This window comes from Psychrobacter sp. ANT_H56B, assembly GCF_008369245.1.
Lineage (GTDB): Bacteria > Pseudomonadota > Gammaproteobacteria > Pseudomonadales > Moraxellaceae > Psychrobacter > Psychrobacter cryohalolentis.
In genome coordinates this window covers 115,344-498,121 of sequence record NZ_VOBF01000002.1, presented here as the reverse complement: position 1 = coordinate 498,121, position 382,778 = coordinate 115,344, and the positions used below count along the sequence as shown (strand labels likewise).

At 42.2% G+C, this 382,778-nt stretch carries 330 protein-coding genes, 4 tRNA genes and 2 pseudogenes (1 of these 336 only partly in view); 136 read left to right on the top strand and 200 right to left on the bottom strand.

The features are described 5' to 3' along the window. A pseudogene (locus FQ082_RS04825) lies at positions 1 to 1,337 on the bottom strand (hypothetical protein); the annotation flags it as partial. A gap of 72 nt (positions 1,338 to 1,409) precedes the next feature. Continuing rightward, entirely contained in the window at positions 1,410 to 2,375 is a 966-nt protein-coding gene (locus FQ082_RS04820) for an OmpA family protein (RefSeq protein ID WP_149492243.1), read from the bottom strand. A gap of 449 nt (positions 2,376 to 2,824) precedes the next feature. On the opposite strand from FQ082_RS04820, the gene FQ082_RS04815 reads away from it, so the two are divergent. Continuing rightward, a complete protein-coding gene (locus tag FQ082_RS04815) occupies positions 2,825 to 3,526 on the top strand; it encodes a hypothetical protein (RefSeq protein ID WP_149492242.1) in 702 nt (233 codons plus the stop codon). Positions 3,527 to 4,099: 573 nt separating this feature from the next. On the opposite strand, the gene FQ082_RS04810 is transcribed toward FQ082_RS04815, so the two are convergent. Beyond that, entirely contained in the window at positions 4,100 to 4,432 is a 333-nt protein-coding gene (locus FQ082_RS04810; RefSeq protein ID WP_149492241.1) for a hypothetical protein, read from the bottom strand. A gap of 172 nt (positions 4,433 to 4,604) precedes the next feature. Between FQ082_RS04810 and FQ082_RS04805 the strand changes: the two genes are divergently transcribed. Then, the gene (locus tag FQ082_RS04805) at positions 4,605 to 4,784 is read left to right on the top strand and encodes a DDE-type integrase/transposase/recombinase (protein WP_149492240.1); all 180 of its coding nucleotides are present in this window, start codon (positions 4,605 to 4,607) and stop codon (positions 4,782 to 4,784) included. An 82-nt stretch (positions 4,785 to 4,866) separates the two neighbouring features. On the opposite strand, the gene FQ082_RS04800 is transcribed toward FQ082_RS04805, so the two are convergent. The 3 genes and pseudogenes from FQ082_RS04800 to FQ082_RS13195 all read right to left on the bottom strand — a co-directional run. After that, entirely contained in the window at positions 4,867 to 5,802 is a 936-nt protein-coding gene (locus FQ082_RS04800; protein ID WP_149492239.1) for a response regulator, read from the bottom strand. 33 nt (positions 5,803 to 5,835) lie between these two features. Continuing rightward, positions 5,836 to 8,193: an ATP-binding protein gene (locus FQ082_RS04795; RefSeq protein ID WP_149492238.1), complete on the bottom strand. Its 2,358-nt coding sequence runs from the start codon at positions 8,191 to 8,193 to the stop codon at positions 5,836 to 5,838. Between the two features lie 431 nt (positions 8,194 to 8,624). After that, positions 8,625 to 8,753: pseudogene (locus FQ082_RS13195) on the bottom strand (transposase); the annotation flags it as partial. Between the two features lie 440 nt (positions 8,754 to 9,193). On the opposite strand from FQ082_RS13195, the gene FQ082_RS04785 reads away from it, so the two are divergent. Further along, positions 9,194 to 10,075: a hypothetical protein gene (locus FQ082_RS04785; RefSeq protein ID WP_149492237.1), complete on the top strand. Its 882-nt coding sequence runs from the start codon at positions 9,194 to 9,196 to the stop codon at positions 10,073 to 10,075. Positions 10,076 to 10,159: 84 nt separating this feature from the next. On the opposite strand, the gene ampC is transcribed toward FQ082_RS04785, so the two are convergent. From ampC to FQ082_RS04735, 11 genes are all read right to left on the bottom strand, one after another. After that, on the bottom strand, positions 10,160 to 11,335 hold the full coding sequence (gene ampC / locus FQ082_RS04780; protein WP_149492236.1) for a class C beta-lactamase: 1,176 nt from the start codon (positions 11,333 to 11,335) through the stop codon (positions 10,160 to 10,162). Positions 11,336 to 11,580: 245 nt separating this feature from the next. Next, entirely contained in the window at positions 11,581 to 11,859 is a 279-nt protein-coding gene (locus tag FQ082_RS04775; RefSeq protein ID WP_262498158.1) for a twin-arginine translocase TatA/TatE family subunit, read from the bottom strand. A gap of 106 nt (positions 11,860 to 11,965) precedes the next feature. Continuing rightward, on the bottom strand, positions 11,966 to 14,410 hold the full coding sequence (locus FQ082_RS04770; RefSeq protein WP_149492235.1) for a copper-transporting P-type ATPase: 2,445 nt from the start codon (positions 14,408 to 14,410) through the stop codon (positions 11,966 to 11,968). 348 nt (positions 14,411 to 14,758) lie between these two features. Beyond that, positions 14,759 to 14,917: a hypothetical protein gene (locus tag FQ082_RS12990; RefSeq protein WP_181211022.1), complete on the bottom strand. Its 159-nt coding sequence runs from the start codon at positions 14,915 to 14,917 to the stop codon at positions 14,759 to 14,761. Positions 14,918 to 15,069: 152 nt separating this feature from the next. After that, entirely contained in the window at positions 15,070 to 15,819 is a 750-nt protein-coding gene (locus FQ082_RS04765; protein WP_020443919.1) for an MBL fold metallo-hydrolase, read from the bottom strand. Positions 15,820 to 16,256: 437 nt separating this feature from the next. Next, entirely contained in the window at positions 16,257 to 16,901 is a 645-nt protein-coding gene (locus FQ082_RS04760; protein WP_149492234.1) for a c-type cytochrome, read from the bottom strand. Between the two features lie 49 nt (positions 16,902 to 16,950). Then, positions 16,951 to 18,564: a flavin monoamine oxidase family protein gene (locus tag FQ082_RS04755; RefSeq protein WP_149492233.1), complete on the bottom strand. Its 1,614-nt coding sequence runs from the start codon at positions 18,562 to 18,564 to the stop codon at positions 16,951 to 16,953. Between the two features lie 89 nt (positions 18,565 to 18,653). Beyond that, on the bottom strand, positions 18,654 to 20,009 hold the full coding sequence (locus FQ082_RS04750) for a cytochrome c (protein WP_149492232.1): 1,356 nt from the start codon (positions 20,007 to 20,009) through the stop codon (positions 18,654 to 18,656). A gap of 89 nt (positions 20,010 to 20,098) precedes the next feature. Then, positions 20,099 to 20,713, bottom strand: coding sequence for a YceI family protein (locus tag FQ082_RS04745; protein WP_149492231.1), 615 nt, complete (start codon positions 20,711 to 20,713; stop codon positions 20,099 to 20,101). 248 nt (positions 20,714 to 20,961) lie between these two features. Further along, positions 20,962 to 22,158 carry a benzoate/H(+) symporter BenE gene (gene benE / locus FQ082_RS04740; protein ID WP_149492230.1) on the bottom strand — a complete coding sequence of 399 codons (1,197 nt, stop codon included), beginning with the start codon at positions 22,156 to 22,158 and terminating at the stop codon, positions 20,962 to 20,964. A gap of 177 nt (positions 22,159 to 22,335) precedes the next feature. Further along, on the bottom strand, positions 22,336 to 23,316 hold the full coding sequence (locus tag FQ082_RS04735; RefSeq protein ID WP_149492229.1) for a YhdH/YhfP family quinone oxidoreductase: 981 nt from the start codon (positions 23,314 to 23,316) through the stop codon (positions 22,336 to 22,338). A 227-nt stretch (positions 23,317 to 23,543) separates the two neighbouring features. Here FQ082_RS04735 and FQ082_RS04730 point away from each other — a divergent pair, with 227 nt between their 5' ends. The 4 genes from FQ082_RS04730 to FQ082_RS04715 all read left to right on the top strand — a co-directional run bounded on the left by FQ082_RS04730 (position 23,544) and on the right by FQ082_RS04715 (position 28,346). Beyond that, the gene (locus tag FQ082_RS04730) at positions 23,544 to 24,350 is read left to right on the top strand and encodes an IclR family transcriptional regulator (RefSeq protein ID WP_227500739.1); all 807 of its coding nucleotides are present in this window, start codon (positions 23,544 to 23,546) and stop codon (positions 24,348 to 24,350) included. A 305-nt stretch (positions 24,351 to 24,655) separates the two neighbouring features. Next, positions 24,656 to 26,008: an 8-oxoguanine deaminase gene (locus FQ082_RS04725; RefSeq protein WP_149492228.1), complete on the top strand. Its 1,353-nt coding sequence runs from the start codon at positions 24,656 to 24,658 to the stop codon at positions 26,006 to 26,008. A gap of 559 nt (positions 26,009 to 26,567) precedes the next feature. After that, positions 26,568 to 27,635 carry a DUF475 domain-containing protein gene (locus tag FQ082_RS04720; RefSeq protein ID WP_011513117.1) on the top strand — a complete coding sequence of 356 codons (1,068 nt, stop codon included), beginning with the start codon at positions 26,568 to 26,570 and terminating at the stop codon, positions 27,633 to 27,635. A gap of 186 nt (positions 27,636 to 27,821) precedes the next feature. After that, positions 27,822 to 28,346: a TIGR00645 family protein gene (locus FQ082_RS04715; protein WP_011514108.1), complete on the top strand. Its 525-nt coding sequence runs from the start codon at positions 27,822 to 27,824 to the stop codon at positions 28,344 to 28,346. Between the two features lie 362 nt (positions 28,347 to 28,708). Here the strand turns inward: FQ082_RS04715 and FQ082_RS04710 are convergent, their stop codons facing one another. From FQ082_RS04710 to FQ082_RS04680, 7 genes are all read right to left on the bottom strand, one after another. Next, entirely contained in the window at positions 28,709 to 29,056 is a 348-nt protein-coding gene (locus FQ082_RS04710; RefSeq protein ID WP_262498154.1) for a hypothetical protein, read from the bottom strand. Positions 29,057 to 29,310: 254 nt separating this feature from the next. After that, positions 29,311 to 29,766: a MerR family transcriptional regulator gene (locus tag FQ082_RS04705; RefSeq protein ID WP_149492226.1), complete on the bottom strand. Its 456-nt coding sequence runs from the start codon at positions 29,764 to 29,766 to the stop codon at positions 29,311 to 29,313. A gap of 150 nt (positions 29,767 to 29,916) precedes the next feature. Continuing rightward, on the bottom strand, positions 29,917 to 30,462 hold the full coding sequence (locus FQ082_RS04700) for a hypothetical protein (RefSeq protein WP_149492225.1): 546 nt from the start codon (positions 30,460 to 30,462) through the stop codon (positions 29,917 to 29,919). 18 nt (positions 30,463 to 30,480) lie between these two features. Further along, on the bottom strand, positions 30,481 to 30,732 hold the full coding sequence (locus tag FQ082_RS04695; RefSeq protein WP_149492224.1) for a hypothetical protein: 252 nt from the start codon (positions 30,730 to 30,732) through the stop codon (positions 30,481 to 30,483). A gap of 113 nt (positions 30,733 to 30,845) precedes the next feature. Continuing rightward, positions 30,846 to 32,249: a YjiH family protein gene (locus tag FQ082_RS04690; protein WP_149492223.1), complete on the bottom strand. Its 1,404-nt coding sequence runs from the start codon at positions 32,247 to 32,249 to the stop codon at positions 30,846 to 30,848. Positions 32,250 to 32,345: 96 nt separating this feature from the next. Next, on the bottom strand, positions 32,346 to 33,305 hold the full coding sequence (locus tag FQ082_RS04685) for an arginase (protein WP_149492222.1): 960 nt from the start codon (positions 33,303 to 33,305) through the stop codon (positions 32,346 to 32,348). A gap of 249 nt (positions 33,306 to 33,554) precedes the next feature. After that, positions 33,555 to 34,661, bottom strand: coding sequence for an ornithine cyclodeaminase (locus tag FQ082_RS04680; protein WP_149492221.1), 1,107 nt, complete (start codon positions 34,659 to 34,661; stop codon positions 33,555 to 33,557). Positions 34,662 to 34,829: 168 nt separating this feature from the next. Here FQ082_RS04680 and FQ082_RS04675 point away from each other — a divergent pair, with 168 nt between their 5' ends. Beyond that, complete coding sequence (locus FQ082_RS04675; RefSeq protein WP_149492220.1) at positions 34,830 to 35,261, top strand: Lrp/AsnC family transcriptional regulator; 432 nt, start codon at positions 34,830 to 34,832, stop codon at positions 35,259 to 35,261. Between the two features lie 166 nt (positions 35,262 to 35,427). Continuing rightward, the gene (locus FQ082_RS13130) at positions 35,428 to 35,562 is read left to right on the top strand and encodes a hypothetical protein (protein WP_262498153.1); all 135 of its coding nucleotides are present in this window, start codon (positions 35,428 to 35,430) and stop codon (positions 35,560 to 35,562) included. 44 nt (positions 35,563 to 35,606) lie between these two features. Here FQ082_RS13130 and FQ082_RS04670 read toward each other — a convergent pair whose 3' ends face one another. The 12 genes from FQ082_RS04670 to FQ082_RS04615 all read right to left on the bottom strand — a co-directional run bounded on the left by FQ082_RS04670 (position 35,607) and on the right by FQ082_RS04615 (position 48,718). Then, positions 35,607 to 36,281: a glycosyltransferase gene (locus tag FQ082_RS04670; protein WP_149492219.1), complete on the bottom strand. Its 675-nt coding sequence runs from the start codon at positions 36,279 to 36,281 to the stop codon at positions 35,607 to 35,609. A 44-nt stretch (positions 36,282 to 36,325) separates the two neighbouring features. Continuing rightward, positions 36,326 to 37,123: a class I SAM-dependent DNA methyltransferase gene (locus FQ082_RS04665; RefSeq protein WP_149492218.1), complete on the bottom strand. Its 798-nt coding sequence runs from the start codon at positions 37,121 to 37,123 to the stop codon at positions 36,326 to 36,328. Beyond that, entirely contained in the window at positions 37,107 to 37,967 is an 861-nt protein-coding gene (locus tag FQ082_RS04660; RefSeq protein ID WP_262498152.1) for a PIG-L deacetylase family protein, read from the bottom strand. The genes FQ082_RS04665 and FQ082_RS04660 overlap by 17 nt, the downstream gene beginning before the upstream one ends. After that, entirely contained in the window at positions 37,955 to 39,037 is a 1,083-nt protein-coding gene (locus FQ082_RS04655) for an acyl-CoA dehydrogenase (RefSeq protein WP_149492217.1), read from the bottom strand. The genes FQ082_RS04660 and FQ082_RS04655 overlap by 13 nt, the downstream gene beginning before the upstream one ends. 19 nt (positions 39,038 to 39,056) lie before the next feature. After that, positions 39,057 to 40,658 (bottom strand): trehalose-6-phosphate synthase, encoded by a 1,602-nt coding sequence (locus FQ082_RS04650; protein WP_149492216.1) that lies wholly within the window; start codon positions 40,656 to 40,658, stop codon positions 39,057 to 39,059. Further along, the gene (gene otsB, locus FQ082_RS04645; RefSeq protein ID WP_149492215.1) at positions 40,655 to 41,536 is read right to left on the bottom strand and encodes a trehalose-phosphatase; all 882 of its coding nucleotides are present in this window, start codon (positions 41,534 to 41,536) and stop codon (positions 40,655 to 40,657) included. Before otsB ends, FQ082_RS04650 begins: the two co-directional genes overlap by 4 nt. A 603-nt stretch (positions 41,537 to 42,139) precedes the next feature. After that, the gene (locus tag FQ082_RS04640; protein ID WP_149492214.1) at positions 42,140 to 42,871 is read right to left on the bottom strand and encodes a nucleotidyltransferase family protein; all 732 of its coding nucleotides are present in this window, start codon (positions 42,869 to 42,871) and stop codon (positions 42,140 to 42,142) included. Beyond that, entirely contained in the window at positions 42,864 to 44,213 is a 1,350-nt protein-coding gene (locus FQ082_RS04635) for an XdhC family protein (RefSeq protein WP_149492213.1), read from the bottom strand. The genes FQ082_RS04640 and FQ082_RS04635 overlap by 8 nt, the downstream gene beginning before the upstream one ends. A gap of 97 nt (positions 44,214 to 44,310) precedes the next feature. Then, on the bottom strand, positions 44,311 to 46,764 hold the full coding sequence (locus FQ082_RS04630) for a xanthine dehydrogenase family protein molybdopterin-binding subunit (RefSeq protein WP_149492212.1): 2,454 nt from the start codon (positions 46,762 to 46,764) through the stop codon (positions 44,311 to 44,313). Positions 46,765 to 46,766: 2 nt separating this feature from the next. Continuing rightward, positions 46,767 to 47,759: an FAD binding domain-containing protein gene (locus tag FQ082_RS04625; RefSeq protein WP_149492211.1), complete on the bottom strand. Its 993-nt coding sequence runs from the start codon at positions 47,757 to 47,759 to the stop codon at positions 46,767 to 46,769. After that, positions 47,756 to 48,436 (bottom strand): 2Fe-2S iron-sulfur cluster-binding protein, encoded by a 681-nt coding sequence (locus tag FQ082_RS04620; protein ID WP_149492210.1) that lies wholly within the window; start codon positions 48,434 to 48,436, stop codon positions 47,756 to 47,758. The genes FQ082_RS04625 and FQ082_RS04620 overlap by 4 nt, the downstream gene beginning before the upstream one ends. 138 nt (positions 48,437 to 48,574) lie before the next feature. Further along, a complete protein-coding gene (locus FQ082_RS04615) occupies positions 48,575 to 48,718 on the bottom strand; it encodes a hypothetical protein (RefSeq protein WP_262498151.1) in 144 nt (47 codons plus the stop codon). A gap of 294 nt (positions 48,719 to 49,012) precedes the next feature. Between FQ082_RS04615 and FQ082_RS04610 the strand changes: the two genes are divergently transcribed. Continuing rightward, complete coding sequence (locus tag FQ082_RS04610; protein ID WP_149492209.1) at positions 49,013 to 49,255, top strand: hypothetical protein; 243 nt, start codon at positions 49,013 to 49,015, stop codon at positions 49,253 to 49,255. A gap of 126 nt (positions 49,256 to 49,381) precedes the next feature. On the opposite strand, the gene FQ082_RS04605 is transcribed toward FQ082_RS04610, so the two are convergent. From FQ082_RS04605 to FQ082_RS04580, 6 genes are all read right to left on the bottom strand, one after another. Next, positions 49,382 to 50,107: a DUF3726 domain-containing protein gene (locus FQ082_RS04605; protein WP_149492208.1), complete on the bottom strand. Its 726-nt coding sequence runs from the start codon at positions 50,105 to 50,107 to the stop codon at positions 49,382 to 49,384. After that, on the bottom strand, positions 50,091 to 51,821 hold the full coding sequence (locus tag FQ082_RS04600; protein ID WP_149492207.1) for a hypothetical protein: 1,731 nt from the start codon (positions 51,819 to 51,821) through the stop codon (positions 50,091 to 50,093). Before FQ082_RS04600 ends, FQ082_RS04605 begins: the two co-directional genes overlap by 17 nt. Before the next feature lie 111 nt (positions 51,822 to 51,932). Then, positions 51,933 to 53,612 (bottom strand): BCCT family transporter, encoded by a 1,680-nt coding sequence (locus tag FQ082_RS04595; RefSeq protein WP_149492206.1) that lies wholly within the window; start codon positions 53,610 to 53,612, stop codon positions 51,933 to 51,935. Positions 53,613 to 53,902: 290 nt separating this feature from the next. After that, on the bottom strand, positions 53,903 to 54,892 hold the full coding sequence (locus FQ082_RS04590) for a membrane dipeptidase (RefSeq protein WP_149492205.1): 990 nt from the start codon (positions 54,890 to 54,892) through the stop codon (positions 53,903 to 53,905). Between the two features lie 92 nt (positions 54,893 to 54,984). After that, positions 54,985 to 56,460 (bottom strand): aldehyde dehydrogenase family protein, encoded by a 1,476-nt coding sequence (locus tag FQ082_RS04585; RefSeq protein WP_149492204.1) that lies wholly within the window; start codon positions 56,458 to 56,460, stop codon positions 54,985 to 54,987. 73 nt (positions 56,461 to 56,533) lie between these two features. Next, the gene (locus FQ082_RS04580) at positions 56,534 to 56,923 is read right to left on the bottom strand and encodes a RidA family protein (protein WP_011514136.1); all 390 of its coding nucleotides are present in this window, start codon (positions 56,921 to 56,923) and stop codon (positions 56,534 to 56,536) included. Positions 56,924 to 57,094: 171 nt separating this feature from the next. On the opposite strand from FQ082_RS04580, the gene FQ082_RS04575 reads away from it, so the two are divergent. Next, on the top strand, positions 57,095 to 57,985 hold the full coding sequence (locus FQ082_RS04575; protein WP_011514137.1) for a LysR family transcriptional regulator: 891 nt from the start codon (positions 57,095 to 57,097) through the stop codon (positions 57,983 to 57,985). 554 nt (positions 57,986 to 58,539) lie between these two features. On the opposite strand, the gene FQ082_RS04570 is transcribed toward FQ082_RS04575, so the two are convergent. Both FQ082_RS04570 and FQ082_RS04565 read right to left on the bottom strand, forming a co-directional pair. Then, on the bottom strand, positions 58,540 to 58,818 hold the full coding sequence (locus FQ082_RS04570) for a peptidylprolyl isomerase (protein WP_149492203.1): 279 nt from the start codon (positions 58,816 to 58,818) through the stop codon (positions 58,540 to 58,542). Positions 58,819 to 59,233: 415 nt separating this feature from the next. Continuing rightward, positions 59,234 to 59,647, bottom strand: a complete 414-nt coding sequence (locus FQ082_RS04565) for an organic hydroperoxide resistance protein (RefSeq protein WP_149492202.1) — start codon at positions 59,645 to 59,647, stop codon at positions 59,234 to 59,236. Positions 59,648 to 59,819: 172 nt separating this feature from the next. Between FQ082_RS04565 and FQ082_RS04560 the strand changes: the two genes are divergently transcribed. Next, the gene (locus tag FQ082_RS04560) at positions 59,820 to 60,674 is read left to right on the top strand and encodes an AraC family transcriptional regulator (protein ID WP_149492201.1); all 855 of its coding nucleotides are present in this window, start codon (positions 59,820 to 59,822) and stop codon (positions 60,672 to 60,674) included. Positions 60,675 to 60,939: 265 nt separating this feature from the next. Here the strand turns inward: FQ082_RS04560 and truC are convergent, their stop codons facing one another. Further along, positions 60,940 to 61,710 (bottom strand): tRNA pseudouridine(65) synthase TruC, encoded by a 771-nt coding sequence (truC, locus tag FQ082_RS04555; RefSeq protein ID WP_149492200.1) that lies wholly within the window; start codon positions 61,708 to 61,710, stop codon positions 60,940 to 60,942. A gap of 411 nt (positions 61,711 to 62,121) precedes the next feature. Between truC and ppc the strand changes: the two genes are divergently transcribed. Further along, positions 62,122 to 64,902 carry a phosphoenolpyruvate carboxylase gene (ppc, locus tag FQ082_RS04550; RefSeq protein WP_149492199.1) on the top strand — a complete coding sequence of 927 codons (2,781 nt, stop codon included), beginning with the start codon at positions 62,122 to 62,124 and terminating at the stop codon, positions 64,900 to 64,902. Positions 64,903 to 65,023: 121 nt separating this feature from the next. Here ppc and FQ082_RS04545 read toward each other — a convergent pair whose 3' ends face one another. Then, positions 65,024 to 65,749 (bottom strand): GntR family transcriptional regulator, encoded by a 726-nt coding sequence (locus FQ082_RS04545; RefSeq protein ID WP_149492198.1) that lies wholly within the window; start codon positions 65,747 to 65,749, stop codon positions 65,024 to 65,026. A gap of 341 nt (positions 65,750 to 66,090) precedes the next feature. Between FQ082_RS04545 and FQ082_RS04540 the strand changes: the two genes are divergently transcribed. The 5 genes from FQ082_RS04540 to FQ082_RS04520 all read left to right on the top strand — a co-directional run bounded on the left by FQ082_RS04540 (position 66,091) and on the right by FQ082_RS04520 (position 72,291). Then, positions 66,091 to 67,380, top strand: coding sequence for an SLC13 family permease (locus FQ082_RS04540; RefSeq protein ID WP_149492197.1), 1,290 nt, complete (start codon positions 66,091 to 66,093; stop codon positions 67,378 to 67,380). A gap of 503 nt (positions 67,381 to 67,883) precedes the next feature. After that, a complete protein-coding gene (locus FQ082_RS04535; protein WP_149492196.1) occupies positions 67,884 to 68,924 on the top strand; it encodes a Bug family tripartite tricarboxylate transporter substrate binding protein in 1,041 nt (346 codons plus the stop codon). A 119-nt stretch (positions 68,925 to 69,043) separates the two neighbouring features. Beyond that, positions 69,044 to 69,499: a tripartite tricarboxylate transporter TctB family protein gene (locus FQ082_RS04530; protein ID WP_133105027.1), complete on the top strand. Its 456-nt coding sequence runs from the start codon at positions 69,044 to 69,046 to the stop codon at positions 69,497 to 69,499. 5 nt (positions 69,500 to 69,504) lie between these two features. Continuing rightward, positions 69,505 to 71,007, top strand: coding sequence for a tripartite tricarboxylate transporter permease (locus tag FQ082_RS04525; protein WP_020443969.1), 1,503 nt, complete (start codon positions 69,505 to 69,507; stop codon positions 71,005 to 71,007). Between the two features lie 273 nt (positions 71,008 to 71,280). Then, positions 71,281 to 72,291, top strand: a complete 1,011-nt coding sequence (locus FQ082_RS04520; RefSeq protein ID WP_149492195.1) for a D-cysteine desulfhydrase family protein — start codon at positions 71,281 to 71,283, stop codon at positions 72,289 to 72,291. 207 nt (positions 72,292 to 72,498) lie between these two features. On the opposite strand, the gene FQ082_RS04515 is transcribed toward FQ082_RS04520, so the two are convergent. From FQ082_RS04515 to FQ082_RS04500, 4 genes are all read right to left on the bottom strand, one after another. Next, complete coding sequence (locus FQ082_RS04515; RefSeq protein ID WP_149492194.1) at positions 72,499 to 72,885, bottom strand: DUF6122 family protein; 387 nt, start codon at positions 72,883 to 72,885, stop codon at positions 72,499 to 72,501. A gap of 89 nt (positions 72,886 to 72,974) precedes the next feature. Then, complete coding sequence (locus tag FQ082_RS04510) at positions 72,975 to 73,520, bottom strand: DUF3124 domain-containing protein (protein ID WP_149409190.1); 546 nt, start codon at positions 73,518 to 73,520, stop codon at positions 72,975 to 72,977. 15 nt (positions 73,521 to 73,535) lie between these two features. After that, complete coding sequence (locus tag FQ082_RS04505; RefSeq protein ID WP_149492193.1) at positions 73,536 to 74,237, bottom strand: potassium channel family protein; 702 nt, start codon at positions 74,235 to 74,237, stop codon at positions 73,536 to 73,538. Positions 74,238 to 74,287: 50 nt separating this feature from the next. Continuing rightward, positions 74,288 to 76,048 (bottom strand): TrkH family potassium uptake protein, encoded by a 1,761-nt coding sequence (locus FQ082_RS04500; protein WP_149492192.1) that lies wholly within the window; start codon positions 76,046 to 76,048, stop codon positions 74,288 to 74,290. A gap of 291 nt (positions 76,049 to 76,339) precedes the next feature. Between FQ082_RS04500 and FQ082_RS12985 the strand changes: the two genes are divergently transcribed. Next, positions 76,340 to 76,507 carry a hypothetical protein gene (locus tag FQ082_RS12985; RefSeq protein WP_188018903.1) on the top strand — a complete coding sequence of 56 codons (168 nt, stop codon included), beginning with the start codon at positions 76,340 to 76,342 and terminating at the stop codon, positions 76,505 to 76,507. Positions 76,508 to 76,624: 117 nt separating this feature from the next. Here the strand turns inward: FQ082_RS12985 and FQ082_RS04495 are convergent, their stop codons facing one another. The 4 genes from FQ082_RS04495 to FQ082_RS04480 form a co-directional block, all read right to left on the bottom strand. After that, the gene (locus FQ082_RS04495; RefSeq protein ID WP_149492191.1) at positions 76,625 to 77,365 is read right to left on the bottom strand and encodes a DUF305 domain-containing protein; all 741 of its coding nucleotides are present in this window, start codon (positions 77,363 to 77,365) and stop codon (positions 76,625 to 76,627) included. Between the two features lie 59 nt (positions 77,366 to 77,424). Beyond that, positions 77,425 to 78,069, bottom strand: coding sequence for a DUF411 domain-containing protein (locus tag FQ082_RS04490; protein WP_149492190.1), 645 nt, complete (start codon positions 78,067 to 78,069; stop codon positions 77,425 to 77,427). A gap of 128 nt (positions 78,070 to 78,197) precedes the next feature. Further along, positions 78,198 to 79,148, bottom strand: a complete 951-nt coding sequence (locus tag FQ082_RS04485; RefSeq protein ID WP_149492189.1) for a DMT family transporter — start codon at positions 79,146 to 79,148, stop codon at positions 78,198 to 78,200. Between the two features lie 43 nt (positions 79,149 to 79,191). Next, a complete protein-coding gene (locus FQ082_RS04480; RefSeq protein ID WP_133105038.1) occupies positions 79,192 to 79,680 on the bottom strand; it encodes a M48 family metallopeptidase in 489 nt (162 codons plus the stop codon). 312 nt (positions 79,681 to 79,992) lie between these two features. On the opposite strand from FQ082_RS04480, the gene FQ082_RS04475 reads away from it, so the two are divergent. From FQ082_RS04475 to FQ082_RS04465, 3 genes are all read left to right on the top strand, one after another. Continuing rightward, positions 79,993 to 80,068 (top strand) — tRNA-Asn (locus FQ082_RS04475). A 193-nt stretch (positions 80,069 to 80,261) separates the two neighbouring features. Then, positions 80,262 to 80,591, top strand: a complete 330-nt coding sequence (locus FQ082_RS04470; RefSeq protein WP_011514160.1) for a hypothetical protein — start codon at positions 80,262 to 80,264, stop codon at positions 80,589 to 80,591. Positions 80,592 to 80,794: 203 nt separating this feature from the next. After that, positions 80,795 to 81,526 carry a hypothetical protein gene (locus tag FQ082_RS04465; protein WP_020443981.1) on the top strand — a complete coding sequence of 244 codons (732 nt, stop codon included), beginning with the start codon at positions 80,795 to 80,797 and terminating at the stop codon, positions 81,524 to 81,526. A gap of 69 nt (positions 81,527 to 81,595) precedes the next feature. Here the strand turns inward: FQ082_RS04465 and FQ082_RS04460 are convergent. The 3 genes from FQ082_RS04460 to FQ082_RS04450 all read right to left on the bottom strand — a co-directional run bounded on the left by FQ082_RS04460 (position 81,596) and on the right by FQ082_RS04450 (position 85,195). Then, positions 81,596 to 81,686: transfer RNA gene (locus tag FQ082_RS04460), tRNA-Ser, on the bottom strand. Positions 81,687 to 81,778: 92 nt separating this feature from the next. Then, positions 81,779 to 82,954: a type I glyceraldehyde-3-phosphate dehydrogenase gene (locus FQ082_RS04455; protein WP_149492188.1), complete on the bottom strand. Its 1,176-nt coding sequence runs from the start codon at positions 82,952 to 82,954 to the stop codon at positions 81,779 to 81,781. A gap of 300 nt (positions 82,955 to 83,254) precedes the next feature. Then, positions 83,255 to 85,195 (bottom strand): AAA family ATPase, encoded by a 1,941-nt coding sequence (locus FQ082_RS04450; protein WP_149492187.1) that lies wholly within the window; start codon positions 85,193 to 85,195, stop codon positions 83,255 to 83,257. A gap of 283 nt (positions 85,196 to 85,478) precedes the next feature. On the opposite strand from FQ082_RS04450, the gene FQ082_RS04445 reads away from it, so the two are divergent. The 3 genes from FQ082_RS04445 to FQ082_RS04435 all read left to right on the top strand — a co-directional run bounded on the left by FQ082_RS04445 (position 85,479) and on the right by FQ082_RS04435 (position 89,291). Next, positions 85,479 to 87,005 carry an aldehyde dehydrogenase family protein gene (locus FQ082_RS04445; RefSeq protein ID WP_149492186.1) on the top strand — a complete coding sequence of 509 codons (1,527 nt, stop codon included), beginning with the start codon at positions 85,479 to 85,481 and terminating at the stop codon, positions 87,003 to 87,005. A 109-nt stretch (positions 87,006 to 87,114) separates the two neighbouring features. Next, positions 87,115 to 87,441 (top strand): DUF779 domain-containing protein, encoded by a 327-nt coding sequence (locus tag FQ082_RS04440; protein WP_020444032.1) that lies wholly within the window; start codon positions 87,115 to 87,117, stop codon positions 87,439 to 87,441. A 206-nt stretch (positions 87,442 to 87,647) separates the two neighbouring features. Then, the gene (locus tag FQ082_RS04435; protein ID WP_149492185.1) at positions 87,648 to 89,291 is read left to right on the top strand and encodes a GMC family oxidoreductase; all 1,644 of its coding nucleotides are present in this window, start codon (positions 87,648 to 87,650) and stop codon (positions 89,289 to 89,291) included. A gap of 48 nt (positions 89,292 to 89,339) precedes the next feature. Here FQ082_RS04435 and FQ082_RS04430 read toward each other — a convergent pair whose 3' ends face one another. Further along, positions 89,340 to 90,350, bottom strand: coding sequence for an NERD domain-containing protein (locus FQ082_RS04430; RefSeq protein ID WP_262498150.1), 1,011 nt, complete (start codon positions 90,348 to 90,350; stop codon positions 89,340 to 89,342). A gap of 266 nt (positions 90,351 to 90,616) precedes the next feature. Here FQ082_RS04430 and FQ082_RS04425 point away from each other — a divergent pair, with 266 nt between their 5' ends. After that, positions 90,617 to 91,219, top strand: a complete 603-nt coding sequence (locus FQ082_RS04425) for a YceI family protein (RefSeq protein ID WP_133105044.1) — start codon at positions 90,617 to 90,619, stop codon at positions 91,217 to 91,219. 109 nt (positions 91,220 to 91,328) lie between these two features. Here FQ082_RS04425 and FQ082_RS04420 read toward each other — a convergent pair whose 3' ends face one another. From FQ082_RS04420 to serS, 4 genes are all read right to left on the bottom strand, one after another. Next, positions 91,329 to 91,667, bottom strand: a complete 339-nt coding sequence (locus FQ082_RS04420; protein ID WP_149492183.1) for a hypothetical protein — start codon at positions 91,665 to 91,667, stop codon at positions 91,329 to 91,331. Continuing rightward, the gene (locus tag FQ082_RS04415; RefSeq protein WP_149492182.1) at positions 91,664 to 92,215 is read right to left on the bottom strand and encodes a hypothetical protein; all 552 of its coding nucleotides are present in this window, start codon (positions 92,213 to 92,215) and stop codon (positions 91,664 to 91,666) included. Before FQ082_RS04415 ends, FQ082_RS04420 begins: the two co-directional genes overlap by 4 nt. Before the next feature lie 180 nt (positions 92,216 to 92,395). Continuing rightward, positions 92,396 to 94,393 carry a transketolase gene (gene tkt / locus FQ082_RS04410; RefSeq protein WP_149492181.1) on the bottom strand — a complete coding sequence of 666 codons (1,998 nt, stop codon included), beginning with the start codon at positions 94,391 to 94,393 and terminating at the stop codon, positions 92,396 to 92,398. 312 nt (positions 94,394 to 94,705) lie between these two features. Beyond that, positions 94,706 to 95,992 carry a serine--tRNA ligase gene (gene serS / locus FQ082_RS04405; protein WP_149492180.1) on the bottom strand — a complete coding sequence of 429 codons (1,287 nt, stop codon included), beginning with the start codon at positions 95,990 to 95,992 and terminating at the stop codon, positions 94,706 to 94,708. Between the two features lie 450 nt (positions 95,993 to 96,442). On the opposite strand from serS, the gene FQ082_RS04400 reads away from it, so the two are divergent. Together FQ082_RS04400 and FQ082_RS04395 are read left to right on the top strand one after the other, a co-directional pair. Beyond that, a complete protein-coding gene (locus FQ082_RS04400) occupies positions 96,443 to 97,105 on the top strand; it encodes a YcxB family protein (protein ID WP_011514171.1) in 663 nt (220 codons plus the stop codon). A gap of 241 nt (positions 97,106 to 97,346) precedes the next feature. Further along, positions 97,347 to 97,832, top strand: a complete 486-nt coding sequence (locus FQ082_RS04395; protein ID WP_011514172.1) for a Dps family protein — start codon at positions 97,347 to 97,349, stop codon at positions 97,830 to 97,832. A 93-nt stretch (positions 97,833 to 97,925) separates the two neighbouring features. Here the strand turns inward: FQ082_RS04395 and FQ082_RS04390 are convergent, their stop codons facing one another. From FQ082_RS04390 to FQ082_RS04380, 3 genes are all read right to left on the bottom strand, one after another. Next, complete coding sequence (locus FQ082_RS04390; RefSeq protein WP_149492179.1) at positions 97,926 to 98,627, bottom strand: DUF2057 family protein; 702 nt, start codon at positions 98,625 to 98,627, stop codon at positions 97,926 to 97,928. 55 nt (positions 98,628 to 98,682) lie between these two features. After that, positions 98,683 to 99,495, bottom strand: coding sequence for a DnaA regulatory inactivator Hda (gene hda, locus FQ082_RS04385; protein ID WP_011514174.1), 813 nt, complete (start codon positions 99,493 to 99,495; stop codon positions 98,683 to 98,685). Between the two features lie 272 nt (positions 99,496 to 99,767). Next, entirely contained in the window at positions 99,768 to 100,874 is a 1,107-nt protein-coding gene (locus FQ082_RS04380) for an AI-2E family transporter (protein ID WP_149492178.1), read from the bottom strand. 363 nt (positions 100,875 to 101,237) lie between these two features. On the opposite strand from FQ082_RS04380, the gene purM reads away from it, so the two are divergent. Both purM and purN read left to right on the top strand, forming a co-directional pair. Further along, positions 101,238 to 102,287 (top strand): phosphoribosylformylglycinamidine cyclo-ligase, encoded by a 1,050-nt coding sequence (gene purM / locus FQ082_RS04375; protein ID WP_149492177.1) that lies wholly within the window; start codon positions 101,238 to 101,240, stop codon positions 102,285 to 102,287. Beyond that, positions 102,287 to 102,979 (top strand): phosphoribosylglycinamide formyltransferase, encoded by a 693-nt coding sequence (gene purN, locus FQ082_RS04370; protein ID WP_149492176.1) that lies wholly within the window; start codon positions 102,287 to 102,289, stop codon positions 102,977 to 102,979. The genes purM and purN overlap by 1 nt, the downstream gene beginning before the upstream one ends. A 140-nt stretch (positions 102,980 to 103,119) precedes the next feature. On the opposite strand, the gene FQ082_RS04365 is transcribed toward purN, so the two are convergent. Beyond that, a complete protein-coding gene (locus tag FQ082_RS04365) occupies positions 103,120 to 104,499 on the bottom strand; it encodes an NAD-dependent succinate-semialdehyde dehydrogenase (protein ID WP_149492175.1) in 1,380 nt (459 codons plus the stop codon). Between the two features lie 476 nt (positions 104,500 to 104,975). Then, positions 104,976 to 105,965 carry a LysR family transcriptional regulator gene (locus FQ082_RS04360; RefSeq protein WP_011514179.1) on the bottom strand — a complete coding sequence of 330 codons (990 nt, stop codon included), beginning with the start codon at positions 105,963 to 105,965 and terminating at the stop codon, positions 104,976 to 104,978. 693 nt (positions 105,966 to 106,658) lie between these two features. Between FQ082_RS04360 and FQ082_RS04355 the strand changes: the two genes are divergently transcribed. Both FQ082_RS04355 and FQ082_RS04350 read left to right on the top strand, forming a co-directional pair. Continuing rightward, positions 106,659 to 108,245: an isocitrate lyase gene (locus tag FQ082_RS04355; RefSeq protein WP_149492174.1), complete on the top strand. Its 1,587-nt coding sequence runs from the start codon at positions 106,659 to 106,661 to the stop codon at positions 108,243 to 108,245. Between the two features lie 269 nt (positions 108,246 to 108,514). After that, on the top strand, positions 108,515 to 110,071 hold the full coding sequence (locus FQ082_RS04350; RefSeq protein WP_149492173.1) for a CYTH and CHAD domain-containing protein: 1,557 nt from the start codon (positions 108,515 to 108,517) through the stop codon (positions 110,069 to 110,071). 132 nt (positions 110,072 to 110,203) lie between these two features. Here FQ082_RS04350 and FQ082_RS04345 read toward each other — a convergent pair whose 3' ends face one another. After that, the gene (locus FQ082_RS04345) at positions 110,204 to 110,719 is read right to left on the bottom strand and encodes a L,D-transpeptidase (RefSeq protein WP_149492172.1); all 516 of its coding nucleotides are present in this window, start codon (positions 110,717 to 110,719) and stop codon (positions 110,204 to 110,206) included. A 279-nt stretch (positions 110,720 to 110,998) separates the two neighbouring features. Between FQ082_RS04345 and FQ082_RS04340 the strand changes: the two genes are divergently transcribed. After that, positions 110,999 to 112,258: a hypothetical protein gene (locus FQ082_RS04340; RefSeq protein ID WP_149492171.1), complete on the top strand. Its 1,260-nt coding sequence runs from the start codon at positions 110,999 to 111,001 to the stop codon at positions 112,256 to 112,258. 129 nt (positions 112,259 to 112,387) lie between these two features. On the opposite strand, the gene FQ082_RS04335 is transcribed toward FQ082_RS04340, so the two are convergent. Beyond that, a complete protein-coding gene (locus FQ082_RS04335) occupies positions 112,388 to 113,626 on the bottom strand; it encodes an argininosuccinate synthase (RefSeq protein WP_011514184.1) in 1,239 nt (412 codons plus the stop codon). Between the two features lie 353 nt (positions 113,627 to 113,979). Between FQ082_RS04335 and pyrC the strand changes: the two genes are divergently transcribed. The 3 genes from pyrC (at position 113,980) to FQ082_RS04320 (ending at position 116,491) form a co-directional block, all read left to right on the top strand. After that, positions 113,980 to 115,050: a dihydroorotase gene (gene pyrC / locus FQ082_RS04330; protein WP_149492170.1), complete on the top strand. Its 1,071-nt coding sequence runs from the start codon at positions 113,980 to 113,982 to the stop codon at positions 115,048 to 115,050. A gap of 166 nt (positions 115,051 to 115,216) precedes the next feature. Then, positions 115,217 to 115,957 carry a ribonuclease T gene (gene rnt, locus FQ082_RS04325; protein WP_149492169.1) on the top strand — a complete coding sequence of 247 codons (741 nt, stop codon included), beginning with the start codon at positions 115,217 to 115,219 and terminating at the stop codon, positions 115,955 to 115,957. Between the two features lie 458 nt (positions 115,958 to 116,415). Next, positions 116,416 to 116,491 (top strand) — tRNA-Glu (locus FQ082_RS04320). A gap of 245 nt (positions 116,492 to 116,736) precedes the next feature. On the opposite strand, the gene FQ082_RS04315 is transcribed toward FQ082_RS04320, so the two are convergent. The 11 genes from FQ082_RS04315 to FQ082_RS04265 all read right to left on the bottom strand — a co-directional run bounded on the left by FQ082_RS04315 (position 116,737) and on the right by FQ082_RS04265 (position 130,847). Continuing rightward, on the bottom strand, positions 116,737 to 117,360 hold the full coding sequence (locus FQ082_RS04315) for a BLUF domain-containing protein (RefSeq protein WP_041753194.1): 624 nt from the start codon (positions 117,358 to 117,360) through the stop codon (positions 116,737 to 116,739). A gap of 482 nt (positions 117,361 to 117,842) precedes the next feature. Beyond that, entirely contained in the window at positions 117,843 to 118,685 is an 843-nt protein-coding gene (locus FQ082_RS04310) for a 2-C-methyl-D-erythritol 4-phosphate cytidylyltransferase (RefSeq protein WP_149492168.1), read from the bottom strand. 116 nt (positions 118,686 to 118,801) lie between these two features. Next, positions 118,802 to 119,110 carry an FtsB family cell division protein gene (locus FQ082_RS04305; protein ID WP_020444053.1) on the bottom strand — a complete coding sequence of 103 codons (309 nt, stop codon included), beginning with the start codon at positions 119,108 to 119,110 and terminating at the stop codon, positions 118,802 to 118,804. A gap of 91 nt (positions 119,111 to 119,201) precedes the next feature. Further along, positions 119,202 to 120,518, bottom strand: coding sequence for a phosphopyruvate hydratase (gene eno / locus FQ082_RS04300; protein ID WP_011514190.1), 1,317 nt, complete (start codon positions 120,516 to 120,518; stop codon positions 119,202 to 119,204). A 319-nt stretch (positions 120,519 to 120,837) separates the two neighbouring features. Next, the gene (locus FQ082_RS04295) at positions 120,838 to 123,192 is read right to left on the bottom strand and encodes a heavy metal translocating P-type ATPase (RefSeq protein WP_149492167.1); all 2,355 of its coding nucleotides are present in this window, start codon (positions 123,190 to 123,192) and stop codon (positions 120,838 to 120,840) included. Between the two features lie 334 nt (positions 123,193 to 123,526). Further along, the gene (locus tag FQ082_RS04290; RefSeq protein ID WP_020444055.1) at positions 123,527 to 123,751 is read right to left on the bottom strand and encodes a heavy-metal-associated domain-containing protein; all 225 of its coding nucleotides are present in this window, start codon (positions 123,749 to 123,751) and stop codon (positions 123,527 to 123,529) included. A 135-nt stretch (positions 123,752 to 123,886) separates the two neighbouring features. Further along, entirely contained in the window at positions 123,887 to 124,141 is a 255-nt protein-coding gene (locus tag FQ082_RS04285) for a hypothetical protein (protein ID WP_011514193.1), read from the bottom strand. A gap of 27 nt (positions 124,142 to 124,168) precedes the next feature. After that, entirely contained in the window at positions 124,169 to 125,044 is an 876-nt protein-coding gene (kdsA, locus tag FQ082_RS04280) for a 3-deoxy-8-phosphooctulonate synthase (protein WP_149492166.1), read from the bottom strand. A 188-nt stretch (positions 125,045 to 125,232) separates the two neighbouring features. Then, positions 125,233 to 126,867 carry a CTP synthase gene (locus FQ082_RS04275; protein WP_020444056.1) on the bottom strand — a complete coding sequence of 545 codons (1,635 nt, stop codon included), beginning with the start codon at positions 126,865 to 126,867 and terminating at the stop codon, positions 125,233 to 125,235. Positions 126,868 to 127,061: 194 nt separating this feature from the next. Further along, complete coding sequence (locus FQ082_RS04270) at positions 127,062 to 128,093, bottom strand: porin (RefSeq protein WP_149492165.1); 1,032 nt, start codon at positions 128,091 to 128,093, stop codon at positions 127,062 to 127,064. A gap of 549 nt (positions 128,094 to 128,642) precedes the next feature. Further along, positions 128,643 to 130,847, bottom strand: coding sequence for a malate synthase G (locus FQ082_RS04265; protein WP_149492164.1), 2,205 nt, complete (start codon positions 130,845 to 130,847; stop codon positions 128,643 to 128,645). Positions 130,848 to 131,467: 620 nt separating this feature from the next. Between FQ082_RS04265 and FQ082_RS04260 the strand changes: the two genes are divergently transcribed. Beyond that, the gene (locus tag FQ082_RS04260) at positions 131,468 to 132,241 is read left to right on the top strand and encodes a tRNA-(ms[2]io[6]A)-hydroxylase (protein WP_149492163.1); all 774 of its coding nucleotides are present in this window, start codon (positions 131,468 to 131,470) and stop codon (positions 132,239 to 132,241) included. Between the two features lie 251 nt (positions 132,242 to 132,492). Here FQ082_RS04260 and FQ082_RS04255 read toward each other — a convergent pair whose 3' ends face one another. The 5 genes from FQ082_RS04255 to mtgA form a co-directional block, all read right to left on the bottom strand. Beyond that, a complete protein-coding gene (locus FQ082_RS04255) occupies positions 132,493 to 132,999 on the bottom strand; it encodes a hypothetical protein (protein WP_149492162.1) in 507 nt (168 codons plus the stop codon). Positions 133,000 to 133,104: 105 nt separating this feature from the next. Continuing rightward, positions 133,105 to 133,386 carry a hypothetical protein gene (locus FQ082_RS04250; protein WP_149492161.1) on the bottom strand — a complete coding sequence of 94 codons (282 nt, stop codon included), beginning with the start codon at positions 133,384 to 133,386 and terminating at the stop codon, positions 133,105 to 133,107. A gap of 48 nt (positions 133,387 to 133,434) precedes the next feature. Further along, a complete protein-coding gene (locus FQ082_RS04245) occupies positions 133,435 to 133,620 on the bottom strand; it encodes a hypothetical protein (protein ID WP_149492160.1) in 186 nt (61 codons plus the stop codon). 304 nt (positions 133,621 to 133,924) lie between these two features. Beyond that, positions 133,925 to 136,213: a polyphosphate kinase 1 gene (gene ppk1, locus FQ082_RS04240; protein WP_262498157.1), complete on the bottom strand. Its 2,289-nt coding sequence runs from the start codon at positions 136,211 to 136,213 to the stop codon at positions 133,925 to 133,927. A 129-nt stretch (positions 136,214 to 136,342) separates the two neighbouring features. Next, complete coding sequence (mtgA, locus tag FQ082_RS04235; protein WP_011514203.1) at positions 136,343 to 137,029, bottom strand: monofunctional biosynthetic peptidoglycan transglycosylase; 687 nt, start codon at positions 137,027 to 137,029, stop codon at positions 136,343 to 136,345. 227 nt (positions 137,030 to 137,256) lie between these two features. Between mtgA and FQ082_RS04230 the strand changes: the two genes are divergently transcribed. From FQ082_RS04230 to FQ082_RS04195, 8 genes are all read left to right on the top strand, one after another. Further along, on the top strand, positions 137,257 to 137,565 hold the full coding sequence (locus FQ082_RS04230; RefSeq protein ID WP_149492159.1) for a glutaredoxin family protein: 309 nt from the start codon (positions 137,257 to 137,259) through the stop codon (positions 137,563 to 137,565). A 198-nt stretch (positions 137,566 to 137,763) separates the two neighbouring features. Then, the gene (locus FQ082_RS04225) at positions 137,764 to 139,242 is read left to right on the top strand and encodes an FAD-linked oxidase C-terminal domain-containing protein (RefSeq protein WP_149492158.1); all 1,479 of its coding nucleotides are present in this window, start codon (positions 137,764 to 137,766) and stop codon (positions 139,240 to 139,242) included. Next, positions 139,239 to 140,297, top strand: a complete 1,059-nt coding sequence (gene glcE / locus FQ082_RS04220; protein ID WP_149492157.1) for a glycolate oxidase subunit GlcE — start codon at positions 139,239 to 139,241, stop codon at positions 140,295 to 140,297. Before FQ082_RS04225 ends, glcE begins: the two co-directional genes overlap by 4 nt. A gap of 26 nt (positions 140,298 to 140,323) precedes the next feature. Further along, on the top strand, positions 140,324 to 141,535 hold the full coding sequence (gene glcF / locus FQ082_RS04215; RefSeq protein WP_149492156.1) for a glycolate oxidase subunit GlcF: 1,212 nt from the start codon (positions 140,324 to 140,326) through the stop codon (positions 141,533 to 141,535). 243 nt (positions 141,536 to 141,778) lie between these two features. Then, entirely contained in the window at positions 141,779 to 143,536 is a 1,758-nt protein-coding gene (locus FQ082_RS04210) for an L-lactate permease (RefSeq protein WP_133105072.1), read from the top strand. Positions 143,537 to 143,728: 192 nt separating this feature from the next. Beyond that, positions 143,729 to 144,937, top strand: a complete 1,209-nt coding sequence (locus tag FQ082_RS04205; RefSeq protein WP_149492155.1) for an alpha-hydroxy acid oxidase — start codon at positions 143,729 to 143,731, stop codon at positions 144,935 to 144,937. Between the two features lie 99 nt (positions 144,938 to 145,036). Then, positions 145,037 to 146,083 (top strand): rhomboid family intramembrane serine protease, encoded by a 1,047-nt coding sequence (locus tag FQ082_RS04200; RefSeq protein WP_149492154.1) that lies wholly within the window; start codon positions 145,037 to 145,039, stop codon positions 146,081 to 146,083. Positions 146,084 to 146,328: 245 nt separating this feature from the next. Next, entirely contained in the window at positions 146,329 to 147,141 is an 813-nt protein-coding gene (locus FQ082_RS04195; protein ID WP_149492153.1) for a MipA/OmpV family protein, read from the top strand. Positions 147,142 to 147,245: 104 nt separating this feature from the next. Here the strand turns inward: FQ082_RS04195 and FQ082_RS04190 are convergent, their stop codons facing one another. The 3 genes from FQ082_RS04190 to fumC all read right to left on the bottom strand — a co-directional run bounded on the left by FQ082_RS04190 (position 147,246) and on the right by fumC (position 150,499). Then, a complete protein-coding gene (locus FQ082_RS04190; RefSeq protein WP_149492152.1) occupies positions 147,246 to 148,013 on the bottom strand; it encodes a hypothetical protein in 768 nt (255 codons plus the stop codon). Positions 148,014 to 148,271: 258 nt separating this feature from the next. Then, a complete protein-coding gene (locus FQ082_RS04185; protein WP_020444073.1) occupies positions 148,272 to 148,799 on the bottom strand; it encodes a peroxiredoxin in 528 nt (175 codons plus the stop codon). A 296-nt stretch (positions 148,800 to 149,095) separates the two neighbouring features. Then, positions 149,096 to 150,499, bottom strand: coding sequence for a class II fumarate hydratase (gene fumC, locus FQ082_RS04180; RefSeq protein WP_149492151.1), 1,404 nt, complete (start codon positions 150,497 to 150,499; stop codon positions 149,096 to 149,098). 143 nt (positions 150,500 to 150,642) lie between these two features. Here fumC and FQ082_RS04175 point away from each other — a divergent pair, with 143 nt between their 5' ends. Both FQ082_RS04175 and FQ082_RS04170 read left to right on the top strand, forming a co-directional pair. Beyond that, on the top strand, positions 150,643 to 151,353 hold the full coding sequence (locus tag FQ082_RS04175; RefSeq protein WP_149492150.1) for a 5-formyltetrahydrofolate cyclo-ligase: 711 nt from the start codon (positions 150,643 to 150,645) through the stop codon (positions 151,351 to 151,353). Beyond that, complete coding sequence (locus tag FQ082_RS04170; RefSeq protein ID WP_149492149.1) at positions 151,350 to 151,586, top strand: hypothetical protein; 237 nt, start codon at positions 151,350 to 151,352, stop codon at positions 151,584 to 151,586. Before FQ082_RS04175 ends, FQ082_RS04170 begins: the two co-directional genes overlap by 4 nt. 239 nt (positions 151,587 to 151,825) lie before the next feature. Here FQ082_RS04170 and FQ082_RS04165 read toward each other — a convergent pair whose 3' ends face one another. Beyond that, positions 151,826 to 153,187, bottom strand: a complete 1,362-nt coding sequence (locus tag FQ082_RS04165; protein WP_149492148.1) for a Na+/H+ antiporter family protein — start codon at positions 153,185 to 153,187, stop codon at positions 151,826 to 151,828. A gap of 309 nt (positions 153,188 to 153,496) precedes the next feature. Between FQ082_RS04165 and lon the strand changes: the two genes are divergently transcribed. From lon to FQ082_RS04145, 4 genes are all read left to right on the top strand, one after another. Beyond that, positions 153,497 to 156,121, top strand: coding sequence for an endopeptidase La (gene lon / locus FQ082_RS04160; protein ID WP_262498149.1), 2,625 nt, complete (start codon positions 153,497 to 153,499; stop codon positions 156,119 to 156,121). A gap of 145 nt (positions 156,122 to 156,266) precedes the next feature. Next, positions 156,267 to 157,361 (top strand): hypothetical protein, encoded by a 1,095-nt coding sequence (locus FQ082_RS04155; RefSeq protein WP_149492147.1) that lies wholly within the window; start codon positions 156,267 to 156,269, stop codon positions 157,359 to 157,361. A gap of 39 nt (positions 157,362 to 157,400) precedes the next feature. Next, positions 157,401 to 158,516, top strand: a complete 1,116-nt coding sequence (locus FQ082_RS04150) for an META domain-containing protein (protein ID WP_149492146.1) — start codon at positions 157,401 to 157,403, stop codon at positions 158,514 to 158,516. 141 nt (positions 158,517 to 158,657) lie between these two features. Next, on the top strand, positions 158,658 to 159,215 hold the full coding sequence (locus FQ082_RS04145) for a superoxide dismutase family protein (RefSeq protein WP_011514220.1): 558 nt from the start codon (positions 158,658 to 158,660) through the stop codon (positions 159,213 to 159,215). Between the two features lie 118 nt (positions 159,216 to 159,333). Here FQ082_RS04145 and topA read toward each other — a convergent pair whose 3' ends face one another. Continuing rightward, complete coding sequence (topA, locus tag FQ082_RS04140; RefSeq protein WP_149492145.1) at positions 159,334 to 162,024, bottom strand: type I DNA topoisomerase; 2,691 nt, start codon at positions 162,022 to 162,024, stop codon at positions 159,334 to 159,336. Between the two features lie 279 nt (positions 162,025 to 162,303). Continuing rightward, entirely contained in the window at positions 162,304 to 162,900 is a 597-nt protein-coding gene (locus FQ082_RS04135; RefSeq protein ID WP_011514222.1) for a hypothetical protein, read from the bottom strand. Positions 162,901 to 163,220: 320 nt separating this feature from the next. On the opposite strand from FQ082_RS04135, the gene FQ082_RS04130 reads away from it, so the two are divergent. Next, the gene (locus FQ082_RS04130) at positions 163,221 to 163,766 is read left to right on the top strand and encodes a DUF2799 domain-containing protein (protein ID WP_262498148.1); all 546 of its coding nucleotides are present in this window, start codon (positions 163,221 to 163,223) and stop codon (positions 163,764 to 163,766) included. Between the two features lie 175 nt (positions 163,767 to 163,941). Here FQ082_RS04130 and FQ082_RS04125 read toward each other — a convergent pair whose 3' ends face one another. From FQ082_RS04125 to FQ082_RS04115, 3 genes are all read right to left on the bottom strand, one after another. Then, positions 163,942 to 164,343, bottom strand: a complete 402-nt coding sequence (locus tag FQ082_RS04125) for an ExbD/TolR family protein (protein WP_149492144.1) — start codon at positions 164,341 to 164,343, stop codon at positions 163,942 to 163,944. Positions 164,344 to 164,443: 100 nt separating this feature from the next. Further along, positions 164,444 to 165,133 carry a MotA/TolQ/ExbB proton channel family protein gene (locus FQ082_RS04120; protein WP_149492143.1) on the bottom strand — a complete coding sequence of 230 codons (690 nt, stop codon included), beginning with the start codon at positions 165,131 to 165,133 and terminating at the stop codon, positions 164,444 to 164,446. A 106-nt stretch (positions 165,134 to 165,239) separates the two neighbouring features. Next, the gene (locus tag FQ082_RS04115) at positions 165,240 to 166,232 is read right to left on the bottom strand and encodes a TonB family protein (RefSeq protein ID WP_149492142.1); all 993 of its coding nucleotides are present in this window, start codon (positions 166,230 to 166,232) and stop codon (positions 165,240 to 165,242) included. 334 nt (positions 166,233 to 166,566) lie between these two features. Between FQ082_RS04115 and FQ082_RS04110 the strand changes: the two genes are divergently transcribed. From FQ082_RS04110 to FQ082_RS04095, 4 genes are all read left to right on the top strand, one after another. Next, positions 166,567 to 167,619 carry a siderophore ABC transporter substrate-binding protein gene (locus tag FQ082_RS04110; RefSeq protein ID WP_149492141.1) on the top strand — a complete coding sequence of 351 codons (1,053 nt, stop codon included), beginning with the start codon at positions 166,567 to 166,569 and terminating at the stop codon, positions 167,617 to 167,619. Between the two features lie 81 nt (positions 167,620 to 167,700). Continuing rightward, complete coding sequence (locus tag FQ082_RS04105) at positions 167,701 to 168,807, top strand: ABC transporter permease (protein WP_149492140.1); 1,107 nt, start codon at positions 167,701 to 167,703, stop codon at positions 168,805 to 168,807. Positions 168,808 to 168,869: 62 nt separating this feature from the next. Then, positions 168,870 to 169,940, top strand: coding sequence for an iron chelate uptake ABC transporter family permease subunit (locus tag FQ082_RS04100; RefSeq protein WP_149492139.1), 1,071 nt, complete (start codon positions 168,870 to 168,872; stop codon positions 169,938 to 169,940). 45 nt (positions 169,941 to 169,985) lie between these two features. Then, entirely contained in the window at positions 169,986 to 170,756 is a 771-nt protein-coding gene (locus FQ082_RS04095; RefSeq protein ID WP_149492138.1) for an ABC transporter ATP-binding protein, read from the top strand. Between the two features lie 40 nt (positions 170,757 to 170,796). Here the strand turns inward: FQ082_RS04095 and FQ082_RS04090 are convergent, their stop codons facing one another. Together FQ082_RS04090 and FQ082_RS04085 are read right to left on the bottom strand one after the other, a co-directional pair. Next, positions 170,797 to 172,095 carry a PepSY-associated TM helix domain-containing protein gene (locus FQ082_RS04090; RefSeq protein ID WP_149492137.1) on the bottom strand — a complete coding sequence of 433 codons (1,299 nt, stop codon included), beginning with the start codon at positions 172,093 to 172,095 and terminating at the stop codon, positions 170,797 to 170,799. 184 nt (positions 172,096 to 172,279) lie between these two features. Next, positions 172,280 to 174,373, bottom strand: a complete 2,094-nt coding sequence (locus FQ082_RS04085) for a TonB-dependent receptor domain-containing protein (protein ID WP_149492136.1) — start codon at positions 174,371 to 174,373, stop codon at positions 172,280 to 172,282. A gap of 649 nt (positions 174,374 to 175,022) precedes the next feature. Here FQ082_RS04085 and FQ082_RS04080 point away from each other — a divergent pair. Beyond that, a complete protein-coding gene (locus tag FQ082_RS04080) occupies positions 175,023 to 176,429 on the top strand; it encodes a uracil-xanthine permease family protein (protein WP_149492135.1) in 1,407 nt (468 codons plus the stop codon). A gap of 162 nt (positions 176,430 to 176,591) precedes the next feature. Here FQ082_RS04080 and FQ082_RS04075 read toward each other — a convergent pair whose 3' ends face one another. Next, positions 176,592 to 177,257, bottom strand: coding sequence for a TetR/AcrR family transcriptional regulator (locus FQ082_RS04075; protein ID WP_011514234.1), 666 nt, complete (start codon positions 177,255 to 177,257; stop codon positions 176,592 to 176,594). A gap of 336 nt (positions 177,258 to 177,593) precedes the next feature. On the opposite strand from FQ082_RS04075, the gene uraD reads away from it, so the two are divergent. The 11 genes from uraD (at position 177,594) to FQ082_RS04020 (ending at position 188,454) form a co-directional block, all read left to right on the top strand. Further along, entirely contained in the window at positions 177,594 to 178,115 is a 522-nt protein-coding gene (uraD, locus tag FQ082_RS04070; protein ID WP_262498147.1) for a 2-oxo-4-hydroxy-4-carboxy-5-ureidoimidazoline decarboxylase, read from the top strand. Positions 178,116 to 178,153: 38 nt separating this feature from the next. After that, entirely contained in the window at positions 178,154 to 178,522 is a 369-nt protein-coding gene (gene uraH / locus FQ082_RS04065; RefSeq protein WP_011514236.1) for a hydroxyisourate hydrolase, read from the top strand. A 208-nt stretch (positions 178,523 to 178,730) separates the two neighbouring features. Next, on the top strand, positions 178,731 to 180,080 hold the full coding sequence (locus tag FQ082_RS04060) for a urate hydroxylase PuuD (protein ID WP_149492134.1): 1,350 nt from the start codon (positions 178,731 to 178,733) through the stop codon (positions 180,078 to 180,080). Positions 180,081 to 180,226: 146 nt separating this feature from the next. After that, complete coding sequence (locus FQ082_RS04055) at positions 180,227 to 181,738, top strand: NCS1 family nucleobase:cation symporter-1 (RefSeq protein WP_149492133.1); 1,512 nt, start codon at positions 180,227 to 180,229, stop codon at positions 181,736 to 181,738. A gap of 100 nt (positions 181,739 to 181,838) precedes the next feature. After that, entirely contained in the window at positions 181,839 to 182,819 is a 981-nt protein-coding gene (puuE, locus tag FQ082_RS04050; RefSeq protein WP_011514239.1) for an allantoinase PuuE, read from the top strand. Positions 182,820 to 183,043: 224 nt separating this feature from the next. Beyond that, positions 183,044 to 183,586 carry an ureidoglycolate lyase gene (locus tag FQ082_RS04045; protein WP_149492132.1) on the top strand — a complete coding sequence of 181 codons (543 nt, stop codon included), beginning with the start codon at positions 183,044 to 183,046 and terminating at the stop codon, positions 183,584 to 183,586. A gap of 114 nt (positions 183,587 to 183,700) precedes the next feature. Further along, the gene (locus FQ082_RS04040; protein WP_149492131.1) at positions 183,701 to 184,537 is read left to right on the top strand and encodes a bifunctional allantoicase/(S)-ureidoglycine aminohydrolase; all 837 of its coding nucleotides are present in this window, start codon (positions 183,701 to 183,703) and stop codon (positions 184,535 to 184,537) included. Between the two features lie 256 nt (positions 184,538 to 184,793). Beyond that, positions 184,794 to 185,069: a Trp family transcriptional regulator gene (locus FQ082_RS04035; protein WP_011514242.1), complete on the top strand. Its 276-nt coding sequence runs from the start codon at positions 184,794 to 184,796 to the stop codon at positions 185,067 to 185,069. Between the two features lie 61 nt (positions 185,070 to 185,130). After that, the gene (locus FQ082_RS04030) at positions 185,131 to 186,549 is read left to right on the top strand and encodes an anthranilate synthase component I family protein (protein ID WP_149492130.1); all 1,419 of its coding nucleotides are present in this window, start codon (positions 185,131 to 185,133) and stop codon (positions 186,547 to 186,549) included. A 32-nt stretch (positions 186,550 to 186,581) separates the two neighbouring features. Next, positions 186,582 to 187,229, top strand: a complete 648-nt coding sequence (locus FQ082_RS04025) for an anthranilate synthase component II (protein WP_149492129.1) — start codon at positions 186,582 to 186,584, stop codon at positions 187,227 to 187,229. Between the two features lie 271 nt (positions 187,230 to 187,500). Continuing rightward, on the top strand, positions 187,501 to 188,454 hold the full coding sequence (locus FQ082_RS04020) for a DMT family transporter (RefSeq protein ID WP_149492128.1): 954 nt from the start codon (positions 187,501 to 187,503) through the stop codon (positions 188,452 to 188,454). Positions 188,455 to 188,557: 103 nt separating this feature from the next. On the opposite strand, the gene FQ082_RS04015 is transcribed toward FQ082_RS04020, so the two are convergent. From FQ082_RS04015 to FQ082_RS04000, 4 genes are all read right to left on the bottom strand, one after another. Continuing rightward, positions 188,558 to 189,301 (bottom strand): amino acid ABC transporter ATP-binding protein, encoded by a 744-nt coding sequence (locus FQ082_RS04015; RefSeq protein WP_011514246.1) that lies wholly within the window; start codon positions 189,299 to 189,301, stop codon positions 188,558 to 188,560. 73 nt (positions 189,302 to 189,374) lie between these two features. Then, positions 189,375 to 190,058, bottom strand: a complete 684-nt coding sequence (locus FQ082_RS04010; protein WP_181209871.1) for an amino acid ABC transporter permease — start codon at positions 190,056 to 190,058, stop codon at positions 189,375 to 189,377. Positions 190,059 to 190,111: 53 nt separating this feature from the next. Next, the gene (locus tag FQ082_RS04005; RefSeq protein WP_149492127.1) at positions 190,112 to 190,948 is read right to left on the bottom strand and encodes an amino acid ABC transporter substrate-binding protein; all 837 of its coding nucleotides are present in this window, start codon (positions 190,946 to 190,948) and stop codon (positions 190,112 to 190,114) included. Between the two features lie 314 nt (positions 190,949 to 191,262). Continuing rightward, complete coding sequence (locus FQ082_RS04000) at positions 191,263 to 192,045, bottom strand: UTRA domain-containing protein (protein ID WP_149492126.1); 783 nt, start codon at positions 192,043 to 192,045, stop codon at positions 191,263 to 191,265. 268 nt (positions 192,046 to 192,313) lie between these two features. Here FQ082_RS04000 and hutU point away from each other — a divergent pair, with 268 nt between their 5' ends. The 5 genes from hutU to hutI all read left to right on the top strand — a co-directional run bounded on the left by hutU (position 192,314) and on the right by hutI (position 199,666). Next, the gene (gene hutU, locus FQ082_RS03995) at positions 192,314 to 194,032 is read left to right on the top strand and encodes a urocanate hydratase (RefSeq protein ID WP_149492125.1); all 1,719 of its coding nucleotides are present in this window, start codon (positions 192,314 to 192,316) and stop codon (positions 194,030 to 194,032) included. A gap of 46 nt (positions 194,033 to 194,078) precedes the next feature. After that, positions 194,079 to 195,461 (top strand): YjiH family protein, encoded by a 1,383-nt coding sequence (locus FQ082_RS03990; protein ID WP_149492124.1) that lies wholly within the window; start codon positions 194,079 to 194,081, stop codon positions 195,459 to 195,461. 90 nt (positions 195,462 to 195,551) lie between these two features. Continuing rightward, positions 195,552 to 197,114 carry a histidine ammonia-lyase gene (gene hutH, locus FQ082_RS03985; protein ID WP_149492123.1) on the top strand — a complete coding sequence of 521 codons (1,563 nt, stop codon included), beginning with the start codon at positions 195,552 to 195,554 and terminating at the stop codon, positions 197,112 to 197,114. Between the two features lie 69 nt (positions 197,115 to 197,183). Beyond that, the gene (hutG, locus tag FQ082_RS03980) at positions 197,184 to 198,251 is read left to right on the top strand and encodes a formimidoylglutamase (protein ID WP_149492122.1); all 1,068 of its coding nucleotides are present in this window, start codon (positions 197,184 to 197,186) and stop codon (positions 198,249 to 198,251) included. A gap of 77 nt (positions 198,252 to 198,328) precedes the next feature. Beyond that, complete coding sequence (hutI, locus tag FQ082_RS03975) at positions 198,329 to 199,666, top strand: imidazolonepropionase (protein WP_149492121.1); 1,338 nt, start codon at positions 198,329 to 198,331, stop codon at positions 199,664 to 199,666. Positions 199,667 to 199,940: 274 nt separating this feature from the next. Here hutI and gdhA read toward each other — a convergent pair whose 3' ends face one another. Further along, on the bottom strand, positions 199,941 to 201,287 hold the full coding sequence (gene gdhA, locus FQ082_RS03970; RefSeq protein WP_149492120.1) for an NADP-specific glutamate dehydrogenase: 1,347 nt from the start codon (positions 201,285 to 201,287) through the stop codon (positions 199,941 to 199,943). 397 nt (positions 201,288 to 201,684) lie between these two features. Between gdhA and FQ082_RS03965 the strand changes: the two genes are divergently transcribed. Next, complete coding sequence (locus FQ082_RS03965) at positions 201,685 to 201,954, top strand: hypothetical protein (RefSeq protein WP_149492119.1); 270 nt, start codon at positions 201,685 to 201,687, stop codon at positions 201,952 to 201,954. Positions 201,955 to 202,192: 238 nt separating this feature from the next. Here FQ082_RS03965 and FQ082_RS03960 read toward each other — a convergent pair whose 3' ends face one another. Beyond that, positions 202,193 to 202,756, bottom strand: coding sequence for a GNAT family N-acetyltransferase (locus tag FQ082_RS03960; protein ID WP_149492118.1), 564 nt, complete (start codon positions 202,754 to 202,756; stop codon positions 202,193 to 202,195). Positions 202,757 to 203,043: 287 nt separating this feature from the next. Between FQ082_RS03960 and FQ082_RS03955 the strand changes: the two genes are divergently transcribed. Continuing rightward, positions 203,044 to 203,712: a DsbA family protein gene (locus FQ082_RS03955; protein ID WP_149492117.1), complete on the top strand. Its 669-nt coding sequence runs from the start codon at positions 203,044 to 203,046 to the stop codon at positions 203,710 to 203,712. A gap of 28 nt (positions 203,713 to 203,740) precedes the next feature. After that, the gene (locus tag FQ082_RS03950; RefSeq protein ID WP_149409261.1) at positions 203,741 to 203,989 is read left to right on the top strand and encodes a DUF2164 domain-containing protein; all 249 of its coding nucleotides are present in this window, start codon (positions 203,741 to 203,743) and stop codon (positions 203,987 to 203,989) included. An 89-nt stretch (positions 203,990 to 204,078) separates the two neighbouring features. Here FQ082_RS03950 and FQ082_RS03945 read toward each other — a convergent pair whose 3' ends face one another. Beyond that, the gene (locus tag FQ082_RS03945; protein WP_149492116.1) at positions 204,079 to 205,203 is read right to left on the bottom strand and encodes an S-(hydroxymethyl)glutathione dehydrogenase/class III alcohol dehydrogenase; all 1,125 of its coding nucleotides are present in this window, start codon (positions 205,201 to 205,203) and stop codon (positions 204,079 to 204,081) included. Positions 205,204 to 205,316: 113 nt separating this feature from the next. Here FQ082_RS03945 and FQ082_RS03940 point away from each other — a divergent pair, with 113 nt between their 5' ends. Together FQ082_RS03940 and FQ082_RS03935 are read left to right on the top strand one after the other, a co-directional pair. Then, positions 205,317 to 206,183: a LysR family transcriptional regulator gene (locus FQ082_RS03940; RefSeq protein ID WP_149492115.1), complete on the top strand. Its 867-nt coding sequence runs from the start codon at positions 205,317 to 205,319 to the stop codon at positions 206,181 to 206,183. A gap of 138 nt (positions 206,184 to 206,321) precedes the next feature. Further along, positions 206,322 to 206,840 (top strand): DUF302 domain-containing protein, encoded by a 519-nt coding sequence (locus tag FQ082_RS03935; protein WP_149492114.1) that lies wholly within the window; start codon positions 206,322 to 206,324, stop codon positions 206,838 to 206,840. Positions 206,841 to 206,928: 88 nt separating this feature from the next. On the opposite strand, the gene FQ082_RS03930 is transcribed toward FQ082_RS03935, so the two are convergent. The 8 genes from FQ082_RS03930 to epmB form a co-directional block, all read right to left on the bottom strand. Next, positions 206,929 to 207,216: a DUF4031 domain-containing protein gene (locus FQ082_RS03930; RefSeq protein WP_020444115.1), complete on the bottom strand. Its 288-nt coding sequence runs from the start codon at positions 207,214 to 207,216 to the stop codon at positions 206,929 to 206,931. 72 nt (positions 207,217 to 207,288) lie between these two features. Next, a complete protein-coding gene (locus FQ082_RS03925; protein WP_149492113.1) occupies positions 207,289 to 209,592 on the bottom strand; it encodes a transglutaminaseTgpA domain-containing protein in 2,304 nt (767 codons plus the stop codon). Further along, complete coding sequence (locus tag FQ082_RS03920) at positions 209,589 to 210,650, bottom strand: hypothetical protein (RefSeq protein WP_149492112.1); 1,062 nt, start codon at positions 210,648 to 210,650, stop codon at positions 209,589 to 209,591. The genes FQ082_RS03925 and FQ082_RS03920 overlap by 4 nt, the downstream gene beginning before the upstream one ends. Positions 210,651 to 210,792: 142 nt before the next feature. Then, positions 210,793 to 211,800 (bottom strand): AAA family ATPase, encoded by a 1,008-nt coding sequence (locus FQ082_RS03915; protein ID WP_149492111.1) that lies wholly within the window; start codon positions 211,798 to 211,800, stop codon positions 210,793 to 210,795. 67 nt (positions 211,801 to 211,867) lie between these two features. Beyond that, entirely contained in the window at positions 211,868 to 212,323 is a 456-nt protein-coding gene (locus FQ082_RS03910) for a c-type cytochrome (RefSeq protein WP_149492110.1), read from the bottom strand. Between the two features lie 143 nt (positions 212,324 to 212,466). After that, positions 212,467 to 214,560: an EAL domain-containing protein gene (locus FQ082_RS03905; protein ID WP_149492109.1), complete on the bottom strand. Its 2,094-nt coding sequence runs from the start codon at positions 214,558 to 214,560 to the stop codon at positions 212,467 to 212,469. Positions 214,561 to 214,798: 238 nt separating this feature from the next. Beyond that, positions 214,799 to 216,505: a hypothetical protein gene (locus FQ082_RS03900; RefSeq protein WP_149492108.1), complete on the bottom strand. Its 1,707-nt coding sequence runs from the start codon at positions 216,503 to 216,505 to the stop codon at positions 214,799 to 214,801. A 176-nt stretch (positions 216,506 to 216,681) separates the two neighbouring features. Beyond that, positions 216,682 to 217,689, bottom strand: coding sequence for an EF-P beta-lysylation protein EpmB (epmB, locus tag FQ082_RS03895; RefSeq protein ID WP_149492107.1), 1,008 nt, complete (start codon positions 217,687 to 217,689; stop codon positions 216,682 to 216,684). Between the two features lie 193 nt (positions 217,690 to 217,882). On the opposite strand from epmB, the gene efp reads away from it, so the two are divergent. Then, positions 217,883 to 218,455 carry an elongation factor P gene (gene efp, locus FQ082_RS03890; protein ID WP_149492106.1) on the top strand — a complete coding sequence of 191 codons (573 nt, stop codon included), beginning with the start codon at positions 217,883 to 217,885 and terminating at the stop codon, positions 218,453 to 218,455. 129 nt (positions 218,456 to 218,584) lie between these two features. On the opposite strand, the gene FQ082_RS03885 is transcribed toward efp, so the two are convergent. The 10 genes from FQ082_RS03885 to FQ082_RS03845 form a co-directional block, all read right to left on the bottom strand. Next, on the bottom strand, positions 218,585 to 220,384 hold the full coding sequence (locus FQ082_RS03885) for a GAF domain-containing hybrid sensor histidine kinase/response regulator (protein ID WP_262498146.1): 1,800 nt from the start codon (positions 220,382 to 220,384) through the stop codon (positions 218,585 to 218,587). Between the two features lie 21 nt (positions 220,385 to 220,405). Continuing rightward, positions 220,406 to 221,302: a ThiF family adenylyltransferase gene (locus FQ082_RS03880; protein ID WP_133105122.1), complete on the bottom strand. Its 897-nt coding sequence runs from the start codon at positions 221,300 to 221,302 to the stop codon at positions 220,406 to 220,408. Positions 221,303 to 221,374: 72 nt separating this feature from the next. Next, a complete protein-coding gene (locus FQ082_RS03875; protein WP_133105155.1) occupies positions 221,375 to 222,385 on the bottom strand; it encodes a TatD family hydrolase in 1,011 nt (336 codons plus the stop codon). Between the two features lie 71 nt (positions 222,386 to 222,456). After that, positions 222,457 to 222,612, bottom strand: a complete 156-nt coding sequence (locus tag FQ082_RS12980; protein ID WP_020444125.1) for a hypothetical protein — start codon at positions 222,610 to 222,612, stop codon at positions 222,457 to 222,459. Between the two features lie 319 nt (positions 222,613 to 222,931). Beyond that, positions 222,932 to 225,187, bottom strand: coding sequence for a type II secretion system secretin GspD (gene gspD, locus FQ082_RS03870; RefSeq protein ID WP_149492105.1), 2,256 nt, complete (start codon positions 225,185 to 225,187; stop codon positions 222,932 to 222,934). 212 nt (positions 225,188 to 225,399) lie between these two features. After that, the gene (locus FQ082_RS03865; protein WP_149492104.1) at positions 225,400 to 226,308 is read right to left on the bottom strand and encodes a type II secretion system protein N; all 909 of its coding nucleotides are present in this window, start codon (positions 226,306 to 226,308) and stop codon (positions 225,400 to 225,402) included. Next, entirely contained in the window at positions 226,309 to 227,139 is an 831-nt protein-coding gene (gspN, locus tag FQ082_RS03860) for a type II secretion system protein N (RefSeq protein WP_149492103.1), read from the bottom strand. It lies immediately after the preceding gene. Between the two features lie 216 nt (positions 227,140 to 227,355). Further along, the gene (locus FQ082_RS03855; protein WP_020444129.1) at positions 227,356 to 227,679 is read right to left on the bottom strand and encodes an H-NS family nucleoid-associated regulatory protein; all 324 of its coding nucleotides are present in this window, start codon (positions 227,677 to 227,679) and stop codon (positions 227,356 to 227,358) included. 499 nt (positions 227,680 to 228,178) lie between these two features. Continuing rightward, positions 228,179 to 228,838, bottom strand: a complete 660-nt coding sequence (ssb, locus tag FQ082_RS03850) for a single-stranded DNA-binding protein (RefSeq protein ID WP_149492102.1) — start codon at positions 228,836 to 228,838, stop codon at positions 228,179 to 228,181. A gap of 108 nt (positions 228,839 to 228,946) precedes the next feature. Next, positions 228,947 to 230,311: an MFS transporter gene (locus tag FQ082_RS03845; RefSeq protein ID WP_133105127.1), complete on the bottom strand. Its 1,365-nt coding sequence runs from the start codon at positions 230,309 to 230,311 to the stop codon at positions 228,947 to 228,949. Between the two features lie 585 nt (positions 230,312 to 230,896). Between FQ082_RS03845 and uvrA the strand changes: the two genes are divergently transcribed. Together uvrA and FQ082_RS03835 are read left to right on the top strand one after the other, a co-directional pair. After that, positions 230,897 to 233,803: an excinuclease ABC subunit UvrA gene (uvrA, locus tag FQ082_RS03840; protein ID WP_149492101.1), complete on the top strand. Its 2,907-nt coding sequence runs from the start codon at positions 230,897 to 230,899 to the stop codon at positions 233,801 to 233,803. Between the two features lie 123 nt (positions 233,804 to 233,926). Beyond that, positions 233,927 to 235,684 carry a P-loop NTPase fold protein gene (locus tag FQ082_RS03835; protein ID WP_149492100.1) on the top strand — a complete coding sequence of 586 codons (1,758 nt, stop codon included), beginning with the start codon at positions 233,927 to 233,929 and terminating at the stop codon, positions 235,682 to 235,684. Between the two features lie 120 nt (positions 235,685 to 235,804). Here FQ082_RS03835 and FQ082_RS03830 read toward each other — a convergent pair whose 3' ends face one another. Then, on the bottom strand, positions 235,805 to 236,086 hold the full coding sequence (locus FQ082_RS03830; RefSeq protein ID WP_149492099.1) for a DUF503 domain-containing protein: 282 nt from the start codon (positions 236,084 to 236,086) through the stop codon (positions 235,805 to 235,807). 163 nt (positions 236,087 to 236,249) lie between these two features. On the opposite strand from FQ082_RS03830, the gene FQ082_RS03825 reads away from it, so the two are divergent. The 3 genes from FQ082_RS03825 to gorA all read left to right on the top strand — a co-directional run bounded on the left by FQ082_RS03825 (position 236,250) and on the right by gorA (position 238,951). Continuing rightward, entirely contained in the window at positions 236,250 to 237,059 is an 810-nt protein-coding gene (locus FQ082_RS03825; protein WP_041772304.1) for a threonine/serine exporter ThrE family protein, read from the top strand. 1 nt (position 237,060) lies between these two features. After that, positions 237,061 to 237,513 carry a threonine/serine exporter family protein gene (locus FQ082_RS03820; RefSeq protein ID WP_149492098.1) on the top strand — a complete coding sequence of 151 codons (453 nt, stop codon included), beginning with the start codon at positions 237,061 to 237,063 and terminating at the stop codon, positions 237,511 to 237,513. Between the two features lie 82 nt (positions 237,514 to 237,595). After that, a complete protein-coding gene (gene gorA / locus FQ082_RS03815; RefSeq protein ID WP_149492097.1) occupies positions 237,596 to 238,951 on the top strand; it encodes a glutathione-disulfide reductase in 1,356 nt (451 codons plus the stop codon). Between the two features lie 150 nt (positions 238,952 to 239,101). Here gorA and FQ082_RS03810 read toward each other — a convergent pair whose 3' ends face one another. After that, a complete protein-coding gene (locus FQ082_RS03810; RefSeq protein WP_262498145.1) occupies positions 239,102 to 239,470 on the bottom strand; it encodes a hypothetical protein in 369 nt (122 codons plus the stop codon). A gap of 104 nt (positions 239,471 to 239,574) precedes the next feature. Here FQ082_RS03810 and FQ082_RS03805 point away from each other — a divergent pair, with 104 nt between their 5' ends. Beyond that, positions 239,575 to 239,784: a hypothetical protein gene (locus FQ082_RS03805; protein WP_149492096.1), complete on the top strand. Its 210-nt coding sequence runs from the start codon at positions 239,575 to 239,577 to the stop codon at positions 239,782 to 239,784. 20 nt (positions 239,785 to 239,804) lie between these two features. Here the strand turns inward: FQ082_RS03805 and FQ082_RS03800 are convergent, their stop codons facing one another. Both FQ082_RS03800 and FQ082_RS03795 read right to left on the bottom strand, forming a co-directional pair. Next, a complete protein-coding gene (locus FQ082_RS03800) occupies positions 239,805 to 240,443 on the bottom strand; it encodes a GNAT family N-acetyltransferase (protein WP_149492095.1) in 639 nt (212 codons plus the stop codon). Positions 240,444 to 240,676: 233 nt separating this feature from the next. Beyond that, positions 240,677 to 242,317, bottom strand: a complete 1,641-nt coding sequence (locus FQ082_RS03795) for an FAD-dependent oxidoreductase (protein ID WP_149492094.1) — start codon at positions 242,315 to 242,317, stop codon at positions 240,677 to 240,679. Between the two features lie 171 nt (positions 242,318 to 242,488). Here FQ082_RS03795 and truD point away from each other — a divergent pair, with 171 nt between their 5' ends. Then, positions 242,489 to 243,670, top strand: coding sequence for a tRNA pseudouridine(13) synthase TruD (truD, locus tag FQ082_RS03790; protein ID WP_149492093.1), 1,182 nt, complete (start codon positions 242,489 to 242,491; stop codon positions 243,668 to 243,670). A 51-nt stretch (positions 243,671 to 243,721) separates the two neighbouring features. Here truD and FQ082_RS03785 read toward each other — a convergent pair whose 3' ends face one another. Both FQ082_RS03785 and FQ082_RS03780 read right to left on the bottom strand, forming a co-directional pair. Continuing rightward, positions 243,722 to 245,242 (bottom strand): sensor domain-containing diguanylate cyclase, encoded by a 1,521-nt coding sequence (locus FQ082_RS03785; RefSeq protein ID WP_262498144.1) that lies wholly within the window; start codon positions 245,240 to 245,242, stop codon positions 243,722 to 243,724. Between the two features lie 166 nt (positions 245,243 to 245,408). Beyond that, positions 245,409 to 246,290 (bottom strand): PHP domain-containing protein, encoded by an 882-nt coding sequence (locus tag FQ082_RS03780; protein WP_049751816.1) that lies wholly within the window; start codon positions 246,288 to 246,290, stop codon positions 245,409 to 245,411. Positions 246,291 to 246,444: 154 nt separating this feature from the next. Between FQ082_RS03780 and ispZ the strand changes: the two genes are divergently transcribed. From ispZ to FQ082_RS03755, 5 genes are all read left to right on the top strand, one after another. Further along, positions 246,445 to 246,996 carry a septation protein IspZ gene (gene ispZ / locus FQ082_RS03775; protein WP_011514294.1) on the top strand — a complete coding sequence of 184 codons (552 nt, stop codon included), beginning with the start codon at positions 246,445 to 246,447 and terminating at the stop codon, positions 246,994 to 246,996. Between the two features lie 155 nt (positions 246,997 to 247,151). Next, positions 247,152 to 247,481: a YciI family protein gene (locus FQ082_RS03770; protein WP_149409285.1), complete on the top strand. Its 330-nt coding sequence runs from the start codon at positions 247,152 to 247,154 to the stop codon at positions 247,479 to 247,481. 86 nt (positions 247,482 to 247,567) lie between these two features. Further along, positions 247,568 to 247,972: a hypothetical protein gene (locus tag FQ082_RS03765; protein WP_262498143.1), complete on the top strand. Its 405-nt coding sequence runs from the start codon at positions 247,568 to 247,570 to the stop codon at positions 247,970 to 247,972. A 99-nt stretch (positions 247,973 to 248,071) separates the two neighbouring features. Further along, positions 248,072 to 250,165 (top strand): FAD-dependent 5-carboxymethylaminomethyl-2-thiouridine(34) oxidoreductase MnmC, encoded by a 2,094-nt coding sequence (mnmC, locus tag FQ082_RS03760; protein WP_149492091.1) that lies wholly within the window; start codon positions 248,072 to 248,074, stop codon positions 250,163 to 250,165. A gap of 59 nt (positions 250,166 to 250,224) precedes the next feature. Beyond that, entirely contained in the window at positions 250,225 to 250,833 is a 609-nt protein-coding gene (locus FQ082_RS03755; RefSeq protein ID WP_149492090.1) for a hypothetical protein, read from the top strand. 116 nt (positions 250,834 to 250,949) lie between these two features. Here the strand turns inward: FQ082_RS03755 and FQ082_RS03750 are convergent, their stop codons facing one another. From FQ082_RS03750 to ffh, 7 genes are all read right to left on the bottom strand, one after another. After that, entirely contained in the window at positions 250,950 to 251,567 is a 618-nt protein-coding gene (locus tag FQ082_RS03750) for a DUF4112 domain-containing protein (protein WP_188018910.1), read from the bottom strand. A gap of 49 nt (positions 251,568 to 251,616) precedes the next feature. Further along, positions 251,617 to 252,540: a 4-hydroxybenzoate octaprenyltransferase gene (ubiA, locus tag FQ082_RS03745; RefSeq protein WP_149492088.1), complete on the bottom strand. Its 924-nt coding sequence runs from the start codon at positions 252,538 to 252,540 to the stop codon at positions 251,617 to 251,619. Between the two features lie 253 nt (positions 252,541 to 252,793). Continuing rightward, on the bottom strand, positions 252,794 to 253,033 hold the full coding sequence (locus tag FQ082_RS03740) for a hypothetical protein (RefSeq protein WP_149492087.1): 240 nt from the start codon (positions 253,031 to 253,033) through the stop codon (positions 252,794 to 252,796). A gap of 40 nt (positions 253,034 to 253,073) precedes the next feature. Next, complete coding sequence (locus FQ082_RS03735; protein ID WP_149492086.1) at positions 253,074 to 253,964, bottom strand: class I SAM-dependent methyltransferase; 891 nt, start codon at positions 253,962 to 253,964, stop codon at positions 253,074 to 253,076. A 65-nt stretch (positions 253,965 to 254,029) separates the two neighbouring features. Beyond that, the gene (locus FQ082_RS03730) at positions 254,030 to 254,872 is read right to left on the bottom strand and encodes an undecaprenyl-diphosphate phosphatase (RefSeq protein WP_011514303.1); all 843 of its coding nucleotides are present in this window, start codon (positions 254,870 to 254,872) and stop codon (positions 254,030 to 254,032) included. Between the two features lie 126 nt (positions 254,873 to 254,998). Then, positions 254,999 to 255,682: a tRNA (adenosine(37)-N6)-threonylcarbamoyltransferase complex dimerization subunit type 1 TsaB gene (gene tsaB / locus FQ082_RS03725; protein WP_149492248.1), complete on the bottom strand. Its 684-nt coding sequence runs from the start codon at positions 255,680 to 255,682 to the stop codon at positions 254,999 to 255,001. 198 nt (positions 255,683 to 255,880) lie between these two features. After that, a complete protein-coding gene (gene ffh, locus FQ082_RS03720; protein ID WP_020444154.1) occupies positions 255,881 to 257,428 on the bottom strand; it encodes a signal recognition particle protein in 1,548 nt (515 codons plus the stop codon). Positions 257,429 to 257,661: 233 nt separating this feature from the next. Between ffh and FQ082_RS03715 the strand changes: the two genes are divergently transcribed. Continuing rightward, entirely contained in the window at positions 257,662 to 258,468 is an 807-nt protein-coding gene (locus FQ082_RS03715; protein ID WP_149492085.1) for an inner membrane protein YpjD, read from the top strand. 121 nt (positions 258,469 to 258,589) lie between these two features. Here the strand turns inward: FQ082_RS03715 and purU are convergent, their stop codons facing one another. Continuing rightward, positions 258,590 to 259,468 (bottom strand): formyltetrahydrofolate deformylase, encoded by an 879-nt coding sequence (gene purU, locus FQ082_RS03710; RefSeq protein ID WP_223145342.1) that lies wholly within the window; start codon positions 259,466 to 259,468, stop codon positions 258,590 to 258,592. Positions 259,469 to 259,710: 242 nt separating this feature from the next. Then, positions 259,711 to 265,425 (bottom strand): Ig-like domain-containing protein, encoded by a 5,715-nt coding sequence (locus tag FQ082_RS03705; RefSeq protein ID WP_149492083.1) that lies wholly within the window; start codon positions 265,423 to 265,425, stop codon positions 259,711 to 259,713. A 484-nt stretch (positions 265,426 to 265,909) separates the two neighbouring features. On the opposite strand from FQ082_RS03705, the gene rpmB reads away from it, so the two are divergent. Next, positions 265,910 to 266,146, top strand: a complete 237-nt coding sequence (gene rpmB, locus FQ082_RS03700; protein ID WP_011280972.1) for a 50S ribosomal protein L28 — start codon at positions 265,910 to 265,912, stop codon at positions 266,144 to 266,146. A gap of 165 nt (positions 266,147 to 266,311) precedes the next feature. Then, positions 266,312 to 266,467 carry a 50S ribosomal protein L33 gene (gene rpmG / locus FQ082_RS03695; protein ID WP_010201403.1) on the top strand — a complete coding sequence of 52 codons (156 nt, stop codon included), beginning with the start codon at positions 266,312 to 266,314 and terminating at the stop codon, positions 266,465 to 266,467. Between the two features lie 122 nt (positions 266,468 to 266,589). Here rpmG and FQ082_RS03690 read toward each other — a convergent pair whose 3' ends face one another. The 12 genes from FQ082_RS03690 to ispH all read right to left on the bottom strand — a co-directional run bounded on the left by FQ082_RS03690 (position 266,590) and on the right by ispH (position 278,416). Then, positions 266,590 to 266,901: a hypothetical protein gene (locus FQ082_RS03690; RefSeq protein ID WP_011514309.1), complete on the bottom strand. Its 312-nt coding sequence runs from the start codon at positions 266,899 to 266,901 to the stop codon at positions 266,590 to 266,592. A gap of 201 nt (positions 266,902 to 267,102) precedes the next feature. Beyond that, on the bottom strand, positions 267,103 to 267,414 hold the full coding sequence (locus tag FQ082_RS03685; RefSeq protein ID WP_011514310.1) for a hypothetical protein: 312 nt from the start codon (positions 267,412 to 267,414) through the stop codon (positions 267,103 to 267,105). A 121-nt stretch (positions 267,415 to 267,535) separates the two neighbouring features. Further along, positions 267,536 to 267,880: a hypothetical protein gene (locus FQ082_RS03680; protein ID WP_149492082.1), complete on the bottom strand. Its 345-nt coding sequence runs from the start codon at positions 267,878 to 267,880 to the stop codon at positions 267,536 to 267,538. A 105-nt stretch (positions 267,881 to 267,985) separates the two neighbouring features. After that, positions 267,986 to 268,675: a ribulose-phosphate 3-epimerase gene (gene rpe / locus FQ082_RS03675; protein WP_149492081.1), complete on the bottom strand. Its 690-nt coding sequence runs from the start codon at positions 268,673 to 268,675 to the stop codon at positions 267,986 to 267,988. Positions 268,676 to 268,827: 152 nt separating this feature from the next. Then, complete coding sequence (locus FQ082_RS13065; RefSeq protein WP_223145341.1) at positions 268,828 to 269,088, bottom strand: TIGR03643 family protein; 261 nt, start codon at positions 269,086 to 269,088, stop codon at positions 268,828 to 268,830. Positions 269,089 to 269,354: 266 nt separating this feature from the next. Then, positions 269,355 to 270,245: an S-formylglutathione hydrolase gene (fghA, locus tag FQ082_RS03665; protein WP_149492079.1), complete on the bottom strand. Its 891-nt coding sequence runs from the start codon at positions 270,243 to 270,245 to the stop codon at positions 269,355 to 269,357. Between the two features lie 84 nt (positions 270,246 to 270,329). Continuing rightward, positions 270,330 to 271,811 carry a C13 family peptidase gene (locus tag FQ082_RS03660; RefSeq protein ID WP_149492078.1) on the bottom strand — a complete coding sequence of 494 codons (1,482 nt, stop codon included), beginning with the start codon at positions 271,809 to 271,811 and terminating at the stop codon, positions 270,330 to 270,332. 335 nt (positions 271,812 to 272,146) lie between these two features. Further along, positions 272,147 to 274,189, bottom strand: a complete 2,043-nt coding sequence (gene htpG, locus FQ082_RS03655; RefSeq protein ID WP_149492077.1) for a molecular chaperone HtpG — start codon at positions 274,187 to 274,189, stop codon at positions 272,147 to 272,149. 245 nt (positions 274,190 to 274,434) lie between these two features. Further along, positions 274,435 to 275,979: a catalase gene (locus FQ082_RS03650; protein WP_149492076.1), complete on the bottom strand. Its 1,545-nt coding sequence runs from the start codon at positions 275,977 to 275,979 to the stop codon at positions 274,435 to 274,437. A gap of 311 nt (positions 275,980 to 276,290) precedes the next feature. Further along, positions 276,291 to 277,106, bottom strand: coding sequence for a thioesterase family protein (locus FQ082_RS03645; protein ID WP_149492075.1), 816 nt, complete (start codon positions 277,104 to 277,106; stop codon positions 276,291 to 276,293). Between the two features lie 65 nt (positions 277,107 to 277,171). Next, positions 277,172 to 277,417, bottom strand: a complete 246-nt coding sequence (locus FQ082_RS03640) for a hypothetical protein (RefSeq protein ID WP_149492074.1) — start codon at positions 277,415 to 277,417, stop codon at positions 277,172 to 277,174. Between the two features lie 42 nt (positions 277,418 to 277,459). Beyond that, positions 277,460 to 278,416 (bottom strand): 4-hydroxy-3-methylbut-2-enyl diphosphate reductase, encoded by a 957-nt coding sequence (gene ispH, locus FQ082_RS03635; RefSeq protein WP_149492073.1) that lies wholly within the window; start codon positions 278,414 to 278,416, stop codon positions 277,460 to 277,462. Between the two features lie 254 nt (positions 278,417 to 278,670). Here ispH and gmk point away from each other — a divergent pair, with 254 nt between their 5' ends. The 6 genes from gmk to FQ082_RS03605 all read left to right on the top strand — a co-directional run bounded on the left by gmk (position 278,671) and on the right by FQ082_RS03605 (position 286,657). Next, a complete protein-coding gene (gene gmk / locus FQ082_RS03630; protein ID WP_020444168.1) occupies positions 278,671 to 279,297 on the top strand; it encodes a guanylate kinase in 627 nt (208 codons plus the stop codon). Between the two features lie 187 nt (positions 279,298 to 279,484). Then, positions 279,485 to 279,745: a DNA-directed RNA polymerase subunit omega gene (rpoZ, locus tag FQ082_RS03625; protein WP_011280985.1), complete on the top strand. Its 261-nt coding sequence runs from the start codon at positions 279,485 to 279,487 to the stop codon at positions 279,743 to 279,745. 345 nt (positions 279,746 to 280,090) lie between these two features. Then, complete coding sequence (locus tag FQ082_RS03620) at positions 280,091 to 282,277, top strand: RelA/SpoT family protein (protein WP_020444169.1); 2,187 nt, start codon at positions 280,091 to 280,093, stop codon at positions 282,275 to 282,277. A 167-nt stretch (positions 282,278 to 282,444) separates the two neighbouring features. Beyond that, positions 282,445 to 282,825, top strand: a complete 381-nt coding sequence (locus FQ082_RS03615; RefSeq protein ID WP_011514323.1) for a RidA family protein — start codon at positions 282,445 to 282,447, stop codon at positions 282,823 to 282,825. 135 nt (positions 282,826 to 282,960) lie between these two features. Then, positions 282,961 to 285,270: a primosomal protein N' gene (locus FQ082_RS03610; RefSeq protein WP_410477376.1), complete on the top strand. Its 2,310-nt coding sequence runs from the start codon at positions 282,961 to 282,963 to the stop codon at positions 285,268 to 285,270. 196 nt (positions 285,271 to 285,466) lie between these two features. Further along, on the top strand, positions 285,467 to 286,657 hold the full coding sequence (locus FQ082_RS03605; RefSeq protein WP_149492071.1) for a cation diffusion facilitator family transporter: 1,191 nt from the start codon (positions 285,467 to 285,469) through the stop codon (positions 286,655 to 286,657). A gap of 83 nt (positions 286,658 to 286,740) precedes the next feature. Here FQ082_RS03605 and FQ082_RS03600 read toward each other — a convergent pair whose 3' ends face one another. Continuing rightward, positions 286,741 to 287,037, bottom strand: a complete 297-nt coding sequence (locus FQ082_RS03600) for a hypothetical protein (protein WP_149492070.1) — start codon at positions 287,035 to 287,037, stop codon at positions 286,741 to 286,743. A 245-nt stretch (positions 287,038 to 287,282) separates the two neighbouring features. On the opposite strand from FQ082_RS03600, the gene FQ082_RS03595 reads away from it, so the two are divergent. Then, positions 287,283 to 287,987, top strand: coding sequence for a hypothetical protein (locus FQ082_RS03595; RefSeq protein WP_149492069.1), 705 nt, complete (start codon positions 287,283 to 287,285; stop codon positions 287,985 to 287,987). Positions 287,988 to 288,207: 220 nt separating this feature from the next. Continuing rightward, on the top strand, positions 288,208 to 290,094 hold the full coding sequence (locus FQ082_RS03590; protein WP_020444174.1) for a monovalent cation:proton antiporter-2 (CPA2) family protein: 1,887 nt from the start codon (positions 288,208 to 288,210) through the stop codon (positions 290,092 to 290,094). A gap of 54 nt (positions 290,095 to 290,148) precedes the next feature. Here the strand turns inward: FQ082_RS03590 and FQ082_RS03585 are convergent, their stop codons facing one another. Further along, entirely contained in the window at positions 290,149 to 291,078 is a 930-nt protein-coding gene (locus FQ082_RS03585; protein ID WP_149492068.1) for a DUF2628 domain-containing protein, read from the bottom strand. Positions 291,079 to 291,297: 219 nt separating this feature from the next. Here FQ082_RS03585 and trmB point away from each other — a divergent pair, with 219 nt between their 5' ends. The 3 genes from trmB (at position 291,298) to FQ082_RS03570 (ending at position 295,360) form a co-directional block, all read left to right on the top strand. After that, complete coding sequence (trmB, locus tag FQ082_RS03580) at positions 291,298 to 292,119, top strand: tRNA (guanosine(46)-N7)-methyltransferase TrmB (protein ID WP_149492067.1); 822 nt, start codon at positions 291,298 to 291,300, stop codon at positions 292,117 to 292,119. A 1,020-nt stretch (positions 292,120 to 293,139) separates the two neighbouring features. Further along, positions 293,140 to 294,198: a recombinase RecA gene (recA, locus tag FQ082_RS03575; RefSeq protein ID WP_149492066.1), complete on the top strand. Its 1,059-nt coding sequence runs from the start codon at positions 293,140 to 293,142 to the stop codon at positions 294,196 to 294,198. A gap of 40 nt (positions 294,199 to 294,238) precedes the next feature. After that, positions 294,239 to 295,360: a regulatory protein RecX gene (locus FQ082_RS03570; RefSeq protein ID WP_149492065.1), complete on the top strand. Its 1,122-nt coding sequence runs from the start codon at positions 294,239 to 294,241 to the stop codon at positions 295,358 to 295,360. 118 nt (positions 295,361 to 295,478) lie between these two features. Here FQ082_RS03570 and FQ082_RS03565 read toward each other — a convergent pair whose 3' ends face one another. The 6 genes from FQ082_RS03565 to FQ082_RS03540 all read right to left on the bottom strand — a co-directional run bounded on the left by FQ082_RS03565 (position 295,479) and on the right by FQ082_RS03540 (position 301,363). Then, entirely contained in the window at positions 295,479 to 296,195 is a 717-nt protein-coding gene (locus FQ082_RS03565) for a YidB family protein (RefSeq protein ID WP_149492064.1), read from the bottom strand. A gap of 223 nt (positions 296,196 to 296,418) precedes the next feature. Next, positions 296,419 to 296,877 carry a hypothetical protein gene (locus FQ082_RS03560; protein WP_149492063.1) on the bottom strand — a complete coding sequence of 153 codons (459 nt, stop codon included), beginning with the start codon at positions 296,875 to 296,877 and terminating at the stop codon, positions 296,419 to 296,421. 87 nt (positions 296,878 to 296,964) lie between these two features. Then, positions 296,965 to 297,246: a succinate dehydrogenase assembly factor 2 gene (locus FQ082_RS03555; protein WP_011514335.1), complete on the bottom strand. Its 282-nt coding sequence runs from the start codon at positions 297,244 to 297,246 to the stop codon at positions 296,965 to 296,967. A gap of 135 nt (positions 297,247 to 297,381) precedes the next feature. Further along, positions 297,382 to 298,278 carry a dihydropteroate synthase gene (gene folP / locus FQ082_RS03550; RefSeq protein ID WP_149492062.1) on the bottom strand — a complete coding sequence of 299 codons (897 nt, stop codon included), beginning with the start codon at positions 298,276 to 298,278 and terminating at the stop codon, positions 297,382 to 297,384. A 154-nt stretch (positions 298,279 to 298,432) separates the two neighbouring features. Further along, entirely contained in the window at positions 298,433 to 300,328 is a 1,896-nt protein-coding gene (gene ftsH, locus FQ082_RS03545; RefSeq protein WP_149492061.1) for an ATP-dependent zinc metalloprotease FtsH, read from the bottom strand. 402 nt (positions 300,329 to 300,730) lie between these two features. Then, positions 300,731 to 301,363, bottom strand: coding sequence for an RlmE family RNA methyltransferase (locus FQ082_RS03540; RefSeq protein WP_020444183.1), 633 nt, complete (start codon positions 301,361 to 301,363; stop codon positions 300,731 to 300,733). 370 nt (positions 301,364 to 301,733) lie between these two features. On the opposite strand from FQ082_RS03540, the gene FQ082_RS03535 reads away from it, so the two are divergent. Together FQ082_RS03535 and FQ082_RS03530 are read left to right on the top strand one after the other, a co-directional pair. After that, entirely contained in the window at positions 301,734 to 302,042 is a 309-nt protein-coding gene (locus FQ082_RS03535; RefSeq protein WP_079692525.1) for a YhbY family RNA-binding protein, read from the top strand. A 353-nt stretch (positions 302,043 to 302,395) separates the two neighbouring features. Further along, the gene (locus tag FQ082_RS03530; protein ID WP_149492060.1) at positions 302,396 to 303,148 is read left to right on the top strand and encodes a DOMON-like domain-containing protein; all 753 of its coding nucleotides are present in this window, start codon (positions 302,396 to 302,398) and stop codon (positions 303,146 to 303,148) included. Between the two features lie 98 nt (positions 303,149 to 303,246). On the opposite strand, the gene FQ082_RS03525 is transcribed toward FQ082_RS03530, so the two are convergent. Continuing rightward, the gene (locus FQ082_RS03525; protein ID WP_011514341.1) at positions 303,247 to 303,975 is read right to left on the bottom strand and encodes a CHAP domain-containing protein; all 729 of its coding nucleotides are present in this window, start codon (positions 303,973 to 303,975) and stop codon (positions 303,247 to 303,249) included. 267 nt (positions 303,976 to 304,242) lie between these two features. Here FQ082_RS03525 and FQ082_RS03520 point away from each other — a divergent pair, with 267 nt between their 5' ends. After that, on the top strand, positions 304,243 to 304,758 hold the full coding sequence (locus tag FQ082_RS03520) for a DciA family protein (protein WP_149492059.1): 516 nt from the start codon (positions 304,243 to 304,245) through the stop codon (positions 304,756 to 304,758). A gap of 298 nt (positions 304,759 to 305,056) precedes the next feature. Here the strand turns inward: FQ082_RS03520 and lpxC are convergent, their stop codons facing one another. The 12 genes from lpxC to FQ082_RS03460 form a co-directional block, all read right to left on the bottom strand. Further along, positions 305,057 to 305,974, bottom strand: coding sequence for a UDP-3-O-acyl-N-acetylglucosamine deacetylase (gene lpxC, locus FQ082_RS03515; RefSeq protein WP_181209702.1), 918 nt, complete (start codon positions 305,972 to 305,974; stop codon positions 305,057 to 305,059). Positions 305,975 to 306,332: 358 nt separating this feature from the next. Next, the gene (gene ftsZ, locus FQ082_RS03510) at positions 306,333 to 307,529 is read right to left on the bottom strand and encodes a cell division protein FtsZ (RefSeq protein ID WP_011514344.1); all 1,197 of its coding nucleotides are present in this window, start codon (positions 307,527 to 307,529) and stop codon (positions 306,333 to 306,335) included. Between the two features lie 245 nt (positions 307,530 to 307,774). After that, entirely contained in the window at positions 307,775 to 309,067 is a 1,293-nt protein-coding gene (gene ftsA / locus FQ082_RS03505; RefSeq protein ID WP_223145340.1) for a cell division protein FtsA, read from the bottom strand. Between the two features lie 152 nt (positions 309,068 to 309,219). After that, on the bottom strand, positions 309,220 to 310,047 hold the full coding sequence (locus FQ082_RS03500; protein ID WP_149492057.1) for a cell division protein FtsQ/DivIB: 828 nt from the start codon (positions 310,045 to 310,047) through the stop codon (positions 309,220 to 309,222). Positions 310,048 to 310,555: 508 nt separating this feature from the next. After that, positions 310,556 to 311,701 (bottom strand): D-alanine--D-alanine ligase, encoded by a 1,146-nt coding sequence (locus tag FQ082_RS03495; RefSeq protein ID WP_262498142.1) that lies wholly within the window; start codon positions 311,699 to 311,701, stop codon positions 310,556 to 310,558. A gap of 50 nt (positions 311,702 to 311,751) precedes the next feature. Continuing rightward, the gene (murC, locus tag FQ082_RS03490) at positions 311,752 to 313,191 is read right to left on the bottom strand and encodes a UDP-N-acetylmuramate--L-alanine ligase (RefSeq protein WP_011514348.1); all 1,440 of its coding nucleotides are present in this window, start codon (positions 313,189 to 313,191) and stop codon (positions 311,752 to 311,754) included. 69 nt (positions 313,192 to 313,260) lie between these two features. Then, entirely contained in the window at positions 313,261 to 314,346 is a 1,086-nt protein-coding gene (gene murG / locus FQ082_RS03485) for an undecaprenyldiphospho-muramoylpentapeptide beta-N-acetylglucosaminyltransferase (RefSeq protein WP_149492056.1), read from the bottom strand. A 338-nt stretch (positions 314,347 to 314,684) separates the two neighbouring features. Beyond that, the gene (gene gshB / locus FQ082_RS03480) at positions 314,685 to 315,656 is read right to left on the bottom strand and encodes a glutathione synthase (RefSeq protein WP_149492055.1); all 972 of its coding nucleotides are present in this window, start codon (positions 315,654 to 315,656) and stop codon (positions 314,685 to 314,687) included. A gap of 102 nt (positions 315,657 to 315,758) precedes the next feature. Further along, the gene (gene pyrE / locus FQ082_RS03475) at positions 315,759 to 316,463 is read right to left on the bottom strand and encodes an orotate phosphoribosyltransferase (protein WP_149492054.1); all 705 of its coding nucleotides are present in this window, start codon (positions 316,461 to 316,463) and stop codon (positions 315,759 to 315,761) included. Positions 316,464 to 316,534: 71 nt separating this feature from the next. After that, positions 316,535 to 317,530: a hypothetical protein gene (locus tag FQ082_RS03470; RefSeq protein WP_149492053.1), complete on the bottom strand. Its 996-nt coding sequence runs from the start codon at positions 317,528 to 317,530 to the stop codon at positions 316,535 to 316,537. A gap of 85 nt (positions 317,531 to 317,615) precedes the next feature. Further along, positions 317,616 to 318,455, bottom strand: a complete 840-nt coding sequence (locus FQ082_RS03465; protein WP_149492052.1) for an SDR family oxidoreductase — start codon at positions 318,453 to 318,455, stop codon at positions 317,616 to 317,618. Between the two features lie 49 nt (positions 318,456 to 318,504). Then, positions 318,505 to 320,592, bottom strand: coding sequence for a DUF4105 domain-containing protein (locus FQ082_RS03460; protein WP_262498141.1), 2,088 nt, complete (start codon positions 320,590 to 320,592; stop codon positions 318,505 to 318,507). A gap of 217 nt (positions 320,593 to 320,809) precedes the next feature. Between FQ082_RS03460 and ampD the strand changes: the two genes are divergently transcribed. The 3 genes from ampD to FQ082_RS03445 all read left to right on the top strand — a co-directional run bounded on the left by ampD (position 320,810) and on the right by FQ082_RS03445 (position 323,855). Then, positions 320,810 to 321,400: a 1,6-anhydro-N-acetylmuramyl-L-alanine amidase AmpD gene (gene ampD, locus FQ082_RS03455; protein ID WP_149492050.1), complete on the top strand. Its 591-nt coding sequence runs from the start codon at positions 320,810 to 320,812 to the stop codon at positions 321,398 to 321,400. 161 nt (positions 321,401 to 321,561) lie between these two features. After that, positions 321,562 to 323,112, top strand: a complete 1,551-nt coding sequence (murJ, locus tag FQ082_RS03450) for a murein biosynthesis integral membrane protein MurJ (protein WP_011514356.1) — start codon at positions 321,562 to 321,564, stop codon at positions 323,110 to 323,112. Positions 323,113 to 323,234: 122 nt separating this feature from the next. Further along, positions 323,235 to 323,855, top strand: coding sequence for a hypothetical protein (locus tag FQ082_RS03445; protein ID WP_149492049.1), 621 nt, complete (start codon positions 323,235 to 323,237; stop codon positions 323,853 to 323,855). Positions 323,856 to 323,894: 39 nt separating this feature from the next. Here the strand turns inward: FQ082_RS03445 and FQ082_RS03440 are convergent, their stop codons facing one another. Further along, the gene (locus FQ082_RS03440; RefSeq protein ID WP_149492048.1) at positions 323,895 to 324,530 is read right to left on the bottom strand and encodes a GNAT family N-acetyltransferase; all 636 of its coding nucleotides are present in this window, start codon (positions 324,528 to 324,530) and stop codon (positions 323,895 to 323,897) included. Between the two features lie 255 nt (positions 324,531 to 324,785). On the opposite strand from FQ082_RS03440, the gene ribF reads away from it, so the two are divergent. Further along, positions 324,786 to 325,829 carry a bifunctional riboflavin kinase/FAD synthetase gene (gene ribF / locus FQ082_RS03435; RefSeq protein WP_149492047.1) on the top strand — a complete coding sequence of 348 codons (1,044 nt, stop codon included), beginning with the start codon at positions 324,786 to 324,788 and terminating at the stop codon, positions 325,827 to 325,829. A 114-nt stretch (positions 325,830 to 325,943) separates the two neighbouring features. On the opposite strand, the gene FQ082_RS03430 is transcribed toward ribF, so the two are convergent. From FQ082_RS03430 to FQ082_RS03415, 4 genes are all read right to left on the bottom strand, one after another. After that, on the bottom strand, positions 325,944 to 326,183 hold the full coding sequence (locus tag FQ082_RS03430) for a DUF2789 domain-containing protein (RefSeq protein ID WP_149492046.1): 240 nt from the start codon (positions 326,181 to 326,183) through the stop codon (positions 325,944 to 325,946). A gap of 293 nt (positions 326,184 to 326,476) precedes the next feature. Continuing rightward, positions 326,477 to 327,460 carry a malate dehydrogenase gene (locus tag FQ082_RS03425; RefSeq protein ID WP_041753599.1) on the bottom strand — a complete coding sequence of 328 codons (984 nt, stop codon included), beginning with the start codon at positions 327,458 to 327,460 and terminating at the stop codon, positions 326,477 to 326,479. Positions 327,461 to 327,757: 297 nt separating this feature from the next. Beyond that, positions 327,758 to 328,417 carry a ribonuclease T2 gene (locus tag FQ082_RS03420; protein ID WP_133104726.1) on the bottom strand — a complete coding sequence of 220 codons (660 nt, stop codon included), beginning with the start codon at positions 328,415 to 328,417 and terminating at the stop codon, positions 327,758 to 327,760. Between the two features lie 458 nt (positions 328,418 to 328,875). After that, positions 328,876 to 331,083, bottom strand: a complete 2,208-nt coding sequence (locus tag FQ082_RS03415; protein ID WP_149492045.1) for a lytic transglycosylase domain-containing protein — start codon at positions 331,081 to 331,083, stop codon at positions 328,876 to 328,878. Between the two features lie 463 nt (positions 331,084 to 331,546). Here FQ082_RS03415 and miaB point away from each other — a divergent pair, with 463 nt between their 5' ends. Next, entirely contained in the window at positions 331,547 to 333,037 is a 1,491-nt protein-coding gene (miaB, locus tag FQ082_RS03410; protein ID WP_149492044.1) for a tRNA (N6-isopentenyl adenosine(37)-C2)-methylthiotransferase MiaB, read from the top strand. 248 nt (positions 333,038 to 333,285) lie between these two features. Here the strand turns inward: miaB and FQ082_RS03405 are convergent, their stop codons facing one another. The 4 genes from FQ082_RS03405 to FQ082_RS03390 form a co-directional block, all read right to left on the bottom strand. After that, a complete protein-coding gene (locus FQ082_RS03405; RefSeq protein ID WP_149492043.1) occupies positions 333,286 to 334,035 on the bottom strand; it encodes a LysE family translocator in 750 nt (249 codons plus the stop codon). 102 nt (positions 334,036 to 334,137) lie between these two features. Continuing rightward, positions 334,138 to 335,388 (bottom strand): acetylornithine deacetylase, encoded by a 1,251-nt coding sequence (argE, locus tag FQ082_RS03400; protein ID WP_149492042.1) that lies wholly within the window; start codon positions 335,386 to 335,388, stop codon positions 334,138 to 334,140. A gap of 34 nt (positions 335,389 to 335,422) precedes the next feature. Beyond that, positions 335,423 to 335,920 (bottom strand): nucleoside deaminase, encoded by a 498-nt coding sequence (locus tag FQ082_RS03395; RefSeq protein ID WP_149492041.1) that lies wholly within the window; start codon positions 335,918 to 335,920, stop codon positions 335,423 to 335,425. Between the two features lie 96 nt (positions 335,921 to 336,016). Then, complete coding sequence (locus FQ082_RS03390; protein WP_011514368.1) at positions 336,017 to 336,670, bottom strand: UPF0149 family protein; 654 nt, start codon at positions 336,668 to 336,670, stop codon at positions 336,017 to 336,019. 214 nt (positions 336,671 to 336,884) lie between these two features. Between FQ082_RS03390 and FQ082_RS03385 the strand changes: the two genes are divergently transcribed. Continuing rightward, positions 336,885 to 337,328 carry a hypothetical protein gene (locus tag FQ082_RS03385; RefSeq protein WP_149492040.1) on the top strand — a complete coding sequence of 148 codons (444 nt, stop codon included), beginning with the start codon at positions 336,885 to 336,887 and terminating at the stop codon, positions 337,326 to 337,328. Between the two features lie 107 nt (positions 337,329 to 337,435). Beyond that, positions 337,436 to 337,894 (top strand): cell division protein ZapA, encoded by a 459-nt coding sequence (locus FQ082_RS03380; RefSeq protein WP_149492039.1) that lies wholly within the window; start codon positions 337,436 to 337,438, stop codon positions 337,892 to 337,894. Between the two features lie 94 nt (positions 337,895 to 337,988). Here FQ082_RS03380 and FQ082_RS03375 read toward each other — a convergent pair whose 3' ends face one another. The 4 genes from FQ082_RS03375 to FQ082_RS03360 form a co-directional block, all read right to left on the bottom strand. Further along, on the bottom strand, positions 337,989 to 338,315 hold the full coding sequence (locus FQ082_RS03375; RefSeq protein ID WP_410477375.1) for a hypothetical protein: 327 nt from the start codon (positions 338,313 to 338,315) through the stop codon (positions 337,989 to 337,991). Between the two features lie 146 nt (positions 338,316 to 338,461). Beyond that, the gene (gene glyS, locus FQ082_RS03370; RefSeq protein ID WP_149492038.1) at positions 338,462 to 340,555 is read right to left on the bottom strand and encodes a glycine--tRNA ligase subunit beta; all 2,094 of its coding nucleotides are present in this window, start codon (positions 340,553 to 340,555) and stop codon (positions 338,462 to 338,464) included. Between the two features lie 9 nt (positions 340,556 to 340,564). Beyond that, complete coding sequence (gene glyQ / locus FQ082_RS03365) at positions 340,565 to 341,539, bottom strand: glycine--tRNA ligase subunit alpha (protein ID WP_188018905.1); 975 nt, start codon at positions 341,537 to 341,539, stop codon at positions 340,565 to 340,567. Positions 341,540 to 341,992: 453 nt separating this feature from the next. Then, a complete protein-coding gene (locus FQ082_RS03360) occupies positions 341,993 to 342,205 on the bottom strand; it encodes a PspC domain-containing protein (protein WP_133104735.1) in 213 nt (70 codons plus the stop codon). 547 nt (positions 342,206 to 342,752) lie between these two features. Between FQ082_RS03360 and nadR the strand changes: the two genes are divergently transcribed. From nadR to FQ082_RS03345, 3 genes are all read left to right on the top strand, one after another. Continuing rightward, complete coding sequence (gene nadR, locus FQ082_RS03355; protein ID WP_149492037.1) at positions 342,753 to 343,799, top strand: multifunctional transcriptional regulator/nicotinamide-nucleotide adenylyltransferase/ribosylnicotinamide kinase NadR; 1,047 nt, start codon at positions 342,753 to 342,755, stop codon at positions 343,797 to 343,799. Positions 343,800 to 343,860: 61 nt separating this feature from the next. Beyond that, positions 343,861 to 344,622 (top strand): nicotinamide riboside transporter PnuC, encoded by a 762-nt coding sequence (gene pnuC, locus FQ082_RS03350; protein WP_149492036.1) that lies wholly within the window; start codon positions 343,861 to 343,863, stop codon positions 344,620 to 344,622. 203 nt (positions 344,623 to 344,825) lie between these two features. Beyond that, complete coding sequence (locus FQ082_RS03345; protein ID WP_020444220.1) at positions 344,826 to 345,281, top strand: DUF962 domain-containing protein; 456 nt, start codon at positions 344,826 to 344,828, stop codon at positions 345,279 to 345,281. Between the two features lie 254 nt (positions 345,282 to 345,535). On the opposite strand, the gene FQ082_RS03340 is transcribed toward FQ082_RS03345, so the two are convergent. Both FQ082_RS03340 and FQ082_RS03335 read right to left on the bottom strand, forming a co-directional pair. Then, entirely contained in the window at positions 345,536 to 346,327 is a 792-nt protein-coding gene (locus FQ082_RS03340) for an SDR family oxidoreductase (RefSeq protein ID WP_149492035.1), read from the bottom strand. Between the two features lie 359 nt (positions 346,328 to 346,686). Further along, positions 346,687 to 346,761: transfer RNA gene (locus FQ082_RS03335), tRNA-Gly, on the bottom strand. 508 nt (positions 346,762 to 347,269) lie between these two features. Here FQ082_RS03335 and FQ082_RS03330 point away from each other — a divergent pair. From FQ082_RS03330 to FQ082_RS03315, 4 genes are all read left to right on the top strand, one after another. Continuing rightward, positions 347,270 to 348,082 (top strand): M48 family metallopeptidase, encoded by an 813-nt coding sequence (locus FQ082_RS03330; protein ID WP_011514379.1) that lies wholly within the window; start codon positions 347,270 to 347,272, stop codon positions 348,080 to 348,082. 208 nt (positions 348,083 to 348,290) lie between these two features. Then, positions 348,291 to 348,635, top strand: a complete 345-nt coding sequence (locus FQ082_RS03325) for a BolA family protein (RefSeq protein WP_149492034.1) — start codon at positions 348,291 to 348,293, stop codon at positions 348,633 to 348,635. A 74-nt stretch (positions 348,636 to 348,709) separates the two neighbouring features. Further along, positions 348,710 to 349,069, top strand: a complete 360-nt coding sequence (locus FQ082_RS03320) for a SirB2 family protein (protein ID WP_149492033.1) — start codon at positions 348,710 to 348,712, stop codon at positions 349,067 to 349,069. Positions 349,070 to 349,202: 133 nt separating this feature from the next. Continuing rightward, positions 349,203 to 349,604, top strand: coding sequence for a hypothetical protein (locus FQ082_RS03315; protein ID WP_011514382.1), 402 nt, complete (start codon positions 349,203 to 349,205; stop codon positions 349,602 to 349,604). A gap of 118 nt (positions 349,605 to 349,722) precedes the next feature. Here the strand turns inward: FQ082_RS03315 and trxC are convergent, their stop codons facing one another. Next, on the bottom strand, positions 349,723 to 350,157 hold the full coding sequence (gene trxC, locus FQ082_RS03310; RefSeq protein WP_149492032.1) for a thioredoxin TrxC: 435 nt from the start codon (positions 350,155 to 350,157) through the stop codon (positions 349,723 to 349,725). An 80-nt stretch (positions 350,158 to 350,237) separates the two neighbouring features. Beyond that, positions 350,238 to 351,110 (bottom strand): MBL fold metallo-hydrolase, encoded by an 873-nt coding sequence (locus FQ082_RS03305; protein ID WP_149492031.1) that lies wholly within the window; start codon positions 351,108 to 351,110, stop codon positions 350,238 to 350,240. 351 nt (positions 351,111 to 351,461) lie between these two features. Here FQ082_RS03305 and FQ082_RS03300 point away from each other — a divergent pair, with 351 nt between their 5' ends. From FQ082_RS03300 to FQ082_RS03275, 6 genes are all read left to right on the top strand, one after another. Continuing rightward, positions 351,462 to 351,752 carry an ArsR/SmtB family transcription factor gene (locus tag FQ082_RS03300; RefSeq protein WP_041772646.1) on the top strand — a complete coding sequence of 97 codons (291 nt, stop codon included), beginning with the start codon at positions 351,462 to 351,464 and terminating at the stop codon, positions 351,750 to 351,752. Positions 351,753 to 351,822: 70 nt separating this feature from the next. Next, a complete protein-coding gene (locus FQ082_RS03295) occupies positions 351,823 to 353,535 on the top strand; it encodes a SulP family inorganic anion transporter (RefSeq protein WP_149492030.1) in 1,713 nt (570 codons plus the stop codon). A gap of 178 nt (positions 353,536 to 353,713) precedes the next feature. Then, positions 353,714 to 354,040: a beta-lactamase hydrolase domain-containing protein gene (locus FQ082_RS03290; protein ID WP_020444227.1), complete on the top strand. Its 327-nt coding sequence runs from the start codon at positions 353,714 to 353,716 to the stop codon at positions 354,038 to 354,040. 123 nt (positions 354,041 to 354,163) lie between these two features. Next, the gene (locus FQ082_RS03285; RefSeq protein WP_149492029.1) at positions 354,164 to 354,496 is read left to right on the top strand and encodes a TIGR01244 family sulfur transferase; all 333 of its coding nucleotides are present in this window, start codon (positions 354,164 to 354,166) and stop codon (positions 354,494 to 354,496) included. A gap of 169 nt (positions 354,497 to 354,665) precedes the next feature. Next, positions 354,666 to 355,523 carry a bile acid:sodium symporter family protein gene (locus FQ082_RS03280; protein WP_149492028.1) on the top strand — a complete coding sequence of 286 codons (858 nt, stop codon included), beginning with the start codon at positions 354,666 to 354,668 and terminating at the stop codon, positions 355,521 to 355,523. 144 nt (positions 355,524 to 355,667) lie between these two features. Further along, complete coding sequence (locus FQ082_RS03275; protein WP_262498140.1) at positions 355,668 to 356,408, top strand: glutathione S-transferase family protein; 741 nt, start codon at positions 355,668 to 355,670, stop codon at positions 356,406 to 356,408. An 86-nt stretch (positions 356,409 to 356,494) separates the two neighbouring features. Here the strand turns inward: FQ082_RS03275 and ahpF are convergent, their stop codons facing one another. Continuing rightward, complete coding sequence (ahpF, locus tag FQ082_RS03270) at positions 356,495 to 358,072, bottom strand: alkyl hydroperoxide reductase subunit F (RefSeq protein WP_149492026.1); 1,578 nt, start codon at positions 358,070 to 358,072, stop codon at positions 356,495 to 356,497. 524 nt (positions 358,073 to 358,596) lie between these two features. Between ahpF and FQ082_RS03265 the strand changes: the two genes are divergently transcribed. Further along, positions 358,597 to 358,848, top strand: coding sequence for a YdcH family protein (locus tag FQ082_RS03265; RefSeq protein ID WP_149492025.1), 252 nt, complete (start codon positions 358,597 to 358,599; stop codon positions 358,846 to 358,848). 194 nt (positions 358,849 to 359,042) lie between these two features. On the opposite strand, the gene ahpC is transcribed toward FQ082_RS03265, so the two are convergent. Next, on the bottom strand, positions 359,043 to 359,609 hold the full coding sequence (ahpC, locus tag FQ082_RS03260; protein ID WP_149492024.1) for an alkyl hydroperoxide reductase subunit C: 567 nt from the start codon (positions 359,607 to 359,609) through the stop codon (positions 359,043 to 359,045). 277 nt (positions 359,610 to 359,886) lie between these two features. Here ahpC and FQ082_RS03255 point away from each other — a divergent pair, with 277 nt between their 5' ends. Both FQ082_RS03255 and FQ082_RS03250 read left to right on the top strand, forming a co-directional pair. Next, positions 359,887 to 360,795 carry a hydrogen peroxide-inducible genes activator gene (locus FQ082_RS03255; protein WP_133104746.1) on the top strand — a complete coding sequence of 303 codons (909 nt, stop codon included), beginning with the start codon at positions 359,887 to 359,889 and terminating at the stop codon, positions 360,793 to 360,795. A gap of 45 nt (positions 360,796 to 360,840) precedes the next feature. Continuing rightward, complete coding sequence (locus tag FQ082_RS03250) at positions 360,841 to 361,512, top strand: hypothetical protein (RefSeq protein WP_149492023.1); 672 nt, start codon at positions 360,841 to 360,843, stop codon at positions 361,510 to 361,512. On the opposite strand, the gene FQ082_RS03245 is transcribed toward FQ082_RS03250, so the two are convergent. The 7 genes from FQ082_RS03245 to FQ082_RS13185 all read right to left on the bottom strand — a co-directional run bounded on the left by FQ082_RS03245 (position 361,490) and on the right by FQ082_RS13185 (position 370,134). Beyond that, positions 361,490 to 362,095, bottom strand: coding sequence for a methyltransferase domain-containing protein (locus FQ082_RS03245; protein ID WP_149492022.1), 606 nt, complete (start codon positions 362,093 to 362,095; stop codon positions 361,490 to 361,492). The genes FQ082_RS03250 and FQ082_RS03245 overlap by 23 nt on opposite strands. A 134-nt stretch (positions 362,096 to 362,229) precedes the next feature. After that, positions 362,230 to 362,898, bottom strand: a complete 669-nt coding sequence (locus FQ082_RS03240) for a M48 family metallopeptidase (RefSeq protein ID WP_149492021.1) — start codon at positions 362,896 to 362,898, stop codon at positions 362,230 to 362,232. A 1-nt stretch (position 362,899) separates the two neighbouring features. After that, on the bottom strand, positions 362,900 to 364,477 hold the full coding sequence (locus FQ082_RS03235) for a DUF1513 domain-containing protein (RefSeq protein WP_149492020.1): 1,578 nt from the start codon (positions 364,475 to 364,477) through the stop codon (positions 362,900 to 362,902). Between the two features lie 3 nt (positions 364,478 to 364,480). Further along, on the bottom strand, positions 364,481 to 365,644 hold the full coding sequence (locus FQ082_RS03230; RefSeq protein WP_149492019.1) for an imelysin family protein: 1,164 nt from the start codon (positions 365,642 to 365,644) through the stop codon (positions 364,481 to 364,483). A 121-nt stretch (positions 365,645 to 365,765) separates the two neighbouring features. Then, positions 365,766 to 367,454: a di-heme oxidoredictase family protein gene (locus FQ082_RS03225; protein ID WP_149492018.1), complete on the bottom strand. Its 1,689-nt coding sequence runs from the start codon at positions 367,452 to 367,454 to the stop codon at positions 365,766 to 365,768. Positions 367,455 to 367,718: 264 nt separating this feature from the next. Continuing rightward, positions 367,719 to 369,167, bottom strand: coding sequence for an imelysin family protein (locus FQ082_RS03220; RefSeq protein ID WP_149492017.1), 1,449 nt, complete (start codon positions 369,165 to 369,167; stop codon positions 367,719 to 367,721). 313 nt (positions 369,168 to 369,480) lie between these two features. Beyond that, positions 369,481 to 370,134 carry an OmpA family protein gene (locus tag FQ082_RS13185; RefSeq protein ID WP_020444242.1) on the bottom strand — a complete coding sequence of 218 codons (654 nt, stop codon included), beginning with the start codon at positions 370,132 to 370,134 and terminating at the stop codon, positions 369,481 to 369,483. A 602-nt stretch (positions 370,135 to 370,736) separates the two neighbouring features. On the opposite strand from FQ082_RS13185, the gene FQ082_RS03210 reads away from it, so the two are divergent. From FQ082_RS03210 to minE, 5 genes are all read left to right on the top strand, one after another. Further along, complete coding sequence (locus FQ082_RS03210; protein WP_149492016.1) at positions 370,737 to 371,705, top strand: acyltransferase; 969 nt, start codon at positions 370,737 to 370,739, stop codon at positions 371,703 to 371,705. A gap of 180 nt (positions 371,706 to 371,885) precedes the next feature. Next, a complete protein-coding gene (locus tag FQ082_RS03205) occupies positions 371,886 to 372,986 on the top strand; it encodes a hypothetical protein (RefSeq protein WP_149492015.1) in 1,101 nt (366 codons plus the stop codon). An 86-nt stretch (positions 372,987 to 373,072) separates the two neighbouring features. Continuing rightward, entirely contained in the window at positions 373,073 to 373,945 is an 873-nt protein-coding gene (gene minC / locus FQ082_RS03200; protein WP_149492014.1) for a septum site-determining protein MinC, read from the top strand. A gap of 359 nt (positions 373,946 to 374,304) precedes the next feature. Beyond that, positions 374,305 to 375,117: a septum site-determining protein MinD gene (gene minD, locus FQ082_RS03195; RefSeq protein ID WP_011514406.1), complete on the top strand. Its 813-nt coding sequence runs from the start codon at positions 374,305 to 374,307 to the stop codon at positions 375,115 to 375,117. A 2-nt stretch (positions 375,118 to 375,119) separates the two neighbouring features. Then, positions 375,120 to 375,407, top strand: a complete 288-nt coding sequence (minE, locus tag FQ082_RS03190) for a cell division topological specificity factor MinE (protein ID WP_011514407.1) — start codon at positions 375,120 to 375,122, stop codon at positions 375,405 to 375,407. Positions 375,408 to 375,581: 174 nt separating this feature from the next. Here minE and FQ082_RS03185 read toward each other — a convergent pair whose 3' ends face one another. The 4 genes from FQ082_RS03185 to FQ082_RS03170 form a co-directional block, all read right to left on the bottom strand. Beyond that, positions 375,582 to 376,109, bottom strand: a complete 528-nt coding sequence (locus FQ082_RS03185; RefSeq protein WP_149492013.1) for a cytochrome b — start codon at positions 376,107 to 376,109, stop codon at positions 375,582 to 375,584. Positions 376,110 to 376,194: 85 nt separating this feature from the next. Then, entirely contained in the window at positions 376,195 to 376,689 is a 495-nt protein-coding gene (locus FQ082_RS03180) for a hypothetical protein (protein ID WP_020444247.1), read from the bottom strand. A 5-nt stretch (positions 376,690 to 376,694) separates the two neighbouring features. Continuing rightward, on the bottom strand, positions 376,695 to 377,705 hold the full coding sequence (locus FQ082_RS03175) for a chemotaxis protein CheB (protein WP_011514410.1): 1,011 nt from the start codon (positions 377,703 to 377,705) through the stop codon (positions 376,695 to 376,697). Then, positions 377,698 to 382,778: the 3' portion of an Hpt domain-containing protein gene (locus tag FQ082_RS03170; protein WP_149492012.1), read on the bottom strand. The gene runs 1,816 nt beyond the window's last position; 5,081 of the gene's 6,897 nt are visible here — the last part of the coding sequence; the start codon falls outside the window, past its right edge; its stop codon occupies positions 377,698 to 377,700. The genes FQ082_RS03175 and FQ082_RS03170 overlap by 8 nt, the downstream gene beginning before the upstream one ends.

Genomic DNA, 382,778 nt, shown 5'->3' with positions numbered 1-382,778 from the left:
GTACCTGTCACAGCAAAGCCGTCAGTGGCTTCAGTGCCATTGACAATGTTGTCACCTGCGATTGGGCTATTGATGGTCGGCGCATCAGGCGCAATGGTGTCCACAGTGATGTCAGCGATGACGACACTTGTGTTACCCGCGCCATCAGTGGCGGTAGCTTTCAGGGATTCAGGCCCTTGACCCATTAGGTCAACGTCAGCCTTAGTGACGGGTATACTCCAGTTGCCATTGCTATCGACAAGCACGGGTTGACCAATTTGAATGCCCGCTGCATTGGTTAGGGTGATGGTGTCACCCGCGGTACCTGTACCTGTCACAGCAAAGCCGTCAGTGGCTTCAGTGCCATTGACAATGTTGTCACCTGCGATTGGGCTATTGATGGTCGGCGCATCAGCATCAGCATCAGCGTCAGCGTCAGCGTCAGCGTCAGCGTCAGCGTCAGCGTCAGCGTCAGCGTCAGCGTCAGCGTCAGCGTCAGCGTCAGCATCAGCGTCAGCATCAGCGTCAGCGTCAGCGTCAGCGTCAGCGTCAGCATCAGCATCAGCATCAGCATCAGCATCAGCATCAGCATCGGCATCGGCATCAGCATCAGCATCAGCATCAGCATCAGCATCGGCATCGGCATCGGCATCAGCATCGGCATCAGCATCAGCATCGGCATCGGCATCAGCATCGGCATCAGCATCGGCATCGGCATCGGCATCAGCATCAGCATCGGCATCAGCATCGGCATCAGCATCGGCATCGGCATCGGCATCGGCATCAGCGTCGGCATCAGCATCGGCATCAGCATCAGCATCGGCATCAGCATCGGCATCAGCATCGGCATCACTGTCGTCATTGTCGTTAGCACTAGAGAAAGCTGCTGCAAGCCCTACGCCTGCAAGACCCACCAACCATGGTAACGCATTAAAACCTTCAGTCTCTGTAGCACCTACCCACCAAGGCGCGACCTGTGGATTGCCGCCTAGCGCTTGACCCTGCATTTCACCTGCTTGTAGCTCAGTGACGTAGTCGCCAACTTCACCGGAATCAGGAATGTAATAATAATAACTGCCATCTTCAGCAACACCGATAAGAGCACTATCGATATCATCATAGAACCCTTCAATAATAAGATCAGGATTTTCATTATTGTCTTCAAAAGAGATATGCAGTGCTTTATCTATACGTTTGGTAACAATATGGTTCGGAGCGCGGCCCGTAGACTCATCAAGCAGCTCATAGTTCACTTTATCAACGGCTTTTATTATTGTAGGTTTACCATTTTGTGTCACAACCTTATGTTCAGTAATAGTTTCGGTTTGGGCGTTGACTTTGACAGTAATAGTGCTCATAAAATCATCCTTAATTAACTGGTTCTAAATGAGAGACCTATCCATATAGAAATATGAGTTCGTTTAGTTATTTCATTGACTAACGATAGCAACAACTCGGCGGTTGTTTTGACGACCCTTTTCAGTATCATTGGTATCCACTGGCATAGTTTCCCCATACCCTACTATGCTTAAACGCATAGCTTCAACATCGTACTGGTCTACTAAAATATCTTTAACCATATTTGCACGGGACTCCGAAAGCTTTAAGTTATAGCTTTCAGAACCTTTATTATCCGTATGACCTTCTAACGTAACTGACATCTGTGGATAAGCTTGAATAAAATTAGCCATGGTCCCTAACACTGCAGAGTGATTGCTTTTGATACCTGTACTATTGAAGTCAAACAGCAAATTAAACTGCGCGGGGTTTTTAATTTCCGTTTTATCTACCGCAGGGATCACTATTGGGTTTTGGGATGAAGCTAAAATTGGAGAGGATGTTGAAACATTGCAGCCCGATAAGACCCGACTGATCTGATGAGTTTGACGCGTCGTTTGATTTAATAACACCAATGCTTCATCCGCTGGTATCTGCTGAATAACAGGACTACCTGCTGCTGACAAGACAACTTGCAAATAAGTTGTTGTTTGAGGAATAAATTGATAATTTCCAGAATGAGAAATAACTTGACCACTTTCCTGATTTAATTTTCCTATAGTAATGATTTGATCGCCACTACAGATAACGGCATCTGAATAATGTCCGTTTTGAAGACTCACATGGAAGGTATTATCAGATCCCATTCCTATTTTGACATTATGTAACTGCTCGTTATCATTCGAGTCGCGGAAAAAGACAACCCTACTTTCATTAGCTGCTAAATTATTAGTATTGGGCATATAAAATATATCGTCAGTTTTTTCCCAAGTAACGGCTTTAACTTCATGGCTACTATTAGAGGTAGATAACATGGAATCGGTTTTTACAGTCTGACAACCTACTAAACCAATTGTTGAAAAAATCACGGTTGATAACAATACAGTTCTGCTGTCCATAGCATCTTATTCCCGTCAATGGAAAATCCAGCATATAAATATCAACAGCGTTACAAATATTTGATATTAGGGGTAAACTAGATTTTCCTAAAAAATTATGCCTCCAAAAAAAAGCAATAGCTAACTTTTACTGTGGCGTTCATTTTATTATATATACCTATATTTATAATGCAATCGAGTGATTTTAATCAAATACATACTTTGACTTTGAATACATAGTAGAACTTATTGTTATGTCATCTAAATTAAACTATGTAATGTTTTTCGAAATATTACATAAACGATCGTACAATATGGAGTCATTAATAACGGATAATTTCATATTGTATTTTATATATTTGATTAATAAAACTTTCAATAGAAAGTTTTATTTTTAGAAAATCTTATCAATATTTTGATAAACATATACATGGCTGCCACATTCTAAGATTAGAAAAAAAGGATTTTTTATGATGTCTCAATTCTTTAAAAAATGGTCAGCAGCGTTAGTATTTGCAATACTTCTACACCTAGGTATCTTCTTTCTCTTCTATATAAATTCGTATGAAAATCGTACAAACAATATGGTTAATAGTCAGGAATTTATTGAAGATACTACTATGCGTAATAATATAGAAAAGGATTATCTATCGACTATGACTCAAGCTCATATAACAACGCTTAATACTGCAGAAAAACACCATGACATTGACAAAATTCAAGAAAGAGATTTAGGTATACGCAAAGAACCAATCAGTAAAACTAAGGAGAAAATACCTAGTAAATCTTTAAAGGTTGTTAATCTTACCCCTACTTATCCCTCAAAAATGGAAACAATAAGCAATAAAAACTTACAAGAAAACAACGATATATTAGAGAATGAAAGAAGTATTGGTATAGAACCTAACAGTTTTCCTAATGAAGATTTAGCTGATATTAAAGATGATTTAGGTTTGCTTAATATAGATACGCCTATACGAAGTTTAAGATCTCAAACAGATAGTAAGTATCATCTCATAAAATCTGAAATAGAAGAAACTAACGACCAACTTAGCGATGCTATTAATGAAGTAAAAAAACGCAATCAACAAAAAATAGATCAAATACAACAACAGAATAAATATATTCATAATAGTGAAAGTAATGATTTAGCTATTGGTAATGCTGAATAAAAATTCATATTTTTATAAGAATTTTTTCACTAAAGATATATCGAAATTAATAATTTAAAATGTAGAAATTGAGCTATGCTCAGAAAAATGTAAAACCAAACTTGGTAAAATAAGCGTATTAACAGAAGCTTATCGTAACTAAGAAAGTTAGAAATTTATGACTGATTCAAGCTGCTAACCTTATAGGAACTAGGGTAGATCATCAATTAGCTCAGTTTGCTATACAGTCTAATTCACATAAAACCGATACATCATGTTTTGACGCGGCACTAGTATAAATTTTTCTAGCTTGCTGTGCCTGCGCAGACAGAGGCTGCAAAAAATTCATTCTAGTCTCGCTGTATCGTTTTTATACTGAGCTTACTATATCATTATCGCCTCAACATAAAAAAACGAAAGAACCAGAGAGGTATCTTTCGTTTAGGACTTGCTTAGCTATACTTAGTGAAACTCATACAGTATAGAAAATATAACACTACAGTGCGGCGTGGCTTAAGTCATATCATAACACCTAGACAAACACGCTCTTCCTTGCTTTATTTTTTATAGTTTATTAACTTGGTTAACATACCCCTACATCATCTCCTGATTAATACAATCATCCTTATGCAGTGCGTTGTAGAGCTTCGTCTCTGCAACTTTTATCAATGCCTCACGCTTAGCATAATCGTAACTTTGGGTAGCATTGGCATCAACTAATCGGTCTTGATTGTTCTCTTCTTGCCACCCAATGATACTCTGCAAAAGCTGGGCACAATAGGCTTCGTGCGCCTCATCAAACAAGGGCGTATCGGCGGTAGGTGCACTACCAATATCATCTGAGACCGTAGTGATTGCTAACATCATGATAGCGTCAAGACTTTGCTGACTAACTTGTATATCACTTTGCTTTTTTGTGGCGAACATTATCTTTCCCGCTGTTTTGTACTTAAGAATTTATAACTCGCTATACTAGATTTCTGATGTGACAAACTAATGACATCATCACAATTATTGTAATTAATTACAGCTTTCAACTGAACCGCCCGGGTATTGCTGGACACTCAACAGGAACGCGTATAAAGCCCATGAGAACCTATTGAACCGTAATTTTAGCCCAACTACGCTCAATCAAATTTGGACGGGCGACGTGACTTATATTCGTATCAAAAGCGGCTGGTGCTATCTAGCCGTTATTTTAGAATTATATGCCCGGCGTGTGGTGGGCTTTACCATCTCAGTCTCAGACTCCCCTGACAGACAGTGTGCTGACCGCTAAGGCGCTACAGATGGCATATCACACCAGTCAGACATTCGCTGAAGCTAATAGTGCCATTATTGATTATATCTGAGGCTATATTCTATCTAATAATGCGCCAACCTCTGAACTTGGCAAAGAAACCCTTAATTCTCTCAGAAAAATTCAAAGCCTCCAATTCTGTCACTTCTTCGACATGATGGCGAGCAGCCAGTATCGGCTGTTCTACCAATCTTTCGTGATGATCAAAAGCGCGATCCAGACTGATACTCATGATAGATAAGTTGGTCGGCCGTGGTAGGCAGCGATATACTTGACCTTTATTAATTAAATCAATGACCATATGGGCGTCTTTGAATTCAGTCAACATAAGAACCATCAAATCTGGCTGGATGTTTTTTAAGGCATAAACAATGGGGGTAATATTTTCTTTATTGAGTGTCGAATCCGTAATAGTGACGCCAAAGCGTTTTTTTTGTAATAACTTTGCTGCCTGTTCAAGGTTACTGGCCCAACTCACGGTATAAGCACTCTTAAAGTGACTTTTTATTTGCTGATAGACGCTCTCGTCGTCATCTAATACCAATATGTTACGATTGCTACCAGTGCCACCACTAACTTTTTGAGTATCATTACCTTGCATAGTGTTTTGGGTGATTTCCTGAGTTTGCTGAGCAATTTCTGTAGCTTTATTGACGATTTGCTTAAGCTCATCATTTTGCCATGGCTTAGTGATATACCGATAAATTTCGCCCTCGTTCACAGAGTCAATCACTGCATTTAGATCCGCATAACCAGTTAACAAGATACGAATAGTATTTGGCGAAGCCGCTTTGATATCACGCAACACTTCTGTACCTTGCTTATCTGGCATGCGTTGGTCGCTGATGACCACTTGCACATCATGCTCGCTAACATACTTCATCAATTCGCTAGCATCAGTGGTGATAAATACATCATGTGACTGGCGAAAATGCATTTTTAAACTGCGTAAAATGCGTGGCTCATCATCGATAAAAGCGATTTTTGGTTTTTGCATGACGCTCTCTTTAAATAAGTGATGGGAAGTCTCTTAACTTTCAAATAAGGCTTGTGAAGGTTTAGGTTCATGAGCGCTAGACTGTATCGGTAACTTAATAGTAAACGTCGTGCCCGCGCCAACGATTGAGCTAACCTCGATGTATCCACCATGTTGCTCGATGATTTGTGCCGTAATGGCCAACCCTAGCCCCGTGCCATCGCCTGCTTTTTTGGTAGTAAAAAACGGCTCAAAAATCTTCGCCAGCGTATTTTCTTGGATACCGACACCATTGTCTTTGACACTCACGATAATGTGCTGCTGCGCCTTATCGATAGACGAGCTGACTTGCAATGTCCCTTTATGATCAGCTGGCATGGCTTGGGCGGCATTATTAAATAGGTTCAATAATACTTGGTTGACCTGTGAAGGGTTGCATTGAATCGGTGGCAGCTCAGCTAAATTGGTTTTGACGTCTAGAGTTTTTAAATTATTGCGCGCCATAATCAATGAGGTATTGATACAATCATTGATATCAACATCTTTTACCTTAGATTCATCAATTCGAGAAAAGTCGCGTAAGCTGACGACCAGCTCGGCAATCTGATCGACGCCGTAAAGTCCATCTTTAATCAAATCGGCCAAATCTTCACTGACCTCATCTTCTTTAATTTCCTCACAGCATTGTAAGGTTTGCTCTATCAGTTGCTCGACTTGTTCTTGATTGATAGTTGGTGCTTTTAAGACCTGCAATAATTGATCAGTATGTTGTAGCAACTCATCAAAACGCATGAGATTATCGCCAACCAATTCCATGTTACTTCGCACGTAGCCGAGTGGCGTGTTGACCTCATGCGCCACACCTGCCACCATTTGGCCAAGCGTAGCCATTTTTTCGGAGCGCACCAGATGCACTTGTGAAGCTTTTAACTCATCCATGGCTTGCTGTAAGTCTTGCGTGCGGGCAGCGACTTGCTTTTCTAGATGCACATTGATTTCAGCAAGTGCGCCTTCATTTTCGACGACGCGGTCAATCAGTTGATTGGTCTGCTCACTGATGATTTGAATCTCGCTGACATTTGAATGAGGCAGTTTGTGCGCGCTTAATTGTTGATATTTTTTTTGTTCAATTAACACCCCCATGTCAGCCACTGACTGTGCCATGTGCTTTAGCGGCCGCGTAAAGTAGCGACGAAACACCCATGCGGTCAACAATAAAATAGGGATAAAACCCAGCAGCATGGCTTGAATCAGTTTATTGGACAGCGCATTTGCCACGATCATCATGTCATTATCAGGCTTGACGATGACCATCTTCCAATACGTAAAGGGCATGCGAAAAACGAAAGCGGTGGCAGGCTGCTGCAACACAAAATCATTGGGCACAGCGATGGTATCGACCAAATGACTGTCTACCAAATTGAACGTTTGGTCGATATTTAACAGCAATAATGCTGAGAGCAATTTGGACTCTTGCTCGCTGATTTTATTCAGATTGGTCGTACTTAGAATACTACGTGCAGCGAGCGTATAGCGGCTTTCATCTTTAGTTACTGCCTCATCTATCAGTGTCTGATTAATACTATCTAGACTGTCCGCAATAGGGGCAAAGCTAGGGTTGCTCTCAGCTAGCTGCCGTGCCGTTATGACCTCGCCTTGACTGCTATCTTTAGTTGCGTGCATGATCATCGACTGATCGGGAAAGGTCAAAAACCGATTGTCCAAGTCTACTAAAAAGACATAACCACCCAGCTTATCTTGCCACTTTTTCATCGCCTCGCCGAGGTTATCGAGTAACAGATTGAAACTCACCACTCCATCAAAAGCCTGATTGCGACTGTCGTATAAAGCCTTGGCACACGTCATCATCGGCTGATTACTCACCGGATCGACATAGGCACGACTCCAAACACAGTGGTCATGACGCGCGTACATTGCAGGAATGTACCACCAATCACGATAATAGGGATTCGGAGTTTGGCGCACTTGATTATAGCCCGCTAATGGCTGCATATTGCCTGAGCTATCGCGCGCCCACACAAATGACTGCCGTTCTCGACCCTCAGCGTACATATTTGGATCAAACCATACGCCACCGCCTACAATGCGTTGATCCATTTGTTGCATGAGATTACCAAAGGTTTCTTTATAAAGGATGTCTTGTTTTGGTAAGCCACCAGCCATCGTACTGGTGGCTTTGGCCAATCCGTCGACATGGTTGATACTCGCCATAATGCTATTGATGGCTTCATTACCTGTTTCAACCACTGTTTCTGAAGTCATCTCCAGTATGCGCGGCTTAGCTTGGGTTTCGATGACCCAGTACACCAGCAAAATAATAAGCAAAAAAGCCAATGTTAAGATAATCAATATACGGGTGGAAATACTACCAAACCGACCAACAACCTTCATAAACACACCTAATATCTATGCGCTAACTGTTATCAACAAATCAGTGAATGACTAAAGAGATGATTGATACGCAACCGCTATTTATAGTGAGCTCAAGAATACGATGCCGTTATGACAATACGATGACAAAAATCGTGTTTTACCGTATGGTAGCTATTGTCTGTCTATGCGCAGCAGCTATATGATCTCTTCATTATTTATTTTTGCGACTTTTTTAGCATAAACAACATTCCTCTTATTGCGAGCCTACGTCAGGCTTGGCAATGCCATTATTGCTTTAGATAAGGAAAAAATTACAGCTAAAGAGACAGTCCTTATTATGGGAAAGCCCACTCTAATTGGACCATGGAGAAGAGAAGTGACTATAGTCAGTTTAATATAAAATCGATACAGCCCATGTCATGAAATAGTTTAGGTAGATTCTTCTCCCTCTATCCTTGGCGTAGAAATTTAGCTTTTGCCCACTTCTTCTGGATAGGATTTAGATCAGGGCTATATAGTGGTAAAAATAACAGGCGATCGCCGTGCCTATTAATTAGCTTTTGCACGCGTTTATGAAAGCTTGCGTTATTGACCTATGCTGACAATACTGTAGAAACTAACTTAGGAAATTTTAATAAGAAAGCTTAATGATGATGACCCATGCTATCGACCTCATAGCCATTAAATTCATATCCAACACTAGAGGTTCGATTTCCATATAGGGAATTGAACCCAATTAAAGCACCTTAACAAGTATTATGTTATTCAGTGATTTCGGTACCCTATTAAAGACTCGAGTGTTTAGCTATAGGCTAATGGTATCAGTATTTTTATTCTCTGAAATAGCTACAGTGTATTTCTTGATATACATGCCATACATATACTATTCGTGATCGGTGCGCTGTGTACGTATCAATCAAACTTTAGCATCAATGAAATCGAGCATAAAAAAGACAGTTTATACAAGGTTCATTAAGGTATATATTAATATCAATGACTCGAATTCGGGAATCAAGCCATGTTAACTTTTCATTCAAAACCATCATTGCCGATAATTAAGACGGCAATGATTTCTACTTTATTAATTGGTACTGTCCAACTGATGATAGGTTGTGACTCACAGCCCTTATCTTCGAATAATGACGGCATTGCACAAACGAATACTGCACAAACGAATACTGTAGATAAAGACATGGCTAAGAATGATGAGGTGTCTGCTAACCTAGCGCCTACAGATTCTGGTGCTATGGATAAAACACAAGCTAACGACGCAGCATATCTATCCGATGAGCAAATCGTCAGCCCGTTAGGGTATCAAAATTTAAGCTTCGGTCAGGTTATTACCCCTGAATTACTAAGTAGCCTAGGAATGACCAAAGCCAAGGGCGATAACGAACAGTGCTACTACGTCAGTAATCCAGCACTGAGTTATGTCGATAAAGAGTACGGTGATCGTGCTTCTGTGCTATATCAAATCATAGACAACAAGGTTGCCCTGATCAGTATTCAGGATCCAAGCATCACGTTTTATAAAGACATCAACATTGGTGATTCAGCCACAGCGGTTATGAAAGCACATAATGATGAGCTTGACTACGAAGTCGATAAATATGCAGTTGATGGTGACTACTATAGCCTGATTGCTAATGTTAATTTCAAGGTAATAAAAGAAGGTCCACTCGGAGAATCATTGAAAGACGAAAATATTGAGGTTAATAATAAACAGGACAAGCTGCCTCTACAAATTGAATATCACATCAAGGGCGGTCAAAAGCTGAGTGATTCTACGATTAAGGCGACTGAGTGGATAGCAGACAATAAAAACCTATTAAAAGGTGAGGTAGAAAGCATCGATATTGGTATACCAGAAGCGGTTTATTTGGTGGAAGGCTGCTCTTAAAAGTTGAACACAAAAAAATTAGCATCTAGCTGGGTTATTAGTGAAAGGCCATTTTTATAAGGTTGCTTTGTGACTCATGCTCAATCAATGAGTTATTGCACTCTCTAAAATCGTATACGCTGCTTTGACCCTATCTGCATTGGGATAGTTTTTATTTGCCAGAATAACAATGCCTGATTTTTTACTAGGAATATAGGCGATATAGCCACCGAACCCATTAGTAGCGCCTGTTTTGTTGACCCAGACGTTGTTTAAAATAGGCGTTGGATGATTGTCTGCTTGAATGGTTTGAGGCTTTAGCACCACGTCCATTGAGTTACCTTCGAGTAAGGTATTTAGCTGAGTAGGATAAGGGTACATCTCCCATCCTAACCCTTGTGTAAAAGTGCTCGCCTGATAGTAACCCTTTCTATTATTGTCTAACGCTTGCTGAATATCTTTATCCAACGACACAAGACCCATATTAGCCGCCATAAACTGCATCATATCTCCAATGGTTGATTTAATGCCATAAGCTTCAGCGTCTAACATGCCAGGATTGACTCGGATAGCATCACCAGCAGCGTTATAACCAAATGCATAATCCGCCATTTTGTCATTAGGCACATTGATAAAGGTGTTGGGCATATTGAGTGACGGCAGTATTTTTTCTTCCATCAATTGTGTGTAATCAGCATCCATGCTTAATGCCGATATATAGCCAAACAACCCTATGCTGGCATTGGAATACAAACGCTTTGAGTTGACAGGAAAGACTGGCTGCCAAGATTTATAATAACGAAGCAACTCTTTATTGTTTTTGACGTCATCAGGTACTTGTAGCGGTAGACCACCAGCTGAATAGGTGGCTAGGTTTATAAGCTTGGTGTTGCCAATGGCGCTGTTTTTTAGGTAAGGAATATATTTATCAGCGGTATCTTCTAATGCAAGTGTGCCATTTAATTCTGAATAACTGGCTAAGGTAGCCGCAAACGTCTTACTGATTGAGCCTAGCTCAAAAATAGTGTTTTCTGAGACAGGTATTTTGGCTTTCTTATCAGCCAAACCATAATGATAGAAGTGTGATTTACCATCAATAATAATGCCAAAAGCCATCCCTGAAATATTATGCTCATTCATTAATAATCTGGCTTGCTGATCAACGGCATTTTTCAGAAGATCATCACTGTCAGCTGCCTGTACGGTTCCAGATAGTAATGCTGCTGTCACTAAAGCGGTGAGTCCTACTTGATTTAAAAGGGTTTGAACGGATTTTTTCATTATAGGGCTTCTTGTTTATTGTAATAGATGAACTAAGAATTTAATGCGTATGCAAATAGCTTTTTGCTTTCAGTTCGGGTATGCCGTTTTACATTATCTCAGAATGCTGAATCCCCGACAATCTTAGCGATTTAGTATCATAGAATGGATCTTTTAGGGTATACCTCAAAGGGATCATTGAAAACTGGCTTCTTCTATCTAAAGACATTTTTCATAATATTTCTTATTGGAACAAAAGGCACTCTTCATACTTTGTGTTGATCATCAGTGGTAATAGGGCTGACTTCCATATCATCAACCTGAGTATCTACCTGCGTATTTAAATCATTACTTGCAGCAGGCGTACTATTTTTATGGCTAAGCATACGATTCTTGCGAGCATGCTCGGCTTCTTCATCTTTGACCGCTTCTTTAAAACCCTTTACCGCACCGCCTAAATCCTTGCCAGCATTTTTAAGCTTAGCAGTGCCAAACACGACCACTACTACTACTACTACTACTACTACTACTACCAATAAAATCAGCTAATGTGTAATAGAAAAACTGCCCATAACGGTATCCTTATATCTTAGGCCTTGATAAGACCAGTATGTGTATGTGTGCTTTAAAACCCTCTTAACCGTACCAAAATTACAGCTTCAAACGTCGCAACCGCAGCGCGTTACCAACAACAGATACTGACGAGAGACTCATAGCCGCCGCCGCTATCATTGGACTTAGTAAAAGCCCGAAGAACGGATACAGAACACCCGCCGCAATCGGCACCCCAAGGGCATTGTAGATAAAAGCAAAGAACAGGTTTTGTCTGATATTGCGCATCGTAGAATGGCTCAGTTTATGGGCTCTTACGATTCCCATCAGATCACCTTTCACTAACGTGATCCCAGCACTCTCCATGGCCACATCTGTTCCTGTGCCCATGGCGATGCCGACATCTGCTTGGGCAAGAGCGGGAGCATCGTTAATACCGTCACCCGCCATAGCCACAACCTTGCCACTACTTTGCAACTCTTTGATGATACGGTTTTTGTCTTCTGGAGAGACGTCCGCATGTACTTCATCAATATTCAGTTTGCTAGCAACGGCTTTAGCCGTTATTTCATTGTCACCTGTCAGCATAACCACCCGCAGTCCAGCTTTGTGCAACAGCGATATTGCTTCGCTTGTACTTGGCTTGATCGGATCAGCCACTGAGATTAGACCAGCTGCTTGCCCATCTACGGCGACGAACATGACGGTTTCACCATCTTTTCTACGTATGTCGGCGCGTTCTGAAAGTGTGCTGTCAAAACTATTCAGGCGCTCCATGAATTTTGAATTGCCTACAGCGACCTGTTTACCATTAACCAGCGCCTGCGCGCCTTCACCCGTGGTTGAGCTAAAATCGCTGGCTTTGATCATATTGAGAGATTTTGCCTTTGCTGCTTTGACGATAGCTTCTGCCAGAGGATGTTCGCTGGCAGTCTCTACCGCTGCGACAAGTATAAGCAGCTCATCCTCGTCTAAGCCACCAAGCGCTTCGATAGCGGTGAGCTCTGGTTTACCTGCTGTCAGCGTTCCGGTTTTATCGACAACGATGGTGTCGACTTTTTCCATGCTCTCTAACGCTTCAGCATTCTTGATAAGTACGCCATTTTGCGCGCCCTTACCAGTGCCCACCATAATCGACATCGGTGTGGCGAGCCCTAATGCACAAGGGCAGGCGATGATTAATACAGCGATGGCATTGACCAGCGCAAAAGCCATTGCAGGCGCAGGCCCAAATATCGCCCAGACAATAAAGGTAATGACAGAGCAAATAAGTACGATGGGCACGAACCATCCAGCTACCTTATCAACCAGTTTCTGTATTGGTGCGCGACTGCGCTGGGCTTCAGCGACCATTTTGACGATCTTGGATAATACGGTGTCATCACCAACATCAACCGCTTTGATCAGTAGTGTCCCAGTACCGTTGACTGTGCCGCCGGTGACCGTATCCCCTTGTTCCTTTAACACTGGAATGGGTTCACCAGTTACCATCGATTCATCAATGCTACTACTACCATCAAGTACCGTGCCGTCTACAGGAAGCTTTTCTCCTGGCTTGACTCGCAATCTGTCGCCGCTGATCACTTCGTCAAGTGATACTTCGGTCTCGACATCGTTCTCATCCACACGTCTTGCCGTTGGTGGTGCCAGCTCGAGTAACGCACGGATTGCTCCTGAGGTTTGACTTCTGGCTTTGAGCTCTAACACTTGACCCAATAGCACCAAGGTCACAATGACCGCTGCCGCTTCGTAGTACACCCCTACTTGGCCAGTGGCGTCCCTAAAGCTGTCTGGAAAAATATCCGGAAGGAAGGTTGCTACCAGACTGAAACCAAAAGCTGCGCCTACACCAACTGCAATCAGAGTAAACATGTTTAGGTTTCGACTTTTTATTGATTGCCAGCCACGGACGAAGAACGGTGTGCCTCCCCATAACACGACAGGTGTTGCAAGCGCTAGCTGAATCCACTGAGCGATCTGTCCAGAGATATCACCTTGACCAAGGTTGTCTAAGCTTAGACCTACCATGTCACTCATAGCATACAGAAATAGCGGTATGGTCAACACCGTACAAATCCAGAAACGGCGTGTCATATCGTCGAGCTCTGAGGTGTCCTCCTCACCAATAGTAGCCGTCTCTGGTTCAAGTGCCATTCCACATATTGGACAGCCGCTATTCTTCACATCTCTGACTTCTGGATGCATGGGACAAATATAAACGGCACCATTATAATCAGCTGGGACTTTGTCGTATTTGCCGCCTTTGACAGATTTTACCTTAGTACGGTCAGTATCTTTGCCATGACAATGTGAATGACTGTCTTCATCAGTAACCTCGTCTTCAGGTTTAAGAGACATGTTGCATATTGGGCAGCCGCTATCTGTAACGTCTTTCACCTCTGGATGCATCGGACAAGTATAAACGGTGCCATTATAATCAGCTGGCACTTGGTTATACTCTTTGAAGGTAGTATGGGTTTGATTAGTATTCTTTGAATCTTGACCATTAAGGCCATTCTTTTTATCGCTATTAGTAGGATTCATCAGATAACTCCTTCACTTATATTGAGTAAAGATTGCGCTCTAACTCAATGGTTAAGAGATGCCCGTTATCATGATTACTATTTGATAAAATCTTAATTTTGATGTTAGAGACGGATGCTAGACAAAAGGTAATATGTACCAATAGCACTTAAAATTGGGCTACTGTTAGGCTACTGAAGAAAGGCGTATAGCGAAAGTCTCAGCCATCCAATAATATATTTGCACCTAACCTTAAAGAGCAATAACTCTCTATTGGATAGTTTTATCTAAAATATAGATTCAGACTCTACGAGATCGCTACTCAAAAGCCATTTTCCGACGACTACACGCATCTCTTTATTACAAGCTTTAATCTGGTTTACGGAGATATTTCAGAATTGCCATCAATATAAACACAAGTACAGCAAAAAGAAGTAGCGCAAACAGTAGGCAGAGAATCATCCAGCCCCAGCCCATCCCTTGCATCATCGTTCCCTGCATCATTTCTCCATTCATTATGCCGTTCATAATAGTATTTCTCCGTAGATTATAGTATTGGCATTAATAGTAGTGTGCGCGCTAAGCATGGGAATATCAAATGCTCATTAATTACATCTCTTCAAGGTCAGAGCCGATAAATTAATCATCGTTAAATGTCGACTCTCTTAAAATCCGTAACATTATCCTTGAGGGCTCTGCATCATCTGGCGACAGTAAGTGGCTAAATTTTCTGGTAAATCCTCTGGGCAGACGCCACACTGCTGGTTGCCAGGAACAGCATAATCAATAAATTTCGGATATGATAGATTTAGGTTGCTCATGATGACCTTGAATTCTTCGAGTGATATGTCCCCGCCAAGCCGTGGATTGCGCTTTTTTTCCTGAGCGATTGAAGAGACAAAGCGCTCCTTGTAGTCGTGCGCAGGATAGACCAGCGTGTCGTCTGGTAAAGAAAAAAGTTTCTGCCGCACAGATTTATACAGCGCATCGGCATCGCCATTCTGGAAGTCGGTCCGGCCACATCCATCGATAAGTAAAGCATCGCCAGTGAATACCCTCTCATTAAAGAGATACGCAAAATGACCATCGGTGTGTCCCGGCGTATGCAATGGGTGCAGGGTAATACCAGCAACCTGCAAAGGTGTTCCTTCTTCCAGCCCGACATCCACACATGGTAGACGGTCAAAGGCAGGCGCTGCGATCTTGCTACCGACGGCACGCTTCATCTCCAACGCTGCAGTAATGTGATCTGCGTGGATATGCGTGTCAACTGTGTAGACCAAATCCAGTCCCAATCTATGGATTTCAGCCAAGTCACGATCCATGGTCGCTATGACCGGATCAATCAGGATAGCCTGACCTGTATCCTCGTCCCCTAACAGATAGGTATAAGTGCTCGAAAGGGGTTCGTACAATTGACGAAATATCATGATTATTCCTTGTATAAGGTAAGGGCTGATGCCCAACACACTGGTTATTGCACTTATTTTTTATATATTATGTTCTAATATAGTGTATTCATAAAGCATTACTCTGTATGGTTTTTATGTGACATTAGCAGACCAAAGCTGTTGGACTCGTGGGTCCTCGATATTTGCTCTTGAGCTGGTCAATACGGCAAGCGAGTGATGCGGTATCATCAATGAATTGCTGTATTAAATAACCATAGTGTTAAGATTGGTTCTTAGGTTATTACACGCCCTTTCATAATCTTCTCTCTTTATATAATCTTCCGTAATACTAAACATCATATCTTCAGTATATGAATTTAATGACCATGACATCCACAGCACGGTTCATTACCATCAAGCTGACTGATTAAACTCTCCCAAGTTAGTGACTAAAGAGTTTATATCATAAAATAAAATTATTCACTCGGATCAGAAGCCGGTGGAAAGTCATGACGGAGCTGAGCAACGTTGGCAGCAGTGACTGTATCGGTAAATTTATTAAGGTCACTATGCACATATTGAGTGACCGCTGCTATTTGTTCATCATTCATCATACTTTGAAAGGATGGCATACCGCGCAGACCATTTATCACAACACTAATAATATAGTACTTTGATTGCATCTTACTGTTATCAGCAAGCGGCGGATAGTAACCTGCCCCCTTTGCACCCTTACCATCTTGCATATGACAGCCAGCACAAGAATCATTATAGAGCTTTTTACCATTGGTAGTAATAAACCCCTTTTTACCTTCAGAGCTACCTTCGAACTTTGCTAACCACTTTTGCAAGCTAGCATCTTCTACCATTTTCGGTAGTGAGCTGACATCGACGATATTGGCTGTTGGCGACCTAAGTGCTTCTTTATTCATATACACTGCACCCCATGCACCATTATTGCGACTGGCTTGATTATCAAAGACCATTTGCGTGGTTTGTTGCTGACTGGCGAGAGGGACAACGTTGGCTTTAGTGGATTGGCTACAGCTTGATAGCGCGACTGTGCTTCCGATACCTAGTATCATTACCACAGCAAGCAGGTTTGGTTTGATCATGTCCATGATTACCTCTGAATTTATTATGATTAATTTACTGTAATAATCACTTCTACTAACCAAGTTTTTTTGCCTTTTGATGTAGTCGCTGAGCGGCATCCATACCAGATAAAATTGCCCCTTCTTGCCATGCTGGGATATGTGAGCAGTGCTCACCTGCTAGTACGATACGGTGGTCAATCGCGCATAGCGTATCGTAGTACTGATCACGGCTTGACTCGCTCCAAATGCCATAGCAACCGAGCGACCATGGAATACGGTGCCAAGCGACGGACGTTCCAGAGCGGAACTCTTTGGTATATTGCGGATGAATATACTTACCATACTGTAGTGCCGCATCAATACGCTCTTTTGGATTCAGCGTATTAAATCGATAAGAGGCTTCTCCAAATCCATACGCGCCGAGTAGCACCCCTGAGCCTGTGGTAAACATATCGTGTGAAGGATAGGATATCTGTGAGATAGGCATATCGGTATAGGTGATACCGCCGTAAATCCATTCGTCTTCTTCCCAAAATCGGCGTTTGAACTCTAAACCTATTTTATAAGAGGTGTCATAAGGTACCGCTGCCATCGCTTGCTTCATCGGCGCTGAGACGTTAATATCAATTTGAGTCAATACGGATAGTGGAATGTTGCAAATACACCAGTCAGCACGCACGGTTTTAGTTTCGCCATCTAGATTGTTACTAATGCTATTACTATCGACATAATCGACAGTGACACCGCTCTCATCTTGATAAATCTTAGTGACTTTGGCGTTGAATGTAATCAACTCTCGGCATTCGCGAGTGAACGCATCACCGATTTTTCCCATACCACCGACAGGCTGAAACATCGCTGGTTGATGGTCATATGTCGTATAGTTGCTATAAATATCTGACCACATCCCTGAATTTAAGAGCTTGTCCATCGGTACCGGTGTTGAGGGTTTGGCATCAGGCATCAAACCGCCACCTGGATAAACACTATAGCCACGATGCTTGCTGGTTTCGTGGCTTTTAACATAGCGATAATTGTTATCAAGGACGCCCCAACCTTTTAATCCTTCTAATAACTTCTCTTTATCCTCTTTATTAACTGTCTTATCAAGGCTACCGGTATTGACTGCTTTAGATAATAGCTCTGAGACATAGCCACGTATGTCGCTTTGCACCTCGCCTAAGCGTTGCGGTGCGCCATTAAAATGGCTGGTACGGTGCAAATAGGCGCGGTCATTGGTTTGGATAAAAGGCTGCAGTGCCACACCGAATTTTTTACAATAATGGAATACCGCATAATGATGAACGGGCAATCGCCATGGTCCCCCATTAAAGTAATTGCCTTTTTTAAAATCGCAAGTCACCTCGCCGCCGCCAAGCTCAGTATATTTATCACCTGCGTTTAGTGTCCAACTGCGACCACCTCCGCGATTTTGAAACTCAAGAACAGTGACTTTATAGCCGGCTTTACGTAGCTCATAAGCAGCGGTGAGTCCGCCCAATCCTGCGCCAAGGATCACAATGCTAGCGCCAGCAGGCGCACCCTTTAAATTCATCTCTTGTTTAAAGCTAGATTCAGAAGCAAACCCTAACGTAGTCATCGCCTGATACATTGCTGTCGCCCCTGCGGTCTTACCGATCATTGATAGCAGTTGCCGGCGTGTGGGCGATTGAAGCATATCATTCATTTTATTATCCTTATTATAGAACCGTCATCCATGTCATCAGGTTGCATTAGGTATTTTTATAGCTGTATCGATAGTGGTGTTAATGGCACTTACTTTAAGATGCGTTTAACGTCAGCAACACTGACATCACTACTTTGTAGACCACCGAAAGTTACCCGCACATAATTGGTAATACTGGCAATCTGCGCATGACTCAACTCTTTAGAGAAGCCGGGCATTTTGGGTGCGGTGTTTAGTGCGCCTTTCGCACCATAAGCAATGACATTGATGAGCGCGTCTGGCTTAATGCGACGAATACTACTCAGTCCTACGATAGAGGCGTAACGAGCATCGGGCTGCGCGTAGCCATCTGCTCCGTGACAGCTAGCACAAGCAGCAAGATATAGCGCTTTTGGTGAGTTATTAGTATTAGAACCAGCATTAGTAGTGGATTTTGCCTGCGCCAGATAGTCTTTTTGCTCAATTAAATCATAGGTAATAGAGCGACTAACCGGATTAGGCAGCCGTGATGTATCTATAGGTATCACGTAATCGTCTGTCTTAATGATAGGGACGACTTTTAGATAAGCAGCCATTGCAATTAAGTCGCTATCGCTTAGATAGCGTGTACTGTGGGCGACGGCTTCAGCCATTGGTCCACCTGCATAAGCCCGTTTTTCGAGCATGCCGGTACGCAAATAAGTGACGATATCACTCTCACTCCAGCGCCCAATGCCGCTGTCATTATCTGGAGTGATATTAGGCGCATACCACTTACCAAGTGGTGCACCGGATAAATACTTGTCTTTATCAAGACCTTGCGTGAGATTGCGCGGTGTGTGACAAGTACCGCAATGTTCCAAATTATTAACCAGATATTCACCACGCTGCTGGGTTTGGGTGAGCCCTGCACGATTTTCGGTAGAAGGTACGTTAATCACATTCCAAGCCAACATTAATGTTCGGATATTCAACGGGAATGGTAGCTTAGTGGTATTTTCAGGTGGCTCCTCTACTGGAGGTACGGTTTGAAAGTAAGCAAATAATGCACTGATATCCGCCTCAGCCATACCATGATAAGACGGATATGGCATCGCAGGATAAAGCTGATGCGTAGGCGCACGACCTTTTTTCAAGGCATTTTTGAAATCAGTCTCAGTATAGTTACCGACACCATAACGTGTAGAGGGCGTGATATTGGTCGAGTAAATATTACCAATAGGGGTTTCAATCGCGACGCCGCCGCTATAGTCCTCGCGATGACACGCCATACAATCAGCAATACGGGCAATGTAGGCGCCGCGATTAACCAAATCACTATTGGCAGGACTGACATTGGGTAAGCTGGTAGCGGGACTGATATTGAATAGGCTCGTCCTATTAGGTAAGCCTGCACTATCAGCCATGACAGCGCTGGAAGCCATACTAAGTGCAAGTGCTGATAACAGCATATAACTTGGTTTCATACTATCCTCACTAGGCTGGCAAAAACTCATTTTTAATCATTTTAGCCATGACTTTATGACATGTTTATTATTTATCGACGCTAAAAAGATTATTGTTTAGCCGCTTCAACTTTTATATTTAAAGTCAGATTTTTAGTCATACCGAACAAGACATATTTTTTGATATTCCACTGAGTACGGTCAATAGTGGCGGTAAAATTGCCTCCGCAGATATTCTTCTTAGCTAGAGCGGTCAGATAGCAATTAAATTTGGTCGCCAATAAGCTAATAGGATGGGTCTGACCGTTTAAGGTTAGCTTGCCATCCACTTGTGTGACCTTTGGGTTTTCTGTGTCAGAGGTAAAATGCCATTTGGTAGATTCAAAATGAGCCAATGGAAACTGTTCCATATTAAAAAAATCAGAGCCCATCAGTTTGAGAGTGAAGCTTTTGTTGCCTGTGTTTAAGGATTTTATGGGGATAATGAGAGAGATGTCGCCAGTTTTTGCGCTCGGATCATACTGGAGTATTCCCGTCACATTATAGAAGCCGCCAGTGGTGGCAGAGGTTTTGAGGTGGTCAATAGCGAAACGTACGTTAGAGGTGTCAGGCTCAATTTTATAGGTGGCGGCAAAGCTACTAACCGTACAACCTACCAGCAATAATAGTGTCCCTAATGGCTTGTAGTAATGCAATAGTACTTTGTCAAATACAAGCTGGCTCATGACAACATTCCTTTGTTGTGTGATCTTACTTATGACACGATTTCTAAGCGTTTACTAGCATTGTTTTATTTGGATGAGTTTTTAAGATTAGTGCTGTGTTTGTTATTGAACTGCCTTACTATATTGATCGAAAACTATCAGAATATGATAACCAAGCGGTTAAATGAATTATAGCAGAGGGTTGGACTCATAATTCCCAACCATAATCACTAAGAATATCTTTCAATCAATCACCTTTTACCAACCAGTTATACCACAACCGGCTTGCTGCTTTTTTTAGTCAATACGTAGTGAGCAATCATACCGATACAAATACCCCAAAACACTGAACTTAATCCCAAAAACTGCATACCGGATGCCGTGGCTAAAAAAGTAATCAGTGCCGATTCTCTTTGACCATCATCTTTCATGGCAATAGTAATATTGGCTGATATAGCACCTATTAGCGCCAGACCAGCTAGAGCGGCGATCAGCTCTTTAGGTAATAAGCTAAATACCAGCACAATACTACTAGCAAACAATCCCCCCAATAAGTAAAAAATACCATTAGCGATACCGGCGACATAACGCTTTTCTTTGAGCTCGTGCGCATCTTTTCCCGTACATAGTGCAGCGGTGATTGCTGCTAATGTAATGGTGATACCTCCTACGCAAGCAACCGCTAGTGAGGCAATGCTAGTGGCCATGACAATAGGTTTCGCCGGCGTGTCATAGCCACTTAAGTTCAAGATAGCCATGCCGGGTAAAAACTGTCCGCTTAAGCTCACGAGAATAAGAGGGATTGCAAGGTTAAACGTTGAATGCCATGACCATTCTGGCCAGATGAGGACGGGGATGGTCATCGTGAAATTGATATCGACAGGGTTCATCTTGCCAAGTAGCAAACTTAAGGTGACGCCACATAATAATACCCAAATCATTGTATAGCGCGGTGACAAGCGCTTGGCCAATAAATAACAGCCCAACATACTAAAAATAATAAATGGCATGGTGTCAGTGGCGACGAATAACCCTAAGCCAAATTGAAATAGGATACCTGCCATCATACCGGCGGCGATACTGTTAGGAATCCACTGTAAAACCTTATCAAAATAGCCAGTCGCGCCGACCATAAAAATAACGATAGCTGAGATAATGTAAGCCGCAACGGCCTCATTAATACTCATCTGTGGAAACAATGTCACGAGCAGCACGGTTCCTGGAGCAGACCAAGCAGTTACTATCGGCGCTTTATATTTGATAGAAAGATAAATACCAGGTATCGCAGTGCCTATCGATATACCCCAAATCCAAGACGCCATCATCGCCTCTGCCACTTGTGCTGCTTGTGCCGCTTGAAAGAAAATAACCAGTGGCCCTGCATAAGCAATGAGTACCGCTAAAAAGCCAGCAACAGACGCTGAAAGTGACCAGTCTTGTTTTAAATCTTGTATTACAGTTACCATCTTACATTCCTAAAAACTCTATAATTTTATCAATTGATCATCTTTAGGATAAATATGACCTCTTATACGAGTCATTACTAGTCGATAAAACTTTATCTATAGAAACTAAGAAACTCTTAATTTTTAAAATTAAGAGTTTCTTACTACATATCATATCGACAAGAAAATAGATGTCCTTTATATTTTCACCACATACCTGCCCACTGACTTTCCCTCTAGCATCAATGTATAGGTGTCTTTGATATCTTCTAGGCCAATCTCGTTAGTGATACTATCTAAAGTAGCTATTTTAAACTCACCAGCCAGTTTGTCCCATGCCGCTTGCTTCTTCTCAAGCTTACATTCAACCGAGTCGATACCTATTAGTCTGACGCCTCTTAAAATAAATGGGAATACATTGGTATTGAGTTCATGTGACGCTGTTAACCCACAGCAAGTAGCAACCCCATCGTATTTTATATATTTTAGGGCATTGGCTAAAATATCACCGCCAACCGTATCGACGACCCCTGCATATCTTTCAACCATAATGGGTTTTTTAGCGTCCTCATTAAAAGTATCTCTAAGGATGACTTCTGACGCGCCAATTTGTTTGAGATAATCAATTTGTTCCTCTTTTCCTGATACGGCAACGACAGTAAAGCCAATTTTATTCAGGATAGAAACCGCTAAAGAACCCACGCCACCAGTAGCACCAGTGACTAAAACCTCACCATCTTCTGGCTTGACACCATTATCTAATAATTCATTAACACTCAAAGCTGCCGTTAATCCTGCCGTACCGAAAGTCATGATTTCTTTATCAGTTATTGTGTCAGGAATACGGGCGACCCATGACGCTGGCACTTTGACAAACTCTGCATGACCGCCATCAGTATTCATACCCAAGTCGTAGCCAGTCACCAATACTTTTTCTCCGACTGCAAAGGCATCAGATGTCGTTTCGTGTACCACTCCCGCCACATCGATACCGGTGATATGCGGGAACTTTCTAGTCACACCCGGATTGCCGACAGAGCTTAAAGCATCCTTATAATTTAATGATGAATAAGTTGTCTTTATGACCACTTCATCTTTATCACCTTCTGGTACAGGAACTTTTTGTATTGCGCAAGAAAACACTCTGTCCGCTACTTTCTCTACTACAAAGGCTTTCATATTTATTCCTTACATATTCTTAGGACTACAAAACCTCAATATTCGTAACGAGAGGATTGTTCGCCTTTAATCACTTAAATTAGAAGTTAGCATGTCACCAATATATTTTTTATGCTGTATTATTCTTCATATATCGATAGATAAATTATCGTTATGTAAAATAACATAATTGATTTATCATAACAAGATGTAAATGCTCAAGCCTTCTCGTTATAATTGACGTAGCTATGCGGCGTTGTGTCGCTAAGGATATGAATCAAACCATGAATAATGCTAAAAAAAAAGGCTCAAGCGTTGAGCGTGTTTTGAAGATAGTTGAAATGTTAGCCAAGTCTCAAAGACCTATGAGTGTCAGCGACCTAGCAGAAGCGTTAGACATACCGATACCAAGTATGTATCGGCTGCTAGAACAATTACAGAATCTCGGATTCGTCCAATTAGATCTGCCTGGAAAAGTAACCTGCGGAAAACGAACTTATCAGCTAGCCATAGATTTATGGCAAAACAATCATTTCAAAACTGAAAGGCTGGCAATCTTGCAACAGCTTTCGGCACAAATAGGAGAAACGGTAGGCATTGCGATTATGCAAGATTTAGACGTGGTTTACGTCGATCGCGTATTGTCTGATTGGCCCCTTCAAATATACTTACCTGCGGGTTCTCATATTCCAGTTTGGGCAAGTGCCAGTGGTAAGTTACTTCTAGCACAACTACCTACAGATAAGTGCGAACGTATTATTGATAAAATGTCGATACATGCCTTGACCACCAATACACAGACCGATAAAAATCAGCTACTGAAGACCATCGCTAAAACGCGTGATACTCAAATAGGGATAGATAACGAAGAGTTTATTCCAGGCATGGTCGCCTGTGCGGTACTCATTCCAAATGGTGAGCAACAAGCATTTGCCACCGTATTTACTCATGGTCCCACTGTCAAAAAGTCTTTGGAAGAATTATTAAGCCATGTACCTCTTTTGCAGGAAGCTGCAAATGAGCTGTCTGTTGTTTTTAATCAAGACTCTCTATAGTCATTTGTCCAATTAGGTCACTAGCAAAACACCATAGCCGTTTTTTTCTTCTTGATTAATAGGGTATAGATCATAAGTAACATAGCTCAAGCAGAACACAAGTTACTTAATAATTGACAACACGGTTGTTTTTTGCCAAGATATTTATGAACAATGATTTGGAGGCGATCATTAAATAGCCGTGATTTTAAATCAACTACTATTCACACCTTTCCGGTTTGTGTGTTAGTAGCTCCTACATCCGGGTTTAAGCGATTAAGATTTTTCTTAATCTTTTCTAAACCTGATGACTAATAGGAGTCACTATGCAGGTTAAATCTCAAAGAACTTGGATCAAAAACCCCCTCTACTGTTTAGACCCCGCTTATGCTGGCGGTATCGTTATTCAAAATGATCTTATTGTCGAATTAATAAGGGCTGGTGAACAACCCTTACAATCGGTTGATGAGGTAGTGGATGCTCATGAACACGTTCTTATACCCGGCTTAATCAATAGCCACCATCACTTTTATCAGACATTGACCCGTGCTTTTCCTGCCGCGTTAAACAAAAATCTCTTCCCTTGGTTACAAAGTCTTTATCCCGTTTGGGCCAGACTAACCCCTGAAATGATAGCAACATCTACCCAAATAGCGCTTTGCGAATTACTACTCTCTGGTTGTACTACAGCCAGTGATCATCATTATTTATTTCCTAATGGTTTAGAGCATGCTATTGATATTCAAGTAGAGCAGGCAACCAAACTAGGTATCCGCGTTCACCTTACCCGTGGCTCAATGAGCTTAGGTGAAGATCAGGGCGGCCTGCCTCCTCGAACCACGATTCAAACAGATCGCGAAATTTTAGATGATAGCCAGCGATTGATTAAAGCCTATCACCAATATAAAGATGGCGCGATGACCCGCATAGCACTAGCCCCCTGCTCCCCATTTTCTGTTAGTGAAAAACTCATGCGAGCAACGGCTGATTTAGCCCAAGAGCTTGATGTCAGATTACATACCCATTTGGCCGAAACCCATGATGAAACAGACTTTTGTATAAAAATGTTTGGCGTGCGTCCCGTTGATTACCTTGAGCGCGTTGGTTGGTTAAATAATCGTACGTGGCTTGCACACGGTATTCACTTTAACGATGAAGAAATAGCACGATTGGGTAAAGCGAATGTAGGTATTGCCCACTGCCCTTCATCAAATATGTTATTAGCATCAGGACAATGCCCTACTATTGCCCTACAAGAGGCGGGTTGCCCTGTCGGTCTTGGTGTTGATGGGTCCGCGTCAAATGACGGCTCGAACATGATTGGTGAAGTCCGCCAAGCATTATTGTTACAACGCTTGCGCTATGGTGCTAAGGAAATAACCCATCAAAAAGCGTTTGAATGGGCAACTATAGGCTCGGCAGGATGTTTAGGTCGTGATGATATTGGCAAAATAGCGGTCGGTAAACAAGCTGATATAGCCCTATTTAAACTTGATGAAATACGCTTTGCGGGCGCAGGCTCTCCTGTTGCAGCAATACTACTTTGTGGTGCAACCAAAGCCGATAAGGTAATGGTTGCCGGTAAATGGCGTGTATTAGAGGGTCAAATAGTCGGTGTCGATATGAATCAATTGATGGCGAAACAAATTACGCTAGCAGCGAATTTAGCCCGTGCTTAAAAATATGTGAATATAAACTATATTGATGGAAATAATAGTGGCTCCCTAATTATGATTCAAATATTCTGGTATGCGGTATAGATAGTAATATTAGATTCACTAAAATATAGAGAACCTGATATTACTATAGTCAATCCACTATAAATCAAACAAAGTGCTACTGGGATAAGTTTTGCGCCGCCTCTGTCTGCGCAGGCACAGTAAGCAAGAAAAATTTATACCAGTAGCGCGTTATAATATTTGTACTTATTTTATTTAGGACTGACTATAGAAGTATTTCAAGCCCTTGACTTAAGACAATCAAATTTTAGTGCTTTTCTAATGAAGTCATCTTTTATTGGCATAATAATTTTAGATAACGTACAAGATATTTTTTGACGCCAAACCATAAAATGTTATATATAACAAACACGTTCACAATTTTATATAGAAGATTCTTTAAGAATACTTTATATTTCATTAAAAATCACACATGGAAAAGTGGCTAGCGATAGCCACTTTTTTTATGCTGCGTCTATAATAGACAACCTTAGCTTTACGCAACCAGACAGGATGTGTCATGAGACATTTTTATTTAGACTTCATCTTCACAGCTATCGCATTGATGGTAGCTGCATGGTGGGGATATTCACATGGCGGTATGGGCGGTTTGATAACTACCCTTTCTATTACTGCTATTTTGGCCGTCATGGAGATTTCATTATCCTTTGATAATGCGGTGGTCAACGCCTCAGTCCTTAAAGGCTGGGACGAGTTTTGGAAAAAGATATTTTTAACCGTTGGTATTTTAATTGCTGTATTCGGTATGCGCTTGGTATTCCCAATTGTCATCGTTGCGGTTACCGCAGATCTTGGCATGATGCAAGTGATAGATTTGGCATTGAATGATCCTAAAGAATACTCGGCAAGACTGATGGCACACCATGCTGAAATCTCAGCCTTTGGTGGTATCTTCTTACTATTGGTGTTCTTAAACTTCATCTTTGATGATAAAGAAGTGCATTGGTTTAACTGGCTTGAGAGCCGTCTGGCGAAGCTTGGCAAAGTCGATGCCATGAGCGTGTTTGTCGCTCTAATTGTCCTGATGTTTGCTGTATCTTGGGCCAGTGCGGAGCAAGCTTCTGCCGTACTGATTGCGGGTGTTTGGGGTATCTTGGTTTATCTTGGTGTCCAAGTTATCTCTGGTATGCTCGAGGGTGACCTTGAGGAAGACTTAGAAAATGAAGAGAAGGGTTCAGGTGCCGCAGCGACCAGCGCGATTATGAAGGGCGGTATTATCGGTTTCTTATACTTAGAAGTTCTTGATGCTTCATTCAGTTTCGATGGTGTGATTGGCGCATTTGCAATCACCAATGACGTTATTGTAATTATGTTAGGTCTGGCGATTGGTGCCATGTTTGTGCGTTCAATGACTATTTTCTTGGTAGACAAAGGCACACTTGATGAGTTCATCTATCTAGAACATGGTGCGCATTATGCCATTGGTGCTTTGGCAATTATTATGCTGCTATCAGTGAAATTCCATGTACCAGAGATTATTACTGGTTTGATTGGTATTGCCTTTATCGGTTGGGCATTGCTTGCTTCACTTAAGCATCGCAAGCAACAAGCGAAGGCGATTACTTAGTGTTGATTTTAGCTTACGTTTAAACGCTACGTTCAAATTAAGAAAAAGCGCTTTGGTAGAAAATCGTAGTCATGACAGGTTATATCAAGCGATTGGTATGACCTGTCTTCTGTCACGAATCACTTTCTATTGCCTAAGACAAGCATCTTACTTTATAACGCATATTCCCAAAAACAAGAGATATACATGATAAAGAAAGCTGAACAAACATTAGAGAAAACCATATTTAATAGTCGTTGGCTACTAGCCCCATTTTATTTGGGGCTAGTGATCGGTATTATTTTACTATTTATCAAGTTTTTCCAAGAACTATGGCACATGATTACCCATGTGTTTACTGCTTCTGAAGCCGATGTCATCGTCGGAACGTTGGCTCTTATTGACATGTCACTGGTCGCAAGCTTATTACTCATCATCATATTTAGTGGCTATGAGATCTTTGTCTCAAAAATTGATACAGGTGATCATGAAGATCGTCCTGAATGGATGGGAAAAATCGATTTTTCTGGTCTGAAACTTAAAGTAATCGGTGCCATCGTTGCCATTTCTGCCATTGATCTTCTCAAATCATTTATGGATATACCCAAAGAGATGAGCGATGCTGATGCTGATGTATTGATGTGGAAAGTGATTATCCATATGACGTTTGTATTATCTGGCTTGTTGTTTGCTTTGATGGATAAGATTGTTGGTGATACTAAAAAGCACTAAAAAATCTTTCAGTACAAAGTGTAGTGACATAATATATGGCACAGTTTTCAGAAAATCCACCCGTACAAGCAATGAGTCTTGTTGTAACGGGTATGCCTGTCGGTAGCCCCAGTATGGAGTATAAAGATAAGTTTGAACCGTATTAGAGTATGCAGCTTACTAAGGATGGCACCACCTAAGTCTACGCAGATATCGACTCGGTTCAGGAGAAATTATAGTCGGGTAAATATTTTTCCTATTGTCTGAATCTAATCGCTATAAACCAAAAGTATCTATTCAATTAACTGGTTAATTGAATAGATACTGATCAGAGGTCTTACTCTTTTTATATATAGACTTTATAGCTGTGAATGCCATAATCTTCAACTGGTAATTTTACGAACCAATAAAGTAAGTTTGTCTTTACCATTGTTAACTGTAGCTTCCTTATCATAGGCGACGGTCGTTTCATGTTCCGCAACATCATCACCAACTTTAAGAGCCGTAACGACTTTAGCAGTATGTTCATTATATGGCTTTACTGTCAGGTTATACTGAAACTCAGTGTCAACAGCGATCGATGCCATCTCTTCAGCATTTACAAGCATCACAGGTGAAGCAATTAACTCACCGTCTTTAAATACAGAGGTAGAAACTTTATAAGCATCAGCAGCAAAGCATGATCCTGACGCCAACACGGTAGCTACTAACAAACCTAATTTTACTTGCATCTTAATTTCCTTATCTATAATCAATGTAACTATTCGACAATATTTATAGCCAACTAAAAATCTGATATTTCATGCATTCTATAACGGAAGCGCTATACGTTGAAAGTGACACATTACTTATGTAGCGCAGTCGCTGTCTCTTTTAGCTAAGCAACTGCTTCACTTAGTTAGTTTCTATAGGTTTGACATACATCTGCAGGTATTCACGAAAAAAACAGTCAGTCTTCAAGTTTGTGAAGTTCGGCAAACTTGAATTAAGACGGCGTATCATTTGGCAGTAGCTCCGCTATTCGTTTTTGCCATTCATCTTTAGAAAGAAGCGTATTATTATTTGATTTCATTTCTTCTAATACCCTATAACGAGTAGTAAGCTGATTAATGACGTTGGTAAGAGTCGCTTGTTCGCTTTTCGCTTGAGCAAGCTTTTCGGAAACGGCAAGCATTCGTTTATCAATACTGAAATTGCCATCGTAATAATCATTAAGACCATTCTTAATTTCATTGAGACTAAAACCGACAGCTTTTATGTTTTTAATTATTTCGATACGCTCAATACATTCAGGATGAAACTCTGTATATAATCGTGACCCTGCCTGACGCTTACGAGATCTCAGCAATCCCAATTCATCGTAATGGCGAATAGTATCTTTAGTCGTATTGGCTTGTTTTGCCAATGCCCCTATCAATAAAAAGGCTCGATCAGATTTCATATAATAATCTCGAAAAGGTACGTTTGTCTTATTTTAGACAAGTATACCTCAATGAAACCAGTGTAAACCGACTTCTTCTATTCAAAGTTATTTGCCATAACATTTCTCATGGAAAGAAGTGCGGTTCACGAACCACGTCATGGTATTCCTCTATGTAATTTCATAACCATTTTCAATTAATACTTTATAGATTTCTAGAACCTCATCTAGAATCTTTGTAGCCATAGTGTCATCTTTCATCATTTGCCACGGTTTACTAGAGCTTCTCCAATCGAAAGGCTCAAACTTGTCCTTAGCTGGCCACCAGCTAGAACTTTCAAACTGCTTATTTTTAATATTTTCGTTTAGTAATCTGTTTATTTTACTTTTATGTTTACTTGCAAATTCAGAATGTCTGAATTTCCCTAAAAATCTTACGCCTAAACTTGGTTTATTATAATAATCTTGAAATTCAAAACAAATAATTCCAATATTTTCTATATTTCCGAAGCTAAATTTTTCATACTTATTATCTACTTTCATATTTCTTAGAATAATTTTTTGAGGATAATTTTTAGCATTTAGGTATAAATCTAATTTAAGCTTTCCGACAAAATCTTTTTTCATTTTTTCAACATTATTATGGAAAGCCAGGCTAGCCTCTATAGTATTCTTATTTCGGCTCATAATTGCTAAAGCTGTTTTACACTCATTCATATCCCCAACCTCCGTAAACTATTTTTTCTTGATACTTGTCTGTGAGGTAATATTGATGTTCTTAGAGACCGCATCCTTGCGCATATGGTTACCCATTCTTTTTGGGCTGATAATGCTAAAGCTGTCCAAATTATTTTGCCATAGAGCGTTGTATACATTACAGACTGCTCTATTAAGCAAAACGATGTCTTGGCGCGGATAATAGCGACCAAACTTATGCAGTTGTAGTTGGTCAGATACCTGTTGCACGATGTATGATTGACTTTGCAAAACGACGATCTTGTGAGTAGCTTGATATTGATAGCAAAAGACCACCTTGATAAGTGATCTTTTGCTGCTGATTTTTTTCAGATATAGTGCATTCAGTTTTCATGAAACCCAATTTAAAAAATCATATGCGCACATAATGCAATAATTGGTAATGAAATAATGGTTCTTAATAGAAAAATTATTAATAACTGAAAAAAGCTTACTGGAATTTTGGTTCCTAAAATCAACCCACCTACTTCTGACATATAGATCAATTGAGAAACTGACAAACAAGCGATGACAAATCGAGTTAACTCTGATTCTATTGAAGAACCGATAATAGCCGGTAAAAACATATCTGCAAAACCTACCATAATGGTTTTTGACATTTCTACCGCAAAAGGTATATTCAATAACTCTAAGAATGGAATAAACGGCATACCTAGATAATCAAATATAGGGGTTTCTTCTGCAACGATTAAGCCCATAGTCCCGATTGCCATAACGACGGGTAATATTCCGATCCACATATCTAAAATATTCTTTAACCCATCCTTTAAGAAGGTAGAAAAACTTGGACTCTTCTCTGCTCTGTGAACGGCTTTATGCAAACTGTGCGTAAATAACGTTTTTCCTTCAGGAATAGTTTCATGATCTCTATCACTATTTTCTACTACATACGTATCTTCAATTCTAGATAAAGGCAATAACCTTGGTACTATCAAGGCACAAACGATCCCGCATAAAGCAACCACCCCAATCATATTGAGAAAGTAGCTTTCTAGCTTAACCTGAGAGATGACAACCAAACAGAATGTAATCGATACTGCTGAAAAGCTTGTCGCAATAACGGCTGCTTCTTTTTTAGTATAAAATCCGCCTTCCAATTGTTTATCGGTCAATAATACACCAATAGTGCCATCACCCAACCATGATGTTAGACAATCTACAGAGGACCTACCGGGCAAACCAAATAGAGGTCTCATTACTTTACTTAATAAAACACCAAAAAACTCTAATAAGCCAAAATCAAGTAGTAGTGGCAGCAATAATCCAGCTAAGAAAAATACAATAAAAAGTATTGGCATTAATTCATATAATATTAAGCCTCCAATATTATCTGAATATATTGCCTCAAACCCAAATTTAAAATAGGTAACGGCAACAAAGAACGCACCAAGCATTCTAATAATAAGCCAAGGTGTTGTAACGTTCAGTAAGTTATTCAAAAATGCATTATTTAAAATCACTGAAGGCTTCATGATTTTAGTATATAGCGTACAACACAGTGTAATCATAATAGAGATTACAACAAATAATGGCAAAAGGTCACCCATATACCCCTGTATATAATCCTTTAACACAGAGATAGGAATGGTAAACCCTTCTGCATATGATACAAATTTACCATCTACATAGGGAATTGGAAATACAAAGAGCATCAAACCTATTATAGAGGGTATAAAGAATTTTAAAAATTGTTTGATATTGATACTGCTAACATCTTGACTTGAAGAACTAGATTTAATAATGTCCATATTATTGTTACTCGCAGTCCATTTTTTAACTAGCCTAAAAATATTCGCAATCAATATATTTAGGCTAGATGCTTTAACTCATTTTAATATTTAATATTAGTAATTCTTTAAAAGGGACTGCGTCACTTTTTCTAAAATTTTAAATATTCTGGTCGAGTCATCTTTTGAATTATTATACAAAGGATTGATTTCTGCCATTTCCCAACAGCATACTTTCTTATTTTTGATTAGCTCTATATTAAGTTGCATTGCTTGTTCGTATGACAGGCCATTCATTGCAGGCGTACCGGTTCCTGGCACATACAAAGGGTCAACGCTATCAACATCAAATGAGACATAAATATGATCACAGTATTCTAATTTTTTGAAAATTTCCTCTACTGTGGAACTGATGCCTTTTTGAGTGATTTCAGCAACGCTATATAAAGGGATCTTGTGTCTTCTAATTAAATCCATCTCTTCTTCTTGATAATCTCTAACGGCACAAAAGACCACATTTTCTGGCTTGATTGAGGGTTCGCTTGATGCCATGAACTTTAATTTTTCCCAATACTCTTTTTCTTTTTCAGAAAGCTCATTGCGCTGGCATTCTAGATTGTCAATGGCACAAGCCATCGCCAAAGGCATACCATGCATATTTCCTGATCCACTGGTGTATGGTGAATGAAAATCAGCGTGTGCGTCTATATAGACCACACCAATTTCAGCATCAGGATGCGCCATTTTTAGGCCATGCATTGTTCCTGCGCAGCTAGAATGATCTCCAGCTAAGACAATTGGGAATTTATTCTCATTTCTTATATCTTTTATTTTATGTGCTAACTTAGAGATAATCGGTTCAATCACATCAGCATATTTTGCATGCGCAAATTGTGATTCCCCTTCACTGTTGCTATCATCCTCAATACTGTCGAATTGCAATTTTTCAAAATAATCTGCATTAAGCTCTTTTGATGACGCTTTTAATGCATCAATGCCTAGAGAGGCGCCTTTTTTATATCCTGCGATATCTGAATAAACTTCTACTATTCTTATATTTTTCATCATATCAGTCATGATTTTGTCTCTATTAAATAAAATAATTTTTACATCAGTTAGATTAAATTCGTTTTTATATATTAAAGCTCTTGAAAATTAGTAGATATATTTAAAACAATAAACATATCCATAACTATCCAAGAGCCTTGCTAAATATAGATAAAATTTAAAAAAATGATGCAGATTTTAAACGCTACACAAAATGAGAAGTGCTTATCATTTTTTTGTGCTAATTACTGTTGTATCAATAGCGATTGTATTAATCACTTACGACATAGCCGCAGCCACCGATTCAGCTTCATTCGTCACTATGCTGCGATCTTTGCTATGTTCTTTCACTACTGAATATAGGTTTTTAGGGTCAGCTTGCTGAGGGATCATATCTAAAATCTCATACCCTCCCTGCTTTTTGATTAAGTCACGCAAAAATACCAACGCTGTAAAGTCTTCTGAGGCAAACCCAACGCCATCGAACACGACTAGATCATCATCTGACGTTCGAGCTTGCACTTCACCTTTGAGGATGCGATGAAACTCAGTAACAGGGAAGTCGCTTGATAGATTTTGGATTTCCCCCTCAATGCGTGTCTGAGGCTCAAACTCCACAATCACATGATCTGCGCGCATTAATATATTTTTATCCAGCTCTGTCTTACCAGGACAATCACCGCCTATCGCATTGATATAAACACCTTTTTTGATTATATCGTCGCGTAAAATAGTGGCGTTGGTTTTGTCAGCCGTACAGGTAGTAATAATCTCTGCACCTAAAACAGCTTCTTCTAACGTGCGACAAACAATAATGTTCAAACCTGAGTCTGAAAGGTTATCAGCCGTTTTCTGCGAGGCCGCTGGATCAACATCATACAAACGAACTTCAGAAATACCCATGATGGCTTTCATACCCAATGCTTGAAATTCAGACTGAGCGCCGTTTCCTATTAACGCCAGTTTTGTAACGCCTTTTGGCGCACAATGTTTGGCCAACATAGCTGATGTGGCAGCCGTACGTAATGCCGTCAGGATACACATCTCTGTCAGCAAAATAGGATAGCCATTTTCGACGTCAGACAATATACCCATCGCCGCTACGGTCTGCAAGTTTCGTTTGGTATTGATTGGATGACCATTGACATATTTGCAAGCAAACATCTCTCCATCGCTTACTGGCATCAACTCAATGACACCGTCTTTGGAATGCGAAGCAAAGCGAGAAGATTTTTCAAACTGATCCCAACGAATAAAATCTTGCTCTAAAGCATCCACTAGATCTGTAATACATTGCTCAACGCCATAATCATGAATCATTTTAGCCATCGCTTGTACACTAACGAATGGCACGCCTTCCTTGGGTGATACGATAAATTTAGACATTAATGCTGTTCCTTTTCATGAATATTGTTTGTTGAACCGACAATTAATATCCTACCAACTATAATTGTCAGTTAAAATGTCAATAAGTTATTAAATATGGACGTATTTTTGACATATTGTTAAGTACTACTTAGCATAATGTCAAAATTCAATGAAGGAAGCGTTTTTATGGCGTATTACACTTATGATTCTTTAGATAGCGAACTGATATCTGAACTTCGACAAGATGGTCGAGCAACCATCTCAAACCTTGCTAAAAAACTCAAAGTCTCTCGTGCCACTATCCAAAACAGATTGGATAGACTGATGCATAACGGCGCTATTTTAGGATTTACGATTCGAGTGCATGAGGCACTAGACAAAGAAACCGTCAAAGCAATGATGATGATTGAAGTAACAGGAAAGTCTACGTCACAAGTGATTAGGAAACTGCGGGGTATCCCGCAACTGATTAAGCTACATACGACCAATGGGGCGTGGGACTTGGTAGGAGAGATACACACCACAAGCTTGAGAGAATTTGATGAAGTGCTACGTCAAGTCAGAGAAATTGACGGCATTCTGAATAGTGAAACCAGTGTTCTGCTTTCGAGTTTGTAATATAACTATACCCAGAAAAATATGTTCAGCGCAGCCTAATGTTCAATTCCCTAGTGAGGACTTGAATCTTAGGCTGTAGGCTAAGGGTATCAATGGTTTGATATAGTGGCATAATAAAACTGGACAGCTTCTAAGAGGTTAGATAAACCCAAAGAAGGAAAATAGTATGACCAACAAACGCGACCAATATATCCAAGAATTCAAACTTAAAGCTATCAGCTTAGTGGTTGATCACCAACGTAAAATACCCGATGTAGCAAACTCACTTGGTATTGGCAGATCAACTGTAGTGGTCAAATAATTTAGGACACCTAACCACTACAGTACAGTCTCATATTGCATATCTTAATGTAGATTGTTTTGTTCTAAATGGGTTAGAAATGCTGCAAAACCTTCGGTTGCTCGAGCCTGTAGTCGGCTACTGGTCATTACACGGACACGATTGCTCCAAGTGATGGCATAGCTTTGAACTTCAAATCTACTGACCAAGTCCACATCCTCATGACAAGGTATAGATGCAAAGCCGCCAACAGCCAGATAAGCCTCACTACTAAAACTTAAATTTGCTCCATGAATATGATGGTGTCCCATTTTATCTTGGTAATGAGCGATATAATCCTTTCGAGTTTGCGGTGTTAACCGTGACCAACTGTCAACTTGCACTACGCCGCAAATCATATCTGTCGGCTGGTGGCTAATATGTTCAATCTGCTGTGCCAACCAATCCACAGTTACCACGGAGTCAGCATCTGTACAGGCAATCCATGTGGCACCATTTGTGATTGTATGACGAATACCAATATCTCTCACCCTTCCCACACATTGATAGTCACAGCATAAGTAATCAATACCAGCGGCTTTGACGATGGACTGCGTATTATCAGTACAGCTATCCAACACCACTAGCGGATACGCTTTAATCGTTGAGGGCAATTGCTCGATAGCGGTCCGTACTGATGCCAAGCATTTAGCGATGGTCATTGCCTCATTATGAGCGGGAATCACAATGCCAATTTTCATAGCCTATTCACCTCTCTACTCAGTTTTTTAAAACTTACACTCTGTTATATCAAGTTTTCTTGCATGGCTACCGAGCTTGGAGAACGTTGCCAAACGTCTAATAAGAAATCATTGTCTATCACTTGGCTTTGATGATTGAATGCAACCTGATGCTTCTCATTATTTGCAAAGTTAAAGGCATGGTGCAGGCGCTGATGTACAGTTTCACCTGTCATAGCAAAGCCATCAATAGCATAGCGCCAATGACAGCATAGCAACGTACCACCTATAGCAAGGTTTTGCTGAGTCCAAGCGATCACTGTATCAATATCATTGGGTGATAAATAATATAAAATCTCACTAATGACAATTAAATCAAAGGCTGGCTCTATAGTAGGCGTATCGTTTGATAAAGGAGAAGCCTCTATGATTGCCTCCTTTAAATTTAATAATCTATTAGGAACCACACCTTGAATAACCTTAACATGAGACAATTCTGCCAAGCGCTCTTTCGCAAGTTGCACTGCCCGTTCATTACCATCGATACTCACTAATGCCCGACAACGTTGAGCTAATAACTCACTAAGTATGCCGTTTCCGCAGCCCAGTTCAATGGCATTGTCATATTGAGATTGGGGCAGTATTGCTAGACAAATATCACGTTTTCGTTTTTCATACCAGCGAGTTTGATACTGCCATGGATCCGTGTTGTCATTATATAATGCGTCAAAATACGATTCTGAATAAGCAGATGATTGGCGCTTAGTAGCAGGATTATCATCTAAGACAGTTTTATCATAATCTAAAATATCAACTAAATTATCGGCATTCATTAATGGCTTAGGTTCAGAGGTGTGATTCATATAAATAAACCTCCCAAGGTTGGCTGATTCTAGCGATCGTTTGCGCGGATAAAATTGGCGGATTGCCCGTGCTGTCATCAGCAGTGATTTGACTTTCAAAGCAGGCTATAGCCTTTATTTTACGCTGTAGCTGCTCAGTGGTTAAGTCGACTCTTTTGGCACAGTGCCAAGGGATACGGCTATCCGCAGGTTTTGCCCAATGCCATGCCCAAATCAACACTTGATAACAGGATAAATGATGCTGCTTGGCAAATGAGACAACCACTTGTCCAGTTGCTTCATGGTCAGGATGCCCGTCGTGCATAAAAGGCGTTATTAAAATATCGTTAGGTTGAATAATGGTGGATAGTTTCTGGTGAAACTGATCTTGTTGGGCAAAGACATTACCATCTGTTAAGTCTAAAGCAATAGTCATAACTTGATGGGCCACACTCAATACTTCTAGCGCTTTAATACTTTCTTGTGGACGGATGATATTAAGCTTTTCTTGAGAATAAACGTGCGAGTTTGGATGACTTTGCGTGCCATTAGTCACGTGAATAAGAACGATAGGATTGCCATTCGCCGCCAGTTGTTGCAACAGACCGCCACAGCCTAGCACTTCATCATCAGGATGCGGGGCGAAGATACAGACACGCTGATGCGGGGCAAAGCTTTTTGCAATATCAAATCGAGGCATGTCTTGCAGTCCTGACCAGTTTTTCCAAGCATCTTGACTGGTACCATCACCTTTAATAACACGGTCACCTACAATCGGATGGTTGCCTTCAGGAAAAGCAACATGGGTAGCAGCATTATCTTTGGTGGCAGGTTCTACAGCCTTATTAGATATTATAGTTGCCATATATTGTCCTGCCCATCAGTTAAGTCATTGGCTAAAATACCAGTTAATTCGCCGATTTTCTGTAAGTCAAAAGCGCCATGACTTTGGCGAATAAACACGGGCAAATCGGCTGACAATCTTGCAAAATGGGCATTGCGACAAAATGGTGCTGCTCCCAATGCCTGCCCGACAACCTCCATTACTTGGCGAGCAACTTTCTCAACTTGTAATCTTAGCTGGCGTATGGCAAGTTCATGACTCAGCTGTGGCTGGCTATCTATTAAACCAGCAACATAATGAAAATACTGCTGAGTGACTGCCAATGCCGTACTAATTTGACCCAAATACATGGCTTTATAATTGTTTGGTTTTTGCTGATAGGCGTTGATTAAGTAGCTTGATAGGTAAGCGGTTGCCCCGTACCAGCAAGCAGCAACACCTCCCGCTCCATGCCAAAATCCCACACGTTCTAGATAAGCATTGGCTGTCCCAACTTGGGTGGCCGATACTTCATGGAACTTTAATGTTGCTGTATCAGTGGCTTGCATCCCTACCGCCTGCCATTCCTCATTATCAATTTCAATGCCAGTTTGACTCATATCTACGACAAGCAATTGCGCGTGACCATTAGCATCACGATACGTTATGAGTCCATGATCTACCATATTGGCCCCTGAGCACCACGCTTTGGTACCACTGACTTTTCCTTGCTCATAACGTATAGGATTACCTTCTGCCGCCCAAACAGCCCATAACCCTTGATCTGCTTTACCATAGCCCACCTCGTATAAAATGCTCAGAGCATCCAAGTGCGACTCAAACCATTTTGCAATCGTTAAATCAACACCTGCTACATAAGCCAAAATTTGCCAACGGATCAATGTGCTTGATATTGCACCATTTACATTGGTAGCACCACTTGCCGGATGCGGGACTTTCTCGCTATAGGTGATTAAGGCTTTTAGAATGTCATGACGTAATGCATCAGTTAAGCCAAGCGTCCTAATGGTTTGATTATCAGTACGTATGATATTGTCTATACTGGCTTTAATCTCTGATAATAAAGGATTTTTTGCATCTAACGGTAGCATAAAGGTCTCCTAATCGTTCTTATGAGTCAGACATTTGGACTGTGACAGGTTTCAAAATATCTGTTTGTCGCCTTTTAACATCATACAGATCATCTAAAAAACTCTGCTGCCAAGCTTGCAAGTTATCTTTTTGCAATCCTTGCAGTAGCGATTGATAGCGCGACTGCCGCTCACCTAATGGCATCGTCAGAGCAATCCCTAAACTGTCTGTCATACTTTTTGGTTGATGTGGGTCGATAATGACTGCGGCTTGCATTTGCGCCGCTGCCCCAGCGTAACGTGAGAGCAATAGCACACCAGGATTATCAGGGTTTTGCGCTGCAATATACTCTTTGGCAACCAGATTCATACCATCTTTGAGCGAATTGACCCAGCCGATATCACTCTGCCAGAACATCGTCATTAGTGTCTCGTGGCTTATTACGCTTTCGTCATAGTTGATAGCTTGCCAAGTATCTGTAGAAGCATCTTTTGTATATTTACTAGGCAAAAACTGCTGATTAATATCATTAACAGCAGTTTTAACATCATGATGAAGTTGTTGATAAGCAGGCACATCTAAGCGACTAGGACAGGCGATTTGTAATAATTTCAGTTGATTCTGATAAGACGGATTTTGCTGTAAAAAATTGCGATATGCCGAAAAACGCTTTAACAAACCCTTTGAGTAATCAATTCTATCTACTGCAATAATCTGCTGGGTAGGAGACTTTATGCTTTTTTTGTTCTGATGGGCTTTGACGTATTGTACTGAGCACTGCGAAGACAAGTGACTGACTTGTTGTTGGATTCTCTCCACATTCACACCGATTGGATAAGCCTTAACCATTAAAGAATGCTGGGATTTTAAATCTAAATTGAGCAGTAACTGCACATCAGATGATTTATATAGACTAGCAGCATGTTTGTCGTGTAAAACATTTATTGGTGAGAGCTCTAAAGAACATACTGCTAAAATCTTATCTGTTAAATAATATCTGCAAACCGCAAGACAGTTGGCTCTACCTTGATGAGTTTGTGTACCAATTACGTCATAATGAGCAAGCTGCCTAATGAGCTCATCGCTTTTATCAAGCGATTGCCAAAATGGCAATGAGACAAATGGGATGTGTAAAAAAAATCCGATACGATTGTGAATACCCAACTGCCTACAATGATATGCCACACTTAAAAAGTGATAATCATGAACCCAAATCACATCATCAGGCTTAATAATCTTCTTTAATTGCTTCGCAAAAAGACGGTTTACCTCTTGATAGCCTGCGTAATCCTCTGGTGTTTCATGAATTAAATCAGGTCGCTCGTGCAATAATGGCCACAATACATTATTGGCAAATCCACAGTAAAACTGCTGATATTGCTCAGTCGTAAAAGCAGTGGTCATATAAGTAACAGATGTCTTGCCCTGTGATATATCTATGCCTGATAAGACGGCTTGTTTGGTAATACTAAATTCATTAGAGAAATCATCATCAAGTCTATCAACTATTTCACCATTCCAGCCCATCCAAATGACTGATTTTTCCATTAACACGTCTTGCAGTGCTATCGCCAGTCCGCCTGCCATTGGATTTTTATCAGGCATTTTAACCCGATTAGACAAGATGATTAAGCGGCTCATATCACGTGTCTCACTTTTTCTTTTGCTAGCATTGAATGCTCTTGGCAAAAGCTTAAAAAGCTATTCAGTAATATGGTGACATCATGAGTATTACATACATAATAATTGGCATGCGTAGCCTCACTACCAACCTTAATCCCCATTCCTTTTAATGGCTGTGGTTGACTGGCTATTATTTGATTTTCACCTTGTACAGCGATAAACCCTGCTTCATCAGTAGTATCATCACCGATAAAAATAGGGAAAATACTATTACTACTCTGCATTCTTTTTAATAAAGTCAGAACTGCGTTACCTTTATCCACTCCTTTTGGCACTACCTCCCAAACATACTTACCGGATTTTAATGTCCAGTTAGCATGAGTTTTTAAGGTTTCTACCATGATGGTATAAGCCGCATCAGCCAAAACAGGGTTCTTTCGGAAATGGAGGGCGACAGAATAGGGTTTATCTTCTACGGTAAAGTCATCAAAGGGAATGCAAGATTGGATAATAGACTTTCTTATTACAGCAAGTTCCATGATGTCAACAGATACAGCATGTGTCTCATTATGATCACTGATATCATCAAACGCTATTTCTAGTCCATGCGTTGCGGCAATCGGTAATGTTAAAGGAGACAGCATTTGCCTTGCTTCAGCCAAACTGCGTCCTGTTACGACAGCAAGTTTTACACCATGGCTTTGTATTTTTTGTAGAAGAGTTAAGTTTGATGTTGAGATAACGCTGTCTTTTGGATTCAGTGTGAAATCCGCTAACGTACCATCTATATCTAGAAACAAATAATAATTTTGCTGAGGGCATAAATAGTCAGCAAAGTTTTTTGGCAGAATATAGATAGGTCGCCTATTTATGCTGGGATTTCTTCCTGAAGTCACGTTTCTTCCCTTTTAATATGAGACCATTTTTCGCTCTAACACCACCTAAGTTTGAAAGAATTTAGCTGCTAAAAGTTACTGCCGTTTTTAATATGGATTTATAGGAAGGCCACTACTAAGCAACTAAATCTAATAAGAAGTGTGCCATAGCTCCAGTAAAAATCTAGTGACTAGAGTGTGCTGTTTGACGTGAGTTCTGTAACTCATTGAACACGGTTGCCATTTATAGCAGGCCGCTATACATTGTGTGGAATTCAATGGCGCTTAGCTTTTCGCGTAGTGCGCTCATTTGTAACTTGCAGCTCTTGTAATACGCTACTTTGTCTTTCTCTTTTTCCTCTAAGCTTTTTTGATAAGTAAAATCGTCCAATAGCATTAAACAATTTGTAATTAACTTGAGATTATTTAATGATAGATCCTCATACTTACCCAAAGTATGAGACTTGATTTTTGAGCGCAATTAAAATAATCCCAAATTACTGTCTTGATAATATTTTTTAATCCGTTCGTCCCTTGATTCTACGCTACTCTTATCATTTTCTTTCATCGCAATCCTTAAACTATATACTCCTGTGCTTATAATTACCCATTTTTTATAAATGACTAAGCATCAAGCCAATGCTGTTGTCTGGCATAAAAAAGCTGTTTGGGCGTATCGATATCATAGCTAAGTTGATGGTTTATGACCGTACTTAACTGATTGAGCGGTAAGGCTCTAATCAAATAGCGCAGACCTTTATCCCCTCTCAGTGCTGGTTTCCATTGTTTGAGACGCTCAACATTAATAACTATCGGAAGACCGATGATATTATTCTTACCTGTATCAGTAGAATACGCTTTATCTAGATATTGATAACTACTAGCGACCACTGTGCTTTTGAACGCTAATAATTCTTTCAAATGCTCACTATCTAACAATACTTGATCGACCCCCATGATTAACACCCGATTAATCAATGAGACTTTCAAGTTAGTCAGAGCTTCAGTACCAAGAGACAAGCTATGCGCCATACCCGTTTTAGGTATTAAATTAATCACGGTATAGATTATTGGATTTTGACGGACCAACCCATTAATCGCATCAGTGATTGCTGGTTGATCTTTAGGAAGGACAACAATAACGGCAAGAGGCTTTGTGGCTAATGCTATTTTAGTCATATAACAGATGAGAGGTTCGCCATGCTTGCTGAGCAGTTGCTTAGATTGACCAAGACGCTCGCTCAGACCGCTTGCTAAAATAATAACAGCGTGGTTTTGTTCATCATTTTCTGTACTATTGGGCAATGGATTTTTGGTTGGTAAAGTAGAATGATTAGTATCAACATCGCTAGTCATGGGCGTAATCATTTTTGTAATTATTGAAGACTGATTGCTCTGAGGTTTGAATAGTATATTGACTATTTGGCAGTGATGTTTGCGGCGCGTGCCCATGAATCACCGCGCTCATTTGTGCCATGATACTGAGTGCCAATGCTTCAGGTCCATCCCTACCCAACTTATAACCGATAGGATAATGCAGTTTACGAATACCATCAGCTAAAATATGTGGGTTAGCACTTGTCTCACTAATTTCTTTGATTAAACGCTCAGTACGATAGCGAGGTCCCAGTTGTCCAAGATAACGATATTGAGCAGAATGCTCTAGTAGTACGGCTAGTCGGGCGCGGTCTTGGGCCAGACTATGAGACATCACAGCAACGGCGGCGCCAGCACTGAGATTGAGCAATGTTTCGCTATCATCCAAATCCACGCACAGTACTGAATCTGCTTGGCTAAAGCGCAAACGTGTTGCATATTGGGGTCGACTGTCTATGACGGTGACATGCCAATCCTGTAACTTTGCCATTGTCACCAGCGGTATAACATCATTACCTGCCCCGCAAATCAGTAATCGTGTCTGTGGGTAAATCCGCTGCAATAACCACTCACTCTCATGCTGCCGATCACCTGTAGCTTGTAACTCTAAATCGCTCGTTAACTTAATGTATTCAGCATTTTTTTTATGAAACTTATGGTTTGATAGTTTTTGAATGGTATTTAACAACATATCATCTATAAACGTATTCGAATCGCTTATCATGTTGCGGTTCAAATATACATCAGCCAGATTTCCCGTTTTTAAATACTGATTTAAATAAATACGACTACCAACTTGTAGGTCGAGCGCTCCGTTTTCGCTACCATCTGACCTAATAAGCGTAGCAATGGTTGCTGGCTGTTGAGTATTACGAACCTGACGAATTAGATCCAATAGCGGTATTGCTGTCGCTAAACGCTCAAATAAGACATGTATTCGTCCATTACAACCCAAGCCAAAATTGAGCTCACCCTCTAAAAAATCGTCTTCAGACCTATCTTCATCTTTGACAGTAGTGCCTTCTTCTACAACAGTTGAATCAGGATCGCCATTGTTATGATATCCAATATCATCCCCTGTTTGGTATATCTGGACGCTCGCGCCATGACGGGTCAGCCAAAATGCACGTTTGATAATATGCGGCTCAAGGCAGCCGCCGCTAATCATCCCAACCGAACGTCCATCGGCGCAGATAAGCATCATCGCACCTGGTTGCCGATACGCCGAGCCTTCTGTACGAACTACGGTAGCTAATACAGCATCGATGTTTTGTTGTATCGCTTGCGCAGCAAGGTCAAGGATATCAGCCGCTTGATTCATAACGTTCCTTATAGACTTATCAGTAAGCTTAGAGAATAAGCTAAAAAAACCCGCTGTTTAATCGGGTTTTTTTAAGCAAAACAGTATTTGATAAGAATCAATCTGGCAGTTGGTCAATAAGCTTATCTAGAGTAATGGGGAAGTCTCGAACCCGGATACCGACTGCATTATAGATAGCATTTGCAATCGCTGCTGCTGCGCCTGAAATTGCTATTTCGCCAATCCCTTTGATATGCATTGGGTTGGTATAACGATCATCTTCTTCTAGCAAAATAACTTCCAATTGCGGTACGTCAGCATTCACAGGAATATGGTATTCAGAGAGGTCATGATTACACAAGCGTCCGTCATGCTTATCATGGATAACTTCTTCCATCAACGCCGAACCTATGCCAAAAACCATACCACCATAGCACTGTGAAGTAGCAGTTTTGTGATTGAGGATACGCCCTGCGGCAAATACTCCCGTCATACGCTTGACTCGAATCTCACCAGTTACTCGGTGCACAGCGACTTCCGCAAAGTTGGCGCCGAATGAAGATTGGCGATGGGTTTTTTCGTTTTTACCCGGTTTAATACTGCCTTTAGCACTTAACTTTTGGTCCTCATACTGCGCGATAATATCAGCTAGTGAATAACTATTATGGCCACTAAAATCATATCTGCTTTGTTTAACCTCCTGCTTCTCCGGCAAGCGTTCCAATACAGATTCAGGGAGAGGCACGCTCGTTTTCTCTGCTAACTTCTCTACAAGTTCAATGGCGACATCCTTACCAGATTCAATGATAGTCTCTGTTACTGTAACTTCATGCTCTCCTATTTCGCTGATCTGACCGTCATTTAGCTGGATAATGTCGGAGTATAGTCCAACTTTGTCTGCCAGCATTTCACGCAATTGCTGACACGCCAGATAAATACTGCTACCTGAGCTTGCCGCACCCATGCTACCGCCTGAACCAACGGCTGGCGGCATACTGGTATCGCCAAGTTTCATCTCAATATGGTCAACCGGTAGACCAAGTAGGTCAGCAGCAATTTGGGTAAATACGGTATAAGAGCCCGTACCAATATCGGTCATATCCGTTTCAATAATGGCTTTGACCCCAAGTGTTTTTAAGTCATCGATTTGTAGGGTTGCTCTTGCTTCAGAAAGCTTTAACTGATTACCACGGGCAGCGGCAGCCATACCGATACCCAACCACCAGTCTCCTTCTAAGCGCTTGGCAGGTATTTTATTGCGCTTCTCCCAACCAAACTGCTCAGCCCCTTTTTCCATACAGGCGATCAGCTGCCGAGTTGAAAAAGGTATTTCTTTACTAGGATCCTGATGAGGCTCATTACGACGGCGTAGCTCTATAGGATCCATATCTAATTGAATGGCCAGCTCGTCCATTGCACATTCAACAGCAATTAACCCCACTGCTTCCCCAGGAGCGCGCATTGAACCTGATAACACTTTATTGACATCAACCATCTGATAGTCGACCTGACGATTTTCACCGCGGTATAGATAGTGAGTAGACAGCGCTGCAGGCTCAAAGAAGCTCTCGCCGGGTAAGTTACTAGTGATGGTATTATGGATAAAAGTATTAATAATACCGTTCTTATTACAGCCAATGCCAATCCGTTGACGCGTATCTGAGCGCCTTATAGTGGTTTCCATGACTTGCGGGCGAGTCATCACAATCAATACCGGACGCTTAAGCTCTTTTGCAGAAATGGCTGCGGCAATCGATTCGGGTGCAATGCCAAGTTTACTGCCAAAACCGCCACCAACATAATGAGCAATCAGTTGTACATTATCTGGATCCAAATTTAAGGCATCCGCCACTTGTTGTTTGCAAGATGACAACATCTGATTGGCCGTATACAAGACTAACTTTTCATCCTCCCAATAAGCCAATGTAGCATGTGGCTCCATGGGCGAACTACTCTGGCTTGGCGTATGATAAATCTGATCAAACGAAACCTCAGACTCTTTAAGTCCTTGCTCTGGGTAGCCCTGCTTATAATTCTTGTCCGAGCCTTTTTTTTCATCAACCGAATGCGCATTTCCCAATGCTGAGCTGAAATCTATCACAGCATTTGCTGTTTCATCTTCATAAGTCACCTTGAGGGCTTTTGCGCCTTCAGTAGCCGCTTCAAAGGTTTCAGCGATTACGGCAGCTATGGGCTGACCATGGTAAAAAATCTCAGCGACGCCTTGAGTGGGTGCTTTTTTCTCCCCGCCTTGCTGAGCGTTACGCAAAAAATGCTCGGGATCAGTAACCACTTTAATAATACCTGGAATCGCCTCTACTGCATGGCTATCGATGTGCTTCACCTTGCCTTTAGCAATGGTCGCACCAACTAAGACGCCGTAAACCTGTCCTTCAATATAAAATTCTGCGCTATAAGTCGCTTGTCCACTGACTTTCAAGGAACCGTCTACACGGTTGATAGGTTTACCAACCAATTGACTGGCAGTTTTATCAAAAAGAGTATCAACTGGGTTATCCATGGTCCATTTTTTTGTGGGTTCTGATGGCAGTACTGCGTCCAATAGTGACATGATTATGCTCCCTTACCCGTTAGTGCGCGCTCAATAACTTGCTTTAACAAGCGACGCGTCAGCGGTATCTTAAAGTCGTTCTGACCATTACCCTTGGCATCTTTTAATAGTAAATCTGCCGCTTGCGAAATAATGTCGACATTACCGTCTGTACCTATGAGTAATGCTTCAACCGCTTCATTACGCCAAGGTTTAGTGCCGATACCACCAAATGCCAAACATACCGTTTCTAATTTTTTTTGATTATTAATATTGATTACTGCCGCGCATGACACTAAAGCAAAGGCGTAAGAGGCGCGATCACGAACTTTGTCATAAGTGTGCATGCCTTTCACTGGAGCTGGGAGAACAATATGAGTAATCAGCTCCCCTGTCTCTAAGACAGTTTCGATATTTGGCGTGTCTTTTGGCAAGCAATAGAAGTCTTTAATCGGAATCTGGCGCGAGGTGCCGTCTGCTTTGAGCGTTTCAATAGTGGCGTCAAGTAAGCGCATTGCTACCGCCATATCTGATGGGTGCTGAGCAATACAAGCGTCACTCGTTCCTAAGATGGCAAGTGGGCGATTTTCACCATTGATGGCTGGACAGCCAGAACCAGGATTGCGTTTATTACAAGGACTATCGGGCTGATAAAAGTAGTAACAACGGATACGTTGTAATAGGTTGCCGCCTGTAGTGGCTCTGTTGCGCAATTGACCTGTCGCTCCGGCTAAAATTGCTCGAGAGAGTACAGGATAGTTTGCAATCACAGTGGGATGCGCCGCCAAATCACTGTTCGTCACCAGCGTGCCGATGCGTAATCCACCATCAGCGGTAGTCTCTATTTGTTGCAGCTCCAAGCGCGTAATATCAACCAATTTTTGAGGAGTCTCAATCTCAATCTTCATTAAATCTAGTAAATTGGTGCCGCCGGCAATAAAAGATGCATCCTCAGGCGTGGCAAACATCACGGCTTGTTGCGGTTCGAGGACACGAATATATTCAAAGCGTTTCATAAACGTTCTCCCTTAGCACTGGCAGCATTGGGAACATTAGCAGTTTGCTTTACCATTGAATGACCGCCAATTTGTGCCTCGCTAGGCGGCGGCGACCAAATACCACTAATAGTTACATCGGCTGGGCTATTATTAGGCGCATCTTCGGTCACTGAAGAAGAGTTTAATACTTGCTTTTCAAGTACCTGTGAGATGGCTCTGATAATATTAGGATAGGCTGAACACCGGCAAATATTACCACTCATGCGCTCAGCAATTTCTTGTACTAACAGTCCATTAGGATTTTGCAAGTCAGTAGTCACGTGACTTGGCCACTGTTGCTTTATTTCCTCTATCAATGCCGTTGCAGAACAAATTTGCCCCGGCGTGCAATAGCCACATTGAAACGCATCATGGTCTTTAAAAGCCTGTTGCAATTCTGATAGCGATTCAGGTAGTCCGATACCTTCAATAGTGGTAATCTCATCGCCATCGTGCATGACCGCTAATGTCAAACAAGAATTGATTCGTCGACCATTAATAATCATAGTACAAGCGCCGCATTGCCCATGATCGCAGCCTTTTTTTGGTCCTGTGATATGTAGATGGTGACGACATACATCCAGCAATGTCGTTCGCGGGTCAAGATTATCAAACTCATAATCCTGCTGATTAATCGTTAACATTAAATTAGACATGCTGGCTTCTCGCTGGCAAAAGATAATAAAATATTAGATTAGGTTTTGTAACTAGTCTATAGATTAAATGTTAACTGTTAACTACACTCAGTTATTGCTGTTGTATTTTTCGGGACCATGAGATTTTGGTAACTTGAACTACGAACCCATAATGGGCGCAGTTCGACTAATTTCCGACTGCGCTACTTGTTCAGGTGATCCTTGCGCTACAATTTTTCCACCTTCATCACCAGCGCCCTGACCGATATCAATAATCCACTCGCTACTTATGGCAACCTGCATATCGTGCTCAACCATAATAACCGTATTGCCAGTGTCAACAAGAACCTTACAATCACCTAGTTAGCTTTATCAGTACCAGTCAAAATACAAGAATGTCGTATCTCTAAAGAAAATTGGAGCAGTTAGTAACAGTCGTAACCTTTCGTCAAGTTTCATAAAGCTACGCAACGTCATAATCCTTTATCATTTCCTTTGTCGACAGAATAAGGCTTCATCAAGACATTTTGTTTGATGGTAAGTTTTGCTTCTTAATCAATAATTCATGTTTGAATACGAATTTAGAAGGAAATGATAATGAAAAATACAATGATAAGCGCTATTGTAGCTGCTACCGTTTGTTTTGCTATGATTGGTCAAGCAAGTGCTTCACCCGCGCCGCATGTTGCAAAACATCATGTTACCCATACAAAGCAACATAAAGCTCCTCAGAAAGTAATAGTTAAAAAAGTTGCAAATAAGAAGGTTGCAAATAAGAGAGTTGTGGCTCAACACCATAAACCTGCACCTAAAGTCGTATATGTTCAAAACCGTCGTTAATTAGCATACATTTAATGGTATTATCTGATGAAAAATAGCTCCTAGTTAGGAGCTATTTTTTATTGTGTTACAGATTATAATTTCATCTATGGTCGTTTGAGCAGCAATGTATGCATGCTCTATAACCTATATACCTCCTGCCCCTTTACTTGATGCCTCACTGTTTTCGACCAATATTGCTGCAGCGCTTTTTTTCAGAGTTGCCCACTGCCCATCATCAACATAAATACCTTCTTTCCATGCCCTTTGATGGGTTGCATACAACTCATCTGTTGATACTTTACGATCAAAGTACTGAATATCCTGTTCAATATCAAAGTTGGCCGTTGATAGCTCAATGACCATGTCATTGGTATTATAATTTGCCTGCGCTTCATTAAAAAAATACAGATCAGGATAAACAAATCTTTTATCTAAAGTAAATATCGTATGCTTGGGTGCGCTACCATTGTCCCACTTCGCCAAACAAGCAATGCCTTTTGCTGCCAGTTTTGCAAGCTCACTATAAGCCAGCCAGCGGTTATGACAATTCTGCAAATACACTTTAAAATGATCGCGACTGCCCATCTTTTCAATCACATAATCCATCACTGCCGGTAAATGACAGACCAAACTGCTCCCATGCAAGTCTAGTCTGACTTCACCCTCGCCTTGGTAGATGATATCAATCGCAACATCACGTTCAGACAAAATAAAAGGACTGGCATTATTGAAATGCAAAATACCATTTAGACCAGCCATCTGTAGCTCAGCTACCATGGAAGCAATAAGGTCAGCTTCGCCTACTTCACGTTGCATGCCCAAAAAAGCTTTATTCACCATGGTCACTATTTCGTTATGCGATACGATCATGGGTTAGCCCTCTTTTCGGTACAGATAAATTTGGTAACAAAGGAAACAGCCACTCATCGCTGTGTACTTCAGCAAACAAAGGCGCACCTTGGAATAGCGTGACACGCACCCAGCGATCTGATCTTGGATCAAACTTAGTCGCGCCAAACATAGACAATTTACAGCGTAACAAATGCATTGGTAATGCCGTTTTTTGCAGCACATTAATCTGAATATCGCCCATCTTTTTATGCCCCATTGTCCAGACGCGCCGAGCAATAGAACGATACTTTGGTTGCTTTAAGATAAATTCTGATAACAATTGCTGTGGATCCGCTTGTTGTAATGCCAGATATAAAGTGTTCGCCTGCCTACCAATATCTAATAGGAACTCCTTATCATCGCCACGCTCTTGTCCACGCACACCCATTCTTGGCTCTTCTTTATCTTCTGAGCGATACCAAAACCAATAGACATTATCTTCTGCCTCAAAATCAATACTGATCGCCCATTGATAACGCGCTTCTAATACGTCAATCAAATCTTGCACGACTTTGCCACCGGGCAGTGACATAGTTTCATCAGCATTGGCTTGCCCTGCAAACCAATCAACAAGCTCAGGATACAGCTCCATCAGACAAGAAGTAATGACCTCTTGGCTCTCAAAACTAAGGTGCGCCTGACGCTGTAAAAAATCATCCCACGTAACACATCCTTCAATCTGGCTCATAAAGTTATTTTGTAGCTTATTCAGCTCATCAACGACGGTACTATTCAGTAGAATTTGCGGCCCATTGATAGTCACCACTTCAGAGAAATGCTGGATAGCGCGCTTCATTAAATGTGAAAGCTGCTGGATTTTATTATTACGATCATCTTCAATATCACAGACCAACACTGCTTGTAGCGCGCCTTCACGCGCACTCAGCCATTGATCAACGACACAAGGATGGTTAATAAGATAAGGTGCCATACCAAGACCGGTTGCATTACCTATGCCCAGATACTGCTTAATCTCAGGGTGTAAACTGACCGCTTTATCACCGCCTTTTTGCTGCGCTAAATAATCAACCCAGTCAAGGCTAAACTCTCGAATGAGATACACCGCACACATCTGGGCGCGGAACGATTGATTAAAATCTTCGCTATGATCTAGCGGTTTAAAGTCATAAATACCGAATTTACCATTGCCATAAACTGCCGTGGTACGCAAGATATAACCTACTTGCGCCAGTACGTCCAAATCAGGTTGCTGACCGTCAGCAAGTGAGCTGACAATATGATCAAAGACCCGTACACTTTTATTGGCACGTGCCAGCACCATCACCATGTTAGAGTTACGACCCGCTTCTTGTAATGGCACATTGACCTTTAGGTTTGCCAGTAGCTCATCCCCTATCTCCCCATAAACAAGGGCAAAGGTAACATCCCATTTTTGCGCAATGACGCGATCATTACGCTCTTCATCAGCAATCTGATTGCAAAATACCACCAAGTGATAGACGTGTTCAGGCGTTTGCAAACGATAGATAACCTGTCCATAGCCATCATTATCTAAATCCCACAGATGCTTACTTAATGTCCAATGCTCTTTGTCGATTTTGCGCAATAACGTACGGACAAAGCTGATACGCGTCTGATGCATCGCGCCCAGTCGTTCAGAATTCATCACCATATCGGGGCTACGGAAACTGACTGCATCTAGCTTAGGGTTGTTTGGCAAAGTATGTTCCATATAACTATCACCTTCAATAATGTGTTAAACCAACCACCTTTTAATACCTTTAATACTTTGGATTTACGGCTTTTATACGCAAATAAATGATTATTTATAACAAAGCACTACCTAGTCGATTTTTTCATTTTTTTCGACAAGTTGCTCTTCGATGAGTTGATGAGCAGTTTCCACGCTATTAGGGCGATAAAGATCCTGATCCCGTGCCATTTGCTGGGCAATTTTTGGTCCATTCCATAATGATGGCAGCAAAACAAAGGATACAGGCACTGCCGTAATGACAATAAAGGACTGCAACGCTGTCACGCCGCCTGCACCAAGCGAGATAAGAACAATCGCCGTCACCCCCATCATCACGCCCCAAAAGGTGCGAATCATAGCGTTTGGCTCTCTCTCGCCACTGATAACCACACTGATGGTATAGGTCATCGAATCACCAGTAGTAACAATGAAAACCATAGTTAGAATGATAAACAATAAGGAAGTAATCAAAGGAAATGGCAGCTGCTGAGTGATGGCAAGCAGTGCTCCAGGAAGATTAAAGCCTTCAAATGCTGTACTTACACTACCAGGATTGGCAATCTCAAATGCAAGACCCGAACCGCCGATGACTGTGAACCAAAAGCAGGTAACCAATGGTGCCAAAATGCACACGGTCGTAATCAATTCACGAATCGTGCGACCGCGTGAGATACGAGCGATAAATATCGCCATCATCGGGCCATAACCCAAAAACCAACCCCAAAAGAAAACCGTCCAACCACCAAGCCAAGCTTCATCACCACGATAGGTTGCCATCGGGATAAAGTTTTGCACCATGGTACCAACACCTTGAATATACCCATTAACAATAAATTTGCTAGGACCAAACATCAAAATAAAGACCATCAGACCAAAGGCCAATATGACATTAAAGCGACTGAGCAGCTGCATACCTCGAGCAAGACCACTGATGGCTGAGAGTGTATAAAGTGCAATAGCAAAGATGATAATGATAAGTTGGGTAGTAAAGGTATCAGGAATACCAAACAGCGTATTTAATGCATAGCTGGTTTGTAAACCCAAAAATCCAATAGGACCGATCGTACCGGCAGCAACCGCGACAATACAGCAAGCGTCAATAATTGCTCCCGTATGACCTGTCAGCACGCGCTCACCAAACATAGGGTATAAAAGCGTACGCGGTTTAAGCGGCAAGCCTTTATCATAATGCAGATGCATGACCACAATAGCCGTCAAGCTACCGACTATAGACCAAGCTAAAAATCCCCAATGCATAAAGGATTGAGATAGCGCATTGAAAGCGCGTTGTTGAATATCAGCGGTTTCAGCATAGACAGGCGGTGCGCTAACGAAATGAGCGATAGGTTCAGCGGCTGCCCAAAAGACGCCGCCGCCAGCGAGCAGCGTACAAAATAAAATCGCCATCCATTTAAAACCGTCCATCTCAGGCTTCGCTAGATTACCTAAAATGACGCGCCCCGTGCGACCTGCGCCGACTGCTAGTGCAATCACAAAGGTCGCTAACAATAAGATTTGCCAAAAAGGACCAAAGACCGTTGCCGACCAAGAAAATCCGATATTGATGAGTTTTGCCAAACGCTCTTCGGCAAAGATGGCCATAAGAACAAAGGCAATAATAAAGCCGCCACTGTACCAAAATGCTGGGTTTTTTAGCCCTAAAGTATCTAATGGATTGTCTGCATGCGCTAAAGCATCTGCTATCTTATCGGTTTTGTGAGAGCGTCCTTGCTCATGTCGCTTACTGTTAAATCCTTTTAAATCAGCCATGATGTGATTCCATATGATAATGTTGCGTCATTTAAATTGGCGTTTTATCTAAACCGTCTTACCCATCTATACTTTAATGATTGACTTTAATGCTTGTTACTTTGAGTTTTAGCCAGTCTTCTAGAAAGCTATAGTCAGTCCTTAATAAAAGAAATACAAATATTATCAATCACTACTGGGGTTAATTTTTCTTGCTTGCTGTGCCTACGCAGACAGAGGCTGCGAATAATGAACCCCAGTAGTTCCGTACTCTTTTAAAAGTGGATCAACTATACCTAGGTGCCTAGCATTTATACTAGAGGCTTAATGCCACTCTCAAGAAAATCAAACCAGTTTTGTCCAATGACTTTTCCAGCATCAGCATCATTGAAACCATGTTTTAGTAGACCGTTATAAATATTCTCCATACCATCTTTGCCTGCAAACCATGGCAAAGTATCCGGCCAACCTGAATTGTTGGCATTACCTTCGCCATAATCCATTGCCTTTGACCAGCGTCCATTGCGCATCCATTCAAGTACCGCTTGTGGTTGGTTCAGGCACAAATCACTACCAATGGCTAAATGCTCAACCCCATATTTATCAGCACAATCAGCAACCATGCTGCAAAAATCATTGAGCGTACAATCACTACCATTCGGCAGATGAAACGGATATAGGCTAAAACCTAACAGCCCGCCCGCTTTGGTTAAGGCACTAATAACGGTATCAGATTTATTACGCAGCGCATCGTGTGCAGCCGTTGGATTGGCATGACTGATACATATCGGGCGCGTAGAATACTCGATCGCTTCAAGCGTTGAACGCTCTGCGCTATGCGACATATCGATAATCATCCCAACTCGATTCATCTCTGCTATCGCCTGCTGACCAAAGCGCGTAATGCCACTGTCATTCTTCTCATAACAACCGGTTGCTAGTAGGCTTTGGTTGTTATATGTCAGCTGCATGATCAGTAGTCCTAAGCGGCGCATCACGCTGATAAGACCAATTTCATCATCAATCGGTGAACAATTTTGCGCGCCAAAAAGGATACCGACTTTACCTTGCTGCTTTGCCCTCTCAATATCAGTGACTGAATACACCGGTAAGATAAGATCTGAGTTTTGCTCAAAGCGGGCATGCCATTCTGCAAAGCGTGTCATTGTCTGCCGCGAATCCTCGTGATAAACCAAGGTGGCATGTACCGCATTGATACCGCTGGCTTGCAGCATTTTGAAATAGTCACGATCCCAATGGCTATACTGTAAGCCGTCAATGACGATATGGTCTTGATACATGGTTAATTCCTTTTATACTTTTACGAATGCATTGTGGCAGGAGAATCTTTACCAGCCACACATCACTATTAGCACCTGTCATTAACTGACTTTTAATAAGCCTTTTGATAAGCCGTTTTAACAATAGTATAAAACTCTTTAGCGTACTGACCTTGTTCACGCGGGCCAAAGCTAGACTCTTTACGACCACCGAAAGGCACATGATAGTCCGTACCAGCAGTGGCTAGATTGACCATGACGCAACCTGCTTGTACTTGCTCTTTGAACATTGAACTATTACGCAAGCTTTGGGTGATGATGCCGCCGGTTAGACCAAAGCGGGTATCATTGGTCATCGCAATCGCTTCTTCCAAATTTTTGACGCGCATTACACAAGCTAGTGGCGCGAATACTTCTTCTTGATTGATATCCCAGCTGTTATCGGTCTCAGTAAACAAGGTAGGCGACATATAATAACCATCATGCGGCATATCTAAACGCTCGCCACCAAAGGCTAAATTGGCACCGGCTTGCTTGGCCTTTTCAATCCAGTCTAGGTTGGATGCAAGTTGCTTATCATCAACCACAGGACCCATAAAGATACCGTCATCAAGCGCATGACCAACTTTTAGAGTTTTCATTTTTGCGATGACACCATCGACGAAAGCATCATGAATACCATCCATGACAATCAAGCGTGAAGATGCTGTACATTTTTGTCCTGAACCGCCAAACGCACCAGCAACCGCCGCATCAATCGCGACTTGTAAATCGGCATCATCAGCGATAACCAAGGCATTCTTACTGCCCATCTCAAGCTGGCAACGGACAAAGTTTGGCGCGGTTGCCGCAGCAACTTTACGACCGGTTGGCACAGAACCTGTGAAGCTAACTGCATCAATATCTTTTGAATTAATGAGTGCATCACCAACTGATGAGCCGCCACCCAATACCAAGTTAAACGTGCCTTCAGGCAACCCTTGACGATGAATGATTTCAGCTAAGGCTACCGCACTGGCTGGTGTTAAATTAGCAGGCTTCCAAATGACGCTATTGCCAAATGCTAAGGCTGGGGCTATTTTCCACACAGCGGTTGCGGTTGGGAAGTTCCAAGGAGAGATAATAGCGACGACACCGACTGCCTCACGCGTTACTTCCACTTTAACCCCTGGACGTACTGAATCCGCAGTATCGCCCATTTGACGCAACACCTCAGCGGCATAATAATGGAAGAACTGACCCGCACGATAAATCTCACCACGACCCTCAAGAAATGGCTTGCCTTCTTCACGTGACAATAAAGTACCTAATTCATCGCAACGGGCAATCATCTCATCGCCAATCGCCTGCAAAATAGATTGTTTCTTCTCTAACGGCGTTGCTTCCCACTTTGGCTGCGCTTGGCGGGCAGCAGCAATAGCGTCTTTGACTTGATCGCTACTGGCTTGGGCGAACTCGCCGATAGTTTCGCTGATATCAGAGGGGTTAATATTAGCAATGGTATCGCTACCCGCTTGCCATTCACCATTGATATAAAGGGATTGCTGTGGGTCTTGCTGTAATACTTTTTGTGTGTTTTGAGCTGACATAGTGGCGTCCTCAGTTTATTAAAATTCAAATGGATAAAATGATTTGAAGAGCTGTATAAATATAGTGGAAAAATTATGGTACGTTCGCGTATACGACTAGCTCAACCAACATCTCTTCACGAGCAAGTCCTGCTATCACTAAAGCCGCACGATTTGGATAGGGTGCTGTAAAATATTCCGCATAGACTTGATTGACCGTTTTTAGATATTCACGATCAGTAACATAAATGAGTACCTGTAAGACTGAGTCCATGCCTACATTGGCACATTCTAAAGTATGCTTTAAATTATCAAGGGTTTGCCGAGTTTGAGCTTCGATACCACCTGCGACCACATCACCGTTTTCATCAATAGGAATTTGCGCGGTGTATAATGTGCCATTACTCGTGACTGCCCATTCAAGAGGTGCTTTTGAGGCATAAAGTGAAGTCTGAACCGCTTGTTTGGTTGAGGGAGTCGTCATATCGTCATATCCTTTGAATGAATGGTTTGGCAATTTCTGTGTTATTGATTATCCTACGCAATAAATAATGACAAATCTAACTAATTAAATATTAAATATGATAGATTTAATCTATCATATTTAATAGATAGCTTCTGATCAACGGCAGCAAGCACAAAGGCACTAACGATTATGAAACTACAACAGTTACGACATTTTTTGTTTGTGGTAGAAGAAGGGGGTTTTCGTGTGGCAGCCAACCGCGCCAATAGAACACAGGCCGCATTATCCGCCTCTATAAAGGAGCTGGAAAAAACACTGGATCAGCGTTTATTCGAAAGTGGCAATAAAGCAACATTGACGCCGTTTGGGGAAAGTTGCTTGCCAAAGATTCAGCAGTTCATCAGTGTTTACCAAGCATTTGAAGAGGACTTAAGAGCGACCGCAGCAGGCGATAAAGGGAAGATAAGAATTGCTAGCGTACCATCACTGGTGACTAAGCTACTGCCTAGTGTATTGGTCGCCTATTCAAAGAAATATCCTGATATTGAAATTGTTTTGATAGATGATAACGCGGTTGGCGTTGCAAACCGGCTGCTCACGGGCGAGGTGGATTTGGCATTAGGTAATTGTACGAGTATCAATCAAACAGATATTGATTTTACCCCACTTATATCAGACCCTATCGGTGTGGTTTGTCTTAAAAGTAATGCGCTGAATCATGAATCGCGTCACTCTCAAGGGCTAAAATGGCAACAACTCATGGCAGAGCCTTTTATTTATAATGGCACCTGTCGATTACTTGAGAACACACCTGCAGAAGTGCTCAACCGCAAGGCTCGCTATACGGTAGAAAATATCACCTCACTGTTCTCATTGTTAAGAAACGATCTTGGTATCACCACTCTACCGAAACTTGCCTTTCCTTCTAATGAGCCCGAGCTGGTTTGGATAAACTTACTTGACCCTTCTTTAAACAGACAAATCGGTATCTTTAAACTGGCTGACAAATCTATTTCCCCGCCCGCTCAAGCTTTTTATGAGCTATGTGTGACCTATGTTCAAGAGCACTATCTATTGTGATGCATCCAATAATAAAGCCACTGATTGCGGTATTGTTGTCTTAATTAGTGAGTAGTGACAGACAGACTGAATGAGTCATCAAAGACGAAGACTTATCATGAAAGTGACTTCTAAAGATAGAGTGAACTCATTGATACCAGCGATACGTTATAGCGCTAGTTGTAACTGCCCGAAGTGTGGCTGCAGCGCGGCATCAACTTGTGATAAATGAGATAGGTGTTCGAAATGCTGTGAGTGTGGTGAAAAGTAAACAGCGTTATCACTTTAACCTTATGATCCATAACCATCTACAATATCGATGCCACATAAAAAAGCAGCCTATAGAATTGACTCTATAGGCTAATAAAATCAATACATATAAGATATCGTCGTATTATGATATTTAGTTGATCTATCTTGAACGATATAGGGTGTTGTCAGCAATTCAAGTCTGCTTATGCCTACCAAATATTTAGAAAGCCCCAGTCTAACGACTGAGGCTTTTTTTATCGGTAAAATATGGAATGGACCGGAAAATCCTAGATTGATATCAATCGAAGCTCAGAATCTAACCCTTACGTTCTGTAAAGCACTTTAACCACATGCCAGCCAAATTTGGTTTTCACCAAGTGTGGAGTGAGGAGTTCGCCGCTGAAGCAGATTTTATCAAATGGCGGTACCATATCGCCTTGTTTAAACTCACCTAAGCTACCGCCTTTTTTAGCTGATGGACAGATTGAGTATTTCTTAGCCAACACATCAAACATGTTGCCTTTTTTAAGCTTAGCAAGGATATCTTCAGCTTGTTCTTTGTCTTTTACTAAAATGTGTAATGCGCTAGCTGTACGAGCCATAAGGTAAACCCTTTATAACATATCGATTGTCGGGGCATTATATCATTACTTACCTTAGTTACTAACCTTACTGGTCTACGCTACTTCATCAAAAGTCATTATCTGCCTTTTGAGTGTCAGTACCATATATCTAGCAGACGCCCATAAACAGTTTAATCTGAGCTAAAAGCAATTGGCAGCTTATGTGCCCAGTGCTTATACAGTCGATTTATCATTCGCTGATAGCCATTGTAACTTAGTCAGCGGAAGACAATAAACTGGAGCTTGTGTAAGAATTTTAGTATTTATATTGCAGTATTTATATTGCTTAGTACCATAAAAAATTGCTTGGCTACTCTAGGTAGCCAAGCAATTTTAAATTTTATTATTATTGTGTGATTTTTTATAGTTATTGGCTTTTAATGACAAACACTATTTAAACAAGGGTAACATGCAAGCGCACATCAACATTGCCACGAGTGGCATTAGAGTATGGGCAAACTTGATGAGCCGTCTCGATTAGAGTTTGTGCTTGGGCTTCATCAATACCAGATACTTCGACAGACAGCTCTATATCTAAGTTATAGCTATTATCAGCTTTCATACCAATACCAACTTGGGCAGATGTTTTCGAAGCGGTTATGGGTAGTTTCATTTGTTGTGCTGTCATGTTCAGGGCACTATCAAAACACGCAGCGTAACCCATCGCAAACAGCTGTTCTGGATTCACACCCTCTTTATCTTTTTCTTGAAAGGATACCAAATCAAAACCGAGCGAACCATCGTCAAGACCTGTATGTCCAGAACGACCACCAGTTGCTGTAGCACGAGTTTTATAAAATATTTTCATTATGCGTTCCTTATTTAGATTTATTGAATATGATTAAAATCAGACTTGATGCGTCGTGATAGGATTATTATAGATGCGCAACCAACAATTCGTTAGAACAGTCCTACGAAACTCTTGCCTAATTATCCAAATATTTATATTATCAAGCAAACCTAAAAATAAGAAAAACATCATGCAGACAAAAACCATTGAGCAGTTACTTAAACTATTACCCAAAAATAAAACCATCGAATCTACTATTCCAAACTTATTCTTCTATTGTGCTGACAGACCAAGTAAAACCGTCAGCTATATTCAAGAGCCTAGCATCTGTATCGTCCTACAAGGCGAGCGCGAGATTTACTTAGGAAAAGATTGCCAAAAATTTGACAATAGCAGCCTGATGTTTTGCCCTGTCGATATTCCTTTAAGTATGCATATTAAGCATGCTTCGTCAGACCATCCTGTCATCGTTTTATCAATGAAATTAAATCTTGTGATGATTCAAGAAGTACTCGCTAGAATACCGCCTCAACAACCAGTAAAAGAAGGTTATTTGGGAATAAAATGGCAATTAGATGACGCTATAATGCAAGCGTTTGAGCGATTGGTAAACTTACTTGATTGTCCAAATGATACTGATTTTTTATCTTCTTTAATACAGCAAGAAATTTATTATCGCATGCTCTCGGCACAACAAGGGAATAAGTTGCGACAACTGGTTATCAACGGCAGTCATACTCACCGTATTGCACAAGCAACCGATTGGCTAAAAGCGCATTTAGACGAACCTGTGGTGATTGGAGACTTGGCGAGCCGATGTGGTATGAGTATCTCAGGTTTTCACCAACACTTTAAAGAGATTACACAGTTGAGTCCGCTACAGTATCAAAAAAAATTACGATTAATGGAAGCGAGGCGTCTGATCATAACCAATGACTTTCAAATATCACAGATTGCCATGCAAGTAGGCTATGAAAGCCCCAGCCAATTTAGCCGAGAATATAAACGATTATTTGGAAACAGTCCAAATAGCGATTTGAGTTAAGGGATTGAAAAAACTGGTGAAGTTATTACTGCAAATGAGCATTTTTGAAATGGTGATTTTCCAAGTTGATGTTTTCCAAGTTAATGTCTACGAATTTGACAGCAAGTGTCAGTTCAAGTCCTCACTATGAACCTAAACCTGAACCCTTGGTTGCAGCACCCGTATGTTCTGTCTTTATTATTTTAAAACCCGCTAACTACACTAGGACCTGTATGTCGACTTCTTTGATATGACTTTTGGAGATAAACCCTAAACTTTACGATGCTTAAACTTTAGCGCTCTCTACCCAAGCAAACTCTTCCAAAATGCGCATCCATTGATCGTCTAGTCCCGCTTTTAGCAATAACGGCTCACCAGTGACCGGATGGCTGAGCGCTAAACTCTGAGCATGCAGTAGCATGCGCGCGCAACCATATTGAGTACGAAAAAATCGATTGTGCCGTCCGTCGCCGTGGCTGGTATCACCCACGATATGATGGAATAAATGTCTCATATGCCGACGCAGTTGATGCTTACGTCCGGTCTCGGGGGTTAAGCGCATTAGACTATAGCGGCTAGTGTCATGCTTTTTTGACACCGCAAATGGCAACTCAATTTGTGCCAAACTTTGCCAATGGGTTACCGCCTCTTGAGCAGGTTTATCTAAATTAGCAAACTTATCGGCAATAGCATCGGGCTGAAAGCTCAATGCATAATCAACGCTGCCTTGTTCTGACATATAGCCGCGCACCACAGCTAAATATTGCTTGGTCACTTTGTGTTCAGTGAAAGCCTCCGTAAGGCTGCGCGCCACGGCTGAGCTCTTGGCAAACAACAATACGCCTGACGTCGGCTTGTCTAACCTATGCACCGGAAAGACATGGCAACCTACCGCATCACGGGTGAGCTGCATGGCAAAGCGTGTCTCGCCTTTATCCAGCCAACTGCGATGCACCAACAGCCCAGCCTCTTTATTAATCGCCACCAGAAATTCATCTTCATAGATTATTTCTACTTGATTGGCGATTTGATTGGCGGTGTCGCTTTCGATATTCATGTTTTCAGTGCCTATATTTTAGATATCATAATTATATATCTTTTTTAGCAAACGCTACCAATTCACGTATAAAAGGTATTCCAATAATTTTGCCCATATTTCTGACCTATCCTATAACTTTCAATCTCACACGCTTTTAACCGCCTCGGCATTGCCGTTAACTTAATCCGCTAACTTCTTTAATATGCGAAGTCACCCATGCTACACTTTAGAAGATAGCTTGCCAGCCTTTATCGCCTCATTACTGTGCTGATTCGCTTTTATCAAAAACACTAAGTCTCTGATAAAAGCGAATATTAGTCCTGTTCACTGCTCATTACTAAACATTATATTAAGCAGTATTTTTCTTTATACAAAATTACAGATTTGCTGCTTCACTATTTTTTAATTAATTTAAGGAGAAGGTCAAGGATGATAATAGATAATGACATATTACGTGAACGCATCAGCTTATTAGGTTCCTTCCTAGGGGATGCGATTTCTCGCCAGACTGGTGAACAAACGCTGCATACGATTGAAACGCTACGCAAAGGTTTTATTCAACAGCGCCGTGAGCCTAATGAAGCTCATAAGCAGAAGCTCATCGATTTTATTGCCTCTTTGGACAATCAAGCCTTAAAAAATGTCATCCGCAGCTTCTCTATCTATTTTTTCTTAGCCAATCTAAGTGAAGAGAATTATCTACGTGAAGAGCGCCATGCATTACGTATGCAATCAGAGCAGAGCTGGGAAGGATCGTTTCGCCGTACTTTACTAGAGTGTCGTGAGCGCAATATTGAGCCAGCACAGATGCAAGAGCTCATTGAGCAACTAAAATTCATCCCTGTATTTACCGCCCATCCTACTGAAGCGCGTCGACGTACAACGATGAACTTATTACAAGGTTTATTCACTCATAGCGATGCCTTAAATAACGTTGCACAAAATAGTTTTGCCTACGAGCAAGCCAGAGAAAAAACTGCGCAATCGATTGATCTGCTATGGTCGTCTGATGAAGTGCGGACGCGTAAGCCTTTGGTCTATGACGAAATAAATAATGGTCTGCATTATTTCAATGCCAGTCTATTCAACGCCATTCCCAAGGTTTATCGTAATATTAAAAACGCTATTATTGATATCTATCCTGAGCTAACAGACTACCCTCTACCTGCTTTCATAAGCTTTGGCTCTTGGATTGGTGGCGACAGAGATGGCAATCCCTTTGTCACTCATGACACTACAGAAATGGCCGTATTGATGCATGCAGATACTGTATTGCGTCACTATCAAGTGTTGCTCAAGAAACTACGTCGTCAGCTTATTCATAGTGATACGATTGTTACTATCGAACCTGATGTGTATGCCAAGATTGAAAGTTATAGTGAGCTCGACAGACGAGTCTTTGATTACAATCTTGATGATTACGGCAATGAACCTTATCGCAGATTCCTCTCCTTAATCCTAAATAAAGTCAAAGCCACCAATCTTCTAATCCAAAGCAAAGGGAATGATACTGAGGCTAAAAAAGATGCCTACGCCAATCCACAAGAACTATTAGAAGACTTACGCATCATCCGTCAAAGTGTGAATACTCATGATACTGCACATGGCGAAGGCTTATTACTCGATATAATACGTTTGGTCAAAACCTGTGGCTTCCATTTGGCAGCGCTCGATATTCGCCAAGAGTCGTCTTATCATAGCGAAGTGATTGCCGATATTTTTGCCAATGCTTCTAACTTGCCTGACTATCAAAGCCTCAATGAAACCGAGCGCCAAGAATGGCTAACGCGCCTGCTTGAGAAACCAGGCACACCGCTCATTTATACCGATAATTTAACGGATAAAACCCGTGAACAATTGGCCTTGATGCACTCAGTAGCGACTTTACGCAAACTGGTTGGGCAAGATACTTTTGGCAGTTATGTTATCTCCATGACCAATAACGCCAGTCAATTATTAGAAGTATTGCTACTCATGCGCTTTGCAGGCTTATGTAGAGTGGATGACGAAGGGCGACTGTCTGCCGACTTGCCCGTAGCACCGTTATTTGAGACCATCGAAGATCTTAAAAATATCGATCAGATCCTGCCTGCGGTTTTAGATAATCCGCTGTATCGAGGGTTGTTGCAGCATTCAGATAATACCCAAGAAATCATGCTGGGTTATTCCGATTCATCAAAAGACGGAGGCATCATTACTTCTGCATGGCAGCTTTATAGCGCACAGCAGACCATTAACCGTATCGCAGAAGAATATGGCATCAAAACCCGCTTATTTCATGGTCGTGGTGGCTCTGTGAGTCGTGGTGGTGGCTCAACGCATAAAGCGATTGCTGCTCAGCCCGCTGGTACACTACATGGGCAAATTAAAGTAACCGAGCAAGGCGAAGTCCTTTATGCCAAATATGCCAACACTGATACCGCTGTATTTGAGCTAACCATGGGCATCACTGGCACGCTTAAAGCTTGCTCCTCAAGATTCGTGGTGCAACCGCCTGAACTGCCACATTATGAAGCGCTCTTTGCGCGTTTAGCAGATGCAGGTGAGCAGCGTTATCGCAAGCTAACGGATCATACTGAAGGGTTTTATCAGTTCTACTCCCAAGCGACGCCAGTGGCAGAAATCTCTTTATTAAATATTGGCTCACGCCCAGCCCATCGTAATAAAGGCTTACCAAGTAAGACGACTTTGCGCGCAATTCCTTGGGTATTTGGTTGGTCATTAGCGCGCTTTACACTGCCCGCTTGGTATGGTGTCGGCAGTGCATTGCATAGCGTCATCGATGATGAAGCACTAATGAAAGAAATGATTGACTGCTGGCCATTTTTTAACGTGTTTATTAGCAATATTGAAATGGCGTTTACCAAGTCTGATATGAGTATTGCTCATGCTTATAGCCAATTATGTGACGATGAGATATTACGTGAACAGATTATGACAGCGGTGACGGATGAGCACGAGCTGACCTATTCAGGTTTAAACTCCTTGCTTAACCAAGAGTCGTTATTAGAGCATCAGCAGAATCTTGCCGCTTCCCTTGAATGGCGGAATGCGTATTTAGATCCAACCAACTATATCCAAATTGAGCTATTGAAGCGTGCCAGACAAAAAGACGCTACAAGCGATACTAATAATGGTGATCTCGACGTTGAAGATCCATTAATCCGTAGTATTAATGCCTTGGCAGCAGGTCTACGCAATACAGGGTAATTAATAAAACAGAAAAATATATGCAAAAAAGACAGTACTTTTAGTATTTCCTAAAGGTACTGTCTTTTAATCTGTTTATCTCAAACGGTCACTTAATTATCGATATAGGTTTAATAAACGCCTAAATAATATTGATTTCATAGCTGAACTTCTCTGCCAGCCCATAGGATTCTCTATATTCGATAGGATCGCCTTCTAGATTCTTCGCAATGCGGCATACCTTAACTAAGTTTTCTTGCTTAGTATTGCCCAAATAATCGTCGCTGTGATCGGTTATAAAATACAGCGTCTCTACAGCAGATGACACAAATTGACCACACTTGGTATAGTAAAAAGGATAGAGAAGATTCTCGAAATCTTCAGGATTTAAGGTTGCAAAAGCTTGGAAGCGACTCTTAGGTAACCAAATCTTTTCACTTAACAAGACTCTATCTTCAACCATACGCGTACGCTCTATATAAATGAGCGCTTTGTTTTTACCTATATTTAGTTTTTTATTAATGTCATCAATACCGTCTATAACCATGATTTTTTTAATTATGCCCGTCGGCGTGATATAGCGAGCATCTTTATCACGAAACTTAAAAAACCTCAGTAATGAGCTTGCAAAATCTGGACGTTTTAAGAAGGTGCCTTTGCCTTGCTGCTTTATTAACACCCCATCTTCTACCAATTTTTCGACCGCTTTACGGACGGTTCCTACAGATACTTCATACTTATCTGCAAACTCCTGCTCCGTAGGTAAGGGTGTGTTTTCATCCCATTTACTCTCTGTCAGTAACGTCTGTATATGCCATCGCACTTGCTCATAACGTGGCATCTTAAATTCTTTGAAATTATTTAGCATTTTTTTCACCACAGTGGAAAGGTTTTTATTAACTGTTTCAATCTCGTCAAGCACTGCTATTGCTGTAAAACTACGTTATCCCTGATCAACTTCTCTTAAGCTTTCAGCGCATTCGATAGGTATCACATTAATATTAAAGCATTATTATATTTTTATGATTAATCTTTCCTAATTAACGCCAACTTTTTTGCTATCATTCTATTCAAACAAATGCACTTTGAAGATTTATAAGCTCTTCTAGTCCAGAAAACCCTGTGTCAATATTAGCGTAATACTCTTTACTCTGTAAAAACTGCTATGGTTTTTTATAGAATTCATACAGTTAAGGTCAAGGAGTAGTCGTGACTCTTTATATTCTAGCCGCCATCGTGATATGTATCATTTTGGGCTATACCACTAAGATTAATATTGGCCTATTTGCTATTGCATTTTCATATCTAATCGGTTGTTTCGGTATGGGGATGAAGGCACATGAAATTGTTGAGCTATGGCCTCTCAAAATTTTCTTTGTTATTTTTGCGGTGACTCTTTTCTATAACTTTCCCCTAGCTAACGGTGCTTTAGAAAAGCTATCCAATCATTTAATCTATAAGTGCCGTCACTTTCCCGCATTCCTACCTTTAGTCATTTTCCTTGTGGCCACGATTATTGCAGGCTTAGGGGCTGGTTATTACACCGTCTTAGCGACGATGGCACCGATGATCCTGCTGTTGTCTAAACGCACTAACTTGAATCTTGTCATTGCTACTTTATCAGTGAACTATGGTGCCTTAGCTGGTGCTAACTTTATCACTTCACAAAGCGGTGTTATTTTTAGAGAGCTGATGCGCGGCGCAGGCGTCGCAAATGATAATACCTTTACTTATGTGTTAGGGATATTCGCTGTTACTTTTGTAATGCCTATGATTGTATTGGGTGCTTATAGCTTTATCAATGCTAAAAATAGCAAAATAGCGATTCAGACGACCATACCAGAACCCTTTAACAGTAAGCAAAAACAGTCTCTTATACTGATTTTTATTATGATGGCTATTGTACTTATCATGCCCATTTTAAATTTACTCATGCCACAAGTATCAGCGATTCAGTTTTTGAACGCTCGGATTGACATTGGTTTTATCGCCATATTTTTTGCTTTAGTGAGCTTATTTTTAAAATTAGGCGATGAAAAAGCAGTGATTGCTTTAATACCTTGGAATACCCTCATTATGATTTGTGGTGTCGGTATGTTAATCAGCCTCGGAGTAGAAATAGGCGTTATTTACGAGCTGACAGAATGGCTAAGTACCAATGTACCTATCTGGATGATACCGATTTTAGTCTTCGTTATTAGCGCCATTATGTCGATATTTGCTAGTACTCTCGGGGTCGTCGCCCCTACTTTATTCCCTATGGTCCTGCCCCTAGCCGTTGCCTCTGGACTAAGCCCTTTATTACTATTTACCTGTATTGTTGTGGGGGCGCAAAGCTCATCACTCTCGCCTTTCTCATCAGGAGGTAGTCTGATGTTAGGCGCTTCTCAAGTCGTTATAAACAAAGACAAGCTTTTTAATGCGCTATTATTCAAAGCAGTGCCCTTAGATATTGGTATTGGAATACTCGCAATTTTACTTATCCAGCTGATATTTTAACGGCTCATAGGCAAAATATACCGTGATTTTTTAATATTTTTACACCTGCTTGCTATATTTTGATCCCAATATATCTATTTTTCTCACTAAATTCATAACTTCTTAAATCGTTGTTTTAGCCTCGTAATGGTATTGATATCAACGTGATTTTTGATACATCTAAATCATCTCCGCCATCACTAAATTTTCCTATCTATCTGTTTTAGTTAAATTAAATATTTCCTTTCGAAGGTATTCATATCATTTATTCATCCTGCATATTGCTATAACAGGAGATATTATGTCGCCTTCAATTTAATATATTACTATAAAATTCATATATACATACATATGTTTCTTGTTATTTTTAAAATATTCTGTTACTTTTGGCAAGTGATAAATCTCTACTGTTACGAAGTTTAGTCATCTCGTTAATCGAGTCTTCACTTCACCTGTAATAACTTTATATTTTGGCCAAAATTCTATTGAATTTTTATTGTAAAAATACACACAAGGAGTGTCGTGTGAAAAAACTATCCTATCTGGCTCTTGGCCTGTCTATCCTATCTTTGACCGCTTGTAACAATGCAAACGAAACTGCCAGTACAGATGCGACTGCCGCAGATGGCTCAACTGAGCTCACTGCCCCTTCACGTCCAGAATGTATTGCGCCTGCCAAACCAGGTGGCGGTTTTGACTTGACTTGTAAGCTTGCTCAAGCTGGCTTAAGAGATACTGGTATCTTAAAAGATCCTATGCGTGTCACCTATATGCCAGGCGGCGTCGGTGCTGTTGCTTATAACAAAATCGTTGCAAATGACCGGGACAATGGCGATGCTATTATTGCCTTCTCTACTGGCTCTATTCTTAATTTATCACAAGGTAAATTTGGTAAATTCACTGAAAAAGACGTGAAATGGCTAGCTGGTGTTGGTACTGATTATGGCGCTATTGCAGTCAATGCAGACTCTCCTATCAAAGATCTAGCTGGGTTAGTTACTGAACTCAAAAAAGATCCAAAAGCGATCAGCTTTGGTGCTGGCGGTAGTGTTGGTGGTCAAGATTGGATGCAAACCGCTATTTTAGCTAAAGCCGTTGGTGTTAAGCCTAGTGACATGACTTATGTTGCGATGGAAGGCGGCGGCGAGGCGATCACAGCAGTGATGGGCAATCATATTACTGTTGTCAGTGCTGGTATTGCTGAGATTATGCCGCAAGCCAATGCAGGTAAATTACGTGTATTAGCGGTATTTGCAGATGAAAGATTGGGCGGCACGATGACCGATATTCCTACTGCGAAAGAGCAAGGTTATGATGTGACGTGGCCAGTCGTTCGTGGTTACTACATGGGTCCAGACGTAAGCCCTAGTGCTTATAACTGGTGGAAAGAGGCTTTCGATAAGATGCTTGTTGATCCGAAATTCGCTGAAATACGTGAGCAACAAGAATTGCTGCCTTTCTCTATGACTGGCGATGAGCTACAAGCCTACGTCTATAAGCGTACGGGCGAACTACGTGAGTTATCTGCTGAATATGGTCTTGTTGAAGCAGCACCAACCAAATAGTTACGTTAAGATTTAATAACCTTTAGCAATTGAATATCAAATGTTTTGGTATTTCTCAAAGGGCTGGCAGGATTTCTATCTGTCAGCCTTTTGCCCCCAAAATTCAAGGAATGCTCCTTATGACAATGGAACGTTTGTTTTCCGGGCTGATGGCACTGGTCAGTATATTCTTAATATACCTAGCCATTGGTTATGTTGCCCCTATTGCTTATGACCCAATTGGTCCTCGTCCTTACCCTATTTTAATCTTTTCACTGCTTGCCTTTGGCTGCTTAGTCGTTGCTTTTCGTCCCGCCAGTTTTACTAAAGCGATTGAATTGGGTTTAAACAAAACAATCATCCGTAATCTTATTTTATGTGCGCTTACCTTATTGGTCTATGGTCTCATTTTTGAAGTATTGGGCTTTATTCTTGCCACTATTCTGATGTCTTTCGCCGTAGGTTTACTGTTTGCAGGTAATCCTCTAAAGAGTTTTATCTTTTCAGTGTTAATCAGTATTGGCTTATATGTCTTATTTGACCTGTTTTTAGATGTCAAATTACCACTCGGATTGTTGTCAGGGATAATAGGATAGCCAATATGGATACTTTTGATTTTTTGATGCATGGCTTTGCCGTTGCATCTACCCCAAAAAACTTACTTCTTGCACTAATCGGGGCTTTTTTAGGTACGATTGTTGGCATGTTGCCGGGTCTTGGCCCGATTAATGGTGTAGCGATATTACTGCCATTTGCTTTTGCGCTTGGTTTACCGCCTGAGAGTGCGCTCATTCTGCTTGCAGCCGTGTATCTTGGTTGTGAATATGGTGGTCGTATTTCTGCCATTCTCATTAACGTACCCGGTGATGCCGGCGCCATTATGACGACTTTAGATGGCTATCCATTGGCAAAACAAGGCAAGGCTGGGATTGCACTGTCTTTATCTGCTGTCAGCTCTTTCGTTGGTGCCACTATCGCGACAATCGGCGTGGTGCTATTTGCGCCATTATTAGCCAAATGGGCAATCTCATTTGGACCTGCTGAATACTTTGTACTGATGGTATTTGCTATTACCTGCCTCAGTGGTTTGGTAGGTGATCAGCCAGTTAAGACGGGTATTGCCGCATTAATTGGTCTTGGTCTAGCAACCGTTGGTGTCGATGCAGTTACCGGTATTTATCGCTTTACTTTTGATTCGGTCAACCTATCTGATGGTATCCAATTTACTACCATTGTTATTGGTTTCTTTAGTGTGAGTGAAATTTTAATCTTGCTCGAAAAAACCACGACAGGTCATAAGGTTATTGAACAAGGTAAACGCAGTCTCTTAAACTTTAAAGAGTTTACTTTTGCTTTTGGAGCCATGCTACGCAGTGGTCTCATGGGCTTTGTCGTTGGTATCTTACCAGGTGCAGGCGCAACGATTGCCAGTGCCATGACTTATGCCAGTGAACGTAAAATCGCTGGTGATACCGGTACTTTTGGTGATGGTGATCTTCGCGGTGTTGCTTCGCCAGAAGCGGCAAATAATGCCTCAGCTTGTGGCTCATTTGTGCCAATGTTGACGCTAGGTGTGCCAGGTTCTGGTACGACAGCAGTCATGATGGGCGCATTGACGTTATATAATATTACGCCGGGTCCGCAGTTATTTACTGAGCAGCCTGATATTGTCTGGGGTCTGATTGCCTCATTATTTATCTGTAACGTGATTTTACTAATCATGAACATCCCTTTGGTGGGTCTGTTCGCTAAACTGCTTGATGTGCCGAACTACATCCTGATACCAGCCATTGCTGCGGTCAGTTTCGTTGGCGTATATTCTATCCATAGCACGACCTTTGACTTGGTATTTATGGTGGCACTTGGTGTATTTGGTTACTTTTTACGTAAACTAAACTTCCCCTTATCAGCGCTTATTTTGGGCTATGTATTGGGTGAGCTCATGGAGTCTAACTTAAGACGTGCCCTGTCTATCTCTCAAGGCGAGCTTAGTATCTTATGGAGCAGCCCTATCACAGTAGTGCTATGGTTGTTGGCTATTTTGATGGTATTCATGCCAGTCATACGTAGTATCTACCGTAGAAAATTTAAGCCAGCTATTTAGATTTCAACGACTCTGTTCTCGATATACTTCTCCGGTGGTGGTTATACTCTATGTATGACCACCATTTTTTTAAGTCAAACTAGTGGGCTGCCCCAGCCTTTACCAAGTCGCTTTTATACTCATATAAAAGTAAATAGCAGTAGCTAGCAAAGAACAAATCATTTTTATTGATATCCTATAATGATAGACAGTCTGCATGAATCAAATCATTATGATCGTTCAGATATTGTTTAAAAATATCTATAAATTGCCTTATATCAGAGAGGATGAATGATGCAAAATAAATCTATACCAAGCCTGCCGAGTATGAATCGGCAACCTTTAGGGTTTTTCCCAACGCCGTTGATTAAGCTGACCAGATTAAGCAAAGCACTCAATAGTCCTAAAATTTATATAAAACGCGATGACAATACGGGACTGGCATTGGGCGGTAATAAAACCAGAAAGCTTGAGTTTATTATCGGGGACGCCCTTGCTAAAGGTGCGGATACAATCGTGACAGCAGGTGCCGCGCAGTCAAACCATTGTCGCCAGACCGCAGCTGCCGCAGCCAGTTTGGGACTTGAATGCCATCTGGTTTTGGGTGGACAAGAACCAGAACAGTTGCAAGGCAATCTTTTACTGGATAAGATTTTTGGCTGCCATATCCACTGGGCAGGCAGCAACCGTAAAGGAGAAGACATTCCTGATATCGTAGAACAACTCAAAAAAGAAGGTAAGAAACCCTATATTGTCCCTTATGGCGGCTCAAGCGAGCTCGGTGCTTTTGCCTTTGTTGAAGCGTTTAAAGAGCTTGAATTACAACGTCAAGAGAGGGATATCTCATTCACGCATATCGTTTTTGCCTCCAGCTCCGGCGGGACACAAGCGGGCTTGATGCTGGGTAATAAAATCTTTGATTCACCCTATCAGATAGTAGGTATCAATATTGATAAAGGTGAAACCGATACGGTGCCGTTTGATCAGTATATTATCTCCCTCGCCAATAGCACGGCTGCATTGATTGGGGAAGATTACACCTTCTCAGAGTCAGATTTAGTGCTTAATTCTGATTATGTGGGAGACGGTTATGGAGTGATTGGTGCATTAGAAAATGAAGCCATTGCCATGACCGCGCAAATGGAAGGAATATTATTAGATCCTGTTTATACAGGGCGTGCGATGGGCGGACTACTCGATATGATTCGTACCGGTAAAATCAAAAAAACGGACAGTGTGTTGTTTTGGCATACTGGCGGTGCGCCCGCTTTATTTGCTTACGCTAGTGATTTAGCGGTATCTTAAAGCGGTCGTTAGTCTGTTTAACACCACCAAAAGGTCGGCTAATTAAGGCTAGCCGACCTTTTTATCATCCTCTCAAGCATTATAAAATCTAAACTTTGATTTTTAGATAACACCACCATCGGTATTTTATTCGCACAGTCGTTATCTACCTCAAAGAATGACACTCTTGCTTAATTTTTTAACTGAGCGGTTGTCTGCTTAAAAATGCTATCTAAACTTATCTGCTAACCATATTACCAGTTCACGAGCAGGCGCATTATCGAACGCTTGGGGAATGTGAGAATACGTCATGACGCAGTCGTTTAGGTCAGTTAGTATATGTAATAATAAGCCCAAACCAATGATTTTATAAGGCTTAGGTAGCAGTAACATACTCACATATACTGCCATTGCATAATAGGTATGCAGTGGATGGAAGTTGATACTACAGCGATTAGGCGAGAATATGGGCGTCGCTAGCAGATGATCCAAATCAACCAGCATAGTAACCAGCAGTATTAGATAGGCTTTTTTGTAATCATTACGGAAAAATACATACGCAACGATCAAAGGCATGCCTAAATGAAAAAAGTAGTGAATCAACGTTTGCGTCATTGTCTGCTCGCCTATCTGATAGTAACCACAAATTTTTCAAATTTACTTTATTTGATGCTTGGTAAAATCGATCTGCTGACATACATTTATCAATGCACAACAGGCGTACCCTCCGTGCTAAAAGCAAAGCCTTTATTGCTAAAATTACCAATCATGACCGCCTCAATGACAGGCGTAACGGTGTCGTCCACCCCTTCTACTTCAATGATAAAGTTGGCACCAGAACCCCCTTTATCCTCTTCTTTTTCGACAATATAATTTAGAGTTGCCATCGCTGGCAGCTCAATAGGAGCTCTTAAGTAGGACTTTACTAAGGCACCATCAGTATCATAATAATCAATTTTATTAATATACAATGATTTTTTTAACGTGGTATTACGCACGCTGAGTGTTGCCGAAAGCAATACTTTGCGATTGTCTCTATCAGTATAAATGTCCGAATATATGGGCACATAAAACGTTTGTTTGTAGCCAAACTGGCTATGATCCGTTTCTTTTGACGTTTTTTCCAGCTCTTGAATTGGGTCCTTATGCTTCTCTGAAAACATCACATTTGGATCTTGTATAGACCGATCACAGCCTGAAAACAATATCAGGGCAGTCAGACATAGCATAGATACTCGATATTTTCTCATGACCTCTTTCCTTATTTAACGGGCTTTAACCCCAACACTACGTAAAAACTTATTAATATGTTCATTAGCACCATAAATGACCAGTACATCATTATCTTGTAGTACTTGTTCAGGTGATGCCAAGCCTTGTATATTTGGTTTGGTTTGCATACGACCGAAGCTGTCTTCATAGTGCTCATAACGCATGGTGCTGAGCAATTTGATACTAAATCGGTGTTCAAGCTGTAGCTCGCCGATGGTTCTACCTATCAAATCAGTAGGAATACTAATCTCGACAATACTAAAGTTGTCACTTAACTCGAACGAGTCTACAAAATAACGCAAGGACAGCCGTTTTGCCCAGCGCATTGCCGCCTCTTTCTCAGGATGAAAAATATCATCAACCCCAATCGCTTGTAGGACTTTTTCGTGTAGTGGATTGATACTACGACTGATCAAACGTCGCGCTTTTAGCGTTTTAAAAAGCGCTGTCGCCATGACATTGGCACCTTGGTCTTCACCAATAGCTACCACGACAATATCGGTGTCTTTAATCGGTAGACCATTGACCGTATATTCATCGGTCGCATCCATACAGATGGTATGAGTAATCACTTCTTTATAGGTTTCAACCTTTTGCATACTGCTATCGATAGCAATGACCTCATGACCTTGACTGGTCAGCGCCATACCAAGCGAAGAGCCAAAACTGCCCAAACCTGCGATAATGAATTTCATAATACTCCTTGTCACTCACTTCTATACTATAGTGGTAGTGATGGGACGGGTTAGTTAATAGTAATCGCTTCCGTTGGATAACGGTAGTTACGCTCATGTCTATTTTTGAGTAAGGCAATAAAAATCGTCAGCATACTGACACGTCCAACAAACATAATGAATGACACCACAAGCTTGCTAAAAGTAGACAGCTCCGTGGTCAGATTTAAGCTTAATCCCACCGTGCTATAAGCTGAAAAACACTCAAATATCACTTTAATCAAATCAAGCTCAGGCTGATCATAACTGATCAAAGTCACGCCCAGCCCAATGACCAACAAGGACAGCCACATAACAGAAAACGCACGGCGAATCGAGTTATCTGCAATTTCGCGTTTGAACACTTCAACTTTGGTCTGTCCACGTGCCAAACTCAACGTATTTAGGAAAGCAATGGCAAAGGTGCTGGTTTTAATACCACCACCAGTAGAGTTTGGAGATGCCCCAATCCACATCAAAAAAATGGTCAGCATGATGGTTGGAAAAGCCAAGGCATTCATATCGATATTGTTAAAGCCTGCGGTTCGCGGTGTCGCAGCAGTAAAAAGACCTGCTACCAGCTTGCCATACCAACTGCTGTGCTCAGCCAACACACCATGATATTCAAACATCATCACCCCAATCAGCCCTACTAACAGCAAAGCGCCAGAGGTGATTAAAGTGATCCGACTATTGATACTCAACAGCCACGGCTGGTAGGCATAGCGCTGTCCATCACGACACAGCGCTCTTTGCATACGGTGACGCAGATAACGGAGCAAGTTAACGACAATCAAAAAGCCCATACCGCCAAATAAAAAGGTAATACTGATAATCAGCTGTAAAGGATAATTAAAGCGCAGTGATTCATCGTATAACCCCGCACTAAAAGTAGAGAATCCAGCATTACAGAATGCCGAAACGGCATGAAATATAGAGAAGAATAAACGCTCAAATATGCTCATGCCTGCCAAATCATAAACACTTATATAAATCAGTATTGCTGCCAATGCCTCAATACCAAAGGTGACATATAAAATAGACTTTAAGGTTGTTACCATGTCGCCCATACGTGGCGAATATGTCATCTCACTGATACTAAGCTGGGTCTCGTAACTGATACCACCCTTAAAGAAGTAGCTAAAATAAGTCACGAAAGTTAGGATGCCAAGACCACCAATTTGGATAAGACCTAGGATAATCACTTGCCCAAAGGTAGTGAAATGGGTTGCGGTATCGACGACGATGAGCCCCGTCACACAGACGGCGCTGGTCGCGGTAAATAAGGCATCTATAAAGGAGATGGGTTGATTTGTAGCATTTGGCATCATCAGCAATAATGATCCGACCAGTATCACTGATAAAAAACTTAAGATAAAAAATTGACCGGGGTTCAAAAAGGCTCGGTTAAGACTAAAATTATTATCTGATATTTCACGGATGAAAGTGACTAGTACGGCAATCTTGATGGCAATAAAACCATCAGCGGGCGTAGACAATCCCGATTGAAACAATTCAGTAAAATGTAGGACGAGCAAGATTAAAATGGCAATGCTGGTCAGCAAATCAAAGACAGCTACTTTATTGACCGTCAGGCGTATTTTTGGACGTATATAACGTCTTAACGTAGTGAAAAAACTGAGTAAAATGATACTCATATAAAACAGGTGAAATACTTGTTGTAACCATGCGGACAATGTAAAACCACTGTCAATTAAGGCAACACCGACACCAATAAGGCTTATTACAACGATAAATTTATTTAATAACCGATACGGTATGCCCACATACATAGCTTAGGTCCAGAAAAGGAATAACCAGAATACTTATACTCCTTTTTTCTGTCATATACTAAGCGTGGTTTTAGATAATCGTAACCAGTTATGTGTTCTAACATCAGCCACTACAATATTTGTCATAGTTACTTATCTAGTGGTTACTTTAACAACATTGTCTCTACCGTTTTATCAGCAGAGCTCCTATGTTAACGGGCACTATTTATTATAATGTATTAACAATAAAACCACTGATTGCGGTAGCGATTATTGCCAGACTGAATAAACGATCAAGGAAGAGGATTTGTTATGAAAATGACTTCTAAAGATAGCGTACACTCATTGATACCGACCATCCACTATAATACTGGCTGTACCTGCCCAAAGTGCGGCTGTAGCGCGGCATCAACTTGTGATAAATGTGATCGCTGTTCGAAATGCTGTGAGTGTGGTGAAAAGCAGTCATTCTTACCATAGCCTTTTGAGCTACTGACATCGAAAAAGCAGCCTTTAGAGGCTGCTTTTTTGTACTTCGAATTGCAAAATACTTAGTAAATAAAGGGTCTACATTATATTAAGGTTTAGGTGTTAAATTTAACTTTTATTTGCTGCAATCCAGCTTTGCATCTGCTCAATCTCTGGCTGTTGTGCATCGATGATTTCTTGCGCCAGCTTACGCATCTCAGGATTTTTACCATATTTAAGCTGCGTTGCTGCCATATCGACTGCCCCAACATGATGAAGTAACATGCCACGAGCAAAAGCCATATCTGGTGTTGGATCGGCAATGGCTGCCATCATGTCACCATGCATCGCATCCATACCCTTAGCATAAGCTTGCTGCATGGCTTTGGTATCCGCTGTTGGCGTTTTGGCATCAGGATTGTTGGCGAGCCATGTTTTCATCTGCTCAATCTCAGGCTGCTGGGCGTCGATTATTTCTTGCGCCAGTTTACGCATCTCTGTATCGGTGCCGTATTTTAATTCAATCTCTGCCATATCTACCGCGCCAACATGATGAGCAAACATGCCTTGAGCAAATGCTGCATCTGGATCGTTATAATCCATGCCAATCATCATCTCTTCATGCATCTTGGTCATTGAGTCAGTGTAATCTTTCAGCATAGCTGCCATTGGTGTGCCGTCAGCGACCATAGTGCCTGCACTCATATCATGACCCGCATGCGGGTCTGCTGCAGTATTTTCTTGTACAGCCTTTTGCGATGCAGCATCTTCTGTGGCAGTCACGTCAACCTTATCATTGGCTGGTTGACAGGCACTTACTGCCAATAGGACACTAGTAGCGAGAGCAAAGGTGCTTAATTTATTATTCATGGTACCGCCTTGGCTAATAACGATTTAATTTAGGTATTACAAAGCAAAAAAGCGCTAGCTTATAGCTGTTGCTCGGTTGAGAGAATATCAGCATAGACCTCAGTAGTACCATCTTTATTAAGCTGCATAATCTGATAAGGCGCAAATTTATTTTGATACTCCATACCTGGACTACCAACTGGCATACCAGGTACCGCAAGACCTAGGGCTTGTACTGGTGGGTTTTCTAAAAACTGCGCCACATATTTGGCTGGTACATGACCTTCAAAGACGTAACCATCGGTTGTGACAGCAGTATGGCAAGAGCGCATCTCAGTTGGTACGCCGTAGCGCTCTTTAAATAATGCCAAATCCGTAACATCGTGCGCAATGGCGCTCAGACCATTGTCTTCTGCATGACTTATCCAGTCTTTACAGCAGCCGCAATTGGCATCTTTGTAGACCGTTGCTGAGACGTTTTTTAATAAATCTGGATTGCTGGCTGGCGTTGTTATTGCCGATTCCGTTTGAGCGTTTGATTCAGCAACATTTGCGGTGACTGCTGCGCCATTGTCATTTTGTAAGGAGCTTGCACTGGACGCGCTACTGTCAGGTTGGCTACAGGCGAATAAGGCGGATGCAGCAACTAACCACACGGTACTTTGCAAGAGTTTATAAGAATGACGTTTGAAGGTAGGGCTAGAATTGGATATAAAGGCGTTCATAATGCAATCTCATGTATTTTTTGCATTATACCAAATAACACTTAGGCTCAATCAAGACAGGCAGGCGTTTAACATAGCGACTTTAACAAAACATGACATTCAGATAACAATGCTGGCAGGTTGGCATATCATTCACTTACTGACCCTTGCTCTGCTCTCATCATCTTTACACCACCATAAGTGACCAATATTACGCCAAGTGCGATCAATGAAGCACCTAAAATCAGCCCTTCTGGTGGGCTTTCATTTTGTAAAAAAATAGCAATTGGCACACCGACTACCGCCCCTACTGCCCCTAATAAGCTCAGCAGCACAGGACCGCCCGTTTTTTGCAGTAAAAACAACAGTAAAAACTGCGCAGCGAATACAAATGCTTGTAGCACAATTAAACCAAGTGGTAAAAGCGCTGTCATCGGAACCGCTAAAGAGTAATGAGGAACGATACTGACCAAAGCTAGCAATCCGGATGCAGCAATCAGCATACCAGGCGCAAGCGCACTAGCAGAGAGATTGTCTGGCCAATATAGCGTCCGATAAATATTACCAATGGCAAGCAAAACAGGACCACAAAGCGTCAAGACGATCCAAAACACACTGGCATCTGGCGCAGAAAACTTACGTGCTGCCAATACGCCCGCTCCCGCAAGTGCCGCGATCACACCAAGTGCGCGAAGCTTAGTAAATGGCTCTATACGCAACACGATGGCGGCAAAATAAGTAAGCAGCGGCGGCAAGGAGATAATCAAAGCGACAAAACTTGCGCCAACGTGTGGAATCGCTGAGAAAAATATTAAATTGGAACCTGCAACACTGACCAATGCTGCAACAAAATAATAGCTGAGGATAGGTTTATTTAAAGGCGGTAGCTCATGACGCAGCAGTGCATAAACAAGTAAAATAACTGCAGCACCTGTAATAGACCAAAACAGAAATGCCAGTGGCGTCAGACCAATCTCGCCTGCATATTTTGCCAAATTAGTAGAAATGCCGATTAAAGCGCCGCCAGCGAGCAGACATAGCAGAGGAAGGAACCATGTTTGCTTATGGCCTAAAGTCCCTTGTTGCGCTGACGACACCATAGCTTATCCTATTCATCCACCTTATTATGCCAACCACGATAGATTAGCATTCGCGCCATTGCAACCACAAACGCGTATCCAGCTCCAACTGATGATAATCAGGCTCCATATGACAGCACAGCTGATAGAATGCTTTGTTATGCTCCTGCTCCTTAAAGTGCGCCAACTCATGAACAACAATCATCCGCAAAAACTCAGGTGGTGCCTCTTTGAATAAGCTTGCGACCGTAATGCTATTATGCGCCTTAAGCTTGCTGCCTTGCACGCGAGACTGATAAGTATGAATACCCAAAGCATGTTTGAGCACGGTGAGCTTACTGTTATAAGTCACTTGAGACAATGGATTGCTTTTGCGCATATACTGATTTTTTATGTCATTAATATAGTGATATAACGCTTTGTCGCTTTGGATTTGGTGTCTCTCGGGATAGTTTTTATCCAAATAATCGCCCAGTTTGCCACTACTAATCAACATGGCAGCTTGATTTTGGATGTTCTCAGAATAATGAGCAATATATTTTAAGGTGGTCACTGCTTTTGTCCTTTATCTTTAGGCGCGATATTTATCTATATCAATTATACGGTAAGGATATTTTTTGCTTTAATAGTTTGCTCAAATAGATAGTGGTTGTTCTATTATTGAGTCATCAACATGTTATTAAAGTAGATAAAATAATGGTGTTATGGTCGATATTTAGACAATTATGATTAGATTTATAATTAATCTCATAATAAGGTTGACAGCTCATGACTACTTGGCTAAAATGTGCCCCACATAACGCAAACAAGACAAGCAATTGGGCATATTAAAGCCTTTGTAAAACTTGATGTTATTACCAATTATTCTCCAATAGCTCAGTTGGTAGAGCAACGGACTGTTAATCCGTGTGTCCCTGGTTCGAGCCCAGGTTGGAGAGCCATATACGAAAAAACCTTCATCACTTATTTGATGGAGGTTTTTTTTGCTTCGCATTTACTAACACATCATTAATATGGCTATTAATGCAGCTTCGGTGTTCTTTTGGGGACTTTTGTTGTATGGTAAGGGTAGATATGACTAAGTCAGTTTTGCCTGAGTGCTTTATTCCTACTCACTAATAGTAATGGTTTATTATGATACCTGCACGTATAAAAAATAAGTTTTCTGATCATCCGCAAAAAATCATGCGCCCTATCAGTATTCGCCTCTCTGAAGAGATGATTGAGCTTTTAACGGCGACCGCATCAGAGCTTGGATTTAAGCGTATTCAAGGCTTGATTCGCCTATATATCCGTCAAGGTCTTGATCGTGACCATCAAGACTATACGCTTGCCCATGATGAAGTTTTTATTGAGACATTACGCAAAAAAGGCGTGAGCCAGCGTATTATTGATGAGGCGATTGTGGTGACTCACAATAACAATATCACCCATTCATTGTCTGATCTGCAAGAAAATAAATAGCAGTAGCATTTGAGTGTTTAACCGCTTGAGTAGCTAATATTCGAAGCCTTAATAAAGACTAAGTTAACCTAACGGTGCTTGGTCTTTTTTTGCGATTGATAATACTGTACTCACCTTTATTTAGCGATAAATAAACATACACAACTGTGAGATACAATACATTAAGATAACAACTATCACGGCTCATATGGAGGTATCAGATAATGGGTTTATACAAACGTTTAAATAAAGTTGTGTTATTGACTGTGAGCTTGGGGCTGTTTCCTGCCCTGTACGGTTGCTCGCAGCCGCAAGTAGATCCTAGCCAGCAAACCATACCGACCAACTCTGATCAGTGGCAAAAGACACTGGGCGATACCTTTGAGCGTCTACCTGAAGCAGATAGAAAGCTGCTAAGTCGTTATATGCTACGTATGAAGCTCAGTAGCGCCTATGAATCAGGCGCGATGCCGCGTATTACTATTAAACAAGCTTTGATCCAACAGCGCGAATATGAGCGCCTACATCCAAACAACCCAACGGGTAAGAAAAGTCCCATTGTAACCAGTCAAAAGCTCGAAACTGCCAATCACCTCAACTATCCTGTTGCCCTATTGCCAGTCAAAACCAGCGATAGTGATAGCTTAAACCAAGTCAAGCTACAATTTATGCTGTCAAATCATGGCAAAGTAGCTATCGAAAGTTTTCAAGGTACTCTCACGATGAAAGAGAAACGTTTGACCAAAAGTAAACGCTTCAATGTGCCATTAACCCAGTTTGAGCCACCTATCGCTCCAGAACAATCTGGTAAGATAATCATTGAGAGCAGTATCGAAGACATCAATGTTATGCGTGCTATTAAAAATAACACAGGAGTGAGCATTGAGATCACTGAGGGTAAAATGATATTAGCGGATGGGCAGGAAATCGAGTTTGACGAGTTACTAGCCAAATAAAACAAAGGTTTTAAAATCTATAGCAATATAAAAAATCCCCAATCATTGCTGATTGGGGATTTTCGAATTTGGCGGAGACGGAGAGATTCGAACTCTCGAAGGGCTATTAACCCTTGTCGGTTTTCAAGACCGGTGCATTCAACCGCTCTGCCACGTCTCCATTTGTGCATCATTATAGCGATCTGAAATGAGAATGCAAGCAGTTATGTCAAAAAATTTAAATTATTTTTTAAACGGCTTATAATCATGAGTCTAAAGCTTGTTTGAAGCAAGATGCAAGCACATATCAAGCATGCGATTGGCATAGCCCCATTCATTGTCGTACCAAGCAAAAACCTTGTATTGATTGCCGACTTGCATCAGTTGTTGCCCATCTATAATCAATGATTCAGTCTGATGGATAAAGTCACTTGAGACTAGCGGTTCGTCCGTATAGTCCATGATCGTCGCTAAATGCGCCTGACTCGCTGATTTTAAAACGTCACGTATTGCTTCAATACTGACATTTGGCGTCTCAAATACAAACGTCACATCAATAGCGGCGACATCAATAGTTGGCACTCTTATTGAATGACCATTTATCTTGCCCACCATATTTGGTAACACGCGTTCCGTAGCAGCGATACTGCTGGAAGTCGTCGGAATGATATTATAACCAGAGGCGCGCGCACGCCTTAGGTCACGGTGCGCTTGGTCAAGTACGGTTTGATCAGCCGTCACTGCATGAATCTCAGTCATCATCGCCGACTCAACGCCAAACGCCTTATCAAGGGTATCAATAAGCGGTACGAGCGCCTGAGTGGTACAAGAGACGCTAGAGATGATAGGCAGATCACGCGTCAAAGCATCGCTATTGACGCCCATCACGATACAAGCATCGACATGGTCAAAGGGTGCGGCACCGATAATCACTTGTTTGGCACCCGCCTCTATGTGCAAGTTTGCCTGCTCATATGAGCGATAGTGTCCGGTGCACTCAAGCACCACATCGACCTGCAACTCTTTCCATGGCAGTGTCTCTGGGTTTTCTCTTGATAATAAACGAATGCAGTAAGTAAGATTATTTTTGGTCAAGCACAGCTGAATATCATTTTTTGCTGTCGCACAGGGCTTTTGCTGACGATCGGTGAAGCCATCTTGTACGATATCCGCTGTCACGCCAAGCTGGCTCAAACGCCCATGTGTGCTATCGAACCTCAGTAAATGTAATAAGGTTTCGGCAGGGGCCAAATCATTAATCGCGACCACATGAATAGCACGTCCTAGCACCTCAAAGCGCTCTAATAACGCACGCAATACATTGCGACCAATACGACCAAAACCATTGATAGCCACTCTCAAAGGCTGAGTCTGGTCACTGGTCGTATGAAACCCTGCTGTAGCAGGATTAGACGTCAAATGGTAGGTAGCACTAGAAAAATCAGGCATAACAAGTTATCGCTGTAATAGAAATAAAAAATGAAGGCTTAAATTGAATGCCATCGGCTGATCAAAAAAGCGCCACGCAAAATATAGTCGTTTGCGAATAAAATAAATACAAATGTTATAAGGTACTACTGGGGTTAATTTTTCTTGCTTGCTGTGCCTACGCAGACAGAGGCTGCGAATAATTAACCCCAGTAGCTCTGCACCCTTTTAAAATTGAATTAACTATATAGGCAGTCGCGAATAAAACAGTTGCAGATAAAAGAGTCATCTTTTAAAAAGTTATTTATGACTTCAGAATGACTACGGAGTAATAAATATCAATGCCAAACGAATGGTATTGTAATCAGCGCTTTGTTTTAAATGCTCAAATATCGGACGCAGCTTAATACTACCATCATCATTAAAATCATTTGGGTTATTAGCAACTTTAATCGCCACATAGGCATTACCCACTGCCGTCATAACCTCATCTTCTGGACGCAAATGATCACAAGCGAGGCTAGGGTCTTGAGATTTCAGCTCAGCAATATGGCGCATAATGGTAGACTGTGACAGCTGCCGTGCTTGCGATATTTCCGCGATAGATAAACTTTCTTCAAGAAGTATTCGTGTGGCAAGTAAGGTACTGTCTGACTTATCAGACACTTGATTGCCAAGTTTCTGCTTTTTGTCTATTTGTGCTTGATTTTGTTCACGGCGCTTTGTCTGTAGGTTTGCGTAGGCGTCAATCACTGACTTGCTTAATGTACCGCCGGACTTTAGAATGAACTTCTCATGCGCCTGTGTCATGCTCTCTTCATCAAGCATTGCATAATTGGCATCCGCTTCATCAGACAGCACTAAAAAGCGCTTATCTGCACCGCGTGCCAAAGGATCAAGCTGCAAGCTCATTTCATTCATACCGAGCAACTGCAGACCTGCCAGCGATTTTAACCGTGATAATGCCACATATCCTTGCCCAAGCTCAAAGGTACGTGACAAGTCAATCTCAGCAGCTTCAAGCGTCATACCTTGCGACTTATGAATGGTAATCGCCCAAGCTAGACATAATGGCACTTGCTCATAGCTTGCCAGCACATCGCCCGTCTCGTCCTCGATAATCCATTCTTCTGGCTCAGCGATAACCTCACGCCCAGTATTTAACCTAACCACTGGCATTTTTTGTGTCGTCGGCTTTTTAATTTTTGCTTTATCTTTTTTGGCTTTTTCTTTTGCGCTTTTGGCAGTCTGCTTATCGCTACCAACATCACTGTCTTTATCGCTACCAATATCATCGTCTTCGATTAAATCGTCACTACTTTCTTTGCTATCATCAATTTTGACAGCAGCAAAGCCAATAAGCTCACCCATCGTACCGTTAGACACGCCAAGCTCAGTATTGTTTTTAATAAACATCACCTTTGAACCAACTTTTAGTACCAAGTCATCTTGAGTACGAACCGTCTTTTTTAGTGTCTCAACTAGTTTACTATCGCCAACAGATGTGGCTTCAAAGCGCATCATCTCACCAGATAAGTCAGCAAGCTCTTTATCATTGATTTTATTGACGTTGAGATTGTGGGTATAAAGGCGCGTGCGCTTGATATCAACGTTTTGATCAAAGGTAGCTTCTAAGGCAGCAATCGCCTCAAAAGTCACTTCCTGACGACGGATTTGATTGAGAATATCGTCCAAATCAAGCCCGCCATTCGCCGCTTCACTGACCTGCCGATGTTGCTCAGATAAGTAGCAGATGTGAAACTTGGCATCGAGCCAAGCTTCCGACATAAAAGCAAACTTCTCACGATTACTCTCACCCTTACTGCCAATCGGTGGTAACTGAAAAAAGTCTCCTGCAACAACGACTTGGATACCACCAAAAGCTTTGTCATTTTTGCGTACATGCTTAAGCACTTGGCTGACCAAATTAATCTGCTTGGCATGCAGCATGGATATCTCATCGATGATAAGTACCGCAGTATCTTTTAATCGGTCTGCCAAAAACTGCTTACGTGATAAATTGGTCAAGTCGCGGTCAGACAGTTCATCCTTAATACCAATGCCCGACCAACTATGGATCGTCGTGCCATTCATATGAGTGGCGGCAATGCCTGTACTCGCGGTCACAGCAACAGGTACCCGACGCGCGCGTAGATAATCAATATATTGGTTAAGTGTATAAGTCTTACCTGAACCTGCTGAGCCCGTCAAAAAGACGTTTTGACCTGTTTTTAAAATATCAAGAGCAGAAGATTGACGCATATATCCAAACCAACCAAGAGTATAAGAAAGAAAGCTGACAGGATTAAATTCATAACCATGACGAGCTAAAAGTATTTGACCTTAATTATAACAGCTACATCCATTTTGCGAACCACTTTAACCGTCCTACCTCGCATAACTTTAAGTTATGTGATACAAAGCATATCATTATAAAAAGTCATTATCGCTTGGAGCCAAAGCTCAGTACGATAGAGTCATAGCTTGGTCGGGATGACCAAGTATTTATGTTAAAACAACCATAATACACAACAAGGAATCGTTCATGTTATACGCTTATCCCAATACTGAAAACAGTCCCGTCCAATTCCGCGAAAAATATGATAACTTTATCAATGGTGAGTGGGTCGCGCCAATCGATGGCGAGTACTTTGACAACTCAAGTCCAATCGACGGTAAAACCTTCTGCCAAATCGCACGCTCAAAAGAAGCAGATGTCGAAGCAGCGCTAGATGCGGCTCATGCTGCCAAAGACGCATGGGGCAAAACCAGTGTCACTGAACGCTCTAATATGTTACTTAAACTTGCCGACGGTATCGAAGCCAATTTAGAGGCTATCGCTATAGCCGAAAGCTATGAAAACGGTAAACCAGTACGTGAAACTCTAGCCGCAGATATTCCAATCGCCATTGACCATTTGCGTTACTTCGCTGGTGTGATTCGCGCGCAAGAAGGCGGCATTAGCCAAATTGATGAAGATACGGTCGCCTATCATTTTCATGAGCCACTTGGCGTCGTCGGTCAAATCATTCCTTGGAACTTCCCTATTCTAATGGCAATTTGGAAAATTGCTCCTGCTCTTGCAGCGGGTAACTGTGTCGTTCTTAAGCCTGCCGAGCAAACGCCTGCTTCTGTTTTGTATATGCTTGATTTAATAGGCGCGGCGGATATTCTTCCTAAAGGTGTTCTTAACGTCATTAACGGCTTTGGTGTTGAAGCTGGTAAGCCAATTGCTTCTAACCCACGTATCGATAAAGTGTCCTTTACGGGTGAGACCACCACTGGTCGCTTAATTATGCAATATGCCAGTGAAAATATCATTCCGGTGACTCTAGAGCTGGGTGGAAAAAGTCCAAACATCTTCTTTGCTGATATCATGGATGAAGACGATGACTTTTTAGACAAAGCCGTCGAAGGTTTGGTCATGTTTGCGCTAAACCAAGGCGAAGTTTGTACTTGCCCATCACGCGCGCTCGTACACGAAAGCATCTATGATGAATTTATGAAACGCTGTATCGCTCGCGTAAAAGCTATCAAAATGGGCAACCCGCTTGATACCGACACCATGATTGGCGCACAAGCCAGCTCAGATCAGCTAGAAAAAATCTTATCTTATCTCGATATCGGTAAAAAAGAAGGCGCAAAAGTCCTTGTTGGCGGTGAGCTTGCCAAACATGATGGCGATATGGCAAACGGTTACTATGTACAGCCCACCATCTTTGAGGGCACCAATGATATGCGCGTGTTCCAAGAAGAAATCTTTGGTCCTGTGCTTGCTGTCACTACGTTTAAAGACGATGAAGAAGCGATGGCGCTTGCCAATGATACTTTATATGGTCTTGGTGCTGGTGTCTGGACGCGTAATGGCACTCGCGCATATCGTTTCGGTCGTGGCATTAAAGCCGGTCGCGTTTGGACCAACTGCTATCACCTCTATCCTGCGCATTCAGCGTTTGGCGGCTACAAACAGTCAGGTATTGGTCGTGAAAACCATCTGATGATGCTAGATCATTATCAGCAGACCAAAAACATGCTGGTATCATACAGTCCTAAAGCGATGGGCTTCTTTTAATCTAAAAACATGTACTGATTTTAGATAAATAAATGCAATCTATCGTAAGGTAGATTGCATTTTTGCTTTAGCAAAGCATGAGCTATCCATAAATGATAAGGAAATTACTATGAATGTCACGGCGACAGAATCCTGTAAAGAGCTAATCGAACTATTAAAATCCAAGCATGGCGAATTGATGTTTCATCTATCAGGAGGCTGCTGCGATGGCAGCTCACCGATGTGTTATCCATTGGGCGAATTTAAAGTGGGCGGACAAGATGTGCTGGTCGGTGAGCTCAGCGGCTGTCCGTTTTACATGGGCAAACCTCAATACAAATTGTGGCAACATACCGATCTGACCATTGATGTTGTCAATGGGCGTGGTGCCAGTTTTTCACTTGAGATACCGGAGGGTAAACGCTTTATCGTCCGCTCAGAAGTCTGTGCGGTCTAACATTTAATAATAGACAGTAAGATATCAGACTTACTACGCCGCCCTTTTTTATTACCCAAACAATTGATATATATGAAAATTTACAACAACCTTATACCTTGTAGTCATTTTTACTTCATTATTGCAGCAAAATAATAGATACTCTAAAGCGTAACCTATTTCAATAAATACGTTTTAATGAGCATGGATGCTACAGGGAATATAAAATGGAACTTGATGGAAACTTTGATTACGTCATCGTTGGTGGCGGTTCAGCTGGCTGTGTGCTTGCCAGCCGATTAACAGAAAACCCAGACATCAGTGTCTGCTTGTTAGAATATGGTGGTGAGGGCAAAGACTTGGCAGTTCGCGTACCTGCTGGACTGATTTTGATGGTACCGGGCAAGCCACTAAAATTAAACAATTGGTGCTTTCACACTACTCCGCAAACACATCTTAATAACCGACGCGGCTTTCAACCACGCGGTCAATGTTTGGGCGGCTCCTCCGCTATCAATGCCATGATTTATACGCGTGGCAGTGCGCTTGATTATGAACGCTGGGTTGAGCAAGGTTGCACAGGCTGGGGTTTTGATGATGTACTGCCTTACTTTATCAAATCAGAAAACAATATCCACGGCGCGGACAAGCTGCATGGTGATAGTGGACCACTGCATGTCAGTGATTTACTAAGTCCACGTGATATCTCAAAAGCCTTTGTAGAAGCTGCCATTGCCAATGGTTTAGATCAAAATGATGACTTTAACGGCAAAAAACAAGACGGTGCAGGATTATATCAAGTCACCCATTTTCATGGGGAAAAACAAGGTCAACGCTGCTCTGCGGCGGCGGCTTATCTACATCCAGTACAAAGCCGACCTAATTTAACCGTTATCACCCACGCACAAGCCAATCGCGTCATCTTTGATGGCAAACAAGCGACTGGTGTGGCCTATGAAAAGGATGGTGTCGACCATATCCTGATGGCACGTCACGAAGTCATCTTATCAGGTGGTGCTTTTGGCTCACCCAAAGTTCTGATGCTATCAGGCATTGGTCCTGCTGAACATTTGCAGTCTCATGGCATCGATGTATTGGTAGATGCACCCGACGTTGGCGGTAACTTACAAGATCATTTAGATGTCGTCTTTGATTACGAGGTCAATACTACCGATGTCATCGGTCTTGGTATAGCAACTATTTCAACCTTGACCAAAAGTATTCGGCAATGGCGAAAAGATGGCACAGGTCTGTTATCTACCAATTATGCAGAAGCAGGCGCGTTCTTTAGCGTCGGTGACGACCCACAAGAATGGCCAAATACTCAGCTGCATTTTGTCATCTCTCGCGTAATTGAACATGGACGTGATCTTAGACGGGGTTTTGCCGTTTCTTGTCATACCTGTTATCTACGCCCTGAAAGCCGCGGTACCGTCAGGCTTGACTCTGCCAATCCCTCAGACGCGGTATTGATTGATCCAAACTATCTCTCTGACCCCAAAGATGTAGAGTATATGGTCGCTGGTGCAGAGCGTACACGCGCCATTATGCAAGAGTCGCCAATGGCTGAATACATCACTGAGGACTACCCTGCCCCCTATATCGAAAAAGACGGTATGCTTGGCTATATTCGCAACAAGTCGGACACTATCTACCACCCTGTAGGCACTTGCCGTATGGGCTCAGACAGCGATTCAGTCGTTGATTTAGAATTAAAAGTACGTGGCGTGAGTGGACTAAGGGTCATCGATGCTTCAGTGATGCCAACCTTAATCAGTGCCAATACCAACGCACCGACGATTATGATTGCTGAAAAAATAGCAGACCTTATCAAGGCGAATCACGTGCATGCTGAGTCAGTCTCTGCTTAACATAGTCCAAGATGATTATTTGAGCCCAAAATCAAGTTTCATTTGGGCTCAATTTGTGTTGACTACTCCGCGACATTTTGGAAATTGGCTACAACCAAAAAAGGTCTGCCCAAGATGTGCGCCTTTTTTTGCAACGCGTTTGACCATCTCACTATTACATCTCGGGCAAGTTGGTGCTTGGATGAAATTAGCTATATTGTCTATCGCCACAAGTGTCGCAGGGTAATGCACTTGTGGCTCAGTCTCTATAACCTCAAAGGGTGTGAGAAAAACCTTATCAGTAATATCATGCGGCGAACTTATCTGCTGAGTACTCAAACTATCAATTGGTAAATCGCTAGATTCAATCTCAGTTTGACCAGACCATCGATGCACTTCTCTGCTTTTCAGCCTGGCTCGTTTAGCGGTTTCTTTTACTATCGGCTCAGATGTAGACTTATCAGTAGTTGTAGCAACTGACTTACCATTAGAGTTATTGCTAGACGACTTGCTTGGATTGCTATGCCTATCTTTTAAGTACGCTTTATGGGCTTGATTGGTGCGCCACGACTTACTAAATCTATTGCTTTCAATCTGAGCAACGATGGATGTGACCTCGTCTTCAGTAAGTAGCTCATCCTGCTTTCTTTTAATATAAGACACCATTCCACTCGTCAATACGTGCTCCGGCAACTCATCGCGAGTTTTTAGCTCACATTCACCGATGAACGCAATCATCGAATGAAAGTAGCTCATCTCTAATGCTAATAAATCCGCAAGCGTCTTGATGTGCAGATAATTTTGGCGTAATGGGTTCTGAAATTTGTATTTACTTCCATTTGGGAAAGCTTGCGTCCACTGTCTTTGCGCCTCATTACCAAATATCCAGCCTTTATAGTTTTTGGTTTCGATCACAAAGATGCCGTATTTAGAGACAATGACATGGTCGATTTGGGTACTACCACCATTGGCTAATGGTAAAGTAACATTATTTAAACGATGATAAAGGTCTTTTTCTAGCTTTAACCACATGGCAACATTAATGACTGTTTCGCCTAAGACACCTTTGAAGCTGGACATGAGGGACATAATCGTCTTCCAATAAAAAAGATAAAAACACTTATAATTAAAATAGTATGCTGTCTGTCTTAAACCATTTACATAACACGCCTCAAGCGCTTATAACTTTAATAGTACATTGAAATCGCTTAATTGTAGTAGGATATCGCCTTACTATAGTCGATTGATTTTAAAAAGAATAGAGCACGGATTAATTACTATAGAACCACTTGAATTAAATTATTTTAACTACTGATATACCTCCTATCTCTCTTTGGATCAGACATATGACCACACCTGTCACCTCTTTGCTGAAAATCACACTCAGCAGCTGCCTACTATTATCATTACCAGTCATGGGATTGGCGGCGACCGTTCCGCAAAAATGGAAACTGGACGTCCCAAAGACCAATGTCGAGTTCGAGGTCAAGTATTTGGGTAAAGCCACGACTGACGGCAGGTTCAATAAGGTCAATGGCGCCATCAATTATGACGTCAATAAACCTGCAAGCACGACCATTAATTTTACCGTTTTTACCAATAGTATCGATACTGATCGCAGCTTGAGAGATTCATTTTTGCGCCGAAAGGAGCTTTTGAATACGAAACAATATCCGACGATGACTTTTGTTTCTAAAAAAGTCAGCATGATAAATGCTAAAGAAGCCAATGTGACCGGTGACTTTACAGTGTTGGGTCAAACCAAACCTTTGACGGTGAGAGTAACGTTATCAGATGTAGAGAATGATCCTGTCACCTCTAGACCTACCTTAAAATTTCGCGCGACGGGCTTGGTAGATCGTTACAACTACGGGGTTACTGCTTTTCCAAAAGTGATTAGCAATATCATTCCTCTTGAGATATCAGGGAAATTGATTGCTGCTAATTAAGCTCTGAAAGACTTAAAAGAACATAAAAAACGAGTTCCTAGAAATCCTAGCAACTCGTTTTTTTGAGTTTATTGAATCATATATAGAAAATGCTGTGCTCAATTAAAAACTAAGTTAAAAGATTTTGAATTGCATCTAGAACCTCAGGAACTTTAACATCTATACCTTTTTCAAAAGCTTTTGTCATGAGCGCTGATGACCAAGCAAGTAACTTAGTACCAAGTTTACTTTTATCAGGCTCACTATTGATGATATCCTCTAATTCGTTAATATCTTCATTCGGAACACCTAGCTGCCTTAAATCATTAAGGACTTGCTCTACTTTTTCCGTATAGCTATTGCTAATACCTTGAGTGAAATTTTGTCCCACACCAACATTTGAACTTGCGTTATTACCGTAAATATTAGTAATTATTTGGCTAGCTGTATCTTTTTTATCATCATTCATATATTCATATATTCATCTTCTAGATTTGGAAAAGCTTTATTTAGTTCAAGCAATGTGTCTAAAAGCGTTTGCTTGGTCATGTTTAAGAGGTTATGTAATCTACCAAAAACTATTCTTCTTCTTACAGCTATAATATCATCTCGTTGGAACATTCTTACTACATCTCTTACGATTTCAATAGGAAAGTCAATATAACCATATTGTTCGTTTGCATCTTTAGCATCTATTACATTTTGTTCTATATTTGATATCCCTGCCCTGTGAACGTAAGTGTAGAGATTTCCATCAATTCTTTCATTAATCTCCGTTAAATCTATAGGAACATCTTTGCTTCCATAGTACGAGCTATGCACTTTAGCAAACATTTCACAATAAAATTCTCGATATTCAGGAACAATGTCTAAATCATCATATCCGTTAAGCTCTTTATTTATCCAAATGATGAACTCGTTGTTATCAATTTTATAAGCTACTAACTTAGCTCTAGTTAAAGCTTGATTGAGGGTTATTTTGTCGTAACTTATATCCTTAATTAGCTCTTTAATCATTACAACACCTAGTCAAATGTTTAGTTTATACAAATAATACAACTTAATATATTGATTAGCTATACAAAAAAAGAGCCACCAGAATAACCTAGCAGCTCTTTTTCGTTCGGTGTCATAAACTTAACTATGACTCATAGTTGAATTAAGCGTAGGGCTAAAACTACAGCCTACGAAAAGTGATTAAACCAAACTATTCACCGCCTCAACTACCGCGTCAGTCGTGATACCAAACTCTTTATATAGCTCATCAGCAGGTGCTGATTCACCATAAGTCGTCATGCCAATCACTTTACCGTCTAAACCAACGAACTTATACCAGTAATCGACGTGTGCCGCTTCTACAGCGACGCGGGCACGGATATTGGCTGGCAATACCGCTTCACGGTAGCTAGTATCTTGCTCGACGAAGATTTCTGCACACGGCATAGAGACCACACGTACACCGACGCCATTTTCGCTCAAGGTCGCGTAAGCTTGCATAGCAAGACCGACTTCTGAGCCAGTTGCGATGATAATTGCTTGTAGCTCGCCTTGCTCTTTTGCAAGTACATAACCACCTTTGGTGATGTTTGCTACTTGCTCAGCATCACGTGCTTGATGTGGCAAGCTTTGACGGCTGAAAATCAAGGCAGATGGATTATTTTCTGATTTAATTGCCTCAACCCAAGCGCTTGCTGATTCAGTCGCATCACAAGGACGCCATGTACGTAGATTTGGCGTGGTACGTAAGCTAGTCAATTGCTCAACTGGCTGATGCGTTGGACCATCTTCGCCCAGACCAATAGAATCATGGGTATACACATGAATCACACGCTGCTTCATGAGTGCGCCCATACGTACCGCATTACGTGCGTATTCCATAAACATCAGGAACGTCGCAACATAAGGAACAAAACCGCCATGCAGTGCGATACCGTTAGCAATAGCCGTCATACCGAATTCGCGCACGCCATAATAGATATAGTTGCCAGCGTCGTCGTCTTGGATGCCTTTGGCGTCTTTAAATAGTGTGAGGTTTGAGCCTGCTAAATCCGCCGAGCCACCAAGTAATTCTGGCAATAATGGCTGTAAGGTATTGATGGCATTTTGGCTGGCCTTACGACTGGCAACATCACCGCCCTGCTCTTGAGTTTGCTGGATATACTCTTGCGCTTTTTGCTCAAAATCAGCTGGTAAGTCACCCTCTAAACGACGAAGTAACTCAGTTGCTAACTCTGGATAAGCCTTCTTATAAGCGTCAAAGTTCGCGCTCCAGTTTTTCTGTAAGACGTCGCCTTTCGCTTTACCATCCCACGCTTGATAGATTTCATCATCTAGCTCGAAAGGTGCATGCGTCCAAGATAATGCATCACGGGTTAAAACGATTTCATCATCACCTAGTGGCGCGCCATGACTGGCTGCTAAGCCTTGTTTGTTTGGGCTACCAGCGCCAATAGTCGTTTTGCAAATAATTAAGCTTGGCTTAGTCGTCTCTTTAATCGCTTGCTCAGTCGCGTGCGTAATCTCATCGGTATCATGACCATCGACCTTGATAACTTGCCAGCCATAAGATTCAAAGCGCGCTTGCGTATCATCAGTGAACCAGCCGTCGACATCACCATCAATTGAGATGCCATTGTCATCATAGAAAAATACCAATTTGCCAAGCTCTAACGTGCCAGCCAATGAGCAGACTTCATGGCTGATACCTTCCATCAAGCAACCATCGCCTAAAAACGCATAGGTATGATGGTCAACAATATTATGACCATCACGATTAAATTGCGCTGCCAACGTTTTTTCTGCAATTGCAAAACCAACCGCATTGGCAATACCCTGCCCTAATGGACCAGTGGTGGTTTCAACACCTGGCGTATAACCAAGCTCTGGATGACCCGGCGTTTTCGAATGTAATTGACGGAAACCTTTTAGGTCATCAACGCTAACGTCATAGCCTGATAAATGTAGCAATGAGTAGATCAGCATCGAGCCATGACCGTTTGATAAGACAAAACGGTCACGGTTGTGCCAGCTTGGGTCAGCAGGATTATGCTTCAAAAACTTGCGCCACAAAACTTCGGCAATATCAGCCATACCCATTGGTGCACCCGGGTGCCCAGAATTGGCTTTTTGAACCGCATCGAACGACAGTACACGGATGGCATTGGCTAATTTACGTTCGCTAATTGGAGCTGGCATAGAGTGTCCTAATATTCGGATAGAAGTATGGAGGATAAGAGGAGAGTTTACTCAGAGGGTCATAAAATAAGGACGCAATGGGCGCCCTTAACGAATAATCTGTAAATACAGGGGTAATATTAACATATTTGCACTCTATCTAGCGCAAAAATGCGCTGACAGAACCGTTCGTATTTAATAATAATTTGTATCAGTTTTATCAATTTGACCGATACTTACTGCAATAAAACACAATCGGCGAGCCTGAATACCAACTCACTAATTGCATCAATCATCAAATAACTATATGTCAAAAACCCGCATATCAAAAAACTATAATAAAATGGTGTCAGCACCGCCCATAAACGGACGCAATACTTCTGGAATCGTAATACTACCATCAGCATTTTGATAATTTTCCATCACTGCCAATAAGGTACGACCTACTGCTAGACCCGAACCGTTTAAGGTATGAGCTAAACTGGTTTGTTTACCGTCCTTAACACGTGTACCCATACGGCGTGCTTGAAAATCGCCACAGTTTGAGCAGCTTGAGATTTCACGATAGGTATCTTGGCTTGGTAACCAGACTTCGATATCATAAGTTTTTTGCGCGGCAAAACCCATATCGCCGGTGCACAATTTGACGGTGCGGTATGGCAAATTAAGCTGCTGTAAAATAAATTCTGCTTGTCCTGTCATTGCTTCAAGCAGCTCATCTGACTGCTCAGCTGTGGCAATATTAACCATCTCGACTTTTTCAAACTGATGCTGACGAATCAGACCACGGGTATCACGACCATGCGAGCCAGCTTCACTACGGAAACACGGCGTATGAGCGGTGAACTTTAATGGCAGCTCTTTGATATCTAAGCGCTCACCCCGTACCAAGTTGGTCATCGGTACTTCTGCGGTTGGAATCAGATAAAAATCCATGTCATCATTATTCGTATGATTGCTTAGCTTAAACAAATCATCTTCAAACTTAGGCAGCTGACCCGTGCCCTTTAAGCTTTCAGAATTAACAATATACGGTACATAGGTTTCAGTATAGCCATACTTCATCGTATGGGTATTGAGCATAAACTGAATCAAGGCGCGATGCATCTGCGCCAATTGTCCTTTTAAAACATTAAAGCGACTTCCTGTAAGCTTGGTTGCTGCTTCAAAATCGAGCATACCAAGTGTCTCACCAATATGCGTATGATCTTTAATCTCAAAATCAAACTCACGCGGTGTGCCCCATTTGCGTACTTCGACGTTATCGTCTTCTGATGTACCAACTGGCACATCTGCTGCTGGGATATTTGGAATTTGCATTGCTGCTTGGCTAATGCGCTCTTGTAAGGTACGTAGCTCGTCTTCGGCTGTCTTAATCTCACCACTGACACTTTGCATCTCAGCAAGCAACTCACTAGCATCTTCGCCAGATTTTTTAAGCACGCCAACTTGTTTTGCGCCTGTATTACGGCGCGACTGCAACTCTTCGGTCTTTACTTGTAGCGATTTACGTTCGTTCTCAATATTTTGCCAGAACGCCATATCAAGCGTATAACCACGGGTGGCCAATTGCTGCTGTAAATCTGTCAAATCGCCGCGTAAGAGTTTTGGGTCTATCATAATAGGTGCCTGTCGCGCTAAAAGTGGATAAAAGGTGTGAAAATAATGAAAATCTGAGCTCGATTGCCTGATTTTGCTTAAAATTAGATGGTAGCCGCTATAATACCAAGCTGCGGCTGTTTTGACCATGTTTTGGCAGTTTTTTGCCCATCTCTTGACTGAGTTTTGAGTTTCTATTCTCTTAATCTTTAAATAGGAAATAGTTATTCATATTAACGTGCTAATAATATAATTTAAGGTCGCAAGCTCTCTATAAATATGACTTACCTTTACTAATGGCTTAAATATGGTGTCTATTAGCGAACAGAGTGGCTTATATGTTTCATTTAAGGGCGATTTTCGGTAAGATAAGCGCATATCTTTATTCTATTTCCAGCCAAATATTACCTTGTTGTCGACGTTTGGCGCTTTTAATTTAACGTTTTCACTATAAGTCTTTGAGAAACCTTTATGGCTCTGTACCCCTACACGCTGCAACCTGTTGCCTTAAACCTAACCGAGGCAGAATTCCATCAAGCACAGTATGAGCTATTTTCTAGTGCCAGCCCGTCATTTGGTCTGTCGAGTATCAAGCTTAAAGAATGGATTATCATGGCAGTCGCTGTGGTTTTAGCCGTTGCTGGACTGGTTTTTTTGACCGGTTATTCGACCATTATTTTTTGGCTGATGCTAGCAGCCGTTGTTATTTACCTACTGGTTCGTACGCTTGGTTTTAAATGGTATGTGAAAAGAGAGTTTGAAAAGCAAGTCGCTGAGCAAGAAATGCCTGACGAGATGCGCCAAATGAAACTGGGTGTACAGAAGCATGGTCTGGTAATGGCAGTGCCGGTCAATCAGTCAGATATGTTTAGTAGCAATCAGATGCGCGGTATGCAGATGCGTGCAGGCAGCACCCAACAAGCGGTGATTCCTTGGAGCGCTGTGAAAAGCTGGGATGAGACCGACGACTATATCTTTATGATGTTTGAGATGAAAGGTCAGCAAGGCAGTCAGATTATTCCTAAACGCTTGCAAGCTCAAAAATTCCCTATCGATACGGTACGCCAGCATTTATTAGAAGTAGTCGCAGTAAAAGGTCTGAACTCTGAAAGCTTACAGATACCTGCTAAATAGGCTTATTGCTTTCTGTTAGACCAAGGATTTAGTTGTTTTATAAAATATATTACAAATTTTAATTTGATTAATTTAACTTATTTTTGCATGCTTGCTACAATAGTAAGCATCAAAGGTTGAGTAACGCGTAGTAAGCGGTTATTTAGGCTTTAGTTTAATAATCGCTCGCTATAACTTGCTTAAGTTTAAAGGTTTAATAACTTGATGTTTGAACCCTACACTCAATGAAAAGGATAATATAATGAGTAACAATAATAACGACACTAACCAGATCGGTCTAGAAAAAGCAGATATGAGCGAAGTCATCAGCAAGTTAAATGGTCTGCTATCTAGCTATCATATGTTTTATATCAATGTTCGTGGTTATCATTGGAACGTCAAAGGTGAGCATTTCTTCACTTTACATCCAAAGTTTGAAGAGCTATATACCGCGCTGCAAATCCAAATCGATGAAATTGCTGAACGTATTTTGACCCTAGGCGGCACACCGTTACATGCTTATAGCGATTTTGCTCAGCATACCAGCATTCAAGAAGATAAGAACGTTAAAGACGGCACTACTTGTGTTAAGGGCGTTGTGACAGGTTTACAAGAGCTCATTGAAGAACAACGTCAAGTATCGACTCTAGCAGCAGAAGCAGAAGATCAGGGTTCAGCAGATCTTGTTGATGCTTATGTACAAGAGCAAGAAAAATTAATATGGATGTATAATGCCTTTTTGGGCTAAAAGCTGAATAGTCACAAAATCTAAGATATAAAAAAAAGCACCTAAATAGGTGCTTTTTTTATGTGCAATCTTTTTACTTTTTTATCTCAAAGCTTACTTTTGCACCCATTGACGCATTTTTTCACGCTCAGCAGGTGTGGCTTGTAGCCAAATCTGCATAAACTGATCAAGTGAATTGGTAGATGCGTTGACACTTGTCGTTTGCGTCACGGTAGCACCTGTAGTTACTGACTTGTTAGTACTTACGGATGGCTGATCGAGTGCAGCTATCGCACGCTGGTTTTGTAGCTCAGCATCACCGCTACCACCGAATACGCCACCTAATGCTTTACCAAGACCTGAGAATAAGCTATTGCTATTACCACCGACACTTTCTTGACTGGCAATGATGGTGTTATTACTTTGTATCGCAAGCGTTGGACGCTCAGCATACTTCTTGGCAGCGGCATAATCTTCTGGCTGATTTGGCATGGTTAAGCGATAGGTCTGATTGTCTGCCAATTCAGCGGCAACACTGACGTTACCTGAACGCAAATAATCATGCTCATCACGGCGCAGATCATAAAGACGATCATATTTAGCGGTAATCACATGCTTACCTGGCTGCAAGGTAAATGACTTGGTCAGTGGCTGAAGAACACTCTGTGTCAGCTCTTGACCATTGATTGCCGTCACTTTGATATGATCATCAACCACTAAAGTGACTGCCGCTTGCGACAGCATAGACACAGAAGCTGCGCTAATAAACACAGCGCTGATAGACAGTTTTTTTAGCAAAGACGCATTTGATTTCATAATTTTTCCAATAGTAGTAAAAAGCATTTCGGATAGAAAATTTGTGTTCTGACTGCTAAAAATCAAGTGGCATCGTATGCTGAGTATGATGGTCTTGATCAGCGGCATCATTGTCTACTTGCGACTCCTGTGCGATATCAGCAAGTTCAGCAGCAAGCGTCTGCTCATCAATCGTACGCAGCGCGTCAGCAATGACCGCTTTTGATATATTACTGCGACCCAAATTGGAGAACATGGGTTGAATGTAATTGAGCACCTCCATCATTGCACCAATACGATGCGGTCCTTCAGTGAGCAGATAATTGGTAATACGTTCATCAAACTGCCAACCACGTCTGCGCAATATCGACTGTAATAATGCTTCGCGGTCTGCAAAATCATGTCCTGTCGGTACTTTGAATGAGGGCGCTTGTGCCAAACGGGTGAGCAAATCTCTTAATTGAAACGGCAGCTCGGATGCAGGCTTATTAGCGGCAAATAAAAGTTGGCGCTGCCCTTCGCGGCTACGATTAATCAGATGAAATAAAGCTTCTTGCCATTGACTGTTTTGTTCAATGACTTCCAAATCATCGATCGCAATCAAAGAGAAATTTTCTAGCGATGATAATACATTGACATCGGTATGAATCAACTCGTTTAACGACAGACAAATCGCTGACTTGTCCATCTCAATAAACGACTCACAAATAGCGGATAATAAGTGCGATTTGCCAGTAGCAGGACTGCCAAATAGGTACAGCTGACCTATCAGGCCGACATGGAGCTGCCGTACTGCATCGATAATAGACATCCAACCCGGACCGGCGAAGTCGCTGAGACTTGCATCATGCTTTATGTCCAGATTGAGACTTAGCTGTGCTTCTGCCATGAATCATCAACTCGGTTTGCGTAGCACAATCAATAAAAAGGCTAAACGACTAGTATGCTTATAAACTGACTTTGGTAAAATTCATTTTAACCAAAGCCAACCTAGTAAAGGTCAATACCGTTACTACTGCGCCTATATATAACATATTTGCAAAATGACTGACAAGTCTTTTACCCATAACACCCAATCAATCCTGTTTTATCACGCAGGCAAACGACTATGATATGTCCTGTCACCTGAAGGACTTCATGGCATCTATACATACAACAACATTATTTTTTTTCAAACAATGCCAACTGCTTACGACCTTTATAAAAGTCAGTCGTTTGATAATGAGTATAAAAATGACGGAATAACACGTTCAAGACAGCAGACACTGGCAACGCAATCAGCATACCAACGAAACCGAGCAAACTTGCACCTGCCAGTACCGAAAATATTACCCATAATGGCGATAGACCAATTTTGTCTCCCAATAGTAACGGTTGCAAGATATAGCCTTCGGCAGCTTGTCCAATCAAGAATGCGCCAGCAATCAAGGATAAATACGTCCAATCTAGGCCAAACTGGAACAGACAAGCGATAATTGCGGCAACGAAGCCAATCCCAAAGCCCAAATACGGTACAAAGCTAGCAATACCTGCAACCATACCAATAATCAGCCCAAGCTCAAGCCCGATAAGCTGCAATTGCACGGCATAAATAGCACCTAGTAAGACCATCACCAATAGCTGACCTTTAATAAAAGCCATCAACGCACGGTCACACTCTTGCGCAATTTGAATCACTTTTTTACAGTATGGCGCAGGTATCGCCATTTTCCATGTATGTAAGCGTTGATCCCAATTAAATAAGAAATAAAAGGTCAAAATCGGCACCAGTACAATCAGCCCAGCATTATTGATAAAGTTCATGCTAGACGCCAGTATTTGGCTCATCATGGTACCGGCATCTTCAAACTTATAATTGGTTTGCATGTATTCAACCAAGGTCTCAGAGAAGCCCTTAGACTCAAGCTCTGGTAGACGAATACGGCTATTACTAGCAAACCATTCACGGACGACTTCATTATACCAAGTTAAAAGCTGTGGCAGATAATCCCATGCTGCTTGCAGCTGATGCCACAATGTCGGTATCAACCACCAGAGTAGTAGCACCATACTCAACGTAATCGTCGAATACACAATAATAATGGCAATCCAACGTTTGATATATTTTGATAAGCGTTTAACCAATGGATTAAACAAATAAGCCAATACAAAAGCAAAGACAAACGGCACAATGACCGGCATCAATAAATACAATAAAACCATAGCCACAACAATAGCAACGACGATAAATAGGCGTCGAAAAAAGGGGTCTATTGATTGGTTTGTCATGAAGTCTAGTCCTACGAATGGGCTTATTTAAAAGAGTGATTTGATTTAAAGTTGATGATAGATCTTATTGAACGACAACATTCCAATAGCAAACAGTTATTGACCATAATTTTAGCCTTCTATTATCGCAGAGTCCTATAAAAAAGCCGTCATTTTTTGTTTCTTAATTTTCATGTCATCTTTATTGCCGTCTTTCTGAAATATTAGATAGATATCAAGCAAATTTAGGTCAAATAAAAGCAAGTTGTTTTGCGAGTAAGGGTGATTTTTGGGTATAATGCGCGCACAATCTGCAAAATTCATATGACCGACACGCGTTTTTACTGACTGACCTTCATTCCCTATAAAATTTGTGAGATGACCATGAGTAACAAGCCTTCTTTAAGCTACAAAGATGCTGGCGTTGATATTGATGCTGGCGATGCGTTGGTACAACGTATCAAATCCGTGGCAAAAGCCACCTCACGCCCTGAAGTTGTGGGCGGACTTGGCGGCTTTGGGGCGCTTTGTCGCATTCCGACTGGTTACACCTCACCTTTACTAGTTTCTGGTACTGACGGTGTGGGCACCAAGCTCAAACTGGCATTACAATTAAATCGTCATGACACTATCGGTATCGACTTGGTCGCTATGTGTGTCAATGATTTATTGGTTTGCGGTGCTGAGCCTTTGTTTTTCTTAGACTACTATGCAACTGGTAAGCTTGACGTCGATGTCGCAGCTACTGTTGTTACGGGTATAGGTGAAGGCTGTAAATTATCAAATTGCGCGCTTATCGGCGGCGAAACGGCTGAGATGCCAGGCATGTATCAGGACGACGATTATGACCTAGCGGGATTCTGCGTCGGTGTGGTTGAAGAAGCAGAAGTCATCACTGGCGAAAACGTGGCTGAAGGCGATATATTAATTGCTCTTGCTTCAAGTGGCGCGCATTCTAACGGCTACTCATTGGTACGTAAAGTCATTGAAGTCAGTGGTGTGGATGTGACTAGTAGCAATGAGCAGCTAGATGGTCAGTCTATCCAAGATGCCTTAATGGCACCGACACGTATTTATGTTAAAGCGATTAAAGCGCTACAAGATACCCTTGGTAGCTCAGCCCTACATGCGATGTCACATATCACTGGCGGCGGCTTAACCGATAACCTGCCACGTGTATTACCAGACCACCTGGCTGCTAGCATCGATACGAATAGCTGGCAGTTCTCAGAGCTATTCACGTGGTTACAAACCCAAGGTAATATCGAGCAAAGCGAGATGTACCGTACCTTTAACTGCGGCGTTGGGTTTGTTATCGTCGTACCAAAAGATAAAGCAGAAGCTTCTATCCAAACCTTGAATGATGCTGGTGAAAAAGCATGGAAATTAGGTGAAATGGTCAAGCGTGAAGCGGAAGCTATGGTGTACCGTTAATGTCAGACAGCCACACAAAAATTCATAATAAGCCGTTACGCATTGCCGTTTTGGTATCTGGTAGCGGTAGCAATTTGCAAACATTGATTGATGCCATGCAAGCTGGTGCGCTACCGGTTGAGATTGTCGGCGTTATTAGTAACCGTGAAGATGCTTATGCCATCACACGCGCTAAAGATGCTGACATTCCTGTGGCGGTTTTATCTCACGTTGCTAGCGGCAAACGCATGGGAATCAAAACCTTTGAGAGTCATGCCAGCGCCCAACTAACCACATGGCAACCTGACCTGATTGTGCTAGCTGGCTTTATGCGTGTTTTAAGTGCTGGATTTATTGATAACACGCCAGCACCAATGATTAATCTGCATCCTGCGCTCTTGCCTGCTTATAAAGGCTTAGATACTCATCAGCGTGTCATACAGGCTGGCGAGTCTCATCATGGCTGTAGTATCCATGTGGTCACAGCAGAGCTCGATGCGGGCGCTGTACTAACCCAAGCCTGGCTAGAAGTGCATCAAAAAGATACTGCTGACAGTTTGCAAACGCGCGTGCAAAAGCTTGAGCATCAGCTGTTACCTTGGACAATTTTGTTATTAGCCAAAGATGTATTGTCGTTGAACAACGAGCAATTATTAAATCAGCAGCGCACCTGTATGCCGACGCTACCTTTGAAGCTATATTTAAACAGTTAAAGCAATGGCAACAAGCAAAGAAAGATAGCACTCATTTCAAACTATCGACCAAAAAAAGCCCAGTCACTCAATTTATGAGTGACTGGGCTTTTCGCTACTTAATACTTAAAGAATTGTAACTTTAAAATATGTACGTACTCTTAGCTGTTATGCACGTGGACACCTTTGATGTTTACGAACTCTTTGATACCGAAACCACCATGCTCGCGACCATGACCCGAGTTTTTCACGCCACCAAAGGGTAGTGCTGGATTTGCAAGGCCATAACCATTGATATAGACCATACCTGTATCAAACTGCTCATTGGCTAGACGAATAGCTTTGTCTTCATCTTTAGAGAAGATAGCGCCACCTAAGCCATAACGGCTATCGTTAGCAATACGTAACGCATCGTCTTGATCTTTAGCACGTATTAGTGATGCTACTGGACCAAATAGCTCATCATCGTAAGCTGGCTGACCTTTTTCAACATTTTCCAAAATAGTCGCTGGATAGAAGCTCCCTTTACCTTCTGGTAATTTACCACCAACAGAGATAGTAGCGCCTTTATTGACACTCTCCTCTACTTGCGCATGCAATTTTTCTTGCAGATCTTTACGTGCTAATGGACCAAGATCAGAGGTGTCATCCATAGGATCGCCAGCTTTTTTGCTTGCAAACTCTTCAACGATGCGCTTACGGAACTCGTCATATAAACTGTCGACAACGATGAAGCGTTTTGCCGCAACACAAGTTTCGCCATTATTTATAAGACGCGCTAAAGTACAAGTTTGTACTGCAAGCTCCAAATCGGCATCTTCTAGAACGATAAATGCATCATTTGAGCCCAACTCTAAGACTGCTTTTTTGATTGCTTTTGCTGCTTGCTGACCGACAATGCTACCTGCACCATCACTACCAGTAAGCGTCACACCGCGTACTTTATCATTACCAATTAACTTTTCTGACTGATCATGATCAATGAGAATCGTACGGAACAAATCGTTCGGTAAGTCAGACTCATGGAAGATTTTTTCAATTAATAAGCCAGAACCAGTCACATTTGCTGCGTGCTTAAGCAAAATACTGTTACCTGCCATCAAATTGGCGATGGTATAACGGAACACTTGATAAGCTGGAAAGTTCCAAGGCTGCATACCGTAGATAACGCCAATGGGTTGATAAGTGACAATACCTTTTTTGAGACCTTCGATATCACGTTCATCATCAGCAAGTACTGCCACACCTTTCTCTGCCGTATAATCACAAATCGCTTTACACAGATCAATTTCTTGTAGACTCTGACTATATAGTTTACCGCGCTCCTCAGTCATAAGACGGGACAGCTCCTCTTTGTACTTCATCAAGGTCTCGCCAATAGAGTTAATAACCTTCGCACGCTCTTTATGGCTAGTTTTACGCCATTCTAGAAACGCTTGGTGCGAGGCTTCAACAATGTTGTTGACCTCATCATTACTCATATAATTATATTCTTTAATGTCTTCGCCTGTTGCTGGGTTTACAGTAGTAATATCTGCCATGATTATTATCCTTATTTATTAGAGTTTCTTTAGTCTATAAAACAACCTATTGCTAACAGCTCAACTTTATAGAAAAACTTAACAATAGATATTTTATTCATCATTTTTCTTAATGTCTGACTATCATAACAAAGTGCTTGGTGAGTAGGTTTACAAGTTATAAAGAATTGTGCGTAAGATGTTAAGAATGTGACGGTGTTATTAAGCAAACCTAGATCTTGTATAGAGCCTCTCATGCAGAGAGTTTTGACAACTTTAGACAAATAAAAAACCAGCACGATGGCTGGTTTGATATAGTCAGAGAAAAGTAATATCGATACATCAAGTACTGCTGATATTAATTTTTCTTGCTTGCTGTGCCTATGCAGACAGAGGCTGCAAAAAATTTATACCAGCAGCACTGTAGCGTTTTTGAGATATTTTAACTATACATAATTGAGCTTTAGAAGACCATATACAGTTGTACAATAAACAACCTAAAACAAGTGATTGATCACAGGGATTTCTTGTGGTGGATTTTCTTCATCATTAACGATTTGACGTGCTACGTGCATAATCAGCTGACGTAACCAGCGATGCGCCGGATGATGCTGCAATAACGGCGACCACGCCATCGTTAGCTCAAATTCTGGTATAAAAAAAGGCGGCTCTTCCATAATAATGCTGTCGTTATTGGCCTGCATTTTTGCGACACGGGTCGGCAAAGTCGCAATCAAATCTTTGTTTGCGGCCAGCATAGCAGGCATCTGATAGTGACGGGTAAAGACGCTGATTTGACGTTTTTGACCTAAACGCTGCAAAGCTTGATCGATAGAACCTAAGCCACCAGATTTTTCCGGATTGACACCAAAGCCCACGCCCATACCAGTTTTTGATACCCAAACGTGCTGCGCTTTAAGATAATTTTTAAGATTAAAGCGATGAGCATAAGGACTTTCAGACGATAACAGGCAGCTAAAGGTATCACGCCATACCAATACTTGATGGAAGCTTTGCGGGATCTCGTTAAAACGGTTGATTGCCAAATCTACACGTCCCTGCTCCATATCACGATAAGACACATCCGATGGCGTTAAGAAATCTAAAATGACATTGGGTGCCTCTGAGCGTAGCGCTTTCACCAACTTTGGTACCAAGGTCGCCTCAGCATAATCTGATGTCATAATACGAAAAACACGTGAGGTACTATAAGGACGAAACTCAGTACGTGGCTCTAACACTTGTGTCAAATCGGCAAGTATCTCACGGATACGAGGCTGTAATTCAAGAGCGCGCTCGGTCGGTGTCATCCCTTCTGATGAACGCACCAACAAAGGGTCGTTAAATAACTTACGCAAGCGGCGCAAAATATTACTCATCGCCGGCTGAGTAATGCCTAGCTGCTCAGCGGCGCGCGTTACGTTTTTTTCTCGCAACAACACATCCAAATGTACCAATAAATTTAAATCAACCCGCTGCAAATTCATATATGTGTCTCTTTATCTTAGAATAAATACCATCATAAACGTGATATTTCCTATCCTATCATTTATTACAATTCATCCCTAACAGCATGATATAAGGATATTTTTATGTTAATTATTTTGGAATATGCTTATTATAACTGAATCTACCCATCACAAGCCATTGTTTTATATATACTATAATTAAACGAAATACCCAAGATAACAATCATAAACTAGATAAATCAAGGTAACCTAGCTATAGTGGCTAGCAAGCGCTCATTAGAGACTATTCAACATTAGACTGTTAATACATATATCAATGAATAAGTTACTAAGTGCATTTTATCGTATTTTCATGCTGAAATACGGACATAAAATTTATAACAGCATCTTATAGAAACTTAGTTTTTTGTGCTTATTTTTCAGCCTTGGACAAATATCTTATACGCTTTAAGGTAATAGTTACTTCAGTAGCAAAACATACTTATAAAACAACCAATTAACTCTGAAATAATTGTTCAAAAAAGAGACTTAAAAATAAAAGCTGACCAAAGAGACAGGTTTTAATTGCTTTTATCACCATTTTCTTATAGTTTAGTAGAGACTGCTCACGGAAGAAGCTTATATTTCAAATTTTTACTTCTGCCAGCATCTTTCTATATAGACCAAAATTATTTTAATTTACTTATTTATTCACCACCAAGGAGACTATAGATGTCAACTGCATATAAATCAGCGATCGATTTAGTACGTGAACTAAAACAGAAACACGGTAACTGGCAGAACATCAGCGAAACTGATGCGGCACGTATGATGGCACAAAACCGCTTCAAAACAGGTTTAGATATTGCTAAGTACACCGCAAAAATTATGCGTCAAGACATGGAAGAGTATGACAATGACACGTCTCAATACACCCAGTCTCTAGGTGCATGGCATGGTTTTGTTGCACAGCAAACCATGTATGCGAAGAAAAAATATTTTGGCACAACATCTAAAACTTACATCTACCTATCTGGTTGGATGGTAGCAGCTCTACGTTCTGAGTTTGGTCCTCTGCCTGACCAATCTATGCACGAAAAAACGTCTGTACCTAAGCTGATTGCAGAGATCTACACTTTCTTGCGTCAAGCAGATGCAAAAGTATTGAACGATTATTTCCGCGAGCTAAACGCTGCTGAAGAAGCGGGTCAAGACACCTCAGCTATCTTAGAAAAAATCGAAAACTTTGATTCACATGTTGTGCCAATCATTGCAGATATCGATGCAGGTTTCGGTAACGAAGAAGCAACGTATCTATTGACCAAACAAATGATTGAAGCGGGTGCTTGTGCCATTCAGGTTGAAAACCAAGTATCTGATGCCAAGCAATGTGGTCACCAAGCGGGTAAAGTTACCGTACCGCATGAAGACTTCATCTCTAAAATAAACGCGATTCGTTATGCATTCTTAGAGCTTGGTGTTGAAGACGGTGTTATCGTTGCTCGTACTGACTCTGAAGGCGCGTCATTAACGCAAAAAATCCCAGTATCAAATGAGCCAGGCGATATTGCTTCTCAGTACATCGATTTTATCGAGATGGAAGAAGTCACGCTAGAAAACGCCAAAGAGAACGACAGCTTACTTAAGCATAACGGCAAATTAGTACGTCCAGTTCGTTTGCCTAACGGTTTATATCAGTTCCGTGAAGACACCAACATCGATCGCGTGGTCCTTGACTGTGTAACTGCTCTAGAAAACGGCGCTGATCTACTATGGATCGAAACACCGACTCCAGACGTAGCACACATCAAAATGATGGTTGACCGTATTAAAGAGCAACAGCCAAAAGCCAAGCTTGTATACAACAACAGCCCATCGTTCAACTGGACGCTGAACTTCCGTAAGCAAATCATCGCTCAGTGGGAAGAAGAAGGTAAAGACCTATCTGCCTATAATAAAGCTGACTTGATGAGTGCTGATTACGATGGTACTGAGCTTGATACAGCAGCTGACGAAGCGGCTAGAAACTTCCAACGCGATGCAGCACGTGAAGCAGGTGTATTCCATCACTTAATCACGCTACCTACTTATCACACCACGGCTCTTAGCGTTCATGAACTTGCTAAAGGCTACTTCGGTGAAGATGGTATGCTTGCTTATGCAGCTGGCGTACAACGTAAAGAAATCCGTGAAGGCATCGCTTGTGTTAAACACCAAGCAATGGCGGGTTCTGACCTTGGTGATGATCATAAAGAGATCTTCTCTGGTGAAAACGCCCTTAAAGCTGGCGGCGGCAAGAACACGATGAACCAGTTCTAATGTCCGACCACTTATAAGTACATTTTATAAGTAAAAGTTTTGAGAAAAGCCGTCCTACATGGTAGGGCGGCTTTTTTGTGCGCTATAAATAACGATATCTACCCAAATAACAGAGCTATTCAGTCACTGTTTTAATTAACTGATGTTCATTTACTCAATAATTATTTGGCTCGATTTAGCCAACCAAAACGAAAGTTTTACTTGTTATTCACTGATAGCTTTCATACGATGGTAATAATATAAATTTATTAAAACAATCAGGAGCCATCATGCAAGAAATAGAGCTGAAATTCTTGGTACCAGAGTCGAGATTAAAAGGGCTTATGCGCCAAGCGAAAGTCAAATCATCACAAGTAACACAACTGGCTGCGCATTATTATGACACCCCTGACCAGCAGCTTGCACAGTCTGGTATTGGCCTGCGTATTCGTCAGGAGGGTGATGCTTGGGTGCAAACTATCAAAGCGGGTGGCGATGGTATCGCAGCGCGCCTAGAGCACAATGCCACCTTAGATAATGAGCAGGTACAAGACATGCTCGATAATAACGCGCTGATGCCTGATTTAACGATTTATAAAGATAGCCTTATTGCCCCAGCATTGACAGATTTTAAGCTCAAAAAACTGGCTAAAAAACTGACCCGTTTATATGTGACTGATGTAGAGCGTACTACCCGCTTATTGATAGAAGATACGAGCGATGAAGTCGTTAACAGTATTGAGATGGCTTACGACTATGGAGAAATTATCCATGGTACTGATGATACTCAAAGAGATGCCATTCAAGAAGTTGAATTTGAGCTCATAGCAGGTGAGTTAGATTTTTTATTTACGACGGCTAAAACATGGTGTCAACGTCATAAACTGTGTCTCTCTACCGTGACCAAAGCAGAGCGTGGCGGCTTGCTTATTAAGGGACAAAATTATAGCTCAGCCACTGCTGCTGACTTGAGCACCCTTAGTATCAATAAAAAAATCACTATGCCTGCTTTTTTACGCGCTGTCGTGCATAACTGCTTACTGCAAATACTCCCAAATAGCAGCGCCATCGTGGCAGGCAGTAAAGACAATGATCACATTTTACAGCTATCTATCGGTATAGAGCGCTTGCACGCTGTACTACAAGCATTTGATAGCTTCTCAGATGAGATCCATCCGGATTGGTCAGCCATACTGCAACAAACTGCTACTCTACTCGCTGATTATCGTAAGCTTACTCATCTTAGTACTCATATTGAACCAATGTTACAACAGCACGATGCACCTATCGTTGATTGGACAGCGGATATTGATGCTATCAAAATTACACCAATGACTGCAATCAGTGCTAACGACTTCCAGATCATGTTGCTTGAGCTCATCGCCTTTACTATGAGCGACCCTAGCCTTGAGCCTCAAGCAGATAAGCTGGCTATCAATAAGCTTGAAAAAGTACTTATTAAATACTATGACAAATTACTTGAAGCTGAGCAATATTTAGAGGACAGCCATGATGATTCAGATAGTGAGTTAGAGAAAGAATCCATGATAAAAGCATTGTATAACCTACATGCTCATCTAAAAAACCTATGTTCTATCAGCGAATTAGTAGCACCTTTGTATAGCAAAAAGAAAACCAAGCGCTGGCTAAAACGTGCCGTAAAAGCACAGAAAGCACTGGGTCAACAGCTCGATATGATTGACTATAAGCAGTACTATCGAAGTAAAGCCAGCTCTGACTCTGATGCTTTATATGCGGCAGGCTGGTTGAATGCTGCTTCGATACCAATAGAAAAAGCCACAGAAAAACATTTGGATAAATTTTATGATTGCTCTGTATTTTGGTAATTGAGTATATTGTCATTTTATGTTTATCAATATTAGAGAAAAAGACAGCCCACTGAATAAGGGTTGTCTTTTTTATATCGTCGACTCAATTTATAATCCATACATTACTACTACAGCTACTTAATACTACTTTTATTGGGCGATAATATTCACTGGTGTCCCCTCCTCAATCTGCTCAAACAATTCGATAATATCTTGATTGCGCATACGTATACAGCCATGTGAGAGTGGCACGCTCATCGGCTCACTGTCAGGTGTTCCATGAATATAGATATAGCGATGATAAGTATCGCAGCCACCTTGACTATTACTGCCTTTATTAAAGCCTTCCTCAAGACCACTTAGCCAAAGAATGCGGCTTAGTATCCAATCACGTTTTGGGTTCGATGCCCCAAGCTCAGCATTATATATTTCTCCCGTCGCTATACGTCCAATAAATACCGTATGACTTGGCGCATTGCCGCCTATTTTTTCTGCAATGATATGCTGACCAAGTGGTGTACAACCACTGTCTTGTTGACTGCCTATCCCATTTTTGGCTGTTGATATAGGATATTCAGCAATAACTTTTTGCCGCCTATAAACGGTCAAAGTTTGCTGAGCAATGCTAATCACTATCTGGGTCGTAAGATTTTCGTTATCTGTCATAGCAATTTTCCGGCAGTTATTTCGATGATGGCTGTTATAGTCGATTCAATTTAAAAAGAACACAGTACTGCTGGGATAAATTTTGCGAAGCCTCTGGAGTGCGAAGCGCACAGCAAGCGAGAGAAATTTATCCCAGCATAATGCTATTCTGAACATAACTCTTTTATATTGAACTCACTATAGCAGCATAAAAATGAGTGACTCTTTCTATTATCAAGGGATTGTATCAAGACATTTGACACCGTAATATAGGGGCACACTTTTTGATGCTAGCAGATTATGACGACTATTTCACCGACACGGGTGTCGATGTATGATTTTCTATATCAAGATACCAAGCCATTGGTGTCATTATTAGCAGATGCAGCAGCGCTGTCATTGCCGCAAGCGCGTTTGGCAATGGATGCCAGCTTGCAAGCGATTATCAGCGCCCTTCTCGCGTATCAGCTGCGCCATCAAGGACAAGCTCTAAGCAAAAAGCTATTTGGTCGCAGTGCCGTCAAAGAAATGCGCCAGTACAATTCTATGAATTTTGCCACTCTAAATACAACGTTGTACCATCGCCATGATGCCGCCGATGCGATATTCCATGATAATGCCCGGGTGAGCAAAGCCAGTGAGCATATTGCAGCACAGATTGACGCGAAGGCGCCACAAGTACAAATCTTGCTTACTACCCTATGCGTCATTGTGCTACGTGAGCTTGCTATTTTGGTTGAGTATAGTCAACTTGATCATGATGAGGTGAATAAATGGTTCGCCTTACAGCCACAATTTTTGTCCAAAGCGCGTTTTGCTACCCCTGTCTCAAATTTAGCTCTTAACGAATCAGCTGATGATAGCGATGAGGCGCAAACTATATGGTCAGCAGTAGAAGCGGTAAAAATAGAGTCAGTAGCTAGCGACGAGCGTTACTTATTAATCGCTGAGCAATTGACAGATAACCCGCCAGCTTTTGATCCTTACTGGTATGAGCTGACAGCATTCATACCCGAACAATTTGAGCCAGTAAAAGACGTGCAACTGGCAACTGGCAACTACTTAAAAGCCATTGGACGCTCAGCTGAAAACATTCAACAAGGTAAACACAATGACTTATTGATGTTTGTACCGATGATGGCTATTGGCTTGCCACATCAACGCTGGCTAGTACAACTGGCTAAAATATCAGAGATATATTTGCAGCGTAATCGATTACGCATTACTTCTGAACCTATCAACCCACCAAAGCCGCCGTTGATTAGCTCAGGATTGCTGAGCAGTAATAGCAACAATGATAATACACCAAGCACCCTTAGCGAAAAGCCGATTGAATACGAGGCATCAGTCCCCCTATGGAAAAATCCCGTCATTCTGCTGATTATTCTCGTGATTGGTGGGCTTGGAATATTGGCAACCATCAAATATCAAACGCAAAAATCTAACGGTGTCATACTTGCTACAGAGGAAGTGTTAGAAGAGCGACAGCAGCAAGATGTGGCTATCGTTATGGTGAACGAAGATACCACTGCTGATGATAAAAAATCAAAAGCTGAATAAAACATAGCTATGCTCAAAATAGTATCGTAGAAATTGCTCAGCAAAAAAAAGAGGCGCTATTTATATAGCACCTCTTTTTTGATCGGTCATTTAACAAAATGATTTAAGAAAACCTTCAGCCAAAAATACTTATTTTGACAAATCACGACCACGGCTGGCTTCAATTGCCAAACGTAGACCATTCAGACGAATAAAACCTTCTGCATCTTTTTGATCATAGGCGCCCGCATCATCTTCAAAAGTCGCAATTTTTTCATCAAATAACGAATCATCTGACTTACGACCAACGACGCTTACAGCACCTTTATATAACTTCACACGTACCGTACCATTCACATATTCTTGTGACTTATCAATCAGCGCCTGTAGCATCATACGCTCAGGGCTGAACCAATAGCCGTTGTAGATAGTCTTAGCATAACGTGGCATTAGCTCATCTTTTAGATGCGCCGCTTCACGGTCAAGTGTCAATGACTCAATACCGCGATGCGCTTTTAACATAATGGTGCCCGCTGGCGTCTCGTAGCAGCCGCGCGACTTCATACCGACGTAACGGTTTTCAACGATATCCAAACGTCCGATACCATGCTTGCCACCAATCTCATTAAGCTTAATCATTACTTCATATGGCTTAAGCGCTTCACCATCGATGGCAACGATGTCGCCTTTTTCATACTCTAATTCCAGATATTGGGCTTCATCTGGTGCTTCTTCTGGGCTTACTGACCAGCGCCACATGTCATCTTCTGCTTCAGCATACGGATCTTCTAAGATACCGCCTTCATAAGAGATATGTAATAAGTTGGCATCCATCGAGTACGGAGATTTTTTCTTATTGCCCGCATAGTCGATGGCAATATTATGCTCTTTAGCATATTCCATCAAGCTTTCACGGCTCGATAGATCCCACTCACGCCAAGGCGCGATAGTCACGACGTCTGGAGATAAAGCGACAGCACCAAGCTCAAAGCGTACTTGGTCATTACCTTTCCCGGTTGCACCATGGCTGATCGCATCAGCGTTATGCTCTTTAGCGATTTCAACCAAACGCTTAGCGATGAGTGGACGCGCGATAGAAGTACCAAGCAGATACTCCCCTTCGTAGATGGCATTGGCACGGAACATTGGGAACACGTAATCACGAGCAAATTCTTCGCGCAAGTCTTCAATATGGATATGTTTGATACCCATGGCTTCAGCTTTGGCACGCGCAGGCTCAACTTCTTCACCTTGACCAATATCCGCAGTGAAAGTGATCACTTCTGCATCATAGGTTTCTTGTAGCCATCGAGCGATGATTGAGGTGTCAAGACCCCCCGAGTATGCCAACACGATTTTATTAATAGTTTTTGGATCAAGCTGAGCCATGAAACACTCCTAGTATGAGGAATTTAATGATAGGTAAATCGACTATATCACGAGGAAGATAGATTGCTCGCTCAGTGTACATCATATTTACCATTGGCAAAAGTGGCACTGCCGTTAGGCATGAGGTTTTTGCCCAAGTTTAGTTGCCACTAAAGCAATAATTTTCTCGCCAATAATAGAGTGAACATGGCATCTTACTTCTACAGATGAATAAATTACCTACCATTTCTGTAGAGATATTATGTATAGATATTCAGCCACATATTTAGTCAGGTAAGCAAATCTGTTATGATAGCCGCACAGCAAGACTCCCTTTTACTCCCAGATATGACGATATAGAGCGCGACGATACTATGACTGATTCAATTAGAGAATTGACCATCCTACAACCCGATGATTGGCACATTCATTTGCGTGACGATAAGGCGCTAGCAACCACAGTCCCTCATGCGGCAGAGAGCTTTAATCGCGTTATCTGTATGCCAAACCTTGTACCACCAGTCAAAAACGTCGACGACGCGCAAGCATATCGCGCGCGTATTATGCAACATCTAGAAATCAGCAATCTGAGCGCTGAGCGTAAAGCATCATTTGACCCGCGCATGACCTTGTATCTCACTGACAAAACCACTGCCCAAGATATCGAGATGGCAGCAAAGTCTGGCATCGTACAAGCGGTCAAGCTCTATCCTGCTGGCGCCACTACTAACTCTGCTGATGGCGTCACCGACATCAATGCCTGTGTCAATGTCTTTGAAGCGCTTGAAAAATATAATCTACCTTTGCTGCTACATGGAGAAGTCACTCACGACCACGTCGATATTTTTGATCGTGAAAAGCGCTTTTTGGATGAAGTGATGGTACAAATAATCGCAAAGTTTCCAACCATGAAAATTGTAATGGAGCATATCACCACCAGTGATGCGGCTGATTTTGTCTTGTCACAAGGCAATCAAATTGCTGCCACTATTACGCCGCAGCATTTGATGTTTAACCGCAATCACCTATTGCTTGGCGGTATTAAGCCGCACTTCTATTGCTTGCCTATCTTAAAGCGTGAAAGCCATCAGAAAGTATTACTTGATGTCGCTACCAGCGGCAACCCAAAATTCTTTTTAGGTACTGATTCTGCGCCCCATGCGACCGATAAGAAAGAAGCGGCTTGTGGCTGTGCTGGCTGCTATAGCGCGGCGACTGCACTACCTTTATATGCCACAGCGTTTGATAGTGTTGGTAAAATTGACAGATTAGAAGGGTTCACCAGTCGTTTTGGTGCACAATTTTACGGTTTGCCCGTTAACGAGAGCACTATTACAATTATCAATACGCCGATGCAAATACCAGCAAATTATCCTTACTTTGATGGTAGCTCATTGACTCCACTGATGGCAGGCGAGACATTACCTTGGTCGATCAAAGGATAATTTTGATACTTTTTAATTAAAACCCTTTTTTATAAAGTAAAGTTATCTGTATTTTATCCTATGATAGCAATGCTACCTTTCCATTGAAAAATAGTATGAGTGTCATAGGATGTTTATCTTTTTATTAAACACAATAGCCCGACTGATAAAAGCGATTTAACCTGATATGACCATTAAAAAAGATACCGCTTTACCCAAAATAGATGTAGCCGTTCCCATAGATTCGACGGCAGAAACGCTAGCACCCATGAAACTAAAAGAGCGTTTTCGGAAATTCCTACCAGTAGTAGTGGATGTTGAAACGGCAGGATTTAACGCGCAAACTGATGCCTTGTTAGAGATTGCCTGTATTCCTGTACTACTGAATGAGCAGGGTGTTTTTTATCCTGGTGAGGCATTTAATGCTCATATCGAACCTTTTGAAGGGGCAAATCTTGAGCCAAGTGCCCTCGCCTTTACCGGCATTGACCCCAACAATCCGCTGCGTAAAGCCATTGCTGAAGACGAAAAAACGGCGCTACGTCGTATTTTTAAAGGGTTAAAAGAAGTACGCCGTACTGAAGACTGCCGTCAATGTGTGTTAATCGGACATAATGCACATTTTGATTTGGCATTTTTAAATGCCGCGGTATTACGTACCAATAATAAGAGCCACAATCCTTTCCATAACTTCTCAGTCTTTGATACGGTGACTTTATCAGCACTTGCCTTTGGTCAAACGGTGCTAGCACGCGCCTGTAAAGCCGCAGGACTTGATTTTGATGGTAACGACGCTCATTCTGCACTCTACGACACGCAAAAAACCGCTGAGCTATTTTGTTATATCTTAAATAATTATCCTATGCTCGCTAATGCCATGCACAGCGAGCCTGAAATCACAGAAACTGCGACTGATAATAGCAAATAAATCAGTTATTACAGAGTACGTGTTGCTCGCTACCCATAATAGTGCTATTTGTAAGGTCTGCTAACTTTAACCTTACAATTTAACAGGACGATTTAATCATTTGCGTACATCTTGCTCAAGCGATGATTAGATCTGTAGATGGTTTAAGTTACCTACTGTGCTTTTAGCGTCTGTTATAGACGATTAAAGCTTATTATGAGGGACTTTATGATGGAACCACAGTTTAAATTATGGGCGACGATCATCGGCTATATGCTGCTTGCATTAACGATCAGTACTTGTACTTCGTTGTGGATTCGATATCATTTGAAGCGTAATGACCTGCATCCACGTCGCGCGCTTAAAAAAAGATATTTAATTTTAAAAAGACGTAGAAAAAGGCTTGACAGCAAGCGCAGACCCCATTAAAATACGCACCACTTCAGCATAAAGGTGAAAGCAGCTGAAGCGTTGTACTAGTCCCCATCGTCTAGAGGCCTAGGACACCGCCCTTTCACGGCGGTAACGGGGGTTCGAATCCCCCTGGGGACGCCACTATTTGGCGTCACTTATTAGCAAATATGCTTGTTAAGCATTAGATAAGACTAATAAGCGTACCACTAAAAACCCTATCACAACATACTGTGATAGGGTTTTTTTATGTGTATTAGTTTCTGCTTTTCAGCATAAAATATATCTATTACGCCTTGTCCGTGCAGCCTAACAACCACTTAATACCTGATTGTAAAAACAAAAAAGCCAGCAATTTATGCTGACTTCATGAATACATATATAGATATTTAGAAAATCTTATCGGATAAAATCAGCCACAGTAGCGCTAACACAATCAATCCACCCAATATGGTTTGGATCAAGAAAAATGCTTGGTGCTGTCCTACTACTTTGCCTAAAGTTAACCCTAGCGTGCTGTATTTTATCGGCTGAGAATCAGTATCACCGGTCACTTCTTGCGCTTCATAATAGCCTTGCAGAATATCTAAAAACTGCTGCCATTCGTTTGACTTCCAGCTATCAGGTCTAAAAGGCATAAAGGCTTTTAGCTTAGGCTCATTAACCATCCAGCGCTCAAGCGTAATAGAGCGTAATGACCATCCTTCAAAGCGGCGTTCATCAATCGCTGAAAAATCCAATATTTTTAAATCTTTGTGGCGATCATCTATTAACAAGCGATTTTTAAGGTTGGTCAGTGCTTGCTCAGTACCTTCGACATATTGAAAAAAGTAACCATTGCCGTAGCAAAGAATACCCGTAATATCATCAATTTTATTCAGCTTATTTGCGACTTCTGCGATATCGTTAAGCGTACTAGAGTTAGATAGACCAGTAGACGTAATGTGGCTCAGATATACAAGCTGGCATAGATCTGGCATTACTGGGTTTGTAGAATCAATCGTTGGTGACAATCAGCTTCTCCCTATAATTAGGTAAATGTAGCTAAGACAACCATACTCATTTTTAGAAAAAACCATAGAAGCAAGACGTTTCTAAACACAAATCGGCTTGGTATATTATTGATTTTATAAATATTTATATTAATTGTATTAAGTTGGTTACATCATAGGCTGTTTTAGTGATCAAAGCAATATATGTTTATGGCAAATAACAAGTTGTTAATATTGAACAATATTTAGGAAATATTCATATAAAAAATATCTACAGCTATAAAAAATATTATAGGAAAAATAAACGGCCATTTAGTAAATATAAACAATAAAAATCTATGAATATAATTTCATGTCTCAAATTTAATACTAGCTATAGAGCTTGCGACACAAGCCTTACAGAGATAGATACAATGAATATTCGATATTTTTATGACAGAATAAAAAATCTATATAAAATTTATAAAGTTAAAAAATACAGAAAGCAGAGTGTGATAAGAATTTTATGAGCTAGAGGCGAATTGAGCCTTGAGAATGGCTGTCAGTAAAATAATATCATCAGGATAAGTCAGTTTGATGTTTTGACGACTGCCTGTTACCAATCGAATTGGCAGTTCTAAATGCTCAAAAGCACTGGCTTCGTCAGTAATGGCCAGATTATGCTCAGTGACATAGTTCAAGACTTGTTGCAATTGTCCAAGCCTAAATACTTGCGGTGTTTGTGCCTGCCACATATGGCTGCGATCAATAGTTTTTTGAGCATAAGTATGAAGCGTGTCATAACCGCTTTGACTATTAGCAAGCTCCGGCTGAGTATTCAGTTGCTGAAGAGATAGTAGAGCTTCATATGCTGGTGTTGATAGTGTGTTAGATGCTATGTAAGACTGTTTTAGGGTATCAGCAACCGGTGTCGCTAAAATAGCACCATAAGGCTCTAGCATCGCTGCTTGAATGACGGCATCAATATCATGAGTTGGCACTGCAGGACGAGCTGCATCATGGATCACAACCAAATCCGACTCATCTGCGCCCGCATTAATCATTGCCTCCACTCCTGCCTGCACCGATTGCCAACGTTCAGTACCGCCAATAGCATAATAGATAGGAAGCGCAAAGCTCAGTGTCTGGGCAGTGCTATCATCTTGAGCCACAACCAATAGACATTGATCAATATAATTACTCTCAGCCAGACGTGCCACACTATGCTGTAATAAGGTTTGACCTTGCAGTAAGGTATATTGTTTAGCAATAGACGCGCCAAAGCGACTACCGCGTCCAGCAGCAACGATCATGGCATGGATATTAGGAGTGGTATTCATAAGGCAGTACTCATGGGTTGATTCCATGAAAATAGGATAAGAGAAAAATGGGAATTAAGAGGTATAAAAATGAAAAAAAACTATTATTATCAATAATAGCTCATTGCAACGACTTTAGAATCAATACCGACTTTACGTCAAAATCAATAACGACTATGAGTAGTAGGCGCGGTTGATACTTGTACAAAAGTCTCATTTGGCTTAATCAAACCCAAATCCAAACGAGCATGCTCCTCTACCGCTTCGAGACCAGTCTTTAGATCATTGACATCGGTACGCAGTAAGTTATTTGCTGAGACTTGATTGTCATTTAAGCGCTGCTGCTCATCCACTTCAGTCAGAAGCTTATTGTGCTCGACGCGACCATTTTCACCCAGCCAATACTGATATTGCAGTCCTGACAGCACGGCAACGGCTAACGCAAGTAGTATAAATTGGCTAAAGTATTTCATAATATAATAACGCCAAACGATATAAAGAGAATATAAACTTGCTGAGCGATATATTTATATATCGCCCAGCGTAAGCGACAATTTTAGCTGATTAACCACGTAGACCAATGAACTCTTCGCGACCACGATAGCTTGCACGTACTTGCTGCTCGATACGTAGTAGCTGATTGTACTTTGCAACGCGATCTGAGCGGCATAATGAGCCAGTTTTTATTTGACCAGCCGCAGTACCTACCGCTAAATCAGCAATAGTGCTGTCTTCCGTTTCGCCTGAACGATGCGAAATAACCGTTGCATAACCGTTTTTCTTCGCCAGATAAATCGCATCTAGCGTTTCTGACAAGGTACCGATTTGATTGAATTTAATCAAAATCGCATTGGCAATTTTCTTATCAATCCCTTCTTGCAAGATAGCAGGATTGGTCACAAATAAATCATCACCGACCAACTGAACTTTATCACCGATTTGCTCAGTTAGGTATTTCCAGCCATCCCAATCTGACTCATCAAGACCATCTTCGATAGAGATAATAGGATATTGACGCGCAAGACCCACTAAATAATCTGAGAATCCTTGGCTATCAAAAGATTTATTACCCTCGCCTGCCAAGACGTATTTGCCATCTTTATAGAACTCAGTAGCAGCACAATCTAAAGCTAGGTGAATATCTTTACCAGCTGTGTAGCCAACTTGCTCAATCGCTTGCATGATAACGGTAATCGCTTCTTCGTTGCTGCGAAGATTTGGCGCAAAGCCGCCTTCATCACCAACCGCAGTATTCAAGCCTTGTGACTTTAGAACAGACTTTAAGCTATGAAAGATTTCGGTACCAGCACGTAATGCTTCTGAGAAGCTGCTAAAACCAACCGGCTCAATCATAAACTCTTGAATATCGACGGTATTGTCCGCGTGCTCACCACCATTAATGATATTCATCATCGGTACAGGCATCGTCAGCGATGTCTGGTTGCGTAGATCAGCGATATACTGATGTAATGGCAGACTCTGTGATTTAGCAGCCGCTTTAGCAACCGCAAGTGACACCGCAAGTATGGCATTGGCACCAAGATTGTCTTTGTTTTCTGTACCATCTAGCGCAATCATTGCATCATCAATGGCTTGCTGAGCAGTAACATCTTTGTCCATCAAAGCACTGCGGATTTGGCTATTGACGTTAGCTACTGCCTTTTTGACGCCTTTACCCATGTAGCGACTTTGATCGCCATCACGTAGCTCTAATGCTTCGCGTGAGCCGGTCGATGCACCACTTGGCGCAGCTGCACGGCCAATAGTGCCATCAGCTAAAATAACATCAGCTTCAATCGTTGGGTTACCACGCGAGTCTAAAATCTCACGAGCGCGAATGTCTTTAATTGCGGTGACGTTGTTGGTTTCTTCAGCGTACATAATGTCTGTTAATTCCTTTGGTCATGCCAAGTTTATGAGATAAATAACGGCAACTAGAATACAAAAAAGATAAAGCAGAATATCGTATAGTAATGCGCAAAAAAAGCTTCAGTGATTAATACAATCGGCTCATTGTAAACGTAATCAAAGGTTTATTTCATCCCTTAACCATTAGCTATAGTGCTTGGTATCATAGCATAAATTTTGCCAAACTTCCCTTATCTTAAAGCAACGGACGGTCATAAAATTGCCAATCAATAGTCAAATGAGCCGCTATCAATTTATCTCAGTACCTATGATATCAAACGTTATATAACTCTTACGCTTTTGTTAGACGATCTGCTTTAGTGTGGGAGTCTGATACGGTATTATTCAGCTCAACCTTTGTCTTAAAACGCGTTAAACGCAGCGCATTCATCAATACAGAAATTGAGCTAAGTGCCATAGCGGCAGCGGCAATCATAGGATTCAAAAAGCCAAAAGCAGCGAGCGGAATACCAAGACAATTATAGATAAAAGCAAAAAACAGATTTTGTTTGATATTACGCAGCGTGGCATTCGCAATTTTTTGCGCTGCGTCGATATGCATCAACGACTCACCCATCAAACGCGCAGAGGCACTATGTTGGGCGACATCCGTGCCTTCAAACATGGCAAAGCTGGCATCGGCCGTTGCCATCGCTGGTGCATCATTGACACCATCTCCTGCCATAGCGACTTTATGACCCGCTGTTTGCAGTAGAGCAATTTGGCTGGCCTTGTCACGTGGACTCATCTTGCCATACGCTTTTTCGATCCCAAGCTGTCCGGCAACATGATCGACGACGGATTGTTTATCACCGCTCATCAAAATGACATTAATACCTGCATCTTGTAGCGCAGTAATTGCCTGCGGCGTATCTGATTTTAAGTCATCCGCTAAAGCAAATGCGCCTAGTGCTTCATCGTTAATACTAATCGCAACAGTACTAGCAATTTGCCATACCTTTGGCATCAATTTAGGCAATACAAGATTGGCAAACTCTGCTGTGCCAACCTTTACCACACCTAAGCCTTCAATATTTGCCTGTATACCTGCGCCTTTGATAACGCTGATATCAGACACATCAAATAAGGATAAACCACGTGCTGTCGCTGCATTGACCAAAGCAGTTGCAAGCGGATGACTGGCATGTACTTCAATACTTGCGGCAATCTGTAGTACATCATCAACCGCTATTGATTTATCAACCATAACTTCATCGACGATGGTCGGTTTGCCAGTGGTTAAGGTACCCGTCTTATCAAGTACCACCGTGTCGATATTGCCTGCCGCTTCTAGGCTTTGCGCATCTTTAAACCAAACACCGTGACGCGCAGCCACGCCCATACCTGCCATGATTGCGGCTGGTGTCGCCAAACCAAGCGCACATGGACAAGCAATGACCAACACCGATACCGCGTGCATCAAAGCGGTATCGAGCATACCGGTCAGCCACCACGTCACACCAAAGGTAACCAGTGCAATCACTACCACAACGGGCACAAAGACCGCAGTGACTCTATCAGCAAGGCGTGCCAAATTGGCTTTTGAGCCTTGGGCATCGCTGAGGGCTTGTACCATATCACCAAGTTTAGTATCGCTACCCTTGGCATTGACGCGATATAACAAGCTACCGTTTTCGACCAAGGCACCCGCTAATAATCCATCGCCTACTTCTTTCTTAAGCGGTACTGACTCACCGGTTAAATGACTCTCGACACACCAACCAGCACCATCGATGACCGTACCATCGGTTGCAACGCGGCTGCCTTGTTTGGCACGCAAAATATCACCTACTTGTACCTCTTTGAGAGCGATATTTTTAAACTCACCGTTTGGCTGCTGTTGCTCAACTTCGTCTGGTGTCAGCGATAATAGTAAATCAATACTATTCAGACTGTGCTTTTTAGTGCGCTCTTCAAGATATTTACCCGTGCGCACAAAAGCAATAACCATCACGCCTGCTTCAAAATATACCGCAGGAATGCCACTCGCACCATGACCGCCAGTATGCCCACTTTGCAACAGACTATTTAAGCTACCATCACCATGGGTCAGCCACAGATACGTTGAATACGCCCAAATGGTTACCGTACCGATGACGACCAGTACGTCCATATTGGCAAGACCGCCTCTAATAGACGCCCAAGCACTTTTATAAAACGGCAATGCAAATCCAAACTGTACAATGGTCGCTAGGATAAACTGCATCCAAATCGGCGGCATCCATGCCATACCCTGCCCAAAGAGCATACCTGCCATACCAATTAAAAACGGCACCAAACAGACCCATAGTCCAATCAAACGCCATGGATACTTAGTGCTTGTATCCTCATCTTTTTGAGCAAACAAGCTATCAGCCGCCTGTAAATTAGCGATAAAACCCGTTTTGTTGACCCATTCCGTCACCTGCTCTGCCGTCGTCTGTGTCGGATTATAATCCACATTGGCGGTCTCGCCTGCAAAGTTCACGCTGACATCATAGACTGATGGCTTTTTATTCAAAACCTTTTCAATCCGTGATGCACAGGCCTGACACGTCATACCCTCTATCGCCAGCTGCAAGTGCGCACGCTGCGGCGTAAGCGGGGTATTAGACTGAATATCAGTCTCAACATCGTAAGAATTATGGGTATTGGTAGAATCATTCATAAATAAAACTCGTTATGGCGTTTATAAATTTGTATGAGCTATAAAAATCTATCAGTGGAGGAATAAAAATCCAAATCAAACAAGCAGTACATTCTAAAGATTAATATCTTATTATTTTTCAGAGCATTTAAATAGTAGTCATCTTAGTGTATCAACCTATATATTAAATGGTCATGATTAGCGCCAATTCAACTATTTCAGCCGACCAATTATTTCAGATTAAAAGGACACGTTGCAGAAATAAGAGAGCTGAGAACACTACTCTGATAGCCATAGTTTTTAACCATTAAAAAACCAGCCACAATAGCTGGTTTGTTTATAACAAAGCATAAAATTAAGCGTTGGTAACAGTGGCATCAAAGCCTGCGTCATCAATAGCAGCAGCAATCGTCTCTGCACTGGTTTTGCTATCATCAAAGGTGACTGTCGCTTGATTGTCTGCAAGCTCGATACTGATGTCATCTAAACCATCGATATCAGCGGTGGCGTTATGGACGCTTGCCACACAGCCACCACAAGTCATGCCGTCAATTTTAATGATACGGGTTTGGTTTGCCATGAGAGGCTCCTTATTTTTATCTGTGAATAAATGGTTTGTATACTTTAATGGTATAAGACTTTATTAAAATAGCCAAGACCAGCATAAGAGCTATTGGCGTTGACCACAAGTCAGTTTGGTTATACTTTTATAAATCTAATCATGATAACGTGGATTTTGCGGGGCATCGATAGGAAATGGCTGAGTGACATAATCGACCATACTAATCGCAGCAGTAAAGGCATGAATACTGGTTTTGGTATCATCATAACGCACCAACGCCATATGACTGTTAGCATCTAACTCAATAGCGGTGACGCCCGTTATATTCTTCAAAGCGGTCATGACGCTATCTAAACCTTCTGAATCATTGATGTTTTCAATGCTTACTTGTGCCACTTTAATCGCCACTGTCTTATCCTCACATTACTTATGATATTAATGAGTATCCAAGGTCTCAAAGCCTTTGACCAAGTCATCAAGCTGTTTAAGCTGGCGTAAAAACGGCTCTAATTGGCTCATACGTAGCGCACACGGACCATCACATTTTGCCACTTCTGGATTTGGATGCGCCTCTAAAAACAGTCCTGCAATCCCTGTTGCCATGCCAGCACGTGCCAGCGTGGTGATCTGCTCACGGCGACCACCTGCACTATCACTACGGCCGCCCGGCTGCTGCAAACTATGCGTCACATCAAAAAACACTGGTATCCCCATCTGCTTCATGGTATCAAAACCCAGCATATCAACCACTAGGTTATTATAACCAAAGGCACTACCGCGCTCACAAAGAATAAGCTTATCGTTACCGCCTTCGAGGCACTTATTGATGATATGACGCATCTCATGTGGGGCTAAAAACTGCGCTTTTTTAATATTAATAATCGCATCCGTCTTCGCCATCGCATGCACCAAATCTGTCTGACGCGATAAAAACGCAGGCAACTGGATAATATCAGCTACTTCAGCAACTGGTGCCGCTTGATAAGGTTCGTGGACATCCGTAATAATCGGTACTTGAAATTTTTCTTTGATTTGCCCAAGCCAATCGATACCTTTCTCTAGCCCCGGACCACGATACGAGGTCAGACTTGAGCGATTGGCCTTATCAAAACTGGCTTTAAACACGTAGCCGATACCCAAACGCTGGCAAATATCGACATACTGTTCAGCGATCTCAAATGCCATCTCTTTAGACTCTAAAACATTCATGCCACCGAATAAGACAAATGGCTGATCATTACCGATACTGATGTTTTTATTATCAGGTGTATTAAGCTGAATATGCGACTGCGCGGTTAGTAGGTTTTCCATTGAGTAGGTATCCTCTTTATTGTTATCTCTTATTGTAACCGATAGGTCAATTAAAAAAAGGCTATAAGCGTAATTAGCCGTAAACCATTAGAAAAATCTGCATGCAAACCACTGCCAAAAAATCAGCCAAAAAAAAGACCAATCCGAAGATCAGTCTTTTTATATCAAAAGCACTTATAACTTAACGATTATTTCGCTTCACTATAATTCTTCGCCGCTTTTACAAAGCTATTGAACAATGGATGACCACCGCGTGGCGAGCTGGTAAATTCTGGATGGAACTGTACCGCAACAAACCATGGATGATCAGCAAGTTCAACTGACTCAACTAGGTGCTGCTTAGCAGAATAACCTGATACCGTCATTCCTGCTTGCTCTAATGGCTCGATATAGCGGTTATTCATCTCATAGCGATGGCGATGACGCTCAGTTATATTGGTAGCACCGTAGATTTGTGCAAGCTTACTACCAGCGACCAGCTCAGCTTGCTGCGCGCCTAAACGCATCGTACCACCAAGGTCTGAATCATCACTACGAATCTGCAATTCGCCGCGCTCATCTAACCACTCTGTAATCAAGCCAATAATAGGCTCAGCTGTTTTACGATCAAATTCAGAAGAGTTGGCATCGATATGTAGCACGTTACGCGCATATTCAATCACTGCAAGCTGCATACCTAAACAGATACCTAAATACGGCACGTTGTTTTCGCGAGCATAGGTAATGGCTTTGATCTTACCCATCGTACCGCGCTCACCAAAGCCGCCTGGCACCAAGATGGCATCAGCATTATGCAGTTGCGCTAGTAAGCTGTCATCGTCTTCTAAACGTTCAGCATCGATATAATCAATCTTGACGTCGGCTTTATGAGTAATACCAGCATGTAACAATGCTTCATTGATTGATTTATAGGCATCTGGTAATTCAACATATTTACCAACCATGGCTACTGTTACCGTCGACTCAGGATTCAGCTGCGCTTCGACAACCTTATCCCAATCGCTCAAATCTGCTTCTGGTAAATCAAGACCAAAACGCTCACAGATTAAATCATCGAGATCTTGTTCATGCAAGGTACGTGGAATCTGATAAATACTTTGCGCATCTTCACACATAATGACCGCACGCTCTTCAACGTTGGTAAATAGTGCAATCTTGCGACGATTGTCTTGTGAGATATGATGATCAGAGCGGCAAATCAAGATATCAGGCTGCAAACCGATAGAACGCAACTCTTTGACTGAATGCTGAGTTGGTTTAGTCTTAGTTTCACCTGCACTGGCGATATAAGGCACCAGTGTCAGATGCATCAGCATGGCACGATTGCGACCAAGCTCGACTTGCATTTGACGTACTGCTTCCATAAAGGGTAACGACTCGATGTCACCTACGGTACCGCCAATCTCGATGATAGCGACATCATAGCCTTCACCACTGGCAAGAATTTTACTCTTAATCTCATCCGTAATATGCGGAATCACCTGCACCGTACCGCCTAAATACTCACCACGGCGCTCTTTATTTAAGACATTTTGATAAATGCGACCACTGGTGAAGTTGTTGCTTTTGCTCATCTTTGAATGGCGTAAAAAACGCTCATAATAGCCCAAGTCCAAATCTGTCTCGGCGCCATCTTCGGTCACGAATACCTCACCATGCTGAAACGGGCTCATCGTGCCTGGATCAACGTTGATATACGGATCCATTTTGGTCATGGTCACGTTTACGCCACGTGCTTCTAAGACGGCAGCAAGGGAAGCTGCGGTAATACCTTTTCCTAGTGAGGACACTACCCCACCGGTCACAAATATAAACTTGGTCATAGTACTCTGTCGGTAATTGGTAAAGAAGGATTTTACTAAAAATACGTCAAAAAATATAGGGCAAAAGCACAAACTATTTGAAACTCTTCATTTTTAGCACATGTCTATTATAACTCACTATAGCGTTAAAAAAGCCATAACAAAAAAACTCACCCCGAAGGATGAGTTTTTTTATTCAGATTCTAATGGTTAGATTAGAATTTGTATTCTAGACCAGTACCAACTACGAATACTTCAGCATCACCGCGAGGAGTTGACATGTATGGTACATTGTCAGCATTATTCATACCAGCATAAGCATGAGCAATGATGTTATCTTTATACATGTATTTGCCACCAACAACGATTTGATCTGAATCAGCGTTATCTAGACCATCTAAATTGTCAGTTTTGTTGTACTGTGCATAGACAGAAGCTGGACGAGCAAAGTTAGCTAGAGCCATCTCACCACTTACAACCAAACCTTTCTCTTTAGAACTACCATAGTCATAATCAGCTACTTGATATAGTGCACCCAAAGTTACTGGAGCTGCCATGTACTTGCCTAGATCTACAGTAGCAGTACCACGGATGATATCACCGACGATGTTTTGATCTTTGTCATAAGCTAGACCAGCAGTGAAGCCAGTACCTTGATCAAACAACATTGCTACGCCAAAGCCAGCATTATCATTACCATTTATGTCATCAGAGCTATACATAGCAGATAATTGTAATGGTAGACCGTTATATTTAGGTGCAGTCCAGATGATTGAACTTGCGATACGGTTACTATCAGCCATGTTTAACGCTGAAACCACTTCATTTTCATTTTGAGTCTGACCTAAGTTATCAAAATAACCTTGGTTAACAACAACGTTATCAATACGAGCAAGCGTTGATTGGTTTTTACCAACACGGAACTCGCCGAATTGTTTGTTGTTTACACCAAGGAATGTATCACGGTTAGTGAAACCATTCTTGTCACCATCAATCTTTGTGCCATACTCTAACTGATAGATAACATCAGTGTTAGCAGTCATAGCTTCAGAACCTTTAAAGCCTAAACGTGAAGCATGAGAGTTGATCTCTACTGTATCTTCATCATACATGTTGCCACTAGGACCATCAAATTCAGCATTAACATAGTCCATAGCAACGAAAGCTTTACCATAAACAGTTGGTGCTGCATTGGCTGCAGATACAGATAGGGCAGCGATTGCTGTAGCTAAAAGTAGTTTTTTCATGGGGGTATCTCCACTTTACAATTTTAGTAATGAGCGAGCTATTATTAGCTAGTGCCCAAATGGTATCGTCACAAATCTTCAAAGATATAATGTGTAACTGGCTACCGAGATTAGTCAGAAACAAGTGTGGCGAAGTTCTATTACCGTAAGATGAAAAAAACCATGACTTACATAACTGGGATTAAAAAAGTAACTGCCATGTAAACTTTGGTCTTTATCGCTCTGTTGCGTAACATCCGTTACCAAACTCATACTTCAGCTACAAGCATAACAACTTTGACATAATTTGCAACATTTTTTTGAAGCTTTAATTGGGAAAAACTTTCAAACCCACCCTCTGTATAAGGTTTTACCTTAAAGAAAATTTTGACAAAAAACACCCCTACTCGTTTAAAACGAATAAGGGTGAGAATTACAAAGGAAATCAGAAACGCTAAAAATTTTGGCAATTAACAGTGCTAAAACTTGACAGGTACTTACCTCTTTTATTGGCAGTCACTGACCTCGCTTAAAGGGTGCTTATTGCTAAATTCAGTCTTGTTTTAACTTTTAGCAGCCAACACTGGCTTTTAGATCTAGACGTGCTTGATGCAATAATGGCTCAGTATAACCACTTGGCTGTTCGCGACCTTTAAACACCAAATCACAAGCCGCTTTGAAAGCATAGGAGTTGTCCAAGTCAGTCGCCATTGGTTGATAATCAGCATCACCAGCGTTTTGCTCATCAACGATTTTAGCCATACGTTTCATAGCGTCCATCACTTGCTGCTCGCTGACCACATTATGGTGTAACCAATTAGCAATATGCTGACTTGAGATACGCAATGTCGCACGATCTTCCATCAAGCCGACATCATTGATATCAGGTACTTTAGAGCAACCAACGCCTTGGTTTACCCAGCGTACGACATAGCCTAGGATGCCTTGAGCATTATTATCAATCTCTTGCTGTTTTTCTTCTTCAGTCCAATTGGTGTCTTTTGCCAATGGAATGGTTAAGATATCATCTACGCTAGCGCGCACACGTGATTTCAGACTGTCTTGAACCTCAGCAACATTGACTTGATGATAGTGCATGCTGTGTAAGGTAGCACCCGTTGGAGATGGCACCCATGCTGTATTGGCACCTGCCTGTGGATGAGCAATCTTGGTGTCCATCATCTCTTGCATTTCATCAGGTTTTGCCCACATGCCTTTACCAATCTGCGCGTGACCTTGTAAGCCTACTTCAAGACCGATATCGACGTTCCATTGCTCATAAGCAGGCAGCCACGTTTGCGACTTCATATCGCCTTTGCGGACAAATGGACCTGCATTCATACTGGTGTGCATCTCATCACCCGTGCGATCTAAGAAGCCGGTATTGATGAAAATAACACGCTCTTTTGCTTGGCGGATAGCTTCTTTTAAGTTGACCGTCATACGGCGTTCTTCATCCATGATACCGATTTTGATGGTATTACGTTCTAAGCCCAGTAGGTCTTCTGATGCGTTAAATAAGTCATTCGCCATCTTCACCTCATCAGGACCATGCATTTTTGGTTTCACAATATACATTGAACCTTTACGTGAGTTTGATAGCTCGGTTTTACCTTTTAAATCATTCAATGATAATAAAGGCGTAATCAAACCATCCATTAAACCTTCGAAAACTTCTTCTTGACCATTGCCTAAATCTACCAAAATCGATGGATTTTGCATGAGATGTCCGACGTTACGTAGCAATAAAAGCGAGCGACCTGGCAAGGTCAGCGTATCACCCTCTGGCGTAGTATATTCGCGATCAGGATTCTGTTTACGCGTACGGGTCTTGCCGCCTTTCTCAAAGGTTTCTTGCAAATCGCCATTCATCAAGCCAAACCAATTACGATACGCTTCAACCTTCTCTTCTGCATCAACAGCAGCGATGGAGTCTTCACAATCTTGAATCGCAGTCAGCGCCGACTCTAATAACACGTCTTTGATATGTGCAGGATCATCTTTGCCAATGGGATGATTGCCATCAATTTGAATCTCAGCATGCAAGTTATTGTTCTTTAATAACACAGCGCTAGGACTATCAGCGTCGCCTACAAAACCTGCAAACTGTCCGGCATCTTTTAGTTGCGTGCTGCTATCGCCTTGCGCGATTTCAAGCTTACCATCAACGACTCTAAAACCTGTTACATCACTATAAGAGCCTGATGCTAAGGCAAAGTTTTCATCTAGGAATTTTTTGGCATAAGCGACGACGGCTGCGCCACGTGTTGGATTGTAGCCACCTTTTGCTTCTTGACCATTTTCATCACTGATAACATTGGTGCCATATAAAGCATCATATAAGCTGCCCCAACGCGCATTATTGGCGTTCAACGCATAGCGAGCATTACGTACTGGTACTACCAGCTGAGGTCCTGCAATACGGGCAATCTCATCATCGACGTTTTCTGTGCTGACACTGAACGCTTCGCCTTCTGGCAACAGATAGCCAATTTCTTGTAAAAATGCTTTGTACGCTGGATAATCAATATTGCCATTTTTGGTAGGATGTTGCAGGTGCCATTGGTCAATCTGTCCTTGAATCTTAGCACGTGTTGCAAGCAGTGCTTTATTACGTGGCGTAAACTCTTTGACGACCTTTTCGAAACCTGACCAGTAACCGTCTGAATCAATACCGACTTTCGGCAGCACTTCATTTTCGATAAAATCGAACAGCTGCTGATCAATGGCAAGAATGCCTTTTTGAACACGATTGGCATTAGAAGACTGGCTCATACTGTTATCCTTATCTGTTTGTTAGATTTGTTGATACTGGGCTGCTAAAACATACCTCGTCCATGTACACAGCCATGCAAAAGGGCGCATAAAGCAGGGTTGCAAAGTAATAAATAAGCGACAAGCCAAGTAAATTTACTGCTGCGTTACATCGGCTGTCATTATTTGAGCGGTGTTTAACGTTGTATTATCTAGATAGGTTTTACATAAAGATAGGCTATAAACCTTAGATTTTGAGACGCGATTGATAGTTGATATACTATTGGCTACCTGCTATCAGCTGACAAGCAATAGTAAGACAAAATACGTTAAAAGCAAAATATTATCCTACTACCAAATAAGGCAATAAACAAGGAAACTCCATTTAGTAACTAAATGCTTGTGCTGTAGATAAATGATAGTCTATATACCATATGCGTTAGCAACGATTATCTTACTATCCTATCCTCCTGAGTTACTCACAAGTATAAACTGTAAGTAATCATTACGATATTAATTTATGCGTAACAGTTATCTATCATATCAAAGTAGTCTGAAGAGTTTAAATACATATCGCGCGTATATATCTACTTTTTTTCATTATTTTATTCATCCACTCATCGATAAAGTCTAAGCAAACCATGACCATAAACCAAGAAAATACATCCATACCTAAAACTATTTCTAATTTGCAATCTGAGCCTTCAACTACAGTAGGGAGCCAACCTGTAACAGATTCTGAAGATAACGGTAGTAATGATAGCGTTGATATCATTTCTATCACCCAACTCAGCACGCCACTAAAGGTAGATTTATCGCCTATTTTTGATTTCTTGGGCGCACGAACCTCACAAGCCTGGGTCAACGCCGCTGTTAATAACTTACCGCTGATTATTCAAGACCATGCCAATTGTGAAAAAAAGGCCGCCGGTACCGCGATGAATCTCATCTTTCGCTATGAGTTCTCTTATGATTTACAGCGTAAATTGGCACAATTGATACGTGAGGAAATGCTGCACTATGAGCAAGTGCTCGGCATTATGAATGAGCGCGGGCAAGCATGGAAATATCTAAGTGCGGGACGCTATGCCAAAGGGATGCTAAAACACAAGCGCACTTATGAACCCGCTGCAATGGTAGATGTGCTGATTATTGGTGCATTTATCGAGGCACGTTCTTGTGAGCGTTTTGCGGCACTTTCTGAGGTTATCAATGATGAGCGTTTGGCAAAATACTATCGTTATTTATTAAAATCAGAAAGCCGTCATTTTGAGGATTATTTGGCACTGGCGCAGTCATTGTCTGATGACAGTATCGATGAGCGTGTGGCGTTCTTTAAAGAAGTAGAAGCAGAGTTGATATCAACTCCAGATACTGAGCTGCGCTTTCATAGCGGCGACCCTATTGCTCTCTAATTTATTAAATCTATAGTGAGTTCAATATAAAAGAATTACGCTCAGAATAGCATTATGCTGGGATAAATGTCTCTCGCTTGCTGTGCGCTGCGCACTCCAGAGGCTTCGAAAAATTTACCCCAGCAGTACTGTGTTCTTTTTAAATTGAATCGACTATGTTATCAATAAAACAAAAAAAGGTGTTGCAAGCGACATATCATACGTCATTACTTGCAGCACCTTTTTCAAGTTATCTGAATTGTCTAAATGTTTTAAAAATCTTTTTCATCTGGATTTAACACACGGGTTTGAGCGTTATCAATATTTGCATAGCGATTTAAATCATTAATCCCTACGCTTTTAGCTCCTTGATCAATAGTGGTATGTTCATTGATACCATCATCAAAAGCATTGCCCTCTTGATCGCGGCGGTCTGGCTGACGGGCAGCATTATCGCCATCATTGACATGTTCTGAGCCTACCACACTCTCTTGGAACGTATCTGTTCCTTTATTGATAGTGGTATGATTTTCAATACTATCATCGGTAGACATCACGTTATGACTATTATGATGAATGTCTTCATGTGTATGGTCACCATGCTGGATATCATAGCTCGCATATCTGGTACCAATGACTGTTTCTTGAAATGTCTCGGTGCTTTTTTCTGTACTATCATGAGCGGCGCTGGTGTCGACTGTGAGTGCAGGCATATTGTCGATATGACTATCATTACTGTTGATAGGCGTTTTGGTTAATGCCGGATCTTTCGTTTCCATCGTAATATCCTTACTTTTAATTTATCTTTCTTGTTATTTCTTTATCATCACCCATCTGACAACGATCATTTATATGAGAGTTAAGAGAGTCACGACGATGAAAAACTATTCATTGCCTTTTTGCGATAAATCATAGGCGTTTAGATCGCCAACATTTTTTCCACCTGGAGGCAGATTTTCTTCTTTGCGTGGGTCAGCGTATATCTCATCCGTCTCCTGCGACTCCTGCTGAGGTCCATCAATGTCGGGTTCGTGCTTACGACCTTCATAACTGTCCGATGGATTATCTGGATGCAGCTTCGCTGGATCGTTGACGGATACAGGCTCTTCATGATTTGGGTGCATGTTGTTAGTTTGAATATTGTCTGACTGACTATCATGTGACATGGCATTTCCCTCACTTTATTAGTATGGAGTTCAATAATTTTTTGCTAACTATCTGTCTGTACGCAAATCATCGTTGATAAAAGAGGTTTGCTCTTCTTCTGTTAATGATTCTGGTGCATCAACTGGCTTGCCATTTTCTAAATTTCTCTCAATCTGCTGGCTATTTGATTGCTCAGCGGCTTTTTTGATATCTGAGCTATTATTATCTGAGCTATTATTGTTGGTGTGACTCATGGTGAAATCCTGTTTTCTTATTGAGATACGTCATAAGGGTGAATGTTTATATCTATATAATTATATCTATCTATCTAATTATAAGAATAAATTTGATACGCTCTCCAGTGTACTGCCGTATAAATATGTGAATAAGTGTGAGCTTACTAGACAGTTTGTAACCAGAAAGTAGAATTGGTAGGCAAAAAAAACCAAGCACGGAGTAATCTCTATGCTTGACTGTTATATTTGTTGAAAAAAGTGGATAACATTAAAAATACTAAATGAGATTAATCAACTTAATAACCGCTAATAAACAAGACAGTTATACCGGCTCGCCAACACGATTAATCACCTTTAATAAATGCTCTTGAGCAATGTGAGGCGCTTCATCCGCCGCTGGCTTGGTTCGTTGCCAGTTACCGTCACCGCTAAGTGTCCACGCTTGCTTATTGTCTTGGAGGTAACTCAACAGTCCATCTTGATAAATTTGCTTAGACAATTTTTTATCTTCAATCGGAAACGCTACCTCTACACGGTGGAACAAATTACGATCCATCCAATCGGCGCTGCCACAGTACAAGCGCTCATTACCATCATTATAGAAGTAATAGATGCGAGTATGCTCCAAAAAACGACCGATAACAGAACGTACGGTGATATTCTCAGACAGACCCTTCACTTGCGGACGCAGACAGCAAATTGAGCGCAAAATCAGTTCAATTTTGACCCCTGCTTGTGACGCATCATATAGTTTATCAATCAAACGACGTTCGGTTAAGGCGTTTACTTTAACAATAATATGAGCGCGCTTGCCCGCCTTGGCATGAGTAATCTCATCCTCGATAAAGCTCATCAATTTATCATGCAAGGTAAATGGTGCATGCAATAGCTTTTTGAGATTAGCAGGTTTACCCATGCCGGTCAGCTCTTGGAATATCTTGTGGACGTCTTCTGAGATATCAGGATCCGCACTGAATAATCCATAATCGGTATAGACTTTAGCATTTGCTGCGTGATAATTACCCGTGCCTAAATGCACATAACGGCGCATTTTCCCCTCTTCGCGGCGCACGATGAGCATGAGTTTAGCGTGGGTTTTGTAGCCAACAATACCGTAGACCACTACTGCCCCTGCCTCTTGCAGATAGTTGGCAACAGCAATATTAGACGCCTCATCAAAACGGGCGCGTAACTCAATGACTGCTGTCACTTCTTTACCATTACGTGCGGCTGCGGCTAGCGCTTTGACAATTTCTGAATTGGTGCCTGAACGATAAAGCGTTTGCTTAATCGCTAATACTTTTGGATCACTGGCAGCTTGCCAAAGTAAATTAATAATCGGCGAAAACGCATGGAACGGATGATGCGCCAATACATCGCCTTTACGCATGGCAGCAAACATACTGGTTGCTTTATCAAGCTTGTCGACTTCGCGGCGAAACGGTTTTGGTATCACATGCGTAAAGGGCTGATAACGCAAGGCTGGGATATTAAAATCAAACAGCAAACGCGTTAAGTTGACAGGTCCATTGACGCGGTATAATTGGTTGTCATGCAACTCAAACTCATTAAGCAAATAATCACTAATTGGCGTTGGGCATTCAGTAGTGACTTCAAGGCGCACTTTATCACCAAATCGGCGGTTTTCAAGCTCACCTTCTAAGGCTTTGGCAATGTCATCAACATCATCTGCCAAGTCCAAATCGGCATTACGCGTCAGCCTAAATTGATGACAGCCGGTGACATTCATACCAGGGAATAGCTCACCGATATGCTCATGGATAATCGCTGATAGCATCACATGGTGCTCTTTGCCACCAGTCAATTCATCAGGCAGACGAATCACGCGCGGCAAGCTACGCGGCGCGGGTACGATTGCCAGATTGATATCGCGACCAAAGGCGTCTTTGCCCTCTAACGTCGCAATAAAGTTCAAGCTTTTATTCACCAAGCGCGGGAATGGATGCGCAGGATCAATACTAATAGGTGTCAATACCGGCGAGACTTGCTCAGTAAAATAGCGCTTCATCCATGCGGATTGCTCAGCATTCAACTCATCGCGCTTTAAATAACGAATATCCTCAAGCGCCAGTGCTGGCAAGATATCTTCATTTAAAATACGGTATTGCTCAGCGATGGCATCATGAGTCACTGCTGATATTTCATTAAGAATTTCACTGGGACGCATACCATGTACACTGGTCGACACATCACCCAGATTGAGCTTTTGCATAATACCAGCAACGCGAATTTCAAAAAACTCATCGATATTGGATGAAAAAATCATTAAAAAGAATAAACGCTCAAGCAAAGGATGGTGGGGATCTGCCGCTTGTGCTAAGACCCGCAGATGAAACTGTAGTAAAGACAAGTCACGATTGATATAGCTGCTGGGTGAATAATTACCATCTTCCGAGCGTTGCCAATCAATCTCGGTTAAAACTTGGTTGCCATACGGATTAATAAGGCTTTCATCGGTAAGAGGATTGCTGGTATTAATGGCACCGTCTACTTTATCTGTGTCACTCTCTCTATTGACATCATTATTCGCATCAATATATGTCTCAATAACATCAGCGGTCTTATCACTATTACTGTGCTTATTATCCATCTCTACCACGCTCCACTCCTATGACTGTTATCAAACTGCTATCATTTTTATATCAATCTTATCCTATCAGCATTTTTATACTATACTTTTTAATTATTATTCTATTGTTACCGTTAATTCTAGCTACATTTAGGCAGACTGTGGCAATACAGCATTTTTCATACGCTTTTTTATGATACGTTGTTTATTACGCAGGCGTTTATCGCTTTGATGACTTTCATAGTATTTTGGATTGGTTAGCATGGCAATCAATAAGGCTGACTGATCACGATTGAGATTAGCAGCTGACTTATCAAAATAATACTGCGCTGCCGCTTCAACACCATAAATACCATTGCCAAACTCTGCTACATTCAAATACGCGGTCAAAATCCGCTGCTTATCCCACAATGTCTCAATCATTATGGTGAGAACAGCCTCTTCAGCTTTACGGGTATAAGAGCGATGCGAGGTCAAAAACAGATTTTTAGCCAATTGCTGAGTGATGGTTGAGCCGCCTGCCGACATCTTGCCAGTCGCTTCATTCTTTTTCTGTGCCGCCTTAATGCCTTTCATATCAAAGCCGTTGTGCTGGCTAAACGTCGAATCCTCACTGACAATCGCCGCTTGCTTCGCAGATTTGGCAATCGCGTCATATTCAACCCAAGTTTGGCTAACATCACCGCCCATAATGCGATGGGTGAGCATAAACATGCTGTTATTAATCGGCTGCGTTTTCCAAATTAACAGCAGCCCTGCAACCAACACATGGAATGCGACGACCAACACCATCAATGCCAATAAGAGTCGTTTGATAAATTTGCCAAAACTTGTCATGCGTGTTGTCCAAGTGATTGAAAAGATAGTTAGAGGAAGTAAGGAGCGCTTAGCCTAGCAATATAGGTCAGCAATTATAAATAGCAGCTCATCTTACCTAATCTCACAATCGCTGTCATTATTTACCCCACTTCTTTATCATGTCACATGAGTACACGTAAAAAATCAGCAAAAATGAACGTTGAATTTGTAAGCTTTGCCTTTAGGATTAATATAAGAGAGTAGCTATGTACGAGAATAATAATATCAGCACATTGCGTGCTCATATGATTGAAGAAAAACCTGAGCTTGGTTCTCCTGAAAATATGACCAAATGGTGGCTACTCGGCACCTCAGGTTGTCATTTATGTGATATTGCTGAACAGCTGATAACACAGCTACAAGTGGTGCAACGCGTTACTTACGAGCCTGTCGATATTGCCGATTTCTCTGAGCCGCTTATGATGGCTTTTGCGACGACTATTCCCGTCGTCTTGACACCGACAAAACGCTTAGATTATCCATTTTCAGTACTGGATTTACAGCGTTTATTGTAACCCTGCCAGCCCCTACTCGCTTATTCAATACAGCCGCAAACAAACTTAATTCTTACTAATTCAACACATTACATATCATTTTATTCAGTTTTAACCAATATATTGATAGCTAATCTTTCCCTTTTTATTATAAGCTTAAGGTCATCTGTATAATAATGCAGTGAGTGTCGACAATTTAGTGAGCAAAGGAATGCCACCATGAATCAGAGCCAAAGACCTGATAAAGCTGCTTTAGTAGAGCTATTTCGCGATTTTATTGAGCCTCAGTACGTGATCAATGATGAAGAGACTCAAAAGCCTTTTGAGTGTGATGGCTTATCGGTATATTGCGATATGCCACTCATTACGGTGCTCCCAAAAACCGTTGAGCAAGTTTGTGAGGTCATGCGAATCTGTTATCGCTATCAAATCCCTGTGGTCGCACGCGGTGCCGGTACGGGTTTGTGTGCAGGCGCAATGCCCAACCCTGATGGCGTCTTATTGGTGTTGTCACGATTTAAACATATCCTTGATATTGATCCACTTGCCCGTAGCGCACGTTTGCAGCCAGGTGTCCGTAACCTTGCTATTAGTGAGGCAGCTAGACAATATGGCTTGTATTATGGCCCAGACCCCTCATCACAGATTGCCTGCTCCATCGGTGGCAACGTCGCCGAAAACTCAGGCGGCGTCCATTGTCTCAAATATGGTCTGACCACTCACAATTTATTAAAAGTTGAGATGGTCACAGTCGAGGGGGATCTCATTACTATTGGTAGTGAAGGTCTTGATAGCAACGGCTTTGATTTGATGGCTCTGATTACCGGCTCTGAGGGTCTACTTGGGGTGATTACTGAAGTGACGGTCAAGCTGCTACCTAGCCCTGAAAAGGCTCAGGTCATTATGGCCGCTTTTGACAATGTTCAGACCGCAGGGGACGCGGTCGGCGGCGTGATTGCCAAAGGTATTATTCCAGCCGGACTTGAGATGATGGATAGCCCTGCCATCATAGCCGCCGAAGCGTTTGCTCATGCAGGCTATCCAGTTGACGCCCAAGCTTTGCTGCTGTGTGAGTTAGATGGTAGCGAGGCGGAGGTTCAAGAACAGATTGCAGAGGTTGAGCAGCTGTTTATCGAGCTTGGCGCAACCACAACACGTGTCTCACAAAGTGAAGCGGAGCGCGCCTTATTGTGGAAAGGTAGAAAATCTGCATTCCCCGCTGTCGGACGAATATCCCCTGACTACTACTGTATGGATGGCACCATTCCGCGTAGCCAACTTGCCCATGTCCTAACCGAAATGCAAAAACTCTCAGATGAATACGGTCTGCGCGTCGCCAACGTGTTTCATGCTGGGGACGGCAATTTGCACCCGCTTATCTTATTTGATGCCAATGTCCCAGGAGAGCTTGAGCGCACTGAAGAGTTCGGCAGCCGTATTTTAGAGCTTTGCGTCAAGGTGGGCGGCTGCATAACTGGTGAGCATGGAGTTGGCGTCGAAAAAATCCGCCAAATGACGATTCAGTTTAACGATCAAGAGCTGACACAATTTCATGCAATCAAGCACGCCTTTGACCCAATTGGGACGCTGAATCCAGGTAAAGGTATTCCAGTGCTCAAGCGCTGTCAAGAGTACCGTACCCTTGACCGAATGCAACACAACCATGACTCTCAACCACAGCAAGGAGATCTGGCATGACAGACATCATTCAAGAGCTGATTGCGCGGGTAAGGCAAGCCAGCCATGAGGGCACAGCATTACAAATCATAGGCGGGGGCAGCAAGCAATTTATGGGACGCGAGCCAATAGGCGACCCCATCAATCTTAGCGAGCACAAAGGCATCATCGGTTATGAGCCGATCGAATTGGTGCTGACTGCTCGTGCTGGAACCTCAATTACTGAGATTAATAGCGCCCTAGCAGAACACAATCAGTGCTTAGCATTTGAGCCACCGACATTTGACGGACAAGCAACCTTGGGCGGTACATTGGCTTGCCACTTATCAGGCCCAGCAAGACCTTGGAGCGGTTCAATAAGAGACCATGTCTTAGGCATTCGCCTGATTAATGGCCATGCAGAAGAACTGCGCTTCGGCGGTCAGGTGATGAAAAACGTCGCCGGTTATGATGTCTCACGGATGCAAGCAGGCGCGATGGGCACTTTGGGTATCATCACTGAACTCAGTCTAAAAGTCATGCCTAAGCCTGCCGCCACTGTGACTATCAAGCAGGAGATGGACGCTGCAAAGGCTATTGAGACTATGAACCGTCTCTCAGGAAAATCCAAACCCTTGACAGGGGCTTGTTGGTTTGACAATCATTTGTATTTGCGCTTGGCAGGCGCACGAAGTGCTGTAGACAGTACTGTCAACCAGTGGCAAGGCGCAATATTAGAGGATACAGATGCGTTTTGGTCAATGCTTCGTGAGCAGCAATTGGATTATTTCTTAGACGCGTCCTCATTGTGGCGGTTTTCTGTAAAAAGTAGCGCGGCGCATATGCTACCAGAGGAAGATTGGCTGATTGATTGGGGAGGATCACAGCGCTGGCTTCGTGGCGACTTTACCGTGGACAAATTAGAAGCGCTCGCTGAGGCTGCAGGTGGTCAGGTTAGCCTTTATCGCGGTGGTGACAGGAGTCAGGAGGTCTTTCATACTCAGTCTGAGGCGCTCCAAAAGCTCCACCAACGCCTCAAACATGCTTTTGATCCGAATGGTGTTTTCAATCCCAATCGTTTATACAGCTGGATGTAAATTAGCTCGATGACAAGGAAGTCGTAATGCGAACTCAAATCAATATAAAATATCTGGATCACCCAGATATTCAAGAAGCCGACGATATTTTGCGCACTTGCGTTCACTGTGGATTTTGTAATGCCACGTGTCCCACGTATCAAGAGCTTGGCGATGAGCGTGACGGTCCTCGCGGTCGTATTTATTTACTAAAACAAATGCTTGAAACTGGTGATGTTAGCGAAAAATCCCAACTTCATTTAGACCGCTGTCTGACTTGTCGTAGCTGCGAAACCACTTGCCCCTCCGGGGTAAAATATGGCCGCTTGGCTGAAATCGGCCGCGATATTATGGAAGAGCAGCTGTCGCGACCTGCCGATCAAAGGCTTAAACGCTGGCTTATCAGAAAGGTGTTGCCCTATCCGCACCGATTTGGGTTTCTCTTAAGACTCGGACAACTGTTTCGCTCCTTTTTGCCTCGCGACTTAAAAGCCCAAGTCCCTGTTAAGCAAATCACCCGCCCGCGACCATCACAGCAACACTCGCGTCAAATGCTGGTGCTAGAGGGCTGCGCCCAACCTTCTGCCACTCCCAATACCAACAATGCCGCCGCCCGAGTACTTGATAAACTAGGCATCAGCTTGATTGCTGCACCAGATGCCGGATGTTGCGGCGCTGTGAGCTATCACATACCTGCTCATGAAGAAGGGCTTGCGTTTATGCGGCGCAATATCGATGCGTGGTGGCCATATATTGAGGCTGGGGCTGAAGCCATTGTTATCAGCGCTTCAGGCTGCGGCTCGATGGTCAAGGAGTACGGCGAAAAACTCAAACATGACGACGCTTATGCAGCTAAAGCCAAGCGTATCAGTGCACTGACCCGAGACCTGAGTGAGATTTTGATCAAAGAGAACCTAGAGAAGTTGGTAGTAAAACAGACGAATCGCAAGACCGCTGTCCACTGCCCATGCTCGCTACAGCACGCTCAGCAGTTAGGCGGTCATGTTGAGCAGATATTGCAACGCGCTGGGATTGAGCTCTCTAAAACCCAAAACGGACATTTATGCTGCGGCTCTGCTGGTACTTACTCGCTCCTTCAGCCTACGCTTAGCCAGCAACTACTCACTAATAAAATCAACGATCTTACCATCGATAACCCAGATCAGATTGTGACAGCCAATATCGGATGCCAATTGCATTTAGGCAGCCATGCGTCCGTCCCAGTCAAGCATTGGATCGAATTGTTAGACCCACAATAAAACCAACTATAATGAGTTAAGCGGATTGTAAAGGACAATCATAATCAGCTCTTAACTACCTTAATAAAGAATACAAGGTCTCAGCTAATTTTTGAAATAAGTTCTCTACTGCCATTTGAATGACGCCCGCAGCACCAAAAAACTACGGGCTTCTTTTGGCTTAATACTGATAAAGAAAAAAGAAATATCCTTCAATGATATTTCAAAGATGACTTCAACTACATATACCAAGGACGGTTTATTATGTACACTTTTTTGGCCTTAGCGCCTATTCTGGTAGTACTCGTTTTGCTTGTAATGTTGCGGCTCCCTGCCAAGATTTCTATGGGCGTTGCCTATTTAGTAACCGCGCTATTAGCGTTGTTCGTTTGGCAAGCCAGTGGCGCCCAAGTCGCAGCCGCGACTGTAAACGGCATCATCGTCGCACTCACGCTTTTATTTATTGTATTTGCGGCTATTTTATTGCTGAATACTTTGAAGGAAGGGGGCGCTATTGTCGCTATTCGTAAAGGCTTTATGGATATCTCGCCCGATAGACGCGTTCAAGTTATCATTGTGGCGTGGTTATTCGGCTCGCTGATCGAAGGCTCATCAGGATTTGGTACGCCATCTGCTATCGGTGCACCGTTGTTGTTAGCTTTAGGTTTCCCAGCGATGGCATCAGTTATGGCTATGTTAATTATTCAGTCGACGCCCGTATCATTTGGTGCCGTTGGTACGCCAGTATTACTTGGCGTTTGGACTGGTATCAATGATAAGCCAGATATAACGCAAGCGATTGCGCCACTCTCAACTGAAAACTATCTATTACAAATCGCGGGTAACATCGGTCTGATACATGCGCTGGTGGGTTTTCTAATTCCGTTACTTTTGAGTGGATTTTTGACTCGGTTCTTTGGTAAAAATCGCTCCTTCGTTGAAGGGCTCAAAGTATGGCCTTTTGCAATTTTTGCTGGTCTCTGCTTTACCGTTCCTTATTATTTAGTGGCTAGATACCTAGGTCCTGAGTTCCCATCATTGGTCGGCGGTTTTATCGGTCTTATGATTGTGCTTCCTGCAGCAAAGCGCGGCTTCTTGATGCCTAAAGAGATTTTTGATTTTGCGCCACGCGCTAAATGGGATAAAGACTGGCTCGGCTCGTTACCTGAAGAAAAGTTTGATGATTCTATTGCACCAAGATTTTCTTTGGTTCGGGCATTTTCTCCTTATCTCATCGTTATTGGTCTACTAATCATCACTCGAGTCATTGCACCGCTGAAGGCATTTTTGACTGGAGATTTGACCACTATACAATTTACCAATCTTTTTGGTACAACTATTTCTAGTAAAATCCAACTTGCCTATTCTCCAGGTATCATTCTAATTATTGTTGCCTTAATCTCTATCTTGTTGTTCAAAATGAACGGACAAGCCGTCAAACGTAGTTGGAGTAGTTCTGCAAAAACCATGATAGCCGCCGCACCAGCCTTGCTGTTTTCGGTACCGATGGTACAAGTATTCATCAACTCCGGGTCAGCTGCTGAAGTCGCAAATTCGCTACCCGCTATGCCCATCTTACTGGCTGAGAGTGCTGCTGGTGCATTTCAAAATGCATGGCCACTCGTGTCTCCGTGGATTGGCGCGCTGGGTGCGTTCATTGCAGGCTCAAATACCGTCAGTAATATGATGTTCGCTTACTTTCAGTGGTCAACCGCTAGTCAAATTGGCTTAGATGTCAATCTTGCTGCACAAGTAGTAGCACTGCAAGCGGTCGGTGGCGCTGCTGGTAATATGATTGCGGTACATAACGTCGTTGCTGCTTGCGCGGTGGTTGGTCTGATGGATAAAGAAGGCTATGTTATTCGCAAAACCTTAGTCGCAATGACATACTATGTGATTCAGGCAGGATTGATCGGTATGGGTATTATTTTCGGTCAAATGTGGTGGTGGATATTGGCTGTCATTTGGCCAATCGCATTTTTTGGCATCATGGCAATGACGAGTAAAAAAACCGTTACTTAACATGAGTTAGCTTTACTAGTAAATCTGTGAATCCACAATCAGCACTTGAACTGACGCTATTATACTAACTATGATAGCGTCAGTTTTATGTCATGGTTAAGATAATATTATCTAATAATTCACGACAAAAAATGAATGACCACAGCATCATAATTAATAAACGGTTATCAAATAAGCAACAAGGAAGACCTTATGAAAAATTTGAGCAAAATTACTGAAATTGAAGACCTACGACGGGTCGCTGAGCGTAAAGTACCTCGCATGTTTTATGATTATGTCGACTCAGGATCATGGACTGAGACCACCTATCGCAATAATGAAACTGACTTTGATCGTATCAAACTGCGTCAGCGGGTCTTGGTTAATATGGAAGGACGCTCGCTTGCTACCGAAATGTTGGGCACGTCAGTAAAAATGCCGGTTGCGATTGCGCCAACAGGCTTTACTGGCATGATGTGGGCAGACGGAGAAATCCTCGCGGCACAGGCAGCAGAAAAGTTTGGCGTACCGTTTTCCCTATCGACCATGAGTATTTGCTCTATCGAAGATGTAGCAGAACATACCAGCCAGCCGTTTTGGTTTCAGCTATATATGATGCGTGATATGGACTTTATCGCCAATTTGATTCGCCGCGCTAAAGAAGCCAATTGCTCAGCGCTCATCCTGACCGCCGACTTACAAGTACTCGGTCAACGTCATAAAGACATCAAAAATGGTCTATCTGCGCCGCCAAAGCCGACGCTTGCCAATATCTTAAATCTGATGACCAAGCCAGAATGGTGTATGAATATGCTGGGTACCAAGCGTCGCACCTTTGGTAATATCGTCGGTCACGCTAAAAACGTCGAGGATATCTCATCGCTATCCGCATGGACAGCTGAGCAGTTCGATCCAGCACTTAGCTGGGATGATGTCGCTCGTATTAAAGACATGTGGGGTGGCAAGCTGATTATCAAAGGCATCATGGAGCCAGAAGACGCTCTACTGGCAGCTCGTAGCGGTGCCGATGCGCTAGTGGTCTCCAATCATGGTGGACGCCAATTGGATGGTGCGCCCTCTTCCATTTCATCTCTAGCCGATATTGTACAAGCCGTGCGTGCTGAAGACAGTCAGATTGAAGTTTGGCTCGATAGCGGTATTCGTTCTGGGCAAGATGTACTCAAAGCGATGGCATTAGGAGCCAATGGCACGATGATTGGTCGCGCTTTTCTTTATGGTCTTGGCGCGTATGGCGAAGATGGTGTCCGCCGCGCGCTTGAACTGATTTATAACGAATGTGATATCAGCATGGCGTTTTGCGGTCATACCGATATCAATGAAGTGCGCGATGATATCTTGGTCAAAGGTACCTACGAGCATCTCAAAACTGCCTTGCCATACGTAGCGCCAATGCGCTGGTAAGTGTATACGATATAACTACTTAGACTTGTTGGTCGCTTTCTTTATACTATCTATACCCTTTATACTGTACTGATAATTTTTTATTGATAATTAGATGTTATGACCATTCAACAATTGTTAAAGACAGCGCCTGTTACCACCTTGTTATTAGTCAGCTTTATCGGGCTATTTATCATGCAGGTATTAACGGGTGTCGATGCCAATAATCCTTCAACTGAAGCGCTGGTAAAGTGGGGTGCCAATGCTCTGCCTTTTACTATGGATAATGAGCCATGGCGCTTGGTGAGCAGTGCGTTTTTGCATATTGGGCTGATGCATTTATTGTTTAATGGTTTTGCCATGTATTTTTTTGGTCAAATTGCCGAGCCGATGTTTGGCTCAGCGAAGTTTTTGGCGCTATTTTTACTCGCAGCAATCGGTGGCAACTTACTGAATAATTACGTCACATGGCAAGATATTGTGGACGGGACAGGACAAGCTGGATTATCTGCGGGCGCATCGGGCGGTATCATGGGTATTGGCGCGGCGTTATTGATCGCTGCGCTGTTTAAGATATCAGTCAATGGTATGGTGCTGAATCTTAAAAGCCTGATATTTATTATGGGCATCAACCTAGTCTATGGTTTTGCAGTGCCCGGTATCGACAATGCTGGTCATATTGGCGGCGCGATTACGGGTCTTGTCATTGCACTGGCTTTTGCGATTGCCTATCGTCAACGTATGGCAGCTGTCATACAGAATATTGCCACTTACGAGAATGATTGTTTACCCCATTATCAAAGTGAGCAACAAAACGAATATCATACCACTTATATTAATACGCCAGTGAATAGCGACACTAATTTTGATAATGATGCTCACTCAACTAACCCTCATTTAAATTATGACAGTTTGCATAATGAGAGTCATGTAGATAATAATAGTGGTGTAAACTCAAACGTAACTGTTAATCCTACCAATCCTATTCGCCCTACTCTTAACGAAACCCTGAATGAAAAAAGCACAGCCGTTAAACCTGCGCTTATTTGGCAATTGCTGCCGTGGATTGTGATGTTATTTATTAGCATTGGCTTTATGTGGTGGTGGCAAGATATCCATCAACAATTAATAGAAGTGCTCAATGCCATTGAGCAAAGCACTGTTTAGCCTATATCTCTTTTATTTTTACCTGATTCTATAGTCAGTTCAAAATAAAAGCGATACGATTGTAATAACGTTCTATTGGCTATAATTTTTTCTTGCTTGCTGTTCGCAGGCGTGACAGAGGCTGCAAAAAATTTATAGCCAATAGCACTGTATCGTTTTTAAGATGAATCGACTATAACGTACAAAAATCCTTACGTGTTTTACTATTTTTATCCCTTTGTTTCACCCACTTATGAGAGCAAATCATGTCTACATCATCATCGCTATCCCCTACTTTTAAGCGTGCTTTGCTTAGCACGTTGACAGCTACTGCCATGCTTGGCACAGCTAGCCTATCTAATGCAGCACTCTTCAATAAAAACCTACCGAAAGATCCTGATGCTGAGTTAAGCGTCGGCGTCAACGTCATGGCAGTCAAATCTGCTTACGATTTGGAAGAAAGCACCGAGATAAAAGTATTGCCAGGCGCATTCTATGACAATAATAAAATCTACGCACGCGGTGCTCAAGCGGGTGTATACCTTATCAATGACGGCAGCAATCAGCTAGCTGCTTATGCTCAGCTTGCTGGCAATTCATTTGATCCTGATGATGCTACTGGCGCACTAAAAGGACTTGATGAGCGTAAAGCCTCTGCTGCTGCAGGCTTAAGCTATACGCGTCTGACACCGGTTGGTGGCTTTCGTGCCCAATACGCAACAGATATCTTAGATCGTAGCGGCGGTAATACTGCCCGCTTAAGCTATATTGGTAAAATTAGCAAAAACAAGCTAACGGTCTATCCAAGCGTTGGATTTGAGTACAATGATGCCGACTACAATGAATACTACTACGGCGTGAGCGATACAGAGTCAACTAGAACGGGCGTCGCTGCTTATACCGCCAACTCAAGCTTGAATCCTTATATTAATGTTAGTGCCAACTATGATTTCAGTAAGCGCTGGGCGGGCTTTGCCAATCAAAGCTTAAGTTATCTGCCAAATGAGCAATATGACAGTCCAATGGTTGACTCGCGTACTGATGCTACGACGACGCTTGGTTTGCTTTATAAGTTCTAGTTGAGCTTAGATTATTATTAAAAAAGACCTTACTGCGTAATGTAGTAAGGTCTTTCTTCTCTCAGCCTAAGATGCTGGTAAAGTGTATTTCTCCTACCGCCTAACTAGTTCTTTCCAACATTTGCTCCCTTTTCTATCAGAACAAACTGTTTTGGTATCTTTTTAAAGAACTTATAACTAACTGCCTCAAATGACATGGATATTATTAAAAATAGAATAGCGAATGGTAAGAAAACGCAAGCAATAACCCTTTCTAAAACATTAAGAGTCTCACCCCCATCCCAATATTTTCGGAACAAAAAACGACCAATATAATTCGTAATAGGCAAGCTTTCTAATTCATCAGCTGGTTTTATTGGTAATGCTCCTTTAAGAGTACCTTTCAAACGTATAGCTTGTTCCATACTTCCACTATGATAAAAGTTAATTATGGCTCCATCGCCATAATCTAGAAAATCAAAGTTAATTATTATTTTATTATCAATAACGCATAGTGTTATTGAGTTTGATTCTTTTGCTGTCATCTCTATTCTAGCAGTATAAATTTTAATATCCTTAGCTAGCTCAATACGTAGCTTATCTGAACTTACTATGTCATCAGTATCAATAGTAGCCTTTCCGTCATTCCAGAAAGAAAGTCTAGTTACTGTTAATGCCTCTACATCATGTTCACCATATTTAATAGTCAAATTATTAATTGACGAAATGGAGTTTTGAATCAGTTCAAAGCTTTTAGCGCTAAACACTAATTCCTTTTCTTTCTTACTCTTAATGTAAAGAGTTACTGATATCAAAATACTTACTACAGCAAGTACTAGAAAAACTAAATTTGTTAATATACCTCCATCTAGAAACTGATAAAACCAACTCATAAATACTCCATTTTTTGAATAAACAATGCTTGTACTACTCATTTTTTAGTATTTTAGGGTGCCTTTTAAGCATTATTATTCCAAATACTATTTAAAAATAGCATATGGTAAACTAACCTATATAAGTTCAGTTTACCATACGCTATTTTACATATATTAGTATCCAATTTACCTCTAAAAACGATAAACTTATTTATAAAAAAGACCTTGCCACATAACGTGACAAGGTCTTTTTTATTTCTAACTTCTCAATGGAATCTAAGCATTACTTTTTAAATACGCTAACATAGTGTCTGCATCTGATACTTCAAATGGGTCTATTGGACAGTTGTCGCCAAAATCAGCTTCCTTAAACACTTTTTTAACTTCTTTATTGTCGACAACCATCGAATAACGCCATGAGCGCATACCAAAGCCAACATTACTCTTATCAACAAGCATCCCCATTTTACGAGTGAACTCACCATTACCATCAGGAAGTAAGAAAACGTTTTCACGGTTTTGCTTCAGACCCCATTGGTACATGACGAACGCATCATTGACAGAAATGCAAACTATTTCATCTATTCCTAATGCCTTAAACTCATTATAAAGCGCTTCATAACGAGGGAGATGGCTGGTCGAACAAGTTGGCGTAAACGCACCTGGTAGAGAAAACACAACCACTTTTTTATTGGCAAATAACTCATCTGTGGTTAGATCATACCATGTGAACGGGTTGTCTCCTCCAATAGAGTCATCACGAACACGAGTTTTAAAAGTCATATCAGGTACATGGGTAATCATTGTTTACTCCGATTTAGGTTATTGTCTTTTTTTCCAAAATTCTGCATGTATATGATAATAGTTATAGTAGTCTATAAGCAATCTTTGAGATTACATTCACTATATAAGATGTAGATCTAGCTTTAAAAATATAAACCAAAAAAAACCTTGCCACATTCTCGTATAAGAAGTGACAAGGTCTTTTTATTCTAAATTTTTAGTGGAACAAATATGATGCTGCTACTAGCAGTACAAATGGTACCTATCGTACATTAAGCAAGTCTGACACCGTAGCAGGTAATTATTTGGTCTACTGCTTACTTAGGATTTACCATATCAGCAGGAATTACCCACTCATCAAACTGTGCTTCAGTTAAAAGCTCTAACTCAACGGCAACTTGCTTCAAGGTTTTGTTTTCTTTATAAGCTGTCTTAGCGATTTTCGCGGCATTCTCATAACCAACATGACGGTTCAATGCAGTGACTAGCATCAATGAGTTATGCAAGAAGTCATCGATTTTGTCTTTTACTGGCTGGATACCAACAGCACAGTTTTCGTTGAAGCTATTGCACGCATCGCCAAGTAGCTTGATAGATTGCAACAAGTTAAAGGCAATCACTGGCTTATAAACGTTTAGCTCAAAGTTACCTGACGCGCCTGCCATGCTGATAGTGACATCGTTACCCATGACTTGCGCCACAACCATGGTCATTGCTTCTGACTGGGTTGGGTTCACTTTGCCCGGCATGATAGAAGAGCCTGGCTCATTTTCAGGAATCGTCAACTCGCCCAAACCACAACGCGGACCTGATGCCAACCAACGTACGTCGTTAGCAATTTTATTTAAGCTCGCTGCTAGCGTTTTTAGTGCGCCTGAAGCAAATACTTCAGCATCACGAGCGGCTAATGCTTCAAATTTATTCGGTGACGTCACAAATGGAAGACCAGACAATGTCGCCAATTGCTCAGCTGATTTTACCGCATAATCAGGATGGGCGTTTAGACCTGTACCAACCGCCGTACCGCCTAATGGCAATTCATACAAGCCTTGTAGCGCATTATCAATACGTACCAATGAATGATCAAGTTGGCTAACATAGCCGCTAAACTCTTGACCTAAAGTCAAAGGCGTGGCGTCTTGTAAATGCGTACGACCGATTTTCACGATGCTATCGAATTCTTTTGCTTTAGCATCTAGCGTATCACGCAGGGCTTTTACCGCTGGAATCAATAAACCGTTGATTTCACGAGCAGCGGCAACACGAATCGCCGTTGGGAAGCTGTCGTTGGTAGATTGAGCATGATTGACATGGTCATTTGGGTGAATCGGCGTATAGCTGCCGCGCGCGTTCCCTGCGATTTCATTGGCACGATTCGCTAATACTTCATTCATATTCATGTTTGACTGCGTACCAGAACCGGTCTGCCATACCACTAATGGGAACTGATCCGTTAGACCACCATTGATGACTTCATCAGCGGCTTGCACGATAAGATCGCGCTTATCATCTTCGATACGCTCAAGGCTCGCATTGGTAATCGCAGCGGCTTTTTTGACCAGTGCCATCGCTTCAATCATCGGACGCGGCAAGGTCTCGCCACCGATTTTAAAGTTTTCGCGGCTACGCTGAGTTTGTGCACCCCAATAAGCGTCAGCTGGGACTTCTACATTGCCCATGGTGTCTTTTTCGGTACGAGTTGCCTGATTCTGTGTTGACATAACTACCCTCTTTGATGGTTTGGTAATGAATGGTTTGTCATAAAAAGTGCAACAGCTGCTGCACACAAAGAAAAATACGCTGTAAAGTGGCGTTATGATAGCATGACTTATCACAAATTTCTCCACGTCCGTGAGGGTAACTGATGTCTAAGAACGCCAGCCAACAACAATCTACCAGTTCGCTACCTGAGTTATCTACCGTGAGCAGTCAAGCTACTAATAATGTGCAAATAGCTGATACCATTAGCAACCCACCCAGACGCCATTTTACTCGCCAGCGTCGTAGGCTCTTGGATAATGAGCGTAAACAATACGCACGCATGGCAAGTTTGCATTTAGTCAAGCTACAGCAACGCTTACCGCCGAATGCACGTATCGGATTATATTATGATGGCTTTGGTGAGCTACCCACTCAGCCAATTTTGGATTGGTGTCAACGCTTAGGCTATTTTCCGTATTTGCCGGTGGTCGGCTCATTTGGTCGTACTAGCAATGGCTTTAAAGATAAACGATTGCGCTTTGTGCCTATTTATCATGCAAAGTTATTAAATGTACCGACACGCATTCATAGCTTAGGCATGAAGCAAAACCATCATCGCCGATTATTATGGGCAGCAGAATTAGATGTAATTATTTGTCCGTTAGTGGCGGTCGATTCGAACGGCAATCGTATGGGCATGGGTGGCGGATTTTATGATACGACGCTTGCTAAAAGCTATCAATCAGGAGCGAAAAAACCCTTAAAGATAGGCTGGTGCTATGACTTCCAAGTGGTTGAGCAACTAGAGCGTCAATCATGGGATGTGCCGTTAGATGCCATAATTACGCCAAGCGGCATAAGGTGGTTTAGATGAAAGATTATAAAAAAACGATGGATAGTAACTCTAGCGCTGATAATGTGGACGAGTATTTGCAAACGTTAGGTAACGAGGACGCTAGAGAGTTGCGTTACTACAGTCAAGAGCAACCTTTTAGCTCTGATGAGATGACACGGCTAGTCAATGAAGAACGCTTGAATGAGCTGATGGCGCAAAGTGATGCATTTTTGCGTGGTTTAAATGGTGAGATTAAGGATTTTGATGAATAGTATTAAGAAAGGCATAAATCACATCATCATATAGTTAAAATATCTTAAAAACGCTACAGTACTGCTAGTATAAATTTTTTTAGCCTCTGTCTGCGTAGGCATAGCAAGCAAGAAAAATTAATATCAGCAGTACATGATGTATGGATATTACTTCTCCCTGACTATAAAAAACCAAAAAGGCGAATGATTATGAAATCACTCACCTTTTTTATATCGATATTAAGAGTTTATATTATTAATTAAAGCACCATCGCCGCAATCCAACCAAAGATCAATAACGGAATATTGTAATGAATAAAGGTTGGCACCACGCTGTCTTTGATATGGTCATGCTGTCCATCAATGTTTAGACCAGAGGTTGGCCCCAATGTCGAATCTGACGCAGGCGAACCCGCATCTCCCAGCGCGCCAGCCGTACCGATAATCGCCACAGTAGCCAATGGCGAAAACCCTAGAGAGATACACAGCGGCACATAAATCGCTGCCAAAATTGGAATGGTCGAAAAGGATGAGCCAATACCCATGGTCACAATCAAACCAATGAGTAACATAATAAATGCGGCCATCGCTTTGTTACCAGCAAACAACGATGCCGCTCCATCAACTAATGGCTGTATCTGCTCAGTCGCTTTCATGACTTCCGCAAACCCTTGCGCCGTAATCATAATAAAGCCAATCATCGCCATCAGCTTGATACCGTCATTAAAGACCGTATCGGCATCACGCCACTTGACGACGCCTGTCGCCATAAAGACGCCAAAACCAAACATAGATCCTAGCAATAACGAATCAGTATATAGCTGCACCACAAAAGCAGTGACAATCGCTGCAATCGCCACTAGCGTCTTCATTTTACTTTGTGTTTGTGCAGTAGCCGTGGTTTTGCTTAACTCGTCACTATCTAACACTTCATCATGCGCAGCTTTATCAATTGCTAGCTGCTGATACTGACGCGGTTTACGATAGCTGATAAATACAGCAATCAGTAAGCCCACGAACATACCCAAAGCGGGAATCGCCATGGCTTTGGTCACCGAGATATTACTGATATCGATACCCGCTTCACCAACATTTTTGAGCATGATTTGATTGAGATAAATATCGCCAAACCCATAAGGAATAAACATATAAGTCGTGACAAGTCCAAAAGTGATCAGACAAGCAATCAGGCGTCTATCAATATGCATGCGGTTAAATGCCAATAATAGCGGCGGTACAAGCAGTGGAATAAAGGCAATATGAATGGGGATTAAGTTTTGGCTAAAGCAGCTCATAGTGACAAGACCTGCAAACAGCATGTATTTAATCATGCCGCTGGTGCCGCCTGCATCAATGCGTTTGATAACCGCCCCTGCCAGTGACTGTGGCAAGCCGGAATGCGCAATTGCTACTGCAAACGCACCTAGCAGCGCATAAGACAGCGCGATTTGTGCGCCATTTTTGATCCCTTCTTGAAAGGCGTTCAAGGTATCAGTCATACCGAGACCAGCAATGAGTCCACCTGCCAGCGCACCGATTAACAAACTGAGTACCACGTGTACACGTGCCAAAGACAGCCCTAGCATGATGACTACCGCCAGTAGTACCGCATTGATGGTCATATTCTTGCCCCTTATCCTATATTTTGTAGCCTGCCATTGACAACATTGCTGACCTATTTATTTAACCCTAGCACTTTAATCCACACAGTTGCTATTTGAACGGAGCGATTAAGACGCGCGCTATTTTACCTGATTTTATGACTAAAACCCACGCGCAAAACCAAATAGCTTGAAGAGAAAAAGTAGATAAAGGAACAATATTCTCTCAACTGTTGATAACAGAGCCTTGCAATTTTATATAGCAGCACCATTTATCTAAACATGAACCACTAACTTGACTTTACAAGTCTGGTGAACGAGGAAGAATATATGAGTGAACATAAAATTGATAAAGACAATATCGACATCGATGTCGACGTATCACCTAACGTTGCTGATGACAACAAGCAGCAAAGTGAGCTAGAAAACGAGCAACAGAACGAGCTAGAAACCTCGTCTGATAACGCAGTAGAAAACAAGTCAGCGTCTGACGCTGCTCAAGAAGATGACACTGCGAAAGACAGTAAAGAAGATGCTGTTGAAGATTATCTGCCATTATTGGCACTGCGCGATGTCGTTGTTTATCCGCATATGCAAATTGCCTTGTTTGTCGGTCGTGAGCCTTCAGTCAAAGCGGTTGAATTGGCGCAAGCTGAGTACGGCAATAAGGTTTTGGTCGTTGCTCAAAAAGACTCGCTCACCGAAGACATTGATCACGATAACTTATATCAATACGGCACAGTATGTCGTATCGTCAGCACCATGCCACATGATAGCGATGAGAATTGCATCAAAGTATTGATCGAAGGTCAATATCGCGCTCGTGTTGATTCGATAGAGAGTCATGATGATTTATTGATGGCAAGCTTTGAGCGTGCAGACCTTGATGTCAGCATGGATGAAAGCCAGCAGAAAAACACGATTCAAGCTTTAACCTCGCTGTTTGAAAGCTATGCCGATGCACGTCTACGTAATTCGCGTGAGCTAACGCGCGTTGCAAAACGTATCGATGATTTGCTTGAGTTGGTCTACTTTATCTCAACTCGTGTGTCGATGGATCTTGATATCAAACAGTCATTTTTAGAGCAAAATGATATCAAAACCCATATCAACACTTTGACTGAATATTTGGTCAAGCAAAGTGCTGAGCAAAACATCGAACAAGATATTCAAGAAGCTGTCCGTCAGCAAATGGAAGACAATCAGCGCGAATACTTCTTAAACGAGAAGATGAAAGCCATTAAAAACGAGCTGTCAGATATGAATGACGGTGCGTTCGATGGTGAAGATGACGTGGCTGAGCTTGAACAACGTCTTGATGAAGCTGACTTGCCAGAAGATGTGCGCAAAAAAGCCGAGCAAGAGATGAAAAAGCTCAAAATGATGCCACCGGCTTCGAGTGAATCTTCAGTAGTGCGCAACTATATTGAATGGATTTTGGACACGCCGTGGAATGCGACGACTAAAGTTTCTATCAATTTAGATAAAGCTAAAACTGTTCTAGACGAAGACCATTATGGCTTACAAGATGTCAAAGATCGCATCTTAGAGTATCTCGCTGTACAATCACGAGTAAAAAAACTGCGCGGTCCGATTCTTTGCTTAGTCGGTCCTCCGGGTGTTGGTAAAACTTCATTGGGCGAATCAATTGCTCGTGCAACCGGTCGTAAGTTTGTACGTATGGCGCTTGGCGGTGTACGTGATGAAGCTGAGATTCGTGGTCATCGCCGTACGTATATCGGTGCAATGCCAGGTAAAATCGTGCAGTCATTGGCAAAGGTAGAAGTCAAAAACCCGCTATTCTTATTGGATGAAATCGATAAGATGGCGCATGACTTCCGCGGTGATCCAGCATCAGCGTTGCTTGAAGTGCTAGACCCATCACAGAATGATACTTTCAATGACCATTATTTAGATATGGACTTAGATTTATCACAAGTGATGTTTATCTGTACCGCTAACAGTATGGATATTCCAGCTGCGCTACTTGACCGTATGGAGGTTATTCGCTTACCGGGTTATACCGAAGCAGAAAAAGTGAATATCGCGCAGAAGTATCTAGTGCCAAAAGCCATTAAAAATAATGGTCTCAAAGAAGGCGAGATTGAGATTGTAGAAGCAGCATTGCATAGCATCGTGCGTAGCTATACGCGTGAAGCCGGTGTACGTAACCTTGAGCGTGAAGTGAATAAAATCTGCCGTAAAGTGGTTCGCGGTTCGGTTGAAACGCATGGCGCCCGCGCTCCGAAAAAAGCAGAACGTCAGCTGGTCGTGGTCGATGACAAAAACATCGATGACTATCTAGGTGTCCATCAGTATGACTATGGTCTAGCGGAAGAAGAGCCTGAGATTGGTCGTATTACTGGGCTTGCTTGGACACAAGTCGGTGGTGAGCTACTCACTATCGAAGCGGTTGCGATGAAAGGCAAAGGTGAGCTTATCTTTACCGGTTCACTCGGCGATGTGATGAAAGAATCTATCCGTGCAGCGATGAGTGTGGTACGTGCTCGCGGCGATAGCTTAGGGATTGACTACGAGACCTTTAAAACGACTGACGTCCACGTACATATGCCAGAAGGAGCCACTCCAAAAGACGGTCCATCTGCTGGTGGTGCGCTAACAACAGCATTAGTATCTGCATTAACTGGTATTGCTATTCGTCCAGATATTGCCATGACAGGTGAGATTACCCTGCGTGGTAAAATCTTACGTATCGGTGGTCTTAAAGAGAAGCTGCTCGCAGCGCATCGTGGTGGTATCAAGCATGTGTTGATTCCAGATACTAACGAGCGTGACTTAGCCGATATCCCTGATAACGTCAAAGAAGGCTTAACCATTCAGCCAGTTGCGACGATTGATGAGATATTAAAAGTAGCGTTGGTCAGTATGCCAGTACCAATTAAACCTGCCAAAGTAACGGTTGATAAGACCAAAGGTAAAGCGCTACACAATTAATCTGATTAGTTACTAATCCAGTCTTATAAATTAAAGAGCCGCTCGTCGTAATGATGGGCGGCTTTTTTTTGGCAATAATAAAAAACAATTTGGTTAAGACCCTGTGCTATATTTTAGACAAATGTTTATTTATTAGGAAAGTACAATGTTAAATCATTTAAGGGTGCCTCTAGTTGTAATAAGCACATTACTACCCCTCGCTTTATTAGGCTGCCAAACCAACAGCCTTAATCATTCAGTACAAACCAGTACCGTTATCGACGATAAAAACTGGTCAGCGACCACGCTCGAATCCAGACTGTTTCAAACCACCACAAAATATGAGTGGGAACTAACCCATGTCAGCGATGATAAGGGTCGAATCAAGCCTTTTAACCAAAAGCTGCCTTTGATAATGGAGGTACATCCAAGCCTTTTAACATTTACAGAAGGCTGTCAGCGTCACCAAGCTTCTTTTGATATGTGGTTACCATTACCTTACCTTTACGGGCAAATCAATATCAGCGAACCATCTGATAACTGCACCACAGTAAACCATTCAATTATCGAAAATTTGAGTAATAAAAACACAATCAAAAATAAAACAGGAAATGTCGTAAATAGTGTTTTTATACCCTATTCAGATACAGCTTTCAGATTTGATCCAGTACTACCAAACTCTGCACAGAGTTCTAACAAGAAATTAAAACAGCTGGCTCTAAAAACCAATAAAGGAAAAACACTGATTTTTTCAGGTACGCCCAAGCCTGAATATCCTGTGGCGGGCATACCGCTTACCAATGAATTATTAGAGCGATACCAATGGCGTCTTATTAGTGCAACTGACGATACCAATAAAACTATTAATAAATTTAATCATCCAGATGTACCTATTACTGCAAACTACAGGCTTGGTTCACATGATTATAGCAACCCTCAGCAAAGTAGTTTTAGCCAAGGTATTGGATTTTCTGTCGGATGCAATGGGGCTGGTGGGTCTTATGCTTTATCTACTAATCAAACGTTGCTAATTGGTGGCAACCCTTCAACCATGGTAGGGTGTGGTGATGACATTGATGATATTGAATTAAGCCTTAGCCGCCTAATGCTTTATAGCTCTAGTCAGTTAACACTGATCAATCTTGATAAGCAGAGAGTATCTAATCCTTCTGATAACTCTGAATCTAGCTATCTCCTTACTCAAAAGTTAGAATCAGGCGAAACGCTTATCTGGAAGAATGAAGTAAAGAAAACACCTTAGCCTCTATTCATTCTCATATTTTTTAAAAAGGATTTTACAATGCTGCTGCCAACTATAAAGCGCTCATTAACTATTATCAGCTTGTCTGTAGCAGTGGGATTAATGGGTTGCCAGCCTGCGCCATTGAATAGTATCCAGCAGACCACTATCGTCAACGCACCTGTTATTAAAGATAAATCTAACTTTACTGACGAGATAGTAATTAAAGAATCACAAGTAATGCAATGGGTAGCTCATTATGACTGGCAATTGGCGCAAGTAATTAATCAAAACGGTAACATAGTCGATATCGAAAATTTTGCACCGATTACCTTAGCAATAGAACCCAGTGCAGTCAGATTTTATCAAGGTTGCGAGCAATATATGCTGGATTTCCATTCGATGTCAGCACCGCCTTACCCTTATTATTCTCATCTTGCCAAAGTTCCAGCGAACTGTAACGATGACAATGACTTTGACAATGCCCTTGATAATAAAACTGTGATTACAGAGGATAATAGTATTCAATCGTTATTTGTTAAGTACGTACCTGTTAGGCTTAATTTTGAGTTATTGCCAACTTCGCATTTAACATCAGAATCAGCGCCAGTCGCCATACAAGCTGCTCCTAAACGTTTGGCACTTAATATCGAAAACGGTAATCGCTTAATTTTTATAGGTTCACCTAAAGCATTAGCAGCTCCCACTGGATTACCCATTACTAACGAGTTATTAGAGCAGTATCATTGGACGCTGGTGAGCGCCGTCAGTAATACTTATGATGAAAAAGGAGAATTAACTAGAAAATCTTTGGGCAATTTTTATCACCCTGATCACCCTATTTCAGCGAGCTTTGAGAGCTGGCCTGACAATCAGTACGCATCCTTTAGCTCAGGCTGTAACGGCTCGCGCGCGCCCTATTTTTTACTCAATGATAATATCTTCAAAGTCGGTATTATTATTAGTACCGTAATGGGTTGCGGTGAGACAGGCAATAGAATCGAATCCGCTTTGTTTGATTTAATGCGTGATAGCAGCAGTCAGCTAACATTAAGCTTACAACCAATATCGCCAACAGCAGACAATCAGACTGATATGCCTCATTATAATTTATTGCAAACGATGGCAACAGGCGAAACCTTAGTATGGCAAAACGAAGCCAAGAAAACACCGTAAATAAATTCCGACCCCATAAGTAACTTACATTTATTAACCGATTGTTGCGCTTTTAGTGAATAACTCCTTCAAGCGCCTAGCTATACTGATACAGTAAATCATTGATGATATCAAAAACACGAATTTAAAACGGAGATAATAATGAATAAGACAATGCTTGCAAGTGCACTATTATGTGGTTCTGCTTTAGCAATGACGGGTTGTCAAACGGTAGAAAGTCAGATGCAAACAGGCAATCCTCTAAACCAACCTGTTTTAAAGTCGACCATTAATGCTGTTACTGGTGATAAAAATGAAGTCGGGCAAATGTTTTTGCGCCCCGTTGATGGCGGTGTACAAGTATATGGTAAGCTGATGAACTTGCAACCGGGTCAGACCGTGTCGCTACATATTCATGAAACAGGAAGCTGTGGCAATATGGGTAAAGCAGCAGGTGGGCATTTTAATCCAGATAACAAGCCACATTCTAACCCAGATGACATGAATGGTCATGCAGGCGACTTACCTAATCTAACGGCTAATGCGGATGGTGTCGCAACTATCAATTATGTGAATAAGAAAATTTCTGCCGCTGATGCTGGTAAATACAGCGTCAATCGCCTAGCCTTTATCGTGCATAGCGGTGTTGATGATTACACCAGTCAGCCCGCTGGTAATGCCGGTGATCGCGTCGCTTGCGGCATTATCGAAAAAAGATAATCCATAATCTATAATCCATAGTCATAGCTTCGATTTTAAATCATAAAAAAACCTCTTAGATTGTATAAGAGGTTTTTTTATAGCCTGAAACTATTGACGGCTTAAAGGTAAAAGAAATTTACTCCTCTACCCACTCTCCTTTACGCCAGTAAACGCCCCAACGTGTGGCTTTGCCATTTTTCTCAGAGCCGATATACTGCTCTTTTTTCTTGCGCGACCAACGTAAAATCGTCGGATTACCATCTGGATCTTCATCTGGACCTTCAAACAAATACTGGAACTTGTCTTCCATTTTATCTTTAATCTCTCGCAGCTCAGCAAGCTTTGGCGGACGTGTCTCCCGTACTTTAGGGAACTTAGAGGCGGCTAAGAACATGCCCGCTGCACCTTCACGTAAGATAAAGTAATCTTCATGCTTAACAGATTTTAACTCTGGTAGATGAATAGGATCCATGCGCGGCGGTGCTGCTTCGCCTGTTTTCAGCACTTTACGCGTGTTATCACATTGCTGACACGCAAAGTAAGGACCAAAACGTCCTGTCTTTAACTCCATTTGTCCATCGCACTTATTACAATCAATGGTTGGAGAATCAGAACCAGGAACTTCGAACTTACCTTCTTCTAAGACATAACCATCACAATCAGGATTGTTACCACACACATGCAGCTTAAGACCGCCATCAACGATATAACCATTCATTGCCGTACCGCATTTCGGGCAGCGTTTCTTCTCCATCAAATCTCTGACTTCGGCCGCTTCGTCATCACCTTCGGCATCATCAAGATTGGCAAAAGCTTCGACTGGCATTAAGTTCTTAGTGCCTTTACAGCGTTCTTTTGGTGGTAAGTTGTAACCAGTACAACCTAAGAATACACCCGTCGAACCGGTACGTAGCTGCATTGGACGAGCACAAAGATCGCAATGGACATCTGGTACATCGGTTGGATCATTCGGGCGCATGCCGTCTTTTTCTTTAGCACGATCAAGCGTTGTTTTGAAGTCACCATAGAAATTATCAAGGACATCTTTCCAATCGGTATCGCCTTCTGCCACATGATCAAGCTTGTCTTCAAGCGCGGCGGTAAAGGTATAATCCATCAAATCAGGAAAACTTGCCGTCAGTCTATCGGTGACGATATCACCCATTTTTTCAGCAAACAGGCGCTTGTTTTCTAACTTCACATAACCGCGATCTTGAATAGTCGAGATGATAGAAGCATAGGTCGATGGACGACCGATGCCTTTTTTCTCAAGCTCTTTGACCAAACTTGCCTCAGTAAAACGCGGTGGTGGCTTAGTAAAATGCTGACTCGGATCAAGCTTATCTAGTATTAATTTATCGCCTTTTTTCACATCTGGTAATAAGTTATCGTCGGTCTTGGCAGGTGGCATAACCTTGGTAAAGCCATCAAATACCAAGGTGCGACCACGCGCTTTTAGCTCGACATCATCAGCAGCAACGAATAAATTCACTGATAGATATTTTGCTGGTAGCATCTGACAGGCTACAAACTGACGCCAGATTAGCTCATACAAACGTATTGCATCACGTTCAACGGCCTTAAGCTGCGTTGACTTCATATTGACGTTAGACGGACGTATGGCTTCATGCGCTTCTTGTGCGCCTTGTTTATTACCATAGAAATTCGGCTTTTCTGGCACGTATTTCGCACCATAGCTGTCTTCGATATAGCCACGTACCGCAGCAAGCGCATCACCTGATAAAAAGGTCGAATCGGTACGCATATAAGTAATATGACCCGCTTCATATAAACGTTGCGCTAAAATCATGGTTTTCTTAACTGAGAATCCCAGACGCGTGCTTGCCGCTTGTTGCAAGGTCGAGGTAATAAATGGCGCGCTTGGACGTGATTGCGTTGGCTTTTCTTCACGTTCTTTGACGATAAAGTCATTTGCTTTTAGGACATCTAATACTTTATCAGTCTGCTCTTTATTGACGAGCTTTAGCGTTTTGCCGCCTTGCTTAGTGGCTTCTAAACGAATACCAATTTGCTCAGCGTCTGCAGCTTTTTTGGCTTTGCTATCAGCAATATGGGTATCGGCATGAATCTGCCAATATTCTTCTGGAATAAAGGCGCGAATTTCATGCTCACGCTCAACAACCAAGCGCATAGCAACAGACTGGACGCGACCCGCCGATAGACCACGAGCAACCTTTTGCCACAAAAGTGGCGATACCATAAAACCAACGACACGGTCTAAGAAGCGACGCGCTTGCTGTGCATTAACTCGGTCAATATCAAGTTTAGACGGTTGCTTAAAGGCATTTTGAATGGCAGATTTGGTAATCTCGTTAAAAACCACACGCTCATACTTACTGTCAGCGCCGCCGATGACTTCTTTAAGATGCCAAGCAATCGCCTCTCCCTCTCTATCCATATCCGTTGCCAGATAGATTTTGTCAGCGTCTTTGGCTAAAGCTTTCAGCTCTTTGATGACCTTGGTCTTATTTGGCAAGACTTCATAGACTGCCGCCCAATCATGCTCAGGGTCGACACCCATACGCCGTACCAATGCTTGCTGGGTTTTTTCTTCTTTGCTTAGGCTGTCATCTTTTTTGGTCGTTGCTGGTTTCTTCGTACTTTTACTTGCACCGACTGGCAAATCTCGGACATGACCAATACTTGAGCGCACGATAAAATCATCACCCAAGTATTTATTGATGGTTTTTGCCTTGGCGGGTGATTCAACAATCACCAAAGATTTGCCCTTTGGACTGGCTTTTGGGCTGCCTTTAGGTTTGTCAGCAGCGGGCGCTGCACTTTTTTTAGCTGCGGGTTTTGTCATAGGTGACGACACCATAATAAGTAAATTAAAATAAGAATTGTCTAGCAGCATGCCATTTATAGGTTTGGTTATAAGGGCGTGGCAAATTATTGTAGTAATGGCTGCTAGTAAAATCGGTTATAAAACAAATGATAACCATAACGAAAGGTTTCAGTTATAAAGACGTTACACTGCTAAGGCTTAAACTGTCAACTGAAAATGACTAAGCGTCTGCCAAAAGCACTTGCATATCGCTCGTTTATGGAGACGAAAAAACAATTTGCTACCTTGTGGCGATTTTTATAGGATCTTTTGCATCTGCAGCGCCCACTCTTCAAGCTTTTCTTTGAGTGCTAATAAATCGCTCTCAATCAATTTTTGCTGATAAGCAGGATTGGTCGCAGGGCGTACATAAGCGATATCTTCCCAATAAATCACGATACTATTTGCCTTAGTCAATAACCCTTTTACATAGGGCTCAATACTGACTGGCAAATCAAGTGGCATCTTGTCCAAACTGACATTAGGCTTCTTAATTGCCGTATGGGTATTGCTTTGATTCGCACGAATAGCTGTTGGCACGATAAGCTTATTATCATCTGTAGTCGTATCGACAAAACTACTATCTGGTCGCCATTGCCCATCAATCACTTGATAGCGGGTAAACGGCAGATTGGTATTTTCTAATATTAAGCAATACTGCCCCATCATCCCGCGACCATACTCATTGTCTTTACCCTTTATCCAGTCAGGACAAGTGACCAGCTTTGGGTTGAGCTGCAAGCGGCGCGCGGTCATACGCAGCTTATCTAAACGCTGATCGATACCGCTCGGCTTGAGCGCCATCATACTCCCTAATACGAATAGTACAATGAGAATAGCAATCCACATACCCATGACAATCTGACCTTTTAGCTAATAAGTTCGCTCATAGCAGCGATTATTTTATACGTGACTGACCTTGATAACTGTATTTATAATGCGTGTCAGCTCTCAAAAATCAAGAAGAATAGAGCGCAAGTATATAAATTACCGTATGCTAGATTATCTATCGTTATGAGACAAGCAAGCAGCTAATCTAAAATATCGCTGATATTTATAGTGGCATATCAAATACTTAGTACAGAAAGCTACTCGTTCGATAACAAGATACAAAAAGTCGAGCCTATAAAAAGGTGCTATGATAAACCATAATTTTAAACGCGCGCAGGTTTATTATGAATAATCTTATTAAGCGAAACTCATCGAGTGCCAATTTTACTCAAAAATCGCGCAGTCCAATCATGAGTAGGTCCAACGTTGCCTTAACACTAATCGGTGTTGCCTTATTTACTTTATCAGGCTGTGCTACCACCCAAAAAAGCCTGACGCCGCAGCAATGTCAAAGCAGCAACTGGCAAGAAGTGGGCTATGCCGACGGTATCAATGGGCGCTCGGGGGATTATTTTGGTCATTATGCTAATAGCTGTGCTAGTGCTGGCGCTCCCATGCCAAACCGTATTCAATGGGAACAGGGTCGCCAGCTGGGGCTAAAAAAATACTGTACTGAGCTAAATGCTTATAAGCGTGGTCGTGAAGGCTATGACTGGCAGCCTGTCTGCCCGCTTGAAGGAATTGAAAAGCTCGAAGAAGCTTACGCGCAAGGTCGCTATTACCATATCCGCCAACGTGACCTTGATTACTTGCGGTCGCCTTATCCGTTTGGTTATGGTCCTGGACGCTATGGAGGCTACGGCTATCGCCCATTTGGCTACGGCTGGTAAGCATTTATCAAGAATAAAAGCCAAATAATACATTAATAAAATAAAGGAAACCTCACAAGATTACCTTGTGAGGCCGGAGAGAAAGTTTATTATTTTAATGGTTCTTATTATTATTCTGCTGATTTTTCTGTTAATAAGCTTGCTGATACTTCTAGCAGTCTTATGGCTTTAACGGCTATTCATTAACAAAGGCTATTTTGCTTAGTCCCGCTTCACTCGCCGCTGCCAACACTTGAGCGACGGTATCATATTTACTGTCTTTATCAGCACGTAGTTGTACGGAAGGATCTTTGCCAGCGGCGCTTTGCTGCTGCAAGCGTACTTCTAGCTCTTCCATACTAATAGGGTCGCTGTCCCAAAATATTCCTGCATCTTTATCAATACTGATTTGGATCGCTTCGGGCGGGATTTCATTTAACATCGCACTGGTCTTTGGCAAATCTAATGGCACTGCCGGATTCAATACGCTCGCCGTCACTAAAAAGATAATCATCAATACCAGCATGATATCGATCAGCGGAATGAGGTTCATCTCATTCATGCTTTGACTACTATCATCACCCAATTGAAATGCCATAATATTCTCAATACGTTTTGTATAATCATCAAAGCTATGACTTTCTAGCTTATCTGTCGCTTCGCTTTCTTTTAATGTAAAACTCTATCAATAAATAGAGTTACGGCTGTGATGGTGCTGATTCATGATAATGTTCTGTTTGTTGAGGGGCTTGCGTCTCTGTATGATTGCCTTTTACTAACTGAGCTTGAGTCACGGCAGATTCATTATTTATTGATGATTGTTGTGTGACTGCTAGCTCAGCAGATTGCGCCAGTAAATCATGGGCGCGATCATTTGCATGGTACATGAGGCTACGATTAATACGTACAGCAAGGTTATAGAACACTACCGCTGGAATCGCTACGGCTATTCCTAAACCGGTCATGATAAGTGCCTCACCGACCGGTCCCGCTACCTGCCCAAGTCCTGCTTGTCCGCTCATACCAATATTACGTAGGGCATGGAAAATACCCCATACTGTCCCAAACAGACCAATAAACGGTGCAATCGCTGCTGTCGTACCAAGGATAGGCAAACCACGCTCGCTAGCAAAACGGTAGCGACCAATGTGCTTTAGCAAGGTTTGCTCAGTAATCAAACGCCGCGTCGCTGCATCTGCCACGCTTAGATCTGAGCGCTTTGCCTGCATCTGCTGGCTCAAATCATCAGCAACAGTCGTCACCAATTTTCGGCTTTGTAGCACCCGGATGATGCCCGTGACCCAAGAGATGATAGATAAAGCGAGCAGTAAAAAGAACAAGGTTCTAGTCACCATGTCGCTATATTGCCAGTAAGTTGTAAAGTCCATGTCAGACTCCCTAGTAAGTTGTGCAATCATATAAACCTGCAGCGACTATCGCATTTATGCTTATCGTGAAAAGATTAGAATGTATGTTTTTATAGATGGATAATCATTAAGGTACTGCGTAGCTCACAGGCAAGGTCACATTGCCAACCACTGGTACGCCAGCATTATTCGTAAAGGGTTTAAACTTGCCTGAGCGCACTTGCCGCGTCGCTTCTTTATCCAATGCCGCATTCCCCGAAGATTGAACGATACGCACATTATCAATCCCGCCCTGCTTATTTACCCTCAGTATCAACACTACGTTGAGCGTATCACCCGAATTTGCTCGTCGTGCAACGCGCTCAGGGAAACTGAAGTTTGGCGCTGATACCCAATTTGCCGAGCTGGCGGTAAAATTGACAGGCTCATTACTTTCAGCAGCTGCTTTAGCGGCCTCTTCTGCTTGCTTAGCCGCTCTTGCTGCTTCGGCATTCGCTTTAGCTTGGGCATCTCGAGCGGCTTTAGCATTTGCTACTCTTTGCGCTTCCTGAGCCTGCGCCTGTTGCCTCTGTACTTCTTGCGCTGCTTTTTCCGCTTGTGCTGCTACAAGTCGACGTTGCTCAGCTTGCTGATTGTTAACCTTTTGGTTATTAGCAAGCTGCTCAGATATGGCTTTATCAATGGCGGGATGCGACTCTTCTTGCTTAGTCTGTTTTTGTGACGGCTTTTCCTGAACAATCGACGTTGTCTTTTCTTTTTTGACTAGCGGTGTAATATCAGGTTTGCGTTCTTGTACCACTGGTTGTTTTGGCGTCTCTGTGACCGACTTTGGTTTTATTATAGTCTGCGGTTTTGGCGCTGGCGTGCTTTCATCTATCACAACCTTAGTCACTTCTTTTTCAACAGATTTCACCACTTTTTCTGGCTCTTTAGGTAACACAGAAGGTAATGATACCAGCTCTATTTCAATAGGCGGCGTCTGTTTGGGCGGCGCGACTTTGGGTGCAGACGGTTTCATTGCCACCAATGCCACTGCCGTGAGCACGTGAAGCCCTACTACAACTAGTATAGCTATCAAGATTGATTTAAGTGGGGGCGTCTCTAAATCCGTTGAACTCATAATACTCTAGCATTTAACCGTCATAGAATGGTGGTGATAATAATGCAAACGATAACTATTATCAATAGTAAATTTCTAATATTTCAGGCGTTATTATGAATTTTTTAAGTTCAATCTAGGTCAGTATGCGATTCTATTATAACCTGAATACACTTAGTTAATAAAAATCATTATCATCTTTATTGATAATACGTCTCAATTACCTTATGATGGCGGCTGAATTATTTAACCAATTTATAATAAAACACCGAATCATTTAACCTGCCGTTAAATGAAGATTTTTATCGAGCAGGTTGTATAAAACTGCCAAAACCCGTCCTATACCGAGTTATCTATGTCTACTACCTCATTCTCTAGCCACCGTGCTACTCCTGTTTTTAAACGTCCCTTAATAGCTGCTCTCATGACTGCACTGCTTACTAGTATTACTGTAACTGGCTGTAGCGCTCCTGAATCTAATGACTCAGAACCCGCAGATAGCAACACCGAAAATAAAACCGCTGATAAAGCCAAAAATGTCGCCACTAACGAGGCGGTTTCTGTGACCACTATTAGCGTTGATACCATCAAGGGATCCGTTGATTTGGCAATCAACCCATCGCCGCTAGTGGTTTATGACATGACCTTGATGCAGGATTTGGCAGCGCTCGATGTCGCTGTTGATGGCATGCCAAGCGGTCTAAAATTGAATAACCTGTATTCAAAAACTCAACCAGATCCGAAAGAAGTCGGCACGGTATTTGAGCCAGATCTTGAAGCATTAAACGCAATGCAACCACAAGCTATCTTGGTCGGCTCGCGTATGGCAGAGAAATATAATGCGCTCTCAAGCATCGCCCCAACGCTTGATATGAGTATTGATACTGCCAATATCTATGAGTCTAGCAAACAGCGCTTGCATGATTTGGGTGCGTTATTTGGCAAGAGCGATCAAGCCTTGAAGCTGCAACAGGATATCGACGGTCTTATTGATGAGACGAAAACAGCGACCAAAAATAAAGGCAATGGCTTGGTCATCATGGTTAATGGTAATAAGTTGTCTGCTTACGGTGATAAGTCACGTTTTGGCTTTATCCATACCGTACTTGGCGTACTGATGGTTGATAATCAGATAAAAGACGCCGATCATGGTCAGCCAGTTTCTTTTGAATACTTGCAAAAAACCAACCCTGACTGGCTGTTTGTGATTGACCGTAGCGCGGCTATCGGTGAAGAAAGCGTTGGTGCAAAAGCCGTCTTGGACAATCCATTAGTCGCGCAAACCACCGCTTGGAAAAAGAATCAAGTGGTCTATCTAAGCCCAGATTCATACCTTGCATTTGGTGGTTATTATCAGTGGATGCAAGATTTGACCGCGATCAAAACGGCATTTAGCCAAGCAAAGTAAATATTTTTATTCGTTGAAAAACAGACGTAAGTGCACATTCTTGCGTCTACCCTTTACGCCAGCCATAAGTTAGCAGCCGTTATGCCCCTATTTTCTAATCACGCTACTAATATTGATAACGCTAATAGTGATACATCTATATCTTCTGTACCCTCAAGATGGCAGCAGAAGGTAAATGGTCAGTTAAACTCTAAACCACGCCACGCAAAAATAGCACCTTGGTTAATCAATACCGCAAGCTTGGTCATCATGGGAATGTTGGTATTGCTAAGTTTATCGATTGGGGTTGCTGACTTTTCATGGTCAGGTGTTTTTCATAGCCTCATCAATCATAGTGCCAACTCGGACAGCTCCCTGATGCTGGTCAGTCGTTTGCCGCGAACGATTGCTATTATTTTGACCGGTATTGCCATGGCAGTGGCAGGTATGATTATTCAAGTGGTACTCAAGAATCGCTTTGTAGAGCCGTCTATGGTCGGCGCAACTCAAAGCGCTGCCCTTGGCTTATTGGTGGTGAGTCTGTTCTTTCCAGCCAGCGCGCTAATTGTAAAAATGAGTGTGGCAACCATTGCGGCGGTATTTGGCATGATGCTCTTTATGCTGCTGATTCATCGTATTCCGCCGACAGATTTCTTGATGATTCCGTTGATTGGTATTGTCTTTGGCGGGATTATTGATGCTATTACTACCTTTATTGCCTATCAAACGGAAACGTTACAGATGCTCAGCGTTTGGCAATTTGGTGACTTCTCAAGCGTGTTGTCAGGACGGTATGAGCTGTTATGGTTGACCAGCGGGCTGTGTATTATTGCTTATATTATCGCCGATAAGCTGACCATTATTGGTTTGGGCGATAATATTGCTTTAAATTTGGGTATCAGTAAGCGTCATGTGACGTGGATTGGCATTGGTATGGTCGCCATGATGAGTGCCGTGGTCGTGGTGACGGTTGGCATGATTCCTTTTATTGGCTTGGTCGTGCCGAATATCGTCAGTCGCGTTATGGGCGATAAGCTCAGGCGCAGCTTGCCAGCGGTCGCGTTATTGGGTGCTTCAGCGGTATTGCTTTGCGATATTATCGGGCGCTCGATTCGCTATCCGTTCGAGATTCCGGTAGCGACCGTCTTTGGCGTGGTCGGAACGGTGGTGTTTTTATGGCTATTATTACGTGCGCCTGCTGAGTCCTAAATGAGCTAGATTATCTAAGTTATCATTGTTTTACTTGCCATTCTCTTTTATAAGATTAGCGTATGTTTTTACCTTCTACCTCGTCTGGTCAAACGACTGATGCTACTATTGATAGTGCTGCTAAGAGTGCTACCGCCAACCTGAACCCATTGGCAAAATTCTGGACAAGGCTATGGTTAGCTATCAGTCAACAGCCTAAATCTGTTGCGGCTCTTGTTTTATTAATCTCCGCCATTTTATTTTTAACCGTCAATGTCCATGGGCATTGGGACTTTGCCCTGCCACTACGGGGTAAAAAACTATTGGCGCTGATGGTGGTCGGCTACGCAATTGGCGTCTCTACTCTGCTTTTCCAAACTTTAACCCATAACCCTATCCTCACGCCCTCATTATTGGGCTTTGACTCACTTTATGTGCTATTGCAAAGCATATTGGTATTTTTCTTAGGCGCAATTAGCTTCACCAGTCTTAATCCAGTTGCCAAATTTTCGCTTGAGATTGTATTGATGTTTGGCGCGACGTTATTACTGTTTAAATTACTGTTTTCCAAAAGCAGTCAGGACTTAACGCGGCTGATATTGGTAGGGGTTATTTTTGGCGTCTTGTTTCGCAGCTTATCAGCCCTGATTGCGCGACTGATTAATCCAGATGATTTTGTGGTGGTGCAATCGGCAAGTTACGCGCAGTTTAATACGGTCAATCCGCAGCTATTAGTCATCAGTCTATTTATTTGTGTCGTAAGTGCGCTATTTATTTGGCGCTGGCGGTATCAATGTGATGTGCTGATGTTGGGTAAAGCGCAGGCAACTAATCTCGGTATTAACTATCAACGTTTGGCATTTGGGCTATTAACTGTCATCGCGGTATTGGTCGCTACAGCTACGGCGTTGGTCGGTCCCGTGACCTTTTTTGGCTTATTGGTCTGCGCTTTAACCAATCGACTGGCGCGCCATATGTATCATAGCGAACGGCTCATTTTAGTGAGTTTAGTAGCGATGATTTGCTTGGTACTCGGTCAAACGCTCTTTGAACAAGTACTCGGTATGGCAGGCGTATTATCCGTCGTTATTGAACTGGCAGGTGGCTTGGTATTTTTAGCGTTGATATTTATGAGCCAGCGGCGCTTGAATTAAAAACTCTAATCACTTATTAAACATTCAGCTAAAAAAAGAAGCATTATGATAAAAATAACGGGTGTATCGCATCATATTGGCAAGCAGCAGATTTTACACGATATCAACTTATTGTTGCCACCGTCACAAGTCATCGCTTTAATTGGTCCCAATGGTGCCGGTAAATCGACGTTATTTTCGGTGATGGCGCGGTTGCAATCATTGCAAAGCGGACAGGTTAGCTTTGCTGTAGATAATGAGGAACGTGATATTGCTCAATGCGATGCGCGTACCCTTGCGACGACGGTAGCCATGCTCAGTCAAGACAATCATGTGCAAGGTCGGCTGCGGGTACATGAATTGCTGATGTTTGGGCGCTATCCCTATCACCAAGGACGACCTACTGCGAAAGATCAGCAAAAGGTTAAAGAGATTATCGAGCTTTTTGAGCTGCAACCATTAGCGGAGCGTTTTTTATCCGCCTTATCGGGTGGACAGCGGCAACGGGTGCTGATTGCGATGATTGTTTGCCAAGATACACCGTATTTATTGCTTGATGAGCCGCTAAATAATCTCGATATGTATCATTCAGGTCGCTTGATGCGTGAGCTGCGTGAGTTAAGTCATAGCCAGCAAAAAACCGTGGTCATTGTCCTCCATGACATCAATCAAGCCGCCCAGTTCGCTGATACGGTGGTGACCATGAAGAACGGTCAAGTACAAGCTATTGGATGTCCTGTCGATGTCATTACCCAACAAACCATGAAAGATCTCTATAACGTTGATGTGACAGTACTTAATCATCAAGGTCGTCCGGTAATCGTGGATGCGGCTTAAAATCGTACTTGTAAACGGCTTTGTCACTTTGACACCAATTTTATCTCAGCTTTCGCAAAGATTTTAAGCGTTGCTGTCGACCTTTCCACCACAAATACACGCCAGTACCAGATAAGACAGCAACGGCAAGCCCTATCAATGCTAAAAATATCTGATATGCCAGATGACCGACACCATGACTGATATGTCCCATATGTAAGGTAGATAGCCATTGGTCAGCTTTATGACCAAATGAGGCGTTTTGATAAGCAAAATTTATTTTCTCAATGCTACCATCTCTTGCATTGACTGTAATTGAAGACGCGCCACTTTTCTTGCCGATGTCTTGATTGGTTTTAAAGCGCATCTGCCACTGCTTATCTTCCTCAACCCAGCGAATACCCAATAATTGCTGTACGGTTAGTCCGTTTTTTTGCGCGGCAATATTCGCTTGCTTGCTTAAATAATCACTACTATTGGCTTTATTAACAACATCAGCGGTGATCATTTCAGTGCTAACTGGCGCGCTAGATTTATCTGCTTTATTCAATTTATCTTCTTTGCCTTTGTTACCTGCTTTACTGTCAAGCCCTACCACCGCTTGCATCACCGGCTTATAGATCTGCTGCAAATTAAAACCGACACTTGACCAAGCAATCACAAACAGCATCAGCCACAACCATAAACCAAACGCATGATGCACATCATAATTAAGCTTAAAGGCATTGGTTTTGGTGCGGATTTTCCACGCAGGCAGCCAGCGTTTTAATAAAGAAGCCCGTTTTTTAGCAGGATATTGGGGCGGTACCTGATTCTTTTTAAACGCTCTTGGAAAGGTCAAATAAAATCCAATAAAACAATTAATCGTCCAAACAAGCGCAATAATACCTAGTACTAACTTACCAATATCACCAAGCAACAACTCACGATGCAGCCAGAACACCTTCCACATGGTATTGCGCCATGCCCACTCGTCTTTATCACGCGTGCCAATAATATCCGCAGTATAGGGATTGATATAAACCTCTTGGAACAAGGGTTTAGGTTCTACTTTTATATCGCCTTTATATTTATCGACAGCAAAGACGACAGCGTGATTAGGCTCGATTGCCACGGGCATGGTCGAAAAACTGTATTCTGGATAATGGCTAATCACTTTGTCCTGCAAGGTGGCGATAGACAATGGCGGTGTCTGCGCTTTCTCAACAACCGCCAAACGCTGATTAAATACCGCGTCCAGCTCATCGTGAAATGCCAATAGTGCGCCCGTTATACCAGCCATGAGTAAAAAAGCGGCCATCACAAGTCCAGTATAATGGTGAATCCATAGGCAAGTTTGGCGTGGGTTAAATGAAATCATTGATTATTATTCTTTGTTAATTTTAGCGTTAGAATGGCGCTAAATGCTGATGTGTTAAAGACGCATAAAACGATTTAAAAAAGACATATGGTTTAAAAAAGAGGTTTCGACATAAAAAAGCCAGCTCTTATACAAAGCAGCTGGCTTTTTTGATACTCATTTTTTACGCATGATCAGTATAAATTTAGAACTGATAGGTTAAAGATGCTTTGATATTGCGACCGGGTTCAAAGTCGGTACGCAAACCATCTGCTTGTTCTGCAAGCGAACGTGACGCATGGCTGGCATAGGTTTCATCAAAGATATTATAAACCCCAACAGTCGCTTTTAAACCATCGACTTGTTTTGGCATATAGCTCATAAAAATATCATGCACATCATAGTTAGACTTTTCAAGCTGGGCAGATTCAGTTTTGGGCGTGATGGCAGCCACATAGGTACTGCGCCAGCCCAGCTCGGTGGTGTCTGTTGGTACGTAGGCCAAGTTCACCATATATTTATCGCCAGAGTCGGCACTGCCACCCGTTACTGATGGGATGCTATAGCCCGTTTTATCACCTTTGCTACGTGCATGGGCATAGCTTAGACCCATGCTAAAACTATCCATTTTATAGTCAGCAGCGAGCTCAACACCCTTAATTTTATAATCTTCATCTTTATTGACCGCGCCTTGGCAAGCGCCACCAAGTTGTCCAGTGGTACAGTCTAAGCCAACGCGAGTACCACCAGAACGGACAAATTCAATAAAGTTTTCGATATCAGTTTCAAAATATTTTCCGCTAAGTTGTAACGCATCACCCGCTACCGTTAGGTCACGCAATGTTTTAACGATACCAATCTCAGCATTTGATCCTTCTTCTGCTTTTAAGTCTTTATTGACGTAGGTTTTGTCGCCATCTGAGTTAAAAATCGCTTGGCTCAAATCAGGACCGTTAAATAACTGCGTATAACTGGCAAACACTTGCGTTAACGGTGCAATCTCATAGCTTGCTGCAAGCGCACCAACGACATTGTCATAAGTTTTGCCACCAGCAACAAATTCAGGCGACTCATAACGGTCGTAGCGTATGCCCGGCGTTAAGGTTAATTTGCCATTTTTCCACTGATCTTCTAGATAAATAGAGGTATTCTTGGCTTCATCGGTGCCCTTTTTAACGAAGTCACGCTCTAGCTCAGATTCTTTTTTGTAGTGTTCAATACCGGCAATTAGCTTGTGCGTGCCGACACTGGTATCAATAACACTGGTATTTTGAATTTTTGCGCCCGTAGTTTTTACGCCTGCTTCCCAGTTATAACCTGGCTTTGTCGTATAGTCGGTATCTCGTGAAATCTGCGTTTCGGTTTGATAAACATTGGTATCGACATTGACCAAGTTACTGGCAGGATTGTAGCTATAGTCCAGCCCATAAGTATCACGCTTAACCTTTTGCGGCAGAATTTCATTCCAACTGCCAACGCCTGGGCTTGCTGGGAAATCTGGGCGTAATGGGAACATGCCTTCGTTTTCGGTACGGCTAAAGCTAGCCCCTACGTGATGGTCATTGGCAATATACGCGCCCGCCTTTAATAAAATATTCTCGCCTTTGCTATCTTCCGTTTGGATCTTACGACCTTCGCCATCTTCCCCCGCATTGGCATTACGCTGACCATAATAAGCCAGTAAGTCTATATTATCCGTTGGCGCAGCAAACACAGTCGCTGAGGTGAGCAGTTCATCATTATTACTAGCATAACCTGCGTGCAATTTGGCACCGATTTTTTGCCCCGGTTTTAGCAAATCAGCGGCATCAACGGTTTTAAAAGCAACTGCGCCACCTAGCGCATCGTTACCTAGTGTCACTGAGTTATTACCGACCGATACTTCCGCTTGTTTTAGCAAATCAGGGTCAATGGTCACATCGCCCATATGATAAAACAGCGTGCCTTCTTGGCGAGCGCCATCAATAGTGACTTTTAGATTGGTATCATCCAGTCCACGTACGCGTATACGCTGATTGACCGCTGACGTACCACCTACCGTAACACCGGGTACGACATTTAAAAAATCACTTAAGTGGCTTGCTTGCGCAGCTGGGGTATAGCCTTCAACATCAACACCGCCCTCTTGCACGCTTTCACGTACCGAGCTGTTTGCCGTCACTGTGATGGTCTGTAAGGTGGTGCTCGGCATATCTGCTGAGGTAGCAGCACTCGCCGCTTGTGCCCCTAATACTGCTGCTATGCCCATAGACAATACGGTCAATCGACTAGAAAATCTTGCTAATTTTACTTCGCGCATAACATACTCACTTTATCTAGTATAAGAATTTTAAAACTCGTTTAGGAAACCAATAATCAGTAATTTTTGCCCAAAATCACTTTCTAAAAAGCTTGATGCTTTAATAATTATTAAGTTTCATATAAGAATGACATTATTAATGTTAATGATAATGATTAGCGTTTAAATATTGACAGGCATAATAACGAAGTATTAACAATTTGGCAATATTTAAACTGAAAAATTTTCTTTTAATATCTTTGTACGCTTGTATCAGCACCTGCACATCTGATGAATACCTTTAGTCTATTGCTGTCTAGATAAGTTTCACCTATATGCGGAGGCGATTATGAGCGACTGAGTGATTATTTATAAACGCTGAATATCAAAAAAAAGTATTGCAATATACTGCCAATTACATATACCCTAAGATAGTTGACTATTTAGTCAGGTTTGTACATACGACTATCGGTCAGACTGAGAAAGACTGGTTATTTGCTTGCATGTATTTGCATAAGGATCATGCGACTCTGTGTTTGATACTGTGTAAACAGCAATCTGCGATAAGGATTTATAGAGACCCTCATATGTCTCTTATTTATCAACGTAACGCTGTCTCTAAATATCTTTACAGAGCTTGGACTAAAAGTCACTTTAGGAGAAAGCCAAAATGAGTGAGCATACTCAAGGAAACCCCGATTTATTGTATGGACTGCACGACCGTCCTGCGCCTGCAAAAGCATTTTTAGGTGCGGTACAGCATGTACTTGCCGCTTTCGTTGGTGTTATTACACCCTCATTGATTATTGGCGGTGCTTTGGGTCTAGGTGAGCATATTCCCTACCTGATCAGTATGGCGCTAATGGTATCTGGGGTTTCAACCTTTATTCAAACCCGTAAATTTGGTCCTGTCGGTTCAGGGCTAATGGCTCTGCAAGGCACCAGCTTTGGTTTTTTAGCGGCAGTGTTAGCAGCAGGTTTTGTAGTAAAAAACCGAGGTGGTAGTCCTGAGGAGATTCTCTCTGTAATCTTTGGCGTCACATTTTTAGCCGCCTTTGTTGAGATATTCTTGAGTCAGTTTATTACTAAACTTAAATCCTTGATGAGTCCTATCGTCACTGGCTGTGTCATTGTCACCATCGGTTTGTCCCTAACCAAAGTTGGTCTAACTGATCTAGCAGGCGGTGTTGGTGCTGAAGATTTTGGTAGTATTGAGAATTTACTACTAGGCGGCGGGGTATTAATCAGTGTCGTGCTTATTAGTATCGTACCTAACAAAGTTATTCGCTCAAGCGCTATTTTTATTGGTCTGATGTTAGGCTTGCTGGTAGCAGCATTTATGGGTCGTATTGACTTCTCATTAGTCTCACAAGCCCCGCTACTGACTGTACCTGTGCCTTTCAAGTTTGGCTTTAGTTTTGATTGGCAAGCGTTTATACCGATTGCCTTTATGTATATCATTACCAGTATCGAGACTGCTGGTGATTTGACCGCGACGTCGATGATCTCAGGTGAGCCTATCAAAGGTCCACTATATGAGAAACGTATCAAAGGTGGGGTACTAGCCGATGGTGTCAACTCTGCCATTGCTGGTATCTTTAACAGCTTCCCAGTCACTACTTTTAGCCAGAATAATGGCGTTATTCAGATGACGGGTATCGCTAGTCGCTATGTGGGCTTCTATGTCGGCGGTATCTTATTTTTTATGGGTTTATTTCCTATCCTAGGTGCTATCTTCACTCAGCTACCAAAACCAGTAGTTGGTGGTGTGACACTGCTAATGTTTGCAACCGTAGCGACTGCTGGTATTCGCATACTTTCAACCGTAAACTTTACCCATCGTAATATCTTAATCATAGCCACTTCTCTAGGTTTGGCGATGGGTGTTGCCTTTGTGCCTGATGTATTTGCACAAATGCCGCAGATGTTCCGTAATATCTTTGGTTCAGCAGTGACCGTATCGGGTATTATCGCGATTACGCTTGATATGATTTTACCAAAAAGTTTTGGTGCAGAGTTTGATACGGCTGACCAGCATGCTGAGGATGACGTGAAGTCTGCTCGTGAAGCCGCTTAAAAGTGAAGGGTTAGATGATTTTCTAAGACAATGTAAAAGACTTTGCTGAGTAACAAAAGAAAAGGATTGCCTTAATGATAAAGCGCTAATTAGCAGCGATATCGTTAAAGCAATCCTTTATGCGTCAAGCCATTCATTAATAGCAGTTGTTCCAATCTACCACTACTCGAGTCCGCAGCCTCGTAGTATAAAAGGTATTAAGAAGTCAGCAGCGCGTGCCTCGTCTGTCTCATCATACGCGCTCTTTTGCATTAAGCCGACGATTTCTGTTTCAAACTCTGCATAGCGCTGCGTGGTTGCCCAAATCAAAATCAATAGCTGTAAAGGGTCAGCAATGGCGATTTTGCCTTGCTCATGCCATATCTTCATGACTTGTGTCTTATCCAGTGCCCAATCTTTCATCGCCGTCGACATAAAATCATGTAAATGCGGGGCACCGCCGATGACCTCTAACGCAAATAGCTTATGGCGATTTGGGTTTGCAAATGCTTGATGCAATTTGGTGCGGACGAACTTTTCGATAACGGTTCTCGGATCGCTGTCTACTGTCATCGTCACCAAGCCATCATTCCACTCTTGAATGATCGCACGCAAAACTACTTTGTACAGATTGGTCTTACTCTTAAAATAGTAATGCACGTTGGCTTTTGGCAGCCCTGCTCGATCGGCGATACCTTGCATGGTGGCACCGCGATAGCTTTTCAGCACAAACTCTTCTTCAGCGGCAGTCAAAATCACCGCTTGGTTTTGGGCACGAATATCATGCTGATTGCGATGAACCACACTCTCAGAGGCGGATGAAGCTTTTGCTTTAGAAATTTGAGTCATAGGTTGCACCATTAGACATTTATATCAGTAAGTACCATATTCTAGCGTGACTTTAAGATAAACTGTGAAGAAACACACTGATTATTAGCATATCTAGTAAAAAATAAAAATATTTTGCATAAAGTAGTTGACCATTTAGTCAGGTTTAAGCAGAATGGATATATATTAACCAATTATGACTCAATCGATACTACTTTCACCTGAGTTTTTCCCTGAGTTAAGTAATCAACAGACTAATATCAGCACACGATACTGTCTGTACCTTATAAATTCATATCACTCAAATGATAAATGTGTATCCGTCAACACTTTGTGTCAATAGATAAGGATATCACTGTGAGCTTATCACTAGCGCAACTGAACGCCCTCTCGCAAGCCGATGCGACCTCAGAATTTCTAACTTGCTGTACCAGTAGCCAATGGGCGCAAACCTTGGCAGACGCACGTCCGTTTGCAGATATAAAAGCACTATTGAGTGCAAGCGATGACGCATGGCAACAAGCTAAAGCGGATGAAGCTAACTTGCTAGAAGCCTTTGATGGTCACCCACAGATTGGCAATGTCGACTCATTAAAAGAGAAGTATCGCAATACGCAAGACAGTGCTGCTCATGAGCAATCAGGCGCCAATGACGCTGAAGATGCGGTACTTGAAGCGTTAGCACAAGGCAATCAAGACTATCTCGATAAATTCGGCTTTATCTTTATTGTCTTCGCAACTGGTAAAAGCGCGCAGCAAATGCTTGATCTATTGCAAGCTCGCCTGCCAAATGATCGCAAGACTGAATTGCTCAATGCGGCTACTGAACAAAATAAAATCACGCGTTTGCGTTTACAAAAACTGTTAGGCGACGCTTAAATCTTGCTTTGTCTCTCTCATACATAAAAGGAATTATTATGTCAGGTACTCTTTCATCACATATTTTAGACACCCATCTTGGCAAGCCTGCCGCTGACATCGCAGTGACGTTACATCGTATTAGTGCCAGTGGCGAGCCATCATTATTGGCAAACGGTGTCACCAACGCTGATGGTCGCGTGACGCCAGATAGCTGGGCATTTAACCCAGAAATTGATATTGCTGAGTATCATTTAGATATCGGTCGCTATACGCTGACCTTTGATACCCAAGCATATTTTGATACGCAAAACCTCACAGTATTTTATCCGCAAGTGGTCATCGATTTTATGATACAAGATAACGGTCACTACCATGTGCCGCTACTGCTTAGCGCACACGGCTACGGCACTTATCGCGGATCATGATTCCATAGCTTTATGACTCGAAACCTTATAAAAACAAGGCTAAACGAGTGCTAGAAACTTTAAACACCTGACAATGAGGTCAGTGATTTAAGACCAAATGAATAATGCTGGTATCGCTACGTTGTATCACAATCTTTTATAATAACGAAGGTGAGCAAAAGTCGTTACGAGTTACCAAGATATAATAATATAAAAGGACATTGACAACATGGGTGCATATCTTCTCGATTGGCTAAGCTTATTTTTCCGCTGGTTTCACGTTATCGCTGGTGTAGCATGGATTGGCGCATCATTTTATTTCGTATGGCTAGATATGAGTCTTCAGAAGCCACCAGAATGGAAAGCCAAAAAAGGCATTTCAGGCGATCTTTGGGCAGTACATGGTGGTGGTTTCTATGAAATTGCCAAATACAAGCTCGAACCTGAAGAGATGCCAAAAACGCTGCATTGGTTTAAGTGGGAAGCTTACACCACATGGCTGACTGGTATGGCGATGCTCATTATTGTCTACTACATCAATGCCACAGCTTATTTGATTGATCCGAGCAAAGTTGATTTTGGTAGTAGCATTGGTGCTATATCGACCAGTTTACTGTTCTTATTCGGTAGTTACTTTATTTATGAAGTCATTGTACGCAGCAATGTCGGCAAAAATAAACTGGCTTTCAGTATCACTATCTTTGTACTCATGATTATCGCCACTTGGGGCTCATACCAGCTGTTTAGTGATCGTGCATCCTTTATCCATGTCGGTGCCATTTTAGGTACTATCATGGCAGGTAACGTCTTCTTCGGTATTATGCCAGCTCAGCGCGCACTCGTAGATTGTGTACGCCGCGGTGTCAAACCAGGTCCAGAAGTAGCAGATTTGGCATTGATGGCCAGAAACCGCTCATTGATGAATAACTACTTTACCTTGCCGCTCATCTTTATCATGATTAGTAATCACTATCCAATGATGTATTCACATGCGCATGGTTGGTTAATATTGGTATTCATTGGTGTCATCACGGCAACAGCTCGTCATTACTTCAACGAAAAACACTTGGGTCGCCATAGACCAAAATTCTTAGTAATTCCTGCGATAGCAACCGTACTATTGATTATCTGGATGCGTCCAGCACCTATCGAGCCATTACCAGTTTCTCCAATCAAGACGCCTGCTGTCACTGAAGTATCACCGACAGATACACCGCCTGCTGCTGTCACTCAAGATACAAATACGGTAGCACCTGCTACTGCTACAGAGGCTGATCCCAATGCGGTTGCTGGCGGAACTGCCGCTACCGACGAAGTAATACCTGTTGCTCCTTCAGCTGACGACGCTATCATTAAAGTAGTAGAAGCAAAATGTAGCGTTTGCCATGCGGCACAACCAACACAAGCTGGATTTAATGCGCCGCCAGCGGGTATTATTATCCAAACCCCTGCAGACATAAAAACTCATCAAGCTAAGATTGTGACTGCCGTACAAAGTGGCTATATGCCACTGGGTAATATCACTCAGCTAAGCGATGAAGAGCGCCAACAACTGGTTGCTTATGCTTCAGGGTTATAAATGAGCATTCTAGACAAAGAAGAGTAAACGCTGATCAAACAATTATCTTGACCAATGACCTAGACATCCTTAAAGTGTTAACAATAAACATTAATAAGTGTTAACAATGTTTATTTCGATTGATTCCAATCTAAAGGGAGAAAAGGATGTCCACTGCGAATGAGCAAGGAAGTCAGCTCAGTACTCAATCCAATAGCGCGCTCTATGATTGCAATACCTTTAATCCAGAACGCAAAAACTCAAGATTATATAATGAAGATCTTGCCCCACTACAGCCTGAACAGCGTAATTGGGGTTGGTTTGCGATATTTAATGTTTGGTCCAATGATATTCAGAGCTTATTCGGTTATACCTTAGCGGCCTCCTTATTTTTGAGTTATGGACTGAATGGGTGGTGGGTCATGGCAGCGATTATCTGCTCAGGATTTATCGTCATGCTGATGGTCAACTTAACTGGTAAACCTAGTGTCAAATATGGCATCCCTTTTCCAGTCTTGATACGTGCCAGCATGGGTATCAATGGCGCTAACTTACCTGCCATCTTACGCGCTATTATCGGTATCTTTTGGTACGGGGTGCAGACCTACTTTGCCTCAACTGCAGTTGCCATTTTGTTGACTATTGTCATAGGTAGCCCAGATACGACATTTTTAGGCTTGAATAGTACCGCTTGGATTGCTTTTGTTATCGTTTGGGTATTTCAGATTTTACTGTTTTGGGCAGGCATCGAGCCGATCAAGCACTTTTTGAATTGGGCAGGACCGCTAGTCTATGTCGTTATGGTCATCCTGATGGCCGTCATCTGGTATCAATCAGGCTCTGAGTTGTTACCTGCGATTAACTCTATCTTCGCTAGTGGCAGCGATTATAGTGGAAATTCCATACAGGCATTTACTGCTATCGTCGGTACGATGGTTGCTTATTTCGCAGCAGTCGTCATAAACTTCGGTGATTTCTCACGATTTTTGCGTAGTGAGCGCGATATGCGCTTGGGTAACTTACTCGGTCTACCCATCAACATGGTATTTTTCTCGTTCATCGCCTTGGTCATTACCGCTGGAACCCTAGTAATATTTGGCGAAGCATTGACCAATCCATCGGATATTGTTGATCGCGTGGATTCTCTACCCTTGACCATTATTGCAGCGCTGACCTTCTTTGCCGCAACCGTCGGTATCAATATGGTTGCAAACTTTATTCCCCCTGCTTACGATTTGGCTAACTTATTTCCTAAGCATATTAACTTTCGCATGGGCGGTTTAATTACTGCTGTTATCGCCTTTTTCGTTGGTGCATTGTGGCTATCATTCATCAGTAAGATCGGTATTGTCGGTTTTGTAAATACTATTGGTGCGGTTATCGCTCCATTCTTTGGTATCTTAGTCATCGATTATTACCTAATTAAACGTCAACATATCGATATGAATGACTTATTTTCCGCTCAACCAACTGGTGCTTATTACTACTACAAAGGCTGGAACATCCGTGCGCTTATCGCCTTTGCAATCGGCGCTTTATTCTCTATCGCCACGGTATTGATACCCGCACTGACTAAGCTTGAAGGTTATGGTTTCTTATTAGGCGCGGCAATAGGTGGCATCGTGTATTGGGTATTGATGCGCCCTTATGCAGTAGATCCTGACACCATAGTAGAATAAGGCAGTGAAGTCAGAAACATGAAGTGCAATAGTAGAATAAAAAATAGTTATTACATGTCTAACAGACCTATTACTCTGTTTTTATAAAGGATAAAACACCATGAAAAAAAAGATAACCAGCGACTTTGATCAAGCCGCTTATCCACGCGATTTAAAAGGCTATGGCGACCATCCACCCAAAGCTAATTGGCCGGGCGGCGCTAAGATTGCCGTACAATTTGTGCTAAATATCGAAGAAGGCGCAGAGAACAGTGTCTTGCATGGCGACGGTCAGTCAGAACGTTTTTTATCAGATGTTTTAGGTACGCCAGAATTTAACAACCGCCATCAGTCGATTGAGTCAGCCTTTGAATATGGTAGCCGAGTGGGTGTTTGGCGCGTACTAGATACTTTTAAAGAATATGGTTTACCTATTACTACCTTTACTTGTGCAGCCGCTGCCGAAAAAACACCGCATATTGTCGAGCGCATTCTAGAAGATGGTCATGAAATTGCCAGTCACGGACTGCGCTGGATTACCTATCAATATATGTATCGCGAGACCGAGCGTGAACATGTGCGCCGCGCCACTGAAATATTTGAGCGGATGGTCGGCAATCAGCCTCTTGGCTGGTATACCGGTCGCGATAGCCCAAATACTCGCGAGCTGGTCGCAGAACAAGGCGGCTACATTTATGACTCTGACTCTTATGCTGATGAGCTGCCGTACTGGCTCAATGTTAAAGTAGAAGAAGGCAACAAAATTGCTCGCAAACCGCATCTGGTCATTCCTTATACGCTTGAGACCAATGACATGCGTTTTTCTTCAAGTCCTGGGTTCACCAATGCTGAACCTTTTTATCAATACTTAAAAGACAGCTTTGACACTTTATATGAAGAAGGTCAAGACACACCCAAGATGCTAACCATTGGTTTGCATTGCCGCATCATTGGTCGTGCTGGTCGCATTAAAGCGCTCAAACAGTTTTTACAATACATCACCAGTAAACCCGACGTTTGGATCTGCCGCCGCGATGAAATAGCCAAGCACTGGTATGAAAATCATCCAGCCACGGCTGATAACACCGCCAACTGGATGTAGCCGTAACAACAATCATAAGACGTATCATCATATTAATAAGCACGTACATAGTAGCAACCACGTAAGCTAACGGATGATACGCTCGAGGTGGTTGATACCTGAGTGCTGCAATTGCTTAAAAATGACATCTTATGTCCGGTATTTCCTTAGCTCAAATCGAGCTATAACTGAATAAATTGCTAGAACAAATAAATAATATTGCTAATTAATCTAAAGGTGAACTTATGAAAACTACAATCATTGCTAAACCTTTAACTAAAGCTGCTTTTGCGCCTTATGGCTCAGTTATTGAGCCTTATAATGATCAAGAAAAGTGTCCTGAAAACAGCTGGGATATCAATCGTGGCTTTGCCTGTCGTCATAATGCTATCTCGAAAGTCACTCATGATGGCGGAGAAGTCGGTTTTAGTATTTTCCGTACTAAAAGACGTGATTGCCCTATTACGTTATCGGTCATGGAATATCATCCATTTGGCACGCAAGCGTTCTTTTCTATGAATGGCACAGACTATATAGTGGTTGTGGCCAAAGCTGGCGATGCGCCTAAATCAGCTGATGATTTAGAAGTGTTTTATGCTCATTCGCATCAAGGTGTACAGTATGATGCCAATGTTTGGCATCATCCGCTACTGGCGCTAAAAGCGGATTGTGACTTTTTAGTGATTGATCGTATCAACGGCGAAGGTAACAATTGCCATGAATTCGAGATTGATGATTGGGAAGTTTGCATTGATATATCTGCTGAGCAGGCTAAAAATCAGGCCTAATGGCTATCGTCAACTGACGAAGAATTATGCTAATGTCAGAGCATTAATCATATAAAAAATCAAAGGTTCAGACACAAATTTATCGCGGCACCAAACCCCTAAGGAACACGAACCATGACAACAAAAAGTACTTATTACGCACCAACTGGCGGATTGCCTCCACAAACACAATTACTATCCGATCGTGCTATCTTCACCGAAGCTTATGCGATTATTCCTAAACGTGTACTAACCGACATCGTGATTAGTTATTTACCTTTTTGGACAGGCATGCGGATGTGGGTGCTTGCACGTCCTTTAAGCGGTTTCTCTGAAACCTTCTCACAGTATATCGTCGAAGTAGCACCAAATGGCGGCTCAGAAAAGCCTGAGCTAGATGCAAATGCCGAAGGCGTCGTATTCATCGTTGAAGGTGAAATAGACATGACGATTGAAGGCGTGTCGCATCATCTTGAATCAGGTGGTTATGCATTTTTACCACCTGGCTGCAAATGGACGCTAAAGAACAATAGCGATAAGCACGTTAAATTCCATTGGATACGTAAAGCTTATCAACATTGTGAAGGTATTGATATGCCTGAAGCGTTTGTAACTAGCGATCACGATGTTGAAGCTATTGAGATGCCGGGTACTGATGGCGTATGGACAACCACTCGATTTACCGAGCAGTCTGATATGCGTCACGACATGCATGTAAATATCGTCACGTTTCAACCAGGTGGCGTGATTCCATTTGATGAAACGCATGTTATGGAACATGGTTTGTATGTATTAGAAGGTAAAGCCGTCTATCACTTAAACGGTGAATGGGTAGAAGTTGAAGCAGGTGACTTTATGTGGCTGCGTGCATTCTGCCCACAATCTTGTTACGCTGGCGGACCGGGTCCATTTAGATACTTACTATATAAAGATGTGAATAGACATATGCCGTTTATTCGTCCAGTAAAATAAGCAATATAAAGGTATAGTCGTTCATTCGAATCTATCATTCATTGTTCTTTAGAACACCAGCAAAATTTTTAATAGTAAAGCCAGCTCATTACGATTAGCTGGCTTTTTATTTTTATGCTGAAGTTAATATTTTTAAACAATGCTTTAATCAAGCAATGCTAAAACATTAATCACTTTACTTGTTTTTTATGTACTACTGTACTAGAATACTGAAACAAGATAGCCACTTACCTCTTTTTTATTAAGATTAAATATTATGAGCACTGACCCTTATCGTAGCTTGTTGACGCATTTAGCTCATTGCAATGACAGTAATGATATCGATGAGCTATTAACAGCGCTACTAACGACTAAAGAGCAACACGAGATTGCCAATCGTATCTGTATTTTTGATTTGCTCGAGCGTGGCATCACCCAGCGTGACATCTCCGAACAGTTGGGCGTTGGCATCGCAACGGTCTCTCGCGGCGCCAAAGCCATGCAAATTCACGATGTAAGCGCACTGCTAGCCACCCACAGACAAGACAATTAACGCCAAGAATGTTAGCTGAATTTATTTTATAAGACCTATTTGAATTACTTTGGACCTCGTTATGACCTCTCCTACACTACAATATGACCAGCCTGCTACTATTGATATTCCAAGCAAGCCGCAGCGGATAAAGCTGACGCAAGATATTGATTTTTTCGCGTTATTTAAACGCATTGAACGGGTTTTCGATACCTGTTATTTGCTCGAATCCTTGGGTGAAGACAGCCATATGTCACGTCACCATGCCATTGGTTTTGATCCAGTGATGACTATTGCAGCCATTGACCGCACGACGCTTGCCATTAGCGATAATAAAACTGCTGAAACCAAACATTATCAGACGGATAATCCTTATCAGCTTCTACGTACTATTACTCCGCAGCACGTTATTGCCCGTGAGCAAAGTGGCGGTCTTGTCGGCTATCTAGGCTACGACTGTGTCAATTTCTTTGAGCCAAGTCTAAATGCCAAGCCAAGCGATGATTTTGAACCTTTCAAATTTGGTGTCTATCTAGATGGCTTGACGCTCGATAAAATGACCGGTGAGATATTCTATTTTTATTACCCAACCGCTCAGCAAGACAATCGCATCGAGCAAATCAAAGCCTTACTTGATGTACCTATCCCAAGTTATAAACCGCCAACCGTAGAGTTTTTAGGTGATGGTATGAGTCAAGAAGAGCATGCTAAAGTCGTTATGCAAGTCAAAGAAGACATCATCTCTGGGCGTATTTTTCAATGTGAAGTCGGCTTTAAATCCAAATATCGTATTGCGGGCGATAAGATGCCAATTTATGAAAAGCTACGTGCGGTCAATCCATCACCGCATATGTATTTTATGAAATTTGCTCAGCAATGCATCATCGGTGCCTCACCTGAATTGCTATTTCGCTTGCGTCAGGGCGAGATGGAGACCTATCCGCTCGCAGGTACAGCCAAGCGCGGTGTTGATGTTGCCGAAGATCGCAAACTTGCGCGTGCCCTGCTGAATGACGCAAAAGAGATTGCCGAGCACAATATGCTAGTCGATCTGCATCGCAATGATATCGGACGCGTCGCACAATTTGGTACGGTAAAAGTGCGTAATCTGATGGATATCAAACGCTTCTCACACGTACAGCATATCTCCTCTGAAATCGTCGGTATTCTGCATCCTGATGAGGATATGTTTAGCGCACTTGCCAGCAACTTCCCTGCTGGCACATTGTCAGGCGCACCAAAAGTTGAAGCGATAAAAGTGATTAATGAGCTTGAACCAGATGGTCGTGGTGCTTATGGCGGCGCATTAGGGTCCTTTAACTTTAACGGCGATTGTATTTTTGCCATTCCTATTCGCAGCTTATTTATCAATGGTGAATCGGCCTATGCACAGACTTGTGGCGGCAATGTGTACGACTCCAATCCTGCTGATGAATATCTAGAAATCCAGCGTAAGCTTTCTGCTATGAAAGTGGTACTAGACAGCTTTGTGAACCCATAACCACATATAATTTATCAAAGAGTTGGCTACCCATGAATGTTTTAATTATCGATAATTACGACTCATTTACCTTTAACCTTTACCAATATATCGGTGAGATCTTGCAGACGATGGACAGTGATAAACAAGCAAATGTCATCGTCAAGCGTAATAATGAAATCACCTTAGCAGACGTACAAGCGATGAGTCTTGACCGTATTATTATCTCACCCGGTCCTGGGTCACCTGATGATCCTGCCTATTTTGGCATTTGTGCCGAAGTGATTGAAGTGATGGGCAAAACGACGCCACTATTAGGCGTTTGCTTAGGCATGCAGGGCATTGCTCATGTATTTGGCGGTGATGTGATACGCGCAAGTGTACCGATGCATGGCAAGGTTTCAGCCATTCGTCATGATGGTGCGGGCATTTATAATGATTTGCCACAGCATTTAGAAATCATGCGCTATCACTCATTGATGGTACAAGCAGACACGCTACCGGATTGTTTGACTGTCACAGCTGTCGTCGCCAATGATGAACATAATGATTTAGATTTGACTGAATCGGCGCTGGCTAGTGATGAGATAATGGGTGTGCAGCACAAAGACTATCCGATTCAAGGCGTGCAGTTTCACCCAGAGTCATTTGCGACCGAAGGTGCCAAGCGTTTATTGACGAATTTTTTACTTCAGGTGTAAATCACGATGCTTAAGCTGGTTTGGAGGATATGACTCTAAAGAGTAATAAGCTGAAGTGAAGCCTGCATCTAACTCAAATAAATTGCATTTTATGTCTAACTGACTTGTGTTAGTACTTAATTAACGCTTTAATGATAGACTGAAAGAACAAACAAAAGGCAGCCTTTAATCAGGTTGTCTTTTGTTATTTCAGCATATTATTAAGTAATCAGCCAGAAGGCTTGGACCGCTTATTCTTTGAACCTGGTAACAAATAAAAATAGAGAGCGATATGGCACATACCGATAGCGCAATGTCAGCACGGCAGTCATGGATAGGCACCATTCAAATCATTACAGCCGCTGTCTGCTGGGGTACTTTAGGGATATTCTCAACCTATCTCAACCAAATCGGCTTTAGTGGCTGGCAAACGACCATTTTACGTATCGTGACCGCCGCTCTTATTATCCTCGTCATGTTGCCAAAACTATGGCCACAGCTAATAAAGTTGCGTCCAAAACAGTGGCTCGGACTGGCACTACAGTCGTTGATTGGTGTACTCGGCATGTCGGTTTGCTATTTTTTTGCCGTTATCTATGTCGGTGCTGGTCCTGCAGTCGCCTTGCTATATACTGCGCCCGTTTTTAGCTTATTATTTTCAGCATTCTTGCTTAATGAATCCATTACTCGGCAGTCAGCCCTACTGGCACTCATGGCAGTATTTGGTGTCGGCTTGACGATGTTAGGTGAGCAGGCGCAAGTCAACTGGGGTATTGCATTAGGTTTATTATCAGGCGTATGTTATTCCCTATATGGGGTATTGGGTAAGCGCGCTATGCATGACGCGCACCCTGCTCCTTTAGTATTTTTTACCTCTATTATCATCAGTGCTGGCATACTGCTACTACTACCTGAAACCTATAACACTTATGGACAATTATTAACCTTACCCTTATCTACTTGGGGCTATGCATTAGGATTGTCTTTGATTGGAACCGTCGTACCCTTTGCACTTTATATGAAGGCATTAGAGAAGCTACCTGCCACCCGTGCATCAGTGTTTACTATCTTTGAGCCTCTAACCGCGATTGCTTTGGCAACGCTATTACTGCATCAATCATTATCTTGGATTCAATATGTCGGCGTCATACTCATTCTGCTAGCAGCCTTATTTAATGCTGTGCTAAATGGTACCACTACTCGCGTACCACGTTGGCTAAAAAGACGGCAAAAGATTTATCGATAGCCTTTAATCATTTTAAATAGCTTTACAGCCATTTTTATCAAACGAAAAAAGTCCCAACCATGACATCATAGTTGGGACTTTTATTTAGCATCTTTCAAGCTTACTACTGTTCAATACGCTGTAAAAACGCTTGCGTACGCGGATGCTTAGAGTCCTCGAATAACTGCTTAGCACTGCCCTCTTCGACAATTTTACCATCTTCAATCAAAACCACATGATCAGCGACATCGCGGGCAAAATTTATTTCATGAGTAACAACAACCATCGTCCAACCTTCTGATGCCAGCTGTTTCATGGTTTCAAGCACATCTTGTACTAGCTCAGGATCAAGCGCAGACGTTGGCTCATCGAATAGCAGTAAAGACGGCTCAATTGCCAATGCACGAGCAATACCAATACGCTGCTGCTGACCGCCCGATAGCTGAAACGGATAGAGATCTGCCTTATCAGACAAACCCACTTTATCGAGTAATGCTAATGCCTGCTCACGTGCTTGCGCTTTACTTTGCCCTTGTACCACCGTAGGTCCAAGCATTAAGTTTTCGATGGCTGTCTTATGTGGGAATAAATTATAAGATTGAAACACCATACCCGACTTACGTTGCAGCGCAAGTAAGGTTTTTTTCTTAGGTTTAGTGGCAAAATCGACTGTCAGGCTGCCATCATCAAAAGCGATGATACCTTGATCTGGAATTTCAAGCGCATTCAAACACCGCAAAAACGTCGTCTTACCAGAACCTGATGGTCCTAATATGACCACCACTTTGCCCTTTTCGATGGTCAAGTCGATACCTTTAAGCACTTGATTGCTCCCAAAGGCTTTATGAATATTGGTGACTTGAATCATAAGACGTCCACTTGCAAATTAAAAAACACATGGGTTAAAGGGGCGAGAAATATATCATGGGTTGATAGCGATATTATTTGGCAACATAACGATCAAGACGCGTTTCAAGCCTACCTTGGATAAAGGTCAAAAACAGACAAATACCCCAATAGATAACGGCCGCTTCGATATAGACCAACATAAACTCATAATTCCGCGCGGTGATAATCTGTGCTTGTTTAAACAGCTCAGTCACCAATACGAGCGATGCTAGCGAAGTATCTTTTACCAGACTGATAAAGGTATTAGATAGCGGCGGTACGGAGACGCGCAGTGCCTGCGGCAATATAACATGGCGAAAGGTCTGCAAATACGTCAAGCCGACAGTCGAACCGGCTTCCCACTGTCCTTTTGGAATAGACAAAATGGATGCGCGCACCGTCTCTGACGCATAAGCACCAATATTTAGCGAAAAAGCGATGATCGCTGACGGAAAAGGATCAAGCTTGACCCCAACACTCGGTAACCCATAAAAGATAATAAACAGCTGTACCAGCATCGGCGTGCCGCGAATGGCAGACACATAGATGCGAGCAAGTCTATAGACAATCTCATGAACCCAACCAGCACGCGGCACGATACGAATCAGTGCCACGGTTAGCGCAATTGCCATACCGATCGCAAACGATATCAATGCCAGCGGTATCGAATAATAGATACCGCCTTTAAGCATCGGCCAAAAAGACGAGATAACAATCTGCGCCCGATCAGGACTCATAAACGGCAATAATGCCAATAAATCTGCTAACACTGACGTTATAGAAGCTAGCATTATTTTTGTTGACTTATATCAGCACCAAAGAATTCTTGGCTCAGTTTGGTGAGCGTTCCATCAGCGGCCAATGCTGTCATGGCTTCGTCTAATTTTGCCAATACTTCATCATCACCTTTTATCAATACCAAGCCCGAACCGGTTTGCTCACTGACAGGGGCCGTTAATTTAATCTCAAGCGCTGCATCTGGGAATTTTTTTAGATAATCCAAAATGGCAAGATTGTCATTCATGGTAAAGTCAGCGCGATCTTGTTTGACCAGCTGGATCGCTTGAGCCATACCATCAACAGGGATGACTTCAGCTTGATAACGCTCTGCAAGCTCACCATAGTTGCTGGTCAAGGACTGAGCACTACGCAGACCTTTTAAAGCCTCCCACGAGCTATAACGGTTATCATCTTTTGGCGCTAAAACCACTGCGCCTGACCAGCTATACGCTTGCGCTTTATCATATTTTGCTAAACGCTCAGGCGTGGTCAAGCTGACTTGGTTGGCAACCATATCAAAACGCTTGGCGTCCAAACCTGCGAGCATTGCATCCCACTGGGTTTCTTGAAACTCAACTTTAACGCCAAGTTTGTCAGCAACGGCACGCGTCACTTCGACATCATAGCCGGTCAGTTTGCCGCTCTCATCATGATAAGTGAATGGAGGATAAGTGCCTTCGGTACCGACGTTGATAGTGCCGCCGTTATTGATACGCTGTAGCAAATCAGAACCGCCACTTGCAGCGGTATCAGTTGCCTTGGTTTCAGCATCATTGGTAGGTGATTGACCACAAGCGGCAAGCAATACGGTACTTGCGGCAAGGGCTAAAAGCGTGCGACGTTTCATAAGACGTCCTTATCATAGTGAGTAAATAAAAGTGACTGAGTCAAATAAAGCAAAATATGTCCTGCCAATAAAATCGTACTGAAGAACAAGCAGATATCATCATAAATATCTGCTTGGTATTATTTGACTGTGACTGCTCAATTTGAGGATACACAGCATATTTTTCAATGCTGGTTTTATTTTATTCTTGAAAATTTGAGGCATTTTATGACAAATACTTATTCTAAATCTGCCCATTAAACACTTGCTCATGTGTATATTAACGCAATTTAGAAAGAATAAACGTACAAAAATAGTGAATATGCGTAAGGTTGTTATAGTTCACCTGAAAACTGGTACCGCTCACCTGCATGCCACATTTTGACAAAAGTCAGTACTTGACCCGCTGAGTAAGTTTGACGACAAAGTACCAATGTAGGCGACTGCGCGGTAATCTGTAGTAACGCTGCAATCTCATCGGGTGCGGCTAGTGCTCGAATAGTATAGCTACCACGCTCCAGTGGGCTTTTTGCAATGAGATAATCACTGGTATTGACCACGCTAAAATCTTGCTCGATAAACTCTGGAACCTTTAGAGCATCTACCCAACGCTCTTCAAACTGTATCGGCTGACCATCTGCAAAATGGATGATCTTAACCTCATATAAAACAGCGGCTTCGCTATCAATATTCTTGATGCTTCTAATGTCAGTAGCGTCTTTTAACTCAGACGATTTAATAGCCTTATCAAGACCAAATTTACGCCGTAGCTCATCATTGAGCATAGAAGCAGTAATGCCACGCTTACTGACAACTTTTGCTTGATAATCACGATTGGCAGACTTTAAATCTTGAGCGATATTACGCACTTCTACAAACGTATGATTAAACTGCTGCTGCGCAACAAACGTCCCCGACCCTTGACGGCGCTCCAATACTCGCTCTTCGCTCAATTCCTTTAAAGCACGGTTGACCGTCATACGAGAGACACCAAACTCTTCTGCCAACGCCATTTCGGTAGAAATCGCATTGCCCGCTTGCCATTTACCTGAATGAATATTGTCCAATATCGCATTTTTAATGCGTTGATATGCCGGAATCGTCTTTGTCGTATCCATTTTTAACCGTTAGTTTTACCAATAAGAATAGCGTCATAGTAACACGAGATAATCATACAAACCTCAGCAAAACCATATGGCAGCTGCCTGTTTGTCTAATCACTCACAAAAATAATGCAGCAACAAAGAAAAAAACTTGCATGAAAAAATAATTCCTGATAATTTGTATATACAACTTTACGGCAGTGTAAATAAATTTAGCAGACTGACCGTATAAGACTCACTTTGATTACCCTATTGCCTCAACAGATATCACAAGGATATGATCATGACTACTGATAATGGATTGAACAAAACCCCCGAATATACTCGCCGTGACGAGAGTCGCAATATCGCGGCGCCGACTGGCAGCACACTACACTGCAAGAGTTGGCTGACCGAAGCCCCTTATCGTATGTTACAAAATAACCTGCATCCTGATGTGGCTGAAAATCCAAAGAGCTTGGTCGTCTATGGCGGTATTGGACGCGCTGCCCGTAATTGGGAAAGCTATGATCAAATTTTAGCGTCACTCAAAGAATTAGAAGACGATGAAACCTTATTGGTGCAATCTGGCAAACCAGTTGGCGTTTTTCAAACCCATGAAAATGCGCCGCGCGTATTGATTGCCAACTCCAACCTTGTCCCGCGCTGGGCAACATGGGAGCATTTCAACGAGCTCGATCGTAAAGACTTGTTTATGTACGGTCAAATGACTGCGGGCAGCTGGATTTATATCGGCACCCAAGGCATCGTTCAAGGCACTTATGAAACCTTTGTCGAAGCTGGTCGTCAGCATTATGACGGTAGCTGGGCAGGACGTTGGATTTTGACCGCTGGTCTTGGTGGTATGGGCGGCGCGCAGCCATTAGCTGCAACCTTTGCTGGCGCAACTTCTCTAAATATCGAATGCCAACAATCTAGTATTGATTTCCGTTTGCGTACGGGCTACGTCGATAAACAAGCTGACAATCTTGACCATGCCTATGAGCTCATTAAGCAACATACTGCAGCTGGTGAAGCCGTTTCTATCGCGTTACTTGGTAATGCAGCAGACATCTTGCCTGAGATGGTAAAGCGTGCCAATGCAGGCGAAATCAAACCTGATTTGGTCACCGATCAAACCTCCGCCCATGATTTGATTAATGGCTATCTACCAAGTAGCTGGACGGTTGAAGAATGGAAAGCGGCACAAGAAGACCCAGAGCAACATGCTACCTTAACCAAAGCTGCTGCCGCATCTTGTGCCGTACACGTACAGGCGATGCTAGACTTGCAGGCAATGGACATCCCAACGACCGATTATGGCAATAATATCCGTCAGGTGGCGTTTGATGAAGGCGTAAAAAATGCCTTTAATTTCCCAGGTTTTGTCCCTGCGTATATTCGTCCGCTGTTTTGCCAAGGCAAAGGTCCCTTCCGCTGGGTCGCATTATCAGGTGATCCAGAAGATATCTATAAAACCGATCAAAAAATTAAAGAGCTGTTCCCTGAAAACCAACATATTCATCGCTGGCTTGATATGGCAAAAGAGCGCATTCAGTTCCAAGGTCTGCCAGCACGTATCTGTTGGTTAGGTCTAGGGGAGCGTGATAAAGCAGGTCTTGCCTTTAATGAGATGGTCAAAAACGGCGAGCTTAAAGGTCCTATCGTCATCGGTCGTGACCATTTGGATACCGGCTCTGTTGCTAGTCCAAACCGCGAAACAGAAAGTATGAAAGATGGCTCAGATGCGGTATCGGATTGGGCACTATTAAATGGCATGCTCAATGTCGCAGGCGGTGCTACTTGGGTATCATTACATCATGGCGGCGGTGTTGGTATGGGCTACTCGCAGCACTCTGGCATGGTTATCGTCGCTGACGGTACTGATGCCGCAGCTAAGCGTTTAGCGCGAGTACTGGTCAACGATTGTGGTTCTGGCGTTATGCGTCATGCCGATGCTGGTTATGAGCTGGCGATTAAAACTGCCAAAGATTATGGTCTAAATCTTCCTATGATTAAGTAATTCTCCATAGACACATAGATCACATGATTTTATCAAGGAAGATAATATGACCAAGCAAGATACCCTGCAACTAGGGAAAACTGAGCAAGTTGCTAACACCGTGCCCGATACGACAACGCCAGAGACATTGCTGTCAAAACCCATTGCCTTACTGCAACTGATTGTCTTTAGTATGATCGGTTTGGTGATGTTTTTTGTGCCATTTACCATTGGTGAAAAAAGCACGATTTTGTTCGACCATGGCGCAACTTATCTGGTCAATCAGCAACATACTTTATCTGTAACTTTGTTATTTATGCTGATGATATTTGGGGTAAGCAAACCGTTTATTGATGGTTCATGGCGTAAAAACATCACCCATAAAATCCTAACTGTCTTTAAAGTACTGGGACTGGTATTAGCCGTGATGTATATCACTGGTAACGCTCCAGCCTTTATGATGGAAAAAGATATGCTGCCGTTTTTATTTGAAAAACTGGCGCTACCCGTTGGTATGATTGTGCCGCTTGGGGCTTTGATTCTGGCGTTTTTAGTGGGTTTTGGTTTGCTTGAGATGGTTGGCGTGCTGATGCAGCCGATTATGAAACCTATCTGGAAAACGCCGGGTGCATCAGCGATTGATGCCGTTGCCTCTTTTGTTGGCAGTTATTCGATTGGGCTGTTAATTACCAATCGTGTGTATCTGCAAAAGCAATATTCTGCGCGTGAAGCCATTATCATTGCGACCGGCTTTTCGACTGTATCAGCCGCGTTTATGGTAATTGTTGCCAAAACACTGGGGTTGATGGAATTTTGGAATCTGTTTTTTTGGTCAACGTTGGTAATTACCTTTATCGTCACTGCCATCACTGCCCGTATTCCACCAATTAGTCAGTTTGATAATGAGGTTGAGCGTCCAAATTTAGACTACAAAAGAGGCACGCGTTTAAAAGCGGCATATGAGCTAGGTTTGTCCACGTCACGCCGTGCATCAGATTTTAAACAGATTCTATGGACCAACTTTCGTGATGGCTTGACAATGGCAGCCGCTATTGTGCCCTCTATTATCGCCGTTGGACTCACTGGTTTATTATTGGCCAAGTACACGCCAGTATTTGACGCTTTAGGTTTACTGCTTTACCCCTTTACCTGGTTAGGCGGTTTGCCAGAGCCGCTCGTCGCTGCCAAAGGCATGTCTGCAGGATTGGCTGAGATGTTCTTACCCGCATTATTGCTCAGTGAAGCGGATATGTTGACCCGTTATGTCGCAGGCGTCATCTCTATTAGCAGTGTGCTGTTCTTTTCTGCCATGATTCCTTGTGTACTAGCAACTGAGATTCCTATCTCTGTTGGGAAAATGGTCATCGTTTGGTTCCAGCGTGTAGCACTTAGTATCTTACTGGCAGCAGCTTTTGGACATTTGGCAATGTCTTTTGGTTGGATAAGTTAGGATAGATTGCACCTATTAATACAAGCACAACATCAATACCCCACCATATTATAAATATAGCTAATAACATTTAACACTAGGATTACCACCATGACTGCTATCAAAAAATTAACCCTACAGCCACGTCAGCTTAGCTTTGAGATACTACGCGATATCTATGAGCAGCCCGTCATATTAACCTTGCCTGATAGCGCTTATGAGGCAATATACGCCTCACACGAAGATGTACAAACGATTATCCGCCGTGATAAAAGCGCTTATGGTATCAATACCGGTTTTGGTCTGTTAGCAAAAACCCGTATCAGCGATGATCAGTTAGAACTACTACAGCGTAATCTTATCGTATCTCACTCGGTGGGCACTGGTGAAGCATTACCAGCAAACGTGGTTCGACTGATTATGGTGATGAAGGTGACCAGTTTGGCACAAGGTGTTTCTGGCGTCCGCCGCGCCGTGGTCGACAGCTTACTGGGCTTAATTAATAACCAAATTACCCCAAATATCCCTGCCAAAGGCTCAGTGGGTGCTTCAGGAGATCTCGCACCTTTATCGCATATGACACTGGCGATGATGGGCGAAGGTCATGTTTATGTTGATGGTAAAAAAGTACTGGCCGCTGATGCTTTAGCACAGCATGGTCTTGAGCCAATCACCCTTGCGGCAAAAGAAGGTCTTGCCCTGATTAATGGCACTCAAGTATCCACCGCACTGGCACTACGTGGTTATTTCTTAGCACGTGATTTGCTTGAGACGGCAACCATCGTCGGCTCACTGTCTATCGATGCGGCTAAAGGCTCGGATGCGCCATTTGATGCGCGTATTCACGAAGTACGTGGTCATCATGGTCAAATTGAAATCGCCAAAGCGCACCGTCAGCTCATTAAAGGCAGTGCCATTCGCGCCTCACACGATGGCGAGCAAGACGACAGAGTACAAGATCCTTACTGCCTGCGTTGCCAGCCGCAAGTGATGGGCGCTTGCCTCGATATCATCAATCAAGCAGGCAAGACGCTATTGATTGAATCAAATGCCGTCACGGACAATCCACTGATCTTTAACAATGAAGACGGCCCAGTAGCCATCTCTGGAGGTAACTTCCATGCTGAGCCAGTGGCTTTTGCTGCTGATATTTTAGCATTGGCCATTGCTGAGATTGGCTCTATGTCTGAGCGCCGTATCGCTTTACTAATCGATGCTACTTTGTCAGGTGGTTTGCCGCCATTCTTAGTGGATAATGCTGGGGTCAACTCAGGCTTTATGATCGCCCATGTCACTGCAGCAGCGCTCGCTTCAGAGAATAAATCTATCGCCCATCCCGGTAGTGTCGACAGCATTCCAACTTCTGCCAATCAAGAAGACCATGTGTCGATGGCAACTTATTGCGCCCGTCGCTTATATGAGATGGCGCAAAATACTGCCACCATTATCGGTATTGAGCTATTAGCTGCGGGTCAAGGTATCGACTTCCATCGCGAATTAGAGACCTCAGAGCCTTTAACTGTGGCACATCAGAAACTACGCGAGCAAGTGACTTTTTATGATAAAGACCGCTACCTAGCCCCTGATATCGAAGCAGCAAAGCAGCTAGTATTGGACGGTACGCTTGCTGAGCATTGGCAGTCATTGCGTAGTAATTGGTATGATTCTAAATAACGGCTGATTGATAAAAACTGGTTGATAAAAGCCAATAGTATAAAAGCGAATAATACAAGGAAGCTGGCAATGACATCTCTAACAAATAAAGCAGCAAGCACGATTACCCATACAGAAGCCGTGAGCCATACGGTAGCTGATATGAGTCGCTGGACAGGACGTGAAGAGCCATTTGAGACTGCGCGTGCCCGCTATTGGTATCAGCTTGCTCAGCCCTACGAAAATCAAAATATTGGGCTAATTGGCTTTGCCTGTGATCAAGGTGTCAGACGCAATCAAGGACGTGTGGGCGCAAGAGCCGCACCGCCATTGATTCGTCAGGCGTTTGCTGCGCTGCCAGTCATCGCTGAGCTACAGCAGCGCTTTGACAATCAACTGCCAACCTTACTGGGTGATGCGGGTGATATCCACTGTCATGATCATGATGGTTTTGCTGCAAACATGCTAGAACAAGCACAACTCAATTATGCCGATAAGGTAAGCCAGATTATCAAGCAAGGCGGCTTACCCATCGGTCTTGGCGGTGGTCATGCTATTGCTTATGGTAGCTTTTTAGGATTGTGGCAAGCTCTACAGCAGACAGACACTAATAGTGATACAGATGCGCTACCGCGTATTGGCATTATCAATTTTGATGCGCATCTGGACATTCGTCAGTCTGATGTCGCTACCTCGGGTACGCCATTTCGACAAATTGCCGAGCATCTTGACGCACACGATCAACCCTTTCATTATTGTTGTATTGGCGTCAGTCGTTTCTCTAACACCGCTGCGCTCTTTGATCGTGCTGAGCAATTGGGCGTGGATATCATCAGTGATGAAGATTGTACCAATAAAAAATGGAAGAAAATCGCAGCTCAAATTGCAGATTTTATCGAGAGCGTTGATATTATTTATTTAACCATTGATATGGATTGCTTACCATCAAGCGTCGTACCCGGCGTTAGTGCGCCAGCCGCCTACGGTATTGAGCTCAGTTTCGTTGAGCGTGCAGTCAAACTTATCTTGTCCTCTGGTAAGGTAAAAGTAGCCGATATTGCTGAGATTAACCCTACTTTTGATATTGATTCGCGTAGCTGCAAAGTTGCTGCTCGTCTTTTGGCGACTATTATCGAGCAGCATTTACTGAATTTATAGATAAAGGCTTATAAGTTTAACTTTAGAAATGAATTTTATATATTTACCTGATTATCAGTATTAAGCAGGAGCTTATTATGAACAACTCTAGCGAACAGATACTTGCCGACTCTATCAATACTACCGATGCTATGGATGCCTTAACAACGTTTGACCATATTATTATCAATGCCAATCTTGCGACTTTTTCAGCGCAATATGGTTTCGATACTTATGCTGAGAATAAAAACAGTATATCCGCAGCTGCAAAAAGCACGCCTTATGGTCAATTAGAAAACGCTGCTATTGGCATCAAAGACCGCAAAATTGCATGGATTGGGGCGCATACGCAAATAACACCCTATCTCACGCATTATCAAAGTCAGCAAATCACTGACGCTGATGGTCATTGGATAACGCCTGGATTGATAGATTGCCATACTCATATCGTCTATGGCGGCAACCGTAGCAATGAGTTTGAAGCAAGACTGCATGGTGCCAACTATCAAGATATTGCTGCCCAAGGTGGCGGTATTGTCTCAACAGTTCGTTCCACTCGCGAAGCCAATATCGAAGAATTGTTTGCACAAAGTGAAAAACGTCTGCTGGCGCTTATCAAAGAAGGTGTGACCAGTATCGAGATTAAATCTGGTTATGGACTAGACTTAGAAACTGAACGCAAAATGCTAAAAGTTGCCCGCGCACTCGGTGACAAACACAACATTCATGTCAGCACCACTTATTTAGCTGCTCATGCCCTACCACCTGAATACAAAGATCGTGTCGATGACTATATTGAGCAAGTTTGCCAGTGGTTACCAATATTGCATAGCGAGGGCTTGGTCGATGCAGTCGATGGCTTTTGTGAAAATATCGCTTTTACTACTGAGCAGATTAAGCGCGTCTTTGAAGTCGCACGCTCATTAAACTTACCGGTGAAACTGCATTCTGAACAACTATCAAATATAGGCGCTAGCGCCTTAGTTGCTGAATATCAAGGATTATCAAGCGACCATCTTGAGCACTTAGTAGAAGACGATATCAAAAAAATGGCAGCAAGTAATACAGTGGCTGTACTGTTGCCAGGCGCGTTTTATACCCTACGTGATACCAAGTTGCCACCGATCGAAGAACTGCGTAAACATCAAGTACCAATGGCAATTTCGACTGACTGTAATCCAGGTACCTCACCGCTGACCTCACTGCTATTAGCGATGAATATGGGCTGTACGCTATTTTATATGACCCCTGAAGAAGTATTGTCAGGGGCAACGGTTCATGCAGCTCAAGCGTTAGGTCTGGCTCATAAAGGGCGTATAGAAGTTGGCTGTGATGCAGACTTGGCACTTTGGGATATCACTCGCCCTGCTGATTTAGCCTATCAAATGGGGCTAAATCCTATTGAAGGTATTATGGCTAAAGGTGAATGGCGCTAAACCTTATAGCCTCACCATTTTCTTTTAAATCGTAAAAAGCCCCAATCAATGAATGATTGGGGCTTTTAGTTTAGGAAAGAAACTTATCACATTAACAACTTATGTCTTATAGTGAGTTCAATATAAAAGAGTTACGTTTAGAATAGCATTATGCTGGGATAAATTTCTCTCGCTTGCTGTGCGCTTCGCACTCCAGAGGCTTCGCAAAATTTATCCCAACAGTACTGTATTCTTTTTAAATTGAATCGACTGTACTATGATCTATAAACCGCTCTTAGTTCAAGATACCATAAGCAACTAAGGCATCGGCAACACGTTTAAAGCCGACGATATTAGCGCCAGTCATATAATCGATATAACCTTTATCAGTTTGATGGTATTTTTCTGAGGCTTCTGCAGCGCCGTCATGAATATTTTTCATAATAACTTTTAAACGCGCATCAATTTCTTCAAAAGTTTTGTACTGACGTACTGAGTTCTGTGACATCTCAAGACCAGATACTGCTACGCCTCCTGCATTTGCCGCTTTACCTGGAGCATAGTGCACACGGTGCAAGCGGATATGATTAATTGCGTCTGCAGTCAATGGCATATTAGCACCTTCAACCACGTACTTAATGCCGTTTTCCACCATCAGCTTAGCGTCGTCTTCATTCACTTCGTTTTGCGTGGCTGATGGGATAGCGATATCGCCTTTGATATGCCAAGGCTTTTGTCCAGCGAACCATTCACCGCCATAGACAGCTACGTAATCTGCTAATGGTTGGCTTTTTGCTTTTTGCGCTTTTAACCAGTTGATTTTTTCTTGATTTAGACCCGCCCCATCATACAAGGTACCTTGGGAATCAGATACGGTGACCACAACACCGCCCAGCATATGAGCTTTTTCAGCAGCATGTAGAGAGACGTTACCCGCGCCTGAAACCAGTACTCGCTTACCATCTATGCGCTCATCTTGAGCCGTTAGCATATTTTCTAAGAAGTAAACCGCGCCATAGCCCGTCGCTTCCGTACGCATCAAACTGCCACCAAACCCTACGCCTTTACCAGTCAATACACCGCCGTATTCGCGGGTTAGGTTTTTATACATGGCAAACATATAGCTGATTTCGCGTCCGCTAACGCCGATATCACCTGCCGGTACGTCCGTATCTTTATTGATATAGGGATGCAGCTCACGCATGAAAGCATAGCAAAAACGACGGATTTCGTTGTCTGATTTGCCCTTTGGATCAAAATCAGAACCACCTTTAGCGCCGCCCATTGGCAAACCGGTCAAGGCATTTTTAAAAATTTGCTCAAAACCTAAGAATTTTAAAACCGATTGATTGACGGTTGGATGAAATCTAATACCACCTTTATAAGGACCTAACGCGTTACTAAATTGGACACGCCAGCCGCGATTGACCTGTACTACACCTTTATCGTTTTCCCAGTTGATACGGAAACCCATCACGCGGTCAGGCTCAACCAAGCGCTCAAAAACTTTGAAAGCATCATATTCAGGATGAGAGTCATATAGTGGCGCAATCGTGATTGCAACTTCTTTTACTGCCTGAATAAACTCAGGTTGATGGGCGTAACGTGCTTCGATTTTTTCGATTGCCTGACTGATACTCATATAGGTTCCTTAGGGTAGAAATTGTAATCGTGCTGATTTACACCGGCGCACTATCGCATACCCGAAAATGATAGGATGGTGAACACAGATGTAGGATTGATGTCGCTGCTATACGCTATCTGGTATGACAACTGGTGGGATTAGAATCCAACGGTTTGGGTCGCTAAATTATGATAAAGAAGCCCAGACTATTTTTATCTCACAACTGTATATCATTTTTTTGATGTATACGTCTAGTAAATATCAGCATCATCAAAAGTTATGGATAAGTTTTTATCATTAAAATATCTGAAAATAGTGCGTAGTAAAAATTTAATAATTAAAAAAAAGGTGATTACTTCAGAAAGCTTTAGACGACTGAAGCAAATATTGAAGCATTTGTCTTTAACAATGAATAATGATTTCATTAGCACTATCAAAAGACGTCGATGAAGAGCGCATTCGAGCTATGCAGCTTTTATTGTCACTGGGTGATCGTATTGGTCGCGAATTGGCTTGTGGTAGCACCGACCGTATCATGATTCAAAGTGTGAAAAACTATGTGATCATGACTTCATCAGGTTATAAGACTGCAATGAATATTAGGGCTAAATTGAATGCCAAACTTGGCTTAATATTCTTAGATATTGAATGTGCTTTGGAGGCATTGATGAAATTGATGGGCTAAGTGGTGTTAAAGAACCATCAACGCTGTTTGATACCTCATCTAGCTATCAATCGCTTTATCAATAACACTTTAAATGAAAATAGGTACCTTGTCTTATAAAAATTATTTAAGGCATTGCACACTGTTTATATGCAATGCGTCATTAGCACATTTAAGTGATGGAAATAGCCATTCACAATGAGATGGTAATACATTAAGGTATTCTCTTCTGATATGGCAACGCTCATTCTAAAGCTACTTAAACTGCCTGCCACTGCTGCCGAGTGATCTTATATAGCATATGTTCAGCGAGTAGATGATTTGACTCAAGTGCAGGATGATAAAAATTGTTTTGCGTATCAGTCATCCTGATACGCTTCATAAGCAGTTGAGAGCGCTTATTAATCACAGCAGTAAATGCAACCACCTCATCAAGCGCTAGCTCGCTGAAAGCAAAATCTAAAGACGCGCGAGCAGCTTCAGTTGCATAGCCTTGTCCCCAAAACTCCTTACGCAGTCGCCAAGCAATCTCAACACAGGGAGCAAAAGACATATCAGCATGCGTCTGATTTAAGCCAACAAAACCAATAAAAGTATCATTTTTTTCTGAACCCTCTTTTAAACTGAGCGCCCAAAATCCCCAACCATTATCTTCAATCAGCTGCTGGCATTTATTCACAATAATATCGCTCACTTTAGCTGATAAAAGCTTGGGAAAATACTTCATAACTTCTGGATCGGCATTCATAGCAGCAAATATTGCAAAATCGCTTGCTTGCCACTGTCTAAGATAAAGACGCTCTGTTTCTATAAAAGGTTTCATTTGGTACTCTATAAAGCTCATTAAATTGCCTATTTACATAATTTCTCAAGCCATTCTTATGATGGCTACCCAGTTTAAGCCGCCATAATCAATAGTCGGCTTATGATTATGGCTGGTAGTTATCATTAGTAACTTATCCGCCATTGTAATCACCTAGCCTTTCTCTTAGTATCGTTTGATAAGTATCGCTTAATAAGCATATTGATTACAGTCAGCTTCAGGTAAGAAAGCTTACTTCAAATGGTACTTCATTAGATAAAAAACAGACAATAAATTAGGTGAAAAATATGGAAAACTCAAAGCAGTTAACATCAGAGCAACCACTGCGCATCGATATCGTATCAGACGTGGTCTGCCCTTGGTGTATCGTCGGCTATCGCCAACTAGCAGCAGCACTAGAGCAAACCAATACTGATCATGTGATACATTGGCATCCGTTTGAGCTAAATCCTAATATGCCAAGCGAGGGTCAAAACATGCGTGAGCATATCATGGAGAAATATGGCTCAAGCAAAGCCGAGTCAGACGCTAGCCGCACTAGAATAGCAGAGGCAGGTTCTGATGTCGGCTTTCAGTTTAACTTTACTGATGACTTGCGTATGCACAACACCTTTAATCTGCATCAGCTTTTGCATTGGGCTGAGCAGCAAGGGCGCATGCATGAGTTAAAGCAGGCATTATTTATCGCGCACTTTACCGATAATAGAAACCTCTCTGATATCAGGGTACTTGCCGATATTGCTGCAGAGATTGGGTTAGATGGTAAAGAAGCGTTGACGGTTTTAGAAGACCAGCGGTTTGCCAATGACGTACGTGAGGTAGAGCAGCATTGGCAAAGGCAAGGTATTCAAAGCGTGCCTGCTATTATTTTTAATGAGCAGCACTTGGTTAGTGGCGCACAAGGCGTGGACAATTATGTCAATATTTTAGAGCAGCTAGCCAATATGAAAGAGTAAATTAAGATTTTTTAGTAGGGCCATTTGTATGAATAAAGATAAACCAATCACCCTATCAGATGAAACTGAGATCCTTATCTTAGATCAACTACGAGTTTATATGAATGAGGAATTCGATATCGATATTGGTAACTTACCGGCGAAGTTCTTATTGGATTTTATCATCGAAACTGTAGGTCCGCATTTTTATAATCAAGTGGTCGATGATATGGAGCCATGGCTATACGAGAGGTTTACGGGGATGTTAGAAGACATGCATAGCTTTAAAAAGGACTAAAAGATAGACAGAAAAAAGCCGCTCCTATCATAGGTATTATAGGAGCGGCTTTTTTCTGTCTATAGTGCTAATTTTATAACTGCTACAAGTTAAAAATGAATAACCGTACGAATACTTTCGCCTTTATGCATCAAATCAAACGCTGCGTTGATGTTCTCTAATGGCATCGTATGAGTGATAAAATCATTTAATGGAATATCACCTTGCATATAACGATCAACATAACCTGGCAGCTCTGAACGTCCTTTGACGCCCCCAAAAGCTGAACCACGCCAGACGCGACCAGTCACTAGCTGGAATGGACGGGTTGAGATTTCTTTGCCTGCACCAGCGACACCGATGATGACTGACTCACCCCAGCCTTTATGGCAGCATTCAAGCGCTGAACGCATAACATCGACATTACCGATACACTCAAATGAGTAATCTACACCGCCATCAGTCATCTCAACGATGACATCTTGGATAGGCTTGTCATAGTCTTTAGAGTTGATGCAATCAGTTGCGCCTAGCTTTTTGGCGAGCTCAAATTTATCTTCGTTAATATCAATACCGATAATACGACTGGCTTTTGCCATTTTTGCACCGATAATAGCCGCTAAGCCAATACCACCAAGACCGAAAACAGCAACGGTAGAACCTTCTTCGACCTTAGCGGTATTCATGACTGCGCCCAGACCAGTGGTCACGCCACAACCTAGCAAGCAAACTTTTTCTAACGGTGCATTGGCGTCGACTTTGGCTAAAGAGATCTCTGGCAATACCGTATATTCAGAAAAGGTTGAGCAACCCATATAATGATAAATTGGCTGACCGTCTTTATAAAAACGGGTGGTGCCATCTGGCATCAAGCCTTTACCTTGAGTCTCACGTACCGCTGAGCATAAGTTGGTTTTACCTGAAGTACAGAACTTACATTCGCCGCACTCTGCGGTGTATAAAGGAATGACATGATCGCCAACTTGGACGCTGGTCACGCCTTCGCCGATTTGCTCAACGATACCGCCACCTTCATGACCTAGGATAGCTGGGAATACGCCTTCTGGGTCTTCACCAGATAAGGTAAACGCATCGGTATGGCAGACGCCACTGGCGATGATTTTAACCAATACTTCGCCTTTACGCGGTAGCATGACGTCCACTTCTTCAATCGATAATGGCTGATTAGGACCCCAAGCAATGGCAGCTTTTGATTTGATAAATTTGTCTGACATAAAAGTCTCTCTTTTTAATGGTTGAATTTTAATAGTGTGATTATTTTATATTACTTCCCTGCTAATGATAATATAGCATATTTGAAAATATCTTTTACACAGTGGTAATAATTATGAAGTGGGATGGTATCAGTGAGTTTGTCTACGTGGCAGAATTTGAGAGCTTTACTAAAGCGGCGGCAAAGCTTGCTATCTCGACAGCGCAAGTGAGCCGTCAGGTTACTGCACTGGAGAAGCGGCTCAATACCAAGCTGCTGTATCGAACCACGCGCAAAGTGTCGCTAACAGAAGAAGGGCGGGTGTTTTATCAGCATTGCCGCAGCATCCTTGATGGACTAGATGCCGCAGAGCAAGCGGTCAGTAATTTGCAGTCCAAACCGCAAGGTCGAATCAATCTGACAGCTCCTGTCACCTATGGAGAGCAGCAGCTATTGCCACTGATAAATGATTTTATGGTGCAATATAGTGATATCGAAGTGACGGCTTTTTTGAGCAATCAGAAGATTGATTTGATTGAAGGTGGTTATGATTTGGCAATACGTATCGGTAAGCTGAGCGACTCTACGATGATGGCAAAAAAACTCAGTCACCGTACCAACTTTGTCTGTGCATCGCCCGCTTATTTTGAGAAATATGGTCGCCCAAAAACCTTGGATGAACTCAGTCAACACAGCTGCTTATTGGGTACACTTGATTATTGGCATTTTAAAGAAGCAGATACAGAGCGCAATATACGCGTGAGCGGCAAGATACGTTATAACAGTGGTTATAGCTTGGTTGATGCCGCGCTAAAGGGGCTTGGTATCGTACAATTGCCAGATTATTATGTACAAAAACATCTAGCAACCGGTCGTTTAATGACGGTATTGGACGGATATAGAGAGCAAGAAGAAGGGATATGGGCAGTCTACCCGCACAATCGTCATTTATCGCCAAAAATTAGGCTGTTGGTGGACTATCTAGCAGATCATTTGGCTTAATAATTCGTTAAGGCATGTTGCAATGCAACTCTTTACTATGCACCGTTTATTACGCACAATGTAATAATATATTATAAGGACTCGATGTTGCCAACCATCACTCACTGAATAAACGACCACCATAAAAAAGGATTTTTTATGCTTAAGATTATCTCTATTGCGGCCCTAGCTTTGGCTGTATCCTCTTGCGCCAGTGTTGGAAATATTTTAAATGCGCCTGATAAGATGCCATCAACGCCAGACACGATGACTGCTATCAATGCTAAAAAAGGTTTGGTTACGATGCAAAGTCCTCATTCTGTGCAAGATACCGCTGATAAGCTGGCAGCGATTATTGAAAGCAAAGGTATGAAGGTATTCGCACGCGTCGATCATCAAAAAAATGCACAAAGTGTCGATTTAACATTAAGACCAACACAAGTCATTATGTTTGGTAATCCAAAAGCGGGTACGCCATTGATGCAATGCGAGCAAAGCGTCGCCATCGACTTACCGCAAAAAATTCTCATCAGCGAAGATGCCGACAAAAAAGTATGGCTGTCATATAATAATCCTGAGTATTTAAAAAATCGTCATAACATTAAAGGTTGCGATACCGAGATTTCTAACATCTCAAAAGCGCTCAACAGTGTTAGTAAAGCAGCTATTGCCAAGTAAATTTCTAGCAAAAAATTTAATCAATAAAAAGGTGGGTAGCCAAATCGCAACCCACCTTTTTTCTATCTCTAGAATATTAACTTATTTATTAGCAATGCTCAGAGCGTGCTATTTGCTCATGCAACTCTACTTTTAATTTCTTTGCACATTCTATAATCTTCTTTCGATCAGCAGGGATAGCACCATACTCAATCGCTATCTCTCGCATTTGTACGGTGACATCGTAGTGCGGGTAACTGGCATGACGATGGAATAAGCGCGCATCCACTTCAATCAGCGCAGCAAAATCATGCAGCTCTTGCAAGGTATCTGCCAGCAGATGGCACCATTTATAGCCTTTAAACTCTATCTGCATAAAATCGACGTATATCGCCATAGAGCTATCCCTTTATTTATTGATTTAAAATAATCTAAGTACTTTTACTCTAGTGCATCTACCACACACAAATCAGTATAACCTTGGTAATTCCCTTACGTCTTTCTTTAGCTGCTTAAGTACTTGCTGGTACTCATTATTACTCATATCTATCGTGCTCAAACGCCCATAACGCAGCTGACGATAATCCTTTTTAATCTGCTCTATTTTTATTTGAGCCACTGTTAAAGCATTGCTATCTACCAACTGACTAGAACTACTACTCTGAGTATTTGTCCCTGTGTTTGCTTCAGTTTTTGGACGAGCACTTGTATCAAGTGACATTGCCAAGCGTTCAAGCCATGCCAATTGCCCTTCACTCTCAAACCTAGCCAACGTTTTATTATTCTTGCCAATACGTTTTGATAGCTGTGCAAGTGGCAGATCTGCTGGATGCCAGCGCTTGCGGCGGCGTTGCCAAATGACAAAAACGAGAATTACCATGACAGTAATAGCACTTGCTGCCAACCAAATAATCTGCTGCATCACTGAGCGGATGTTAAACCATTTGAGTAGTGAGTCTGCTTGTTTGTCCTGATCGTAACCGACGACGTCTTTTTGCCAATAGTAGCTGGCTTGGTCTGACAGACGACGCAAGGTTTGTAACATCTGATACTGCTGATAGCTGATTTGCGCGCTAGCCCCATCGCCAAACATAGTAGCCCCTTGTGACTGCGTCAGCGCATCCATCCCTTGCTCGACACGCTCAGGCGCAACAAACGCAGTCGGATCGACACGTACCCAGCCTTGCCCCTCAACCCAAACCTCCGTCCAAGCGTGCGCATCCTTTTGTCGCACCTCCCAAACATTCCCACTGCGGCTTAGCTCGCCACCTTGATAGCCTGCCACGACCCGTGCAGGTATGCCAGCGGCGCGCATCATAAAGGTAAAGCTGGAAGAATAGTGCTCACAAAACCCCGCTTTGGTCTCAAATAAAAACTCATCAATACGGTTATTATTCAGCCGTGGCGGAGATAGTGTATAACGAAATTCTGTTTTATGAATCCAGCGCTCAATAGCTGCCATATAGCGTAGAGGATCTGAGCCTGACTGGGCAAAAAGCTGCTGGGCTAATGCTCGTGCTTGTGGGTTGCCTTTATTAGGCAAGGCAAGATTTAGTCGTCGCACCTCGTCAGTGAGTATAGGGTCAATCTGCATCGGCGTAAACTGTGCTACATCGTAGCGTAATTGCTGGGTAACAGGCTGGTCTTTTAACAGGGTAAAGTCTGAGGTGACACTGACATCTTGCTGCTGGGCAAACGGATAATCGAGTCCAAATAACCAGTTCTGCTGAGTAGGTTCTAAGATAATCTGATAAGTGTTGGGGGCAGCTTTCACCGCATCAGGAACAGTCGAAAATGCATTTTCAATCCAAGTAGGTATAGGTAACGTAGGCTGCCATGCTCGCTGCTGAGGGCTTTGACGCCAAGTAATGCCATCAAAATCGCTAAATACCAAGCCTCGCCAATACAGCTCCTGCTGCGGGGGTCGATTGTCTGTAAACTCTACACGGAAAGCCAACTCGGTTGACTGACCTAAATTAGCAAAATCACCTGGCGACATACTATCAGAGACGCCTGTGGTCGCTTGCTGACCTGATAACTGTACTGACCATAGTGGGGGCAAACGCGGAAAGAATAGAAACAGCACCACCAATAATGGCAATGCTCCAATGCCCAATACACCCAAGGTGCGCAGACGACCATCACCGCGACTATTACCATCATCATTTAGCGCGATAAATGCCAACAACACAACAATCGTGCCAACAATCACTTCTAAAGTCGTTATTAACCCTTGATCCATCAAAAACAACGCTGCAAGTACAAACAGTGAAAGATTCAATACCACATAAGCATCGCGGCGCTTGTAAAGCTCCCACAGTTTGCTGATAAGGCAGAGCACTAAAAATGCCACACCCATATCCAGTCCAAATGCAGTATTGTAGGTCAGCCACAATCCTGCTAGCCCCAATAAGAAGCCAAGCATTTGCATGCCTTGATAGACGCGTTTTAAATATGCTATTTTTTTAAAACGCACTTTGATGCGTGGCAATTGGGCAATAATACTGACGACAGCAAAACCCATTAGCCATAATGGTAAGTGTGCCGCATGAGGTGAAATAACAATGACTTGGGCAATTAATACCCAATAATAGGCTGGTAGCGCTAAAAAATTGCGATACCATTTTCTAGCGTAACCGTGTTCAACACTAGCGCGGGTGCTTTGACCCGTTGCCAATTGCTCAAAAATGGCTGTCTCTGTAGAATTTTTAGTAAGAGAATCGATCGATACATTTTCAATGTCATTTGAGGAAGATCGTTTAGAATTGTTCATGGCGCTTTTGCCAATCTTAGTAAGCAAGCTTGTGCAAAGCTGTCGCCCTCGCCCGTCATTACCGCAGAGGAAAATTCAGACGGTGCCTCATTTGGTAAACACATATTAAACGGCACACCCAATTTCCCTAGTGTGAGCGCCCCGTGAGCCAGTTGTGCCAGTTTCTGTTCATGCTGCGCAGCTGGCATATCGGCATAATCCAAGGTTTGCTCGTGACCAACAGGATCGGCAAAATGCTTGGTAAGCATACCCTGACCGCGTGCCACATGTCCCCAAGAAACCCGTGCCAGCGACTCTCCTTCGATATAGCCATCTAGCCGCTCAAAGTCATCTTGACCTTGCCGATATTGCCTGCCTATAGGTAAATCCTCCAAACTGGCAACTGCATACTGCGCTTGCCAATCAAATACTTCAGGTTTTGGATAGACCCAAGCAGTACGGGAAAAATACACGTAAGACCATGCCTGCATGATACCCAAAGGGTAAACCGTTTTTATTTTTAACCGTGGTAATTCAAACTGCCCACGATTCTGCGTCGGTACAGGCAAGCAAATAATTTGCTCGTTTTGCAGTCGTGTCACCAGTATTGACTGTTTATTATCAGCGTTATGTTTAATTTTTTTACTGGTTTTTTTATCTTTTTTGCTATTAGCCTTGTCATCAGTCTGCTCAAAGCTAAATAACAACTGCCGTCTTGGTTGACGGCTCTCACTCCGCAGCTGCAAAGTCACCCAAACAGGCGCACCTGCTTCTGCCATAGTCACTTCAAGTAAACGTATTTTCAGGCCTGAAATGTGCGCAAAGGTTACATGAAAGCTGATCAGCCAAACGCTAATCAAATAAAAACATAAACCTAACACCAAGTTATTGCCATAGTTAATACCGGCAATAAAAGTAATGATCAGCAGCACTGCAAATAGCATGCCTTCCCGGCTAAAAAATATATAGACATTACGCAAATTGAGGATGGCGCTGTCACTTTTGGGCGCACGCGAAGCGAACCATCGATTGGCTGCTGAGGCGGCTGTTACGGTGAAAGCTTTTGGCAAAAGGCTCATGGCTACCCTATCGTTACCATAAAATTGACAATATCATTGATATTCAGAGAAAGCGTTCGATACCAATATGTTGAATAACCAATTAGAGAATCGCCTTCAGTGTTAAATGATTTTAGATGAGCATTTATCGAATCATAAACATTTAAACAATAACTGCTACTTCTGCCAAAATACGTTGAGAAATGGTCGGGGTAGCTTGCCCGCCAGTGACATGGGCTGGCACAAAACGCTGACCCAAACGATGGTCAGTGACTGCAGCAAATACCGCTTGAATATCTTCAGGCGTGACCTCCATATGTCCTGATACATAGGCGTAAGCCTGCGCGGCGCGCTGTAGTGACAATAAACCGCGCGGCGACAGCCCATGATACTCTTGGCTTGCTCGCGTCTTTGCGACCAGACGCTGAAGATAATCCAAGACCACATCTGCGATGTATACCTGCTTAACCCCTTGCTGCGCCAATAACACTGCTTCCGTATCAAGCACCGCACCCAAACTGTTTAAAAGCTCGCGGCGATCTTGACCTTTTAACAATGCCCGCTCTGCTGCAGCTGATGGATAACCAAGCGATAAGCACAATAAAAATCGATCTAGCTGCGACTCAGGAAGTGGGTAAACACCTGCTTGCTGCAAAGGGTTTTGAGTGGCTATCACAAAAAATGGCTTGGGTAAGGGATAACTTTGCCCATCTTGTGTCACTTGCCGCTCCTCCATCGCTTCAAGTAACGCACTTTGGGTCTTGGGACTTGAGCGATTGATCTCATCAGCGAGTAGCAGCTGGGTAAAGATAGGACCTGCTCGAAACTCAAATTGGCGCTTATTTTGATCGTAGATACTCATGCCCAATATATCGGCAGGCAGCATATCGTTGGTGAACTGCACACGGCTAAAGCTCAAGCCTAATAATTGGGCTAAACCTTGTGCCAAGGTCGTCTTACCCATACCCGGCAAGTCTTGTAGCAATAAATGACCGCCTGCTAAAATACCACTAAGCGCAAGCTTAACTACTTGCGATTTATCCAATACGATTTGATTCAATTGCGACATTAACTGAGCAATTTTTTGCTGATTATGGCTATAATAAGCAGCACTAGGCACCGTTTGAGTACGCGTTTCTGATATCAGCTGATGTTTCGATGAAAGGGGCATATTAGGGGCTGCGTTAAGGCGATTATGGGTTTAATTTGTGAGGAAAACAAAAGGTATCAAGTAAGGTTTATTTGTCATTTTCAACGCTTGGGGCAGCTGCGCGAAGGGTAGACAAGTAGGCAATCACATCAGCGCGCTCTTTAGAATCTGGCATCGGGTCTGACAGCATTTTAGAATCTGGCATGGCTTTTTCAGCATCCGCAATATAAGTATCAAGTGTTTGAGCATCCCATACCCAACCCGAGGCTTTAAGTCCTTCACTATAAGTATAATCTGCAAGTTCCGCTGCCGGCGCGCCATAAATATTCATCAGCTGTGGGCCTTTTTTATTGAGACCGGGGTTTAACTGATGACACTGACCACAAGCATCTTGATATATAAGTGCACCATTATCGGCATCGCCTTCAATATAAAGCGGTAGCGTAACAGTAGCACGATAATCAGGCGGCGTTTTCTCACAAGCACTTAGCAGCAAAGCGGTGACAAGCATACCGACCAGTTGATATTTATTGACTATAGACATGGTGTCATCTTTAATTAATAGGTATTGATGTCGATGAGTCTACATCAAACATCCTATAATGCAAAGGTTGATAGACATCGATAGCCGTCTGTAGACCATAAATGCAGAGTACCTATATAGTATTTATGAATATAAAATAAGACTTAACTCTCATTAGAGACTTTGATACTGTTACTCGGCATTTCTAAATAATTGCCTTGTAGGTAGCGTGCGCCGACACTCCATGCAACAGACATGGTTGCAGCATCTTCAATATAAGGCATCAATACATCAACATTAATCTCATTGGTACGTACGATAATTGATTTGACCGTTTCTAAATTGTCAGCGGCATCAATCCCTTCGACATAATTATGGGCTAAACGTACCATATTAGGATGAACAAAATTGGCAAGCTCCACAGATTTTATAGATGATCCAAAATTATTGATGCTAAGCTGGCAGTTTACCTGACTGAGCGCGGTAAATTGAGATTTCGCTACCGTTAAGTAATCTGAGATGTCTTTTTCATTGAACTGCAGTGTCAACGCCCCAGCTTTACCACCGATGGCATTGATGAGCTGGCTTGCAACACTGGGCAGTTTTTTATCGATTAAAGACGCACTGGTTAGCTGTACCAGTAACCGCGCCTCTGGATGAGTTTTACGCACTTCATTGATTCTCTTACAGGCATTAATTAATACCCAGCGGTCTATTTTTTCTAATAATTGATTAGATTTTGCAACCGCCATAAACTGATCTGGCGTCAATACGGTATTCTCAGCATCTGCTAGCGGTAGCCGCAGGAATACTTCAAAAAAGTCACTACGGTCATTATTGATGTCATATATAGGCTGGAACAATAACTCAAAGCGATTATTGGTAATGGCATCAACCAGAGATTCTGCTAGCGCATGATCGTCACTATTGGCGTGCTCACTTGCATCATATAGATGATAACGACCGCCATGATTGGAGGTCTCAATCATGATTTGATTGATAGCATCCATAGCGCGCTCAAGCAACACTCTAGGCTCAGGCGTATTTTTTTCAATTTTAACAATAGCAGTACTTGCTGTCGTATTGGTTGTGCGCTTATCCACTTCAATAAGCATCTTACTGATACTCATGCCAATCTGTTCAGCCAGCTTTTCAAGCGCAGCTGTCGTCTGATTTTCTACCAAAATAGTAAATGCTGTATCACTAAAGCGGCTGACATGACCATCGACTACCAGCTCATCTAAGGTATGAGCGACTTGTTTCACCGTGCTATCAATACCTTGCAGACCTAAACTGCTTCTAATTTTTCCGACATTATCGAGTTGCACATACAAGAGTGCCGCCGTCATAGCGCCTTTTCTTGCCTGTTCATATGCTGCCGCCAGCTGCTCTTCAAAGCTGTGTCGATTATCAATGCCCGTCAAGCTGTCTTTACGCTCAGCTTCAGCCAAACGTTTGGCGACCTCAATGCTATTGCTATTATTTTGTTGAATAATAATCTGGGTGACCGGCTCACCATCTAGTGTCGCTATTGCCAACTGTAGTTTTGCTTCAAACGTACTGCCATCCTTACGTCTACTCTCAAAATTAAACTCAACATCTTTACGGTTCCCTTTATCGAACTGACGTAAAAACTGTTTAACAGCTTTAACATTATCACCGCCTGCAATCAAATCAATCACAGGTATACCGATAATATCATTCATCGCCTCAAAACCAAATAACTGCAGATACGGATCATTGGCAAAGATATGAATCCCTTGATCAATGTATGCGACTGCGCTTTTTGAGTTTTTAATCAATACGTTTGCGCGCTGTTCTGCCTCAGAGAGCACAGACTGCAATGTCTTAAGCTGTTGGCGACTGTGCAAGTTTTCGTGCAATAAGCGAATAGCCATGATGACTGCCATTTCTTGCTCTACATAGAGTGCCTTAACCATCGTACCATTCATAATAGACGGTAAGCCTTCGTCATCGTGAGCGTTGGCTACCGTGTTTTTAGTTATCAAACAAACCGATGGTAAGTCAATATCTTGCTCTTGAATAATAGCAACCACGTCGGTGAAATTCATATCATACGCTTGACCAAAAACCAACACATCCCATGATTGACGCAATGATTTTAGCAACTCATCTTTATCGTCCAAAAAACCTAAATTCACACTGTCATAGTATGAACCGAGCAAGTCTACAAGGCGCTCAGCATAAAGCTGATCAGCATCGATAACCAATAAGTTCAAGAGAGACTGAGTACGCATAGAAAGCCTTTTTAATCTTAAAAAATAATATGAATCGCCGCTGAGCTGTCGTCAAATATATAAAAGATAGCAGAATATTAAGAAACAGCGTCGTAGTTATTGTTGTCATTATAAACAATAATTTAGCCGACTGTTGCTTAACTTATCATGGTAATTGTTAAATAATTCGACACAGCAATTTTATATGACACGACTAACTAGGTCTTTAGAGGTCCGGCTTTTATGTAGATTAACGTCATTAACCCTGCACCCCTTCATATTGGCTAAATTCATCAGTCACCATTAGACTACGACCCAAGCGCAAAGATTTCTGTTGGTCATTAATACGCATGATAACCTTATCATCTGTTTGAAAATGAGAGGTCGGTAACAATAGACTATAAGACGTTTGTAGGTGTTCATCAGCTCCGATGACAAACGCTGGCACAAAATGCTGACTGCGATTCTGTCTATCTTGTAGACAAATTCCACAGGCGATTATCTTATGACCAAGGATTTGCCATTCAAGCTCGGGTTTTGCGCTATCCAAATTAAGCCAACGCACCACTCCCATGGACCATTTAGGCGCGGTAGCCTTATCTTTGTGGCACAATAAAAAAAGGCTCATTATTTGTAAAGGTGGTGCGATGGAAGTGAGATCATCAATTTTATCAATTGGCTCAGATGAATCTAGAAATAAGCGTAGGGTACGAAAGTGTGACAACTGATTATTACCCTCAGATGTATCCGCCCTTAATTCTTTATAAGTAGCAATATTTTTTGGTAAGGTATCATAACGCGGCTGCTGATACTCTGGCAGGTTTTTAGATGCTATTAAACTTCTAAAAGCTTCACCGTTACTGATACGATAATGCATCTCATTAAAACCCGATATTATCGTCGCCGTCTGCTTTGTATTCTGATCAATAGGAGGCATGCGCTTTGGTTTAATATAACGATATCTTATCGCCATTGAAACGGTATTAATCAGAAAATATTCAACCCCTCTTCGATCAGTATCAGTTAAGGTTTTTATACGCGATTGTAAATACGTCACTAAAGGTTCAAGCTCTATAAATAAGCAGGTGTGATGAGCATCATATGGGTTGATAGTAGATAATGCAGTTAAATAAGTAGGCGGCTCTTTACTCTGTAGATTGATGAACACTCGCGTTGCTGTGCGCGGCTCTATGGTAGCAACTATATGTGCACTCCACGCTGGCAGCAGACGCTGTAGCAGTAAGATATGAGGTCGACGCAGTGCTCGTACATTTAGCAACTCATGCAAGCATATTTGGCAATATAAATGATGGATAGTATCACCTTGCTGCGCTGGAATGTAAGCACTCAGTACGATATGTGAGGCTCGCTGCTGGCATGCGTTAAGATATAAGTTATTTACATTGGCCCATATATAGGATGGCGACTTTTGATAGCAAAAGCCATCTTCAAATAGCAGTTTTTGATACATCAGTAGCGTTTGGTAAGTGGCAATCGCCAAGGTAACAGGAGATGATTTTTCACTGGTAAAATAGCGCTGCAACAGATTACTTGAAGGTGCTTGCTGCTTATCCTTTAAAAGGGTAATTTCGCGGCGTATCACGCCGTCATAGGTCATAATCAATGAATAGTACAGCGACTTCACCTGAGCAACATAGCCAAGCTGAGCTTCATTGAGCGCCCCTGTCTCATAAATGTACTGTTGGCGTAGCGCCGCAATTAGCTGACTGGCGGCGTTAATGGCAATCTTAATCAATCTTAAACGCAGCCTATCATCAGTAGGAATCAGACGCAATTCTGTTAATACTTTTTCTATTTGTTCGACTTGCTGGGCCTCTGTTTGCGCTGGCAATAGTGCCGCCCATTTATGCAAGTGCGGCTCATTGCTACTCTTAGACTTATTGCAAGCTTCTAACAAAGGGGGTTCAGCCGCTAAATACGCTTGAAACGTCGATAAATTTACCATTACCATCCTTAGTAATTGCGTAAGTTATCCATGAGTGTAGAAGGATATATTCTTAAAAAAGAATATTGCTATCATACCTAACCATTCCTCTATAAATGTTGCTTATTTATAATTTTCTCAAATCTATTTCTTGTTATGTATTTGCCAAAATAAAAAACCCTATCATAGTGCACAATTTACTTATTATTGTAAACATTAATTGGTACCTTGAAAGGTTCGTTTGGCAATTCTCTGACCAGTTTGGGTACTAGGTATCCCGGTAATTTAGCCAATAGCGACCAATAAAGCTCAATGGCAAATTTCTCATCACTGTCAAAATGAGCCGCGCCCGCCACTTTATCTAGTACATGTAGATAATAGGGCAACACGCCCGCTGCAAATAAACGCTGACTCAATGCCGTTTGCGCACTAACGCTGTCATTGATACCTTTTAAAAGTACCGCTTGATTTAATAAAGTAATTCCTGCAGCACGAGCGCGCTGCAAATACTCTGCTGTCAACGCATCAATCTCATTGGCATGATTACCATGAATGACCATGACGATTTGACAGCGGCTTTGTGCCAAACGCTCTAATAACGCATCATCAAGCCTTGCTGGAATCACGAGCGGCAGACGGGTATGTATACGAATGGTTGTTAGTTGCTCAATCGCCTCCAAGGTATCTAGCCAAGCAAATAGACGTCTATTGGTCACATTTAATGGATCACCGCCACTTAAGATAACTTCATTAATCTCAGGATGGGCGCTGATATAATCGATAATATCCTGTTTTGCACTGGCAGTTGGCATATTGGCACTATAGTCAAAATGCTGACGAAAGCAGTAACGACAATGAATCGCGCAAGCACCAGTAATGGTTAATAGCAGTCTTGATTGATATTTATGCAGCACGCCTTTGACAGGATTATGCGCATTTTCGGCTAGTGGGTCAGCCACATAGCCCGCCACTGCCATTTGCTCTTTATGATTGGGTAAGACCTGCCTTAACAAAGGATCATCACGATCACTAACGGTCATTTTTGCCACAAAGGCACGCGGTACTCGCAGCTCAAAATGCTTAGGCACGTAGACCTCTGAGCGCAGAGATTGTAGCTCTAATATCTCAAGCAGCTCATCGATAGAGGTAATGGCTTCGGATAATTGCGTTTGCCAGTTTTTTTGTGTGATTAAATGGTTTATCATGACAACCTAATACCTGTGCCCAAAAGCCGATATTATACGCTGTTAGGGCGTCGCCTATCAAAGCAAACGTCCTATCGTTTATGTACCAGAATGGCTCATATCTTTTAGCACGGTAAATCTGGCACTCCATTTTCACTAAAAATATTTACCATCCTTTTTTTCAACCCTTTTTCTAAACCCTTAGGAGTCTTCCGTGGCAAGTTTTTCTACCAATGAATTTAAATCTGGTCTCAAAGTCATGCTCGATGGCAACCCTTGTGCCATTCTTGAAAACGAGTTTGTCAAACCAGGTAAAGGACAGGCCTTTAACCGTGTTAAATTGCGCAATCTTCGTAGTGGTAAAGTATTGGAACAAACCTTTAAGTCAGGCGATAGCTTAGAAGCTGCTGATGTCATGGACACTGAAATGAACTATCTCTATAACGATGGTGAATTTTGGCATTTCATGCATCCTGAGAGTTTTGAGCAGATTCAAGCGGACAAAACAGCGATGAGCGATTCAATAAAGTGGTTAAAAGAAAACAGCAATGCACTATGTACCATCACTTTATTCAACGGTGCTCCTCTTTCAGTAACACCGCCAAACTTCGTTGAATTGCAAATCACTGAAACCGATCCGGGTGTACGTGGTGATACCTCAGGCGGCGGCGGCAAGCCTGCAACATTAGAAACTGGCGCTGTGGTACGTGTACCATTATTTGTGCAGCAAGGTGAGATAGTACGTGTAGATACTCGTACTGGCGATTATCAAACGCGCGTTAGCTAAAGCTATTAATAGATAGCTCTAGTCTGTCTGTAAAAACAAAAAAGCTTAACCGCTCAGAGAGAGAGGTTAAGCTTTTTTAATGGCTAGCAAATAAGTCATGAATAATAAAGGGTGGAATTAAACTGCCAGTTATTGTTCTAATGATTGCTTATGCATCAACCAATATTGAACCAACGCATTCAGCTGCTCTTGTTTGAAAGGCTTGGTACAATAATCCTGCATACCCACATCAAGGTATTTTTTGCGCTCGCCATCCATTGCATTGGCAGTCAACGCAATAATAGGCGGCAAGTCTTGAGGAGCATAGAGCTCGTGAAGTTTGATGGTTGCCTGTACCCCATCCATAATCGGCATATGATGATCCATCAAAATCACATCATAGCGCTCAGGATATAACGCAAAAATCTCGATCGCTTGTTGTCCATCATCGACGTGAGTGACCGTATGACCACCATTATTAAGGGCTTTTTTGGCAATCATCGCGTTCACACTATCATCTTCAACCAACAAGATATGACCGACCAGCTCATCACTCGGCAACGTTATTGTAAAGTCATTGTCCGTTTGCCATATCTCATAATCTTCTGCAGCAATACACGGTAGCGGCAATAATACTCTAAAGGTTGTGCCAATGCCGACTACGCTATCTACTTCAATATAGCCACCCATTAGCTCCACTAGAGACTTACAGACAGACAATCCAAGTCCGGTACCACCATAAAGCCTGTGGGTATATTTATTTGCTTGATCATAAGCATCGAATATTGCCTCTAATGATTCAGACTTAATACCGACGCCCGTATCCGTAACCTCAATACATAAAGTCATTTCTTGATGAATCGTTGTACTATTTTTATCATCAATGGCAAAATCTAAACGACTATCATTACTGCCTTTAGTCTGATCGCAATCCTTATTATCTAGACAAGGATTGTCTTGCATATGTTTAACATCAATCGTTACACGCCCGCCTTCACGGGTAAATTTAATCGCATTATTGACCAAATTTACCATGACCTGCTTAAGACGTACGGGATCCCCTTTAACATAAGGCGATAGTGACTCGGTATAGTGATAGTCTAAAACTAAGCCGCGTTGGCGAGCTTTGATAGCAAATAAGCTAACGACCTCATTACAGAGACTAGATAGATTCATCGGGATAGAATCGATAGTCATTTTACCGGCTTCGACTTTTGATAAGTCTAAAATACCATTGATAATCGCGAGCAAATGCTCATTTGATACTTTTATATTCTCGATATATTCTCTTTGTTCAACGCTCAGCATGGTGTCACTGAGCATCTCAACCATACCGATGATACCATTCATCGGTGTGCGTATCTCATGACTCATATTGGCCAAAAACGCTGACTTCATCTCATTGGCATATTTGGCATTACGCTGCTGCTCTTGTAGCTTTAAAGCGTCGGCTGCCATCGTCGCAAATTGGGCTAGTATGTTGGCTTTTTCATCACTGAAATCATGATGAGGCTCTATATCCATCAAACATAAAGAGCCAAAACGATAATTTTTACCGTCTTCATGCGTGATGATGGGTGCACCAGCATAAAAGCGTATCTTAGGCCATTGAGCGACAAATGGATATGTATTGAAGCGCTCATCGTTTGCCAAATCAGCTACCACAAAAATACTATCAGACAATATAGTATAATTACAAATAGCCACATTACGTGTCGTGGTACATACCTCGTCAAGACCAATACCAGATTTTAGGTACTGAGTTTCTTCATCTATAAAAGTAATCGCCACCATCGGCACATTAAAAAACAGTTTCGCAAGCTCAGTCAAACGTGCAAAAGAAGACTCTTGATTGGTATTAAATACCTGATATTTTTTGAGCCTATTGATACGCTCCGCATCATCTTCTGCGATAGGGTAATCAAAGTCTGGTACGTTGGATATAGACAAGGTGGACTCCATAAATTCATATCAGAGGCTTGGTTTAACAGCCGCCTGCTTAAGCAATAATTGTAATGCCTCACTCACCATAAGCATGGCAACCACTGAGGTGACGACGACCGCCGAGCCATAACCACCACAGTGCAAACCACCTGTTTGACAGCTCTTGTCTACGCGCGGTGGTTCTGTCGAATAAACACACTTGATACCAAATTTCTCTTTTAAGGCACTATTAATGCCCTTTTCATGGCGCAATTTATTACGTAATTTGGCCAATAATGGATCTTGATAAGTGTCTCGTAAATCGCCGACTCTGATCTGACTGGGGTCTATTTTACCACCTGCCCCGCCAGCACAGACCAATTTTAGTTTGTTAAAGCGGCAATGCAAAGCAATGGCAAGCTTGGCATCCATATCATCGATACAGTCTAAAATCACAATCGGAGCGGTTTGTGCCGCCGTTTTTGCTTCTTCACGACTGGGCAGCAATGTTGCGACATTTTCAGTAGTCAAAAAATCATCAACCAAATGCAATGTAGCTTTTGGATTGATTTCACGAATACGTGCTGCCATCGCCTCAATTTTACTTTGCCCAAAGGTACTATCTAAAGCAGGCAGCTGCCGATTGACATTGGATGCTACCAATATATCTAAATCAATTAATGTAATAGTACCAACAGCTGTACGCGCCAAAGCCTCTGCTGCCCAGGAACCGACACCGCCAATACCAATAACATAAACATGCGCAGCAGAAAATGTATCTACTGCAGCATTACCATACAGTGTCTGAGTACCTTTAAAACGGCGCTCATACTGCTCGGCATCTCTATCTCTATCAGGTATCTCTAATATTTCAGGTACAAAAATCGGCTCTTCGATAGGCTCTGGTTGGATAATATCTGACTGCATGTGTGTGTCTTCATTCATAACGATGTAGAAACTCTTTTAAAAATTTTATTGTTAAACCAACTATATATTAATTAGTATGCGCTAAAAACTTCAAAGCGTATAAGACCACTTAGTTTGCAAAGCATTACAACTGTTGAGCCACAATTGCTGAGCGAGAATAGCCGCAGGAACATTTAGTAATTCGCTCAAGCTATGTAATACGTAAAGCAAATTAGCAGGAACATTCCTACTATGCATAGATGTATCACCCCATTCGCTATTTTTATCTCGTCCAAGCACAGACGCGTTATTAGATGACGCATCTTCTAAATTATTATCTAGCGTCTGGCCTAGGATAGGCATCATATCGGGGCAATCTGTCTCGATAACCAAACAGTCAATACCATAACTCTCAACCGCAGCTTGAATGGCAAGGCGCAGTTTTTTCGCATTGGGATTGGTTATTTGCCCAGTCACGCCAAGCTTAAACCCTAATTTCGCAAAGGCTTTGGCTTCTTGTACACCACCACTAAAACTATGGGCAATGCCGCCAAGCTTATGCGCGTCATAATTATGTGCTTTTAGTAAAGCCAGTGCTTCGGCATGTGCTTTACGAATATGCAGCATAACAGGTAGCTGATGTGCCACTGCCATATCTAACTGCGCAATAAAAAACCGCTGTTGTTTGGCAAACGTTTCAGGCTGCTTCATGGCATCGGTAAAAGTATCTAAACCTATTTCACCAATGGCCAATGGACGCTGTTCATTTAGCATTTGCGCCATTTCTTCCAAATGGGCTTCTGTATGCTGCTCAATATAAAAAGGATGTAAACCTAGTGCAATATGTACTTTAGGAAAACGTTTTTTTTGGTTCAAACAATTTTTTTTATCCAATTGACAAAGATCATTTATCTGCTGCTGATTCTCATAAAGCCGTACAAAATATCGGTGCAAGTAACCAACCAAAACTAAATGGCGCACACCTTTATCATAGGCAAATTGCGCCTGCTCACCTCTATCCTTATCAAACACAGGAGCATCAAAATGCGTATGAGTATCAATTAAAGGAAAAATCTTCGTTCTTACTTTATTATTGATAGCTGATGTATCAATCCCCGTCATCAAGAAACTCCAAAATTCATCATTGCTATGATAAGTCAGCTTTCCCATTAACTACTTTCTAAATAATCATTTTACTCACTATCTGTACTTTTAGCTTTTTCTATAGGGTCATAATTTTCAGGCACTGGTTTATGCGCCTTTTGACTACTGCGTCTTGGTATCAGTACCAATGCAATACCCACTACGCTTAATGCCAGCCACTTTTTTTTATTATTAGTGCTTGCCATTATAGTTACCTTTTAAAATTAACTGACGAATAGTACTTAGCCGATATTTGATAAATACGGCTTTATAGCTGACCTTTATCTATTTTAACAAATATATCGTACTATCAGCAAAAGCGTGACATACCCATGTTATCTGTTTTTATTATACGCGTATAGCCAAGGCATATGTTTATCTATTATATGAATACGCAAACTAAAGTACGGTGTATGTAATACACCGTACTTTTAAGTATAGTAAAACTTTAAGAGAGATATGAAAGCAGAGTTTGGTAAACGCTAAAAGCCTAGATAATTTATTAGCGAACAGCCATAAAAGCGCTTAACGATTTAAGGGATAAGTTGTGATACCTGTGCTTGGACTATCAACACGAGTAAAACCTTTGGAAGTTGTTTTTGGCTTTTGATCCCGTTTAGGAATCAAAGGATTGAGTGGCATAAGCTCGTAATCAGCACTAATATCACCATTCCAACCTTCGGTACCGCTTAATGGCAGCTGTTTAATCGTACCGTTTTTATCAATAACCAGCTGAAGGACGCGCATCTGATTGTATTTACGCTCTGTCACGCTTGCTACTGCACCGCCATCACGGAGGATAGTCGGCTGTAAAAATATGATTAAATTGCTTTTTTGGCTATTGTCATTGTCCGAACGGAACAGTCTACCGATAAGGGGTACATTACCCAGACCTGGCACTTTTTGCTGGCGCGTAGTGGAGTTGTCGCGCATCAAGCCACCTAAAGCAATGGTCTGCTGATCATCTGCCAAAATCGTGGTATTAATCAGGCTTTTATTGGTGATAAGACCGCTGGCATTCCCAGCACTACCCGGTACGACTGAAGAAACTTCCTGTGATACCTCTAAACGTACGGTGCCGTTTGCACCAATATGCGGGATGACGTTTAGATTGATACCAATATCTTGGCGATCGATGGTTTGAAAGGGGTTCGTCGAAGAGTCACTACCCGTGGTGTAGGAGCCTGTCACAAACGGCACGTTTTGACCCACTAAGATACTGGCTTTTTCATTGTCCAAGGTCAAAATCGATGGCATAGATAGCAGATTGGCACTGGTAGAAGAATCAAGCGCTTGCAGGATAGCACCATAGAATTGCGCATTGCCTTTGCTGTCTTTACTACTACTGCCAATACCTAACAAAGCACCAGCAATGGAGCCTGCTGCCGCGCTTATCCCTGTACCACCTGACAAAGCAGCAGCGGCAAGTGAAACCGCACTTGCGCCCACGTTATTAAAGTTCACCACGCCATAACCGCTATTGGCATTACCCAGTGCCCACTGAACCCCAAGCTGCGTTGCATCATCGCCTGATACTTCAACAATAGCTGCTTGAATCAATACTTGCGAGCGGCGGCTGTCTAACTGATTGACAGCATCTTCAATCTCAAACATCAGCTCAGGTGCTGCATTAACAATGACGGCGTTTTGAGTTTCATCAGCGATAATACTAAAAGGTCGACCACCGATACCGATACTTGTACCCGCGGAACTATTATTAGGTAAAGGCGTAGCAGCAGTACCACCGATACTATTGCTACCTACCTTACTATTAGCGCCACCAGTTAGCGACGACCCTGTAGCAGCGGCATCATTCAATGATGCTGACTCTAATGTTGAAGAACCGCCAGAGCTATTGATGGATTGGCTGGCAAGGAGACCGCGCAGCATCTCAGCAATATGACCGGCACTGGCATATTTTAGGCGGAAAACACGCAGACCACTTAAGCGCCTTGAAGGCGTTGTGTCCAATTGATTGACCATCTCTTGCACTTTGGCAATCATCTCAGGACTGCCTTTAACCAACAGTCTATCGCTCGCCGTGTCGGCGATAACCTTTAGCTGATTACTGCCACCTTGCGCTTGCCCGCTACCAGCACTCGCCACCAGTGCGCTAATCAACTCCATCATACGTTCGGCATCGACATGACGTAGTGGTATGACTTGTAAGCTGTCATTCACATTGCTGTCTAAATCACGGATAAGCGCTGTCAGCTGATTTAGGCTATCAGCACGATCGGACAGCACTAAGGCATTGACTCCAGGCACAGCAGCGGCATGTGCAGACGGTGGCATGAGCGGACGGATAACGCCCAAGACTTCCGCTGCTTGGGTATTCGTCAGATAAATCACCCGCGTTGCCAAGGTTTCACCGACGCTCTCACCACGTAAATCAACAGCAACACCGGTTTGTTTGGCGACGTTATCTGGCACCAGTTTAATCGTTGTTCCTGAATCGATAGCAGCGATACCGTTGACTTGCATCACACTCAAAAACAGCTGATAAATCTCATCACGCGACAAAGGCTTATTGGAGATCACAGTCACATTACCGTTGATGCGCGGATCAAGGACGAAGTTTTGATTGGTAATCGTCGCCACTTCATTGATAAAGGCTTTGATATCAGCATCTTGCAAATTGACTTTCCAGCTTTCAGCACTCACCAGCCCAGTACTAGCCGCCCATAGTGGTATGGCCAAGCAAAGAGGACGGCACAATCGCATCAAACGCTGCAAAATATGATGCAAAGGTGTGACTGAAAAATTATAAGAACTGACCATATTGATGATTACCTACAGTGATGGCGCTTGGTATGTACTGAATTCAATGACTATTGAATTTAATGGTTACTGGATTTGATAAGTCCTGATTCTTTAATGCTTTTGATAAGTCATAATTTTAATTGATACTAAGTTATGTTGGCCATCATATCGTCAATCATATCAACCAACAAATATTTATTTTGAAGAATCCTTTTTGTCACTTATATATGCTAAAACTGCTGCCGAATCGTAATAACTTGATCGCCACGCTGTACTTCTATCTGTGCTTCCCCTGATTGCTTCACTTGTTGTAATACGCGAGCATCCTGAGCAGGATTACTACCGACGCTTTGCCCGTTGACTTTCAGTACTCGATCACCAGATTCAAGTCCCAAGCGATTGCGTATATTAGCAGGCATCGCTGCTGTAACTTGATAGTTATCGCCTCCTGCCATTACACCCATTCTACTTAAATAACTGGCAGGGTTTTCTTGTAATTCAGTCACTGCTTCGTCAATTGCAGATTTGGGCGCGCTGTTGCTAGGTGCTTCGGCAGCCGGTTGATTACCAGTATTGCTTAGGTCAGGCACAGGCACAGGCGCATTAGGTAGCATATTGCCATCTTGCAAGCGCTGATTACTGACCCCGCCTGCGATCATCGCACTTTGATCAAGTGGCATGGCTTCTGGCATACGAATCACCGTTTCCTTGTCAATAGTATCAGCGATAATAATCTCGTTCCAAGCAACCGCAACCAACGTGTAATCGCTGTCTTTTAAGATGTCACCAATTCGGTAGTTTTTGACTTCACCATTAACATCTAAAAGTGCCGAAGACAAACTCTCTGGAATGGCCAGCAATACACCCTTTAGCACAATATTAGGCGGCGGCTGCACTACAGCAGCGATAGGATCAGGGTCGGCAAAAATAGCAAATACACTACTATAATCTGGAGCGGATAAGGCGTTATCCTGTAAAGGTACCAGTGGTAATGCCGGCGCTAACGGTGGCGCAAGCAGCAGCCATAGTAGTCGCGCTGCCGTCCAGCTTAACCAAGTGATTGCCAATAATAGCAGCCAAACGGCAAAACGGTTAAAAATATTTAGCACAGGTTTTAAGCTTGTAGGGAGCGTCATCATCTAGCGTGTCCCTAGCCCATTTAACAGTGGTTGACGCACACTAACCACAGGCGTGTCTTGCGGCGCTTTCCCCTTGTATTCAGGCATACTCTCGAGTAGACGCTGGGTCAAGCTGACATCCAACATATTATCGCCATCAAGATACAAGTCGCCTAAACGCTTGTCCTGATTGTTGACAAGATTGATATGCAGCAGATTTTTATTATTTTTTTGCTCGGTGCTCAGCTCAGCACGCAGCGCCGGTATGGTGAGATAAAATATTTTGCCACCGCTAGGATAACCAAGCTCGCCGCCAATCCATGTCAGCTGACCTGACGCTTGACGAAAGCCAGACGTGTTTCTATTAGAGTCACTGTTTGAATCACCATCGTTTGAACCAGACTGACGTTTGAGCGAGATATTATTGACCTGAATTGGCGTATTTGGTAATTGCCAATCGACAACCCGAGTCAAAGTCTCAGGCGCAATTTTACCGCTCATGTCTTTTACTTCCCAAGAATTTGCGCCTATTTTTACCTGCCCACTGAGGCGAGTTTGCTCTGATAAAATATCAATCTTCGCACCAAACTTACCCAATAATAAATGCCACGGCTGCCACGACCATTCAGCCGCCCCGATCAATGGCGTCGCTGACAGAGGTATCTGCCAAATTGCAGCGCCCTGCCATACATTACCGGACACGTGCTGTATATAAGGCGTCTCTGGTGCATATTTTTCAAGTAGCCATGCTGCCGGCATTTGCAAAACAGCAAATAGCGCGAACAAGACAAGCCCAATCAACCACCACAGCTTACGGGGATGCTTATGAGACGAGGCAGATACTTGGGGCACGATGGCATAACTCTTATATCAGGTAAAAACGTCATTATCATAGCAAACAATAGCATACAGATGACAGCAAAAAAGCCAGTATCTTTTTACCAAAATAGTGGTAAAAAGATACTGGCTTTTATCTGCCTATAAAGGTTCGATCTACTTGTTAATCAAACAGAACTTTATAGACAGAGCGTTCGTTGCTAAATATAACAGCGACTATCCATTAGAAAATTAAATAGCAAAATCTTCAAGACGACGACCTGCGGCTAATGCCTCTACTAACCATGTTGGTTTACGTCCGCGACCAGTCCATGTTTCTTCGTCATTGTCGGTATTACGGTATTTAATGCTACGCTTCTTTTCTAGTTTTTCGCCCGCTTGTAAAATCTCCTCGATACTGGCATTGCTTTCTTCAGCGATTTTTTCAAACTGCGTATAAGCATCATACAAGCGCTGGTGTTGCTTTTGAGCAATAAGCTGCTGTGCATTTTCAGTAATAGCACGTAGCTCATCAACATTTAAGCTGTTTAAATCAATAACATTACTTTTGTTCATAGTGTTTTCCACATTAAAATAAAGGGTATAAATAAATAGCATTTATACTAAAAATAGATTTATCAAGAATTACTAAATACAGTAATTATTAAATAATAAATCTTTCGAATATTGATAAAAATTTGATTGTCTACTGATAAATATGGTGTGAATGCTTAAAATTATAAGCAACGCTAATATAAACAAAAATATTGACAATAACAATGACTTATCGTTATTTTCTACTAAAATCAATAAATGGTGGTTAATTCGATGACAATCAGAGATATTAAATGAATAGCTTTATTTATTAATATTTCTTTAAATAGCCTCCGTAATGATTAAGACTGTATAGCTATTATGAGGCATCATTGATGCACAGGTTCTGTTGGCATATCGGTTTTAAAATGACTTAATTATATAAATGACTCCTTACACTTTCATTATCTGTACATACTAAAAAGCCTTGCATTAGCAAGGCTCTATCTAACTTAATCAACATTACTTAATCAGGTGTATCCTAAAACGGAATGTCATCGTCTACAGGGCCATCTGGCATCGCTGTAGGCTTCGACTGCGCTGGTGCTTGAGTCGGTTTATTAAATTGATTCTGCTGAGCGGGCGCATTCTGATTGTTAAAGCTATTTTGATGACCACCCTGTGACGCACCGCCGCCTTGATTATAACCACCTTGTTGAGCGGGCTGATTGCCTCCTTGCTGACCATAGTCGTTCTGGCCACCTTGGTTACTAAACCCGCCACCCTGATTACCATAGCTACCTTGGTTGCTTTGACCACCTTGGTTATTGCTACCAAAACCACCACCAGCATCATTACTACCACCTGTCGAGCTATCTAGCATTTGCATTTGTTCAGCACGAATTTCAGTGATATAACGGTCTTGTCCGTTGGGATCTTGATATTTACGGGTACGTAAGCTGCCTTCAATATATACCTTACTGCCTTTACGAAGATACTGCGCAGCGATTTCACCCAAGCGATTAAACAACGAAATGCGATGCCATTCCGTTGCTTCTCTTTTTTCACCGCTTTGCTTGTCTGTCCACTGCTCTGATGTCGCAACCGAAATATTGGTCACGCTACCGCCGTTATTGAATTGACGTGCCTCAGGGTCTGCACCGAGGTTACCGATGATGATAACTTTATTAACACCGCGCATGATATCGTCCTTTTACTTATGAATAATTTTATTACCAGCTTTAATCGAGTCTTTAATATAAAGCCTCAATCTTAGCAGTAATATACTTTTACTTTAACCATTTTTCTGTTAAATATCTAGAGGACTTTGCGCCAAATGCGACAGCTCCTGTCGCGAAGTATCTGTGAGCTGTGTCTTGTCCAATTTTAAATAAGCGACCTGTTCTTTTGCCATGACCACCAGCTCATCAACACCCTCTACTGCCAGCATTTGCCGTGACCAGTCCTGAATATCGATATTCTTTGGTATCGTCACAGTCGTACTTGACAAATATGGTGGATCAGCAATAGGAATAATCAGCAATAAAGAGGCGGCCATTATAATTGCCAATATGCCCCATGCCAACAAATTAGGCTGACTCAATAACAACCCGCCCATTGCGCCACCAACAAAAGCACCAAAGAACTGACTGGATGAATTTAACCCCATCGCAGTGGCTTTATTGGCGACTGGTGCGCGTTTAGATATCCATGAAGGAATCGTTGCTTCAAGTAGATTAAAGCCCATAAAGTAGAGCAATAAGCCTAATATAATACCGACGCCAACCTGACCACCGAGCGCCAATAATGCTAAGGCAACCGTCATCAGTGCAATCGCGGCTAAAAATACTTGGCGCATTTTGCGTTTCTTTTCGGCGATGATAATAAAAGGTATCGCGACGGCAAAACCGATGAACAATAAAGGTAAATAGACCAAGCCTTGCTGACGTACCGACAATCCTAGTACGTCATTAAGCTGATGCGGTAAAATAACAAAGATAGCGGTCATGGTCAGATGCAGAGCAAATATGCCAATGTGCAAGCGATTTAGATCACCAATTTTTAGGACTGTTGCCAACTGCTGACCAATCGATTTATTGTCTAAATTGTGCTTAAGTACCCGTAGCGGTGTCGGGACGAACAGTAACAATAACATCGCCAAAACTGCAAAGCCTGCAGTCAACCAAAATAATCCTGAGATGCCAAGCGAGCCTACTAATAGAGGCCCAAAGGCAAAAGCAAGCATGATAGAGGTTGCAATGGTCAAACCCATCGTCGCCATCGCTTTAGTGCGCATCTCCTCACGAGTTACATCAGCAAGTAACGCCATCAATACCGCAGAGACCGCGCCACTACCTGCCAGTGCTCGACCAATAATAACCTCGTAAATATCTGTGGCATTGGCAGCAATAATACCGCCGATGGCAAACAAGACAAGACCTAAAAATATAATTGGCTTACGCGGGAACTTATCCGCGGCAAGGCTCATTGGAATCTGAAATATCGCTTGTCCTAGCCCATAAATACCGACTGCCAAACCAATCAGAAACGGAGTCGCATGCGCGTAATTATCACCATATACAGAAAATACTGGCACAATCATAAACAAACCAATCATCCGCAAGGCAAAGATACCACCGACCCCGAGGATTGCCCGTTTTTCTACGCTATTCATACTTGCCTCACTGGTTCATCATTGCTGGTTTATCACGGCAGCTCTGCTTGTATTATTACGACTGTATCAAGGGTTTAGCCTACAAATTAAGCTCACTAGTATAAGACATTCGCCGTTTGCTTGCCGAGACTTTTGCCCTCCTACTTCAGCATCATAGTGGACACCGACTTAAGCCATTCATTTTACGCAATAATTTTGTTACCAAGTGCATCTGATGGGTCATTACACCTTGAATAATGCAGCTATCATGACAATAAAGTAAGACGTTGAGAACGTTGTGGTCTGAAAAAATTTATGATAAATCTTTTTACAAAACGACGTTATTCTGCCAAATCTATAACAAACCACTCATATTAGTTAATCTTTATTTAGATTACCTTTATCCATTTCAAGTATTAAAAGCATATTCTAATATAGACAGCCATTACTATCGCTTTGTGAAAACTGCATATTTTTATAAAGCCGTATTAATTTGAATAGCAATTTTAAAATTATCCACGTTTTTGATGAATCATTTGACTCATATTGATTGCTCCTTTTAATTTTTTTGAAAATATCATTTAGCAAATAGGAAACCTATCACCGATGGCACACGAGTATATTAAGGTTCGCGGCGCACGCACTCATAATCTAAAAAATATCGACTTAGACATTCCACGAGATAAATTTGTGGTCATTACGGGTTTATCAGGCTCTGGTAAATCTTCCTTGGCATTCGATACCTTGTATGCTGAAGGACAACGTCGTTATGTCGAGAGCTTGTCAGCATATGCGCGTCAGTTCTTATCTCAAATGGAAAAGCCTGACGTTGATAGTATCGAAGGCTTGTCACCGGCGATTGCTATCGAGCAAAAATCAACCAACCATAACCCGCGCTCAACCGTCGGTACGATTACCGAAATTTATGACTATCTGCGTCTGCTTTATGCGCGTATTGGTACGCCGTTTTGCCCTGAGCATGGCGAGCCAATGGTCGCGCAGTCAGTGACTGAGATGGTTGATCAAGTCATGGCACTACCAGATGACACCAAAATCATGATTTTGGCACCCGTCATTCGTGAGCGCAAAGGCGAGCATACGGTGTTGCTTGAGCAATTAATTGGGCAAGGGTTTGTACGTGTACGCGTCGATGGCGATGTTTATGATACCGATGAACTACCAGCGCTCGATAAGAAGAAAAAACACACCATCGAAGTGGTGGTCGACCGCTTTAAAGTCCGTGATGATTTGGGCAACCGCGTCGCTGAAAGTTTAGAGACAGCACTACGTCTAGGTCAAGGTTTGGTGACGCTACACTTTATGGATGGCAATCCAAAAGAAGGCGGCGATGAAAACCAAGTCATGTCAGCCAAGCATTCTTGCCCTGTCTGTGATCGTGCAGTCTCTGAGCTTGAGCCGCGCATGTTCAGTTTTAACAATCCGTACGGTGCTTGCCCAAGCTGTGATGGCCTTGGTAAACGTCAATATTTCTCAGCCGAAAAACTAATCACCCATCATGAAAAATCGCTCAATCAAGGCGCAATTAATGGCTGGGATAAGCGTCATGCCTATTACTTTGGTTTGCTATCAACTGTTTGCAATCATTTCAAAATTGACATGGATGCACCGTGGCAAGATTTACCAAAAGAACAGCAAGACCTTATTATGCAAGGCTCTGGTAAAGAGAAGCTGACGTTTAACTTTACTGATGAGCGCGGTCGTAAAACTAACAAGACCGTACCATTTGAAGGTGTGTTACCTTATTTAGAACGTCGTTATACTAAAACGCAAAGCAACCTCGTCCGTGACGAGCTGGCGAAATACTTGGCTGATACTACTTGTAATGTCTGTGATGGCGCGCGTCTCAATGAGATTTCACGCAACGTCCGCGTTGACGATCAAACCATCGCTCAAATCGTAAAGCTGTCTATCGGTGACGCGGCTGAATATTATAAGACCATTAAAATTGGCGGTCATAAAGGCGAAGTTGCGGAGAAAATCTTTAAAGAGATTAATGAGCGTCTCAACTTCCTCGTTAGTGTCGGGCTTGATTATCTATCGCTAGCGCGCTCTGCTGAAACGCTATCAGGTGGTGAAGCGCAGCGTATTCGTTTGGCTAGCCAAATCGGCGCAGGTCTGATGGGTGTGATGTATGTACTCGATGAACCATCGATTGGTTTGCATCAACGTGATAATGATCGCTTGCTGAAAACTTTAACGCGCTTGCGTGATTTGGGCAATACGGTACTGGTCGTTGAGCATGATGAAGATGCGATTCGTCAAGCGGATCATGTTATCGATATCGGAGTGGGCGCTGGCATACATGGTGGTCATATCATCGCTCAGGGTACGGTCGATGACATCATGGCGAATAAAGAATCGCTGACTGGACAATATATGTCTGGTAAGAAAAAAATCGAGATTCCAAGCATTCGTCATAAAGCCAAAACGATTGATATGGAAGTTAAAGGAAAAGCCAAGCCTAAACAAGTACCGATGACTATTGAGCTAAAAGGTGCATCCGGCAACAACTTACATGATGTTGATTTGACCTTGCCAATAGGTATCATGACTTGTATTACTGGTGTTTCGGGTTCTGGTAAATCGACCTTGATTAACCGTACGCTTATGCCACTTGCCGCGACACAGTTAAATAATGCTTCCACGCTCATCGCGGATAAGCATGACAGTATTAGCGGTCTTGAGCATTTGGATAAAATGGTCGATATCGATCAAAGCCCGATTGGTCGTACGCCGCGCTCAAATCCAGCGACTTATACTGGCGTGTTTACACCAGTTCGTGAAATGTTTGCACAAACTCAAGAAGCACGCGCCCGTGGTTATAAAGCGGGTCGCTTTAGCTTCAACGTAAAAGGCGGACGCTGTGAAATGTGCCAAGGTGATGGTCTTATCAAAGTTGAGATGCATTTCTTACCGGATATGTATGTGCCGTGTGATACCTGTGAAGGCAAGCGCTATAACCGCGAGACTTTAGAGATTCACTATAAAGGTAAAACCATCGCCGACGTGCTTGATATGACGGTCGAAGATGCCACTGAGTTCTTCTCAGCCATTCCAGCGATTTATCGTCGTCTGCAAGCCTTGATGGATGTTGGTCTGAGCTATATTCGCTTAGGTCAGTCTGCACCGACGCTATCAGGTGGTGAAGCGCAACGTGTCAAACTGGCGCGTGAGCTGGCCAAACGTGATACCGGACAGACGCTCTATATCTTGGATGAGCCGACCACTGGCTTGCATTTCCATGATATCGATAAGCTGCTCAATATCTTGCATGCGCTACGAGATAAAGGTAATACCATCGTGGTCATCGAGCACAACTTGGATGTCATCAAAACGGCGGATTGGGTGATTGATCTTGGCCCTGAAGGTGGTAAAGGTGGTGGACTGATCATTGCGGAAGGTACGCCTGAGGAAGTGGCGGAAGTCAAAGGCTCGTATACTGGTGAGTTTTTAAAGCCAATGCTTAAGCAGGCTATGAAAGAAATAAGTTAGTAGAACTTAGGTAATAATTGATGAAAGGCTACTCTTTAGGGAGTGGCCTTTTTTGTTGGGTTGAGTTTTTATTTTAGTGTTAATATGATAATTATTTTAAGAACATCTGTAAGGTAATAAGTAATGGCAAATGTAACGAACCTCGAAAAAAAGCTTGTAAAGCTTATCGAAACTGAAAAACCTTGTGCCATTGCTTTAACTGGCGAATGGGGAGTTGGGAAAACACAATTTTGGAATAATTTTAAGAAAAAATATCATGATCAATTTAAACTAAGAAAATATGCTTATATTTCTTTATTCGGTTTAGACTCTTTAGATAGTCTTAAGCTTGCGATTGCTACTGAAGTACAGACTACTTCGACTGACGACTCAATCTTAAATACTGACGTCTCCACGCACTTTAAAAAACTGTTCAATTTCGTAGGTGGAGGAAGCACAAGTGGTACTGCTGGTGATATACGTTTTGGTATAAACATTGGCAATAAACTGATTACAAACATCATTATGTCCCATCTCAAAAACACTTTGATATGTTTAGATGATATTGAAAGAAAATCAAAAAACTTACCAATGGCAGAAGTTCTGGGATTAGTTAACTATCTTAAGAACGAGCGAAATTGCCAAATTATTATGATTTTGCATGACGAAGAGTCTGAAGACAAAGTTGATTTTGATACGCAAAAAGAAAAAGTATTTGATGAAATACTAGTTTTAAATGATTCATTATCAATGGTTAAAGAAACTGTTAACGATGATGAGATTTTTCCTATATACGAGAAATTTTATCAAACTATGGGTGTTAGAAATCTTAGATTTTATCAGCGCGTTCAGAAAATCTATCAGGAAATAGTAAAAAACTCATCATCTTTATCAAAGTTGAGCAAGGAAGAAATTCTAAGACAAATTCTTATTATCAAGCTTGTTAATGATATCCCTAAAATTCTTGATGTTGATATAAAAGAGCTAGAAACGTATTTTTCCGAAGATGGTCTCGATGGCCGATTAGATATCTTTTTGAAGAGTGATGATGACGCGTTAAAAGCAACTGTGAGAACTAAGAAAGAAGCTGTAGAGGAAAAGCTTGCACAGTTCTACCCTAACTTTCGTATGGAAGGGTGGACTGAGGTTGTTGTCGAACTTATTACAAATATTGATATAGATAGTGAAAAATTCGAAAGACTACTAAACCAAGACTTAATCACTGAACAAGCTTTAGAAAGCGATAGAGAAAAGCGAGATTTGATGGCTGAGTATCATAGCTTAAGCCCAGAGCATGGATTTAACCAAAGACTTTTTGATAATATTAAACATAGAGTAGATAGAGAAATGTTACCTAACCTAACCTTCTGTTGTAATATATTGAGGAAAAATGGAGCTTCTGATCTATCTAACCAACTTAAAGAGTTGGTAGAGAACTATATTGAAGCAAAAGTTTCAGAAGGTTTAGAGCAAGGTCTGATGGAAAGCTATTATTTGAATCATTCAAATACAAATGATCTTTTTTATAACTTTCTCCAGCAAGCTGTAAAAAGACATAAAAAAGATCTTATCTTAAATGACAACGCTAATATTATGTCTAAAATTTTTATGCGATTTTGCAAACATGGAAATGATAGTGAGGATTTTTTCGCAGCTATACAAAATATTAGCAAAGAAAGCTTCAGTGTTGTTATTTGGCAGCCACTCATTAATGGGTCAAGTAGAATGCTATATATTCGAGAGTTGCTAAAACACCCTGCTTTTAGAACTGATATTGCTAAGTTTAAAGAAGTTAAGCGATGGACTCTAGAGTTACTTCAAGAGAGAATTGAAGAAAATCCAAACAGTAAAGCAGCTATCGAACATCTTTTAGAACTTACGGATAACTTAGAGAATATTTGATCGTAATACTGAATAGTTGCTTTGAGATGCGTTTTAGCCCCAATTGCCTTGGTTGACCAATATATGGGCGACCAAGATATGAGTGGAAAGCGGGATTAGCTCTTATAAAAATGCTCTCAATTAGACAAACTCCCTCTCAACATTCATCACTCTTGCATCTATCGTCCGTTCTATCTTCTCCTCGATTTGACTGCATTGCGATTCAACCTCACGTTTAGACAGCCCGACGATCACAAACGTCCATTCACTGGCATCATGCCGATCACGCTCGCCGCTCTCGCATACTGCAACGCTTGGCGTATTGCCAAAGCGTGCATGCAAGCCACCCATGCGTTGGCGCTTTTCTTTTAATGAGCCACAACCGGGTAGCGCAAAAGTCAGCGTTAAGATAGCGATATGCATTTTATTCTCCTTGCAACAGTGGTTTACGCTTTATAATAGTAGCAAATAAGCATGGCAAGTTATGCTATCGTTACCTTGCCATATCGATGTCCTATAACCACTCACACTGTTTATATTTATATCATTCGAAAATATCACAATAGCCAATATGCGTATCTAATCCATGACTTCTATCAGCTACGTACAGCAACAGCATATTACTCGATTATGCGTGCGCTGCGGCTTGCTCCTTATGCAATATGGTGCTGAGTCTGCCGTGGTGGTGGACTTGTCCAAACGCTTAGGGCTTGCCTTGGGGATGAACAGCGTAGAATGTTCGCTGAATTTTAATGCCATTACCTTGACCACTATCTGCGATGAGCGCTGTATCACCACCACCAGAGACACGATCAATCAGAGCATTAATGTCAATTTATTGGTACAAATCCAGCAAATTGTCAATAAAACCGAAGCCGACACAGATATTGATAATGACAAACTGAAACCTGAGCTAACTCAACGCACGACCCTTGCTTTTGATGAGTTAGATAATAAGTCGGTGTATCCAACATGGTTGGTGGGCATATTTGTTGGGGCGTCTTGTGCTGCATTTGCTTATCTAAACGGCGGCAGTTGGTCAATTACCGCCGTAACCTTTATCGCGGGTATGGTAGCGATGCTCACTCGTATCTACCTGTCCAAGCACCATTTTAATCCCTTTATAGCGGTCATCGTGACCGCTTTTATCGCCTCTTTAATTGGGTCGACGACCTATTATTTTGATATTGGTAATAATGCCGATATTGCTGTTGCCTCTAGTGTACTCTTATTAGTACCAAGCTTTCCTTTGATCAATTCTTTCTCAGATATCCTAAAAGGCTATGTCAATATTGGGATTGGGCGTGCCGTTTTTACCTATATGCTGACTTTGTCCGCGTGCGTTGGTATCGTAATGGCGCTGGGATTACTTAGAATACAGCACTGGGGGTTTTGACATGTGGTTCATTGAAACCGTTGCGCTGTCGTGTATTATTACCCTTGGTTGGACGCTGATGTTTAGCGTGCCCAAACGTTACATTTTGCCTTGTTTGCTGATGACCGCGTTTGGATTCGGGCTAAAGACGGCTCTCGTTTATGAACATGTACATATCGTGGTTGCCAGCTTTTTCGGGGCGATGCTTGCCAGCTTTTTGGGGGTGTATTTTTCTAAAAAGTACACGCTACCGCCCAAAGCATTAATTTCGCCCAGTGTCATCTGTATGATGCCAGGTATCGCTGCTTATAAAGCAATGGTCAGTATGGTACAGATTGGCTATTTTGGCTTTTCCGACGAGTTATTTAGCCAAATGATGGTGTATTTATTTGAGGCCCTATTTGTGACCTCAGGATTGGTACTCGGCTTATCTATTCCTGGACTATTATTTTATAGACGTCGTGCCATCGTATAGATGGTGGACTGTTTATAGCTAGGCACTGTTTTCAATTAACGTTCCAAATTACATTAACAACCCCTTAATAAAGAGACTCAATATGACTAAACACTATGATTATATTTCCATTGGCGGCGGTAGCGGCGGCATTGCCTCGATTAACCGCGCAGCGAGCTATGGCAAAAAATGCGCCATTATCGAAGCTGATAAATTGGGCGGCACCTGCGTGAACTTGGGCTGCGTACCCAAAAAAGTGATGTGGTATGGCGCACAAGTTGCTGGAGCCATTCATAAGTATGCGCCAGATTATGGCTTTGACGTTGAACTAAAAGGCTTTGATTTTCAAAAACTGGTACAGAGCCGTCAACAATATATTCAAAACATTCACCGCGCTTATGACAATAACTTGGCAAAAAACGGTGTTGAAGTGATAAAAGGCTTTGCCAAATTTGTTGATAATCATACCGTAGAAGTGAATGGCGAGCTTATTACCGCTGACCATATTTTGATTGCTACAGGCGGTCATCCTATTAAGCCAAATATCAAAGGCGCAGAACATGGCATCGATTCTGATGGTTTTTTTGCCTTAAATCATTTGCCAAAACGGGTCGCTATCGTTGGAGCGGGATATATCGCCGTTGAGATCGCTGGTGTGATGAATAGTCTTGGCGCTGAGGTACACTTGTATGTCCGTCAGCACTCGCCGCTGCGCTCGTTTGATCACACCATTGTGGAGACTTTGCTGATAGAGATGGAGCAAGACGGTATTCAGCTGCATACTAACACCATGCTCACTGAAGTTGTTAAAAATGACGATGGTAGCCTGACTTTGTGTACCACAGATGGTGCTCTTGATACCGTAGACTGCTTGATTTGGGCGATTGGTCGCGCGCCTTCGACGGACAATATCAATTTGCAAGTGACGGGCGTGGAAACGACCGAGTTTGGCAAAATCATAGTCGATAAATTCCAAAACACCAATGTTAAAGGGATTTATGCGGTAGGCGATATTATCGAAAACAGTGTTGATTTGACGCCAGTGGCTATCGCAGCAGGTCGTCGCTTGTCAGAGCGCTTATTTAATAACAAACCTGATGAGCATCTAAACTATGAGCTGATACCGACGGTTATCTTTACCCACCCTCCTATTGGCACCATTGGTTTGTCTGAAATCGATGCCGTAAATCAATTTGGTAAAGACAGTATTAAATGCTATACCTCCACCTTTACGGATATGTATAGTGCGGTGACTCAGCATCGCCAAAAGTCTACAATGAAGCTGATATGTTTAGGTGAGGAAGAAAAAGTCATTGGCTTGCACGGTATCGGCTTTGGCGTGGATGAGATGATTCAAGGCTTTGCGGTCGCGATCAAAATGGGCGCAACCAAAGCTGACTTTGATAATACCGTTGCCATTCATCCAACTGGCTCAGAAGAGTTTGTGACGATGCGTTAGCAATGGACTAGGTAATATTAGTAATAGCCTTATCTATTATATAAAAAGGATACCGTTTGGGTATCCTTTTTTATTATCAGCAACCAATAGAAGTGCTTATTTATTAGTGCTTATTTATTAGTGCTTATTTATTAGAAAGTATCAAAGCCTCTAATTACCCAATACCCACTCATCATTGACTAGATAAACTTTAAATCCCGTCTTGTTGGTTTGGCTATTACCCGCAATCGTTTGGGTGACATCAGCGCTACAGAGATAGGCATTTTCACCCTCAATGGTATCGCAGTCGATATTCTCAATGTGCTCAAGCTTTGGCATCATGGTCTCCATCATGCCGCTCATGGCTTTTGCCATCTTATCATTGCCTGCGTTAGCCTTTGCGTCCTCTACTATCTTGGTAGTTTGCTCATATTGCGCTTCGATCAGCCCTTCAACCGTATTTTCAGGAGGCGCATTAGAACACGCGGTAAAAAACGGCGTGAATACCATAATGAATACCGATTTTTTGAAATTTCTCACGTCGTCGTCCTGATATGTTTATAAAATTTAAGGTGCGGATAAGTCAGACAGTACAATCGGGATGCTGCTATGATGTGCTTAATAATGATGGTTGCGAGATAATCATGTGGCAGGCGTATTTTTTTATATTACCGATTGGGCTTGGTATTTTAACCTTGGTTGTCAGTCTGATATTTTTATTTGCCTATATCACCTCTAATGACAATGCCACACGCTTACCAGCATTTAACTGGTTTAAGCGCTTAATTGTGGTGGCATTTTTACTGCTGAGTATAGGACTGTTTATGACTTTCACATACTTTTGGGGTCAATAATATTAGCCTTTACATATTTTTTAACTGACTGGTTTTTCCAATTCTAATAATTCCAAATCCTGACGCTTTGGCTCGCCATTATTACCATCATTTGGAAACGGCATTTTATTGCCATTTAGCTGATAACCGCGGCGCTGATAATAAGACAATAGCTCAGGACGATGGCTTAAAATAGACATGGTCAAACGAGCCCGTTTTTTATCAGAAACTTGCTCATCTGGTTGTAGATGACGACCTGCAAATGTCTCGGCTGCTTGCAAAATCACATTACCAACGCCCTGTCCTTGTAACTCAGGATGGACGGCAAACATACCGATATATGCTTTCTTATCACCAGCAGCATTAACTTGCATATCTACTCCGATACAGCCTAATAGCTCACCTGTTTCTTCTCCATCACGCTCGCTTGTGGTCGTCTTTGGATAAACAAAGAGATAATGGGTGGGATTGGCGATGGTACTAGCCAGCTCATCTTGAGTGATACGAATACCACCGATTAAGTCTGCTTCGTTGGTCCAGCCTTCTGTCTGCCGATAACAACGATTCAATAGCTGCTCAAGTGCGTCGATATCACTAGCTTCTGCTTGACGTAAGAAAACAGTTTCTTTATTGGCATTGTCGTTATTAATATTGTCGTTATTAGTCTGGGCTTCATTCATATTATTTTGTCCTTTTATTATCCGTATATTCAGTTCATTACAAAAAGGTCATAAAGAGGCTGATAGAAATTTTTGCAGCCTCTTTCGGCGGAGGCACAGCACGCAAGAAAATTTCTATCTGCCTCATGTATCGATAAAATACGTGAGTTTTTTATGTGATATCTATCCTAGATTAAAAAGCTGACCTAAATAAATAGCTCAGCTTTAATAGTAATATTTATCCGTTTTCATTACTAGCGCGATAACGCCTGCGCTTGCTCGATGATATCAAACCCTGCGCTAATCTGTGCCCGCGTTGGCGCATGACCTTGGCGTAATAACTCAGAGAATGCCACCAGCTCTTTATCACGTCCAAGTGAGCTTGCTGCACTGGCACGCGTGTTTTCACCCTCGTTATCGAAGTAGTATTCTATGTAGTTAAAACTATCTGGCGAACCCATTAGAATGCCATGATCTGGCGTCGCAGCATGTCCACTATAACGCAAACTTTTGCCATATTGCATCGTCCAAAAGAAAGGAATACGCTCCTGAAGCGATTTGACGTTATCGTCATTTAAGATAGTAGCAGCCGTCACCATGCCATGTTGCAATGCAACCCGCCAATGCTCAATACGCATACGCCCCAGTTGATTGGGCGCTTTGGCAATATCCCCCAACGCATAGACGCCATCACGCAGTTGTAAATGCTCATCGACTTGTACGCCATCTGGATGATTTGTATTCTGTAATAACTCGATACGCGGTGCGACACCTGTTCCTAAAATGACGATATCAGCATCGATTTGCTCACCATTGGCTAATGTGACGCCATTAACTTGTGAGAAGTTATCTTCGTTATTAGTAGTAGTATTTTTAGCTGCAGTGATTTCAGAGACACTGGCATCAAACACGAACTCAACATCATTTTCTTTATGCAATTTAATCAGCGCATTACTGACCGTTTCTGAGACGATATTGCCCATCACCCGATGGTCTTGACCGATAACGGTGATAGAAGCTGTGGTGCCCGATTGCGCCAATGCTGACGCGACCTCCATACCGATAAATCCCGTCCCGACGATGACTACGCGCTGATCATGACTGGCGGCTTTGATTAATTTGGCATCATCTATACTACGCAAGGTATAGACACCATCAAGCGTTGCCCCTTTAATAGGTGGAATCTTGGGCTCAGCGCCGGTTGCCACAACTAAAAATTCCGCTGTTAGCTTGTTGCTATCACCCTTTTCATCTGTTATCACGATACTACGCTCATTGAGCAACACTTCACTGACCGTTTGGTTTAAGCGCAGTTCAATATCGTGTTTGCTTGCCCAATCTGTACCGCCTAGTAATAACTTTTCTTCTGGCATATTACCGGCCAAAAAAGCCTTGGATAATAAAGGACGATTATAAGGGGCTTTGTCCTCGGCACTCACCAAGGTAATCTTGCCACCGTAGCCAGTATTGCGCAGCTGATGAGCAGTCATAAACCCTGCACCGCCGCCGCCAACGATAATAGTATGAGTATCAGTCAGCTTATCATTTTCAACCTGCTTATCTATCTTGGCTGAGGTATCAACCGTTAGGCTGTCACCATTATCTATGATTTGATATTGAGTCAAGCCTGTTGTCGCGATTGGCTCCAGTAATGCGCCGTCGCTGCTATCAAAAGTTGCATGATGCCAAGGACAAATAACGCGATTACCACAACGCAAACCTGTACCCAAATCTGCTCCAGCATGCGGACATTTGCCATCAAAAGCGCGAAACGTGCTGTCGTCACGGGTAATTAAAATGATACTATCGTCATCTTGCTTGTACGATTTCATGCCGCCGCTGACAATATCAGCTTTGTTGATAGTGACTGTATTTATAGTAGCTGCCTTACTCATAAGTCATCCTTAACGGTTATAATGGTTCCTGTTTAAAGCGTGTCGAGACTTATCGATAGTAGCAAGCCTCCTTCACTTATGCTGTTCTTTTGTATATTGACCACGTTGCAAAACGTAATGACTGCTTTTTTAATCCCTATTAATGTTCTATAAAACGTAAAAGACTATCTTATGACTGTTCAAGACCATGATATTACCGCTGCTACTGATACTGCCAATTTACCGCAGCCGATACAGCCGCTGTTAAAGCATGCTACTTATAAGGCTCATACCACGGATTTTATTGTTAACGAGTTGCTACCATTAGAGTTCACCGGTGAGGGTGAGCATCTCTGGCTACATATCCAAAAGTCAGGGATGAACACGGCGTATCTTGCCAAATTATTGTCCGAATGGGCGGATATTCCTTTACGTGATGTCGGCTTCTCAGGACTGAAAGACCGTCATGCGCTAACAACGCAGTGGTTTAGCTTGCGCATACCAAAAAAGCAATTACCAGACTCTGAGTTTGCGCCCGTAGATATCGGTGCTAATGAGTCAATCACTATCCTTGAGCAGCAGTGGCACAATAAAAAGCTCAATCGTGGCACGCACCGCGCCAATCAATTTATTATTACTTTACGAGATATCCAGTTTGCTGATTTAGAAGTTACAGCGTCCGAGCAGGATTTATCGGCTAAACAAAGTGACAAAAGTGCTGTCGAGCAGCATTTAGCCAATATCAGCACAACGGGCGTGCCCAATTATTTTGGCCCGCAGCGCTTTGGTCGCAGTGGCAACAATATTAGAGAAGCATTGTCGTTGTTTGCGCGTCCTGTACCTGAGGCCCGTCCGCCGTTTAATAAAGGCAAACGTAAACGCGTGCCACGCGAGCAAAACACTATGGAGCTATCGGCGGCACGCAGTTTGATATTTAATGAGATATTGGCAGCACGTGTCCGTGATGGCAGCTGGAACCACGGACTTGCAGGTGAAGTATTTAATCTAGATGGCTCAGGCTCGATATTTGCAAGCGACGAGATAGACGATACCTTACGAGCCCGTCTTGAATCAGGCGATATCCATCCGACCGCCGTGCTGTGGGGCACAGGTAATGAGAAGGTCAGCGGCAAAGCGGCAGCCATGGAAGCGGACACCGTAGCGCATAGTCCATTGTTAACACAGCTAGCCACAGGTCTAGAGCAGCGTGATATCAAGGCGCAAAGGCGAGCACTACGATTACCTATTGAAGCATTAAGCTGGGAATGGCAGGATACAAAAGGTAGTCAGATACTGATCTTAAACTTTACTTTGACGACCGGTAGCTTTGCGACCAGCGTATTAGCAAGTTTGGTACAAGAATTAAATACCTAGACATTATCTATGTCATAACCGGTTAAGAATCTAAAAGATTAAAGTACTGATTTATTTGCTAGCGGTATAAAATGAGATAACCGTGCTACTTTCTGCTGCTAGTATCTCGTTGGCACTAACGACTTGATTACGTCCACGATCCTTGGCTTCGTATAGTGCTTTATCAGCGATACAAATCAAGCGCTGGCAAATGTCGATGGGCAATTGTGCCTTCGCGATTTCTGTGGCGACTCGTTTTCTTCTGTGAGCAATTCTTCGTTGCGAGCTGTTTTGTATTGGGCTACTTTTTTGCAATTCTTTAATAGATAAACGGTCTTTTTTTGAATTATTTGGCGATTGTATATTCTCTTCTAATTCAGTAGCCCTATATTCACTTTGAATATGAATACGCTCAGCATGCGTTAAAGTATAAACCCCTAAACTTGCCGTGACATTAAAATCTGTATGGTTGTCGCCACTGATGACTTGCTCAGCAATATCTCGTCGCAGCTGTTTAGCAATCGTCATGACGCTATCATGCGAGGTATCTGGGAGCACGATTAAAAACTCTTCTCCACCATACCGACTCACAATCGCCTCTTCTGTCAATGAATTCAATAAGGTTTGTGCAACCTCTGACAATACTTGATCGCCAACATCATGACCATAATTGTCATTAATGTTTTTGAACCAATCTAAGTCTAATAATATAATACTGACGTCCTGCTGATCTCTCATTGCCAAAAGCGCCTGCTGCATTTGCGTTAAGCCATAACGGCGACTTTTTAGCTGAGTCAATTCGTCATGATTGGCATACTGCATAATCTCCGCTTTACTGTTATCCAATATCAACAGCAGCGTGCGAAACATATAGATGATAAAAATCGCTTTTGGCAGCGACATATAAATATGTGTGCTGCGCCAAAAAAACGCGGAAGAAAAACGCAGTTGATTAAACGTATCCCAGCTAAGTGTCCCATTTTGGAATATGGACGCAGAGATGGCATTTTCGATAGCCGTGGTCTCGCTATAGGTCAAATAGTTATAGCTATCCAAGGGAAAAGAGGTCGTTGTCATTTGTTGCAGGTTGGGAATCGTAAAGCCGAAATAGGGAATTAATGCAGCCGAAAAAATCAGCATACTATGAGCCAAAAAAGCCTTCCATACATAACGTCGCCGTATAAGCATCATACCCAGCATCGCCCCGCCCACCAGCGACACCCCAGCCACCAAGCTGCTATGCCCCATTACCAAAATAACCACCGCAATATAAGTACTATAAAGCGTGATTAATACCGCCTGCCACGTATGTAGCGAGCCGCGACCGGTTTTAATAGGCGATGAGCGACTGATCATCCATAAAAAGAAGAGTCCGAGCAGCGTAATGCCAATCCATAAAGGATACAATAGCGCCATGTCAACATAGGAGCCATAGGTCTCTCTACGAAACCAAACATACAAGCACCAGATCCAATGTAAGGTAATTTCCATCAATACAAACAATGCTAGCAGCAATGCTCTATCAGCAGCCTGCCACTCGAAAATAACTCGAGAGAGTTTTCTATAGCCTAGATGAGATATCGAAAAAGCCATAATGAGCTACCGAAAACAATGAAAGTGATTGAGTTAAAACCAGAGCAATCCATCCGGTGTCATGATTGATACTAAATCTGAACTTATCATTGAGTGTGGCAATTTTTGATCTATTTATCAATCCGTTTAATTGATTCATCGGTCAATAAGTGCAGCTGTGTTCTATTTAAGATAAAGCCGCAAAAGATTGCCAGATACCTTGCTGTTCGGGATGCATGTTGGGGACATCGCCCAAGCGTCGCCATGGCATATTACTCCCATGAAAGTCGCTGCCTATCGATGCAGCAAGCTTGTGCTCAGCAATACTACGGTCAACCATTTTACGCGTACTGACAGGCTCGCTATTGGCAGGTAGCTCACAAGCATCACCACCAAGCTGCGCAAATTCTTCGATAAGCTTACGGACGCGCGTCGCTGACAGCTGATACCGCGTTGGATGTGCCAACACCGCTTTGCCACCACATTCCTGTATCAGCTCAATGCCGCGCTGCATCGTCAGCGCCTCGATCGCCACATAAGCGGGTTTATTGTCTGCCAAATACTTATCAAAGGCTTTTTGTACCGTCTTTACTTCACCACGTTCAAATAACACTTGTCCGATATGTGCGCGCCCAACGGCTTGCGGGTTGCCACTAGCTTTAGCAAGAACAGCTTGCCACAGCTCATCATAATCGATACCAAGCAGCTTACTGAGTTTTTCTGTAATACGTTGACCGCGAGTCGCGCGGCTGTCTTGCAACTGTTGTAGGGTGGCGTGCATTTTTTCGCGGTCGGTAAAATCAAGACCAAGTACATGAATAATTTTATTGGTAGATTTATTTTTACCGTAGCCGCCGCTCAAAGTATGCTCACAGCTGATTTCTACGCCATTAATCAGTTGTATATTGCAAGCTTCTGCCGCGGCGCGTGCTTCATCGATACCTAGCAAGGTATCATGATCGGTTAAGGCCAATACATTAATGCCAGCCGTATGGGCGCGCTGTACCACTTCTGCCGGCGCATAAGTGCCATCAGAGCAGGTACTATGACAATGTAAATCTATTTTCATAAAGCAAGCCTTAGAGTTTTGAATATTCTTGAGTAAAATAAGGTTAAAAGTGTCAAAGCAGCTCATATCAGAGGATTATAGTGTTGATTGCTTTTTTTTGGCGCAGTAGACGTGTAAACTAGCGCATACGTTTTAGTTGGACATTTTATTTGCTATGAAAGCCTTATTAGACTTCATTCCTTTGATCGCGTTTTTTATTGCTGCTCGTTACAATGGTATTTTGGCAGCAGCTGGCGCATTGCTCGTTGCTACTATCATCGTCTATGCGATTCACTTTGTGCGTCAAAAGGGCAAGTTCGACAAACAGCAATGGGTCGTCTTATTGTTAACTATCGTTTTTTGCGGTGGTACTCTGCTGTTACGTGACGATATTTACTTGCGCTGGAAATCACCGATTATTAACGGTATTTTTGCGCTAACGCTGTTGGTCAGTGCCGCAATCAATAAACCTTTGATGCAATTGGCAATGAAAGATGTTTTTTCGCTCACGATGAGTGGTTGGAAAAAACTGACCATTGCTTGGGCATTGTTTTTTGCGATGATGGCTGTCCTACATTATATCACGGCATTTACCATGTCAGATGAAGCTTGGATTAACTTTAAAACTTATGGCTGGATTCCGCTGATGCTGGTATTCGTAGTTGCTCAGTTTTTGTTATTGAAAAAGCATCTAAACCCTGCATTGACGGATAAGTCAGCTAAATAAAAGTCAAATAGGAGCTGATAACTTAATAGTAGATATTTTGTTATCTCTGAATGCCACTGATAACTATCATGCTTTATAAAGTCTGATAAGACAAAATGACGCATGATAGTTATGGATTCTAACGCTCTATTTTTATTATTAATTGGGGAAGCAACATGTCTTTATTCGCCATTATCGGTCATGACGTAGCAGGCAGTAGCGCGCAACGTCAGCTGACACGCCCAGAGCACGTTGAGCGCTTACAAATATTGAATCGTGAGCAGCGCTTGATTATCGCCGGTCCAACCCCTATCGAGCACGGGAAAAGCGAGATGTCAGGCAGCCTGATTATCGCGGACTTTGACTCGCTTGAGGCAGCTCAGAACTGGGCAAGCGCTGAGCCGTATTTGCGTGACGGTGTTTACAGTCATGTCGACATCAAGCCATTTATTCAAGCTCTACCAGCAGTGAATGTCAGCACAACAAATGAGGTAGCATCATCGTGATTCAGCGGTTACTCTCATTAAAAAGTCGTAAAACTGGTCTTGTAAGTACTGTTTTTGTGGGCATAGTATCTATTGCTGCCCTGTCAATGTCAGTACATGCAGCGCCAACACTGACTAGTCAAACCGAGCCCGCAGCAGGGATTGTGCCAGCACTAATCGCAGCTAACAACGCTCCTCAATCGAGCGACCCTCAAACAACTGCTCCGGTCATAGAAATGGCTACCGCAGCAAAGCCTGCTACCGATATTAACGATACCTTGGCGGCACAGCTGCAACCATCAAATAAAGCTTTATCGGCTGCCAACCAAGAATTACTAAGCCGTAATGCCCAGCTGCAACGCCAAGTCAATGATTTGCAGACGCAAGCAAACGTCTTGGTTTATGAAAGTCAAGGTCAATTATTTTTATATGGTGCATTTACTGTTTTGCTTAGCCTATTGGTCGGTATTTTCATCTCATGGCTGGTATTTGTTCGCCGTGAACGCTGGTAGTTGCATTTTTATCGATTGAAATCATCTATTGGATTGATGTCTACCGATTTGATGCTCCACTTCCTACTTGCTTGACCACTGTTGGGTTGATAAATAATTATGCCTAAACCAGATTCTATGGCTATTAATACAACCAAAAGCACGACACCAGCATATGTTATCTCTCCAGCCAACATTGAGTGGCAAATTGATGATGCTGGTAATGAAGTGCCAATATCAGGTGAGTTTGACGATGCCTATTTTTCGCAAGCAGATGGTTTAGCAGAATCTCACCATGTATTTTTGGGACATGATCAGCTGCCCACGCGATTGGCAAACCTTATTCCTAAGCAATGCTTTACGATCTACGAACTAGGTTTTGGTACAGGACTTAATTTACTCGCGACTTGGCAGTTGTGGCGACAGCTTCGATTAAAACATCCGCACTTAGCAAGCGCCCGTTTGCACTTTATTACTACCGAAAAACATCCCGTCCCCCTTAATGACTTAGCAAAGATACTTGCCCCACTGGGACAATGCACACCTGAACTGGCACTGTTGATTGAGCAACTTTTAACCAGTTATCCTCCTCTTATCGCTGGTTGTCATCGGCTAGATTTTATTGATGATAATTTAACCCTTGATATTTGGCTAGGTGATGCTAGTGATAGCTTAGCAAGTTTAGATAGTGCAGTAGCTACTCAGCGTCCGTACATCAATGCCTGGTTTCTAGATGGGTTTGCGCCTTCTTGCAATGAGATCTTATGGACAGAGCGTATCTTTAGCCACATGCAACGCCTATCACGTGCTGGTACGACTGCTGCTACCTATAGCTTTGCAGGTATCATCAAACGTGGATTACAGTCGCAGGGTTTTGTCATTAAAAAGAGCAAAGTGCTTGGGTCTAAGCGTGAGATGCTCACGGCCGTTATGAGCGAGATGTCATCTTTAGATAAGCCTATTTCAACCTTATCTAATAAGGTGCCTTTGTCCAACTATCCTAATAATGCAGTCGTTATCGGTGCTGGTGTGGCAGGACTACTGACTGCATGGTCACTTGCCAATCGTGGTATAAGCGTGACAGTGCTCGATAAAGACGCACCGCTGGCTGGTGCATCTGGTAATCCGCGTGCCCTACTCGCCCCGAATATGACGCCTATTCATCATGTTTATGAGCATCTGCATTCTATTGGCTATTTATACAGTGGTCGATTATATCGATACTTTAATCAGCAAGCTGCTATCCAAAAATCGCCGCTGATACTTGAGCAGACCGGCACATTAGACTTACTGGTGAAAACTAATATTGGTACGGAGCAGATTTCAGATTATCCAGATGTTATGGCAACCACTGCTAGCCCCGAAAAAGCACAAGATATCATTGGTTTAAAAGATAAAGACTTAGCTCATAATTTGTATCTGCCACAGTCCGGTTTGGTCAATCCACAAGCCTTGAAAACTGTTATTCTTGCGCACCCAAATATCACCTATCAGCAGCTCAATATTATTAATATTAAGGAAACCGAGAACAGTATCATTTTGATAGGCTCTAAAGAGGACAAAAATGCGAGCCAAGCCTCTTTGACTATCACAGCTGACCATGTTGTGATTTGCGCGGCTTATGAAAGCCATCAATTGGATAAACGTATCGTTAAGTGCCGTACGATTCGCGGGCAACTGTCTTGGTTTACGCCAACTGCGCAGCAACTGACTAGATTGCCTAAATTGCCGCTCAAATACAGTGGCTACTGTGCGCCATTTATTGGACAGAGCGGTGATGCGGAACTGAACCATATTAGCGAAAATCAGCCACAGTTTTTACTTGGTGCAAGCTTTATCGATGGCGATACCAATATCGATGTCCGAGATGAAGAAAATCAGCAAAATTATGACAAGTTGATTGAAGATATGCCTGAATTAAGCAGCGTCTTGCCAAATGATATCAGTACATGGCATGCGCGTGCTGGCATTCGTACTCAAACGATGGATTATCATCCATTGGTCGGATTACTTGCACAGAGTCAGCGTTTATGGACCATGTCAGCAATGGGTGCAAAAGGTTATGCGATTGCACCTATATGTGCCGAAGCCTTAGCAGATATGATGTTAGGCTGTTTTACACCTTTATCTGCCGCTATGTTGGCGCGCCTATCGCCCAATCGGGCGCGGCTACATAAAGTACATAAGCATAAAACACGTCAATCATTAATTTAAGTTCAGTACCTTAGCTATATGCCTAATTATGACCCTCACTAATGGATAGCTGTCTTATTATGAAAACTCTTCCCTCTACCCTTATAAAATCAAAACCATATTTTCAGGCTGTATCTGCCATTTTTTTAAGCTTAACACTGTTGATTGCCTGCAAAAAAACACCAGAGCCTGAGACCACTAATGAAACAGCCACAGATGTGGCAGTTCAAACGACACCTGTGACTTCCAACATTAATGTACCCAATGTTACTGATGATATTAATGCCAACGCGTCTGCTGTGAATCCAGAACAAGATGTGAACTTAACGGAGCTAGAGGATAATCTTGGCACAACGGATACCTCTGTCATTGACCCTGCTCCAGCGCAAGCCATTACAGGCGCGCAAATCACTGACGTTAAATATCGAAGTGCCTCGGGCGAATCATTATCAGTCGTTTTTGAGACTTCAGCAGCGGGCATGCTTAATGCCATCATCACCTTACCGAACAAACCTAAAATGACCTTAAGCGCGCCTGAGGGTCAAGGTAATAATCCTACCTATCGCTCAAGCGATGGCAATGTTCAGCTAATTAGTCATGCTGGCGGTGGTACGGTAGATTTTATTCAAAATAATAAAATGACAAGCTTTGATGCCATTAGTGCCGATGCAGAATTGATTACTGAATAAGCTTTATAAGTATAAAAACATGTCGTAAAGTTAGTGGAAATGGCAATAAAAAAGGCTGCAAACGTTGATATCGTTGCGGCCTTTTTTATTGCCTAACTGACCCATTTTTCTGTTATTTAACCAAATCCAGTAGTTTTACCAAACAGACCCACAAGCCAGCTCATCAGTGACCACAGACCCCAGCCAATAATAGCAATGACAATGAGACCTAACATATCAGGAATATGCAGATACAGCCAAGCAACCACTCGATTGCGCCAAAAAGCGCCAAAACGACTCTGCTGCTTATCTTCAAGTGATTGATGCAAAAATGGGCGATCCATATGGATGGTTTCGGTGATGCCATACTCGTTTTGTAGATGCTCATGGACGATGCTCAAGGTCTTACGACTAGGACGAATAAAGATGTCAAGCAGCGTCCCGATACCCGGTACGATACCAACCACCATATCAATCAGTGCCAATCTAACAGCGGGCGTCATTTTATGTGCGGGTACACCGAGCTGACGACCCAATATAAATGCATAACTGGTTAATGCCAGACCTGCTAAATCTCCTGCCAGCGGAATGGTCGAGAGCGCCGCATCTGCGCCCATGCCTTGCTTGGTGAAAGGCACACGTACGAGCGAATCCATGGTATTGGCAAATTTTGCCAATTTACGCTCCGTCTCAATCACCTGCTCGCGCGTCAAACCATTCTCAGCCAATCTTGCCTCATAATCACTCTTAGGCATATTATGCACAGATGATTTCTTGGTCTTTAGTCTCGAAAATTTATTGAGCTTATCCATTAAAAGTCGTCCAGATACAAGCGATGGCTATAAGAGCAAAGACGTAACGTCCTACCCATATATTGGCTAAAAATGCTTTAAAACAAGCCAAAGCATTACGACTGGCACACGCACTGTTTTGCTTAGCAAACATCATCGCGACTAACGCCAAGCCAAAGACTGGCGTAATACCTAAACTGGTCGGGGCAAAATAATGCCACATGACTGCGCCCATGATAACTAAAAACAACATCTGTAGTAATGAGATGATAATCACATCATAACGACCAAATAATATCGCGGTTGATTTGACCCCTATTTTTATATCATCCTCTCGGTCAGCCATTGCATATTGAGTATCATAAGCAACTGTCCAACACATATAAGCAAGGAATAACAACCAACACCAGATATCAGGCGCGCCTTGTATCGCGACATATGCCATCGGTATCGACCAGCCGAAAGCCGCCGCCAAAAATACTTGCGGCAAATGCGTATAACGTTTCATAAATGGATAAATAAACGCCAATATGACGGCACCAAACGACCAATAGAATACTTGAATGGGTAAAAACAGAAGCAAACTTGCACTCAATAATATTAATACTGAAAAAGCTGCAATTGCCTCTTTAGCAGACAGACGGCCATCAGCTAACGGACGACCTTTAGTACGGCTTACGTGACCATCAACTTTACGGTCGGCAAAATCATTAATCGCACAGCCTGCTGCCCGCATCAATATCGCTCCAAGGGCAAAAATCACAAAGATACTGAAACTGGGTAGCCCTGCCGTAATGCCTGCGCCTTGTTGCTGCGCCTGCCCCATCGCAGCGAATAATACACCCCATAATGTTGGCCATAGTAGCAGTTCAATACCTACTGGCTTATCAAAACGTGTCAGCTGAATATAAGCTTGTAGCTTGTCGTTAAATGTCATGGCGTTTTAATTATCATGGATAGAAAATAGTAAATAATGATTTGGGTGTATAGCAATTTAAGTTATAGAACTTGGCGTACGCTATAGTGAGTTCAATATAAAAGAGTTACGCTCAGAATAGCATTATGCTGGAATAAATTTCTCTCGCTTGCTGTGCGCTTCGCACTCCAGAGGCTTCGTAAAATTTATCCCAGCAGTACTGTATTCTTTTTAAATTGAATCGACTATACTTTTTTTGATACTAATAATGCCACTAGACTTGTTGCCATATCTTATTGGCTTCAATGAGTGATAGCTCGGGATACTGCTTGCGTAAGGCTTTAATCGCAGCAACTTTCTCTTTTTGTGCAGCTTGCTGGCGTAAAAATGCCAATTGCTCTTTAGGGTTACTTAACTCTTTTAGACGTGCTTCAAGGCGCAAGATTCTGGTACGCAGCATAATATTGATTAACAATAACGCCGCACCCATCACCCAAATGATTAATACAGACATTCCCTGCTCCTAAATTTATAAGCTGTCTTATTTGATATTATTAAACGAAATAACCGTCAAAACGTACTGCTTCATTATTCCAGCTTTCACTTGGCTGTTGATCAGCAAGTAACGGCGCAAATTGGGGACGCTTAACGATGACGCGACCTTGTTTTTGACCGTTTTGACTGACAACGGCTTGTGCAGATTGTAGTAATTGCTGTTCTTCATCTAACGTTGGCGGATGCGCTAATTGATGCAACGCTTGCATATGCTTACCGACTTTCGCGCCTTTCCCCGTCTTGCTATCTTGATAACTGTCTTCTGGAAACATAGGGTCAAGATATATCACATCAATGGCCTGCTCGTTATCAGCCCCTAGATAGTTATTAAACCTTGCAAAATAAGTGAGCGCATCGGTATTAATAACCTGCAAACGTGACATCAGCTTTTGCCAATTTGGCAGCGTACTCATACGCAGCTGCTCTACAAGCAACAATAACGCCATCAATGGCTGCTGCTCAAGCATGGTAACTTGGGCGCCAGTACTCGCCAGTATTAGACTATCATGACCAAAACCAGCAGTTGCATCAATGACCTGACTATCTGCGGTCAATTTCGCTGCTTGTAATAACAGCTCCGACTTACGCCCTGCACTGACTACGCGCCGCTGCATTTTATCCCATTCAGGGGCAACGCTTAACCCATCACTCAGCCATGAAAGTTTATCTTTTTCATCTAACAGCAATATAGGTTGGGTAGCTATCTGGCTTAACTGCTGGCGACGTTTTTGATTTAATTTCTCTGTCACCAGTTCAGTATTCAAAATAATGGGTAGCTTATGCTCAGCTATGAGTGCCTGCAAGCTTTCAACTTGACTGGCCTGCGTTTCATTAACATAAAGTAGTTGGCAGCTTATATCAGCAGTCAGCACTTGCTTCAAATTGGTCATGACCGCCATTCCTTTCTAGTATTTACAAGCGCATGAATTACCATCAAAACATTCCACCAACAAACTTAGCCTGCCATCTGATAACCAAAACCCCAAGCGGCTATTAAAACCAACACACCAGTGATAATACGCAACCATGCAAAAATTTTAAAGTCACGGCGACTGACCCAAGCGACCAATAAGCGAATACAAAGCAAGGCGATGATAAATGATACGACAGTACCAATGCCTAGCACTAACCAATCTTCACTACTGGTTAAAACGTCACGATGCTTAATAAAATCTAGTAGAGCCGCACCAATAATAACCGGAATACCCAAGAAGAATGAAAATTCAGCAGAGGCTTTACGTGAGACGCCAAGCCACAATGCACCAATAATCGTCGCACCTGAGCGCGATGTACCGGGTATCAATGCCAAACATTGCAGCAAACCTATCATCAAAGCTGTTTTTAGGCTAACGTCTTCTGCTTCTTCTGCAATAATGGCTTTCGGGCGATTTTCAACATAAAAGATCAGCAAACCACCGATAATCAGCATAATTGCAACGACGATAGGATTGAATAAATAGGCTTTAATCTCATCAGCAAAAGTAAAACCAACAATCATCACTGGAATAGTGGCGACAATTAAGCTAAGTCCCAGCTGACGAGGATTACTCATCCCTTCTGCTTTACCCGTCAGCAAACCCATCAGTGCCTGCCAGAGTCTGCCCCAATAGTCATATATGACCGCTAAAATAGCGCCAAACTGCACCACCACCACAAACAAATCGACTTTTTCTTTGGTCCAAAAACCCATCAAATCAGCGGATAAAATTAAATATCCTGTGCTAGAGATGGGCAAAAACTCAGTGATACCTTCAACGATACCCATGATGACAGCTTGAATTAATAAAATAATATCCACAAAATTATTCCTAAGAAATTCCGAAAACAGTAAAGGCGTTTGTTTTATATTGTTATATTCGTAATACTGTTATTGTCGCGTGCGACACTTGAAAGCTTTATAAGCACTGAATATAGAAAGGGTATACTAAGCCTTACCTTGCTCTTTCAACGTTTTCCACGCTTGATTGCGTAAGTATTTGGGTAAAGCTTGCGCCGCTTCTGTTCCGCCATTGACCATAAACTGAGCCACACCCAATTGTCCTATCACGGTCGCATCAGGATGGATATCAGCATGAATAATCTGACCGTCATGTAGACTTAATAAACCGGCACCGTTGCCAACGATAGGAATCTCTAGCGCTGTCTGGCTATCATAATCAAGTAGCTGCTCAGTATCTTCGCCATTGTCTTGATTAACCGCCTGCATAATATTGTCTATTAGAGCATATTGCCCAAAATATACCTGCTGCATACGCGCATCAAGGGCACTGTATACTTCGCTTAAACCCTGTTGCTGATACGCCGCTTGCGCAATCGCTTGCAGGCTTGAAACGCCCACACAAGGAATATCGTGCGCGACAGATAGCGCCTGTACCACTGCCGTATTGATTCGTATACCACTAAAGGCACCAGGACCACGATTAAAGACAAGCGCTTGTATGTCAGCCAGTTTTAGTTGCGCCTCAGATAATGCCGCGTCAATCATCGGTAAGATTTGCTGCGTCTGCTGGCGCTTACCTGTCTCAGTATGACTCGATAACACTTGACCGCTGGCATCTAAAATGGCGATCGAACACTGATCGAACACGGTATCCATTGCTAAAAACATCATAACCTCGGCTAATTCTCTTGACATCGTAAAACAGCGCCTATCATAGCATTTAGGACAGATTAATTGACTTACTTTCTATATTTTTCATGCATTCTTTATGAGAATTCACTCAAATATCCAAAATATGAAAAAACCTCAAAGCTCATTTAGCTTTGAGGTTTTTATTATCAATATTTCCCAGTAGCACTAAATCATTTAAAAACGTGTTTTAAACTTCTTCGGCGCTTGGTTTTGTAGCTCTTGCATCTGTTTTTGCATCTCTTCAGTGCTTGGCATGTTATTTGGGTCAAGTCCCATCTGCTTTGCCATTTGCTGTGGGTTCACATCTTTAACACCACCTTGCTGACCGCCACCGCCGAATAATGGACCACCGCCGCCTGCTCCACTGCCGCCGCCCATCAACCCTTGCATCGATTTCATCATTTTACTGATGCCTTCAGGCTTAGAGATCATTTTCATCATTTTTGCCATTTGCTTGTGCTGCTTGAGCAAACGATTGACGTCTTGAATCTCACGACCTGAGCCTGCAGCAATACGGCGCTTACGACTTGGATTGATTTTATCAGGATTTTTGCGCTCAAATGGCGTCATCGAATTGATCAACGCTTCCATCTCACGTACTTTTTCTTCAGGCTTGGCATCTTCAACGGCTTTTTGCATATCAGAGCCGCCCATACCTGGCATCTTATCTAAGAAGCCTGCCATGCCGCCCATGCTTTTCATTTGCTGAAACTGGGTCAATAGATCTTCAAGGTCGAACTCGCCGCCCTTTTGCATCTTTTTCGCCATTTTTTCGGCTTTATCACGGTCAATCTTTTGCTCAACTTCTTCAACCAGACTTAAGACGTCACCCATGCCAAGGATGCGTTGGGCAATACGCTCTGGATGGAATAGCTCTAGCGCATCTAGTTTCTCACCGCGACCCAAGAATTTAATTGGCTTACCTGTGATGGCGCGTACAGAAAGCGCCGCACCGCCACGAGCATCGCCGTCAGTCTTGGTCAAAATAACGCCCGTTAATGGCAGCGCATCATTAAAGGCTTTGGCGGTATTTGCCGCATCCTGACCGGTCATCGCATCAACAACAAACAGTGTCTCAGAAGGATTGACCGCAGCGGTTAACGCCTTGATTTCATCCATCATGGTTTCATCAATAGCCAAACGACCCGCTGTATCAATAATCAAGATATCTTGATATTGAATTTTAGCTTCTTCGATAGCACGCAAGGCGATATCAATCGGGTTTTCGTCGCTACTTGAGTTGACGAACTTGGCATTTACTTGCCCTGCTACTTGCTCAAGCTGGGCAATCGCTGCGGGACGGTAAACGTCAGCAGATACCAGCATGACTTTTTTCTTATGGCGCTCTTGTAAGAACTTGGCCAATTTACCGGCAGTGGTAGTTTTACCAGCACCCTGCAGACCTGCTAGCAGATAAATAACCGGCGGCTTACCTGTCATCTCAAGCTGCTGATTGGCACTGCCCATCATTTCAGTCAGCTCGTCATGGACGATTTTGACAAATGCCTGTCCTGGTGCTAACTCTTTAAGCACTTCAGCGCCAAGCGCTTGCTCTTTGACACGCTTCACAAAATCACGAGTGACTGGCAATGCCACATCGGCTTCTAACAGCGCCATACGTACTTCGCGTAAAGTGTCTTTGATATTGTCTTCGGTCAATTGCCCCGTGCCTGCGATATTGCGCAGACTAGACGACAATCGTTCTGTTAAGGTATCAAACATAAATAACTCTCAGTTAAAATAATTCTAGATTAAGCTTAACTCTTCATAAATGAAAGAGTTGATAAATACTATTAGGGTATGCGATCACAGGTATTCAAGCTCAATTGCTAAGCATTTATCAGGAATACATAAGACGGTGCTCAATTGAGCGCCATTTTATGATAAATTGGGTAATTATTCTAATAATACCACTTTAGCATGAAATTAAGCGCGTATTTTGCGCGCATTATGAGATGAGGTTTTATATCTTGCAACTTGCATTTTTACTTGCTGCGATGGCTTATTTCTTAGTCAGCATCTATATTGGTTGGGCGCTGATTCAAGATAGACCTATCCATAAAGGCCCAAGCTTAGGCTTATTATTTGTGGGCATGGTGGCACACGCAGGGCTACTTTATCCACACATAGTCACACTCTATGGGCTAAATTTCAATCTGTTTAATATCATCAGCTTGATCAGCTTATTCTTTTTGTTTTTTTACGTCATGTTTTCTCTGTATCGACCTATTGTCAGTCTGGGTATCCTCGCGGCACCGACCGCTCTTGTAGGTATGCTAATCGGTTATATTGGACGCGCGCCTTATCGTCCGATTACGGATATTAGCATTGGTCTTGAGTCTCATATCTTGCTGTCGCTTGCCGCATATTGTGTGCTGCTGATGGCAGCGGTACAAGCGCTATTTTTGCGACTACAAATACGTGAGCTTAAGCATCAATCGATTCACCGCTTTTGGGTCAACAAGCTGCCGTCTCTTCAAAGCATGGAGAGCCTATTATTCGATATGCTATTGGTCGGCTTTGTCCTGCTTAGTATCGCACTGGGTATTGGTTTTATCTACGTAGATGACTTGATGGCGCAGCATCTTGTGCACAAAACAGCCTTTAGCCTGATGTCTTGGCTGCTGTTTGGCGCATTACTTATCGGTAATTGGCGTGCTGGATGGCGCGGAAAACGTGCCGCTAATATGACTATCTATGCTTTTATTTTATTAGCGATTGGCTTTGTTGGTAGCAAGTTTGTATTAGAGATGCTGTTATAGAACCAGTTCCACAGTAGTAATATAGTAAAAAGCTGTGAGTATTAAATAATAATACTCGCAGCTTTTTTATTAAATATCTTTTAATACTCTGTTCTAAATTTCAAACCACTCTAATGAAAACCTAATTAAATACTACCGTCTTATTCCCTGCGACAATCACGCGATTTTGTACATGCCAATTGACTGCGCGAGCCAATACATTACGCTCGATATCGCGACCAATAGCGCGCAGTTCAGTGACACCTTGACGATGGGTGACGCGGTGCACATCTTGCTCAATGATAGGTCCTTGATCGAGCTCAGCAGTCACATAATGGGCGGTCGCGCCAATCAACTTCACCCCTTTATCGTAAGCTTGACGATAAGGGTCAGCACCGACGAACGCAGGCAAGAACGAATGATGAATATTGATAATCTGCATCGGCCAGCGCTTAACAAAGTCTGACGACAATATCTGCATATAGCGCGCTAGCACCAATAAATCATTACCCGCCATCAATGTATGGATCTTCTCTTCTGCTTCTACTTTATTATCTTTGGTCACTGGAACGTGATAAAAAGCGATACCAAAATTTTCTACTGATTGGCGTAAAGCAATATGATTACTCACCACGCAGGTAATCTCGCAATCAAGCAAGCCGCGCTGATGACGCCATAGTAAGTCTAATAAGGCATGATCAAATTTAGATACCAAGATACCAACTTTGGTCTTAATCGCATTGTCATGTAAGCGCCATTCCATATTGTGGCGTTTGGCAACGGTATGCGCAAAACTGGCTTCAAAGTTATCGATAATCTCGCTCAATCCTGCTAAAGCGAACTCTAAACGCATAAAATATTGACCGCCTTCGTGGGCGGTTGAGTACTGATCTAACGTAATGATATTGCCGCCATAGCGATGAATAAACTCAGATACGGCTTGTACGATACCGGCTTGGTCACGGCATTTAATCAATAGGGTCGCTGTAGCAGTAATAGTAGGAATCTCTCTAGGTGTCATTTGAAGTGACGTTTTTGGTGAAGCAATCGTTGCGGTGTCTGACATAATACGCTCAATTAAAAATAAAACTTGCTGCTTACTTTGAATATAGCTAACAGCATAGGAAACCGACTATTCTAATCGTTTTTGCAAGAATTTGCTGATTGAGTTGGTTGTATTTAATTATTGAGATTATAAATACAAAAACCCCCAACGCGAGGGTTGGGGAGTTGTAAAATGCTAATTAAAAAATTACTACGCTTTTATTCAACTTTTAGGGTTTTAGAAAAACCGAATCCATTGTTACTTACATTAACAGTTGAACCTAGTTCAAATGCTTTACTAAAATCTATAATATAAGAATTAAAGCCTGCAGTTGGTGCGTTGGCTGAAGTCTCACCATTAATAGAAACGCTGTAATTTGGAGAATAAGGTGATAAAGCAACTCTAGTACGCGATGTATTCTCATTAATAGTTACACTCATACTATTGGTACAAGTCGCTCCACCATCACCAAATGGGCTAGTATTATTAATCCAAGGAGTTATCAGAGTTGACCCATTTACTGATAAATCATCTACTGAAGTTGGTAACTGATAATTGATACTTTGGGTATTCTCACTACCATTTAAGACAGTAGAAGCGTCAAAGCGCACTTTTACCCAGTTCGAGTAGCGCAATGGGTAGCGAATCTCAAAATCAGCGCGACCTTCATTGTTAGTAACAAAGGTATAACTGTCATCCGATAATGTTCCACCAATAATAGCGACTGGGTTAATCGCTTCCAGTGTACCATTAGCATTTTTATCTTCATTCAGGATAATGTCAGTATCTTTATCTAGAGTATAATTATAGTTTGCATCTTCTGTAGGATACCATCCAGACTTTAGAGGTACTGGAGTCTTCTCAGAGAAAGATCTTGGTTCAGGCGTTGTCACACTAATGAGCTTACCATTCTCATCAAACTCCTTAATGTCAGCCGCTTGATAAGTTACGGTACTATCCAATAAACAATATTTTCCTTGTGCGTATTCAGTAGCATAAGACTTAACCGAAACTTCCTGATTCGGTACAGCACGTCCTGAGCCATCCATGACAGATATTGAGCCACGTATCGTATAATAGATATCATCAGATGATAATTTATTACTGAATGCCAAAGTAGTATATACCGCTTCTTCTGAGACGGTGATATTAGCAGTCTTGATACCAATACCTACATTGTCTTCTAATAAACGTGCATTAATAATCACGCCACCAATAGGAGAGCTAGCATTAGCCTGATAAATAACTCGTGCCTCACCTCTACTGTTTGTTACTGCTGTGGCAGCAGATAAGCGACCTGCCGATGAGTCTGAGGCGCGACTAAATACCACCGTTTGCCCTTCTACCGGTACATCATTTTTATCTTTGACCGTAGCAATAACTTCAGTGCTACCACCTGGAGTAATAACAGATCTGACTGCTTGGAATAGCATTCTAGCAGGGGTGGTAGCTCGGAATCGCGTATCAACAGTAGTTCTATAACGTGGTTCACCATTTGGCAATGTATCGCCCAATATGGTCGCTTGTAAAGCAGTAATGCCAGCAAGCTGCGATGTTAAAGTAACTGGTATCGTAATAATATTGCCATTTATATTAGCGGCGTCAATGGTTTTTGTAACAATAACTTTGTTGCTAGCAGCACTACCATCTGCAAATTCACCAAGCGTCGTTTGCACTTCGACTTGCTTACCAATCAGACCTTCCGCTTGTACCGCTGTATCACGACGTATCTGGATATTTATGACCTGTGGTGTATTAACATCATAAACGTTTTTAACGTCAATAAAACTGATGCCTGCTTGTGAGACTTTGACCAAATCAATACTGTTTAAGCTACGTTGATTATTTACCTTATTTTCACCGAAGGCACGGGCATACACACGTAGGTTGCCATTACTATCAAACGATAAGGTATCCTCACTGATATTGAAGCTCGCTTTACCATCTGCACCGGTAATCGCCGTAGCAGTAGTGGCTATAATATTACCGTCTTCACCTATCAATTCCATACCAGCATTGGCAATAGCACGTCCAGCGCCATCTACCAGAGTGGTACTAATAGTAGTTAGTCCACCATCTTTCAGCTTAGTCTCTGTAGCAGCAAGGGTAATTTCAGTACCTACCGCTGACAAGCTGAGAGATTTTTCTTCACGTATTTGCATACTGACTTTACCATCTGCATCGTACTGTGGCGTGACGATTTTAGCATTAATCACTACACTATGATTTAGACGAGCATTGACCGTATTGGCCGCTAAGATAACACCAACATCGATCTGACCATTAGCATCTGTCGTTACCATACTTGGAGTCGTTAAAGCTGCGCCGCTTGCTTCTAGATTCTCAATACTAAATTGTACAGGCACCCCTACTAGTATGCCACCACTGCTATCAGTCACACGGAAGATAGCATTCGTTTGGTCACCACCAGTATTTAAGGTAGATTTATCAGAAGATGCTATGAGCTGATAACTATCGATTGTTGCGTTATCTACAGCAACGATATAGTTTTGCTCTAACTTGATATTTTCTACGGTCGTCGTGGTTGCTGTTAAACGAATACCTGCTTTTAATATAGCTTGGTTAACATTCGCACCGGCTTCAAGCTTAAGGTCAAAAGTTGCTACGCCGTCGCTATTAGTGTTAACAGTGCCATTAGAAACGCTAACCCCAGTTTTTATTGGATCGTCTACATTTAAACGAACAGCACGATTAGCAATAGCACCATCTTTATTTTCTAAACGAACGAATACCTTAAATGTATCACCTTTGGTATTGACAACTTTATTTGCACCAATACTAAGACTTTCCTTAGTACCACTTGGATCTGGGGTCACTGTAGTCACTGAACTGGCTTGGGTTACTATATTACCATTAGCATCAGCTGCTGATAATCCAATAGAAAAGCTGTTGGCATTTTTTGCAATATCTGCTTTCTGTGCATCAGTTAAGTTGTTAGGTACAGCGACAGTAAAAATAGCTTTACCTGAATTATCAGTAGTTTGACTATTACCTGATACTAGTGTAACGCCTTGGCTGGCAATAGCTGCTGGCAGCGCCAAGAATACTTTTTGGCCTGCAACAACTTTTGGCTCTACTGATTTGTCTGCAACAGTCACTTCAATTTGAGTTTCTCCACCATTTAGATTCAGTGGGTTTGTCTGTTTAGCAATCAAAGAGATTGCAGCAGTCATAGACTGTACTTTGATTTTAACTTGCTGCTGCTTACCTGTTAACGTCTCGGTCAAGGTAGCAGTTAAAACTTCCTTGCTAAGCGCTTCTTTTTGCGCATCGGTTAAATTGCTTGGGACGACAACATTAAAGTTAACTAAACCATTTTTATCTGTAGTAGCAATAATATTTGACGAACCATTTTGCTCATTTACTATTAGAAGACTTGCTAGTGATTTGTTTTCAAATATTAATTTGACTGGCTGATTGGCTATTTGCTCATCAGTTGACTGGTTATTAAGCTGGGCTTGTATCGTAACATTACTACCTACGTTGTTAAGAATGTAGCCAGCTTGATTGTCAATGTTATTAGTTGCATTAAGAATATTTAAGTCAACTTTGGGAGTTGAAATATTAACTTTGCCGATTTCAGAGTAGGTAATGCCTTTTTCGACATAGGAAAGCTGATAGTTAATACCAGTAAGCTTAAGCTTCGCCCGCTCTTCCGCTGTTAGTGTATTAGGAATACTAACTATAAAGGTTGTCTCACCATTAAAATCAGTTATTGCCGATACTGCATTAATGGTAACGCCATAGTCAATCGCCACTTTACCTAACTGGATAGCAATTGCTTGTCCTGTAACAGGTAATTGCTTATCTTTGTTCGATAGCTTGACACTAATGGTGCCTTTACCCCCAAGCTCGCTAATAGTTGGTGTTTCAATAGATGCAAATTGGATGGCGCTTAACGGTTGCTCTACCTTAATAGTTTGAATAATTTTAGACTGAGTCCCATCTTGATCAGTTACGATAGCAGTATAACCAATGCCTGTCTTGATAAGTTGATCACGTTGGGCTTGGGTTAGACTTTGGCTAATACCAATATTGAATTCTGCTACACCACTACTATTAGTAGTTTGCTGATTACCTTGAATAGTAACACCAGTACTCGAATCTTCATTTAGAACCAGTTTTACCGTTCTGCCATCTGCAGCGCTACCATTTTTACGTTTGGCGGCAATTTGCAATTTAAATTGGTTTTCTAAGATATTTACAGTAGTAGGAATGCTTTGGGCCGTTAACGTAATCTCACTTTGACCAATCTCTGAACCAATAACAATTAGACTGCTACTCGCCATACTACTAGCACCAGAAGCTTCAACTGCTTTTACAGCTAATACAAAATTACTAGCCTGTTCTAATGCTGCTTTCTGTGCTTCACTTAGTCCTGCAGGCACACGTACTACATAGCTTACAACACCTTTGTCATTAGTAGTCTGTTCAGTACTCCCATCAATAGTTAGTAAGCCTTTACTTGTCAAGGCAGTTGGTAGAGTTGCTGAAACTAATTGATTGGCTACTGCTCCACCATTTTGGTTATTTACCCTAAAGCTAATAACTGCACTACCACCAGAGCTTGAGATTTGTTTCTTATCACTCCCTTCGAAACTAACAATATTCTGTGCGAGCGGTATTTCAACTGAGCTTTCAAATGTTTTGGCTGTCACGGAATGATTAGGTTCTGACAGAGTAGCAGTATAGCTAATGCCGTTTTCTGCAAGCTCCTTTCGCACAACGTCACTTAATCCTGGTGCTAGAGACAAAGTAACAACTGCTTGACCTTTACCATCTAGAGTCAACTGATTACTTGCTAAGCTTACACCCGTAGGAGCATTATTCAGTTTAAAAACGACTTTAGCGCCTTCAATTTTGGTAGGAACAGCTGCACTAATAGCAGCAGCCGTGATCGTAAGACTTTGTTTATCACCATAAGCACTAAGTTTATTTGAATTTCCTGTAACCTTTAAATTATAGTCAGAAACAGGCAACCCTACTTTTAAGCTATTAGTGACGCTTTTGCTTGCCCCACTCTTTTCTCGAATATTAAGAGTATAAGTAATACCTTTTAACAGGTTTTCGCGTGCAGTTTCTGATAGATTCTCATCTATTTTGATATTGAAATTTACAATACCTTTACTATCAGTTACTTGATTAGAAGGACTAATAGATACGCCTTCTAAAGGTATAATCCCTAAACCTACTGTTACATCAGGAGTCAAAGTACCTTTTTCATCTTGGACTTCAACACTAAATGAGCCTGTATCACCAAAAGGATTTAAAATACCATTAGAGACAGAGCTCGTCTTGATGTTAGTCTTCACACTAAGCTTGCTCACTATTACCTGCGTGCCATCACCGCTGCCTTTTCTATTTACAGAAACTTTTAGTTCTTGTGGTGCGATAGCAGTACCATCAGCTTTCTTAGCACTTGCTACTAATGTAAAGCCACTTTCAATCAGGGCAGCCTTATCAGTAACTGCATTTGGATTTAACTTAAGCTTATAAACAGCATTACCATCATTATCGGTAGTTTGTACACTTTGACCTTCGATCGTAATACCATTGGTTTCAGAGTTTTTTACTTGTAAGCTGACTGCTTTACCAACCATTGCCCCACCAGAGCCCACTTCAGCAGCTTTGACAGTAACTGTAAAGATAGCTTCTTCATCTGATAACTCAATAATGGTAGGTGCTGTGCTAAGTTTTTGGATAAAAAAATCCGGTTCAATAACTGGAGGCTGTACCCCGCCATTACCACCGCCATTATTACCACCACCAGTATCTGGCTTAACACCTAAATCAGGTGCAGGCGCAATTATGTCTGTGCCATCACCGCCACCACAACCTGCTAATGCCAAGGCTCCAGTTAAAGTAGTGAGCTGAAATAACTTAAAAGTGAATGGTAATGAGCTGTATGACATGTTTGGAACTCCGCAACGGCAATCATTTATATAAGTAAACAGGCAAAATCATTACACGGAATCCTAATGGATTGGTAATGATACATACATTTACAATAATGCCAGTAGTATTAACAGATTGTATTAAATATATAACTGAGACTTTACTGACTTTTGTCATAACTTACAACCAAAAAGTGAATCCTTATTATTAAATAATCAATAACATAGAGCGCTCATTTCAGGGTATAATAGCTACCCTTTAAACCAACAACTATCACAAAAATATTTGAGTATTCATTACTTTTATGGTATAAATGTCGGCTTTAAAATTTTCTGATTTGGTTTGCCTGTTATTTGCCTTTAGATGACAGTAAATCAGCTCAACCTTCATATAGTTTTGTTTGGTGCAAAGCTGCCGCTTGCTGTGTCCATGCCGCAAATACGTGCAACTTGCCCAGACTGGTATGAGAAAAACTCATACCTCATAGATTAGGAGTTCGCCATGTCTAGAGTTTGCCAAGTGACTGGAAAGCGCCCTATGGTGGGTAATAATGTTTCGCACGCAAACAACAAAACCCGTCGTCGCTTTCTACCAAACCTTCACAACCATCGTTTTTGGGTAGAGTCTGAAAATCGTTTTGTACGTCTACGTGTGTCTACCAAAGGTATGCGCATCATTGACAAATTGGGTATCGATAAAGTGCTAGTAGATCTACGCGCACAAGGTCAAAAAGTTTAAGTAAATATTGGCAGTCTAATCTATCGATAAATATCGCTATTTAGGCTGCTGTTATGCTGAATATTTACCAGCTCATATATTTATGACTGGATACTATCTACAGCAACTTAATACTTTAGACCCATACCTATCGATTTAAGACCGCTCATTTACAGGAAAGCCATCATGAGAGATAAAATTAAATTAGTATCAACAGCTGGTACTGGGTATTACTATACCACTACCAAAAACAAGCGCACTATGCCTGGCAAAATGGAAATCAAAAAGTTTGATCCAAAAGTACGCCAGCATGTGATCTTTAAAGAAGCAAAAATCAAATAATCTCTATTTTTATAAATGGTTTTATTTGAACAAAAAAAGGGTTTATCAATTGATAAACCCTTTTTTATTGTCGTTATTTAGACTGACTACTATTTATCTATTTGCTATTGATTTATACATCATTAACTATAGTGCGTCGGCTCTTTGTCATAGACATGTGCATGCCATTGACTCATCTGCTTTTGCATAATCACTTGGATTGCAGCATGAATCATATGCTGCCCAATCGCTTGGGTATCACTACCTAATATCTCTTTTAACTTATCAGAAAAATCAATGGTCATCAGCGGCGCATCATCTTGTTCAGCATCACGTAAGAGCAATTTGCCATCGTCTGCTTCTACCAGCTCAAGGGTTGTCTCTTTGGCAAACCCTGCAAACTGATCGGTACTGTCATTATCTACTTCAATCTCATTATCGATATCGTATGGCATTCATTGTATCCTTATTATCCCGATTTATACCTGTAAAAAACGCGCTGATTCCACTTACTAAAGCTACTGTCTTACAGTCATGCGGGCAAAACTATCTTATTTATACAATGGACGCTTTGGCGCTATAATTCAAGAGCTGTTCTATAAGTCTTTTGCACAACTCAGGTTCGTTAGTCTTAGTTTTATAGAAATTAACAGCGTTTAACGCCAGTAACGCAGTTTTGCTAGGGTAAATAAGAAAGCAACAAACATACCGAGATAGTACATGAGCTTTAACTCTAATGTCGGATCACGATATTTGAACGGTAACGCTACTGTCGCAGTCGCGGTTGGTAGTATCAATAACATGAGCAGCCAGTTTTCAAAGACGTGTAGCCAACCTTGCAAATCAGTTCCATGACGAAGTGAAGACAGTCCTAGCAGCAGGCAGGCAATAATTAAGCTGGTGAATAAACCATTTGGTAGGTCTTTTGGATAAATGATATTGGCAATACTGGTCGGTATGATTCTCATGTAGAATTCCAGTCAAGCTTATAGAGCATGACTTAACGGTGAAAAAGTGTATCAAAAAACAACTTATAAAAATATTACAATGTTATCTTTATTAAGGAGCTTTATCTCTACTAGTAAAAACTTAACTATAAGTACCCATTAACCACAGCATTGAGATACAAGATGTCAAATACCCCAAACTAATGGCATTCCAGCTCTCTATATGCATATCTTTAACCTTGTTAAGTAGGCGTGAACCTAGCCAAAACAAAAGGGGAATGCCTAGTATAAATGCGGGTACGATCACCGCCGCATGGCGTAATACTTCACCAGCATCTTCACCAACCATTAAGCGAAAGCCATAACCTGCTAGACTCAGAACAAGGGCGAACATGGCTAAGCCAATAGTAATACCTTTGGGTACTAAGCTACGTGATTGTGAGGCTTGCTGGGACTCGGCTCGATGTTTTGCATTTTGCATATTCATATTTTACCTTTAGCTGACGTGTCGCTTAATATAATCAGTCATACAGCGGCTATTAATAATAGGTAACTTTACTATTTAATAGTATATAACTTACTATATGGGGCGTTACTCCCCATTTGCCAAGGCAAGCTCTGCACGCATGGCATCGATTGCTGCTTTATAATCTTCTTGATTAAATATCGCTGAACCGGCGACGAACATATCAGCACCTGCTTCAGCAATGGCGCGGATATTACTGGCTTTGATACCGCCATCTACTTCTAATCTAATATCACGACCGCTAGTAATGATACGCTGACGTACTTGGCGAACCTTTTCTAGCGTCCCTTCAATAAATGACTGACCACCGTAGCCAGGATTGACACTCATCAGTAGGACCTGATCCACTTTATCCATGACATAGTCTAAATAATGCAATGGTGTTGCTGGATTCAATACCAAACCACACTCAGCGCCGCCATCTTTAATCAACTGTAAAGAACGATCGATATGCGAGCTTGCTTCCGGATGAAATGTGATGATGCTGGCACCTGCCTCCAAGAACTGCTCAATCATACTATCAACAGGGCTAACCATTAGATGCACGTCAATTGGTGCATTAATCCCATAATCACGCAGTGCTTTACAAATCATGCTACCAAACGTCAAATTGGGTACATAATGGTTGTCCATCACATCAAAATGGATGACATCAGCACCAGACGCCAATACACGTTCTACCTCTTCGCCTAATTTGGCAAAGTCAGCAGATAATATAGAAGGGGCGATTAGATACGGCTTAGAGGGACTGATCATAATTGAGCTACCTAATGGATATTTGACTAAGGATTTAATATATAGATGTATGCATAGCACGAATAATACGTATGTCTATTATAACGGATAATCAGAGTCTATAATGGGTACTGAGTATCGATATTATAGCTACGCTCAGCACATGCAGACAATTAGCGCGGTTTATATTGGGTTTTGCAATAAGCACGACCTACCGTAAAACCTCGCATCGCTTCATGCTTGGTAGCGCGATTGCTCACACGTTGACGCCATAAGCGAAACGAGGACGGTTTTAGCACCTGACGCATAAGTGTAATGACGCCGGACTCATTGAGACCATAGCTATGCTCTATCGCCTCAAACGGTGTCCTGTCCTCCCATGCCATTTCTATCACGCGCGACACTTGTAACTCATCGAGGGCATGAACAGTCATATCATTGATAGAAGCGGCGATAACTGGGCTTGATTTGACTGCATGATTTTGAGGATTATTTAAATTGGTACTGGTAAGGTCTCGCTGTTTATTCTTTAAAGCAGCATCCATATCCGCTTGCATGGTGGCAAGCGTAGCTTTAGTAGCAACAGAATTATCCTCTACTGATGGAGTATCGACAGTAACGGTACTTAAGTCTTGATAACTTGCCATAGGTATGACCTTTTAAATCTGAAACACTATAACGAACAATATGAGAGCAAATTTTAGCTAAGCTGTGCCATACGCCAGTGATGCTCAATATGGTCATTGATCACTGTTTGAATAAAATAATAGCTATGGTCGTGACCAGCTTGATAGCGCAATGTTAATGGCTGCTTGGCCTTTGTACAGGCTTGTTGTAACTTTGAGGTTTGTAATTGACCATCGGCTAAAAATTCGTCGGCAGCGCCTTGGTCAACCAAGATGCTTGAGTATTGCTGACCGACTTGTTCAATCATCTGAGAAGCGTCTGCTTGCGCCCACAAGCTCTTGTCATCACCAAAATACTCTGTATAAGCTGCTTGACCCCATGCCGACTCACTAGCGGCGCACACAGGTGATAAAGCTGACACACTGACAAACTTGCTTGGGAATTTAAAGCCTAATAATAAGGCACCGTGACCGCCCATCGAGTGACCCGTGATACCAATACTATGAATCGGAAATTCTGAGCGTAATAAATCATATAGCTCATCAACGATATAACTTTGCATATTGAAATGTTCAGCCCAAGGTGCTTGCGTCGCATCGACATAGTAGCTTGCGCCTTGACCAACAAAATAACGCTCATCATTTGCTACCTCATTACCTTCACTACTTCTAGGAGAGGTATCTGGCGCGATAAATATCATACCAAGTTCGCTACATTTTTGTTGAAAATGCGCTTTGTGTGTCACATTATCCGCATTACAAGTGAGACCTGATAAATATAAAATCGCCGGACAACGCTGCCCTGCTAGTGCCTCATCAGGCAGATAAATACTAAAGGTCATCGGCGTCTTGGTAGCCGCTGATTGATGACTGTAATAACGCTGCTCACCATCAAAACAGCGATTGACACTTTTTTGCGTAAGCTGGGTGCTGGCTGAGAGACTGTGGTTATAAGAATTATTCATAAGCATTATCCTTTTTAGCTAAGATAAAATAGTTGAAAACAGAGGCTTATTTAAAAAAGCATCTGATTAAAAATGGGATAAAAATCAGTTCGCTGTGTTCTTATCATCTACAACTGAGTCTGCGCCCGTATCCGGTGAAATATTGATAGTCGTTGTCGCATTCGAAGTACCTGTAATGCTAGCAAGCGGCGGTCGTGTTTTATCAAATAACACTTGCTCAAATGCTGGCAACGCCGTTTCCATCAAACTACCGATCACCATTTGCGGCTCTGATGGCTCAAAACCCATATAAAGCTCACGCTCTTTTACTCGATAAGCGGCGTCTTTAAAGGCAGCAGAAAAACTGGTGTTTTCTCTTAAGCTTTCAGCAAAAAATGCTTGCCCAAAATAGGTCATCTCAGCACTATTGGTACAGCCAAATGACATCTTGTCTGTTGCCGAAGCGGTAATCACCACTGTCGTCGGTGACGCCAATTCATCAATAAAAGAACCTGAATAACAAGCCGATACCACGATGACCCGCCAGCGAATACCTGAGGCATCTAACGACTCTCGCAGCCATGTCGCATCCAGATTATCCATCGCAAGGGGCGGATTAGATAAATGGATAAAATCCTGATCGCCATGCGATGATAGTGTCATAAACAGCACGTCTTCATCAGCGTTCATCTGCTGACCAATTCTTTTTAAGCCGCGTAAAATACTGGTTTTGGTGGCAATTGGCTCATCTAGCCAAGTGTAGTTATTATTAATCAGTGTCAATGAATGCCCGCTAGTACCAAAACGCACATCAAACAGCTCACGTACTTTATTAATCTCAGAGCGGAAGACGTTTTGATCAGAGAATCCCGCCACACCCATAAAGTACCAATCACTTTTGCCCGGTATACTAGGATCTATACGAGCCAGCGCCTCTTGTAATAAACGCGGCTGCTCATATAAGGCGGCTTCTTCTAATACTGGCTCTACGGGTATCTGCTTAAATATGGGCTGGTCAGCGACGTTACGCTGCCATATCGTCAATAGTGCAACAGCACCGATGATGACGATGATCCGCTCCCACCACGGTATACGCAGGCGACGAGAAAATATCCATAACAATGCCAAGGTCTGCCATAAAAACAGCACCAAAAATAGCGTTGGTAAAAACGAATAACTCCAATCGGGCAACCAGCTATAGCTACCTAAAAACTGTACTAAGCTTTGTAATAGAGCAGATAAAGTATCAGCAACCAACCACAGTACGACAGGCACAAAAACCAGTGCTTGATTGCCTGCGCGCCGTGCCAGAATAATGCCGCCAAGCAGAATAATCATCGGCCATATGAGATAGCTTACCAATCCTTGCTCATTGAATATACTGCCGTCTGGAGCGGCTAACCAAGAAAATAGGACGTTACTACCCAAAGCCAATAGCGCAAATACAGCGAACTGAACAAAGGTAGGTTTAACCCAAGAGAATGCCCGTGTTGAGCCTACTAGCATCCACAAGGTTGCAATAATATTGGCAGCGAAATTGAGCGAAAAGCGCTGCAGTGAGACGGTTTTTAACGACGCAAGTGACAAAGACTTAGACCTCTAGCCAGTCGAGAGAAATAAAACAAATCAATGATAAAATATTTTGATATCCATGCCGTTTACTGTCTTTCATTTAATTTTTTTACATGGCATAGGGATATCAATTTTATATTTAATTCACTATGAAATGAATATAAGAGACGGATAGCGCACATTAATATTATTGACTAATATTTTAGCTCGCTAATCTATCGCGATTGTAACGGATTGTTGGTCAAGAGCATAAGGCTGAATTGTAAAATTCGCTTAAAAACCCATCAAAAAAGGAGGTCTTAAATTTAAGACCTCCTTTTTTATCAAAACCTTCTATCAAACCTTGAACATTATCTCATTAATAACTCATTAACACGTCTGAGATAAGCGGCTGGATCATCTAACTGACCGCCATCTGCTAGTAATGCTTGGTCAAAAATAACTTGCGCCAATTTATCAAAATCTTCGGCTGACTGCTCGCTACTTTCAAGCTTTTTAATGAGTGGATGATCAGGGTTAACCTCAAGTGTCGGCTTGCTTTCTGGCACATCTTGACCCATTTGCTTAAGCATCTGAATCATTTGTGGTGATAACTCACCTTCCCCAACGACTAAGCAAGCAGGACTATCAACCAAACGCGTCGATACTTTAACGTCTTTGGCACGTTCGCCTAACGCCGTTTTTAGCTTATCAACGACTGGCTTCATGGTTTCTTGCGCTTTTTCAGCTTCAGCTTTTTCAGCTTCGTCTTGCAAGTCGCCCAAATCAACTGCACCTTTAGCGATGTTTTGTAGCGGTGTCTCATCAAATGAGGTCAAGAAATTCATCGCCCACTCATCAACACGGCTGGTCATCAAGATAACTTCGATGCCTTTCTTTTTGAATAGCTCAAGTTGTGGGCTATTTTTAGCAGCCGCTAGATTGTCAGCCGTTAGATAATAAATGGCTTTTTGACCGTCTTTCATACGTGCTTTGTAGTCTTCAAAGCTGGTCGTCACACTATCCTGAGTACTGGTTGCATAACGCAACAATTTGGCAATACGTTCTTGATTGCCCATGTCTTCGCCAACGCCTTCTTTGATAACATCACCAAATTCAGCGTAGAACTGCGCGAATTTTTCTTGCTTATCACTGTCTTCACTGTTGGCTAGACTGGCAAGCAAAGTCAAAATACGACGCGCGTTACCATCGCGGATAGACTTCACATCACGCGACTCTTGTAATAGCTCGCGGCTCACGTTCAATGGCAAGTCTGCTGAATCGATGACACCTTTAACGAAACGCAGGTACATTGGCAACAGCTGCTCTGCCTCGTCCATAATAAAGACGCGCTTAACATAAAGCTTTAGACCATGCTGCTGCTCACGAGTGTACAAATCTACAGGGGCTTTTTTAGGAATATACAATAGCTGAGTATACTGAACACGACCTTCGACACGGTTATGCGTCCATGCTAGTGGCGCGTCCATGTCATAGGTGATATTTTTATAAAAATCGATATACTCTTCATCTTCAATCTCAGAGGCTGAACGTGTCCATAAGGCACTGGCTTTATTGATAGTTTCCCATTCGTCTGTTAAGACCATTTGACCATTGGCAGGCGTGTCGCTTCCTTCTTCAACCTCATCTTCTTGCCAAACTTCTTTACGCATCTGAATCGGCAAGCTGATATGGTCTGAGTATTTATTAACCAACTGCTTAATTTTTCCCCGGTCTAAATAGCTGTCTTCACCCTCACTATATTGCTCTTTTAAATGCAAAGTAATGGCGGTGCCACGCGTCGCTTTCGTGATCGGCTCAACGGTAAAGCTACCCGTACCATCTGATACCCAGCGTACGCCTTTATCCGCAGGTTCGCCAGCTTTGCGGGTTTCAACACTGATCGTATCGGCAACGATAAAGCCCGAATAAAAGCCAACCCCGAATTGACCAATCAACTGACCATCTTGCTTCTGTGATTCAGACAGCTTGTCTAAAAATGCTTTAGTGCCAGATTTGGCAATTGTGCCTAAGTTTTCGATGGCATCGGCTTCATTCATCCCGATACCGTTGTCGGTAAAGGTGATGGTTTTGGCGTCTTCATCGACAGCGATACGAATTTTTAGCTCACCATCGTCTTCATAAAGGCTGTCATCATTGGTCGCTTCAAAACGCAATTTATCACAGGCATCAGAGGCGTTTGAAACCAGCTCACGCACAAAGATATCAGAATTAGAGTAAAGCGAATGCGTCACTAAATGCAATAATTGAGCTACTTCTGCTTCAAAGGTATGTTTTTTTAATTCTGGGCTACTTTCATTAGCGGCACTGTCATTAGCAGTGTCTTTATTAACATTAATATCATCAACAATGTCATCAACATTTTTATTGTCTGTTGGGTTCTGTTCACTCATAAAAAACTCCTTCAATTTATGTTAAAAACTTATTATAAGATAGCAGTACTCAAACGAAACTTACTCAATGAATATTAGATAGCTTACGTTTTGAACACTGCTAAGCTGTTTATACTAATAGGGGCGCGGGAGAAAATTTCAAGCGTAAAAGCTTGATTCAATAAAAAACACCGCCCTAGTTTCCTGAGGCGGTGTCATTGTAATGATATTTAGCTGATTAACTGCTTATGTATAAATTTTATCCATTATAAGCAGCTAGGCAAGTGACGAGCAGGATCCGAATCACGGGCTGCCATTGCATATTCAACCGTTAAGCCTAATGCTTTGGCAACGCCTTCGCCATAAGCGGCATCACACCAGTTACAGTTGCGAATGTGGCGATACTGAATAAAGTCCGGCACACCCGCCATATTGTTCGCTGTGTTTTCAAATAGCACTTGTTGTTGCTCAGCACTCATCAAATTAAACAACGCTCTCGGTTGACTGAAATAATCGCTATCGTCTTCACGGAAATCATAATGCGCCGCATAGCCGTCAATTTTTAATGGTGGCTCAGCATAATCAGGCTGCTCTTGCCACTGGCTAAAGCTGTTTGGTTCATAATGCGGGCGACTGCCATAGTTATCATCGACACGTCCTTGACCATCACGATGATTGCTCATCACAGGGCAACGCGGCTTATTCACCGGAATTTGCTGATGATTGACACCAACACGATAACGCTGAGCATCGGCATAGTTAACCAAGCGATTTTGTAGCATTTTATCCGGTGAAACGCTGATACCCGGTACTAAATTACTTGGGGCAAATGCTGCTTGTTCCACATCGACAAAGTAGTTGTCAGAGTTTTTGTTTAATTCAAACTCACCCACTTCGATCAGTGGGTAATCCCCTTTTGGCCATACTTTGGTCAAGTCAAACGGATGATAAGGAACGGTATCAGACTCAGCTTCTGGCATGATTTGCACATACATTTTCCACTTTGGAAAGTCACCATTTTCGATGGCATCGTACAAGTCTTTTTGATGACTTTCACGATCCGAACCAACGACTTCCGCCGCTTCTGCATCAGTTAAGTTCTTGATGCCTTGTTGCGTGCGGAAATGGAATTTGACCCAAAAACGCTCATTGGCGGTGTTCCAAAAACTATACGTGTGCGAGCCAAAACCATGCATATTTCTATACGATGCTGGCAGACCGCGATCACTCATAACGATGGTAACTTGATGTAATGCTTCAGGTAATAAAGTCCAAAAGTCCCAATTGTTGGTCGCCGAACGCATATTGGTACGTGGATCACGTTTGACGGCTTTGTTTAGGTCTGGGAATTTGCGCGGATCACGTAAGAAGAACACAGGCGTATTATTACCCACCATGTCCCAATTACCTTCTTCGGTGTAGAATTTCAAAGCAAAGCCGCGAATGTCACGCTCGGCATCAGCCGCGCCGCGCTCACCTGCGACGGTACTAAAGCGCGCGAACATTTCAGTTTGCTTACCCACTTCGCTAAAAATATCCGCACGGGTATATTTAGTGATGTCATTGGTTACGGTAAAAGTACCAAATGCGCCTGAGCCTTTAGCGTGCATGCGGCGCTCTGGAATCACTTCACGGGCAAAGTTGCCTAGCTTTTCATTTAGCCAGATATCTTGTGCTAATAATGGACCACGCTTGCCTGCAGTGAGACTGTTTTGATTGTCTGCAACTGGTGCGCCGTTGCTCATCGTCAATTGGGTCGGGGCGTAAGGACATTTTTTATCGCTGCTATTATTACTGTTGTTGTCGCTCATAATCATATTCCTTTGGATAGCAAATGGATGAAAGTACAAAACCTATTCTGAATAAGCCTCTAATAACATATCCAGAATAGTTGTAAATGTTTCTGAAAAACGGCTATTTTTATTCATAGTAACCTGTAAACACAGTAATCTTGCCTCGTTAGACACCATTACAACCGATTAGCATTGATTTGTATAATTAATTAATTACATGCTTTCGTTTTGTTTTTCATAATTACTCAAAATATTGTCTAACTCATCCAAATGCTTTTCATTCATAGAGCGATCTCAAACAATGACTACCTATTGGATACATCTTTGCATTAGCGCGGCATGGGACGAATAGTCAGAATTTGCTCACTACGACCAAAAGGTCCTTGCGTATCATGTAATATCGCGCTGCTAATCCCTATGCCATCAGCACCGTATTGCTGCACGGCCTCGATTCCAAGCCAGCGACCTTGCGGCGCGCGGTGCATATGAATTTGCAAATCAGTATTGGGGAACATCCATTCCAGTTTTGCCATCCCCAGTCCAAGCCTTGGTACAACCCCATTGGCAGTATCGGCCATGCCCAATAAATGCACCATGTCTTGGGTAGGCATACCCTCTACCATGTCGATATCATTGGTCATCCATACCATACCTTTACCAGGACGGCGATCAGGTTCAGCTACCAAACGTACGCTTTCAATGAAACCGCCGGGCCAGCCTTTCATACCATCCCAATCGGGTAACGCTTCAGGCTTATGTATGGATTTTTGATCTTCAAGCCCTGCAATGGCACTGGTATCTTGAGTAATCAAGCGCCATGCACGCGCAATGATGGCATCGCGACCACGACTGCTCATCACTGCTTCGATAAGCTCAATAGTCCTACCCGGACGGATACAGCGCGTGGTGACGGTAAAGTCATCAAGCGGTATCAGCCCTAAAATATCCAAGCTGATACGAGCAATGCGCATATTTTCTTGTGGTATAAAACTTTGTAATTCAGCAGTGAGCAAGCCGGTGGCTGGCGCCATATGTTGCTCATGCTCGTTCCAAGCGCCTTGCGCATGCTTCGTTGGCTGATAATAAGCAACACTACTACCATCTGCTTGCTGCTCACGTTTTATAAAAGTGTAATAAGCTGACATGAATGTCCTCGAATTCTTTTCAAAATAGATTGATTAGGTATAAAAGAAAGGTAGGCTTTCTTTGTTTAGCGCATAAGGGCTTGTTTTCGCACCGTCAGCAGCGTGCGACTTTTAGCCATTACAAATAGAAAGAAAGCCATAATGGCGATAAGCGCGCCATATAACAGACTGTAATCTCTCATAAACTGGGTTGTATTTAACATCAGCATTCCTATCAGGATGACAATCGTAAACGTATTAATTTTTAATTGTTTATTGATCTCATCAAGGCTAGCTTCTGCCAAGACAAATCTTTTTTTCTGCTGTTTCATTTTATGTTACCTATCTGGCGCTATATACAAAGCCTGCTTATTTTATTTGCCAACTTGCGTCATTGGAATTCGTAAAGCTTTTGGCAAGCTAAAGGTGACATTTTCTTCAATACCCAACAGCTCACTTGGCAAATCGCCGCCCCAATCTTGCAGCTGCTGTAGTACCTCTTGAATCAATACTTCAGGCGCTGAAGCACCCGCAGTCACGCCCACACTTTGTATCCCATCGAACCAGCTCTTATTCATTTCAGTGGCATTATCAATCAAATACGCGCGGCAATTCATGCGCTCTGCCAATTCACGTAAACGATTTGAGTTTGATGAGTTTGGTGAGCCAACGACCAAGACCACCTCACAGCGACCCGCTAAATCCTTGACCGCATCTTGACGATTTTGAGTGGCATAACAGATATCGTCTTTACGTGGACCTTGAATGCTTGGGAACTTTTCTCTCAATGCATCAATAACGCGCGCGGTATCGTCCATCGATAAGGTCGTTTGGGTCACAAATGCTAAGCGCTCAGCATTCTGTACGCTCAAGGCTTCAACATCGCTCTCGTTTTCAACCAGATGAATCTGTCCGCCATGACGATGGTTAAAGCGTCCCATAGTGCCTTCTACTTCAGGATGTCCCGCATGTCCAATCAATACCGCATCCATACCATCCTGCGCAAATTTAGCGACTTCGATATGTACTTTAGTGACCAAAGGACAAGTGGCATCAAACACCGTCAAATCACGACGTTCTGCTTCATCTTCTACAGCTTTTGAAACCCCGTGAGCGGAAAAAATAACAATAGAGCCGTCTGGCACTTCATGTAGCTCTTCCACAAAAACAGCACCGCGATTGGCCAAGTCGGATACCACGAACTTGTTATGTACCACTTCATGACGAACATAAATGGGTGGCTCAAAACGTAACAGTGCTTCGTTGACAATCGCAATCGCGCGATCCACACCAGCACAAAATCCACGTGGATTGGCAAGATAAATTTGCATAAGAAGACCTATCATTAGATAATTTATATAAAAGCCTAGGCTTAAAGCTTAAGCCACCGAAACTTTTATTCAAAAGTTGGGATAAAAACGATACCCTACTTTAGCATAATTTGCTTTTAAAGCAGTTTATAATGAGGCATCGATTACTACTTTTGTCACCATACATGATGGTGTTTTTTATTTTTACCAGCCTTTTATATTAATTCGAATACTTTTATTTATTTATCAAGACACAATTCACTAGGACACACTGTATGACAGGTTCATTATTTATTATCACTGCCGCTTCTGGCACAGGCAAGACCTCCTTGGTTAAGCAGCTACTTGCCACCACCAATGACTTGACTGTCAGTGTTTCACACACCACTCGTGAGCCGCGCCCAGGCGAGATTGACGGTCATCATTATCATTTTACTGACGTTGATAAGTTTGTGACAGCCATCAGTGAAAGTCAGTTTTTAGAACATGCCGAAGTATTTGGCAATTATTATGGCACCTCAGAGCAAAGTGTACGCGCGCAACTAGACGCTGGTGTCGATGTAATTTTGGAGATTGATTGGCAAGGCGCGCTGCAAGTCAAAAAGATCTTTACCGATGCCATCATGATTTTTATTTTACCGCCAAGTATCGCCACTTTACGTCAACGCTTATCAACGCGTGGACAGGACAGTATGGAGGTGATAGAGCAGCGTTTGGCTGGTGCTGTTAATGAGATGGCGCAGTACGTCAATTTTGACTATGTCATTATTAATGACAGTTTTGAGGTTGCTTTAACTGAGCTTAAAGCAATTATCGTTGCCGATAGACAGACTCTAAAGCGTCAACAGCAGCGTTATCAGCGCACGATTACCAATCTACTTAACAATACAGTAGACGAGTAAATGTGGCGTTGATTTGCCTTAATGCTTCATCTTGAAAATAGTTATCAGCAGACAAGCAAAAAGCAATTACGCCTGCAAGCAAAAAAATGCTATAATGTCTAGCTATCCCCTTTTATATTTTTGATATTATTTTTATTGAGTGGCGCGCCATGCTCGCAACCAGTAAAAACAACCGAGGTAGCTATTTATGGCACGAGTGACGATTGAAGATTGTTTGGATAATGTTGATAATCGCTTTGAGCTGGTTCTAGTCGCAAGCAAGCGCGCACGTCAGTTGGCTAAAGGCATTGCAGAGCCGTTGGTTGATGTTGATAACGACAAGCCAACAGTATTGGCATTACGTGAAATCGCTGCTGGTAAAATTACCCGTGATATTTTAAATCAGCCAGAGCATAACTTTGCTACTAGCTCGTTAGATTTAGCATTGTCAGGCGATCATAGCTTCTAGTAAATTACCGTACAAAGTATGAATTTAGCAAGCATACGAGTATTGACTGACGATAGAGACCACAGCATAGGCTGTGGTTTTTTGGTTGTAATGATACTGGCTTTACTGTTTTAGTAGCCGTTTGGCTTTTAAAACCTAACCTTAAGTAAGAATTCTCCAGTTTTTACATTAGCTTATTGCTTAGCGGTTGACATTGGCGACGATTTACGATTAATTAGAGGGTAGTCTGCCCATTTTTCAGCTTTATTCTTAAGCTCTATATCAATAGCTCAGCACTTATTCAGCCATTCTTTACCTTGCTAAATCATCATTTAAGCAGGTAAAAGAACATAGGATCGTGACTTTATGATTCAAAACTTGCCCAAACTCAGTCATCCGTTAGTTGATGACGCTCAATATAATCTGCTGCGTTCAGTAGGTTACCTCACAGGCGCTGAACGCCGTGATATTGTTGATGCCTGTGAGTTCGGTGATGTTGCGCATATTAAAGACAAGCGCAAGTCAGGTGAGCCTTATATCACGCATCCAATTGCGGTCGCTGAGATACTAGCCGGCTTTCGCTTAGATCGAGATACCATCATTGCGGCAATTTTGCATGATACGGTTGAAGATACGGAAGTGAGCGATGAGCAGATAGAGCAGCGTTATGGCAAAGTGGTTTCTAGGCTGGTCGATGGTGTGACCAAATTAAAATCATCGACGCATAATAAACAAGAAAATAAAGCGGCGACCTTTCATAAAATCCTGACGGCTACCCTCGCAGACCCACGTGTATTGATTATCAAGCTTGCTGACCGCTTACATAATATGTCGACACTAGATGCGGTACGTCCTGAAAAACAACGTACCACCGCGCAAGAAACTTTAGACTTTTATGTGCCCTTTGCACGGCTCATGGGTCTCAACGATATTGCTGATTATATTGAGGTACTTTGTTATCGCAATCTTAACTCTGAGATGTATAACAAGATCTCTGATAAATTGCTACAACATGGGCTTGGGCGCAATTTTCAGAGAGAAGCCATTCATCGTTATTTAAGTATTGTCCTCAATAATCTTGATCTTGATGGCATGGTTAAAGTCTTAGACAATCGCGTGGTTATCTTCCGGCAATTTTTCCGAAATCGCGGTGAGATTAATGCACTGCTACGCCATTACGCGTTTGAGATTGTGCTAGATAATATCGAAGCTTGTGACAAACTTGCCTACTATCTCATTAAAAAATATCAAATTGCGGACAGTCATATCGCGGACAATATCCGCAGACCTTTACCTGGCGGCAATCAATCACTGACGCTTATCTACGAGCGCGATAATGATTTTGTTAAAGTAACGATTTTGACTAAGCAGATGCAAAGTGCCGCAAGGCTTGGGGTTATTGGTGCAGAGCATGCCTCTGATGTCAGTCAATCAGTCATTCAGGCGTCATTACGCAATATGAAAGATTTGGTCGATGAGGACTGTTTAAACGAAGGCAACCCTGATTTTGCCGCCGCAGTATCGACTATTAATGAGCTGATGGATTACCTGCATTCTAGTAAAATCATCTGTTATAGCCCGCAAGGTCGCGCTTATGAGTTGCCACAAGGTGCGACTGCGCTAGACTTTGCTTATGCTGTTGGGCCGATGGTTGGCAATGTCGCGGTTGGCGCTAATATTGATAAAAAACATGCCAAGCTTGGGACGGTAGTCAAAAATGGACAGTTAGTAGAAATCGAGGTTAATAGCCATTCTGAGCCAAAAGCAGAATGGCTTGGGTTTGTGGTTACTAATAAAGCCCGTGTAGAGATTTTGCGTTGGTTCAAAGATTTATCGGCGGCTGATAAGCAGCACCATGGTAGACAAGCACTAGATCGCGCACTGAAAACTTATCAAAAAAGCTTGGACGATCTAACCGATAGTGACTGGAAGAATCTAACAGAATGGCGTGGACTGACTGAGAAATCAGCGCTATTTGAGCAAATAAGCTCCGGTACGTTGTTACCGCAACTCGTGGTCACGCGTTTGTTTAGCGATGAAGTCTGTGATATCCAATCGCAAGAACGTATCGATGACATGACCCAACCACAGCAACTGATCGTCAATGCTTCAGGCGTTGAGCTTGATTTTGCCAATTGTTGCCATCCGATTTATGGTGATCCTATCGTTGGACATTTATCCCGTCATGGTCTGGTCGTGCATCGACATAAGTGCTTTTCACTAGACGATATTCGTAAAGACAATCCCTATCAAGTCATCCAATTACGTTGGCGCAATGATAAGGCGATCAAGCAAAGTGACTCAGAAGATCACGATAATAAAATTCGTTTTCCTGCTTATTTAAAACTGTCTATAGCACTGAGCGACGAGCAAATCAGTAAAGTTATTTATAATCTGCGGCAGTTAAATATAGGGGTTGAAAAGGTCGACGTACGTAGCAATGATACTATCATTCATATTGTGGTTCGTAGTCGCAATCACTTAGCCCAAGGTATTCGTGAACTACGCTCCTTACTTGGTTTCCCCAATATTATGCGTTTATATCAACTATAAATACTTTTATCATCATAACTGTTAAAATATATGCCTTTTAAATTATCTCTTAACACATAGATGATTTTGAAATGTGTAAAACTTTTAATCGTGCTAAACACTTCTACTAACTTTTAGAAAATAGCTTTAGCACATCAAACACCAAAAAAATATGATAAGGATATATCATGACACGTCAAACCATCCAAACGGATAAAGCACCTGCAGCCGTTGGCACTTACTCACAAGCGGTAAAAGTTGGCAATACTGTTTATATTTCAGGTCAGCTAGGTTTTGACCCTATCACCATGGAATTAAAAGAAGGGTTTGATGCACAAGCGAAGCAAGTATTTGAAAACATCAAAGCCATCTGTGAAGCTGCTGGTGGCAGCTTAAATGACGTGGTCAAATTCAATGTATCGTTAACTGATTTAAATGATTTTGCAGCATTAAACGAAGTATTTATGGCCAATTTGACTGAACCTTATCCTGCCCGCGCAGCGGTGCAAGTAGCGGCATTGCCTAAAGGTGGCGTGGTCGAAATTGAGTCTATTCTCTATATTGAATAAGTTAGATATTCAATACTGCTTGAATAACAATATTTCATATTGAATCACCATAAGCTTAGCCTCATGCTAAGCTTATTCATCTCTCCCTCTTTATTTTTATTTCATATTGACTTAATCAAACTGCGAAGCCTTTTTATGTTGGTACAAGTTGCTCTGCCCGTGCCCCTTTATCGGGTATTTGACTATAGCCTACCGTCCGATATAAGTGCTTTGCCAAATGCTTCGCCAAACAATAGCTCAATACAACTGCCGAAAATTGGCAGTCGTGTTGAGGTGTCTTTTGGTCGTCAGAATTTAATCGGAATCGTGGTTGCTCATATTGCTCAAGCGGATACCAGCGTACCACTCAATAAGCTGAAACCCATTAATAAGTGTTTAGATGCTGAGTCTATTTTAGATAACAGTATGCTAAAGCTCGCCTATTGGCTTGCTCGTTATTATCATTATCCGCTTGGTGAGGTGTTAGCGGTCATCTTGCCCACCTTGGTTCGTCAAGGTAAACCGCTAGATTTACTCATTACCCATTGGCGAATTCTGCCACATATCACTGATGACGACTTTCGTGCTAACGCCAAAAAGCAAAAGCAGCAGTTTGATATGCTAAAGCTACATGGTCAACATGGTGCAAGTGAAGATGTACTACTATTAGAAGGTATGGCGCGTGCTTTTTTAAAAACACTAGAAGATAAGGGTTTGATTGAGCGCTATATTCAACCAAAACAAGTACCTACTCCTGTTAAATTGGCAAAAATGCCCCTTGATCTTAATGAGGAGCAACAGCTTGCCGTTGCAGCGATTGTTGCTGCACATGAATCCAAATGCTACACGGGCTTTTTATTAAATGGCATCACTGGTAGTGGCAAGACTGAAGTCTATCTACAAGCCATGCAAGCAGTATTGGAGGCTGGCAAGCAAGTGCTTATTTTAGTGCCTGAGATTGGGTTAACGCCACAGACGCGTGCGCGTTTTGCCAGTCGCTTCGCTGCGCATATCGTCTTGCTACATTCAGGTATGAATAACACCCATCGATTGCAAGGTTGGCAAGATTGCCGTACGGGTCACGCACAAATCATTATCGGTACGCGTTCGGCAGTACTATATCCGTTTGCAGATTTAGGCTTAATTGTCGTTGATGAAGCGCATGATGGCTCCTATAAACAGCAGGATACCTTGCGCTATCATGCTGCTGATGTCGCACTTTATCGAGGATTTCAAGCCAAAATACCAGTCGTCCTTGGTACGGCTACCCCTTCTCTTGAACATTTAAAATTAGTCGATGAGGGCAAGCTAGTAGAGTGTCAATTATCGACGCGCCCTGGCAATGCTAAACCTGCGCCCATGCAGCTGATTGATGCGCGCTTGCAAAGTACTCATCAGCAAACGCAAGATGATGGCGCGCGCTATGATACCGGACTGACGGATGCGCTTATCGGCGCCATAAGGCAAACCCTAGAAGCTGGCGATCAAGTTTTGATATTTTTAAACCGTCGCGGCTATGCGCCTGTTTTATTATGCGAGGCATGTGGTTGGCAGGCAGATTGTCCGCGCTGCGACGCGCATTTAACCGTTCATTATAATAATCAAGCCCAGCGTAGCAATTATTCCAGCAACTCTTATTTAAAATGCCATCATTGTGATTGGCAAGCCTATATTCCGACTGTATGCCCTGATTGTGGCAGTCAAAATCTAGATGCCAAAGGGATGGGAACAACAAGGCTAAGCGAAAATTTGCACGCTATCTTTGCCAATCCGCAAACCAGTAAAGCGCTTTATCCCATTATTCAAATTGATCGTGATACCACTAGGCGTAAAGACAGCTGGGAAAATATCTATCAGCGTATTAATGAAGGCAATCCTGCCATATTGGTCGGTACGCAAATGGTTGCCAAAGGTCATCATTTTCCCAATGTCACGCTCGTTTGCTTACCCAACGCTGATCGTGGCTTTTTGTCTGCAGACTTTCGTTCGCCAGAGCATACTGCCCAATTGATGATCCAAGTAGCAGGGCGTGCAGGACGCGGGGATAAATCAGGACGGGTATTGATTCAAACGCTGCAACCGGACAATGCGTTATTATTAAAATTGGTGAAAGATGGTTATTTGTCTTTTGCTCGTGAGCTGTTGCAAGAGCGTAAAACAATGGGACTGCCCCCTCATAGTCATGCTGCGCTGATACGCTGCGAAGGTAAAACCCTTGCTGCCACCACACAAGCACTCAAAGATGCCATTGCCGTTCTGCCAACAGGGCACAATTTAGCCGTTCTTGGTCCTATCGATGCGCCCATGAGTAAAAAGAACAGTCGCTATCATGCCCAGCTTTTGCTATTGGCCAAGGATCGGCAGCAACTGCATCATGTTTTAAATCATTGGTGGCAACCCGTCCTTACCCTACCGAGCGCTAAATATCTTAAGCTTACTTTAGATATTGATCCTGTCGGCTGGTAATGAGAATTTGCGAGTTATTGCTAGCATAATCATTTGTCGCATTACTCCTTTATCTTTACTTCGTCAGTACAGTTTCTAATATTTGACTATGATAAATTTACAGTAATAAGTTGATCATTGTTCTCAAAAATCACTCTATCTTATGTAGAGTGAATATTGAGCATCAAATCCATTATCAGCAAAATTGAGTATTGTTATGAATCCAGACCATCCAAACTCTAAAAAAAATGACCATGCTCATCAGAGCATACCAGCTGATACGCATGGACACATTAAGGAAGGTGAGGAAAGTAGTGGAAAAAGTAATAATGCTTATAAGAATCAAGACAGCCACGATCATGATGAACATCTAGAGCAAACAGTCGCCACGCGAGATACCAAAGGCTATCAGCGCACTTTACTAATAAGTTTTTTGATTATTACAGGCTACATGTTTGTAGAAGCAATCGGCGGTTGGCTCACTGGCAGTTTGGCATTATTGTCCGATGCCGGTCACATGCTGAGTGACGCGATAGCACTTGGCGCCACCTTAATGGCATTTAAAATTGGAGAAAAAACCGCTACTCATCAAAAAACGTTCGGTTATAAACGCTTTGAGATTTTAGTTGCCTCTGTGAATGGGGCTACACTTGTCATTATTGCGCTAATGATTTTTTATGAGGCCATTAAACGCTTTAATTCGCCACCTGAAATTGCGACCCAAGGCATGCTTATCGTCGCCACTATCGGTATGCTGATCAATATTTTGGTTGCGTGGCTTATGCACCGAGGTAGCCGTAGTGGTGATACTCACGGTCATGATCATGGTGCCAATGAAGGCACAGCAACGGTCAAAACATCGGATGATAAAGAGCCGGTCAATCTCAATATGCAAAGTGCTTATTTACACGTATTAAGTGATTTGATGGGTTCAGTGGCTGCCATTATCGCCGCATTATTAATGATGAGTTTTGGCTGGGTATGGGCAGATGCGGTAGCGTCCGTAATTGTGGCAATACTTATTTTATTTAGTGGCTACCGTGTGGTGCGCGATTCTGTACATATTTTAATGGAAGGGACGCCAGAAGGTATCTCTCTAGTGAATGTCGAAGAAAAACTTCTTGCCCACCCGCAGGTGCAAAAAGTGCATGACCTACATGTTTGGAGTATTACCAGTGGTTTAAACGCCTTATCTTGTCATGTGGTCGTCGATGGTGAAATGAGTATTCATGAGTCCAGTATATTGATTGGCAGTCTAGAACAAAGCCTGCTTGAGCTCGGCATCCATCACGCTACTATTCAGGTAGAAAGTGCGGCACACCCACAAACGAGTACCCATAGCGATGCCCTAGTCTGCAATATCTCAGAGCGACCAGCAGAGAATAACCATATCGGGCACAATCATTAAAATAGTTTGTCATTGAAAAAGTCTGGTTTAAAAAAAGCTACCAGTCATCTAGACGTCATTAATTATTTAAATATCGTCAATTGTTAATGACGTCTAATGAAATCATAAAAACAACACAGTATAAGCCACAATAACCATACGGCAATGCTTATCCAAACACCCAATCCCACTCCTAGCAAAGTCATGCGAATCCAAAAATCCAAGTCACCATTCATGATATGAGGCAAATAAGCGGGTCCCATATTCGATGCCATTATTAGCCAAAGTCCAATTATAAGTGCCAATCCTGCACCTATAATTCTTAATATTATCTTTCCAATATTTTTTAATAAGCTAAGGCGATTAAGTATAGCAAGCTTATTTTCTAGAGTATTATTCATAAGTCTTCTCTTTCTATTTTTTCATTTAAGCCATATTTAATGCCCTATCTTGCGATTAATAGTAATCAAATATAGCAAAATGAAATATCTCCATACCGCATATACCAATATCACACTGACTTTTATCAATGTAATCACATGTTAAAAATGATGAGAAATTTAGCCTCACTGTCATATTTTTAATATAAATTCTGTATACTGAAAATTGAAACGCCACATTTGCCACCAATGGATGACCTTCTGCTATGTCTAGACGCTCAGCGCCATTCGTCGCCCCAAGCTATATCGATGACCCGATTTCAAAGGATGGCAAAAAACACGCCAAAGTTTTATTATCCACGCTGCAAGAAGACATTGCTCGCTTTCGAGACGTACAGTTTCCACCTGATATCTTACGTCAAATTCGTGACATGCCTATCTATGAAGGTAACTTAGCAGAAGTCCAAGCCTATCAGCAACGTTGGCACAATTTGCTTGAACGCGCCATGGCGTTTTATCCTGCTGCCAATCTGCCGCCTGACTATTTGCCACTGCCTGCCAGCCTTGAGATACCGCAGTTTATATATCATGTGCAGCGCCTACATCTGACCAAAACCCATGCAAAAGAATCCAAGAGTTTCGGCTCGGTCGGGGCACTTACGGATAAATGCGGCGATTATAGTGCTGATGACATTGCACGTATGACTGCTGCGTTTGATAAGGATGAGGAGACGCGTTTGGTCGCGCACCGTGAGTTTATTGATTTGCGTGCTTATGTATTTTGCCGAGATAATAAGGGTGAGATGCTAGAGCCTGAACGGGTACGGTTTTATCGAACGGGACTTATTGTCCATGCCCTGCCCGATTTTAAAATCGTAGACAGTCGACAGACACCACGCAAGCGCCGTAACGATGCTTATAACAATCCGCTGGCAGATAATGGCGTGTGGAAAATTTATCGTAAAAAATAACGATCATCAAGCCATAGTTGATTCATTTTAAAAACGATACAGTGCTATTGGTTATAATTTTTTTGCAGCCTCTGTCACGCCTGCGAACAGCAAGCAAGAAAAAATTATAGCCAATAGCACGTTATTACAATCGTATCGCTTTTATTTTGAACTAACTATATTTTATATTTGTAATAATGCTGTTGTACTACCCATTTATCGTCATTGCTAAGGATTCCAGATGTTCGCTGCCGCCGCCAGCTCACCAAATTTAATGTTACAAGCGACAATTTTCTTGGGAGCAGCCCTGCTCTTTGTACCCCTTGGTAAACGTTTTGGTATTGCGACGGTTTTAGGTTATCTGATCACAGGATTGATATTAGGTCCAAGTGTACTGGACGTGGCAGGTGACGCTGAGAGCTTATTACATTTCTCTGAGTTTGGCGTGGTGATGCTGCTGTTCATCATTGGGCTTGAGCTGCAGCCATCAAGGCTCTGGGCACTCAGGCGCTCAATATTCGTCCTTGGCGGTTTGCAAGTTGGTTTGACTGGTGTCTTATTGATGGGGCTGTTACATCAGATTTTTGGCTTGCAGCTCGATACTGCTTTTATCGTTGGCTTCGGGCTTGCGCTCTCATCTACCGCCTTTGTCCTACAAATTCTGACTGAAAAACAGCAGCTATCGAGCACTCATGGCCGTGAAGCCTTTACGATTTTATTATTCCAAGACATTGCGGTTATCCCTTTATTAGCGGTCATTCCTTTCTTATCAGGGGTGCGTGAACAAAGCTATGATTTGATTTATTTTGGTAAAGTTTTTGCGGTTTTTGCTGGGCTTATCTTTGCCAGTCGCTACGTCGTTCGTCCATTTTTTAAATTTGTTGCCTCAAGTGGTGCGTCAGAATTACTAACGGCAGTCGCGCTATTTATCGTAATGGGTGTATCGATTTTGATGGGTCAAATCGGGCTCTCAATGGCGTTGGGCGCATTTTTAACTGGTGTACTGTTGGCGGATTCTGAATACCGCCATGAGCTTGAAGCCAGTATCGAGCCTTTTAAAGGATTGTTATTAGGTCTGTTCTTTATGTCAGTCGGTATGTTGACCGATGTGAAATTGATATTAGCAAAACCCATTTTTATCATCGGCTGTGCGATGGCATTAATGTTTATCAAGTTCGGAGTGATTACAGCGATTGCAAAAATCTCAGGTAATCGCTGGCCAACCAGCATTCGACTGGGGGTTACACTGGCTCAAGGTGGTGAATTTGCTTTTGTCTTGTTCAGTGTTGCGAGTGCCCAAAACGTCTTACAACCTGAACTTGCCAATACGTTAAACCTGATCGTAACCATCTCTATGGCACTCACTCCTTTGGCATTCTTGTTATTAGAAAAAGTCGGCGAGCCATTATTTGCCAAAAGCAAACCAAGCCGCGAATACGACACGATTCCAGATCATGAGCATCAGGTGATTATTGCTGGCTTTGGGCGAGTCGGTCAGATTATCGGTCGTGTGCTACGTATGCACAATATTGAATTTACCGCGATTGAGCGCTCGGCAAACCGCGTCGATTTTGTCCGTAAATTCGGTAACCAAGTCTATTATGGTGATCCAAAAAACCCTGAAATCCTACGTGCAGCAGGTATCAAAAAAGCACGTGTCTTTATCCTTGCCATCGATGATTTAGAGCGTTCTATCACTACCGCCCAATATTTACGTAAAAACTATCCAGATTTAATTATCTTAGCACGGGCACGTGACCGCCAGCATTACTACCGATTACGTGAGGTTGGGGTTCGTCATATCTGGCGTGAGACGTATTTGTCCTCGCTAGATATGTCGCGTGAGTCGCTACAATTGCTTGGCATCTCACCAGAAAAAGCGCGTGAGACAGTGCAAACTTTCCGTGATTACGATGATGATCTGATTGAACGTCAACAAGCTATTTATGATGATGAGGCCAGTATGATTGAGTCGGCTCAATCATCGATGGCGGAGCTTGAAAGCTTATTTGACGAAGATATTGGCAAAGCGCGTAAGATGGACTTGAGCGATTTTTATGAAGCGCTAAAAAGCCAAGCCATACCAGTCGATGATGAAAATAATCATACGACTGAATCTAAGCATTAATTTTTTCAACTATAGAAATTGTTGTCAAAAATAATTCTCAATCTTTGTAGCCACCTAATCAGGGCTACAATTTTCCGGCGCTTGTTTTTTATTCAATGAACTGATGCATTCCCAATCATCACTGTTTGGCAGATGATAAAAGACCAGTGTCTGATCATTGAGATAGCGTATAGGGAATTTTACATTTTGAATGGTCGCAATCACTGCACAATCAGTTTCTGCAACGCCAGCTGCGCTACGATCGATCTCAATATGCACCTTCTCAGTACCGCTATCGATAGGCAGATCCAGCGGACATTGTCCTGTTTGCCGATACGCTAGCGCCACATAATTTTGCGTGGTTTTAACGGTATCATACGCATCAAATAGCACTTCGTTTTCTTTTGGTTTGGCGATAATGGGTAAGAACTGCACTTTAATGACCATTAATATAAAGGCAAAAAATCCAAAACCCCATCCTAGCCCAAATAAGCTCACTCCGCCCTCTTGGCTTAGATGGGCTTGTTGCAAGCGCTCATCTTGTGGATAGTCATTAATCGCGTCGGCAATCTCACGTCGTGCCATCCGGTAATAGTAAGCATCCGTCCAGCGTGCCACTATAAACGACCAAAACAGCCAAATCAGCGCGGCAATACTAACGCGTATCGTCATCTGATAAGCATCAGCAATATAAGGCATTACTAAGAACTCAACCGCTACCAAGACTAGCGCGATATTAAGCTGAATAAAAGACCATCCTGCCACGCTGTAGACGAGCGCATCCATATAACGCTTACGATAGAGTAACCATGGAAAGGTCACAAAAAATGCTGCCCAATGCCATTTTGGCGACAGATAGCCTTGTTCATCAAATTGCTCAAAGCGTTTTAGATAATAGCGTTGGCTACGATGTCCGATAAACCATTTATCCAGTTGTGTGCGTCTGGCAGGAGGCAATTTTTCTTGGTAAAAAGGGGGCGGCGAATCCGTCTCAATAAATAACATAGTGACAAGCCTTACAGTCGATTAAAAAGACATTTAACTTAACTATCAGGATTATATGATAACGCTAATAGCATTGCATGGGCCATAGAAACACTAGATAAATAATGTACCTAAATTACAAAACGCGCTAACATTATTAAAAAAGTATTGTTCATTCACAGCCGTACAGATTTCACTTATAATAAGCGCACTACCCATTTATTAAGCCTTGTTAATCCTATGAGTCAACATCCTGATATTAATACCAACGTCGACGCCACCAGCCTTACCGATGATCAAAAATCTTTCGACAATAATGCTACTAATGACAATGAGGTCGCACCTGACGGCAATAAGCATATTCGTATCGTCAACACCTTTATGAAACGCCGTACGCACATGAATAAAAATGCCGAGCTGGCATTGACGGCGCCTGAATTTGCGCATTACTTGGTTAATAACAGCTTTGGTGATGGTAACCTTGAAGGTATTGACGATTTGCGTGCGCTGTTTGCTGAATTGCCAAACGGCAGTGAGGCACCCTTGACCCTTGAGATTGGTTTTGGACTTGGAGATTCATTCATTGAAATGGCAGCAGCCGAGCCAAGTCGTAATTTTGTTGGCATTGAAGTCCATGAGCCGGGTATCGGCAAATGCGCTTATATGGCTGGTACTCAAAATTTGAGTAATGTCAGAATCATCAATGGTGATGCCATTCAACTGCTCAAACAGTTACCAGAAAACCATATCGATCGCATTCAGCTCTACTTTCCTGACCCATGGCAGAAAAAGCGCCATCATAAACGCCGCTTTGTTAGCCCTGAGCGTATGGCGATTGTCACCCGCAGCCTAAAGCAAGGCGGCTGGTTCCATACCGCCACTGACTGGGAACATTATGCCTTTTGGATGGTAGAAGTTTTGGATGGGTTTGCAGGCTTAAGCAATCAAGCAGGCGCAGGCAATTTCACTGACCGTCCTGACTTTCGTCCAATGACAAAATTTGAGCGCCGCGGTCTAGCAAGCGGACATGGGGTTTGGGATTTAATCTATTTAAAAGACTAATACCAAACGCATTACGTCGGCTTCCTTTAAAGCGGCTAAGATATTTATCAGTATCTTAGCCGCTTTTTTATATCTATCAGTCTTCAAACCTTTTACTCATAAGGGTTAAAGACTGATATAACTGACTATAAATATGTTTGATGAGTATCAACAGCTTTCAATTCGAAAAAAAATTATCAGCACAGATGTGAAACATAGACATTGCCCATACTAAAATCCTGCTAAATTTAAACTTGTAAAATCAGAAATAGCCAAGTTTTGTAAATTAAATGATAACTCTTGTCTGCGCAATCATTGATACCGTAAGGGCTTGGTGAGTTCTCCCCATAAGCTGTGGATAACCCTGTGCATAAGTCGCTACTTGACAAGCATTTGCCTAGATAGCTTAAAGGCTTAGGTAAAATCGTTCATTTTTTGTACGATTTAAAAATTTATTAAAATCAATAGGTTAACGATAATTTAAAAGCAAAATAATTTATTTATAAAATTTTTAATATTAATTTTATCCTATGATATGTTTCACACTGGCTAAATAAACTTTATTTATTTATTGTGGATAACTTCCAAAACTATTGACAAATAGCATGCTCATCAGGTTCAAATATGAACAGCAATTTTTAGCATTATATACAAATATTTTTGTTTTCTCATACGACATCTATTGTCGCCTAGTATTCAGTTATGCTCAATATATACCTTGGATTTTGTTATAATTACCCTATCTAATAAACAATGATATAAAGTTAGAGGAAGACATAATCTGGTGATATAAGTTGCAATCGCTATGAGCCTCATTAAAATCTCTAAACTTTTTTTCGCTTTTATCAGCGTCTAATTTTACTGTATAGTAGCGTGATGTAACTGACATCGCCATCTACAAGACTCATCTCATTGTCTACTCTAAGCTTAGTTCAAAATGCTATCGACGATAGCTTACATTTTCATTTATAGCATTGAACAAGCCGTTTTTGATATTAATACAACTTATCCTTATAAATGATTGATAACAAGGAGTCCTATATGGACGACAATAAAGCCAAAGCACTTAAAGCTGCACTAGCTCAAATCGAAAAGCAGTTTGGTAAAAATACCATCATGCATTTGGGTGACAACTCAGCAACGCTTGATGTCGACGTGGTATCGACTGGTTCATTAGGTTTAGATATTGCACTCGGGATTGGCGGTTTGCCAAAAGGTCGTATCGTTGAAATTTATGGCCCTGAAAGCTCAGGTAAAACGACTATGACATTGCAGGCAATTGCAGCGTGCCAGAAACAGGGCGGCGTTTGTGCCTTTATCGATGCTGAACATGCCTTAGACCCTGTATATGCCCGCAAGCTTGGTGTGAATACGGATGACTTGCTACTTTCACAGCCTGATAATGGTGAACAAGCACTTGAAATTACCGATATGTTAGTACGCTCAGGTGCAATCGATATGATCGTTATTGACTCAGTCGCAGCCTTGACGCCGCGTGCCGAAATTGAAGGCGAGATGGGCGATTCACACATGGGTCTACAAGCCCGTCTGATGAGCCAAGCTTTACGTAAAATCACTGGTAACGCCAAACGTTCAAACTGTATGGTGTTATTTATTAACCAGATTCGTATGAAAATCGGCGTTATGTTTGGTAGCCCTGAAACCACAACTGGTGGTAATGCACTTAAGTTCTATGCCTCGGTACGTATGGATATTCGCCGTATCGGTGCAGTCAAAAATGGTGATGAAATCATTGGTAACCAAACTCGTGTTAAAGTCATCAAAAACAAAATGGCCCCACCATTCCGCCAAGCTGAATTTGAGATTACTTACGGTGAAGGCACCAATCACTTAGCCGAAGTGATTGATTTGGGTGTTGAGATTGGTGCAGTTGGTAAAGCGGGCTCTTGGTACAGCTATGGCGATGAGAAAATCGGTCAAGGTAAAGCCAATTCTGTACTGTTTTTAAAAGAGAACCCTGCTATTGCTGAAGAGATAGAAGCCAAAATCCGTACTGAAAAGCTTGGTGTAAAAGATGACAGCAAAGCAGCGGTCGTGGCTGAGACTAACGAAGAACTAGCCTCTGAACCTGTACAATAACGGTTTATTTTCAAACCGTTATCAGCAACTATGATGTCTTATGAAAATTAAAACGTTAGCTGAAATACTCGCTGAGTCGGATACTGATTCAGCGAGTTCTACGCATAAAAACAAGAAACCCATTGAACAACATTCATCTACTAGGTACTCATATAAAGACAAGCCTAAAAGTACCAGTAAAACTGGCAAGCGCTCTCAGAATCTAAATACATATGATTTAGATGAGAAGTGTACAATAGATAACCACACTAACTTTACGGCAGATTCGACTGGCGCCTCTTCCTCTTTAAAAATTTCATCCAAATCCAAAAAACGTAAAAAACACTTTCATCCAGCTGCTACCTTTCACGCTGAGCCTAATAGTGTACCTACTTATCAGCCACCTGCTGCGCAAAGTATCAAAGAGATGCTGGCTGAAGTTAAACATGCGGTTCATGACAATGAAGAAGATAGTGTCTCTATTAATGAGACTGGCGTTGATTCAGCTTTGATGAACTCACAACAAGTATTTGAATCGGTAGCTGCTCATGATATTCAGGGAGGCGACCAAAACAGCCAAATCGATAACTTACCAGCTGCTCTAAAAGCATATTTGCGCACGCCTGAGCAGCGCCAAGCGGAAATGGATGCAATCAAAGCAGAAAGTCGCTTACGTTGGTTAGCATTTTATTATTTGTCACGCCGCGAATACGGTAAGGCTGAGCTTAAGCAAAAATTGCTAGATAAAGAGCAAGAAGCGGCTAAAATTGATGCCCTACTCGATGAGTTCGAAGAAAAAGGCTATCAAAGTGATTACCGCACTACTCTAATGCTGATTCGTGAAAATATCAGAAAAGGACGCGGCAGAGGTCGTATCAAGCAAGAATTCCATCGTAAAAAGATGACGATGCCCGATAATATTGATGAACTTATCGATATGGCAAATGCAGAATCTGATGAGTTTAGTGAATTTATAGATGATAACGCAGATAATTTGGTCGAAGGTATAGACTGGCTCAAACTGGCAGTCACAGCGCGTATCAAAAAATATGGTGATGATATACCCACTGAACAAAAAGACAAAGCAAAGCAACTACGGTTTTTACAATATCGCGGCTTTAATAGTGATATTTGCTTTGCGGCATTAAACTATACGTTAGATACTTTAGATGAACGTTTTTAGCAATTTTTAATGCAACAATTTTAACCTTTGTCGTTCGCTATTATATTTTAGATATAAAAAAGCGCACCTAATCAGGTGCGCTTTTTTATCGTTTTAAATGCTATAAATGATAACCTAATTATTTCAGTGCCCCTAGACGACTTGATAGCTGACTGATAATTTGGTCAATTTCTTCATTGGCTTCAGGTTCGTTATCCAAATTACCGTTTGGCGTCAATTGGTTCATGACTTCCGGTAATAGCTCAGCCAACCCTTGACGCACCTCTATCTCATTAGCGCCTGTATGAGCAGCGACTTGCTGTATTTCACTATCATCAAACAATCGATTGATATCGTTAGGATCAAGATTATCGTTAAGCTCATTAGTACTCAACCAAGAGCGCGCTTGTTTTTCATAGCCCATACCGGTAAGTTTCGAGAGAGCACCACTTAATCCACCATTACGCTTTATCCAGCTCAGCACCATAGGCATAAGAGCAGCGATAAGCATACCTTTACCACCGAAGCCGCCTCTCGTCGTTTGACCCCCAAGTACGCTACCTAGAATATCGCCAAGTCCACCAGTACCTGAACTCATGCCACCGCGCTGTTTGCCACCTGTTAACCCGCCGATAATATCGTCTAACCCAAAACCATTGTCTGCTGAGCGGCGCTCGTACTGTTGTGGATTATAACCCGCTGACTGATTGCCACCGCCAAGTACACTCCCCAATATATCACCAAGACCGCCGGTACGACGCGGATTGATACGTTGATTAACTGGATTACGCTGTGCGTCCTCTGGATCCATGGCACTACGTGCTACTTGACTCACTAAATTCCCTAGCAAACTCATAACTTTATCCTTTTTATTATAATAACATTCGTCGATACAGGTTTTGGTATAGCAAATTAACGACTGCTACCATCACCTACTATTTAAACCGACCTATAAATATAAATTCCAATATAGCAAATCTATTTACCTCTCTAGATAGGCATTTTGTTATGAGATGTAGGAGATAATTTAGTACGGTAAGATAAAGCAGATAAGTATCTACAATGAAATCCAAGCTCAATTAAACGGTTTTGTTTGCAATCATATTTGACAAGATGGTCAACTCGCGCCATTGCTCGGTATTAACCTGATCACGAAATATAGCCACAGAAAATCGGCGTTGATAAGGCTCTACGATATTAAAATCAAAACAGATAACCCAATGAGATTGACTGACTGTATTAAGCTTTGCTTGCCACAAGGCATCCCCACGACTCGTACGTATTAATAACTGCCAATCTTGATAAACACTTTTATCAAGTGGCGGCTGGCTCAGATGCAATAGTATGGGTCGTGATAAGGCTAAATAGCCAATGACTGCAGCGCTGATGAGGAGTATAACGACATATTGCCATAAGGCTAATGAAGCAAGCGCCCCCAATACCATAACGATACTGGATAATGCCATATAAAATATCAGATATAAATAGCTTATAGGTTTAATAGCAGTATCGATACGTAGCGAGGTTAATGCTGTCATAGTGAGCTACCAAAGAATATTTCTGATTAATAGAAAAGACTCAATATTACTTTAACAATCCAAAAATAAAACTAGCCATTTAAACAATTAACTCAGACTTTTACTGTGACGCCACGTCTTAATCTTATTAACCAACTCCCATATCGCCTCATCTTCTGGTCGGCTTTGATTGGTAAAATAATCTAATAAATCAGGGTCTTCATGAGTCAGCATTTGCGCAAAGCTTTCTTGTTCGGCAGCTTCTGCCGTTAAATAAAGCTCTTTAATATAGGGTTCAAAATAAAAATCCAACTCTTTAAGACCACGGCGGGCTTGATAAATAATACGGCGCTGCTCATTGGTGGGCTCTGGCTGGTTATTAATAGTCATAAGGGTATTCTCATTCGTTTAAAAGGCATGTAAATAAATAAATACAAAGCACTAAAACTCTATCGTTCACAATTATTATCATCGATAAATTTATTTTTGATTATAAGTTCTTAATTATAGACATAATCACCATTATTAGCTTTTATCATATGCAGATAGCTGGCTCCATAACGCTATGGCTTGCTGCATCATAGCGACATTATGAGTACGAATGATACTTGCCCCCTGCTGCAATGCAAAAAGACCTGCAGCAGTACCCACGTTATCACGCTCAAGCGGTTGGGTGGTAGCAAGCGCTTCTAGACCTGTTTTGGTCAGCACTTCTGCTAAAAATCGCTTGCGTGAAATACCAAACATCATTGGCAGTTTGAGTGTTTGTAAGCGCTTAAGCTCACTCAATAATACACAGTGATGCTCATAGTTTTTAGCAAAGCCAAAACCGGGGTCAATAATAATATTTTCGCGCATGACACCAATGCTTGTCACTTCATCAATACGCACCTCTAGCTCTGTCATGATTTCCTTAACCACATCATCATACTGTGCCAGATTATTCATCGTGGTTGGCTCACCGCGCATATGCATGAGCATAACAGGAATGTTAAGCTTAGCTGCCATCAGCGCAGCGCCCTCACGCTTGAGTGCCCGTACATCATTCCAAATATCCGCGCCTGCTTCAAACGCTGCGTGCATAACCTCAGGACTACTGGTATCAATAGATAGCCATATGTCATCGCCTAGCTGTTGCCTAATCGCTGTCACGACTGGTACCACACGCTGTAGCTCATCAGAAGTCGCCACCATTTCAGCATTTGGACGGGTAGACTCGCCGCCAATATCGATAATGGTAGCACCTGCATCGATCATCTCTTTACATCGTGCTACTGCCTTATCAACTGCATCAAACTGCCCACCATCTGAGAACGAATCTGGCGTAACATTTAAGATGCCCATGATATGAGGCTGTGATAAATCTAGGACCTTGTCGCGGCTGGTCACAGTATAAGCAGGTAAGGGTTGGAATAGTGACATAACTTATCCATGATAATTTGAATTCGTAAAATTGATTATAGCTCTAACTTATAATGCTTATGATACCAGTAAATCTGATGTCATTCTAAATTGGTAATAAAGAAAAAGCCCTTTGTCAAAAGGGCTTTTTTTATTCAAAATTTAAGAGTAACTTTTACATCGCTGGTAATGGCGGAGGGGTCACTCCACTTGTTTTCACATCATTTTTTGATAAGTTTACTTCGTGATGCTGATAGACTCTTGGTGGACGAGGTTGTTCGCCCGCTAAGATATCTTGCAGCTGATCGCGGTCAATAGTTTCCCATTTCATCAAGGCATCAACCATAGCATGCATCTTTTCTTGATTGCCTTCAATCAATTCGCGAGCGATATCATATTGCTCCTCTAGCATACGGCGTACTTCTTCATCAACCTTTTGCTGTGTTGCTTCTGAAATCGTACGACCACCGCCACCGAAGTAACCTTGTGAGCTGTCATCATCTTCATAGACCATGATACCAAGCGCATCAGACATGCCGTATTTGGTAACCATTGCTCGTGCCATTTTGGTCGCACGTTCAAAGTCATTTGAGGCACCCGTCGACATTTGATCGATAAAGACTTCTTCAGCTATACGACCACCAAATAAAATCGCAATATCACTCAGCATTTTTGATTTGTACATACTGGTTTGGTCGTGCTCAGGCAACTGCCACGTAACACCAAGCGCAAATCCACGCGGCATAATAGTAACTTTATGCACAGGATCGGTACCCGGTAGTAGCTCGGCGACTAGCGCATGACCTGCTTCATGATAAGCAGTAGCACGGCGCTCTTCTTCACGTATGACCATTGATTTACGCTCAGGACCCATATATAGCTTGTCTTTAGCATCTTCAAAATCATTCATATCGACGCTGCGCTTGTTACGACGCGCAGCAAACAAAGCTGCTTCGTTGACAAGATTCGCCAACTGCGCGCCACTGAATCCTGGCGTACCACGGGCTAAAGCATGGGCATCAACACCAATAGTATTAGGCAGTTTCTTCAAATGCACTTTAAGAATTTGCTCACGACCTTTGATATCTGGCAGCCCTACTTGCACCTGACGGTCAAAACGACCCGGACGCAATAGTGCTTTATCAAGAACATCTGCACGGTTAGTAGCAGCAATAACGATAACGCCTTCATTGCCTTCAAATCCATCCATCTCAACCAATAATTGGTTCAATGTCTGCTCACGCTCATCATTACCGCCGCCCATACCGGAACCACGATGACGACCGACAGCATCAATCTCATCAATAAAGATAATACATGGCGCGCTTTTCTTCGCTTGTTCAAACATATCACGGACACGTGACGCACCAACACCGACGAACATCTCAACGAAATCAGAACCTGAAATCGAGAAGAAAGGTACTTTAGCTTCACCAGCAATAGCTCTTGCTAATAGCGTTTTACCCGTACCTGGAGGACCTACCATCAAGATACCGCGTGGAATCGTCGCCCCAAGCTTGGTAAATTTATCAGGATCACGTAAGAACTCCACCACTTCTACGACTTCTTCTTTGGCTTCTTCACAACCAGCAACGTCTTCAAAATTTACTTTGATTTGGTCTTCGGTTAGCATTTTGGCTTTTGATTTACCAAAGCTCATCGGTCCACCGCCTTTACCGCCAGCGCCGCCTTGCATATTACGCATAAAGAATAAAAACAGACCTATAATCAGCAAAATTGGGAAACTGGCTATCAGCAATTGCATCAATACGCTTTGGCGCTTCGGTGCAGTGCCTTGGACTTCAACTTTATTTTCACGCAGCAATGGCATCAGCTCGTCATCCATCACAGCTGGACGAATGGTTTCAAATTCAGAACCATTTTTCTTCTCGCCGGTGATTTGCTCGCCATCGATCTCAACACTGGCTACTTGGTTTTCTGACACAGCGGTCACAAATTCAGAGTAGTTAAGGTTATCGGGCTCAGATGATTTATCAAAGCCACTAAACACCAGCACTAAAACGCCGATTACCACCAGCCACAATAAGGTATTTTTTACCATGTCGCTCACTAGTTATTCCCATCCCATACTTATTGGTGTGTTTACTAAACACGTGACGTCTATATATAAACGTATGTCTCGCTATTCAAGGTCTATTGGCGAATTATCATTTCTCATTGCAAATCTAAGGTATAAAAAAACCTTATATTTTTATTAGAGAAACAAGCCGCGCAATAACGATAAATAACTGAGTTTATAAGGCGCTTACTGTCAGACGACTTTGCTAAAAATATCATATAAGCACTTAGAAAAATGCTTAAGAGTTGATTTCAAACAAAGTTAATATATCATGATATGTGGTATTAACCTGAATAATTCAAGCAGCATTCCCATTTATTCAGTTAACGATTGTAGCCGTTTTCATTCAATGATTTTAACTGGCTAATTTTGAGGTGAGAGTTTCATTTCATATTACTTGATTGCGATCCAAAATATCTCTTTTGAGCGCGGTCTAGAAGCACCAGGCTTAATACTACGAATTTTACTAAAATCCGCCTGCATCTGCTTGCGTAATTCTTGTGTACCCTCGCCTTGAAACACTTTCATAATAAGCGCGCCACCTTCTGGTAAGGTTGCCAGCGCGAAATCGACCGCCAGCTCACATAAGTACATCATACGCGGCTGGTCAATAGCACTATTACCTGCTGTATTGGGCGCCATATCAGACAGTACCACATCAACTTGTCTATCACCAACCTCAGCCATGATACGGTCAAACACTTCTGGCTCGCGAAAGTCACCTTGGATAAAGGTAACATCCGGCAAGGTATCCATTGGCAAAATATCAGAGGCAATCAAGATACCTTTTTCCCCAACCAATTGACCAGCCACTTGAGACCAGCTGCCAGGGGCACTACCCAAATCAACAACGGTCATACCTTTTTTGATCAGATTGGTTTTTTCATTTATTTCTAATAATTTATAAGCAGCACGAGCACGGTAGCCATCTTTTTGGGCCTTTTGCACATAGTGATCATCAATGTGCTCTTTCATCCAAGCACTACTGCTCTTTGACAATTTTTTGTTTTCAATACGTGTGGCCAAAATTCCTGCTCCTATAACGTGCTTTTCTATATGCGCATATGTATTTATTAACTAATGTCTTAATATACTTTTTGCTTTATGTCACTTTCTACAACCATGCAATCAAAAACACTATTAACTATGATTTTCAATACTATCAAGCTATTTATTAGCTTCAAAAGGCTAAACCGTTAATTTTTCTTAGTGAAAACACTGCTTTATAAGAGCGTAGCGTTTATAATGTACCCATAATGGCAGTTTAACATTTTCATCACGTAAAATCGTGCAAAATCCTGCTGATCTCATGCAAGATGATCATAGATTAATTATAATGGTCATCAATTGCTCTCAATTTTATTATATTTTGTTTTTACCAACCCCTAGGAATTCTATGCAACTTGATAACGCAACCATCAAACGCTTAAAAGGCATTGGTCATGATTTGAAACCGATTGTCATGATTGGCAATAAAGGTGTTACGCCAAGCATTACCGAAGAGATTGATCGCGCCTTATCAGATCATGAACTGATTAAAGTAAAATTGCCTGCTGGTACCAAGGAAGAGCGTGATGTCATCGGTGCTGAGCTTGCTGCTACTGCAAAGGCAACTTTGATTCACTCAATTGGTCGTATGGCGCTATTGCTACGCAAAAACCCAAATGCCAATCCTAAGCTTTCAAACCTTGCTCGTAATGCATAATGCGTCATTACTTGCTTCATATCGTCTGTTGAATATGAAATGGCTTAAAATAGCGTGCTGATTTATTTTTAGACAGATGATAACGGTAAATCATATAGTTAAAATATCTCAAAAACGCTACAGTGCTGCTGGTATAAATTTTTTGCAGCCTCTGTCGGCTAGCTACAGCAAGCAAGAAAAATTGATACCAGCAGTACATAATGTGTAGATATTACTTTTCATTGACTATAAAAGCCGCGATGCACTTTTGCTCGCGGCTTTTATGTCATTTATAGTTCACTATTTAATATGCGATGTTCGTTGGCAGCTATATCATGTTTTATGGTGCTAATAATTTTTGAGATAATAAGAATATGAGCCAAAGTTTTGATTTATACCTAGCAACTGAAACCTTAGCAGATGACGCGCAGCAACTTGGCGTGACAGTGAGCGTTTTACAGCAAATTAGCGTACAGGTAAGCGCAACGCTTGTAGCGCAGCCAGAAGCTTATTTACAGCTAGAGTATCGTGTGACGTTGCCCTCTGAATCACTAGCTGCTCAATTGAATTGGCCAAAGTGGCAAGCAGATAAAGTAGGCTTTAAGGATTATCTGTGGGAACGAACCTGCCTTGAGTGCTTTTTAGCAGGTTATTTAGTAAGTAGCCGTTCAGAAGATAGTGATAAGTCCCCCAAAACCAATATGACAATGTCCTATATTGAGATCAATGCCAGTCCTGAAGGTCAGTATGCGCTTTATGAGTTTGACAGCTATCGCTCTCCTACAACACTACCGCCAAGACCTCTTATTTACGCTGACGGACAGACACGTGCTGCTATCGATTGGATAGACGGTAACCACCCGAAACTGCTAATAGATTACCCAATATCAACGCATGAACCTTATCACTACCAACGCAGCTTTAGAATGCCATTAGATTCATTGACGTCATTGAATCGCAAGTCAGATTACAGTAATGATGCCCTTATCAAATACATACATCCTTGTGTTATCTTATCCTTTGGCGCTACGATTCTATACTTTGCGCCCAAACATGCATCGCCACCCGACTTTCATAATAGTCAGTATTGGACACCATTTGATAGGCTATCCGCCCTTGCCAAGTAAAAATATCAACTTAATAGCTAGCCTTATTTAAGACATAAAAAAACTCAGTAATGTCATAAAGAGCATTACTGAGTCCGGAGAGAGCGCTTAACTGATACTTATTTGTCAGCCATAGCTAGGTAGATACCACGATCTGAAGCATCATCGACGTATCTAGCATCGCGCCACGTCGTATAGTTGTAATGACCGCTGTATGGGCTGATGCTGTTTTGACGGAAGTCAGATACCCAGTCATTACCATCAAATATTTGAATATGGCCATGAGGACGACTTGAAGTACGGTCATAAACAACCACGTCACCAACCTGTGGTTCCATGTTATTACTGATTTTAGTAAAACCCGCTTGTGACAGTGTGCCGCGAGACGCATATTGATACGCTGAAGGATTAGGCGTGAATTCGTAGCCCGCTGATTGTAACGCTTTACGGACATAACGAGCGCAATAGCCTGTGCTACTAGATAAAGCGACTCGTGAAGCATTCGCTGCTGCAATAGCAGGCGCTGAATAACGATCTGGCACTGAACTTACTTTCTGCTGACGTTGCTCATAAGACAAACGATTGGTTAGCGAAGCAAGCTGATATTCTTTTTGTTTTGCATGCGCGCTTAAATTATCGATTGCTTGGCTGATTTCATCATTGCTAGAAACATATGCACCGCTGTTGGTGCTGTAGATGTTACGACTAGAACCATAGTTCGCAGAAGTAGTGATATTGGTGATGGTATGACTCAAGGTATTATTTGATTGAAAGGTTGTTTCGGCAGCACCACTTGTCTGTGCTACGCCCATTCCCAATACTGATAAAATTAATAAAGCTTGTTTCATAAATTTACTACCTATTGTGAAAACAGAATTGCTCGTCATCCGTGACAAAGCATGAATTAGTTTAGAGAATATAATCATGAAATAAACATGATAAAATATTTAGTACAATCGCTCTTTTACTTCTTAAGTAGCTGATGCTGATATCATTAGCAGCTTAATCATCTACTACATAAATCGTTTGCTACGTCATACCTTGCTTTAAAAATGAGCGTTTAGAGCCTGTTTATTATGAGTATCGATTTTTCACCTATTAGATGAGTCATTACGATGTCCAAAAAGAACCCTAACCGCCTTGCCACTCTCATCGATCATCAAGCTTTTGCTGGTAGTGCGCTACCTCAAAGCCTATCTGATAGTATGCGTTTATATGTGCAAGCGACCACTGAAATAAAAGCGCTTTTGGTAGATTGTCTACCTGAGGAAATCCTCAATAACTGCTGGGTCGTAGGCTTAACGTCTGAGCAATTGACACTCAGTGTCGAGTCCGTCACTGCTGCCAATCATATTCGCTATTTGCAGAGCGCGTATTTGCAAGTGTTAACAGAGCAGTCAATTACATTTAAACAACTCAAGCAAATTCGCGTCGTCATAGCCAATAAATCTACCAATAATAATTATTCTAAATCATCATCAGGCTTGTCAGCATTACGCTCAATGTCCGTTAAAGCCCATGAAAATCAGGCTCTTAGCCAAAACACAAAGCGGACTATATCACAGGCAGCAGAGCATGTCACCACTGATGAAAACCTCAAAAAAGCACTATTACGCCTTATAAATCCTTAAAAAACCCCTGCAGATAATGTAAAGTTATGTAAACCAATCCGGTAAATGATACGATTCAGGCTGGGTTTTTGTAATTCCAAAAACAAAAAAAATCATCTGTCAGTGTTATTCACATTGTGAACCTCACTGACAGATGATTTTGCTATTCGCTACAGCTTTTATCTCATCTACTATACAGACAAGTTATCATAAAATAAAGAAATATATATCCACTTATATGAATATAATTTCACTCTACTTATAACCATTTTATGTAATATTGCGTAAATGTTTCGATACTTCGTGTATATTCCTGTATTCATCCTTCGACAGTTATACCATTCAAAGGTAAATATTCGATAGGACATGTTACATTGTCATCAAAAGTTACAATTTCAAAGTTATTATGGTCAGATAAAATCTCACGTACCAATAAGTTATTTAAAGCATGACCGGATTTATAGGCATTAAAACGACCCAAAATGGGATATCCAATCAGATATAAATCACCAAGTGCATCTAGAATTTTATGACGAACAAATTCGTCATTAAAACGCAGACCTTCTTCGTTCAAAATATTACTTTCATCGATAACAATCGCATTATCCATGCTACCGCCTAATGCCAGATTGTTCTGACGCATGGCTTCGATATCACGTAAAAAACCAAAAGTGCGTGCTGAACTCAGCTGCTCAATGAAGTTTTGGGTTGAAAACTGCAATTGGGCATGCTGAAAGTTTTTATCAATCGCAGGATGATCAAAATCAATCTCGAAATTAAGCTCAAATCCATTATAAGGACGTAGCTCTGCCCATTTATCGTCAACTTTGACACGTACAGTACGTACAATCCTGATAAATTTCTTTGAAGCATCCTGTTCGCAAAAACCGGCTTGCAATAACAGTCCTACAAAAGGCGCAGCACTGCCATCCATAATAGGTATCTCTGATGCTGATACACGAATTAATAGATTATCAACGCCAAGTCCCGCTATCGCGCTCAGCAAGTGCTCAACCGTGCCGACACGTGTACCACCAAACACCAGATTAGATGACATCATGGTATCTTGTACCAAAAAGGCACTGGCAGGAATTGGCGTGCTGCCAGTAATATCAGAACGCTCAAAGACGATTCCAGTATCGATTGGTTGCGGATGAAATTCTAAATCAACAGGTTGACCACTATGAAGACCAGTACCTGTAACAGCAATTGCTGTTTTTATGGTTCGTTGATTCATGGCTGTCTTCTCACATATTTTGTTACAATTGCCATAGTGTATCATTACCCGAACCCTGTTCGCTAGCGATAAAAAGCGTTAATTTACCTATCTCTTTGATTGATAACACTTATCGAAGCATTATTATCGGTGACTGTTTAGTCGCAATCACCAACAGAAGGCTATGAAATATCGGGCTTTGAAAGGCTTCATCTCTTGAAAATACCGCCTAAATTGGTATGAGTAGGTAACATTTTCTGATAAATAGGAATAACCAATATATAAGTAGTTGGCAAATAGCAGAAATTATGAATAGGCACAAAAAAGCCAGCGTTTGAACACTGGCTTTTTTAGAGAGCAATATTTATACGAATGATATCTATTTGTTCTGCTGACGCTTTAGATAGTCTTGAATGCTATTGGTCTTAGTTTTAGTCTGTTCAGGCACAGTATTAGAGCGAATTGGGTTTTCTTGATACTGAGCTTGAGACTGTTTTTGACTGTTCAATGCACTGGTATGCAAGTTTGGGTCAACAGGTTGCGTACTATTTACAGAAGGCACAGGTTGCTCCACCACTTCAGGCTCTTCACCAGCGTTTTCATCTAAGGTTAAACCAGTTGCAATAACCGTCACATGCAAGTCGTCGCCCATTTTTTCATCAATCACGGAGCCATAGAAGATATGCGCTTCATCGATATCAGTAATTTCTTCGACAATCACACTGATCTTGCTCATCTCATCTAGAGATAAGGATTCAGATGAAATCACGTTGACGAGTAAGCCTTTGGCATTCTCTAGGCGCAAATCATCAAGTAATGGCGATCTGATGGCTTTTTCAGTCGCTTGACGCGCACGATCATCACCGCTGGCACGACCGATACCCATCATCGCATGGCCCTTAGCGGTCATTGCGGTACGGATATCGTTAAAGTCAATATTGATCATACCTTCGCTAGCGATGGTCTCTGCAATACCTTGGACTGCATGCAATAGCACATCATCTGCTTTTTTAAACGCATCTTGCATAGAGATGTTGCCGTAGACACTCATCAACTTATCATTTGGAATCGTAATGATAGAATCTACAAAGTTAGTCAGCTGCTCGATACCTGCTTTGGCAGCCTTGATACGTTTTCCGCCTTCAAATTTGAACGGCGTGGTGACTACAGCAACGGTCAGTACTTCCATTTCTTTGGCAATACGCGCTACGACTGGTGCAGCACCCGTACCCGTACCACCACCCATTCCAGCGGTGATAAAAACCATATCTGAGTGCTCAAGCAGTGCACGAATCGCTTCTTCGTCACTTTCTGCTGCTTCACGACCCACTTCTGGATTCGCTCCTGCACCAAGACCACGGTTGGTTTTTGCGCCAAGTTGTAGCTTATGCGGTGCGGTCAAACGATCAAGCGCCTGTTTGTCCGTATTGGCACAGACGAATGTTACACCTCTAATCCCTTGCTGTACCATATGTTCAACTGCATTACCGCCACCGCCGCCTACACCGAATACAGTGAAGCTTGCCTGGCCATTATTTTGAAGCTGATTATCATCTGGCATGGTGTATTTTGACATAAAAAAGTTTCTCCAGTTGCAGATAGCGTGATGGTCGATACGTGGTAACACACGCATATGGCGCGCTATCGACTTACTATATATAAATGTATTTGATTAGAACAGGGCCATGGCTTAAATAGTAATGCTTAACCAAGATATGCCGTTATTATACAGGGTATTGCTTTTAATATGCTTGCTTGGTCTTGCTGACAAACCGCTTATCTAATTACGGTAAGTAGATTGTCAGCAGGATTATAGGACAATTATAATATCTTTTTTAGTACACTGGCAAAACGTTGACCAGCACTTTGAAAAACACCCGTCACACGATTTTTTTGAATCGCTTCAGGCTCGCTTTTTTCACTGCGCCGAAACTGCTCGCTTTGGCTATATAATAGTGTACCAAATGCCGTTTGATAAGCCCGATCATTAACCTGAAGATTCAGCTGCTTAAAGGATTCGTCATTATCAAAATGATTATAAGCACTAATCGCAGGATGCATATTGGTTAATACCACTGGCATTTTTAATAGTTTTTTCGCAAACGGTATCATGCCTTTAATCGCACTACCGCCACCTGTGAGCACAATGCCCTTATCAATATAGCCTAATAAGTCCGCTTCATGTAACTGGCGCACTACTTCAGTGAAAATCTGCACGTAACGGGCTTCGATAATACGCGCAAGGTTGTAGATACCAATGTTGATTTCATCACCTGACCCTTGCGGTTTAAATAGGAAAAATGAGCTTGGATCTACGCTGTTCACATCCACTGTACCATGCGATTTTTTCAGCTTTTCAGCCTCTATCATCGAAATACCAACGTCTGCTGAAATATCCATCGTCACTTCATGACTACCCGTTGCGATACAATGGGTAAAAATCAGCTTATTTTCCTTATAAACGCAAATACTTGTGGTGCTGGCACCTATATCTACCAAGCAAACGCCTTGTTGGCGCTCTTCGCTCATCAAGCTATATTCGGCACTCGTTACCGCATCGAAGACAATATGATCAATGCCCACATCACAGCTTTGCAATAGTTTTTGGATATTTTGACGACCAGCAACTGGCATCATCATCATGTGATACATCACAGCTATATTGTGCGCCACCATATCAATGGCATCATCAACCATAAACTCTTGGTTATCGATATAAATACCTTGCTGACAACAATGCATCAAATAATAGTCAGATGACAAATCTTGCGATTTGGCATTTGAGAGTGCTTGCACCATATCTTTAGCGCGAACGAATTCATCTTCTACTCTAACATCGCCCGCACTATTTTTGCTCAATAGCTCAGGAGTTGCCAGCGTCAGCCAGACACTATGCACACGGCAATTAGCGGTATCTTCCGCTTCTTGAATAGCCTGTTTGATAGCGCCTTGCAAGCGTTCACGATGCTTGATTTGACCTTGATAAAAGTCGCTATTCTTAACTTGTCCCACACCCATAATACGGATGTCTTTTGCAGACACAACACTACCAATGACGACATAAACTGCCGTGGCACTTAAATGGACAACAACCAAATTTTCAGTATTTTTCATGGTACCAGACAAATTATCGCTAAACAGGAGAACAAATGATGTCTCCATTAAATCATTAAAATAAGTCTATTATCAGCTGATAATAACGTATGTATACTCTGTATAAAAAATAAAGCAGACAAGTTTAGCGTGTTGGCTACTTTATATATTACTTATAGAGGTGCTTCAGTTGTTGGTTTTTTGTTTACGGGTGTATCATTATCTTTTGGCACTGCTATATTCCATGCAATCGTAAATCCATTTTTGTAACGAAGATCTACTGATTGTATCTCATCACGGCGGTTTTTTAATTGATTACCCAGCAGCTGGCTTAAGTTCAGTAGCTTTTGTGCTGTATTCTCATTATCAACGATAATACGTAACCCATTATCAAAACGAATCAGCCAAGTCATTCTTGGCGACAAAATAATATCTTCAACTTGTAAGCCAAGCGGAGCATACCAGTCATTGACTTGCTGCATCTGTTGCATAATAACCGGCGCTTGAGTCATATTGCCTTGCAAAGTTGCAAAGTTCTCTTGCGTTAAATCTCTACTATCAGCAGGGACAAACACATTGCCTGTTGCATCCACTAGACGCTCAGTACCAAAATTTGCCACTGCTTGCTTAGGCAATACGGTAACCACAATACCTTTTTGCCAGTCACGACTGATACTGACCTGATCAACCCAAGCCAAACCAGTGGTAATATCTCTCAGCGCTTGCAAATCAGAGGTGAAAAAGCTGCTCACACTTTGCTGATTCATAACATGCTGTAGCGCCCGATATTCGGCAACCGTCAATCCTTGATGATCGACATGAATAGCTGCTGGAGGTGCGTCACGTAAAGCCTTACCGCCCATTATCAATATCAGCACTAATAACCCAAGCACCAATACGGTAAAAAAGTATCTAACTGCAGTGGGTACTTGAAAGTTTGATTTTGGGTGACGGGTTTTATCACTCATCAAGTCAGCGACGTCATTGACAGTTTGAGCCATATTAAACTTCGTCCCTATATTTAATCAAAATAATCTGTATATTTCATACATTCGATTCATATTTACGTAGATCGATGATCTTTTTTATTTATGCAAAAGCGCTTATCACCATTATGCAGGTGTAAAATCTACTTAATAGATATGCTATCAATTCGTAACTTTAAATGGCAATATAAAGTGTGCTTATCGGCCTTTAAATGTAACATTTCTCTTATTTAATGAAGGACTTACCAAAGCGTTGCATAACTATCACCAAAACCACTAGATAGTTACAATATTAACGCATTTTACCTTCAAACAATAGCCTAACCCCTACTACTACTAACGAATTTACACAAGTTTACACGAAGCTGTGGTATAGCAGCTATAGCGATACATTACGAATAATGAGAAGCTACTATTCAACAATGATAAATAGTTTAAATACCTCATTTATTGAAATAATCACTCTTGTATAATTACTAAGAACAGCTTGTTGTATATAGGCAGTGACTTATTCAATAAGATGTTACACCGTTTGCGCCAAAATATGCCAGCACAAGCTCTCGAAATCCATGCCACGAGCTTTGGCTGCCATTGGTACCAAACTATGACTGGTCATGCCCGGTACGGTATTAATCTCAAGTAGCCAAAAGTTGCCCGCTTCGTCTTGCATCGCATCGATACGTCCCCAACCTTTTGCATCAACGGCACGAAACGCCGATAAACTTAGATCTTGCAAATGCTTTTCATCCGCAGCACTTAAACCACAAGGGATATAGTAGCTGGTATCGTTACGATTGTATTTGGCTTCGAAGTCATAAAAATTGGTGATATCCGCAGGCTCTAAGCGAATGACAGGATAAGCTTCATCATCAATGATAACGATAGTGAACTCGCGACCAGTTATCCAGCGCTCCGCCATCACTACATCGCCACATTGTACGGCGGTTGCATAGGCAGCAGGAAGCTCATCAAGGTTATTAACCTTAGTCATACCAATGCTTGAGCCTTCATGAACAGGCTTGATAATCAGTGGTAGTCCTAACATATTAACCACCTGCTGCCAGTCGGTATCAGCGGTTAGCAGTGAAAACGGTGCAGTCGATAATCCGCAGCCTTGCCACAGCTGTTTGGTACGTACTTTATCCATACCAAGTGCTGACGCTAAAATACCTGAGCCGGTTTGAGGAATATCAAACCACTGTAGCACGCCTTGCAGCAGACCATCTTCGCCACCCCGACCATGTAAGACATTAAATACACGATCATACTGACGTAGTTCAGTAATGTCTTGATGCTTAGGATCAAAATGCGTGGCATCAACCCCTTGGTTTTGTAGTGCTTGCAATACAGCTGCACCGCTGTCTAAAGACACGCTACGCTCATTACTATTACCACCGTAAATGACAGCAACTCTACCAAACTCACTCGCCTCTTTTACTTTACTTTCTTTAATAGCGGGTAACGTATTAGCGCTTTGGCTATTGTTAGCTACTTTATCCTGCTCTGCTTGTGCAGCAGCTGCTAAAGCTGTTTCTGGATTGATAATAGGGGCAGCGTTATTCTGAACATTGCCTTTAATGTTGTTGTTACTGTTATCTGTAGCGTTTTGCTCAACATTAACGCCATCTTCATCAATATTATTATTTTCTTTAGTATTATTCATGGTCATCGTTAGTGCTCCTAATATTTTTAAAGCAATGCTTCTAATGCTTCTAAGGCTTATTTGATATAAAGATTATTGGCGGCGAGATCGATAGCTATTTGCCCGACATTACCCGCGCCTTGGGTGATCAGCATATCACCTGCTTTCAATAATCGCTGCATGACAGGGGCAATATTATCTTTATCCACTATCGTTGGCTCGACGGCACCGCGCAAACGTATACTACGTGCCAAAGCTTTAGTGTCCGCACCAGCGATAGGGCTTTCACCAGCAGAATAGACATCCAACAATAATAACTCATCAACACTTGAGAGTACTTCGACAAAATCATCGAAACAGTCACGGGTACGGCTGTAACGATGAGGCTGGAACATCATGACTAAACGACGCTCAGGGAAGCTTTGACGCGCCGCTTTGATGGTGGCATCAACTTCTTTTGGATGATGACCATAATCATCAATCAGCAGCACATTACCATCATCTATCTCCACAGAGGCATGTTGCTCAAAACGACGACCAACCCCTTCAAACTTCTGTAGCGCACGGGTAATTGCAGCATCATCAACGCCTTCATCAGTCGCCATAGTAATGGCTGCAAGCGCATTGTAGACATTATGCACGCCTGGAATATTCAGTGTCAGACGCAATGGCTCATGATCACGACGTAGCACTGTAAAATGGGTTTTTGTACCTTCGGTGACCAAATCAACGGCTTGTACATCATTAAATGGCTCAAGACCAAAGGTCAATACTGGACGCCCAATATCATCAATCATCGCGTACAGCTCAGGATCATCACCGCAGACCACTGCCAGACCATAAAACGGCATGTTTTGTAAAAACTGAATATAAGCTGCCTTTAATTTATCAAAACTATTACCATAAGTTTCCATATGATCTTGATCAATATTGGTGACAATCGCCGCCATCGGATGCAATGACAAGAATGAGGCGTCAGACTCATCAGCCTCGGCAATTAGAAAACGACTGCTACCAAGCGCGGCATTTTTGCCCGAAGCATTAAGCTTACCGCCAATCACATAAGTAGGATCTAAATTGCCTTCTGCCATCATAGTGGTCAGCAAACTGGTCGTGGTGGTTTTGCCATGCGCCCCAGCAATAGCAATACCGTGACGATAACGCATCAATTCACCAAGCATATCCGCACGGCGCACTACTGGAAGACGTGCTTCGAGTGCTGCTTTTACTTCGGGATTGCTACGATCGATGGCAGACGATACAACGATGACATCAGCATTGGCAATGTTTTTGGAATCATGACCGATAGCAATATCAATACCAATCTGCGCCAAACGTTTGGTCACTAAGCTCTCAGTAATATCAGAACCACTCACTTGATAGCCTTGATTATTCATAACCTCAGCAATACCACACATCCCCGAACCACCAATACCAATAAAATGTAGATGCTGAATACGGCGCATTTCTGGTATTTCAATCAAACGTTTGGTTAAGGCTTTAGCAGAGGTTGGCATAAGGGTTTCTCTTTTTATAAGACGGATAAAATATAATAAGGCAAAAATATCGGGTATTTATTTGTTTATCTATAAAGCTTGCCAGATAATATTGGCAACGTGCTGGCAGGCTTGGCGATTGGCAAGCGCGTGACCTTTTTTTGCCATCTCTAAGCAAGCAGGTCGATCAAGGGCTGCAAGCTCTTCACTCAAGCGTTTGGGCGTCAATTCATTTTGCGGTAATAGAATCGCCGCTTTATGTAATGTCAACGTCCGCGCATTTGCCGTTTGATGGTCATCAACTGCACTTGGCAATGGTACAAAAATCGCGGCAATACCCACATTTTGGATTTCAGTAACGGTCAACGCACCAGCACGGCAAACAATAATATCTGCCCAGTTATAAGCCGCTGCCATATCATCGATAAATGGCTGTACGGTAAACTTGTGCATACTTAAATCTTGCTCATCGTAAGCTGCTTGCGTCGCAGCTTCATTATTGCGTCCACATTGATGACGTACCTCAAACGGACTTTCTATTAACGCCAGTGCTTTTGGCACGGTCTCATTTAGCACTTGTGCACCCAGTGAGCCGCCAACCACTAGCAGTTTTAATGCTGAGCGGTCATTTATATCATAACGCGCTATAGGTTCGGCGACACCGGTAATCGCATTACGTACTGGATTACCAACTGTTTCAAGTTTTGCATCAAGCTGGCTATTACCAAAGGTGTTTTCAAACGCTTGCAAGACTTTGGTCGCCATCTTTGCCAAGTAGCGGTTACTCATGCCAGCAATGGCATTTTGCTCATGGATAATAAGCGGTGTCTTGGTCAAACGGGCTGCTATACCGCCGGGTGCGCTGACATATCCGCCAAAACCAACCACTATATCAATATTATTACCACGAATGATTTTGATCACTGCCATAGTCGCAGAAAGCAAGGTAACTGGCATTTTAAGCAAACGCCCAATCCCTTTACCGCGTAAGCCTTGCATCTCAATCGCATGAAAAGGATAACCAGTTGGCGCCACCAAACCATTCTCCATACCATTTGGTGTGCCTAACCAATGAATCACCGCACCGCGCTTAGTCAGTTCTTCACTAACCGCAAGTGCTGGAAATACATGCCCGCCAGTACCAGCAGCCATCATTAATATGTGCGGTGTCTTCATGAAACGCCTGCCTATCTTTTTTGTATTGATATGAAGGACTTATTGTCCTATAGCCATCTTACTCATCGGGTCATTAGAGCTGTTTAAAAGCCCGCATAGTATAGTGTAAATCGTGGTCTGATATATAGTCATTTCTGCCCGACCAATAACAAAAATCCAAGCCGTGAATAATCGCGACTTGGCTTTGGTAAATACCGCGAAATCGTTATCAAAACGCTAGTTCCCTGACGTTTTAACGATCTATGTTAGCACAACTATTTTTACTCATTGTGCCAGTAGATGAGCATTACATTACTCTATCCTTACAGCTTATCTAACTAACAAACTTTAGCAGCCTATCAGATTAAAAGTTTTCGCTCTATTGCGATGATAAAATCGGTCGCAATGTCTGTACCACATTGATCATCAATCTCACGCACACAGGTTGGACTGGTGACATTAATTTCCGTAATGCGTCCGCCAATTAAGTCTAAACCAACGAACATTAAACCTTTTGCTTTGACAATAGGCGCGACCACTTCTGCGACTTGGCGTTCGATATCGGTCAGCGGCATGGCTACACCGCTACCACCAGCGGCAAGATTGCCACGCGTCTCACCCTTTGTTGGAATACGAGCCAAGGTATAGTCAACCACCGTGCCATCGACAATAAGTACGCGCTTATCACCTTCTTTAATCTCTGGTAGATAACGCTGCGCCATAATCGGTAGCGTTTCAAGCTCAGTCAACATCTCAAGCGTCACGCCAATATTTGGGCTATCAGCAGTCAAACGAAATATACCCGTACCGCCCATACCATCTAATGGCTTGACAATAACGTCTTGCTGCTCAGCGATAAATTTGCGAATGTGAGCCTGTTTACTGGTCACAATCGTTGGGCTCATATAGTCACTGAACCAAGTAGCAAACAATTTCTCATTACAATCACGAATGGCTTGTGGGTCATTGACGACCAGTACACCTGCGGCTTTGGCATGATCAAGCATGTAAGTTGCATAAATAAAGCGCATATCAAACGGTGGATCTTTACGCATCAAAATCACATCATAATCGCTGACCGAACCTGTCGTCTTATCCCCTAACGTATAAAAATCCTCAGGATCACGCTTGACAGCAACTGACTGCGTATCGACCATCAACTGCCCACGATCAAGCCATAAATCATGAATCTGACAGTAACCCAAACGATGACCGCGATCTTGCGCCGACCACATCATAGCCAGACTGGTGTCTTTTTTATAATTAACTTGCTCAATGGGATCCATAACCACAAGTATGTTCAAAGATTTTTTTGGCTGTTCTAGGCTCATAAGAATACTCATTTACAGGATGTTATTAATAGACAAAATATACACAAATCACATATCAGCATGCCAATATAGACAAGTATAGACAGCAATAGTTACGCTTAACTATACCCCATACTGGGTACGGTAATGCTGCATTTTTGCAAGTTGGGTTGCATTTTGATTCGAATGACCACCCTCTGCCAGATAGCTGATTAAGTCGTCAATATCGACAAGGGCACGCACTGGAACGTTTAACGTTGCCGCCAGTTCCTGAATCGCAGAGTGCTCAGCTAAGCCTTTTTCCTTACGGTCAAGCGCCACAATAATACCGGCAACCTGCGCCCCAGCCTGTTCTAAAATCTCAACCACTTCACGCATCGCTGTACCAGCGGTAATCACATCATCCAATATCCAAACCGCCTTGCCACTGACGTCAGCGCCGACCAAATTACCGCCTTCACCATGCGTTTTGGCTTCTTTACGGTTATAGCCCCAGTTGGCATTGATACCATGATGTAACCATAAAGCCTGTGCAGTTGCTGCCACAAAGGGAATACCCTTATAAGCGGCACCAAAGATAACCAATTCTTGTGCGCCTTTACCCTCATTTGTAGCAGCCATCTGTTCAGCTAAGGCATCTGCATAACCACGTGCTAATAGCGACAACATCTCACCTGATGCAAGCAAACCTGCATTAAAAAAATACGGACTAATGCGACCAGACTTTAAGACAAACTCGCCAAACTTTAAGACTTGGTTGTCTAACGCCAGTTGAATAAAGGCATGAGATGAAAATGGGGCATTGTTAGCGTATTGGGCATGGGGCATTAGAGAATTCCTATGAACAAAAAGAAAGGTTTAAGAATGATTATCATGACGCGCATTATAGGCGTTGACGCTTAACTTGACCAACCATTAATATCATAATCTTGCATATTGGGATATCGGGTCAGAAGACCGCAACGTGAGGAGAGGTCAAAATAACAGTGACCATCACGACTCACTTGGATGTTCCAGCCCAAATGATGAGCGGCTATGATCGCATGCCCTGCAAAAATTCGAATTTGGCGATAGGCATGCCGCTGAGCAGGCTCACAGATACTCTGACTAAGTAAGTAGCTGCGTATATGCTGGCAAATTTGCGCGGCACTATAACTCTGGTTGATACTTTTGCGGCGGCTGCACTGCTTTAAAGCATGAACAGCAACGCTACACGCCATAATATCAGTCGCTAAGCTGCCCTCACCTAACTCGAACTGCTGCGGCTGCAGTATTATGTGCCAGTCATCAGCATACATACTATTTAAAAGCTCATCAGGGTTATAGCGTTTGGTCAGGGTGCGCAGAGATAGTGCAGCAGACGCTTTGGTTTTAGCATTAATATCTTTATCAACCTCCCCGCTCTCCGTCTCTGAAAATCCATAACGATTCAATCTTGGATACGCCCGAATTGCTTGTTGAATATCTGACATATCTAGCAAAACCATCTCATTTAACGACGACATTAATGGCTGCTCGCTCTGATTGTGATAAAAACTATCAGGCAGCGCTATCAATTTAGCAGCGTTTAGTAATGATAAATGTTCTGCTAATGCCTCTGACGCAATAAGCGACCATTTTGACAAGCTGTCCTTATCAGGCTGATAAAAACGGGCAGCATTGCCATATAATCGGCGTAATTGCCCATTTAAGCGTCGCGCTGGTTCTGGAATATCCGTTAGCGGTCTTGCAGGATCTAATGGCACTTGCGTCGGATCAAAATTAGGATGGACAATCGCAGGCTGGTCACTACTGAATAAAACGGCTGATTGCGCCGCCTTATTATTTGCAAACTGACCCTTTGCCACAAGATCAACACTGAATAAACCCTCATCAGAAGTAAAAGGCTGGGTCATGAAATCTCCCTAAGTGAGTGCTATTGTAAAACAGCACTCATGAACAACATATTTAAAAACGTATTTAAGCACTATAGCTGATTTATTAATTCTGATGACGCAAAATATCTTCATATCCCATTTGCCAATCAGGATACGTCAGCCACGCTAACGGAATATTGCTATGTAGGCGCTTTCCGGTCATGGCGCTATTCTTATCATCAAGTACTGGCAGCGCTTCACCCAGTTGCTCACATAGCCAAATGGTCAGCGTAAAGGACGTCACTGGTAGATAATCGGTTGCAATATAAACAGGCTTTGGTACCTCTATCGTCAGTACCTTGGCGATAATATTGACCAAATCAGAGTCCATAATGCGATTGGTCCACACGCCAGCTGCTATCGGCTTTTTCTCTGACTCTTTAGCTTTACGCACACGCATTAAGCGCTCGCGCCCATAAATACCACTTGGGCGAATGATAATTGTTTTATCATCAAAACCTTGTTTCAGCATTTGCTCTGCTTGCAATATCACCTGTGATGCTTCGCGTTTAGGCAGCATCGGCACGGTATCTTTATCGATCCATTCACCGTTATCTTGTCCATAGATGCCAGTTGAAGAAATAAAAACAATGCGCTGAAGATTGGATAGTTTATCCGCAAGCGCCGCTAAATGCTGGTTAATCGCCAAGTAGCTATTGTAATAACCATTGGTTGAGTACTCATCAGGGGTGACGATGATAGCAATATGAGTAAAGTCTTGCAGTTGCTCAGCGCTAAGCGTCAACGCATCTGCTTGCATAAATTTAGCTTTATCATCCAGTGCGTAATGCTGTCGCTCATTACGTGCCAGCCCTGTGACATTTAAGCCATCTTGCGCAAGCTTATTGGTCACTGGTAATCCAATGTCACCTTGACCGATAATTAATATATTATGCGTATTCATCATAATTCCTGCCTGCCTTTGAAGATGTTACTTAAAATATTGGTGGCTACTAAAAATAACGTCGATATGACAGCTGTACATCGTCATTAGCATCAATGCGATCTTGCCATTCATAATTGGCATTGATACGTAATGCTTGTTTTTTATCGATATCGTATTGCAGCCCTAAGCTTGATATCGGCTGCCAATAATGACCGCGCACATTAGAGTCGTCGCTGCTGCCATGATACCAATATGGCAATTGCAATTCAGCCTGCGCACGTAACTGATTGTTAATCTGATAACGACAGCCAGCGTTTACGCCTGCGCCGACACGAAAGCCTTTATTAATACCACGCCCCGTTTGCGCGGTACCTGCCAAAAAGGTATAACAAAGCTGTGGCGGCATCTCGCCCGTCCCTGCACTAGGCGTTCCAAACGCCCATGACCAACCAGACTCATAGCCCAAGCTACCAACTAAATGATCGGTACCGTCTTGCTGCGAGCCATCGTTTACACGCGTGGCCTCTATACTCGCGCCCCAGGTTTTGCCCTTCTTAGCCGAATTGACAGGGTTAAAAGAACGCCCTTTAATCAAAGTCAAATTCTGTAACACCACACTTTTTGGCTGGTTGGCTTTATCATTAGCTGTGTCATACAAACGCACAGTCGCAGAAGCACCTTCTAAATCAAAGAACTGCGGAAAACCAGAAGGATGATCAAGGGTATCGTGATAGCCTGCGCGCGCGCCAAGATCGATGTAATTATTATCGCCGCGCTGACCGATACCAATACTGCCCATTTGCAGCGAATGTCGATTGAGAGGATTGGTATCTGAGACCGCAATCTGGTGAGGGAGTAACGTCTGACCATCAGCTGACATGCTCGAAACTTTATTGAGCTGGGTCGACTTAATCTCATTAAGCATCTGTTTGGGGTTGTTATGGTAGCCGAGCTGCTCACGCTCCTGTTTGACTTTGTTCAATTGCGCTTGGCGTAAAGTGCTATCAGCCGGCGTATAATTGGTGCTAGCGAGAAAACCTTCTTTGTTCAGCAGCTGTACCACATCTGATGGAATAACTGCGTAAGGCAGCTGACTTAATAAGTGCTGCTCTGGACGTACCACATCTATCAGGCGCAAAATCTCAGAGGCACAGTTGTCAGAGGTAAAGTAATAGGGCAATTTTAACTCTTTGGTTTCCCAAACATGCAATATGATTTGCTGTACTTCCTCTGGGGTCAAATCCAATTGATATGTCCACGCATCACGCTCATCGTCTTGCAGATATTTAGCCAGCTTTTCTGGATAAGGGTCAATCTCGATCAGATTGTTATAGCCGCCCGTCATAGATTTGATGGCGTACAATACAAAGTTATCTTTGGTATCGCCATCGACCGTATCATTTAGCGCATAAGCATGATGAATTTGGCTTGGATCAGCCACACTTGCTTTTGAATCGATACGCAACAAGGTATGCGCAAAGGCAGACAAAGGATTGTCTAAGTACTCTTGGGCAAACATAATAGACAGCTGCTCAGGGGCAAGCTTTTGCATCCAAGCCGTCAGCTCTGGACAAGTTACCTGCATCGCTGACTTATCAATAGCCAAGGTATCACTTAGCCATTTTGCTCTTGCTGGGAAACGGCATAGCGCAGAGTTGCTATTACTAGCTTGGGCAGTATTATTAGTTTCAGAATTATTGGTTTTATTAGCCATTTCATCAGCAAAGGCAACAAGCATCGCATCAAGCTCAGCACCTGAATCCTCACGCCCATTTGAGCTCAAAAAGAAGCGAGCGTCATCGACCGCACTGATATTTTTATTTTTGCCAAACAAGCCTTTTTTCTCATCAGAGAAATATAATAAGCGGCGCCACGTCGTATCTTGGGCAAGATTTTTTGTCTTAGCCTGCTCACGCCATAGATTTAGCAGCTGATTTGCATCTGTTTCGGCTTTAGCATTGTTATTATTAGTATTGGTATCGGTATTAAGCGCAAGCTCACCAGTCGTAACCAGTGATGCAGGTGTGGGTAAAAATGCCTGTGCTTGCGCAGTTAGCAGCAGTCCAGCTATCGCCAGTGGCAAACGTGCACGGCGGCTAAGCTGTATTGGCGTACCATCTAGCGCAATACGATTTGAAACTGAGTGTATGGACATAAGTAAAATCTCGCACTGTAAAGGTGATACGCTTATCGCGTGATGGACGCTCATTAAAAATTTGAACATTTATGAGTAACAATAGACTTTTAGCAAAATATTATTGACGTCTCTCTTGTTTATACTGAAATGACGATATATTTGCTATTTATTTATACAAAATTTACGATAAAACGCATTCTTCTGCTGATTAATAACCACGATAAAAGAGAGCATTATGTCTATAGCATCATCAATGACTATCAACGAGGGTCAATTATCTGCCGCCACGTGGCTTGCATCGCCAAACACTAATAAAAGACCTGAACATATCAGCATTGATACAATTGTTATTCACAATATTAGCCTACCGCCTAACGAGTTTGGCGCGTGCGGTTCTGATGGCAACCACTACGTCAAAGCCTTGTTCACCAATCAATTAGACTGGGACGCCCATCCTTATTTTCAGACGATAAAAGGCGCTGAAGTTTCCGCACATTTATTTATCGAGCGTGACGGTACTATCACCCAGTTTGTGAATTTCAACGAACGTGCATGGCATGCCGGCAGGTCGAGCTATCTTGGTCGAGCCGAATGTAATGATTATAGCATTGGCATTGAGCTTGAAGGGTCAGATTTTGTGCCCTTTAGCGCGGCGCAGTATGAGGCATTGGCAAACGCAATCGTCGCAATCTATGACGCGTATCCCAAAACCCGTCGGCATCTGACTGGTCATAGTGACATTGCACCCGGTCGCAAGACTGACCCCGGTGATTGTTTTGAATGGACGAAATTGCGTGAAATGGTAGCCCGCCTTCTTGAGGGCTAAACCTTACTTCAATGAGGATAAAGTCTCAAGAAATAGAAGAATACATATTCCATATTCAATGCATTTACCTAGGTTATGAAAGTGCTATAATCTGACAGTTTTTTTGACTCTCGTAAATCAGCAAGCAACCATCACTAAACAAATTGGCATAATAGGTTCTCATGGCAAAAAGTCGGTTATTTCGTTCAACCATGGTGGTCAGTAGCATGACCATGCTTTCGCGTATTTTAGGTCTGGTACGCGATATTGTGTTATTAGGCGTCTTTGGCGCTGGCGGTCTGATGGACGCTTTCTTGGTCGCCTTTAAGATACCGAACTTTCTGCGACGCCTGTTTGCTGAAGGCGCATTTAGTCAGGCCTTTGTACCTGTTTTATCTGAATATAAAGAAAAATATAGTCTACGAGAAGTACAGATATTAGTCAGTCGCACGTCAGGCGCACTGATGTTAATTTTATCGATGCTTACCGTAGTGGTTATTTTAATGGCACCGTGGGTCGTGACTTTATTTGCGCCCGGTTTTGCTGATCAACCTGATAAGTTTGCGATTACCGCTGAGCTGTTGCGCCTCACCTTCCCTTACTTATTATTTATCTCAATGACCGCTTTTGCCAGTGGCATTTTACAAAGTTACGGACGTTTTGCGGCACCAGCCTTTGCACCCGTATTACTCAATCTGTGTATGATTGGTGGCGCGCTGGTTTTTGCACCTATGTTTGAGACGCCCATTATGGCGCTCGGTTATGCGGTCGCTATCGCTGGTTTATTACAGCTCCTACTGCAATTGCCACAGTTATCCCAGCAAAAACTACTGGTGATGCCCAAAATCGACTTCCAGCATGAAGGCGTCAGACGCATATTAAAGCTGATGCTACCTGCTATCTTTGGGGTGTCGGTTACTCAAATTAATCTGCTATTAAATACTATCTTTGCCTCTTTGATGATTGGCGGCTCAGTCTCGTGGCTATATGCCGCTGAGCGTATGAGCGAGTTACCCCTTGGTTTAATTGGTGTGGCAATTGGTACAGTCATTTTGCCAAGCCTATCAAAAAGTGAAGCCCAAAAAGACGATGTCAGTTTTAAAAAGACCATCGATTGGGCAGCTCGCTTAATTATCTTAGTCGGTGTACCTGCATCGGCAGCACTGTTTATTCTGTCTGACGTGCTCATGCAAGCGCTATTTTTACGTGGCGAATTTACTTTACGTGATGCGCAAATGAGTTCGCTTGCGCTAAAAAGCATGGCGGGTGGCATCTTAGGCTTTATGTTGATTAAAGTCTTTGCCCCTGCTTTCTTCGCTCGTCAAGATATCCGCACGCCCGTCAGAATCGGTATTATTTCCGTTTTTGCTAATATGATTTTTAGTGTTATCTTCATTGGGATATTTTACTTCCTTGAGATTCCATTGCATGGCGGCCTGGCACTTGCAACGACTGGCGCCTCATTTGTGAATGCAGGCTTACTGTATTACTTCTTGCATAAGCGTGATATTTTCCGTTTTGGTAGTCACTGGAAAAAACTGTTTGCGCAGTTTGCAATCTCTACCAGTGCTATGATCGCTGTGCTTTATGTCATGCTACCGTATTTTCCAACTGATAAGGCACAGTGGCAACGTTTGGTTGCGCTGCTGATTATGTGTGTGGTCGGTGCGCTGGTTTACGGCGGAGTATTATTGGCAACAGGCTTCCGTCCTCGCCAGCTCAAACATGGTTAAAAGTGCTAGATAAATTATTGGTTTACCAAACCAAAACAAGCTCAATATGAGAATTGACAGTGCATACTGCTGATAGTTGCCATAATGGCTTATTGTTAAATTACTCAATATTAAGGTTTTATATGACTACTCAGCAGCTTGCAGCTCAACGCTTACCTATGATTTTTGCGACTGGTCTACTCAGTGCTGGACTATTAATAAGCGGTTGTAGCGACAATAACAAGGTAGAGAACCAGCCAGCAGACGAGACAACAGACGGCTCAGCTACTGTAGATACGCTCAAAAATACAAAAGATGCCGATACTGATACCACTCCTGATGTTAATAAGACTGATAGCACAGCTAACAGTGATACGGCTCAGACAGATAACGACATCGTCAGTCAAGATATCAGCCCTATCGCAGCAGCTGTAAAAGAGCCAAGTATACTAACCAATCGAACCGAAGTAGGTACACCAGAAAATACGGTGAAACTAGCGCTTGATACCTTATATTATGGCGACGTTAAAAAAGCGGCGTCATACTATAAAGTCGATATGGAGAATTTCGCTGAAGAGTTAAAAAACACCCAGTTTGCCTTTAAGCAGACGGTTGAAGCGGTCACTATTATTGATACCAAGTACAATAGCGATAAAACAAAAGCCACGGTCACAGGTGAGCTAAAATTAAAAGGTCAAAGTGAGCCTGCGCCTTTGGCTTATGAGCTGCAAAAAATCAATGGTGAATGGAAAATATTGGGGTAAAAAATGCTTGTTTAAAGCAGGAATGTCACCATAGTTATCTTAGATATTATTGTCATTATCTATCACCCGTTTACCCAGCATCACCACATCAGCGATAAATCCATCCATATCACAGACTTGTGGCATCAACCCCCATTGCTCAAAGCCAAGCTTACGAAATAACCCCAAGCTTGGCTGGTTATGGGCAAAAATAAGCGCTGCAACATTACGAATACCGAGGCTTGGCGCTTGCTGCAACATCCAGCGAAGCAATAAACTGCCTAGACCTCGACTATGATAGTTGTTGTGAATATAAATGCTGATCTCGCTACTAATATGATAAGCCGGACGCGCATACAAATCACTAAAGCTGCCCCATGCGACAATTGACGGGCGTTTTTTATGCATATCGTCTTCCACAGCTATATCTATCATTCTAACGACATAGATAGGTCGTGTTGCACTCTCGATATGTTCTACAAACCAAGCTGCCCGCTCTTCATAAGTCACTGGTTCTAGATTGGCTGTTGCCTGCTTACCAGCAATACTTTGATTATAAATGGCTAAAACTTCAGATAAATCATTTGCAGTCGCATACTGCACCATAAATGTATCGCCAAACTTATTCGTCAATATAGGCAAATTAGTCCGATCAAAAATAGGTTTAGAATGTGGGTTAGCTGTTGTTGCAGACATAGCACCTCCGTAATGGGTTATTCATCGTTAATAGTTTGATCACCCTATAAAGCGATCTCTAGGTAGTCAAACAAGCTTCAGTCAGTAAAATAACTGTGATATAAAACGGACAATACCGTTCTGCCATTATCAGCAGACTATAGGATGTTAGTCTGGCTATTTTACTTTATAATGGCTGATTTTAAACACATCGATTTTATATCCAAATGTGTTTTTCATTTTTTATCTGGTTTCATCTATCATAGCTGAACATTTATGAATACCTATTTTCTTGAGCAACTGCTGGCGTCTTCAGACGCTTCGCCTACCAATACCAACCCAGTAGCTTTAGCGCCCTGTGTGCTCACTATTGGCAATTTTGATGGCGTGCATTTGGGACATCAAGCGATGCTTACTCAAGTGCGCGAACTTGCAAAGGCGCGTAATCTTGGCTCTGCCGTGATGATATTTGAGCCACAGCCAAGAGAGTTCTTTGCTCCTGCTGCTGCCCCAGCCCGTTTAACCAATCTTGCCGAAAAGCAAGCGTTGCTAGCAGAATATGGCGTTGAAACCTTGATTGTGGCAGGCTTCGACAACGAATTTCGCTCATTATCAGCGCAGGCATTTGCAGATATTTTAGCACAGCGTTTAAATGTACAAGCCTTGGTATTGGGTGATGATTTTAAATTTGGGCATGATCGTACTGGTGACAGTCAGTTTTTACGCGATTATGGTTTGCATGTGACCAATCTAGATACGATTACTGACGATAATCATAAAGCAGCACGCATCAGCTCCACTCGTATTCGGGATCTCTTATTGGCAGGTGATATCAATGCGGCTAATGCATTACTTGGTCGAGATTACGCTATTACTGGCACGGTCGTTGGCGGTGATAAAATTGGTCGCACCATGGACTTCCCGACCGCTAATATTGACCTAAAACGTATTAAGCCTACCTTACATGGTATTTTTGCGGTCGATGTGGTTAGCCTAGATAGTGATGGCAATGTTATACCAAGCGATTTAGTCAAACGTGCAGATGATGGTCATAAAGGCATAGCAGGTTTGCAGGCACACAGTTTGTTTGGTACTGCTAATATCGGCACTAGACCTTCCGTCGACAAAACCCATGATTGGCGTTTGGAAGTACACTTTCCACAACTACAAGCCGACTTATATAGTTTAACCTTGCAGGTGCGTTTTTTGCATTATTTGCATGGAGAACGTCATTACGAAAGTTTGGATGCGCTAAAAGAAGGTATTCATCATGATGTACAAGAATTGATTGAATGGCGAGACAAGCAAACGGACGGTTAAGTAGTGACCCTTTTAAGCAAATCATTGATAAATAAAAACCCACAACTTTTAAAGTTGTGGGTTTTTTAATGGCTAGTTTATTATCAGGTTATTTTTTATTGCCTAGCTGATAACTTACGCCTGTGGGTGCAAACGTACATTCAATTCATCAATCACTTCTACCCACGCTGCATCTTTTTCCCACTCTTCTTGTAGGAACATACGTTGGTTGTCATTCCAGATACTGGCTTCTGTCAATTTTTCTTCTTTTGCTAATTGATTGTTTTCAATAAAATGATCAATCGCTTCGTCTGAGCTCTCAAGACCCAACTGAGCAAACAGCTCATTCATACTATATTCCGGTTCGCCTAACATACATTTTCTCCTTAAATGGCAAAATTTACTTATGCTTATTATTTAAATGAACCTGATTATTGTAGCAAGCTTTATAGTAATAGCTGTTAATCAACGTTTATCTAACGTTATCAATTGTATTAGCCTTTAAGCATTATGCGGAAATAGGCATCACAAGTAGGCTATTTATCGATAAAACATAAATAATGCTGACAGCACGCTAAAATTCAAACAAAAAAAGCCCTCATGATAAATGAGGGCTTTTTACTTAGTGCTAAATATAAACAGCCCTAATATGACAATAGCCTAAAAGCTTACGGTAATAAGTGTGCTACTGCATCACGCTCTTCGCTCAGCTCTTGCTCAGTGGCTGCCATTTTCTCTTTTGAGAAATCTGATGACACATCAACGCCATCAACGATAGACCAATCGCCGTTAGCACAAGTCACTGGGAATGAGTAAATCAAACCTTTAGCAATACCGTACTCACCGTTTGAATAGACACCCATAGATACCCAATCATTCTCATCAGTACCCATTACCCACGTGCGTACGTGTGCGATAGCTGCGTTGGCAGCAGAAGCAGCAGATGATGCACCGCGTGCTTTGATGATTGCAGCGCCACGTTGTTGTACTTCTGGGATATAAGTACCTTCATACCATGCGCGATCAACCAAGTCTAACGCTGGTTTGCCATTTACAGTGCTCGCCGTCAAATCAGGATACTGAGTTGATGAATGGTTGCCCCAGATGATCATTTTCTTCACGTCATTAACCGTGCTGTCAGTCTTGCCAGCTAACTGTGCCATTGCACGGTTATGATCTAGGCGAGTCATGGCAGTAAAGTTACGTGGATCTAAATCTGGTGCGTTACGCTGAGCGATGACAGCGTTGGTGTTAGCAGGATTACCTACTACTAATACTTTAACATCACGGCTTGCAACATCATTCAATGCTTTACCTTGCGCTGAGAAAATCGCAGCATTGGCTTCTAGCAAATCCTTACGTTCCATACCAGGACCACGAGGGCGTGAGCCTACGAGTAACGCATAATCGACATCTTTAAAAGCCACGGTCGCATCATCAGTTTGGACGACACCAGCCAATAATGGGAATGCACAGTCTTCTAATTCCATGACCACACCCTTTAGGGCGTCGAGTGCTGGAGCGATTTCAAGTAATTGCAGAATCACTGGCTGATCTTTACCTAGCATCTCGCCAGAAGCAATACGAAATAACATAGCATAGCTGATATTACCAGCGGCACCAGTCACGGCAACGCGTACAGGCTGTTTCATTGACATTGAATACTCCCTAATTATTGATTAGATATTCACGATTCTAATTGGTGATTATCGATTTAGATAGCGACTTACTCGCTGAATGCTTACTCGATTAATATAGTAGTCATAAACCGAGAGCTAGTGTAGCACTTCAGTCTATTAAGCGTCTAGATAAAGCAAGAAACCTATCCCTAACTATATTGTTACATTTTATACGATGATATATTGGCAATTTATATAGTAGGATATAAATAGGTTAAACGTAGGGTGTACGATGTAAAAGGAGAGATAATCAAACCAGATAAAGACGGATTATTTACCGCCTGAAATAACGAATTTACTGCCACAATTGTCCACGACATTATGACAGTTGCCAAATTCACTGCCTTCATAACAGACATGTACATCCGTTAATATCATTTGACGTTGCGTACCTGACTGACAAATCAGATCGACACTAGCAGGAGTCATACCACTATTTAAGCTGGTCATTTGACCGATAAAACGAGATTTTAATACCGTATAACTATTGCCCGTGTTTAGCTCATTTGGCAGCTTTAGAGCGCCCGCATAGTTAGTGATTTGGCGGAAGTAATTACTGGAGCTTAATGGACTACAAGCGCCATAACGTTGCCACGCTTGGGTACGCACTGTGGTATCGGGCATAATACGGTTGACGACTTTTAGCTGTAGCGGTGTGATACGCGGTTCACTACCACGTCCGCAGCGTTCTCCATAACCCATGTCTAAACCTGACACAGTCAAAGAATAGCCTTCTAGGCACTGACGCATACGCGAACGCGTTGGTTGCAAGTTACATAATGCTGGTGTCATCTCAATCATCAGCACGCGATGACCACTTTTACTCGCGTTAGCCGCTTGAGCAGACATAGCCATTGTCCCTTGCAACAGTAGCAAAGTGGCGATACTAAAAGCTGTCCAACCGCTATAGTTATACTGTTTACTTGTCATATTGTCACTTACGTACTCTGATATCACTGTTTTTTGGCATCAAGCCCAGTTTGGTTTAAAGAGTTCACCGATGCCTAATGTGCAACGATATAGACAGATTGAGGTGTTTTTTATTATGTGAAGGTAAAGTATTGAGTAATGATAAAGACCAGCTTTTGCAAAATAGCTTCTAGATTCGGGTAGTATTACTCAAATTGGCTAATCAAGCTCAAAGCATCGATTGAGTACCTCAAAAACACCTTGTGAAAAAATCACTCATAATGACAGCAATGGTAGCAAAAAAACTCTGTTAATCTATAGCAAAAACGTAAACATGCATGATAGATGAATCATCTATGTTGACCATTGTCATTATTGAAAAAATTTGGTCGTCAAAATACGATTGCTAAGCTAACAAATTGCAGCTGTAAAAAAACCATTAACCTTTTATCGTTAATGGTTTTTTGCTATTACTCAAATTAAAATGCGGCAGGTACGGTACCCATACGCTGAGTGATTGGCTGACCATTACCCAATAAGCTGCTATAGATGGTGGCATTTTCCATCACGTGTTTGACATAATTCCGTGTTTCAGGAAACGCAATAGACTCAACGTACTGATCCGCTGCCAGTGAGCCATAGGTTGGCTGCCAACGCTTGGCATTGTTTGGACCAGCATTGTAGCCCGCCGTCGCCAATACAGGCTGACTGTTTAGCTTCCCAAAGATATCACCCATATACCATGTACCATAACGGATATTGGTATCACCGCTATTGGCACGACTTGCGCTATATGTCTCGCCCAAATTACGAGCAATATATTTTGCAGTATCCGGCATGACTTGCATCAGTCCACTTGCCCCGACATTTGAGCGCGCAGAGGCTACAAATCGGCTCTCTTGACGCATGATGCCATATGCCCAAGCGGGATCGATACCAGCCGACTGACTATAGCGTACTACAGCATCTTGGTGCGGCATCGGATGCGATATTGCAAGGCTATTGACGTTGTCAGTATTGTCAATGGCATATATCGCACGGTCTAGCCAACCCATATCATAGGCTTGACGCGCTGCTGCAATGATTAATTTTTCATCACGGTTATCACGTGCTTTTTTGACCGCCCAGTTCCACTCACGATTGGCATAAGCTCGGCTGGCATCAGCGTTATATAACGCAAATGCACGGGCAAAATGTGGATTTTGCATGACGCGCGCACGATCCACGCTACTGACATTAGGTAAATTACTACCCCCCAAACGGCTGGCATCAAAACGTTGACCAACTTTTTCCTTTGCCATCAAACCATAATATTCGTTACTCTTAGCGAGATTTTGATACATTTTCTTAGCAGTATTGCGCTTGCTGCCATCATTTGACTGCTCATAAGCGCGTGCCAACCAATACTGCCATTGATTGGCTTTTTGGGTTTCGGCATCCATTCTTGAGATGGCTTCGACCACATCATCCCAGCGACTAAAACGAATCGCTGCCATGGCATAATATTCTGCTTCTTCAAAACTAAAATCATTGTCTAAGCTGTTACGGAACCAGTCGACGGCTTCAACGTTAAAGCCATCATCAGTATTGTGATTCATGCGTTGCACACCAAGAGTACGATAAGCTGCGCGGCGAGTATCATCGGTTAACAATTTGGCTGAACGCTGATTGTCTTGCTTGATATCAAACTCTAACTGCAACGCCGCCTCACGATAAGACTTTTCGGCGACACGTCCCATCGCATAAAGATACAAATATTGATTGGTTTGGCTGGCAGGTTCGCGGGCGAAACGGCTAAAGAACGATGATGGATTAAGCTGGATGTCACTCAGTGATGCATAAGGAATGGGCATACCTAAGCGCGAAGATAACGCCATGATATCGCCGGTTTTGCCTTTACGCAGCATACGTTTGAGGCGAGAAACTCTCTCTGGATTGCTAATTAAGGCGTTATTATTCATCTCAAGCGCTAGTTGATCACATAAAGCTGGCTGTTTTTTAGTGGTCAACCAGACATCAGACTTCGCTGCCATAGCACGCATGGTATCGCCGCCATTATTAAACCCAAGCGCAACCGCGCACTTCTCACTGTCATCGGCATTGGTGATCAGATTTGCCACTTGGCGCACGGCAGCATAATCATTTGAACCCGCTTTGGTTTCAGCAAAATCAGCGGCCAGTTTTTCTGCCATGACCGTATCTGGATATTGGCGCACAAACTGCGACACTGCCGCAGGGCTTTGCGAATTCAAATCTACATTCATCCGCCAGTAAGTAGGATACATGGCAAATAAGCCACCGCTCATAGCTTGCTCATAATTATAAAGCGCATTGACATCGCCGCGCTCTGCCGCAATGGCTGCTGCAGTGAATGAACCCACGCCATTATCTGGTTGATAAGCATTGTTTTGTTGAAAAGTACTTTGCTGAGAAGTGCTTTGCTGACTATTTGGCTGGTAACCATCAGGCTGATAGCGCTCTACTTGATATTTGCCTTGTTGCTCAGAACTGCCGCTCTCACCCCATGTCAATTCTGCACAGGCTACTTGCGAAAAGCCCAAAGCACCGATAGCCGCTGCCAAGCTCAGCGCACTTTTTTTAAGCGTCATTTTTTTAGAACTCTTATGCGTATCATTTTGATATATATTTTTATCAATCATATCAGGAGCAACCTGCGGCTTTTTCATACTGACTCTCTTTTATAGTGGGTCTTATATAATGGGTCTTAAATAATATTTTAAAAAAGTGACTCTAATCAAATGATTCTAAAATATAGGTTTAAAAAATACATTCCTAAATCGATATTTTAGACAGATAGAAATCAGGATTTATTCAATGACGCTAATAGGATGACATTCATCATACTATACTCGTTGCACTTTCAACCATAAGCTTTACTTTTCATTAATAAATTGGATAGCACCGCGTAACACGAAGGTGTTATTGCGTACAAATCGGCATCAATCATTATGCATCTTAGTTATAACCAAATAATCATCGATAAGCAATTGATACTATTATAAATAATCCAATCTACTTATAATAATGAGCAGACGCTAACTTTTCACATTAGCGCGGGGTTGTGATAAAATACGTCACCTGTTAATCGGCTAGCCCGCTATATTTTTGGTCAATCATGGACTTATCCTTATGAGTGTTACTGTATTCAATCCCCGCATCGATGACGCTGCTGCCTCTGACATTACCGCTGTCACGCCTGTGATCACCGCACTCAATGAACTAAGTTCAGCACAAGCTCCTGTAAAATCAGCTACCAAAAAGGTATTTGTCACCACCCAAGGCTGTCAGATGAATGTCTATGACTCGGGCAAAATGCTTGATGTGCTTGGTGACTCACATGGTATGGAAGTGACGCATAATATCGACGAAGCCGATGTACTGCTGATGAATACTTGCTCCATTCGCGAAAAAGCCCAAGAAAAAGTCTTTTCAGAATTGGGTCGCTGGCGCAAATTGAAAGAAAAACGCCCTGATCTTGTTATTGGTGTTGGTGGTTGTGTGGCTTCGCAAGAAGGCGATAACATTCAAAAGCGCGCGCCTTATGTCGATATGGTATTCGGTCCGCAAACGTTGCACCGTTTGCCAGAGCTGTATGACCAATCGCATCAACAGCGTGAGATTGCGCCTAAGAACCGTATTGGTACGGTGGATGTATCTTTTCCAAGTATCGAAAAGTTTGATTTTTTACCAGAACCAAGAGTAGAAGGATTTAAAGCCTTTGTATCAATCATGGAAGGCTGCTCAAAGTATTGCTCATTCTGCGTGGTGCCTTATACGCGTGGTGAAGAATTGTCACGTCCACTGGATGATGTATTGGCTGAAATTGACAGCTTAGCGGCACAAGGTGTCCGTGAAATCAACCTACTTGGTCAAAACGTCAACGGCTATCGCGGTGAAAAAGACGATGGCAGTATTTGCCGTTTTGCAGAGCTCTTACACTATGTGTCACACATCGATGGTGTTGAGCGTATTCGCTATACAACCAGCCATCCGCTAGAGTTTACTGATGATATCATTGACGCCTATGCGCAACTGCCAGAGCTGGTATCACACTTGCATCTGCCTGTACAAAGCGGCTCAAATGCGATATTGGCAGCAATGAAGCGCAATCATACGATTGATGTTTATATTAATCAAATTAATAAGCTCAAAGCCATACGCCCTGATATTCACTTATCAAGCGACTTTATTATTGGCTTTCCAGGTGAGACAGATCAAGATTTCCAAGATACGCTGAACTTGGCAAAAGAGTTAAACTTTGATCACTCTTATAGCTTTATCTATTCTAAGCGTCCAGGTACGCCAGCAGCAGAACTACCGGACGATGTGAGCTTCAAAACTAAGAAAGAGCGCTTGGCAGAATTCCAAAAAGTTATTATCGACTCAACGCTTGCTAAAACCCATGAGATGGTCGGCACCACGACTCGCGTATTAGTTGAGCAAGTCGCCAATCGTCATCCTGATTGTTTAATTGGTACAGCAGACAATACCCGTACCGTAATGTTCCCTTATGCGATAGATAAAATGGATGAGATGTTGGGTAAAATTGTGACCGTACGCATTACTGATTTTGTGAGTCCACACATGGTAAAAGGCGAGATTGAAGCAGTTTTAGCTTAATCATTGTTTCAAATAAAACAGCCAAAAAAGCCGTTTACTATTCAATAGTGAACGGCTTTTTTATGACTAAATATCAGCCTTGATATGAATATAATCAAACCACTATAAATCAAACACAGTGCCACTGGGATAAGTTTTGCGCCGCCTCTGTCTGCGCAGGCACAGCAAGCAAGAAAAACTTATACCAGTAGCGCGTTATAATATTTGTACTTATTTTATTTAGGACTGAATATGATTAATCGCGACTTTTAAACCATAAAACTATTGAACACATCAGCCAATAAAGCGGCTGCAATTAATATAAATATAATGCCGCAACCACGATTGAGCCAAGCTAAACGCTTACCAACATCTAACCACCCTGCCAGTTTTTTACCGCCTAATGTATATATTATCTGCCAAATCGTCTCACTGAGAAACAGTCCTAAGGTAAGCACAATATATTGCGGCCATAGTGGCGCACCAAAATTAATGAATTTAGGAAAGAAAGCTGCAAAAAATAAAATTGCTTTTGGGTTAGAAAGTGATACCCACATCCCTGTGCGAAATAGCATAGCATTACTAGGTGCCATCTTGACCGCAGCACTAGAGAGCGAGCGCGGCTTGAGTGTCTCAGATTTATGAATGCTATCAGGGCGATTTGAGCTTGTTGCTAACTCTGCGCTAATTTCTTCGCTCATAGCATTGGCGTCGTTCAGTAAGCTACTATTGCTGCCACTATCACGCCACGATGCAACACCCAAATAAATAAGGTAAATGGCACCGACTGTCTTAATGACCGTCAATAACCATGGTGACTGACGGCTAATGACATCCAAGCCTAGTAGCGTCGAGAGTAACAGGATAAAGAGCCCAAGACTGAGACCTGCTAGCGTCCATAATGTCCGCTTGACCCCGTAATTAATCCCATATTGAAATGCCAGTAGCATATTCGGACCCGGTGTCGCTGAGATAAAAAACGTACTTGCAAAAAATACCGCAAACAGATGCCAAGACATCAACCAACCCCTACTTTTTTATTTTAAACTGACTAAACGAAAAAATAAACACCGCCATAAAGACGGTGTTTATTATACCAACCACGACCTAAACCTTGCGGTTTATTTATCCATAGTACAACTTTCTAATAGGCGCTGTAAGAAACTATCACAGCGCTCAATCTCATTTAACTTAACATATTCATCGGCTTTATGCGCCTGTTCAATACTGCCGGGACCACAGATAATCGTTGGGATACCGCTATTAGTAAACTGTCCGCCTTCAGTAGCGTAAGCAACTTTATGGCGTTGAGTGTCACCTGTCAGTGCCGCTATCAATGCTTGTAGCTCGGCACTATCATTATCTGTCATTGCCGGTACGCTTTCTTCTTGCATCAGCTCAATACCGGTATCGGCAGCGCGCGCTTGCATTTGTGCGCTTAATTCTGCAACTTTTGCTTGAATCGGTAGCAAAATGTCGTCCTGTGTCATATGTGGCAGGTTGCGATAATCAAAGGTGAACTCACACAAATTGGGCACAATATTGGTCGCTGTACCACCTTGTATGGTGCCCACAGACAATGTCGAATAAGGGACATCGAACAGTGCATCATTATCATCGCGATGGCTTATTTCTTCTGCCAAGGTATCAACATAGCCAATTAAGCGGCTGGCATAACTGATGGCGTTTACACCTGTTGCTGTCAATGATGAGTGCGCAGATTTGCCGTGGACGCGGCAGCGATAAACAGCAATACCTTTATGCGCCACGACCATCGCCATATTTGTGGGCTCACCGACGATACAATAATCAGGAGTGATACCGCGAGCTTTTAAGTCTGCCAAAATTAATGGCGCACCTAGACAGCCAACCTCTTCATCAAATGACAATGCCAAATGAAGAGGACGACTCAGCTGACCACTATTCGACAACTCCACCGCTTTTGGTAATAAAGTTAGCGCACACGCAATAAAGCCTTTCATATCGCAAGCACCGCGTCCATATAGCTTGTCACCACGAATCGTCGCAACAAACGGCTCTGACGTCCATGCTTGACCATCAACTGGTACCACATCAGTATGCCCTGATAGCACCAAACCATGATTGATGATATCAGCACTGTTATTAGCATTGCCACCTGCTGCTACGGTGACAAATAAATTGGCTTTATTTTTGGCATCATTAAAGGTCAAATCTACGCTTAAGCCTAACTGCTCACAATAGCTTTGTACGTATTCAATCAATGCCAAATTTGAATGGCGACTGACCGTATCAAAAGCAATCAGCCTTGTAAGCCAGTCAATGCTATTAAATGGATAGTCAGTCTCCATTACAGCGTGAGATAAGCCATCAGTACGAGTTGATACAGTCATAAAAAATCCTTAATACGATAAAGATAAAAAGAGCTTAGCGTCTTTGAAATGCACGTTGTTGCAGCATTTTTACTTCTGCATCTAATCCAGCAATCGGACCTTCAACTGGCACATGAGGGGCAACTTCTTGAATACTTAATGAATTGATTGGTGATGAAGATTTTACACCCATCTCCTGCATCCATTCATCCAACTGTTTTGAGGAGCTAACATAAACAATGCGACCAAGCCCTGACCACGCATGAGCGGCGGAGCACATAGCACAATGCTCACCGGAAGTATAAACCACTGCTTGCGCACGCGCTTCAGCCGTCATATGCTTTGCTGCCCATTGGGCAACAGCAATCTCAGGGTGATAAGTAGCATCGACGCTATTGGCGCGATTACGGTCTTCGTGCAACACTTGACCATCACCAGCGACCAACACACTCCCAAATGGCTCATCACCTGCCTCTAAGGCTTCGGTAGCAAGCTCAATAGAGCGTCGCAAATGAATCATATCATCGGCTTTATCATCATTGTCAGTTATCATCTCAATCTCCCTTTTATTACCTTATAGCAAATTACAGTCCTTTATTAGGTTTTATAGTACCCCATATCTTACCAAACCCTTTATGACGGATCTGACTTACGATGGATGATTCTGATTCATCACATCAATGACAGGTGGCATCGGTTTTGACACCTTACCTTCTGATTGTAACTCTTTAGTGGTTTTGGCATCGATAGCAAGACCAGCAATCAACGCAATGTCTTTCACAGGCTTACGCTGACGAGTGGCAAAGCTCACTGGTACCATACGGGCAAATTCATAAATGTACAAATAAGACTCTTCGCCGCCTTCGAAATCTTCATCGTCTTCTAAACGAATGCCACCAATTTTTGCCAAATCAGTAAGCATCTCATTTTCTTCACTGCTCAGACGACAATCAGTGATACCAAAGCCGGTCATAAAACCATTTGCCCACTGTTTCAATGCCATTACGCGCTCGTATAGGTCATGTTCATCATCTGGTACAAGCGGCGTATAGGAATAAGCATCATCCTTGTCTTTTAGCTGAAATACGGTGTCTTCGGCTTCTTCAGTCAGCAAGGTCAACGCTTCGTCAGGTAATGGCGCAAAACTCAATTCTTCAAATACCTTGGCCCATACCTGTTCATCAGGCGCGTCGCAAGCAGTCATCAGCCCCGTCATTAGACCATGTACCTCACTGATAGACACATCAGTCCAGTCGTCAAAAGCCTTTAGCCACGTATTCCAGCCAGAGATATTGTCATTCATAATAGATGTCCTAATAATTGATGGTTAATGATTGCTTATAAAATAAAATCAGTACAATGTTATCGATGAGGCAGTGATTCATAAAAAATAAAGAGATCAAGCCCAATGCTGGTAATTACTTTGTTGGTATAGATATTATGCGGTCACCTATGGCATTATTAAACGCAGACAACAACATTCATTTACGCTTATTTGTTAAGGATAAAAACTGACTATGTATGACCAACTTAGAATATTAGAAAAAATGATACTCGACATCAAAAAACAGTATCAGCTTGTCAGTGCTGAACTTAGCAGTCTCAAGCAACAACCATTAACCGACCCGAAAGAGCTTAGCGCCCTAAAAACTAAGTTAGATAGCAGCTATACAGAACGCGATACTGCCAAAAAACAATTTAATGATCTTGATAAACGCTACCAAAGCTTGGCTGAAGCGCACCATATGATCGGTGAAGAGCAAGATAAACTTCATAAACAGATTGAGCTGCTAGCACAACAAAACCATGACCTAAAACAGCATAATAATGAATTAAAGCAGCAGTATAGCGATATCAAGCAGCAAAACAGTGACTTAAAAAAGAAGAATGAATTGGCAGCGGAGCGTACACAAGTAGTATTACAACGCTTAACCCGTATTGATCAAACAGAAAGCCAGTAGTGTCTTATAGTCAAAAGTTAGCACTATTTTCGTTAATGAAGCTCACAAACGCTCACGATGACAGCATCCCTCTTCCACTTTATTGACCAGACATTGTAGGATTTATCATGACCGACAACCATAACAAAATCATTGAAAAACAGAAAAACAGCTCAGTAAAGAATGCTCAAGTAGAAACCAACCAAGTAAAAAATAATCAGGCACAGAAAACTGTATCAACTAATGCAAATACGCAAAGCAGCCCCACTGCTAAAGTGAATAGCGCACCTGAGCCGCAAATCAAGAAAGTCGATATTGCGATTGCTGGCATTACTTATCCTATCTACTGCCCAGTACATGAACAAGAAGAATTGCGTTCAGCGGTATCTTATATCAACGACTTTGCTTTAAATTTAAAAAGAGACGCACCAAGTCTTAGCCAAGAAAGCTTACTGGTATTATGCTGCCTAAATTTATATGAAAAAATCCAAACTCATGAAAGAGGTGAAGAAGATCGCGGGCAACAGGATAAGCAGTCTATGGCTTTGCTAAACAAAGTTATTCAAGATGCTCATTCTATTTTATAAGCCAATGCAGTGCTTGATACTTATAAATCTATCAAACGCTTAGTTTCATAAACTAAGCGTTTTTTATAATCAATAGATAATGCTGTTTTTAGACTTATGGCTGGTAAACCTTACCTGCATGAAAATCTGCTTGGTGCTCATAATTGCAAAAGAACAGCTCACCAGATGCTGATTTATCCATAATCTCTGATCCCATGTTGGCATCAGCATCAGCGCTGATATCAATCGTTTTAGCGTTAATATTGCTTTCAAGCACGCCACGATATTCAGCCAAGCTATTGCCACAAAAGTCACACTGACGCGGTGTAATAACATCGCCTTTTTTGGGCATCATGCTTTTGGGCGCACGCGGGTACATGAACTTATAAAATCCCCACATCGAAACCCAGATAATGATGATGATAATAATAACAGCTAACACGGCAGCGCTCCTTCAAATATGGCTGAATACATTATAAACGCAACGCTTCAGAATAATCATATAAAAAACTGGCTACAGTGAGCCAGTTTTTATTTTATAGAATACATTATTTAGCCGTTATAGTGACTAAGCTATCAGGGACCAAACTATAACTGTAGCTCACTGATATCAGCCACAGTTAAAAACAATGCGCGTACTTGCTTAAGCAATGCTAAGCGGTTGGCTTTAAGTGCCGTATCTTCACTGTTGACCATCACATTATCGAAGAATTGCGTCAATGGCTCATCTAAGCTAGCAAGCGTTTGCAATACTTGCGTATAGTCAGCTTGCTCAAGTAATGGTTGTACCACTGTCTGTGCTTGCTTCACACTCGCATATAAATTTTGCTCAGCAGGTTCAGATAGTAGAGCTTCATCAACAGTGTCAGCAACGCTCACTTCTGACTTAGCTAATATATTGGCAACGCGCTTGTTTGAATCAGCAAGCATCGACGCTTGAGGTAAGTCGCTAAACGTTTGAACGGCACGGATACGTTGATCAAAATCAAGCGGCATATGCGGATTGATTGCTTGCACGGCTTGAATGGTATCGACGCTAACGCCTTGCTCGGTATACATTGCCCGATAGCGCGAGTTCAAAAATGCCATCACTTGGGTAAATGTATCGCCCATCTTGTCAATCTTGCTACCTTCCGCGGTACTATAGCCCTTAATGGCTTGCTCAACGAGAGCCACTAGATTAATTGGCAGCTGCTTTTCAATGAGAATACGCAGGATACCAATCGCTGAACGACGTAAGCTGAACGGATCTTTTGAACCTGTCGGTGCTTGGTCAATGGCAAAAATACCGACGAGCGTGTCCAAACGATCTGCTAATGCTAAGCAAATACCAACTGGCGTCTGTGGTAATACATCACCACTGAACTTGGGCAAATACTGCTCTTCTAAACTGGCTGCTACGGCTTCTGGCTCATCATTCAAACGTGCATAATAAGTACCAGCGATACCTTGTAATTCAGGATACTCGCCAACCAATGAGCTTGCTAAATCTGCTTTGGACAAAATACCCGCACGCACTGTTTGATCGATATCAATCTGCTGACCTTGCTGTTGCATTAAGGCGGCAATAAAGGCGGCAAGCTTAGCAATGCGCTCAGATTTTTCCCAAATCGTACCCAGCTTGTCTTGGAAGACGCGAGTTTTTAGGCTTTCTGTCAGCGCGAATAATGGCTGCTTCTGGTCTTGTAAGAAGAAAAACTCGGCATCGGCTAAACGCGGACGTACGACTTTCTCATTACCTTCGATAATTTGATTGGGGTCTTTTGACTCAATATTGGTAATAAAAATAAAGTAAGGCTGCAACTTGCCTGCTTTATCAGTTAAGCAAAAATACTTTTGATCCGCTTGCATGGTTGAGATAAGCGCTTCTTGCGGTACTTGTAAAAAGCGCGCCTCAAAGCTTGCTCGTAGCGCAATGGGGAAATCAACCAATGCGGTGACTTCATCTAACAAACTCTGCGGTACGATAGCGTCAGAACCAACCTCATCTGCCAATGCCTTGACTTGGTTTTTAATCAGCATTTGACGCTTATCAAAATCAGCCACGACTTTTAAACCATCAAGCAATTGCTCATAATCATTGGCGTGCGCAATGTTATGGTAATCAGGGCTATGGAAGCGATGACCACGAGTTTGCGTCCCTGTCTGATGACCTTGGATAGTGGCATCAATGACAGCATCATCTTGCATCAAGACTGCCCACTGTACGGGACGCACGAACTCATTACGGCTCGCGCCTGAACGCATACGTTTAGCAATCGGCAAATTATCAAGTGCGGTTTGAAAAATAGCAGGTAGCAGCTCAGTGGTCGCTTGACCCTGAATCGTTTGCACATAACCGACGTAATCACCTTTATCGGTATTAATAGTGGTCAACTCGCTGGCTTCAATACCCAAGCCTTTTGCAAAGCCCATTGCAGCGCGGGTAGGATTACCTTCCGCATCAAACGCTGCTTTAATCGCAGGTCCACGTTTTTCTTCAGTGCGATCCGGCTGCTTCTCGCTAATACCTTCAATCTGTATTGCTAAACGACGCGGTGCCGCAAAGGCTTTGATACTATCGAAGCTGATATCAGCTTCAGTCAGCTGCTCAGTGACACTGGCTTGTAGCGCATCACGTAAAGGTTTTAGGCTTTTTGGAGGTAGCTCTTCACACCCCAGTTCAAATAGAATAGTACTCATGGGATGCTCCTATTTATTATTGTTAGTTGATTGGTTGTTATCTGTGTTTTCAGTTGCCACATCTTCTTTTGGCAAATACTTATCGAGCGCCGCTTGACGATGTGCCTCGTCTGCTAATGGAAAGCCTAACTTAGCGCGTGCTTCGACATAACCAATAGCAACCTTACGAGCAAGCGTACGCACACGTAGGATAAAACGCTGACGTTCGGTCACTGAAATCGCCCCACGAGCATCGAGCAAGTTAAAAGCATGTGAGGCTTTTAGTACCATCTCATAGGCTGGTAGTGGCAAGCCTTCAGCCACAAGCTTATCTGCTTGCTGCTCATAAAAGTCGAACATCTGACCCATCATTGGCACATCGGCATGTTCAAAGTTGTAGGTAGACTGCTCAACTTCGTTTTGATGGAAAACATCACCATAAGTGACACGGCCAAACTCACCATCTGCCCACACCAAGTCATATACGCTATCGACGCCTTGTACGTACATTGCTAGACGCTCAAGACCGTACGTAATCTCGCCGGTCACAGGGAAGCATTCAATACCGCCCACTTGCTGGAAGTACGTAAACTGTGTGACTTCCATACCGTTTAGCCAAATCTCCCAACCAAGTCCCCATGCACCTAGCGTTGGCGATTCCCAGTTGTCTTCCACAAAACGCACATCATGCACCAATGGATCAATACCAATTGCCTCAAGTGAGCCTAAATACAGCTCTTGGATATTAGGCGGATTGGGCTTAAGCACCACTTGAAACTGATAATAATGTTGTAAACGATTTGGGTTATCACCGTAGCGACCATCAGTTGGACGACGTGATGGCTGCACATAGGCCGCGTTCCAGCGCTCAGGACCTAATGAGCGCAAAAATGTTGCGGTATGAAACGTACCTGCGCCGACTTCCATATCATAAGGCTGTAAGATCACGCAGCCCTTATCCGCCCAATAATTCTGCAAGGTCATGATTAAATCTTGAAATGTCATCGGTTGAGAGTCTTTTTCTTGTGTCATCGAGGTTGTCGCTTGTGATGTCATAGTTTGGATTGTCATAGTTTGGGGCATTGTAATAAAGCCACTGTGGAATTAGTATTATGAAATAAAATATTGATAGCGCTCGTATCGCCTATATAGCAACGAGTCTATTTGACTGCTCACCTTACTAAAAATTGACTATTTTATCTATATTTACCTGAACTAAATTTACACCCTATGCCGAAATATTCAGTGTATGGATCATCAATAAGTAGATTTATGAGTGAATTCTAATCTTAAAAGCAATCAATGGTATAGATAAAAAAATACCCAAATGCGTGAGCATTTGGGCAGGAGGAAAGGTATGTCTTGGGCATCCTGATTGTTCAGGCTTTTTGTTTTTTGGGGTATTGCAATTTCTTATTGAACTATTTTACTTTATCACTGCTCTTATAAATCAATACTTTACTGATAAGACTGACCATTTGCCTTCGGCATGATGATCCATAATATGATATAAATCAAAATACCAGGTACTGCGGCACTCAAAGTTGAGACAATAAAAAACAGTAATCTCACCCAAGTTGGTGACCAACCGACATATTCTGCAATGCCACCCATCACGCCCGCTATCATGCGATTATTCTGTGAACGATGTAATTTTGCTAGCTTAGCCAAATCAAGTACCTCTTTTTATTATTTATTTTAATATTACTCTTATAAACTGCTTTATGATTTTATTTTAAAGACGTTTTACGTTTGTCTTTAAACTTATGAATAAGTATAGCAATTATTTCTCTTTTATCTGTTGGCTGTGTAGACGTGCTTTGTGAATTTATGCTACTTAAGCTTACTCTAACCTCTCATTAACACCCGTAAACCTCTGATTTTAAATAGTTATTTCAAATTGTTTCAAAGGCGGCTTTGTTTCTCGCATATTACACCTTTTGTTACATGTGCTATATTCTTTAATGAAACCAAATGCTTAGACCTTATTATTCTATCTTTAAAATAATCACTTATTTATTAGAATCATAATCTAGTAAAACGAAAACATAATAAGAAGATAAATCATTATTTTATTGATGAATACATCATAAAATAGGGACTATTTACAATAATCTACGGGTAAGTCTTCACGAACCTTTATACCATGCTTATAAATACTAAAAACTTTAGACAACTAAAAATAAATTGCACTCAGTAAGTGTGAATAAGGACAGCTATGTACGAGTCAGGATTGATGATTGGACATTTTGAGCCTCTACATTTGGGGCAAATGCGCAGTATATTAGATGCAGCAGGACAAGCAAAAAACTTACATCTTGTCATTATGACGCATCCATCGCCGCATCCAGATTTTAACATCACGTTGCAAGATAAAGCGCGTTGGTTACAAATGGCTTGTGCTGATTTACCTTTTATCCATATTCATACCACTGATGAGATTGAGCTGCCAGTACATGAAAGCTTTGCAGATGTGACGATTGATATCACTGCCAGTAACGCTAAGCTGCAACATTTGATAGATGCGTTAAACTTGCCTACTGAAACTGTATTATTTGTCGCAGAGAACCACCCGTTAGCACAGTCTGATATTTGTAAGCAGCTAATCATGCAGGTGGTCACAACACCGTTACAGCCTGACTTTGACTCTTATGCCATTGCACGAAATCCGGTCGCATATTGGTCAGCGCTACATCCGCAAGCACGCAGTAACTATACTAAGACGGTTGCTATTGTCGGCGGCGAAAGCTCAGGTAAGACCACATTGGTGCATAAGCTGGCCAATTATTATGGTGCTAGCTTTGCGCTTGAGATGGGACGGGTTTATGTCGGTACAGATTTGGGCGGCACCGAAATTGGATTACAATATAGCGATTATGGACCGATTGCCTTGCACCATGCGCAAGCGATTCGTGATGCAACAAGCATAGCCACGGCGCCAGTGACGATAATTGATACCGATTTTGTCACGACCCAAGCGTTTTGTGAAGAGTACGAGGGTCGCACCCATCCTTTTGTGGCCGCTTGCATTGATGAGTTTCGCTTAGACCATACAATTATGCTCGATAACAATGTGCCTTGGATTGATGATGGTATGCGCTCTTTGGGTACGCCTGAGGCACGTGGTCGTTTTGAGGCGCGTCTATTGGATATTTTCGCCCGTCATGATATTGAACCGCATATGATTGATCAACCGGATTATGAGGCGCGCTATCAGCAGGCATTGTTATTTATCGACCAGTATGTTTATGGTCAAAAAACGTAAAAGATAACCCAAATTAAAAAAGCATCATTGACAATATTATTTATTTTAGGAATATAACGCCATGCGTATTCAGCTACTAGACAATATCACTGGGAAATGGGCCATACAATGGATTGTCATTTGGTTCATTTGCGGTGTGCTTGCCTTATCTACAGGGTTTTGGCTGACCACCGAACATACCACGCTCGATTGGTTTTACTTAGGCGTGTCTTTTATCGGACTGGTATGCGTGGTTTCATTATCCTTTCGTAAAAACATCTTAGGTAATGGCTTTGGCATGGGCGCGACAGCCGGTGAAGTGGTCGTACAAGCGACCTCTGGCGCTGTTGGTCTGATGCTTGCGCCTTTGTTCAACTTCTTTACCCACGTCTATGGTATTTTTTATTGGTCAAAGCATACTGATGCTGATGGTGATATGGTGCCCAAATCTGCGAGCAAATGGATTTGGCTACTGACCATTAGCTTTATAGTGATTGGACTTGCCTTATTTCCAACGGTAAATAATTTACTAGCAAGCTATGGTTATGCGGTCGTTGAAGATGATAATAGTAAATTTTTAGGCCTTATCTCTTTCTTTTGGATTAACGTCATTGCTTTTATACTGTCTATCACCGCTCAGGCAGCGATGATTCTGCGCTATTCGTTTAACTGGTGGTTATGGATTTTATCCAACTTCGTTTGGTTGACCGTAAACTTGATGTCAGGCAATTACATCTTTGCCATTCAGACCATGGTCTATCAAGTAAACTCGTTTGTCGGGCTCTATGAATGGTATCGCAGCGAGCAAGAATCGGTCGAGACACCGACACACATCAGAAAATAAAGACTAATAGGCCGATTCTATATGAAAATTAATGTGGCACTTCAGCTTGAGTAGATGAAAGGGTCTTAGATTAGAGTATTTGACTCTACGGTCTAACAGATAAAATGGCGAATTACTCAGATTAGTGCTACAACTGGTAGTCGTAAGTAACTTTATTTATTTATCTATTAATCAGTCATTCATTTACTAACAAGGAGGTTGGTATGTCTGTCACTCAGAAAAAACGAATGTCTAAGCGTACGCTTGAGCAATGGCTCAGTGAGTATTCAGTCAGTCATCAAAATCTTATCAATAAAAAAATCCATTGGCTCTGTGTTCCGGCTATTTTTGTCAGTCTACTTGGGATGGGGATGTCGCTATCCGTTTGGTTTACCTTAATAATGAGTGCCTTGGTATTGTTATTTTATATGCGCTTATCAACGCCACTATTTATGGCAATGGGTATTTTTATTCTTATTTGTCTTTCAGTAATGACTCTATTCCCTTGTGGTTTTAAAGTTTGGGCGGCTGTCTTTGTGGTGGCATGGATTGGGCAGTTTATCGGTCATAAGCTTGAAGGTAAAAAACCTTCTTTTTTTGAAGATTTACAATTCTTGTTGATTGGTCCCGCATGGGTCGCAAATAGCTTAATGGGACGTAAGCGAGCTAGTGAATCATAGCTAAATCAGATAATGAGTCGATATTATTTTTAAATGGAAACGACTATACAATAAAGAAACGGCACCCAATCTCTTATTAAGTGCCGTTCCTATAGTCAGTCCTAAATAAAAGAAATACAAATTTTATAAAGCACTACTGGGGTTAATTTTTCTTGCTTGCTGTGCCTATGCAGACAGAGGCTGCGAATAATTAAACCCAGTAGTTCTGTACTCTTTTAAAAGTGGATCACCTATATCATAAAAACTACTGTCTATTAGTCCAAAGTCTGTACACCACCACCATTCACAAATATGGTTTGACCACTAACCCAAGTCGATATTGGCGCAGCAAAATACAACATAGCACCGGCGATATCATCCGCTTCACCTAGACGTTTAATAGGCGTATTTGCTAGCATTTTCTTCTCAATCTCTGGCGTTAGTACCGTTTTCAAAGCATCAGTACGCGTCGCCCCTGGACCGACCGCATTGACGCGCACTTCAGGACCAAAATCATGCGCCAAGTTTGCCACCATGTGATTGACAGCCGCTTTTGAGCCTGCATAGCCGCTCATATTCGGGCTTTTATTAACACTTGACATCGAGGTAGTAAATACAATCGAGCCATACCCTGATTTTTTCATATGCGGCGCGCACAGTTGACTTAAGCGCCACCCACTAAAAACGTTTAACTCAAAATCACGGCGAATGTCATCGACCGATGCTGTGGTTGGGTTTTCACGACCGCCACCACCGCCGCCTGCATTGTTGATTAAGATGTTAACAGTCCCAAACTCAGCGACTACTGTATCAACCATAGCGACCAAATCATCATCTTTTAGAATATTACATTCTATGGCAAGTGCTTTTACCCCAAGCACCTCAATATCTTTTACTGCTGCCTGTGCATCTTCAAGTTTTAAATCAGCAATAGCAATGTTAGCACCCGCTTCTGCTAAGCGTAGCGCTGTGGCTTTACCAATACCATTTGCGCCGCCCGTCACAATGGCACCTTTACCTGACAAATCGAATAGTTCATTAAAGGCTTTATGTTGAAATTCTTGCATAATGATTCCTCAATATAGATGTGCTTAGCTTGTTTACAGCACTATTAAATGCATAGCTATTAAAAGCGTACGGCTAATACCTGCATCAATCTTAAGAGTAAGCAGTTGCCAGTACGACTATTTCAACGCGATTGTAATCGAAGCGCTGACTAGAAATGATTATGCGTGGGATAGCTTGTTCTAATGTGCTAAGTTCATGCAGTTTTTGTAATGATTTATATTTGACTGAGTATCATGCCACTCTAGGCATTGTCATTAGCTACAGATGCTGCTAACTGATTGCTAACTCAAATTTCAAACATAAAAAAAGCCTTACTTCTTATAAGAAGTAAGGCTTTAGTGCTTTTACAAGCCATATTTGGAGCGGGAAAAGAGATTCGAACTCTCGACCCCAACCTTGGCAAGGTTATGCTCTACCACTGAGCTATTCCCGCTTAATATCAATCTATAGCGTTATTGCTAACAGCTACGTCTCGATAGGCTGGCTATTTTAGCAAATATTCTGAGCGTGTCAACAGGTTTTTTTAACTTTCTTATAGATATCACAATTTTTAGGTGTTTATTAGGACGATAATTCTCATATACAATTGATTTTATGGCTTATTTTTCTAACCATCGATATCCAATTATTTTTATAAATAATTGCTCAAATGTTCTCTTTAACGTATTTACTAATTATTCGAGCAGATTTATCAGCAAGTTATACATGAATACCACTTACAATCCTACCTTGTATTGTTACTTTTGCTCTATTGGTTTTCAACAGTTAACATAATTATACTTATGCACAAGGACGGTTCAGGTAGAATTTTACTGTTTTAGTAGATTGAGAGAAGGTAGTAGAACGTCAATAATAAGCTTCCCTTACCTCTACTGTATCAACACTGCTGTTATTTACTTTAATTTACTTTAATTTTCTTATTTATAGCGAGGACGTTTACTATGAAAAAACTACTTACCACGACAGTCATGGCGGCTTCATTGTCAGCACTGGCATTAACAGGTTGTACTAGCACGACCAGTACGGGTGCCGTTGGCGTTGATCGTCAGCAGTTGCTACTCGTATCAAGTGAGCAAGTATTGCAACTATCCGCTCAGAGTTATAATAAAACGATACAAGAAGCACGATCGAAACGTTTGCTTGATACCAACACTGCCCAGCTGAATCGCTTAAAAAATATTTCTAATCGTTTGGTCAATCAGGTTGGCGTCTATCGCCCTGATGCGGCAAAATGGCCATGGGAAGTGCATACGATTAAATCTAACGACTTGAATGCTTTTGTGCTGCCGGGTGGTAAAATCATGTTTTACACAGGCATTATCGATCGTCTGAACTTAAGTGATGATGAAATCGCTGCTATTATGGGTCATGAGATGTCTCATGCCTTACGTGAGCATTCACGTGAGCGCCTATCGCGTCAATATGCAACTCAGACCGGTATCGGTGTCGCAGCCAGTATTTTTGGTCTATCACAAGGTCAAGCTCAGCTTGCAAACGTCGCTGGTGACCTAGGTTTGAGCCGTCCGCATAGTCGCACTCAAGAAGCTGAGGCGGATCAAATCGGTCTTGAGCTAATGGCACGCGCAGGCTACAACCCACAAGCCGCTATTACCTTGTGGCAAAAAATGCAGCGCGCTAGCCAAGGCGAGCCACCACAATTCTTAAGCACTCACCCAACCAGTAGCAATCGTATCGCTGAGTTGCAGTCACTGATGCCAAAAGTAATGCCGTTATATCAAAGAGCACGTCGTTAATAGTGTTTTTTAAGCAGAATTTTTAAAGTAGACACTCATAAGTCATGACAAGCAGAGCCCATATCATCATGTGGCGCTCTGCTTTTTTATACCTGTTACTCATAGAATGCATTCCATCAATACCATGCAGACTCGATATCGGCGTCTGCTATAATGGTGACGATATATTGTCTAACGACAATGAAGCTTAATAGAATAAAGGATTGTTATGACTACCATTACCTCTACCACCAGTAGCACCCCTACTGCCGACGCACTTAGTCAGCAGTTACAAGAATTACAACCGCTGCACATGCAACTCGTTAACGAATCAATGAATCATGCCGGTTACTTTGACGGTAAAGAAAGTCATTTTAAACTTATTATCGTCAGCGAAGCGTTTACAGGCAAGCGCTTGGTTGCCCGTCACCAAATGGTTTATCATTTGGCAGATGCATTATTAACCTCAAAAGGTGGTCAAATCCACGCCCTAGCGATTCATGCCTATACACCGACAGAGTGGCAAGGTCAAAACCCTGATAGCCCGTTATGTGCTGGACAAAATAAAGGCTAAATGATATTTATTTTTTGTAATAAATAATCAAATGCTATCGATGAAAAATATAATTTTAAAGGGAACCATATTTGATGAAACATTTACATATGCTCATGGCCGTGCTGTTGATTGTGCTGTTTTTATATCAAAGCTATCTGGTATTAAGCGCAAATAAGCAAGCACCACGTGTGGTCAAGATATCGTCGCACATCCTCTACGCTGTTATGATTCTTTCGGGCGTTGGTATGCTGATGCAATTGATGAGCGCCAATGCACCTGTACAATGGGTATTTGCCAAAATCATCTTGCTTGTGGCTGCTATCAGCGCCAGTATAAAAGCCTTTAATAATACTGCAACACCGAGCCAAAGAAAAACCGGTATTCTCATTGCTGGGGCAGCATATGTGGGTATTGTGATACTTGCCTTTACCAAACCGGATAACTTATTCTGATAAGCACTTAGATAAGCACAAATACTCCTGCAATGAAAATGACGAAATATTCTATGTATTTTCAATATCTTAATGAGACTATTTTTGCTATCTTAAATAAATAAGAACGCAATATTAGCTTACTGGAGCCGCTATGAAAACTCTTACTGTAACAGCATTACTAGCAACCGCTGGCATTTTTGGTCTCTCAGGCTGTGCTTCTACGGGTAATATTACGCCGCAATATATCCCGCCAAGCACCTATCAGAGCTATGATTGCCAAGCACTAAATCAAGAGTATATCCGTGTCAATAGTTATGTGAATGCTGCCCGTAACGAGCAATCAACCTTAGCATCGACAGGTGTGGGTGTTGGGATATCTGCAGGGCGCTGGGGCATCTCCCCTAATATCAGCTTTGGGGTTGGTCAAAGCAACAATAATAAAGCGCGTGATGCCAAGTTATCGCGTCTATACGGCGAACGTGATGCGATTATCCAGTCAGCACGTATTCAACGCTGTAGCTTTGCTAATGGCATCAAGATTTATGGTGAGTAGGCTAAAACTGCTTTAATTCATCCAGCATAATAAAAAAGCCAATACGCGATACACGTATTGGCTTTTTGTTGAGTTCAATAAATTCAGACTTATGAGACAGCATTTATTGCAATAACAACTATTTTAAGCTTTGGACCCATTGAACAATTTGATGGCTTGGTAGCGCTCCCGACTGCCGTGCTATCTCTTTACCATTTTTAAATGCTACCATCGTTGGTAAGCTGCGAATATTATAAGGCGCCGCTGCTTGCTCATATTTATCGGTTTGTATTTTAGCAAACACGACTTGTGGCAACTGGCTGGCAGCTATCTTGAACTCCGGTGCCATCATCAGACAAGGTTGACACCAACTAGCCCAGAAGTCCACGATGGTCAGCACTTCATTTTTTTGAATGACTTTACTCACCGTTTGGGCATTTAACTCATGCGGCGTTGCAGTCAGTAAAGGCTTCGCACATTTACCGCAGTTTGGTGCAGCACTGAGTCTGGAATCTGGTACACGATTCGTTGCTTGGCAATGTGGGCATACTACATGAGCATTTTTTTCACTCATAATAAGACTCCGTTAAATTATCATAAATATAAAATCATCATAAAAATGCAGAATTAGATAACACTGTACTAACACGGTGTTTATTCCCCAAGGACATTGATAGGTACTTTTAGATAACGTGTACCATTGTCTTCAGGTTTCGGGAAATGACCGGCATCGATATTGACTTGTACTGCTGGAATAATAAGCCTTGGCATCTCAAGATTGGCATCACGGCGCTCACGCATCTCTACGAACTCAGCTTCATTGATACCCTCTTTTACATGAATATTGCCTAATTTTTGCGCAGCGACCGTCGTAGTTGGGCAATGCTTGCGCCCCTTACTAGGATAGTCATGGCAAAGATACATCATCGTATCTTCGGGCAGTTTGAGCAGTTTTGTAATCGATTGGTATAGAGTTTTCGCATCCCCACCTGGGAAGTCACAGCGCGCCGTACCCACATCAGGGGCAAATAAAGTATCACCGACAAACACCACGGTTTTTTCGTCGTCAGTGGCAAGATAAGCCATGTCAGCACGTGTATGACCGGGGACATACATAGCAGTAATAGTAATGCCGCCTAGCGCTAAAGTGTCACCATCATCGGTCAAAACATCAAACTGACCGGCATCGGTGCGAAAACTGCTGTCAAAGTTAAAAATCTGCTTAAATATTTTTTGTACTTCCGTGATGTGCTGACCGATTACTAACTGCCCGCCAAGTGTCTCTTTGACATGAATAGCTGCCGATACATGATCAGCATGGGCGTGAGTTTCGATAATATAGATCAGCTCCCAACCATGCTCTTTGACAAATTCAACCACTTCATCGACGCTCGTTGTACTCGTACGTCCTGACTTGGCATCAAAATCCAATACGGGATCAATAATCGCACACATTTGCTGCTCAATGTCGGCGAGCACATGGGTATAGGTTTCTGTATCGCTATGTAAGAATGAATGAACTTGCATGGCTACTCTCCATTTTTATATGAATGTTTTAATTTTTGATGAATTGTTACGTATAATAGGACGATATCTATCGTATTTAAAATAAGTCTATTAATTGGCTATGAGCATCAATATAGCAATTATTTTATAATATATCAATTTATATAATGTAAATAATGATAACTTGCTATAAATGGCGATATGATTGATAATTAACCCTATACAGTTATATACAATTTTTCCATTTATATTTTTATCTCTTATCTCTTATCTAAGGAGCTCGCTCTGATCACTTCTACTTCAGTACTGAGCACATTTGATACCAATGGTGACAGCAATGACGGCTTTGCGCCAAAAGACCTTGCTGAAAAAATGCAGCAAGCATCAATGCAAGCCAGCCAACTGCTTAAGTCACTCTCGCATCCTGATCGCTTGCTCCTCCTCTGTCAGCTGACTCAAGGAGAGTACTGCGTCAGCGAGCTTGAAAGCTTGGTCGGTGTTGGGCAGCCAAGCCTATCGCAGCAGCTTGGTATTTTGCGTAAAGATGAGCTAGTAACGACACGCCGTGAAGGCAAGCAGATTTACTATAGTATCGCTAGTGATGATGCATTAGCCGTACTAGAGCTGTTGTATCAGCGTTTTTGTGCCCCTGCTGAGGCATAGATGATTGGCTAAATCTCATTGATTAAATTCTGGTGTTCATGAACATTTTTTATTGTGAGGACGTACTGCCATGCCCTCTATTGCCACTCGACTGATACCTGTTTGGTTACGTCAATACCAGCTGTCTGCCTTGCCAACCGATATCATTGCAGGGATAGTCGTTGGCGTGCTCGTTATTCCGCAAAGCTTGGGCTATGCGGTCTTGGCAGGCTTGCCTCCAGTCTATGGCTTATACGCGGCTATCGTGCCTGTGGCGGTATATGCGTGGCTCGGCTCTAGTAATGTACAAGCCGTCGGACCTGCTGCTGTGACCGCCATTATGACTGCAAGCGCGCTGCATCCTTATGCGGATAAGGGCGCTGAGCAGTATATATTGATGGCAGCCCTACTAGCACTCATGATGGGTGCGATTTTGTGGCTGGCAGGACAGCTGAAATTGGGCTGGATTATGCAGTTTATCAGCCGCGGCGTCTCTGCTGGATTTATCAGTGGTGCCGCTGTGCTTATCTTTATAAGCCAGCTTAAATATCTAACTGGCATACCCATTTCAGGCGATGGCTTAATCGGTTATTTATCGAGCATGCAAATGTATGCCAATCAGCTGCATCCGTTGACGCTAGTGATTGGTGTCAGCGCCTTTGCACTCATGCTTCTTAATCGCTACGGTAAAAAATGGGTTTGGCAGTCTTGGTTATCCGCCTCTTATGCGAAATGGGCAGAGCGCCTGTTTCCTCTTATATTGCTGACCGCTGCAATCGCTCTCAGTATCGTTTTACATTGGACGACAAGCGGTGTGGCAACGATTGGTAATGTACCGAAAGGACTGCCAAGCTTTACAGCGCCATATCTGCCAGACTTTCATGAAGCGCTCAATTTATTACCGACCGCAGGACTGATGGCGCTGATTGCATTTGTATCGAGCAGCTCTGTTGCTAGCACTTATGCACGTTTGCGCGGTGAGCTATTTGATGCCAATCGCGAGCTGACAGGGCTTGGACTGGCTAATGTTGCTGGTAGCTTTTTTCAAAGCTTTCCTATCGCTGGCGGATTTTCGCGTACGGCTATCAATGTCGATTCAGGTGCCAAAACGCCTTTAGCGAGCTTGGTCACAGTGTTAGTTATGATAGCTGCCTTGATAGCATTTGGGTATCTGCTTGCTCCGCTGCCCTATGCAATTTTGGGCGCAACCATCATGGCAGCTATCATAGGTCTTATTGACATAGTGACGCTAAAGTCGGCATGGCATCGCGACCGCTTAGATGCAGCAAGTTTTATCGCCGCGTTTGTCGGCGTATTGATATTTGGGTTAAATACAGGGCTCGTGATTGGACTTATGGTGTCGTTTGCTAGCTTGATTTGGCAGTCAAGCAAACCGCATGTCGCTATCGTTGGGCAGCTCGCAGGGACAGGTCATTTTCGCAATATTAATCGTCATGACGTAGTGACCTTTCATAATCTATTGATGCTGCGTATTGATGAGAGCTTGTTTTTTGGTAATAGCGAATCAGTGCATCGTCACGTGGTACAAGCCACGCGTCAATATCCAGAGGCAAGCGAGATTATTCTTATTATGTCGGCCGTTAATCATATCGATTTGACCGGACAAGAGATGCTTATTAGCTTAAACCAAGAGCTATTAAATCAGAATAAGCATTTGAGCTTTAGCTTTATTAAAGGCCCTGTCATGGACATCATTGAGCACACACCGGTGATTACTGATTTATCAGGACACGTGTATTTAAGCACTATGGATGCAGTTAATGGTTTAAAAGACACTCATTAATGTCATTTGTACTGTTTATTAGGCTAAGAATAATTAATGGCTATCTATAACATATAGATATGATAAAAGCTGTGTTATGCTAAATTATTAGGACTACTAAAAAAACTACTAGCCTGTAGCGCTTTTTTTGAGCTCATTATATCCTCTACTTTTTTTATAACCTTTATTGATATTACTTATGACCGATGACCTAACTATTTATAAGCAAATTTACCCAAGCCAATGTATCAAAATTGCAGAGCTTGGCTACCGCTCTGTGCTCAATATTCGTCCTGACGCTGAGGTTGATTCGCAGCCTAATAGCTGTGATTTTAGCAGTGCAACGGCGAAAGCCAATTTGAATTATCAGCATTTACCCTTTGATGATGAGCGCTTGAGTATGGCGACTGTGGAGCAGTTTGCTGCTTTTTATCGTACGATGCCAAAACCCATATTGATGTTTTGTGGTACGGGCGCACGTGCAAAACTGTTGTACCAAAGCGCATTGATGCAAGGTCTGCTATAAGCGTTGATATAAAAAGGCAATAAAGCTTACATACTTTATCTTTAGAAAACTATCCATTGCGCTTAGGCTTTGTATTCTCGTACTATCCATTTAATTTTAATATAAAAAATAAAAGGAGCTCTTATGAGCCATCAAGTAAGTATCACCGGACAAATCACCCCTGACCAAATACCGATGATTGCAGAAAATGGTTTTAAAACCATTATTAACAATCGTCCAGATGGTGAAGAACCGAACCAGCCAACTAGTGCTGAGATTGCTGCTGCCGCCGAAAAATCAGGACTTGCTTATAAGGAAGTGTCTTTTGCTGGTAGTGAGCTGAATCAGAACCATGTTGAAGAGTTTGCTGACTTTTTTAATCAAGCTGAGCAACCAATGTTGATATTCTGCCGTACGGGCAATCGCTCAACTGGCATCTATGAAGCGGCTAAGCGTATGGATTTGCTAGACGACTGATATCATAATCAATAATTTAAAGCAATAAACTAAGAAGCCCATATAAATATATGGGCTTTTATAATATTTAAGACTATATTTTAGATGCTGTAAAGCAATATATCGCCACAAGGAATGGGCGTTATAAATATAGTGCAAGTATAACCGTTAACTTTACAAGGAATGTTCCATGAGTAATACCGCATTAGCTCTGCTGCCATTAGCCCTTGCTTATATTATGTTTACCTTAGGAACTGGGCTTAAGCCCAGTGACTTTAAGGTTATCGCTAAATATCCAAAAGCATTTATCGTGGGCTTAATCAACCAAGTCATTTTTGTGCCTTTGGTCGCTTTAGTAGTAGTATTGCTAATGTCGCCACCACCTGCCATCGCCTTTGGTATTATGCTGATTAGCTTTTGTCCCGGCGGCGTGACCAGTAATATGCTCACCTACTATGCCAAGGGTAACGTAGCACTGTCGGTCGCGCTCACGGGCGTAGTCAGTCTATTATCGGTGGTGACCCTGCCTATCTTAATCACCTTGGCTTTCAATCACTTTATGAAAGACCAAGCAGGCTCTATCAGTGCGGTAAAAATCGGCGTTGTAATGTTTTTATTGACCACTCTGCCAGTGACCCTTGGTATGCTCGCCCGCTACAAATTCACTGATTTTATGATACGTAGAAGCGGTATCCTAAACGGCTTAGCCAGTGTCTTTTTTGTTTTAATCGTCCTTGCGGCTATTGCTACCAATTGGCAGTTACTACAAGAGCAATTGGCAGCTATTGGGCTCGAGCTTGCGCTGATTATTGTTATCTTATTTGTCATCAGTATTTTGACGGCAAAGGCGTTACAGCTAAGTTGGTTTGATACCAAAACCATCGCTATAGAAACCAGTATTCAAAACAGTACGACCGCGATTACCTTAGCCCCTATTATTATGGGCGTGAGTACATTGCCGGTCATTGCCCTACCCGCTGCTTTATATGGCGTGCTGATGTATGTGATTGCGCTGCCAATTATTTTTCTGATTAGGAATAAAAACTGATTGAATAAGTAAGCCTGAATGAGACTATGAGCTATGCCCGTCTACATCGGATGGGTATTTGCGCAAGGAAATATCTAGATAACGACATCGCTTAATTCAAATAGCATATAAGCGTTATTTTCCAAAAACTTATAGAGTATGATTATGAAAAAACCGCTACTTATCATCGGTAATAAGAACTATTCGTCATGGTCATTGCGAGCTTGGCTACTACTCAAGGCATTCAATATTGACTTCGATGAGCAACTGATTGAGCTGTTTCATCCATCAGCGACACCCATTCTCAATGAACATGCGCCAACAGGAAAAGTGCCAGTTTTAATCTATGGTCAAGGTGATGAAAAAGTTACGATATGGGATACTTTAGCGATTGCCATTCATGCCAATGATTGTCTGACAGATTTAGATGTTTGGACAGGATTGAGTAAATCTAATACTGAGAGCAATACTAGCAACAGAATAAATAGCGCTTATTGCCAAAGTATTATTGCTGAGATGCACTCAGGGCTAATGGGCATCCGTAGTGAAATGCCGATGAACATCAGAGCCACTGCTAAAATACGTCCGAGCGCTGCTTGCTTAGCTGATATTGCCCGTATTGAGCATATCTTTGTAGAATGTTTGACCAACAGATCGTCAGATAGCTATTTGTTTGGTCATTTTACTGCCGCTGATGCGTTTTTTGCTCCTGTTGTTTTACGGCTGCAGACCTATGCCAAGGCTTCAGGAATCATATTAACGCTGCTTACTGAACAATATTGCCAGACTCTTCTAGACAATCCCCATGTCCAAGCATGGCAAAAGTCAGCACTTAAAGAAACTCGCATCATTGAAGAAGATGAGGCAGGTGAAATACTTTCGGTAGTTGGGGTATTAGCTAAATAGCATTTGCTTAACGTCTATAAGTAACAAAGCTCCGATACCTATTAGGATATCGGAGCTTTTTATTTTAGAAAATATTAAAGACTGGCTTACTGCATAACCAAGTATTCGAAAGCTGATAATGCCGCTTTTGAACCTTCACCCATCGCAATATTAATCTGCTTAAAGGGTACGGTCGTGACATCTCCACAAGCAAAGATACCTTTGCGATCTGTACGGCAGCGCTCATCAATTTCAATTTCGCCAAAGCGGTTTAAATCGACGAAGCCTTTAACGAACCCAGTATTTGGTATCAAGCCGATCTGTACAAACACCCCTGCAACATCAAGCTCTTTATTCTCGCTGCTATTGCGATCTTGATAGACGATAGACGATACTTTACCCTCAGTCGCTTTAATTTCTTGGGTCGCTGCACTGGTAATGATATCGATATTTGTCTTTTCTTTGGCTTTATTAATCAATACCTGATCCGCTTTCAAATCATCAGCAAACTCAAGCACAGTCACATGCTTCACGATACCAGCAAGGTCTAATGCCGCTTCGATACCAGAGTTACCACCACCGACGACAGCAATATCTTTACCTTTGAAGAATGGACCATCACAGTGCGCACAGAAAGCCACGCCTTTACCGATGTTTTCTTCTTCGCCAGCGACCCCAAGCTTACGCCACTGAGCACCAGTCGCCAAGATAATACTACGCGTCTCAAAGGTCTCACCAGTATTTAGATGAATGCGATAGTTTTCATCAGCTGTCTCACTAATCTCTTTGACACTGACGTGCTCTTTAAGCGTAATATTATATTCGCGCAAATGCTTTTCAAAGTTTACCGAGAGCTCGCCACCTGTGGTTAAAGGTACTGAGATTAAGTTTTCAATATCTTGCGTATCTTTTACTTGCCCACCGATACGGTCAGCCACCATGGTAACTTTTAAGCCTTTACGCGCGGTATAAATCGCAGCAGCAACCCCAGCTGGACCCGCACCAATAATCGTCACATCTTGTTTCTCTAACTGTTCAGCATCATCTTCAGCTTCTGCTAACAAATCAGGGAATTGCTCTTGTAACTTCTCAATCAATTTAGCCGTGTCGATCAGACCATTAGCAAACGGCTTGCCGTTTAAGAATACTGCTGGTACGCCTTGGATATTATTCGCTTCTACTTGCTCTTGGAATAGTGCACCATCGATCATCTCATTACTGATGTCATCGTTTAGCAGCGCGAATTGGTTTAGCGCTTGCACAACTTCTGGGCAGCTGTGGCAAGAAAGCGACACGTAAGTTTGAAACTGTAGTGGCTTATTAAAGCGTTTAATCAGCTTTTGAATGCCTTCATCAAGTTTTAAGGTATGACCACCAGCCTGTAAAATTGCCAATATCAGCGAAGTAAACTCATGACCGCCTGGAATACCACTAAAGACAATACCTGTATCCGTCAAAGCACCATCGATGTGACTACGCACGGCAAAACTAATTGGGCTTGGCAAACTGTCATCTTTAGCTTGTGCGTCAAAATTAATCTTATCTGTCGTACCAGCGATTTTGCTCAAAAAATCAATCAACTCAGCACGCTTGCTATGCTCGCCGCTACCTAAGACAAAGCTGATTGGGCGGGTCATATTTACGCTATAGCTCTTTACTGCATCTAATAAGCTTTGGTCTATCATAATTGTTCCTTGTTATTATCGAATATGTAACGTCAGCATCAGTGCTGCGCGTTTAAATGAGTAAGAGTCATATACCAATACTGCTATTTATATGCGGCATATAACCTTTGATACGTCTATTATCAAAGGTTTGAGGGTTTTGAGCAAGCGGATAAACCCAAACCTTATGTTTTATAAAACCTATCATAAATCAATATTTTTATTTAATTTCAAAATTACTTCTAAATGATAATCAATACTAACTATAGTATCTAAGTATTTTTTTCGCTACAATCGAGTGAAGCGGATAGAAGAATTCTATGCGTGTTATGGCAGATTTACTTTTATAAGTATTCGATAAATCTGTTTATTAAACATACTTTTTAAAAGTAGATTCGCTGGTATTAAGCCTGATCGTTATTCAGTTAAATAAAGGTTCGGTTCCATAAAATCTAAGTCTCATAATTATAGTAATTCATCAAAACAATCTTAAGACCATGCGCGGATGCTTATACAAGCTTGCGCTTCATAACAAGGATGACAAGATGAGAAAGACAGATACATGGCAAGATAACAAAGATATTATTGCTGAACTTAAACAAAAAGACAGTCACTTTGCGACTATCTTTGATGAGCATACCCAGCTAGACCAGCAAATTAATCAGCTTGATAAAGATATGGTCACGCACGCCAGTCGTGAAGAAGAAATCGAGCAGATGAAGCGGCGCAAGCTGCATCTAAAAGATGAGATTTATAAAATAATCGATAAAAATAAATTAGGATCTCATGCCTCCTAGCATGTAGTGGATTCATGAAAAACATGAACTAGCAAAAAACTAAAATATAGCTTATTGCATAACATAACTTGCATAACACAAAAAGACCCCATCAACCTAAGCTGATGGGGTCTTTTTTTATCGCATTGATATAACTAAAACTAGAATATTCAATACCACAAATATCTAAATCGTTAAGCGAATTAAGCTACTACTTAGATTTTACCAACTAAATCAAGGCTTGGTTTTAAAGTCTCTTGACCAGCTTCCCAAGCGGCTGGGCAAACTTCGCCGTCGTTTTCACGAACATATTGTGCCGCTTTTACTTTACGTAGCATATCTTTTGCACTGCGGCCAATACCGCCAGCATGGATCTCAGCAACTTGAATTAAGCCGTCTGGATCTACTAAGAATGTACCGCGCTCAGCTAAACCTGCTTCTTCAATCATGACGTTAAAGCCACGAGTAATACGGCCAGTAGGATCACCGAGCATTGGGTAAGTTACTTTACCGATTGCTTCTGAAGAATCATGCCATGCTTTATGAGTGAAATGTGTATCCGTTGATACCGAGTACACTTCTACGCCTAAACCTTTTAACTCGTCGTAATGAGCTGCCATGTCTTCAAGTTCAGTTGGGCAAACAAAGGTAAAATCGGCTGGGTAAAATAGGAAAATTGCCCAGCTGCCTTTTACGTCTTCTGAAGTAATGGTTTTAAATTCACCATTTACAAACGCATCTGCTGAAAATTCTGGGATTTCTTGATTGATAATAGACGCCATGAGTGGCTCCTTTTTTGATTGATTAAAGTTTCGTTAATTGAAATTTATTTATAGATTTGCATCTATTAACCCTTACACTATCGGGGCTACCTGACAAACTATACGCGAATTCTATGGTTAATCCAGTTAAAAGTTTTTAATGTGATGTTTTGTTTTATTAAACTTGTTAAACTATTCTCTCTACTTTTTATATCTATACATCAGTGAACATTGATAGTGTACACAAGATAAATAAGTAAAACAAATCGCCTTACAAACCCATTGATAGAGAGGTTTTATGATTACTTTACGTCAACTTGAATTCGCCTTAGCCGTCGCCAAACACCGTCATTTTAAACGTGCAGCAGAAGATTGTAATATCTCGCAATCAGCGCTGAGCTTGGGTATCGCTGAGTTAGAAAAACAGCTTGATACACAGATTTTTGAGCGAAATAATAAACAAGTCTTGATCACCCCTATCGGTGAAGATATCTTGGTGCGGGCGCAGCGGGTGTTTTCTGAAGTCAACGACTTGACCACCCGCGCGCATAGCCATCAATCGCCCCTTGCCTACCCTATGACCGTTGGTATTATTCCAACGATTGCACCTTATCTGCTACCAAAAGTGTTGCCTGCGCTGCGTGAGCACTATCCAGAATTTCGTATGACTATCGTCGAGCAACAAACAGAACGCTTGCTTGAGCAAGTACGTTATGGACATATTGATACCGCTATTATTGCCCTACCTTATGCGGTAGATGGTTTACATAGTTTCGAGTTTTGGAGCGAAGACTTCTTTGCCGTCTTCCCAAAAAATGATGTACATGCCAAGCTCAAAACGATCAACGCTGATGAGCTGGCAACAGCAAATCTCATGTTACTTGGCGAAGGGCATTGCTTGACTGACCAAACGCTATCTGTCTGCCATTTTGACCGTGCGCAGATGAAATCCAGCTTTTCAGATGCCAGCTTAAACACACTTATTCAAATGGCACTTGCTAATATGGGTACGACGTTAGTGCCAGAAATGGCGTTAGACCAGCTGCATCTGCAAAACCAAAATGCAGTCGCGATACCACTAGCTGAGCAAGGCCCTCATCGTCATATTGCCTTTGTCACACGTCTAAATTATGCCCGTGTCGATGATGTCAATTTGCTTGGTAAAGTGTTTAAGCAGGCATTTGAAGACGCTGCCAATAAGAAGTAAATAACAATTTCTAAATGATAGACAATCATCAAACGGAGGTTGAATATGGACGGATTGTCACAAATAGAGACTGAGCTTGGTAAGGTTTTTGAGTGGCATTTAATAGCTATTAATAATGCTATCAAGCTCGCGAAAGTTAATGCGCTTTGGCAAGATATCGCCGTGCGTTATAACGAAACCCAGCGTGCTTATCATAGCTTGCAGCATATTCAGCAATTATTTTCGCAGTTCGAACAGATTAAGCATCAGCTGCATGAGCCGTATATTATCGCTTTGGCGCTCTATTATCACGATGTCATTTATGATCCAAGGCGCTCAGATAATGAACTAAAAAGTGCAGAATATGCGGTAGAAGCATTAAAAGGATATCTGAGTGCTGAGCAATGCCAACATATCTACGCACTGATTATGATGACAGCCACTCATGAGCTGCATGAATGTCTAGATAAAGATACTGTCAGTGATGCGGCTTATCTCTTAGATATGGATTTAAGTATTTTGGGTACGCCTTGGTCTGAATATCAGGTCTACGCACAAGCGGTGCGTCAAGAGTACCGCCATATAGCAAACGAGGATTATCGTACTGGGCGTATTGCGGTCTTGCAGAAATTACTCGCACACCCAGTACTTTATTTGACAGCGTATTATCATAACTACTTCGAAGTGCAAGCTCGAGACAATATCAAGCGTGAAATCAGTCTTTTACATGCATCTTGATAAAAAGCTCACTGCCTTGCCGTGCTGGGTGTGAATTGTAACTCGGCTCCATAATATCAATGTTAAAATGAGTCGCAAAACGCTGCTGATATTCATCTTTTGTACCGCCAAACGGTGGCTCATCTCGCCCAAAATCTTTGTCAAATAGCAACCCAATCAGTTTACCATTCGGTTTCAGTAATGCTGCCATCTGCTGCACGTACTCGTCACGGCGTGATGGATTTATCGCACAAAAAAACGTCTGCTCAAGCACCCAATCAAACTGATATTGCTCAGGCGATAACTCAAAAAAGTCGGCACAGATTAGATGCTTAGCTGGAAAGTCAGAATAACGCTCAGCAAACGCTGCAATCGGCGCAGGGGCAAAATCAACCAAGGTGACATTGGTAAATCCTTGCTCATGCAGATAACCGACCTCGTAAGCATTACCTGCTCCCGGCACTAAAACAGCCTGACTTTTAGCAGATTCAGGCAATTGGTCAATATAAGCTTTGAGCGGTGGTGACACCTTTCCCATATCCCAGCCGATACTATCCTCTTCATAACGCTGCTGCCAAAACTGCGCTTGATTGACGTTTTCCATATGACATCCTTGTCTCTCTAATTTTCTTATTCAACACGGTTTATATAATATACTCATTAAACAACACATTTTGTATCGTTATTATCTATCATATCAGGCTTATCGACATGACTGAAACCACCTAAGTATTATCTCTAATCGAGCTGACCACCTTTACCCGCCAACATATCGTGCCAACGCTGATAGTCAGGCATCGCAGTCGCCACTGCTTGCCAGAACGCGCTACTATGATTGGGATAATGTAGATGACACAGCTCATGGACGATGACGTATTCTGTGCATTCAATAGGGTAAGCAGGCAGATACACAGATAACCAAATTCGGCGCGCACGCGTGTTACAGCTGCCCCAGCGCGTATGCATTTTTTTTAGGCGTATCTCATTGGCTGTCGCACCGACAATCGGTTGCCACTTTGCAAATAATGCAGGCATTGCTTCAGAAAGATGTTGCCGATAATAGGCAATTTTTTTATCGTGGTTTAAGGTGAATGGTTGCTTTATCCCCCACAATAGCAAGGTGCTGTCAGCCGTTGAAGATTCCTTTGAAGGAAATTGTTGGCGCTTATATTGTTCTAAGACTTGTGGGTGGTTTTCTATCGCCCATGGCACGCGCCTTGCTATAGCCTGTGCGACTTGTGTTGAGCTAATAAACGATGGCACAGACACCATTAGCTTATGTGGCTTTAAGCGAAAATTAATATTTTTAACCCGCTTTTTGCTTATTTGTAATTCAATGCCTTCCTCTGACAAAAATTGAATAGTGTTTTGCAACAAAGGACTATGGTAATCAGGTGTCACATTCATATCATAGTGCTTGCAAATGATTATCAAAAGACATTGTATGGCGTCTGCTATCTGTGCCGATATTGTGATTTTTGGCGATAGCGTCTGATTTTAGTTCTGAGTCTAACACTGTTAAATCATTGACAGTTAATCTGGTTAATTGACCTTGCCCATCACTAACAATAAAACTGGATTGTTGCTCTATATTAGTCTTAACAACATCATTACCACTGCATATATTACGGCTATAGACGGAGGCACCTGCACAATCTGGCAAACTGACAGAGTTGATTAGAGCTCGAGTCGTTAAATCAAATATTGTTGCACAGCCACCCATTGGCGTGGTTACACATAGTAAATTGCGTTTACTATCAACCGCGACGCTAGCGATATATTGGTGGAAGCGTTGCCATTGGTTATTTGGCATAATAAGGGGTTTAAAGTCAGCATCACCGCGCTTGTGTGTCAATACTAATGGCACATTGATATGTCTTTCACCTTGGAACTGAATGCCTATCATCACTGTGCCATCATCGTGCATGGCTAGATGACGCACACTCATTTGATTATGCTCAGGAATAATTTGTTCAAGTAAATTGCCAGTATGACGGTTTAGGTACACCAATGATGGGTGCATAGTATCGAGATTAAGCTCTTCACGCGATGCTCTCTCGGTCTTGATACCGCCATTAGCAATTACCAACGTTTTACCGTCTGGATGCATAATGAGCTCATGTGGACCTATACCATACGATTCAAATTCTGCTATTTTTTGATAACCATTTTTAACATCATAAACACCGATTTTACCGTCTAAAATTAGCGTGTCATTTTCAGTCACGTATAACTTTAAGCCATCTGAGCTATAGCAAGCATGACCATAAAAATGACGGTTGTTTGCAGCGTGGATCACAAATTTCACTTGTCCTGTCGCAGTATCAAGCACCCAGAATTTTTCACTAGGACGACGACCCATGACCACAACGTCACGATTTTGGTTGTGATTAACAAAGGTGTTTTGAGAATCAAAGGCAGGTTGGACGACAATATCATGGACACGTTCAGGCATGGTCGTTTGCCAAACGATTTGTCTATCGGCATCAATACCGACTACACCAAAATCATTTTCATCACTCTCACTTAGCAGTGAGATGTCTTTTGGCATAGAAGCCACGCCACTAACCCAGTATACAGGGCGAGTCAGCATAGTAGTGGTATGCATTGACCTAAAATCATTCGCAGACAAATCACGGCTACTAGGCTGGTTATCATCCATTGGCAGGCGATACGCTTGTTGCCACGTTGACGCTGCCTGCTGGCAGGCGTAGCGCAAACGTCTAAGCGTTGACTTGGAACCAGTAGCAGCTGATTGCACAGCATTCAATTGAGCATAAATACCACTTACATAATCTTGCAGGCGAGCATCAACTAGGCGTTGCTTACGATAACGATGATGAATACCGACGAATGTTGCCGTACCAAGCGCTGTCAATAATGAGATTGTCAGCAGCTCATGGCTAAACGGTTTTGCTTTTAGCGCATCCGACTGCCTATGATTTTTATTCACTGAGACCTTTTGACTCGCTTTGATAATAGCCATTATTTAATCACCGTCGTTACTGTTAAAGCCGACACGGAGACCAAGTGCCGGAATCAATTGACGCTTAATTAAGCGCGTAACGTTAGTAAGATGATCATATAATTCTTGCTGGTTGGCTTTATCGGCAGTGGCTAAATCTTCTGGCATTTGTGCCAATAACGTAGTGGTATCAGCGAGCGCAGTCGATAGATTGTCAGCCACGTTATTTTCACTATTGCTGCCCAAGATAGCAGTCAGTACCGGATCGGTCATGGCTTTATTTAAAGCCGCTAATTTTGCATTAATAATCGCGCGGCTTTGCTCTGCGGTCGCAGCAGGTAGATGACCTTTGACTTTACCGCTCAAGCCTAATGGCTGATCAATGGCGTTAGATTTCATCGTCTCAACCAACGACAGTAGGGAATTAATCCATTGGTTCAATCCTTGGTCGCTCTCAGCAGTTTTATCAATTGCTAATAGCTTAGTCGCATTTTGTTGCCAGTTTTTCTCAATAGCTTTTAAGCGTGTGCTCAGCGCACTACTCGCGCTTATAACATACGCACACTGGCCAGCGTCCAAGCTGTCATTGGCATAAAGCACCTCTTCTAAACCGGGCACACCTTGGACAACGGCACTTTCGTTAGCAAGTTGTTCAGCCGTCAGTTTTGGATTGGCAGCGATAAGATCCGCCACTCCGCTATGTACCAAGCCGCGCTCGTCAGGGAAATAATTAATATAAAGATTACTCATACTGGCGGTCGCAGGACCGAAGTTGACCATTTCAGCACTTGCCCATGCTTGTGCCAATACTAGCCACTGGTCACGTAGCGCTTGCAATTCATCACCGCTGACTGGCGCTTGTTGACAATGCTTTTGTGCCAAATCATGCAACAAATCACTTTGTTTCGCCGCGTCAGCATAAGCAGGTATGACAATCTCATTAGCGACATGGGTCAAATAGGTCTTTTCAGTCTCAGCACTGATATCGACAGCGACTATTTTTTCAACATTCTTATCTGTACTGCCATCAACCGCAGCATTTTCGCCAGCTTTCGGCTCAGCACTGTCTTGTGCAACTTGGCTATCTATTTCAGCCGCTTTATTGTCATCAGCAGGTTTGACGCAGCTAATAAGTATGCCAGCACTTAATGCCGAGAGCGCCATTGCTAGCGCATGGTTTATTTTCATAGAGTTCTCAGTAATATTATCAATCGTTATCGTCGAGTATCAGTATCGCAGTGATAGAGCCGTCAGGCGGATAACCTTATCTATCTGTCATTCAAAGATTAAAAAATACACAGTCAGGCGCTTATAATGACTGTAAAAACGCACTCAATTCAGTACGTCCCTGTTTATCAAGCATCAGCACTTTTTGCTGCTGTTTTTTGGCTTCGCCGCCATGCCATAGTACCGCTTCCATCAGCGTGCGGGCACGGCCATCATGTAAAAACGTCGCTTGCGGATCAACGGTTTGAGCGAGTCCAATTCCCCATAAAGCGGGCGTACGCCACTCATAAGAATTGGCTAAAAACTCAACCTGCAAGTTTTTTGGCGGCAGTTTGCCAGCAATAGTGCGATCCGCAAGCTCATCACCCATGTCATGTAACAGCAGATCTGTATAAGGATAAATCACTTGTCCATGCTGCTCAAGATGGTCATCAGCGGTTTTTGGCAGCTGATATCTTGGTGTATGGCAGCTTTGACAACCCATATCATAAAAGCGTTTTTTACCTGCTAATACCAACTTATCCTCTGCATTACGGCGGTGCGGTACTGCCAAATTACGCGTATAAAATTCTACAAATTTTGCTACCTCATCATTGACTTCAACCGCAGGCTTACCATTGCCTTGCTCATCTGCGCCCGTTATCGCATTATTACAAGCGGTTTGTGTTGGCATGCAGGATTCATGTGGGCGGATATTTGAAGTTAAACCCATGTCTTCATTAAAGGCGCTTTGATTTTGAGTAATCAGCTTGGTTTGCCCTGCTTTCCAGCCAAACCGACCTAAGGCAACTTTACCCGTTTGTGGGTCCATGACCCAGTTAAATTTACCCTTAATATCATTGCTGTTTTTATGATTGCTAGCCGCTTGTTTTTTAATATCCGCATCGGGTATTTGTTCAAGTAGCCCAAGTCCAATCATAGGTAAAGCAACACGTGGCGATACCATGAGCTCGTCATCAAATGCACCGTAACCCGGATTGGTCAAGTTAAAGGTTGGTGCGCGCAAGGTTTCGATATGTCCATCGGCAAAGGTAACTGGTTTATTTGTCCACTGCACGGCAATTCTTGCTTCTGCTGGCACGCCTTGAATACCGCGATCTTGCAATTGACCACCATACATAGGATGAGCAACTTTCTCAATAAGTGAATCTTTTAACTGCTGACGCTGTTCATCCGTGGTCGCTGGCATCGCCAAACGAATCAGAAAACTATCGGCATCGTCCTCAGCAGTCATAGGAGCATGACCACGACCGTCTTTGATATGGCATGACTGGCAGGCAGCGACGTTAAATAACGCACCAAGACCATCACGGCTATCCGTACTGGCAGGCGCAATCACCCACGGCTGACGGAAAAATGCATTACCAATAAAGAACGAGCCTTTGCGAGATGCGGTAATGTTCGATGAAGGTTTAGAGTAGCTCTCACTACTAGTAATACTAATCCCAGTATCACCGCCTTGCTTGATTTCTTGCGGATCAAAGCTTGCAAGCTGCTGCATAGGTACGCCAGCCAGCGCCTCAATCGTCTGAATACGCTCAGAGTCCAGCAATTCAAATTCAACGCCTTCCGAATTTGGTTGGTCTTTGTTGGCTGCGTTATCATTAGCATCTTTGACTGGCTGACAAGCACTGAGGGATAAGACACCCACTAATGCCAGTGATAAGGTAAATGGCGCAGACATGCCGACAGAGGCAGTTTTAGACTGTAATATAAGAGAAGAATGTAATATGGAGAGTGGTTTGATGATAAAACCTTTCTTGACGTGCATAGAGTACCTTAGTTCTGGTATAGAACCATTAAAATCGCATGCTATAAAATTTTTTATTGCTAGTCGATAAGTGGCAGCGACACGCTGATTTATCTGGCTATTTTAATACGCTATGAAAAAACACGTTGCCAAGCAAAATTGACAACGTGTTTATTATACCTATATTGTTTTCTTATGAAAATAAGTCTCATTCACTGTTAGCGACTCATTAGGCATTATCGATCACTGCTATGCTTGCTGTTAAAACAGTAGATTAATGAGCAATTAAAACTGCGAACCTGCATCTGCATCTAAATTGTCAATACCGACGGCTTTTGCGGCATTTTCAATACCAGCTGTCAGCTCTTGCAGACTTGTGATACTGGTTTCAATCCAACCGCGACGCTTGTTTTGTTCTTCAGCAGAAACACCATGTTTACTTGCCTGTCCTACAGTGGCAATCATCTGATCAATCTTGATATTTTCTTTTTCACCTTTTTCAACAATGACATTAAAGGCCGCTTCTACCTTTGCAAAATCAGCCGCTAGCTTATCCGCAGCTTCGGTATTGCCAGTATCGATAAGATAGTTTTTCAGTCCATAACCACCTACGGTTTTGCCCGCGACTGTTTTGTAGCTACCATTAAAGACATTTTGGATACCGCGAGCGTTATTGGCATAGCTTAAGTGTGTCAAGTCACTAAAACACTCATGCTCATCTTCAGTAGAGCCAGTGACGAACGCTACTTGGATGCGCTGAGAGGCAAGCTCCCCAAGTGCTAAGCTGCCCATTTGATACATAATTTGGCGCAGACTATTGCTATCCCTACGTGCCATCATGTCGCTACGCAAGGTGTTTTCACTGTCAGGTTGCCACTGCGCTTCCATCGCGGTCAAATCATCAACCAGTAGTTGAGTTGCTGCTTTTAGATACTGTCCGCGGCGCTCACAGATACTAGCGTCAGGATTGACACTCTCGCCGCTAGTGCATTGACCATCAGTCGTTAGATAATCACTGAACGGGCGGTTGCCAGCACCTTCAGCGACGCCATTAGTATCTTGACCCCATAGCATAAACTCAATAGCATGGTAGCCTGTGGTCACATTGGATTCACTACCGCCAATCTCATTCATCTCTGCGAGCAGCTCAGGCGTGATGCTACTGGTATCTTGCTTGAGGCTACCAACGCTAATGCTATCGCTATTAATGATGTTGTCTTTACTACTGTACTCGCCTTCATAGTCAGCGCTTACGTAGTCAATCAATGCTTCATCTAAAGGCCAAGCATTCACCTGCCCCTCCCAGCTGTCCGTACTACCAATATTACGATTGTCGTTGGCAGTCACAAAACCTTCATCGAATCTAAATACTTCAGTCTGTGAGTATGGCTGGCGCGCGGCTTTATAAGCAGCTTTTGCAGCATCCAAATTTGCTTGCGTTGGTGTTTCTACATAAGTATTGACGGCGCCCTGTAAAAGCTTTGCCATCTCTAACGAATCTTTGTATGCAGCATGTGCCATATCCGCATAACTGATAAGCAAGCGATCCATATGAGCTTTATCAGCAGCTGATGAAGTTTTGCTAGCTGTTTTCTCTGCGGTTTCAACTGGTGCATCTGTGGTCGCTTTTTCATCAGACTGTTTGCTACAACCTGATACCATCAATATCCCTGTCAGTGCAGCAGCTAAAGTAGTCGGTAAGATTTTACGGCTTGTCACTGTCGTGATATTCATAGATGTCCTTGATGGGCTGCAAAATAAAGAAGAGATAAGATAAATCTTTCACATCGATACTAGTAATGAAAATAGGCGAAACCAGCACTGTATCGGGCATTGAAACAGCTTGATTATAGATAATAGCAATGATCAGTTTGATATTAAAAACTGAAAAAATAGCTATCCGCAAAATAAATGCATGGGAATTATAATGTTATTGATAACTATTATCAAATATAATTTCTTAATGAAAGACAAAATTCAAGCCAAAAAAAAGGCCAGCTTTATGCTGACCTTTTTTCGATATTAACTATTAGCTAATCATTTAAAATTAACGAACGCTTTGTGGTGCGTTAACTGTCAGCTCAACACGGCGGTTCTGTTGACGACCAAATTCGCTATTGTTATCAGCAACAGGACGTGACTCACCATAAGCAACAACATTGATACGGTTAGATGCTACGCCACGCGCACTTAAGTAGTTCGCTACTGCATAAGCACGGTCACGTGATAACTTCATGTTATAAGCATCAGTACCTTTGCTGTCTGTATGACCAGCAATAGTGATGGTGTTTTGGTTATACTCATTCATAGTTGATGCTAGTTTATCAAGCGTTGGCTTAAATGAGTTGTTCAAAGTCGCATCATCAAACGAGAAAGTGATACTACCTGGCATAACCAGATCAATGTTACCGTTAGCGTTTGGCTTAACCGTTACGCCAGTACCAGCCATTTGTTGCTCAAGCTGACGAGCTTGACGCTCCATATAGTAACCAACGCCAGCACCTAATGCAGCACCAATAGCAGCATCACGACCAGTTTTATCACCACCAGTAGCTTTTGAGATAGTCGCACCACCTGCAGCACCAGCTAGAGCGCCGATAGCAGACTTGTTAAGACGTTGTTGTCCAGTGTTAGGATCAGTGACACAGCCAGTAAGAGCCAAACCTGAAGCGATTGCTGCAACCATTAATGTATTACGCATAATATGTCCTCTTAAGTTGAAAAAATAATCGTACTTTTATAAAAGATGCTAACGACAAATTAGCCATTAACTATATTGTTTGGGTGTTTATCGACACTAAAAGTATTATGGCAATCTCATTCTAATTCTGTGTAATATTTTGTCACATCTATGTATGAGAAGTGCATAAGTGTTGATAAATACGATTTTGTTAAATGCATAATTTGCTATCGCAAGTCACGTTTACAGCCGTACACTCTATTTTTTTCTGCTAAAATTACTCAGCAACATTACAAGAATAAAAGTAAATGTCTTATCACTTAAATGCTCTGTTATTAACAGCCAATGCGAAAGTCTAAAAGTGAAATCACTCTACATAGAAGACTCTTTACTTAAAGCCTTATCTATAAAAGGCTGCCGTTAACTATTAATATTAGCAGTATCTGTAGGCTAAGTGAATATGACTATACTATCAAGAGTCTAGCAAAGTCAAAATGCGTAAAAATAAAACTTATATGTGTTGTCCTATTACCTGCAAGCTAAGCCTTCGAGGCTATCTAGTGTTAGAAATACTTAAAACATACTATTGATATATTTGTAAAATTAACAGAGAGGAATGGGTCATGCGCTTAAACGCCACCATGCAAAAACTCCATCAGCGTGCCCCTAAATTGGGCAAAGCGGTTTCGCTAGCAACGGCAACGGGTGTCATTGCTGCCAATAGCTTTGGTGGTAGTATTCCCTTGTGGTTGATGGGTATGGGCAAAATTATCACTGGCGCTCCTATTGCAGATCAAACAGTGATTAAAATTACCAATCACTGGATTAGTAGTAACAATGCCTTAATAAAAAACCTCTTACCAAGAAAAGATTGGCGTATCACGCTACCTGATGATGTACATGTGCATGGCAAATATCTGCTCGTCAGCAACCATCAGTCTTGGGTTGATACCAGTATTGTGCAGTACATTAGCGAAAAACGCTTACCCCTCACGCGATTTTTTACGAAATTTGAGCTGATTTATATCCCGATTGTTGGTCAGGCTTTTTACTTCTTAGATTTTCCGATGATGCGTCGTCACTCTAAAGAAGCAGTTGCCAAAAACCCTGCTTTAAAAGGTAAAGATATCGAAGAAGCAAAGCGTGCTTGCGCGTTATTAAAAGACAAACCTTTTACCTTGCTGAACTATTTAGAAGGTACACGCTTTACCAAAGAAAAGCATAATAAGCAAAACTCGCATTATACCCATCTGCTAAAACCAAGAGCTGGCGGTTTATCGCTGGCGATTAGCGCTTTAGGTGAAGACATCGATGGTATCTTAGATATGACAATTATCTATCCTGATGGGGTACCAACTTACGGGGATTTGTGGAAAGGCAATATCAAGCGCTTAGGCGTTGATGTGCGCTATCTTGAAATACCTGATGATTTATTTTCTGCAATCAAAGAAGGTGGCTATGAAAATGATGAGGATATCAAAGCACAAATGTTTGATTGGGTAGAGCATGTTTGGCAACAAAAAGATCAGCGTATCATCACTATGTTGGCTGAGTTTGAAACCAATCCTAAGGTTGACAATTCGAGCAATTAAATGACAGGATTCTTTGAAAGAAGATAAATGGCAAAATACCAAATTATAATGGTTGATGGGTTGTTTTTTGGCATTATTCATTGATAATGTGAATGACCGTTAGAACGCTGTGTTGATTTTGTTGTGATTGGTGTAATACCTCTCATGACTGCTGCGATTTATTACTTATAAGGACTGACTGTGCCCGCCTCTTCCATTACTCGCCCGCCCATAGAGTCAACGTCCACGCTCAATCAGTCCTTAGCAGGGTCAGAGCCACCAACAGGGTTACCAGAGACTCCGCCTTCAAGACCAAATCGTTTAAAGCTTACTTATGATATCGTGATGATTATCGCCATCAGTATTGATTTATTGGTTATCAGTACTGATGCTATTTTGATGAGTAGTTTTAGTAGTGACGCGGCAAACTGGCTTGGAATTTCCAATCAATTAATCTGGTATCAAAGTAATATCCATGACTCATTACGTACCGTGGGCGGCTTTTTTACCTTGTTTTTGATTGCAGAGCTGCTATTACGCTGGGCGATTGCCATCAAAGAAAAAATCTATTATCGCTGGTTCTTTTTTCCTTTTGTGCATTGGTACGAGGTATTAGGCTGTTTTCCGCAATTGCGTGCGCTGCGATTATTTCGCGTTGTTATTATCGGACGACGCCTATATCAACTAGGCTATCAAGTATTGCCCCAGCCATGGATCAATAGAATCAACTTCTATATCGATGTAGTATTAGAGGAGTTGTCTGATCGCGTTATTTTAACGACCATTCAGACCTTTCGGCAAGAACTTACTGATCCGAAGAGGCAAAAATCATTTATCGACTCTACCATCTCGCGCAATCGTGATGAGATTGAAGCCGCCATACTGTCGCTACTGCGTAAAGAGATGACACCAAAACTACAAGCACTGACCGAGTCAGCAGGTGGCGGTGCTATCATCGCTAGTGAAGTGGGCAATGCGATCCAAGATGGGCTTGCCAATACGCCAGAATTGCGCCGCTATCTGCGTATGATACCTATTGCGGGTAGCTTGATTGAATCACAGCTACAACATGTGGGGCAAAATATTGGTGAAAATGTGGTTTATGCGCTCAACGAGCGTCTGCTTGACACCGAACGCCTTGATGCATTGATGGTCGCTATCGCTAGTGGTATCGCTCAAATCGATACAGACAATCCGGCATTAGACCATCTCATTGCTAGCATTATCGATGATGGTCTGACAGAATTTGAAGCGCAAATAAAAGTTCAACAGTGGAAGCATCAAGACTTGCTTAAATTATAGAATCTTCAAAGCTTTAAAATAATGATTTGATAAGAAAAATATCACCACGAATATAGCATTACGATTACCTTTTGAGGATGTAGATTATGACCATTGCCGACAACTATACCGACACTTCGTCAGCCACGCCTGCTTTAGCCTTTTATGGCAAAATGCTGACCTTTTCACGGGTACAGTTTAGTACCGATGACTTTGTGGCGATTGCTGCTCAATTACAAAGCACGTTGAGCAATAAGAGCAGTCATATTCCTGTGTTGATTGATAGCGAGGTTGAGCAAGATCTATCAGCACTGGTCGAGTTGCTATGGTCTTGGGGTTTACAGCCTATCGGCGTCGTGACAGGTTTGTTAGACGCGCAAGCACGTGAGCTACGCTTGGCAATATTTCCAGCAGATGGCAAGCGTATTGAGCGCATTTTACCCAGTAAAAAAGCGGTAACGCAACTAAGCCAAGTTGCTGCTCCTACAACGGCTGCTACTGATAATAATGAGTCTAAGACGGATAACGTGAGTGCTCAGCAAGCGCTACAGACAAGCGCAGAAATGCAAGCTGATTTATCTGTAGAAACAGCAGAAACCCTTATCAGTACTGAGCATATTACCAGTCTTATCTATGATCAAATGCTGCGCTCAGGACAAAGTCTCAATCATGTCGGTGGCGATTTGATTTTGACCAACAGTGTCAATAGTGGTGCTGAAGCTATTACTGATAACAACTTGCACGTTTATGGTCGTGCTCAAGGTCGCTTGGTCGCAGGTGCTACGGGCGATAAAGACGCACGCATTTTTTGCCAAGTTTTTAACCCCTCTCTGGTGTCAGTCGCCGGTACTTATTGCTTACGCGACAATCTGCCTGAGCATGTGATTGATAAATCGGTCGAAGTGCGGTTTTTAGAAGGTCAAGGTTTGGTATTTACGATCATTGATGAATCTCAGATTAATAAAGGCGTCAAACCCTAGTCATTTATATAGATATTGTTAAGGTTAAAAAGTAAATATGTCAGAAACCCTTTTAATTCATATTGTAGTAAGTTTATTTAACAAAACTGCGCTATGATGAATTTTTAGCTCTGCCACTATTTACCACACCTACGTCCTTATATATCAGTTAGGTAATCGCTTAATTTTATATCTTAGCCGTTTGTATGCTTTAATAGAGACTTGCTATAAGTTCTGCTAGATTTATGCTAGGCTTACGCTCGCAGAGAGTATATATACAGCGTATGGACGACCAGAAAGCATAATGCTTTATATATAATATATGCTGTTTTATATAATAAATATCTCATCAATTCATCAATTTATAGGAGTGTGCCATTGTGGCGAAGATTGTTGTAATCACTTCGGGTAAAGGCGGTGTGGGTAAAACCACGACCAGTGCTTCTTTTGCCGCCGGTTTAGCATTACGTGGCTATAAGACAGTTGTTATCGATTTTGATGTAGGCTTGCGTAATCTAGACTTGATTATGGGCTGCGAAAATCGAATTGTTTATGACTTTGTCGATGTAATCAATGGCAATGCACGCCTATCACAAGCGCTTGTCAAAGATAAGCAATTGGAAAATCTTTACATTCTACCTGCCAGTCAAACGCGCGATAAAGATGCGTTAACAGATGACGGTGTGGCAGAGATTATGGAAGAGCTTTCTAAGCAATTCGATTACATTATTTGCGACTCACCTGCAGGTATCGAACGCGGCGCGCAGCTCGCCATGTATCATGCGGATGAAGCTATCATCGTTACCAACCCTGAGATCTCATCAGTACGTGACTCAGATCGTATCATTGGTATCTTGCAAAGCCAGACGAAAAAAGTGGCTGAGAACCAAGGTTCTGTACGTGAGCATCTGATTATCACACGCTATAATGCAGAGCGCGCAGCAGCCAATGAGATGATGGATATTGAAACCATCTCAAATGATATCTTAAAAGTTCCATTACTGGGCGTTGTTCCTGAGAGCCATTCCGTGCTGGAAGCTTCTAACCACGGTGAACCCGTGATTCATTATACCGACTCTATTGCTGGTCAATGTTATGATGATATTGTCGCTCGCTTCCTAGGGGAAGAACGTCCGTTACGTCATATTGATGTGAAGAAAAAGAGTCTATTACAGCGCTGGTTTGGGGGTTAATAATGAGTAAGAAAAAAGGATTTTGGAGTAGCTTATTTGGCACTGACGACAGCAATGCAGGCAGTGCCAATATGGCAACTGAGCGCTTAAAGGTTATTGTCGCAAGTGAAAATCGCTTAAACAATCGCTTGACCGCAGACCGTATCGAAAAAATGAAACGTGAGATATTAGAAGTGGTCAATAAGTATGTCAATGGCGTACAGATTGATGATGTCAATATCAATCATCGTTCTGAAGATAGCTTGGACGTGCTTGAGATGAATATTAATTTACCTGAGCATAAAAAGTAAATTTATAGTTAGCTCATATTTATTTTGATCACTAAAAAAAGCCCTGTGTATGATACGCAGGGCTTTTTTACGGGTATATTTTACACTGTGGAAATTAAGAAATAGATGCCATTTCTTAATACAAAAGTGCTATAAGCAGCATTTTTGATATGTCGTAACGATATTAAAAGTCTATTACTTGATACGTGCTATGAGGTTGTCTTTTTTCACAAACTGATGATACAAAGCCGCCCCGATATGAAGCACAGTAAAGGCGATAATCATTGGCCAAATGATATCTACATGCCAGTCATTAAAGAGTCGAGCCAACCCTCTATCTGGGGTTACTAGTACAGGTATTTGAAATATACCAAATATATCAACCGGACGGCCACCATACAAAGACATCATTAACCCTGCTATTGGCATCGCAATCAACAGAGCATAAAGTACAAAATGCGACAATCGGGAAAGCAGCATTTGCCATTTCGGCATCAATACTGCTGGTGGCGCTTTGGTAAAGATGCGATTAATGACTCGTGCTATCATCCAAAATAACAGGCTAACCCCAAAGGCTTTATGTAGCCCAATATAGAGATTGCTATCTAGGTTGTCATATAAAAAAACCATGGTCCATGTAATCAGCAATAAAATCGCGCTAATCCAGTGAAAAAATCGACTGGCAAAGGACCATTTTTTTAGGTTGGAATGAGTAGTATTCATAAATTTACTGTGTTACCTCTGTCGCTACTGATTGCTTAATAAGCGCTTAGGCATAGATATAGACAGTGACTATCTAATGAGCAAACTAGCCGTCTAAATCTACTAGCTGATGCGCAATTTTATCTAAATCTGGCACCAAATACAGCATATTATCAATCATGACCGTCTGAAAAAGATAGGATAGCACAACCTCTTCTTTTACACGTTCATGAACCGTATCGATATTGCTATTTGACTTGATAAAATGCTCAGGCAGCTCAACATCTTTCACATCAGAGATACGCGCCTGTAGTTGGCGCACCTCACCTGAAGTTTGCAAAGCAATACGATGCGCTGATGTATTTCCTTCCAATATAACCATCTTATCTGGCGTTTGATGGCTTGGCAACATATGGAACACAGCGATTTGTTGCTGTTGCCACTCATAAAATTGTGTATATTCGCTGTACTCATCTATACTCAAAATCAAACCACTAGGAACAAGCCAATCCGGCTGATCAAGCGCTGGAATGATCGTCACATCGAGCATACCATTAGTGGTGGTCAGTAAGCTTACTGCCTCAAATGAATGTTTTAACATCTGTCTCATAAGTCGCTCACAATAAATGAATGTGGAGTGTCGTTTGTCGCTTTATTAGCAATATAGTTGGTCAGCTTTTCTGCCAATGCTTGAGGACTGCCGATAAAGGTACAATATCCTGAGTCAATGATAGCCTGTGGCTGACTGGGACAAGTACTCAAAATTGGGTCTTGTGCCCATAATTGACTGTCATTATCTTGTATCAAATCTAAATACTGCGTGCCATCATTGCCCATACCTGAAAAGATAATGTTTATCAGCTCGCTACCATAAACATCGCTGGTGTTTTTGAGAATCTGACCAATAGCAGGTTTATAATCCCCTACCCAAGCCTGATCTAATAAGATAATGCGACCAGTTGAGTCACAGACAATCTGTTGATCGATAGGTACGATCAGACATTGACCTGTACGCATGCGCTGCGAGGAAGTAATCATCTGGCAGTGCCAGTCATTATGGCGATTTAATATACGTGGCAAGGTACTAATCATGGTTTGATTAAAATGATGCGCTAGTAAAATACTTATCGGCAGTGTTGGCGATAGGTGATCTAAGAACTCTTTAACCGCACTAGGACCACCCATAGATGCCCCTAAGAACACCACATAACGCCAATCACTAATATCATCCTTATAGACAGAATTATCGATAAGATTTGGCAAATCCAGCAGTTGCGCAAGCTTACGTTTGAATTTACGTTGCCATTTAGCGTACTGCTGCGCCTCATTAAGATAAGGTGCTTGACTAAACCCGACCAACATCGCTACAGGATTGGAAGCAGCTGTCATGGTCGCTAGATGCTCATCGTAATCACTGTCTATCAACCAGATATCAATAGCGCTTTCATAACCATCAAACTTATCCTTCAACTGCGATGGTGTAACGCAATCCACCAGATGAAAGCCACAGCTCCGCACTGTATCAGAGAACGCCATCCGCTGCTGATGGTCTTCTGCCACCACCAGTACTTTAATCTCATTTTTATCTTTTAACGCCAAGGCACGTATGTTACCCATGATGAGTTAGGTGGACCTTTTCATCCAATAAACTTTGGATTTTATCAAGCAGCTGGTTTTCTTGGAAAGGTTTGCCCATATAGTCATTTACCCCAATCTCAAGGGCACGTTCACGATGCTTCTCACCGGTTCGTGAGGTAATCATGATAATAGGCAGATGCTGCAAGCGTCCATTATGTCTGACTTGGGTAGCAACTTCAAAACCGTCCATGCGCGGCATTTCAATATCAAGCAGCATTAAGTCAGGCGTCATCTCTTGTAGTATCTCAAGCGCATCGATACCATCTTTGGCAAGTACCACATTGAACCCTTGACGCTCTAAGAATCGTGAGGTTACTTTTCTGACTGTGACTGAATCATCAACGACCAGAATCGTGGTATTGGAATCCATATTTCTTTGTTCAGTAGCTTTAGAATGCGTGACGTCTTTGACTAAAGCCGCGTTACGCATCAAGGCTATCAAGTCTAGAATGAGCATCACTGAGCCATCGCCCATAATGGTAGCCGCTGAGATACCAGATAAATTTGAGAACTGTTGCCCCAAAGGTTTTACCACTACTTCAATACGTGAGCCTGCTATTTGATCGACTTGTAAGGCCATATTCTGACCACTGCGGTTTTTGATGATAATAAGCGGCACGCTAGTATTGGTATTAACGACCAGCTCATTGAGCTTATTACCAGATAAAATCTCATTTAAATAGCGTACACGATAGTCGGTATCTTCAAAATTGAGAGTCGCCTTACCCGATTGATAATAGTCATAGACTTTTTCTGGATTGATACGTACAACGCGTTCAATCTGCACCAAAGGTATGGCATAGTAACGATCCGCTGCTCGAACCACCAAAGCATCAGACACAGCTACCGTTAATGGTACACGGATGGTAAAGCTTGATCCTTTGCCAAGCTCTGATACCACAGATACAGCACCACCTAGCTGACGAATTTCACTAATAACAACGTCCATACCGACGCCACGCCCTGATATCTGCGTGACTTGTTTGCTGGTACTAAGACCGGCATTAAAAATATATTGCATAATATCAAGGTCGCTAAGATTCCTATCTTTGGCGTCGATCAAACCCTGAGAGATGGCTTTTTCACGTACCGCTTCTACATCAATCCCTTGTCCATCGTCATTGAGCAAAATGACAATTTCACTTCCTTCCCGTAGTACTTCTAGCGTGATTTGACCGCTGCGCTCTTTACCTGCTGCCAGCCTTGCTGCCACATTCTCGATGCCATGATCGACTGCGTTACGTAACATATGCTCAAGCGGTGAGGTGATGCGCTCTAGAATGGTTCTATCCATCTCATCATCAGCATTGATAATTTTTAGCTCAACCGACTTATTCAGCTCATTAGCCGTTTGGCGGACAATACGCTCAAGCCTTGGTGTTAATCGCGTAAAAGGAACCATACGTGAGTTCATCAAACCATCTTGTAGTTCAGTCTGCGTCCGAGATAACTGGAGCAATAGACTTTCACTATCACGCGTTTTTTCTAATAAAGTATGGTTAATTTCGACCAAATCCGATGCCGACTCTGACAAAGATTTTGACAGCTGATTCAAAGAAGAGTATTGATCCATCTCTAGCGGGTCAAAACCTTCATGATTGACCAGCTCTTCATCAATCTGCGATAAAATCTGTGCCTCAAGCTCAATTTCCATACGGCGCAACTGATCCGCTAGACGCTGTACGGTAGTACCCATCTCTTCAATACTGTTGGTCAAGCTACTGATGCCCATATCGATACGAGCACGGTTAATCGCAGACTCACCTGACAGGTTAATCATATGCTCAATCAGACTGCCTGAGATACGAATCATCTCACTATTATTGGCATTTTGCTCTTGTTCAGTCGCATCGTTAACCATCAGCGGCATGGCGCTGATATCTTCTTGGATATAGGTTATTTCTTGGTTTTCTTTGGCAATTAAAATCGTTTCACGCTGAGCTTGCAGGGTTTCTGCTGGTACCTGCTTTAAACTATTAGGGTTTTTACTAAATTGCTGTAATGCCTCAATTAGTAAACTAGGTGTTGGCGGATTCACTTGCTGTGATAGGATAAAAACAGCATCTGCTAGCCAGTCATAACAAGCAGCCAGCAACTCCAGCACTTTCGTGGTTGCAGGGCGGCGCTGAGCAACAAAGTCTTGATAAACTGATTCCATTTCATGAGCTAAATCAGCAATACCAGTAGCAGTAACCATACGTGCGCCACCTTTTAAGGTATGCAAGTCGCGCTGTAGTGCTTGCAGCGCAACCATGTCACCAGCATCATTTAAGAATAACTGTAGATATTCATTACGATTGGTGAGCGCTGCTGCCTCTTCTAAGAAAACTTCTAAAATATCAGCATCAGGTAAACCATGCGCCCACGATTGCTGAATGATTTTATCTAAACTTAACGCATCTGCCTCATTTGCTACCTGTTGGGTATCTTGATTGGCAAAGATTTGAGGCTCAGCTGCCACATGGTTATTTGGCATAGGAATAATAAGCTGTACCGTTTCTGGCAATGCTTGTGCTTTTAAAAACTGCTGTAATTGAGCCATGAGCTCAGGCGCAAAAAAAGACTTTTGATAACGTACAATGTGTGCTACCTGCAGCGATAAGGTATCTTGTACCACTTGCATAATCTCAAGCCACTGTGCGGTTGGCTCGCGTTTAGATTCTACAAACGCCTCATAAACGCTTTCTGCTTCATGAGTCAAGTCGCCAATACTGCGGATACCCGCCATACGCGCACCACCTTTGATGGTATGCAGATGGCGTTGGAGTACCTTTAAGGTATTAATATGGGTGATGTCTGCACGCCACTTACTGAAACTATCGACCAGCGCATCATCAAGCTCTTGCGCCTCTTCTAAGAAGATTTCTAGTAGCTCAATATCCGTATCGATAGTTTCAAGCTCTAGCTCAGGTGCGGCAATACTTTGTACAGTAGCCTGTTCTTCATCGGCTATATTTTCATCACTTTCATTCTTATCTTGCACGATATTGTCTTGCACGATACTAGCTTGCACGATGTTGTATTGCTTGATACTCTCTAACTTCTCTAGTACTTGCTCATCAATTTTTAATGACGTACTGCCTGCTAAAGCATCAAATAAACCAACTAACTGCGCATGACCTGCAAGTAGGATTTCTTGGATATCAATATCTGCCGCTTCTTTTGGATATTGGCTCAAATAATGATAAGCATCTTGTAAGGCATCAAGAATAGAGACGAATTTTGGAAAGGCTTGTGCTTTGTCAGTTAAATATTTAATTTGTAAAATTTGCTCAGCGATATAGGCTTGGATTTTCTCGATATCAGCACTGTTAAGCGCTTCATCTAATTGCCACTCGGCATCTAATAACTCATCAATATTGCCATCTAACAAGTCATTAATCGTTGGTTTATCCTCAGTGCTTGCCTCACTATCGTCATCTTGCTCCTCAAGCATCGCCTGTAACGAGGCGATATCCTGCTCGCTTTGCATATGCTCTGCCGACATATCTTGCTGGTTTGCATGTTGTTTATAGTTATGGAGATAACCATCAATAAGCGTGACAGATTGGGCCAGTGCAGTTAAATGGCTTGCATTCATCGGTATATCCTGCTGCTGTAGAAGCTCTAAGCTTTGCTCTATCGTCGCACTCACGTCGCTAATGGCAGTCAATGCACTAGAGCCAGAAGCTGCTCTCAAAGTATGGAATGCGCGCACAATCTCGTCACTTACCTCGACATATGGCTCATTTTTATGATGACGTACAAAGTCATTAACGCCTTCTAACAACTCTTCTGCCTCTTCAATAAAGATGTCAAAGAACGCCTGTTCTTCTTCACTTTGAGGCATCACAATAACTGGTGCTTCTGCCATTTTTTCATTGACCGAATAAATCGTCTGCAAGGTGCGATCAATTGCTTCATCATTCTCCAAATCTTGAATATGACTGTCTAAATCAATGTGACTTGGCGTATGCTTAGCAGGCTGTAACCATTGATTGTATAATGCACAGTAACTGAATTCATCACCTAATTGTTTGCTATAAGCATTAGCACAGGCAACCCACAATGACATCATAGCAGGATAATCTTGGCTTTCACGCTCGAAAGTGCTTAGTAACTCAGGATATACGGCCAATACATCACCAATCAGCTGCTGTATATCCGCTGAGGCAGTTATGCTCTTATCTAAAATGCGGTTTAGCATGTTTTCTATAGACCATGCTAATTCAGCACTGTAATGAGCACCGACCATCCGACCAGAGCCCTTCAGAGTGTGAAAGCCACGGCGTATGTCTTTCAGTTCAGTCAAATCAGTAGGTGAAAGCTGCCAATGTCCATATAAAGGGATGATTTCATCTAAGACTTCATTAGCCTCTTCTATAAATATCTCTTTAATATCAGGATCAGCATCGTTTGCATCTGTCACTAGCGACTGTGCTTCCAAAATAAATGGCTGTAATACCAAAGGGAGCTCTAAATCTGACAATGCATCCAAAGTGTTAGCTGGCTCTGAGACTGAGCTTATGGCTTGCGCGTGTAAATTATGGTCAAGTATATGATGATCTGATGCAAAGTCCGATTCTTCAATATCAGCTGTTAATGACGTAGGCGCAGCTACTGGTAAACCTGCATTTAGTGGTTGCTGAGTCATCAAATTATGACTTTGCAAAAGAGTAATAGCAGGGTCAAAGCTTGGTGGCTGCTGTGCTGCAAAGTCAAATAGCATAACGGGTAGGCGTTTGGTGGTTTCTGTTATCAACGTTACCACATCGTCCGTTACGAATAAGGTTTTATCCAATAAACGGTTGAGTAGATTTTCGATAGACCATGCCATCTCGCTGATGCTAACAGCACCAACCATACGTCCCGAGCCCTTTAAAGTGTGGAAACCGCGACGTAGTTCCGTTAATGGTGTTAAATCTTGCGCATCTTCCTGCCATATTGGTAAAAAGTCTTCTAGATCACCAATCACTTCTTCAACTTCTTCAATGAATATTTCTCGAATGTCTTCATCGATATCAAAGGTATCAGGATTTAGCTGTTGGCGCATTTTCAATAAAGCTTTGCTTG

What these genes read in the sequence shown, in the direction of transcription:
- FQ082_RS04110 (WP_149492141.1), top strand. Translation starts at nt 166,567, where the DNA reads ATGTCTACTACCTCATTCTCTAGCCACCGTGCTACTCCTGTTTTTAAA.
- gorA (WP_149492097.1), top strand. Translation starts at nt 237,596, where the DNA reads ATGACTAAACACTATGATTATATTTCCATTGGCGGCGGTAGCGGCGGC.
- murC (WP_011514348.1), bottom strand. Translation starts at nt 313,191, where the DNA reads ATGCCAACCTCTGCTAAAGCCTTAACCAAACGTTTGATTGAAATACCA.
- FQ082_RS04170 (WP_149492149.1), top strand. Translation starts at nt 151,350, where the DNA reads ATGAAAGATTATAAAAAAACGATGGATAGTAACTCTAGCGCTGATAAT.
- benE (WP_149492230.1), bottom strand. Translation starts at nt 22,158, where the DNA reads ATGGTAACTGTAATACAAGATTTAAAACAAGACTGGTCACTTTCAGCG.
- mnmC (WP_149492091.1), top strand. Translation starts at nt 248,072, where the DNA reads ATGCCTAAACCAGATTCTATGGCTATTAATACAACCAAAAGCACGACA.
- FQ082_RS04275 (WP_020444056.1), bottom strand. Translation starts at nt 126,867, where the DNA reads ATGACCAAGTTTATATTTGTGACCGGTGGGGTAGTGTCCTCACTAGGA.
- ftsZ (WP_011514344.1), bottom strand. Translation starts at nt 307,529, where the DNA reads ATGTCAAAATACACCATGCCAGATGATAATCAGCTTCAAAATAATGGC.
- pyrC (WP_149492170.1), top strand. Translation starts at nt 113,980, where the DNA reads ATGACTGATTCAATTAGAGAATTGACCATCCTACAACCCGATGATTGG.
- FQ082_RS03380 (WP_149492039.1), top strand. Translation starts at nt 337,436, where the DNA reads ATGACCGACAACCATAACAAAATCATTGAAAAACAGAAAAACAGCTCA.
- FQ082_RS04165 (WP_149492148.1), bottom strand. Translation starts at nt 153,187, where the DNA reads ATGACCATCAATGCGGTACTACTGGCGGTAGTCATCATGCTAGGGCTG.
- FQ082_RS03405 (WP_149492043.1), bottom strand. Translation starts at nt 334,035, where the DNA reads ATGTCTTGGCATCTGTTTGCGGTATTTTTTGCAAGTACGTTTTTTATC.
- purM (WP_149492177.1), top strand. Translation starts at nt 101,238, where the DNA reads ATGAGTAACAAGCCTTCTTTAAGCTACAAAGATGCTGGCGTTGATATT.
- FQ082_RS04650 (WP_149492216.1), bottom strand. Translation starts at nt 40,658, where the DNA reads ATGAGCCGCTTAATCATCTTGTCTAATCGGGTTAAAATGCCTGATAAA.
- FQ082_RS03315 (WP_011514382.1), top strand. Translation starts at nt 349,203, where the DNA reads ATGAAAACTCTTACTGTAACAGCATTACTAGCAACCGCTGGCATTTTT.
- FQ082_RS03390 (WP_011514368.1), bottom strand. Translation starts at nt 336,670, where the DNA reads ATGAATGACAATATCTCTGGCTGGAATACGTGGCTAAAGGCTTTTGAC.
- FQ082_RS04615 (WP_262498151.1), bottom strand. Translation starts at nt 48,718, where the DNA reads ATGCAGGTTGCCATAAGTAGCGAGTGGATTATTGATATCGGTCAGGGC.
- ffh (WP_020444154.1), bottom strand. Translation starts at nt 257,428, where the DNA reads ATGTTTGATACCTTAACAGAACGATTGTCGTCTAGTCTGCGCAATATC.
- FQ082_RS03570 (WP_149492065.1), top strand. Translation starts at nt 294,239, where the DNA reads ATGAAAATTAAAACGTTAGCTGAAATACTCGCTGAGTCGGATACTGAT.
- FQ082_RS04610 (WP_149492209.1), top strand. Translation starts at nt 49,013, where the DNA reads ATGAAAAATACAATGATAAGCGCTATTGTAGCTGCTACCGTTTGTTTT.
- FQ082_RS03525 (WP_011514341.1), bottom strand. Translation starts at nt 303,975, where the DNA reads ATGAAACAAGCTTTATTAATTTTATCAGTATTGGGAATGGGCGTAGCA.
- FQ082_RS04680 (WP_149492221.1), bottom strand. Translation starts at nt 34,661, where the DNA reads ATGTCTAAATTTATCGTATCACCCAAGGAAGGCGTGCCATTCGTTAGT.
- FQ082_RS03520 (WP_149492059.1), top strand. Translation starts at nt 304,243, where the DNA reads ATGTCCAAAAAGAACCCTAACCGCCTTGCCACTCTCATCGATCATCAA.
- FQ082_RS04510 (WP_149409190.1), bottom strand. Translation starts at nt 73,520, where the DNA reads ATGAGAAAATATCGAGTATCTATGCTATGTCTGACTGCCCTGATATTG.
- FQ082_RS03395 (WP_149492041.1), bottom strand. Translation starts at nt 335,920, where the DNA reads ATGATAACTGACAATGATGATAAAGCCGATGATATGATTCATTTGCGA.
- miaB (WP_149492044.1), top strand. Translation starts at nt 331,547, where the DNA reads ATGAGTGTTACTGTATTCAATCCCCGCATCGATGACGCTGCTGCCTCT.
- FQ082_RS03285 (WP_149492029.1), top strand. Translation starts at nt 354,164, where the DNA reads ATGAGCCATCAAGTAAGTATCACCGGACAAATCACCCCTGACCAAATA.
- FQ082_RS03960 (WP_149492118.1), bottom strand. Translation starts at nt 202,756, where the DNA reads ATGAAACCTTTTATAGAAACAGAGCGTCTTTATCTTAGACAGTGGCAA.
- FQ082_RS03500 (WP_149492057.1), bottom strand. Translation starts at nt 310,047, where the DNA reads ATGGCTCAAACTGTCAATGACGTCGCTGACTTGATGAGTGATAAAACC.
- FQ082_RS03610 (WP_410477376.1), top strand. Translation starts at nt 282,961, where the DNA reads ATGTTGGTACAAGTTGCTCTGCCCGTGCCCCTTTATCGGGTATTTGAC.
- FQ082_RS04425 (WP_133105044.1), top strand. Translation starts at nt 90,617, where the DNA reads ATGACCACACCTGTCACCTCTTTGCTGAAAATCACACTCAGCAGCTGC.
- FQ082_RS03175 (WP_011514410.1), bottom strand. Translation starts at nt 377,705, where the DNA reads ATGGGTAACATACGTGCCTTGGCGTTAAAAGATAAAAATGAGATTAAA.
- FQ082_RS03930 (WP_020444115.1), bottom strand. Translation starts at nt 207,216, where the DNA reads ATGGCGATATACGTCGATTTTATGCAGATAGAGTTTAAAGGCTATAAA.
- FQ082_RS04530 (WP_133105027.1), top strand. Translation starts at nt 69,044, where the DNA reads ATGACAATGGAACGTTTGTTTTCCGGGCTGATGGCACTGGTCAGTATA.
- FQ082_RS04560 (WP_149492201.1), top strand. Translation starts at nt 59,820, where the DNA reads ATGCAGACAAAAACCATTGAGCAGTTACTTAAACTATTACCCAAAAAT.
- minE (WP_011514407.1), top strand. Translation starts at nt 375,120, where the DNA reads ATGAGTAAGAAAAAAGGATTTTGGAGTAGCTTATTTGGCACTGACGAC.
- FQ082_RS03735 (WP_149492086.1), bottom strand. Translation starts at nt 253,964, where the DNA reads ATGACCAATTTGAAGCAAGTGCTGACTGCTGATATAAGCTGCCAACTA.
- FQ082_RS04255 (WP_149492162.1), bottom strand. Translation starts at nt 132,999, where the DNA reads ATGGAAACGAAAGATCCGGCATTAACCAAAACGCCTATCAACAGTAAT.
- FQ082_RS03320 (WP_149492033.1), top strand. Translation starts at nt 348,710, where the DNA reads ATGAAACATTTACATATGCTCATGGCCGTGCTGTTGATTGTGCTGTTT.
- FQ082_RS04515 (WP_149492194.1), bottom strand. Translation starts at nt 72,885, where the DNA reads ATGACGCAAACGTTGATTCACTACTTTTTTCATTTAGGCATGCCTTTG.
- rpmG (WP_010201403.1), top strand. Translation starts at nt 266,312, where the DNA reads ATGAGAGATAAAATTAAATTAGTATCAACAGCTGGTACTGGGTATTAC.
- FQ082_RS04455 (WP_149492188.1), bottom strand. Translation starts at nt 82,954, where the DNA reads ATGCCTGATTTTTCTAGTGCTACCTACCATTTGACGTCTAATCCTGCT.
- FQ082_RS03765 (WP_262498143.1), top strand. Translation starts at nt 247,568, where the DNA reads ATGTCAGTACATGCAGCGCCAACACTGACTAGTCAAACCGAGCCCGCA.
- FQ082_RS03785 (WP_262498144.1), bottom strand. Translation starts at nt 245,242, where the DNA reads ATGGCTTTTTCGATATCTCATCTAGGCTATAGAAAACTCTCTCGAGTT.
- FQ082_RS03755 (WP_149492090.1), top strand. Translation starts at nt 250,225, where the DNA reads ATGAAAACTCTTCCCTCTACCCTTATAAAATCAAAACCATATTTTCAG.
- FQ082_RS04190 (WP_149492152.1), bottom strand. Translation starts at nt 148,013, where the DNA reads ATGAGTTGGTTTTATCAGTTTCTAGATGGAGGTATATTAACAAATTTA.
- FQ082_RS04095 (WP_149492138.1), top strand. Translation starts at nt 169,986, where the DNA reads ATGATAAAAATAACGGGTGTATCGCATCATATTGGCAAGCAGCAGATT.
- FQ082_RS04035 (WP_011514242.1), top strand. Translation starts at nt 184,794, where the DNA reads ATGAGCACTGACCCTTATCGTAGCTTGTTGACGCATTTAGCTCATTGC.
- FQ082_RS03280 (WP_149492028.1), top strand. Translation starts at nt 354,666, where the DNA reads ATGAGTAATACCGCATTAGCTCTGCTGCCATTAGCCCTTGCTTATATT.
- FQ082_RS04715 (WP_011514108.1), top strand. Translation starts at nt 27,822, where the DNA reads ATGATAAAGAAAGCTGAACAAACATTAGAGAAAACCATATTTAATAGT.
- FQ082_RS04750 (WP_149492232.1), bottom strand. Translation starts at nt 20,009, where the DNA reads ATGAAACCAAGTTATATGCTGTTATCAGCACTTGCACTTAGTATGGCT.
- FQ082_RS03645 (WP_149492075.1), bottom strand. Translation starts at nt 277,106, where the DNA reads ATGTCAGCTTATTACACTTTTATAAAACGTGAGCAGCAAGCAGATGGT.
- FQ082_RS04755 (WP_149492233.1), bottom strand. Translation starts at nt 18,564, where the DNA reads ATGAATGATATGCTTCAATCGCCCACACGCCGGCAACTGCTATCAATG.
- FQ082_RS03560 (WP_149492063.1), bottom strand. Translation starts at nt 296,877, where the DNA reads ATGACAGCATTAACCTCGCTACGTATCGATACTGCTATTAAACCTATA.
- FQ082_RS03900 (WP_149492108.1), bottom strand. Translation starts at nt 216,505, where the DNA reads ATGGTAAATTTATCGACGTTTCAAGCGTATTTAGCGGCTGAACCCCCT.
- FQ082_RS04245 (WP_149492160.1), bottom strand. Translation starts at nt 133,620, where the DNA reads ATGAGTCACACCAACAATAATAGCTCAGATAATAATAGCTCAGATATC.
- FQ082_RS04045 (WP_149492132.1), top strand. Translation starts at nt 183,044, where the DNA reads ATGAAAACTACAATCATTGCTAAACCTTTAACTAAAGCTGCTTTTGCG.
- uraH (WP_011514236.1), top strand. Translation starts at nt 178,154, where the DNA reads ATGTCAGGTACTCTTTCATCACATATTTTAGACACCCATCTTGGCAAG.
- hutH (WP_149492123.1), top strand. Translation starts at nt 195,552, where the DNA reads ATGACTGCTATCAAAAAATTAACCCTACAGCCACGTCAGCTTAGCTTT.
- FQ082_RS04250 (WP_149492161.1), bottom strand. Translation starts at nt 133,386, where the DNA reads ATGTCACATGATAGTCAGTCAGACAATATTCAAACTAACAACATGCAC.
- FQ082_RS04345 (WP_149492172.1), bottom strand. Translation starts at nt 110,719, where the DNA reads ATGACAGATAACGAAAATCTTACGACCCAGATAGTGATTAGCATTGCT.
- FQ082_RS13185 (WP_020444242.1), bottom strand. Translation starts at nt 370,134, where the DNA reads ATGCGTAATACATTAATGGTTGCAGCAATCGCTTCAGGTTTGGCTCTT.
- FQ082_RS04260 (WP_149492163.1), top strand. Translation starts at nt 131,468, where the DNA reads ATGACCATAAACCAAGAAAATACATCCATACCTAAAACTATTTCTAAT.
- FQ082_RS03935 (WP_149492114.1), top strand. Translation starts at nt 206,322, where the DNA reads ATGCTTAAGATTATCTCTATTGCGGCCCTAGCTTTGGCTGTATCCTCT.
- FQ082_RS04520 (WP_149492195.1), top strand. Translation starts at nt 71,281, where the DNA reads ATGCAAAATAAATCTATACCAAGCCTGCCGAGTATGAATCGGCAACCT.
- glyQ (WP_188018905.1), bottom strand. Translation starts at nt 341,539, where the DNA reads ATGACATTTCAAGATTTAATCATGACCTTGCAGAATTATTGGGCGGAT.
- FQ082_RS04135 (WP_011514222.1), bottom strand. Translation starts at nt 162,900, where the DNA reads ATGGGTATGTGGATTGCTATTCTCATTGTACTATTCGTATTAGGGAGT.
- FQ082_RS03180 (WP_020444247.1), bottom strand. Translation starts at nt 376,689, where the DNA reads ATGTTAAAACATTCATTTGAGGCAGTAAGCTTACTGACCACCACTAAT.
- FQ082_RS04575 (WP_011514137.1), top strand. Translation starts at nt 57,095, where the DNA reads ATGAAACTACAACAGTTACGACATTTTTTGTTTGTGGTAGAAGAAGGG.
- htpG (WP_149492077.1), bottom strand. Translation starts at nt 274,189, where the DNA reads ATGAGTGAACAGAACCCAACAGACAATAAAAATGTTGATGACATTGTT.
- FQ082_RS04290 (WP_020444055.1), bottom strand. Translation starts at nt 123,751, where the DNA reads ATGGCAAACCAAACCCGTATCATTAAAATTGACGGCATGACTTGTGGT.
- minC (WP_149492014.1), top strand. Translation starts at nt 373,073, where the DNA reads ATGACCATTGCCGACAACTATACCGACACTTCGTCAGCCACGCCTGCT.
- FQ082_RS03605 (WP_149492071.1), top strand. Translation starts at nt 285,467, where the DNA reads ATGAATCCAGACCATCCAAACTCTAAAAAAAATGACCATGCTCATCAG.
- ahpC (WP_149492024.1), bottom strand. Translation starts at nt 359,609, where the DNA reads ATGGCGTCTATTATCAATCAAGAAATCCCAGAATTTTCAGCAGATGCG.
- FQ082_RS04495 (WP_149492191.1), bottom strand. Translation starts at nt 77,365, where the DNA reads ATGAATAATAAATTAAGCACCTTTGCTCTCGCTACTAGTGTCCTATTG.
- FQ082_RS03440 (WP_149492048.1), bottom strand. Translation starts at nt 324,530, where the DNA reads ATGTCTGCAACAACAGCTAACCCACATTCTAAACCTATTTTTGATCGG.
- FQ082_RS04725 (WP_149492228.1), top strand. Translation starts at nt 24,656, where the DNA reads ATGCAGGTTAAATCTCAAAGAACTTGGATCAAAAACCCCCTCTACTGT.
- FQ082_RS03820 (WP_149492098.1), top strand. Translation starts at nt 237,061, where the DNA reads ATGTGGTTCATTGAAACCGTTGCGCTGTCGTGTATTATTACCCTTGGT.
- FQ082_RS03855 (WP_020444129.1), bottom strand. Translation starts at nt 227,679, where the DNA reads ATGAACAAAAGTAATGTTATTGATTTAAACAGCTTAAATGTTGATGAG.
- FQ082_RS03535 (WP_079692525.1), top strand. Translation starts at nt 301,734, where the DNA reads ATGCAACTTGATAACGCAACCATCAAACGCTTAAAAGGCATTGGTCAT.
- FQ082_RS03305 (WP_149492031.1), bottom strand. Translation starts at nt 351,110, where the DNA reads ATGCAAGTTCATTCATTCTTACATAGCGATACAGAAACCTATACCCAT.
- truD (WP_149492093.1), top strand. Translation starts at nt 242,489, where the DNA reads ATGACTGTTCAAGACCATGATATTACCGCTGCTACTGATACTGCCAAT.
- FQ082_RS04640 (WP_149492214.1), bottom strand. Translation starts at nt 42,871, where the DNA reads ATGACTAGCGATGTTGATACTAATCATTCTACTTTACCAACCAAAAAT.
- ampD (WP_149492050.1), top strand. Translation starts at nt 320,810, where the DNA reads ATGTCTATAGCATCATCAATGACTATCAACGAGGGTCAATTATCTGCC.
- FQ082_RS03240 (WP_149492021.1), bottom strand. Translation starts at nt 362,898, where the DNA reads ATGAATGTGACACCTGATTACCATAGTCCTTTGTTGCAAAACACTATT.
- FQ082_RS04000 (WP_149492126.1), bottom strand. Translation starts at nt 192,045, where the DNA reads ATGGATACGACAAAGACGATTCCGGCATATCAACGCATTAAAAATGCG.
- FQ082_RS03235 (WP_149492020.1), bottom strand. Translation starts at nt 364,477, where the DNA reads ATGGCTATTATCAAAGCGAGTCAAAAGGTCTCAGTGAATAAAAATCAT.
- FQ082_RS03275 (WP_262498140.1), top strand. Translation starts at nt 355,668, where the DNA reads ATGAAAAAACCGCTACTTATCATCGGTAATAAGAACTATTCGTCATGG.
- FQ082_RS04760 (WP_149492234.1), bottom strand. Translation starts at nt 16,901, where the DNA reads ATGGACATGATCAAACCAAACCTGCTTGCTGTGGTAATGATACTAGGT.
- FQ082_RS04390 (WP_149492179.1), bottom strand. Translation starts at nt 98,627, where the DNA reads ATGAAATCAAATGCGTCTTTGCTAAAAAAACTGTCTATCAGCGCTGTG.
- lon (WP_262498149.1), top strand. Translation starts at nt 153,497, where the DNA reads ATGAGTGAACATAAAATTGATAAAGACAATATCGACATCGATGTCGAC.
- FQ082_RS03650 (WP_149492076.1), bottom strand. Translation starts at nt 275,979, where the DNA reads ATGAGCGACAACAACAGTAATAATAGCAGCGATAAAAAATGTCCTTAC.
- FQ082_RS03415 (WP_149492045.1), bottom strand. Translation starts at nt 331,083, where the DNA reads ATGAAAAAGCCGCAGGTTGCTCCTGATATGATTGATAAAAATATATAT.
- FQ082_RS03230 (WP_149492019.1), bottom strand. Translation starts at nt 365,644, where the DNA reads ATGAAAATAAACCATGCGCTAGCAATGGCGCTCTCGGCATTAAGTGCT.
- puuE (WP_011514239.1), top strand. Translation starts at nt 181,839, where the DNA reads ATGAAAAAAAAGATAACCAGCGACTTTGATCAAGCCGCTTATCCACGC.
- FQ082_RS03845 (WP_133105127.1), bottom strand. Translation starts at nt 230,311, where the DNA reads ATGAATAGCGTAGAAAAACGGGCAATCCTCGGGGTCGGTGGTATCTTT.
- FQ082_RS04710 (WP_262498154.1), bottom strand. Translation starts at nt 29,056, where the DNA reads ATGCAAGTAAAATTAGGTTTGTTAGTAGCTACCGTGTTGGCGTCAGGA.
- FQ082_RS04595 (WP_149492206.1), bottom strand. Translation starts at nt 53,612, where the DNA reads ATGGCTGATTTAAAAGGATTTAACAGTAAGCGACATGAGCAAGGACGC.
- FQ082_RS04195 (WP_149492153.1), top strand. Translation starts at nt 146,329, where the DNA reads ATGTCTACATCATCATCGCTATCCCCTACTTTTAAGCGTGCTTTGCTT.
- trmB (WP_149492067.1), top strand. Translation starts at nt 291,298, where the DNA reads ATGAGTCAACATCCTGATATTAATACCAACGTCGACGCCACCAGCCTT.
- FQ082_RS03595 (WP_149492069.1), top strand. Translation starts at nt 287,283, where the DNA reads ATGTCTAGACGCTCAGCGCCATTCGTCGCCCCAAGCTATATCGATGAC.
- FQ082_RS04100 (WP_149492139.1), top strand. Translation starts at nt 168,870, where the DNA reads ATGTTTTTACCTTCTACCTCGTCTGGTCAAACGACTGATGCTACTATT.
- FQ082_RS03615 (WP_011514323.1), top strand. Translation starts at nt 282,445, where the DNA reads ATGACACGTCAAACCATCCAAACGGATAAAGCACCTGCAGCCGTTGGC.
- lpxC (WP_181209702.1), bottom strand. Translation starts at nt 305,974, where the DNA reads ATGAATCAACGAACCATAAAAACAGCAATTGCTGTTACAGGTACTGGT.
- FQ082_RS04305 (WP_020444053.1), bottom strand. Translation starts at nt 119,110, where the DNA reads ATGAAATACTTTAGCCAATTTATACTACTTGCGTTAGCCGTTGCCGTG.
- ssb (WP_149492102.1), bottom strand. Translation starts at nt 228,838, where the DNA reads ATGCGCGGTGTTAATAAAGTTATCATCATCGGTAACCTCGGTGCAGAC.
- FQ082_RS04445 (WP_149492186.1), top strand. Translation starts at nt 85,479, where the DNA reads ATGTTATACGCTTATCCCAATACTGAAAACAGTCCCGTCCAATTCCGC.
- FQ082_RS04810 (WP_149492241.1), bottom strand. Translation starts at nt 4,432, where the DNA reads ATGTTCGCCACAAAAAAGCAAAGTGATATACAAGTTAGTCAGCAAAGT.
- FQ082_RS04355 (WP_149492174.1), top strand. Translation starts at nt 106,659, where the DNA reads ATGTCAACTGCATATAAATCAGCGATCGATTTAGTACGTGAACTAAAA.
- FQ082_RS04340 (WP_149492171.1), top strand. Translation starts at nt 110,999, where the DNA reads ATGACGACTATTTCACCGACACGGGTGTCGATGTATGATTTTCTATAT.
- truC (WP_149492200.1), bottom strand. Translation starts at nt 61,710, where the DNA reads ATGAATATCGAAAGCGACACCGCCAATCAAATCGCCAATCAAGTAGAA.
- gshB (WP_149492055.1), bottom strand. Translation starts at nt 315,656, where the DNA reads ATGAGCCTAGAACAGCCAAAAAAATCTTTGAACATACTTGTGGTTATG.
- FQ082_RS04145 (WP_011514220.1), top strand. Translation starts at nt 158,658, where the DNA reads ATGAATAAGACAATGCTTGCAAGTGCACTATTATGTGGTTCTGCTTTA.
- FQ082_RS04055 (WP_149492133.1), top strand. Translation starts at nt 180,227, where the DNA reads ATGTCCACTGCGAATGAGCAAGGAAGTCAGCTCAGTACTCAATCCAAT.
- FQ082_RS04270 (WP_149492165.1), bottom strand. Translation starts at nt 128,093, where the DNA reads ATGAAAAAACTACTTTTAGCTACAGCAATCGCTGCCCTATCTGTATCT.
- FQ082_RS04605 (WP_149492208.1), bottom strand. Translation starts at nt 50,107, where the DNA reads ATGATCGTATCGCATAACGAAATAGTGACCATGGTGAATAAAGCTTTT.
- FQ082_RS03835 (WP_149492100.1), top strand. Translation starts at nt 233,927, where the DNA reads ATGGCAAATGTAACGAACCTCGAAAAAAAGCTTGTAAAGCTTATCGAA.
- FQ082_RS03990 (WP_149492124.1), top strand. Translation starts at nt 194,079, where the DNA reads ATGACCAAGCAAGATACCCTGCAACTAGGGAAAACTGAGCAAGTTGCT.
- FQ082_RS03265 (WP_149492025.1), top strand. Translation starts at nt 358,597, where the DNA reads ATGAGAAAGACAGATACATGGCAAGATAACAAAGATATTATTGCTGAA.
- epmB (WP_149492107.1), bottom strand. Translation starts at nt 217,689, where the DNA reads ATGATAAACCATTTAATCACACAAAAAAACTGGCAAACGCAATTATCC.
- fumC (WP_149492151.1), bottom strand. Translation starts at nt 150,499, where the DNA reads ATGTCAACACAGAATCAGGCAACTCGTACCGAAAAAGACACCATGGGC.
- FQ082_RS04720 (WP_011513117.1), top strand. Translation starts at nt 26,568, where the DNA reads ATGAGACATTTTTATTTAGACTTCATCTTCACAGCTATCGCATTGATG.
- FQ082_RS04490 (WP_149492190.1), bottom strand. Translation starts at nt 78,069, where the DNA reads ATGAACGCCTTTATATCCAATTCTAGCCCTACCTTCAAACGTCATTCT.
- FQ082_RS03800 (WP_149492095.1), bottom strand. Translation starts at nt 240,443, where the DNA reads ATGAATGAAGCCCAGACTAATAACGACAATATTAATAACGACAATGCC.
- FQ082_RS03640 (WP_149492074.1), bottom strand. Translation starts at nt 277,417, where the DNA reads ATGAAACAGCAGAAAAAAAGATTTGTCTTGGCAGAAGCTAGCCTTGAT.
- FQ082_RS03750 (WP_188018910.1), bottom strand. Translation starts at nt 251,567, where the DNA reads ATGCCTAAGAGTGATTATGAGGCAAGATTGGCTGAGAATGGTTTGACG.
- FQ082_RS04440 (WP_020444032.1), top strand. Translation starts at nt 87,115, where the DNA reads ATGAATGTCACGGCGACAGAATCCTGTAAAGAGCTAATCGAACTATTA.
- FQ082_RS04210 (WP_133105072.1), top strand. Translation starts at nt 141,779, where the DNA reads ATGTACACTTTTTTGGCCTTAGCGCCTATTCTGGTAGTACTCGTTTTG.
- FQ082_RS04020 (WP_149492128.1), top strand. Translation starts at nt 187,501, where the DNA reads ATGGCACATACCGATAGCGCAATGTCAGCACGGCAGTCATGGATAGGC.
- FQ082_RS04030 (WP_149492130.1), top strand. Translation starts at nt 185,131, where the DNA reads ATGACCTCTCCTACACTACAATATGACCAGCCTGCTACTATTGATATT.
- FQ082_RS03955 (WP_149492117.1), top strand. Translation starts at nt 203,044, where the DNA reads ATGGAAAACTCAAAGCAGTTAACATCAGAGCAACCACTGCGCATCGAT.
- FQ082_RS03245 (WP_149492022.1), bottom strand. Translation starts at nt 362,095, where the DNA reads ATGGAAAACGTCAATCAAGCGCAGTTTTGGCAGCAGCGTTATGAAGAG.
- FQ082_RS04015 (WP_011514246.1), bottom strand. Translation starts at nt 189,301, where the DNA reads ATGATTCAAGTCACCAATATTCATAAAGCCTTTGGGAGCAATCAAGTG.
- FQ082_RS04115 (WP_149492142.1), bottom strand. Translation starts at nt 166,232, where the DNA reads ATGAGTTCAACGGATTTAGAGACGCCCCCACTTAAATCAATCTTGATA.
- FQ082_RS12985 (WP_188018903.1), top strand. Translation starts at nt 76,340, where the DNA reads ATGAAAATGACTTCTAAAGATAGCGTACACTCATTGATACCGACCATC.
- FQ082_RS04365 (WP_149492175.1), bottom strand. Translation starts at nt 104,499, where the DNA reads ATGGCAGATATTACTACTGTAAACCCAGCAACAGGCGAAGACATTAAA.
- glcE (WP_149492157.1), top strand. Translation starts at nt 139,239, where the DNA reads ATGACAGACATCATTCAAGAGCTGATTGCGCGGGTAAGGCAAGCCAGC.
- FQ082_RS04335 (WP_011514184.1), bottom strand. Translation starts at nt 113,626, where the DNA reads ATGGCTCAGCTTGATCCAAAAACTATTAATAAAATCGTGTTGGCATAC.
- FQ082_RS13130 (WP_262498153.1), top strand. Translation starts at nt 35,428, where the DNA reads ATGACCAACAAACGCGACCAATATATCCAAGAATTCAAACTTAAAGCT.
- serS (WP_149492180.1), bottom strand. Translation starts at nt 95,992, where the DNA reads ATGATAGACCCAAAACTCTTACGCGGCGATTTGACAGATTTACAGCAG.
- rpoZ (WP_011280985.1), top strand. Translation starts at nt 279,485, where the DNA reads ATGGCACGAGTGACGATTGAAGATTGTTTGGATAATGTTGATAATCGC.
- rpmB (WP_011280972.1), top strand. Translation starts at nt 265,910, where the DNA reads ATGTCTAGAGTTTGCCAAGTGACTGGAAAGCGCCCTATGGTGGGTAAT.
- gdhA (WP_149492120.1), bottom strand. Translation starts at nt 201,287, where the DNA reads ATGAGTATCAGTCAGGCAATCGAAAAAATCGAAGCACGTTACGCCCAT.
- FQ082_RS03680 (WP_149492082.1), bottom strand. Translation starts at nt 267,880, where the DNA reads ATGAATATGCAAAATGCAAAACATCGAGCCGAGTCCCAGCAAGCCTCA.
- ispH (WP_149492073.1), bottom strand. Translation starts at nt 278,416, where the DNA reads ATGCAAATTTATCTTGCCAATCCACGTGGATTTTGTGCTGGTGTGGAT.
- FQ082_RS04060 (WP_149492134.1), top strand. Translation starts at nt 178,731, where the DNA reads ATGGGTGCATATCTTCTCGATTGGCTAAGCTTATTTTTCCGCTGGTTT.
- FQ082_RS03530 (WP_149492060.1), top strand. Translation starts at nt 302,396, where the DNA reads ATGAGCCAAAGTTTTGATTTATACCTAGCAACTGAAACCTTAGCAGAT.
- FQ082_RS04125 (WP_149492144.1), bottom strand. Translation starts at nt 164,343, where the DNA reads ATGGCATTTCAATTGGGTGATGATAGTAGTCAAAGCATGAATGAGATG.
- FQ082_RS04175 (WP_149492150.1), top strand. Translation starts at nt 150,643, where the DNA reads ATGTCTAAGAACGCCAGCCAACAACAATCTACCAGTTCGCTACCTGAG.
- FQ082_RS04620 (WP_149492210.1), bottom strand. Translation starts at nt 48,436, where the DNA reads ATGTCTAATTTAATGTTAACGATTAATCAGCAGGATTATGAGTTTGAT.
- FQ082_RS03420 (WP_133104726.1), bottom strand. Translation starts at nt 328,417, where the DNA reads ATGACAAGTAAACAGTATAACTATAGCGGTTGGACAGCTTTTAGTATC.
- FQ082_RS04395 (WP_011514172.1), top strand. Translation starts at nt 97,347, where the DNA reads ATGAGTAACAATAATAACGACACTAACCAGATCGGTCTAGAAAAAGCA.
- FQ082_RS04690 (WP_149492223.1), bottom strand. Translation starts at nt 32,249, where the DNA reads ATGGACATTATTAAATCTAGTTCTTCAAGTCAAGATGTTAGCAGTATC.
- FQ082_RS03495 (WP_262498142.1), bottom strand. Translation starts at nt 311,701, where the DNA reads ATGACCATGAATAATACTAAAGAAAATAATAATATTGATGAAGATGGC.
- FQ082_RS04080 (WP_149492135.1), top strand. Translation starts at nt 175,023, where the DNA reads ATGAGTGAGCATACTCAAGGAAACCCCGATTTATTGTATGGACTGCAC.
- topA (WP_149492145.1), bottom strand. Translation starts at nt 162,024, where the DNA reads ATGACAAAACCCGCAGCTAAAAAAAGTGCAGCGCCCGCTGCTGACAAA.
- FQ082_RS04225 (WP_149492158.1), top strand. Translation starts at nt 137,764, where the DNA reads ATGAATCAGAGCCAAAGACCTGATAAAGCTGCTTTAGTAGAGCTATTT.
- FQ082_RS04500 (WP_149492192.1), bottom strand. Translation starts at nt 76,048, where the DNA reads ATGTATGTGGGCATACCGTATCGGTTATTAAATAAATTTATCGTTGTA.
- FQ082_RS04815 (WP_149492242.1), top strand. Translation starts at nt 2,825, where the DNA reads ATGATGTCTCAATTCTTTAAAAAATGGTCAGCAGCGTTAGTATTTGCA.
- FQ082_RS04265 (WP_149492164.1), bottom strand. Translation starts at nt 130,847, where the DNA reads ATGAGCCAGTCTTCTAATGCCAATCGTGTTCAAAAAGGCATTCTTGCC.
- FQ082_RS03340 (WP_149492035.1), bottom strand. Translation starts at nt 346,327, where the DNA reads ATGCAAGAATTTCAACATAAAGCCTTTAATGAACTATTCGATTTGTCA.
- FQ082_RS04570 (WP_149492203.1), bottom strand. Translation starts at nt 58,818, where the DNA reads ATGGCTCGTACAGCTAGCGCATTACACATTTTAGTAAAAGACAAAGAA.
- FQ082_RS03780 (WP_049751816.1), bottom strand. Translation starts at nt 246,290, where the DNA reads ATGAAAATAGATTTACATTGTCATAGTACCTGCTCTGATGGCACTTAT.
- ampC (WP_149492236.1), bottom strand. Translation starts at nt 11,335, where the DNA reads ATGAAAAAATCCGTTCAAACCCTTTTAAATCAAGTAGGACTCACCGCT.
- rpe (WP_149492081.1), bottom strand. Translation starts at nt 268,675, where the DNA reads ATGATCAGTCCCTCTAAGCCGTATCTAATCGCCCCTTCTATATTATCT.
- hda (WP_011514174.1), bottom strand. Translation starts at nt 99,495, where the DNA reads ATGGCAGAAGCACAGCTAAGTCTCAATCTGGACATAAAGCATGATGCA.
- FQ082_RS04795 (WP_149492238.1), bottom strand. Translation starts at nt 8,193, where the DNA reads ATGAAGGTTGTTGGTCGGTTTGGTAGTATTTCCACCCGTATATTGATT.
- hutU (WP_149492125.1), top strand. Translation starts at nt 192,314, where the DNA reads ATGACTACTGATAATGGATTGAACAAAACCCCCGAATATACTCGCCGT.
- FQ082_RS03250 (WP_149492023.1), top strand. Translation starts at nt 360,841, where the DNA reads ATGGACGGATTGTCACAAATAGAGACTGAGCTTGGTAAGGTTTTTGAG.
- FQ082_RS04630 (WP_149492212.1), bottom strand. Translation starts at nt 46,764, where the DNA reads ATGTCACTATTGGACGCAGTACTGCCATCAGAACCCACAAAAAAATGG.
- FQ082_RS04625 (WP_149492211.1), bottom strand. Translation starts at nt 47,759, where the DNA reads ATGAAACGCTTTGAATATATTCGTGTCCTCGAACCGCAACAAGCCGTG.
- kdsA (WP_149492166.1), bottom strand. Translation starts at nt 125,044, where the DNA reads ATGGAAAACCTACTAACCGCGCAGTCGCATATTCAGCTTAATACACCT.
- FQ082_RS03225 (WP_149492018.1), bottom strand. Translation starts at nt 367,454, where the DNA reads ATGCACGTCAAGAAAGGTTTTATCATCAAACCACTCTCCATATTACAT.
- FQ082_RS03430 (WP_149492046.1), bottom strand. Translation starts at nt 326,183, where the DNA reads ATGTTAGGCGAACCGGAATATAGTATGAATGAGCTGTTTGCTCAGTTG.
- FQ082_RS04120 (WP_149492143.1), bottom strand. Translation starts at nt 165,133, where the DNA reads ATGGACTTTACAACTTACTGGCAATATAGCGACATGGTGACTAGAACC.
- FQ082_RS04200 (WP_149492154.1), top strand. Translation starts at nt 145,037, where the DNA reads ATGACCATTCAACAATTGTTAAAGACAGCGCCTGTTACCACCTTGTTA.
- FQ082_RS03795 (WP_149492094.1), bottom strand. Translation starts at nt 242,317, where the DNA reads ATGAGTAAGGCAGCTACTATAAATACAGTCACTATCAACAAAGCTGAT.
- FQ082_RS03325 (WP_149492034.1), top strand. Translation starts at nt 348,291, where the DNA reads ATGACTACCATTACCTCTACCACCAGTAGCACCCCTACTGCCGACGCA.
- FQ082_RS04205 (WP_149492155.1), top strand. Translation starts at nt 143,729, where the DNA reads ATGAAAAATTTGAGCAAAATTACTGAAATTGAAGACCTACGACGGGTC.
- FQ082_RS04585 (WP_149492204.1), bottom strand. Translation starts at nt 56,460, where the DNA reads ATGTCAGCTCAAAACACACAAAAAGTATTACAGCAAGACCCACAGCAA.
- glcF (WP_149492156.1), top strand. Translation starts at nt 140,324, where the DNA reads ATGCGAACTCAAATCAATATAAAATATCTGGATCACCCAGATATTCAA.
- FQ082_RS03715 (WP_149492085.1), top strand. Translation starts at nt 257,662, where the DNA reads ATGAGGTTTTATATCTTGCAACTTGCATTTTTACTTGCTGCGATGGCT.
- FQ082_RS04580 (WP_011514136.1), bottom strand. Translation starts at nt 56,923, where the DNA reads ATGACGACTCCCTCAACCAAACAAGCGGTTCAGACTTCACTTTATGCC.
- FQ082_RS04600 (WP_149492207.1), bottom strand. Translation starts at nt 51,821, where the DNA reads ATGGAACATACTTTGCCAAACAACCCTAAGCTAGATGCAGTCAGTTTC.
- FQ082_RS04360 (WP_011514179.1), bottom strand. Translation starts at nt 105,965, where the DNA reads ATGAATTTGCAGCGGGTTGATTTAAATTTATTGGTACATTTGGATGTG.
- FQ082_RS03255 (WP_133104746.1), top strand. Translation starts at nt 359,887, where the DNA reads ATGATTACTTTACGTCAACTTGAATTCGCCTTAGCCGTCGCCAAACAC.
- FQ082_RS03445 (WP_149492049.1), top strand. Translation starts at nt 323,235, where the DNA reads ATGACTACTCAGCAGCTTGCAGCTCAACGCTTACCTATGATTTTTGCG.
- FQ082_RS04525 (WP_020443969.1), top strand. Translation starts at nt 69,505, where the DNA reads ATGGATACTTTTGATTTTTTGATGCATGGCTTTGCCGTTGCATCTACC.
- FQ082_RS04415 (WP_149492182.1), bottom strand. Translation starts at nt 92,215, where the DNA reads ATGATTAAAGAGCTAATTAAGGATATAAGTTACGACAAAATAACCCTC.
- hutI (WP_149492121.1), top strand. Translation starts at nt 198,329, where the DNA reads ATGAACAACTCTAGCGAACAGATACTTGCCGACTCTATCAATACTACC.
- FQ082_RS04105 (WP_149492140.1), top strand. Translation starts at nt 167,701, where the DNA reads ATGCCCCTATTTTCTAATCACGCTACTAATATTGATAACGCTAATAGT.
- FQ082_RS04820 (WP_149492243.1), bottom strand. Translation starts at nt 2,375, where the DNA reads ATGGACAGCAGAACTGTATTGTTATCAACCGTGATTTTTTCAACAATT.
- FQ082_RS04005 (WP_149492127.1), bottom strand. Translation starts at nt 190,948, where the DNA reads ATGAAACGTCGCACGCTTTTAGCCCTTGCCGCAAGTACCGTATTGCTT.
- FQ082_RS03865 (WP_149492104.1), bottom strand. Translation starts at nt 226,308, where the DNA reads ATGATGACGCTCCCTACAAGCTTAAAACCTGTGCTAAATATTTTTAAC.
- recA (WP_149492066.1), top strand. Translation starts at nt 293,140, where the DNA reads ATGGACGACAATAAAGCCAAAGCACTTAAAGCTGCACTAGCTCAAATC.
- FQ082_RS03385 (WP_149492040.1), top strand. Translation starts at nt 336,885, where the DNA reads ATGTATGACCAACTTAGAATATTAGAAAAAATGATACTCGACATCAAA.
- purN (WP_149492176.1), top strand. Translation starts at nt 102,287, where the DNA reads ATGTCAGACAGCCACACAAAAATTCATAATAAGCCGTTACGCATTGCC.
- hutG (WP_149492122.1), top strand. Translation starts at nt 197,184, where the DNA reads ATGACATCTCTAACAAATAAAGCAGCAAGCACGATTACCCATACAGAA.
- FQ082_RS12980 (WP_020444125.1), bottom strand. Translation starts at nt 222,612, where the DNA reads ATGGCAAGCACTAATAATAAAAAAAAGTGGCTGGCATTAAGCGTAGTG.
- nadR (WP_149492037.1), top strand. Translation starts at nt 342,753, where the DNA reads ATGTACGAGTCAGGATTGATGATTGGACATTTTGAGCCTCTACATTTG.
- FQ082_RS03620 (WP_020444169.1), top strand. Translation starts at nt 280,091, where the DNA reads ATGATTCAAAACTTGCCCAAACTCAGTCATCCGTTAGTTGATGACGCT.
- FQ082_RS04765 (WP_020443919.1), bottom strand. Translation starts at nt 15,819, where the DNA reads ATGATATTTCGTCAATTGTACGAACCCCTTTCGAGCACTTATACCTAT.
- FQ082_RS04670 (WP_149492219.1), bottom strand. Translation starts at nt 36,281, where the DNA reads ATGAAAATTGGCATTGTGATTCCCGCTCATAATGAGGCAATGACCATC.
- FQ082_RS04040 (WP_149492131.1), top strand. Translation starts at nt 183,701, where the DNA reads ATGACAACAAAAAGTACTTATTACGCACCAACTGGCGGATTGCCTCCA.
- FQ082_RS03220 (WP_149492017.1), bottom strand. Translation starts at nt 369,167, where the DNA reads ATGAATATCACGACAGTGACAAGCCGTAAAATCTTACCGACTACTTTA.
- FQ082_RS04785 (WP_149492237.1), top strand. Translation starts at nt 9,194, where the DNA reads ATGTTAACTTTTCATTCAAAACCATCATTGCCGATAATTAAGACGGCA.
- FQ082_RS04075 (WP_011514234.1), bottom strand. Translation starts at nt 177,257, where the DNA reads ATGACTCAAATTTCTAAAGCAAAAGCTTCATCCGCCTCTGAGAGTGTG.
- FQ082_RS03300 (WP_041772646.1), top strand. Translation starts at nt 351,462, where the DNA reads ATGCAGCAAGCATCAATGCAAGCCAGCCAACTGCTTAAGTCACTCTCG.
- FQ082_RS04635 (WP_149492213.1), bottom strand. Translation starts at nt 44,213, where the DNA reads ATGAATCAAGCGGCTGATATCCTTGACCTTGCTGCGCAAGCGATACAA.
- FQ082_RS03965 (WP_149492119.1), top strand. Translation starts at nt 201,685, where the DNA reads ATGATTTCATTAGCACTATCAAAAGACGTCGATGAAGAGCGCATTCGA.
- ispZ (WP_011514294.1), top strand. Translation starts at nt 246,445, where the DNA reads ATGAAAGCCTTATTAGACTTCATTCCTTTGATCGCGTTTTTTATTGCT.
- gspD (WP_149492105.1), bottom strand. Translation starts at nt 225,187, where the DNA reads ATGGTCAGTTCTTATAATTTTTCAGTCACACCTTTGCATCATATTTTG.
- FQ082_RS04800 (WP_149492239.1), bottom strand. Translation starts at nt 5,802, where the DNA reads ATGCAAAAACCAAAAATCGCTTTTATCGATGATGAGCCACGCATTTTA.
- FQ082_RS03290 (WP_020444227.1), top strand. Translation starts at nt 353,714, where the DNA reads ATGACCGATGACCTAACTATTTATAAGCAAATTTACCCAAGCCAATGT.
- trxC (WP_149492032.1), bottom strand. Translation starts at nt 350,157, where the DNA reads ATGAGTGAAAAAAATGCTCATGTAGTATGCCCACATTGCCAAGCAACG.
- FQ082_RS03690 (WP_011514309.1), bottom strand. Translation starts at nt 266,901, where the DNA reads ATGCCATACGATATCGATAATGAGATTGAAGTAGATAATGACAGTACC.
- FQ082_RS03705 (WP_149492083.1), bottom strand. Translation starts at nt 265,425, where the DNA reads ATGTCATACAGCTCATTACCATTCACTTTTAAGTTATTTCAGCTCACT.
- argE (WP_149492042.1), bottom strand. Translation starts at nt 335,388, where the DNA reads ATGACTGTATCAACTCGTACTGATGGCTTATCTCACGCTGTAATGGAG.
- FQ082_RS04655 (WP_149492217.1), bottom strand. Translation starts at nt 39,037, where the DNA reads ATGCTACCGTTAGATGCAAAAAATCCTTTATTATCAGAGATTAAAGCC.
- FQ082_RS04400 (WP_011514171.1), top strand. Translation starts at nt 96,443, where the DNA reads ATGGCTCTGTACCCCTACACGCTGCAACCTGTTGCCTTAAACCTAACC.
- FQ082_RS03685 (WP_011514310.1), bottom strand. Translation starts at nt 267,414, where the DNA reads ATGAGAATCATACCGACCAGTATTGCCAATATCATTTATCCAAAAGAC.
- FQ082_RS04485 (WP_149492189.1), bottom strand. Translation starts at nt 79,148, where the DNA reads ATGGTGTCGTCAGCGCAACAAGGGACTTTAGGCCATAAGCAAACATGG.
- pyrE (WP_149492054.1), bottom strand. Translation starts at nt 316,463, where the DNA reads ATGCCCCATGCCCAATACGCTAACAATGCCCCATTTTCATCTCATGCC.
- FQ082_RS03465 (WP_149492052.1), bottom strand. Translation starts at nt 318,455, where the DNA reads ATGAATACGCATAATATATTAATTATCGGTCAAGGTGACATTGGATTA.
- rnt (WP_149492169.1), top strand. Translation starts at nt 115,217, where the DNA reads ATGACCATTAAAAAAGATACCGCTTTACCCAAAATAGATGTAGCCGTT.
- FQ082_RS04705 (WP_149492226.1), bottom strand. Translation starts at nt 29,766, where the DNA reads ATGAAATCTGATCGAGCCTTTTTATTGATAGGGGCATTGGCAAAACAA.
- pnuC (WP_149492036.1), top strand. Translation starts at nt 343,861, where the DNA reads ATGCGTATTCAGCTACTAGACAATATCACTGGGAAATGGGCCATACAA.
- FQ082_RS03295 (WP_149492030.1), top strand. Translation starts at nt 351,823, where the DNA reads ATGCCCTCTATTGCCACTCGACTGATACCTGTTTGGTTACGTCAATAC.
- FQ082_RS04660 (WP_262498152.1), bottom strand. Translation starts at nt 37,967, where the DNA reads ATGGCAACTATAATATCTAATAAGGCTGTAGAACCTGCCACCAAAGAT.
- FQ082_RS04350 (WP_149492173.1), top strand. Translation starts at nt 108,515, where the DNA reads ATGCAAGAAATAGAGCTGAAATTCTTGGTACCAGAGTCGAGATTAAAA.
- eno (WP_011514190.1), bottom strand. Translation starts at nt 120,518, where the DNA reads ATGTACGCTGAAGAAACCAACAACGTCACCGCAATTAAAGACATTCGC.
- ubiA (WP_149492088.1), bottom strand. Translation starts at nt 252,540, where the DNA reads ATGACATTTAACGACAAGCTACAAGCTTATATTCAGCTGACACGTTTT.
- FQ082_RS03185 (WP_149492013.1), bottom strand. Translation starts at nt 376,109, where the DNA reads ATGAATACTACTCATTCCAACCTAAAAAAATGGTCCTTTGCCAGTCGA.
- FQ082_RS04380 (WP_149492178.1), bottom strand. Translation starts at nt 100,874, where the DNA reads ATGACAAACCAATCAATAGACCCCTTTTTTCGACGCCTATTTATCGTC.
- ppk1 (WP_262498157.1), bottom strand. Translation starts at nt 136,213, where the DNA reads ATGGATAATAAGCACAGTAATAGTGATAAGACCGCTGATGTTATTGAG.
- FQ082_RS03950 (WP_149409261.1), top strand. Translation starts at nt 203,741, where the DNA reads ATGAATAAAGATAAACCAATCACCCTATCAGATGAAACTGAGATCCTT.
- murG (WP_149492056.1), bottom strand. Translation starts at nt 314,346, where the DNA reads ATGAAGACACCGCACATATTAATGATGGCTGCTGGTACTGGCGGGCAT.
- FQ082_RS04565 (WP_149492202.1), bottom strand. Translation starts at nt 59,647, where the DNA reads ATGAAAATATTTTATAAAACTCGTGCTACAGCAACTGGTGGTCGTTCT.
- FQ082_RS04700 (WP_149492225.1), bottom strand. Translation starts at nt 30,462, where the DNA reads ATGAATGAGTGTAAAACAGCTTTAGCAATTATGAGCCGAAATAAGAAT.
- FQ082_RS04430 (WP_262498150.1), bottom strand. Translation starts at nt 90,350, where the DNA reads ATGTCCAGCTTCAAAGGTGTCTTAGGCGAAACAGTCATTAATGTTGCC.
- FQ082_RS04295 (WP_149492167.1), bottom strand. Translation starts at nt 123,192, where the DNA reads ATGAATGATTCTACCAATACCCATAATTCTTACGATGTTGAGACTGAT.
- FQ082_RS03945 (WP_149492116.1), bottom strand. Translation starts at nt 205,203, where the DNA reads ATGTCAGACAAATTTATCAAATCAAAAGCTGCCATTGCTTGGGGTCCT.
- FQ082_RS04420 (WP_149492183.1), bottom strand. Translation starts at nt 91,667, where the DNA reads ATGAATGATGATAAAAAAGATACAGCTAGCCAAATAATTACTAATATT.
- ppc (WP_149492199.1), top strand. Translation starts at nt 62,122, where the DNA reads ATGATAATAGATAATGACATATTACGTGAACGCATCAGCTTATTAGGT.
- FQ082_RS03565 (WP_149492064.1), bottom strand. Translation starts at nt 296,195, where the DNA reads ATGAGTTTGCTAGGGAATTTAGTGAGTCAAGTAGCACGTAGTGCCATG.
- FQ082_RS04150 (WP_149492146.1), top strand. Translation starts at nt 157,401, where the DNA reads ATGCTGCTGCCAACTATAAAGCGCTCATTAACTATTATCAGCTTGTCT.
- FQ082_RS03740 (WP_149492087.1), bottom strand. Translation starts at nt 253,033, where the DNA reads ATGTCTGTATTAATCATTTGGGTGATGGGTGCGGCGTTATTGTTAATC.
- FQ082_RS04735 (WP_149492229.1), bottom strand. Translation starts at nt 23,316, where the DNA reads ATGAAAGCCTTTGTAGTAGAGAAAGTAGCGGACAGAGTGTTTTCTTGC.
- FQ082_RS03345 (WP_020444220.1), top strand. Translation starts at nt 344,826, where the DNA reads ATGTCTGTCACTCAGAAAAAACGAATGTCTAAGCGTACGCTTGAGCAA.
- FQ082_RS03925 (WP_149492113.1), bottom strand. Translation starts at nt 209,592, where the DNA reads ATGAACAATTCTAAACGATCTTCCTCAAATGACATTGAAAATGTATCG.
- FQ082_RS03585 (WP_149492068.1), bottom strand. Translation starts at nt 291,078, where the DNA reads ATGTTATTTATTGAGACGGATTCGCCGCCCCCTTTTTACCAAGAAAAA.
- FQ082_RS03875 (WP_133105155.1), bottom strand. Translation starts at nt 222,385, where the DNA reads ATGACGGGGATTGATACATCAGCTATCAATAATAAAGTAAGAACGAAG.
- FQ082_RS03830 (WP_149492099.1), bottom strand. Translation starts at nt 236,086, where the DNA reads ATGCATATCGCTATCTTAACGCTGACTTTTGCGCTACCCGGTTGTGGC.
- FQ082_RS03460 (WP_262498141.1), bottom strand. Translation starts at nt 320,592, where the DNA reads ATGTCCATACACTCAGTTTCAAATCGTATTGCGCTAGATGGTACGCCA.
- FQ082_RS04010 (WP_181209871.1), bottom strand. Translation starts at nt 190,058, where the DNA reads ATGAGTCCTGATCGGGCGCAGATTGTTATCTCGTCTTTTTGGCCGATG.
- FQ082_RS04505 (WP_149492193.1), bottom strand. Translation starts at nt 74,237, where the DNA reads ATGAAATTCATTATCGCAGGTTTGGGCAGTTTTGGCTCTTCGCTTGGT.
- FQ082_RS03770 (WP_149409285.1), top strand. Translation starts at nt 247,152, where the DNA reads ATGTCTTTATTCGCCATTATCGGTCATGACGTAGCAGGCAGTAGCGCG.
- FQ082_RS04085 (WP_149492136.1), bottom strand. Translation starts at nt 174,373, where the DNA reads ATGCGCGAAGTAAAATTAGCAAGATTTTCTAGTCGATTGACCGTATTG.
- ahpF (WP_149492026.1), bottom strand. Translation starts at nt 358,072, where the DNA reads ATGATAGACCAAAGCTTATTAGATGCAGTAAAGAGCTATAGCGTAAAT.
- FQ082_RS03330 (WP_011514379.1), top strand. Translation starts at nt 347,270, where the DNA reads ATGAAAAAACTACTTACCACGACAGTCATGGCGGCTTCATTGTCAGCA.
- FQ082_RS04090 (WP_149492137.1), bottom strand. Translation starts at nt 172,095, where the DNA reads ATGATTTCATTTAACCCACGCCAAACTTGCCTATGGATTCACCATTAT.
- gmk (WP_020444168.1), top strand. Translation starts at nt 278,671, where the DNA reads ATGACAGGTTCATTATTTATTATCACTGCCGCTTCTGGCACAGGCAAG.
- FQ082_RS04185 (WP_020444073.1), bottom strand. Translation starts at nt 148,799, where the DNA reads ATGATTACCCATGTACCTGATATGACTTTTAAAACTCGTGTTCGTGAT.
- FQ082_RS03805 (WP_149492096.1), top strand. Translation starts at nt 239,575, where the DNA reads ATGTGGCAGGCGTATTTTTTTATATTACCGATTGGGCTTGGTATTTTA.
- FQ082_RS04465 (WP_020443981.1), top strand. Translation starts at nt 80,795, where the DNA reads ATGGGTTTATACAAACGTTTAAATAAAGTTGTGTTATTGACTGTGAGC.
- FQ082_RS03590 (WP_020444174.1), top strand. Translation starts at nt 288,208, where the DNA reads ATGTTCGCTGCCGCCGCCAGCTCACCAAATTTAATGTTACAAGCGACA.
- FQ082_RS04545 (WP_149492198.1), bottom strand. Translation starts at nt 65,749, where the DNA reads ATGCTAAATAATTTCAAAGAATTTAAGATGCCACGTTATGAGCAAGTG.
- FQ082_RS04435 (WP_149492185.1), top strand. Translation starts at nt 87,648, where the DNA reads ATGGAACTTGATGGAAACTTTGATTACGTCATCGTTGGTGGCGGTTCA.
- FQ082_RS03905 (WP_149492109.1), bottom strand. Translation starts at nt 214,560, where the DNA reads ATGCGTACTCAGTCTCTCTTGAACTTATTGGTTATCGATGCTGATCAG.
- FQ082_RS03470 (WP_149492053.1), bottom strand. Translation starts at nt 317,530, where the DNA reads ATGACCCAGCCTTTTACTTCTGATGAGGGTTTATTCAGTGTTGATCTT.
- glyS (WP_149492038.1), bottom strand. Translation starts at nt 340,555, where the DNA reads ATGAGTACTATTCTATTTGAACTGGGGTGTGAAGAGCTACCTCCAAAA.
- FQ082_RS03425 (WP_041753599.1), bottom strand. Translation starts at nt 327,460, where the DNA reads ATGAAACAGCCTGTACGCGTTGCCGTGACTGGTGCCGCTGGTAATATC.
- FQ082_RS03920 (WP_149492112.1), bottom strand. Translation starts at nt 210,650, where the DNA reads ATGAGCCTTTTGCCAAAAGCTTTCACCGTAACAGCCGCCTCAGCAGCC.
- FQ082_RS04230 (WP_149492159.1), top strand. Translation starts at nt 137,257, where the DNA reads ATGTACGAGAATAATAATATCAGCACATTGCGTGCTCATATGATTGAA.
- FQ082_RS04470 (WP_011514160.1), top strand. Translation starts at nt 80,262, where the DNA reads ATGATACCTGCACGTATAAAAAATAAGTTTTCTGATCATCCGCAAAAA.
- FQ082_RS03555 (WP_011514335.1), bottom strand. Translation starts at nt 297,246, where the DNA reads ATGACTATTAATAACCAGCCAGAGCCCACCAATGAGCAGCGCCGTATT.
- folP (WP_149492062.1), bottom strand. Translation starts at nt 298,278, where the DNA reads ATGTCACTATTCCAACCCTTACCTGCTTATACTGTGACCAGCCGCGAC.
- FQ082_RS04745 (WP_149492231.1), bottom strand. Translation starts at nt 20,713, where the DNA reads ATGAGCCAGCTTGTATTTGACAAAGTACTATTGCATTACTACAAGCCA.
- mtgA (WP_011514203.1), bottom strand. Translation starts at nt 137,029, where the DNA reads ATGACAAGTTTTGGCAAATTTATCAAACGACTCTTATTGGCATTGATG.
- FQ082_RS04770 (WP_149492235.1), bottom strand. Translation starts at nt 14,410, where the DNA reads ATGAATCCTACTAATAGCGATAAAAAGAATGGCCTTAATGGTCAAGAT.
- tkt (WP_149492181.1), bottom strand. Translation starts at nt 94,393, where the DNA reads ATGCCAGCTCCAATTAGCGAACGTAAATTAGCCAATGCCATCCGTGTA.
- uvrA (WP_149492101.1), top strand. Translation starts at nt 230,897, where the DNA reads ATGGCACACGAGTATATTAAGGTTCGCGGCGCACGCACTCATAATCTA.
- FQ082_RS03910 (WP_149492110.1), bottom strand. Translation starts at nt 212,323, where the DNA reads ATGTCTATAGTCAATAAATATCAACTGGTCGGTATGCTTGTCACCGCT.
- FQ082_RS03210 (WP_149492016.1), top strand. Translation starts at nt 370,737, where the DNA reads ATGCGCTTAAACGCCACCATGCAAAAACTCCATCAGCGTGCCCCTAAA.
- FQ082_RS04665 (WP_149492218.1), bottom strand. Translation starts at nt 37,123, where the DNA reads ATGAATCACACCTCTGAACCTAAGCCATTAATGAATGCCGATAATTTA.
- FQ082_RS04025 (WP_149492129.1), top strand. Translation starts at nt 186,582, where the DNA reads ATGAATGTTTTAATTATCGATAATTACGACTCATTTACCTTTAACCTT.
- FQ082_RS04675 (WP_149492220.1), top strand. Translation starts at nt 34,830, where the DNA reads ATGGCGTATTACACTTATGATTCTTTAGATAGCGAACTGATATCTGAA.
- FQ082_RS04590 (WP_149492205.1), bottom strand. Translation starts at nt 54,892, where the DNA reads ATGTATCAAGACCATATCGTCATTGACGGCTTACAGTATAGCCATTGG.
- FQ082_RS13065 (WP_223145341.1), bottom strand. Translation starts at nt 269,088, where the DNA reads ATGACTGTTCATGCCCTCGATGAGTTACAAGTGTCGCGCGTGATAGAA.
- FQ082_RS03825 (WP_041772304.1), top strand. Translation starts at nt 236,250, where the DNA reads ATGACTTCTATCAGCTACGTACAGCAACAGCATATTACTCGATTATGC.
- FQ082_RS04130 (WP_262498148.1), top strand. Translation starts at nt 163,221, where the DNA reads ATGAATAATCTTATTAAGCGAAACTCATCGAGTGCCAATTTTACTCAA.
- tsaB (WP_149492248.1), bottom strand. Translation starts at nt 255,682, where the DNA reads ATGTTTTTAGCAATGGATACCGTGTTCGATCAGTGTTCGATCGCCATT.
- FQ082_RS04685 (WP_149492222.1), bottom strand. Translation starts at nt 33,305, where the DNA reads ATGACTGATATGATGAAAAATATAAGAATAGTAGAAGTTTATTCAGAT.
- purU (WP_223145342.1), bottom strand. Translation starts at nt 259,468, where the DNA reads ATGACACCTAGAGAGATTCCTACTATTACTGCTACAGCGACCCTATTG.
- murJ (WP_011514356.1), top strand. Translation starts at nt 321,562, where the DNA reads ATGGCAAAAAGTCGGTTATTTCGTTCAACCATGGTGGTCAGTAGCATG.
- FQ082_RS03600 (WP_149492070.1), bottom strand. Translation starts at nt 287,037, where the DNA reads ATGAATAATACTCTAGAAAATAAGCTTGCTATACTTAATCGCCTTAGC.
- fghA (WP_149492079.1), bottom strand. Translation starts at nt 270,245, where the DNA reads ATGAATAATTCTTATAACCACAGTCTCTCAGCCAGCACCCAGCTTACG.
- FQ082_RS04730 (WP_227500739.1), top strand. Translation starts at nt 23,544, where the DNA reads ATGCGGCGTTGTGTCGCTAAGGATATGAATCAAACCATGAATAATGCT.
- FQ082_RS12990 (WP_181211022.1), bottom strand. Translation starts at nt 14,917, where the DNA reads ATGAACGGCATAATGAATGGAGAAATGATGCAGGGAACGATGATGCAA.
- FQ082_RS03940 (WP_149492115.1), top strand. Translation starts at nt 205,317, where the DNA reads ATGAAGTGGGATGGTATCAGTGAGTTTGTCTACGTGGCAGAATTTGAG.
- FQ082_RS04450 (WP_149492187.1), bottom strand. Translation starts at nt 85,195, where the DNA reads ATGCGTCAATCTTCTGCTCTTGATATTTTAAAAACAGGTCAAAACGTC.
- FQ082_RS04310 (WP_149492168.1), bottom strand. Translation starts at nt 118,685, where the DNA reads ATGGAATCAACCCATGAGTACTGCCTTATGAATACCACTCCTAATATC.
- FQ082_RS04155 (WP_149492147.1), top strand. Translation starts at nt 156,267, where the DNA reads ATGTTAAATCATTTAAGGGTGCCTCTAGTTGTAATAAGCACATTACTA.
- ribF (WP_149492047.1), top strand. Translation starts at nt 324,786, where the DNA reads ATGAATACCTATTTTCTTGAGCAACTGCTGGCGTCTTCAGACGCTTCG.
- ftsA (WP_223145340.1), bottom strand. Translation starts at nt 309,067, where the DNA reads ATGAAAAATACTGAAAATTTGGTTGTTGTCCATTTAAGTGCCACGGCA.
- FQ082_RS03915 (WP_149492111.1), bottom strand. Translation starts at nt 211,800, where the DNA reads ATGCCCCTTTCATCGAAACATCAGCTGATATCAGAAACGCGTACTCAA.
- FQ082_RS03880 (WP_133105122.1), bottom strand. Translation starts at nt 221,302, where the DNA reads ATGAATGAAGACACACACATGCAGTCAGATATTATCCAACCAGAGCCT.